Below are 461373 nucleotides of genomic sequence, written 5' to 3'. Positions count from 1 at the left end.
AGTTTTCTTAGACCCGATACAAGGGTATGCTTATTTATATCGAACACAGGAAGTGAATTTCGGTCGACTTCGGTCGCGGCAGAATGTCTATTTCTGCTCTTTTCTTCGTATTTGCCTGGCGCTCAGGTAAGCAACGGACATCACGTCCCACAGTCAATAAGGATATGAGTATGGCTACCCAAACGATGATGCAAAAACTTAACGCGCAGATGAACCTTGAGTTCTACGCCTCGAATCTGCACCTTCACTTAAGCGCGTGGTGTGCCGAGAATAGTCTCACGGGGTCTGCCACATTCTTTCGCTCGCAGGCGCAAAGTAACGTCACCCATATGATGCGTGTCTTTAACTTTCTGAAAGCCGCAGGGGCAAATCCTGTCGTTAAAGCCCTTGATGGGATCAATGAAAACTATTCTTGTCTGGAAGAACTGTTTCAAAAAACGCTTGAAGAGTACGAGCAACGCTGCAGCACGCTCAGCAAACTGGCCGATGAAGCCAAAGCGCAGCAGGACATTACGACGCTCAAATTCTTACGTGATATGGACAAAGAACAGCAGCAGGATGGCATGCTGCTGAAGACGCTGGCGGATGAGATCCATAATGCGCAGCAGGCGGGTTTATGTCCTGAGCAAACCGACCGTCATCTGCTCGACATTGTGGCGGTGCAGCACCACTGAGTTTTTTAATCTGCTCCAACAGGGCTGAGGGTTTCCCAGGAATTTATTAACCTGAAGCGATGAATTTTGTATCAGGCAAGCGAATAACTTACAGCGATGTCCTGGTCCGGCTGTAAATCGCCGAAGCGTTTCCGTAAGGCCGGGGCGAGGCGCATGGATGCGCCGAGAGGGCATGGCCTGCAGGGATGCAGGCTCATGCCCGACCCGATAGCCTGAAGGAATAAGCTGAGGGAAACGCGAAGCGGCGATTTACCGCCGGGAGCCCGGGTCGCCAGGGTGGCGGCGATTGAGCCGCCCTGGCACGTTCACCGGTCATGTCGTTACAGAGTAGCAAGGAACATGAAGTGAACGGAATGACCACCACAGCCGTATGTTCCCCCTCACCCCACCCCTCTCCCTCAAGGGAGAGGGAGTCGTCCGTGCAGGCATTGTTTTGTGGGGATCCCTCCTCCCACCTGAGGCAGGATTCCTTATCCCCTCTCCAACCTTCTGCTTTTCCTGAAATTTAACAAATCAGATCTGGCTCCCAATGATTAACCACACAACGTGTGATGATTTATTTAGTTACATAATCATTGACGAGGGAGCATCATGATCACCATTGAGTTTGTTGTCATTCTCCTCTGCCTGCTGACGGGTACGCGTTTCGGCGGTATGGGACTTGGGTTAATTAGCGGTATTGGTCTTTTTATTTTATGTTTTGTCTTTGGACTGCAACCGGGTAAACCGCCGGTTGACGTTATGCTGACCATCCTTGCGGTAATAGGCTGTGCGGCTACGCTGCAGACTGCGGGCGGCCTCAACGTCATGATGCAGTTTGCTGAACGCCTGCTGCGCAAACACCCGCAGCACATCACCCTGCTCGCCCCTTTCACCACCTGGATGCTGACCTTTCTGTGCGGCACCGGGCATGTGGTCTACACCATGTTCCCCATCATTGCGGATATCGCCCTGAAAAAAGGGATCCGCCCGGAGCGCCCCATGGCCGTGGCCTCGGTCGCGTCGCAGATGGCGATCACGGCATCCCCCGTTTCCGTTGCCGTGGTGTCACTGGTGTCCATCCTGGCGGCCCAGCATGGGATCGGCCACGCGTGGGGGATCCTGGAAATTCTCGCCGTGTCGGTTCCCGCTTCGCTTTTCGGCGTGGCCATTGCGGCCCTGTGGAGTTTACGCCGTGGGAAAGATCTGGCTGACGACATAGAGTTTCAGGAAAAGCTGAAAGATCCTAAGCAGCGCGAGTTTATCTATGGCGGAACGGAGACGTTAATGAATCAGCGTTTCCCTAAACAGGCCTACTGGTCCACGTGGATTTTCTTTGCCGGTATTGCCGTGGTCGTTTTGCTGGGGGCATTCCCTGAACTGCGCCCCGCCTTTGAGGTAAAAGGCAAAATGACGGCGCTGTCGATGAACCTTGTCATTCAGATGATGATGCTAATTGCGGGCGCCGTGATGCTGATGGCCTGTAAGGTCAATGCGTCGGCCATTTCCAACGGCGCGGTGTTCAAGGCCGGTATGGTCGCGATCTTCTCGGTGTTCGGCGTGGCATGGATGAGCGATACCTTTTTCCAGGCGCATCTCGATGAGTTAAAGCTGGCGCTGGAAGGCGTGGTGAAGAGCCACCCGTGGACGTATGCCATTGTGCTGTTTCTGGTGTCAAAACTGGTGAACAGCCAGGCGGCTGCGCTGACGGCCGTTGCGCCAATGGGCCTGATGCTCGGCATCGACCCGAAAATGCTGATCGCCTTTTTCCCGGCGTCGTACGGCTATTTTGTCCTGCCGACCTATCCCAGTGATTTGGCCTGCATCGGCTTTGACCGTTCAGGCACCACCCGCATCGGCAAATTTATCATCAACCACAGCTTTATTCTGCCAGGGCTGATTGGGGTGAGCTGCGCGTGCGCGGCGAGCTACCTGCTGGTCCAGACGTTCTTCTGACCGCATCAAAGGGCGACGCATGCCGTCGCCCCTTTCCCTGCTTTAGTGGGACTCACCCTGCGGCGTGAATCGCAGTTCAATCAGCGCGATGGCTTTCTGGATCGCACGAAGCGTAACCGGGTCAGCGGCAGCAGGATGGCTGGCAAAATCGATGTTCTTCAGCTGCGTAGACATCTTCTCGCGCACTTCAACCGGCGCAATCACGTCCAGAACATCAAGGATTTGTTTGATAACCAGCTGACAGGCGACAACGTCAGAGACCAGTTCCTGATCGGCGCTCAGGTTTTGTGACATGGGTTTTCTCCTTATTTAAAGGCCGCCATAGTAGCAAAACACGCCCCCTGACATCTTCCCTTCATCGTCAGCAGGTACAAAAAAACCCGCCGAAGCAGGTTTTTTTATCAGAACATGGCGCCCGGCGGCACGTCTTTGAACGTGCGGCAGTAATTGGCCCACATGCTTTTCAGGATTTTGCGCAGTTTCACGATGATGCTCCATTAACTTGTTATACAACTTTATTGTCAACGTGCTTATAATATGACCGCCATCACAGAAATCAATCTTTTTGTGATGCTCATCACATTTTTATCAGGGTTTGGCCTGATAGCGCTCCCCTCTGACCCGTTGCGAAGAGTGAGGGCAGATTGTCCAGCTATTCCAGGCATTGCAGCGGGCATCTGCGCGTACGATAAGGTATTTCCATCCACTCAGAGCGAACCATGAAAAGAGTCATTGTAGCCGGCACAATCCTGCTGCTCGCGGGGTGTAGTATCAACCGCCAGGCTGAAGTCAGCAGCCGCGACGCGCCGAACGGCATCGTCCGCCTCGACTACGGCCAGGCAGCGCTGCAAAATGCGTATTCCGATGAGTATGTAAATAACGGCACGGCCGCAAAAGCGTGTCAGAGCATGGGGTATGCCACTGCCTCAGCCTATGGTCAGCCCATTAAAACCTGCACCCTGACGAGCGGCTCTTTGTGCCTGAACGAGAGCGTGACTATCCAGTATAAATGTATGGGTTACGCCGTTAATCCTAAGTCAAATAATCCGTGGTATTAATCAACGCTGCCAGCGTTTGCTGGCAGTTTATTTCATTACGAACAAAAATAATTCTCATTAATAAGTTATAAAAATCGCCAATGCGTTTTATTCCCATTCGTATTTTAAATAAATAAAATAAAAATTTTACGTTTTGCAAATAATTAAATAACAAATTATAGTGTCGCTCATTGTGAACCAGAAATAATAATCCGGAGCGTCACCATGCTGAAAACTGAAATGATCGACAAGCTCAACGCGCAAATGAACCTTGAGCTTTTTTCATCCCTGCTCTACCAGCAGATGAGCGCCTGGTGCAGCTACCACAGCTTCGAAGGTGCGGCCGCGTTTCTGCGTCGTCACGCTCAGGAAGAGATGACACACATGCAGCGTCTGTTTGATTATCTTACGGATACGGGCAGCCTGCCGCGCATTGAAACCGTGGCTTCACCTTTCGCTGAGTATAATTCTCTCGATGAACTGTTCCGCGCCACCTACGAGCACGAGCAGCTGATCACGCAGAAAATTAACGAACTGGTCCATGCCGCGATAACCAGCCAGGATTATCCAACCTTTAATTTCCTGCAGTGGTACGTCGCTGAGCAACACGAAGAAGAGAAGCTGTTTAAATCCGTACTGGATAAATTATCTCTGGTGGGTAAATCCGGCGAAGGTCTTTACTTTATTGATAAAGAACTTTCCACTCTCGATACGCAGAATTAATTTCAGCGCGGTGCCGGTTTCCGGCACCGCGTTAATTTACATACACCCCGCACAGCTGGTGCAGCGCCAGTCATGAGGATTCACCGCCTGGTAAAAATAGCGGTAGCTGGACGTCTCCAGCGGAATACCCACCTCGAAGAACATATCCGTTAGCCAGTCGACATTCTCAACGATCCACTCATCTTCCTGTAAGCCTTGTGCAAAAGTTTCATCTTCAGGATCGATAACCGAATAGATTGCCCAGGTGCCCATATCCTTTTCGCGACGGGACTCGGGAAGTATCAGGGGGTGGTTCTGCCAGCTGATTATCCAGTGGCCATGGCACAACAGGTTACCTCCCCGGCTCCATGCCGCGGTGAAGGGATTCTCCCCAGCCATAAACTCTCACTTAATTTGATAATTTATATTTATTGTTTACGTTACGCCGGAATGTCGCCCAGCAACATTGCCCTTATGAAGTAGGCATCCGCCTAAAAAGGATCAGAGCGACAATAATCCGTAAATTATTCATTACACTACTTGTAACGGTGATTTGACGAATTAAGGCTTTTCCCTTACTCTGCGCCGCAGATTTTGTCGCGGTTAAGCATCGTTGTAGAGGAAAGCGTGAAAAACAGAACCCTGGGAAGTATTTTTATCGTCGCCGGAACGACGATTGGCGCAGGAATGCTGGCAATGCCCCTGGCAGCCGCGGGCGTGGGATTTGGCATGACCCTGCTGCTGCTGGGTACGCTCTGGGCGCTGATGTGCTACACCGCCCTGCTGCTGCTTGAGGTATACCAGCACGTCCCCGCCGACACCGGTCTGGGTTCGCTTGCGGCGCGCTATCTGGGACGCTACGGCCAGTGGATAACCGGCTTTAGCATGATGTTTCTGATGTACGCCCTGACCGCCGCCTATATCAGCGGCGCCGGGGAACTCATCGCCTCCAGCGTCAACGACTGGTTTGGCTCTGACATTACCCCGGCGACGGGGGCTATCTTCTTTGCGCTCATCGGCGGCGGAGTAGTCTGCGTGGGCACATCGCTGGTCGATCTGTTTAACCGCTTTCTGTTCAGCGCCAAAATTCTCTTCCTGATTATCATGCTGGTGCTGCTGGCGCCGCACGTGCACAAGGTCAACCTGCTGACGCTGCCGCTGGAAAAAGGGCTGGCGCTCTCCGCGATCCCGGTCATTTTCACCTCGTTTGGCTTCCACGGCAGCGTGCCAAGTATCGTCAGCTATATGAACGGCGATATCCGCAAGCTGCGCCGCGTCTTTGTAATCGGCAGCGCGATCCCGCTGATCGCCTATATTTTCTGGCAGCTGGTGACGCTGGGCAGCATTGACTCTTCAACCTTTATTGGGCTGATGGCGCAACACGCTGGCCTGAACGGTTTTCTGCTGGCACTGCGCGAGGTCGTCACCTCCCCGCACGTAGAGCTGGCGGTCCACCTGTTTGCCGACCTGGCGCTGGCAACCTCGTTCCTGGGCGTGGCGCTCGGCCTGTTTGATTACCTGGCCGACCTGTTCCAGCGTCGCAATACCGCGGCCGGACGGTTACAGACGGGCGCAATTACCTTCCTGCCGCCGCTGGCGTTCGCGCTGTTTTATCCGCGCGGGTTTGTGATGGCGCTGGGGTACGCAGGGGTAGCGCTGTCGATCCTTGCCCTCCTCCTCCCTTCCCTGCTGGCATGGAAAAGCCGTCAGCAGCATCCTCAGCAGGGATATCGCGTGGCGGGAGGAAAACCGCTGCTGTGCGTTGTGTTTGGCTGTGGGGTGGTGATTATTCTGGTGCAGGCGCTGATTGCAGCCGGGATGCTGCCGGAAGTGGGTTAAATAAAAAAGGGGCTATCATCAGCCCCTTTTTTATCAGTGCAAACAGCAGCTCTTAAACTTCTTCCCGCTGCCGCAAGGACACGGATCGTTACGCCCGACCTTCGTGCCGTTCACCGTCGGCTTCTTCACTTCAGGCTGCTGCGGGTTGTTAACCCAGTATTGATATAAACGCAGTGCCGCAGGCTGGATGCTTTCGATGCTGGCGATATACTCCTCTTCGGACAGTTCATCCAGCTTTTCGCTGTTCTCTTCCGTCCCGTGCAGCGCAATCACGTCAAGATCGGCCTTCAGGGCTTCCGGCAAGGCTGACCAGTCCGTCAGCGCCACGCCGCGCATATAGCCATAGCACCACTCTTCCACCACGGTATAGCTCTCACCGTCAACGTCGTTATAACCGAACATCGGTTCAAACTGATCCGGGTACTCGCTCAGGCGTTCGGCAATATCGTTCATATGCTTAAAGCAGAGATCGATAAAACGGTTCATCTCACGATCGTTTTTCCAGCGCGGAATGTACTTCTCGCCGCCCCACACAGCCACCAGCCAGGCGTCTGGTTCAACGACAACAGGACCGGAAAGCACTGCGGTAAGCATGCCGTCCAGTTCTGACACGTCAATCACGGACGCGTCATCATGACCGTAAGACATTAACGTCTCTTCAAGCCACGCCATTTCGCTTTCATTCAATGGGCCTTCAGTCATCGCTGATACTCCTGCAAAAAAGGAAACGATCCTAACACATATCTCACGCCTCTCCGGGCTGAAGTTTAGGTCTTTATTGCTGCAAAAACGTGCAAATCGTGACCTTTGCACAACTTATGGGCTTTATTGTTAACGATATGTGATCTCCGCTGTAATTTCTTCTCCTCCCGCAAGGCGGCATAACGCGGCGCTCTATACTCAAACATGTCGCATGCTCGTCAATGGGTTAACCATTCTGGCAACGTTTTTGCTTAACGTTCTTCGCGCGTCCCTGCGCAGGGAAATCTCGCCGTAATATGCAGGATGCCGTCTGTATCTTGTTCGTTTAGTGCATTTTGTTCTTGCTCGTGTTTCGGATTGGCTGCGCCGTCGGGCGTTCGGGTTTACGCCGTGGTGCAAAAACCTCTTTGCTAAGGAACATAATAATGTCGCTGAAATTTATCAGAACTCCTCTTTCTCTTGTGTTGGCCGGTTGCCTGGTGACGGCGTTTTCCGCCCGGGCAGATATTGTGATTGGCGTGGCCGGGCCGTTCACGGGTCCGAATGCCACCTATGGCGATCAGTACTGGCATGGCGCAACGCAGGCCGCTGAAGATATTAATGCCGCAGGCGGCATTAACGGCGAGAAGATCAAACTGGTTCAGGGGGATGATGCCTGCGAACCCAAGCAGGCCGTGGCCGTCGCCAACCGTTTAGTTGACCAGGATAAAGTCAACGCCGTGGTCGGCCATTTCTGCTCCTCTTCCACAATGCCCGCCTCCGAGGTGTATAGCGACGCGGGCATTATTGCGATTACCCCCGGCTCAACTAACCCGCTGATCACCGAACGCGGCATGAGCGACATGTTCCGCATGTGCGGACGCGATGACCAGCAGGGTCAGGTTGCCAGCGACTTCATCATCGACAAGCTGAAAGCCAAGCGCGTGGTGATTATTCACGATAAAGATACCTATGGTCAGGGTCTGGCTGACGCCACCAAAGCGGCGCTGGCGAAACGCGGAGTTCAGGATGTGATGTATGAGGGATTATCCCGCGGTGAAAAAGACTTTAACGCGCTGGTGACGAAGATCGGTGCGCAAAAACCGGACGTCGTGTTCTTCGGTGGCTGTCACCCGGAAGCCGGTCCGCTGGTTCGCCAGATGCGCGAACAGGGCGTGCAGGCGAAATTCTTCTCCGGCGACTGCATTGTCAACGAAGAGATGGTGACCGCCGCGGGTGGCCCGCAATACACCAACGGCATTTACATGACCTTCGGTAAAGATCCGCGCCTTATCCCGGACGGTAAAGCGGTTATCGAGAAATTCCGCGCCGGTAAATTCGAGCCGGAAGGTTACACCCTTTACTCCTACGCCTCCGTACAGGCTATTGCCGCAGCCTTCAAGGCCACCGGCGGCAAGGACTCCGCCAAAGCCAGCGAGTGGCTGAAAGCCAATTCCGTCGACACGGTGATGGGCAAAAAAGCCTGGGACAGCAAAGGCGATCTGAAAGTGTCTGACTACGTGGTTTACCAGTGGGACGACAAAGGAAAATATAAGGAAGTGCAGTAACGGGACGGAGTCACGCTCAACGTCGGCGGGCTTTCCCGTCGGCGCGTAATAAACATCAGGCTGCGCGGCTCGCGCAGCCTATAAAACGAGCGCGCTAAGATGAGTACATTCTTCCTGCAACAGTTAATTAATGGCTTAACGCTGGGCTCCGTCTACGGCCTGATCGCCATCGGCTACACCATGGTGTACGGCATTATCGGCATGATCAACTTCGCCCACGGCGAAGTGTATATGACTTCCGCCTATCTCTGCGCCATTGGCCTGGCGCTGCTCTCGTTCTTCGGTCTGCAGTCGTTCCCGCTGCTGATCCTCGGGACGCTGGTGTTCACCATTGTGGTAACCGGGGTGTACGGCTGGACCATCGAGCGTATCGCCTACAAGCCGCTGCGCAACTCCACGCGCCTGGCGCCGCTGATCTCCGCCATCGGCATGTCGCTTATCCTGCAAAACTACGCGCAGCTGAGCCAGGGTCCGCGTCAGCAAGGGGTACCGACCATGCTGGACGGCGTTATTCGCCTGCATCTGGGCGACGGGTTCGTGCAGATAACCTACACCAAAGTGTTTATTCTGGTTGCCTCGTTTGCCGGCATGCTGGTGCTCACCTGGATTATCAACCATACCCGGCTGGGCCGGATGTGCCGCGCGGTACAGCAGGATCGTAAGATGGCCTCCATTCTGGGCATTAACACCGACCGGATTATTTCGCTGGTCTTTGTCATCGGCGCGGCGATGGCCGGCCTGGCGGGGGTGTTGATCACCATGAATTACGGCACCTTTGATTTCTACGTCGGGTTCGTGATCGGCATTAAAGCCTTTACTGCGGCGGTACTCGGCGGCATCGGCTCCCTCCCCGGCGCCATGCTCGGAGGCCTTATCCTCGGCGTGGCGGAAGCCCAGTTCTCGGGCATGGTGAACTCGGACTATAAAGACGTCTTCTCGTTCGGCCTGCTGGTCATGATCCTGATTTTCCGTCCTCAGGGGCTGCTTGGGCGCCCGATTGTGGCCAAAGTGTGAGGGAGAGAATGATGACATCACACGGTTTTTCACTTAAACGCTGCATGCTGGACGCGATTTTTTCCGGGCTGATTGCGCTGATAATCTTCGGCCCCATTGCGGGCGTGGTGCTGGATGGATACAGCTTTAACTTCGCAGGGCAGCGGCTGGCCTGGATGGTTGGCATCGTCATGCTCGGACGTTTTGTGTTGAGCGCCTTTTTAGGTACCGCCGCGGGCGCCCGTTTCCAGGCGCGCTTCGAAGCCGATAGCGCGGGCGTATATGTCCGGCCACCGGAATACAAAAGCCGCATGCGCTGGATTATTCCTCTGGTGATTACCCTTGCGATTTGCTTTCCGTTTGTCGCCACTAAATATGTGCTGACCGTCGCCATTCTCGGGCTGATCTACGTGCTTCTCGGCCTGGGGCTGAATATCGTCGTGGGTCTGGCCGGCCTGCTGGATCTGGGATATGTCGCGTTCTACGCGATTGGGGCGTACGGTCTGGCGCTGGGATACCAGTATCTCGGCTTAGGCTTCTGGAGCATGCTGCCGCTGGCGGCAATCATGGCCGCCGCCGCAGGCGCCCTGCTCGGTTTCCCGGTACTGCGCATGCACGGTGACTATCTCGCCATCGTCACCCTCGGGTTCGGGGAGATTATTCGCCTGATACTGAACAACTGGCTGACCTTCACCGGCGGCCCAAACGGCGTGTCGGCCCCTCCCCCCACCTTTTTCGGTCTGGAATTTGGGCGACGCGCAAAAGAAGGCGGCGTGCCCTTCCACGAATTTTTCCACCTGACCTACAACCCGAACATGAAGTTTATTTTTATCTACGCGGTTCTGTTCCTGGTGGTGATGCTGGTGCTCTACATCAAGCACCGCCTGACGCGGATGCCGATTGGTCGGGCGTGGGAGGCGCTGCGTGAAGACGAAATTGCCTGCCGCTCAATGGGGTTAAATCATGTTCTGGTTAAGCTGTCGGCCTTTACGCTGGGCGCGTCGACCGCGGGCATTGCCGGGGTGTTCTTCGCCACCTATCAGGGGTTCGTGAATCCCACCTCCTTTACCTTCTTTGAATCGGCGCTGATCCTCGCCATCGTGGTGCTGGGCGGGATGGGATCTACGCTTGGGGTGGTGCTGGCAGCCTTTGTGCTCACGGTAACGCCGGAACTGCTGCGCAGTTTTGCCGAGTACCGCGTCCTGCTGTTTGGCATGCTCATGGTGGTGATGATGATCTGGCGTCCACGCGGTTTGATCCGCATTAACCGCAGCGGGTTTGCCGTGCGTAAGGGCGTCGCGCCATGAACGAAACGATATTACGCGTTGAACATCTGATGATGCACTTCGGCGGGATTAAGGCGCTAAACGACGTCAACCTGGACGTACAGCGCGGCTCAATTACCGCCCTGATTGGGCCAAACGGGGCGGGAAAAACCACCGTGTTTAACTGCCTGACGGGCTTCTACAGGGCCTCCGGCGGCAACATTTTATTTAATACCCGCCATAAAACGACCAACGTTATTCAGGTGCTTGGACAAAAATTCCAGCCGGGAGACTGGATTAATCCCGCGCAGTTCGGGCAGCGTCTTTTCTACAAAATGTTCGGCGGAACGCATCTGGTCAACCGCGCAGGGCTGGCCCGCACGTTTCAAAATATCCGTCTTTTCCGCGAGATGTCTGTCGTGGAAAACCTGCTGGTTGCGCAGCATATGCGCGTTAACCGCAATCTGCTCGCCGGGATCTTAAATACGCCGGCATACCGGCGGGCGGAAAGCGACGCCCTTGACAGAGCCTTCTACTGGCTGGAAGTGGTGGATCTGGTGGAGTGCGCCAATCGCCTGGCGGGAGAGATGTCGTACGGCCAGCAGCGGCGTCTGGAAATTGCGCGGGCCATGTGCACCGGGCCGGAAATGATCTGTCTGGATGAACCCGCCGCCGGGCTTAACCCGGTTGAAACGCACAAGCTGAGCAACATTATTCGCTATCTGCGGGATCATCATGACATCACGGTATTACTGATTGAGCATGATATGGGGATGGTGATGGAGATTTCGGACGACATTATCGTGCTCGACCACGGGGATGTTATTGCCAGGGGAAAACCCGAGCAGATCCAGCATGATGAAAAGGTTATTGCCGCCTACCTGGGTACGGACGAAAGCGAGGTCACCCTATGAGCGAACCGCTGCTGGCATTTCGCGATGTGGATGTGTTTTACGGCGTCATTCAGGCGCTGAAGCAGGTCTCCCTCGAGGTCAATAAGGGTGAAACCGTGGCGCTGATTGGCGCAAACGGCGCGGGTAAATCGACATTGCTGATGTCCATCTTTGGCCAGCCCCGCATTCGCAGCGGGCAGATTCTTTTCGGTGGTGAAGATATCAGCCATAAATCTACCCACTACGTCGCGTCCAGCGGCATTGCGCAGGCGCCGGAAGGCAGACGAATCTTCCCGGATATGACCGTTGAAGAGAATCTGCTGATGGGGACCATCCCCATCGGCAGCCAGTTTGCCGCTGAGGATATGCAAACCATGTTCGACCTCTTCCCTCGCCTCAAGGAGCGGCGCAAGCAGCGCGCGATGACCATGTCCGGCGGGGAACAGCAGATGCTGGCGATTGCCCGGGCGCTGATGAGCCGTCCGAAGCTTCTGCTGCTGGATGAACCGAGCCTCGGTCTGGCGCCGATTGTGGTGAAACAGATCTTCCAGACGCTGCGCGAGCTGGCGCGCAACGGCATGACCATCTTTCTGGTGGAGCAGAATGCACATCACGCGTTGAAGCTTTCCGACCGCGGGTATGTGATGGTTAACGGGCAGATCCGGCTGAGCGGCAGCGGCGAGGAGCTGCTTGGAAATCAGGAGGTCAGAAAGGCGTATCTGGGCGGGGTGTGACCGGCGGATTTCAGGTACAAAAAAACCACCTTTCGGTGGTTTCACGACACTGCTTATTGCTTTGATTATTCTTTGTTTCCCATGGTAGCCGGAGTGGGACTTGAACCCACACAGCGCGAACGCCGAGGGATTTTAAATCCCTTGTGTCTACCGATTCCACCATCCGGCCAGGGAAGAAAGTGGAGGCGCGTTCCGGAGTCGAACCGGACTAGACGGATTTGCAATCCGCTACATAACCGCTTTGCTAACGCGCCGTAAAACTTTTCAAACTGACACCCGCTACTGCGCATGTCTTTAATCTGGAGCGGGAAACGAGACTCGAACTCGCGACCCCGACCTTGGCAAGGTCGTGCTCTACCAACTGAGCTATTCCCGCATGTCATCAAGTAAACGTCTAACCACTTGATTTCATTATCGTCCGGCTTGCTGTGCCGCCGTTCGATGCGTTGCATTCTACTGATATGACGTTATGAGTCAACGTTATTTTTTGCATCCCTGGATCGTTTGCTGAAAATTACGGCGAAACGATCACTGATCAAGCAAATCCCCGCGCGCAGCGTTCAAATATTGCAGCATGGACCACAGCGTCAGCACTGCCGCTACCCACAGCAGACCAATTCCCGCCCATTCAACCCAGGCGTTCGGACGCCAGAGCATCCAGACCAGCGCCGCCATCTGCGCCGTCGTTTTGACTTTACCAATCCACGAGACCGCCACGCTGCTGCGTTTACCCAGTTCCGCCATCCACTCGCGCAGCGCAGAGATAATGATCTCACGGCCGATCATGGTTGCTGCGGGCAGCGTTACCCACCAGGTGTGATAGTGCTCGGCCACCAGCACCATGGCGATAGCGACCATCACTTTGTCTGCCACCGGATCGAGGAAGGCACCGAAACGGGTGCTTTGATTCCAGCGACGGGCCAGATAGCCATCAAACCAGTCGGTGACCGCCGCGATCAGAAAGAGCAATGCGCAGGCGAAAGGTGCCCAGACGACCGGCAGGTAAAACGCCAGTACAAAGAACGGGATGAGTACAACACGAAAGAGAGTGAGCAACGTAGGGATATTAAATTGCATAATGACGGTAACTGTTTGTTGTCAGTAAAATTTAGCTCTATGTTGCTACAGAGCCCTCAATGTTTCAACGAGTAGTAGATCTTTTCTGCCAGCCCTTGCGAAATACCCGGCACTTTTGCAATTTCCTCCATGCTGGCGTTGAGTAATCCTTGCAATCCGCCCATATATTTCAGCAGCATCTGCCGACGTTTTGGCCCCACGCCTTCGATCGTTTCCAGGCTACTGGTGTTTTTCACCTTCGCCCGTTTTTTGCGGTGACCGCTGATGGCATGATCGTGTGATTCATCGCGAATATGCTGGATGACGTGCAGCGCCGGGGAGTCCGGCGGCAGGCTGAAGCCCTCGCCTTCCGGCTCGAAGAACAATGTCTCCAGACCGGCTTTACGATCGGCCCCTTTTGCGACGCCCAGCAGCAGCGGATGGTTTTTATCCCAGCTGACATCAAGCGATTCAAATACCGCTTTTGCCTGGCCGAGCTGCCCTTTCCCGCCGTCAATCAGGATCACATCCGGGATTTTGCTCTCTTCTATGGCTTTACCATAGCGACGACGCAGCACCTGATTCATGGCCGCATAGTCATCGCCCGGCGTGATCCCGGTGATGTTATAGCGGCGATACTCGGCGCGCAGTGGGCCATTCGCATCAAATACCACGCACGACGCCACCGTCTGTTCCCCCATCGTGTGACTGATGTCGAAACACTCCATACGTTTCACTTCCGGAAGCTTCAGCAGCGTCGCCAGGGCCGCTAAGCGCTGGTGCACCGTCGACTGCTGCGACAGCTTAGTGGTGAGCGCCGTCGCGGCATTGGTTCGCGCCAGCTTCAGATAACGCGCGCGATCGCCGCGCGGTTTGGTTTGTACATTCACCCGACGGCCCGCCAGTTCAGAGAGCGAATCGGCCAGCAGGGTTTTATCGTCAAGATTAAAATCGAGCAGGATCTCAGAAGGCAGGGTGCGCATCTGGCTTCCCTGCAGATAGAACTGGCCGACAAAGGTTTCAACCACTTCACCCAGTTCAGTACCGCCGGGTACTTTCGGGAAATAGCTGCGGCTGCCGAGCACTTTGCCCTGGCGAATAAACAGCACGTGCACGCAGGCCATCCCGGCGTCAAAGGCTACGCCGATGACGTCGAGATCGTCACCGGTATTCGAGACAAACTGTTTCTCAGTGACTCTGCGCACCGCCTGGATTTGGTCGCGGATCCGCGCGGCCTCTTCGAACTCGAGCGCGGCGCTGGCTTTTTCCATACGTGCGATCAGCTGCGTTAAGACCTGATCGTCTTTTCCGGCTAAGAACAGGCGCACATAATCCACCTGCTGGGCATACTCTTCTTCACTCACCAGCCCTTCCACGCAGGGCCCCAGGCAGCGTCCAATCTGGTACTGCAGGCACGGGCGCGAGCGGTTACGGTAAACGCTGTTTTCACACTGGCGGATCGGGAAGATTTTTTGCAGCAGCGCCAGCGTTTCTCGCACGGCATAGCCGTTAGGGAACGGCCCGAAATATTCGCCCTTGGCGTGTTTTGCACCGCGGTGCATGGCGAGGCGCGGATGAGTGTCGCCGCTCAGAAAAATAAACGGGTAGGATTTATCATCACGCAGCAGGACGTTATAGCGCGGCTGGTAGAGCTTTATATAGTTGTGCTCAAGCAGCAGCGCTTCTGTCTCGGTGTGCGTGACGGTGACATCGATATTCTGAATGAGTGAGACCAGCGCTTCGGTCTTTCGGGAGGCAAGGTTGCTGCGAAAATAGCTGGAGAGGCGTTTTTTAAGATCTTTTGCCTTCCCCACGTAGATAACCGTACCGCCAGCGTCATACATGCGATAGACGCCAGGCTGGCTGGTTACGGTTTTCAGAAATGCTTTTGAATCGAACACATCACTCACTGACTTAACAACGTCTCCGCATTACACAAACCGTGCCGGATGGCCAGGTGCGTCAGTTCAACGTCGCCATGAATGTTCAGTTTACTGAACATCCGGTAACGATAGCTGTTCACCGTTTTCGGGCTGAGATTCAGCTGTTCCGAGATCTCATTCACCTTCTGACCTTTGGTGATCATCAGCATAATCTGCAATTCACGCTCGGACAAACTGGCAAACGGTGATTCGGTTTTCTCAGGCTCGATCTGACTCAGCGCCATCTGTTGAGCAATGTCGGACGCTATGTAGCGCTGTCCGGCAAACACGGAACGGATTGCATTGACGACTTCCTGCGGCGCAGCACCTTTACTCAGGTAGCCCGCTGCGCCCGCCTGCATCACTTTCGCGGGCAGTGGGTTTTCGGTATGCACGGTCAGCATGATGACTTTTGTATCAACAAAGGTACGTGCGATTTTGCGTGTTGCTTCAAGACCACCGATACCGGGCATATTCATATCCATCAGTACCACATCGGCCGAGTTTGTGCGGCACCATTTTACCGCATCTTCGCCGCAGCACGCCTCACCGGCAACTTTAATACCTTTAATATCTTCAAGAATGCGTCGTATCCCTGCGCGCACCAGTTCGTGGTCATCAACAAGAAGGACGTTGATCAAAGGAAATGTCTCCAGAATAGGGATAACGCTACTGAGTGATAATTTGGTTTATATTAACGGTTTTCCTCACAAGATTAAAACGTTAAAAAACCTGCTATTCGATTTTGCTCTCGTTTTTGGAAATTAGGCTGTACAGTCCGTGGAAAGAGAGAGCATGCATTCAGGGCTTTTGCAGCTTTTTTTAAGCATCTGTATTCAAAAAGTTACAAAAAACTTGCAGGCTTTTCCTGCAAAAAAACAGATCTCAAATTTTTGTAACAATAATTAACGACAAGCGAACCGGGCACAAACAATTAATAGCCTTTCACGACGGTTCAGTTTACCGGTACGTTCTGTTTACGCAATTAAACATCCACGTAAAAGTACGAAAAACAACCGCTGCATTTTTTGCTTCAGCTTGTGGTATACTCCGCCGCCTTGACTTTCGTCGTCGCGCTTTAGCGCCGTTTAATAATGAGGAAAATAAATGAGCACACCTGAATTTGCCACTGCGGAGAATAACCAGGAACTGGCACAGGAAGTAAACTGCCTGAAAGCATTGCTAACGCTGATGCTGCAGGCGATGGGCCAGGCGGATGCCGGTCGTGTGATCATTAAAATGGAAAAACAAATCGCGGAGATGGAAGACCAGGCTGAATCTGCGGTATTTGCTAACACCGTCAAGCAAATCAAACAAGCCTACCGCCAGTAACAAAAAACGGCTGGATGCAGTGCATTCAGCCGTTTGTTCGTCTGTCACGCAGAACGTATTATCCTGTCAGATCAGTCCCGTTGCCGCCGCGTAACACGCAATCTGGGTTTTGTTAGGCGCATTGAATTTCTTCTGCATATTTTTCTGATGGAAATTAACGGTATTCTCAGAGATAGAGAGAATGATCGCTATTTCCGCTGACGTCTTCCCTTCCGCAGTCCATTTCAGAATTTCGCGCTCGCGTTTGCTGAATTTCATTTCGGGTGGCATAACCATCCCATCTTCGAAACGCATCAGAGAAGTTAAGGCCATTTGCACCAGCATTTGCAGCCGCAGTTCTATTTCCTCACGGGCAAAAGGCCCTTCCTGTACACTAGTACGAGAAACAGACAGGAAGCCAAGCGCATGATTAGGCAGCATCAGGCACTGCGTTATTCCCGCGCGTAAACCGTGGTCCTGGGCGCTATGCCATAATTCCTGCGCCTCTGCAAATAATGCGTCTGTCCAGGGCAAATGACCCTGGATGAAATTTTCCGCTTTTAAAACCGGATCGATAGCGAAATAGTTCGCGGATTGATATTGCGCCATCCACGGCTTTGGATAAGTGGTCTGCAAAGAGATTTTAGGGCGCGTAAAGGGCACGGGATGCCGCACGCAGAGCGCGTAATAATCGAATTCCAGCATCTGAGTTTGCCGCTCTAGTTCCCGATATACCTCATCGGTACTCGTCAATTCCTGAAACCGGAGTGAGCAATCCCGTCGCCAGGTGAAAAAGTCTGAATCCTTCATACTTACTAAATGAAGCCTCTGAAAAGATAATCATTATTATGGTGAATATAACCTAACACATAAATCTTTTTTCTAACTACAAAATATCGGCATTAGCACAATTAACTTTACTATTGATAAGGTTTATCCGGGCCGGATGGAATAAAAAAGCAAACGACTGCCCCCGAAGGGAGAATAATTTGCTCCAGCCTAAATTTCTGGAGCAAATTAGTGCAAAAATTCTACTGCATAAGGAATTTTTCAAGGAACTGACGGGTTCTCGGCTGTTGAGGGTTAGCGAACAGGCTTTTCGCCGGCCCCTGCTCCACAATCCGCCCCTGATCCATGAAGATGGCTCTGTCAGCAACATCGCGTGCAAAGCTCATTTCATGCGTCACGATCACCATCGTCCGTTTTTCCTGCGCCAGCTGGCGAATGGTGTTCAGCACCTCACCCACCAGTTCCGGATCGAGCGCAGAGGTCGGTTCATCAAAAAGGATCACGTCCGGGCGCATAGCCAGCGCGCGTGCTATCGCCACGCGCTGCTGTTGCCCTCCCGACAGACGGCGCGGATAGCTGGTCTCTTTCCCCGCCAGCCCGACTTTAGCGAGCAGTTCGCGCGCGCGCGCCGTCGCGTCCTCTTTCGATTCACCTTTTACAATGACCGGTCCTTCAATAATGTTCTCCAGCACCGTACGGTGCGGGAAGAGATTAAAGTTCTGGAAAACGAAGCCGACATGCTGGCGCAGGCGGCGAATTAACCCTTTCTGCTGGCTAATGGATTTCCCGGTATCAATCGTTATCTCCCCTACCCGAATGGTGCCGCCTTCCGGCTGTTCAAGCAGGTTAATACTGCGCAGCAGCGTCGTTTTTCCCGAACCGCTTGGTCCGATAATCGCCACCACTTCACCCTGCTCTACTTCAAGATCGATCCCGTGGAGCACCGTTTGACCGTGGAATTTTTTCACCAGGTTTTTGACGTCGATAGCACTCATTTTGGATCACGCTCCTGCCGGTTAAGCTGGTTTTCGAAGTAGTTTTGCAGAGCAGACAGCACCGTCGCCATCACCCAGTAAATCAGCGAGGCGGCCAGATACATGGTAAAGACTTCAAGCGTGCGCGAAGTAATGAGCTGCGCCTGACGGAACAGTTCCGGTACCTGAATCGTTGCCGCCAGGGACGTATCTTTCACCAGGCTAATGAAGCTGTTGCTCAGCGGTGGAAGCGCCACGCGTGCCGCCTGCGGCAGAATGGCCCGACGCAGCGTCTGCCATGGCGTCATCCCGATACTGGCTGCCGCCTCCCACTGCCCTTTGTCAATGGAGGAGATCGCCGCTCGCAGGGTTTCTGACGTGTACGCCGCGGTATTGAGCGACAGACCAATCATCGCTGCGGGGATCGGATCCAGCTCGATACCAAACTGCGGCAAGCCGTAGTAGATCATAAAGAGCTGGGCGATAAGCGGCGTGCCGCGAAATACAGAGATATAAAAGCGCGCCAGCCAGCGTACCGGCAGGATGGGTGACATGCGCATTAATGCCAGCACAAATCCCAGCACCAGCCCGAAGAACATCCCGCCGATACTGAGCTGTAACGTAAATACCGCACCTTTCAGCAGATACGGCAGAGAATCAATAACCAGTTGAATACTTTCTTGCATTATTATTTTTCGACCTGATTTTTAGACATGAGGATGGTAGGCAAACAGCGCAGGCGCCCCGCCGGTATGGACAAATAAAATCGGCCCTTCATCCTTAAAGCGTTTCTGCGCAATGCCATCAATCAGTCCGGCCATCGCTTTGCCGGTATAGACCGGATCGAGCAGTATCCCCTCGAGGCGCGCCAGCAGCTTCACCACTTCCATGCCCTCTTCGTTAGGCGTGCCGTAACCCGGCGCAAAATAGTCATCCCAGAGCAGAATATCGGCCTTTGCCTTAAGCTCCAGCTGCTCGGCTACAGCCTGCTGTAAAGTGACCACTTTCGGCTTCTGCTCGGCGACGCTGCGGGACACCGTCACGCCAATCAGCTCGACGTCCGGCAGCAGTTGTTCCAGCCCCACCGCCAGCCCGGCATGCGTGCCGGCACTGCCGGACGCGACAACCACGGAGGAGAGACTTACCGCGCCTTCGCACTGCTGCGCGATTTCCAGCGCACTCTCCACATACCCCAGCGCGCCCATCGCGTTCGAACCGCCGACGGGGACAACGTAGGGGCGGAACCCCTGCGCTTCCAGACGCGTCGCCAGCTCGTCGAGCTGGGCGGTCGGGTCGGTCAATGCCTCCACCATTTCGACCTGCACGTTAAACAGGTCCAGCAGCAGGCGGTTGCCGTTGGTGAGATAGTTTTCTGCCCGCGTGCCAATCGGGTTTTCCAGCAATGCCACGCAGTGGAGCCCGAGCTTTGCCGCCACTGCCGCCGTCTGACGAACGTGGTTTGACTGGATAGCCCCGGCGGTAATGAGCGTATCCGCGCCTTCGCGCAGTGCATCAGCCGCCAGAAACTCCAGCTTGCGCAGCTTATTGCCCCCCATCGCCATCGGCGTCACGTCGTCACGCTTTATAAAAATATCGCGCCCTAAATAATCAGAAAATCGTGGCAGATACTCCAGCGGCGTCGGCGCGCCGATGAACTCCAGGCGGGGAAAGCGCGTTAAATTCTGTAGTGACATGGGTTCTCCGGTAACTCTGACAAAATGTGATATTTTTCATTATGCACGCAGACGTGAAAGAAATAAAAAAGGCGCTTTTAAAAGCGCCTTTTTTTACGGCAGAAACTTATTTCGTGACGTCTGCACCGAACCACTTCTCGGAGAGCGCTTTCAGGCTACCGTCTTTTTGCATGTCAGCAATCGCGGAATCAATCGCTTTGACCAGGTCTTCGTTACCTTTACGAACGGCAACGCCTGATTCCTGACGAGAGAACGCATCACCCGCTACCGCCAGGGTATTGTTGGTTTTCTTCACCAGATCCAGCGCGGCCAGGCGGTCAACCAGAATGGCGTCGATACGGCCCACGCGCAGATCCTGGTATTTCGTCGGGTCATCATCATAGGTGCGGATATCCACGCCCTGCACGTTCTGGCGCAGCCACTCTTCGTAGTTGGTACCCAGACCGACACCGACTTTCTTCCCTTTCAGGTCCGCGGCAGTTTTAATTCCGCCTTCGTTGCCTTTCTTCACCAGCGCCTGAATACCGGACACGGTGTACGGCGTAGAGAAGTCATATTTCTTCTTACGCTCGTCAGAAATGGTTACCTGATTAATCACCACATCAATACGTTTGGAATCCAGCGACGCCAGCATACCGTCCCATTTGGTCGGTTTCAGCGACGCTTTAACACCGAGGTGCTTCGCCAGCTCTTCAGCAAACTCCACTTCGAAACCGGTCAGCTTACCGTCATCGCCCTGGAAGCTGAACGGAGGATAGGTTCCTTCCAGCCCGACCAGCAGCGTACCGCGCTCTTTTACTTTATTCAGCAGGTTTTCTGCGGCGAACGTTTTCACGCTCATACCCGCAACCAGCGCAACGGCCATAACACCCATCAGCGCCTGACGACCCAGAAGTGCAAATTTCATAAATACCCCGATATAGTGGAATTTTTACGTAGTGTAGAGAAATCGCCTGCAACGTCAAAGGCGACTGCGCTACATCTTATTCTTTTTTAATATATATCAGAAGTTGTTCCGGCGTGGGCTTTCTGCTTTATGGCACCCGGCATTTGTACCTTGTACTGCGCATACTTGCGCAGCGCAATTCGGTAGTTGTTGGTGCTGGTCGCAGGCAGCCACGGCTCGAGATTTTCATCCAGATAACCGGTTTTCAGCAGATCGCGAGAAATATTGTTTACGGTCAGATGTTGCCCAAGGCGGCGCAGGCGAACGACATATTCGCGAACGGTGCCGTGGCTCATCTCCGTTTGTTCAAACAGGAACTGCTTGAAGCCGATAATATCGAAGAAGTCGCTTTGCTCTTTGCAGTGGAGATCCCCACAGAAACGGCAAAGCGCCACCCACTCTTTTTGCTCTTCGAGCCATGCTGCTTCGTCCATCAACGTGTCGAGACGCGAAATCGCAATCTTATTAACGATTTCGCCCCGGCGAACCAGCGTGATACGATCGAGTAACTTGTTACAGTGGGCGCAATGCGTCTGGCTGTGTTTAAAGTCTTTCAGGTAGCGGCTTAAAGGCCGTCTTTTAGATTGCTGCACCGTCATGATAACTCCTGGTTGTCAATACGTTGTGCGGCATTTTTAAGGTGAATCAATCACCTATAACTTACCCAGCTTGGTTCGTAAGCGTTTAATGGCCTGGCTGTGCAGCTGGCTCACCCGCGACTCTCCCACCTCCAGAACAGCGCCAATCTCTTTGAGATTAAGCTCTTCCTGGTAATAAAGGGTCAATACCAGCTGTTCGCGTTCAGGCAGAGCTTCAATAGCCTCCATGACGCGCTGGCGTAAATTCCCTTCCATTAAATGGTGTAACGGGTTTTCCTGCTGGTGCTCGTCCGTCACCAGCTCGATGCTATCGCCATGCTCTTCGCGCCACTCGTCATAAGAGAAGAGTTGGCTATTATTGGTATCGAGCAACATCTGACGATACTCTTCAACAGCAATGCCAAGACGTTCCGCCACTTCGGTTTCCGTTGCGTTACGTCCCAGTTCCTGTTCCAGCTGCCCCATCGCATGCGCCACTTCGCGCGCGTTGCGGCGAACACTGCGCGGCACCCAGTCGCGGCTGCGCAGCTCGTCCAGCATCGCACCACGAATACGCTGAACTGCGTAAGTCGTAAATGCCGTTCCTTGCAGAGCGTCGTATCGGTCAACTGCATTTAATAACCCGATACCGCCCGCCTGTAGCAGATCGTCGAGTTCCACGCTCGCCGGCAAGCGCACCTGGAGGCGCAATGCTTCGTGACGCACCAGCGGGACATAACGCTGCCACAGCGAGTGTTTATCCATTACACCTTCAGCGGTATAGAGTGAATTCACGATAAACAGCCCTGCGTTAGTTGAGTTATCGGCATGATTATCCGATTCTGCAGGGCGTTCAATTGGATGAAAAAGGGGGATAAAGTGAGGTTATTCTGAGGTTGCCCACAACAGGGGCAACTTTTCTGGCTAAATTAACAGTTGTAACAATGAAAGATCGTCGCCCAGTTTGACGCTATCTATATGTTGATGAAAGAGCTTTCCCGCTTCCTGATTATGCTGGCTAAGGGAGTGGAAGCTGTAAATAACATCAATAATATTATCTTGTTCAATTTTCCCCGCCACGATCGCCTGACCGGCAAGTAACGTTTTAAGGAAATAGAACTCCGCAACGATTAAATAAAGGTTATTCAACATGCTGCGGCCATTGTTCTGCGGGAAGCCCTGCTCCCACAGTTTGTATTTAAAAAAGTTCTTGAATAAATGGTCATGGGTCGCCAGGTAACTGCCCGCCACATCGCGCCAGACGGACTCGATGTTCTCCATGACCTTCTCTGCCGGCACGGTGTCACCCGCAGACTCAAACTGTTGATAAAGCTGAGAAAAATAACGGTTCAACACGGCGCCGCCGCGGCTGGCTGTTTTCTTCGTAAAGAAACTCTGGATGAGCGAAATTAATGCGAATTTCAGTCTGTAGTTCTGATTAAATCCGCCTAATTCCGTTTTGATTTTACCGCTCACCAGTTCGTTAACCAGCGAGAAATAGACCGTTTCGAGCGTGCTGATATTCTCTTCGAGATTATCGAGCTTTTCAGCCACCATGAGGAATTTCACCACGGCGTAAACCTGTTCTTCAACGCTGACCGCCTCAACGCTGAAAATATTCTGGCAGAAGAGATTGATGACCTTTACCTTCAAATCAATCATCGGCGCATTATTGACGTCCTGCTGGACGCTGATGGATTCCATTATCGACATAGACTCTCGATCGTTCAACAGAAGTCGGGTCACTTCCGGACACGAGAGGTTCAGCGATTTTTCGATTTCATTTTTATAGACCCGGTTTGTCCGCGGGAACGACGAACAGGTTGGGCTTAATGCCTGGGCGCCCATGGCGCTATGAATAGAACAGAGTTTTTCCGTATCCATAAACGGGCAGTTTTTACTTTCCGTATGGAAAATCACTTCGCCCCAGTTGCCATACTGTTTTTTGGTGACTTTTATCGCCGTTTTCGCCGTATCACGAATGGCGGCATTTTTACTGTTCAGGTAGCGGTTAACGGAAGATTTATCAAACGCGATGGTCCAGCCCTGACAACAATGTTCACGGCATTCCCCACCGACACATGAAAAATCTGCGACCAGCTTTGGTTGAGTGACACTGATTTGTTTCACAGGCGGATTCTCAAATAGCAGAGATAAAAAAACCCCGCCGAAGCGGGGTTTCACGCGTAAAATTAACGCAGCAGAGACAGAACGGTCTGTGGAACCTGGTTTGCCTGAGACAGAACAGAAGTACCAGCCTGCTGCAGGATCTGCGCGCGGGACATGTTGGAAACTTCAGTTGCGTAGTCAGCGTCCTGGATACGGGACTGAGCAGCAGACAGGTTGTTAGAGGTGTTGTTCAGGTTGTTGATTGCAGAAGTGAAACGGTTCTGCACAGCACCCAGACCGGAACGAGCGGTATCAACTTTAGCGATAGCTTTGTCGATGGTGTCCAGGTCGGTAGCGGTCATTGCTTTCAGATCGATTGCGTTCACGCCCAGAGTGGTGGTGTCTGCTTTAGCACCGCTCAGGTCCAGATCGATAGTGTCGCCGTCGTTTACGCCAACCTGAATTTTAACTTTACCAGCAGTACCAGCAGTGCCGTCCAGCAGTTTGATGCCGTTGAAGTCAGTTTTGCCCGCAACACGGTTGATTTCAGCCAGACGAGCGGTAACTTCATCCTGCAGAGAGGCCAGGTCAGAGGTGCTGTTGGTGCCGTTGCTTGCCTGAACAGCCAGTTCACGAACACGCTGCAAGTTGTTGTTGATTTCGTTCAGAGAACCTTCAGCAGTCTGCGCCATGGAGATACCGTCGTTGGCGTTACGTGCTGCCTGAGTCATGCCTTTGATCTGGGAGGTCATGCGGTTTGCAATCGCCTGGCCAGCAGCATCGTCTTTCGCGCTGTTAATACGCAGACCTGAAGACAGACGCTCGATAGCAGTACCCAGAGAAGACTGAGATTTGTTCAGGTTGTTCTGAGTGGTCAGGGACATCAGGTTAGTATTGATAACTGCCATAATTTTGTTTCCTTCAAAAATTGGGTTTTAGGTCCGGTGCCTAACACTCACAGCGTCTCTCACCGTCAACAAGGTTATCGACGGGTCCCCAAAAGACTTTAGAATCAATTTTGAAAAAATTATAACCCACTGATTATTGATGATTTTATTTTTAAAAAATCAATTAAGGTCTGCCAGAGGCTTATTATTTACGCTTTTTTAACGCTCAAAGAGATGACAAAAAAGGCACACACTTTTTCATGTTTTCAATGCGCTGATAATGACACTAAAGTGCAATCCTTTCATTTACCCCGCCAGGACGCGTCTATTCTTTGGATTATTTTTTTCTCATCATCGTAAACTTTTACTTTAAGAGGCCGATAAGAGTCCTGAACTACTTTCGTATTTAAGGAAAATATGCATGGCTACTATCAGTAACCTCGGGATAGGTTCTGCAGGACTCGGGGATTTATATAATCAGTTGGAAGCGGCAGAGAAAACCAAGCTGACGACGATTACTTCCCAGCAATCAACGTATAACGCACAGTTAAGCGCTTACGGCAAACTGCAGAGCGCCATGACATCGCTGCAGACTGCCACCGCTGCACTGGGTAAAGCAACCACCTGGAACTCAACGTCCGTTAGCAGCACCAACACGGCCTTTACCGCCACGACAACGGCTGACGCGTCCGTGGGTTCCTTTGTTGTCAACGTTAACCAGGTTGCAAAGGCGCAGGCACTCACTACCGGCTCTTATGCAAACAACACGGATCTGCTGGGCGATACGACAGGTACAACGCGTAAAATCACCATCACCCAGCCAGGTACCAAAACGCCTTTAGAGGTCACCCTGGCGGATGGCGATACGTCTCTGGCCGGGATCGCGAGCGCCATTAATAAAGCGAACGGCAACGTCACCGCCAGCGTCATTAAAGCGAAAGACGGTGATTACCGCCTGATGCTGTCATCTAAAACCACCGGTACGGATGGTGCGATGACCATCAACGTTACCGGCGACGCCAAGCTGCAAAGCGCCATTGGCTACGATTCAACCACCAAAACGGGCGCGCTGACGGTGAACACCGACGCGCAGAACGCGATTGTGGTGGTGAACAACATCTCCATCGAGCGCCAGTCGAATACCATTACCGATGCGCTGCCTGGGGTGACCTTCTCGGTGAAGGCCGAGAGCAAAGCTGATGAAACCCTTGAGGTTTCACGCGCAACGGATGCGAACCAGAAGGCGATCACCGACTGGGTCACGGCGTACAACTCGCTGCAGTCCACCATTAACAGCCTGACGAAGTATGTTCCGGTTGATGCAGGCGCCGGCAGCCAGTCTACCAGCAACGGTGCGCTGGTCGGTGATGCGAACGTGCGCGGGGTTCAGTCCCAGCTGCGCGGCCTGCTGACCGAAGTGCAGACCGGCTCCATTCAGATCATGGCCCAGCTGGGGATCACCCAGGACCCGGTGAAAGGCGCGGACGGTACCGTCGGTAACCTGAAAGTCGACACCGATAAGCTGAAAAAAGCGCTGACCGACAACCCGAACGCCGTACAGCAGTATTTTGTCGGTGACGGAAAGAAAACCGGTATGGCGACCCAGATGAACAACACGCTGACCACCATGCTCAGCACCAGTACCGGCAGCGCCGGGGTGATCCAGAACGCGAAAGACGGGATCAACAAAACGCTGAAAACGCTGGGTGAACGTTACGATGCCATGGATGCTCAAATTGAAGCCACCATGGCGCGTTACAAAACCCAGTTCACCAGTCTGGACGTATTAGTCACCAAAATGACCAGTACAGCCAACTACCTGACCCAACAGTTCTCACAAAAGTAGTCGTAGCCTTCAGGAGTGGATATGTATAAGACCTCTGGTGTTCAATCCTATCAGCAGATAGGAGTAGAAAGCGCAGTCATGAATGCCAGTCCACACCAGCTGATTGTCATGTTGTTCGACGGGGCGCATAGCGCCCTTGTTCGCGCGCGTTTGTTCATGGAAGCCGGACAAATTCGTGAGAAAGGCGAAGCCTTATCCAAAGCCATCAACATCATCGACAACGGTTTGAAAGCAGGACTGAACATGGAGGTTGAGAGCGAATTGTCCGGTAATCTTGCCTCCTTGTACGAATATATGGTTCGACGTTTGTTGCTGGCGAATGTCAGTAACGACGTAGACGCAATTGTTGAAGTCGAGGGTTTATTAAACAACATTGCGGATGCGTGGAAGCAAATCGGCCCCAATGCGTCCTCTATTTCAGGATAATTTTGATGAATAATCCCAGCGCAGCGCTTAGCCACTGGCAGGCGCTACATGCACAGAGCATTGCTATGCTAAATCTCGCACATTCTGGTCAATGGGATGCGCTTATCGAGCAGGAAATGCATTACGTTCAACTGGTGGAAAAGATTTCTCAAACGCCCATCATGTCATGCCCTCCGGCTCAGGTTGAGCAAGCGCGTGCGCTGCTGGAAATGATCCTTGAAAATGAGAATGCGCTAAAGGCACTGCTGAAAGTCCGCATGGACGAACTGCGCAATCTGATTGATCAAACCGGTAAACAGCAATCCATCACGTCTACCTATGGAAAGCTGTCAGGGAATATTCTTTATCCAGAAAGTTTTACCCGCGACACACAACTATGATTTCTTCATCCATACTCCAGAAGTCTGCCAATGGCTTCTGGAGCAAGGATGATGAAAAACCCCACCCTGTTACAATGTTTTCACTGGTACTACCCTGCTGGCGGTGAATTGTGGCGAGAGGTCACGGCGTTAGCTCCCAATCTTAACGAAATCGGCATCAACATGATCTGGCTGCCGCCAGCCTGTAAAGGGGCATCCGGCGGGTATTCCGTCGGCTATGACACCTATGACCTGTTCGATCTTGGTGAGTTTGACCAGAAAGGCAGTATCGCCACGAAATACGGCGACAAGGCGCAGCTGCTGGAGGCCATAGATGCCCTCAAAAGCAACGACATTGCCGTGCTGCTGGACGTGGTGGTCAACCACAAAATGGGCGCCGATGAAAAAGAGCCCGTGCGCGTTCAGCGCGTGAACGAACAGGACCGCACGCAAATCGATGACGAGGTCATTGAATGCGAAGCCTGGACTCGCTACACCTTCCCCGTCCGGGCCGGGCAGTACTCACAGTTTATCTGGGACTACAAATGCTTCAGCGGCGTCGACCACATTGAAAACCCCGATGAAGACGGCATCTTTAAAATCGTCAACGACTACACCGGCGAAGGCTGGAACGATCAGGTTGATGATGAGATGGGTAACTTCGATTATCTGATGGGCGAAAATATCGATTTTCGCAATCACGCCGTGACCGAAGAGATCAAATACTGGGCCCGCTGGGTCATGGAACAGACGGGCTGCGACGGTTTTCGTCTGGACGCCGTCAAGCATATTCCCGCCTGGTTTTACAAAGAGTGGATTGAGCACGTCCAGGAAGTCGCCGACCAGCCGCTGTTTATCGTGGCGGAATACTGGTCCCATGAGGTGGATAAACTTCAGGCCTATATTGACCAGGTCGAAGGCAAAACCATGCTGTTTGATGCCCCCCTGCAGATGAAATTCCACGAGGCGTCACGTCAGGGCCGGGATTACGACATGAGCCAAATCTTCACCGGCACCCTGGTAGAAGCCGATCCGTTTCATGCGGTCACCCTCGTCGCGAACCATGACACCCAGCCTTTGCAGGCGCTTGAAGCACCGGTCGAAGCCTGGTTTAAACCGCTGGCCTACGCGCTGATCCTGCTGCGGGAAAATGGCGTGCCGAGCGTCTTTTATCCGGATCTCTTCGGCGCCAGCTATGACGACGCGGGAGGAGACGGTGAAACGTACCATATTGATATGCCGGTGATTGAGCAGCTTCACGAGCTGATCCTCGCGCGCCAGCGTTTTGCCCACGGCGTGCAAACGCTGTTTTTCGACCATCCAAACTGCATCGCCTTCAGCCGCAGCGGCACCGATGACGATCCCGGCTGCGTGGTGGTGATGTCGAACGGGGATGATGGTGAAAAAGTGATTTGTCTTGGGGAAAACTACGGCAACAAAACGTGGCGGGATTTTCTCGGCAATCGCGAAGAAACCATCACCACTGCGGCGGATGGCGAAGGGACGTTTACCTGTAATGGAGGGAGCGTCAGCGTTTGGGTAATAGAGGATGCGTTGTAGAACGGGAAACGTGCGGCCTGATGCCCTCACCCCGTCCCTCTCCCACAGGGAGAGGGCGCAAACACCAAAAACGGCAACGAGGTTGCCGTTTTGCGTTTACCCTCAGGGCAGCTTACTCTCCAGCGGATTCTTGCTCAGATAATCGGCACACTCAACCGTTGGGCGTTCGACCTTCTGCAGCTCCAGCCCGTCATACTCAAGCGTCGAGCCATCGCGCTCCAGCGGATAGATATCCAGCTTACGCGTCACGTTGTAATAACTGTCTGAACGCAGCATGATTTTACCCGGCACGGCAATCACGCGCTGCCACTGACGGCAGTCCAGCGTATCGCCCTCTTCCGTCACCACCAGCGTGGCAATCGCCTTCGGGCTGACCATGTTGCTCTGCGGCCCTTTCGACTGCCAGTATCCCGCCAGATGCGCCGGGACAGGATGCTTGATCACGTCGTTATAGTTATCGACCTGAACGCACCCGGTCAGTGCCAGCAGCGCGCCAGCAATTGCTATTTTTTTCATCATCTTTCCTGCATTCGAAGAAAAAAATATTGTGGCATTAAAGCGCTGCGGCTGCCAGCGAAGATCGACAGGTCTTAAACTATAACTATCACGTACTCTCCTGAGGCTCCTGTATACCACGTACAGACAAAAACCCCGGTTATATGGGGTTTCGCAAGGAATCTGAAGGATAACTAATACAGGCTAGAGACGAACGTGTTTATCGGCTCCGGCAACAAATCCTGGGGATGATCGCCACCGAAGGTAGCCCACTTGCTTTTGCCGTTGATAATGGTCGATGCAACCCGATTATTGGATTCAGCATTATAAACAGTGATTTTCACTTCAATCTTGTCAGGAATGCCAGACCACTCAGTTGCGCGATCTTCCCAATGCAGTATCTGCGGAACCACATAATATCCGCGGCTGATTGAATGGTTAGCTTTCAGACATGTAACATCATCACAGTCAGCAAAAACAGTAACATTATCGGAATGCCGTAAAAATGCCGCTTTTACAGCGTCGGCCGTTGCTCTGCCAGAACCTGAATATGTGTGAGTCTCATAAACGCCATCAGTTGGCTGAGAAATCACAACCGAGACATCTTTTACCAGGTGCTCTGTACGCTCCTGAATATTATTTGTGCTGTATTTAGCGGAACAACCTGCCAGTAAAATTGCGGAAGAAACCAGAAACGCTCTTTTCACTTTTCTATCCCTGTAAAATAAAGGAGTTACATTTTATCAGGGCAGTCCCGGTGAAACATAAATCTGCATCATGAAGACGTAACATAACGCGAGATATGAACCAGAGAGTTCGGTTCTGAAAGGCAAATGAACAGATGAGGCACCTGTCCAGAACCAAAACGAAGAGGATTTGCCCCGCTCATGCCCCACATAGTGGGTAGGGGCGGTTATTAATTATAAATATCATTAGGTTAGTTAACCTAAACCTGCATCCCCATGACTTCCTGATACGCCGACACAAGCTTGTTACGCACCTGGATCCCCATCTGCAGGGAAACCGAGGCTTTTTGCAAATCGGTCATCACATCATTCAGCGCCACGCCCGGCTCACCGAGGGTGAACTTTTCTGCCTGAGTGCGCGCGGCGGTCTGGGTATCACTGATACGGTCAAGAGCGGCATGCAGTTGCCCTGCGAAGCTGATGCTCGGCTGCTGATCTGCCACATTCTGATTACGGGCCGTCATCGCCGTTGCCTGCAACTGACTGATTACCCCTTCAATGCCCTGTATAGCCATGACTCTCCCCTGGATGGTTTTTTACGCGGTCAAGACTAACAGCTTGTCAATAAGATAATGGCGGTAAATAGCGTGAAAAAACCAGGTTATTTGACGCATAGAAAATCACGAATCATCAAATAATGGCAGGGCCATCAATATGGAACTTTTGTCGTGTTTGCCGACCCGGGAGTCAGTTTTGTTTCTCTACACGAATAACGTAAACCACCAGGATTTAAGAGGTGCGCAATGAGTGCAACAGCATCGACAGCGCCGCAGAATAAATCACTCGAGTGGATGAACCGCCTTCGCGCGAATCCTAAAATCCCGTTGATCGTGGCAGGCGCTGCCGCAATTGCGATCCTTGTAGCGATGGTCCTGTGGGCGAAAAGCCCTGATTACCGGACGCTCTACAGCAACCTTTCCGATCAGGATGGCGGCGCCATCGTCACCCAGTTGACCCAGATGAACATCCCTTATCGCTTTGCCGATAATGGCGGTGCGCTTGAGGTACCGGCAGATAAGGTGCACGAACTGCGTCTGCGTCTGGCTCAGCAGGGGCTGCCGAAGGGCGGTGCCGTCGGCTTTGAGCTGCTGGATCAGGAAAAATTCGGTATCAGCCAGTTCAGCGAGCAGGTGAACTACCAGCGTGCGCTGGAAGGTGAACTGGCCCGCACCATTGAAACGTTAGGCCCGGTGAAGAGCGCCCGCGTGCACCTGGCGATGCCTAAACCTTCTTTATTCGTCCGTGAACAGAAATCACCTTCAGCTTCCGTTACCGTGAACCTCGAACCTGGCCGCGCGCTGGACGAAGGGCAAATCAGCGCGGTGACGCATCTCGTCTCCAGCGCCGTCGCCGGTCTGCCGCCGGGTAACGTGACGCTGGTCGACCAAAGCGGTCACCTGCTGACGCAATCCAATACCGCCGGTCGCGATCTGAATGACGCGCAGCTGAAGTATGCCGCCGATGTCGAAAACCGCCTCCAGCGCCGTATTGAAGCTATCCTCGGCCCGGTGGTGGGTAACAGCAACGTGCACGCGCAGGTTACCGCGCAGATCGACTTCGCGAATAAAGAACAAACTGAAGAGCAGTACAGCCCGAACGGCGATGCGGCTCAGGCGGTGATGCGTTCACGCCAGATCAATTCGAACGAGCAGGTCGGCGGTGCATACCCGGGCGGCGTGCCGGGCGCGCTGTCTAACCAACCTGCCCCGGCTAACGCGGCGCCTATTTCTACGCCTCCGGCCAATCAGCAGAACGGTCAGCAAAATCAGCAGACCACCTCAACGACCAGTAACGCCGGTCCGCGTACCAGCAGCCGTAACGAAACCACGAACTACGAAGTGGATCGGACGATTCGCCACACTAAACTGAACGTGGGCGATATTCAGCGTCTTTCCGTTGCGGTGGTGGTGAACTACAAAACGCTGGCGGATGGCAAACCGCTGCCGCTGACCGCCGAGCAGATGAAGCAGATTGAAAACCTGACCCGTGAAGCGATGGGTTACTCCGAGAAGCGCGGCGATACCCTCAACGTGGTGAACTCACCGTTCAACTCGGTTGAAGAGACCGGCGGTGAGCTGCCGTTCTGGCAACAGCAGGCGTTTATCGACCAGCTGATGTCCGCAGGACGCTGGCTGCTGGTGCTGATTGTCGCGTGGCTGCTGTGGCGTAAGGGCGTTCGTCCGCAGCTTCAGCGTCGTGCTGAAGCCGAAAAAGCGGCTCGCGAACAAATGAACACGCGTCAGGAAACGGAAGAAGCGGTTGAAGTTCGCCTCAGTAAAGATGAACAGATGCAGCAGCGTCGTGCTAACCAGCGCATGGGCGCTGAGGTCATGAGCCAGCGCATTCGCGAAATGTCAGATAACGATCCGCGCGTCGTGGCGCTGGTCATCCGCCAGTGGATGGGTAACGAACATGAGTAATACGCTTACGGGCACCGATAAAAGCGTCATCCTGCTGATGACCATTGGCGAAGATCGCGCGGCAGAGGTGTTTAAACACCTCTCCCAGCGAGAAGTGCAAATTCTCAGTGCGGCCATGGCCAACGTGCGTCAGATCTCCAACAAGCAGCTGACCGAAGTGCTGGCAGAGTTTGAACAGGAAGCCGAACAGTTTGCCGCGCTGAACATCAACGCCAACGACTACCTGCGCTCCGTGCTGGTCAAGGCGCTGGGCGAAGAGCGTGCATCCAGCCTGCTGGAAGACATACTGGAAACCCGCGATACCGCCAGCGGTATTGAAACGCTCAACTTTATGGAGCCGCAGAGTGCCGCCGACCTTATTCGCGACGAGCACCCGCAGATTATCGCCACCATCCTTGTCCACCTCAAGCGTGGTCAGGCGGCCGATATTCTGGCCCTGTTCGAAGAGCGCCTGCGCCACGATGTGATGCTGCGTATCGCCACCTTCGGCGGCGTCCAGCCGGCCGCGCTGGCGGAGCTGACCGAAGTGCTGAACAACCTGCTCGACGGTCAGAACCTCAAGCGCAGCAAAATGGGCGGCGTGAGAACGGCGGCGGAAATCATCAACCTGATGAAAACGCAGCAGGAGGAGGCCGTCATTACGGCGGTTCGCGAATTCGACGGCGAGCTGGCACAGAAAATCATCGACGAGATGTTCCTGTTCGAAAACCTCGTCGAAGTGGACGACCGCAGCATCCAGCGCCTGCTCCAGGAAGTGGATTCCGAGTCGCTGCTTATCGCCCTCAAAGGCGCCGAGCAGCCGCTGCGCGAGAAGTTCCTGCGCAACATGTCTCAGCGTGCGGCCGATATCTTGCGCGACGACCTTGCCAACCGCGGCCCGGTTCGTCTGTCTCAGGTGGAAAACGAACAGAAAGCCATTCTGCTTATTGTTCGTCGTCTGGCGGAAACCGGCGAGATGGTGATTGGCAGCGGAGACGACACCTATGTCTAATGAGCTGCCCTGGAAGCGCTGGACGCCGGACGATCTGGCGCCTCCCCTCTCCGAGTTCACGCCGGCCGTCATCGCAGCCGAGGAGCTTGACCCGGACGTCGAGCAGCCCGAGCTGACCGAAGAGGAGCAGCAGGCACAGATGCTGGCGCAGCTGCAAATGCAGGCGCACGAGCAGGGCTATAACGCCGGTCTGAACGAAGGCCGCCAGAAAGGCCACGAGCAGGGGTATCAGGAAGGTCTGGCGAAAGGGTTAGAGCACGGTATTGATCAGGCGCGCCAGCAGCAGGCGCCGATCCATGCCCGCATGCAGCAGCTGGTCAGCGAGTTTCAGCACACCCTGGACGCGCTGGACAGCGTGATTGCCTCGCGGCTGATGCAGATGGCGCTGGAAGCCGCCCGTCAGGTTATCGGCCAGACGCCCGTGGTGGATAACACTGCGCTGATCAAACAAATTCAGGGTCTGCTTCAGCAGGAGCCGCTGTTCAGCGGGAAGCCTCAGCTGCGCGTCCACCCGGACGATCTGCAGCGCGTAGAAGAAAGCCTGGGGGCGACGCTAAACCTGCACGGCTGGCGTCTGCGCGGCGACCCGTCGTTACATCACGGCGGCTGCAAAGTCTCTGCCGATGAAGGCGATCTGGATGCCAGCGTCGCCACCCGCTGGCAGGAACTGTGCCGCCTGGCGGCACCGGGAGTCGTCTGATGACCGCGCGCCTCACCCGCTGGCTCACCACGCTCGACAACTTTGAGACGAAGATGGCGCTACTGCCATCTGTTCGTCGTTATGGGCGACTGACGCGCGCCACCGGCCTGGTTCTCGAAGCCACCGGCCTGCAGCTTCCCCTGGGCGCGACCTGCGTCATTGAGCGTCAGGACGGTCTGGAAACGCGTGAAGTTGAAAGCGAAGTGGTCGGGTTTAACGGCCAGCGTCTGTTCCTCATGCCGCTTGAAGAGGTGGAAGGCATTCTGCCCGGCGCGCGCGTGTATGCCAAAAACATTTCTGGCGACGGGCTGCAAAGCGGGAAGCAGCTGCCGCTTGGCCCTGCCCTGCTGGGTCGCGTGCTGGACGGCAGCGGGAAACCGCTCGACGGGCTGCCCTCCCCGGACACCACCGAAACCGGCGCGCTGATCACCCAGCCGTTCAACCCCCTGCAGCGTACCCCTATTGAGCATGTGCTGGACACCGGCGTGCGCCCGATTAACGCCCTGCTGACCGTGGGACGTGGACAGCGTATGGGCCTGTTCGCCGGCTCAGGCGTAGGCAAATCCGTCCTGCTCGGCATGATGGCGCGTTATACCCAGGCCGACGTAATCGTCGTGGGGCTGATCGGCGAACGTGGTCGTGAAGTAAAAGACTTTATTGAAAACATTCTGGGTGCGGAAGGCCGCGCCCGCTCGGTGGTGATCGCCGCACCGGCAGACGTGTCGCCGCTGCTGCGCATGCAGGGTGCCGCGTATGCCACACGTATCGCCGAAGATTTTCGTGACCGCGGCAAGCACGTGCTGCTGATCATGGATTCCCTGACCCGTTACGCGATGGCGCAGCGTGAAATCGCGCTGGCCATCGGTGAGCCACCGGCGACCAAAGGCTACCCGCCTTCGGTCTTCGCCAAACTCCCTGCGCTGGTGGAACGCGCGGGGAACGGCATCAGCGGCGGCGGATCCATCACCGCGTTCTATACGGTACTGACGGAAGGCGATGACCAGCAGGACCCGATTGCCGACTCCGCGCGCGCGATCCTTGACGGTCATATTGTGCTGTCGCGTCGTCTGGCCGAAGCCGGGCACTACCCGGCCATCGATATTGAAGCCTCTATCAGCCGCGCAATGACGGCGCTGATAACCGAGAAGCACTACGCCCGCGTGCGTAACTTCAAACAACTGCTTTCCAGCTTCCAGCGCAACCGCGATCTGGTCAGCGTGGGGGCGTATGCCAAAGGCAGCGACCCGATGCTCGACAAGGCGATTAGCCTGTGGCCGCAGCTGGAGGCATTTTTGCAACAAGGCATATTTGAACGCGCCGACTGGGAAGATTCAATTCAGGCACTGGAGCTGATTTTCCCGCAGGTGTAACACAGGTGGAGGGCGAAGGTCATGGCGCAAAACAGCGCGTTATCAACGCTGAAAGATCTGGCTGAAAAAGAAGTTGATGATGCCGCATTGCAGCTAGGCGCAATGCGACGCGGGTGCCAGCAGGCTGAAGAACAGTTGAAGATGTTGATCGACTATCAGCATGAATATCGCACCAACCTCAATACCGATATGACACAGGGCATTGGAAGCCAGCGCTGGATTAACTATCAGCAGTTTATCCAGACGCTGGAGAAGGCGATAGATCAGCATCGCCAGCAGCTTAACCAGTGGACCCAGAAAGTCGATACCGCGCTGAATTTCTGGCGTGAGAAGAAGCAGCGGCTGCAGGCCTGGCAGACTTTACAGGACCGACAGATCGCGGCAACGACCCTGGCGGAAAACCGTCTGGATCAGAAGAAAATGGATGAGTTTGCCCAGCGCGCATCAATGAGGAAACCGGAATGATCACACTGCAACAACTGCTGATGAGCGACAGCGACCTGTCAGGCGGCACGCAAACGGGGAAAGGCACCGACGGTGCACAGGACTTTCTCTCTCTGCTGGCGGGCGCCCTGTCGGACGCAACGGGCAAGGGCAAAGATGCGCCGCTGACCCTGGCTGACCTGAAAGCCGCCGGCAGTAAACTGTCGAAAGTGGCTCAAGACGCCAAAGGGGATACCACCCTGCAGGCAAAAATTGCCGACCTGCTCTCGCGCCAGCCCGCGCTGAACGGTGATGAAACATCGCCCGTCACGTCGCTTGATACGCTGGTTTCCGGGCTGGTGCCGCTGTCTAAGGGCGACGCGCTGAAGACGCTCAATGTGGCAAACGGCAAAGATGACGGTAAGAGCGAGCTGAGCGAAGAAGAGCTGGCCGGATTAAGCGCGCTAATGGCGATGCTGCCGCACCAGCAGCAAACTACCGCCTCTCGCGTGGCTGGCAGCGAGAGCGTATCCGCCACCTCAACGCTGAATTCCGCGACGCTTTCGCAAAACGGCGCGGGCCAACCGTCCCTGAACGCGCCTCTGGGTAGCCATGATAAAGCGCAGAACTCTACGCCTTATCAGAGCCAGGTGAAAAATAACGAGCCGGCCCTGCAGGGCAACGCGCCTGCTACACCGGCCGTGGCCGCGGCGACAGAGAAGCAGGAGCTCGCCAGTTCGTCCTCTTCATCATCACCAACAGCTACTCTGGCACCGATTATGTCCAGCCATGCGACCAGTCAGACGGCCGCCACCGTCGCCCCCGCGCCGGTGTTAAGCCAGCCTCTGGGGACTCACGAATGGCAGCAGTCCCTGAGCCAGCACATCACTCTGTTCACTAAGCAGGGCCAGCAGACGGCAGAGCTGCGCCTGCATCCGGAAGATCTGGGTCAGGTGCAAATTTCGCTTAAGCTGGATGACAATCAGGCCCAGCTGCAGATGGTCTCTGCGCACAGCCATGTTCGTGCAGCACTGGAAGCCGCGCTGCCGGTACTGCGGACCTCGCTGGCGGAAAACGGCATTCAGCTTGCGCAGAGCAGCGTCAGCAGCGAGAGCTTCGCCGGGCAGCAGCAGTCCTCATCCCAGCAGCAGCACCAGGCTTCGCGTTCCGGCAACACCGGCGGTTTTAATGAAGAGAGCGATGAACTACTACCTGTCCCTGCCGCCCTGCAGTCCGCAGCGCGCGGTAACGGTGCCGTAGACATCTTCGCCTAAACGCCAGAGGTAGCGTGATTATCCCCGTCTTTTCCACGCTTTGACGACAGCAGGACACGGGATAATCACCTTATTAAGCTGTACCGAAACAGGAAGCTCGTATCAGATGACTGACTCCGCTATCACCAAAAAAAGTAAGCGTTCCATCTGGATCCCGCTGCTGGTGTTGATCACGCTCGCCGCCTGCGCTACCGCGGGCTATAGTTACTGGCGTATGCAGCAGGAACCGACCACCGCTGCAGCCAAAGCTGAAGCACCGCCTCCGCCGGCTCCAGTGTTCTTCCCGCTGGATACCTTCACCGTCAATCTGGGTGATGCGGATCGCGTGCTTTACGTTGGCATTACGCTGCGCCTGAAAGATGAAGCCACCCGTTCACGTCTGAACGATTACCTTCCTGAAGTGCGTAGCCGCCTTCTGCTGCTGTTCTCTCGTCAGGACGCTTCGGCGCTGGCTACCGATGTGGGTAAGCAAAAGCTGGTCGACGCCATTAAACAAACGCTGGCGACCCCGCTGGTAAACGGCCAACCTAAGCAGGAAGTCACTGACGTTCTGTATACAGCATTCATTCTGCGGTAACGACATGGGCGACAGTATTCTTTCTCAGGCAGAAATCGATGCGCTGCTCAACGGCGACAGCGATAACAATGATGATCCTAAACCGGGTATCGGCGGCGATAGCGATATACGTCCCTATGACCCGAATACCCAGCGTCGCGTGGTACGTGAACGTCTGCAGGCGCTGGAGATCATTAACGAACGTTTTGCACGTCAGTTCCGTATGGGGCTGTTTAACCTGCTGCGTCGTAGCCCGGATATCACGGTCGGTGCGATCCGCATTCAGCCTTATCATGAGTTTGCCCGCAACCTGCCGGTGCCAACCAACCTTAACCTGATTCATCTGAAGCCGCTGCGCGGCACCGGTCTGGTGGTGTTTTCGCCAAGCCTGGTGTTCATCGCGGTGGATAACCTGTTCGGCGGCGACGGGCGTTTCCCGACCAAAGTAGAAGGTCGTGAATTCACCCACACCGAACAGCGCGTCATTAACCGCATGCTGAAGCTGGCGCTGGAGTCTTATAGCGACGCGTGGAAAGCGATTAACCCGCTGGAAGTGGAGTACGTCCGTTCTGAGATGCAGGTGAAATTTACCAATATCACCACCTCCCCGAACGATATCGTCGTTAACACCCCGTTCCACGTGGAGATCGGTAACCTGACCGGCGAGTTCAACATCTGCCTGCCGTTCAGCATGATCGAACCGCTGCGCGAGCTTCTGGTGAACCCGCCGCTGGAGAACTCCCGCAACGAAGACCAGAACTGGCGTGAAAACCTGGTCCGCCAGGTCCAGCATTCGCAGCTTGAGCTGGTGGCGAGCTTCGCCGATATCCCGCTGCGGTTATCTCAGATCCTGAAATTACAACCCGGTGATGTTTTGCCGATAGAAAAACCCGACCGCATTATTGCCCATGTGGATGGTGTCCCCGTGCTGACAAGCCAGTACGGCACGATTAACGGTCAGTATGCGTTACGCGTTGAGCACTTGATCAACCCGATTTTGAATTCGCTGAATGAGGAACAGCCCAAATGAGTGACATGAACAATCCGTCCGATGAAAACAGCGGAGCACTGGACGATCTGTGGGCTGACGCGTTAAACGAGCAAAAAGCACCCCCGGCCAAAAGTGCAGCGGATGCCGTATTCCAGCAGCTCGGCGGCGGTGACGTCAGCGGCACGCTGCAGGACATCGACCTGATTATGGATATCCCGGTTAAGCTGACCGTTGAGCTGGGACGCACCCGGATGACCATTAAAGAGCTGCTGCGTCTGACGCAGGGTTCCGTGGTGGCCCTTGACGGTCTGGCCGGCGAGCCGCTGGATATTCTGATCAACGGCTATCTGATTGCCCAGGGTGAAGTGGTGGTGGTTGCCGATAAATACGGCGTACGCATCACCGACATCATTACCCCGTCTGAACGTATGCGTCGTCTGAGCCGTTAAGCATGAAAACCCAGGCAACAATATCACAGCCTTCTGCCGTTCCCGGCTCGCCTCTGCTCCAGGTGAGCGGGGCATTGTTCGGTATTATTGCCTTTATTCTTATCGCCGCCTGGCTGGCGAAGCGCTTTGGCCTGGCGGGTAAAACCGCCGGTGCCCGCGGCCTGAAGGTCAGCGCCAGCACCACGCTGGGGCCACGCGAGCGCGTGGTCATCGTCGAGGTGGACGACGCGCGCCTGGTCCTGGGCGTCACGGCCTCAAACATCAGCGTATTACACAAGCTGCCGCCCGCCCCTGTTGTGGTGGACGAGCGCGCAGAGGCCCCTGCGGATTTTCAGTCCGTCATGAAGAGTTTGCTTAAGCGTTCCGGGAGATCCTGATGCGCCGTTTGTTATCCCTGACGCTTGCGGGCGTTGGCCTGTTTGCTCCCGCGGTCTATGCACAGCTGCCCGGTCTGGTCTCCACCCCTCTCGCGGGCGGCGGACAAAGCTGGTCCCTTCCGGTTCAGACGCTGGTGTTCATTACCTCGCTGACGTTTATTCCGGCCATTCTGCTGATGATGACCAGCTTCACCCGCATCATCATCGTCTTTGGTCTGCTGCGAAACGCGCTGGGAACCCCTTCTGCACCGCCAAACCAGGTTCTGCTTGGCCTGGCGCTGTTTTTGACCTTTTTCATTATGTCGCCGGTTATCGACAAGATTTATACCGACGCCTACCAGCCGTTCAGCGAAGATAAAATCTCCATGCAGGAGGCGCTGGATAAAGGCGCTCAGCCGCTGCGAGAGTTTATGCTGCGCCAGACGCGAGAAGCCGACCTGGCCCTCTTTGCCCGCCTGTCCAACACCGGCGAGCTGCAGGGACCGGAATCAGTGCCAATGCGTATTCTTCTGCCTGCCTATGTCACCAGCGAGCTGAAAACCGCGTTCCAGATTGGCTTTACCATCTTTATTCCGTTCCTGATTATCGACCTGGTGATCGCCAGCGTCCTGATGGCGCTCGGGATGATGATGGTGCCGCCCGCGACCATTGCCCTGCCCTTTAAGATCATGCTCTTTGTACTGGTCGACGGCTGGCAGCTGCTGGTCAGTTCGCTGGCGCAGAGTTTCTACAGTTAAGGAACGGTAATGACACCCGAATCGGTCATGATGATGGGCACGGAAGCGATGAAAATCGCGATTGCCGTTGCCGCGCCGCTGCTGCTTGTCGCGCTGGTTACCGGTCTGATTATCAGTATTCTGCAGGCCGCCACGCAGATTAACGAAATGACGCTGTCGTTCATCCCGAAAATCATCGCCGTGTTCGTGGCGATTATCGTGGCCGGGCCGTGGATGCTGAACCTGTTGCTGGACTATATGCGCAACCTGTTTACCAATCTGCCGTACATCATCGGCTGACCTGACGATGCTGCACTTCACCAGCGACCAGTGGGTTCAGTGGCTCAGCGTCTATTTCTGGCCGATGCTGCGCATCATGGCGCTAATATCCACCGCCCCCATTCTCAGTGAGAAATCGATACCCAAGCGGGTCAAGGTGGGGCTGGGCATTATCATCTCCATTATCGTTGCGCCCTCTCTTCCCCCCGTGGATATTCCGATCTTCTCGGCGAATGCGGTGTGGGTGGCCCTGCAGCAGGTGATGATTGGCGTCGCCGTCGGCTTTACCATGCAGCTCGCCTTTGCCGCGGTGCGTACCGCTGGGGAACTGATCGGCCTGCAGATGGGGCTATCGTTCGCCACGTTTGTCGATCCCGGCAGTCATCTCAACATGCCCGTGCTGGCGCGTATTATCGATCTGCTCGCCATGCTGCTGTTCCTGTCGTTCAACGGCCATCTCTGGCTTATCTCCATGCTGGTGGATACCTTCCATACGCTGCCGATTGGTGAAAATCCGGTGAACAGCAACGCTTTCCTCGCGCTTACTCGCGCTGCGGGGCTGATTTTCCTCAACGGGCTGATGCTGGCGCTGCCGATCATCACCCTGCTGCTGACCGTCAACCTGGCGTTAGGTTTACTCAACCGAATGGCGCCGCAGCTTTCAGTGTTTGTCATTGGTTTTCCGCTGACGCTGACGGTTGGGATTTTATTAATGTCATTACTGATGCCACTTATCGCTCCCTTCTGTGAACATTTATTCGGCGAGATATTCAACCTGTTAGCGGATATTGTCAGCGAGCTGCCACGTAAATAATAACCCTCACTGTTGCCATTGTCTTTCTGAGGATATTCCTAAAATAAAACGCGTAAAACATCTTCCAGGATATATCTGACGCGGTTTAATTGTTTCTAACCATCTCACAATACTTAATATTTACTTTACTTTAAGAAGATTCCTGGCAAATTATACGTAACTTTACGGGATAGTGAGTCCGCCTGAAAGTCTTTGTCATGCTCACAGGTTTATTATTTTTTTCCATCCCGTATGGCTGTTTTGAGCTCTCAGGCAGATGGTGAATTATCGTTACGCATTGAGTGAGGGTATGCCATGTCAACGATCATTATGGATTTATGCAGCTACACCCGGCTAGGGTTAACCGGGTACCTGGCAAGCAGAGGGGTAAGAAAGAGAGACATCAACGATGCACACACCGTTGACGAACTCGCAGCCGCTTGTGACGAACTAAAACCAGGCGTGGTGTTTATTAATGAGGACTGTTTCATTCACGATCCAGCCAACAGTCAGCACATTAAGCAAATCATTAATCAGCATCCAAAAACCCTGTTTATTGTTTTTATGGCGATCGCGAATATCCATTTCGATGAGTATTTGTTGGTCCGTAAAAATTTATTGATCAGTTCTAAATCGATTAAACCCGAGTCGCTGGATGACATTCTGGGTGATTATTTGAATAAAGAAGTTAAAAATGTAGGAGCGGTTAACTTACCCACCCTATCATTAAGCAGGACTGAATCAAGTATGCTGCGAATGTGGATGGCGGGACAAGGAACTATTCAGATCTCTGACCAGATGAATATTAAAGCGAAAACCGTTTCGTCACACAAAGGAAATATTAAAAGGAAAATTAAAACGCATAATAAGCAAGTGATCTACCACGTGGTACGCCTGACCGATAATGTGACGAACGGGATTTTCGTCAACATGCGTTAGTCGCTTAAGACCTGTGCACCCTACCTTTGATCTCTGGCCTGGCCAGAGATTTTTGCTTCTGGAAAGGTTGTCGGGCACGCGATGTGCTACCCGACGCCGTGCTACTCCGCCTTCTCGACAAAAATGCCGTCCGGATGCCCCAGTTCGTTAAAAAACCAGATGCCGAGCGGGTAGTCTTCAAGCGATACCAGGTACATTGTGCCTTCGCTAAACTCTTCAATTGCCAGCACCACACCCGGGCGGCGCGGCCCACCGTCCGTTTTAACGGTTACCCGATCGTTGACCTTCATACATTCCTCCTCTGGTTTTGAGCCAGTGTAGAACAAAACGCAAAAACGCACATCGCCGCCCGATGTGATTGGCGTTTTTATGCACAGTCTATACTTACCGTTGGACACGGTTGAATGAGGAACCCAGTAATGAAGACCGATAAAGAGTACAGCGACACCATCAAGCGCGAAGTCGAGGTGGATGTCGATGCCCTGCTGGCCGCCATCAATGAGATCAGTGAGTCAGAAGTCCGCCGGTCGGACGACAATTCGGACCGCGTCATTGTCAACGGAAGGGATTATCACACCTATCGCGAGCTGGCGGAGGCCTTCGAGCTTGATATTCACGACTTTAGCGTGTCTGAAGCCAATCGGTAGGGCGAAAAAAATCCCGGTCATGGGGATGACCGGGATCAAAACTTGCTTATGCAAGAAGCACTTGAAAATTCGTTACACCAGGAAATCTGATGTACATGCCACACTATCCCCAACGAATTTGGCTGACAAGCATATATTCTTACGATGAATATAATATTTTTAACATAATGCTTTTTGTTATGAGCGATAACACACGCCGAATGCGGGTTTGCCAGGGGCATCCCTCTTATCTCCGGTTTTCGCCTCAACCATTTTTTAGGAATTTTCTTAGGGCGAAACGCATCTGTTACCAGGAGTCGCTATGCCTTCACTGCGGGATACATTGCTGATTTTCTCTGATCTGGATGGTTCACTGCTGGATATTCACACCTATGAGTGGCAACCCGCCATGCCCTGGCTGGACAGGCTGATGGATAATCAGGTTCCGGTCATTCTTTGCAGCAGCAAGACCGCGGCAGAGATGCTCGATCTCCAGCTGGATCTTGGGCTTGAAGGCTTGCCTTTTATTGCCGAGAACGGCGCGGTGATTCAGCCTGACGTACGCTGGGATAAAATTCAGCGCCAGATCAGGGGGATGACACACCGGGATATTCGCCCGCGTATCGAGCAAATTCGCCTGCAGACGGGCTATAAATTCACCACCTTTGACGACGTGGATGAGCACGTTATCAGCGAGTGGACCGGACTGACGCGCTACCGCTCGGCGCTTGCCCGCAAGCATGAAGCGTCCGTCACGCTCATCTGGCGCGATACCGACGAGAAAATGGTTCAGTTTGAAGAGGAGCTGGCGAATGCCGGACTGAAATGCCTGCAGGGGGCACGCTTCTGGCATGTTCTGGACGCCCGCTGCGGCAAAGACGTTGCGGTGAACTGGCTGATTGAGCAATACCGCGAGCAGGAAGAGATTGAACCCACCACGCTGGGGCTCGGCGACGGTCCCAATGATGCGCCGCTGCTCGACAGCGTTGACTTCGCGGTGGTGATTAAGGGCATTAACCGCCAGGGCATCACGCTACGGGACGATAACCCCGCCCGGGTTTATCACACCCGGCAGCCCGGCCCGGCGGGCTGGCAGGAGGGGCTGGATTACTTCCTCTCTTAATCCCGCCAGACGACCCGGTTACGCCCGCTCTGTTTGGCCTGATACAGCCGGACGTCCGCCACGGACTGCAGCTGTTCAAACTCGTAGTTACCTGCTTCACCCGCGCTGCTGACCCCCAGCGACGCGCTGATGCGCAGGGTCGTGCTCTTCTTCACCAGGATCTCCTTACTGTTGATCCGGCAGCGAATACGGTCCGCGACGCTTCTCGCCTCCTCCAGGCCGATCCCCGGCAGGACGACGCAAAACTCTTCCCCGCCTACGCGCCCTGCCACATCATTCTTGCGTAGCGCGCTGGCAATCAGTCCTGCCGTGTGGGAGAGCACCTTATCCCCGGCCTGATGGCCAAAGCGGTCGTTGATGTTTTTAAAATGGTCGAGATCGATCTGAATCACCGAGAACGGCAGCGACTGCTGGCGACAGGTTTCCGCCAGCAATTTTGCGCGGTCGAACAGCGCGCCGCGGTTATTCAGGCGGGTAAGCGGGTCATGCCAGGCCTGCCACTGGAGCGAGTGCTGAAGCGTATACATGTTACTCACCATGCGGCGGATCACCAGCCACGAGATCAACAGCATGGCGGTAAAGAGCGCCCACAGCAGCGCCAGCACGATGCTGATGCTGCCGAAGTCGTCCTGTACCCCTTCGTGCAGGGTGTGGATCCGCAGGACGACGCCGTCGAAGTGATCGAGGCGCTCCCAGCTGACAAAACGGCTTCCGAGGCGGATCCCGCCGCCGGTCGCGTGCTCAATCGCCTGCGCAATCTGCGCCGTTTCGCGTTCGTCGAAATGGTTAACCACGTTTCCCGTATGGGCAGAAGTGGCAATCATATTGAGCCGGGTATCGTACAGCTGATACTCCCCTTCCGTTCGGTCTTCCGTCGCATCGGCCAGCAGGCGCTGCATCGTGTTCAACGTAAAATCCATCGCCACGACGCCATACCAGTAATGATCGAAATAGATGGGAACGCTGGCGGTGATCGTACGTTCATCGTTGGTCCAGGATGAAGGGGTAGAGATGAACCAGCGCACCGCGCGCGCGCGATTGTTCCGTTCTGACTGCTGGGTAAACCAGGACTGCGTGACAAGATGGTAATAGCGGGAGGTAATGTCGCCCGCCTGGTCCGGCGTATCGGTGGAAATGAAAAACCCGGCGCGGGAGACGTAGATCACGCGCGCTTCCGTTTGTGCTCTCGACGACGCCAGCCTGAGCAGATACCCCACTTCCAGCGCGGCGGAAATCTCGTGGCTGAGGCGTTCATCGTCACGATTCAGAAGCGTGGTTTTTTGGACGAATGCATCCGAAACACCGTTAATGGGAAGGGTGCGTTTTTTATCTACGGCAAGCTGCCAGGTGGGTAGCATGCGGACAGTATCGAAGCGTGACACTGCGTTCTGGAGTACTTCAAATGCCAGCGGCGTTTGGATCGCATCGCGCATGCCCTGACGAAACAACAGCATCCTGTCCACGCTGTTCTGCAGCTGCCTGTCCAGCGAACTGGCCACCGTATCCAGATGGTTACGCTGGCTGGAGATGTACGCCTCTTCCAGTACCACCACTTCACGCCAGGTCAATAGAGTGGAAAATACCAGAACAACCAGAAAACAGAGATTAACAATCAGCCCCGGATTGCTACGCTTATGCAGCCATTGCAAAAAAGATTGTCTTACAACAAAGGTATCGCGCTGCACACACACTCCCTGATCGCTGCCTTTCACCCGGTACTTGAGATAAAAACGCCCGGCAAAGCCGGGCGTTATGTGATTAAGCCTTGTCCCGCTGGTGCTGCCCGTCCCCCGGCTGAAGCTCATCTTCACGAAATGCTTCCCGCTTGATGCCATAGCCATCGTGCCACCGACATTCCACCATTCCGCTGGAATACCCGGTCACAATCATACGTGGGCCGCCCTTCTTAGGCTTAACTTCATCACTGACCAAAAAGACCATACCTGCCTCCTGTATCAGGGTGAAACTGTTTCAATTTAGACGAGGAATGGTCTTTTTGCATCCCACAACGGGTAACAATTAGTGCGACGTGCCGCGTATTTTTTCAACCAGCTTCACCGCCGCAACCACGATAGCGCCAATGATGAAGCCCAGCACCAGATTCAGCAGCGTGGGCAGAATCGCCGCGATAACGGCCCCCTGCGCCGAGGAAAAATGTTCGATCGTATGGTGCAGCGGCGCGATACCGTGAACCACGATCCCGCCGCCCACGAGGAACATCGCCAGCGTGCCTACCACCGACAAACTCTTCATCAGCCACGGGGCCAGTACCAGCAGGCTTTTGCCGATGCCTCTTGCCACCGCGCTCGATTTCTCCTCCAGCCAGTAGCCGATATCATCCAGCTTGACGATCAGTCCCACCAGGCCGTAGACGCCGACGGTGACCAGAATGGCGATACCGGAGAGGATCAGAACCTGATTCAGGAGCGGCGCGTCAGACACGATGCCCAGCGTAATGGCGACAATCTCCGCGGACAGGATAAAGTCGGTCCGAATGGCGCCTTTGACCTTATCGCGCTCGAAGGTTTTCGGATCCTGAGCGGCCAGCGCTTCAAGACGCTGCTGGCGCATCTCCGGCGTATCGCTCTGCTTGCGCGCGCTAAAGGAGTGCAGGACCTTCTCTACGCCCTCGAAGCAGAGAAACGCCCCGCCAATCATCAGCAGCGGCGTGATGGCCCAGGGAATAAACGCGCTGATCAGCAGCGCCAGCGGCACCAGTATCACCTTATTCAGGAAGGAGCCTTTTGCCACGCCCCACACCACCGGCAGTTCACGGTTAGCCCTTACCCCACTCACCTGTTGGGCGTTAAGCGATAAATCATCTCCCAGCACGCCTGCGGTTTTTTTCGCCGCCAGTTTCCCCATCACTGAAATGTCATCCAGTAAGGTGGCAATATCATCCAGCAATGTTAATAAGCTACTTCCTGCCAAAATCTTAATCCTTCATTTTTTGGTAATTAAGTGAATAGTATGGAGCAAAAGCGCAAACCCGGAAACACCCACCTCGCGTCAACAAAAAATTCACATCCGCTACACAATTAAAGGGCTCGCCAGCACGATAGTTTTCGCGTTTACTATCAGCGACCTTTTTATTTCGTCGTGAGGGATTATGCGTTTCCGGCACTTGCTACCGCTCATTGGGGCACTCTTTTCGCTGTACATCATCTGGGGCTCAACCTACTTTGTCATTCGCATCGGCGTGGAAAGCTGGCCGCCACTGATGATGGCGGGCATCCGCTTTCTCTCGGCTGGCGTGCTGCTGCTGGCCTTCCTGCTGCTGCGCGGACATAAGCTTCCCCCGCTGCGCCCGATGCTGAATGCCGCCCTGATCGGCCTGCTGCTGCTGGCGGTGGGAAATGGGTTTGTCACGATTGCCGAGCACCAGAACGTACCGTCCGGGATCGCCGCCGTGGTCGTTGCCACCGTACCGCTGTTTACCCTCTGCTTTAGCCGCCTTTTCGGTATCCGCACCCGCAAGCTGGAATGGCTGGGGATTGGTATTGGCCTTGCCGGCATCATTCTGCTGAACAGCGGCGGTAACCTGAGCGGGAATCCGTGGGGCGCAATCATCATCCTGATTGGCTCGATGAGCTGGGCGTTTGGTTCCGTCTACGGTTCGCGTATCGAACTGCCGACCGGCATGATGGCGGGGGCGATTGAAATGCTTGCCGCCGGAATTGTGCTGCTGCTCGCCTCCACGCTGACGGGAGAAAAGCTTACGACCCTGCCGCCGCTGTCGGGCTTTCTGGCGGTAGGCTACCTGGCGCTGTTTGGTTCCATCATCGCCATTAACGCCTATATGTTCCTGATCCGCAATGTCTCCCCGGCTGTCGCAACCAGCTATGCCTACGTCAACCCGGTCGTGGCCGTGCTGCTCGGGACGGGATTAGGGGGAGAAACGCTCTCTTCCGTTGAATGGCTGGCTTTAGGAGTGATTGTTTTTGCCGTCGTGCTGGTCACCCTGGGCAAATATTTACTGCCTGCAAAACCGGTGGTCACGCCTTGCGAGGTGGATAAACCTTAAGCAGGTGAATACCCTGCGTGTCGATCTGCGCGGTCTGGCCGCCGCCGCAGATCCACTCTTCCAGCCGTTCGGTCAGATCGGTATCGTTCAGTTTTAATCTGCCTCTCAGCGCGCACTCCCAGACGATCAGCACCCGCCAGCCCTGCGCAATCAGCGCGGTGAGATCCCGGCTGTCGCGCTCGACGTTCTTGCCAATTTTATCCAGCCAGAAATCGGTGCGCGTCGCGGGGACCTTAAACAGGTAGCAGTCGTGGTGATGCCAGAAACAGCCGTGGGTAAAGATGATGCACTGCCAGGCGTCGATGACGAAATCGGGGCGACCCGCAAGCGCGGGATCCTGCACGCGGAAATCAAACCCCGCCTGCGTCAGCAGCCCGGCCAGACGCTTTTCGATGGCGGTGTCACGCGTGCCGATGGCACGCATATTTTTGCTGCGCGTGGCCTTATCGTGAACATCCGTCATTGACGGCCTCACCCTGACGGAGTGCCACCGCCTGTCTGATGCGAGAGGCCAGCAGTTTTGCCACGGCCGCGAACGCGGGAACCACCACCGAGTTACCAAACTGGCGGTACGCCTGAGTATCCGAAACCGGAATGCGGAAGCGGTAGCCCTGCGGGGTTTCAAATCCCATCAACCGGGCGCATTCCCGCGGCGTTAAGCGTCGCGGACGGTGACGCTGGTTGTGCGGATCGTCGAAATCTTTTTCACCCAGCGCCTTGTCCCAGCCTCTGTCGATCAGGATCTCTGCCCCATCCTTATAGTAGCGAGCGGACAACGTGCGGGTCACGCTGAGCGGATCGTTGGGGTTTACCATCCCAAAACCGAAGCCGTTGCCCTTCGCCTGATGTTTCTTGGCATAGCGGTAGAGGTATTTCCACAGCACCGGGGTAAGAATAAATTTTGCGTCAACGACAGGTTCCAGCAGGTCGGCCACGGTTGGACGACGCTCGGGATACAGAGACGGGATATCCCGCAGGGTGAAATCCCCCTTGAGATTGAGATCGCGGCGGAAACCCACCAGCACGATACGTTCGCGATGCTGGGGCAGGAAATGTTTCCCATCAATGATTTTGGGATCGTCCGCGCCCATATCCTGCGAGTCGGCCACGTCATAACCCAGCTCGTCCAGGGTCTGCATGATAATGCGGAAGGTTTTTCCACCGTCGTGGCTCTTTAGATTTTTGACGTTTTCCAGCACAAAGATGGCCGGGCGGCAGGCATCGATAATGCGCGCCACATCAAAAAACAGCGTTCCCTGGGTATCGCAGGCAAAACCGTGGGCGCGTCCGAGGGCATTCTTTTTGGAGACACCGGCCAGCGAGAAGGGCTGACACGGGAAGCCGGCCAGCAGGACGTCATGCGCCGGGATCGTCTGGCGAATGTGCTCGGCGGCGTGTTCATCGCTCACGCCGCTTTTATGGCTCAGGGTAACATCGCGGATATCCGCGTTGAAATGGTGCTCGTGCGGATCGCAGTACCAGTTGGCCTTGTAGGTCCGGACGGCATGTTTGTTCCACTCGCTGGTAAACACGCACTGTCCGCCGATAGCTTCAAAACCGTGTCGGATACCGCCGATACCGGCAAACAGATCGATAAAGCGGAAGGCATAGTTCGGGTGCGCGGCAGGAGGACGCGGAAGCAGGTTTTGCAGATAACGAAACTCGCCTTCACTCAGACGACGCCCTGCGCGTTCGCTGGTGAGCAGACGCTTAAGGATCGCCGGGCTCCAGTGGCTCTCGCCGTGCGCCACCAGCAGATTGGCCAGCGTTTTAGCATCATAGATATCCAACAGCTGGCGCAGCAACGCCTGCACCGTTGCCGTTGATTTCTCAGCCTGCTCGGGCGCGGGCTCTGTCACTGATAGATTTTCCTGCATTCTTTTAACCGGAGAATAAAGACTGGGAACAGATTACCACAGTTCAATTGCGCAAACTGCGACGGAAGCGGCTCAACGCCTGACTATCCAGCCCGATGCAGTCGCCGTGTAATTCGGCACTGAGTTTCGCCATAAACTGGATCAGGAAATCGGCATTGTGGCGTGCCAGCTCGCGGCCCATTTCCGTTTGCATTGTATCAGGCAATCGCAGCAGCTTGGTCTGAAAATGGTCGAGGGCAAACGCACGATCGTCAAGGATACGCGCATCGGCAAAGGGATCGTCAGCATCAAAAAGCGGTACGCCCAGCGCGCCCGAGACGGCAAAGACGCGCGCCAGGCCGATAGCGCCTAACGCTTCCAGCCGGTCTGCGTCCTGCACAATTTTGGCTTCCATGCTCTGTGGCGCAATCCCGGCGCTGAAGCTGTGCGCCTCAATCGCGTGTGCGACGGCGGCAGTATGCTCTGGCGGGAAGTCTGGGAAGTCGCGGCGCAGAATGTCGCACGTCCTGCGCGCTGCCATCTGGGATGACCGGCCGCGTTCGGGATGGTTTTTCGGCAGGCTGACAATATCGTGGAAATAGCATGCGGTCAGGATCACCAGCGGCTCCACCGCCTGGTTAGCCATGATTTTTTGCGCCGTCATCCAGACCCGACGAAAATGCGAAATATCATGTGCGGTATCGTCGGTGCTGTGGTTTTCCTCAAGCCAGCGCTCAAATCGCTGCTGCCACCGGGCAAGTTCCATCGTCATATCCTGTTGTTTAAAAGCGCATGAATTATAACATAGCCGAATTAAATCAATTTAAGAATAGAACCACGAAATACTTAATAATAATTACACCATATAAATTCAATGAATTAATTCACCAGAAAAATAAAGAGATTAATAGAAATATTTAGCAATATTTCATAGGATTTACTTACATTTATTTTTGAAACTAAATAACACTTCCTGGAATAGTATCAAGCCTGTAATTGCGGAGGGTGATTACATATATTCATATAAATTATGTTTGAAGGGAATATATAATGAAAAGAAAAGTTCTGGCAATTGTGGTACCCGCGTTATTAATGGCAGGCGCAGCCAATGCGGCTGAAATGTACAACAAAAACGGCAACAAAGTTGACCTGTACGGCAAAGTCGACGCGCGTCACACCTTCTCTGACAACCCCGGCGACGACGGCGACGAAACCTATGTGCAGGTTGGCTTCAAAGGCGAAACCCGGATCGCTAACGATCTGATCGGTTACGGCCAGTGGGAATACAAAACCTTCGCTAACAATACCGAGGGCGCGGGTGACAAATCGTTTAACCGCCTGGCGTATGCTGGCCTGAAATATGGCGAATACGGTTCATTTGATTATGGTCGTAATTATGGCGTCGTGTACGACGTTGAAGCCTGGACCGATATGCTGCCTGTATTTGGCGGTGATTCTTACACCTGGACCGATAACTTTATGAACGGTCGTGCTAACGGTCTGGCAACCTACCGTAACCAGGATTTCTTCGGTCTGGTTGAGGGTCTGGATTTCGCGCTGCAGTATCAGGGTGCGAATGAAGGCCAGGATGCAACAGAAGATCAGGAAGGCACGAAAAACGGCCATGACGATGTTCGTTTCCAGAACGGCGACGGCTTCGGTATGTCTACCACCTATGATTTTGGCTTCGGTCTGAGCCTGGGCGCGGCATATTCATCTTCCGACCGCACGAACAAACAGGTTGCATACGGTGCAGGTAACTACAACCGCTACAGCCCATATGCAGGTGGCGAACGCGCTGAAGCCTGGACCATTGGCGCAAAATATGATGCGCAGGGTGTTTACCTGGCCATGATGTATGCGGAAACCCGCAACATGACGCCATATGGTAATGTTGGCATCGCCAACCAGACTCAGAACTTTGAAGCCGTAGCGCAGTACCAGTTCGACTTCGGCCTGCGTCCGTCTCTGGCATGGGTTTACTCCAAAGGTAAAGATATTGGCGGCAATGATTACAACCCAGGTAATACTTACAACTATGTTGATCAGGATCTGGTGAACTATATCGATCTTGGTATGACCTACAGCTTCAACAAAAACTTCTCGACTTACGTTGATTACAAAATCAACCTGCTGGACAACGATGAAAGCTTCTACGAAGCCAATGGCATCTCAACTGATGACATCGTTGGCGTAGGCATGACCTACCAGTTCTAATCCCCCAAAATATCAAAGGCCGCAATTGCGGCCTTTTTTATTTCTTCACTATCTCTACTACGGCGCTTCCTGCAGCGCCACGCGAATAAACCCGTTATTCTGCGCCAGCAGCTCATGGGCTTTCCATGCATCCAGCCCTGTCAGCACCATCAATACCGCCGTTTTACAGTTATGGTTACAGCTCGCCAGCGCGGCTTTTGCCTCGGCCCGTGTGCATCCCCCCGCTTCCATCACAATAGCGATTTGCCGTTCAGCCCATTTGGTCGCGCTTGCCTCAAGATCCACGCGCAGGTTGCTGTAAACCCGTCCGGTGCGGACGGCCAGCCCGGTGGCGATCATCGAGAGGATCATTTTTTGCGCGATCCCCGCTTTAGTGTTGATATAGCCTGCGACGACATCGGCCCCCAGCTCCGGAGCGATAACCATGCTTGCCAGCTGCGCGGCTTCGCTTTGCGCATCACCGGTAACAATGGCGACCGGTGAACCCAGCGACCACGCATGGCGCATTGCCCCCCAGATCCACGGCGTTTTTCCGCTGACGGTCACGGCCAGCATCATATCGTGTTCACCAAACTTGATGGCCTGCAGATCGGCAACGCCGCGCTCGTAGCTCCCTTCCCCTGCTTGTGCCGTAACGGCCATCACAGGGGTTTTGCCCGGCGCATATTCATCGGCAATCTGTTGCGCAACGCGCCCTGACGGCCCCGCGCCAACAAAGATCAGGCGACCACCGTGGCTGAGCGTCGCGGCAGCGTTGTCCACCACGCGGGCAATAGTATCTAAACAGGGGGTAATAGCAGCAGAAATGAGTGCATCATCCTGGTGAATGACTTTCAGCATGTCCAGCGTGGACAATCTATCAATATTCATCGTGCTGGCGTGCCGTCTTTCCTTGACCGAACCGGTAAGCATAACGCTCATAAACAGCCTCCTTATTATGATTACCCACACACTATAAAGTGTTTTATATAGACGACCTGCGAGGAGGGTCACGAAAAGGGCACCAAATCCACGCCTTTACATGGCTTTAAGAAAAGCGCGTCATCGGCGATAATTACCCCTTTCTTAATTATCGCGGAGTGTTGATGAGCGATTTGCAGCCTTTCCTTACTACGCGCAAGCGCCCCATGAAGCTGAACACCCTGGTCACGCTGATGGTATGCGCGATTATTGCCTCTGTGCTGCTGGTGGTTTTTGCGCTCTACTCCGTGCAAATCACCCGGGCGACCCGCGATGATGTTAAAGATACGGCTCTGGGTATCGCCAGAACGCTGGCCAACAGCCCGGAGATCCAGCGCGGCCTGATGCAGCCACCCCAGGCGGATATCATTCAGCCCATCGCCAAAGCCGTCACCCAACGCAACGATCTGCTGCTCACCGTGGTGACCGACATGCGGGGGATTCGCTACTCGCACCCGAACGAAGCCCTCATCGGCCTGCACTTTATTGGCAATGACCTGGAGCCTGCGCTGGAAGGTAAAGAGAATGTCTCCGTAAACCGTGGCGCCCTCGCCGAAGCGCTTCGCGTCTTCACCCCCGTTTACGATAGCCAGCACGACCAGATCGGCGTGGTGGTGGTCGGTATCTCCCTCAAAAAAGTGGAAGATCAGATTGCCCGCGGGCGGCTAAACGCCGTCTGGACCATTTTGTTCAGTATTTTTATGAGCTCCATGGCGATTTGGGGTCTGGTGCGGGTACTGAAACGTATCCTGTTCGGGCTCGAACCTTACGAAATTTCCGCCTTGTTCGAACAGCGTCAGGCGATGCTGCAGTCGCTTCGCGAGGGAGTGCTGGCCGTCGATATTCACGGGCGCGTGACGATGATCAACCAGACCGCCAGAGAAATATTGCTTCTCCCCTCCGGCAAGCAGACCGAAAACGCCAGCGCCCCCCTGCTGGCCAGCCTGCGCGAAGTTTCAAAGACGGGCGTCGCGCGCCAGGATCAGGAGATCAGCTGTAACGGGCGTCTGTTGCTGTGCAATATGGTGCCCGTTAAGAGTCAGGATCGGGTGATCGGCGCCATCACTACCTTCCGTGATAAAACGGAAATCAGCCAGCTGATGCAGCGTATTGATGGCATGGTTAACTACGTCGACGCCCTGCGCAGCCATACGCACGAGTTTATGAATAAACTGCATGTGATCCTGGGCCTGCTGCACATGAAGCGCTACGACAAGCTGGAAGAGTACATCATCCAGACGGCGCATAATTACCAGACGGATATCGGTACGATACAGAGCAAGGTAAAATCCCCGGTTATTGCCGGGTTCCTGCTGGGAAAAATCAACCGGGCGAAAGAAGCGGGCGTCACCCTGACGCTGGCGGATGAATGCCAGATACCGGATAACGCGAGCGAAGAGCAGGTCGCGGTGCTGATCACCGTGCTGGGTAACCTCATTGAAAACGCGCTCGACGCGATGGAAGGACAGCAGGAAGGTGAGATCGGCCTGCTGCTGCATTATCAGAACGGCTGGCTCAGCTGCGAAGTGAGCGACGATGGCCCCGGCATTGATCCCGCTCAGCTGGAGGCTATTTTTACAAAGGGCTTCTCAACAAAAGGTGAAAACCGCGGCGTTGGGCTGTTCCTTGCTCGCCAGCAAATCCAGAACCTCGGCGGCGATATCACCGTCGAGTCTGAGCCAGGCGTATTTACCCAATTTTTTGTTCACATCCCCTGGGATAGCGAGAGGAATATCGCGTGATAAATGTATTAATTGTCGATGATGACGCCATGGTAGCCGACCTCAACCGTCTGTATGTCAACCGTGTTGAAGGTTTTAGCTGCTGCGGCGTCGCCTCCACGCTAAACCAGGCCGAGGCCATCATTAATAACCCCGGGCAGCCTGTCGATCTGGTGCTGCTGGATGTCTATATGCAGCAGGATAACGGCCTGGATCTGCTGCCCGTTATTCGCGCATCCGGTCGCCCAATCGATGTGATTATGATCTCGTCGGCTGCCGACGCCGCCACGATCCAGACCTCCATTCACTACGGCGTGGTGGATTATCTGATCAAGCCGTTCCAGTTCCCGCGCTTTGAAGAGGCGCTGAACGGCTGGAAGGCAAAGCACAGCCTGATGGGTTCGCACCAGTACTATGAGCAGGCCGACGTCGACCGGCTGATCCACGGCGGGGCGCCGGAACTGGCGGACAGTAAAAAGCTGCCGAAGGGGTTAACGCCGCAAACGCTGCGCACGATTTGCCAGTGGATTGACGCTCACCCGGAGACGGAGTTTTCTACCGATGACCTGGCCAACGCGGTCAATATCTCCCGCGTGTCCTGCCGTAAATACCTGATTTGGCTCGCGCAAATCAACATTCTGTTCACCAGCATTCACTACGGTGCCACCGGCCGTCCGGTGTATCGCTACCGTCTCCAGCCGGAGCAGACCGGCCTGCTCAAGCAATACTGTCAGTAACGCGGTAGTCGTTATCCAGCAGGGTAAAACGGAAGTGGTGCATTGATGAGATCACCACTTCTTTTGTTTTGGTCACAAAAATCGCTTCGATATCAGGACGAGAGCGCAGCACAGCGCAGCCCTCTTCAACGCCCATACCGTACATCAGCGTGGTCCAGATATCGCCGTCGATGGAGTCTTTCGAAACAATCGTAACGCTGTCCAGCTCGTTGTCCAGCGGATACCCGGTGCGCGGATCGAGGATATGGTGATAGCGCCTGCCGTTTTGTTCGAAGTAGCGCTCGTAGGTTCCCGACGTCACAACGGACAGGTTCTCTACGGTCATCGTGCCAATCAGCGCGTCACCGGCGAACGGTTTTTTCAGCCCCACGCCCCAGCCCCCTTCCGGCGAGCCTAACGTCTGAATGTTTCCGCCGAGGTTGATCAGCCCCAGCTCAGCGCCCTCTTTATGCAGGTAATCACGCACCCTGTCGGCGATATAGCCTTTGGCAATGGCCCCCAGATCGATCTCCATCCCCGCTCTGGTCAAGAACACGCTGCTGCTGGCCTCATCAAGGAGGACATCTTCAGGACGGGTAATCGCCAGCAGCGACGCGATTTCCTCCGCAGGCGGAACGCTGTCCCCCTGAAAGCCAATTTTCCAGCGCTTCACCAGCGGACCTATCGCCAGGTTAAAAGCGCTGTCCCTGAACAGGCTTGCCGCTTTTGCACAGCGGATCAGCTCAAAAACCGGCCGGCTGACGGTAACCGGATGCTGGCCAGCCGCATGGTTGATGTCCATCACCTGCGAGTGCGCGCGGTTGACGGTAAGCAAATCTTCATACTGTTTGATCAGGCGAAACACGCGGGACGCTAGGGCTTCGTCGTGGGAGAAGAGTTTCAGGAGAATGGGCGAGCCCATCAGGACGGCGGAGTAGCTGTAAACGCGATGGCTATCAGGCATAGCATGAGTCCTCAGATGTAGCCCCGGCAGGCACCGCGCCGCCGGGGAAAATGCCGGATAGCGCTGCGCGTATCCGGCCTACAACACAGGGGTCTTACTGCTTTTTCGAACGCATAGCCGCCTGATGTCCTGCAAGCGTACCAAAAATAATGATATCTGCCACTGCGTTACCGCCGATACGGTTACCGCCGTGGATCCCGCCAACCACTTCACCGGCCGCAAACGCGCCTGGCAGCACGTTGTGGTTGCTGTCCAGCACGCAGGTTTCGGTGTTGATGGTCACGCCGCCCATGGTGTGGTGCACGCCCGGCGCAATCTGAATGGCGTAGAACGGCCCTTCGTTGATTGGCGCACGCAGCGCGGTGGTACGACCAAAATCGTCATCGTGCTGTTTCTCAACGAAACCGTTGTAACGTTCCAGGGTCGCGAGGAAAGCGTGGTAATCCATCCCCAGAGCCTCAGCCAGGGCTTTTGGCGAGCTGGCGCTGGTTACGAAACCTTTCGCGATGTACTCATCCGCGGCTTTGTTTTTGGCACGTACGTGCTCGTCAAAGACGATGTATGCGTATTTCTCCGGCAGCGCGATGATTGACGCCGAGACCTTATCGCGGGTCGACATTTCGTTGTAGAAGCGTTCCCCTTTCTGATTGACCAGAATCGCCCCGCCGCCGCGAATGGATTCGGAAATCAGGTACGAGGTGTTCTGCTCAACGGTTGGGTGAATTTGGATTTCGCCCATATCCACGGTACCCGCCCCGATGCGCTCCAGCAGGGCGATGCCGCCGCCGGTTGCCCCTTTGTGGTTGGTGGTGACAAAACCTTCCAGATCCGGACGGTATTTCACTACCATCTGGCTGTTGGCGCTGAAACCGCCGGTGGCAACAATCACGCTTTTGGTTGCCACGGTGACGGTTTCGTTCTCTTCGGTGGTGAGACGTACGCCTGTCACTTCGCCGTTCTCGAAGATGATGTCGCTGACGGAGGTATCCAGCATCACCTCGATGTTGCGTTTGTTGACGTTACGCACCAGGCCGCTGATGAGATAGCCGCCTACCGCTGAACCGTCTTTTGGACGGTGAGTACGGTCGATGCTCATCCCGCCGGTGGTGGTGATGTCGTTCAGCATGATGCCGCGCGCTGCCAGCCACTCAATTGCCTGCGGCGCGTTTTCGACGAAGCGACGCAGCAGTTCCGGGTTGTTCTTGTTGCCGCCGCCTTTCAGGCTTTCCTGATAGAACAGCTCTTTGCTGTCCTGAATGCCCTTCACGCGCTGGAAGCGGGTTTCGGCGGCGTTCATACCGGCTGAGGCTTTAATGGTGTTCCCGCCGATGGTCGGCATTTTCTCGACAATCAGCACGCTCGCGCCTTCGTCGTGAGCCTGAATCGCCGCCGCCAGACCGGCGCCGCCGCTGCCGACAACGACCACGTCCACGCTGCGGGTTTCGTTCGGGTCAACGCCCTCTTCCGCGGCCAGCGCTTTGCTGGATTTCAGCATCGCCTTAGAGACCGCTTTCTTCACCGCTTCACTCTGGCTGGTTGCGCCGGTGATGGCATCCACGTGCGGAGTATTGGCGTCCAGAATGCGTGTACGGATCTCTTCAAAGCTGGTCACAAACTCAACGTCTTCGCTCGGGCCGGAGGCCAGCTCGATGTCCGCAATGCGGTCGGTTTCCAGACTGACGTTGATCACCAGTTCGTTAGCGTCATCCTGCACTTTCTCAGCAAAGGTACCCGGCTTGAATTTGGATTCGCCCATGCTCATGTCGCGGATCATCGCTTCTACCAGCGAGAAGCGCCACAGCGGTTCCGGAATGCTCAACTCTTCGCGTTTGGTGCTGTCCATAAACAGCTCCAGGCTTTCGCCGGCCGCGATGCGGTCGGTCCAGTCCGGGTAAGCGATAGTCGCGCGGCCAACGGCAATCAGGTCGTAACCGTGGTCCAGCGCCTCATTCACGTCTGAAGCATTTACCACGCCGCCCACGCCCATGACCGGAACCTGCGCCAGCGTTTCAGAACGCATCGCGCAGTATTTTTCGATAAGCGGAGTCGGGTCCTGGGTGTCGACAATGGAAGGACGCAGGGTCGCGCCGACGGAGAAGTGCAGGTAGTCCACGCCGCGCGCCGCCAGTTTTTCCAGCAGGTACATGGTGTCGTCAAAGCGGATGCCCGGGACTTCCATCTCTTCAGGGGAGAAGCGGTAGCCAATAATAAACGCGTCGTCCGCGTACTGGCGCACCATTTTGTGGGTAATATCCAGCACGGCCAGCGGGAACTTCGCGCGGTTATCGCGGCTGCCGCCCCACTCGTCATCGCGCTGGTTTGAGTTTGGCGAATAGAACTGCTGAATCAGATAGGTGTTCGCCCCGTGGATTTCCACGCCGTCGAAACCGGCCTGGATGGCGCGGCGCACGGCTTCACCAAACTTGCCGATCATGCCTTCCACTTCTTCAGCGGTCAGCGCAACCGGCGTTGCGGCACCTTCACGCGGCGCGGCTACGGCGCTCGGGCCAACCGGGGTGCGGCCACCAATCAGTTTTGGGTCGACCATGCGGCCGCCGTGATAGATCTGCAGCAGCGCCTTAGATCCTTTGGATTTAATGGCCTCTGCGATTTTCGCCAGCCCGGCAATTTTCTCATCATTATCAATACCGATGGCACCCGGGAAGGCGAGACCGAGATCGTCGACGAAGCAGCACTCCACAATGATGGTGCCAATGCTGCCGGAACGGGCCCGATAGTACTCCACCAGCTCGCTGGTGACGGTGCCGTCAAAATAGCCGGTACAGGTTGTCATAGGGGCCATTAACAAACGGTTTTTCAGTTCAGTACCATTCGGTAATGTGAAGGGGCTAAGAATGCGTTCGTTAGTGCTCATAATAGAAACTCCAAACTTTTAAAAATTAAGAATTCGTTATCGGATTGATTTTTTATTTCGTCGTTATTTGCCGATGTCATGATATTAATATAATGATTTTTTTAGTTTCTAAAGTTATTACGTTAGTTAAAAAACTATTTAATCCCTGCGATAACACAAATAACACATTGGTGTTAGCGATTGTAATTCAGCCATTCACAATAATTTAAAATTCGTTAAATGATTAATGGTAAAACCAATTCTCCAACACAAAAACAAAGACAATAAAAACAATAGATTACAAACACACCAAAATCTAATCTGTTAAAAAAATGATAAAAAATACGCGAAAAACAGGCAATAACCACATACGCCAGAGTGGTTATTAATAAAAGCATAAAAATAACGCTGCAATTCTGTTTTTTTGATCGCGATCAATAGTTATGGCATTCAAAAGCGCAATATAAAAACATCATCATTTTTTAATTTAGCGCACACGAAAACGCGTTAAATCACTATTACTGGAAAAACACGAACGCACCTTTAATAACTAAAAAAAGCAAAGAAACTTAAAAAAGTGATTTTCCAGTGCGACCGAATTTTTGACAACTTAAGACGTGAAACTATGAATACAAAAACTGCTGTAACGCCCCCTGTGGCGAACCAGGCATCAAATGGAAACGCAAAACGATTGCTGATGATGGCGCTACCCGTCATCGTCGCCGTACTGCTGCTGTTTGTTCCCGTTCCTGAAGGCTTGCCGCCTTACGCATGGCACTACTTCGCCATCTTTGTCGGCGTGATCGTCGGTCTGATCTTCGAACCGCTGCCGGGTGCGGTGATCGGCCTGACCGGCGTGGTCGCCATCGCCCTGTGCAGCCAGTGGGTGCTGTTCAGCCCCGATCAGCTGGCTGACCCGAAATTCAAGCTGGCGGGAGCCTCCTTTAAATGGGCGGTGAGCGGGTTTGGTAACTCTACCGTCTGGCTGATTTTCGGTGCCTTTATGTTCGCCGCAGGCTATGACAAAACCCGCTTCGGCCGCCGTCTGGCGCTGATTCTGGTGAAGTACCTCGGCCGTCGCAGCCTGACGCTCGGTTACGCCATTACGTTTGCGGACCTGCTGCTGGCACCGTTCACCCCGTCCAACACCGCGCGCAGCGGCGGGACCATCTACCCGATTATCGCTAACCTGCCGCCGCTTTACGGTTCAAAACCGAATGACCCAAGCGCGCGCAAGATTGGTTCGTACCTGATGTGGGTGGCGATCACCGCGGCCTGTATCACCAGCTCAATGTTCCTCTCCGCCCTCGCGCCAAACCTGCTGGCCCTGGCGCTGGTGAAAAGTACGGTTGGGATTGATATCTCCTGGGGCACCTGGTTCCTCGCCTTCCTGCCGCTGGGTATCCTGCTGATTCTGGCCATGCCGCTGCTGGCCTACTGGTTCTACCCACCTGAAGTCAAAGTGAATAACGAAGTGCCGCTGTGGGCGACCCGCGAGCTGGAAAAACTCGGCAAACTGTCCCGCAATGAAATTCTGCTGCTGGTGTTCGTGTGCTGTGCGCTGCTGATGTGGATCTTCGCCGCCGCGTGGATTGAGCCTGCCATGGCGGCCCTGCTCATCGTCGGTCTGATGCTATGGACCGGCGTGCTGGAGTGGAACGATATCACCGGTAACAAAGCAGCATGGAACACCTTCGTCTGGTTTGCCACCCTGGTGGCACTGGCGGATGGCCTCTCCTCTACCGGCTTTATCAGCTGGTTAGGTAAAGAAGGCGGTCTGTTGATGAGCGGTATCTCTCCGGGCGTGGCGACCGTCGTCCTGCTGCTGGCGTTCTACCTGCTGCACTACCTGTTTGCCAGCACCACCGCACACACCACGGCGCTGCTGCCAGCGATGCTGACTATCGCCTCCACCATCCCTGGCATGAATATGGAAGTGTTCGTTCTGCTGATGGTGACCTCGCTGGGCGTGATGGGGATCATCACCCCGTACGGTACTGGCCCAAGCCCGATTTACTACGGCAGCGGCTACCTGCCAACCAAAGACTACTGGCGCCTCGGTACCATCTTCGGTGCCATCTTCCTGGCGGCCCTGCTGCTGATTGGTTATCCGTGGATGTCCATGATGTTCTGATTCCTGACCGCCGGACTTCTCCTCCGGCGGTTTTATTTTTGTGGAGCAATACTATGTCGAATAAACCGTTTTTTTATCAGAACCCCTTCCCTCTCGCGCACGATGACACCGAATACTACCTCCTGACCAAAGAGCACGTCTCCGTTGCCGAATTCGACGGTCAGGAAGTGCTGAAAGTAGAGCCGGAAGCCCTGACCCTGCTGGCGCAGCAGGCCTTCCACGATGCCTCGTTTATGCTGCGTCCTTCCCATCAGAAGCAGGTTGCCGCGATCCTGAACGACCCGGAAGCCAGCCAGAACGACAAGTACGTTGCCCTGCAGTTCCTGCGTAACTCTGAAATTGCCGCAAAAGGCGTTCTGCCAACCTGCCAGGATACCGGCACCGCTATCATCATGGGCAAAAAAGGCCAGCGCGTCTGGACCGGCGGCGGTGACGAAGCGGCACTGAGCCAGGGCGTGTACAACACCTACATTGAAGATAACCTGCGCTACTCGCAGAATGCGGCGCTGGACATGTATAAAGAGGTGAATACCGGCACCAACCTGCCCGCGCAGATCGATCTCTACAGCGTGGACGGGGACGAATACAAATTCCTGTGCATGGCAAAAGGCGGCGGTTCTGCCAACAAAACCTATCTCTACCAGGAAACCAAAGCGCTGATCACCCCGGCAAAGCTGAAAAACTACCTGGTTGAGAAGATGCGCACTCTGGGCACTGCGGCCTGCCCGCCTTACCATATCGCATTTGTGATTGGCGGTACGTCAGCGGAAGCCACGCTGAAAACCGTGAAGCTCGCTTCCACGCGCTACTACGACGCGCTGCCGACGGAAGGCAATGAACACGGCCAGGCGTTCCGCGACGTACAGCTCGAACAGGAACTGCTCCAGGAAGCGCAGAACCTCGGCCTCGGCGCGCAGTTCGGCGGTAAATACTTCGCCCACGATATCCGCGTGATCCGCCTGCCGCGCCACGGCGCCTCCTGCCCAATCGGCATGGGCGTCTCCTGCTCCGCAGACCGCAACATCAAAGCGAAGATCAACCGCGACGGGATCTGGATTGAGAAGCTGGAACACAACCCGGGCCAGTATATTCCTGAATCACTGCGCCAGCAGGGCGAAGGCGACGTGGTGAGCATCAATCTGGACAAGCCGATGAATGAGATCCTGGCGCAGCTTTCCGCGCACCCGGTCTCTACCCGCCTGTCGCTGAACGGGACCATCATCGTGGCGCGCGATATCGCCCACGCGAAGCTGAAAGAGCTGCTCGACAACGGTGAAGAACTGCCGCAGTACGTCAAAGATCATCCGATTTACTACGCGGGCCCTGCCAAAACGCCGGAAGGCTACGCGTCTGGCTCGCTCGGCCCGACCACGGCGGGCCGTATGGACTCGTATGTGGACTTACTGCAATCCCACGGCGCGAGCATGATCATGCTGGCGAAAGGCAACCGCAGCCAGCAGGTAACCGACGCCTGTCATAAACACGGCGGCTTCTACCTGGGCAGCATTGGCGGCCCGGCAGCGGTGCTGGCGCAAAACAGCATTAAGAGCCTGGAATGCGTCGCGTATCCGGAGCTGGGAATGGAAGCCATCTGGAAAATTGAAGTCGAGAACTTCCCGGCGTTTATCCTGGTGGATGACAAAGGCAACGATTTCTTCCAGCAGATCCAGAACAAACAGTGCGCGGGTTGTTCACAGCGCTAGGTTGAGACAGGCCGGGTGGCGCAACGCTGCCCGGCAGTCGCAGTCAGACATGCGCCTGCGTCATGTCACAAAACCGTGATATCAGCCACTTAGCAAAAAGTGGTGAATAAAAAATCAATTAATTGTTAAGTTATTGTTGTCATTAATTGTATTTATCCCGCGATGGCTATTCATGCAAAACGTGCATCAGCCGATGCGGCATTTGCGCTTATCTATTTCCTCATCCTGATCCAGTTTTCAAAAACAGACGCGTAAAACGTCAACAATAAACTGGAGATAACCATGTTTTCCTCAACCTCACCTGCAACCGTACGCTCGAAAGCGGGCGCCATACTTCGCGTGACGTCCGGCAACTTTCTTGAGCAGTTCGATTTCTTTCTGTTCGGCTTCTATGCCACCTACATCGCCCATACGTTCTTCCCGGCGAGCAGTGAATTTGCGTCGCTGATGATGACCTTCGCCGTCTTCGGCGCGGGCTTTTTGATGCGTCCAATAGGCGCCATTGTGCTAGGCGCGTATATCGACAAGGTAGGTCGCAGAAAGGGGCTGATCGTCACGCTTTCCATCATGGCGGCGGGGACGTTCCTGATTGTGCTTATCCCCTCTTATCAAAGCATCGGTCTGTGGGCGCCGCTGCTGGTGCTGACGGGCCGTCTGCTGCAGGGCTTTTCCGCCGGTGCGGAGCTTGGAGGCGTCTCGGTTTATCTGGCTGAAATCGCCACGCCGGGGCGCAAAGGGTTTTACACCAGCTGGCAGTCCGGCAGCCAGCAGGTCGCTATTATGGTCGCCGCGGCGATGGGCTTTGCCCTGAATGCCCTGATGGAGGAGAGCGCCATTCGCGAATGGGGCTGGCGCATCCCGTTCCTGTTCGGCTGCTTAATCGTGCCGTTTATCTTTTTCCTGCGCCGCAAGCTGGAGGAGACGGAAGAGTTCAGCGCGCGCCGCCAGCATCTGGAAATGCGTCAGGTCTTTAAAACGCTGCTTGGCAACTGGCAGGTGGTGGTCGCGGGCATGCTGATGGTGGCGATGACCACCACCGCGTTCTACCTGATCACCGTCTACGCCCCCACCTTTGGCAAAAAGGTGCTGATGCTCAGCGCCTCGGACAGCCTGCTGGTCACGCTGCTGGTGGCGGTTTCTAACTTCATCTGGCTGCCAGTGGGCGGCGCGCTGTCGGACCGCTTCGGGCGCAAGCCGGTGCTGATTGCCATGGCCCTGCTGGCGCTGGCGACCAGCTACCCTGCCCTGACGCTGCTGGCGAGCGCGCCCAGCTTCTCCATGATGCTGAGCGTGCTGCTGTGGCTCTCCTTCCTCTACGGCCTGTATAACGGCGCGATGATCCCGGCCCTGACGGAGATTATGCCTGCTGAAGTGCGCGTGGCGGGATTCTCTCTGGCTTACAGCCTGGCAACGGCGGTCTTTGGCGGCTTTACTCCGGTAATGTCCACCGCGCTGATCGAATACACCGGTGACAAAGCCTCGCCTGGCTACTGGATGAGTTTCGCTGCCGTGTGTGCCCTGCTGGCCACGCTCTACCTCTACCGCCGCCGCGCGGTATCGCTGCAAAACACCGTCAAGTCACAGGGGGCTGTATGAAACGCACCTATCGCTTTACCACCAGCGCGCTGGTGCTGACGCTCCTGAGCGTTAATGCCTGTGCCCAGGACGTAAAGGTCATGATTTCAGGCGGCTTCAAGGCCGCCCTGGAAAAGCTGGCACCGGACTATGAACGCCGGACCGGGGATAAAATCGTGATCATCCCCGGCCCCTCAATGGGCGCTACGCCGCAGGCTATCCCAAATCGACTGGCGCGCGGCGAGAAAGCCGACGTGGTAATTATGGTGGGCGATGCGCTGGAGAAGCTCGAAAAAGCCGGCCAGACCCAGCCGGGTTCGCGAACGGAACTCGCGGACTCCCCCGTTGGCATGGTGGTGAAAAAAGGTGCGGATGTCCCTGATATCAGCAGCGAGGCGGCTTTGCGTAAAACGCTGCTGCAGGCCAGCTCCATCGCCTACTCTGACAGCGCCAGCGGCAGGTACGTCAGCCAGACGTTGTTCAAAAAAATGGGGATCGAAAAAGAAGTGGCGGGTAAAGCGACAATGGTCGAGCGTATCCCGGTCGCCTCAGAAGTGGCGAAAGGAAAATACGCCGTCGGTTTCCAGCAGGTGAGCGAGCTGCTGCCGGTTCAGGGCGTCACTTTTATCGGGAAAATCCCGGATAATCTGCAGTACATCACGCGGTTCGCGGGTGCGGTCACCCGTCACGCAGAACATCCCGCGGAGGGGAAAGCGCTGTTGACCTATCTCGCCTCACCGCCCTCCAGGGCCGTCATCGAGAAAACGGGAATGCTCCCCGTTACGTCCGGCGATACTGCTCGGTGATCTGTTTTTCCAGTTCAGCCGCAATGTAGGACTGGATACGCCCCCGGCGCCGGATAAGCCCCACGGTGCGTTTCACTTCCGGCGCCACCAGCGGCAGATGCGTCAGCAGCGTGTGCTCTGACGTCGGCATCGACATGGCGGGAACGGCAGCAATGCCGATCCCCGCCTCTACCATACCGAGCATCGTGGTAACGTGGCGCGTTTCGCAGACGCTCGGGCGTTCGGGAACGATATCCCCCAGCATCCGATCGAGCAGGTTACGGTTACCTGACGTTTTATCGAGGGAGATATAATCCTGCTGATAAAAGGCCTGCCACGTCAGATGATTCTTCTGCGCCAGCGGGTGATCCTTTCGGCACGCCGCAACATAGACATCCTCCACCAGCGGGAAAAATTCGATTTCAGACGGCAGGTTTCCTGCGAAGCTGATGCCAAAATCCGCCTGGCTTCGGGCCACGGCGTCAATCACATTCCCCGCGCTGCTGTCGATGAGCTTAATGCGCACGCGCGGATAGCGAGACTGAAAACGACGGATCACATCGGGCATAAAGTAACAGGCCGCGGAAGGGACCGTGGCAACCGTGATCAGCCCCGTCCGCTCTTCGCTGACTTTATCAACATCCGCCAGCATTGACTCAACGTTGTCGAGCAGCTGCGCGGAGCGTTCAGCAAAGTTTTGCCCGTATAACGTTAAGGCCACGCGGCGGGTGGTACGGTCAAACAGCCGGTTTCCCAGCGCGGCTTCCAGCTTTTCAATCCTGCGGCTCAGCGCCGACTGGGATAAGCAGATAGATTCAGCAGCGACACGGAAGTTACCGTATTCCACTAACGCTCTGAAAGCATAAAGATCGTTAAGGTCAAAATTCACGGGCATAGCGTCTGGATGTCCTGTCAGGGAATACGCAGCAAAGTCAAAAATAATAGCGTCTTATTGACCCACCGCAACCGGCGCGGTGTTGAAATACGTCAAAGCTCGTTGAGATTCAGGCGAACATACCCGGCGCGATCGGCAATGGCCTGCCGCTCCTCTTCCTTCATGTCCGCAAGCTGTTTAAAAACGATGCCCAGGCGGGGATTGTTACCCAGACGCGCTTGGTTGCGCGCAAAGAAATCCCAGTAAAGGGCATTGAAGGGGCACGCCAGCTCTCCGGTACGCTGGCTGTGCTGATACCGGCACCCCTGACAGTAGTTACTCATCTTATGAATGTACGACGCGCTCGAGACGTAGGGCTTGCTGGCCAGTAACCCGCCATCGCCAAACTGGCTCATCCCGAGGGTATTGGGCAGCTCCACCCATTCAAAGGCATCAATGTAGACACCCAGATACCATTCATGAACCGCCTGCGGCGACAGACCGCTGAGCAGGCTAAAGTTCCCGATGACCATCAGGCGCTGGATATGGTGGGCGTAAGCCTCGGTGAGCGACTGCCCAATCGCATGCGCCAGGCAGCGCATCTGCGTCCTGCCGGTCCAGAACCAGTCCGGCAGCGGGGCGTGCTGGTCTAAGGCATTCAGCTCCCGATAGCCCGGCATCTGCGACCAGTAGATCCCACGCACGTACTCCCGCCAGCCGAGAATTTGTCGGATAAACCCTTCAACGGCAGGCAGCGGCGCATGGCCCGAACGCCATGCCTGCTGGGCGGCAGCCACCACTTCCCGCGGATTGAGCATTTTGGTGTTCAGCGCGAATGAAATTAACGAGTGGAAAAGAAAAGGCTCCTCAGCGTGCATCGCGTCCTGCCAGGCGCCGAAATGGGGGAGCACGTAAGCGATAAATTCATCCAGCCTGGCTTTGGCTTCCGAACGGTTGAGCGGCCAGCGAAAATTCCCGGCCTGCGGTTCGCCGAAGGTGTTTACGCCGCAGCGCTGGATCTCAACCCATAAGGCTGAATAATCATGGAGCGGACGCGAATCCTCCGGCGCGGGCGGTTCGCCGGACCAGCGCCTGCGGTTTTCGGCATCAAAATTCCATTTTCCCCCTTCCGGCTCGCCTTCTGAGGTTAACAGTATGCCGTGCTGACGACGCATTTCCCGGTAAAAGTACTCCATTCGCCAGCTTTTGCGCGTCGCAAAGAACGCGCTCACCTGTTCACGGGTGGTGAAGAAATGCTCGCTGCTGACGCAGGCCGTTTCGACTGAAGCCGCTTTCGCCCACGCCTGCAGCTGCGTATCCAGGCGCCATTCGTCGGGCTCCTGCCATATCACCCTGTCGGCGCCGTAATGCGCGACAAGCGCGTTGAGATTGTCTTCCAGCGCGCCGCGGTTTGAGCCGTCAGAGAGCCGGACATACCTCACCCGATGCCCCTTCTCCTTTAACGCAGAGGCAAACGCGCGCATGGCCGCAAAAATGGCGATCACTTTCTGAGCGTGGTGAAGCACGTACGCCGTTTCTGCCCGCAGCTCCAGCATCACGTAAATGACATTCGGATTGCAGGCATCAAACCAGCTGTGGTGCGGATTAAGCTGATCGCCGAGGATCAGGCGCAGTTCGGTCAACGGTGGCTCCTGCGACAGCGCTCAGAACAGTATTTAACCTCATCCCAACATTTCGCCCATTTTTTGCGCCACGTCATGGGACGCTGGCAGTGCGCGCACGCTCGACTGGGCAGGTTCTGCTTGTTACCTTTGAAATCGCTCATCTTTTCAATACCGTACTGATTTCTTCACTGAACCTGTGGATTCAGGCTACGACAGACTTCACAAAATGAAGGTGATGCCCGTAAACCGCTACCCACCGCTACGTACGAATGATAGTTTATTCAGGCTGGAATTGTCGCAGCGAGCGATTTTCTGGCATCTTAACCAAACCTGACTTTCCCATTTTTGTTCAAGTGACGAGTTTGCGAGCAAAGCGATGATAAAGTGGCCCTGGAAAACGAATGAGGCTGGCCGGGATATGGCGCTGCCATGGGATGACGCGCTGACGATCCCTGTTCTGGCTAATCTTAAGCCGGATGAACAAGCGAAACTGGTTCAGCTGGCGGATCGTTTTTTACAGCAAAAACGCCTGGTTCCACTACAGGGTTTCGAACTCGATCCCCTGAAAAACGCGCGCATCGCCCTGCTTTTCTGTCTGCCGGTGCTTGAGCTCGGCATTGAGTGGCTGGACGGTTTCCACGAGGTGCTTATCTATCCCGCGCCGTTCGTGGTGGATGACGAATGGCAGGACGATATCGGGCTGGTGCACAACCAGCGCGTGGTACAGTCCGGACAAAGCTGGCAGCAGGGGCCGATTATCCTGAACTGGCTCGACATTCAGGACTCGTTCGATGCGTCCGGTTTTAATCTGGTTATCCATGAAGTGGCGCATAAGCTCGATACCCGCAACGGCGATCGCGCCAGCGGAGTACCGCTGATCCCGCTTCGCGAGGTGGCGGGCTGGGAGCACGATCTGCACGCGGCGATGGATAACATTCAGGATGAAATAGACCTGGTGGGCGAAAGCGCGGCAAGCATTGACGCCTATGCGGCAACCGACCCGGCCGAGTGCTTTGCGGTGCTGTCGGAGTATTTCTTCAGCGCGCCCGAGCTCTTCGCGCCCCGCTTCCCGGCGCTGTGGCAGCGTTTCTGCCAGTTTTATCAGCAGGATCCGCTCCAGCGTCTGCGGCAAAATGAGGAGTCTGGCGGCCATTCCTCCCGCCAGATCCATTAAGGCTTTTCAGAAGGGGTCCGCTCGGTTGACCGTACCCCTATGCTCAACGCTAAAAACAGCACTGCCATTCCCCATGCGGCCAGCGTCAAAGACTGCTCGCCGTAAAAGCGCGTCACCACGGGCACCAGCAGCGCGCTGACGCCGTAGCCTAACGTGTGGCTGGTGGCGATGACGCCCGCCCCTTTCCCGGTGGTCAGCCTGTCGTTCAGCAGCAGCTGGTAGCCCGGCGTGGCCATCGCCGCCCCGAGTGAAGTGATAACAATCCCCACGTAGAACAGCGTTAAACCCGCGACGGTCATCAGCCCAAGCCCGGCCACCATCAGCACCGCCGCGATGCAGAGCAACGTCACCGGGGTGAAATGCTGCGGGCGGACCACCAGAAACTGCGCCGCGAGCGTGGCCAGCGCGGCCAGGCTCAGCAGAAGCGCAACGTGATGGCTGATGTCCCGGGCATTGCCCTCCAGCAGGGGGCTAAGATGCGGTGACAGTCCAAGCTGCATCAGGCTGACCAGCGCCGCCAGCAGCAGCGCCAGCAGCAGGAACGGCAGCATCGAGGCCTGCAGGCGGGTCGCCTGGTGCGCCACAGGTGGCAGCGGCGGGTCTGCGGCTTCGCGAATCACCAGCAGCAGGGCGATTAACGGCGCGATCGCCATCAGCCAGAGCGGCGCCACCGGGCTGACGCTGAGCATTAGCGCCGCCAGCGGCGGGCCGAGCAAACGTCCGCAGCTGAGGCCGGAGCTTATCGTCGCCAGCGCCGCCATTCTCTTCTCCAGCCCCGCACGCTGAATAGCCCACGTCTGGGCCGCAGGCACCAGCCCCGAGACCGTCAGTCCGTAGAGCAGACGTGAAAGAATCAGTCCCGCCAGTCCCCAGAATGTATCCAGCCTTCCGGCCGCCATCGCCCAGACCACCAGCGCCATGACGGCGAAACTGGCCAGATAGCCGCTCAGCGAGGCCAGCATCACGGCCTTACATCCCCGCCGCTCGCTCTGGCGTCCCCACCAGGGCGAGGCCGGTAAAAAGAGCATGGATCCGAACATGAGCAGGCCGGCCCAAACCGAAAGCGACAGCCCGGTCAGGGTTACCAGCTGCGGGAGCATCACCAGCAGGCCGTTTTGCCCGATACCTAATAAACCCGCACATAACGCCAGGGGCCAGTTGGCTTTTGAGGTGACGTTTTCGGTCAATGTTTCTGAGTCAGCGCGCATGAGAATGTGAACATAGTGTCAATAAATGTGTGGAAATCATGAAGTTTATGAAAACAAATATTGCAAAAATGGTTGCGACTGTAAACAGAATGAATATCATAACGAGAATTATTATCAATCATGGAATGAGGTACATCTATGCGTGCTCTGCCCCGCTCTGCCGGTACAGACGTTGCAGCCCAGTGTTTTTTAAACGCCCTGTTGCGCGAAACGAAGGACTGGCGCTATCTCCCCGCTATCGCTGCGGATGCGTTACCGAACATTCATATCCCGCTGTCCCAAACCCAGGCGCTTCGGGTTCCGGTACGCTATTTCTCCCCCACCCAGCATCATCAGTACCGTTTCCCGGCAACGCTTATTCAAAGCAACAGTGATGACGGTGACGCCGTCACATTTGATCAACTGGTTGATTTAATTATTGAAAAACCGTCAGTAAAAGGCTCGCTGGATGCCGATACGCTGGCGCGTTTTAAGCAGCGCGTTCTCGAAAGCCATGCTCACACCTGGCAGGCTATCGATCTGCGCCACGGCTGGGCAAACCTGCGCGATAAGCCGCTGACGTTTGCCGACGCGGAACAGGCGCTGCTGGTCGGCCACGCGTTTCATCCGGCGCCGAAGTCCCACGAGCCGTTCAGCGAAACCGAGGCGCGTCGCTATCTGCCCGATTTCGCCTCCCGCTTCCCGCTGCGCTGGTTTGCCGTTGAGAGCACGCTCGTTGCCGGCGACAGCCTGAACGTCTCCCTGCGCGAGCGTCTGCTGCGCTTCGCGGCCCAGAGCGCGCCTGAGCTGCTCGGCCACTTCACCGACACCCGCTGGCTGCTGCCGATGCATCCGTGGCAGGCCGACTATCTGCTGGAGCAGGACTGGTGCCAGCGTCTGGCGGAAAACGGTTCATTGCAGGATCTGGGCGAAGCGGGCGCGCAGTGGCTACCCACCAGCTCCTCCCGCTCGCTGTACAGCGAAACCAACGGCGACATGATTAAGTTCTCCCTCAGCGTGCGCCTGACCAACTCCGTGCGCACGCTGTCGGTCAAAGAGGTTAAGCGCGGAATGCGCCTGGCGCGCCTGGCGAAAACGGAACGCTGGCAAGATTTACAGGCTCGCTACCCAACCATGCGCGTGATGCAGGAAGACGGCTGGGCGGGGCTGCGTGACGAAAGCGGCGCTATTCAGGAAGAGAGCCTGATGGCCCTGCGCGTCAACCTGCTGTTCGATACCCCCGAAACGCAAACCAATGTACTGGTGAGCCTGACCCAGGCCGCGCCGGACGGCGGCGACAGCCTGCTGGCCTCCGCGGTGCGCCGTCTGAGCCAGCGTCTGGAATTACCGCTCGCCCAGGCCGCCCGCTGCTGGCTGGACGCCTATTGCGACCGCGTATTACTTCCGCTGTTCAGCGCCGAGGCGGACTACGGTCTGGTCCTGCTGGCGCACCAGCAAAATATCCTCGTTGAGATGCAGCAGGATTTCCCCGTCGGGCTGATCTACCGCGACTGCCAGGGCAGCGCCTGGACCGAAGGAGCCGACGGGTGGCTGAAAGAGGCGGGCGAAACGGAGGTGGAAAACCGCTTCGGTGAGAGCCAGCTGCTGCGCTACTTCCCTTATTACCTGCTGCTGAACTCTACCCTTGCCGTCACCGCCGCCCTTGCCGCCGCCGGTTTCGACAGCGAGGAGAGCCTGATGTCCCGCGTGCGCGACGCGCTGACGGAACTGCGCAAGACGGCAAAGCAGACCCGCTGCCTCGACTACGTCCTCGACAGCCCGACCTGGAACTGCAAAGGCAACTTCTTCTGCTACCTGCACGATCGCAATGAAAACACCATCGCCGATCCGGCGGTGATCTATTTCGACTTTAGCAACCCGTTTTACAAGGAGAAGGCGTAATGGCAATCGCGAATATCGTCCATTCCGGCTACGGCTTTCGCTGCACCGCAACGGATCGCGCGCTGCCGCTGACGTTGGGTCTCGACGGCAGCGCGGTGCTGGAGCGTCTGAGTGGGATCCCGGACGGCTGGCTGGTCGAAGCCCTGGATCAGCTGTTTGTTGCCGCACCCGCGCTGACCGGCATTACCCTGCCCTGGGCGACCTGGCAGGATGAACCCCAGGCGCAGGTGCTGTTTAGCCTGGCCCACGGGGACTATCTGGCACGCGAAACCTTCTGGCAGCTGCCGCTGTGGCTGAAAGGCGAACAATCCCAGGCCAGCGGCGGGATGCAGTTTGATGAGAGCCGTCAGCTGTATTTCCCGCTGCGTCCTCACCGCCCGCAGGGCGAAGTGTACCGTCGTTACGATCCGCAAATTAAGCGCACCCTCAGCTTCCGCGTAGCCGACGTGGCGATGGACGGCGAGCGCTTTACCCAATGGATGAACAACCCGCGCGTGAACGCCTTCTGGGAGATGGCGGGCCCGCAGGCCGAGCAGGAAAGCTACCTGCGCCGTCAGCTTGACTCGACCTACTGCTACCCGGTTATCGGCTGCTTCGACGACCAGCCGTTCGGCTATTTTGAACTCTACTGGGCGGCGGAAGACCGCATTGGCCGCCACTACCGCTGGCAGCCGTTTGACCGCGGCCTGCACATGCTGGTGGGCGAAGAGAACTGGCGCGGCGCGCAGTACATCCGCAGCTGGCTGCGCGGCCTGAGCCACTATCTGTATCTCGATGAACCGCGCACCGCGCGCATCGTAGCCGAGCCGCGCTTCGACAACCAGCGCCTGTTCCGCCACCTGGCCTCCGCCGGTTTCGACACGGTGAAAGAGTTCGACTTCCCGCACAAGCGCTCGCGCCTCATCATGAGCCAGCGCCACCGCTTCTTCAGCGAGGTGGAACTGTGAACGCGCTCTGGCAGAAAGTGAACCGCGAGATGGTGGCGAAGATCCTCGCCGAGCTGGAATACGAACGCACCCTGCGCGCTGAGTCGGTTTCGTCGGACGGCTGGCGCATCACCATGGGCAAGGAGTCCTGGCAGTTTCGCGCCGCGCGCGGGATCTGGGGCTGGCTGCATATCGACCCGAACAGCCTGATCGCCGCCAGCGGCGATGCCGTCGAAGCGGAAAGCGCGCTGCTGCAGCTGGCGACGGTGCTGGAGATGAGCGACGCGCAAACGGCAGAGCACATGGAAGATCTCTACGCCACCCTGCGCGGCGACATGCAGCTCCTAAAGGCGCGTGAAGCGCTGGACGCGGACGCGCTGATCCACCTCAACCCGGACGAATTACAGTGTCTGATGAGCGGTCATCCGAAGTTTATTTTCAACAAAGGCCGCCGCGGTTGGGGGCTGGACGCGCTGCGTCAGTACGCGCCCGAGTATCGCGGACGTTTTCGTCTGCACTGGGTTGCCGTTCAGCGGAAACATCTGGTCTGGAGCAGCGACGCCGATTGCGATATCAACGCTCTGCTGGCGAGCGCCATGGACAACGCCGAGCGCGCCCGCTTTGACGCCCGCTGGCAAGCGCTGGGTCTCAACGACGGCTGGCTGCCGGTGCCGCTGCACCCGTGGCAGTGGCAGCAGAAGATCGCCATTCATTTCCTGGCGCAGCTGGCGCGCGGAGAGATGGTTGAGCTGGGCGAATTTGGCGACGAGTATCTGGCGCAGCAGTCCCTGCGCACGCTCACCAACGCCAGCCGTCGCGCGCCGTATGACATCAAGCTTCCGCTGACTATCTACAACACCTCCTGCTATCGCGGCATTCCGGGCAAGTACATTGCCGCCGGGCCGCTGGCCTCGCGCTGGCTTCAGCAGCAGTTTGCCACCGACGCCACGCTTGCCCGCTCTGGCGCGCAGGTGCTTGGCGAACCCGCCGCCGGCTATCTGTCGCATCCGGGTTACGCCGCGTTGCCGAAAGCGCCCTACCGCTATCAGGAGATGCTGGGGGTGATCTGGCGCGAGAACCCGTCCTGTTATTTAGAGGACGGTGAGCAGGCGGTGCTGATGGCGGCGCTGATGGAAACCGATAACGCCGGGTGCCCGCTGATTGACGCGTGGATTAAACGCTCGGGGTTAAGCGCCGACGCGTGGCTGGAAAAGCTGTTTGAGGCAACGGTGATCCCGTTCTATCACCTGCTCTGCCGCTACGGCGTGGCGCTGATCGCCCACGGCCAGAACGTGACGCTGGTGATGAAGGATTACGTCCCGCAGCGCATCCTGCTGAAAGATTTCCAGGGCGATATGCGCCTGGTGAATGAGGATTTCCCGCAGGCCCAGAGCCTGCCGGAGCAGGTGAAGGCCGTCACGGCGCGCCTGAGCGCGGATTACATTATTCACGACCTCCAAACCGGTAACTTTGTGACGGTGCTGCGCTTTATCTCGCGCCTCACGCTGCAAAGCGGCGTCAGCGAAACGCGCTTCTACCAGATTCTGGCCGGAGTATTACGGGGTTATATGGCGGCGCACCCGGATCTGGCAGAACGCTTCGCCAAATTCGATCTTTTCAAGCCGCAGATTATTCGCGTGATCCTCAACCCGGTCAAACTGACCTTCTCCGAACACGACGGCGGCAGCCGCATGCTGCCGAACTACGTTACCGACCTCGACAACCCTCTTTTTCTCGCCTCCCGGGAGTCAGCGCAATGAAAACCTATGATTTCATCGGCATTGGTATTGGCCCGTTTAACCTCAGCATCGCCGCTCTGGCCGAAGGTCTGGACGGCTTTAGCTCGCTGTTCCTTGAGCGCAAGCCGCACTTTTCCTGGCACCCGGGGATGATGGTGCCGGACTGCCACATGCAGACCAGCTTCCTGAAGGATCTGGTCAGCGCCGTGGAGCCCACCAACCGCCACAGCTTCCTGAACTACCTTGTGCAGCGCAAAAAGTTCTATCGCTTCCTGACCACCGAGCAGCGCACCGTCTCCCGCGAAGAGTTTGCGGACTACCTGTGCTGGGCGGCGGAAAACCTCACCAATCTGTCCTTCAGCCAGCAGGTACAGCAGGTGAGCTTTGATGATAAAAGCGGCCTGTTTGAGGTGATGACCCAGCGCGACCGCTTCCTGGCGCGCCACGTCTGCGTGGGGATTGGCAAACAGATCAACCTGCCTGACTGCGTTACCGTGCAGGACGATACCTGCTTCCACGCCAGCGAGATGATGCTCCGCACGCCGGATCTTGCGGGCAAGCGCGTCACCGTGGTCGGCGGCGGCCAGAGCGGGGCCGACCTGTTCCTGAATATCTTCCGCGGCGAATGGGGCCAGCCGCTGAGCCTGAACTGGGTATCGCGCCGCAATAACTACAACGCGCTGGATGAAGCTGCCTTTGCCAACGAGTATTTCACGCCCGAGTACGTGGACAGCTTCTCCACGCTCGGTGAAGAGGCCCGTCGGCAGATGCTGCACGAGCAGAAGATGACCTCCGACGGTATCACCACCGAGTCCCTGCTTGCGATTTACCGCGCCATGTACCACCGCTTTGAAGTGCTGCGTGAAAAACCCTGGGCGCATCTCCTGCCGTCCCGCTCGGTGACGGCTCTGACGCGCCAGGAAAACGGACATCGCCTGAGCATTCAGCATCACCTCGACGGCGGCCGCGAGCAGCTGGAGAGCGACGTGGTGATTTTCGCCACCGGCTACCGTGCCGTGCAGCCCGCGTTCCTGGCGCCGCTGTCTCACCGCCTGCATCTGGACACGGACGAAGCCTTCTGCATTAACAATGATTTCACTCTCGAATGGGACGGTCCGCAGAGCAACCGCCTGTTCGCCGTGAACGCCGGGATGCACCGTCTCGGCATTGCCGAACCCCAGCTCAGCCTGATGGCCTGGCGCGCGGCGCGAATTCTTAATCGCGCGCACGCCGACGAGCCGTTTGAGCTGGCCACCACACCCGGCGTTATCCACTGGCGCACCACCGCCAGCCCGGACAGCAGCCCGGTTTTTAAATCATTAGCAAAAACCACCGAGTACTGACACACACAATCAGGATCAACATAACAATGAAACGTTCTCATCTTTGGGTTTTAAATCCTTGCTTGCTTGCAATGCTTTCTACCTCTGCGTGGGCGGAAGAACAAAAGGAAGAAAATATCGTTGTCTCCGCCAGCCGCGCGCACCGCAGCGTGGCGGAGATGGCGCAGACCACCTGGGTCATTGAGCGGGCTGAAATTGAGCAGCAGGTTCAGGGCGGGAAAGAAATTAAAGAGGTGCTGGCGCAGCTGATCCCGGGCATGGACGTCAGCAGCCAGGGCCGTACCAACTACGGCATGAACCTGCGCGGCCGCTCCATGATGGTGATGGTGGACGGCGTTCGCCTGAACTCGTCCCGCAGCGACAGCCGCCAGCTGGACTCTATCGATCCGTTCAACATTGACCGTATCGAAGTGATCTCCGGCGCCACCTCGCTCTACGGCGGCGGCAGCACCGGCGGCCTGGTGAACATCGTCACCAAAAAGGGCCAGCCGGATACCGAAGTTGAGTTCCAGACCGGGGCAAAGAGCGGGTTTAACAGCCACAACGATCACGATGAGAACGTGTCGGCAGCCGTAAGCGGCGGCAACGACAACGCCTCCGGTCGTCTGTCGGTGTCGTATCAGCGCTACGGCGGCTGGTATGACGGCAAAGGCAACGAGGTGATTATCGATAACACCCAGACCGGCCTCCAGTATTCCGACCGTATTGATGTGATGGGAACAGGCACCATCAACATTGACGATCGTCAGCAGCTGCAGCTGACGACCCAGTACTACAAGAGCGAGTCCGACGGCAAGCATGGGCTGTATCTCGGGAAGAACTTCTCGGCGGTAACGGGCGATGCGACCGCGTACAACAAAGGTAATCTCGATTCTGACCGCGTACCGGGCACCGAGCGCCATCTGATTAACCTGCAGTACTCCAATACCGACTTCTGGGGCCAGGATCTGGTCGCGCAGATTTACTATCGCGACGAGAGCCTGACCTATTATCCGTTCCCGACTCTGACCAAAGGCGTGGTGAGCAGCATCGGCGCGTCCCAGCAGAAAACCGATTTTTACGGCGGCAAGCTGACGCTGAACAGCAAGCCGGTGGACGATTTAACGCTGACCTGGGGTGTGGATGCCGACCACGAAACCTTCGATGCCAACCAGCAGTTCTTTAACCTGAGCAAGGCCGCGGCGAGCGGCGGCATGGAGCTGGATAACGCCTACAACGTCGGCCGTTACCCGGGCTACAGCATCACCAACCTCGCCCCGTTCCTGCAGGCCAGCTACGACATTGACGCCATCACCCTGAGCGGCGGCGTGCGTTATCAGTACACCGAAAACAAGGTGGACGACTTTGTCGGTTACGCCCAGCAGCAGGCCATCGCCACCGGGAAAGCCACCTCCGCCGACGCGGTGCCGGGCGGGAAAACCGATTACAACAACTTCCTGTTTAACGCCGGGATCCTCGGTCGCCTGACCGAACAGCAGCAGCTGTGGTTTAACTTCTCCCAGGGCTTCGAAATTCCGGACCTGGCGAAGTACTACGGCTCCGGCACCTATCAGCTCAGCAATGGTCACTATCGCCTGCTGAAGAGCGTCAACGTGAACGACTCGACGCTGGACGGTATCAAGGTCAACGCTTATGAGCTGGGCTGGCGCTACACCGGCGATAACCTGCGCACGCAGGTCGCGGCGTATTACTCGCTCTCGGATAAAACCATCACCATCAACAAGACGGATATGACCATCAACCTGGAAGACGACAAGCGTCGTATCTACGGGGTGGAAGGTCAGGTGGACTATTTCTTCACCGACAGCGACTGGAGCACCGGTGCGAACTTTAACGCCATCAAGTCTGAAACCCGCGAAAACGGCAAATGGGAGAAGCTGACGGTCGACAGCGCCAGCCCGTCGAAAGCCAGCGCATGGGTCAACTGGGCGCCGGGTGACTGGACCCTGCGCGTGCAGAGCACGCAAACCTTTGACGTGTCAGACTCCGACGGCAAGAAGATCGATGGCTATAACACGGTCGACTTCCTGGGCAGCTACGCCCTGCCGGTGGGTAAGGTCAGCTTCAGCGTGGAAAACCTGCTGGACAAAGACTACACCACCGCCTGGGGCCAGCGCGCGCCGGGGCTGTATAGCCCAACCTACGGCGCACCGGGCCTGTATACCTATAAAGGCCGCGGACGTACCTTTGGTCTGAACTACTCCGTACTGTTCTGATCCTGCGCGCCGCCTGCGGGCGGCGTATTTTGCTGTGTAATTTCAACTCAAATTTGCTATAAAATCAGCGATTTGCTGAAATTGTCGGCAAACGAACGAAAAGTTTAATTTCCCCCTTTGACAAGGTGAACGCAGGTCGATAATATTCGCCCCGTTCACACGATTCCTCTGTAGTTCAGTCGGTAGAACGGCGGACTGTTAATCCGTATGTCACTGGTTCGAGTCCAGTCAGAGGAGCCAAATTTGAAAAGCCTGCTTTTAAAGCAGGCTTTTTGCTTTTCTGCGTATCTGAAGTTAACTCTGAATCGCATCCAGCCTGGCAATCACCTTAATCTCAAACTGGAATCCGTACAGCCACGTCACGCCGATCCCAGTCAACGTAGGGTAAGGCGCTTCCCCCCAATATTCTGGCAGGATTCTCCAGATAGCGTCGAGGTTTGACTCGGGATCGACGACAAAGAGGGTAACGTCAACTACGTCATCGAACGTGCAGCCCGCAGCCGTAAGAACAGCATTAAGGTTATCGAATGCCAGCCGGATCTGCGCGTTGAGATCCTCTTCCGGCGAACCATCCTCCCGGCTACCAACCTGTCCCGAAACAAACAGGAAGCCGTTAGATTTGATGGCGGGTGAATAGCGATTGCGCTCATAGAGCGCCTGCCGACCGAAGGGAAAAACGGCTTCGCGCGTTGTCATGTTTGTACCTCTGTAATGGGGCTAAATCTGCCCGGTGAGCATAAACACACTTTACAGGCGCCGGAGCGGGCGGATAAACAAGCGACTTTGTCCATCATTGTTTGTAATATCCAAACAATCGATGAAAAAAGAGGACAAGGGATGGATCGTTTCGATGCGATGCGCGCCTTTGCTCGCGTGGTGGAGGCAGGCAGTTTCACCAGGGCTGCCCAAACGCTTCATATGAGCAAAACCACGGTGACGCAGCTTATTCAGCAGTTGGAAGCGCGCCTGCGCGTTAAGCTGCTCCATCGCACCACCCGCAGGCTCGGCGTGACTCCTGATGGCGCGGTCTACTACGAGCGCGTCATCCGCCTGCTGGCGGACATGGAAGATGCTGAAAATAGCCTCTCCAGTTCGGCGATGACGCCCAGGGGACGGCTACGGATAGATGTGCCCACTCCTCTCGCCCGCCTGGTGCTGGTGCCCGCGCTACCGGCTTTTCACGCGCGCTACCCTGATATCCAGTTCGACATGGGCGTGAGTGACCGGGTGGTGGATCTGATCGGCGACAACGTGGATTGCGTCCTGCGGGGCGGTGCAATCAACGACCAGTCCCTGATCGCACGCCATGTCGGTGATTTGCAAATCGGTGTTTACGTCGCACCGAGCTATGTGGAACGCCTCGGCGCCCCTGCGCATCCGCGAGAGCTGGAAAACACGGACCATCGCATAGTGGGATTCTTGTCCTCACGCACCGGTAAGATTGATCCTCTGGTACTGCACGGTGAGGGTGAACGTATTGAAATCACGGGAAGCTATGTGCTTGCAGTGGATGATGGCAACGCCTACCTCGAAGCCGGGCTCGCGGGATTAGGCGTGATTGCGCTACCCGTCTATATGGCGGCAGCGCATCAGGCATGTGGTTCCTTGATTCCGCTATTTGAAGACTGGCGTATTAACTCAATGCCCCTGTACCTGGCATTTCCGCCGAACCGCCATGTCAACGCCAAGCTGCGCGTTTTTATTGATTGGATTGTTGAATTGATGCAGCAGCATGTCCCCACTTCCGCCAATAAATAACTGCATCTATTCGTTCATCACCGCCGAGTGACGGTCATGCTGGCAGTTTTGAAGCAGGCTTTTTGCTTTTCTGCCCTACAGCACAAACTCATAGTGCGAGCCATCCGGCAGCTCCACATCAAGCCGCAGCTTTCCGCCCGCCGCCTCAACGTAGCGCTTGAGAGAAGAGAGTTTCAAATCGCGCCCGGGCTTTTCCATTACCGCAACGGTAGGTTGCCTGATACCCAACGCCTGCGCCATTTCTACCTGCGTTTTTTGTACTTTCTCACGTAACTCAGCCAGATGAATGTTGAGCAAAATATCCGTTGCTATCGCCTGAGCGCTGGCGACAACCTCCGGCTTTTCATCCGCTATAAGCTGCTCAAGGGTTCTTCCCATCGCGCTATTCCCTCTCTTTTAATGTATTCAGCCAGTGAGTGAATTCCCGGTCAGCAACGAGAAGCATCTCATCGTAGAATCGCCTTTCATTGCCGACCTTATTGCCTGCACAAAGCACGATACCCGTGCGGTTTGAATCAAAGGCGAAAAACGCCCGCAAGGGATCGCCCTTACTCTGAATACGTAGCTCTTTCATGTTGCTGTGACGAGAGCCTTTAAGCGTATCAGCGTAGGGTCTCGATAAACCCGGCCCCTTCTCTCGCAAAACAAGCAGTGCTGCAAGTACGCTGGCGCGATCGGTATCCTCAAGCGAAGTGAACCAGCGATCAAACCTGTCCGTCGTGTTAATTGCCCACACAAGACCTCCCATCCAGTATAGATCAAAAGCTATATACGTGCAAAGCTATAGCGATGATTATGCAGAGATGGAAAAGCAGAATCTTGTGGGGTTACGGAAATACTGAATGCGTGCCGGAATAATTCTATGTATCCCTTGTCGGATATTCATTTTGTTACGAGCAGCGTCGAAAAAAGTTCAGCAGCCCGTCAACTGCCGCCAGGCCGCCACTTCCTCGTTCAGCCACGCGACAAAAAGAGCCACCTCGGGCTTCGTCTCCGTTGCCTGTGCTGTCACCAGCCAGTAAGGCCAGGGATACGGCGCGGTGATGGAGGTTAGCTGGACCAGCTCGCCCCGGGTGATGGCATCCTGAACCAGAGAGCGGCGCTCCAGCGCGATGCCTTTCCCGAGCCGAACGGCTTCGATAATGATATTGGAGTCGTTAATGCATAAACCGCCAGGCACGATCTCTTTCTCCAGCCCCGCATTCACGCACCACGTTTTCCACGACTCCATGGAAAAAATAATATGACTTTTTGCAATCTCAGCCGGCGTAGCGGGCAGCACACCGCCGTTATAGCCAGGTGCGGCCACCACAATGAGTTCATCGGAAAAAAGGTAATGGCTTTCACTCCCTTCCCAGTTTCCCTTCCCCATCCGTATCGCGATATCTATCCCCTCCTGCTGCAGGCTGGTAACCGTCAGGCTGGCCTGGATCCGAAGAGTGATAAGTGGATATTTCGCGCGAAAGCGTTCCAGACGCGGCAACAGCCAGTGGCATCCAAAAGACGGCACCATCGCCAGCGTCAGCTCCTGCTTTCTCGGCTTCACCTGTACAAGCCGCGTGGCATCTGCGATATGGTTCAACGCCTCGCGTACCTGTAAGGCATAGAGCCGCCCTTCTTCGTTGATCTGCACCCCGCGTCCCTGACGGATAAAGAGCTTAACGCCCACCATCTCCTCCAGCAGTTTGATCTGCTGGCTGATAGCGGAATGGGTAACGTAGAGTTCTTTCGCCGCCAGCGTCACGCTGCCAAGACGGGCGACGGCTTCAAAGCTTCGCAAACTGGCAATGGGTGGAAAATCCGACATGAAAGCACTCCCTTATCAGCGCTGGATCTATAACGACAGCTTGCCCACATGTCAGTAATACTAACCTTTACGGTAAGATACTGAAGATATTCGCCAGGAAGTTTGTATTGTACTGTCTGTTCATCCTCTTCAATGACGCGTTATTTCACAGAGACAGGAAAACGGGAACGATGATTAAGCTTGTTGGCATGATGGATTCACCTTATGTACGGCGCGTGGCGATCTCCCTTGAGCTTTATGGCGTTGATTTTGAAAGCCAGCCGCTGTCGGTCTTTAGCACTTTCGAAGCGTTCTCCCGAATCAACCCCGCGGTAAAAGCGCCCACGCTGATTCTGGATAACGGAATACGTTTGATGGACTCGTCGCTGATACTGGATTATTTCGAGGCTCAGGCCACACCCGAACGGAGGCTCCTGCCCGTCGCGCCGGATGCGCTGGCAAACGATCTTCAGACGCTGGGCTTTATCCTCGCCGCCGCGGAGAAAGCCGTGCAAAATGTGTATGAACACCACCTGCGCCCGGTGGAAAAGCAGCACGCTTTATGGGTCGAACGCATTACAACCCAGCTGCTGGCGGCCTGCAGGGAATGGAATGCCTTGCTGAAGACGCGTCCGGCCTCCGCCGCTCCCGATCAGGTTGCCGTCACGAGCACGGTTGTCTGGACGTTTATTCAGTCGATGATCCCGCACGTCGTTAACGCAGCGGATTTTAGAGAGATTCAGGCGGTTGCCGAATCATTCGAATCACAGGCGGTCTTTAAAAAATATCCGTTCAACTAAGCGATGAGCCCGGTCAGCGCAGCGCTACCGGGCAAACCAGCGCCTAAATCTGATAATCAATCGCCACTTCTTCCGGTTCCATCACCTGGCGTTTAATCTCATCCACCGACAGCCCGGCGTTGCAGAGCTCGATAAAGCGCCACACATAGTTGCGCTGCAGTTGCCCGCGCTTCAGGCCAAGCCATACGGTGTTGGCGTCAAACAGATGACGCGTATCAAGACGCACCAGGTTCCCGTCCTCGCGTTCTCCGCTGGACTGTTCCGCCACCAGACCAATGCCCAGACCCAGCTCGACGTAGGTTTTGATCACGTCAGAATCCTGCGCGCTCAGCACCACGTCCGGCGTTAGCCCTTTGCGGTTGAACGCCTCGTCTATGCGCGAGCGTCCGGTGATCCCCTGGCGGTAGGTAATCAGCGGCCATTTCGCAACGTCTTCCAGCGTCAGAGGGGAAACCTGATTCAGCGGGTGATCGACCGGGAGTAATAAGCTGTGGTACCAGCGGAACCAGGGGAACGCCACCAGCAGCGGGTCGTTGCTCAGGCGTTCGCTGGCAATGCCGATATCCGCCCCACCGTTTTGCAGCAGCACTTCAATTTCCTGCGGCGTGCCCTGGATGAGCTCCAGACGGACGTCGGGGAAAAGTTCGCGGAACGCTTTAATCACCGGCGGCAGGCTGTAGCGCGCCTGGGTGTGGGTGGTGGCGATGGTGAGTACGCCCGAGGCGTCATTGGTAAAGAGATCCGCCAGACGACGCACGTTGCTGGCCTCGTTGAGGATCCGCTCAGCGATGGTGAGCAAAGCCTTACCCGGCTCCGTCATGCCGAGCAGCCGCTTGCCGCGACGGATAAAGATCTCTATGCCCAGCTCCTCTTCCAGCTCGCGGATATGGCGGCTGACGCCGGACTGAGAGGTATAAAGCATATTGGCGACCTCGGTCAGGTTGTAGTCCCGCCTGGCCGCCTCACGGATAATTTTAAGTTGCTGGAAATTCACGATTCACTCCGGCGCATCTGACATAGCTCTATTGTTAGAGTCAGCCGCGCTGCAGAACAAATAATAAAAACCAGCATCTTATGCTTTTATGGAATATCAGCTCACGAGCTGGAGTTCACGGTTCTCAAGCGACGGCTTGCTGACCAGCGACATCAAAATCTCTTTTACCGCCTGCGCCTGCGGCGACAGCGAACCGCGTGCAGACATATTCAGCGACAGCGGCAGGCTCATCGAAGGCGTGGTGATCCGCGCCATCCAGCCGTTTGCCGCGCTGCACAGCGAGCGTGCTGCGGATTCCGGCAGAACCGTCACGCCCATTCCGCTGGCAATGGCCGCGGTAAGCGTGGAGATTGAGTCAATTTCGCCGATGATTTTGGCCGTCAGGCGGCGCAGGGAGAACGCTTCATCCACGCGCACGCGCACGGCGCTGTAGTCGCGCGGCAGATAAAGGTTCATCTCTGCCACGGCGGTAAGGTCTACGCTCTGGCCCGGACAGTCGCGGGTCCCCACGAGGTAGAGATCTTCTTTCAGCAGCGGCTGGCTGGTGATGCCGGCGACCGGGGAGCGATCGTAAAGGACCGCCATATCCAGCTGGCCGTTGAGCAGTTTGTCATTCAGCACGGAACCGCTGTTTTCGTGCAGGTACACCAGCACCTCAGGCAGCTCGGCGCGAACGGCCTGCAGCAGCGGCATGGTAATAGAGGACGCGGCCGTTCCCGGCGCCAGGCCGATAGAAACGTGCCCGCTCAGGGTCTGTCCCACGTTATTCACAGCAAGCTGCGCCTGTTCACACTGGCGGAGGATGGTGCGCGCATGGGTATACAGGATCTTGCCTGCTTCCGTTGGCGTGACGCCGCGTTTAGTGCGGATCAACAGCTGCTGATCCATCTCGCCTTCCAGAGTAGCCACCTGCTGGCTCAGCGCAGGCTGCGCGATATGCAGCACTTCTGCCGCTTGAGTCAGGCTGCCGATATCGACGATTTTTACGAAGTATTTCAGTCGTCTTAAGTTCATTTTGCCCCCTGTTCGAAATGCTGTGCCGGAAACGGCTGTCGTTGTTGAACAGGTTTTGCAATATGAATGCCACTTTTACCAGGCGGTCTAAATTGTTCGCTAAGCGCCTGAAAATAAGGAAACCTAATTACAGAGGGGGTTTTATTACCGAAACAGCAGTTTATGATCTGCCCCATTAGGGGTATACCCGCACCATGACGGTGCATTCCGCTGTCAAAAACATCACTTTGCCGATTTTGTCAGCAAACGATCAAAAGGCGTTGATCCACCCTTTGACAAGGCGAACGCAGGTCGATAATATGCGCCCCGTTCACACGATTCCTCTGTAGTTCAGTCGGTAGAACGGCGGACTGTTAATCCGTATGTCACTGGTTCGAGTCCAGTCAGAGGAGCCAAATTTAAAAAGCCTGCTTTTAAAGCAGGCTTTTTGCTTTTCTGCGCAAGGTAAATGCAAAACGGCAACCGGGTTGCCGTTTTTAGTGTTTGCACCCTCTCCCGCGGGAGAGGGCTGGGGTGAGGGCACCAGCCCGCACTTTCCCTTCACATGCCGATCTTAACCGGCATCCCCGACCGCCGTTCCAGCTCAGCGCCCGCGCCCTCGTTTATCAGCTGCGTTCGCTGCGCGGCTGAAATGGGCAGCGGCACTTTACTGGTCGATTCAAACTCCGTGCGGTTACGTGATAATGGCTCGTGAACTTCCACCCAGCGGCTGCCGTCCGGCTCGGTGGTGACTTTAACCGGCCGGTCGATAAGCTGTACGCGGGTGCCTACGGGAACATTATCGAAAAGATACTTGATGTCGTTATTACGCAGACGGATACAGCCCTGGCTCACCCGCAGCCCGATGCCGAAATTCGAGTTTGTGCCGTGAATGGCATACAGCCTGCCGATATAAATCGCATACAGCCCCATCGGGTTATCCGGCCCGGCGGGCACGAATGCCGGCAGCGTTTTCCCTTCTGCCGCATAGGCGCGACGCGTATTCGGCGTCGGAGACCAGGTTGGCCCCTCCTGCTTACGCTCAACGGCCGTCACCCAGTTACGCGGGGTTTCGCGCCCGGCCTGACCGATGCCGATGGGCAGCACTTCAACGGTGTTACCGCCAGGTGGGTAATAGTAAAGGCGCATTTCTGCCGCGTTAACGATAATGCCCTCGCGGACGGTGTCAGGCAAAATCAGCTGCTGAGGTATCACCAGCCGGGTGCCGGATTTGGGCAAAAAAGGATCCACGCCCGGGTTTGCTTCCAGCATATTGCTTAGACCCTGCCCGTACCGCGCGGCAAAGGCTTCCAGAGGCAGCGTGTTGCCCTCGGGAACGGTGATGATAATCGGGTTTCCCACCAGACGACTGCCTTCCGGCGGAAGCGTATAGGTTACGGCAAACGCACCGGGTACAGCGGCACACAGCGTAAGGACGAACCAGGTAAGTCGAATCATAGTTTCCTGTGCTCAAAAAAGAGAAAGCCTGGTCTCAGGCAGGCTTTCTCAGTTTACGCTATTACGCCTCGGTTTTGCGCCACCTGCGCGTCAGCACTTTCTCCGCCTCGACAATAAGGAACATCACAAAACCAATCAGGAAGGTGATGACCCAGTAGCGGAACGGCAGCGCTTCGGTGCCAAACAGCATCTGCATGAACGGTGCGTAAATGATAAGAAGCTGTAACGCCAGCAGTACGCCGCTCACGATCCAAATCCCTTTGTTCGCCAGCAGGCCTTTGCTCAGCGAGAAGCCGTCATTAACGCGGCAGTTGAGCATGTAGAACCACTGCGCAGTGACCAGGGTTTGCAGCAGCACGGTGCGGATAAATTCCGCCGAATAGCCGCGCGGCTGAAGCCAGGCTTCCAGCACGAAGGCGCTAATCGCAATCATCAGACCGACAAACACCACGCGCCAGATGGCATAGCCGTCCATTACATGAAGATTCGCCTTGCGCGGTGGCCGGTTCATGATGTCCTTCTCACCCGCTTCAAACGCCAGGCCAAACGACAGCGTTGCCGACGTCGCCATGTTCATCCACAGGATCAGGACCGGCGTCAGCGGGATCAGGTTCCCCGCCAGCAGCGCGATGATGATCAGCAGAGCCTGCGCGATGTTGCTGGGGATAACGAACAGAATGGTCTTTTTCAGGTTGTCGTAAACCCGGCGTCCCTCGTGCACCGCGCTGGCAATGGTGGCAAAGTTGTCATCCGTTAGCACCATGTCGGCGGCTTCCTTGGTCACTTCCGTCCCCTTAATCCCCATGGCGATACCCACATCCGCCCGCTTGAGCGCGGGGGCATCATTTACGCCATCCCCGGTCATGCCCACGACTTCCTGCTTACTTTGCAGAGCCTGCACAAGGCGGAATTTATCCTCCGGGCTGGTTCGGGCGAAAATATCGTACTGCTGCGCGGCGTCGCTCAGCTGACGATCGTCCATCGCCTCCAGCTCACGTCCGGTGATAGCGCTTGCGGCGTTACCAATCCCCAACATTTGCCCAATGCTCATTGCCGTTTGCGGGTGGTCGCCGGTGATCATTTTCACGCGGATCCCGGCCTGTAGACAGTCGGCAATGGCGGTAATGGCCTCCGGACGCGGCGGGTCCATCATCCCTGCAATACCCAGCAGGATCACGCCATCATGCAGGTCCGGGTGATCCAGCTCGCGTTGTCCCTCGCGGGCAGGTTTCCAGGCCGCGGCCACCATGCGCAAACCTTCCCGGGCATACTCTTCAATCTTCCCTTCCCAGTAAGGCTGATCGAACGGCTGCAGTCCGTCATTCGTCTGCTGATACTGGCAGAGGCGGAACAGGACGTCCGGCGCGCCGGTGATTAAAATCACCTCTTCATCGCCCAGCCGGTACAGCGTGGACATGTATTTATACTGTGAATCAAACGGGATTTTGCTGCGCATTTCGGTGTCGACCGGTGGGAGCGGGATTTTCGCCGCCAGCACCTTCAGCGCGCCCTCGGTTGGGCCCCCGGTGATTTTCCACAGCCCCTGCTCGTCTTTGATTAGCTGGCTGTCATTGCAGAGGTCAATGGTGCGCAGATAGCGTTCCAGCAGGGAACCCTGCGTCACGCTGACGGGCGTCGGGTCATCTACGGGGTGAATATTCCCCACCGGTTCGTAGCTGTCGCCCTCTACGCGATAGGTCGTGTCAGCGGTAATCACCGCTTTGACCGTCATTTCATTCATCGTCAGGGTGCCGGTTTTATCCGAGCAGATGACCGTCATCGCCCCCAGCGTTTCAACCGTAGGCAGCTTGCGAATAATGGCCTTGCGACGCGCCATGGCCTGTACGCCAAGCGAAAGGATGATGGAAATAATGGCCGGCAGCCCTTCCGGCACGGCGGCAACGGCGAGGCTAATAAGCGACAGCACCAGTTCAGAAACCGGCATATCCCGGAACAGGAGGCTAAAGACAAACAGCGCCACCATCATCACCAGGATAGTGATGAAGATGGTCTTACCGAGCTTATCCATCTGCACCATCAGCGGCGTGCGGTGCTTTTCAATGTCGGACATCATCTGATTGATGTGGCCCAGCTCGGTCTCGCCCCCGGTTGCCACCACCACGCCTTTACCGCCGCCGGAGCTAACGGTAGTGCCTGAGTAGAGCAGATTATACCGGTCACCTAAGGGCAGTTCCCCGCTTAACGCATCGCTGTTTTTCTCAACAACGGTGGATTCGCCGGTCAGGATGGCCTCCTCCACGCGCAGGTTATGCGCTTCAACCACGCGCAGGTCCGCAGGGATACGATCCCCGGCGCGGATCACCACGATATCTCCCGGGACCAGCGCCGTGGTGGGGATCGTTTCGTGATTCCCCTGTCGTACCACCACGGCTTCGCTGGAGAGCATATTGCGAATGCTCTGCAGCGATTTTTCAGCATTGCTCTCCTGGATATGGCCAATCAGCGCGTTAATGATGGCAACCCCAAGGATCACAAACATGTCTACCCAGTGGCCCATAAAGAGCTTAAGCAACGCGGCCACCAGCAGAACGTAAATCAATACGTCGTTAAAATGCGCCAGGAAGCGTAGCCAGGCGGGTTTACCCTTTTTTTGCGGTAACGCATTCTCACCGTGCTGCTGAAGTCGGGCTGATGCCTCTGTGCCGCTAAGGCCTTCCAGGGTGGAGTGGATATTCGACAGGGTTTCGTCAACGGTTTGTTGATAATACGGACGTTCAGGTTTTCCTGTTTTCATCGTTCCTTCCTCAGGTTCTATTCAGAAATCACCTTGCTTCTCTGTAATTAACGAATAACGAAAACAGGAACATGAGCGTAACGAACAATACTTGCCGCCTCCGATCCTAACAAATGGGTTTGAATATTTGGATTTCGCGAGCCGACAATAATCGCGCCGACGGCAAGTTCATCCGCCAGCTTAATAACCTCATCACGAACATTCCCGCTACGGACGTGGAGATGAACACGCTCTTCTGGCAGATTTACTTTTTTGACCAGGTCAGACAGCTTTTCTTTTGAATTATTAATCATATATTCATCCATCTTGCGCGCATCTGAAATAAAACCACGCGTCAGTTCGGCTGAAAATTTGGGCATGACGTGTAGCAAATGAATGTCGCCCGTTGCGCTTTGCGCCAGAAACTGTGCATGCTGCAACGCTTTATCCGCCAGGCTTGTCTCGTAGACATCCACCGGAACGAGAATGTTTTTATACATATCGAGCATCCTTTTTATAACCAACACGAGAGTGAATGAAGAAAAAAACGCATTAAATGCAGGGGGTTGCCCTTAATGCCAGTTACGGTAAAAAAAGATGATTAACATTAAACGTAGCACAGGAATATCAGGTTTAGCGCTTCCCCACTGATAATGGTTATTTAACATTTATCTTTTCGCCGACTATGCTCATAGTCAGCTACCGCTTCCGGCTCATGGAGGAATGTATGTATGGTTTAAGCCTGATCCGTCTGGGTATGTTTATTGCGCTTGCCATTATCGCCAGCACGGCGATTGGTTTATTTACCTATATGGTCGTCACTGTTCTGGCAGAATAGTGTCACCCCTGTCCAGGTTATGGAATAAATAAAACAGTTATTTATTAGGGGAATACAGTGAACCGCTATCTCTCTCTTTTACCGTTCGTTTTGTTAACGCTCACGGCGTGCGACCCAAAACCGAAGCAAGCTTCCCCCCTTCCCAGGATGGTAAAAGTGGCGGAGGTGACGGTTCCTGGTCACGCCCAGCAGCGCGTTTTTCCCGCCCGCATTGAATCGGGCGATGCCACAGACCTTTCCTTCAAGCGCGCCGGTCAAATTGAAGCGCTCGATGTGCGTCAGGGCGCAGCCATCAAGCAGGGGCAACAGCTTGCCAGACTGAACGCCCGTGAAGCCCAGCAGCGGGTTAACGACAGACAAACGGCGGCGACGCTGGCCCAGAGGCAGTTCGACCGCTTCCAGACGCTGGCAGGCCGCCAGGCGATTTCGAAAGCAGAAATGGACGTGCAGCGCGCGAACCGCGATTCGGCGAATGCGGCGCTGCAGATTGCCCGGGAAGAGCTGAATCAGATGACGCTCGTTGCCCCCTTCAGCGGGACGGCGGCCAGCGTGCACGTGCGAAATCATCAGGTAGTGTCCCCCGGCCAGCCCATCGCGACGTTAACCCGCACCGACCTGCTGGACGTGGTGTTCAGCATCCCTGAAAACCTGTTTAAGACCTTTGATATTCGCAACGCGCAGTATCGCCCCGTGGTGAGAATTAACGCCATGCCGGATCGGGAATTTACCGCCGTCTACAAAGAGCACTCGGGCAGCAGCGACAGCAATACCCTGACCTGGCAAGTGATACTCACCATGCCGCGGCCAGATGATTTTCCCGCCGTCGGTGGCGTAAGCGGTACGGTGACCATCAATTTAACCAACCTCCCGGCGGGCGCGGATGCTCAGGCGCTGGTCGTACCGGTTGAGGCAGTCTTTAACCCGGACAACAGCCCTCGCAACGAGCCGCACGTCTGGGTCGTAACGGGCGAAGGCGACGCGCTCCATCTCGAAGACCGCAAGGTCAGCGTGGGGCAAGTGAGCACCGAAGGGGTGGTGATTACCAGCGGGCTTAAGGCGGGCGAACGCGTGGTGGCCGCGGGCGTTGGGGAGCTCCATGCTAACCAGCCGGTGCGTATCTGGACGCGTGAACGGGGACTGTAATGGATATCTCTCGTCAATTTATTAATAACCCTGTTCGCGTCTGGCTAACGATCCTGCTGCTGGGCATCGGGGGGATTTTCGCCCTGTTGAATATCGGCAGGCTGGAAGATCCCGCCTTTACCATCAAAACCGCTGTGGTGGTAACCCACTACCCCGGCGCATCCGCTCAGCAGGTGGAAGAAGAGGTGACGCTTCCGCTGGAGAATGCCCTTCAGCAGCTGCCTTATCTGGACAACGTGAGCTCCATCTCTTCAAACGGTCTGTCGCAAATCACCGTTAACATCGCTTCTCGCTATCACTCGAACGAGCTGCCGCAGATTTGGGATGAACTGCGCCGCCGCGTGGGCGATGCCTCGCGTCTGTTCCCGCCCGGCGTCGTCACGCCCTTTGTGAATGATGATTTCGGCGACGTGTTCGGCTTCTTCTTCGCCATTTCCGGAGATGAATTCAGTAATCCTGAGCTGGTGAGATATGCGGAGCAGCTGCGCCGGGAGTTAATTCTGATCCCCGGCGTCGCGAAGGTCGCCATCGGCGGGGCCATTAGCCAACAGGTCAATATCGATATCTCCCTGACCAAAATGACCGCGCGCGGCATTACGCTGAACCAGCTTTCCGCCCTGCTCAGCAGACTTAACGTCGTTTCCAGCGCCGGAGAAATCACCTCCGGCACGGAATCCATTCGCCTGCACCCGACCGGTGAGTTCGAGAATCTTGATGAACTGGCGGATATCATCATCACGCCTTCCGGCACCGGGGCGGCGACGCGTCTGCGGGATATCGCCACGCTGTCGCGCGGGCTGAACGAATCGCCGGCCAGTATCTACCATGCCAACGGCAAAAAAGCCGTTACCATGGGCGTCTCGTTTATTCCCGGCGTGAACGTTATCGACGTGGGCCACGCGCTGGAGGCGAAGCTAAATCAGATGTCGGCGGAAAAACCGGCGGGCATACAGATAGACCTGTTTTACGATCAGGCAGCCGAAGTGGGCCACTCCGTTAACGGTTTTATTATTAACTTTCTGATGGCGCTGGCGATTGTCATCGGCGTGCTGCTGGTCTTTATGGGCGTACGCAGCGGGATCATCATTGCGTTTTCTCTCGCGCTTAACGTGCTGGGCACGCTGCTGATTATGTATCTGTGGGGCATTGAGCTGCAGCGCATCTCGCTCGGGGCGCTGATTATCGCCCTCAGCATGCTGGTGGATAACGCCATCGTGATTGTCGAAGGGGTGTTGATTGCCCGACAGCAGGGCTCCCCGCTGCTAACCGCCGTGAACTACATCATCCGCCGCTCCGCCCTGCCGCTGCTGGGGGCGACGGTGATTGCCATCCTGGCGTTTGCCCCTATCGGGCTGTCGCAGGATTCCACCGGGGAATACTGTAAATCCCTGTTCCAGGTGCTGCTGATTTCCCTGATGCTGAGCTGGTTCTCGGCGCTCACCCTCACCCCGGTGCTGATTAAGTGGTGGTTGTTTAAAAACGACAGCGCGCCCGATAAAACCGACGAGTCAGATCCTTACGACAAACGCCTCTACCGCGCCTACAAGCGCCTGCTTAACACGCTGCTGCACCATAAGGCACCGGCGCTCATTGTGATGGCTGCGCTGCTGGCCGCGTCTGTCTGGGGCTTCGGCGCCGTACGGCAAAACTTTTTCCCGTCGTCTAATACGCCGATTTTCTTTGTCGACCTGTGGTTACCCTACGGTACGGATATCAAGTGGACTGAGAAAATGACCGGCGATATCGAAAAGACGATCAATGGCCAGCCTGGCGTGGAGACCACCGTCTCAACCATTGGTCAGGGAAGTATGCGCTTTATTCTGACCTACAGCGGACAGCGCCAGTACAGCAACTATGCCCAAATCATGGTAAGAATGGATGACCAGCGTAACATTTCTCCCTTGACCCGCCACGTTGATGAGTACATCGCGCGGAACTATCCGCAGGTCAACGCCAGCACCAAACGCGTCATGTTTGGCCCCTCCGGCGACAGCGCCATTGAGGTGCGCATTAAAGGCCCCGACCCTGACCGGCTGCGTCTGATAGCCAGCCAGGTGGACGATATCCTCACGCGCGACCCGGCCACGGGCAGCGTCAGGAACGACTGGCAAAACCGCAGCAAGGTGATCCGCCCACAGTACGTTGCCGCCCTGGGCCGCGAGCTTGGCGTAGATAAGCAGGACGTTGATAACGCGCTGGAGATGAACTTCTCCGGCAGCCGGGCGGGGCTGTACCGGGAAGGCAGCGACCTGCTCCCGGTCGTGGTGCGCCCGCCTGAGAGCGAACGGCTGGACGCCAATCACCTGAACAACGTGCTGGTGTGGAGCCAGACGCGGCAGCAGTATATCCCGCTGAGTAACGTCGTCAGCCGCTTCTCGCTGGAGTGGGAAGATCCGCTCATCCTTCGACGCGACCGCTCGCGGGTGCTGACGGTTCAGACGGACCCGGACCCGCTGAGCCAACAAACCTCCGGGGACATTCTTGCCCGCGTGAAGCCGCAGATTGATGCCCTTAGCCTGCCACACGGCTACAGCATCGAGTGGGGGGGCGACGCGGAAAACTCCAGCGAAGCGCAGCAAGGGCTATTCACTACGCTACCTCTCGGGTATCTGGTGATGTTTGTTATTACGGTGCTGATGTTCAGCTCGGTGAAAAATGCGGTCGCCATCTGGCTGACAGTACCGCTGGCGCTGATTGGCGTGACGCCGGGATTTTTACTTACCGGCATTCCCTTTGGCTTTATGGCGCTGATTGGTCTGCTGAGCCTGAGCGGCATGCTGATCCGCAACGGCATCGTGCTGGTGGAAGAGATCGAACAGCAGAAAACGCAAAAGGATCAGCACGAGGCGATCGTGTACGCCGCGACCTCGCGCCTGCGCCCCATTCTGCTCACCGCGTTTACGACCGTACTCGGCCTGGCTCCGCTGCTGCTGGACGTTTTCTTCCAGAGCATGGCCGTTGTGATTATGTTTGGACTGGGGTTTGCTACAATCCTGACGCTGCTGGTACTCCCCGTTATCTATGCGTGTTTCCATCGTAAGGACGAAGCCAAACAACAATGAATGCGACAGGGCTGAACATTATCAAAACGCTGGGCTGTATGACGGCGGTGACCTTCTTTACCATCTACAACACCTGGGATCATTATGATTACGACTATCACTGGATCCTGGGGTTTTTAACCTTTATCTCGACGATTGCCACGCCGCTGTTTTTTGTCGTTGCGGGCTATCTCGACGGACAATCACGGCACGGCACCCGCTGGCAGCTGGGTAAAATTAAAAGTCTGGTGATTGTTTTTCTGTTCTGGATAACGATCTACTACCTGTGGGAGCCCTATCAGCGCGGGTATTTAATCCAGCCCTGGTTCGTGTTTGCGTTTGTGGTGATTTACACCTTCCACCCGGCGGTGGAATGGCTCAGCCAGCGGCGATCGCTGTTCTGCGGCGCGATTGCCGCCCTGCTGCTCTTTTCCTACGGATACGATCTGCTATCGGCGCTCTATCCTGAAGCGCACGCCCTTTCTCTTTCACCGCAGTATCGGCTGTGGACGTGGCTGCTGTTTTATCTGACGGGGCAACTTTTCTGCGACCCGAAAGTCGCCGAGTGGATTAGCCGCAAAAATGTGGTAAGGGCGGCGGTTGTCGCCATCCCGTTTATCTACCTCTTCACCTGGTTTTACGAGCGCCACTTCTTCTTCGCGCTGTTCAAGGCGGACAGAAACGCCTTTATTCTCACCGGCTCTCAAATTTACATTTTGATCATCGCGCTGGTGATTGCGGCGAACGGCGTGCGCTTTCGCCGCAACGCTGAATTTAAGGAGTCCATTCTGGCCGCCATCAGCAAAACGATGACCGGCGTGTATATTGTGCACTACTCGGTGTTTCATCTGCTGACGGCGCTGATACCGGTGACCTCTCTCGGCATGAAGCTGGCGCTGATTGTGCTCACTTTCATTACCTCTGTTCTCTTCTCCATGCTGGTATTGTCTAACGCCGTGGCAAAAAAGGTGATCACCCTTTAAAAGCCTAAGCGCAGCCAGGCAAAGAGCACGTTGCCGTTGTTATACGTCCCGGGAATATAGGTGAACTGAACGGTAACGCGCTTATACCCGGCCGAAAAAAGCGGGAAGATGAACGGTAGCGGGACATAGTTTGCAAAATCATCTCGCGCCGTGATGCCCGCCGCGGCGCCGAGCCCAAGGCGGAAATCTTTGGCATTATCCAGATACCAGCCCTTCTCCCAGCCATAGCCCATCGCGGGCTGCCATTCGTTGTGCGAGTCCTTGAACATCATCGCGAACAGCGCGCTCCAGTTGCCCTCTTCGTTATAGCGGGAAACGCCCAGCCCGCCGCCCCACGGCATTTCATTGTAATTGTCCGTTTTTTCTTTGTCGTACATAAAGCGGGCGTGCCAGCTCAGGAACGGCAGGTACAGGTCGTAACGTTGAGGCTCTTCCCAGGTCTGTGAGATATCATCCGTCAGCGCATTCCACCAGCCGCTGATGCGTTGCTCACCGTAGACGTTGGGCGCCGCGTTAAGCGGTGCGACGAATAAAAACAGGACCATCCAGAATGCCGAAAAGGTGCGTTGCATCGTTATTCCCTCAGCTTAGGCCGCGCAGCGGTATCTATAACTGTAATCCATTCAGCACTAACCGGAGCCAAACAGACTGATTTATATCGAGGTAGGGGAAGATGAAATTTATTTATTCAGCGCCTTCCGGAAAGATAAAAACGTTTTCTCAGGCGTTTTGTCGCGGTAGTCTCATAGGTTCCGTTGATACGACGGCTGCTTTGTGAGTGACCTTTTCTTATACCAATAATTAAAAATCAGTATGGACAGGACAACTATGGACTCCACCCTCATCTCCGATCGTCCCAACGAGGAGACACCTTCGCTCAATCGTGCCCGCCGCGCGGCCTTAGGCAGCTTCGCGGGTGCCGTCGTCGACTGGTATGATTTTCTGCTTTACGGCATCACTGCCGCCCTGGTGTTTAACCGCGAGTTTTTTCCTCAGGTCAGCCCTGCAATGGGCACGCTCGCCGCATTTGCCACCTTCGGCGTCGGCTTCCTGTTTCGCCCGCTGGGCGGGGTGATATTCGGCCACTTCGGCGACCGTCTTGGCCGCAAGCGCATGCTGATGCTCACCGTCTGGATGATGGGGATCGCCACCGCGCTTATCGGTATTCTCCCCTCGTTTGCCTCCATCGGCTGGTGGGCGCCGGTACTGCTGGTCACCCTGCGCGCCATCCAGGGCTTCGCCGTGGGCGGCGAATGGGGCGGCGCGGCGCTGCTGTCCGTTGAGAGCGCGCCGAAGCACAGGAAAGCGTTTTACAGCAGCGGCGTACAGGTCGGGTACGGCGTAGGCCTGCTGCTTTCCACCGGGCTGGTATCGCTAATCAGCCAGCTTACTACCGACGAACAGTTCCTGAGCTGGGGCTGGCGCATTCCGTTCATCTTCAGCATCGTGCTGGTCATCGCCGCACTGTGGATCCGTAACGGGATGGAGGAGTCGGCTGAGTTTGAAAAACAACAGCTGGAAAAACCGCTCGCCAAAAAGCGTCTGCCTGTGATGGAAGCGCTGGTTCAGCACCCTGGCGCTTTTCTGAAAATTATCGCCCTGCGCCTGTGCGAGCTGCTGACGATGTATATCGTCACCGCGTTTGCCCTGAACTACTCGACGCAGAACCTCGGTCTGCCGCGCGAGCTGTTCCTGAATATTGGCCTGCTGGTCGGCGGGATCAGTTGCCTGACAATCCCCTGCTTCGCGTGGCTGGCGGACCGGTTTGGCCGCCGTCGCGTTTACATCACCGGGGCGCTGATTGGTAGCCTCAGCGCCTGGCCGTTCTTTATGGCGCTCGAAGCGCAGTCGATTTTCTGGATTGTCTTCTTCGCCATCATGCTCGCCAACATCGCTCACGATATGGTGGTGTGCGTGCAGCAGCCGATGTTCACCGAGCTGTTTGGCGCAAGCTACCGCTACAGCGGCGCGGGCGTGGGCTACCAGGTCGCAAGCGTGGTCGGCGGCGGATTTACGCCGTTTATTGCGGCCGCGCTGGTGACCTTCTCCGGCGGCAACTGGCACAGCGTGGCGATTTATCTGCTGGCCGGCTGCCTGCTGTCGGCAGCGACGGCGCTGCTTATGAAAGAGACGAGCCACGGCTGATCTCCCTTTTGTTTCACGGGCGTGTGACATACTATCGGGTAGAGTCGCACACCTGTGGAACAAGGAGACAGAGATGAATAATAAGGGCTCCAGCCTGACCCCGGCTCAGGCGCTGGAAAAACTCGACGCGCTGTACGAACAGTCCGTCAACTCGCTGCGCGGCGCCATCAGCGAATATATCGAAACAGGGAAACTTCCCGACCAAAAGGCCAGAACCGAGGGCCTTTTTGTTTATCCATCGCTCTCTGTGACCTGGGACGGCAGCGCCAGCAGTAATCCCAAAACCCGCGCCTACGCGCGCTTTACCCACTCCGGCTGCTACAGCACCACCGTCACCCGCCCTGCGCTGTTCCGCCCGTATCTTGAAGAACAACTCACGCTGCTGTACCAGGATTACGGCGCGCACATTGCCGTTGAGCCCTCGCAGCATGAGATCCCGTATCCCTACGTGATTGACGGTTCGGCGTTAACCCTTGACCGCTCCATGAGCGCGGGGCTGACCCGCCACTTCCCGACGACAGAACTTTCACAGATTGGCGATGAGACGGCCGACGGGATTTATCACCCGGCAGAATTTTCTCCCCTGTCGCATTTTGATGCCCGCCGGGTCGATTTCTCCCTGGCGCGCCTGCGCCACTACACCGGTACGCCAGTCGAACATTTCCAGCCGTTCGTGCTCTTTACCAACTACACCCGCTACGTTGATGAGTTTGTCCGCTGGGGCTGCAGTCAGATCCTCGACCCGGAGAGCCCGTACATCGCGCTGTCCTGCGCGGGCGGGATCTGGATCACCGCGGAGACCGAAGCGCCCGAGCAGGCCATTTCCGACCTGGCGTGGAAAAAGCACCAGATGCCCGCCTGGCACCTGATCACCGCCGACGGTCAGGGCATCACCCTGATCAACATCGGCGTGGGCCCGTCAAATGCCAAGACCATCTGCGACCATCTGGCGGTACTGCGCCCGGACGTGTGGCTGATGATTGGCCACTGCGGCGGCCTGCGCGAAAGCCAGCTGATTGGCGACTACGTGCTGGCACACGCCTATCTGCGCGATGACCACGTGCTTGATGCGGTCCTGCCGCCAGACATCCCAATCCCGAGCATCGCCGAAGTACAGCGCGCGCTTTATGACGCTACCAAAGAGGTCAGCGGCATGCCGGGTGAAGAGGTTAAACAGCGCCTGCGCACCGGCACGGTCGTCACAACGGATGACCGCAACTGGGAGCTGCGCTACTCCGCCTCCGCGCTGCGGTTCAACCTGAGCCGCGCGGTGGCGATCGATATGGAGAGCGCCACCATCGCCGCCCAGGGATATCGCTTCCGCGTTCCTTACGGCACGCTGCTGTGCGTCTCCGATAAGCCGCTGCACGGGGAAATTAAGCTGCCGGGCCAGGCCAACCGTTTCTATGAAGGGGCTATCTCAGAGCATCTGCAGATTGGTATTCGTGCGATTGATTTACTTCGCGCGGAGGGCGACAAGCTGCATTCGCGCAAGCTGCGCACCTTCAACGAGCCGCCGTTCCGCTAATAACAAGGATAAACCATGCACACCACATCACCGCTCTCTGCCCTGCGCCACTGGCTTGAGGCCAGTCAACTCGACGGGATGATCGTCCCGCGCGCGGATGCCTGGCAGAGCGAATACTGCGCGCCCTACGACGAAAAGCTGGCCTGGCTGACGGGCTTTGACGGCTCGGCCGGCGTGGCGCTGGTGTTGAAAAACAAAGCGCTGCTGTTCGTCGACGGGCGCTATCAGGTTCAGGCCCGCGTTCAGGTCAATATGGATGAGGTTGAGATCCACCACCTGCACAACGAGCCGCTGGCAGAATGGCTTGCAGAAAACGTTGCGGCAGGAACGCGCATCGGTTTTGACGCGCTGCTGATGACCAACTCGGAGTTTGAGCAACTGTCTGCTACGCAGTGCGAGCTGGTGCCTCTGAAAGCCTCGCCGTTTGATACGCTATGGACCGATCGCCCTGCCGCGCCGGCGGGGCTTATCCGTGAAATGCCGGTTGAACACAGCGGCGAACGCAGCGCGGACAAACGCCAGCGCGTCGCCGCCGTGCTGGCCGCAAACAATGCGGATTATCTCGCCGTTACCCTGCCGGATAACATCGCCTGGCTGCTAAACGTGCGCGGTGCGGATATTCCCTACAGCCCGGTACCGCTCTCCTTTGCCCTTCTCGGTCGTGACGGTCACGTTGAGTGGTTTGTTAACGACAATAAGCTCAGCGCCCTGCCTGGTAATGTGCGCAATGCGTTTACCGTTGCCCCGCAGGATACCTTTATTGAACGCTGCCAGCAGATTGCTGTAGGAAAACGGGTGATGGTTGATGCCGATTCCGCGCCGGTGGCACTGCGCTTCGCCATTGAGCCACGGGGAGAAATTGTCTGGCGGACCGACCCCATCACCCTGATGAAAGCGACTAAAAACCCGGTCGAGCTGGCAGGCTATCGCGAGTGCCATCACCAGGACGGGGCCGCGTGGGTCAACTTCCTCACCTGGCTGAGCCGTGAAGTGCCGCTGCGCGAGGCGGCTGGGCAACCGCTCACCGAGCTTGACGCACAGGCGCAGCAGCTTGCGTTCCGTCAACAGCAGCCCGGGTTCATCGAGCAGAGTTTTGAAACCATTTCCGCCTCTTCGAGCAATGCGGCGATGTGCCACTACCATTCGAGCGAGGCCAGCAATAAGCCTATCGGCCATGACCATTTTTACCTGAACGATTCCGGCGGCCAGTATGCTAACGGCACCACCGACGCCACGCGCACGCTGGCGTGGGGCAAAGTCGATCCGCAGCAGCGCCTGCACTACACTGCCGTGCTGAGAGGCTTCCTGTCGCTCATTACCCTGCAGTTTCCTTCCGGGACTCAGGGGCATCAGCTGGATGCGTTTGCGCGTCGCCCGCTGTGGGAGATGGGGCTGGATTACGATCACGGCACGGGGCACGGCGTGGGGCACCAGCTGCTGATCCATGAGAACCCGCATCGCATCGCCAAAAAGGTCAACCCGTGGCCGCTGGTGGCGGGCAATATCATGACTATCGAGCCGGGCTACTATCTGGGCGATAGCCACGGTATTCGTATTGAAAACCAGGTGGAGATTGTGGAGAGCCGTCCGGGGTTCTGCAGATTTGCCTCGCTGACGCTGATCCCGATCGGCTTAAGTCAGGTTGAGCTGCATCTGCTGAGCGAGCAGGAGAAACAGTGGCTGGATGCGTATCACCGGCAGGTACGTGAGGCGCTGTTACCTCTGGTGAATAGCGATGCGCGTCCGTGGCTGGTTGAGGCGACGGCGCCGATTAGTGTGTAATTTCGTGCGGTCTGGTGCCCTCACCCCAACCCTCTCCCACGGGAGAGGGTGCACACAGTAAAAACGGCAACAAGGTTGCCGTTTTGCATTTACCTTTCGCAGAAAAGCAAAAAGCCTGCTTTAAAAGCAGGCTTTTCAAATTTGGCTCCTCTGACTGGACTCGAACCAGTGACATACGGATTAACAGTCCGCCGTTCTACCGACTGAACTACAGAGGAATCGTGTGAACGGGGCGCATATTATCGATGCTCCCCCGGGATGTCAAAGGCAGAATGCACATTTCCGATCGTTTGCCGAATTATTCTCCACTTCGCGCAATTGTCAGGCATTTTTCCGCGGATATTTCCACAGCCAGCGCCCGCTGACCATCCGCCAGTAGAACAGCGCGCCCCGCACGGCCCAGTCGAGGAACATCCCCAGCCAGACGCCGACCACACCCCATCCGAGCATCACCCCGAGCGTATACCCCGCGACAACGCGACATCCCCACATGCCGAGCATCGATACCCACATCGCAAAGCGGGCATCGCGCGCCCCTTTCAGCCCGGCGGGCAATACCCATGAGGCCGCCCAGATGGGCATGAAGGCCGCGTTGAGCCAGATGAGGATCTTAACGACCTCTTTAACGTCGTCTTCGTGGGTATAGAACGAGGCCATCAGCCCGGCAAACGGCGCGGTTCCCCAGGCGATCAGCGTCAGCCCAATGGTCGACAGCCAGAAGACGTGCCGCAGCTGCCGCTCCGCCTGGCCTATCTGCCCTTTCCCGAGCCGTTTACCCGTAATGATGGTCGATGCCGAACCCAGCGCGTTACCCGGCAGGTTAATCAGCGAGGCAATAGAAAAGGCGATAAAGTTACCGGCGATAACGTCGGTCCCCATCCCGGCGACAAACATCTGCGTGAGCAGCTTCCCGCCGTTGAACAACACCGATTCAATGCTCGCGGGAATGCCGATCCCCATCACTTCCCAGATAATGGCGAAATTAAAGGGACGGAAATAGCTTTTCAGCGTCAGACGCAGCGAGGGGGTGATCCCCGCCATCAGCACCCCAATGATGGCTACCGCACCGATATAGCGTGAAATGGTTAACCCCAGTCCGGCACCAACGAACCCCAGCCCCTCCCACGAGAACACGCCGTAGATCAGCACGCTGCTGATAATGATATTCAGGATATTCATCCCGCCATTGATCAGCAGCGGAATTTTGGTGTTGCCCGCCCCGCGCAGCGCGCCGCTGCCAATCAGCGCAATGGCAGCCGCCGGATAGCTTAAGACGGTCATCTCCAGATAGGTCAGCGCCAGGTCTTTAACCTCGTTCGTGGCCTCCCCGGCGACAAAGTCGATAATCTCTTTACCGAAATAGTGGATCACCGCCGCCAGAACGATCGAAAAAATGGTCATGATCATCAGCGACTGGCGTGCCGCCTCGCGTGCACGTTTGGGATCAAGCTTGCCGAGGCTAAAAGCCACCACCACCGTCGTCCCGAGATCTATGGCGGCAAAGAACGAGATCACCACCATGTTAAAGCTGTCCGCCAGCCCAACCCCTGCCATCGCCTCTTTCCCCAGCCAGCTAACCAGGAAGGTGCTCAAAACCCCCATCAGCAGAACGCAGGTATTTTCCAGGAAGATAGGCACGGCAAGAGGGGTGATTTCACGCCAGAACAGGACACGATAGCTTTTACGTTTTGCATACCACGGCGTGCGCGTTATCGCCTGGCGTAAGGAGGCAGTGACGTTCAAAATGGACCTTAGCGAGAAAAGTTGAAACTCCATTTCAAATGATGGGGGACAAATGCTAATCCTGCAAAGTATTTTCCAGAAAAAGATGTGTTGATTTACAACAAACTGACGACAGAATCAGCAATCAGTCGATTTTCCCTAAGATCAGGTTTGACAAAAGTTTTTTCGCCGCTAAGATAAGCGTCCACAACGATTCCTCTGTAGTTCAGTCGGTAGAACGGCGGACTGTTAATCCGTATGTCACTGGTTCGAGTCCAGTCAGAGGAGCCAAATTTAAAAAGCCTGCTTTTAAAGCAGGCTTTTTGCTTTGCGGATGAGGGAAAATGAACGCTCTGTTTGTCTACGGCACGCTGCGCCCGGGCCACTCTAATGCGCATATTCTTGAAAACATTGGCGGCGAATGGCTGGCCGGTTCCGTATCCGGCACGTTTTACGAACGCGGCTGGGGCGCAGCGGCGGACTTCCCGGGAATTGTGCTCCACCCTGACGGACCCCGCGTCGAAGGCTATCTGTTTATCTCGGATAACCTTGCCGCACACTGGCAAATGCTGGACGAATTTGAAGACGGTTACGATCGGGTTGAGGTCACGGTGACCACCCTTGAAGGCAAGCAGGTTAAGGCCTGGATTTATCAGCTACAGCCGCGTTCTGAATCATAAAAAAAGGCTCTCTGTCACCAGAGAGCCTTTTTCACTATTCGCTGCGATTACTCGCTTTTTGCTTCGCCGTTTTTGATTTCGCCCATCACTTTCAGCTTCTTGGAGATGTCGCGACGCTCTTTGGACAGCTCAGCATTTTTGATGATGTAGTCATCAACGCGGTCTTCATAGTCGCTCTTCATGCTGGCGATGATGCCCTGAATAGCTTCAACGCTCATACCTGGCTTGATGTAGTCGCTCAGGTTGTCGAGCAGCAGAACACGTTTCTGGTTGTCACGGATCTTCTTCTCAACGTCCTGGATTTCACGCTGCAGCTTGTTTTTGCGGCGGAACAGGCGGACGAATTCCAGAACATCCTGGAACGAAGGCTTGGTAGTTTCCATTTTTACACCCCTGATAATGTGAGATTCGGATTCGTTAAGGCAACCGTTGTAACAATAACCTTACTGACAGCGGCTGCGAATGACAATGAGTATATCGTTTAAAGCTATCATAACCCCAATTGCTGCTGAATCGAAGCAGCAGGCGTCACATACGCCTTTTATTTGCGCAGCGCCCGGCAAATAAGGTGCGATAACAGCTCAAGCTGCCGCGCCAGTTCCATGCTCAGCCAGACATAGCCATGAATAGGCGTTTCCGCCACGTTATCGCTTTGGCGCTCATTGATTAGCTGCTTCAGCTCCGCAACGATCTCATTCAGCCGCTCGCTGTTGGCCAGTATCGGCTGCGGGTTCCCTTCATAGAGCGCATGGGCGATGGTCAACAGCGTTTGCTGCGTCATCTGCTGGGTCTCTTTAAGGGTCTGCGCGTTAAGCATCAACAGATGGCTGGGACGCGAGGCCCAGTGCGCGTTGATCTGCAGTTCAAGCATGCAGACCAGATTGCGGCTTACCGTCTGGATGGCTTCGAAAATCGATTTCTGAATATGGGTTTCTTTGCTGGCGGGCGTGATCAGGCCGCGCATTTTGACCACGTCGTTGAGGATCGTTTGCAGATGCTTTTCCAGCCGGGGACGCTCAACCAGATTCGGGGAAAAACCGGCCTGATAGACGCGGTTAAAGGCGGTGACGTAGTTCGCCATCTGAATACGCCAGTGCAGAAAAGCCCGCTGCGGCCAGATACCGGTGAAGAGCATGGCCAGCAGTGACCCCAGGATGACATCCCCGCTTCGCCACAGCGCGGTGGTCATATCCCCGGCGGGCGCACCGACAACCACCGCGAGCGTAATACCAATCAGCAGCGCCTGATACGGCCTCTTACCCAGCGCCAGCCAGCCGCACAGGAACATGGCGGCACCGCACCATGCCAGCATCACGGGAAATGAGATGAGCTCCAGCTTCAGGGCGATAAGCCCAAGGGCCGAGCCTAAAACCGTCCCGCCAATTCGCTCAAAGGCGCGCGGAACAACGTTTCCCCAAAACGAGATGGGCCCCATCACCACCACCAGCGTGATCAGCGGCCACGTCCCTTCCGGAACATCCAGCAAACGGACCAGCACAAACGTCAATACGAAAGCCAGCGCGATGCGACACCCGTGCACCACGCGGTAATGTTTGTACAACCGAATTTCAAAAGGGGTTAATGATTTGTCGGGACGCACACCCGCTCTCCAGCTACACGGCAAATCACAATTGTACTGTGTTTTCAGCCGGGCGGATCGCTCCCGGCTGAAAAACCCTTCATTTAGCAGGCTTAAGCCGTTTTATGCTCTACCGCGATATACATTTCGATATCCCAGTAGCCGTCTGCATTGCCGTCATTGAGATAGCGCTCGAAGCAGGGTTTGAGCGCCATCTGGTACTTATTGTCCTGCAGCAGGGAATTAAAGAACTGATACCACGGCGTGGCGAAGTCGTAGTTTTCAACGCGCGCCGTCGCCACGGCATAATCCCCGGCCGCGATTTCCGTCATCATGACGCCTTCGCTGTTTTCCGGGATAACGAAATCATCCGGTACCGTAACGGCCGTATCGCAGCGCAGTTTTTCTGCCGGGACCTCATCCGGATTATCGTAGTAGACCGCAACCCACTCCAGCGGCTCAATGTGGCGCCCGTCCACCCACATGACCAGCTGTTCAAAGCCCTGTTTTACCGTTTGTTCCCACGGTCCGACCAAATGAAAACCGGCAATCTTACGTTTCTTTTGCTGCTTGATGCTGTAGTCCATGCTGCCTCCATTTATTACTGTATATACATACACTATAAAGCGGATTCTGAGGGTTCAGCAAACGAGAAGTGTTTATTATGTGAGCAGACTCGCAACCCTGCCAGTCTGCTCGTCAACCGCTAGAGCGTGTGATGCAGATAATCGCTCATGCGAGAAAACAGTCCACCTTTATCAACGGCTTCCAGCGTCACCAGCGGCCAGTGCGCCACCACCTTGTCGCGGTCATAGAGCTGGATCTCCCCGACCCGTTGATGCGCAGCAATCGGCGCTTCCAGCTCTTTTTTATCCAGCACGTATTTGGCTTTGATGTTCGGCACTTCCGCTTTCGGCAGGGCCAGCCAGAAGTCCTGGTCGGTGCCCAGTTTCACCTGCTCCTTATCGCCGTACCAGATACGCTCTGTCCCCACTTTTTTACCGTTGTGCAGAATTTGCACCGTATCGAAGTTCTGCTGCCCCCAGTGCAGCAGTTTTCGGGCCTGGTCCTCACGCCCTTTCGGGCTGTCCGCCCCCATCACCACCGCGATTAAACGACGCTGCCCGTCAACGGCGGACGCAATCAGGTTAAAGCCCGCTCCCGAGGTGTGCCCCGTTTTAAGCCCGTCCACGTTCATGGTTTTATCCCACAGCAGGCCGTTACGGTTTTGCTGGGTGATCCCGTTCCAGGTCAGGCTCTTTTCGCTGTACATATGGTAAAACTCAGGCTCGCCGTGAATGATGGCCCGGGAAAGTACGGCCAGGTCATAGGCCGAGCTGTGCTGGCCCGGTGCGTCCAGCCCGTGGACGGTTTCAAAGTGCGTATCGCGCAGGTTCAGCTTCTGCACGTAGTCGTTCATCATCTTCACAAACTGCGGCTGGCCGCCCGCCACGTGATCGGCCAGCGCCACGCAGGCGTCGTTGCCGGAATCGACAATCAGACCGCGGCTTAAGTCACGCACGGAGACGCGATCGCCCTCTTTCAGGAACATCAGCGACGAGCCGTCAAAAACCGGGTTGCCTTTTGCCCACGCGTCACGCCCGACGGTGACAATGTCGTCCGGCGTAATGCGATGGCTATCAATGGCCCGATCGACCACATACCCCGTCATCAGCTTGGTCAGGCTCGCCGGATTACGTTGTTGATGTTCGTTGCCCGCCGTTAAGATCTGACCAGTCGTGTAGTCCATCAGCACCCAGGAGCCAGCCTGAATCGCCGGAGGCTGCGGCGAAAAATCCAGTGGTTCGGCCGCAAAAGCAGATGAGACACTCGAAGCGAGTAAAGAAACAGCAATAAACAGACGGCGTTTCAACGGTATATCCTCAGGTCATTAAAAATCGATGACCTTTTTACGGGAGTTCTGATGTCGTTACCTGGCTTAATTGCAAAAAAATGTGACAGAACGCAGATTTTTCTCTGAAGCTGGCGCGCAAATTTGCGTCACGGCGGTGCTTTTTATTCGGTCTGAACCGCACGATCGTTTACCATAGTGACGTCATTTTTTAACAGGATGGTATTACTGGTGTCTGACTCTGCCGCTCGCCCGACTTTTTTATTTCATGACTACGAAACCTTTGGCACGCATCCGGCGCTGGACCGACCGGCGCAGTTTGCCGCCATCCGTACCGACGACGAATTCAACATTATTGGCGAGCCTGAGGTCTTTTACTGCAAACCGGCTGATGACTACCTGCCGCAGCCCGGGGCGGTCATGGTCACCGGGATCACTCCTCAGGAAGCGCGCGAGAAAGGCGTTAACGAGGCAGAATTTGCCCGACGCATCCACGATCTGTTTACCGTCCCCAATACCTGCGTGGTCGGTTACAACAACATCCGCTTCGATGACGAAGTGACGCGCAACATCTTCTATCGTAACTTCTACGATCCCTATGCCTGGAGCTGGCAGAACCGCAATTCACGCTGGGATTTGCTCGACATCATGCGCGCCTGTTATGCCCTGCGTCCTGAGGGCATTAACTGGCCGGAAAATGAGGAAGGGCTGACGAGCTTCCGGCTGGAACACCTGACGCGCGCCAACGGCATCGAGCACAGCAATGCCCATGACGCGATGGCGGACGTCTATGCCACCATTGCCATGGCGAAGCTGGTGAAAAACGCGCAGCCCCGGCTGTTTGAGTATCTGCTGAGCCACCGCAGCAAACAGAAGCTCATGACCCTTATTGACGTACCGCAGATGAAACCCCTGGTGCATATCTCCGGCATGTTTGGCGCCTGGCGCGGGAATACCAGCTGGGTCGCCCCGCTGGCCTGGCATCCGGACAATCGTAATGCGGTCATCATGGTGGATTTAGCCGGCGATATTTCACCGCTGCTCGAGCTCGACAGCGATAGCCTGCGCGAACGGCTTTACACACCGAAAAATGAACTCGGCGATCTGCCTGCGGTGCCGGTCAAACTGGTGCATATCAATAAATGTCCGGTACTGGCGCAGGCGAATACGCTGCGCCCGGAAGATGCGGACAGACTGGGTATTAACCGGCAGCACTGCCTCGATAACCTGAAAGTGCTGCGCGATAACCCGCAGGTGCGCGAGAAAGTGGTCGCGATCTTTGCCGAGGCGGAGCCGTTCGTTCCGTCAGAAAACGTGGATGCCCAGCTCTACAACGGTTTCTTCAGCGATGCCGATCGCGCGACGATGAATATCGTTCTGCAAACCGAGCCGCGTAACTTACCGGCGCTGGATATTACTTTCGCCGATAAACGCATCGAAAAACTGATGTTTAACTACCGCGCGCGTAACTACCCCGGCACGCTGGACGAGGCAGAGCAGGAACGCTGGCTGCAGCACCGTCGCAATGTCTTTACTCAGGAGTTTCTTAACAGCTATGCCCAGGAGCTGGAAATGCTTTATGGCCAGTATGAAGGGAATGCTGAGAAACAGGCGCTGTTGAAATCCCTGTTCCAGTACGCTCAAGAGATTGTCTGAGCGAGGGGTATAAAAAAAGCCGGAGGCGATGTCTCCGGCTTTTTTTTGCCCGCTGGCACAGGCCTACGGGTGTGTCGTTTTGTAGGCCGGGCAAGCGCTAGCGCCACCCGGCGAGTCATTACGCGACGTCTTCGTACTGAGGAACCGGGTTACGGAAGCTCTTCGTGACGCAGGCCAGGTAAATCAGGCCGATACCCGCCCAAATCAGGCCAAGCACCATAGAGCTCTCTTCCAGGTTAACCCACAGCGCGCCCACGGTCAGGGCACCGCACATCGGCAGGAACAGATACTGGAAGTGGTCTTTCAGCGTCTTGTTACGCTTTTCACGGATCCAGAACTGAGAGATAACCGACAGGTTAACAAAGGTGAACGCCACCAGCGCACCGAAGTTAATCAGCGCCGTTGCCATCACCAGGTCAAAGTTAATCGCCAGCAGCGCAATGGCACCGACCAGGATGATGTTCATCGCCGGGGTACGCCAGGTTGGATGAACGTAGCCGAAGAAGCTTTTCGGGAATACGCCATCGCGGCCCATCACGTACATCAGACGCGCAACGCCTGCATGCGCGGCCATACCGGACGCCAGTACGGTAATGGTGGAGAAGATCAGCGCGCCAACCTGGAACGCTTTACCCGCCACATAGAGCATGATTTCCGGCTGAGACGCATCCGGATCTTTGAAGCGGGAGATATCCGGGAAGTACAGCTGCAGGAAATAGGTCGAGAAAATAAAGATCAGACCACCAATCAGCGCCGTCAGGAAGATTGCACGAGGGATCACGCGCTCTGCATCTTTCGTTTCTTCAGACAGGTTGCTGATGCCGTCAAAACCGGTAAAGGAGAAGCACAGAATGGTTGCCCCGGTAATCATCGGGATCACATGGGCATCACCAGACCAGAACGGCTTGCTGCTCGCCAGAGTGCCGGCACCTTCACCGTGGAACACACCGTAAATCACCATGCCAAGAATAACGGCAATCAGGACAACCTGAAGGACGACGATCACGGAGTTAAAGTTGGCAACGGACTTAATGCTGCGCAGGTTAAAGGCAGTCATAAAGGCCACCAGCGCCACGACGAACATCCAGGATGGAATCGACGGCACCAGCGCTTCAAAATAAATTTTTGCCAGCAGAATGTTGATCATCGGCGCGAACAGATAGTCGAGCAGCGAAGACCAGCCCACCATAAAGCCAACTGTCGGGCTGATGGATTTCTGGGCATAGGTGTAGGCGGAACCAGCAGACGGATAGCGACGTACCAGCTTACCGTAGCTCAGCGCGGTAAAGAGGATCGCAATCAGCGCGAAGCCGTATGCCGTCGGCACATGACCGTCTGTGAGGCCTGATACGATACCGAATGTATCGAACAGCGTCATCGGTTGCATATAGGCAAGGCCCATCATAACAACCGGAATCAACGTAAGCGTTTTACGTAATTCCACGCGAGAGGTGTTTGGAGTTGCGTTATGCGACATAGTTATTCTCCTTTACGGTGATAACCGCCACGTAAGCGAAAAAGTGCCCCATTTCTTTCTTCCTCAGCGACAACAACTGTCGGATTTTAGTAAATATCTATCCGGTACGAAGCCCGGCCTCTTGGTTTTTAGTTTCGTTTCGTACATGCAAAAAAAAATAACCGACGCCTTTTATATCGTCGATTATTCATTTGGTTGCAGCGGCGGCATTTTGCCCCACATCGGATACAAAAGGCAATACTTTGCAACGCCAGGTCCGTTTTTCTTTTTGCTAACTGGCTGATTTCTGGACGCCGGGCTGAGAGTAAACGGCGGCGATAGCACTATTTGCTAAAATCTCGTCTCGCCACCAGGCGCTTGCAAGCCCGGCAGTTTGTTCATTCCAGCCTACCCATACCGATTCATTACTGCTTTGAGCAAGTACCTGTTTTTCAACAAGCGCACCGCTGTCTATAAACCGCTGCGCCAGATAGCGGGGTAAATAGCCGCAGCCAAGGCCGCTTATTTGCAGTTCCAGCTTGGTTTTATAGTCGAAAACGGTAATGGCCTCCTGCTCATCAAGCAGCTGCGAGGAGACCGAACATTCCGGACGAGAGCTGTCCCCGACGACTATGGCGCGGTAGCCCTTAATCACGCGACGGTTAAGCGGCTCGGGTTCCTGAGCCAGCGGGTGATGAGGCGCTATGGCAAACACCTGCTCCAGCACGCCCAGCCGGGCAAAACCAAAATCACTCAGCTGGGGAGGCTCATGGAGTGCACCGACGAAAATGTCCGCCCTGCCCTGCGTTAAGGCATCCCAGGAGCCACCCAGCACGCCGTTGATAAAGATGAGCCGGGTCACGCTGTGGTGTTGATAGAAGGCTTCAATCAGCGGCGTCAGGAGAGAAAACGGAAAGGTATCATCCACGCCAATAACCAGCTCGTTTTCCCATCCCTGATGGAGTTTTACGGCCTGTTTTTCGAGCTCACGAACGGTATGGAGGACTTCACGGCCTTTTTCCAGCAGCATCTGTCCGGTACGGGTAAAACGAGCGCGGTGCCCGGAGCGATCGAGGATCTGAATATTGAGATCGCTCTCCAGTTTTTGAACGGTATAGCTCAGCGCAGATGGGGTTTTGTAGAGCTTTGCTGACGCAGCGGCAAAGCTCCCCTCTTTTTCCAGAGCATCCAGAATAATAAGAACATCCAGCAGCGGTTTCATGCTCGCCCCCCTTCTGGTGCGCGATCGTCTCCGCTGCGGGTCTTATTCCATGGGCATCACCAGCGGATCGGGATACTGATACTCAAACCCCAGCTCATGACAAATGCGATTGCCATCAACAATTTTGCCTTTACTGTCATCCTTTGCCTCACCGAAAACCGGCGCCGCCAGGCCCAGCTGACGTGCCATCAGCGGGTAAAACGTGCTGCGCGCCGGATGGGAAGGTGCACATATATTATAGATGTGTCCACCTTTCGGAGCCTGTAAGAGTAGCTCAATCGCGCTTACAACATCGTCAAGATGGACAAGATTGACGACATGCTGGCCGTCCGGCGCAGATTTTCCGGCAAAAAAGCGTCCCGGATGGCGGCCAGGGCCCACCAGCCCCGCCAGACGTACGATATCGACCTGCGTGCCGGGAAGATTATGCAGCCAGTCTTCCAGCTCTTTCAGAACCTGACCGCTCGCCGTAACGGGACGGCGCTCGGAACTCTCCTTAACAACGCCTTCAACCTCGCCATAGACCGACGTCGAGCTGGTAAAAATGATGCGCGGAACATGGTGCGCCAGTGCGCTGTCGACGATCTCCTGCATCGCCTGCAGATAAAACGACTCGCCCGGCCCGCTGCGCCGCGCGGGGAGCGTGATCACCAGCGCATCGACGTTCATCAGCGTGTCCAGATCGTCAGCATCACACACCAGCTCCGGTTCAAGGCGCAGTTCAACGCCGTCAATACCGCACATGCGCGCTGCCTCCACCCCATCCGCCGTTGTTTTGCTCCCGGTCACCTGCCAGCCTTTCGCGGCTAATGACATCGCCAGCGGCATTCCCAGCCATCCTAAACCGACAATCGCGACCTTTTTCATGCGAATTCTCCTGACTCTTACTCGTCTTTTATAAGGCTACGCCAGCCCGGCAGAACACACAATTCATAGCATCAATATGAAATGAATTAATGATCAAAAAAAGCCCTTGCAATATGTCGTACAACTGGTTTAGGTTAAAAGACATCAAATGAATAAGCATTCATCGAGAATTTATATGACACGCGTTCAATTTAAACACCACCATCATCACCATCATCCTGACTAGTCTTTCAGGCGATGTGTGCTGGAAGACGTTTGGATCTTCCAGTGGTGCATGAACGCATGAAAAAGCCCCCGGAAGATCTTCTTCCGGGGGCTTTTTTTTGGACCGAATTCAGACAGGTTAAAACAGGTTAACGAGGAATAAAGAATGTTAGATAACTCACGCTTACGCATAGCTATTCAAAAATCAGGCCGTTTGAGCGATGACTCACGCGAACTGCTGGCCCGCTGCGGGATTAAAATTAACCTGCACACCCAGCGCCTGATTGCTCTGGCTGAAAACATGCCCATCGACATTCTGCGCGTGCGTGATGACGATATTCCCGGCCTGGTCATGGACGGCGTCGTTGACCTCGGCATCATCGGGGAAAACGTGCTGGAAGAAGAGCTGCTGACCCGCCGCGCGCAGGGCGAAGATCCGCGTTATTTCACCCTGCGTCGTCTGGACTTCGGCGGCTGCCGCCTGTCGCTGGCTACGCCGGTTGACGAAGCGTGGGACGGCCCGGCCGCGCTGAACGGCAAACGTATTGCCACCTCTTACCCTCACCTGTTAAAGCGTTATCTCGACCAGAAAGGCGTGCAGTTTAAATCCTGCCTGCTGAACGGCTCCGTTGAAGTGGCGCCGCGTGCGGGTCTGGCTGACGCCATCTGCGATCTCGTCTCGACCGGCGCGACGCTGGAAGCGAACGGTCTGCGCGAAGTGGAAGTGATCTACCGCTCTAAAGCGTGCCTGATTCAGCGCGACGGCGAGATGGCCGATGCCAAGCAGCAGCTGATCGACAAGCTGCTGACCCGTATTCAGGGCGTGATTCAGGCGCGTGAGTCCAAATACATCATGATGCACGCCCCAACCGAGCGTCTGGATGAAGTGATTGCCCTGCTGCCGGGCGCTGAGCGTCCAACGATCCTGCCGCTGGCGGGCGATCAGCAGCGCGTGGCGATGCACATGGTGAGCAGCGAAACCCTGTTCTGGGAAACCATGGAAAAACTGAAGGCGCTGGGCGCAAGCTCCATCCTGGTGCTGCCTATTGAGAAGATGATGGAGTAATGGCCATGAGCTTTAACACAATCATCGACTGGAATACCTGTAGCGACGCACAGCAGCGCGATCTGCTGATGCGCCCGGCGATTTCCGCCTCAGAAAGCATCTCACGCACCGTGGCCGAGATCCTGGACAACGTCAAAGCACGTGGCGATGACGCGCTGCGTGAATACAGCGAGAAGTTTGATAAGACGGAAGTCGGCGCATTACGGGTTACCGAGCAGGAAATCATTGATGCCAGCAATCGTCTGGGTGACGACATCAAACAGGCGATGGCCGTCGCGGTGAAAAACATTGATACCTTCCACACCGCGCAAAAGCTGCAGACCGTGGATGTTGAAACCCTGCCCGGCGTGCGTTGCCAGCAGGTCACGCGCCCGGTTGCATCCGTCGGCCTCTATATTCCCGGCGGCTCTGCCCCGCTTTTCTCCACCGTATTGATGCTGGCGACTCCCGCACGCATTGCCGGGTGTCAGAAAGTGGTGCTGTGCTCACCGCCACCGATTGCCGACGAGATCCTTTATGCGGCGAAGCTGTGCGGCGTGCAGGCGGTATATAAAGTGGGCGGCGCGCAGGCGATTTCAGCCCTGGCGTTCGGCACGGAATCCATTCCGAAGGTCGACAAGATTTTTGGCCCGGGCAATGCGTACGTGACCGAAGCCAAGCGTCAGGTCAGCCAGCGTCTGGACGGCGCGGCCATCGATATGCCTGCCGGCCCGTCTGAGGTGCTGGTGATTGCCGACAGCGGCGCAACGCCGGACTTCGTGGCGTCCGACCTGCTTTCTCAGGCGGAACACGGCCCGGACTCGCAGGTCATCCTGCTGACGCCGGACGCCGATATGGCGAAACGCGTGGGCGAAGCCGTGGAGCGTCAGCTTGCCGACCTGCCCCGCGCCGACACGGCACGTCAGGCACTAGCGGCCAGCCGCCTGATTGTGGCGCGCGACCTGGCGCAGTGCATTGCCATCTCCAACCAGTACGGTCCGGAGCACCTGATTATTCAGACCCGCAGCGCGCGCGATCTGGTCGACAGCATTACCAGCGCAGGCTCGGTGTTCCTCGGCGACTGGTCACCGGAGTCTGCGGGCGATTACGCCTCCGGCACCAACCACGTGCTGCCCACGTATGGCTACACCTCAACCTGTTCGAGCCTGGGCCTGGCGGATTTCCAGAAACGCATGACCGTTCAGGAGCTCTCCCGCGAAGGGTTTGCGTCACTGGCGTCTACAATTGAAACCCTCGCTGCCGCCGAGCGGCTGACCGCCCACAAAAATGCCGTTACGCTGCGCGTTGCAGCTCTGAAGGAGCAAGCATGAACATTGAAGAATTAGCCCGAGAAAATGTCCGTCGCCTGACGCCTTACCAGTCCGCGCGTCGTCTCGGCGGCAAAGGGGATGTCTGGCTGAACGCCAACGAATTCCCGACGGCGGTGCAGTTTGAGCTGTCGCAGCAAACGCTGAACCGCTATCCGGAATGTCAGCCGAAAGCGGTGATTGAAAACTACGCGCAGTATGCGGGAGTGAAGCCAGAGCAGGTGCTGGTCAGTCGCGGCGCTGATGAGGGCATTGAACTGCTGATCCGCGCCTTCTGCGAGCCGGGCAAAGACGCGGTGATGTACTGCCAGCCTACCTACGGCATGTACAGCGTTAGCGCGGAAACCTTCGGCGTGGCGTGCCGCAACGTGCAGGCGCTGGAGAACTGGCAGCTGGATTTGCAGGGCATTGCCGACAATCTCGATGGCGTAAAAGTGGTGTTTGTCTGTAGCCCGAACAACCCGACCGGACAGATTATCAACCCGCAGGATATCCGCACCCTGCTGGAGATGACGCGCGGTAAAGCCCTGGTGGTGGCCGACGAAGCCTACATCGAGTTCTGCCCGCAGGCGACGCTGGCAGGCTGGCTGGAGGAGTACCCGCACCTGGTGGTACTGCGTACGCTGTCGAAAGCCTTTGCCCTTGCGGGTCTGCGCTGCGGATTCACGCTGGCGAATAAAGAGGTCATCGACCTGCTGCTGAAAGTGATCGCCCCGTACCCGCTCTCGACGCCGGTTGCCGATATTGCCGCACAGGCGCTGACGCCACAGGGGATCAACGCGATGCGCGAGCGCGTGGCGCAAATTCTGGAGGAACGTCAGTATCTGGTGACCGCCCTGAAGGATATCTCATGCGTGGAGCAGGTATTCGACTCAGAAACCAACTACATCCTGGTGCGCTTCATCGCCTCCAGTGCCGTATTTAAATCTTTATGGGATCAGGGCATTATCTTACGAGACCAGAATAAACAACCTTCTCTGAGCGGGTGCCTGCGCATTACCGTAGGCACCCGTGCAGAGAGCCAGCGCGTGATTGACGCCCTGAAAGCGGAGAAAATATGACCCAGAAGATCCTTTTCATCGATCGTGACGGCACCCTTATTTCGGAGCCACCAGCCGATTTTCAGGTCGACCGATTCGACAAGCTGGCTTTTGAACCGGACGTTATCCCGGAGCTACTCAAGCTGCAAAAAGCAGGCTTTAAGCTGGTGATGATCACCAACCAGGATGGTCTGGGTACCGACAGCTTCCCGCAGGCAGACTTTGACGGCCCGCATAATCTGATGATGCAGGTGCTGACCTCTCAGGGCGTGGTATTTGATGAAGTGCTGATTTGCCCGCACATGCCGGCCGACGAGTGCGACTGCCGTAAGCCAAAGGTGAAGCTGGTAGAGCGTTACCTGGCTGAAGATGCGCTGGATAAAACCAACAGCTATGTCATCGGCGATCGCATCACCGATATTACGCTGGCGGAAAACATGGGCATCGCGGGGCTGCGCTACGACCGCAACAACCTTAACTGGGCGAAGATTGGCGAGCAGCTGACAAAACGCGACCGCTATTCCCACGTTGAGCGCAACACTAAAGAGACGCAGATTGACGTGAAGGTCTGGCTGGACCGTGAAGGTGGCAGCAAGATCCACACCGGCGTCGGTTTCTTCGATCACATGCTGGATCAGATTGCCACCCACGGCGGCTTCCGCATGGAGATCGCGGTAAAAGGCGACCTCTATATCGACGATCACCACACCGTGGAAGATACCGGCCTGGCGCTGGGCGAGGCCCTGAAGCTGGCGCTCGGCGATAAGCGCGGCATTAACCGTTTTGGCTTTGTCCTGCCGATGGACGAGTGTCTGGCGCGCTGCGCGATGGACATCTCCGGTCGTCCGCACCTGGAATATAAAGCCGATTTCACCTATCAGCGCGTGGGCGATCTGAGCACCGAAATGGTGGAGCACTTCTTCCGCTCACTGTCCTACACCATGGGCCTGACGCTGCACCTGAAGACCAAGGGCAAGAACGATCACCACCGCGTGGAGAGCCTCTTTAAAGCCTTTGGCCGTACCCTTCGCCAGGCAATTCGCGTGGAAGGTGACGCCCTTCCCTCGTCGAAAGGAGTGTTGTAATGAACGTGGTGATTCTGGATACCGGATGCGCCAACCTGAACTCCGTGAAATCGGCCATTGCGCGCCACGGCTATGAGCCGGCGGTGAGCCGTGACCCGGACGTGGTGCTGCGCGCCGACAAACTCTTTTTACCGGGCGTGGGAACCGCGCAGGCAGCGATGGATCAGATTCGCGAACGTGAGCTGGTCGATCTGATCAAAGCCTGTACCCAGCCGGTGCTGGGCATTTGCCTTGGCATGCAGATCCTGGGCCGTCGCAGCGAAGAGAGCAACGGCGTTGACCTGCTGGGTATTATTGACGAAGACGTGCCGAAAATGACCGACCACGGCCTGCCTCTGCCGCACATGGGCTGGAACCGCGTTTACGCTAAAGCGGGCGACAGGCTGTTTCGCGGCATCGAAGATGGTGCGTATTTTTACTTCGTGCACAGCTACGCCATGCCGGTGAACGTGAACACGATCGCCCAGTGCACCTACGGCGAGGCGTTTACGGCAGCCGTACAGAAAGACAATTTCTTCGGCGTGCAGTTTCACCCGGAGCGCTCTGGCGCCGCGGGCGCGCAGCTGCTGAAAAACTTCCTGGAGATGTGATGATTATTCCCGCTTTAGATTTAATTGACGGTACGGTTGTTCGTCTCCACCAGGGCGATTATGGCCAGCAGCGCGACTACGGAAACGACCCGCTGCCGCGTCTGCAGGATTATGCCGCTCAGGGTGCGCAGGTATTGCACCTCGTGGATTTGACGGGCGCGAAAGACCCGGCGAAACGCCAGATCCCGCTGCTTAAACAACTTGTTGCGGGTGTTGATGTGCCCGTCCAGGTCGGCGGCGGCGTGCGTACGGAAGATGACGTCGCGGCGCTGCTGGACGCTGGCGTGGCCCGCGTGGTGGTGGGTTCAACCGCCGTGAAAGATCCTGAGACCGTGAAAGGCTGGTTCCGCCGCTTTGGCGCCGATGCCCTGGTCCTGGCGCTGGACGTGCGTATTGATGAACAGGGTAATAAGCAGGTGGCCGTTAGCGGCTGGCAGGAAAACTCCGGCGTGACGCTGGAAGAGCTGGTCGATATCTATCTTCCCGTTGGTCTGAAGCACGTGTTGTGCACGGACATATCCCGGGACGGAACGCTGGCGGGCTCCAACGTCTCGCTGTATGAAGAGGTCTGCGCGCGTTATCCGCAGGTAGCGTTCCAGTCTTCTGGCGGTATCGGTGATATAGAGGACGTGGCCGCGCTGCGCGGTACCGGTGTGCAAGGTGTGATTGTGGGCCGGGCCCTGCTGGAAGGAAAATTTACTGTGACGGAGGCGATTCAATGCTGGCAAAACGGATAATCCCCTGCCTGGACGTACGCGATGGTCAGGTCGTGAAAGGCGTGCAGTTCCGCAACCACGAGATCATTGGCGACATCGTCCCGCTGGCAAAACGCTATGCCGATGAAGGCGCCGACGAGCTGGTTTTTTATGATATTACCGCTTCAAGCGATGGCCGCGTGGTCGATAAAAGCTGGGTGGCACGCGTGGCGGAAGTGATCGACATTCCGTTCTGCGTGGCGGGCGGGATTAAGTCCGCTGACGACGCCGCCAAAATTCTCTCGTTTGGCGCCGACAAGATTTCTATCAACTCCCCTGCCCTGGCCGACCCGGAGCTTATTACCCGCCTTGCAGATCGTTTTGGCGTGCAGTGTATTGTGGTTGGGATCGACACCTGGTATGACGCCGCAACGGGCAAGTACCACGTAAACCAGTACACCGGGGATGAAAGCCGCACGCGCGTGACGCAGTGGGAAACGCTCGACTGGGTGCAGGAAGTGCAGAAGCGTGGCGCGGGTGAAATTGTCCTCAACATGATGAACCAGGACGGCGTGCGTAACGGGTATGACCTCGAGCAACTGAAAAAAGTCCGTGCGGTCTGCCACGTTCCGCTGATTGCCTCCGGCGGTGCGGGCACCATGGAACACTTCCTTGAAGCCTTCCGCGATGCCAACGTGGACGGCGCGCTGGCCGCGTCCGTGTTCCACAAACAGATTATTAATATTGGTGAGTTAAAAACGTACCTGGCCGGCCAGGGCGTGGAGATCAGGGTATGTTAACAGAGCAACAACAGGCGCAGCTGGACTGGGAAAAAACTGACGGATTACTGCCGGTGGTTGTCCAGCATGCCGTCTCAGGCGAAGTGCTGATGCTGGGATATATGAACCAGGACGCGCTGACGAAAACAATCGACAGCGGCAAAGTGACCTTTTACTCGCGCACGAAACAGCGCCTGTGGACCAAAGGCGAAACCTCGGGTCATTTCCTGAACGTGGTCAGCATGGCGCCTGACTGCGATAACGATACCCTGCTCGTGCTGGCAAACCCAATCGGCCCAACCTGCCATAAGGGCACCAGCAGCTGCTTCGGCGAGACGAGCCACCAGTGGTTGTTCCTGTATCAACTGGAGCAACTGCTTGCAGAGCGTAAAACGGCTGATCCCGAGAGCTCCTACACCGCGAAGCTGTACGCCAGCGGAACCAAGCGTATTGCACAGAAGGTGGGTGAAGAAGGCGTTGAAACCGCACTGGCCGCGACCGTACATGACCGCGAGGAGCTGACGAATGAAGCGTCTGATTTGATGTACCACCTGCTGGTGCTGCTGCAGGATCAGGAGCTGGATTTGACGGCGGTGATTGAAAATCTTCGCAAACGTCACAAATAAAAAAACCGGGGATATTCCCCGGTTTTTTTTAATCTGCAAATCAGGCTTTGGGTTTGTAGTTGCGTATTCCATTACGCGCGAGTACTACTACAGAACCCATCATTAAGCCCAGCAGCACGGCAAGGATCAGAATAATAGGTTTTTTTGGGCTGTCACGATGGACAGGCAGATCTGGCTTCATAACGTAACGATAAACGTGAATAGTGTCCGGATTTACGTTCAGATTCTGGATATCCAACAGATTTTGTTTGGTCTGATAATACGCGGCTGAGAAGATCAGCGGGCGTGAAGCTTCATTGTCAATCATCGATTTCAGCCCGTCGCTTCCCAGCAGGAACATCGTTTCCTGGGTTACATCCTGGGTCTGCTGAATGCGCGGCGAGGTAATTTTCGCTGCCTCAGCATTCTTCAGTGCCTCAGCAATCTGTTTGATTCGCAGATCTTTCTGCTCCTGAGCGACCTTCTCCTGACTTACCAGAGAATCGTTCAGGGTTTTAATCTGCTCCTTGATATTGTCCTTGAGGTCAAGAGCAAGTTCTTTTGCCGTTTGTCCATCAACCTGCTGGATATACTGCGCAAGCTGCTTTTGAGCAGCTTCAGCTGATGTGCTGGTATAGGTGACGCTTAACGGCAGCGTTTCCCCTTTAACAGCAGGTTCAATGGTAAGTTTTTCAGGTACGTCCTGATTGTCGAGTGCCTGCGATAACGCGGAGAAAGAAGAGTTAAAACGTCCAATCGCGCGCGTTTGAATGTCCAGCATTGAAGGGGCAGCACTGCCATAGAGGATGTTCAATGCATTTGAATAGGTTGCTATCTGGGCCGCATCAGGTTGTGCAATAATCGCCCTTGAGGTCCATTTTTCCTTTGCGAATGCTAGATATCCAATTGCCATGGCAATAAAAACAACAACAAAGATTGCTATCGTCCACTTCCCACGCCACAACTGTAACATTAAATCAAATAAATCAATGTGCTCAGGGTCATTGCTTCGGCTGACCGGGCTATTGTTGTTTTGCGTCATACAATCCCTAACAGATAAAAAAAGGGTAAACATTATTATGTTTGCATAGTGTATATATTGCTGAAGATTTTTCTATAAGAATCCGATGAGTTATATCGGAAAGATGGGTTATGTAACCTGCACCCTTCGCGCTATCATAGACGTCGTCTGATGCGCTATGGCATCTGTAAGAAAAGGTTTATGAGGGAAGCTATGAAATTTTTGGTCACGGGCGCTGCAGGTTTTATCGGTGCGAATGTCAGTAAACGCCTCCTTGAGGCCGGTCATCAGGTTGTTGGTATCGATAACCTCAATGAATACTACGATGTCAACCTGAAGCTGGCACGCCTGGAACTGTTAAAATCTGAGCGTTTCACCTTTCACAAGCTGGAATTAGCTGACCGCGAAGGTATGGCCACGCTTTTCGCCAGTGAGAAATTTGATCGCGTCATTCACCTGGCCGCACAGGCAGGCGTACGCTACTCCCTGGAAAATCCGCACGCCTATGCGGATGCCAACCTTATCGGCCATCTCAACGTGCTGGAAGGCTGCCGCCATAATAACGTTCAGCATCTTCTCTATGCCTCATCCAGCTCCGTATATGGCCTCAACCGCAAGATGCCTTTCTCCACTGACGATTCCGTGGATCACCCGGTATCGCTCTATGCCGCGACCAAAAAAGCCAATGAACTGATGTCGCATACCTATTCGCATCTCTACAATCTGCCGACCACCGGCCTGCGCTTCTTTACCGTGTACGGTCCGTGGGGACGCCCGGACATGGCCCTGTTTAAGTTTACTAAGGCGATGATTGAAGGCAAAAGCATTGATGTCTATAACTACGGTAAGATGAAGCGCGACTTCACGTATATTGATGACATCGCTGAAGCAATTATTCGTCTGCAGGATATTATTCCTCAGGCAGATGCTAACTGGACCGTTGAGACCGGCTCCCCGGCAACCAGCTCAGCGCCTTACCGGGTTTATAACATCGGTAACAGTTCGCCAGTAGAACTGATGGATTACATTACCGCCCTGGAAGACGCGCTGGGTAAAAAAGCCGAGAAAAACTTGCTGCCTCTCCAGCCAGGCGACGTACTGGAAACCAGCGCAGACACTAAAGCACTGTATGACGTGATTGGTTTTAAACCGCAAACCGCAGTCAAAGACGGAGTAAAGAACTTCGTTGACTGGTATCGCGATTTCTACAAGGTCTGAAAATAAAAAACCCGGCAATTCAGCCGGGTTTTTTACAGGATAAAGCAGAGAATCAGTCGCTACCAAACAGATCGCGGGTATAAACCTTATCCGCTACATCAGCCAGCTCTTCCGCCATGCGGTTTGAAATGATGACATCAGCTTCTTTCTTAAAGGCATCCAGATCGCGGATCACACGGGAATTGAAGAACTGATCGTCCGGCATGGCAGGCTCATAGATAACAACCTCAACCCCTTTCGCCTTAATGCGCTTCATGATCCCCTGAATGGAAGAGGCGCGGAAGTTATCGGAGCCACTCTTCATGATCAGACGGTACACACCAACAACCTTCGGTTGACGCGCAAGAATGGAGTCGGAAATGAAATCTTTACGTGTACGGTTAGCATCAACAATCGCCGATATCAGATTGTTCGGTACAGCCTGATAGTTTGCCAGCAGTTGCTTAGTGTCTTTTGGCAGGCAATAGCCGCCGTAGCCAAATGACGGGTTGTTGTAGTGGTTGCCAATACGCGGGTCGAGACACACCCCTTCAATAATCTGGCGGGTATTCAGTCCAAGACTCTCTGCGTAGCTGTCGAGCTCATTGAAATAAGCTACTCGCATTGCCAGGTAGGTATTCGCGAAGAGCTTAATCGCCTCAGCTTCGGTGGAGTCGGTGAACAGCACCTGAATATCTTTCTTCACTGCGCCTTCCTGCAGCAGTGCGGCAAAACGTTCAGCGCGCTCAGAACGTTCGCCAATAACGATACGCGAAGGATGCAGGTTATCGTAAAGCGCTCTACCCTCACGCAGGAATTCCGGCGAGAAGAAGATATTATCAATACCGAATTTTTCTTTAATGGATTTGGTAAAACCAACAGGAATGGTCGATTTAATGACCATTACCGCATCAGGGTTGATCGCGATAACGTCTTTGATCACCGCCTCTACAGTTGAGGTGTTGAAGTAGTTGGTTTTAGGATCGTAGTCAGTAGGCGTCGCAATGATGACGTAATCCGCATCGCGGTATGCATCTTCTTTATCTGTCGTGGCGCGGAAATTCAGCGGTTTATTGCTGAGATAGTCCTGGATTTCTTTATCCACAATCGGCGATTTTTTCTGATTGAGCATATCCACTTTGGCCTGCACGATATCCAGCGCAACCACTTCATGATTCTGGGCAATCAGAATGCCGTTAGAAAGACCGACATACCCTGTTCCGGAGATTGTTATTTTCATTCGCTAATGACTTCTGTGAGTTAACTGTACTGATGGCCGCCAGACCATCGCGATAAACATAACTGTTGGGCTTTGTACCTCCTGGCAAACTGAACTGTCAAGGCAAACCAGGAGTAATCACTACGAGCGGGGCGATATTCAGACTACTTCGAATAACAGGCGACATTTTTTGCATAAAAAAACCCGGAGACTGGCTCCGGGTTTTGATTACAGCGAGTAAGTTAACTTATTCCATCCATTCAGTATGGAACACGCCTTCTTTATCGGTGCGTTTGTAAGTATGCGCACCAAAGTAGTCACGCTGTGCCTGAATCAGGTTGGCAGGCAGAACGGCCGCGCGGTAGCTGTCGTAGTAGGCTACTGCAGCAGAGAAGGTCGGAACCGGGATCCCGTTCTGGACAGCGTAGGCAACCACGTCACGCAGCGCCTGCTGATATTCATCCGCAATCTTCTTGAAGTACGGTGCCAGCAGCAGGTTGGCGATACCGGCGTTTTCAGCATAGGCATCGGTGATTTTCTGCAGGAACTGCGCACGAATGATGCAACCCGCGCGGAAGATCTTCGCGATTTCACCGTAGTTCAGATCCCAGTTGTTCTCGTCTGACGCCGCACGCAGCTGAGAGAAGCCCTGCGCGTAAGAAACGATTTTCCCCAGGTACAGGGCACGACGAACTTTTTCAACAAATTCGGCTTTGTCACCTGCTGGTTTAGCCTGTGGGCCTGACAGCACTTTAGACGCCGCGACACGCTGCTCTTTCAGGGAAGAGATGTAACGCGCAAAGACGGATTCGGTGATCAAAGACAGCGGTTCGCCCAGATCCAGAGAGCTCTGGCTGGTCCATTTACCGGTACCTTTGTTCGCAGCTTCATCCAGAATCACATCAACCAGGTATTTACCCTCTTCATCTTTTTTCGTGAAGATATCTTTGGTGATGTCGATCAGGTAGCTGTTCAGCTCGCCTTTGTTCCACTCGGTAAAGGTTTCAGCCAGCTCTTCATTAGAGAGGTTCAGACCGCCTTTCAGCAGGGAATAAGCTTCAGCAATCAGCTGCATGTCGCCGTATTCGATACCGTTGTGCACCATTTTCACATAGTGGCCTGCACCGTCGGCACCGATGTATGTTACGCAAGGCTCACCATCTTCAGCCACGGCTGCGATTTTGGTCAGGATAGGCGCAACGAGTTCGTACGCATCTTTCTGGCCGCCAGGCATGATAGATGGGCCTTTCAGGGCGCCCTCTTCACCACCGGAAACCCCGGTACCGATGAAGTTGAAGCCTTCAGCAGACAGTTCACGGTTACGACGAATGGTGTCCAGGAAGAAGGTGTTACCGCCATCAATAATGATGTCACCTTTTTCGAGGTAAGGCTTCAGGGAATCGATAGCTGCATCGGTGCCTGCGCCCGCTTTCACCATTAACAGGATACGACGAGGCGTTTCCAGAGACTCAACGAACTCTTTCACCGTATAGAAAGGAACCAGTTTCTTGCCTGGGTTCTCGGCAATAACTTCTTCGGTCTTATCACGGGAGCGGTTGAAAACGGAGACGGTATAACCACGGCTTTCGATGTTGAGCGCCAGGTTGCGCCCCATCACTGCCATACCGACAACGCCGATCTGTTGCTTGGACATTACATACTCCTGTCAGGTGTGGTCCCACCGGGTACTTCCCGGTGGATATAATATCGAATTATCTTAACTCAGAAATCGAGAGCAGAGGTAGGTAATTATGGTCATTAACACACTTAAACCTTAACAAAAACATGGTTTATCGGAGATTATTTTTTCGTCAGTGAGGGGCATTGATTTTTATTTTCTTTAATAAGTTTCTGATAAATATAATAGCTTAACTTCGGCGTACGCTTCAATGTCTTATCATCAAAATCAACACCAATTATGCCAAACCTATTTTTGTAACCCCATAACCATTCGAAGTTATCAAGCAAACTCCAAAATAGATAGCCCTGGATATCCAACCCTTCCTTTTTTGCTTCCATAACTGCAGACACATGTCTATTGAGATAGTCTGCTCGCAACTTATCAGAAATGACACCGTCCTTAAGTTTTTCATCTTCTAAACCAAAACCTGCACCATTCTCAGTAATAATGAAGGTAGGATGCGCATATTTTGCATCAAACTTTTTCATCATCGTAACCATCGCTTCTGAAGAGACAGGTCCGTTTACAGAAGGTTTTTTATCCGGGTTAGGAACATTACCTATTTCAAACGATTCAGATTTATCATGCTTAACCAATGTTGGACCATAATAATTTACGCCGATAAAATCAGGTTTCCCCTGGGTAATGAGTTGCATATCTTGAGATGTAGGCTTGAATTTAGGATATGCAGACTGATACATTTTCAATACTAAATCAGGGTATTTCCCCTTATAAAGAGCATCCAGGATCCAGTTGTTATGGAGATCGTTACATAACTTCTCAGTAGCACTATTTGGATTGTCATTATCAATGCATGGCGATAAGTTTAATGCAATCCCAATACGTCCATCATATTTTGCTTTGTGGTAATTCCGTACTGCCATCGCATTTGCAATCAAAAGATTGTGCAGTGCTATCGCTTGTTTTCCACGAGAAGCAACGGATAAAACGTCACGATATCCGTCTGGCTTTTTATCAATAAGGTTTGCTGCAAGAGGTTCAAGAGTAAAAACGTATCCTTCAGGCTCATTAAAAGTTATAAAATAATGACTTCTGCTACCAAAATTTTCAAAAACTACTTGTGCATATTTCTCAAACCAAACTGGTGATTCAGGATTAGACCAACTTCCTTTCTTATAAAGTGCTAATGGCATGTCCCAGTGGTAAAGTGTAATCACAGGTTCAATATTGGCTTCTTTTAAGTCAGTAATCAATTGGCTGTAATATTCTAATCCCTTTTTATTAACCGTCACTCCGTCGGGCATGATCCTTGACCAGGAAATAGAGAAGCGGTACGAATTGACACCTAATTCTTTCATGAGTTGTATATCTTTTAGATAGACATCTCGCGAAATTTGATTGGCCGCAATATCTCCATTTTCAACAGTGCCAATGGTATACTTTGTGACCTCATTATGGGTAAAATAATCCCAATTTGAAGGCCCCTTTCCATTTATATTCCAACCACCTTCAACCTGGTAGGATGAGGATGCCGTGCCCCAGAGAAAATCACATTGCTGTTTTTCGCCGGAGAATGCAGGAGGTAACAGAAGTACAGAGGTAAAGAAAAAATATTTTGCTTTCATTTTAGAATTATTACCAGATACCCATGAAAGATATGATATTGTTAGATAACAATAACTGCTATTTACTATTCTTTATTAAATTGAGTAAATATTGACCGTAATTGGTCTTGCTCATTTCATTTCCGTAGGTCATGACCTCACTTTCAGTGAGCCAGCCGTTACGGTAAGCAATTTCTTCCAGGCAGGCGATTTTGAACCCCTGTCGTTTCTCAATAGTATGAATAAATTGTGATGCTTCGATTAAACTATCATGGGTACCGGTATCGAGCCATGCAAAACCACGACCCAGCAATTCTACCTGAAGATTCCCCTGCTCGAGATACATTTCATTCAGTGTAGTAATTTCAAGTTCACCGCGTGCTGATGGCTTGACACATTTAGCCATATCAACCACGTTTTCATCGTAAAAGTATAGGCCAGTGACAGCCCAGTTGGATTTAGGCGCAGCTGGCTTTTCTTCTATACTTAATGCCTTGAAGTTTTCATCAAACTCGACAACTCCAAAACGTTCAGGATCCATTACCTGATACCCAAAAACAGTAGCTCCGGCATTGCCGGAAACAACCGATTCAAGTTTCCTGCCAAAACTTTGCCCGAAGAAAATATTATCGCCTAATACAAGGGCACATTTATCACCCGCGATAAACTCTTCACCAATAATGAATGCTTGCGCGAGGCCATCAGGAGATGGCTGAATTTCATAGGATAAATTAATTCCGAAACGACTACCATCGCCCAGTAAACGTTTAAAAGAAGGCATATCTTCAGGTGTTGTGATTAAGAGAATATCTCGAATTCCCGCAAGCATAAGCACCGACATTGGATAATAAACCATAGGTTTATCATAAATGGGTAAGAGTTGTTTAGAGACTCCACGTGTTATCGGGTGCAAACGTGTTCCAGAACCGCCAGCCAGGATAATGCCTTTCATTTTACTACCTCAATACTTTTAAGCTAAATAGATTAGATATCTTTATTTAAACAACATCTTCTCTGATATCAGTCGAACATAATGTTTTTACCCACGAGTCTACACTATAACGCGAAATTGCATCCAGGTGCGCATCGTTATATGGGATTTCAAAAAAACCAGAGTCGATTTGGATATTATCTCGATCGATAAAGTAAAAATTTTCAGCTGAATAGAAATCGTAATTTTTAACTCGTGAATTGGTAGTTATAAATTTCCTCTTGAGAGGCAAGCATTCTATTGTCCTCATCGTCAAACCTGTCTGACGGGGATGCTGGATATCAAGAACCGCATCAGCACTAGAGAAGAATGATGCTATCTGCTTTTTATTTCTAGAGCGAAGGGTAAAACTAAAAAGTCTGAACCTAATGATAGACTTAATATTAGTAAGAAGAAAACCTGCCAAGACAACAATTGAAGGGAAATAAAGAACAAACCTCAAATCATATTCATTTTTATATTTCTCATAAATCTCCCCCAATAGTCTGTATCTGTCACTATGTACGGTACCGAGAAATGCAATGGATGGCTTAAAATTCTTTGAAGCGTCTTTTTTCGCTGTGCTTACAAAATCCGGGGAATAAAACAATGGTAAATGAGTCATAAAATCATATTCTCGCGCATCGTTATCATCAAAGGTAAACACGCGGTCAAATAAATTCAGGTACTCTTGAATATGAGGGTAGTTTTTAATAGAATCCCATGCGTAGTAAATGAATTTGGCTTTCTTATATTTATTTTTGAATTTTAATAAATTTTTTCTATTGAGAGATTCACCTTTGAGTACTATGACGTAGTCATAGTCATCATTTGTTTGAAGCAAAATCTTCTCAAAATACGCATCTGAAATACGTTTAAGAAAATTATTATCTTTCCAAAGTCTGAGTAATATTTTAAAAAATACGTTATTAAATGGTTTTTCATCGAAATAATCAACGGTGGCACCGGCTCGCCTTAATCCATCAGATATTTCATTTTCATAGTTAAAAAAGCGAGGACATAAAAACAACACTTTCATTTCAAATACTCTTCTTCACAACGGCCGGGATACCTACAAGTAGCACATTGTTATCACAGGAATGCATTACAACAGCGTTTGCAGCGACAATAACATTGTCGCCAATTCGAATACCGCCAAGAACCTTAGCCCCAGAGGCAATAACCACATTATCACCTAAAACAGGGCGATTTAGGTGATTAAAGGGAATATCTATATTTTTTGCGCCCAGAGTAACTTGTTGGTATATCGTAGCGTTAACACCAATTTTAGATGCACCAATAACAATGCCCTGCGAATGAGGAATAAAGAAACCACCACCTATTTCGCAATTAGAAGCAATCTCAACACCAAAGACAACAAAATTTATTAGAGAAAAAACTTTCCCTAAAATAGGTATTTTTTTCTTAAAGCAAAAATGGCTCATCCGGTATAAAATAACTGGAGTCATTTTCATTCCAAAAAAAGCCGATATTATACCTAAGATAGATACTTTTGATTTATTTCGCCCAGTCAGTTTGTAATATCTCAGCACATCATCTTTAACAAACTTAAACATGAGGATGACTCCCTGTAAATATTTTTATTCTCACAAAAACAAGAGTAACAATGAAAAGTAAAAAATAGGTTTGAATAAAGAACAAATTATAAAAGCCACTGAATATTGCACATTGCATTGCAATCGCATAAGGAAACAAACTATAACGATATGATTTAAGCAAATTCTTGTAAGCAATACTAAAAAGCAGAAGTAAACATGTAACCACAATAAGGGAGCCCGCTATCCCAAGATCGGGCATTAGCTTTTCAAACATTGTCGAAACGTTGGCATTATCGTCTACTAACGCCATGGTATCATGGAATCCTAAATCACTGTAAATAAGATTTCGGATAACACTGGGGAAAAGGTCCTGGAAGCTTGTAAAATCGTATACCGGAACTATGTGTGCAAAGTTATATGCAAGGTTTGCAAGACCTGCCGTAACATAGACATAAAACCATGTGAAGCCTGAAGGCAAACTCGACAGAAATTGTCCTTCTGGTGACAACAAATATTGATAAGGATTTTCAGCGCCCCTGATATCTCCTACTGCTCCAAAAAGGAGAACTATTGTGATTACAGAAAACACAGTGTAAATAAACATTTTTTTAGTGAATTTTTTATAGATAAAAAATAAAAAAAATATTTCCACGAGGCCAGACATCAGTATACCTCGTCTGAAGACCAGCATTTCCCATATACTCATCAATAGTATAACCAGCAGAATAATTTTTCTTTTTGACAAAAGAAAATGATAATACAGTGACGGAAAAACAAAAAGGAATAGCATATTAACTATCCCATGATATGTCGGTATACCGAACTCGGTATAATTATAGCCGCCCCTAAACTGCATAATCATTGGAATCCCGCCAGCAACAACCACATCAGGAATTATCGCAAAGCACCAAATGATGAGCCATATTTTAGTCGCTCGCCAGGATGGCATAATTTTATCCAGACGAACGCGATTAATACTGCCAGGAGTGATAAATGGAAGTGAAAAAATCAAACCCAAAACAACATTTATTGATAAAAAAACCACCATCTCGTTTGAGAGCGGGCTAATATTAGTAGTCAATCCAAGCGAATATAATATAATTGTGAACAGCCAAATTGAAGCATACACAAACCCTGGGGACATTAAAAAAATACTCATCCTACATCCTCAGCTGTCGAAGTCTTCCACCTTCAATATATGAAAGTGCCAATACGATCTTATATATGAAGTCAGGTACTTTAATCGCTTTTGTATCTAATTTGTCACACAACCAAAGAAGGCTTTTTCGGGTTGTTGTAAGTGGTAGAAGATGGATAACATTTATGAGCAATTTACTGGGAAGTCTCGTATCATCTAACATTACTTCGTAGGATGAAAAGAGGCTGTCCATCACGCACTCCGGGTGTTTTTCTTTCAATACAGGGAAAGATTTTGATGCATACACAACCATTCTTTCTGATGCTCGGCGCAATGTTGGTGTATCGCTGTCTTCTGCTTTTGCATCGGGTAAAAAATAAAAGTCATATTTTGCTTTTGAAACTCGGATGCCAAGTTCCTCATCTTCACAGCCGTAATGATAGAACGTCTCATCAAAACCACCGATTGTATTAATGATATCTCGTGTCAGGATAATGCCGTCACTTGCAAAGAAGCGAGTACTTATAATCCCTTCAGGTATATTACGCGCTCCGAGATAACGGCTATCAAAATAACGGAGGTAATTGCTAGTGGAAAGTCTGGCTGGGTCGATTCGTATATTAATTCTGGCTGCCGTGAAGTGCTTACCATGGAAAAAAGAAACTATTTTTTTTATTGCATTAGGTTCAAGCAGGTTGTCGATATCAATAAACATTATCAACGAGTTTGTCGCTAAAGAAATACCAACATTGCGGGAAATAGCCCTGCCAGAATTTACCTGATTCCTGTGGAATGAAAAATTTATTTTATCTTTAAAGACTTCTCCATAAGAGGCTGCGATTTCTTTCAGTGAAACCGGACTACAATCATCAATAAGAATTAATTCAATAAGGTTATCAGGATAATCAATGTTCAGTATGGCATCCATGAAACGCTTAACTTTCGATGGTTCACAATAGGCAGGGACCACTATTGAAATCTTATCATTGTACTGCACCAATGCACCTCGTAGAATAAATTATATTGAAGGCGTAAACTACTGCTAAACCGAAGACGATGTTACTAACACCCATATAATGATAAATAGCAGGCACAACAGCCACTACCAGGCAGAAAGCTATCAACCACTTAATAGCTAATTTATTTAGCTGATTCATTCTAATTAGAACCATGCTGAGCAATTGATCTATAGCTAAAATTGGGGTTAACCAGACAAACGTTCGCAAATAACTATAGGCATTAACAAGCTTTGCACCATAAAGAATATGAATAATCATGTCTGCAAGAACTGTTGTAAACAATGCGCCTGCGCAGGTTACTGCAAGTGTAGCGAAAACACAGAATGGCAATTTTCTTTTAATGTTTGTTATATCAATGAATTTAAATATAAAAATTGGTGCAATTGCCTGGACAAACAGAATACATATTGCATACCAGTTATCGACCAACTGAAGTGCTGCTGCATAGTTGGAATACATTTCTCCGGAAATTTTACCTTCCAGATATACACGATCAAACTTCATAGTGACCTGTTGCATGATCAAACAAAACCATACGGCAACACCAATCTTAAGATATGAGAAAATTTCAGAATCAACCTTCACAAATCTAAACCCGGTAGCCTTTCTGAAAGAATAAAAGATAAAGCCACAAGGTAAAAGTGATTCAATGACCCATGCTACCCAAAGATAATTTATTGGTAACTGATTCCTTACACCAATATAAATGACAATGAGTTTAATTATTGCAGCTAACATTAGTACCAGGCAAGGTAATTTAAGACGAGCCTGGCTTTGGTACCATGTTAAACCGACGATGAAAGTTTCTCGTAATGCGACAGATATGGCCAAACCAATTATGAACTGTCTGGACAGCCCACTTGCAGCAAAAAATCCCCATGCCACCATACACAACGCAACGAAAGTCCCTGCAGCCAGACGTAATATAATCACGTTGCTCATTGTGGTATTTATTTTAGATGGTGCATCCAGCAATTTAGGAATTACCACCTCGGCCCCACAGATCCATGTGCCTGTCATAAATATGGCTAAAATGACGAGAGAATATTGCCAACTGCTGAAATCACCAAAGTCATAATGATTTATCAATAATCTGTTAATAATAATAATAATAACAAGTTGAGTGATTCTCTCGAGGCTAAGATAAAAGAAGTTAACAAAGACTTTTCTTTTATCTTCATCCGCCATAGTTTTTTTTATGGCTGATAATAAAAAATTAGACATCTGTCATATTCTTTTTAAAGTTATCAATCATTATTTCTATATCGGACAATACATTGTTATAGACATGACCGAACTCATTCCTTGTTCTCGTATTATCCGTCGGTGGAAAATATTCTCCTTTGAAACCTTCATGCCATTTGATCGTGCAACCAGTTTTACTTGAAATTAAGTCTGCAATATCAGCAGCTGTTGTATTAACACCTGATGCAATATTGTAGATGTTATACTCATTTTTACGGCTGATCTGGTAAATAAGCTCAGCAACGTCCGTGACTGAAACATAATCTTTTGCATAGGCAGGGGCAACATACATATCAATATGTTTATTCGAGATTGCATTTCTGATTATGCTAGGCAGGAATAACTTACTCTTTAATGCCAAACCATATACATTGCTGGGTCTGACAATAATCGTATCTCGGTTGCTTTTTAAGCATAACTCTTCACTTACCAGTTTAGTAAGATTGAAAAGCCTTCGGTTATCGCTCGTGCATACCGTAAGATTATCCATTTCCGACGCGCTATCTTGTTCCATGTAAACACGCGTTGATGAAATATAGATTAATTTCGAGAATTGAGCGCGTTCCAAAAGTGTTGCCAGCAACTCGGTGTTAGATTTATATACTTCAAACGGCGTGTTTGCACAATCACCATTGCCAGCAGCATAGATGACAATTCCCAGATCTCTTTCAAAAAGAGTCTTATCATCACGCGGTGGAACCTCAACATTCTCACCCTTAGCCAGAAGGTTTTCAACGATTTCACTGCCAATGAAACCACGTCCACCGATCACTGTATAATGTGCTTTCATAAAGATTTTTTATACTCTGCAAGTGTAATTAATTTAATATCTTTTTCTGAGAGAACTGGTGCTGTTACCGGCCAGTCAATAGCAATATCCGGATCATTCCAGATAATTCCACCTTCATCCTTTGGATCGTAAAAATCAGTACACTTATAGTGAAAATCGGCATATTCGCTTAATACACAAAATCCATGGGCAAATCCGGGAGGAACGTATAACTGGTTATTCTTCTCGCCAGAAAGAAGAACACCAACATACTGACCAAACGTCTCAGAATCGTGGCGCAGATCCACTGCAACATCATAAACTTCCCCGCTGATTACGCTGACTAATTTACCCTGGGGTTTCGTTTTCTGGAAATGCAGTCCACGCAAAACATTTCGACTCGAACGTGAGCGGTTATCCTGTACAAAATTACCTTTGATTCCTGCATTTTCATATTTTTCTTTATGCCAGGCTTCAAGGAAAAAACCGCGAGTATCGCCAAAAACCTTAGGTTCAATGATCACACAATCTTTTAAAGGTGTTTGAATTACATTCATTTAAAATCCCTCAGCCGGAAAGATATTCTCACCAGCTGCTTTGTTAGTTAATTTCGGATACTGGTTGAAACTATAAATACTTAACTTTTGTGTTCTTTCCAAAGTAAGTCACAGATATCATCAGTAGGATTAAATGCGGTAGGTGCATTTAGCAGTATTTCGCGTACCCGCTCATAATCAAAGTTGCGACATGAGCTATCCAATTCTGCGATAATGTCTTTCATTTCATTCCACGGAAGCATGACTTCATTAGCCGTCTTAATTCGTGGATGCTGTGTTATTGAGACGTTATCGCCAATCAACAACTCTTCATACAGCTTCTCACCAGGACGCAAGCCAGTCGTTTTGATAGCAATATCGCCATAAGGATTTTTATCATCACGAACTGAAAGTCCTTGCAAGGCAATCATACGGTGGGCGAGGTCAATAATTTTGACCGGATCACCCATATCCAATACGAAAACATCTCCACCACTGCCCATTGCTCCAGCTTGAATAACAAGCTGCGCGGCCTCAGGAATGGTCATGAAATAACGTGTGATGTCAGGATGCGTTAACGTCACCGGACCACCAGCAGCAATTTGTTTTTCAAATAATGGTACGACGGAGCCGGATGAACCTAGCACATTTCCAAACCGGACCATGCTGAAACAGGTTTTACTTGACTCTGATGCGAGAGCCTGAAGTATTAGCTCTGCCATTCTTTTTGTTGCGCCCATGGTGTTCGTTGGTCGCACAGCTTTATCCGTAGAGATAAGCACAAAACTTTCGACACCACAGTTTTCGGCAGCTTGTGCACAACATAAGGTCCCGAAGATATTATTACGAACACCATCAATAACGTTAAATTCAACCAGGGGAACATGCTTATAAGCAGCCGCATGATAGATGGTCTCAACACTAAATGCCTTGATTAACCTTTCAAGATGCGCCATATCCTGAACGTTGCCCAGAATTGGATAAATCTTAACATTTAAAGATTGTGAAAGTATTAAATTTCGCAATTCAGAATCAATTGAATATAGTGAGAATTCTGATAATTCGAAAAGAATTAGTTGAGTAGGTTTATTTCTGATTATCTGTCGACATAGTTCAGAGCCTATAGAACCACCCGCGCCAGTAACCATGACTGTTTTACCCTGAATATTCTTTGAAATTAATTCAGGGATCGGGGTAACAGGATCGCGACCTAAAAGGTCTGTAATTACTACCTTACGTAAGGCATCGATTCTTGCTTTTCCTTCAACGAGGTCGACCATCCCAGGTATTGAAAGCACCTCGCACGGAAGTCCCTCAAGGGTAGATATAACCTCATTTTTTCTGGCGCGGCTGGCACTTGGCATTGCCAGGAGAATTTTCTTAGCTTCGTACTTCTCTATCAACCAGGCCAATTTTTCAGGTGAAAATACGCTTACACCATGGATGACCTGCCCCTGCAATGAGCGATTGTCATCAACAAAAGCCACAGGATAGTATTCATCCATTTGGCTTAACGCAGGAAGTAACTGGCGTCCAGACGCTCCAGCCCCATATATAATTACGCGTGTTCCCAATTTTAAACCGCGATTGACCAGCATTCTCATAGCAAGGCGTGAGCCTGCAACGAACAATACTCCGAAAGAGAAGTAGATAAACGGGATTGTTCTTGGAAGATAGAGATTCGTGTAAAATGCGGCAATAATCAGCAACAACGACGAAATTAGCATCCCAATAGCAACTACAAGCAGTATTTTCGCAGTTATATACCTTATGACAGCTCTATAAAGGCCAAGTTTTACAAAGATGGCCAAAGTAATCACTATTATCGATGTTAGCAGTAACCAATGAGATACGCTTGATAATGGCGTCATTGAATCAATACGGACCCAAAATGCAAACCAAAATGCGCACATTAACAGTACTACATCAATAGAGAGCGTTATAATCCGTTTTATTGGTCTTGGCAAAGAAATTAAATAAGTTAGCATACTAAAAACTAGTCGCCTCGTTAAAGCTTGCTATTAATTTATAAAATAGTACCTGGAGGGCATATGACATGCTCTTCCACTGTTGCACTATATCCACCCACTGTTCCCGCTTGCAGAAATGCCGATTTACCAATACACGCTCCCCCTGCAAGATGCACCCCAACACCTAAATGGGCAAAATCACCGAGAGTTGAATCATGATCGACTGTAGAATGACAATTAACTATCGTACCTACACCAAGAGTTGAGTTTGCTCCTACAACCGCACCGGCTAAAACTACGCTGCCATGTCCCAAAGTAGCGGACGTGCTCACAAATGCAAAAGGATGAATTAGCGTTATCGGATAAATGCTTAGCAATTCTAGCTGTTGGTGGAATGACTCTCTGAGCTTATTATTACCTATGCCAATTACAATGTGTTTAGCAGTACTAGCATAAAGCTTCAGATCTGAGGTTTTCCCGATAACACGAACCTTTGAATTGTCGGAGCGAGATTCATTATCGTCGAGGAATACAATTTTTTCATATCCCAATAGCGTAGCAGTTTCGTACAATGTACGTCCATGTCCTCCAGCTCCAACAATGATCAGATCATTCATTTATGCCTTCTCTTTATCTTTAACTCCAGCACCACATCTGAATACAAGAATAATCAATGGTAACCAGGCGATGGTAATGCCTACAATTCCATCAATTTTTGCAGAGATGATTAAGTAAGCAATAGGGAGCAGCCACATGAAGTTAATAGCTATAGCCGCCATAGTAACAGGAATATGGCTCTTATATTTACGGGCAAGAATTTGGTAACAATGACTTGCATGTGCTTCATAGACTTTCTTACCCGCCAGTAATCTTCTCAGTAAGGTAGTAGTTGCATCAACAATGAAAACACCCAGCAGACAGAGTTCTGCGATCAGAACACGTGAGTCCAGCTTTGCAAAATAAAGGATCATCAGCCCAATGGTGATACCCAGAAAACCGCTTCCAGCATCGCCCATGAAGATCCTTGCCACAGGGAAGTTCCACACGATGAACCCCGCGACCGATCCAGCGAGTGCTAATGCAAGCATAGTCATTGCATCAGATGAATCAGAGTAGTTATTGATAGTTATTATCAAGATACTACAAAGCGAAAAGGTAATAGCTTGCGCACTTGCAAGACCATTAATACCATCCATAAAGTTATATAAATTCAACATCCATACAAGATAGATACTACCGAGGATCATTCCAAACCATGACAAAGAAACATCGTAGCCAAACATATTAATGCTTGGGAACGATCCTAGATAAAAAAGCCCTATAGCTGCAGCGATGAAGTGCATTAACAAGCGCCAGCGTGCGGCGATATGGCCATGATCGTCGAGGAAACCAATAACCGCAATCAATAAGCCAGGCACGAAGAAACCTAAAAATGTTGCCTGAGTTATATGATTTGTAAGGACCAGCCATACTAATGAAGCTAACAATGTTAATACAATAGCCACCCCTCCCCCACGAGGTGTAGGAACACTGTGAGAACTTCTTTGGTTTGGTTGATCAATTACATTATTCTTGATGGCATATAACCTTAAACCCCAGGTCAACGCGCATGATATAAAGAATGCAAAAACGACAATGCCCAGATACAACATTATTTGTTACCTTCAATAAAATACTTCGCTGTTTTTACCATCGTTTCTTGTAACGAGACGGGTGGCGTCCATTGAAGCTGCTCTCTTGATTTTCTTGAATCAACTTCCAGATCGCCAAACAGTTGATCATATATACTTTTCTTGCCCAGTATAGAAAGGAAAATTTTCAGTATTGTTTTGGGGAAATAGACAAGTCGCGCTTTCATACCCATCCCGGTAGAAAATGCCGTTATCATTTCTTCAGTTGAAGGATGCACTTCGTCAGCCAAAAGATAGAGTTCATTCTTTGACTTCTCATTCGTTACACATTCGCAGATAAAGCTCACAACATTGTCCAGTGAAGCAAGAGCACGCTTATTTTTAACCAATTTAAAAGGCAGTGGCAGATTTCGCGACACTAGTTTTAACAATCGTTGAATGTTACCCGGTGCATTTGGACCACAAATCAATGCCGGACGCACTATGGTTATCCCCATATTGCTACCAGTAAATGCTTTAAGAAGACTTTCCTCGGCTTCCAGCTTTGAAATAGCATAATCTGAAGTGGGTCTGGCAGGTGTCGTTTCACTAAAAGGTATCCCCGAAGTGGAATTACCATTAACACCTATTGAACTGACGAAGATGAAATGTTTCACATTACAACTTATTGCATCATGAGCTAATTTCATCGTGGCATCGTGATTCACACGACGAAATTCTGTCAGCGTATCTTCGGCTTTATCATTAAGGATATGTGCTCTGCCTGCTGTGTGAATGACAGTATCACAACCCTGGAGAAGGGTTGTCCAGTTTGTTTGTGCAGAGATATCGCCAAGGTTGTACATCCCATTGTCGATATTTTCGTCTCGACGGGAAGTGAAAATTACCTGATGACCTGCCGACCTCAGCGTTTTGACTAAAGCAGAACCGAGAAAACCAGTTCCCCCTGTCACTAAAACTTTCATTGTCATCCCCTATCAGTTAATGAACTATAAACAAATATAGAAATAAACTGCTCTTAACGATTTTGATAATTTTGCGCAATCCAGGATTTATAATTACCGCTTTTAACGTTTTCCACCCATTCTGTATTTGTCAAATACCATTCAACGGTTTTACGAATGCCACTTTCAAAGGTCTCCTGTGGCGTCCATCCCAACTCAGCACTAATTTTATTTGCATCAATGGCGTAGCGACGGTCATGGCCCGGACGATCAGCAACATACGTAATCTGATCGCGATAAGACCCCTCTTTTGGCACAATCTCATCAAGCAGATCGCAAATCGTATGGACCACGTCCAGGTTCTGCTTCTCGTTATGACCGCCAATATTGTACGTTTCACCCGGTTTCCCTTGAGTGACAACGGTGTAGAGTGCACGCGCATGATCTTCTACATATAGCCAGTCACGGATCTGATCGCCCTTACCGTAAATAGGAAGAGCTTTTCCGTCCAGCGCATTCAGGATAACCAGTGGGATCAGTTTTTCAGGGAAATGGTACGGGCCGTAGTTGTTTGAACAGTTGGTGACAATGGTGGGGAAACCGTATGTACGCAGCCAGGCACGAACAAGATGATCGCTCGAGGCTTTCGACGCTGAATACGGACTGCTAGGCGCATAAGCAGTGGTCTCAGTGAAGAGTGGCAGCTCAGTTGACGCCGGATGCTCATCAGGATGCGGCAAATCACCATACACTTCGTCGGTTGAGATGTGGTGGAAACGAAACGCTTTCTTCGCCTGCTCATCCAACGTTGACCAGTACGCACGAGCGGCTTCCAGCAGTACATAAGTGCCGACGATATTGGTTTCGATAAACGCAGCCGGGCCAGTAATCGAACGATCGACGTGACTTTCAGCGGCCAGGTGCATCACCGCATCAGGCTTATGCTTTGCGAAAATGCGATCCATAGCGTCTTTGTCGCAAATATCCGCATGTTCAAAAGCATATCGGCCGCTGTCGCTGACTTCACTGAGCGACTCAAGGTTGCCGGCATAGGTCAGCTTATCCACATTGACGACGTCGTCCTGGGTATTTTTAATAATATGTCGTACAACCGCTGAGCCGATAAAGCCGGCCCCACCCGTCACAAGAATTTTCACGTTATCTGTTCCATCTGTTGGAAATGTCTGGATACTTGCGCTCTGAAACCTGAACATTTATTAACTGACGGTTTCAGAAATTGAGCACGCTACCGCCCCTGGCTTAACAGCTACCAGTGCACTGAGCGATGTGTGATTAAATGATTTTTCTTGTCTGGATACAGACAAAAAACTGGCGTTAATTGTCGTCCTAAACGACCTCAGAAACAAGCACAAATCGCTACAAAGCAATCCGTATTTAGACCCTGTAACTCGCTGTAATCATGGGATTAATAACAAAAAGCGGCAGTCATCATTTTGGTTAGATATCAACACACCAAAATAATGACTGCCGCTTGTTCAAATCGTGGCCGGAATATCAGTCGTTTGCGAGCAACTTCTCAATACGGGTTCTGAACTTCGCCCCTTCCTTCAGGTTACGCAGTCCATAATTCACGAACGCCTGCATATAACCCATTTTCTTACCGCAGTCATAGCTGTCGCCGGTCATCAGCATAGCGTCTACGGACTGTTTCTTCGCCAGCTCGGCAATCGCGTCGGTCAGCTGAATACGATCCCAGGCGCCTGGCTCGGTTTTTTCCAGCTCGGCCCAGATATCTGCGTTCAGAACATAGCGACCTACAGCCATCAGGTCTGAGTCCAGCGTCTGTGGCTGATCCGGTTTTTCGATAAACTCAACGATGCGGCTCACCTGCCCTTCCGTCTCCAGCGGTTCTTTAGTCTGGATCACAGAGTACTCGGAGAGATCGCCCTTCATGCGTTTCGCCAGCACCTGGCTACGGCCGGTTTCATTGAAACGTGCCACCATTGCCGCCAGGTTATAACGCAGCGGATCGGCAGAAGCAGTATCAATGATGATATCCGGCAGCACGACGATGAATGGATTATCGCCCACAACCGGACGGGCACACAGAATAGAGTGGCCCAGACCCAGCGGCTGCGCCTGGCGCACGTTCATGATGGTCACGCCTGGCGGACAAATAGACTGCACTTCCGCCAGCAGCTGGCGCTTAACGCGCTGTTCAAGCAGCGCTTCGAGTTCGTAAGAGGTGTCGAAGTGGTTTTCTACCGCATTCTTGGACGAGTGCGTAACCAGGACGATTTCTTTGATCCCTGCAGCAACAATCTCGTCGACAATGTACTGAATCATTGGCTTGTCGACGATCGGCAGCATCTCTTTAGGAATGGCTTTTGTGGCTGGCAGCATATGCATGCCCAAGCCTGCTACCGGAATGACTGCTTTCAAATTAATCATTATTTCTTCCACCTTAAAATGGTTGACGAATTATAGCTCTTAAACCTGTTTTCGCCAGCATGATTTGCCGTAATCCTCAGGTAATGTTACGCCTTAGACCTACAAATTTCTGTAGTTGTAATCTGAATAGATCACGCTTCTTTCCCAGGAATAGTCTCAAAACAGCTATTTGTCGATTATCTGTGCGGAAGCGCAAAGTTAAGCTTTTCCGCATTCACCACCTGCTGGTCGACCCGGTCAATATCCACCGAGCTTTGCCCCTTCTCATTCACCGCTTTAATGTTCGCCAGCGACAGCAAGGTCTCATCTTTCGCCATAAATTTACCCCGCACATCCTTGCGCAGGTCGAAGTTGATCTTGAGGGCGGGACCCACAGCGGCTTCCTGCATCACATTGATGTTGCGTAAAAAAAGATGCTGCGGCTTGTTGTGCAGTTCAAGCGTAGCACGCTGCATTTCCACGTTAGTTATCGCCACAAACGAGGTGGCGTTACCGGATGAAATCTGTATTCCGCGCAATTTATACGCAAGCTGACGATTATCGAGATGAATATTGTTGAGCTTGAAGTTCTGCGGGATGGACAAATAATCGCCTTTTATCACCCCATAGCCGATTAACATTCCGGCGCTGTTCACCATATCGACATTATCAATAATGAAATTATCACAGCCATAAATGGCCACCGTGGCATTGTCTATTCCCGCCTTTTTACTGAAGTCGGGAGTTATATTTTTGGCCTTAATATTGCGAATAACAAAATGTTTACCGTTTTCAACGTGAACCAGCTGGCGACAGTTGCTGCCGGTAATGTTTGCCACCACGAAGTTCTTGACGGTTTGCTTCTCCGGATAGTCGTTATCGTAGGTGCTGCCAGCGAGGCCAATGCCGATGCCCCAGTTGATCTTGCCGTTGGTGCAGTTGATGTTGTCGATGACATGATCGGAGATCAGGATATTGCGATCGTTGATGGCGACGTTCCACTCGATCGCATCGCCCTGGAGATGGCTAAATTTACTGTTGGTGATGCGGGCACCATCCACCTGGTTGTGGAAACCCTGGCGCAGGATGGCGTAGTTGGCCTGGCTTACGCTGATGTTATCAATCAGCAAATTGCGCATCACGCTCGGTTTCTTGCCGCCGATGTAGATCTGCGTCACCGGGCCAAAACCGCTCATGGTCAGCCCTTTGATGACGCAGTCAGAGCCGCGAACGTCGAGCGTGATGTTCTCCGTGCGGCCAGCACCTTCGCCTATTACTTTGCTGCCTTCCTGCAGAACAAAGCGGCCGCGCCCGTTGCCGGTTAACGCCCCGCGGATCAGCAGCGTTTTACCGTCGGGAATGAAAATGCCCGTATTGATGTTTTCGCAGGTGAGCCCGGCGGGGACCACGACGGTGTCACCGTCATTGAACGCCTGCTTAAAGGCGGCGATCCAGTCGTTGTTATTGTACTGATTAACAGAAACCGTTCTGCCGCTTGCCGCGCGCGCGATGCGTGACGACAGCAGCGGCGTGGCCGCCAGAACGGAGAGAGAAGAGACAAAGGTGCGTCGGGTAATCTTTTTCAGCATACATCCTCGGCGTTACAACGTTTGCAGCAGGCTCGCTAACTGACGGTTAATCACCTGCTGGTTAAAATCGGTTTCCACTTTTTGTCGGGCGTTCTGGAGCACGGGCTCCAGCGTCTGCTGGTCGATATCGCTGAAGGCTGCTAATCGGTCCGCAAGGGCCATCGCGTTATTCTCCGGCACCAGCCAGCCGGAATGGTCAGACTTAATCAGCTCCGGGATCCCGCTGTGCAGGGTTGATACCACCGGAATACCTACGGCCATCGCCTCCATCAGCGCCACCGGAATGCCTTCCATATCGCCATCGGCGCCCGTTACGGAAGGCAGCAGAAACACATCCGCCTCGTCGAGCATGGCCTTGACCTCGTGGCTCGGCTTGAAGCCCGGCATCTCTACGACATCTTCCAGCTGATACTGTTCGATAAGCGTGCGCAGACGACGCTCCCACGGCCCAATGCCGAGAATGCGATAGTGGAAATCCACCCCGCGCGCTTTCAGCTGGCGGCAGGCTTCAATGGCCACATGGAGGCCTTTCTTCTCGGTCAGGCGAGCAACGGAGATGATCTGCAGCGGTTTTCCCGGCACCTTGACAGGACGGCGAGTGAAGCGCGTTAAGTCCACGCCCATACGCGAAACGGCAATTTTCTCTCCCGGGCAGCCCATGTTTTTCAGGCGTCCGGCCCACAGGTCGCTGATAGGCAGCATCATGTCGCCGCGCCTGAACAGCTGCTGATACTCCGGCGTGTAGTGGTTAAGCACTTCGCGGCTGGAGATGTCGATACCGTGGAAGATGGTCGCAATTTTGCCGTCAATAACGCCCAGCTCGCGCAGCTTCGCGGCGGTGACGCCCGCCGGGCCAAAGTGGGCGATAAACACGTCGGCACGATACGGCTGCGCGGTTTGCCCGCAGATGGCCGACAGGATCAGATTGCGGGATTCGGACCCATAGCGGGAAACATTCAGCGCCCGCCACGTCGACGCGCGGTGGATCCCGCGCAACGTCTGGCTGGCCCGGTGGCGCAGCTTGCTCAGCCTCCCGGACGGCTCATCCTGCAGCCAGCGGGTTTTCGCCTCCAGCCCATACTGGGTATACGCCGCATGGGTGTTTTTGGTATCGCCCTTTTGCAGGGCGATAATCTCCACGTCATATCCCATATCGATAAACGCGGTGATTTGGTTCAGGACAAACGTTTCAGACGACAGCGGAAATTTCAGTAAGAAGAAACCAACCTTCATTTCCCCTCCCGCACGCGGTCAAGTACCGATTTCACCATCCCAATGCCCTTCTCGCGCTCGGCTTTCACCGCCACCGCCAGGCGTTCATTGATCGCAGGCAGCTGGCCGAGCGTGTCGCCCACCATCGCACCAAGCGAACCATCGAGCAGATGACGGATATCCACGGCCATTTCCGGCATACCGAGCTGCTGCATGATGCCTGCTGATTTGTGTTCGTAGTTGATGGCAATGGCCGGCGTGCCAAAGTTCATGGAGATAATGGCGGAGTGCAGCCGCGTGCCGACGGTCAGGTCGCAGGCGGAGAGCAGCTTGCCCATCTCCAGATCGTTCAGTTCGTCCATCACCACGTGATAGCGGGACGGATCGTTCACCAGATTGCGCAGGTTCAGCGCCACCATGCGGTCGTCTTTGTTGTAGCTGTCGATGCCGGTGCAGGTGGAGAGCGCCAGCACCTGGTAACCGCTGTCCAGCACGCGGTTCACCACGTCGGCGAAGGCTTTCTCGTACGCCGCCTGGGTCGTGCCTAAACGTTTATCAAAAGGCGCCAGCTCGCGCAGGGTGATTGCGACGGTTTTCTGTTTCGCCGCCACGTCGAGCCAGTGCTGCACCGCGTAGCTCGGCTGGAAGCTATCGTCCTGATGATCCACAAGCCACGCGGTGTCCACGCCGTGCTCAACTTTTGAGGTGTCAATTTCGCTGCGCTTCATCATGTCGAGGCTGACCGACTCGCGCAGGATCAGCGCGTCGCAGTGGCCGAAGACGTAGTTTGCGAGCTGGTTAAACTGCGGATCCTGGAATGGTCCGACGCTGTGGCCAATCATAAACAGCGGCTTTTTCGCCATGAACGTACAAAGCGCATGCTCAAACTGCGGCACGCCGTAGAGATCGACGAAGAAAGAACCGCCAACCTGGATAATGGCGTCATAGCCGGACAGCAGACGAACAAAATCGGTAAAGCCCTGCGCGATAGCGATGTTGCGCAGCTTGCCGGTATCGGTCACACGGGAAAGCAGCACCTGGTGCTGGTAGCGACGACGCAGCACTTTCTTCACGCGGCCCATCACGCCCGCGGCGTTGTTATGCTGTTTCATCTGGCTGTAGAGCGGGTCGCCCATTACCGGGCGGTTCAGCAACCAGGATGAGCTGACCGGATAACGGCTCATCACGTCCACTTCGGTCTCAGGCTTAAGGGTGTTAATTGCATCCAGTAAACCGCGCAGGATGGCGCTGTCGCCACGGTTGCCGCAGGTATGGTTGCCAAGAATTAATAATTTCATAATGGCCTCTTAAATAACTAGCCTGCGCGAAGCAGCGTTTTCATTTTTTCGTTACGGCAAAACTGGCGCTTCATCTCTACCACCAGCGCATTGCGCGACAGCACAATCATCACGACGAATGCCAGCGCCCCCGCGGCAACCTGTACCGCCAGCAGCGCGGCCAGCGGCAGGTGGCCGCCGAGGATGATGCCCAGACCGTAGCTCACCGCCAGAGTCGGCAACGAGAGATAGAACGGCAGCCACAGGCTCAGGATGTACTGACGGTAGCTGGAGCCCAGCACCGGCTTGATCATGATGAAGTAGCTCAGAACGGTATTGATTATCTGCACCAGCAGGAAGCCCAGCGTGACGCCGATGGCGCCCGCCATATGCCCGCCGACGATAATCGCTGGAATAAACAGGAAGGTTTTGAACACGTTGAACTTAAAGCTGATATCCACGCGCGCTTTTGCCATCAGCAGGGAACCAATCGGATTCCCCACGGAGCGCAGGAGCCCCACCACGCACAGCAGCTGAAGGATCGGGATGATGCCGTTCCACTTCTCACCAAACACCAGCGGCACGAAGTTACTGGAAACCACCATCAGCCCCAGCAGCACCGGAAAGTTGATAATCCCCACCACGGAAAGCAGCTTGTAGAAGTTAACGCGCAGCTTCTCGGTGTCGTCCTGAATCTTGGCGAACGCCGGGAACAGGACGCGGGTGATGATCGGGTTCAGCTTCATCGGCGGCACCACCGCGACGTTGTAGGCCAGGTTGTAGCCCCCCGCCACGCTCGCGCCAAGAATACGCGCCAGCACCAGCGTCGACAGGTTGGTATTCACATAGTTGATGATGCTGTCCGCCGTCAGCCACGCGCCAAAGCGCAGGTTGGACGAGACGGATGCGAGAGAGAAATGCAGCCCCGGACGGTAGATCTTGCGGCCAAAGTAGCCGAACAGCAGCGTACGCACGGCAGAGTTAACCAGGTATCCGAGGATGGCGGTCATCGCCAGCGGCCAGAAATGGGCGCTCACCACGGTGAAGGTAAAGCCCGCCAGCACGGCGCTGGTTTCAATCATGCCGATCTTGTTGAACTCCAGCTCTTTCTGCATCAGCGCGCGGAACTGCTGCCCGTGCGGGATCACCACGAAAGCAAACGACAGCGTGCGCATCAGCGGAGCGAGATCCGGGTTATGCAGCACGCTGGCGATAGTGTCGCTCAGCAGGAACACCAGCACGAACACGAAAATCCCCAGCCCCACGTTCAGCCAGTAGAGGGTGGTCAACTCAAGATGGCTAATCTCTTTGCGCTGGATAATCGAGTTGGCAATACCAAAATCAGACAGCGTATCGGCCAGCGCGATAATCACCAGCGAGACGGTCAGCAGGCCGAACTGGTGATTATCAATAATGCGCGCCAGCACGGTCATCTGCACCAGACCGAGGCCAATGATGACGATGGTCGCCATCGCTGACCACTTCGCCCCGCTGATGGTTTTTTCACGTAAGCTCATCTTAGTACGCCGCTTTGTTCACGAAACCTTTGAAGATGGTCAGAAAAACAATCTTGATATCAAACCAGATACTCCATTCGCGGATGTACTCCAGATCGAATTCGATACGTTTTTCCATTTTTTCCAGCGTGTCGGTTTCGCCGCGCCAGCCGTTGATCTGCGCCCAGCCGGTGATGCCCGGCTTCACCTTATGGCGCAGCATGTAGCCTTCAATCAGCGAGCGGTACTGCTCGTTGTGCGCCACCGCGTGCGGACGCGGGCCAACAATCGACATGCCGCCGGTGAAGACGTTGATAAACTGCGGGAGTTCATCCAGCGAGGTGCGGCGCAGGAAGTTCCCCACGCGGGTGACGCGCGGATCGTTCTGCGTTGCCTGGGTCACCACCTTGTCGTTTTCCATCACCTTCATGGAGCGGAATTTCCACACCATAATCGGCTTACCGTCCATACCGTAGCGGGTCTGGCGGAAGATAACCGGGCCGGGAGAGCTCAGCTTCACCGCCAGGGCAATGCAGCACAGAACAGGCGAAATCAGCAGCAGGATCAGCGAAGAGAGCACAATATCTTCCGCGCGCTTCAGCACGCGGTTAATGCCGGACAGCGGGGTGTCGTAGAGCGGTACCACCGGCACGCCGTTCACTTCTTCAATGCGTGAATGGAGGATGTTAAAGGTAAAGACGTCCGGGATCAGGATCACCGAACAGGTGGTGTCCGCCAGCTCGCGCATCAGTTGCTTAATGCAGGATTCGTCTCTCATCTGCATGGCGATGTAGACGTTGTGAATTTTACCGGCTTTCGCGTCTTCAATAAGCTGTTCGTAATTGCCCGCCCAGTCAGACGGCACGCCGCCCGGCTTCGCGTCGTGATAAATCCCGACCACTTCAAACCCTAACCACGGCTCTTTGCGGAAGCTGTCGAGCAGGACCTTACCAACCGGCAGATCGCCCGCTACCGCCACGAAGCGACGGTTATAACCGCGGTTACGCAGCCAGCCCGCGCCGAAGCGGATAAGGGAACGGCACACCACCATGCCGACGCTGGTCAGCAGATACCAGCAGAGATAGGTGACGAGGCGATTATCAAAATCATGGCTGAATGCCACCAGGCCTGCGCTAAAGATCAGGCTTAGGGTCCAGTTCTGCAGCAACAGCATCAGCTCGGTGGTCATTTTCACGCCGCGCCAGGAGCGGTAGAAATCGGTCATCCCGCCGATCATCTGAAACACGACCAGCGCAATGAGTGCCATCAGCAGATGCATATATAAGAACGGCAGCCCGCCGATCCGACACACCGCCCATAATCCACCGACCATGATGGTGATATCAGAAAAACGCTGCACCATAGAGATTAACGATGCATTCGTTCTCGCTCGTTCGCGTTTTTTTAGATTCGTCATCGTTGTTCCTTTAGTTCTAAACCTTACCCCTCACCCTGCCCCTCTCCCCAAAGGGGAGAGGGAATTTGAACACCCTCTCCCCTTTGGGGAGAGGGCTGGGGTGAGGGGCAGTTATTACTGATTCAACAGCGCCAGAATGTCCTTCGTTCGGGCTTCCATCAGCGCCGTGTCAGCACGGGACTCCACGTTCAGGCGCACCACCGGCTCGGTGTTGGACGAGCGCAGGTTGAAGCGCCACTGCGGGAACGCCATGCTGATGCCGTCCGTACGGTCAATTTCCAGCGCGTGGATCGCAAAGTGCTGCTCCACGCGGGCAATGGCCTCGGCCGGCTGCGCCAGCTTGCTGTTGATCTCCCCGCTCGCCGGGAACGCCGCCATGCGGTCGCGCACCAGCTCGCCCAGCGTCTGCCCCTTCAGGCACAGCAGCTCGGTCACCAGCAGCCACGGGATCATCCCGCTGTCGCAGTAGGCAAAATCACGGAAGTAGTGGTGGGCGCTCATCTCGCCGCCGTAGATGGCGTCTTCTTCGCGCATGCGCTCTTTGATGAAGGCGTGGCCGGTTTTGGACATCACCGGCGTGCCGCCCGCAGCGGAGACCACGTCGACGGTGTTCCAGGAAAGGCGCGGGTCATGAATGATCTTCGCGCCTGGGTTTTTCTCGAGGAACGCTTCCGCCAGCAGGCCGACAATGTAGTAGCCCTCGATGAACTGCCCTTTCTCGTCGAACAGGAAGCAGCGGTCGAAGTCACCGTCAAAGGCGATCCCCATGTCCGCGCCGTGCTCAATCACCGCGTTGCGGGTGTCGTCGCGGCATTCCGGCAGCAGCGGGTTAGGAATACCGTTCGGGAAGTTGCCGTCCGGGGTGTTGTGTACCTTGACGAAGGTCACCGGCACGTTCAGCGCCTTAAAGCGGGCTTCCAGCGCGTCCACCACCGGGCCGGCCGCGCCGTTACCGGAGTTAATCACCAGCTTCAGCGGCTTGAGGTTCGCCACGTTGATGTAGCCCAGCAGGTGGTCGATGTACTCTTTCTGCAGGTTGATTTTTTTGTAGCTGCCGCGCTTCGCCTCGTTCACCGGCGGGAAATCGTTGGCTTCCGCCAGGCGCTGCACGTCGCGCAGGCCGGTGTCGCCGCTGATCGGGCGGGCGCCCTTGCGCACCAGCTTCATCCCGTTGTAGTCCATCGGGTTGTGGCTGGCCGTCACTTCGATACCGCCGTCCACGCCCAGGTGGAAGGTGGCAAAGTAAATCTCCTCGGTCCCGGAAAGGCCGATATCCAGCACGTCCACGCCCGCGTCCTGCAGCCCTTTCGCCAGGGCCAGCTTGAGGGATTCACTGGTCAGACGCACGTCGCCGCCCAGCACGATGGTCTGCGGTTTTAAATATTCGCCGTACGCGCGGCCAATGCGCCACGCGATGTCTTCATTCAGCTCTTCGCCCAGCTTGCCGCGAATATCGTAGGCTTTAAAACAGGTTAATTTTTCCATGATGACCCCTTTTTCAGGCAACAGTCGGCCCTGACCACTTAATGGCCAAATTGATTTTTTGTCATTCGCAGGCCCGGTAAGCGCAGCGCCACCGGGCATAATGCAGAGTGCTACACCCGCCCGTAGCGGTCCTGGAAGCGCACGATATCGTCCTCTTCCAGATACGAACCGGAGCGCACCTCAATTAAGTCGAGAGGAATTTTCCCCGGGTTCTCCAGACAGTGCGTCGCCCCCAGCGGAATATAAATGGACTCGTTTTCACCCAGCAGTTTGATTTCACCGTCGATAGTGACTTTAGCGGTACCCGCAACCACCACCCAGTGCTCGGCGCGGTGATGGTGCATCTGCACCGACAGCCCCTCGCCCGGCTTCACGGTGATACGTTTCACCTGGTAGCGGTCACCGGAGTCAATGGAGTCATATTTCCCCCACGGACGGTAGACTTCGCGGTGAATATGGTGCTCGTGACGGCCATCGGCCTTGATCTGCTCCACCACTTTTTTAACGTCCTGCACGGCGTTACGGTCGGCAATCAGCACGGCGTCCTTGGTCTGGACAACCACCAGATCCTTCACCCCGACCGTGGTCACCAGGCCGGATTCGGCGTAGACGTAGCTGTTTTCCGTTTTGTGGCTAATAACATCGCCGTGGTGGACGTTACCCTCCGGGGTATGGGCGCTGATCTCCCACAGGGAGGACCAGGAGCCGACATCGCTCCAGCCCGCATCCATCGGTACCACGACGGCATCCGCCGTACGTTCCATCACCGCATAGTCAATGGACTCTTCCGGGCAGGCGAGGAACGCCTCTTCATCCACGCGGATGAAGTCGAGATCCGGGTCCACCACCGCCATCGCTTTCTCGCAGGCGTTCAGAATATCCGGGCGGTATTTGCGCAGCTCTTCCAGGTAGCGTCCGGCACGGAACAGGAACATCCCGCTGTTCCAGTAATACTCCCCGCTGGCGACATACGCCTGCGCGGTTTCCAGATTCGGTTTTTCAACAAACTGCGCCACGTCAAACGCCACGCTGTCGCCTTCACCCGGCGTCACGCTGCCGCGACGGATGTAGCCATAACCGGTTTCCGGCAGATCCGGCACGATGCCGAAGGTCACCAGCTTGCCGCTCTCGGCGTAAGGGATCGCCGCACGCACCGCGTCGCGGAAGGCGTCTTCCTGCTGGATAACGTGGTCTGCCGCCAGGACCAGCATCAGCGGATCACAATCCGGGCTGCTGCGTTTTGCCGCCAGCGCCGCCAGGGCGATCGCAGGCGCGGTATTGCGTCCGGCAGGCTCCAGGATGATGTTTTCGGTGAGCTTATTCAGCTGGCGCAGCTGCTCGGCAACAATAAAGCGGTGCTGTTCGTTACAGATCACCACCGGGCTTTCACACTCCACGCCGTGCAGACGGTTTACCGTCGTCTGCAGCATGGTGAGATCCCCTTTCAGGCAGAGGAACTGTTTTGGATAGAGCACGCGGGACAGCGGCCACAACCGGCTACCAGAGCCACCAGCCATCACAACCGGATACAAAGTGGTTTGACTCATGATTTATCCCCGTATATCTGCAATAAATTGGCTCAGCACGTTCTCTTTTTCGAGCGTGCGTTCGGCATATTCACGTGCCACCGTGTTCACTTTTGGCATGGCAAGTGCCTGTTCAATTCCGGTTACCAGCGCCGGGACCGATTCCGGCTCCACGCACACGGCAATCCCCGGATAGCTGTCACACAGCTGGCCTAATTCTGTTTCGGCTTCCGCCGTGATCACCGCGTTACCGCCCACTGCCAGAATGTTGGTCAGCTTGGACGGCAGCACCGCGTCCGCGGCGCCGCGTTTTTGGACCACCAGATGGCAGTCGCCCATCTTCAGCAGCGCAGGCAATGCCTCGTAAGACTGAAGCGGGAAAAATTTCACGTTGTTCAAGCCGCGTTCCCCGGCCATTTTTTCCAGCCGCGCTTTTCCACCGCCCTGCCCGACAATCACAAACGTCCACGGATGTTCACTCAGCAGCTGGGCCGCTTCAATCACGCTTTCCAGCCCCTGCTTTTCGCCGATGTTGCCTGAGTAAAGAATGATTTTTTGATCTTCAGGCAAACCGAGCTGCGCGCGCAGGGCCTGAGCATCTTGCTCAGTTACATCGCGAAAACGCGCCACTTCTGACCAGTTCGGGAAGAAAATGACTTTCTCCGCCGGGACGCCCTTCTCCTGCGCCTTGTTCATCATCGAGCGCGAGATAGTCGAGACGTAATCCACGTTGTGCAGCCCGCTGCGCTCAAACGCGCTGGCGAGCTTCGCCACCTTGCCGCCCTTGCTTTTGCCTGCCATCCCCAGGCCCAGCATGGCGTCAACTTCATAATCCTGAATATGCAGCAGGGTGCGCGCGCCGGAGAGTTTGCCCAGCAGGCGCATGCCCGGCGTGCAAAACAGCGTCGGCACCACGCCGATAATGCGATCCGGCTTCCAGCGACGCTGCGCCATCAGCGGGAAAAAACTGCTCAGGGCAAAGCTGCCCAGATGAAGTAACCGTTTCAGCGTTGAGGGCTGCTTAGGGACATACAGCGGGCAGCGCCAGACGGTCGCTGCACCCTCTTCGCGACGGTAGCGCCAGCTTGAGTAGCGCTCCCCGACTTCCCACTCCGGGTAGTACGGCGGCGCGGTAATGACCCGCACGTCATGTCCCTGGCTCGCCATCCACTCGACCATCTCGCCGGTGTATTTCCCGATGCCGGTTAATTCCGGCGAGTAGTTGATTCCGTATACGAGGATCTTCATATGCCCGGCACCTCGGCCTGACGTTCAGCCAGGAAATAGGCACGACTGTTGTCATGCACATTGTCGCTGGCAAGCAGCGCCTCTGGCGTTTGCCAGCGGTAGTCGTCATGCTGAGAATCAGGCAGACGCAGGTCTGCCTCACTCACCTTCAGGCGGAACCCCAGCACGATGTAGTGCGTGGTGAACCCGGTACCTGAAAAGTTATCGTCATAGAAGTGCTGCCAGACCCCGTAAAACTGGCCCGCTGCCATCGGCAGCTGCAGGCCCAGTTCCGCCAGAGTGAGTCGCTCAAACGCATCGCTCAGCGTCTCATCCTTCTGCACGCGCCCGCCGGGCACGAACCAGAAGCCCTGTGCAGGACGGTTGGTTCGTTTCCCCAGCAAGAACTCGCCGCGTTCGTTCTCCACGATCAAATCAATTGAGATGAGCGGAGTGGAACGCACTACCGTGGCAAAATCTTCCTGACTTAAAAACATCGTTACCCCCGGAAGCGGTGCTGGTTTTCCAGGAACCACTGGTAGGTACTGGCCAGACCCTGCTCCAGTGACACCTCGTGATACCAGCCCAGCTGATGCAGACGGGTCACGTCCAGCAGCTTGCGCGGCGTGCCGTCCGGTTTCGTCGCGTCAAACACCACGCGGCCTTTGTAGCCCACAACCTGCGCGATGGTTTGCGCCAGCTCGCGAATGGTGCAGTCCACGCCGGTACCAACGTTGATGTGCGACAGCATCGGCTCGGTGTTCTCCTGCCACACCTCGCGATCCAGCTCCATCACGTGAATGCTGGCGGCAGCCATGTCGTCCACGTGCAGGAATTCACGCATCGGCGTACCGCTGCCCCACACCACCACGTCCGGCGCGTTCTCGGCGGTCGCCTCGTGGAAGCGGCGCAGCAGCGCCGGGATCACGTGCGAGTTGCTCGGGTGGAAGTTGTCGTGCGGTCCGTACAGGTTGGTCGGCATCACCGAGCGATAGTCGCGGTTGTACTGACGGTTGTAGGACTCGCACAGCTTGATCCCGGCAATCTTGGCAATCGCATACGGCTCGTTGGTCGCTTCCAGCGTGCCCTGCAGCAGTTCGCTCTCGGCGATCGGCTGCTTCGCCATTTTCGGGTAAATACAGGACGATCCGAGGAACAGCAGCTTATTCACGTTGTGCAGATGCGCCGCGTGAATGATGTTGCTCTCGATCATCATGTTTTCGTAGATGAAATCCGCCGGGTAGGTGTTGTTGGCAACAATGCCGCCCACCTTCGCCGCGGCCAGATACACCTGGTCAATGCGTTCGTTAGCAAAGAAGTCCTGTACCGCACGGCTGTCGAGCAGGTTCAGCTCGTCGCGCGTGCGGACAACCACCTCGACGTCACCGCGCTGTTCGAGCTGGCGAACAATCGCGGAACCCACCATTCCGCGATGACCGGCGACAAAAATACGTTGTTTTGTCATTCTCAGGACTCCAGCGCGATGGCAACCTCGTAGCCATGAGACTTAAGCAGAGAGTGTTTTTTCGCTGCTTCAAGATCTTTGGCTACCATCTCGGAAACCATTTCCTGCAGAGTGATTTCTGGTTTCCAGCCCAGCTTCTCGTGCGCTTTGGTTGGGTCGCCCAGCAGGGTTTCCACTTCAGCAGGACGGAAGTAGCGTGGGTCAACCTGCACAATCACGTCGCCTGGCTTCACGCCCGGAGCGTCGTGGCCGGTCACGGAAACCACGATACCTTTCTCTTCCACGCCGGTACCTTCGAAGCGCAGTTTGATGCCCAGCTGTGCCGCGGCCATTTCAACGAACTGACGAACGGAGTACTGCACGCCGGTCGCAATCACGAAGTCTTCTGGCTGTTCCTGCTGCAGCATCATCCACTGCATTTTCACGTAGTCTTTGGCATGGCCCCAGTCACGCAGGGAATCCATGTTGCCGAGGTGCAGGCAAGACTCCAGACCCTGCGCGATGTTGGCGATGGCGCGGGTAATTTTGCGGGTCACGAAGGTTTCGCCGCGACGCGGAGATTCGTGGTTGAACAGGATGCCGTTACAGGCGTACATGCCGTAGGATTCACGGTAGTTCACGGTGATCCAGTAGGCGTACAGTTTTGCTACCGCATACGGAGAGCGCGGGTAGAACGGCGTCGTCTCTTTCTGTGGGATTTCCTGCACCAGGCCGTACAGCTCGGAGGTGGATGCCTGGTAGAAGCGAGTTTTCTTCTCAAGGCCGAGGAAGCGGATCGCTTCCAGCAGACGCAGCGTACCCATGGCATCAACGTCAGCGGTGTATTCCGGGGATTCGAAGGAGACCGCTACGTGGCTCATCGCGCCCAGGTTGTAGACTTCATCCGGCTGTACTTCCTGCAGGATACGGGTCAGGTTGGAGGTATCGGTCAGGTCGCCGTAGTGCAGGTGGAATTTCGGGTTCGCCGCGTGAGGATCCTGATAAATATGATCCACACGTTCGGTGTTGAAAGAAGACGCACGACGTTTAATACCGTGTACTTCATACCCTTTTTCCAGCAGGAACTCTGCCAGGTAAGAACCATCCTGCCCGGTAACGCCGGTGATGAGAGCGACTTTAGACATGTTTATATTCCTCTACTTATGAATTTAATCAGTTTCAACGCGTTCGCGTATCACCACTGCGGGGTTGCCACGGCAAATTTTATTTGCCGGTAGCGATTTAAAAACGCTGCTGCGGGCACCGACTACCGTGCCATCGCCAACAGAAACACCCGGTGCAACAAAAACATCCGTTGCCAGCCAGCATTTTTCACCTATCGCAATAGGTGAAGCGGTAATATCAAAATGCTGACTCATAAAATCGTGGCTGCCGGTGCACAAATAACACTTCTGTGAAACTACCGAATTTGCGCCAATCGTTATTTCGCCAAGGGTATATAACACCGCGCCATCCCCAACCCATGCGTAATCTCCTAGCGTTAATTTCCACGGATAGGTAATTTTCACAGAAGGTCGGATGACTACGTTTTTTCCGATTTTTGCGCCAAACAGACGCAATAAAAAAGCTCGCCAGCGGTACATTATTTGCGGCGACCAGGCAAATAATGTTGCCTGAACGGCCCACCACAGCTGTACCTTAATACCATTCCCGCCCCGAAAACCTTCCGGCACGGAGAAACCTTTTAAATCCTGCATTGCGTTTCCTTATATTCAGGCTTTGTTATATAAGGTTTTCGTTTTGCCTGTGGTACGCAGGCGTAATAAATAAGATAATTCCGCCCAGAACCCCGGCACGCGTAATATTTTACGCTGTACGTTTTTGGCATCCTGGCACAATTCCAGATTATTAGACGTTGACACGCCGCCCATTGAGAATTCAGACACCAGCCCTTTAATTCGACGGAACGGGTAACCAGATTTATACAGGCTGGCTGCCAGCGCATAATCGGAAGACACTTTATACTGCAAATCGTAAGGCTGTTTTTTCAGACCCTTTACCGGGAAGAAAATGGCCTGATGGCTAGCCGGCAAGCTGTGGTAGATATACCAGCCTGGCTTCGCGCTGCGGCACACTTTATGTCCGTCGCCAAAATCGAGCAGCGCATCGCCAATATACATGGCGTCCTCTTTCTGGCGAGCCAGCTGACGTGCAAACAGCGCCACGTCTTCATGGAAAATATCGCCCGAGTTCAGGAAGATGGCATAACGGCCTTGCGCCATGCTGATGCCTTTATTCATCGCATCATAGATGCCTTTATCTTTCTCGCTGATGTAGCGTAAGTTGAACTCACCGTTGAGTTTTTCCAGAAACTCCGCCGTGCCATCGTTCGAGCCGCCGTCGACCACAATCCACTCAAAGGTGAGGCTTGGATCGCGCGCCAGGTTGCGCAGCGAGCGCCAGGTTTTTACCACCCCTTCGTAATTACGAAAAGCGACAGTAATGACGCTAAGAAACATAAATCACCTCATTTCGTCATACGTTCGTAATATTAAGCGCCTTGCGCAGAATAAACGGACAGACAATCAAGAAAGCATATTCCGGGCTAAATATTGACCCGGTAAAAAACAGCGACACCGGAGTAAACAGATAAAGCTGAACGCGAAAGTTCTGGTTATCACCAAACGCGTTAATCATCATTTTGAAAACTTTAAACAGATACCACAGGGTCAACAGTACGGCGAACCACGAAAAATAAATAATTAACAGATACAGACCATTGTCTATGGTTTTACCGACATCCGCACCGTTAAAGATTCCGAATGATGCAACATATTCGTAAAGTGAGCCGAATCTTACTACCCCATCAATATGGGTTAAGGAATAACCCACCATCACCAGTGGCCCAATGATGCGATAATAGGACGAAGACCCTTCCGTTCCCAAATCACCCAGACGTTCTGAGATGTACGGGAAGGCAAATATCACGCCTACCATAAATACCGTCAGGGAGATAATCGCCAGCGGCAGTTTTTTCTTAATCGCATCTTTGTTCAGGTACTGGAACGCCCACTCCAGCAGGTAAAACAGGATAAATGTCATTACCCCTGAGAACGATCCAGACAGAACAATTCCTGCAAGAATCATAGCATCGGTCTTAGGCGTTTTGATACCAAACTGTTTGATGCTGAGCCAAATTGAGATTAACGCCAGAGCGAAAAACGCCGGTTCAAAATAGAGGGCCGTAGTGCGCTTCCCGCCAAACTTGATGAAGTTCAATACATAGCTGTTACTGTAAATGAGATATTTCGAAATTATCTCCATCAGGCTGCTGCCGCCGGTGAGAATAATTTGCGCCATCTCCAGCGCGGCAAGCATAACAATTAACGCAACGGCAATATAAAAGAACCTAAGGATTTTCCGATAATTGTGCGGAGAAATAGTTTTAAACCGAATACTCCAGACCATTCCGATAATAATAACAATATAAACAAACAGCATGGTCGACGTGACGTATTTACTGGCATCCAGCGACTGGCCAAAGATGTAGTTAAACAGCGTCAGGCCCGTGCCCAGCCCTAAGGCAATCATCAGCTTCTTGAGGTTGATTTTATCGACATACAGCAGAAGCAGAACGGGCAAGAAGGTTACGATGGTTATCGGGAAGCTTTCGCCGAGCTGGGCAATTTTGACGTTGACCAGCAGGTAGATCAGCGGCAGCAGCAGATAACTACAGATTCTGATAGAACGAGACATACTCCTCCAGCATCTGTTGTCCACTGTAGGCCTTGCGGCTGCGGTTGCGGAACGATTCCAGGTCCGTGCCAAAAACGATCTCAGCAATCTGCGCCTTCGGCAGCTGTACCAGAGGCAGGACCTCCTGCTCCGTGAAGGTTTTCCCGCCGGACTTTTCCAGCACTTCACGCGCCGCATCGCTGTGTGTGGCAATCACCGGCACGCCGATAGAGAGCGCTTCGCAGAGGATCAGCGGGTAGTTATCCACGCGGGAGCTGAACACCAGGGCGTCCATTTCATTCAGCGCGCTCATCAGCTTGCGCTTGTCGGTCTCAAACCCGTGGTTCACCACGTTGGCCCCTTCGAACGGTGAAAACTTGCCGAAGGTGTGAAGCTCGATCTTGTCACCCAGCGCCATCATGTCGCGCACCAGCTGCTGGTTGGTCTTACCGTCGTAACGCAGGTCATGCGCAACGATAGCGATTTTCGGTTTGCCCGCGGTTTCGGCCACCGGGGTCAGCTCGGCAAGAATGGCTTCCGTCGCTACGTCGATGCCGTTGTTGATAATCTGACAGCGCCCTGCCCCGTACAGGCTGTTGAAGGCATCGGCTACGTGCTGGCTCGGGGAGATAAACGTACAGCCGAGCGAGAGCATGTCGCGGAACAGCTGACGCTTTCCGGCCACCAGCTGATGCGCGCGATCCACCTTCACCGGTGGGTAGTTGCTTAACGTCGGGCACTTCTGGCAGTTATCTTTCCAGCCTTCGCAGCCGTCGGTAAACGCGCAGCGTCCGGTCACGCTCCAGTGATCGTGCAGCGTCCAGACGAATCGGGTGTCGGGCTTGTGGGTCTGCACCTTCTGGCAAAACGCCACCACCTCTTCCAGATTCAGCCAGTAGCTGTGCAGCACGTGAAAATGCAGTACAACCGGGCCCGTGGTGCGGGTAACCGTGCGGTAAAGATTGTTCAGGTTGCCAAACAGATCGCGGTTAAACAGGCGGAACAGCGCAATGTTGGCAATCGAGGTCAGACGCGGCGTGTGCTTGTGCACCTGCGGGAAATTATCGTGGCTGACGCTTTTCTTGCCGCCTTTGCCGTAGCCGTAAATAAAACGAGACTGAAGTCCTTTTTGCAGCGCGCGCTGGTGCAAATCCAGGGCCACGCCTGCCGCTCCGCCTTCTGCGAGGCGTACGTTAAATTGCAGAATGTTCATTTAATCACCTTCACGCGGGCTTTTTCTCCCACCACCAGCGCGTTATCCGGAATGCTGTCCAGCACCACGCTGCCAGCACCAATCGTGACGTTATTACCAATCGTAATGTCACCGATGATCACCACGTTCGCCCCCAGCTCGACGTTATTGCCAATGACCGGGCAGGCCAGGCTGTCAGGCCCGCGGTTGCCAATGGTGACCGCATGACGAATGGTGAAATCATCCCCGGCGACCACAAACTTGTTGATCACCACCGCATAGCCGTGATGGATGGTAAAGCGGCGGCCAATGGTGGCAGCGGCCTGAATTTCATAGCCAAAAAAGCATTCGGTGATGATGCGGTACAGCACCAGCACGGGTGCCGCCCAGATATTGTTCAGCACGTTTTTCTTACGCCACACCGAGCAAAAGTGCGCGATGCGGTACGCCAGAACCATGCAGCACGGACGCAGGCTCCAGCCGTTAGCGCGGCAATCTTCCAGAAACATTATTTCCCCCGAAGTCCATCAGCCAGGCGCTTGCCGTTACGCACGGACAGCAGCGTCAGCAGCGTGCGCCAGTTCATGCGCTTATTGCGGATCTGATAGAGGGTAAAGAGCTGATATTTACGGCTGGCACGGTCAAACTTGTCCTTGTGCTTGCGGTAAAAATGGAAGTAGCCCGAGAACTTTTTCGGCGAGGAGGTGATTTGCATCTCCCCGTGGTTGATGTGCAGGATCTGCGTGGCCTCTTCCACTTTCCACGGCTCGCCGTATTCCACCACCATGCGCAGGAAGATATCGTAATCCTGCGCGGCCTTGAGTTCGGTATCGAACAGGCACTCTTTGAAACGCCACGCCCAGGTGAAGACCTGGTTACCAATAATGTTGCGCTTGTAGAACAGGCGGCGAGAGTACGGTGATTTCGGATACAGCGGCAGGCTCGCGGGCTGCGAGTAAACCTCGCCCTGGCAGACATAGTCGTTGGCATACAGGAAAGCGTGCGTGACCAGCTGTTCTTTATGCGACAGGAAGATAGACAGGCGGTTCGGCGTCCATTCGTCATCGTCGTCGATCCCGGTCAGATACTGCCCTTTGGCCTGCATAATCGCCTGATTACGCACCGCACATGCGCCGGAGTTAATGGCGTTATGCGTATAGACCACCCGCGGGTCGTTGAGGTCAGTCACAAACTTTTGCAGCTGTTCATACGAGGAAGAGCAGTCATCAACGATGATCAGCTCCCAGTTATCGTAATCCTGTCGCAGGACGGATTTGATTGCGCGAATCGCCAGCTGCTGACGATTCCATGTCGGCATATAGATTGAAACTAAAGGGCGTTGTGTGGTCATGGTCTTCCCCTTATCCCTCACCCCGCCCCTCTCCCGGAGGGAGAGGGAGAAAGCTGCTCTCCCCTCTGGGGAGAGGGTTAGGGTGAGGGGGATTTTTATTTGCTGTCAGATTTATATTCGTACTCGTAATAGCCGTAATCCTGGTACCCGGTCGCGCGGCGGAAGATGGAGTTCAGGATCACCCCTTTCACCTCAATGCCGTTCTGCTCGAAGCGGCTCAGGCTGGTTTCCACCTCTTTCAGGGTGTTCACCGCGTAACGCGCCACCATCAGCGTGGTGCCCGCATGGCGGCCAACAACGGCCGCGTCGGTCACGGCCAGAATTGGCGGCGTATCGATCAGCACCAGGTCGTAGTTTTTGCTCGCCCACTCCACCAGCTCGGTGAAGCGTTCGCTCATCAGCAGCTCGGACGGGTTAGGCGGCACCTGACCGCGTGGGATCAGGTCAAATTTCGGCACCGTTGTAGGTTTCGCGCTCTGGCTGATTTCACCTTTGCCGAGCAGGATTTCCGACAGACCGTTAACGTTGTTGGTACCCAGCAGTTCGTGGGTGTAGCCCTTACGCATATCGCAGTCGATCAGCAGCACGCGCTTGTTGGTCTGGCTGACCACCGCCGCCAGGTTGGCGCAGACGAAGGTTTTACCGATTGACGGGCTAACGCCGGTTAACATCAGGACGTTGTTTTTGGCCTGCATCATGGCGAAGTGCAGACTGGTACGCAGGCTACGGATCGCTTCGATGGCGAGGTCGGTCGGGTTACCCACCGCCAGAAGCTGGCTCTGTTTGTAACGCTTGACGCCCTTGATGGTTTTGACGCTGTCGCGGGATTTTTGCCATTCAGACAGCGGAATGCTGGCATAGACGTTGATACCGCTCTCTTCCAGAACCTGCGGGCTTTCGATGCCGCGGTTGAACAGCGAACGCAGCAGCACGCCCACGATGGAGAGCATCAGGCCGAGAATAATGCTGCCGAGAATAATCAGCGCTTTCTTCGGCTTCAGTACGCCAGGCTGGGTAATGGCCGGGTCAACGATGCGCACGTCACCAACGGTACTGGCTTCGGTGATTTTCAGCTCCTGCTGCTTGTTCAGCAGCTGCATGTAAACCTGCTGTCCTGACTCCACGTCGCGGGTCAGACGCACGATCTCCTGCTGCGTTTTCGGCATCGCGGTCACGCGGTCATTGAGCTTCGCCTTCTCCTCTTCCAGCGTGCGGCGTTTCTCCAGCAGCGTGCGGTAGGCCGGGTGACGTTTGGTATAAAGCTTGGAAATCTCCGCCTCTTTGAAGGTCAGCTCGTTGAGCTGCGCATCAATGTTGACCATCGAATCGAGGACCGATTTCGCTTCAAGCGGCAGGTCAACGGAGTCTTTATCCTGACGATAGGCGTTCAGCTTGTTCTCGGCATCATCCAGATGGGCGCGCACTTCCGGGAGCTGTTTGGCGAGGAAGGCCAGGCTTTTCGCCGCTTCCGCCGACTTACGCTCAACGTTCTGCTCAAGATAGTTGCGGGTAATGCTGTTCAGGATGTCGCGGATTTGATCCTTATCTTCACCGGTAAAGGTCATGCTTAGCACGCCGGTGTCCTTACCGTTTTCGGTGACGGTCAGGTTATTTTGCAGATTGTTGATCATCCCCAGCGTGGAGAATTTGGTGACGGTGAATTCACCGCCCTCCTGGGCGTTAATCGCGCTGACCATCATGCTGACGCCGTCTTTGGTCAGCATCTGCCCCACTTCACCGCGGGCGCTAAAGCCTGCGTCGCTGGTTAGCTGGTACTGTTTCGGGCCAAGCACCGTCAGGGTAAACGTCTGATCGGCCGCCCCTTTCGGCAGCACGAAGTCAGTGACTTTCACCGTGTCGTTGCTTCGTCCCATCAGCCGATCCCAGCCGGCACCAAAGACTGGGAAGGTATTCTTGGTGACGGAGATATCGAGCCCGAGGTCGTGAACCGTTTTACCCAGCACCAGGCGTGACTGGATGAGCTGAATTTCGGCGTCGGATGCCGGCGGCTTGTTCGCCAGCGCGGAACCAATGTCCTGCACCAGCGAGTTGCCGGTATTCTGCTCGATCTGCACCAGCGCGTCGGCGCTGTAGATAGGGGTGGCGAACAGCGTATAGACGACGGCCGCCGCGGCGAACACGGCGGTAATGCCAAGCACCCACCATTTTGCCTCTACAACAGTGCCGACCAGGCGCCCAATATCAATTTCATCACTGCCCGAAGTCGGGGCGGCAGAAGGTCTTGTTTTTTCTGTCATTGTTATCCCTGCTGAACTTTCAGTGCCTGCGCCCACTGTTGGGCAGACTGGTCAAGTAAGGTGTAAACCGCCTCAAAGGCCTCATGGCTTTTGCGATACGGATCGGGGATTTCACGTTCATTGTCCCAGTGACCAAACAGCATCACCTTGCCGCGCATCTCCGGAGCGATATCGCACAGCGCATGAATATGGCGTTTTTCCATCGTCAGGATCAGGTCATACTCCCGGCACATGCGGCCAGTGACCTGGCGGGCCACGTGGCCGTCGAGAGAGAGGTGATGATCCCGCGCCACGCTCGTTGCGCGCTCATCGGCACCTTTACCGACCAGTGCACCCAGCCCGGCCGAATCAACGGTCAGTTCGGGCTGGTAGTGTTTCAACAACCGTTCAGCCGTAGGGGAACGGCAAATGTTCCCCACGCATACCACCAGAATTTTGTTAAACATCGCGGATTACCAGGTATGAATGTCGCGCGCCGTATCCGTCATGTAGCGAACGCCACTGATGGTTGGCAGCAACTGGTTGATCAGACGGTTCCAGCGGGCAACCGGCGCGGTGGTGACGTACACCACATCGTATGGCTGGAGACGGAACTCCGTTGCCATCACCAGAGAGGTCGCATCGGACATATCCAGCTGATAGATGTTGGCAATCTTGCCTTTCGCACTGCCCTCACCTTTCAGCGGACGGATAACGAAGATGCCGGTCGCGTTAGAGGTCGTCAGATCGATACCCTCAGCATTGCCCAGCGCCTCGGTCAGCGTCATACCGCTGAAGTCCATTTTGAGGGTGCTCTGTTTCTTCACTTCACCCATCACAAAGACTTTCAGATCGTCATTGCGCGGCACGTAGAGAATGTCGCCCGGATAGAGCAGGCGGTTCTGGGTCAGATCGCCGTTTTGCATCAGCGCCTGCAGCGAAATGCGCTGCTCCTTCCCGTTGTGAGTGAGCACGACGTTGCGCCAGTCGGCTCCGTCGGTTAACCCGCCCGCGGCATTGATGGCATCCAGTACGGTCAGAGGAACGTTGGTGATGGCCTGCTGGCCGGATTTGTTCACCTGGCCAGAGATATAGGCTTTTTGCGAGCGGAATGCGGCGATATTAACGTCCACCTGCGGATCGGCGATGTACTGCGCTAAGCGGCCGGTAATATCACTACGGATCTCGGCAAGCGTTTTCCCTGCAACATGGACTTTACCAATGTAGGGATAGAACATGGTGCCATCTGACTGCACCCAGTTACCGGTGTCGCTTGAGCTGCGGTACTGGCCCGCTGGCGTGGTCAGTTCAGGGTGGTCCCAGACGGTCACGTTGATCACGTCACCCGGCCCCACGCGGTACTGATAGGACGCAATTTCCTGGTCCAGCGACATATTCGGCTGGGCAACATTCGGACGTGGACGTAATTGTTCGACCAGACGAGGCGTAAGTGGATAAACATTCACCATTTTGTCGAGATCAAAATCGGCATCCTGTTGCTTGATCACATCCTTACCCATTGTTGACATATTGCTGCCGGGAAAGACCGTGCAACCACTCATCAAGGTCACAGACACCAATAATGGCATCAATTTCATTTTGGATTTCATCATTGATTATTTATCACTTTGGCAGAGTAATTATCCTGTGCAATTTAAATAAGCTCGAGTCGTATTGGGTTTCAGCATGCAGTTAATCAAATAGAAATATAACTGGCATCAGTCCTAAAAAAAGCTTATTCATCCATTGGCTATTGACAGAATAATCGAGGCTGATTCACACGCTTTCAGGCACGCTACCGCCCTTGGCTTTTCAGTTACCAATCCACTGACTAAACAATGTGTTATGGATAGACACCCTCTTGAGCAAGGTCTTCTGGATATATATCAGTCGCTTGAGAAACCCGACGGATAATGAATAACCATCCCTGAAGACCGAACATTAATAGCAACACCGAGATTTAACATTTGATGCTGGGAGAATTGTTGCAGCTAACCTAATAGCAGGCAAGGAGACAACTGTCCTAATATCTGTTTTTAAGATTAATATTAAGAGCAAATTTTTAACCTTTTAGGAATTTCTTTATATTGACAAAATGAGAGTAAAAATCATCACCTGCGATATATCCTAAAATGCATTCCTTGTAATTAAATATACGTATTTCGCTTATTTACACCCTATTGAGAATGCTCTCTTTTTTACCCGTCGTATTAAGAGAAATCTCAGCCCGGCATTGCAATTTCCCCCAGCTTTATCCATGATCGAAGTGTGACATTCGTCATATAACAGAAGGTATTGCTATTACTATGGAATGGATTGCCGATCCCTCAATCTGGGCCGGGCTGGTTACGCTGGTCGTCATCGAGCTGGTGCTCGGGATTGATAATCTGGTCTTTATCGCCATCCTCGCTGAAAAACTGCCCCCTTCCCAGCGCGACCGCGCGCGCGTGACGGGTCTGCTGCTGGCGATGGTGATGCGTTTACTGCTGCTGGCCTCTATCTCCTGGCTGGTGACGCTCACTCAGCCTCTGTTCTCCATTCACGGCCTGAGTTTTAGCGCCCGCGATCTGATCATGCTCTTCGGCGGGTTGTTCCTGCTGTTCAAAGCCACGGTGGAGCTCAACGAGCGGCTGGAGGGCAAAGACAGCGAGAACCCGACCCAGCGCCGCGGAGCGAAATTCTGGCCGGTGGTGGCGCAAATCGTGGTGCTGGATGCGCTCTTCTCCCTCGACTCGGTGATCACCGCCGTCGGGATGGTGGACCACCTTGCGGTGATGATGGCCGCGGTGATCATTGCCATCACGCTGATGGTCATGGCCAGCAAGGCGCTGACCCGCTTTGTGAACAGTCACCCGACCATCGTGATCCTCTGCCTGAGCTTCCTGCTGATGATTGGCTTTAGCCTGGTGGCCGACGGTTTTGGCTTCCATATTCCGAAAGGTTACCTGTACGCCGCCATCGGCTTCTCCGTCATGATTGAAGCGCTCAACCAGCTGGCGATATTTAACCGCCGCCGCTTCCTGTCCGCGAATCAGACCCTGCGTCAGCGCACGGCCGACACGGTTATGCGCCTGCTAAGCGGTAAGAAAGAGGATGCGGAGCTGGATGCCGAATCCTCCGCCATGCTGGCCGATCACAGCGATGGGCTGATCTTCGACCCGCAGGAACGACGGATGATCGAGCGGGTGCTCAATCTGAACCAGCGGACGGTCAGCAGCATCATGACCTCGCGGCATGACATTGAGCATATCGACCTGACGGCACCGGAAGAGCACATTCGCGCCCTGCTGGATAAAAACCAGCACACCCGCGTGGTGGTGACCGGCGGTGAAGAGGAAGAGGAGCTGCTGGGCGTGGTGCACGTTATTGACCTGCTCCAGCAGCAGCTGCACGGCGAGGCGCTCAATCTGCGCGTCCTGGTCCGCCAGCCGCTGGTTTTCCCGGAGGGACTACCGCTGCTCTCCGCCCTTGAGCAATTCCGTAACGCGCGCACGCACTTTGCCTTTGTGGTGGATGAGTTTGGTTCGGTGGAGGGACTGGTCACGCTCAGCGACGTCATGGAAACCATTGCCGGTAATCTGCCTAACGAGGTGGATGAGATTGACGCCCGCCATGATATTCAGAAAAACGCAGACGGTTCGTGGACGGCTAACGGCCATATGCCGCTGGAAGACCTGGTGCAATACGTGCCGCTGCCGCTGGATGAAAAACGGGAATATCACACTATTGCCGGTCTGCTGATGGAGTATTTGCAGCGTATCCCGCAGCCGGGGGAAGAAGTTCAGGTTGGCGACTATCTGCTCAAAACGCTGCAGATTGAAAACCATCGCGTGCAGAAGGTTCAGCTCATTCCGCTGCGGGATGAGGAAGAACTGGATTTTGAGGTTTAGGTAAAACAAAACGGCAACCTGGTTGCCGTTTTTAGTGTTTGCTCCCTCTCCCGTGGGAGAGGGCCGGGGTGAGGGCATCAGGCCGCAACGCCACCCGGCGCAACGGACATTAAAGCTTATCCAGCAGCTTCTTCACATCCTTACCGTCCTGTGAATCTTTATTGCGTTCCGCCCAGCCGCTAAGCCGACGTTTCGCTTCATCCTGCAGATGCTTACGCAGGATCTGATCCACCTCCAGACTGTAATTCAGGGCCTGCCATTTGCCGTATACGGTCAGCGGGACCGGCGTCTCTTTCAGGAAGTCGATGAGCTTGCTTTCACCCTGCCAGCCGGAAAGTACCCGCACGTTAAAGCGCGTGTCAGCCGTCTCTTTCACCAGATCCAGCTTACCTTCACCGGTCATTGATAAGAGTGAAGAAGTACCCTGCATACCGTCGAGAGTAAGTTGTCCGTTGTCCAGCGTCAGGTCCGTGGTGAAGCTGTCGAGGCGCGTGGCGCTGTCGTAGTTATCCTGGGCCTTCACATCGCTGCTGCGCTCGACCGCCTGCTGCACCAGCTGCTGGAAGTTAAGCCCTTCCATACGGGAATTTTTCAGATCAAGATGCGCCTGCCCTTGCCACTCGTGGCGGAAAGCATCGGCATCAATTTTCGTGCCTGAGAAGTCACCCGCGAGCGTCAACTGCCCCGTCAGGGATATCGGATAGTTAAACGCGTTCAGGATGGTGCCTATCTCAACGTTGTCGAGACGCGGCTGGAATTCGGCGGTGGCAACGTCTTTACGGACGTCCAGCGTGCCGGGCAGCGAGAGGTTCCCTGCGCCCATCTTTCCGCTAAGCTCGGAGATCACCAGCAAACCGTTATGGTTAAACATCTGGCTGCTCACGTCGGTAAAATCAATGCCGCGCCAGCGCAGGCTATTGGCTTTCAGCAGAATATCCGCCGAGAACCCGCGCAGGGCGTTATAGTCAGGTTGATCGAGATTAGACGAGATTACCGGACGTGATACCGGTGCCTGGCTTTGCCCCGTCTGCGTGGCATCGCTGTCCGTGGCGCTGGCGGGCAGAGGCGGCAGCAGATTTTCCAGGTTGAGCTTGTCAAACTGCAGATTCAGCACCCACTTCGGCTTCTCTTCGAGCGTGACGCTCGCCTGCCCCTTCAGGCTACTGTCATTTGCCTGCAGGTTGAGATTATCCAGCTCCAGCTGCTTTTGCTCTTCGCGCCACACGACCTGCAGCGTTCCCTGCCCTGTGATCCCCTGGGTGGGAAGATCGGCACCCGTCAGCTGCCAGTTCAGCTGCTGGATGTCGGCCGTAAGCTGGTGCGGATAGTCTGAGGCGTTCACATTAGCATTCAGCGACAGGGACAAATCACGCTGATCGCGGTTCACGCGCCCGCTAAATTCCAGCGACGCAAGATGGTGAGCATCCTGTTCCATCTGCAGGTTAATGTTGCGAATGGTCACCTGCTCCTGGTGCTCATGCTGGAAAACCAACACGCTATCGGCAACTTTCAGCTTGCCGATATCAAAGGACCAGCCGGTATCGGACGGATCATCAGGCAGAGTATTTTCGCGCGGCGCAACCGGCGCACTGGCATCACGCACGGCTTCGGTTTGGGGGGTGAGCTGGATCACCGCGCCTTTCAGCATCACCTGCTTAACCTGCAGCTGATGGGAAATGAGCGGGATCAGCGCCACATCAAGGCGCATGTTGTCTGCGGACACCAGCGGCTGGGCCGCCCCCGGCGCCGTGAGCGACATGCGGCCAGAGAGAATGCTGAGCTGCGGCCAGACGTGCCAGCGCAGCGGCCCGTCAAGCTTCAGTTGATAACCACTGCGCGCCTCGACCTGCCGCACCATGTAAGCGCGGAAATCGTTGGGGTTAACCAGCAGAACCAACGCCGAAAGGCCAGCCACCAGCACCACCAGCAAAATCATCAGCGTTGTCAGAACTCTTCTCATGGCATCCTCAATGGGCTAACGATCAGTCTTTATCAATACGGCTGGCAACCGCGCCCTGCTGGTCGCGATATTTTGCGTCCTGCCGACGGTTGTAAGGACGATCTGCCGGGCCTGACAGCGGTTCAAAGCTCAACGCGCCGATCATCATGCCCGGGCGCAGCGCCAGCGGCAATTTACCGGCATTGAAGAATTCCAGCACGATACGCCCCGACCAGCCTGGATCGATACGGTGCGCGGTCACGTGAACCATCAGCCCCAGTCGCGCCAGCGAAGAACGGCCATCAAGCCAGCCGACCAGGTCCGGAGGCAGGGTGACGGATTCAAACGTCACCGCCAGGGCCAGTTCACCCGGATGCAGATAAAAAGCTTCGCCTTCATCGATTACGATTTCGTCACTCATCACGCGATCGAGCGCGGCGCTGACTTCGTCCTTCGGCCCGCTAAGGTCAATGAACGGTGCGGTATGGCCGCTAAAGGTGCGGAATTTATTGCCTAACCGGACATCAACGGTCACGCCATTGATACGCTCAACGGGTGGACGTGGGGTAATAGACAAACGGCCTTCATCCAGCCAGGCTTCTATATCGCGATCACAAAGACGCATGGCACTTTCTCCTTTCATGCATCGTACCCTGAGGCGTTAAGCGCTCAGGGTAAAACCAGGTTATCTCTGAACGGTACACAATTCGCGCGGCTTATTCAAAAAACTGGCTGATTTTCGCTTTTAAGATATCAATAGCAATGCGGTTTTTACCCCCGCGCGGCACGATAATATCGGCGTATTGTTTGGATGGCTCAATAAACTGCAGGAACATCGGGCGGACCGTTTTCTGGTACTGCGCCATGACGGAGTCCATCGAACGGCCGCGTTCATTTACATCACGCTTGATGCGGCGCATCAGGCAGATATCCAGCGGGGTATCAACGAAAATCGAGAAGTTCATGGATTCGCGCAGGCGGGCGTCGGTCAGCAGCAGGATGCCTTCAAGGATAATGACCTTTTTCGGCTCGATGCGGATGGTTTCCTGGGTGCGGGTGTGTTCTACGTAACTGTAAACGGGCAGCTCAATCGCCTGGCCGCTCTTGAGCGCTTCTAAATGCTGGAACAGCAAGCTGTGATCCATTGCATTTGGGTGGTCATAGTTGGTTTTGACGCGCTCTTCCATCGACAGATGGGATTGATCTTTGTAATAGCTGTCTTCGGGAATGACGCCGATATGCTCATCACCTACTTGTTCACGCAGTTCGCGATAAAGCGTACTGGCAATTAGACTTTTACCTGAAGCCGATGCGCCGGCGATGCCTATAATGACGCACTGATGAGACTTATCAGTCATAAATTTAGCGACCTGATTAACCTGGATGTTAAGGAAGGACGACGCCGGAGCGTCAAACGCGGCAATTATAGGGATTTCGCGGGCGTGATACCAGTCGAAAGCACAGGTTCTGCGAGACTGGCCGAAAAGAGGCGCTTTATTCCCTGAGTTAAATTTAAATGAGCGTTTTTTCAGCGTTTAACCGTTTTTTTTCACGGAGCCTCTATTTAATAAGTCTGTGGTGACAAATTCTGAGCGGTCACCATATGAATTGTAAATTGTTTGTACTAGCATAAACCAAATTATCAAATTCACGCGTTCGGACATCTTCCCTGACGGCATGGCGTCTCTGGATAAAGCGGTAATGAATAAACAATACCAGCGGGTTTTGGTTACCACCCCACATCCTTTAATACGACTTGTCTGTCTGGGCCTGGTCACCTTTATCTTTACCTTATTTTCGCTGGAACTCACCCGGTTCGGCACCCTGCTGGCCCCGCTCTGGTTCCCCACCGCGATTATGATGGTGGCGTTTTACCGCCATGCAGGAAAAATGTGGTCGGGAATCGCCCTGGCCTGTTCGTTCGGCAATATTCTGGCCACCTGGATGCTGTTTTCGTGGGGATCGATAAGCCTCACCTACACCTCAATTAACGTTGTTGAAGCTTTTACCGGTGCGTTGTTGTTGCGCAAATTGCTCCCGTGGTACAACCCGCTGCAGAATCTGAATGACTGGATCCGCGTGGCCATCGGCAGCGCAGTGATACCGCCGCTGGTGGGCGGCGTCCTGGTGTCTCTGCTGGCTCCCGGCCCTGAACCCCTGCGTAATTTCTTCGTCTGGGTGTTGTCCGAAGCCATTGGCGCACTGGCGGTGGTACCGTTGGGGCTGTTATTTAAACCGCATTATCTGCTGCGCCACCGTGACCCGAGACTGCTGCTGGAAACCCTGACCACGCTGGCCGTAACGCTGGCCCTCAGCTGGGCAGCCATCACCTGGCTGCCGTGGCCTTTTACCTGCGTTATCGTTTTGCTTATGTGGAGCGCCGTGCGCCTGCCACGGATGGAAGCGTTCATGGTGTTTCTGGTCACGGTGATGGTTGTGTCGCTGATGATTGCCCAAAACCCTGTGGCGCTGACAACCCAGCACGTCGGGCCGATGCTAAACGCCCCCTGGCTGCCGTTCCTGATGCTGCTCCTGCCTGCCAACGTGATGACCATGGTGATGTACGCCTTCCGCGCAGAGCGCAAGCACATCACCGAAAGCGAGGAGCGTTTCCGCAATGCGATGGAGTACTCCGCCATCGGTATGGCGCTGGTCAGCATTGAGGGCAAATGGCTGCAGGCTAACAAGGCGCTGTGCAATTTCCTCGGTTACAGCCAGACGGAGCTCCAGTCGCTGACCTTCCAGCAGCTCACCTGGCCGGAAGATCTGCACACCGACCTGGAACAGCTCGAACAGCTGGTCAACGGCGACATCAATACCTATACCCTCGAGAAGCGCTATTACACCCGCAACGGGGAAGTAGTCTGGGCGCTCCTTGCCGTCTCCGTCGTGCGCCATGCCGACGGCTCGCCGCTCTATTTTATCGCCCAGATTGAAGACATTAACGATCTGAAGCAGACCGAGTGGGTCAACAAACGCCTGATGGAGCGCATTACGCTGGCTAACGAAGCGGGCGGTATCGGCATCTGGGAGTGGGATCTGGAGCCAGACATTATCAGCTGGGACAAGCGGATGTTTGAGCTATATGAAATCCCGCCGCACATCAAGCCTACCTGGCAGCTCTGGCACGACACGATGCTGCCGGAAGATCGTGCCCACGCTGAGCAGGTGCTGCGGGACTCGCTGATTTCCCGCCTGCCGTTTAAGCTGGAATTCCGCATCCGCGTGAAGGAAGGCGTGCGCCATATTCGCTCCCTGGCGAATCGGGTGCTCAATAAGCAGGGTGAAGTCGAACGGCTGCTCGGGATCAATATGGATATGACCGAGGTGAAGCAGCTCAACGAGGCTCTTTTCCAGGAAAAAGAGCGTCTGCACATCACCCTCGACTCCATCGGTGAAGCGGTGCTGTGTACCGATATCAACATGAACGTCACCTTTATGAACCCGGTGGCCGAGAAAATGAGCGGCTGGCTGCAGACCGAGGCTATCGGCCAGCCGATCCTGAAGGTGTTGCACATCACCTTTGGTGAAAAAGGGCCGCTTATGGAGAATATTCACAGCGGCGATATGTCCCGTTCCGATATCGATCAGGACGTGGTGCTGAACTGCCGTACCGGCGGTAATTTTGATATTCACTACAGCATTACGCCGCTCAGCACGCTGGACGGGCAGAATATTGGCTCGGTTATCGTGATTCAGGACGTGACCGAGTCGCGCAAAATGCTGCGTCAGCTGAGCTATAGCGCCTCCCACGATGCCCTGACCCATCTGGCAAACCGGGTCAGCTTCGAAAATCATCTCAAGCGGCTCCTGCAGACCGTTCGCGAAACGCGCCAGCGTCATGCCCTGGTCTTTATCGATCTCGATCGCTTCAAAGCCGTCAACGATACGGCAGGCCATGCGGCGGGCGATGCCCTGCTGCGGGAACTCTCTTCTCTGATGTTGACCATGCTCCGCTCCAGCGACGTGCTGGCGCGTCTGGGCGGAGATGAATTCGGATTACTGCTGCCGGACTGCAATATTGAAAGCGCGCGCTATATCGCCGGGCGCCTGATCCACACGATCAATGACTATCACTTTATGTGGGAAGGCCGCCTGCACCGGATCGGCGCCAGCGCAGGCATCACGCTGATTGATGAAAATAACCATCAGGCGTCGGAGGTGATGTCGCAGGCGGATATAGCCTGTTATGCCTCGAAAAACAGCGGGCGCGGCATGGTGACGGTTTACGAACCCCAGCAGGAGCGGGATCACAACACGCGCAGCATGATGTCGCTTGATGAACAGTGGCACATGATTAAAGACAATCACCTGATGATGATCGCCCGCAGCGTCGCTTCCCCGCGCATTCCGGAAAGCAGTAATTTCTGGCTGCTGTCGTTACGCCTGTGGACCAGCCAGGGCGAAGTCCAGGAAGAGCATGCCTTCCGCTCGGGTCTGGCCGAGCCTGAGCTTTTGCACGCCCTCGACAGGCGCATTTTTAATGAGTTTTTCCGCGCCTCTGCCGCCCAGGTCGCCAGTAAAGGCATGGGAGTGGCGCTGCCGCTTTCTGAGGCCGGTTTAGCCAGCGTAACGCTGGTCGATGAACTTCTCGACCTGCTGGATAAAAGCCCGATGCCGGGCCGTCTCCTGCATCTGGTTATCTCTGCCGACGTGGTGTGCAGCCCGGACAAAAACCTGCAGCGGAGTCTGCAAAAGCTTCGCCAGGCGGGCTGCCGCGTGATCTTCAGCCAGGTGGGTCGCGACATGAACGTCTTCACCCACCTGACCGCCAATATGGCCGACTATCTGATGCTGGACGCAGAAGTGGTAAGCAACGTGTATGGCAATCTGATGGATGAGATGATGGTGACCATTGTTCAGGGCCACGCCCAGCGTCTGGGGATGAAAACCATCGCAGGCCCCTGCAATCAGCCCATCATGATGGATACGCTCTCCGGCATCGGAATTGATTTTATCTTTGGTGACACCATCGCCGAGCCGCAGCCGCTGGATCTACTGCTCAACACCAGCTATTTCGCCATCAACTGACGGCGTCCAGCCGTCGGTATACCAGATATGCAGCAGCGCGTAAGAGCGCCACGGCTGCCAGCGCTCGGCATAACGCCGAATCTGCGCGGGCGTCATCCCGGCAAAGCGTTGCTTAATCAGATAATCATCCGGCAGAAAGACATCTTTCGCCTGCCAGCCGCGCAGGGCCAGGTAGTTTGCCGTCCAGCGCCCTATCCCCGGCCGCTGCTGTAGCGCCTTCATCCCGGCCTCAATATTCGCGGGCGGGAAAAGCGGAAACGTCCCGTCGATGACCGACTGCGCCAGGTGAATTAACGACTCCGCGCGTTTTACGGGCATGCCCAACGCTTTCAGCGCCAGCGGGTCCGCTGCCGCCAGCGCGTCCGGCGTGGGGAAGCAGAGATAGCCCGGACAGTCCGCCACCGGTTCGCCGCACAGCGCCACCACGCGCGACGTCAGTTTCGCCGCCATCGCCACGCTCACCAGCTGCCCGAGGATCGCCCGTACGCCCTGCTCGTACGCGTCCATCGCCCCCGGCAAACGCAAGCCTGGCCGGGCAGCACCGAGATCGCCCAGCGTATCCGCGATATGCTGCGGGTTGCAGGCGAGATCGAACAGGCATTCGATGCGTTCAAGGCACGTCTGCGCAACCGGGATTAACCCCGGACTGAGCGTAACGGTCAGCGTATGGGTGGGGATATCCGGCGTGACGCGAAATATCCCCTGATGCCCTTCACAGGCAAAACTGCGCTCGTAGTAGTCGTGCGTGACGGTTTCAATGCCCGTCACCGCACGCGCGCCGAGAAAGCCAAACATCCACTGCCAGTCGTAAGGGGGTTGCCAGTTCAGGGTGTACATCGTTGCTCCTTTTTTGTTCTTATCAGCATAAACGGAAAGACCTTGTATTGCCTTGCTTTCATATTCCTGTTGTCGCCATGAAGACATTTCGTTAAAGTCTCGCCCCTTCTCACTGGCATGGGGATTTATCGTGTTTATTGGATTCGACTACGGTACGGCAAACTGCTCGGTTGCGATTATGCAAAACGGGCAGCCACAGCTCCTGAAAATGGAAAAAGAGAGCACGCTGCTGCCCTCAATGCTCTGCGCGCCGACGCGTGAAGCGGTAAGCGAATGGCTGTTCCGCCACCATCAGGTTCCGGCCACGGCGGCGGAGACCCAGGCGCTGCTGCGCCGGGCGGTCAGCTTTAACCGCGAGGAAGACATCGACGTTTCGCCGTCCAGCGTGCAGTTCGGCCTCTCTTCGCTCGGGCACTACATTGAAGATCCTGAAGAGGTTTACTTCGTTAAGTCGCCAAAATCCTTCCTCGGCGCCAGCGGGCTGAAGCCGCAGCAGGTGGCGATGTTCGAAGACCTGGTGTGCGCGATGATGCTGCATATTCGCAATCAGGCGCAAACGCAGGTCTCCGATGCGATTACCCAGGCGGTCATTGGCCGCCCTATCAACTTCCAGGGGCTGGGCGGCGACGAGGCTAACCAGCAGGCGCAGGGGATCCTTGAACGCGCGGCGCGTCGGGCAGGCTTCCGCGACGTGGTGTTCCAGTACGAGCCGGTTGCCGCGGGGCTGGACTTTGAAGCCACGCTGGAGGAAGAGAAGCGCGTATTAGTCGTGGATATCGGCGGTGGCACCACAGACTGCTCGCTGCTGCTGATGGGACCGCAGTGGCATAACCGTCGCGATCGTGAAAATAGCCTGCTCGGGCACAGCGGCTGCCGCGTCGGCGGTAACGATCTCGATATCGCGCTGGCATTCAAGAGCCTGATGCCGCTGCTCGGCATGGGCGGTCAGACGGAAAAAGGCATCGCCCTGCCGATCCTGCCGTGGTGGAACGCGATTGCCATCAACGACGTGCCTGCGCAAAGTGATTTTTACAGCACCGCGAACGGCCGCTTCCTTAACGATCTGGTGCGCGACGCGCAGGACGCCGAGAAGGTTGCCCTGCTGTATAAAGTGTGGCGTCAGCGCCTGAGCTACCGCGTGGTGCGCACTGCCGAAGAGAGCAAAATTGCCCTTTCCGACCGCGCTGAGCATGCGGTCTCCTTGCCGTTTATTAGCGACGATCTGGCCACCGCGATTTCGCAGGACGGGCTGGAGACGGCGCTTGCGCAGCCGCTGCAGCGTATTCTGGAGCAGGTGCAGCTGGCGCTGGAGAACGGCAAAGAGAAGCCGGACGTGATTTACCTGACCGGGGGTAGCGCCCGTTCGCCGCTGATCAAGAAAGCGCTGGCGGAACAGCTGCCGGGCATTCCGATTGCCGGTGGGGATGACTTTGGCTCCGTTACCGCTGGTCTGGCGCGCTGGGCGCAGGTGATGTTTAGCTAGCATTGTTGCGGTGCGGTCTGGTGCCCTCACCCCGGCCCTCTCCCGCAGGGAGAGGGAGAAAACACCAAAAACGGCAACGGATGTTGCCGTTTTGCGTTTACCTCCATTCAGACCATTCCTGACAGTCTTCCATATTTCCTCCATTTTTCCGCTGTGTTAGCTGACTAAACTAGTATCATTCCCCGAAGTCTTCAGGATGAGAACGTATAACGATGAAAGGCAGTAACAAATCCCGCTGGGCAATCGCCGCCGGCATCATTGTGGTGGTCCTTGCCGCCGCCTGGTACTGGCACAGTCAATCCGCGAACTCCGCCGCTCCCGCCGGTGTCAGCAGTCAGGCACAGCGCCCGGCAGGCGGAGGGCGTCACGGCATGCGCGGCGGCGCGCTGGCGCCGGTCCAGGCGGCGACGGCGGTGAATAAAGCCGTTCCTCGCTATCTTACCGGTCTCGGAACCATTACCGCCGCCAACACCGTGACGGTGCGCAGCCGCGTCGACGGCCAGCTTCAGGCCATTCACTTCCAGGAAGGTCAGCAGGTTAAAGCTGGCGATCTGCTGGCCGAAATAGACCCGAGCCAGTTTAAGGTCGCCCTCGCCCAGGCGCAGGGGCAGCTCGCGAAAGACAAAGCCACCCTCGCCAACGCCCGCCGCGATCTGGCCCGCTACCAGCAGCTGGTGAAAACCAACCTCGTGTCTCGTCAGGAACTGGATACCCAGCAGTCGCTGGTCAGCGAAACGCAGGGCACCATCAAAGCCGACGAGGCCGCCGTGGCCAGCGCACAGCTGCAGCTGGACTGGAGCCGCATCACCGCGCCGATTGACGGGCGCGTGGGCCTGAAGCAGGTCGATATCGGCAACCAGATCTCCAGCGGCGACACCACGGGCATCGTGGTCATCACCCAGACCCACCCGATTGATTTAGTCTTTACCCTGCCGGAAAGCGACATTGCGACCGTGGTGCAGGCGCAAAAAGCAGGTAAAGGTCTGGTGGTTGAAGCCTGGGACCGCAGCAACAAGCAGAAGCTGAGCGAAGGCTCCCTGCTCAGCCTGGATAACCAGATCGACACCACCACCGGCACCATCAAGCTGAAGGCGCGCTTTAACAACCAGGACGATGCCCTCTTCCCGAACCAGTTCGTCAACGCGCGCATGCTGGTCGCGACCGAAGAGAACGCGGTGGTGATCCCAACGGCTGCCCTGCAGATGGGCAACGAAGGTAACTTCGTCTGGGTACTTAACAGCGACAATAAGGTCAGCAAACACCTGGTGAAAACCGGTATCCAGGACAGCCAGACGGTGGTCATCGCCGCAGGCCTTTCCGCAGGCGACCGCGTGGTCACCGACGGCATTGACCGTCTGACCGAAGGGGCCAAAGTGGAAGTGGTTGAACCTGCGAAACAGGGAGAGAAATCCTGATGCAGGTGATGCCCCCAGGCTCTACAGGCGGGCCGTCACGCCTGTTTATCCTCCGTCCTGTCGCGACCACGCTGCTGATGGTGGCGATCCTGCTCGCCGGAATTATCGGCTACCGCTTCCTGCCCGTGTCGGCGCTGCCGGAGGTGGATTACCCAACGATTCAGGTTGTCACTCTCTATCCAGGCGCCAGCCCGGACGTGGTGACGTCCGCCATTACCGCCCCGCTGGAGCGCCAGTTCGGCCAGATGTCGGGGTTAAAACAGATGTCCTCCCAGAGTTCCGGCGGGGCATCCGTCGTGACGCTGCAGTTCCAGCTGACGCTGTCGCTGGACGTCGCCGAGCAGGAGGTGCAGGCCGCCATCAACGCCGCCACCAACCTGCTGCCGTCCGACCTGCCTAACCCGCCGGTTTACAGCAAGGTGAACCCGGCGGATCCGCCAATCATGACGCTTGCCGTCACCTCCTCCGCGATGCCGATGACCCAGGTCGAAGACATGGTCGAAACGCGCGTGGCGCAGAAAATTTCACAGGTCTCCGGCGTCGGCCTCGTCACGCTGGCAGGCGGCCAGCGCCCCGCCGTGCGCGTGAAGCTTAACGCGCAGGCGATTGCCGCGCTGGGCCTGACCAGCGAAACCATCCGTACCGCCATCAGCAGCGCCAACGTTAACTCGGCAAAAGGCTCGCTGGACGGTCCCACCCGCGCCGTGACGCTCTCTGCGAACGATCAGATGCAGTCCGCCGATGAATACCGTCAGCTGATTATTGCTTACCAGAACGGCGCCCCGGTGCGTCTGGGCGACGTGGCGACCGTGGAGCAAGGCGCGGAAAACAGCTGGCTCGGCGCCTGGGCCAACAGGCAGCAGGCGATCGTCATGAACGTGCAGCGTCAGCCGGGCGCTAACATCATCGAAACCGCCGACAGCATCCGCACCATGCTGCCGCAGCTGATCGAAAGCCTGCCGAAATCGGTCAGCGTGAAGGTGCTTTCCGACCGTACCACCAACATTCGCGCGTCGGTCACCGACACCCAGTTTGAGCTGATGCTGGCGATTGCGCTGGTGGTCATGATCATCTATCTGTTCCTGCGTAACGTCCCGGCCACCATTATTCCCGCCGTCGCCGTGCCGCTCTCGCTGGTCGGGACCTTTGCGGTGATGGTGTTCCTCGATTTTTCGATTAACAACCTGACGCTGATGGCGCTCACCATCGCCACCGGGTTCGTGGTGGATGACGCCATCGTCGTTATCGAGAACATTTCGCGCTATATCGAGAAAGGCGAAAAGCCGCTTGCGGCCGCGCTGAAGGGCGCGGGCGAAATCGGCTTTACCATTATCTCGCTGACCTTCTCGCTGATTGCGGTGCTGATCCCGCTGCTGTTTATGGGCGATATCGTCGGACGTCTGTTCCGCGAGTTTGCCGTGACGCTGGCGGTCGCCATTTTGATCTCCGCCGTGGTGTCGCTGACCCTGACGCCGATGATGTGCGCCCGCATGCTGAGCCACGAGTCCCTGCGCAAGCAAAACCGCTTCTCGCGCGCTTCCGAGCGGATGTTCGAGCGCATTATTGCCGCCTACGGCCGCGTGCTGGCGAAAGTTCTGAACCATCCGTGGGCCACGCTCGGCGTGGCGCTGGGAACCCTGGCGCTTAGCGTGATGCTGTGGATTTTCATTCCGAAAGGTTTCTTCCCCATCCAGGACAACGGCATTATTCAGGGCACGCTTCAGGCCCCGCAGTCGGTCTCCTTCGCGAACATGGCCCAGCGCCAGCAGCAGGTGTCTGAGATCGTCATGAAGGATCCGGCGGTAGAGAGCCTGACCTCCTACGTGGGCGTCGACGGCACCAACCCGTCGCTCAACAGCGCGCGTCTGCAGATCAACCTCAAGCCGCTGGATGAACGCGACGACCGCGTCAACGCCGTCATTGAGCGTCTGCAAAACGCCGTCGCGCGCGTGCCGGGCGTTGAGCTTTACCTGCAGCCGATTCAGGATTTGACCATTGATACCCAGGTCAGCCGCACGCAGTACCAGTTCACGCTGCAGGCCACCTCGCTGGACGCGCTCAGCACCTGGGTGCCGCAGCTGGTAAATAAGCTTAACACCCTGCCGCAGCTCGCCGACGTCAGCAGCGACTGGCAGGACAAAGGGCTGGCGGCGTACGTGAACGTCAACCGCGATACCGCCAGCCGTCTGGGCATCACCATGTCGGACGTGGACAACGCCCTGTACAACGCCTTCGGCCAGCGCCTGATCTCCACCATCTACACCCAGGCCAACCAGTATCGCGTGGTGCTGGAGCACAACACGGAGAACACGCCCGGCCTGGCGGGGCTGGACTCGGTGCGCCTGACCAGCAAAGACGGCGGCATTGTGCCGCTGAGCGCTATCGCCACGGTGGAAGAACGCTATACCCCGCTGTCGATTAACCATCTGGATCAGTTCCCGTCCACCACCATTTCCTTCAACGTGCCGGACAATTATTCTCTCGGCGAAGCGGTGGAGGCCATTCAGGCTGCTGAAAAAGAGCTCAGCTTCCCGTCCGATATTCAGACCCAGTTCCAGGGCAGCACGCTGGCGTTTCAGGCCGCGCTGGGTAACACCATCTGGCTGATCGTCGCGGCGGTCGTGGCAATGTACATCGTGCTCGGGGTGCTGTACGAAAGCTTTATCCACCCGATCACCATCCTCTCTACCCTGCCAACGGCGGGCGTGGGGGCGCTGCTGGCACTGATGCTGGCAGGCAGCGAGCTGGACGTCATTGCCATCATCGGCATTATCCTGCTTATCGGGATCGTGAAGAAAAACGCCATCATGATGATCGACTTCGCCCTGGCCGCCGAGCGCGAGCAGGGCATGTCGCCGCGCGATGCCATCTTCCAGGCCTGTCTGCTGCGTTTTCGTCCGATCCTGATGACCACGCTGGCCGCCCTGCTGGGCGCGCTGCCGCTGATGCTCAGCACCGGCGTCGGCGCGGAGCTGCGCCGTCCGCTGGGTATCGGCATGGTCGGCGGTCTGCTGGTGAGCCAGGTGCTAACGCTCTTCACCACGCCGGTGATCTACCTGCTGTTTGACCGCCTGGCGCTGTGGACCAAAAGCCGCTTCCCGAAACGTGAAGAGGAGGCATAAGTGAAGTTTTTCGCCCTCTTCATTTATCGCCCGGTGGCGACGATTTTAATCTCGCTCGCCATTACCCTCTGCGGCGTGCTGGGCTTCCGGCTGCTGCCGGTAGCGCCGCTGCCGCAGGTGGATTTCCCGGTGATCATGGTCAGCGCCTCGCTGCCGGGTGCGTCACCGGAGACCATGGCCTCGTCGGTTGCCACGCCGCTGGAGCGTTCCCTTGGGCGGATTGCGGGGGTCAACGAGATGACCTCCAGCAGCTCGCTCGGCAGCACGCGCATCATTCTGGAGTTCAGCTTCGACCGGGATATTAACGGTGCGGCGCGCGACGTGCAGGCGGCCATCAACGCCGCACAAAGCCTGCTGCCGAGCGGGATGCCGAGCCGTCCAACCTACCGCAAGGCCAACCCGTCCGATGCGCCGATCATGATCCTGACGCTGACCTCGGATACGTACTCGCAGGGGCAGCTTTACGACTTTGCGTCTACCCAGCTGGCGCAGACAATCTCACAAATTAACGGCGTCGGTGACGTGAGCGTTGGCGGAAGTTCCCTGCCCGCCGTGCGCGTGGGCCTAAACCCGCAGGCGCTGTTCAACCAGGGCGTGTCGCTGGATGACGTGCGCTCCGCCATCAGCACGGCTAACGTCCGCAAGCCGCAGGGGGCGATTGAGGACGGCAGCCACCGCTGGCAGATCCACACCAACGACGAGCTGAAAACCGCCGCGGAATATCAGCCGCTCATTATTCACTACAACAACGGCGCGGCGGTGCGCTTGAGCGACGTTGCCAGCGTCACCGACTCGGTGCAGGACGTTCGTAACGCCGGGATGACCAACGCTAAACCGGCCATTCTGCTGATGATCCGCAAGCTGCCGGAAGCGAACATTATTGAGACGGTGAACAGCATTCGCGCCCGTCTTCCGGACCTGCAGGAGACCATCCCGGCAGCAATCGATCTGCAAATTGCGCAGGATCGCTCCCCGACCATTCGCGCCTCGCTTGAAGAGGTGGAGCAAACGCTGATTATCTCCGTCGCGCTGGTGATCCTGGTGGTCTTCCTGTTCCTGCGATCCGGTCGCGCGACGCTTATTCCGGCGGTGGCCGTGCCGGTCTCGCTGATCGGTACCTTTGCCGCCATGTACCTGTGCGGGTTTAGCCTCAACAACCTGTCGCTGATGGCCCTGACGATTGCCACGGGCTTCGTGGTGGATGACGCCATCGTGGTGCTGGAAAACATTTCCCGCCACCTGGAAGCGGGCGTGAAGCCGCTGCAGGCTGCGCTGCAGGGCACGCGCGAGGTGGGCTTTACTGTGCTCTCCATGAGCCTGTCGCTGGTGGCGGTATTCCTGCCGCTGCTGCTGATGGGCGGGCTGCCGGGCCGGCTGCTGCGCGAGTTTGCCGTCACCCTCTCCGTCGCCATCGGGATTTCGCTGGTTATCTCCCTAACGCTGACGCCGATGATGTGCGGCTGGATGCTCAAGCGCAGCAAACCCCATTCGCAGCCGCGCCGCAAAGGCTTTGGCCGCCTCCTGATGGCGATGCAGGAAGGCTACGGCAAATCGCTGAAGTGGGTGCTGAACCATACCCGGCTGGTTGGCCTGGTGCTGATCGGCACCATCGTGCTCAACGTCTGGATGTACATCACCATCCCGAAAACCTTCTTCCCCGAGCAGGACACCGGCGTGCTGATGGGGGGAATTCAGGCGGACCAGAGCATTTCGTTCCAGGCGATGCGCGGCAAGCTGCAGGACTTTATGAAGATCATTCGTGAAGACAAAGCCGTGGATAACGTCACCGGCTTTACCGGCGGGTCACGCGTTAACAGCGGGATGATGTTTATTACCCTGAAACCGCGTGGCGAGCGCAACGAAACCGCCCAGCAGGTGATTGACCGCCTGCGGGTGAAGCTCGCCAAAGAGCCGGGGGCAAACCTGTTTTTGATGGCCGTTCAGGATATCCGCGTCGGCGGCCGTCAGGCGAACGCCAGCTATCAGTACACGTTGCTCTCGGACGATTTAGCCGCCCTGCGCGAGTGGGAGCCGAAGATCCGCAAGGCGCTGGCTGCCCTGCCGGAGCTGGCGGACGTCAACTCCGATCAGCAGGACAACGGCGCCGAGATGGCCCTGACCTATGACCGCGAAACCATGCCGCGTCTGGGCATTAACGTTGAAGCCGCCAACAGCCTGCTAAACAACGCCTTCGGCCAGCGCGAGATCTCCACCATCTACCAGCCGATGAACCAGTACAAGGTGGTGATGGAAGTTGACCCGCGCTACACCCAGGACATCAGCGCCCTGGACAAAATGTTTGTGATTAACAACGACGGCAAGGCGATTCCGCTCTCCTACTTTGCCAGCTGGCAGCCTGCCAACGCGCCGCTGTCGGTGAACCATCAGGGCCTTTCGGCGGCGTCGACCATCTCCTTTAACCTGCCCGCCGGTTCGTCACTTTCTGAGGCCAGCGATGCAATCAACCGCGCGATGACGCAGCTCGGCGTGCCGTCCACCGTGCGCGGCAGCTTTGCCGGGACGGCGCAGGTGTTCCAGGAGACGATGAACTCGCAGGTGATTTTGATTCTGGCCGCCATCGCCACGGTTTATATTGTGCTGGGCGTGCTGTACGAGAGCTACGTTCACCCGCTGACCATTCTCTCGACGCTGCCGTCGGCGGGCGTGGGGGCGCTGCTGGCGCTGGAGCTGTTCGGCGCGCCGTTCAGCCTGATCGCGCTCATCGGGATCATGCTATTGATCGGCATTGTGAAGAAAAACGCGATCATGATGGTCGATTTCGCCCTGGACGCCCAGCGCAACGGCAATCTGTCGCCGGAAGAGGCGATCTTCCAGGCCTGCCTGCTGCGTTTTCGTCCGATCATGATGACCACCCTGGCGGCGCTGTTTGGCGCGCTGCCTCTGGTTATCTCGGGCGGAGACGGCTCAGAGCTGCGCCAGCCGCTGGGGATCACCATTGTCGGCGGCCTGGTCATGAGCCAGCTGCTGACGCTATACACCACGCCGGTGGTCTATCTGTTCTTCGACCGCCTGCGGCTGCGCTTCTCGCGTAAAAACAGAACCACGGTGACCGAGTAAATGACCGATCTCCCCGCTAACGTTCGCTGGCAGTTATGGATAGTCGCTTTCGGCTTCTTTATGCAGTCGCTGGATACGACCATCGTCAACACCGCTCTCCCCTCCATGGCGAAAAGCCTGGGGGAAAGCCCGCTGCATATGCATATGGTGATTGTCTCCTACGTGCTGACGGTAGCAGTCATGCTGCCTGCCAGCGGCTGGCTGGCGGACAAAGTGGGCGTGCGGAATATCTTTTTTACCGCCATCGTGCTGTTTACCACCGGCTCGCTGTTTTGCGCCCAGGCCAACACCCTCGACCAGCTGGTGATGGCGCGGGTGCTGCAGGGCGTCGGCGGGGCGATGATGGTTCCCGTCGGGCGGCTAACGGTGATGAAGATTGTGCCGCGCGAGCAGTATATGGCGGCGATGACCTTTGTGACCCTGCCCGGCCAGGTAGGGCCGCTGCTGGGCCCGGCGCTCGGCGGTATTCTGGTGGAGTACGCCTCCTGGCACTGGATCTTCTTAATCAACCTCCCGGTTGGCATCATCGGCGCCATCGCCACCCTGACGCTGATGCCGAACTATAAAATGCAGACGCGGCGCTTTGATTTCTTCGGCTTTATCCTGCTGGCGGCGGGCATGGCCACGCTTACCCTGGCGCTCGACGGGCAAAAAGGGCTGGGGATTTCGCCCCTGACGCTCGGGCTCCTGATCGCGCTCGGCGTTACCGCCATACTGTGGTATCTGCGGCATGCCAGAGGTAACGATAAGGCGCTGTTCAGCCTGAACCTGTTTAAAAACCCTACCTACCGCCTTGGCCTGTTCGGCAGCCTCGCCGGGCGCGTCGGCAGCGGCATGCTGCCGTTTATGACGCCCGTTTTCCTGCAAATCGGAATGGGATTTTCTCCGTTCCACGCGGGCCTGATGATGATCCCGATGGTGCTCGGCAGCATGGGAATGAAGCGCATCGTGGTGCAGGTGGTGAACCGGTTTGGCTACCGTCACGTGCTGGTGACCGCCACGCTGGGGTTGGCGCTGGTGAGCCTGCTGTTTATGGCCGTGGCGCTGATGGGCTGGTACTACGTTCTGCCGCTGGTGCTGTTCTGCCAGGGGATCGTCAACTCCATGCGCTTCTCGTCGATGAATACCCTGACGCTGAAGGATCTGCCGGACGATCTGGCGAGCAGCGGCAACAGCCTGCTGTCGATGATCATGCAGCTCTCAATGAGCGTCGGGGTGACCATCGCGGGTTTACTGCTCGGCATGTACGGCCAGCACCATCTCAGCGTCGACACGCCGGTGGCGCATCAGGTCTTTTTGTATACCTATCTCAGCATGGCGGTCATCATCGCCCTGCCCGCTTTCATCTTCGCCAGAGTGCCGGATGATACCAGCAAGAACGTCGTGATTAGGCGCGGCAAAAGGAGTGGTTCATGAAATTCTGGCGTCCGGGCATTACCGGCAAGCTCTTTGTGGCGATCTTTGCCACCTGTATCGTCCTGCTGATCACCATGCACTGGGCGGTGCGGATCAGCTTTGAGCGCGGTTTTATTGATTACATCAAGCATGGCAATGAACAGCGTTTACAGGGCTTAAGCGATGCGCTGAGTGAACAGTACGCCCAGCACGGCAACTGGCGTTTTCTGCGCAATAACGACCGCTTTATTTTCCAGATCCTGCGCTCGCTGGAGCACGATACCGGTGACGATCGCCCGGGGCCGGGCATGCCGCCGCACGGCTGGCGCACCCAGTTCTGGGTGATTGACCAGGACATGCGCACGCTGGTGGGTCCGCGCGCGCCGATACCACCGGACGGCACCCGTCGTGCAATCAAAGTCAATAATGCGACAGTCGGCTGGGTTATCGCCTCTCCGGTGGAGCGCCTGACGCGCAATACCGACATCAACTTTGACCGCCAGCAGCGTCGGACAAGCTGGCTGATTGTCGCCCTCTCCACCCTGCTCGCCGCGCTCGCCACCTTCCCGCTGGCGCGCGGCCTGCTCGCCCCGGTGAAACGGCTGGTGGAAGGCACGCACAAGCTGGCCGCCGGGGATTTCACCACCCGAGTCGATACCCGCAGCCAGGACGAACTGGGCAAGCTGGCGCAGGATTTTAACCAGCTCGCCAGCACTCTGGAGAAGAACCAGCAGATGCGCCGCGACTTTATGGCCGATATTTCCCACGAGCTGCGCACGCCGCTGGCGGTGCTGCGCGGCGAGCTGGAGGCCATTCAGGACGGCGTGCGCCAGTTTACGCCCGAATCGGTGGCCTCTCTGCAGGCGGAGGTGGGTACGCTCACCAAGCTGGTGGACGATCTCCACCAGCTCTCCATGTCCGACGAAGGCGCGCTGGCCTACCAGAAAGCGCCGGTGGACGTGATTAACATTCTGGAAGTGATCAGCGGCGCATTCCGCGAGCGCTTTGCCAGCCGCAACCTGAAAATCGACCTCTCCCTGCCGGACAGCGCAGTGGTGTTCGGCGACAAGGACCGGCTGATGCAGCTGTTCAATAACCTGCTGGAAAACAGCCTGCGCTACACCGACAGCGGCGGCGGGCTGCACATCTCCGGCAGGCAGGAAAACGGGCGCTTTGCCCTCACCTTCGCGGATTCCGCCCCCGGCGTGCAGGACGCGCAGCTGGAAAAACTGTTTGAACGTTTTTACCGTACCGAAGGCTCCCGCAACCGTGCCAGCGGCGGTTCCGGCCTGGGGCTGGCGATTTGCGTTAACATCGTCGAGGCGCATAATGGCACGATCCGCGCCGCCCATTCGCCTTTTGGCGGGGTTAGCATTACAGTAGAGTTACCTCTGGAACGGGATTTATCGAGAGAAGTATGACCGAGTTACCGATTGACGAAAACACGCCGCGCATTTTGATCGTGGAAGACGAACCCAAGCTTGGGCAGCTGCTGATCGACTATTTACGCGCGGCCAGCTACGCCCCGTCGCTGATCAGTCACGGCGATAAAGTGCTGGCATACGTGCGCCAGACCCCACCGGATCTGATCCTGCTTGATTTAATGCTGCCTGGCGTTGACGGACTGACCCTGTGCCGGGAAATTCGTCGCTTCTCCGACGTGCCGATCGTCATGGTCACCGCCAAAATTGAAGAGATCGACCGCCTGCTGGGGCTCGAAATTGGCGCAGACGATTACATCTGCAAACCCTACAGCCCGCGTGAAGTGGTCGCCCGCGTGAAAACCATTCTGCGCCGCTGCAGGCCGCAGCGCGAGCTTCAGGTGCTGGACGCCGAAAGCCCGCTGATTGTGGACGAAAGCCGCTTCCAGGCGAGCTGGCGCAGCAAGCTGCTGGACCTGACGCCTGCGGAGTTCCGCCTGCTGAAAACCCTCTCCCACGAGCCGGGAAAAGTCTTTTCCCGCGAACAGCTTCTGAACCACCTGTATGACGATTACCGCGTCGTGACCGACCGCACCATCGACAGCCATATTAAAAACCTGCGTCGCAAGCTGGAGGCGCTGGACGCCGAGCAGTCGTTTATCCGCGCGGTGTATGGCGTGGGGTATCGCTGGGAAGCGGATGCGTGCAGGATTGCGTAAATAAACACCCCCTCACCCTGCCCTCTCCCCAAAGGGGAGAGGGTGTTTGAGTCCCCTCGCCCCTTTGGGGAGAGGGTTAGGGTGAGGGGCAAAGCTTTACCTCCCTGCCCCGCAGCGCTACAATGCCCGCCCTTAAAGTGGGGGATCTCCCCTTACCGCTGCACCTGGTGCACGCGGATCTGACCTGTCATCAGAACGAGAACAAACATGTTTAAACCGGAACTCCTTTCCCCGGCGGGAACGCTGCAAAATATGCGTTACGCTTTCGCCTATGGTGCCGACGCCGTTTATGCGGGCCAGCCGCGCTACTCGCTGCGCGTGCGTAACAACGAATTCAACCACGAGAACCTGCAGCTCGGCATCAACGAAGCGCATGCCCTGGGCAAAAAATTCTACGTGGTCGTGAACATCGCGCCGCACAACGCCAAGCTGAAAACGTTTATCCGCGACCTGAAGCCGGTGGTGGATATGGGGCCGGACGCGCTGATCATGTCGGACCCGGGTTTAATCATGCTGGTTCGGGAGAACTTCCCGGAGATGGATATTCACCTCTCCGTACAGGCTAACGCCGTCAACTGGGCGACGGTGAAGTTCTGGAAGCAGATGGGGCTGACCCGCGTCATCCTGTCCCGCGAGCTTTCGCTGGAAGAGATCGAAGAGATCCGTACCCAGGTGCCGGATATGGAAATCGAAATCTTCGTTCACGGCGCGCTGTGCATGGCCTACTCCGGCCGCTGCCTGCTCTCCGGCTATATCAACAAGCGCGACCCGAACCAGGGCACCTGCACCAACGCCTGCCGCTGGGAATATAACGTCCAGGAAGGCAAAGAGGATGACGTCGGTAATATCGTGCACAAGCACGAGCCGATCCCGGTGACCAACGTCGAGCCTACGCTGGGCATCGGCGCGCCAACCGACAGCGTGTTTATGATTGAAGAAGCCAAACGTCCGGGTGAGTATATGACCGCCTTTGAGGACGAGCACGGCACCTACATCATGAACTCGAAAGATCTGCGCGCCATCGCCCACGTTGAGCGTCTGACCCAGATGGGCGTGCACTCTCTGAAGATCGAAGGCCGCACCAAATCCTATTACTACTGCGCACGTACCGCGCAGGTGTACCGCAAAGCCATCGACGATGCAGCGGCCGGTAAACCGTTCGATACCAGCCTGCTGGAAACCCTGGAAGGCCTGGCGCACCGCGGCTACACCGAGGGCTTCCTGCGTCGTCATACTCACGATGACTACCAGAACTACGAGCACGGCTACTCCGTTTCCGAGCGCCAGCAGTTTGTCGGCGACTTCACCGGCGAGCGCAAAGGCGCGCTGGCGGCCGTCGCGGTGAAAAACAAATTCACCAAAGGCGACAGCCTGGAGCTGATGACCCCGCAGGGCAACATGAACTTCACGCTGGAGCATCTGGAAAACGGCAAAGGCGAAGCGATTGACGTGGCGCCGGGTGACGGGCACACCGTCTGGCTGCCGGTTCCGGAAGAGGTGGAGCTGAAGTTCGCGCTGCTGATGCGTAACTTCAACGGTGAAAGCACCCGAAACCCACACGGCAAATAGTTAAGCAGGGAAATTTTTTCGCGCTGGGATAATTCTTAGAATCGGATCACATACCGCTTCGTTCAATACGGGTATTATCCCCCCGCTGAAAAACATAACCCATAAATGCTAGCTGTACCAGGAACCACCTCCTTAGCCTGCGTAATCTCCCTTACGCGGGCTTATTTTTTGCCTTCTCTCTCCTCAACCCAGGCAATCAGTTCGTCGATTTGCCCCTCAGAGAAGACGGCTATCCCATGCTCTGCGAGCAACGATGCAGCAACACCCCTCCCCGCTTTATGGATCCCGCGAAAAGATCCGTCATAAATAAACTGACTGCCGCACGTTGGGCTGCCATCGGTTAATAGTGCTGCGCTACACCCCGACTCCTGAGCAGCGCGTAGCGCGAGCCAGGCTGCAAGCTGATACTGCTCAGTCACATCCTGACCTGTATTTTCACTAATTCTGGCTTGCCCGCGCATTACGTCTTTGCCATCAGCGGACATAATCTCTGCCGGAGGACGAGGTACAGGCAGCCCGGCCGCAAGTTCAGGGCAGTGGATAACCAGACGCTGTTCCTGCTGCCAGCGCTTGAGCTGCTCGTTCATTCGCGCTTTTTCACTTCCGTTATAACGAACCTTAAAGCCCATCAGGCAAGCGCTTACCAAAATTTTATTCATCATCACTTTCCTGTGATTACATTAACGTCATCGCTGAAGTGTAACGCGCTTTCGTGCCTATTTTGTTCCTTTCATCCTGTTCTTACCCGCTTTTTTCCTCTCTGCTATACACTCTTACTAACGCTAAAAAAGGGAGCAGCGCGGATGGCAACCTATTCAGACAGTTTATTGATTCTCAATGGCAAAAGCGCAGGCAACGATCTGTTGCGTCAGGCAATTCAGGGTTTGCGTGAAGATGGCGCGCGCATTCACGTCAGGGTGACGTGGGAAAAAGGCGACGCGGCACGCTATATCAATGAAGCCCTCGGGCTTGGCGTCAACACCATCATTTCCGGCGGCGGCGATGGCACCATCAATGAGATTGCGTCAGCGCTTATCGACCTGCCCCCGGCAAACCGGCCGGTGATGGGCATTTTACCGCTCGGCACCGCCAATGATTTTGCCACCAGCGCCGGGATCCCGGAAGAGCTGGAGAAGGCGCTCCAGCTGGCGATCCTTGGCAAGGCCACCGCTGTGGATATTGCGCAGGTGAATGATAAAACCTGTTTTATCAATATGGCGACCGGCGGGTTTGGCACGCGCATCACCAGCGAAACGCCGGAAAAGCTGAAGGCGGCTCTGGGCGGCGTGTCGTACCTGATCCACGGTCTGATGCGCATGGACACCCTCAAGCCTGACCGCTGCGAAATTCGCGGCGAGGATTTTAAGTGGCAGGGAGACGCGCTGGTGATTGGCATCGGCAACGGGCGTCAGGCGGGCGGCGGACAGCAGCTGTGCCCGGAGGCGCTGATTAATGACGGTCAGCTCCAGCTGCGTATTTTCACGGGCGACGGCCTGCTGCCCGCGCTGTTTACCACGCTGACGCAGCCGGAAGAGAGTCCAAATATCATCGCCGGGAAGTCGGCGTGGTTTGAAGTGAATGCTCCGCACGGTATGACCTTTAACCTCGACGGAGAGCCGCTGAGCGGGACGCAGTTCCGCATTGAGGTGTTGCCCGGCGCGCTGCAGTGTCGGCTGCCGCCGGACTGCGTGCTTTTGCGCTGATGTTTCGCACGGTGCGCGATGATGCCCTCTCCCACAGGGAGAGGGAGATGGAGGCGTCAGGCAATCGTGACTTTGCTGTCCAGATAGACGTCCTGAACCGCATTGATCAGCTTCACGCCGTCGGCCATCGATTTCTTAAACGCCTTACGGCCAAGGATCAGCCCCATGCCGCCCGCGCGTTTGTTAATAACCGCCGTACGCACCGCGTCTGACAGGTCGGTATCACCGCCCGCCGCGCCGCCGGAGTTGATCAGACCCGCGCGACCCATGTAGCAGTTCGCCAGCTGGTAGCGCACCAGATCGATCGGGTTATCGCTGGTCAGCTTGCTGTAAACGCGATCGTCGGTGTAGCCAAAGTTCACCGCTTTATAGCCGCCGTTATTCTCGGCCATTTTCTGCTTCACGATATCCGCGCCGATGGTCGCCGCCAGGTGGTTCGCCTGCCCGGTCAGGTCGGCGGATACATGGTAATCCACGCCGTCTTTCTTGAACGCGTTGTTGCGCAGATACGCCCACAGCACGGTGACCATGCCCAGCTCGTGCGCGCGCTCAAACGCCGCGGAGATCTCTTCAATCTGACGGCGAGACTGTTCGGAGCCGAAATAGATCGTCGCCCCTACCGCCACCGCGCCCATGTTGAACGCCTGCTCGACGCTGGCGTAAAGGGTCTGGTCATATTCGGTTGGGTAGCTAAGGGTTTCGTTGTGGTTCAGCTTCACGAGGAATGGAATGCGGTGGGCATAGCGACGCGCAACCGAGGCCAGCACGCCGTAGGTCGACGCCACGCAGTTACAGCCCGCTTCAATCGCCAGCTCAACAATGTTCTTCGGATCGAAGTAGAGCGGGTTCGCCGCAAAAGAGGCGCCCGCAGAGTGCTCAACGCCCTGGTCCACCGGCAGAATAGAGAGATACCCGGTGCCGCCGAGCCGCCCGGTGTTGTAGAGCGTCTGCATATTTCGCAGGACCGCAGGCGGACGGTTGTTATCGATCATCACGCGGTCAACGTAGTCGTGACCAGGCAGATACAGCTGGTCGGCTGGAATGGTCATACAACGATGCTGTAAAAGGCTGTCGGCGTCTTTGCCAAGCAACTGCGCAATATCAGTCATGTGATACTCCCGTAAGTCCGACATCGTGTCGGTGTGTGTTTATCCAGTCCCATCTTTTATGGGCAGACTAAGCCTGGTACCGACTTAACAGATTTTCCACTCTTTGCTTTTTTTTTCAGCACAATCTGCTGGCTCGATTCGTGTACAACAAAACTGTTACATTGATCAAACAATCGCCACAAAGGTATTTAAAAGGTATTATTGAGTGGTATGTTAAAGGCGTACCCTCTCTGACATGCAGGATTAAAAAATGAAAACGAAAGTCCAACTGTCATTCATGATGTTTGTTGAATGGTTTATCTGGGGCGCGTGGTTTGTGCCGCTGTGGCTGTGGCTGAGCAAAAGCGGTTTTACCGCCGGGGAAATCGGCTGGTCTTACGCCTGTACCGCCATTGCCGCGATCCTCTCGCCGATTCTGGTCGGCTCGCTGACGGACCGCTTCTTCGCCGCGCAGAAAGTGCTGTCAGTGCTGATGTTCGCCGGAGCCATTCTGATGTACTTCGCCGCACAGCAAACCCAGTTCAGCACCTTCTTCCCGCTGCTGCTGGTTTACTCCCTGACCTATATGCCAACCATCGCGCTGACCAACAGTATCGCCTTTGCCAACGTGGACGACGTCGAGGCCGATTTCCCGCGCATCCGCGTGATGGGCACCATCGGCTGGATCGCCTCCGGGCTGGCGTGCGGGTTCCTGCCGCAGATGCTGGGCTACAGCGATATTTCCGATACCAATATCCCGCTGCTGATGACGGCAGCCAGCTCCGCCCTGCTCGGCGTCTTTGCCCTGTTCCTGCCGAACACCCCGCCGAAAAGTACCGGCAAGCTGGACTTCAAAGTGATGCTCGGGCTGGACGCGCTGATCCTGCTGCGCGACAGAAACTTCCTGGTGTTCTTCTTCTGCTCGTTCCTGTTCGCCATGCCGCTGGCCTTCTATTACATCTTCGCCAACGGCTATCTCACCGAAGTGGGGATGAAAAACGCCACCGGCTGGATGACGCTCGGCCAGTTCTCCGAAATCTTCTTTATGCTCGCCCTGCCGTTCTTTACCAAACGCTTTGGTATTAAGAAGGTCTTACTGCTGGGTCTGATCACCGCGGCCATCCGCTACGGGTTCTTCGTTTACGGCGGAGCGGAACAGTACTTCACCTACGCCCTGCTGTTCCTCGGCATTCTGCTGCACGGCGTGAGCTACGACTTCTATTACGTCACCGCGTACATTTACGTGGACAAAAAAGCGCCGGTGCACATGCGCACCGCCGCGCAGGGCCTGATTACGCTGTGCTGTCAGGGCTTTGGTAGCCTGCTGGGCTACCGCCTGGGCGGCGTGATGATGGAAAAAATGTTCGCATACAAAGAGCCGGTGAATGGGCTGACCTTCAACTGGGCCGGAATGTGGACGTTTGGTGCAATCATGATTGCCGTGATTGCCGTGCTGTTTATGCTGTTTTTCCGCGAATCGGATAAAGAGATCGCCGCAATTGAGGTGGTTGATAGCGATGCCGCGCTGACACAAGGGGAAGTTAAATGAAACAAGAACGTGTTCTCGGTGCTCTTTACGGGCAGGCGTTAGGGGATGCGATGGGCATGCCGTCGGAGCTGTGGCCGAGAAAGCGCGTCAAGGCGCACTTCGGCTGGATCGACCGCTTTTTACCCGGCCCGGCAGAGAATAATGCGGCCTGCTATTTCAAACAGGCAGAGTTCACCGACGATACCTCAATGGCGCTGTGCCTGGCGGACGCGATTATCGAGTGTGAGGGAGACATTAACGCGGACGTTATCGGCAAGCATATTCTGCGCTGGGCGCTCGATTTCGACGCGTTTAATAAGAACGTGCTCGGCCCGACCTCCAAAATCGCGCTTAACGCGATTCGCGACGGCAAGCCGGTTAGCGAACTGGACAACAACGGCGTGACCAACGGGGCGGCGATGCGCGCCTCCCCGCTGGGCTGCCTGCTTCCGGCCACGCGTCTGGAACACTTTGTTGAGCAGGTGGCGCTGGCCTCCAGCCCGACCCATAAATCCGATCTCGCCATTGCCGGCGCGGTGGTGATTGCCTGGGCGGTTTCGCGCGCCGTCGACGGCGAAAGCTGGCAGAACATCGTCGATGCCCTGCCGGGTATCGCCCGCTATGCGCAGGAGGCGAAAACCACCACCTTCAGCGCGTCGCTGGCGGCACGTATTGAGCTGGCGCTGAAGACCGTGCGGGAAGCCAACGGGGTTGAATCCGCCAGCGAGCAGGTGTACCAGCTCGTGGGGGCCGGAACCAGCACCATCGAGTCCGTTCCGGCGGCCATTGCGATGGTCGAACTGGCGGGAACCGACCCAAACCGCTGCGCCATTTTATGCGCCAACCTGGGCGGCGATACCGACACCATTGGCGCAATGGCGACGGCCATCTGCGGCGCGCTCCACGGCGTGCAGGCGATTGACCCGGCGCTCAAAACCGAACTCGACGCCGTCAACCGGCTCGATTTCGGCCACTATTGCGAGAAACTGCTGCACTACCGGGAGCAAAGGGAGGGCGTATGAATTCATTTGCCCAACGTCTCGACACCCTGCACGCCACGCGACCAGTGACGGTGCTGGGCGCGGCGGTGATTGACGTTATCGCCGACGCCTACGCCCTGCCCTGGCGCGGGTGCGATATCGAGCTCAAACAGCAGGGCGTGAATATTGGCGGCTGCGCGCTAAACATTGCCATCGCCCTGAAACGGCTCGGCATTGCGTCGCAAAACGCCCTGCCCGTCGGTCACGGCGTCTGGGCGGATATTATTCGCAACGCCATGGCGAAGCAGGATCTGCACAGCGCCATTGCGGCCGAAACCGGCGATAACGGCTGGTGCCTGGCGCTGGTGGAGCCAGACGGCGAGCGCACCTTCATGTCCTTTAGCGGCGTGGAGAACCAGTGGCAGCAGCGCTGGCTTGATGTGCTCAACATCCCGTCGAACAGCCTGGTCTATTTATCCGGCTATCAGCTGGCCTCACCGTGCGGCGAGCTGCTGACACGCTGGCTGGAGGGGTTGCAGGACGTGACGGCCTTTATCGATTTCGGCCCCCGCATCGCGGATATTCCCGACGCGCTGATGGCGCGGATTATGGCTCGCAGGCCGATCGTGTCGCTCAATCGTCAGGAAGCGGATATCGCAGCCGAACGGCTGGGTGTAGCGGCTGAAAACCTGGGTGTGGAGTGGCAGCATCGCTTCGGCGCCGCGCTGATTGTGCGCCATGATAAAGACGGCGCCGCGTGGTATGACGGTAATACCTCAGGCGTTGTTCCGGCGTTTCCGGCGACGGTTGTGGATACCATTGGCGCTGGCGACAGCCACGCGGGCGGCACGCTTGCCGGGCTGGCGGCGGGATGGTCACTGGCAGACGCCGTTCTGCTGGGGAATGCCGTGGCGTCCTGGGTAGTCAGCCACCGCGGCGGGGACTGCGCCCCAACTCGCGACGAATTATTCCTCGCACACAAAAACGTATAGATCGCTGCGGCAGTAGCTGATGCTGTACTCAATCGGCCGGTGCTGTTGGTCAAGCGCAACCTGCTTGATCACCAGCACCGGTATTTTTTCGTCCATCTTAATGTGCGCCTGAAACTCGCTGTCCGGCATGCGGGCGCTTACCCGTGAACGGGTGCGCTGCGGGAAAATATTCTGACTGCGGAAGTAATCGTACAGCGAAATGCCAATCGCATCGGGATCGGGAATGAGGCCAACCGGCACCCAGGACTCTTCAATCGACACCGCATCGTCATCCACATAGCGAATGCGCTTGAGCAAAAAGACCTCGCTGTCCGGAGGTATAGACAGGTGGTTTGCGACCTCTTCCGGGCACTTCACCACCCGCTTGTTGACCCACAGCGTATTGGGCTTTTGGCCGCGCAGCACTACCTGCTGGGAAAAACCGCGCGCCTCTTTCAGCGAATATTCAAAGATATTGTTGATTTGCGTGCCATAGCCACGGGAGCGGGTGACAACGCCCTCTTCCTCCAGCGCCTGCATCGCCTTTCGCACGGTGATGCGCGACACCCCGGTTAACTGGCTCAGATCGCGCTCGCCGGGCAAAATATTCCCGTGCTCTAACATGCCGCTTCGCACCGCATTTTTTACCGTTTCGGCAAATTTCAGGTACAGCGGCGTGTTGTCAGGCGCGGCGATCCGTTCATTCAGTTGAGCGATTAACCGGGTATGCGCTTGTTCCATCTCTGTTTTCTCAGGCGTGGTGTTTCCTGCCAGTATACTGGGTTACCACCACGCATGAAAATGATGAACCGGCCCAATACCGTGACCCACTTCCAGAGTATCGGCTTTTGCCAGCGCCGCCGAGAGCCAGATTTTCGCTTCGCGCACCGTATCGGCCCAGCCGTCATGCCGCGGGCGCAGCGCCGCCAGCGCGGCGGAGAGCGTACAACCCGTGCCGTGGGTGTTTTTGGTCTGCACGCGCGGAGCGGTAAAACGTACTTCGCCATCGCGGGTAAAGAGCCAGTCCGGGCTTTCAGCGTCGTCAAGATGACCGCCCTTCATCAGCACCGCCCCGCAGCCCATCGCCAGCAGCGCGTTCCCCTGCGCTTTCATCTCGCGTTCAGTTTGCGCGTGCGATGTGCCCAGCAGCGCGGCGGCTTCCGGAAGATTAGGCGTGATAAGCGCCACCTGCGGCAGTAGCTTTGTACGCAGCGTCTCCACGGCGGAGGCGGAGAGCAGCGGATCGCCGCTTTTAGCCAGCATGACGGTATCCAGCACCACGTTTTGCACCTGATAGCGCTTAAGCCGCTCGGCCACCGCTTCCACAATGTCCGTCTCGGCCAGCATGCCGATCTTGGTGGTATCGATGCGCACATCGCTGAATACCGAATCCAGCTGCGCGGCAACAAAATCCGGTTCGATACGGTAGACCGACTGAACGCCGCGCGTGTTTTGCGCCACCAGCGCGGTAATGACCGAGCAGCCGTACGCGCCAAGGGCCGAGAAGGTTTTGAGGTCAGCCTGGATACCCGCGCCGCCGCTGGGATCGGTGCCGGCAATGGTCAGGGCGTTAATCCGCTTCATGCCTGCTCCTCCAGCGTATAGAGCGTATCCAGAAACGCGCTGGCAAAACTGCCTGGCCCACGCGACTGCGCAACGGCCACCGTTCCGGCTCGCTTCATCCATCCGCAGGCGGCAGCGACGTTATCCATCCGGTCGCCCGGCAGCGAACAGCTCGCCGCCACAACGGCAGAAAGCGCGCACCCTGTGCCCACCACGCGCGTCATCAACGGATCGCCGCCCGTTACCGTGCGGGTGCGTTGCCCGTCAGTGATGTAATCCACCTCACCGGTGACGACCACAACGGCATTCGTCTGGCGAGCCAGCGCCCGTGCAGCAGGCACCGCGCTGGCTGCGGTATCGGTCGTATCAACGCCGCGCCCGCCCGCGCTCATTCCGGCAAGGGCCAGAATTTCGGAGGCATTACCGCGAATGGCGGCCGGTTTCAGGGCGAGAATTTGATGGCAAAAGCGGGTGCGGAACGTCAGGGCGCCCGCAGCAACCGGGTCCAGCGTCCAGGGCTTGTCTGCAGCCACCGCGCTTTCTATTGCCCGACGCATCGCCTGGGCACGCGGCGAGGTCAGCGTGCCAACGTTAATCAGGAGCGCATCGGCGATGGCGGCGAACTGTTCAGCCTCTTCGGCCTCAATCACCATCGCGGGTGATGCGCCAAGCGCCAGCAAAACGTTGGCCGTAAAGGTCTGTACGACATCGTTGGTCATACAGTGGGTCAGCGGAGAACGGGTTCGGAAGTGGTGTAAAACGTGTAAATCGAGCAGGTCAGGCTGCATGGGTTCGCTCCTGCCTTGCGTGAAGAAGCGATGACCGGGAAGGCATCTGACTTCCCTACGCTGGCATTATCCAGATCAGGTAATACGGGTATTTCTCAGCCTTCACAAAGAAGGGCACCCCGAGTCATTGGGTAAGAATTAACTTACATTTTGCAAGATTAGGGTAAGTTGCCTGCTGAAGCAAGCGTGCACTTTTGGGTTTCGATTCTTCGTCCAGGACTACAGGTTCTGCGTTATGATACCTGGAATGAGGAGAACAAGTCTGATAATTGCAAAGACATTACTCTTATCTATTTAATATAACGCCATCCGTTATAACATATTCATTACCTCCTAAAAACACGACCCGATTCATCACTGAGATAATTATCCACACAAACAAAAATTTTTTAGTTTGTGATCCATTGACTTTCACTTTCATTAATTACGATCGCTTGTTTCGCTTGAAACAATAAGCACTTGGTTAAAACATCCATCTTTATTAAACATTGATCCTTCAATCAATAGCTTACCAGCAAAACAAGCATCAACCATGCGCATCATAAGTTAATGTAAACATTGAAATAATCCCCACACAACCACATACAGCGACTTTAATCATTCATGTCGTTTATGATTTAGATCAATATTAATCATTACACAATATTAGATAGTTATTGCGCGTTACAAAATAATCGATTAAACCAAAATCGCAGTAACCAACCATGATTTCATTAACGCATAACAAGAAGTTATGACATCCCGCCAGGATTGCGCCTTTATTTTTTAATTTTTGTGTGATGAGAGCTTTAAAATGAATGTTACTAAAACGACTGTTTTTGCGCTTAGCGTTATTTTCACTGGTTCAACGAATATAGCTAACGCAGCTGATGTAAACGTAAATCTTACAGATAATATCTACAATACAGGTACTTTTATTCAGATTCAGGGTACAAATAATACCGCTTATAATCTGGATAATATGAAAGCTGAAAACGTCACGCAAGACGGGCAGATCTATAACTTGCAAGGTGATCGCGACCGTATGCAAGACGAGATTAACGTAAGTAAAGGCAATATCGACACTAACACCGCTGATATTTCCTCTCTTCAAACTACGGTTTCTAAGGTCGATCAGGACGCTAAGTTAGCTGGTGCCCTTGCTGATACCGCTAATAAAAAAGGTGATGCGGCGTTACAGGGCGTACTGACTAACGGAACTGCAATTACTAATATTGAAACTGTTAACGCTGTGCAAGATAGCCGCCTTGCAACTGTTGAAGCGACTAACGGTATACAAGATGGCCGCCTGTTAGCTCTTGAGAATGCACCAAAACCAACTAATGGCGTAGATGGAAAAGATGGTGCGAAAGGTGATAAAGGCGATACCGGCGCGACAGGTGCACAGGGCGTTGCCGGAATTAACGGACGTGACGGAGCGAATGGTAAAGACGGTCAAGACGGCAAAGATGGAAAAAATGGCATGACGACCACCGTGACACGAACGCAGGTAGACACGGCAACACAGGCTAAAGTCGCTACTAATAGCCAGGCTCTTATGGCCGAGGCTCAGGAGCTGCAGGCAACCAAACAGACATTACAGGCACTGAATAACAACACTAACCAGCAATTTAAATCGCTGCATGAGGAAGTCGATAATAATAAGAAGGAAGCAAACGCAGGTATCAGCGGCGCGATGGCGATGGCCGGTTTACCTCAGGTGCAAACGAATCAGCGCGTAATGTTCTCGGCTGGCGGGGCGACTTACAACGGTGAAAGCGCTTTAGCGGTTGGGGCCTCTGTTAACTTTAACGAACATATGGTTGCTAAAGTGAGCTTCTCTGATGATAGCGCGAATAACATGGGTGCTTCAGTCGGCGTAGGGATTGGTTTTTAATAAAAAAGCAGCATGAGAAAATACATTGTTATCTCCGTAATATTGTACCTAATGCTTATTATCGTTGGCGCATGGTTAGGTAGTATGTATCAGGCTTATTATATTTGCGTCAATTAAATATCCTTCTATCGTACATATTTTGTCTAAGGTATTTTTGAAATGAAAAAGTCACTACTGGCGGTATTAATAGCTGGTGCTGCCATCCTTCTTTCTGCGTGTATTTCATCTGCTCAGCGCATGGCCGATTGCGAGCTTCAGGGTATTAGCAAAGATACCTGCTACCTCGCTGAGCAAAATCGCCAGAATGTTTACAATGAATCTGCACAAAATGCAGCATGGGCGAACGCGCGTGATGCCGCTGCGGGTACGGGAATCTGGGCTAAGAAAGATGCGAAACAACATGCTCAGGCAGCTAAATCAACGCACGCCTTTAAATGGGAAGGAATGAAGATTACGATTAAAGGTGAGATACTGGATGTTGATGGCGTATTAGGCGCGCTGGATGAAAACGAGCCTCAGGCAAAGGTTTATTCACAAGGGTTATACACCTTCATTTACTATCCCGCTAAAGGCAAATTAGCGGTGAGTAAAGAAGGAAGATTTGAAGGCTACGCCACTAAGATTAAGTAATAGTAAAGGCGACACCCGTCGCCTTTACTATTTGCGGACCTTAGTGGATTTTTCTGACGTAACCCATTTACTCTAACTGCCACGCCCCGGCATCAATGAGCGACGCACTACCCGTCCAGGCAAACAACGCCAGCTCGCGAGCCCCCGCTTCAGGATAAATGCGGCTGCTAAGGCACGCGTCACCGTCATTGACAAACACCTCTACGGAAGAACTGTCAAAGAACAGACGCAGGTTTAGCGTGTCGTTCAGGTTAAGCGCGACGCTTCGGGTACCGCACAAGCCATACTGCGGATAGTGACGCTCCAGCACCAGGCGCTGCATCTGCGCATCAACATAGACGCGTAGCCCGTCTCCAAGGCAAATACCGTACTGCTCCGCGCTGCTGTTGACGCAATCCCACTGCAGAATGACTTCCAGCGCGTCGCAGCTTTCCACCTGAACGATTTGCTGGTTATTAAGCGTACTTATCGGCCAGGGGAACCACGCCCCGCGCAGGCTTTCGACTTCTCTGGCTGGCCGCATTTGCAGGCGGTTATCCTCACTAAGCGTCAGCTCGCGCGGTAAGGAGAGCATACCCGCCCAGCCATCCTGCTGTTCCGGCAGGGGCGATTCCCACATGTCCAGCCAGCCGATAACGATGCGGCGGCCATCAGGCGTGAGGAAACTTTGTGGCGCATAGAAATCATGTCCGCGATCCATCTCCACAAATTCCCCTTCACGCACAAAAGGTTGGCCGGGCTGCCACTCGCCCAGCAGGTATCCGCTCTGGAAAAGATTACGATTTTTGAATCCGTCCGCCGCCAGCCCCTGAGGCGAAAACATCAGCACGCGTTTACCATTGAGGGTGAAAAAGTCGGGGCATTCCCACATATAGCCCATCTCTTTTTCAGCCACCGCAAGCACGCCCATATCCAGCCACTCGCGCAGATCTGCAGAACGGTACAGGCGCACCTGGCCCGTCTCGCCGTCGCGCGCGCCGACAACCATGTACCAATCCTCCCCTTCACGCCACACTTTCGGATCGCGGAAGTGATGCAGGCCTGGCGGCGTGTCAACGATCGTTCCCTGCCGGGTAAAATGAACGCCATCACGGCTGGTCGCCAGGCACTGCACCTGGTAAAGATTAGCCTCATCATCAGGATCGCCGTGGAATTTATGTCCGGTGTAAATCAGCGCCAGCGTATCGCCATCCACTACTGCCGATCCGGAAAAACAGCCATCTTTGTCCTCTGGCCCTTCCGGCGCCAGCGCAACCGGGAGATGCTCCCAGCGAACTAAATCCTTGCTCCGCGCATGGCCCCAGTGCATCGGCCCCCACTGGGTCGAATATGGATGATGCTGATAAAACGCGTGATACCAGCCGTCAAACCATACCAGGCCATTCGGGTCGTTCATCCAGCCGGCACGCGCGGCGAGGTGGTAACGCGGATACCATCGCAGGTTAAGACTGCCTTGTCTGGCCTGCAGTTCCTGTTCAGCTTTGGCAATGGAATACGTCATGTGTCTACTCTTTTCAGTCAGATAGCGGAAGGTTGCGGCATTAACGGGTCAGAAGAGGACTTACCCGAGCGCAACAGGAAGATGGAGATGAGCGTGGTGCTGAAAACTAACAGCCCCATAATGAGATAGGACTGGGCAAAGCCGTATTTCTCATAGCTGTAACCGGCCAGCGGCGACAGAACCGAGGCGATCACCGAGCTTGTACAGGCAAAGCCCACCAGATAGAGGGTGGAAGAGAGCCGCTTGTCAAAATGCAGGCTGTTGTATTTAAAGATTGAGACCAGCAAAACGGGCAGTTCAACCGCGTGCAATAGCTTGGTAATGGAGATCAATACCGGCCCCTCAACCAGGCCCGATGCCACCATTCGCATCGCCATCACCATTCCCGCGAAAATCAGACCATTCTTCGCTCCCAGGCGATTCACTAGCCACGGGGCGCAAAACATACCCGCCGCCTCCAGGAAAACCTGGAATGAGTTGAGATAGCCGTACATGGCGTTCCCTTCCTGTAACGTCGGGAACTGGGAGGAGAAATAGACCGGGAACTGCTGGTCATAAACGCCATAAATACAGGTGCCGATAACGAAAAATACCAGCGCCCAGAAGCGCGGCAGCGTCAGCAGGCGCAAGGCATCATCCAGAGTGACCTTACCGCCGGACACCGCTTCCTGCATGGCGTGCGGGGCGGAAGAGACCCTGAGACGCGCCAGCAAAACAAAAAACACCAGCCCTGCGCAGCTCGCGACAGCGAAGTTCAGCTTTGGATTAATGTTAAACAGGAGCCCAGCAAAAAAGGTTGCCGCCGCCCAGCCAAGCGATCCCCACATCCTCGCCTTGCCGAATTCAAACTGGCTCTGGCGGGCCACACGCTCGGTATAGGACTCCAGTACCCCTATCCCGCCGTTAAACGTCAGGCCGATGAAAATCCCGCCGAAAATGCTGCCAAGTAACACGTTAATCTGCAGCAGATAGCCAAACAGCAAAAAAGCCGGACCAGAAAGAACGAGCAGGCTGGTCAGAAACCAGAGCAGGTTTTTACGCAGGCCAAGTTTGTCCTGAATAAATCCATAGCAGATTTGAGCAAAAAGCGCGGAGACGGAAAGCACGGCATAGATAACGCCAGTATCCCCCGCTTTTAAGCCCACTTCCTGATGAAGCCAGATGGAGAGTAACGAGCCGGAAGATGACCAGGTGACAAAAAAGAAAAACAGTAATGCGCTCAGTAAAGGGTAGCTTTGAGAGCGATGCGTTTTCATCATGACATTCTCGTGTTGGAGTAATGACGCAATGGTAACGTTAACATTGTTTCTTTCTCACGCAGTTTGGCTAAGATTTAAGATGTTAATCACGAAAGTTAACGTTAACATTGAGAGAATGAGATCGCGATCAAATATTCATCACGGAGCTCAGCTTGACCTAATCAGGGCATCAGCCTTCCTTTTACATCAGCGACTTAGTTGTATACCCTCTCACACAGAGCACTAACGGAGTAACAAAATGGCTTCCCTGAAGGACGTCGCAAAGCTGGCTAACGTATCGCTGATGACAGTTTCCCGCGCGCTTAACAGCCCGGAGCGTCTTAAACCGGAGACGCTGGCGCGCGTTCAGTTGGCTATCGAGCAGACCAGCTACGTTCCTGACCTGTCCGCCAAGAAAATACGTGGCGCTCACGCCTCGCCGAAAACCATAGGCGTACTTGCGCTCGATACGGTAACGACGCCTTTCTCGGTGGACATCACGCTATCTATTGAAGAAACGGCCAGAATGCACGGCTGGAACAGCTTCGTGATGAATATGTTTACCGATGACAACCCGGACGCTATTGTCGACCTTCTCCTCGCTCATCGCCCTGACGGGATTATCTACACCACCATGGGGTTACGTCAGGTTCCTCTCCCGGCCAAACTCCTCACCCTTCCCTGCGTGCTGGCCAATTGCGAAAGTGACGGTGAAAAGGTCGCCAGCTATATTCCTGATGATGAACAGGGGCAGTATACCGCCGTGCGGGCGTTACTCGCGGAGGGGTATCGACGACCTCTCTGCCTGCATTTACCTGCGGGACTCCTGGCCACAACCCGACGCCGTCAGGGGCTTGAACGCGCATGCCGTGAAGCGGACCTCGACCCGCACAGCCTGGCGCACAGCTATATGGCGTTAGGGGATGAGCACTATCGTGATATCCCGTCAGTGCTGCTGGCGCACATGCAGAATGGCATTCCCGGGTTCGACTCCGTTATCTGCGGCAACGACCGTATCGCGTTTATGGTATACCAGACGCTGCTGGCGCAAGGGCTTCGCATACCGGAAGACGTCGCGGTTATCGGCTATGACAATATGGTGGGGATCGGGGAATTGTTTCTGCCTCCTCTCACTACGGTTCAACTGCCGCACTATGAAATTGGCCGCCTGAGCGCCTTGCATATTATTAACGGCGAAGAGCATCAGAACACCACGCGCGTTGAAAGTCCTTTTTTAATGCGTGATTCCGTTGTGCATTCATCATAAGCACCGCTTTTTGCGCATGACGAAGGAATAGAGACAGCCAGCCTCCTTTTTTACCTTTCGATGGCACGTTTTGTCACACTCTTTTCTGCAACTTTACGCGCCGGACAAACAGCCTGTAACAGGCTGTTTTTATTTAGCATAAAATGCAATTTTCATTTTAAAAAAGGGGATATTTTCTCCCCACAACCCCGTGTCACAAAACAGTAAACAAATTAACCATTGAGCCCCGTGGCAAAAGGCTCTATATTGGCGGCGTTTTTTTCAGGCCCCCATCTGTTTTTTAACTTTTTATTCAATCGTGGCTCATAACGAAGCGGCGGTTGTAGGAGTGATATGATGACGGATAAAGTCCGTATTGACACCGTAGATGCCCACAAAAGCAACGAAACCTATCTGGCCCGTCAGGCCGAGTTTGAATCTAACGTCAGGAGTTATCCGCGCAAACTGCCTTTAGCAATTACTAAAGCAGAAGGCGTGTGGATCACCGATGCAGACAATAAAGAATACCTTGACTGTTTAGCAGGCGCGGGGACCCTTGCGCTTGGCCATAACCATCCTGATGTGCTGAAAAGCATCCAAAATGTCATTACCAGCGGCTTGCCGTTACATACCCTGGATCTGACTACGCCTCTGAAAGACGCGTTTTCTGAATACCTGCTCTCTCTGCTGCCTGGTCAGGGCAAAGAGTACTGCCTGCAGTTCACCGGTCCATCCGGTGCTGACGCCGTTGAAGCGGCGCTGAAGCTGGCGAAAAAAGTGACCGGTCGTAGCGGTATCATCAGCTTCTCTGGTGGTTACCACGGTATGACCCACGGTGCGCTTTCCGTGACCGGCAACCTGTCTCCGAAAGAAGCGGTTGACGGTATGATGCCAGAAGTACAGTTCATGCCTTACCCGCACGAGTACCGTTGTCCGCTGGGTATCGGTGGTGAAGCGGGCGTGAAAGCGCTGACTTACTACTTCGATAACCTGATCAACGACGTTGAAAGCGGCGTGCGTAAACCTGCAGCGGTGATTCTGGAAGCCGTTCAGGGCGAAGGCGGCGTGAACCCGGCTCCGGCTGAGTGGCTGCAGCGCATCCGTAAAGTGACTCAGGAACACGGCATTCTGCTGATCCTCGACGAAGTTCAGGCTGGCTTTGCCCGTACCGGTAAATTCTTCGCCTTCGAACACGCTGGCATTGAGCCAGACATCATCGTGATGTCTAAAGCCGTAGGTGGCGGTCTGCCGCTGGCCGTGCTCGGTATCAAAAAGCAGTTCGACGCATGGGCGCCAGGTCACCACACCGGTACCTTCCGCGGCAACCAGCTGGCGATGGCAACCGGTCTGACGACGCTGAAAATCCTGAAAGACCAGAACATCGCAGGCAAAGTGGCTGCACAGGGCGAATGGCTGAAAGGCCAGCTGAAAGAGATGGCAAAACGCTATCCGGTGATCGGCCACGTGCGCGGTCTGGGCATGATGATCGGTATTGAGATCGTTAAGCCACACGAAGCCGCTGACCACATGGGCTGCTTCCCGGGCGACGGCGAGCTGTCTGCACTGATTCAGAAGAAGTGCTTCGAAGCCGGTCTGATTCTGGAGCGCGGCGGCCGTAACGGTATCGTTCTGCGTCTGCTGCCGTCTCTGCTGATCAGCGACGAAGAGCTGAAAATCTTCCTGGATAAATTTGAGCAGGCACTGCTTGCTGCGGGCGTTCGCCCGGCGTAACCGGAGTTATTGATTACGATGTCTGATTCAAACCCAATTTTGTTCTCCTCTACGCAGAGCATTGAAGCTTACCAGCAGGCGATCGAACAAAGCACTCAGGCTGTGATGCAGTGGCTGAAACAGCCTGAGATGTACCAGGGCAAAACGGTCGCGGAACTGCGCGACCGTATTAAGCTGGATTTCAACCCGAAGGGGCTGGGCAACGAAGCGGCGATTGAACGCGCCGTGGAGTTCTTCCTGAAAGACAGCTTGTCCGTTCATCACCCGCAGTGTGTGGCGCACCTGCACTGCCCAAGCCTGGTGGTAAGCCAGGCGGCAGAAGTGCTGATCAACGCCACTAACCAGAGTATGGACTCCTGGGATCAAAGCCCGTCCGCAACCATTATCGAGATCAAGCTAATCGAGTGGCTGCGTACCCGCGTGGGTTATCAGGCCGGCGACGCAGGTGTCTTCACCAGCGGCGGTACCCAGAGCAACCTGATGGGCCTGATGCTGGCTCGCGATGCGTTCTTCGCGCGTCAGGGTCACTCCGTTCAGCAGGACGGTCTGGTAGGCGATCTGCGCAAAATTCGCGTACTGTGCTCCGAAAACGCGCACTTCTCCGTGCAGAAAAACATGGCGCTGATGGGTCTGGGCTACCAGTCCGTGGTGCAGGTGAAAACGGACGAATTCTCCCGCATGGATCTGACCGATCTGGCGGCGAAAATTGAACAGTGCAACGCGAACGGCGAGCAGATTCTGGCGATCGTCGCGACGGCAGGTACCACCGATGCCGGTGCTATCGACCCGCTGCGTGCAATTGCAGAGCTGGCCGCGAAGCAGAACATCTGGGTACACGTTGATGCGGCCTGGGGCGGCGCGCTGCTGATGTCTGAGCAGTATCGTCACTACCTGGACGGCATCGAGCTGGTGGACTCCGTCACCCTGGACTTCCACAAGCAGTTCTTCCAGACCATCAGCTGCGGCGCGTTCCTGCTGAAAGAAGCGCGTCACTATGAGCTGATGCGCTATCAGGCGGCCTATCTGAACTCTGAGTTCGATGAAGAAGCGGGCGTGCCTAACCTGGTGTCCAAATCTCTGCAGACCACCCGTCGTTTTGACGCGCTGAAGCTGTGGATGAGCCTGGAAGCGCTGGGTCAGGAGCAATACGCGGCGATCATCGATCACGGCGTGACCCTGGCGCAGCAGGTTGCGGCCTACGTGAAAGAGCAGCCTGCTCTGGAACTGGTTATGCAGCCACAGCTGGCAAGCGTTCTGTTCCGCTTCCGCGGACAGGTGCAGATGGATGACGCGGGCATCGCCCTGCTGAACCAGAAAATTGGTGATGCGCTGCTGGAATCCGGCCGTGCGAACGTCGGTGTGACCGAGCATAACGGCGTCACCTGCCTGAAGCTGACGCTGCTGAACCCAACCGTGACGCTGGAAGATATTAAAATCCTGCTGTCTCTGGTTGAGCGCACCGCGCAGGAAGTTCTGGCTAAGTAATACAACACCCCTCTTCCGCCGGGAGAGGGGTTATTTTAAAGCCCTGCCCACCACATCCTGGTTTTTAATCCCCAGTAACTCGTCCAGCCCGTCGTGGTACTGACCACATTGCCCTTCGACACAATCACCAGCGTCGGCGTTACGCTCACCTGCCACTGCTGCGACAACGCACCGTTTTCATCGTTTATCACCGGCATTTTCAGCTGTTTCTTTTCAACCCAGCGCGCAAGCTTTGCGTTATCGCCGGAACGCAAGGCAATACTCACCACGTTCCCGCCCTCTTCTGCCAGCTGATTAACGGAAGGCGTCGTGTAACGGCATATGCTGCACCAGGTGGCCCAGACGTAAATCAGCAGCGGCCGTTCCTGGCTCAGGGCCGAGATATCGTGAACGTTGCCGTCGATGCTCTGCATCGGCGTTGCACTAAAACTGGCGGGGAGTATCGGTTTTCGATACTGATCAACACCCCACACTACGGCCAGCGTCAGCAGAACGAGTATGATCCCTTCCCGCGCCCAGCGGCGCAGTCGACTGATTTTGCGGTTATCCATTATGACCTCATGTTTTAACGAAGGTCATCTTAACGGGCAATACGCCATCACGCTGTAAAGAAATGTCGCGCCAGGTTTACTCCTGGGTATAACCGTAGTCGTAATGGCTATATCCCGAGTTGTAATAAAGCACGGCAGATTTCACGATATCATTGAGGATCGCGCCATTCACCTGCACACCCATTTGCTGCAGACGCTTCAGGCAGTTCTCGATCTCCTTGACGCTGGTTTTACCAAAGCGGGCGACCAGCAGCGTGGTCGCCGCTGCTCGGGCTATCAGCAAGGCATCCGTTACGGCAAGCACAGGCGGGGTATCGACAATCACGATGTCGTACAGTTTGTCTATCTGCGACATCACGGCCTGGAAGCGTTCATTCATGAGCAGCTCAACGGGATGTAAAGGTTGGGGTCCGCAGGTCAATACATCAAAACCGCCTTTCTCAACGCGTTGAACCGCTTCCTGCCACTGCACGGCTCCTCCGAGCACGCAGGATAATCCCCGATGATTGCTCAGTTTGAAAACATTGTGGACATATCCCTTGCGCATATCTGCATCAATAAACAGCACTCGCTGTCCGGCCTGAGCGGCAATCGACGCCAGTGAAGTACTGACCAGCGTCTTTCCGCAGTCCTGCGTGGGTCCAGACACCATGACAATCCGGTTTGTGGCATCCATCATGGTAAAATGCAGACTGGTGCAAAGCCCGCGTACCGCCTCGACAAACATATCTGCCGGGCGGTCAACGGGCAGAAAAGGGACGTTCGACGTCCTGTGCTTCCAGTGGGAAGCAAACAAGGTTCTCCTGCGCAGGTGCGTTTTTTTCCAGAGCCATACCGAGCGCGGAAGCGTCGCCAGAAGCGGTATCCCCTGCACTTCCAGTTGTTCAGACGAGGTAATGCCCCGCTTAAAGGCTGAACGCACTAAAACCATGCCGGCAGAGAGCATCAACCCCATCAGCATACCCAGTACGATAATGAGCGCTTTGTGCGGTTTGATCGGATCTGGCTGCACCACGGCCGGGTCAATAATCCGCACGTTCCCGATAGTGCTGGAACGCGAAATACTCAGCTCTTGCTGACGCGTCAGCAACTGCAGGTATATAGTACGCCCGGATTCAACGTCACGACTCAGCCGTAAGATTTCCTGCTGCGTGGAAGGCATGGTTGAGACGCGATTATTCAGGCGCGCACGCTCGCGTTCAAGCGTTTGTTTTTTCTCCCGCAAGGCACGGTAGGTGGGATGGTCCTTTTTGAAAAGTTGTGAAACCTCTGCTTCGCGGAACGTCAGCTCGTTAAGCTGGTTTTCCACGTTAACAACCTGATCTAGGACTGACTTTGCTTCCAGAGATAAGTCGACAGAATCGCGTTGCTCTCTGTAGGCATTCAGACGCGCTTCAGCTTCATCCAGCTCCCGGCTGATCTTAGGTAATTGCTCCTGTAAGAACGTGAGGCTACGGGAATCTTTCGCTTCCTGGCGCGCAATATTCTGGCTGAGAAAATTTTCAGCAATGGTATTAAGTACCGTGGCGATTCTGGCGGGGTCTTCACCCATTAACGTTAATGCGATCATACCGCTCTGTTTCGCCGACTCAACAACCGTAAACCTGTTCTGAATGGCGTTGATTGCGTCAAGCCTTGTGACGGTTTCGAGGGTAAACTGGGTGCCTGGTTCCGCGCTGAGGGATGTCACCAGAAGCGACATTCCGTCTTTAACCAGCGCTTTCCCCACGGTGCCTTCTGCTTGAAGCGTTTTTCCCTCAAGACGATACCGCCCTTTTTCCTGTACGGTGAGTAAAAGCGTTTGTGGCTTACCTTCCAGAAGGGGAATAGTCAGCGCACCGATCGTTATTTCATCGGATTTACGTCCCCGCACGTGTTCCCACAAAGACCCGATGACAGGAAAAACGCGTCGCCTGGCGTTGTACGTCAGCCCTAATTGATCAACGGTCTCTCCCAGAATCATCCGTGATTTAAGGAGTAAAAGTTCCGGCGCGACATCTGGCGAGAGTTCGGACCCGAACGGAGTCAGGTTCTTGAGCAGTGAGTTACTCTGCTTCGCTTCTACCTGCACCAGGGCATCAGCCTGATAAACCGGCGTGGCGCTGAACGCGTAGATCCCCGCGCATACCGTGAACAGGAGCGTGACACACGCGATCGTCACCCGGTTATCAAACATCTCAGCAAACAACTGAAGAAGATCGATTTCATTATTCTGCGGTGTCGCAGCACTATATTTGTCTGATTTAGAAGACGACATTACGGCTTCATTCCTTGTTGACTCAAACGACGAGCCCATTCCTGACTGGCTTTCCCCAATTGCTCGAAAACATATTCATAGACTTCGCGACTTTTGTGATACGGGTCGGGAATGTCCCTGGTTTCCAGCCATTGACCAAAGAGCAGCGATTTTCCCCGGTTCTCCGGAGTCATTGCGGCAATAAAACGGAGGTGTTCCGGCTCCATTACCAGAATCAAATCGGATTGTTGCAACAGGCTGCGCGTCACCTTTCGGGCAACATGCCCTTCAAGCGAAACGCCATGACGCCAGGCGACAGCCTGCGCAGCCGCATCCGCCGGGCGTCCTTCAAGTCCCAGAATACCTGCTGAGGTAACCTGCTTGCCGGGTAATTGCTGGCGCAACAGCCGCTCACCAATCGGTGAACGGCAAATATTGCCGGTGCAGACCACTAAAATTGACTGAAACATTACTGCGGCCACGATCTGATGTAACGAACGGTTTCGGTCAGGTCATGGACACCGCTGATGGTAGGCACCAGTTGGGTAATCACGCGATTCCAGCGTGATAACGGTGCCGTAGTAACGTAAACGATGTCATACGGCTCCAGCTGGAATTCCGTACCCAGCACCATGGCTGACGCATCTTCAGCATTCAGTTGATAGATATTGGCAATTTTGTCCGTGTCGCCTTTTTTAGATATTTGCCGAATAACAAAAATGCCGGTTGCATCGGCCATATTTTGGTTAAGTCCACCGGCATTTCCCAGGGCTTCGGCCAGCGTCATGCCGCTACGATCCATCTTAAGCGTACTCTGCTTGACCACCTCGCCCATCACGAACACTTTCAGCGCGTCGTTCCGGGGAATAAACAGGATATCGCCCGGATAAAGCAGCTTATTTTGGGTCAAATCGCCATGCTGCATCAGCGCATAGAGCGAAAGGCGGGAGTCTTTACCATCATGCGTGAGCACGACATTACGCCAGTCGGCATCCGCAGAAAGACCGCCAGCGGCGTTAACCGCATCCATCACCGTCAGCGGAATATTGGTTATGGGTTGTTGGCCCGATTTTTCGACCTCTCCGGTGACATAGGCTTTTTGGGAACGGAAGGCGGCAATGCTGACGTCCACCTGCGGGCTCTCAATGACTTTATCCAGTCGCGCTGTAATCTCTTCACGTACCTGTGAAACCGTTTTTCCCGCCACCTGCAGCTTACCGACGTAGGGATAAAAGAGCGTACCATCGGCGTTGACCCAGTTGCCTGCATCGCTTGCACTACGATATTGTCCCGCGGGCGTCGTTAATTCAGGGTGATCCCAGACGGTGACCGTCAGGATGTCGCCTGTGCCAATACGGTATTCCCAGTTTTTGATCTGCTCATCCAGACTAGGATTTGCCTGAGATTTCGATACGGTCGGACGCAGCTTTTCAATCAATCCTGGCGTTAATGGGAAAATTTCCACGCGCTTATCAAGATTATAATTAACGTCTTCCGCCGCAATGACTTTTTTGCCGGACACACTTAAGTTCTGGCCGGGGGAAAATACACACCCCGTTAACTGACTAACGGTGAGAAATAACAGCGAAAATGCAGTTGTACTTTTCATTTGTATAAATATTTCTTTTTAACGTTGCGCTTATCGTCAATCTTGCAAAGAGATGAAACCTAACATCATGAAATTTAATTGATTGTTTTCATGCAATATGAAATTCTGGCATTGTAAAACGTGGTCAACCCGCTCTCTAAAACACGAAAGCAATACTCAACCCTGTAAGAAAAAAGGAAGTAAGACTGCTTCACCTGAAGGTAATATTAAATCGTCTTCAGAGGGAAAGCATTCACACATCAGTCCAATTTTGACGTCGAAAGTTATTTTCACAATTGATTAGTGAAATAATAAATTTTAAAAATATAAAGAGCAGACAATATTCACCACAGTGATAAACATCATCCAATTCGACTACACAAAACCGTCCACTTTTGTTACATTTTTTTTCAAACATACCCTGCGTTGATACTTAAAATGGACTGTCTGCTCCGCTTTGCACGACCTGCAGACGAAAAGTATCTGTAACGATATCACTGGAGAAAAAATGGCTAAGCGTAAATTGCTGCTTATGGGTGTATTACTGTCTCTGGCGGGATCCGCATTCGCTGCCCCGCAAACGGCCGCTGCGCCATCCGGCATCAAGGCCTATGAAGAACAAGAGTTCATCGCTGACTTTACGAAATTCAAGATTGGCGACACGGCGCCGGCGCAGTATCAAACGCCGGAGTACACCATCAAACAGTACCAGTTACGTAACCTGCCGGCTCCGGATGCCGGAACCCACTGGACCTATATGGGTGAGAACTACGTGCTGATCGGCGATACTGATGGCAAGATCTACAAAGCCTACAATGGAGATATTTTCTATCACCGCTAACTCAATTCTGATTCGCCCCTGGCAGGAAAGTGACCGCCCTTTCCTGCGCACGCTCTACCTCCACGCCCGGCGAGAAGCCTGGCCATGGCTGGACAGTGCAGACTGGCAGCTTGAAGACTTTGACGCAGCAACCCGTGACGAAGTGATTTGGGTTGCTGCTCAGAACGGTCATCGCCTGGGTTTTGCCTCCGTCTGGACAAACGATAACTTCCTGCACAACCTGTTTGTCGATCCGCAGTATCAGAGCATGGGCGTCGGGCATGAGTTGCTTGAACACGTACAGAAAACGTTTACCAGTACGGGTTCGCTTAAGTGTCTGGTGAAGAATACGCGGGCTATTGCGTTTTACCAGCGGCACGGCTGGCACATTGAGGCGACGGGTGATTCTCCGGACGGAGAGTACTATCTGATGCACTATCGGTTGGGTTAAAGTCGGGTGGCGGCTTCGCCTTACCCGACTTACGTGATGGTGCAATTTGTAGGCCGGGTAAGCGAAGCGCCACCCGGCAATTCGAGCTGAGGAATTACACCGCGCGGAACGCGATTTCGCCTGGGATGATTTCGCCCTGCCAGTAGAGCTGCGCCGCAACACGTCCCGCCAGCTGGCGATACATTTCCGCGAATTCGCTGTCCGGGCGGCTGACCACCGTCGGCTTTCCGCTGTCCAGATCTTCACGCAGGGTAATGTGCAGCGGCATCTGTCCCAGCAGTTGGGTATGATACTTCGCGGCCAGTTTTTCTGCGCCACCCGTACCGAAGATAGGTTCGTGGTGACCGCAGTTGCTGCAGATGTGCATGCTCATGTTCTCGACGATACCGAGCACCGGCACTTCCACTTTCTCGAACATCACGATGCCTTTTTTGGCGTCGATCAGCGCGATATCCTGCGGCGTAGTCACGACGACCGCCCCCGTGACCGGAATGTTCTGCGCCAGCGTCAGCTGAATGTCACCGGTGCCCGGCGGCATGTCCAGCACCAGATAATCCAGATCCGGCCACATTGTCTCCTGCAGCATCTGCAGCAGCGCTTTGCTGGCCATCGGGCCGCGCCAGACCATGGCGTTATCGTCGGTCACCAGGTAACCGATCGAGTTGGTCGCCAGACCGTGAGCCATAATTGGCGCCATGTGGGTCCCATCCGGTGAGGTTGGGCGCTGGTTTTCCGCGCCCAGCATGTTCGGAATAGACGGACCGTAGATATCCGCATCCAGAATACCGACCTTTGCCCCTTCCGCTGCCAGCGCGAGCGCCAGGTTTACGGCGGTAGAGGATTTCCCCACCCCGCCCTTGCCCGAACTGACGGCGATGATGTTTTTCACGCCGTTCACGCCAGGCTGGTTTTTCACGCGCTTCAGCGTGGCGATGCTGTGGCTCAACTTCCAGTCGATCGCCTTCGCACCGGTAATGCGCAGCAGCTCAGAGCTGGTCTGCTCTTTCAGCGCGTCAAAGGCGCTGGTCCAGACGAACGGCATCTGCAGCTCAATATGCAGCGTATCATCGAGCCAGGCAACGTGGTGTAACGCTTTCAGCGTAGTGAGATTGTGCTTCAGGGTTGGATGCTGAAAGTTAGCCAGCGTCCCGGCGACCATTGCTCGTAAGGCTTCCGGTGATTTGGCCTGGGATTGAGAACTCATCCCGACTCCTTTGTTCTTGTGAATAAGACCTTAGATGAACAAGTTTACCTGAAAGCCCGTGGTTTGTGCTTACTTAATAATGCCCCTTTTGGTAATATCAAAAACCCTTTTCACAGTTAAAAGAAGTAATGCCTACTATGACTCAAGTCGCGAAAAAAATTCTGGTAACGTGCGCCCTGCCGTACGCCAACGGCTCAATCCACCTCGGCCACATGCTGGAGCATATCCAGGCTGATGTCTGGGTCCGTTACCAGCGAATGCGCGGCCACGAGGTTAACTTCATCTGTGCGGACGATGCTCACGGCACGCCGATCATGCTGAAAGCGCAGCAGCTGGGTATCTCCCCGGAGCAGATGATTGCCGAAATGAGTCAGGAGCATCAGACCGATTTTGCTGGCTTTGACATCAGCTATGACAACTATCACTCCACGCACAGCGACGAAAACCGCGAGCTGTCGGAGCTGATCTACACCCGTCTGAAAGAGAACGGTTTTATCAAAAACCGCACCATCTCTCAGCTGTACGATCCTGAAAAAGGCATGTTCCTGCCGGACCGTTTCGTCAAAGGCACCTGTCCGAAATGTAAATCCCCGGACCAGTACGGCGATAACTGCGAAGTGTGCGGCGCGACCTACAGCCCGACCGAGCTTATCGAGCCGAAATCCGTGGTTTCCGGCGCCACGCCTGTGATGCGTGACTCCGAGCACTTCTTCTTCGACCTGCCGTCCTTCAGCGAAATGCTGCAGGCGTGGACCCGCAGCGGCGCGCTGCAGGAGCAGGTGGCGAACAAAATGCAGGAGTGGTTCGAATCCGGCCTGCAGCAGTGGGATATCTCCCGCGATGCGCCGTACTTCGGCTTTGAAATCCCGAACGCGCCGGGCAAATACTTCTACGTCTGGCTGGACGCGCCAATCGGCTACATGGGCTCCTTCAAGAACCTGTGCGACAAGCGTGGCGACACCGTCAGCTTCGACGAATACTGGAAGAAAGATTCCACTGCCGAGCTGTATCACTTCATCGGTAAAGACATCGTTTACTTCCACAGCCTGTTCTGGCCGGCGATGCTGGAAGGCAGCAACTTCCGCAAGCCAACCAACCTGTTCGTACACGGCTACGTGACGGTGAACGGCGCCAAGATGTCCAAGTCCCGTGGGACGTTCATCAAAGCCAGCACCTGGCTGAACCACTTCGACGCGGACAGCCTGCGCTACTACTACACCGCGAAGCTCTCTTCCCGCATTGACGACATCGACCTGAACCTGGAAGATTTCGTGCAGCGCGTGAATGCGGACATCGTCAACAAGGTGGTGAACCTGGCGTCCCGTAACGCGGGCTTTATTGCCAAACGCTTTGATGGCGTGATGGCGGCTGAACTGGCCGATCCTGCCCTGTACAAAACCTTTACCGACGCGGCGACAACCATTGGCGAAGCCTGGGAAGCGCGCGAGTTCGGCAAAGCGGTACGTGAAATCATGGCCCTGGCTGACCTGGCGAACCGCTATGTCGACGAGCAGGCGCCGTGGGTGGTGGCGAAACAGGAAGGCCGCGATGCTGACCTCCAGGCCATCTGCTCCATGGGCATCAACCTGTTCCGCGTGCTGATGACCTACCTGAAGCCGGTTCTGCCGCAGCTGGCTGCCCGTGCTGAAGCGTTCCTGAACACCGAACTGACCTGGGATGCCATGGCGCAGCCGCTGCTCGGCCACAAGGTGAACACCTTTAAAGCGCTGTACAACCGCATCGAGATGAAGCAGGTTGAAGCCCTGGTGGAAGCGTCTAAAGAAGAGGTGAAGGCGGCTGCGGCACCGGTGACCGGCCCGCTGGCAGACGATCCGATTCAGGAGACCATTACCTTTGACGATTTCGCCAAAGTCGACCTGCGCGTGGCGCTGATCGAAAACGCGGAGTTCGTGGAAGGTTCTGACAAGCTGCTGCGCCTGACGCTGGATCTGGGCGGCGAGAAGCGTAACGTCTTCTCCGGCATCCGTTCTGCGTACCCGGACCCGCAGGTGCTGATCGGTCGTCAAACCGTGATGGTGGCGAACCTGGCGCCACGCAAAATGCGCTTCGGCATCTCTGAAGGGATGGTGATGGCCGCAGGCCCTGGCGGGAAAGATATTTTCCTGTTAAGCCCTGACGAAGGCGCGAAGCCTGGCCAGCAGGTGAAATAACAAAAAAGCCGGAGATAATCTCCGGCTTTTTTTATGGCGTTTTGTTTTCTCCCTCTCCCCGAGGGAGAGGGTCGGGTGAGGGCATCAGGCCGCACCCTACCGACTTTACGCCTTCGGGTGATGCACCCGGTGGGTCAGCCCGCGCAGGAAGTTACGCAGAAACTGATCGCCGCACTCGCGGTAGTTTTTATGATCCGGCGCGCGCATCATGGCGGTCACTTCCGGCACGGATACACGGTATTTTTGTTCCGTCATGATCGCCACGATATCGTCCGTTTTCAGCGAGAACGCGATGCGCAGCTTTTTCAATACCGTGTTGTTGTTCACGCGACGCTCCAGCGCCAGCTCTGGCGCAGCCGGATCTTTGCCACGCTTATCGTAAATCAGGCCATTCAGGAAACCCGACAAAATAATGTCCGGGCAGCGAACGAAGCCCTCTTCGTCTTCTTTGGTCATCCAGGTATCGAAACCTGCAGACGTGGATTCCATGTCCGACAGCGCAAGAATGCGCACCATGTCGTTATTGTTTGCTTTCAGAGTGTAGCGCAGGCTACGAAGAATATCGTTACTTAGCATAGAGCCTTCGAATGTCGATGATGCAATGGCGCGCAGTGTACCAGTTTTAAAGGCCAATCGCCTCTTTCAAACTCTTCAGATAGCGACGGCTGACGGGTACCGTTTGCCCGGCACGCAGCACCAGCTCGGCCTGGCCGTTATCTTCCAGGCGGATCTCCTTCAGGTGCGCCATGTTCACCAGATACTGGCGGTGGCAGCGGATCAGCGGCGTGCGGCTCTCCAGCGTCCGCAGGGTCAGCTCGGTGAACCCTTCGTTCCCTTCCGCGCTGGTGACAAACACCCCGCTCAGGCGGCTGCTAACAAACGCCACATCATCCATCTGCAGAAGATAGATTCGGCTGTGCCCGGTGCAGGGGATAAACTTCAGCGGCTGCTGGTTTTCCGGCAGCAGCGTGACGTCCTGTACGGTTCGCTCCTGGCGTAAACGGCTGAGCGTTTTTTCCAGACGCTTCTCTTCAATCGGCTTGAGTAAATAGTCAAACGCGTGCTCCTCAAAGGCCTTAACGGCATATTCGTCGAACGCCGTCAGGAACACGATGTAGGGGCGATGCGCCGGGTCGAGCATGCCGACCATCTCCAGCCCGCTGATGCGGGGCATCTGAATATCCAGGAACAGCACGTCCGGGCGTAGCTTGTGCACCGCTCCGATGGCCTCAATCGCGTTCGCGCACTCCCCCACAATCTCTATATCAGGCTGCTCCTGCAGCAGAACGCGCAGGTTTTCCCGTGCCAGCGGCTCGTCATCCACAATCAGCACTCTTAACATGCGTTTTCCTCCAGTGGCAATCGTACGGTAATACGGGTAAATCGGTCTGGCTCACAGGCGACGGTAATGCCACAGTCATCGCCAAAATGCGCGCGCAGGCGTTTATCCACCAGGCTCATTCCTAAACCGCCGGAGGCGGAAGGCTGGTAAAGCCCGGCATTATCTTCAATATCCAGCACCAGATGGTGGTTAAAACGGCTGGCGGCAATGGTTATCTCGCCTGTCCCCAGAAGCTGTGACGTGCCGTGTTTGATGGCGTTTTCGACAATAGGCTGTAGGGTAAAGGCCGGGAGATGCTGATACGCCAGCTCGTCCGGAACGGAGAGCGTCACCTGCAGGCGCGACTGGAAACGCGCCTGTTCAATCTGCAGATAGGCATTCACGTGCTCAATCTCATCGGCGAGGGTCACGATCTCGGACGGCCGCTTCAGGTTCTTGCGGAAAAAGGTCGACAGGAACTGCACCAGCTGCGCGGCCTGATCGCTGTCGCGGCGGATCACCGCTTTGAGCGTGTTGAGGGCATTAAACAGGAAATGCGGGTTGACCTGGGCATGCAGCAGCTTAATTTCAGACTGCGTCAGCAGCGCTTTCTGCCGTTCATACTGCCCGGCCAGAATTTGCGCGGACAGCAGCTGGGCTATCCCCTCTCCCAGGGTGCGGTTGATGGAGCTGAACAGACGGTTTTTGGCCTCATACAGCTTGATAGTCCCCATCACCCGCTGGTTTTCCCCGCGTAGCGGAATCACCAGCGTGGAGCCGAGCTTGCACTGCGGATGCAGCGAACAGCGGTAAGGCACTTCGTTACCGTCGGCATACACCACCTCACCGGTTTCAATGGCGCGCAGCGTGTAGGCTGAGGAGATCGGTTTACCCGGCAGATGGTGATCGTCCCCGGTGCCGGTAAAGGCCAGCAGCCGCTCGCGGTCGGTTATGGCCACCGCGCCGATATCCAGCTCCTTGTAGAGCACCTGCGCGACCTTCATGCTGTTCTCTTCGTTAAACCCCTGACGCAGGATCCCTTCGGTTGAGGCGGCGACCTTCAGCGCCGTGGCGGAAAACGCCGAGGTGTACTTCTCAAACATGGCGCGCTTGTCGAGCAGAATACGCATAAACAGCGCCGCGCCCACGGTGTTGGTTACCATCATCGGGGCGGCAATACTGCTGACCAGGTGCAGCGCATCTTCAAACGGACGGGCAATGAGCAGAATGATCGCCATCTGCGCCATTTCGGCCACAAAGGTAATGGCACCGGCGGTGAGCGGGCTAAAGACTTTATCCGGGCGGCCGCGTTTGATCATGTAGCTGTGCACCAGCCCGCCGAGCAGCCCTTCCACGATCGTGGAGATCATACAGCTGAGCGCCGTCATCCCGCCCATGGAATAGCGATGCAGCCCTCCGGTTAAACCGACAAGGCCACCGACGACGGGACCGCCCAGCAGCCCGCCCATCACCGCGCCGATCGCGCGCGTATTGGCAATAGAGTCTTCGATATGGAGACCAAAATAGGTCCCCATGATGCAGAAAATAGAGAAGGTGACGTAGCAGAGCAGCTTATGCGGCAGACGTACGGTGACCTGCATCAGCGGGATAAACAGGCGCGTTTTGCTCATCAGCCAGGCAATGACAAGAAACACGCACATCTGCTGAAGCAACAGCAGCACCAGATTAAACTCGTACATACTCAAAACCGCACACGCTAAAAACGCGTAACATACACTGATGCGGGTTTACTTTCTTTGAAGCATCCCAAAAAAGCGCAAAATCGTGTCCGTTATCACACCTTTTTCTGAATATCGCGCATGCTTCGCATTGTTTGTTCAAAAATCAATCAATCCTTCCTGGTTCGCCAAAGTGGGTCTACAGTTAAGCTGGGAACGCGTAAGCCAGGGGGCGAATATGGCGCTTTACACAATAGGTGAAGTGGCACTCCTTTGTGATATCAATCCCGTTACCCTACGGGCGTGGCAGCGACGGTATGGATTGCTTAAACCGCAGAGGACCGACGGTGGGCATCGCCTTTTCAATGAGGCTGATATCGACCGCATCCGCGAAATTAAAAGCTGGATCGACAACGGAGTGCAGGTCGGCAAGGTGAAGTCCCTGCTGAGCCATGACGATCCGGACACACAACACCTCTGGCGCGAACAACAGGAAACCCTGCTGCGACTCCTGCAGGCGGGCAATCTTCAGCGTCTGCGCGCATGGATAAAAGAGCAGGGCCGCGACTATCCGGCACAGACGCTGATCAGCCATCTTTTCATTCCGCTCCGTCGACGCCTTCAGTGCCAGCAGTCCACCCTGCAGGCGCTGCTCAGCATACTCGACGGGGTGCTGATCAACTATATTGCCGTCTGCCTTGCCTCAGCGAAGAACAAAGCCGGAAAAGATGCGCTGGTGGTCGGCTGGAACGTGCACGATACCACCCGCCTGTGGCTGGAAGCGTGGATTGCGACCCAGAAGGGCTGGCGCGTGGATGTCCTGGCGCACTCGCTGGCGCAGCTTAAGCCCGAGTTTTTCGACGGTCAGACCCTGCTGGTCTGGTGTGGCGAAGTGCCATCCGCCACGCAGCAGCAGCTGCTGACGGAATGGCGAGAGAATGGTTACCCGGTTTATTCCCTTGGCCCGGATGAGCCATAACGGCATTTAATGGTTCATTAACAGCTGCGCTTCACCGTATAATTGTTCCGTTAACAACAGGAGCACATGATGAAGGCAACCAAACTGGCCATTATTACCCTTTTTGTCCTGATGGCCGTGAGCGGTATCGGCGGCGTGATGCTGGCAGGATACTCGTTTATTGTTCGCGGCGGTGTCGGCTGAGGTACAGCGCCAGCCGCTCAAAAAGGCGATCGACGACGATTGCCGCCAGCGCGACCAGCACAGCCCCCTGCACAATGTAAGCCGTATTAAACCCGCTCAGGCCGATTATAATCGGCGTTCCCAGCGTATTGGCACCGACCGTAGACGCAATGGTTGCCGTCCCGATGTTAATAATCACCGACGTGCGGATCCCGGCAATAATCACCGGTGCCGCAAGCGGCAGTTCAACCTTGCGCAGCCGCTGGCCGCGACTCATACCCATCCCTTCAGCCACGCTTAGCACCGACGCCGGTACCGCCGCGAGGCCCGCCAGCGTGCCCTGCAGCACCGGCAATACGCCGTATAAAATCAGCGCAATAATGGCGGGCTGCTGGCCAAAGCCCATCACCGGAACCGCTATCGCCAGCACCGCCACCGGGGGAAACGTCTGACCAATCGCCGCTATTGTCTCTACCAGCGGACGAAACTCCTTGCCCGCGGGCCGCGTGACCGCGATGCCTGCCCCTACCCCCAACACAACCGCGATGACGCTTGAGAGCGCCACCAGCCAGAGATGCGCCAGAGCGAGATTAATAAAGCTCTCCTGCTGATAAACCGGCCGCGGCAGCCCGGGAAAAAGGGCGTTAAACAGCGCCGCGCTGTGGGGCATCAAAAACAGTAAGGCGACAAAGAGCGCTACCAGCCAGAGGAGCGGATCACGCAGAGCCTTCACGCGTCACCTCCCCGGCCAGCAGATCGCGAAAATGTAAGGTTCCGCACGGCGTACCGCGCGAGTCCGAGACGGGCAATACCTCGCACTGGCGCGCGACAAACGCCGAGAGGGCATCCCGCAGGCTCATCTGCGCCTGCAGCGGTTCGCCGCTCACCGGTACCTCCTCCCGACGCATATAGTCGCTGACCGTCCGCAGGGAAAGCAGCCTCACGCCCAGCTCGCTGCGACCGAAAAACTCGCGCACAAAGTCGTTCTTCGGCCATGTTAATAGCTCAAGCGGCGAGCCCTGCTGCACCACTTCACCATGATCCATCAGCACCAGATGGTCTGCCAGGCGCAGGGCTTCATCAATATCGTGCGTCACGAGAACGATCGTGCGTCCGAGAATGCGGTGAATGCGGGTCATCTCTGCCTGCAGCGCCCCGCGCGTGACCGGATCCAGCGCGCCGAAGGGCTCATCCATCAGCAGCACCTGCGGGTTAGCCGCCAGCGCGCGCGCCACGCCCACGCGCTGCTGCTGGCCTCCGGAAAGCTGGTGCGGATAGCGGTCGCGCAGCGCGGGTTCCAGGCCCAGGAGCGACATGAGTTCATCCACCCGGTCAGCGATTTTCGCCCGCAACCATTTCTCCAGCTGCAGCACGGTGGCGATGTTCTGCGCCACCGTCCAGTGCGGAAACAGGCCGATAGACTGAATGGCATAGCCCATCCGACGGCGCAGCTCCAGCACCGGCAGGCTGCGGATCTCTTCTCCGGCAAAGCGGATCAGCCCGCTGTCATGCTCCACCAGCCGGTTAATCATCTTCAGGGTGGTGGATTTTCCCGACCCGGAGGTGCCAATCAGCACGGAAAACGCCCCCTCGGCAAAGTTCAGGTTCAGGTGGCTCGCCGCCGGGCGACCGGCAAAGGTTTTACTGACATCATGAAATTCAATCATTGGCTCTTCTCCTGAGCAGCGCGAGCCATAAGGCAAACAGCGCGTCGACGACAACCGCCAGCGCAATCGTGGGCACCACGCCCAATAACACCAGATCGAGAGCACTGCTCAGCAGCCCCTGGAACACCAGCGCGCCAAAGCCGCCCGCACCAATCAGCGCCGCAATAACCGCCATGCCGACGGTTTGTACCGCCACCACCCGCAGGCTGCGCAGCAGCAGGGGCAGCGCCAGCGGGAGCTGAATTTTCCAGAAACACTGCCGCGCGCTCATCCCCATCGCATGGGCGCTTTCCAGCACATCCGGCGCGACCTGGCCCAGGCCCGCGACCACGCCGCGCACCAGCGGCAGCAGCGCATACAGCACCAGCGCGATGAGCGCGGGCGTTAACCCCGTTCCGGCTATGCCGAGCGTTCCCAGCATCGGAAATGACTTCACCAGCCCGGCCAGCGGGGCAATCAGCAGGCCAAACAGCGCGACGGAGGGTATGGTCTGGATCACGTTGAGTACGGCAAAGATCCCGCCCTGGCGTGAAGGATGACGATAGCACCACATGCCGAGCGGTATCCCGATCAGCAGAGCCGGGATCAGCGTGCCAAAAAGGATCGTCAGGTGTTGCGCCAGGGCGTCATCAAACACCTCCTGACGGTTGGCATACTCTTTCAGCAGCGAGAGATTGTTCAGCTCACCGCTGAACAGCAGGAACAAGGGAATGCACCATATCTGCGCGTTGAGCACCCAGCGCCAGACGGCGCTGGAGATGAGTCGACGAATGGCATCGCTGCTGGCCAGCAGACACAGCGCCAGCCACAGCCAGAGGCCGCTGCCCACCGAGGTTCTCGCCAGCGGACTTTCCGCTGACGCCATATGCGTCGCCGCCTGCCCGGCCCCCCAGAACAGGATGATAAACAGCCCTTCAGCGAGGAGCAGCGTCAGCCACTGCGCCGTGCGGCCTTGCCAGAGCGATAGCGCAACCCACGCGCCCAGCGCCGCCACCAGCCACCACGGCGTGAACGCCCACACTTCCCAGAGATAGCGCCCTTCCCCTGACATCAGGCGGTTAGGTGCGACATTCACAAACGGCAGCGCGACCGCCGCGATGGCCACGCAGGCCAGCAGCAGCAGTACGCGGTTATGACATTTTATTGGCACAGCCCTTTCCCGTTACTTCACAAGCCCTTGTTTTTTCAGGAAGTCGGCGGCCACTTTTTTGGCATCCAGCCCCTCGACGGCAATGCTGGCATTCAGCTGTTGCAGCGTTTTTTCATCCAGTTTTTCGAAGACCGGTTTGAGCCAGTCGGCAATCTCCGGATAGGCTTTCAGCACCGCCTCACGCACGACCGGGGTCGGGGCGTAAATCGGCTGTACGCCTTTAGGATCGGTCAGGGTTTGCAGGCCGAGCGCCGCCACCGGGCCGTCGGTGCCGTAGGCCATGGCCGCGTTAACGCCGGAAGTTTGCTGCGCCGCCGCTTTAATGGTTACCGCCGTATCCCCGCCCGCCAGCGAGAGCAGCTGCGCCTGGTCGAGCTTGAAGTCGTAGGCTTTTTCAAACGCCGGGAGCGCGTCAGGGCGCTCGATAAACTCCGCGGACGCTGCCAGCTTAAAGTCGCCCTTCTCTTTCAGATAGCGGCTGAGATCCGCCAGAGACGTCAGCTTACCTTTCTCCGCCACGTCCTTGCGTACGGCGATAGTCCAGGTGTTATTGGCCGGGGCCGGCGTCAACCAGACCAGCTTGTTCTGTTCCGCGTCGAGTTTTTTGACTTTCTCATACCCGGTTTTGGCGTTTTTCCAAGCCGGATCGTTTTCATCTTTGAAGAAGAATGCCCCGTTGCCGGTGTATTCCGGATAGATATCCAGCTCGCCGGAGGTGATCGCCCCGCGCACGACGGGCGTGGTGCCCAGCTGAACTTTATTGACGGTTTTCACGCCGTGGCTTTCCAGCACCTGCAAAATAATATTGCCGAGCAGCGCGCCTTCGGTATCGATCTTTGAGCCCACTTTTACCGGCTCCGCCGCCTGTAACGGCAGGCTTAGCGCCGCCAGCAGCACCGCAGATCCCAACATCCCCTTTGCAATCGTCATTCCGCTATCCTCATTTTTTTATCGCCTTTTTCAGAGGCTTGAGAGAAAAGCGTAGCTTAAAACAGCGGATTTACCCGGCAAAATGCCTTTTTAGCATAACGTAAGACGCTTCCCCCGGAAGTCGGGGGATGCAAAGGAAGGAAGGTTACAGCAGCTCGAACTCGCCTTTATTCACGCGGGCGGAATCCACCCCGATAAAGACGTTAAACTTGCCTGGCTCCGCATCGTATTTCATCTGCTGGTTCCAGAACTTCAGCGCCTCCACGTCAATCGGGAAGCTGATGGTTTGGGTTTCGCCAGGCTTCAGATTGACCTTCTCGAAGCCGCGCAGCTGCTTCACCGGACGGCTCATCGAGGCGGTGACATCCTGCACGTACATCTGAATCACCGTTGCCCCTTCGCGCTTGCCGGTGTTGGTCACCTCAACGCTGGCGGTAACTTTGCCGTCACGCTTCAGGGTCGGTGCCGACATTTTCACGTCAGAAACCTTGAAGGTGGTGTAGCTCAGGCCGTAACCAAACGGATACAGCGGGCCGTTAGCTTCGTCGAAGTAACGGGACGTGTACTTGTTCGGCTTGTCGGCGTTATACGGGCGACCGGTGTTCAGGTGGCTGTAGTAGACCGGGATCTGCCCGACGGAGCGCGGGAAGGACATCGGCAGCTTGCCCGACGGGTTGTAATCACCAAACAGCACGTCGGCGATGGCGTTACCGCCTTCGGTACCGGCGAACCAGGTTTCCAGAATGGCGTCAGCCTGCTGGTCCTCTTTCACCAGCGCCAGCGGACGACCGTTCATCAGCACCAGCACCAGCGGCTTGCCGGTAGCTTTCAGGGCGGCGATCAGATCGCGCTGGCTCTGCGGGATGGTGATGTCGGTACGGCTGGAGGCCTCGTGCGCCATACCCTGCGCTTCGCCCACGACCGCGACAACCACGTCAGACTGCTTCGCGGTATTCACCGCCTCGTCGATCATCTCCTTCGGCGTGCGCGGATCGACCTTCACCGCTTCCTCGTACTGGTTGAGGAAGGTGACGATGTCTTTGTCGTTGGTGACGTTCGCCCCTTTGGCGTACACCACTTTCGCGTTATCACCCACGGCACTCTTAATCCCGGTCAGCACGGTCACGGACTGATCGGCCACGCCTGCCGCAGACCAGCTGCCCATCACGTCGCGCTTGCTGTCGGCCAGCGGGCCCACCACGGCAATGGTGCCGGATTTTTTCAGCGGCAGCGTGTCGAGGCGGTTTTTCAGCAGCACCAGGCTTTCGCGCGCCACTTCACGCGCTTCTTTGCGGTGCAGGCGGCTTTCGGCGTTGGTATCTGCCGGGTCAGAATCCTTCGGCCCCAGATGGCTGTACGGATCGTTAAACAGCCCCATGTCGTATTTCACGTTCAGCACGTGGCGCGCGGCATCGTCCAGCTCCGCCATCGTTACCTTGCCGCTCTTCACCAACCCCGGCAGGTATTTGCTGTAGTACTCGTCGCTCATGCTCATGTTGATGCCGGACTTGAGCGCCACGCGCACGGCGTCTTCCGGGTCGGACGCCGTGCCGTGTTTAATCAGCTCTTTAATCGCGCCGTGGTCGGAAACGGTGATGCCCTTAAAGCCCCACTGGTCGCGCAGGACGTCTTTCAGCAGCCAGGAGTCGGACGTCGCAGGCGTGCCGTTCAGCGAGTTCAGCGCTACCATCACCGCGCCGCTGCCCGCATCCAGCCCTGCCTTGTACGGCGGCATGTAGTCGTTGAACAGGCGCTGCGGGCTCATGTCGACGGTGTTGTACTCTTTTCCGCCTTCGACTGCGCCATAGGCCGCGAAGTGTTTGACGCTGGTCATCACCGAGTAGCGGTCCGCCGGGCTTTTGCCCTGCATCGCTTCCACCATGGTTTTCCCCATCGTGGAAGTTAAATAGGTGTCTTCACCAAAGCCTTCCGAGCCGCGGCCCCAGCGCGGATCGCGCGAGACGTCCACCATTGGCGCCCAGGTCATGTTCAGGCCGTCGTCCGCCGCTTCATAAGCCGACACGCGCCCGACGGTTTTCACCGCATCGAGGTTAAAGGAAGAGGCTAAGCCGAGGCTAATCGGGAAAACGGTACGCTGGCCGTGCACCACGTCATAGGCAAAGAACAGAGGAATTTTCAGGCGGCTGAGATCCATCACCTGATCCTGCATCTTGCGGATATCCTGGCGGGTGACGGTATTGAAGATAGCCCCTACCTGCCCGTCTTTGATCATCTCGCGGATGGCCTCTTTCGGGTTATCCGGGCCGACGCTGATAAGACGCAGCTGGCCGATTTTCTCATCGACCGTCATTTTTTTGAGCAGTTCAGTGACAAACGCGTCCCGTGCTTCAGGCGTGAGCGGGTGATTACCAAACAAATCCTCTGCCAGCGCAGGTTGCAGCGCCAGGCTGACGGCGACACCTACAGAACATAGCCATTTCATGTCGTTTTACTCTCTCATCAATAACCGCCGGACGATCTCGGCCATACCGTGCGAAAAGCGCAGTGTGCCACAAACCCTCGAAACGTTGCAGGGTTATTCTCTGATTTTTCTCGTGAATACTCGACCGCTTAACAGTTAATCGCGCTATGCTTTACAGCGAGAAATTTGCCCCACCACAAGGAGTGGAAGATGTCTTCTGTTCGAACAAACGATAACACGGCTTTTATTAACGAACTGTCGCGCCTGGTTGGCTCCTCTCACCTGCTTACCGACCCGGCCAAAACCGCCCGCTACCGTAAAGGCTTCCGCTCCGGTCAGGGCGAGGCGCTGGCGGTGGTCTTCCCCGGCACGCTGCTGGAGCTGTGGCGCGTCCTGAGCGCCTGCGTCGCCGCCGACAAGATTATTTTAATGCAGGCCGCCAATACCGGCCTGACCGAAGGCTCCACGCCGAACGGCAACGATTACGATCGCGACATCGTGATTATCAGCACCCTGCGCCTCGACAAGCTGCACCTGCTGGATAAAGGCGAGCAGGTGCTCGCGTTCCCCGGAACGACGCTTTACTCCCTGGAAAAAGCGCTTAAGCCGCTGGGCCGCGAGCCGCACTCGGTGATTGGCTCCTCCTGTATTGGCGCCTCGGTGGTCGGTGGGATCTGCAACAACTCCGGCGGCTCGCTGGTGCAGCGCGGCCCGGCCTACACCGAGATGTCGCTGTTTGCCCGTATTGACGAAAACGGCAAGCTGACGCTGGTGAACCACCTGGGCATCGATCTCGGCGTGACGCCAGAACAGATCCTCAGCAAGCTTGACGACGATCGCGTGAAGGACGAAGACGTGCAGCACGATGGCCGCCACGCGCACGATCACGACTACGTGACCCGCGTGCGGGATATCGACGCCGATACGCCAGCGCGCTACAACGCCGACCCGGACCGCCTGTTTGAATCCTCCGGCTGCGCCGGGAAGCTTGCCGTTTTTGCCGTGCGTCTGGATACCTTCCCGGCAGAGAAAAAGCAGCAGGTGTTTTACATCGGTACCAATCAGCCTGAGGTTCTGACGGAGATCCGCCGTCATATTCTGGGCGAATTCAGCCATCTGCCGGTGGCGGGCGAGTACATGCACCGGGACATTTACGACATCGCCGAGCGTTACGGCAAAGATACGTTCCTGATGATCGACAAGCTCGGCACCGACAAAATGCCGTTCTTCTTCACCATGAAGGGACGCACCGACGCGATGCTGGAGAAAGTGTCGCTGTTCAAACCCCACTTCACCGACCGCTTTATGCAGAAGCTGGGCAACGTTTTCCCGGCGCATCTGCCGGAGCGAATGAAAACCTGGCGCGATAGGTACGAGCACCACCTGCTGCTGAAAATGGCCGGAGACGGAATTGCCGAAGCGCAGTCCTGGCTGACCGAATTCTTCAAAACCGCCGAAGGGGATTTCTTTGCCTGTACGCCGGAAGAAGGCAGCAAAGCCTTCCTGCACCGTTTCGCCGCAGCGGGAGCCGCCATCCGCTATCAGGCGGTGCATTCCGAAGAGGTGGAAGATATTCTGGCGCTGGATATCGCCCTGCGCCGTAACGATACCGAGTGGTTTGAGCACCTCCCGCCGGAAATCGACAGCAAGCTGGTGCATAAGCTCTATTACGGCCACTTTATGTGTTACGTCTTCCACCAGGATTACATCCTCAAAAAAGGGGTCGATGCGCACGAACTGAAGGAGCAGATGCTCGCCCTGCTGCGCGAACGCGGCGCACAATATCCTGCGGAACATAACGTCGGGCATCTTTATAAAGCCCCTGACGCACTTAAGCAGTTTTATCGCGAGAATGACCCTACAAACAGCATGAATCCCGGCATTGGTAAAACAACGCGGAAGAAATACTGGAAAGAAGAGGCAGATGCGGTGCAGCGCGTAACGCAAGCGTCTGATTAATTCCTACAGCCAAATTTGAGAGATTGTTTAGCGTGCCTTAATCGTAATAGAGTGACGCTCTGACGCCGGAGGAACGCTTCTCCGGCATTCTATAACGAGGAGCAGGCACATCATGTCGGCTATTGATGTTTTATCCGAGACCGAACTGGAAGTGCGCGATGCCCTTCCCGATGATGTGCATGCCATCGCCGCCATCTATGCCTGGCATGTGCTGCACGGGCGCGCGTCATTTGAAGAAGTCCCCCCTACCATCGACGAAATGCGTCAGCGTATGAAAAGCGTGGCTGAGAGCGGTTTGCCGTGGCTTATCGCGCTGTATCGCGGCATCGTGGTGGGCTACTGCTACGCCACGCCTTACCGCCCGCGACATGCCTACCGCTATACCCTGGAAGAGTCGATTTACGTGGATGCCAGCATCACCGGGCGCGGTTTTGGCTCGGCATTAATGGATGCGCTAATCGCCCGCTGCGAGCAAGGCCCGTGGCGGCAGATGATTGCCGTTGTGGGAGATGGGAACAATAATTCCGGCTCGCTGCGGCTGCATAAAAAGCACGGTTTCGTGATTGTCGGTCAGCTGCGCAGCGTGGGCTATAAGAAAGGCGACTGGCGGGATACCGTGATTATGCAGCGCTCGCTCAACGATGGGGACTGGACGCTGCCGGAATAAAAGCAAAACGGTAACTGGGTTACCGTTTTTTGTGTTTTCTCCCTCTCCCTGTGGGAGAGGGTCGGGGTGAGGGCATCAGCGCGCGCAAACGACTCAGTCGTTCTGCGCCGTCGCCATCTGTTCCGCTTTCTGCTTTTTATACGTCAATGCTGCGGCCGGAACGGGCTGCACTTTCCCGGTTTCAATCCAGGTACGCAGACGGCTCGCGTCCGCGAAGTGGGTATATTTGCCGAAGGCATCCATCACCACCAGCGCCACCGGCTTACCGTTAAACACGGTGCGCATCACCAGGCAGTGTCCTGCCGCGTTGGTAAAGCCGGTTTTCGTTAACTGAATGTTCCAGTTATCGCGGTATACCAGATGGTTAGTGTTGCGGAACGGCAGCGTATAGGCCGGGTTCGCAAAGGTCGCCATCTCTTCACGGGTGGTGCTGAGCTGACCAATCAGCGGATACTGCTTGCTGGCAATCAGCAGTTTCGTCAGATCGCGGGCCGTGGAGACGTTGTTGATCGACAGTCCCGTCGGTTCAACATAATGCGTATTGGTCATTCCCAGCGCTTTGGCTTTCGCGTTCATCGCGCGGATAAAGGCGTCGTAGCCGCCCGGATAGTGGTGCGCCAGGCTCGCCGCCGCACGGTTTTCAGACGACATCAGCGCCAGCAGCAGCATATTTTTACGGCTGATTTCACTGTTCAGACGCACGCGAGAGTAGATTCCCTTCATCTCCGGCGTGTGGCTGATATCCACTTTCAATTTTTCGTCCAGCGGCAGATGTGCATCAAGCACCACCATCGCGGTCATTAATTTGGTAATCGAGGCGATCGGGCGCACCAGGTCCGGATGGCTGGCGTAAATCACCTTATTGGTGTTGAGATCGACAATCATCGCGCTGCCGGACGCAATTTGCGGCTGAGCAGCGGCGGCGGTCACCGCGGGCGTTTTAGCGATGGCCGGCACGGCAGCGGACGCACCCAGCAGCAGGGCCAGGCTAAGTAAAGAGACTCGGAATTTCAGCATGGTGAGACTTCTGATAATTATTCACGCACGTAATGACGTACACCGCCTGTATCAACGGATAAACACAGGCTGGCTTCGGCATCATAGCGGTCACCGGGCGTTGTCGCCAGCGGATAATCGTGAACAGATGCTGCATTGCTGGCATTTACGCCAGCAATGCAGTGAACTCAGAAGAGACGGTATCCGTAACCCCAAAGAATAACCGTCAGCGCCAGTAGCGCCTCCAGCACCAGCACCCCGATAGCGAGTGTTGAACTGGAAAAACTCAGGCCTTCTTCTTTATTGATATTCAGGAAGGTAGGAACCCCCAGATACAGCAGATACCCGGTGTAAAAGAGGGCAATGGTACCGATCAGCGCGCACAGCCAGACCAGTGGATAGAGCGCAACAATACCGCTTAAAAACAGCGGGGTCGCGACATATCCGGCAAAGACCATACAGTGCGCCAGCGATGGACGTTGCGGGTAGTTACGCGCCATCCAGTGAATGACGCGCCCCATTACCGCCACACCCGCCAGCATCAGGCCATAAAAAACGATGGCCAGATAGAGTCCGGTAAACCAGGAAAGCTGAACCACGGTGCCATCACCGAAGTTCCAGCCGATTTGTGTTGTTCCGATAAAGGCGCATATTACCGGCACCGCAGCCATCAGCAGCACATGGTGCGTGTAATGATGCGAGACCGTTTCGTTCTCACTTTTAATGACATGCATTTCACGATCGGGATGGGAGAAAAGTCCCCAGACATGGTTCATAGCGCCCCCTTGTTGTCGGCCCGTCAGCGATACCTTAAGTATAATGCAGGCTTTAGATTATTTTCTGTACAGTGGGAAATTTCCGTTGATTTCCCCGCTGTTGATTCATGGGGTATATGATTAAACGAGGTAAGCAGAGGGAGATAACATTCACGTAATGGATATTAACGCACTTATTGAACAATATGGATATGCCGCGCTGGTCATCGGTAGCGTGGCAGAAGGTGAAACCATCACGCTGTTAGGGGGCGTCGCCGCGCATCAAGGATTGCTGAAATTCCCGCTGGTCGTCGCAGCGGTCGCGCTCGGCGGAATGATTGGCGATCAGCTGCTCTACTTTCTCGGGCTGCGCTTCGGTCCCACGCTGCTTAAGCGTTTCGCAAAGCATCAGAAGAAAATCCGTCGTGCTCAACGGCTCATTCAGCGTCATCCCTATCTGTTCGTCATCGGCACGCGCTTTATGTATGGCTTTCGCATTATCGGGCCGATACTGATTGGCGCCAGCCATCTGCCGCCAAAAATTTTCCTGCCGCTCAATGTTCTTGGTGCGATTGCCTGGGCGCTGATCTTTACGACGCTCGGCTACGTCGGGGGCGAAGTGATTGGCCCGTGGCTGCATAATCTCGACCAGCACCTGAAGCACTGGGCGTGGCTGATTCTGGTGGTGGTGGCGGTGATTGGGGTCAGGCTGTGGCTGAAGCATCGGGATAAGACGCGGGATGAGGAGTAGCCGGATGCGGCCTGATGCCCTCACCCTAACCCTCTCCCACAGGGAGAGGGAACTAAAAACACCCTCCCTCACAGGGAGAGGGGGAACCTACCCCTCCGGCTTAAACTGCGGGTTAGCCAGCATAAAGCCCCCGTCGACAATAAAAGATTGCCCCGTCGTGTAGCTGGCGTCGCTGTCGCACAGCCATGCCACCAGGCTGGCAATCTCTTTGGTGTGGCCCGGTCTTGCCAGCGGGATTTCCGGCATTGAGCCTTCCTTCACTTCGCTGTCGTCCATGTCGTTCATCGGTGTGGCAATGGCTCCCGGCGCGACGGCGTTCACCAGAATGTTGTGCTTAACCAGTTCCATCGCCATGGATTTGGTTAACCCGCCGAGCGCGTGTTTTGCTGCCGTGTAGGCGCTGGCCTCCGGCAGCGGCGTGTGTTCATGCACCGAGGTAATGTTCACAATCCGCCCTCCTTTCCCCTGCTTCACCATCTGCCGGGCGGCAATTTGTGAACAGAGAAACGCGCCGTCCACGTCGACGGTGAAAATGTTCCGCCAGTCGTCAAACGGCATCTCAAGGAACGGCGCTTTGGTCATCGCCCCCGCATTATTGACCAGCACGTCCAGCCGCCCGAAACGCGCAATCAGCGTTTCAATAGCCTTTGCGCCATCCGGCAGCGTGCTTAAATCAAGATGGATAGCCTCTGCGCGCTGCCCCTGCGCTTCAACTTCGCGGCAGGTTTCCAGCGCTCCTTTTTCATCCGAGTGCCAGGTGACGCCAATATCAAACCCGCGCTCTGCGAGCATCAGCGCCGTGGTTTTACCAATCCCGGAATCCGATGCGGTCACTATCGCTACTCTGGTCATACTCACCTCCTGAAAAACTGCAAAGAGGTAAGTATAGATAATGACCTTTTTTAGCCATGATGATAGCCACCGCCCAGCGCCGACGTCAGCTGCAGCGTGGCGTCGACATACTGACCTTTTAGCAACAATCCGGCGAGGTCTTCCCTGAGTGCCGGGATCCTGGCTTCACTGACCCGCGAGCCCGCAACGATCCCCGCGCTGAAACGCGCCTGCGCCAGCGCCACAACCCGCGCCGCATCTTTTTCGACCTGCTGCTGATGGCGGTTCTTCGCCGTCAGCGTTTCGACTTCACTGGCCGTGCGCGCCACCTGATTGACCGCTTCGACCACCGCTTTGTTGTAGTTTGCCACCGAGAGATTATTTTGCGCCTGGGCGATATCCAGACTGGCGTTCAGCCTGCCGCTGTCGAAGATCGGCAGCGTCAGCCCGGCGGTCACGCCCATCTGCTGCGCTGAAGCGCGAAACAGATCGCTCAGATGGAGGGCATCCTGCTGTAGGAACGCCATCAGGTTCACGTCAGGATAGAAAGCCGCTCTGGCGGCCTCCACCTCGCTCATGGAGGCTTCGATATACCAGTGCGCCTCCTGAAGATCCGGACGGCGTGCCAGCAGTTCATAACCGAGCGTCGGCGGTAGCGCGGCGTCGACCGTCGGCAACTCATGCCGCGTAAGCGTCACGGAGGAAGAGTTCGTCAGCGCGACCAGGCGCGCCTCTACGGCTTTCATCTTCCCGTTGACTTCTGCCAGCTGCTCTTCGGTTTTGTTGGCGTTGATATCGGTTTCCACCCCTTCCACGGAGGAGGTGATCCCGTGCTGATACAGCTCGCGGTCGGCGCCGATTATGTTGTCCTGCTCATGTTTGATCTGTGCGAGAACCTCCCCCGCGGCGGCCTGAGTTTGCCACTCCCAGTAGAGCCGCGCCACGCTGCTGGCCAGCAGCTGGCGGGTTTGCTCCAGCTCCGCTTTTTGCGCATTCACTTTGCCAATCCGGGCCTCGACCCGGGCGCGATTTTTCCCCCACAGATCGAGCTCCCAGCCAGCGGTCAGGCCGAAGGTGCCGTTGGTGTACCACGGCCCGGTGGTGCCTGCAGCCGGGTCGGTAAGGGCAAAAGGCCCCATCAGCCCTTCGGCGGACATTTTCTGGCGCTCCGCATCGGCGGAAAAATCAATCTGCGGACCGTCAGCGGCCATTGCGGCTTTGGCCTGGGCTTCGGCAAGCGTAATGCGCTGGCGAGCAATCTGCATATCCGGTGCATCGCTCAACGCTTTCGCAATCAGCCCGTTAAGCTGGGGATCGTTATACGCTTTCCACCACTCATTTTTCGGCCAGTCCTGATGATTCAGAACCGTATTCACCGACGCCGCAGCGGTTTGCGTTTTAATGGGAGACACCGTGGCATGTTCAGGCGCACAGGCTGCCAGAATAAAAACGAAGGGTGCGCTCAGAGATAAAATAAGAGAACGTTTCATTACGCCATACACTCAAAAAATAAAGGCGCACGTTACGCTCGATATCGTTCATTTTTTTAGTAACGCGTGGCAATCCGCAAATTGTCATACATTTTAATACCCGGAAATTTATTCCCAAAGAGAATGATTAAATCCAATGCATTCACGCCAAATATAAATACGCTGCTACACTTATTCAGGACATACATGAGCGGGAGAAAGGAATGAAAATATTACTGTGGGTTATTTTAATTATATTTCTGATAGGGCTCTTAGTGGTCACCGGCGTATTCAAGATGATTTTCTGATCTATTTGCCCGGCTCTGCGCCGGGCAACGTCCCTGATATCAGACTTTCAGCGAAGCCCCTTTCGTCGCAATAACCTCTTTATACCAGTAGAAACTTTTCTTACGGCTGCGCGCCAGCGTGCCTTTTCCGCTGTCATCGCGATCGACGTAAATAAAGCCGTAGCGCTTAGAGAGTTCGGCTTTAGACGCGCTCACCAGGTCGATTGGCCCCCAGCTGGTATACCCCATCACCTCAACGCCGTCGTCAATCGCTTCACGCACCTGCACCAGGTGGTCGTTAAGGTAGCTGATGCGATAGTCATCCTGCACCACGCCGTTCGCATCCGGTTTATCCTTCGCCCCCAGGCCATTTTCCACGATAAACAACGGCTTCTGATAGCGATCCCAGAGCACGTTTAACAGGGTACGCAGGCCGATGGGGTCAATCTGCCAGCCCCATTCGGAACTTGCCAGATGCGGGTTAGGCACCATGCTCAGGATGTTGCCGCGCGCCTGCTGGTTGAGGGCCTCATCCGCGGTGACGCAGCCCGTCATGTAGTAGCTGAACGAGATAAAATCGACGGTCGATTTCAGCGCCTCGCGGTCGGCATCCGTGACCTCAAGCTGAATACCGTTGTCGCGGAAAAAGCGCTGCATATAGCCCGGGTAGGCGCCACGGCACTGCACGTCGCCAAAGAATTGCCACGCGCGGTTTTCCTGCAGCGTCTCCAGTACATCTTCCGGCTTGCAGGTCAGCGGATACATCAGGCCGCCCAGCAGCATGTTACCGATTCTGGCATCCGGGATAATCTCGTGGCAGGCCTTCACGGCCAGCGCGCTGGCCACCAGCTGGTGATGGATCGCCTGATACACCTCCCCTTTACTGCTGGTTTCCGGCAGGCCCACGCCGGTCATCGGCGCGTGCAGGGACATATTGATCTCGTTGAAGGTCAGCCAGAGCTTTACCTTCTCCTTGTAGCGCGCAAACACGGTACGGGCGTAGCGCTCGAAGAACCCAATGGTCTGGCGGCTGCCCCACCCGCCGTACTGCTTCACCAGCCCCCACGGCATTTCGTAATGCGAGAGCGTCACCAGCGGGATAATGTTGTGCGCGGCCAGCTCGTCAAACAGCCGGTCGTAAAACGCCAGCCCCGCTTCGTTAGGCTGTTGCTCGTCGCCGTTCGGAAAAATGCGGGTCCAGGCAATGGAGACGCGCAGGCAGCTAAAGCCCATCTCAGCGAACAGTTTGATGTCTTCCGGGTAGCGGTGATAGAAGTCGATGGCGACGTCCTTGATGCCGCTGTCGCCCGCCACGCGCTCAACCACCGGGCCGAAGACACCCTGCGGCTGAACGTCTGAGGTGGACAGCCCTTTGCCATCCTCCAGATACGCGCCTTCTACCTGATTCGCGGCAACCGCGCCGCCCCATAAAAAATCGTCCGGGAAAGTTTTCATCACGTTCTCCTGTTATTGATGGCTTACGCTGAGTAACGGCGCACCGGCATTGACGGACGTTGCCGCCACGGTCACCACGTCACGATACTCATCGCTGTTACTGATAATGATCGGGGTCGCCAGGTCGTATCCGGCATCGATAATCGCCTGTCGGTCAAACTCCAGCAGCAGATCGCCGGGCTGCACCTTGTCGCCCACCTTCACGTGGGCGGTAAACGGCCTGCCGTCGAGCTTCACGGTATCGATACCCACGTGGATCAACACTTCAATCCCGCTGTCGCTGAGCAGGCCGATGGCGTGTTTGGTCTGGAACAGAGAGGCCACCACGCCCGCAAACGGGGCCACCACTTTGTTATCGGAGGGAATAATGGCGGCACCGCTGCCCAGCAGGCCGCTGGCAAACGTGGTATCCGGCACCTGGTCGAGCGCCAGAACGGTCCCGCTCATCGGGGATAAGACATCGTTTTCACCTGCCGTAACCGCAGCTTCCGGCGCTGCGCGTCCCGGCATGCCCGCCGCCAGCGTCAGGCCGCAGCTCAGCACCAGCGCTACCGCGGTGCCGATCACGCCGCCCCACAGCGTGGCGTTTACTCCACCCGGCGGAATCATCTGGGCGATGGTAAAGATATTGGCGAAGCCGAAGGAGTAAACGTGGGTATCGCTGAAGCCGACAATCGCGCCGCCGATAGCCCCCGCCACGCAGCCAAATATAAATGGGCGGCGCAGCGGCAGGTTTACGCCATAAACGGCCGGTTCGGTAATACCAAATATCCCGGCCGTTACCGATGAACCCGCGAGCATCTTCTGGCGGGCATCGCGGGTACGCAGAAAGATCCCCAGCGCTGCCCCAACCTGACCAAACACCGCGGGCAATAGCATCGGCAGCATGGAGTCATGCCCCAGCACCGCCAGGTTGTTAATCATCAGCGGCACCAGCCCCCAGTGCAGGCCAAAAATAACGCAGACCTGCCACAGCGCGCCCATCGCCGCGCCCGCCAGCCACGGTGCCAGAACGTAAATACTCTGATAGCCGTTCGCCAGCATCTGGCTCAGCCAGGTCGCCAGCGGCCCGATCGCGAGGAAGGTCAGCGGCACGGTTAATCCTAAGCAGATCAGCGGCGCGAAGAAGTTTTTCATCGAGGAAGGCAGCAGCCTGGTGCTCTGTTTTTCCAGCCAGCAGCTCACCCACGAGGCGAGAATAATCGGGATCACCGACGAGCTGTAGTTAAACCAGGTGACAGGAATGCCCAAAAAGGCGTCCGATACCGCGCCCGGCTGCTGGCTGGCGTTAAACGCCGCAATCATCATCGGATGGGTAAGCGCCCCGCCGATCACCATGGTAATAAACGGATTGCCGCCGAATTTTTTCCCGGCGGTATAGCCCAGCACCAGCGGGAAGAAGAAGAACAGCGCGTCGCTGGCGGCGAACCAGATTTTATAGGTGCCGCTTTCGATGGTGAGCCAGCCGCAGACAACCGCCAGCGCCAGCAGCCCTTTCAGAATACCGGACGCGGCCAGAATGCCGATAAACGGGGTGAAGATCCCGGAGACGATGTCAATCAGGCGGCCCAGCAGAGTACCCTTTTCGCCCCTCTCTTCCACGACAGGTGCGTCATCGGTAAGGCCTGCCTCATTGCGCACCGCCTGCCAGACGTCGTGGACGTGGTTGCCAATCACTACCTGAAACTGGCCGCCGCTTTCGACCACCATGATCACGCCCGGGTTTTTCTTCAGCCCTTCCGCATCCGCCCGTTGATTCTCTTTCAGTTTGAAGCGAAGCCGGGTCGCGCAGTGTACAAGACTGACGATGTTCTCTTTTCCGCCAACGTGGCCGAGAATATCCTTCGCTAAAGCCTGGTATTCCATCTCGATTTCCTTACATCCGATGCCTGCAGGCACCTGTTGACTGAGTATAAAAAATAAAAAAACCCGAGAACGACCTTCTGACAAAGGCCGCGCTCAGGTTTTGCCTGCGAGATGCAGTAACAATCCTGTTTTGAGGCTTAACGCCCCTCTTTTCTCACCCGCTCAATATGAATGGCGAGGAACATAATTTCTTCGGTCGTCAGCTCACGCTGATAGCTTTTGTTCAGGTGCTGGGCGATTTTCTCGGCGCATTTCCACGCTTTCGCGTAGTTGTCTTTTACCGCGGTATGCAGCGAGACATCGTCATCTTCCACCACGGTGCGGGTCAGCATCCGCTGGGCAAAAAACTTCAGGTGGGTGACAAAACGCTGATAGCTGAGCGAGTCTTCATCGTACTCAAGCTGCAGCTGATACTTCACCAGCTGCAGGATCTCCTGCATCACCCGCGTCACGTGCATCACTTCCGGCATTTCGCTGTTCAGCTGCGCGGTGACCAGATGCAGCGCGATAAACCCGGCCTCATCCTCCTCCAGCTCGACGTTCAGGCGTCTGGCGATAATGGCCCGCGCCTCCTGCCCTAATTCGAACTCCTTCGGATACAGCCGTTTAATATCCCACAGCAGCACGTTTTTGATGGCCAGCCCGTTCTTCTGCCGCTCAATCGCAAAGTAGCAGTGGTCGGTGAGGGTGATATACAAACTCTCCTGCAGCTTGCCCAGCCGCTGCGCCGCCAGCCCGATGATGCGGTCGCAGGTGGTCATTACCTCCAGCGGAATTTGACTCAGCAGCTCCCCAAGTCGACGCACCAGTTCATCGCTTTGTAACGCAAACACCTTTTCAACCAGCGCGGTATCCAGCGCTTCGCCGACGCGCTTCTGAAAGGCCAGCCCGCGGCCCATCACCACCTGTTCGCGCCCGCGCTCATCCTGAACAACCACCACGTTATTATTGAGTATCTTGGCGATTTTCATCTGAACCCCAGAAACAAAAAAACCTGACCTCCGGCAGATGCCAGAAAATCAGGTTTTGCCTGCCTAAGCAGTAACAATCCAGTTCTGGCACTCTATCAGTTTCATTCATAGCCTCAATGCATCACGCGTCAGAAACGTGACGCGGATCGAACTTGCTACGGTGATATCAGAAGCTCACCACCGTTTTCAGCTCGGTAACCCAGGCATCCTGGGTGCGACTGACGCCGCCGGGATGGTGCCAGTACTGAATGCCCGGCTGCAGTTCAAGCCACGGCACTGGACGAAAACGGTAGTAAAACTCGCCGTTCAGGGAATGGCCCGGCACCGGACGATACGCCGGATCGTTATAGTCCGACACGCCGCTCAGGCTGTTCATATAGCGCTGATTGCGGGCGTAGTGGCTACTCATATCAATCCAGGTTAACCCGAATCCAATCCAGTCCTCCGGTCGCGCATCAAACAGCCCGCGGTAGCGCAGCGAGGCGGCGTAAACCTGGTGCATGTAGTTGGTACTCTGATCCGCAAGGCTCATGCTGAAAGAGGTGCTCAACCCACGATTCGGATCGTCCTGATGCTGCGTAAGCTGCTGGTTTAGTCCGGCGTACATGAACCAGGTCCGGCTGTGGGTATCAAACCCGTCCGGATCCGTCGCGCCCGCCCCGCCGGATTTGCCGCGATAGAGATCGGTTTGCGGCGCGTTGGTAAACACCACGCCCAGGTTGTACGCGCCCGGCAGGCCGTTAACCAGCGGACGCGCTTCGATTTCAATCGGCAGTAAAACCCCTTTGCTGCCCTTCGTCGACCAGCTCCAGGCGTGGCTGCGGCTGGAGGCCTGCGGATTTTGCTCCATCACGCCGCCCTTCAGGGTCAGCGTCGGCGTTAATTTATAGGCAAGCGTGGTGCCCCAGGTGTGAACGTTCCAGTTGTTCCACGTCAGCGAGTTGGCTGACTTCCCGCCGCACTGCGACAGCAGCTGGAAATCACAGGGGATGATTTGATCGAAGGTTTGCACCTTGTTCATCATCCCGATGCGCCAGGTCAGACGCCGGTCGTCAAAGCTGCGGGCAAAGGTCAGCCAGCCCAGACGGGTAATCGACTGCCCGCCCCAGCTCTCCTGGGTCAGGTCGTTAAAGTTGACGCGAGGGTCCTGCACGCGTTTGGTGGTGAGGTCGTCATTGTGGTTACGGTTGACGATGTTCCCTTCGATACGCGCATCCGGGATACCGCTCCAGCGCTCAAGATCCTGGTTGAAGGTCAGCGCAAACTGGTCGATATAGGCCACGTGGGAGTCGTGGTTATATCCGCCACCGCCGTTCCAGCCAATTTCATTCAGGTATCCGAGGTTATAGGTAAAACCGTTATCGTTAAGGATTTTACGTATGCCGAGCATTTCGCCCAGAACAGGCTCCGGCGGAGCCTCAAACCCTAATACCGTTCCGTTCCAGTCCTGCGCCATTGACAGCGGGGATATCGTCAATAAGGCGAACGCATAGAGTTTATTTTTATATGCCATAATAACAACCTGTGATTGAGTATTTTGTGCGTAACCGGCCGCAGGAAATCTTTCTATTTCCTGTCGATATTTCATTTTTTTAAAATCAGTAAAAAGCGCTAAGCCAAATTTCTCTCCTGCGTAAACGAGAGGCAAAAAAAAACCTAAGCGCTCCACAGCGAAAATGCTGTGAAACGCTTAGGTTTTGCCTGTTAGCCAGTAACAATCCTGCGTTAAAAACAGTGGCACCTTAACACCGTCGCGCCACGTTGAAAACCTGAACTGTTTTCTGATTTAAAAAAGTGTGAGCAATTTAACGCTTATTATTTTGACTGAATCACCCGGGCAATATCAGACGAAGTCTGTAATGTCCGAATCTCCTGAAATAATCCCAGCGCTTCATCGTACTCTTTGCGTAAATAGCTCAGCCACTGTTTAATTCGCGCGACGTGATACAAACCGGTATCGCCCTGCTTTTCCAGACGGCTGTATTTTTGCAGCAGCGTAACGACGTCTGCCCACGGCATTCGCGGCTCGTTATATTTTACCACCCGGCTGAGGTTGGGCACATTCAACGCGCCGCGACCGATCATCACCGCATCGCAGCCGGTGGCCTGCAGACAGGCCTGCGCGCTCTCGTAATCCCAGATTTCACCGTTGGCGATGACCGGAATGGTGAGGCGCTTGCGGATCTCGCCGATCGCCTGCCAGTTAATGCGCTCGGCCTTGTAGCCATCGTCTTTGGTGCGGCCATGCACCACCAGCTCGGTGGCCCCGGCCTGCTGCACCGCATCGGCGATTTCAAACTGCCTCGCGTCGCTGTCCCACCCCAGGCGCACCTTAACCGTCACCGGCAAATGCGAAGGCACGGCCTCACGCATGGCTTTCGCGCCGCGGTAAATCAGCTCAGGATCTTTCAGCAACGTCGCCCCGCCGCCGCTGCCGTTCACCAGCTTCGACGGGCAGCCGCAGTTGAGATCCACCCCGTAAGAGCCCAGCTCAACCGCGCGGGCGGCGTTTTCCGCCAGCCATTCAGGATACTGGCCGAGCAGCTGAATACGCACCAGCGTGCCGGAAGAGGTCCGGCTCTGGTTGTGTAGCTCGGGGCACAGGCGGAAGAAGGATTTTACCGGCAACAACATATCGACCACGCGCAGAAATTCCGTCACGCAGAGATCGTAATCATTCACCTCGGTCAGAAGCTCGCGCACGAGGGAGTCGAGCACGCCTTCCATTGGGGCCAGTAAAACACGCATAGCAGTACCTGTGAAAAAAGACGCGCTATAGTAGCCGCTCTCTATATCGCTGGGAAGCGCTTCTGTTCAGGGAGAAAGTCAGCCGGCGTTGCCCCGACAACGGCGCGAAACGCCGCCGCAAATGCCGCCTGCCCGGAAAAACCCAGCATCCAGGCCACCTGTTTAACCGGGTATCCGTTGGCGAGCAGATCCAGCGAGGCACAAATCCTTGCTCGCTGTCGCCAGGCCCGGAAGCTAAAGCCGGTATCTTTGATAAACGCGCGTGAGAATGTGCGTTCAGACATCGCGACCTGTTCCGCCAGCCTTTCCATCGAAACGTCCCAGAGATTGCTGGCAATGATGTCACAGGCGACGCGATGTAACCGCTCATCCACCGGCATTGGTAATTCGGCCGAAATCTGCTGCGCCTCGCTGAGGATTTCGAGCAGCAAAACGGCCATGCTGCGCTGGCTGGCTGGCCGGTATTGCGCACTGAACAGCCCGGCAATCAGCTCTTTGAACAACGCTGTCGCCGTAATCACGTGAACCTCTTCTTTCCGTTTAAAAGGCTCGCATTGCGATATCAGCGCCGGGCTAAACCAGACCGCGCGGAGCTCCGTTGTGGATAACACGCTGTAGGTGTGTTCCTGAAAGGGAGGGATCCACAGCGCGCGCTGTGGCGGTATGACCCAACGCTTATTGCCGGTTTCGACCAGCATCACCCCTTTGATGGCAAACAAAAGTTGCCCCTGTGAATGCCGGTGAGGCGGATCCACTTCGCCGCGCGTATAGCTAATTGCCCCTCTGGACCATCCGATGGCATCGTCGTGAATTGGCGTTTTATCGATAACGGTTGGCATTTCACATTCCTCCCTTCCTCTTATGATGCTGCTTGTACACGTAACCGGAGAGAGACGCAATGCACATTCATTTTATCATTCATGAACATTTCGAAGCGCCAGGCGCCTATGAAATCTGGGGGAAAAATCGCGGCTATAGTATGAGCTACTCCAGAGTTTATCAGGGCGATCGGTTACCCGAGGATCTGCAGAGCACAGACTTGCTTATCATCATGGGAGGCCCGCAGTCGCCTGCTACCACGCTTAAGGAGTGCCCCTGGTTTGATGCGCAGGCGGAAATGCGGCTCATCGGCCGCGCAATAGAGGCAGGTAAAACGGTGATTGGCGTTTGTCTGGGCTCGCAGCTTATCGGTGAAGCACTGGGCGCAGCGTTTTGCCATAGCCCGGAAAAAGAGATCGGCAAATTTCCCGTCAGGCTCACGGATGCAGGCAAGGCCAACCCGCTGTTTAAGGATTTTGGCCACGAGCTGAACGTCGGTCACTGGCATAACGACATGCCGGGGTTGACGCCGCAGGCTAAGGTGCTCGCTTACAGCGAGGGCTGTCCCCGTCAGATCGTGCAATATGGCGAACGGGTTTACGGTTTTCAGTGCCATATGGAACTGACGCCGGAGGTCGTTGAGCTGCTGATTGAACATTCGCAGAACGATCTCCGCCGCGCGGCTGAATTTCGTTTTGTCGAAACGGCGGAAAAACTACGCTCGCATGATTATCGCGAAATGAATCAGGTGCTGTTTTCCTTTCTGGATAAACTCGCCGTCCAACGCGAGGCCTGACTCAGAGGCATTTCACTGGCTCGTCACTTCGCCACCGCACTCCCTTTCCTCTAAACTGTAGCCTGCCCCTGTGCGGTGATACCGGACGTTCCATTCTGGAATGTCTGGTATGCTCAAATTTCATGATGTGATCCGTGGCACATTTTTAGGTTTAATTGTATGATGAATGCGTTTCAGCAAGGACTATCACCATGAGCAAATCATTGAACATTATCTGGCAATATCTTCGCGCATTCGTTCTGATATACGCCTGCCTGTATGCCGGGATATTCATCGCGTCGCTGCTGCCCATCGTCATTCCCGGCAGCATTATCGGTATGCTGATCCTCTTTGTTTTGCTGGCGCTGCAAATCCTGCCCGCAAAATGGGTCAATCCCGGCTGCTTCGTCCTTATTCGCTACATGGCGCTTCTTTTCGTGCCTATCGGCGTCGGGGTCATGCAGTATTTTGATTTGCTCAAGGCCCAGTTCGGCCCGATTGTGGTCTCCTGCGCGGTCAGTACGCTGGTGGTTTTCCTTGTGGTGAGCTGGAGTTCGCATCTGGTGCATGGCGAACGTAACGTGGTCGGGGAGAAAACAAAAAAATGATGGCCAATATCTGGTGGTCGCTGCCGTTAACCCTGGCGGTGTTCTTCGCCGCGCGCAAGCTTGCCGCACGTTTTAAAATGCCGTTGCTGAACCCGCTGCTGGTGGCAATGGTGGTGATTATTCCGTTCCTGCTGCTTACCGGCATTCCCTACGAACGCTACTTTGCCGGCAGCAAAATCTTAAACGACCTGCTGCAGCCTGCCGTTGTGGCGCTCGCCTTTCCTTTATATGAGCAACTCCACCAGATCCGCGCCCGCTGGAAATCCATCATTACCATCTGTTTTGTGGGCAGCCTGGTGGCAATGATCACCGGCACGTCGGTGGCGCTGTTGATGGGGGCCTCCCCGCAGATTGCCGCCTCTATTCTGCCTAAATCGGTGACCACGCCTATCGCGATGGCAGTGGGTGGCAGCCTTGGCGGGATCCCGGCCATCAGCGCGATGTGCGTCATTTTCGTCGGTATTCTCGGGGCGGTGTTTGGTCACACCCTGCTGAACGGGATGCGTATTCACACTAAAGCGGCACGGGGACTGTCAATGGGGACCGCCTCCCACGCCCTGGGCACCGCCCGCTGTGCGGAGCTGGATTATCAGGAAGGGGCGTTTAGCTCCCTGGCGCTGGTGATCTGCGGGATTATCACCTCCCTGCTGGCCCCGTTCATTTTCCCGCTGATTCTGGCGGTGATGGGCTAAAATTTGCGATGCGTCGCGCAAATTTCATTTTGATTTCATAAGTTGCATACATAATGAGAAGTGGATCACATATAAAGCCCTGACGGCTCCGTAAACTACCGATCCATTAACCTTTATGAGGCAAACGCCATGCACCCACGTTTTCAAGCTGCTTTCGCCCAGCTTGCAGAGAATTTGCAGTCAGCCCTGGCTCCCGTTCTGGCAGATGCACACTTCCCCGCCCTGCTGACCGCGGAGCAGGTCACGATGCTGAAACAAGCAACGGGACTGGACGAAGACGCGCTGGCTTTCGCACTGCTTCCTTTGGCTGCCGCCTGCGCGCGGGCCGATCTCTCCCACTTTAACGTCGGGGCCATTGCGCGCGGCGTCAGCGGAACCTGGTACTTCGGCGGCAATATGGAGTTCCTGGGCGCGACCATGCAGCAGACCGTTCACGCCGAGCAGAGCGCCATCAGCCACGCCTGGCTGCGCGGTGAAAAAGCCCTGAGCGCCATTACCGTTAACTACACCCCCTGCGGTCACTGCCGTCAGTTTATGAACGAGCTGAACAGCGGGCTGCAGCTGCGCATCAACCTGCCAGGCCGCGCGCCGCACACGCTGGGGGATTATCTGCCTGACGCGTTTGGCCCGAAAGATCTGGAGATCAAAACGCTGCTGATGGACGATCAGGACCACGGTTACGCCCTGTCCGGAGATGACCTGAGCCAGGCGGCCATTCGCGCGGCCAACAAAAGCCACACGCCGTACAGCAAGTCCCCGAGCGGCGTGGCGCTGCAGTGCCGCGATGGCCGGATCTTTAGCGGCAGCTACGCGGAAAACGCCGCATTTAACCCAACCCTGCCTCCGCTGCAGGGCGCGCTTAACCTGCTGAGCCTGAACGGCTATGACTATCCGGACATTCAGCGCGCTATTCTGGCAGAAATTGCCGATGCGCCGCTGATTCAGTGGGATGCGACCGCCGCGACGCTTAAAGCGCTGGGCTGCACGACGATTGACCGCGTACTGCTTGCGTAATCCTTCCGGCGGGCAGAAATGCCCGCCAGTTTGCTGAAAAACCCCTCAGTTGAGTCGCTGTTTCTTGCGCTAACCAGGCGGGTAAAGTAGCCTGAGTTAAATTTCATCCACGAACGAGCCATCTCCATGTTAAAGCGCGTTTTTTACAGCCTGTCTGTCCTGGTCGGCATACTGCTGTTGATCGTGCTGGGTCTCGACCGCTGGATGAGCTGGAAAACCGCCCCCTACATCTTTGATGACCTGCAGGACCTGCCCTATCGTCAGGTTGGCGTGGTCCTCGGCACCGCCAAGTATTACCGCACCGGCGTGATTAACCAGTATTACCGTTACCGCATTCAGGGCGCGCTGAACGCCTACAACAGCGGCAAGGTGAACTACCTTCTGCTGAGCGGCGATAACGCCCTGCAAAGCTACAATGAACCGGTGACGATGCGTAAGGACCTGATTGCCGCGGGCGTGGATCCTGCCGATATCGTGCTCGACTACGCCGGATTCCGCACCCTGGACTCCATCGTGCGCACGCGTAAAGTCTTCGACACCAACGACTTCATCATCATCACCCAGCGCTTCCACTGCGAGCGCGCGCTGTTTATCGCGCTGCATATGGGCATTCAGGCGCAGTGTTACGCGGTGCCGTCGCCAAAAGATATGCTGAGCGTGCGCGTCCGCGAGTTCGGCGCGCGTTTTGGCGCCCTGGCCGATCTGTATATCTTCAAACGCGAACCGCGCTTTTTAGGCCCGCTGGTGCCGATTCCGGCGATGCACGAAGTGCCGGAAGACGCGCAGGGTTACCCGGCCGTCACGCCCGAACAGCTGCTTGATATGCAGAAAAAAGAGAAATAGCAGGGCCGCCTTTATACTTTCTTTACGCCGGGCCTGACGCTTTTTATCCCCCCTTTACGTCGGCTCTTTTAAGCTGAGTTCACTGCCGCTACGGCTTCATTGAAGAATGACTATGAACTCAATAATGAATGCGTTTTTCCTCAAAAGTCTCCGTCCGTATTTTAACTTTCCCGGTTTATCACTTCCTGGCGCACTCAATTCCGGTCTCTGGCTTGATGAAAAAATTGACGCCCTGCAGCACAACATTTCAGTGGAAGTGGCAGATTATCTGGAACGTTACCCGCAGACGAAACATGTAGACGTTTACCTGAACGATATCAACGGCACGATGCGCGGCAAGCGTCTGTCGGTGGAGAGCATGCTGAGCCTGGAAAAAGGCTGTTATTTTCCCCTTTCGGTCTATTCGATGGATCAGAAAGGAAAAATCGCCGCCCCGCTTCATGATGAGCCGGACCGACTCTGCGTTCCGGTCGCCGGCTCCCTGCGCCCCTCTCCGCAAGATCCGCAGCACAACGCGCAGATCCTGCTGACGATGAAAGACAGCGACGATAATCCCTGCCCGCTTGAGCCGCGCGTGATACTGCAGAACGTGCTGGCCCGCTTCCACCAGCACGGCCTCTTCCCGGTGATTGCCCCGGAAATCGAGTTCTATCTGACGGGGCATGACGATCGGGATCCGCAAAATCAGGGCTGTTTTCACATGGATACCTCGTCGGCGCATGCGGCGCTGTTTGACGAGCTGGAACAGCTGGCGCACCTGCAGCGCATCCCGCTGTCCGGGATCGTGGCGGAAGCCGAGTCCGGTCAGTACGAATTAAACCTGAAGCACGGCCATCGCGTCGTTGAAGTCTGCGATAACGTGCTGGCGCTTCGTCGCCTGACCCGATACGTTGCCGAAAAGCACGGCCTGCAGGCCAACTTCATGGCTAAGCCTTTCAGCCAGCTGTCCGGCAGCGGCCTGCACTTCCATTTCAGCCTGAACAATCGTCACGGCGAAAACGTCTTTGCTTCCCCGGTGAACGCGCTTAACAGCATGATGCGTTTGTGCATCGCGGGGCAGCTGGCGCTGATGCCCGCCTCTGTCGCCATTCTTGCGCCGGGCGTTAACGCGTTTCGTCGTCTGCGTAAAAACCTGACGGAGCCCGTATTTAACTCCTGGGGCTATAACACCCGCTCCGCCGCCCTGCGTATTCCCTGCTCGGATGACCACAACCGTCGTATCGAGTACCGGCTGGCCGGGGCCGATGCCAATCCGTATCTGGTGGCAGCCACTATCCTGACCGGCATGCTGTACGGGCTGGAAAACACCGACGACGAGGATTTGCCCGAACCGCAGCACGATCGTCCCGAGCTGCCGCTGTTTCAGCAGGAGGCGATTGAGACCTTTGCCCGCTGTCAGTACCTCACCGACAGCCTGGGCGACGCTTTTTCCGAACAGTGGGTCGCCTGCAAGCTCTCCGAACTCGACTGGTTTGAGCGCATTGTGACCCGAGAGGAGTCGCATCTGGCGTAGGGCAAAAAAAAAGCCCGCTCGATGAGCGGGCCGGATAACGCGAGGAGCAATTACTTCTTACGCGCGTACTTCAGTGAATCCAGCGCAACCGCGAAGATAATGATGGCGCCTTTGATAATGTACTGCCAGTACGGGTTCACGCCGATGTAGGTCAAGCCGTAGTTGATGACGGTAAAGATGATCACACCGGTCACCACGCCCAGTACGGTACCGACGCCGCCGCTGAAGGAGACGCCGCCCACCACGCAGGCTGCGATTGCATCCAGCTCGTACATGAAGCCAAGGTTGTTGGTTGCAGAGCCGATACGGCCCGCTTCCAGCATCCCGCCGAAGGCGTAGAACACGCCGGACAGCGCATAGATGAAGAGCAGGTTCAGGGCAACGTTTACGCCGGAGACTTTCGCCGCTTCCGGGTTACCGCCGATTGCGAAGATGTTTTTACCAAAGCGCGTTTTGTTCCACAGGATCCAGACGAAGGCCACTGCAATCAGCGCATAGAAGGTGATATACGACAGGCGGAAGCTGCCCAGCGCGATGAACCCTTGCGTAAAGGTCGAGAAGCCGCTGTCAAAACCCGAGATTGGGGAAGCACCGACAAAATCGTAGTACAGGGAGTTGATACCGTAAACGATGATCATCGTACCCAGCGTGGTGATAAACGGCGTCACGTTCAGGTAGGCGATGATAATACCGTTGATCAGACCAATCACCGCACCGATGGCGCAGACAATCAGGATCACCACGAAAATCGGCATGGTGGCCATTTCCGGGAAGACCTTGTTGGCGTTTTCCATCGACTGCAGCAGGGTTGCCGCGATAACCGCCGCCAGCCCTACCTGACGGCCGGCAGAAAGGTCCGTCCCCTGGGTCACGATCAGACCCGCCACGCCCAGCGCAATGATAATACGCACAGAGGACTGGGTCAGAATGTTACTCAGGTTCAGCAGGCTTAAGAACGTAGGGTCCTGGAAAATGATGATAGCCAGCAGTACTAAAAGAACAACGTAAATACCGCCTTCTTTCAGGTAAGTGAGAAAACTTTTTTTATTTAACGCACTCATGAGGAGCCCCTGATCTTAAAGGTGCAAAGACGCAAGACGCAAAATTTCGTTTTGCGTTGTCGTTTTGGTGTCAACAATACCGGCAACGAGACCATTGCTCATAACCAGAATACGATCCGTGATCCCTAACAATTCCGGCATTTCGGAAGAAATAATAATGATCCCTTTATTCTTTTTCGCCAGCTCGGCAATCAGCTGATAAATTTCAAACTTCGCGCCGACGTCAATACCGCGGGTCGGTTCATCCAGCATCAGAATTTCTGGCTGGGTTAATAACCAACGTCCGATAATGACTTTCTGCTGGTTACCGCCTGACAGCGAACCAATTTGGGTGCGGTGTCCTGGCGTTTTCACGCGCATGGAGTCAATAACCCATTGGGTATCGCTCTTCATGCGGGAGTTATCCAGCAGTCCGACTTTGTTTTTGTAATTGCGAATGTTAGAAATTAACGAGTTAAAGTTAATATCCAGATAAGCATAAATACCGGTCGAACGACGCTCTTCCGTCACCAGCGCAAAACCATTATTAATGGCTTCGTTGGCGTTGTGGTTGTTAATTTTCTTTCCGTGCAGCGTAATGGTGCCCTGAGCTTTCTCACGGATGCCAAACAGGGTTTCCACGATGTCGGTGCGTTTTGCGCCAACCAGACCGGCAATCCCCAGGATTTCACCCTTGTGCAGGTCGAAGGAGACATCGCGAATAGACGGCTGGCGTAACGAGGTCAGATTGCGCACTTCCAGGATCACTTCGCCCGGCTTGTTTTCTTTGTCCGGGAAGCGCTGGTTAAGGGAACGGCCGACCATCATGGCGATGATCTTGTCCATGTCCAGCCCCTCCAGCGGCTGCGTGGCAATCCACTGACCGTCGCGCAGGATGGTAATCTCATCGCACAGCTGGAAGATCTCTTCCATTTTGTGGGAGATATACACAATGCCGCAGCCGCGATCTTTTAGCTTACGAATAATGGTAAAAAGGTGATTAACCTCTTTTTCCGTTAATGACGATGTCGGTTCGTCCATAATGACGATTTTCGCATCATAGGAGAACGCTTTGGCGATTTCGATCATCTGCATCTGGGAGACGGATAATGTTCCCACGCGGGCGCGCGGATCGATATCAATATCCAGCTCATCAAAAATCGCTTTGGTGTCGCGATACATTTTGTCCTGATCGACAAAGACACCCTTGGTTGGATAACGTCCCAACCACATGTTATCCATGACTGAACGCTGCAGCACCAGGTTTAATTCCTGGTGAACCATCGAGATACCGTTTTCCAGTGCTTCTTTCGCTGAATGGAAATCGATCTCTTTCCCCTGAAAAAGAATGCTGCCAGAATCTTTTTGATAGATCCCAAAAAGACATTTTAATAATGTTGATTTACCCGCACCGTTCTCCCCCATCAGGGCATGAATAGAGTGAGGACGAACTTTTAAATTAACATTATCGAGTGCCTTAACGCCGGGAAAAGACTTGTTGATACCGCTCATTTCCAACAGGTATTCACCGGATGACTGAGTATTTGTGCTGACCATAATTATACCTTGTTGGCCTCGCATATCGCGTTATAAAAGGGCGCAACGAATTGCGCCCAGTGGAGACAGTACCGCTAACTTATTTACCGATAAACTCAGCCAGGTTGGACTGGTCTACGCCCACGTAAGGTACGCGAACGATTTTGTTTTCAATTTTCCAGCTGGTGCCATCAGCCGCGCCTTTGCCATCGGCCAGGTTTTTCGCCAGATCGAAGGTCGCTTTCGCCTGGTTGTTGGCATCGTTCAGAACGGTACCGGCCATCGCACCGGATTTAACCAGCGCCAGCGCTTCAGGCAGTGCATCTACGCCGAACACAGGAATGGAGGATTTGTTGTGTGCTTTCAGCGCTTCTACCGCACCCATTGCCATCGCATCGTTGTTTGCGATAACCACTTCGATTTTGTTCGCGTTAGGGCCGGACAGCCACGCGTCCATCTTATCTTTCGCCTGAGCGGTATCCCACATCGCGGTATCTAACGCCAGCTGCTGGGTTTTCAGACCCTTGTCGTTCAGCTCTTTGATAACGTAAGTGGTACGGGCTTCAGCATCCGGGTGGCCGGGTTCGCCTTTCAGCAGCACGAACTGAATCTGACCGTCTTTGTTCAGGTCCCAGTTCGGGTTCGCCGCCCAGTGTTTGGCGATCAGATCGCCCTGAATAATACCGGACTCTTTGGAGTCGGTACCGACGTAATACGCTTTGTCGTAGCTATCCAGCGCTTTACGGGAAGGTTCTTTGTTGAAGAAGACGATTGGCACGTTCTGGCCGCGCGCTTTTTCAATAACCGTGCCTGCTGCAGCCGGGTCAACCAGGTTGATGGCCAGGGCTTTCACGCCTTTCGCCAGCAGAACGTCGATCTGGTCGTTCTGTTTGGACTGGTCGTTCTGGGAGTCGTTCATCAGCAGCTGAACGTCTGGCGCTGCTTTCGCATCTTTCTCAATCGCTTTACGCACAACAGACATGAAGTTGTCGTCGTATTTATAGATGGTCACACCAATACGGGTATCCGCAGCGTGCGCTGCTGCACCAAAAAGCATGCTTGCCATTACGGCAGACAGGGTCAACACCTTTTTATTCATGGTATCTCCGGTTTTTTTTATGCAGGGTAGTTCTTGTGAATAACGATCGGCGGGCAGGTGTTAATAAAACGTTACTGACAGCCGAAGTTCACTTATAAAATTTCTATCTTCCGTGTTCGGTAACGCTCCAGAAATGCGTTTTATTCGTTGTTTGCGGCACATTGGCTATAGTGAAAGTGAATAATCACCGTTACATAGCGTTTCAGCCCCTAAAACGCTGACATCATAGTCAGCGCCTTGTTAAGATACTGTGAATTTACTCACAGATTGAAAACGGTTACATCACCTGATGTAATCAGTTAGTGATCGGAACCACAATTTGCCGGGCCGCGACGGAGTGCCGACGCACTAAAGTCGGCATGAAACAGTGTGTTGCGCCCGGATCCAGCAGCCCTGCCGCCCCCTGTAACGCCAGCTCAGTCGCCAGTTTCGCCATAGAAGCAATGGGGTAACGCACCGTTGTCAGCTGCGGGTCGGTGTAACGGGCAATCGGAATATCATCAAAACCAATGAGTGATAAATGCTGTGGCACCGCAATGCCGTTATCCTTCAGCGCCGTCAGGGCTCCTGCCGCCATGCTGTCGTTATAGGCAAACACCGCAGTAAGCTGCAGGTTGCGGCCCAGCAGCTCCACCATTGCCGCCTCGCCGCCCTGCATGTCCGGCGTACCGGTGCCCGTCCAGCTTTCTGACGGTGTAATGCCGTGCTCTTTCAGGGCGTTTTGCCACCCCTCGCGCCGCAGGTCGTCATCTTCAATATGATGGCTGGAAGCCAGATAGCCGATCCGCTGATGCCCGTTGTTGATGAGCATTTTCGTCGCCATCATGGCGCCGCTGACGTTATCCAGCCCGACGCAGCGGTGGGCATAGCCGGGGACGATGCGGTTGATCAGCACCATGCCCGGGATCTGATCCATAAAGCCGGTTAGCTCTTCATCGCTCAAGGCTTTTGAGTGGACAATCAAGGCGTTACAGCGCTGGCGAATCAGCACTTCGATGGCGTGTCGCTCCTTTTCCGCCTCATGATAGCTATTGCCGATCAGGACGTATTTCTGATGCTGCTGGGCGACCACGTCGACCGCTTTGACCAGCGCGCCGAAAAAGGCATCCGACACATCCATCACCACCACGCCAATGGTGTCGCTGACCTGCGTCGCAAGCGCCTGGGCATTGGCATTTGGCCGGTACCCAAGTTGGGTCACGGCTTTCATTACGGTTTCACGGGTTTCAGGGCTGACCAGCGCGCTATTGTTCAGCACGCGTGAGACGGTAGCCACAGAAACGCCCGCCTGACGGGCGACGTCACGAATGGTGATCATATTCACCATCCTTCAAAGGATTGCAGCAACTCACAGACACCCCCTGTGTTTAGCAAGGTGGCTATTTTGGCAGCGAGAGAAAGGGGACTACGTGAAGAAGCTCACACTCATGAAAACGCTTACATCCGTTTTGTTAATGATTGTGATCCAGATCGTTATCTGGATGTGTTCCTCAATGATACCCCTGAAGCATGTGCGGTTAACTGACGCCACACCCACTCCAGCGGTCCCTGGCGGAAATAGCGTAGCCAGAGAACAGAAAACGCCAGGTTAATCACCCAGACCGGGATAACAAACGCCAGCAGCGTGAGGCGGTCGAATTTCATAAACAGGTTAAGATGATAGAAAAGCGTGGTGCAGATAAGCGTTTGCAGGAGGTAATTGCTCAACGCCATGCGGCCTACGCAGGCGATAGCGCTGACGATCCACAGGCGGGAAAGCGTTGGCCAGAAGCCATAGATCAATGCCGCATAGCCGATGGTCTGGAACGGCGCGCTCAGTTCGCGCGGCACCTGGAGCAGGAACGCGCACCAGCGGTAATCCCAGTGGATGTGCCACTGCGTGATTATCGCCGGGAGGTTAATCAGCACGCCGATCAGCACCAGCCCGACACCCGTTCGCCGATAGTGACGCAGGCTGAACTCCCCTTTCAGCCAGCCGGTGCGCATCAGTGACGCGCCCATCAGCATCATGCCCGCCAGCTGCCAGCCGTATTGCGCGCCCAGCGCAAGGAGGTTATCCCCCAGCATATCCGCGCGGTTGCTTATCGCTTCCGTACCGCCCTTCAGCTTCCAGTACTGTTCGTACTGCAGGTTAGCGGCATCCGGGATCCAGGAACGGTTCGTCGCCTCGCCGGAGATCATCCCCAGCAGCAGCAGGACCCCAAGCCCCATGACATAGAGCATCACGCCGGTGTTAAACAGGCTTTTTACGCTGTGCGCATCGCGAATCAGACGCCAGCAGATGAGCCCGACTAATCCATACGCAAGAAGAATATCGCCGTCCCAAAAGAACAGGCCGTGGATAAAGCCGAGGAGAACCAGCAGCGTCAGGCGCGACTGTATCCAGCGCGTACCGCGTTTGAGGAGCAGTTGCAGACCAGCGCCAAACAGCAGGGCAAACAGCGTGAGGAATTTAACCTGCGCGAAGAGATCGAGAACAGCCCAGGTCCAGGCATCACTGCGCGTGATGTCGCCATACCAGGCGGGATTGAGATAAGCCGCCTTCGGCAGGCCGAAGGCGCTGATATTAAGCAGCAGGATACCGAGAATGGCGACGCCGCGAACAAAATCGAGCGTGACGTTTCGCTCCATGGTTCCTGCCCTGTAAGACTTAGTTGTGGTGACGCACGGCGCGCAGGAACTCCTGGCGGGTATTCTGGCTCGATTTGAACAGGCCGCCCAGCGACGTGGTGGTCGTTGCACTGGTCGCATCACGCACGCCGCGCGCCTTCACGCAGTAGTGAACCGCGTCGATAGAGACGGCCACGTTATTCGTGCCCAGCAGCGTTTGCAGCGCGGTCAGGATCTGCTGCGTCAGACGCTCCTGCACCTGCGGACGCTGGGCAAAGAACTGCACAATGCGGTTGATCTTCGACAGGCCAATCACCGTATCTTTTGGGATATACGCCACGGTCGCTTTACCGTCGATGGTCACAAAATGGTGTTCGCAGGTGCTGGTCAGCGTGATATCGCGTACCGTCACCATCTCATCCACTTTCATCTTGTTTTCAATGACGGTGATTTTCGGGAAGTTGGCGTAATCCAGCCCGGAGAAAATTTCGTCGACGTACATTTTCGCGATGCGGTGCGGCGTCTCCATCAGACTGTCGTCACTCAGATCGAGATTCAGCAGCTCCATGATATCGGTCATATGACCGGCAATCAGACGCTTGCGGGTTTCATTGTCCAAATCCTGTACGGGCGGACGCAGTGGCGTTTCAAGACCGCGCGCAACCAGGGCTTCGTGGACCAGGGCAGCTTCTTTACTGAGTGATGACATTTTGTTCTCCTGCAGGTGTGGCGTCTTTTGCCCTCGTTGTGGCAAAAGTATGCGCTCATTGTGCGTGAGGCGGCGCACATAATCCAGTATTCACGACGATAATTATTGCAATTGCTGTTGCCTTTCAGCGTGACGATTCCAGACCAGGACTCCCCCGACGAACAGCGCAACGCCCGCCAGCCCCAGCGCGGGCTCCAGCCGGTGGGTAAGCCAGGTTGATAATGCCGAGGTCATCGGGCCAATCAACTGACCAATCGCATACCCGGTGGTGAGCAGGCCGGCCATATAGCGCGTGTGGTTTGGCGCCAGCTCGCGACCGTATAAAAGAGAGAGCTGCACGGCACACAGGAAACCGCCACCCACCAGCAGCCCGCCCGTCAGCAAACCGCCAATCCCCGGCAGCAGCCAGGCCGCCAGCACGCCAGTTCCCTGTAACCACAGCACGATAGCCAGCCTGCGGTTAGCCGTTGAGGTGTGGCGTAAAAGAATACTGAGCGCAATGCCCACCACGGCGGCGATGCCAAAAATCGGCCAGACAAACTGGGCAAACAGGCTGCCGGGAAAACGCACCGCCGCCATTTGCGACAGGAATGTCGCCGGGAGGATATAGCCAAACCCGGCCAAGCTGTAGCTCCAGACCAGGCGCTTTAAATCCGCCGTCAGCACCAGCGGCTCCGGCGCGGTGCCGGGTCGATGAAGCTGCCCGGATCGCGGCAGGTAGCGCGCCACCAGCACAATTAGCACCAGTGCCAGCACGCCGTAGATTTGCCATGCCGCACCGGCCGAAAGAGATTTCGCCTGGATATAAACGGCGAGCAGCCCGCTCAGGGCAATGCCCGCCCCCGGCCCGGCAAACACGGCGGCGCTCAGGCCCGGTTTACCCAGCTGCCCCAGCCGTTCGTTGGTCCAGGCGGCAATGAGCACCATCGACCAGCCGCTCATGCAGCCAATCACGAAGCGCAGCAGGCCGTGCACGACGGCGTTATCCGCCGCCGCGGAGAGCAGCGTCAGCGCAACCGCACCGGTGATGCCAAGCCAGAGGCGCGTTTCCACAAAGCGGTGCGCGCGCATTGCATCCCATGCGCCCACCAGATAGCCCAGATAATTCATCGCCGCGACCAGACCCGCGCTGGTCAGCGTAAGCTGCCCGGCAGCAATCATGAGCGGCACCTGAGGCGTAAAGGCAAAGCGCCCTATCCCCATTGCCACCACCAGAACGACAAACCCACTGAGCGCAATACGCAGCGCCATGACCGCTCCAATTGTTAAAGAAAAGTAAATTTATGATGCAGCATCTCGCCGTCTGGCGAAAGTGAAAGTTACTCACAGGTCAATGAAAAGGCTGTATTATGGTTTTTATGAATACGCATTCTCATTAAGGAGCCCTGCATGGAACTGCTCGAAGAGCACCGTTGTTTTGAAGGTCGACAGCAGCGCTGGCGGCATGACTCCACCGTCCTGAACTGTGCGATGACGTTCAGCATTTTCCTGCCGCCGACGGAAAATCCGCCGGTTCTGTTCTGGCTTTCAGGCCTGACCTGCAACGACGAAAACTTCACCACCAAAGCGGGCGCGCAGCGTGTTGCCGCCGAGCTGGGTATTGCGCTGGTGATGCCTGATACTAGCCCGCGTGGCGATGATGTGGCCGACGATGCAGGATACGACCTGGGCAAAGGCGCCGGGTTTTATCTGAATGCGACCGAGCAGCCCTGGGCGCGCCACTACCGCATGTATGACTACATTCGCGACGAGCTGCCCGCGCTGATTCAGTCCGGGTTTGCGGTAAGCGACCGCTGCGCCATCAGCGGACACTCCATGGGCGGACACGGGGCGCTAATCATGGCGCTAAAAAATCCGGGAAAATACGTCAGCGTGTCGGCATTTGCGCCAATTGTGAACCCAACGCAGGTGCCGTGGGGGCAGAAAGCCTTCGCGCACTATCTGGGTGAAGATGAAGCGAATTGGCAGGAATGGGACAGCTGTGCGCTGATGCTGGCCAGCAGCTCGGCAAATGCGATCCCGATGCTTATCGATCAGGGCGATGCGGACCAGTTCCTCGCCGGACAGCTGCAGCCTGCGGTGCTGGCAGAAGCGGCACGCCAGAAGGACTGGCCGCTGACGCTGCGCATCCAGCCGGGGTATGACCACAGCTATTACTTCATCGCATCCTTTATTGAGGATCATCTCCGCTTCCATGCGGAGCATTTGTTTGGGTAAGTGCGGCTACGTGCGCTCTGATGCCCTCACCCTGGCCCTCTCCCACAGGGAGAGGGAACAAACACTAAAAACGGCAACTTACGTTGCCGTTTTGCTTTTACCCTGGCCGCATCAGAACTTGTAATCCACGCCGACAAAGTAGCGACGGCCATCTTCCGTATAGCTGTAATCGTCACGGCTCAGATCTTTATCCAGCAGGTTCTGCACGCCCGCGCGCAGCTTAACGGCTTTCGTTACCTGCCATGCCGCACCGGTATTCCAGATGACATAGCCACCCGGCGTTGCTGCACTGCTGGTCAGCGCGCGTTTCTCACCGGTGTAGTTGCCCTGAACGTAGAACGACCAGTCCTGCGTTGCCTTCCAGTCAACGGTACCGTTGGCGGTATGGAACGGCAGATCGGACAGCGGCTTGTTGCCGCCGTTGCTGATATCGCGACCGTCGTTGTAGGTGTAGTTCAGCGTCACCTTCCAGTCTTCGGCAACCGGGAACTTCACCTCGGTTTCCACACCGCGGATGCGCGCCTTGTTAACGTTGTAGTAGCGGAAAATCGGTTCACCGTCCGCATTCAGGCCAACGTAGTTAGGGTAACCCTGCGCCTGTTTTGCATTGGCCGTACGGCTGATGCTGATGCGGTCATCCACGTTATTCTGGAAGGTGGTGACGCTGGCCTGCACGCCCTCTAACCAGCCCTCTTCCCCGCTGTAGTACAGACCAAATTCAAAGCTCTCGCTGGTTTCAGGTTTCAGATCCGGGTTACCGACAATCTCACAGGCACCGCGACACGAGCCGGTAACCCAGTCCGGGCTCAGCTGCAGCAGCGAAGGCGCTTTAAACGCGGTGGCCCAGCCCCCTTTCACCGTTACGGTATCGGTCGCGTTGTAAACCAGATAGGCTCGCGGGCTCCAGTGATCGCCGTAGGTATCATGGTCGTCCATACGGATGCCGGTGGTCAGCGCCAGAGGTTCAAAGAGACGCCACTCGTCCTCAAGGAACAGGGCATACTGGCTTGTCGAGGTACTGCTGCTGGAACCGCCCGTCAGGTTGACCGGATCTTTCAGCTTATCGTGACGCCATTCGCCGCCGAAGGTCAGCAGCTGGTTGATTTCGCCCAGCGGCAGCACGTATTTTCCGTCCACCGCGTTGCTCTCGGAGGTGATAGGATTGCTGTTGCCCGGATTTTTGTTATCCACCTTTTCGCCGTAAACCTTCAGCTCACTGTTGCCGACGCCCCAACGGCCGTTGTGGCTGAGAGAGTAGTTCTGACGCTCAAGGCGGTTTTTGTCGAGGGAATCCGAGTCACGATCCTGACGGTCGAAGCCGTAGCCCGCCGTAAAGTCGTGATTTTCAGACGGTGTCCAGGCGAATTCCACATTCGCATCGCGGCTGGTGAAGCCTTCAATGCGCGGCGTTTCACCGCTCGCCGTGGTAGAGGATTTCTGCTGACCGTCTTTCTCACGCTTCGCGAGGCTACCGTAGGCTTTCAGCCCCAGCAGGCCGTCCACCAGCGGACCGCTGGTATAGAACTGGCCGTTGTACGTGTCTCCACGGTCGCGGTGTTCCTGAATTGTGGAATCGGCGCTCAGGGTGCCCGTCCATTTCTGGCCGATTTTTTTGGTGATAATGTTCACCACCCCGCCCAGCGCATCGGAACCGTACAGAGAAGACATCGGCCCGCGCACCACTTCGATGCGTTCGATGGCGTCAACCGGCACCCAGTTGAGGTCGAAATCATTATGGCGGAACACCGCGTTACGCGAGTTGACGCGCTTGCCGTCGATCAGGATCAGCGTATAGCTGCTGTCCAGTCCACGAATACTTACCCCTTTACGGTTGTCCCCTTCGCTCGTGAGCTGAACGCCCGGCACCTCCCGTAACACATCTTTCAGATTCTGAACGGGTTTGCGCTGCAAATCTTCCTGGGTAATCACGCTGATGCTTGCCGGTGCGTCTTTCAGGTTTTGCTCGGTCGCGGAGGCCGTTACAACCATTGTGTCGCCGGATTCCGCTGCGATAACAGGCAGGGCCAGGGACATTGCGGACGCACAAAGTCCTCCCCTGACGAAGGGATTCAACCTAAACATTCCATATCTCCATGAGGTAAATACAACTAAATCAAATCATCATTGCTCACAGCGTCTTCCTTGCCGCCCACATCTGCGGTGGGTCGGTGACACGCTTATTTTTGATAACGATAAAGCAAACGATAATTATTATCAATTAAATTGTTAAGAAATATATCTTTGTTTCAGGAGGCGGGAATAAAAAAACCCGCTCGAATGAGCGGGTTAAAAGAGAGGAAGTGCGGTTATTGTTTAAATCGTTCCGGGAATTCCATTTCACTGTAGCGAACGAATTTTGTTCCTTTCGTCAGCTTGTAGCCAAACCAGATGACGAGGAACAGCGGAATACCAATGTAGGTCGCCGTGACGGCACCCCAGTCAATGGTGTCCGCCAGGAACGCTTCATAGTTCTGTCCCAGCGTAATGATCAGGCACAGAATGAAGGCGAAAATAGGACCCAGCGGGAAGAAGCCGGAGCGATACGGCAGCGAGTTAATATCGTGACCCTGCTTGACGAAACCGCGGCGGAAACGGTAGTGGCTAATGGCAATCCCCAGCCAGGCAATAAAGCCCGTCATCCCGGACGTGTTAAGCAGCCACAGGTACACCGTCTGGTTGCCAAACATGGAGGTCAGGAAGCACAGACCGGCAATCACCGTCGTAGCGTACAGTGCGTTACGCGGCACGCCGCCACGGGACAGCTTCGCGAAGATACGCGGGGCTTTACCGTCGCATGCCAGCGTGTAGAGCATACGGGTAGAGGCGTACATCCCGGAGTTACCGGCTGAAAGCACAGCGGTCAGGATAACGGCGTTCATCACTGCCGCGGCTGAAAGCAGGCCGGCATGCTGGAAGACCAGCGTGAACGGACTGACGCTAATGTCTTTTACGTCATTACGCAGCAGGCTTGGATCGGTGTACGGGATAATCAGGCTGATAATCAGGATCGCGAACACATAGAACAGCAGGATACGCCAGAATACCTGACGGACCGCACGCGGAATATTTTTCTCCGGGTTCTCTGACTCACCGGCGGCGATACCAATCAGCTCGGTCCCCTGGAAGGAAAAGCCGACAATCATCGCCACGCCAATCATCGCCGACAGTCCACCGGCAAACGGCGCATCGCCTATCGTCCAGTTACTCCAGCCCACAGGTTCAGCGCCTTTGAAAATACCAACGATCATCGCCACACCGACGACGATAAAGATGATGACGGTTGCCACTTTAATCAAAGAGAACCAGTATTCCGCTTCGCCGAAACCGCGTACGGAGATGTAGTTCAGCAGGAAGATGACGGCCAGGAACAGGGCGCTCCAGATCCAGCCCGGCGTATCCGGGAACCACCAGTTCATCACCAGCTGTGCGGCGACAAGGTCAACGGCGATAGTGACCGCCCAGTTGTACCAGTAGTTCCAGCCCAGCGCGAAGCCGAAGCCTTCTTCAACGTATTTTTGACCGTAGGTCGAGAACGAACCGGATACCGGCATGTACGCGGCCAGTTCGCCGAGACTGGTCATCAGGAAGTACACCATCAGGCCAATCAGGATATAAGAGAAGAGTGCCCCACCCGGGCCTGCTGCCGAAATCGTTGCGCCAGAGGCAACGAAAAGACCTGTACCGATTGAGCCGCCAATGGCGATCATCGTCAGGTGACGCGCCTTGAGTTCACGACGTAGCGTGGGCGCTTCTGTGGTTTTAATTTCTGAAACCATATGAAAATGCTGTCCATTTAATAAATGAGGCGCGATTGTAGCAGACGATCCGCGTTCCTTCCGGCAGAAATACTCAGTTATAAGAGAGCTTCATGACTCGGCCAGGATTATAAGTAAAGCATAAAAATGTGGGGTGACAGGCGCGCGTAGCCCCGGTAAGCGAAGTGCCACCGGGGAAGGTTAAATGGCGCAGTAGCGCAGAAAACGCTGCAGAGAGCTGGAAAGGTGTTTCTGACGGTGATGGATGCACCATAGCGTGCGCACCAGCTTCGGCAATGGAACCGGGATTTCAACCAGCGACCCCGTCTCAAGCTGTTCGGCAATGACGCGCCGGGAAAGACAGCTGATCCCCAGGCCATGACGCACCGCGTGCTTGATGGCCTCAGAGTTCCCCAGCTCCATCCCTAACTGGAAATGCGGCAGATGGGAAAGCAGCAAATAATCGACAATTTCACGCGTGCCGGAGCCCTGCTCGCGCAGGATCCACTGCGCCTGCGCCAGGCGCTCCAGCGTCACCTCGCCCTGCAATAACGACGAGGCCGGAGACGCAAACACCACAAGTTCATCTTCCAGCCAGGGCTCGGCAATGATATCGACGTTATGACAAGGTCCTTCGATGAGGCCGATATCCACGCGGAAATCGATCACCGCGTTGATAACGTCCTGGCTATTGCCCACGCTCATCTCCAGCGGCAGGGTCGGGAAATCCCGGCGGTAGCGGGCAATCACTTCCGGCAGAATGTAGTTCCCAATGGTGCTGCTGGCATAGACGCGGATCGCGCCGTTGTCTTCGCGGAACAGCTGTTCGATTTCGATAGCCTGCTCCAGCAGCGCCAGCGCGCGTGGATAAAGAAGACGGCCGTGCTCGTTGACTACCAGACGCTTCCCTACCCGGTCGAAAAGCTGAACGCCCAGCTGTCCTTCAAGATCGGTCAACGCCGCGCTGACCGCAGACTGCGAGAGCGCCAGCATTTGTGACGCCTGGGTCGTCGAGCCGCTTTTCAGCACCTCGGCAAACACTTCCAGCTGACGCAATGTAATGTGCATGGTTGCTTACCACTTATATAGATTGATTATAAGTATATAATCAATTTTATTTTTAAGCCAGAGCGCCGTAACCTTTAGCCAGACAAAGGAGAAGGTTATGTCAGAAATCACCTTACAACATCATCGTACAGTGCGGCACTTCGTGCCGGGCCTCGCGCTTAGCGCAGCAGTGACCGCCGTAGCATTATGGGGCGGCAGCATCCCGGCTATCGCAGGCGCGGGTTTTAGCGCGTTGACGCTGGCCATTTTGCTGGGCATGGTCGTGGGAAATACCGTTTACCCGCATATCTGGAAATCCTGCGACGGCGGCGTGATCTTTGCCAAACAGCACCTGCTGCGTCTCGGGATCATCCTTTACGGCTTCCGTCTCACCTTTTCGCAGATTGCGGACGTGGGTGTCAGCGGAATTGCCATCGACGTCCTGACCCTGACCAGCACCTTTTTGCTGGCCTGCTTTATCGGCCAGAAAGTCTTTGGCCTGGATAAGCAAACCAGCTGGCTGATCGGTGCCGGGAGCAGTATCTGTGGGGCCGCGGCGGTGCTGGCAACAGAGCCCGTCGTTAAAGCCGAAGCCAGCAAGGTGACCGTGGCGGTGGCGACGGTGGTGATCTTCGGTACGCTGGCGATCTTCCTCTACCCGGCTATGTATCCGCTGGTGGCGCACTGGTTTAGCCCGGAAACCTACGGCATCTATATCGGTTCGACCATGCACGAAGTGGCCCAGGTGGTGGCGGCAGGACATGCCATTAACCCGGAAGCTGAAAACGCGGCGGTGATTGCCAAAATGCTGCGCGTAATGATGCTGGCACCGTTCCTGATTTTCCTCGCGGCGCGGGTTAAGCAGCTGGCACCGGCAGGCGGCAGCGAGAAAAGCAAAATCACCATTCCGTGGTTTGCGATCCTGTTCATCGTGGTTGCTATCTTTAACTCCTTCCACCTGCTGCCGAAAGCCGTTGTCGATATGCTGGTGACGCTGGATACCGTGCTGCTGGCGATGGCCATGGCGGCGCTGGGGGTCACCACACACGTCAGCGCGCTGAAAAAAGCCGGTGCCAAACCGCTGCTGATGGCGCTGGTGCTCTTCATCTGGCTGATTGTCGGCGGCGGAGCCATTAACCTCGCGGTGCACAGCCTGATGGCATAAACCATCTCGTCCTTCTCCTGCTAACCCGCTATCATAAGCGTTTCGGGTTAGCAGGAGTTTTTTTATGAAATATGTTGGAGCGCACGTCAGCGCTGCAGGTGGCCTTGCGAATGCCGCCATTCGCGCCGCCGAAATCGAGGCGACCGCTTTCGCCCTGTTCACCAAAAACCAGCGCCAGTGGCGCGCCGCAGCGCTCACCGCTGAGGTGATTGATGATTTCAAGGCCGCCTGTGAGAAGTACCACTACGGGCCAGGCCAAATTCTTCCCCACGACAGCTACCTGATCAACCTCGGTCACCCGGTTGAAGAGGCGCTGGAAAAATCCCGCGAGGCGTTTCTTGATGAAGTACAGCGCTGCGAACAGCTGGGGCTGACGCTGCTGAACTTCCATCCGGGTAGCCATCTGATGCAAATCGATGAAGATGCCTGCCTGGCGCGCATTGCCGAGTCCATCAACATCACGCTGGACAAGACCAAAGGCGTCACCGCGGTGATTGAGAATACCGCCGGTCAGGGCAGCAACCTCGGCTTTAGGTTTGAACATCTGGCGGCGATCATCGACGGCGTGGAGGATAAATCCCGCGTTGGCGTATGCATTGATACCTGCCACGCGTTTGCCGCCGGCTATGACCTGCGCACCACCGAGGCAACGAAAAACACGTTCGATGAGTTCGAGCGCATAGTGGGCTTTAAGTACCTGCGCGGCATGCACCTGAACGATGCGAAAAGTGCGTTCGGCAGCCGCGTTGACCGCCACCACAGCCTGGGCGAAGGCAACATTGGCCACGATGCGTTCCGCTTCATTATGCAGGACGCCCGCTTCGACGGTATTCCGATGGTGCTGGAAACAATTAATCCAGACATCTGGGCAGAAGAGATTGCCTGGCTGAAGGCACAGCAAACCGCTGAACAGGCGGCATAAAAAAAGCCGGGTGCATAATGCAACCCGGCTTTTTTTGTTGTTTATCGCTTACGCTGCTTTCGCCACAACTTCCGCTTCCGGACGTTTCAGCACCGCGTAAGAGAGACCCGCCACCAGCGTACCGGCAACGATGGCCAGCAGGTAGCCCAGGACCGGGGTGATGGCGCCAGGGATCAGCAGCACGAACAGACCGCCGTGTGGTGCCATCAGCTTCGCGCCAATCGCCATGGAGATTGCACCCGTTACCGCGCCACCCGCGATACAGCACGGCAGAACGCGCATTGGGTCACGAGCCGCGAACGGAATCGCGCCTTCGGTAATGAAGCACAAGCCCAGAACCAGCGCCGCTTTGCCGCCTTCCTGCTGTGCTTTATCGAACTTACGACGGGCAATAATCGTCGCCAGGCCGAGCGCCAGAGGAGGCACCATACCTGCCGCCATGATGGCTGCCATTGGTGCGTAGGTCTGGGTACTCAGCAGGCCAACACCAAAGGCGTACGCCGCTTTGTTTACCGGACCACCCATGTCGGTACACATCATGCCGCCGAGGATTGCGCCCAGCAGAACCGCGTTCGCGGTACCCATGGTTTGCAGCCAGTGGGTCAGACCCGCCAGGATGCCCGCAACCGGCTTACCAATCAGGTAAATCATCGCCAGACCGACCACCAGGCTGGAAATCAGCGGGATGATCAGAATCGGTTTCAGCGCTTCCATACTCTGAGGCAGCTTGAGCTTCGAGCTGATGAGCTTCGCGACGTAACCGGCCAGGAAGCCCGCGATAATACCGCCGATAAAGCCAGAACCGGTACTCACGGCCAGCATACCGCCGATAAGGCCCGGCGTCAGGCCAGGACGGTCAGCAATGGAGAAGGCAATAAAACCGGCCAGAACGGGGACCATCAGTGCGAACGCGGATCCGCCGCCAATCTGCATTAACGCAGCGGCCAGCGTGCCTTGCTCTTTAAACGCGGTAATACCAAATGCGAACGAGAGAGCGATACACAGACCGCCCGCAACCACCATCGGCAGCATGTAAGACACACCGGTCAACAGATGGCGATAGGCGCCTGCAGACTCTTTCTTACCTTCCGTCGCGGTTTGACGCGCGCCGGTTGCCTGATACGGCTTCGCTTCCACCAGCGCCTTATCAAACTCCTGCGCGGTCTTTTTCAGCGCCAGGCCGGTAGACGTACGGTACATGGGCTTACCGGCAAATTTCGCCAGGTCCACTTCGATATCCGCCGCCACGATCACCAGATCGGCCTCAGCCACTTCTTCAGGGGTGATAGCGTTGCCGGCACCGACGGAGCCACGCGTTTCAACTTTTACCCACCAGCCGCGTTTTTTCGCTTCGGTTTCAATGGCTTCAGCTGCCATAAAGGTGTGAGCCACGCCCGTCGGGCAGGCCGTCACCGCAACAATGCGTTTCGGACCCGCAGCCGCAGCCGGTGCCGTCGCGACAGGCGCGCTGTAGACAGACGCGTGACCTTTCGCTTCGCTCAGGAACAATTCCGGATGTGCAACCGCGCGATTAATATCGCCCAGCCACACTTTTTTGCCGTTCAGCGCACTGTCAGCCGGGATTTTGTCGCCCAGTACAATGGCCAGTTCTGCATCGCCTGGATTATCGATAATGTCCAGATGTGCTTTTTGTGCCGCCGCGCCCAGCAAGGTCTTCGCCATATAGGCGCGGGCCTGTCCGAGACCGGAGTCAATGATCAGCAGCGTTTTCATTATTCCTCTCCTGCTGTTAGTTAAAAGGTTTTAAGTCAACGCGCGCCATCATCGCGGCTAACTGGGTACGATCGGTAATGCCGACATTGCTCTGGCTTACGGCCAGGGCAGCAACGGCGGTGGCAAGACGTAAAGTATGTTCACTGGATTCACGCATCAGCAGACCATAAATCAGGCCGCCAACCATGGAATCCCCTGCGCCAACGGTGCTGACAACTTCCATTGACGGCGGTTTGGCGATCCATTCGCCAGACGCGTTAACCCACAGCGCGCCTTCTGCACCAAGAGAGATCACCACGTGAGCGATACCCTGCTCGCGCAGCGCATGGGCAGCGTCAATCACATCTTTTAATTCTGGCAGCTTACGACCCGCCCAGATCTCCAGCTCGCGGCGATTCGGCTTCACCAGCCACGGCGAGGCTTTCAGACCGGCAACCAGCGCGTCGCGGCTGCTGTCAAAAATGATGCACGGGCACTGGCTGCGCAGACGCGTCATCCAGTCGGTAAACGCTTCCGGGCTGACGCCGGACGGCAGGCTGCCGCTGACGCAGACCATGTCAAACTGACCAAGCCAGGTCAGAGAGTCGTTAACAAAACGCTCCCAGTCTGACGGCGTCACTTCGAAGCCAGAGAAGTTCAGATCGGTCACTTCACCGTCTTTCTCCGTCAGCTTGACGTTGATGCGGGTACGGCCCTGAACAACCTGAAAACGGTTGGCAATGCCCAGCTCGCTGAACAGCTGCTGGAAACCATCCTGGTTATCTTTACCGAGGAATCCACCCACGGTGACGTCGATACCGAGATCCTTGAGCACTTTCGCGACGTTAATCCCTTTACCCGCAGCATGCAGGCCAGTGGTACGCACGAGGTTGACTTCGCCGCGCTCAATTTCCGGGCAAAATCCTACCAGGTCATAAGCCGGGTTCAGCGTAATAGTCGCAACACGTCTGCTCATTATGCGCCCTCCCCCAGACCCGCCGCGATGGCATCGCCAATCGCTTTCAGCGCCTGTTCAGCATCGGCACCCTGCGCGGTGAAACGCAGACGGTGGCCTTTCTTCACGCCCAGCGCGACAACTTTCATCAGACTACGGCCGTTGGCCGGTTTGCCCGTACCATCAAGATTCGCCACGGTGATCTCACTCTCGAATTGTTTAATGGTATTCACCAGCATGGTGCCCGGACGGGCATGCAGGCCGTGCTCGTTACGTACCACGAACTCAGCGGTCTGCACGTCTTCAGTCGGCGCATCATCACTGGTCAGCAGTGCCAGCACGGTGGAGGCATCAGCGTTCAGCAGTTTTTCAGCTTTGTTGTTCAGCAGCAGATCGCCCAGACGCTTCAGCACGGAAACCGGCTGATCGTCGTTCATCGCCACGGTCACCAGCATGGCCGCGCGCTCGCCTTCTACGTCAAACGGATTGGCCGCGCGGCTCACGGCGATAGCGCTGCGCAGGTTGCCTTCAGCACTGTCGTTCAGCCAGATACCCTGACCCAGATTCAACGGCTTATCGTTAATCACGCGCGTCACAAACGTGGCATCCGCCGCGCCGGCTTCTTTCAGACGACCCGCGTTCAGCGCCTGCAGCGTCACCAAATCGGAGGCAACCACGTCCAGCGTCAGCGTTTCATTATCCAGCTTCAGCGCTTCGCTCTGTTTTTCGCCCATCAGCAAGGCGCGCAGCTCTTCAGCTGTGGTGGCGGATTTAAGCTGTTCAGCCACGTCGTCATCGCTCAGGACATGCGTCAGCTGACGCAGCAGGCCTAAGTGTTCATCGCTGCTGGCCGCGATACCGATAGCCACGTAGGCCACCTGACCGTCGCCCCAGAGCACGCCCTGCGGGAACTGATAAACCTGAACGCCGGTTTTCAACACCTGATCGCGGGTGTCGGTTGTGCCGTGCGGAATGGCAATGCCATTGCCGAGGAAGGTTGAGGTCTGCTGCTCGCGGGCCAGCATGCCGTTGACATAGCCGTCCGCGACGTTACCCGCCTGCACAAGCGCAGCGGCAACCTGGCGAATAGCCTCTTCTTTATCCCCGGCCTGAGCGCCCGGGTGGATATCCTGAACAGATAACTGGAACATGGTTCTCCACTCCTGCTGAACTTGAATCGTTTCAGCTTTAATGAGAAAAAATGCGCTAGCCTGCTCCGTTTGTTAAAACAAGATAGCGCTGAAACGTTTCAAAAAGTCTTGCGCTTTCTGCAATGTCTTGCAAGTAAACTCGTATTTCTGATATCAGAATTTAGAGATACAGCACATTTCTTCTTCGTTCAGCTGAATTTTGCTGAAGTTCAGCAAGACAGTTTCAGCTAAGGTCAGCCGCGTTGGACGTAAGTTGAAATGCCATTTTGATTTTTCGTGGCATCATTGACCGCACCCACTGTTTATTTTTTAGCTGACGGCGTAAACTCCGGCCCTCTCTGCTACTCGCTAATTATAAAACATGCATAACACCCCTGCGGCCGTCTCGCCGAAGCCCTTTGATTTGACCTCCGCGGCGTTCCTGGTTGTTGCCTTCTTCACGGGCATTGCCGGTGCGTTACAGACGCCGACATTGAGCTTATTCCTGACAAATGAGGTTCACGTCCGCCCGGCGATGGTGGGCTTCTTTTTTACCGGAAGCGCTATCATCGGCATCCTGGTCAGCCAGTTTCTGGCGGGACGATCCGACAGAAAAGGCGATCGTAAAAGCCTGATCGTTTTCTGCTGTCTGCTGGGGGTCATGGCCTGCGTTCTGTTCGCCTGGAACCGCAACTATTTCATTCTGCTCTTCGTCGGAGTATTCCTGAGCAGCTTTGGCTCAACGGCGAACCCTCAGCTGTTCGCCCTTGCCCGCGAACACGCGGACCATACCGGACGTGAAGCGGTGATGTTCAGCTCTGTCCTGCGTGCTCAGGTGTCGCTGGCATGGGTGATTGGCCCGCCGCTGGCCTACGCGCTGGCGATGGGTTTTGGCTTTACGGTGATGTACCTGAGCGCGGCCGTCGCGTTTGTAGTGTGCGGAGCGCTGGTGTGGTTCTTCCTGCCGTCCATGCGCAAAGAGCCCAAAGTGGCAACGGGCGTGCTGGAAGCGCCGCGCCGGAACCGCCGCGATGCCCTGCTCCTGTTTGTTATCTGTACGCTGATGTGGGGCACCAACAGCCTGTATATCATCAATATGCCGCTGTTTATTATTGATGAACTGCACCTGTCGGAGAAGCTGGCGGGCATCATGATGGGCACCGCGGCCGGGCTTGAGATCCCGACGATGCTCATTGCGGGCTATTACGCAAAGCGCTTCGGAAAGCGTTTTTTAATGCGCATCGCCGCCGTCGCCGGTCTGTTGTTCTATGTCGGTATGTTGACGGTACATACGCCGGGGCTGTTGCTGGCTTTACAGCTGCTGAACGCCATCTATATTGGCATTCTCGCCGGGATAGGCATGCTCTATTTTCAGGATCTGATGCCGGGTCAGGCAGGCTCTGCCACCACCCTTTATACTAATACCACCCGCGTGGGCTGGATTATCGCGGGCTCAATGGCCGGTGTCGTTGCCGAAATCTGGAACTATCACACGGTATTTTGGATTGCGCTGGTGATGTGTACGCTGACGATCGGCTGTCTGGCGAGAATTAAAGACGTTTAGGGCGCGGTGAGCGCTTCCAGCTCAAGAAGGTACGTCATCGCCTGCCCTCGCGTGCTGCCACACATTTCGGCAGTGGGCTGAAGCCCGGAGCAGACTTTCGGGCGCAGCGGTGAGCCAAAGATCATGCACAGGTTCGTTTCCGAGAGCTGAACGCAGCGGGTATTGGCAGGCTTGCCCTCCGGCATTCCTGGAATGGGGCTTGAAATGGACGGTGCAGTACAGCACGCGCCACAATCGGGACGGCAATCCATAAATGCTCTCTTTCGCTGACGATCGCCCGCGCAGTCGGGCATCGCGCGCACAGTAACACCTTTTGCGTATTGATAGCAAAAGCCACGAATTCCTCTTGCCTGAAAGGCCGCGCGCGAGTAATTTGGCGCGATATTTTTTACCTCCCGTAAACAGGATTACTGCAATGCCAAGAGCGAACGAAATTAAGAAAGGTATGGTGCTGAATTACAACGGCAAACTGCTGATTGTGAAAGATATCGACATTCAGGCACCAAGCGCCCGTGGTGCAGCAACGCTGTACAAAATGCGTTTCGCCGACGTGCGTACCGGCCTGAAGGTGGAAGAGCGCTTTAAAGGTGACGATATCGTCGATACCGTGACCCTGACCCGTCGCTACGTTGATTTCTCCTACATCGACGGCAACGAATACGTGTTCATGGACAAAGAAGATTACACCCCGTACATCTTCACCAAAGATCAGATTGAAGAAGAGCTGCTGTTCATCCCTGAAGGCGGCATGCCTGACATGCAGGTTCTGACCTGGGACGGCGTGCTGCTGGCGCTGGAGCTGCCTCAGACCGTCGATCTGGAAATCGTTGAAACCGCACCAGGTATCAAAGGTGCATCCGCAAGTGCCCGCAACAAACCAGCTACCCTGACCACCGGCCTGGTTGTGCAGGTGCCGGAATACCTCTCCGCTGGCGAGAAAATCCGCATCCATATCGAAGAAAAACGCTATATGGGTCGCGCTGACTGATTGCGGCGTTTGTCGGGTGGCGGCTTCGCCTTACCCGACCGACAAAACACAAAAACCGGCTCTCAGGCCGGTTTTTTTATAGCCCGGTAAGCGTAGTGCCACCGGGCAACAGAGCTTACAGAAGCTCCGGATACTTCGTCATCTTCAGCGCCAGCTCAACGCCGCGCACTTCCGCCATCCCTTTAAGACGGCCAATCGCCGAATAGCCCGGGTTGGTTTTCTTACGCAGATCGTCCAGCATCTGGTGGCCGTGATCCGGACGGAACGGAATAGGACGCACATCGCCCGCCTGCTTGCGACGCGCCTCTTCCGCCAGAATGGCGTCTACCACCGCAACCATATTCACATCGCCGCCCAGGTGCGCCGCCTCGTGGAAGGTTTTTGGGTTTTCTTCACGGCAGGTCGCGCGCAAGTGCGTGAAATGAATGCGATCGCCGAAGGTTTCAATCATCCGCACCAGGTCGTTGTCCGCACGCACGCCGTAGGAGCCGGTACACATGGTAAAGCCGTTATAGATGCTGTTTACCGTCTCTTTCAGCCACTGCATATCTTCAATAGTGGAAACAATGCGCGGCAGGCCGAGGATAGGACGCGGTGGATCGTCCGGGTGCACGGCGAGGCGTACCCCTGCCTCTTCAGCAACCGGCACGATAGCGCGCAGGAAGTACGCCATGTTTTCACGCAGCTGCTGCTTATCAATATCGCCGTATTCCGCCAGGCGCGCGCGGAACTGATCCAGGGTATACCCCTCTTCAGCTCCCGGCAGGCCCGCAATGATATTACGGGTCAGCTTTTCGATGTCAGCGTCACTGGCGGCGTTAAACCACGCGAGCGCCTGCTGCTGCTCTTCCGCGGTGTAATCCGCTTCGGCGCCGGGGCGTTTCAAAATGTGCAGCTCAAACGCCGCGAAGGCGATCTGGTCGAAACGCAGCGCTTTCGAGCCGTCCGGCATCTGGTATTCAAGGTCGGTACGCGTCCAGTCGAGGATGGGCATGAAGTTATAGCAAACCGTATCAATGCCGCAGGCCGCCAGGTTGCGAATGCTCTGCTGATAGTTAGCAATCCAGGTCTGGTACTCCCCTGAATGGGTTTTGATGTCTTCGTGAACCGGGATGCTTTCCACCACAGACCAGGTTAACCCCTTCTCCGCCAGCAGCGCCTGACGCTGTTGAATTTCCTCTACCGGCCATACCTGACCGTTTGGAATATGATGCAGCGCCGTGACGACACCCGTTGCACCAGCCTGGCGCACATCATCAAGAGAAACCGGATCGTTCGGCCCGTACCAACGCCAGGTTTGTTCCATTGCCTCACCCTCTTAAGTTGTTATACCAATATGCGTTACTGCAATGACGACTACCATACATGTTTGCCGCCAAGGGTCAACATACCGCCACACATTGATTGATCAAACTCACAGAACGGGGATATTTACGGCTCACCAATTTTATTTGCTGTCATATAACTTTACACTGGCATTGTTAATTAATGGTTAATCAGGTGTGTATCTCATGAAGACAATTGCCTCCACCGCCCTTCCAGCCCAGGTTCAGCAGCCTCGCTACGATCGTCAGCAACTGCGCTCCCGCATCGTCCATTTTGGCTTTGGCGCGTTTCACCGTGCGCACCAGGCATTGTTAACAAATCGGGTGCTGAATGAAAAAGGCGGCGACTGGGGTATTTGTGAGATTAGCCTTTTCAGCGGCGACGTGCTGATGAGCCAGCTGCGCGCGCAGGATCACCTGTTCACCGTGCTGGAGAAAGGGGCAGAAGGCAATGAGGCGATTATCGTCGGTGCCGTCCATGAATGCCTGAACGCAAAGCTGGACTCTCTGCCCGCCATTATTGAGAAATTTTGCGAGCCTCAGGTCGCTATTGTGTCGCTCACCATCACGGAGAAAGGCTATTGCATCGATCCCGCGACCGGGAAACTCGATCTGCACAACGCCCGGATAATTCACGATCTTGAAAACCCCTCAGAGCCGCATTCCGCACCCGGGATCCTGGTCGAAGCGCTTCACCGCCGCCGCGAGCGCGGCTTGCCTGCGTTTACCGTGCTCTCCTGCGATAATATCCCTGATAACGGGCACGTGGTGAAAAACGCGGTGCTGGGCATGGCGCAAAAGCGTTCCGCGGCGCTGTCTGAATGGATTGATAGCCACGTAAGCTTCCCGGGGACGATGGTCGACAGGATTGTTCCCGCCGCGACGGACGCCTCACTGGCGGAAATCACCGACGCGCTCGGCGTTGAAGATCCGTGCGCCATCAGCTGTGAACCGTTTATTCAGTGGGTGGTGGAAGATAATTTTGTCGCCGGCCGTCCGGAGTGGGAGGTCGCGGGCGTTCAGATGGTGCAGGATGTTCTGCCCTGGGAGCAGATGAAATTGCGCATGCTCAACGGCAGCCACTCTTTCCTGGCGTATCTGGGGTACCTCGCGGGCTATGCCCATATTAATGAATGCATGGAGGACGCTGCGTTCCGCGAAGCCGCCCGTCGGCTGATGCTGGACGAGCAGGCGCCCACATTACGCATTAAGGATGTCGACCTCACCGCCTACGCAGATAGCCTGCTGGAGCGCTTTGCCAACCCGGCACTCCAGCATCGGACCTGGCAAATCGCGATGGACGGTAGCCAGAAGCTTCCGCAAAGAATGCTGGACGGGATCCGCGTTCATCTTGAGCGAAAAACACCGTGGCCGCTGCTGGCCCTGGGCGTGGCCGGCTGGATACGCTACGTCAGCGGTACCGACGACCGCGGCAACGCGATTGATGTTCGCGATCCCCTCAGCGATAAAATTCGCACGATGGTCAATACCAGCAGCGACGCCGAGCGCGTTAACGCCCTGCTGGGGCTGAGCGAGGTCTTTGGTCACGATCTCGCGCAAAACAGCGCGTTTGTGGAGGCTGTTAGCCAGGCATACCAGCGCATCACCCGCCACGGCGCGCGTCAGGCTGTTATCGAAACGTTAAATATTTAACGATTATTGCGCTTGACGAGAACGGATGAGATCTCCGTTCGCCCTTCCCCTTCTCACCGGTCACGTTTTTCGCCAGGATAGAGAGAATAGTGTTATAGCATCACCATTCTTATCTGGAGCGCACGTGACCAAAACCAATCTCATCACCGGTTTTCTCGGCAGCGGTAAAACCACCTCAATTCTTCACCTGCTGGCGAATAAAGATCCTGCCGAGAAATGGGCCGTGCTGGTCAATGAATTTGGCGAGGTAGGCATTGACGGCGCGTTGCTGTCATCCAGCGGCGCAATGATTAAAGAGATCCCCGGCGGGTGCATGTGCTGCGTCAATGGCCTGCCGATGCAGGTCGGGCTCAATACGCTGCTGCGTCAGGGCAAACCCGACCGCCTGCTGATTGAGCCCACCGGGCTGGGCCATCCGAAGCAGATCCTCGATTTACTGACCGCCCCGGTTTACGAGCCGTGGATCGACCTGCGCGCAACGCTGTGCCTGCTCGATCCGCGTCAGCTTCTGGATGACAAAGCGGTGGCCAATGAGAACTTCCGCGATCAGCTCGCTTCAGCTGACGTTATTGTCGCGAATAAAGCAGATCGCGCCACGGCTGAAAGCCAGGCCGCGCTGGACGCGTGGTGGCAACATTTCGGCGGCAACCGCACGCGGGTGCAGACCACCCAGGGGAATATTGATAGCGCCCTGCTTGACCTTCCTCGTCTGAACCTCTCCGAGCTGCCTGCCAGCGCGGATCATTCGCACAGTCATCCGGTTAAGCAGGGTTTAGCTGCTCTCAGCCTGCCGGAACATCAGCGCTGGCGTCGTAACCTGAACAGCGGCCAGGGATATCAGGCCTGCGGATGGATATTTGATGCTGAAACCGTTTTCGACACCATAGGGATCCTGGAGTGGGCCCGACTTGCTCCCGTCGATCGCGTGAAAGGGATCATGCGCACGCCGGACGGGCTGGTGCGGATCAACCGTCAGGGCGAGGATTTCTTTATTGAAACGCAAAATGTGGCGCCGCCTGACAGCCGAATAGAGTTAATTAGTGCGGTTAACGCCGACTGGAATGCCCTCCAGTCCAGCCTGTTGAGGATTCGTTTAAGTTCGGGCGGCTAACGTTGCCCCAGTTTTCACTCTATGCAGAACGTTATGACAACTCGATTTCCCCTGATATTACTGCTTAATGTCGCCGGTCTGGCGCTTTTCTTCTCCTGGTATATCCCGGCGGATCATGGTTTCTGGTTCCCGCTGGATTCTGCCATTTTTCACTTCTTCAACCAGGAGCTGGTGAAGAGCAACGCGTTCCTGTGGCTGGTGGCAATTACCAACAACCGCGCCTTCGACGGCTTCTCGCTGCTGGCCATGGGCTGCCTGATGCTCTCTTTCTGGCTGAAAGAGGATAAAGCCGGACGTCGGCGTATTCTCATTATCGGTCTGGTAATGCTGCTGTTTGCCGTCGTCATTAACCAGCTGGCAACCGCGATTATTCCGGTTAAGCGTTCAAGCCCAACGCTATTCTTCACCGATATTTATCGCGTCAGCGAACTGCTGCATATTCCAACAAAAGATGCGTCGAAGGACAGTTTCCCCGGCGATCACGGTATGATGCTGCTTATTTTTTCCGCAATTATGCTTCGCTATTTCGGCAGAAAAGCCTTTGCCATAGCCCTGATTATTTTTGTGGTTTTTGCCTTCCCGCGCGTAATGATTGGCGCTCACTGGTTCACCGATATTGCCGTCGGTTCGCTCTCCGTTGCGCTGATTGCGCTGCCGTGGTGTTTGATGACCCCATTGAGCGACAGGATAATAGCGCTGTTCGATCGCTATCTTCCCGGCAGATCGCAACAACAATTAAACAAATAACTAACCTAAATTAACGTGAGCTATCAGGGATCGACATGATCCCTGATAGGGCTCTCGCCGCGATCTTTCCCCACTGTCATATTCTCGTCATCATATTCATGATAAAAATGAAGCAATTGCATACTGGCGTAGCGGATCCGTCGCTATTTTGAGCAATTCTATGTTTTTACTTTCTGTATCACATTTTCTTATAAAAAAAAGGCTTTTTTTTCTCGCAATACCCCAGGCAATCGGTTAATCTCGAACTCGTTTTGCCCCATAGAGATAATTATTTCACTGGCGAATAATTTTGTGCGCTGTGCCACAAATGTGACCAGAAAGAATTGTCTCAATGTGAACAGATAATTAGTCTCGTCACGTTTGGCATTTTTATAACGATATTTGTCGTTAAGGACTTCAAGGGATAATAAACAAAATGGTCAAATCTCAACCGTTTCTGAGATATATCTTACGGGGGATCCCGGCGATAGCAGTCGCGGTACTGTTGTCTGCATGTAGTACATCGAACACCGCAAAGAATATGCATCCTGAGACGCGTGTTGTGGGAATGGAAGATTCCTCGTCACTGCAAGCCTCTCAGGATGAATTTGAAAATATGGTACGTAATCTGGACGTGAAGTCTCGCATTATGGACCAGTATGCTGACTGGAAAGGCGTGCGCTATCGTCTTGGCGGCAGCACAAAAACAGGTATTGATTGTTCCGGTTTTGTACAGCGTACGTTCCGTGAGCAATTTGGGTTAGATCTTCCGCGTTCAACCTATGAACAGCAGGAGATGGGCAAGTCGATTTCACGAACCAAACTGCGCACCGGTGATTTAGTCCTGTTCCGTGCCGGTTCTACAGGTCGACATGTTGGCATCTACATTGGTAATGACCAGTTTGTACATGCCTCCACCAGCAGCGGTGTGACCATTTCCAGCATGAATGAACCGTACTGGAAGAAGCGCTACAACGAAGCACGCCGCGTACTGACCCGCAGTTAATATGACTATCGTATCGTTGGTTATCCCTTGGCTGGCGATATGATGAAAAAAAGCACTGCTTCGGCAGTGTTTTTTTTTGCCCGTTACACTGAATACATCCAGCGGCATTTCAGGAATCACGACGTCTATGTTCACCCGCTATTTCTCCAGCAATCGCAAAATACTGATCCTCAGCATCATCACAGGCCTGATCGCCGCCCTGCTCCTGGGTTCGTTGCAATTTTTCTGGAGCTACCACAAGCGGGAAGTCAAATTCGACACCCTGATCCACGATGTGAGCATCTATATGGAGAGCTACTTCGATGAGTTAAAAAATTCTATCGATGTGCTCCAGCCGCTCACGTTAAACAACTGCCACGACGTCAATCAGGAACTTACCTCGCGCGCTGCCTTTAGCGTTAACGTTCGCGCATTCCTGCTGGTCAGAGACAAAATGGCGTTCTGCTCTTCTGCCACGGGGCCGATGAATGTCCCCATGGAGGAGCTGATCCCCGAGCTGCACATCGACAAACAGATTGATATGGAATTGCTTCCAGGCACCCCGATGTTGCCCAACAAGCCCGCGATTGCCATCTGGTACCGTAACCCGCTAGTGAAGGACGGCGGCGTGTTCACCTCGGTGAATCTCAATCTGACGCCTTACCTGCTCTACACCGCGCGCCAGGACGAATTTGCCGGCATTGCCATCATTATTGGCGATCATGCGCTGTCAACGCGCTCCAGCACGCTGGTTCTTGCGCATGATCTACATGAAACACCGGCCCGTACCGCGACGCTGAAAGACGTTCCCCTGACCATAAACCTGTATGCGGACGCCTGGACCAGCGATGAAATTCTCTACGCCCTGTTCTTCGGGCTGGTATGCGGAATTTGTGCCGGATCGCTCAACTACTATATCCTCAGCATTCGCCTCAACCCGGGTAAAGAGATTTTAAGCGCGATTAAGCGCGGTCAGTTTTATGTGGTTTATCAGCCCGTCGTCGATGCTAAATCGCTCCAGATGACCGGGCTTGAAGTGCTGATGCGCTGGAAACACCCGACAATGGGGGAAATTCCGCCGGACGCGTTTATCAACTTTGCCGAAGCGCAGAAGCTGATTGTCCCGCTGACGCTGCATCTCTTTGACCTTATCATTCACGATGCACCCGTGTTACAAACCCTGTTACCTCCGGGAGCAAAGGTGGGCATCAACATTGCGCCGGGGCATCTGCATGCGGAAAGCTTCAAAGACGATATGCGCACCTTCAAAGCGCTACTGCCGCAGGATTACTTCCAGATCGTGCTGGAAATTACCGAGCGCGACATGCTCAATCATCGGGAAGCCAACAGCCTCTTTGAATGGCTACACAACGAAGGGTTTGAGATAGCCATTGATGATTTTGGCACCGGCCACAGCGCGCTGATTTATCTTGAGCATTTCACCATGGACTACCTCAAGATCGACCGCGGCTTTGTTAATGCCATTGGCACTGAGACCGTGACGTCGCCGGTGCTGGATGCCGTCCTGACGCTGGCAAGACGACTGAATATGTCGACCGTCGCCGAAGGGGTGGAAACGCCGGAACAGGCCGCCTGGCTGCGCGAACACGGCGTTAATTTCCTGCAGGGATACTGGATTAGCCGCCCAATGCCGCTGGCGCAGTTCCGCCAATGGCGGCCTGATATTTCGCCCGAGGGCGATTAATTTCACATTGCCCGTGACGTCACTTATTATTCAGCTTAACCGAGTCGGACTGTAAAAGAGGGAGCCGCCGCGAGATGCTTATGCGCTTCATGTTGCTGATGTTGGCACTAACGAGCCTGTCCAGCCAGGCGCAGGCCATCAAAGAAAATATCGCCTTCTCGGTGATTGGCGAGCCGAAATATGCGGTCAATTTTACGCACTTCGATTACGTTAACCCTGCCGCGCCGAAGGGCGGAAAGGTCACGCTTTCCGCCACGGGAACATTCGACAACTTCAACCGCTTCGCCCTGCGCGGCGTGGCGGCCGCGCGAACGGAATCGCTTTACGATACGCTCTTCGTCACGTCCGATGATGAGCCCGGCAGCTATTATCCGCTGATTGCCGAGAACGTGCGTTACGCCGATAACTTCGCCTGGGCGGAAATCTCGCTGAATCCGCGAGCACGTTTTCACGATGGCACACCGGTTAAGGCCAGCGACGTCGCGTTCACCTTCCATAAATTCATGACCGAAGGCGTCCCCCAGTTCCGCATCGTGTACAAAGGGGCTTCCGTCAGAGCCATCGCGCCGCTCACCGTGCGCATCGAGCTGAGCGAACCGAACAAAGAGAATATGCTCAGCCTGTTCTCGCTGCCGGTGATGCCTGAATCGTTCTGGAAAAATCATAAGCTAAGCGACCCGCTTTCCACGCCGCCGCTGGCAGGCGGCCCATACCGCATCACCGACTGGCGCATGGGGCAATATGTCGTTTACTCTCGCGTGAAAGACTACTGGGCGGCAGACCTGCCGGTAAACCGCGGGCGCTGGAATTTCGACACCCTTCGCTATGATTACTACCTCGACGATAACGTGGCGTTTGAAGCGTTCAAAGCCGGCGCCTTCGATTTACGCGTAGAAAGCAGCGCCAAAAACTGGGCGACCCGCTATATCGGTAAAAATTTCGCCAAAGGCTATATCGTCAAAGACGAGCACAAAAATGAGTCTGCCCAGGACACCCGCTGGCTGGCGTTTAATATTCAGCGTCCGGTATTTAATGACCGCCGGGTGCGCGAAGCCATTTCCCTGGCCTTTGATTTTGAGTGGATGAACAAAGCGTTGTTTTACGGGGCTTACAGCCGCGCCAACAGCTATTTCCAGAACACCGAATATGCCGCTCGCGATTACCCGAAAGCCGACGAGCTGGCACTGCTGGCGCCGCTAAAAGCAGAGGTTCCGCCGCAGGTGTTCACCACCGTGTTTCAGCCGCCCGCGTCGAACGGTGACGGTTACGACCGCGTCAACCTGCTGAAAGCCAGCAAGCTGCTGGATGATGCGGGCTGGCACCTGAAAAATCAAAAGCGTGTGGATGCCAAAACGGGCAAGCCTCTCAGCTTTGAGCTGCTGCTCTCGTCCGGGGGCAACGATCAGTGGGTACTGCCGTTTAAGCACAACCTTGAGCGGCTGGGCGTGACCATGAACATTCGCCAGGTCGATAACGCGCAGATCACCAGCCGCATGCGCAGCCGTGATTACGACATGATGCAGCGCCTGTGGCCCGCGCAGCCGTGGCCCAGCTCGGATCTGCAAATTTCCTGGGCCTCCAGCTACATTGACTCTTCATACAATGCGCCAGGGGTAAAAAGCCCGGCGATCGACGCGCTGATTGCGAAAATAGTGGCGGCGCAGGGGGATAAAGAAAAGCTCCTGCCGCTCGGGCGCGCCCTCGACAGGGTCCTGACCTGGAACTACTACATGCTGCCGATGTGGTATATGGGTGAAGATCGCCTGGCGCGCTGGGACAAGTTCTCCGTGCCTGCCGTGCGCCCTGTCTACTCCCTGGGCTTTGATACCTGGTGGTATGACGTTAACAAAGCCGCCAAACTTCCCGCTGAGCGGCGATAAGGAATCATCATGGGTGCCTATCTTATCCGTCGTCTCCTGCTGGTCATCCCCACCCTGTGGGCCATCATCACGATTAACTTTTTTATCGTGCAAATCGCCCCCGGCGGCCCGGTCGATCAGGCTATTGCCGCCATTGAATTTGGCAACAGCGGCGGCATGCCCGGCGGCGGCGGTGAAGGGATGGGCGCGAGCCATGCGCGAACCGGCGTAGGGAATATCAGCGAAAGCCATTATCGCGGCGGACGCGGGCTGGATCCGGAAGTGATCGCCGAGATCACCCACCGCTACGGCTTTGACAAACCGATTCACGAGCGCTATTTCAAAATGCTCTGGGATTATATCCGCTTTGATTTTGGCGACAGCCTGTTTCGCAGTGCGTCAGTGTTAACGCTGATCAAGCAAAGCCTGCCGGTGTCGATAACGCTGGGGCTGTGGGGAACGCTGATCATCTATCTGGTCTCTATACCGCTCGGGATCCGCAAAGCGGTGTATAACGGCAGCCGGTTTGATATCTGGAGCAGCACGTTCATCATCATCGGCTATGCCATTCCGGCGTTTCTATTTGCCGTCCTGCTGATTGTCTTTTTTGCCGGGGGCAGTTATTTCGACCTCTTCCCGCTGCGGGGGCTGGTCTCCGCCGATTTCAGCTCCCTGCCGTGGTATCAGAAAATCACCGACTATCTCTGGCATATCACGCTGCCGGTGCTGGCCACGGTCATCGGCGGGTTCGCGGCCCTGACCATGTTGACCAAAAACGCCTTTCTCGATGAAATTCGTAAACAGTACGTCGTTACCGCCCGTGCCAAGGGCGTGAGCGAGAAGCAGATCATGTGGAAACACGTGTTCCGCAACGCCATGCTGCTGGTGATCGCCGGATTTCCGGCCACGTTTATCGGCATGTTTTTTACCGGCTCGCTGCTGATAGAGGTGATGTTCTCGCTCAACGGCCTGGGGCTGCTGGGCTATGAGGCTACCGTGTCACGCGATTATCCGGTGATGTTTGGCACACTCTATATTTTCACCCTGATTGGCCTGCTGCTGAATATCATCAGCGATATCAGCTATACGCTGGTCGATCCCCGAATCGATTTTGAGGGCCGCTGATGCCGCGTTTAAGCCCCGTCAACCAGGCCCGCTGGGCCCGCTTTCGCCACAACCGCCGCGGCTACTGGTCGCTGTGGATTTTTGCCGTGCTGTTTGCCTTAAGCATGTGTTCGGAGCTGATCGCCAACGACAAGCCGTTGCTGGTGCATTTTAACGACCGCTGGTACGTGCCGGTTATCGCCAACTACAGCGAAAGCGACTTCGGCGGCCCGTTTGCAACACCGGCGGAGTATCAGGATCCGTGGCTTCGCCAGCAGATTGAGCAGCACGGCTGGGCGCTCTGGGCGCCGGTGCGCTTTGGCGCCAACAGCATTAACTTCGCCACCACGACGCCCTTCCCTTCCCCGCCCTCCGCGCAAAACTGGCTGGGAACGGATGCTAACGGCGGCGACGTGCTGGCGCGCATCCTGTATGGCACGCGAATTTCTCTTCTCTTTGGGCTGATGCTGACGATCTTCTCAAGCGTGATGGGCGTCGTGGCGGGCGCCGTTCAGGGCTACTACGGCGGGAAAATTGACCTGTGGGGCCAGCGGGTTATTGAAGTCTGGTCAGGCATGCCTACGCTGTTTCTGATCATCCTGCTTTCCAGCGTGGTGCAGCCTGGCTTCTGGTGGCTGTTAGGTATCACCGTCCTGTTCGGCTGGATGGCGCTGGTGGGCGTGGTGCGGGCGGAGTTTCTGCGCACCCGTAATTTCGACTACATTCGCGCCGCGCAGGCGCTTGGCGTGAGCGACCGCGGGATCATCTTCCGCCATATGCTGCCCAACGCGGTGGTAGCAACGCTCACCTTCCTGCCGTTTATTCTGTGCAGCTCCATCACCACCCTCACCTCGCTGGATTTTCTTGGTTTCGGGCTACCGCTGGGTTCCCCGTCGCTCGGCGAACTGCTGCTGCAGGGCAAAAACAACCTGCAGGCGCCGTGGTTAGGCATCGCCGCCTTTCTTTCCGTGGCCGTGCTGCTGTCGCTGCTGATTTTTATTGGCGAAGCCGTGCGCGATGCCTTCGATCCGAACAAGGCGGTATAAAATGACCCAGCCTCTTCTCAGCATTGATAACCTGTCGATTGCTTTTTCTAAGCAGGGCGAGACGCGCACCGTAGTCACCGACCTGTCGCTGCAGATCCAGCCCGGGGAAACGCTGGCCCTGGTGGGCGAGTCGGGTTCAGGCAAGAGTGTTTCAGCACTCTCCATCCTGCGGCTGCTGCCTTCTCCGCCTGTGAGCTACCCGCAAGGGGATATTCTGTTTCACGGCAGCTCGCTGCTGCATGCCGACGAACATACCCTGCGCGGTATTCGCGGCAACAAAATCGCCATGATCTTCCAGGAGCCGATGGTTTCCCTCAACCCGCTGCACAGCCTGGAGAAACAGCTCTATGAAGTGCTTTCCCTGCACCGGGGGATGCGCAAAGAGGCCGCGCGGGGAGAAATTCTGGACTGTCTGGAGCGAACGGGCATACGCAATGCGGCCAAACGGCTGAATGATTTCCCGCATCAGCTCTCCGGCGGCGAACGCCAGCGCGTGATGATCGCTATGGCCCTGCTCACGCGACCCGAGCTGTTGATTGCCGACGAGCCCACAACGGCGCTGGACGTGACGGTACAGGCGCAAATATTGACGCTGCTGCGGGAACTGCGTGACGAGCTGAACATGAGCCTGCTGTTTATCACGCACAACCTGAGCATTGTGAGAAAGCTGGCCGACAACGTCGCGGTGATGCAAAACGGACGATGCGTTGAACAGAATACCGCGTCCACGCTGCTGAGCGCGCCGCAGCACCCTTATACGCAGCGCCTGCTCGACAGCGAACCCTCCGGCGACCCGGTTCCACTCGCGGCTGACAGCACACCGCTGCTGCGCGTTGAGGATCTGTCCGTTTCGTTCCCGATCCGCAAAGGTATTCTGCGGCGCATCGTCGACCAGAATCCGGTGCTGAAAAACATCCGCTTTTCGCTGCGCCCGGGAGAATCCCTGGGGCTGGTGGGCGAATCCGGTTCGGGCAAAAGCACCACCGGTCTGGCGCTGCTGCGCTTAATTGCCTCCCAGGGCGAGATCTTCTTTGACGATATGCCGCTGCACCGCTGGAACCGCCGCCAGATGCTGCCCGTGCGGCCCCGCATGCAGGTGGTGTTTCAGGATCCCAACTCCTCGCTTAACCCCCGGCTCAGCGTGTTACAGATTATCGAGGAGGGTCTGCGCGTACATCAGCCCGGCCTGAGCGCTCAGCAGCGCGAGCAGGAAGTTATGCGGGTGATGGCCGAAGTGGGCTTAGATGCCGGGACACGCCACCGCTATCCGGCTGAATTCTCCGGCGGGCAGCGCCAGCGTATCGCCATTGCCCGCGCGCTGATCCTGAAGCCGGAGCTGATTATTCTTGATGAACCGACGTCGTCGCTGGACAGAACCGTTCAGGCGCAGATCCTGGCGCTGCTGAAAGGGCTTCAGGAAAAGCACCGGCTGGCCTATATCTTTATCAGCCACGATCTTCAGGTGGTGCGGGCGCTATGCCATCAGGTAATTGTGTTGCGACAGGGAGAAGTGGTCGAGCAGGGTGAGTGCCAGCGCGTATTTAGCGCGCCAACGCAGCGCTACACGCGCCAGCTGTTGTCGGCAGACTAGCGGTCAGAACGGGTACTGGCCGGAGAAAGGCTCCGCGATGGCAACGCCAAAATTCTTCAGACGGCAGGTGGCGGCAAACTCGTCCTGGCTTTTCACAAACAGGCACGGCTCACCTTCACACTCCAGCACGGAGCTGTCCACTTCGATATCCGTCAGGGCCTGACTGAGACGCTCCATCACCCGCCATGCATTTTCGTCGCTCGGGCTCAACAGCTTGAGTGCCACCAGGCAGTTTTCACAGCCCGCGACGCTTTGCGGAATCGGTTCAACTTTCGAACCTGCAAAACCCGCCGACCAGCGATAGCTCTGGGGCAAGCGATGGACAATGGAGAGTTGTAATGTATTCACGTTCGTTCCCCGGAAGCAAAATTTACTTCACAATTTATTTACATTTATAGTAACACATCATCGCCAGCCTGCACTATTCAGCGCTTTTTTATCCGTTTCCTGGCTCGCGTCGGCGCTATATGTACCCGTTTCTGCGATCTAACTCAACCTTTTTGAATACAATGATGTGACTTTTTACACAAATAGATTTTACATAAAATAAACAAACACGGAATAAACGAACGGGAGTTTGGTTGATATGCATCAACAAAAAAGGCCCTGCCGGGCCTTCTCTGTGTTTTAGTGGGCCGCTTTTCGCGGTCGACTGGCGTAAAGATAGAAGAGTATCGAGCTGGTTGCGCAAAAAGCCATCGCCCACAGCATGGGCCATGCCGTCATAAAGGTAGCCATCGAAAGCAACGCGCCAACGATAGCGCCGATGCCGAAGCGGAACGTCCCCGCCAGGGAAGAGGCGGTACCCGCCATATGCGGAAACTCATCCAGGATCACCGCCATCGCATTAGATGACACCATCGACACGCAGCCGACAAAGGCCGCTACGCCGACCACCAGCGCCCAGAAGCCCACGCCCAGAAACGCGCTCACCACCAGCCAGATAGCCATCACAAACTGGATCCACAGCCCGGCGCGGAACATGTTCAGCGCCCCCACCCGCCGGACAAAACGGCTGTTGATGATGGTCATGATGAACAGGAAGACGATGTTGAGCGCAAAGTAATAGCCGAAGTGCTGCGGCGAAACGTGGTTCAGCTCGATGTAGACAAACGGCCCGGCGCTCAGGAAGGAGAACATCCCGGCGAAGCTGAACCCGCTTGCCAGCATATAGCTGAGCACGCGCTTGTGGCGGAACAGCGAGGCAAAGTTGCCGATTGTGGTTCGGATGTGGAATTTCTGACGGCGCTCGACGGGGAGCGTTTCATCAATAAAGAAGAAGATCATCGCCGAAGCCAGCAGCGCGGCCAGGGCCAGGATCCAGAAAATCACGTGCCAGCTAAACCACACCAGCACCGCACCACCGGCCATGGGTGCCACTAGCGGCGCAATCGTCGTCACCAGCATCACGAACGACATCATCCGGGAGAACTCTTCCTTCGGGTAGATATCGCGCATCAGGGCGTTAATCACCACGCTTGCCGCAGCCGCCGCCAGACCGTGAAAGAAGCGCATGATAATCAGATGATCGATGGTCTGCGCCAGCGCACAGGCAACCGCTGCGGCCGCAAAGACCAGCGTCCCGCCCAGAATAACGGGCTTGCGTCCAAGGCTGTCCGCCATCGGGCCATAAAACAGCTGGCCGAGGGCAAAGCCGAGAATATAGGTGCTGAGCGTCATCTGCGCGCTGCCCGCCGGGACGCCAAACTGCGCAGAAATCACCGGCAGCGCGGGCAGGTACATATCAATAGACAGCGGCATCAGCATGGCCAGCAGGCCAAGAATGAAGACAATTTTGAACGACGAGTGTGGCCTGGTGGTCACAGAGCTCTCCTGAAATTAGTGCGAAGGCAGACCGACGCTGGCGATCTCTTCTTCCGTTAACGGGCGATATTCGCCCGGCGCCAGGTCGGGATCGAGTTCGATCGCACCAATCCGCTCACGATGCAGGCCAACAACGCGGTTCCCCACGGCGGCAAACATACGTTTCACCTGATGGTAGCGCCCTTCGCTGATGGTCAGACGGACTTCCGTCGGCGTAATCACCTCAAGCACGGCGGGTTTGGTCAGATCTTTTTCATTATGCAGCTGAACGCCCTTCGTGAATTGCTCTGCCGTGTCATCCGACACCGGCGACTCCAGCGTGACCAGATAGGTTTTCTCGCAGTGATGACGCGGGGAAGTAATGCGATGCGACCACTGCCCGTCGTCGGTCATCAGCACCAGACCCGTGGTGTCGATGTCGAGGCGGCCTGCGGCGTGCAGCTTGTGCGCCACCGGTTCGTCGAGGAAATAGAGTACCGTCGGATGATCCGGATCGTCCGTTGAGCAGACGTAGCCTTCCGGCTTATTGAGCATGAAGTAGCGCGGACCGTGCTGCTGGGTCAGCGGATTGCCGTCATACTCCACCTGATGGTCAGGCTGAAGTTTGAAAGCGGTGTCTTTCACAATGTCGCCATCCACGGTAACGCGGCTGGCGCGAATTTCACGCCCGGCAATAGCGCGGCTTACGCCGAGTTGCTGAGCGATAAACTTATCAAGTCGCATGAAATCTTTTTAGCCTTAATGGTGCTGGAAGTCGGACAACAGGTCCGAAAAAAGAAGCAGTCTGGAACGGTTCAGTATAATGGTCTGGTTGCGCCACTCAAGGGAAAAAGTTTCGTGGCATACTATGTGCGGAATAACGAAACCGAGACCCCATGACTTTTACACTTCGCCCCTATCAGCAGGAAGCCGTTGACGCCACCCTCGCCTGGTTCCGTAAACACCGCGAGCCAGCGGCGATTGTGCTCCCGACCGGCGCAGGCAAAAGCCTTGTCATCGCCGAACTGGCGCGTCTGGCGCGCGGTCGCGTGCTGGTGCTGGCGCACGTCAAAGAGCTCGTCGCGCAAAACCACGCCAAGTATTGTGCGCTTGGGCTGGAAGCCGATATTTTCGCCGCCGGGCTGAAGCGCAAAGAGAGCCACGGTAAAGTGGTCTTTGGCAGCGTGCAGTCGGTGGCGCGCAATCTGGACCTGTTTCGCAGCGAATTTTCGCTGCTGATTGTCGACGAGTGCCACCGCATCAGCGATGACGACGACAGCCAGTATCAGCAGATCCTGGCTCACCTGAAAGCGGTGAACCCTCACCTGCGCCTGCTGGGCCTGACGGCGACCCCGTTTCGCCTGGGGAAAGGCTGGATCTATCGCTACCATTATCACGGCATGGTGCGCGGCGATGACAAGGCCCTGTTCAGCGACTGCATTTACGAACTTCCGCTGCGTTACATGATCAAACATGGCTACCTGACGCCGCCTGAACGGCTGGATATGCCGGTGGTGCAGTACGATTTCAGCCGTCTGCAGGCGCAGAGCAACGGCTTATTCAGCGAAGCGGATCTCAACCAGGAGCTGAAAAAGCAGAAGCGTATTACGCCGCATATCATCAGCCAGATAGAGGAGTTCGCCGCGACGCGCAAAGGGGTGATGATCTTTGCCGCCACCGTTGAGCACGCGCGAGAAATCACCGGGTTATTGCCCGCCGGTGACGCGGCGTTAATCACCGGCGAGACGCCCGGCCCGGAGCGCGACGGCCTGATTGACGCGTTTAAGGCCCAGCGGTTCCGCTATCTGGTAAACGTGTCGGTATTGACCACCGGCTTTGACGCCCCGCACGTCGACCTTATCGCCATTTTGCGCCCGACCGAATCGGTCAGTCTGTATCAGCAGATTGTTGGCCGCGGCCTGCGTCTGGCCCCGGGAAAAACAGACTGCCTGATTCTGGATTATGCCGGTAACCCGCACGATCTCTATACGCCTGAGGTCGGCTCGCCAAAAGGAAAAAGCGACAACGTGCCCGTGCAGGTCTTTTGCCCTGCCTGCGGTTTTGCCAACACCTTCTGGGGAAAAACCACCGCCGACGGTACGCTGATCGAACACTTTGGTCGCCGCTGTCAGGGCTGGTTTGAAGATGATGACGGGCATCGCGAGCAGTGCGATTTCCGCTTCCGGTTCAAAAACTGCCCACAGTGCAACGCCGAAAACGACATTGCCGCCCGCCGCTGCCGGGAATGCGACACGGTGCTGGTTGACCCGGACGACATGCTGAAAGCAGCATTAAAGCTGAAAGATGCCCTGGTGCTGCGCTGTTCCGGCATGGCGCTGCAGCCCGGCGCCGATGAAAAAGGCGAGTGGTTGAAAATCACCTATTACGATGAAGACGGGGCGGACGTCAGCGAGCGCTTCCGGGTTCAGACGCCTGCCCAGCGAATGGCCTTCGAGCAGCTGTTTATCCGCCCGCATACCCGCACGCCTGGCGTGCCCCTGCGCTGGATAACCGTGGCCGATATCGTGCGCCAGCAGGTGCTATTGCGCCATCCGGATTTTGTCGTCGCCCGTAAGAAAGGCCAGTTCTGGCAGGTGCGCGAGAAGCTCTTTGACTACGAAGGTCGCTTCCGTCGCGCCAACGAATTGCGCGGTTAGCGGGACTTTTCATTGATGTGAGGGGCATTTGAGTATAAAATGCCGCCCGCTTCACATCCGTGAGGCAGAACACTCACCTGCTGCTGGGTCGCCTGTAGCAGGGTTTTAAATACAGAGAGAAATCAATGTTCACTATCGAAGCAGAAGTACGTAACGTGCAGGGTAAGGGTGCGAGCCGCCGCCTGCGTAACGCTAACAAGTTCCCGGCTATCGTTTACGGTGGCGAAGCTGCTCCAGTTGCAATCGAACTGGATCACGACAAACTGTGGAACCTGCAGACCAAAGCTGAATTCTACAGCGAAGTTCTGACCATCGTTGTTGGCGGTAAAGAAGAAAAAGTGAAAGTTCAGGCTGTTCAGCGTCACCCGTTCAAGCCAAAACTGTCTCACATCGACTTCGTTCGCGCGTAATCGCAAACACGTCGAAAAAAACCCCGCTTCTGCGGGGTTTTTTTATGGCTGCTATTTCCCGCCCGAGGTGCGGCGCTGAAGCTGATCGCGCAGGTTCGGCGGCGTGCCTTTAATGGTCAGCGTATCGGTGGCCGGATCCCAGAAGATGCGTTCACCCAGCAACATCGCGTCAAAGTTGATGGTTAACCCGCCGCCGCTGCCGGCAAACTTGGTTAACTGACGCAGCGTGCTGCGATCCGCCGGGAAGCTCTCTTCAAGCTCATAGCCTTTCTCCGCGGTGAATTCCTGGAAGCTGACTTCGCTGACGCCGGCCAGCTCTTTTGACAGGGACTCCAGCTCGATCTCCTCCCCTGCCTGCAGCTGTTCGTTGCAGTAGCTGTAAACCTGCTGGCGCACGGTCTGGCGCTCAGATTTATCGAGCTGCGCTTCAGCCGTGAAGTCGTCAACCGCCTGGAGAAGCCCTTTGTTCTGTGCTTTGGCGTTAAGACCTTCACTGGCACCGAGGAAATCCATAAAGAAATCTGCCACTTTGCGGCCCACGCGCCCCTTCAGGAAAGTCAGGTAGCGGGTCGACTCCGGGTTGGTTTCCCATTCGGTCAAATCAATACGCGCCACGATATCCGCATGGTTGATATCCAGATAATGCGTTGAGCTGATATCCAGCTGCTCGTTCACGCGCATGCTGCTTAAGTTATTCAGCACGGTAACCAGCAGATACTCTACCGCCAGGTAGCGATAGTGGCAGAACAGCACGATCCCGCCGTCGGCGAACGGATATTTCGCCAGCTCGTCGCGCAGACGCCCGGTGGCGGCGCGGCTAAACGCCAGGAAATCCTCTTCGCCCTGACGCTGCAGGCGCAGGCTCTCAGCCAGTTCACTCTCTTCGCTGAACAGGCCATAGGCTTTATTTTTGGCGCTGTAGACGCGATGCAGCTCTGCCATCATCTCCGCCACGGTCGCCGTGGGTTCCAGTAACGAATCGCGCAGCACCACTTCAAGGGTTTGCTCATCACGCTTGATAAGCTGGTGCAAGGCAATCTGGTTGATTTCCAGACTCATGATAAACTCTCCTTTTAGACCGGGCGGTATTCAACCACCACCAGGACATGTGTGCAACAACAGATAAAAAAGGGGAAAAAAAGCTGTTGCTACGGTAATATGTTGCCCTTTCATCAACAAACTGATTTTGATTTATGCCACAACATTCCCGCTACAGTGATGAACACGTTGAACAACTGCTCAGTGAGCTGGTCAACGTACTGGAAAAACATAAAACGCCGACCGATCTCTCCCTGATGGTTTTGGGAAATATGGTCACCAACCTGATTAACACCAGCGTTGCTCCGGCTCAGCGTCAGGCGATCGCAAAATCGTTCGCTCAGGCTTTACAGTCGTCCGTCAGCAACGACCCGGCCCATTAAGGGATACGAACAACAGTTTATGGTGACGAATCGTCAGCGCTACCGTGAAAAAGTCTCCCAGATGGTCAGCTGGGGGCACTGGTTTGCCCTGTTCAACATTCTGCTGGCGACGGTCATTGGCTGTCGTTATCTGTTTGTCGCAGACTGGCCAACAACGCTAACCGGGCGTATCTACTCCTGGATGAGCGTTGTCGGTCACTTTAGCTTTTTGGTTTTCGCCACCTATCTGCTGATCCTGTTCCCCTTGACGTTTATCGTCATGTCGCAGCGTCTGATGCGGTTCTTGTCCGCCATTCTTGCGACGGTGGGGATGACGCTGCTGCTTATCGACAGTGAAGTGTTCACCCGCTTCCACCTGCACCTCAACCCCATCGTCTGGGAACTGGTGATTAACCCCGACCAGAACGAAACGGCCCGTGACTGGCAGCTGATGTTTATCAGCGTCCCGGTGATCCTGCTGATTGAGATGCTGTTCGCTACCTGGAGCTGGCAAAAGCTCCGCAGCCTGACCCGGCGACGCCATTATGCGAAGCCCGTCGCCGCGCTCTTTTTCGTCTCCTTTATCAGTTCGCACATCATGTATATCTGGGCGGATGCGAACTTCTATCGCCCTATTACCATGCAGCGCGCGAACCTGCCGCTCTCGTACCCGATGACGGCCCGTCGCTTCCTCGAGAAACACGGCCTGCTTGATGCGCAGGAGTACCAGCGCCGTCTTATCGAGCAGGGTAACCCGGAAGCCGTCAGCGTTCAGTATCCTCTGAGCGACCTGAACTACCGCGATATGGGGCGCGGGCAAAACGTCCTGCTGATCACCGTCGATGGCCTGAACTATTCCCGTTTCGAGAAGCAGATGCCAGCGCTGGCCGCTTTCGCGAGTCAAAACGTCTCGTTTACTCAGCATATGAGCTCCGGTAACACCGCCGATGCGGGCATCTTTGGCCTCTTCTATGGCATTTCAGCTGGCTATATGGACGGCGTACTGTCTACCCGCACGCCTGCGGCGCTGATCACCGGGCTGAATCAGCAAGGCTATCAGTTAGGGTTGTTCTCGTCCGATGGCTTTAACAGCCCGCTCTACCGCCAGGCGCTGCTGTCCGATTTCTCACTGCCGACGGCGCAAAAACAGTCCGATGCGCAGACCGCCAGCCAATGGATAAACTGGCTGCAGCGCTACGCCCAGGAAGATAACCGCTGGTTCTCATGGGTTGCCTTTAACGGCACAACGCTTGCTGACAGCAATAAGAGTGACTTTGCGCGCCGCTACGGTCGCGCGGCTGGCGACGTTGATACGCAGATAGGCCGCGTGCTTGACGCGCTTCGCGAGTCGGGCAAGCTTGACAACACCGTGGTGATCGTGACCGCGGGCCATGGCATCCCGTTAGGTGACGAGACGAAGAGTATGAGCTGGTCTCGCCCGAATCTGCAGGTTCCGCTGGTGATCCACTGGCCAGGCACCCCGGCGCAGCGCATCAATATGCTCACCGAGCATAAAGATGTGATGACTACCCTGATGCAACGCCTGCTGCACGTCAGCACGCCAGCAAACGAATATTCGCAGGGGCAGGATCTCTTCAGCGCCGCGCGCCGCCACAGCTGGGTGACGGCGGCGGGGAATAATACGCTGGTAGTCACCACGCCGAAGCTGACGCTGGTTCTGAACAGCAACGGGAATTATCAGACGTATAATCTGCAGGGTGAACGGTTGAAAGATCAGAAACCGCAGCTGAGCCTGCTGCTTCAGGTCCTGACGGATGAGAAGCGCTTCATCGCTAACTGATTAATAATAAACCAGTTAGCGACAGATTCCCTTGCATTCAAAACGGAATCGAGTAGTATTCTTTTTATGCGTCGGCACGTAGCGCAGCCTGGTAGCGCACCGTCATGGGGTGTCGGGGGTCGGAGGTTCAAATCCTCTCGTGCCGACCAAAAACACACTGAAAACCAGCCTGATGGCTGGTTTTTTATTTCGCCTCGTCCGGCGTTTTGCGCAGATACACTAGCGTAGCCAGACAAATCATCGCTCCGGCATAAAACGTATATTCCGCTCCAAACGATTCCCATATAGCGCCGGCTCCCACGCTGGCGATTAATAATCCCACGCCGCTTACCAGACTAAAAATACCGAAAGCCGTGCCGCGCAGATCGGGCGGTGCGGTTTTTGCGATCATTGCCGCCAGTAATCCCTGGGTCATACCCATATGTATTCCCCAAAGCGCGACGCCTAAAATGACTCCCATCCAGTGGCTGCTCAGCGCCAGAACAACATCTGCACCAATCAGCACCATTAGCCCCCACTGCAGAAGTCGGGTGTGGCTCATGCCATCAGAAAGTTTGCCAAAAGGGTAAGCCGAGAGGGAATAGAGTACGTTCATGACCACCATCACCAGCGGAATAAGGGCCAGAGGAACGCCCGACTGCTGCGCGCGAAGTACAAGAAAAGCCTCGCTAAACCGGGCAAGCGTGAACACTGCACCAAGGCCAATCACCCACCAGCACGCTTTCCCCAGCCGCCTTAAATTCTCTCGTTTAATGGGATTAGTACGTTTATGTTCGAGGGGAGTTTTCGGCTCCTGAAGGCCAAAATAGAGCAAGGCAACTGAAAGCAGACCGGGGATAAGAGCTATCCAGAAAACAGTGCGAAAATCATTGTCCAGCAACAGCATTAAGCTCACGGCCAATAATGGACCAAGAAATGCGCCGGTGGTATCCATTGACTGACGCAGACCATATGCCGCACCGCGCATTTCCGGCGGCGTGACGTCTGCAACTAGCGCATCCCGCGGTGCGCCCCGTATTCCCTTCCCCGTACGGTCCATGAGACGTGCGCCTAAAACCATCCCGGAAGAGGACGCTAATGCGAAAAGAGGTTTGCTTAGCGCCCCCAGTCCATACCCTAACAGGGCCAGCCCCTTACGTTGACCCAGGTAGTCGCTGATCGCCCCCGAAAAGACCTTAATAAAAAGCGCAGTGGCCTCCGCCAGCCCCTCAATCAGGCCGATAAACAGCACGCTCGTACCGAGGGTGGTCATCATAAAAAGTGGCAGCAGGCTGTGAATACTCTCTGACGAGATATCCATCAGCATACTGACGCCCCCCACAACCCAGACGCCTTTGGGGATCTGGCTGAGCACTGGAAATCTGGAACGCATCTACCGCTCCTGCTTTAAAAACAGTTGCCTGAATGCTTACAGGATAGAATATCGCGAATTAAAAAAACCTGAGGAGAGTGGGATGAGACCATAAAAAAAGCCATCCGGCAGGATGGCTTAGCTATTGCGAGTCCGCGCTTAGTGCTTCTCACGTCCGCCCAGGAAGAAAATGCCCAGCGGGATGGCCAGCAGAACGGTGAACACCAGGCTGTAGACGAAGATCATCGCCGACTGCAGGACATACATGCTGGTTGTCCAGGCAGAGAGGGGGATATTGTACTGTTCGATAACGCCAACAATGGTTGCCCGCCCCACGCACGCGGCAGCAATCATAAATACGACCAGCAGCGCCAGGAGGAACTTGCGGCCTTCAGGCGTTTTCAGTTTTGCACGAACCATCTCTCTTCCCTTTTACAGATGAATAACAATATATAGGGTCTAAAATAACACGAACTGACACCCGACTCCACACCAGCATAAACAACCACTAAAAAGGCAAATTAAAAGCGCATAACGCTACCCATAGTGAAAATGTAAGTAAATAACACCGGTCATCCATCGTTGTTATGTTAACCTGCGCAGGATCGTTTTGACATAAAGGAATGACAATGAAAAACGCACCTAAATTTGCCATCGCCCTCATCGCCGCCGCGTGCGTCAGCAGCAGCGCTTTCGCCAGCGAAACCCCAAAACAGCAGCCGCTGGAAAAAGTGGCTCCGTACCCGCAGGCGGACAAAGGGATGAAGCGTCAGGTGATTCAGCTGCCGGTTCAGCAGGATGAAGCGAACTTTAAAGTGGAACTGTTAATTGGCAAGACGCTGGAAGTGGACTGCAACCAGCACCGTCTGGGCGGTCAGCTGGAAAGTAAAACCCTGGAAGGCTGGGGTTACGACTATTACGTCTTTGACAAAGTGACCTCTCCGGTCTCCACCATGATGGCCTGCCCGGACGGCAAGAAAGAGAAGAAATTTGTGACTGCGTATCTGGGCAACAACAGCCTGCTGCGCTACAACAGCAAGCTGCCGATCGTGGTCTATACGCCTGAAAACGTGGAAGTGAAGTATCGCGTGTGGAAGGCGGACGAGAACGTCGGACAAGCGGTAGTACGTTAAAAATAAGTCGGGTGGCGACTTCGCCTTACCCGACCCGGAAAGGGTGCGCTCTGGTGCCCTCACCCCACCCCTCTCCCACCGGGAGAGGGAGAAAACACTAAAAACGGTAACGGATGTTACCGTTTTGCTTTTACCTTACAGCGCGATATCCGCAACCGGTTTGTTTTCCGGCTGAGGCTTCAGCTCCGCTTTTGGCGCAGCATCCGCAGCCTGTGGCTTGATGTATTGCAGCTGCAGTACGCGGCTGGTGTATTCAAGCTCCTGCTCCGTCGCGCTCACGTTGCCGTTCAGCTTCGTGCCGTAGGATGGAATAATAGTTTTCAGCTTCGCCTGCCATTCCGGGCTGGCGACTTTGTCTTTAAACACTTTTTCCATCAGGTGCAGCATGATTGGCGCAGCGGTAGACGCGCCCGGTGATGCACCCAGCAGCGCGGCAATGGTGCCATCCTTATCGCTTACCACTTCGGTACCCAGACGCAGCACTCCGCCCTCTTTCGGATCGCGCTTGATGATCTGTACGCGCTGACCCGCCTGCCACAGACGCCAGTCTTCTTTTTTCGCCTGCGGATAGTACTCTTTCAGCGCCTCGAAGCGGTCGTCGTCAGAGAGCATCACCTGGCTAATCAGGTATTTAACCAGGTCGAAGTTATCCAGACCCACATCCATCATCGGCTTGACGTTAGAGGTGGTCGTGGCGCTGAGCAGATCCCACAGGGAGCCATTTTTCAGGAACTTGGTGGAGAAGGTCGCGAACGGCCCAAACAGCACCACGCGTTTGCCGTCAAGCATACGGGTGTCGATGTGCGGAACAGACATCGGCGGTGCGCCAACGGAAGCCTGGCCGTACACTTTTGCCAGATGACGATTCACCACTTCCGGGTTTTCTGACACCAGGAACTGGCCGCCCACCGGGAAGCCCGCGTAGTCGTCCGCTTCCGGAATACCGGACTCCTGCAGCAGCTTCAGCGCCGCGCCGCCCGCACCGATAAAGACAAACTTCGCCTTGATGACGTGCTCGGCTTCGTTGTTTTTCAGATCGGCGACGGTCACGCTCCAGCTGTTATCCGCGTTGCGCTTGAAACCACGCACTTCGGTGCTGAGCTGCAGGTTGAAGTTCTCTTTTTTCTTCAGAGACGTCACCAGCTGACGGGTAATTTCACCGTAGTTAACGTCGGTACCAATTTCGGTACGGGTCGCCGCCACTTTCTGGTTCGGGTCACGACCTTCCATGACCAGCGGAGCCCACTCTTTAATCTGCGCGTGGTCTTCAGAGTATTTCATCCCGCGGAACAGCGTGCTCTGCTGCAGAGCGGCGTAGCGCGCGCGCAGGAAGTTGACGTTCTGCTCACCCCACACAAAGCTCATGTGCGGCACGGTGTTGATGAAGGAGTGCGGGTCGTGCATCACGCCGCTGTTGACCTGATGAGACCAGAACTGGCGAGAAACCTGGAATGCTTCGTTGATCTCTACCGCCTTCTCGATACTAATGGAACCGTCCTTTTTCTGCGGCGTATAGTTCAGTTCCATGAGTGCCGAATGTCCGGTACCGGCGTTATTCCATCCGTTCGAACTCTCCTGCGCCACGCCATCAAGGCGCTCGACCATGGTCATAGACCAGTCCGGCTGCAGTTCTTGCAGATAGGTTCCCAGCGTGGCGCTCATGATACCGCCACCAATTAAAAGGACGTCCGTTTCCTGCTCTTTTGGTGCGTCAGCTTTCGCCGCCATGGAGACGGTGTTAAGCCCCACGGCCAGAGAAAAGAGCATGGCAGTCATTTTTTTCATAATTTATGCCTTAGTGTAAAAGTGCTTGATGCGTGGAAATTGCAGGTGAAAAAAGCTGCGGGGGCACGGTAACAACTTTTAAATATTGTTTAAAGGTTACGAAATTATTGTAATTGTGAAATTTAATGATGGATTGTTTGTGAGGAATTATCGATGCGTCTGGTAAAGCACGGTTTTACTGGCTAGTATGTTGCGTTTTGCGATCGCGCGCACGGAAGCCTGCCCTAACCAGCGAACTGTTATGTCCTTACCCCATTCTGCCGTATCCCCCGAAGACCGCGTAGCCAACGTGCTGCGTTCCCCTAAGCAGCTGACGCGTGAAACGCTGGCAGGCGTGATTACCGCCCTGGCGCTGATCCCCGAGGTTATCTCATTTTCGGTGGTGGCGGGCGTTGACCCGAAGGTCAGCCTGATCGCCTCCGTGGTGCTGTGTCTTGCCCTGTCGGTACTCGGTGGTCGCCCGGCGATGGTCACGGCAGCGGCCGGCTCCGTGGCGCTGGTTATTGGACCGATGGTGCATCAGCACGGCGTACAGTACATTCTTCCCGCCGTGCTGATGGCGGGCGTGATGCAGATTCTGTTTGGCGTACTTGGCATGGCAAGGCTGATGCGCTTTATTCCCCAGTCGGTCATGACCGGGTTTGTTAACGCCCTGGGTATTTTGATCTTCTTCGCACAGGTGCCGCATTTCTGGAGCAGAAGCCCGCTGATTGTGGGCCTGTTCGTGCTGACGCTGCTGATCGTGCTGTGGGTGCCGCGCTATATCAAAAGCATCCCTTCCCCGCTGATTGCGATTGTTGTGCTTACCGTGTTCACCGTTTCAACCGGTCAAATCCTGCCGACCGTGGGCGATGAAGGCTCCATGAGCGGCGGTTTGCCGGGTCTTACCGAGCTGTTGGTCCCGCTCAATGTGCAGACGCTGAGCATTATCTGGCCGTGCGCGCTGAGCATCGCCTTTGTCGGCCTGCTGGAATCCCTGCTGACGGCAAAGCTGGTGGATGAGCTGACTGCGACACCGTCAGGTAAACGCCGCGAAAGCATTGGATTAGGCGTCGGCAATATTCTGGCCGGATTTTATGGCGGGATTGCAGGCTGCGCGATGATCGGACAAACCATCGTCAACGTGGAGATGGGGAAAGGTCGAAGCCGCATTTCAACGATTGCGGCGGGCATTGTGCTGCTGATCCTGGTGACGGCACTCAGCGACGTGATGGCCAAAATCCCGATGGCGGTGCTGGCGGGTATTATGGCGATTGTCGCCGTCAAAACCTTCAGCTGGCACAGCCTTCAGCCAGCCACGGTGAAAACGGCCCCGATTGCAGAAACGGTCGTCATGCTGGTCACCGTAGCCGCCACGGTATCAACCGGCAATCTGGCGATTGGCGTGCTGGGCGGGATTATCGTCATGGCACTCCTCCCCGCCCGTATTAAGCGTCGGCTTAAAGAAGAAAAACCGTCGCCAGCCCAAGAAAAATAAAGAAACCGCCGGTATCGGTGATGGCGGTGATCATCACGCTCGACCCCACCGCGGGGTCGCGCCCCAGTTTGGTCATCGTCAGCGGAATAATCACGCCCATTATCGACGCTACCAGCAGGTTCAGCACCATCGCCAGCATCATCACGCCGCCCAGGGCAATATCGTCGTACAGCCACCAGGTGATGCCGCCCATAATCCCGCCCCACACCAGGCCGTTAATTAGCGCGACGCCCATCTCTCTAAAAATGAGCCACGAAAAGTTACCTGGCTGAATATTTTCCAGCGCAAGGGCGCGGACGATCATGGTTATAGTCTGGTTTCCGGTGTTACCACCAATCCCTGCGACAATCGGCATCAGCGAGGCCAGCGCCACCAGCTGAGAAATGGTGTGTTCAAACCCGTCAATCACCCGGGAGGCGATAAACGCGGTACACAGGTTAATGGCCAGCCACGCCCAGCGCGTTTTCACCGCCTTGCCGACGGAGGCATGGACGTCATCTTCGGCGCTGATCCCGCCGAGCGCGCGCAGGTCGTTGTCGGTTTCTTCATAGACCACATCAACGATCTCATCGATGGTCAGACGCCCCATCAGTTTGCCGACGGAATCCACGACGGCGGCACTCACCAGATCGTCACGTTCGAAGGTGCGCGCCGCTTTCTCAGCGTCGTCTTCCGGGGAGAAGACCATCGGCTCGTTTTCCATCACCTCGCTCACCTTCCGCTGGGTGCTGTTGAGCAGGATGGTTTTCAGCTCCAGCTCGCCGAGCAGGGTTTTATCCCGGGAGGTGACAAACAGCTTATCGGTGTTATCCGGCATTTTGCCCAGGCGACGCAGATAGCGCTGCACGGTGCCGAGCGTCACGTCCGGTCGCACCGTGATAACGCCGAACTCCATGATCGCGCCGACGCTGTTTTTCTCGTAGTGCATCACCTGACGCACGCGCGCCCGCTCCTCCGCAGGCAGCGACGCCAGCAGGCGACCGGTCAGGTTTCGCGGCAGGTGCTGAACGAGGTAAATCTGCTCGTCGATATCCAGGGTTTGCACCGCGTCGAGAATATCCCGGTCGCTCATCTCGTCGATCAGGTCGTCCCAGACGTTTTCGGAGGCCTCAAGCAGCACCTGCCCGCGCTCGTGATCCTGCACCAGACGCCACAGGGCGTGACGTTCTTCTGAGGGAAGCGCTTCAAGGGTATCAGCCAGATCCGGCGGGGGTAAATGAGCAACCAGCGCACCTACCTCAGCAATATCGTCGGCCAGGGTGCCGACATCATATTGCTCAGCCAGGGTGAGTTTGCCTAATAGCGTAGAAGTGACCGCTTTATCGGTCGTGAGAAGCCAGATGAGTCGCGCGCGCTCCTGGTCACGCTGTCTGGCGCTGTTTTTCTTTAATACCGACATCAATCATAAATCCATTAAATGAGTTGGGGTTAAGCATAGCGCGGGGATATGTAAATAAGAATAAACAACGGGACGGGATGGAGAAAAAAGCGTCATTACGGCCACGATCTATCCCCTCTCCCTGTGGGAGAGGGTTAGGGTGAGGGCATCAGGCCGTACGCGCTACCGCGTCACGCGATGCCGCATCGCGCTCTTCACCGGTCAGCTCGCTCAGCTTGCCGTCGCGCATCTCCAGCAGGCGGTCAGCATGTATGAAGTAGTGATCGTCATGGCTGATGGCGAAAATGGTTTTGCCCATCTCCTGCATCAGCGGCAGCAGCACCTGATAAAACTCGCGGCGGAAATGCGGGTCCTGATCGGCCGCCCACTCGTCCAGCAGGATGATGTCACGCTCTTCCGCCAGCGCCAGCAGCAGCGCCACGCGCTTTTTCTGCCCTTTGGAAAGCTTCAGATTGAGGATCTTCCCATCCTGTAACTCCAGCTTGTGCGACATCTGCAGCTGCGCCAGCCATTTTTCCACCAGCGCAGGATTGGCCTGTTGCCCTTCCGGCCCCAGCAGCCGATCGAACAGCCAGACGTCGGTAAACACCGCCGAGAAAAGCTTGCGGTAATCCTCGGGCTTCTCCGCGCTCAGCGCCTTGCCGTCCAGCAAAATCTCGCCCGACTGCGGCTGATAGAGTCCGGTCAGCAACATCGCCAGCGTAGATTTACCGCTGCCGTTGCCGCCGATGAGGAACAGCAGTTCACCGCGCCGGATCGTCAGGTTGACCGGCCCCACGGAGAAGGCGCTGTCCTGATAGCGGAACGTGACGTTACGCAGCTCCAGCGTCTGCCAGTTCGGGAAGGCCTGCGGGCGCGGGAATTCGGCTTTAAACGGCGCGAGATCGAATTTTTTGAGCTTATTAAATGCCACCTGCGCACTCAGCAGGGTGGGCAACGCACCGACCGCTGAGAGCAGCGGCGTGCGCAAAAACAGCAGCGTCAGCGAGTAGGTTGCCGCGACGTTGGTGTCCGCCCAGCCCAGGCCGTTTGCCATCCAGAATACCAGGCCAATGGCACCCAGCATCATAATGTTTGACCAGTTCACCGCGCTCAGGTGGAAGGTATCGGCGCGAATAATATGATGGCGGTACTCGCGCGCGTCCGGGATATAGAGATGATTAAAGATATGCTCGGCGCGCTCGCGGTTCAGGGTGAGCTCTTTGCGTCCTTCCAGTACCGTCTGGTAATCGTTATAGAGCTTATCTTCGGTTTCGCGCAGCACCGCCATGTGTTTGTAGACGCGCGACACCAGCATAAAGCCGCCCCAGATGGTAATGACAATCCACAGCGCGGTCACCGCCAGCATTTTGCTGGAGAGCCAGGCGAGATAAGCGGCCGAGCCAAAGGTCAGAATGATCCCCTGCACCAGCTCCGGCAGACGAACGAACGCAATGGTAATGGCGCGCACGTCGCTGGTCAGCCCCGCCAGCAGGGAAGCGCTGCCGAGCTGCTCAACGCGCTCTATCTGGGTGTCCAGGATCCGCTTGATAAACTCACTGCGCAGACGAAAAACGAAATGGTGGCCGAGCGCGGTCAGCGCCAGCTGGGAACCGAGCGTAACCGCCATCAACAGAAGCAGCAGGCCGAGAAACTCCGGCAATACGGAGAGCGAGGTGTCGACCATTTCAATCAACCGCACGTTAATAAACGCGATCAGGCCAATACCCAGCGCGGCGCTGGCGAGGCTTAACGCCATTACTGCGATGAAGGGCCAGCGATACTGACGCCAGACAAGGAGAAGTAGTTGCATGCAGGCAATCCGGACAATAAAAATCAGCCAGCAGTGTAAACTGCCCTGCGCGGACATCAAGAATAATTCTTATTTTAGTTTACTGTACCCCGCCTGACGGAAGGTCAGGTTATAACGGTACTCGCCCGTGAGCGGGTGAACCCCGGGCTTCAGCGGCTGAATGCCGTGATAGTAAAGCCGCGACGCCCTGCCCCACACCACCACATCGCCATGTTCCAGCATGATGCGCTTGAGCGGGTCGTTGCGGCGCAATCCCCCAAACTGGAAGACGGCAGGCAGACCTAACGATACCGAGACGATAGGCGCGCGCAGATCGGGTTCATCCTTGTCCTGGTGCAGCGAGAGCTTCGCGCCGACGGCGTAGCGGTTAATCAGGCAGGCATCCGGCCGAAAGTCAGGATACTCAGCTGCTACGGCGGCCTCGTGGCAGAGCGCCTGAAAAACAGCAGGCATCGGGGGCCACGGCTGGCCGGTAGCGGGATCGTTCGGGGCATAAAGATAGCCCCGCTCGTTCGTCGCCCAGCCCCGTTCGCCGCAGTTGGCCATGGCCACCGACATGGTATAGCCGCCCGGCGTCACCATATGGCGAAACGGCGAAACCGCCGTCACCTCGTCGATACCGGCAAGCAGTGCCGCCGCACGGGAGGTTGCAAAGCGGCGTAGGATCACCGCCCCCGGCGCAAGCGGCTCCTGCCAGGGTTCAGCATCCGCAAAAAGATCGAGCATTATCCCTCCTGGCGTTTCGCCTCACGTTTCAGTAATCGCGCTTTTCGCGCCGTCCCCCAACGGTAACCCGACAGCGCGCCGTCGTTACGAACCACGCGATGACAGGGGATCACAATCGCCAGCGTGTTTGCCGCACAGGCTCCGGCAACGGCGCGTACCGCATTGGGTTGACCAATCGCCTGCGCCACCTGCTGGTAACTTGCCGTTTCGCCGCAGGGAATGTTGAGAAGGGCCTGCCAGACGCGCTGCTGGAACGCGGTTCCGCGAATATCCAGCGGCAGCGCAAGCGGTACATCGCGGTTATCAATACTGGCAATCACCTGCTGGACCCGCCGCGCGAAATCCTCTTCCAGCGGCGCATACGCTGCTTTTGGAAAATGCGCGGCAAGCTCTTCGGCTAATTCCGCATCGCTGTCACCCAGCAGGATCGCGCAGATCCCCCGCTCGCTTTCTGCAACCAGACAGCGTCCTAACGAACAGTCGCTAATGGCATAACGCACCGCCACATCCCCTTTGCGGTACTGCCTGGCCGTCATGCCCAGCGCATCGTTGGCTTTGCGATAATAGCTGCTGCTGTCGGGAAACCCCGCCGCCAGCACGGCGTCGGTAACTTTGTCTCCCTGTGCAAGCGCGGTGCGCAGGCGCTGGCCTCGCGCCGCCTGCTGCCAGGCTTTTGGCGTCATGCCGGTCACGGACTTAAACAGACGGTGGAAATGGAAAGGACTCATGGCAACCTGCTGCGCCAGCCCCTCCAGGGTTAGCGTGGGTTCCTGCTCCAGAAGACGGCAGGCGTGTTCCACTTTTGCCAGCTTCTGCGCCTGCGGATCGCGTTTGTCCGGCATGCAGCGCTTGCACGGGCGAAACCCTGCCTGAGCGGCACGGTGGGCATCGGGATAAAAGCGGACGTTTTTACGCAGCGCGTGGCGGGCGCGGCATGACGGGCGGCAGAAAATACCCGTCGTCTGCACGGCGAAGACAAACTGTTCGTCAGCGAGCGGATCGCGGGCCAGCACGGCCTGCCAGCGATCCTCATCGGTAATAAAGGTTGAGTTTCTCATTATCGGCTCCTCTTGTAAGCATACATAGAGCCTGCCTGAGTGCCACTGATAAAAAACCCGCAACCTTGCTTTTTAATTTTTGTCGCGCACCAGGAAGCTGTTGAACTGCGGCGAGCTCCAGGTTTTAAACCCGTCGCCCTCTTTGGTGATCATATAAACCGCCAGCCCTTCCTGACGGACCACCTCTTTGGCTTTTTCCGGGCCGAGAACCATTAAGCCAGTATCCCAGGCATCCGCTTCCAGCGCGGTTGGGGCAATGACCGTCACCGAGACCAGGTTATGCGTGATGGGACGGCCGGTCTGCGGATCGATAACATGTGAAATACGCTTCCCGTCAAGCTCGTAATAGTTACGGTAGCTTCCGGAGGTACTGATCCCATGTCCGTTGATATCTACTATCGCCTGCACGGCATTTTGCCGATCGGTCGGCTTTTGAATCGCTACGCGCCACGGCTTATCGCTGGCGTTCATCCCCCGGCTGACTAACGCGCCGCCCACGGAGACCAGATAGCGGGAAATGCCTTCCTGGGCCATCAGCGCTGCAAGATGATCCGCCGCATAGCCTTCCCCAACCGTCGACAGATCGACAAACAGATCGGGGATATCCTTTTGGAGGTACTGTTGTCCGTACTGATTGATCACCGTCAGATGCTGCAGCCCTGTCCGGGCGCGGGCGTCATCAATGGCCGCCTGTTCGGGCGTGGTCACCGGCTGTTTGTTAGGGCCAAATCCCCAGAGGTTTACCAGCGGTCCGACGGTCACATCCATCGCGCCGTTGGTTTTATAACCCACGCGTATAGATTCGGTCACGATATCGGCCATCGCCTCGCTCACCGGCCACAGGGAGGTGCTGGTGGAGAGGTTAAAGCGCATCAGCGCCGAGTCATTTTTATAGGTCGACAGCAGCTGATCGTCGGCGTCCAGCTGCGACTGGATTTTGCCGCGAAGTTCATCTGTGCGTGTTTTATCGAGGTTCATCACGCTGACGCGCCAGAAGGTCCCCATCGTTTTGCCTTCGAGCACCGTCGCGGCGGGTGCGTCGGCTTTCGCCACGGGGGTGGGATCGTTACACGCGGTCAGGAAAAAAAGCATAGCCAGAAAGCTGGCGCGTAAAAAAGTCATGTCCATTCATTATCATCCTCATGCCAGGGCGGCAAGAGTACACCAAAACGGGTGAGTTGTGAGAATCTGAGAGGCACAAAAAAGGGGCCATCAGGCCCCTTACGTCACACGGTGAAGCGATTAGAACTGGTAAACCAGGCCCAGCGCGACGATATCGTCAGTACCGATACCCGCCTGACGGGTGAATTCATTTTCATCAACCAGGTTGATTTTGTAATCCACGTAGGTGGACATGTTTTTGTTGAAGTAGTAAGTCGCACCAACATCAACATATTTCAGCAGATCCTGATCGCCGTAACCTTCGATGTCTTTCCCTTTAGACTGCAGGTAAGCCACGGATGGACGCAGGCCGAAGTCGAACTGGTACTGAGCAACCACTTCGAAGTTCTGCGCTTTGTTAGCGAAGCCGTAAATGTCACTGCTGCTCTGAGAGTTGCCGAAACGCGTTGCGTTGTAGGTCTGGGAGTATTGCGCCGCAAGGTAGATGTTGTTGGCGTCGTATTTCAGACCACCAGAATAGACTTCAGCACGATCGCCTTCGCCCTTCAGCGCCAGGTTAGCGGTGTTGTTCTGGTCAGCGGTACGTTTGGAAGAAGACATTGCACCACCGATGCTGAAGCCTTCACCCAGGTTATAGGTCACGGATGCACCGTAGCCGTCGCCGTTCTGTTTCAGCAGGCTACGACCGGTGTCGTTTTCACCGCTTACGCTGCCGTTTTTACCCTGATACTGCAGGGCAAAGTTCAGGCCATCCACCAGACCAAAGAAGTCCTGGTTACGGTAGGTCGCCACGCCGTTAGCACGGGACTGCAGGAAGTTGTCTGCGCCGTAGGTATCGCCGCCAAATTCTGGCAGAACGTCGGTCCAGGAGGTTACGTCGTAGATTACGCCATAGTTACGACCGTAATCGAAAGAACCCGCGTCAGCGAATTTCAGACCCGCGAACGCCACACGCGTCCAGGCCTGGTTGTCACTTTCAGAGGTGTTACCCTGGATCTGGTATTCCCACTGGCCGTAACCGGTCAGCTGATCGTTAACCTGAGTTTCGCCTTTGAAGCCAAGACGCATGTAGGTCTGGTCGCCGTCGGCACTCTTGTCGTCAGAGAAATAGTGCAGACCATCGACTTTACCGTACAGATCTAATTTGTTGCCATCTTTGTTATAAATTTCGGCCGCATTTGCTGCGCCTGTTACCAGGAGTGCTGGTACCAGGAGGGACAGTACTTTAACTTTCATTTTATTAACCCTCTGTTATATGCCTTATAATTGCCACTGCTTACTGGTTAACCCTCATTAACCAGTCGGCAATTTCATTCTCCGCAAAATTACAGAATAATCCAATGCGAATATGATACGAAAACTTTGAAGATGTTTCATTTAACCATCAACATGTTTCAAAATGTAAATATCAAGGAACTTTTACAAAGCACAAATAGCTTAGAAAATTAGCACTTATAATCAAACAGGAAATTCACCATATAAATATCAATGAGTTACAATAAAATCCGTTACAGCACTGAATGACAAAACAAGATCTCGCCTAATCTCTAAAATAACTCTCGCTATCATCATTAACTTTATTTATTACCGTCATTCAGTTTTGAATGTCTGTTTATCCCTAATTGAACCGGATGCTCCGCATTCGGTTTTTTTTTACCTTTCTTTACGTAACTTCTCTTTTTTTGTGCTACCGCACCGTAATTGTAACGACTATTAACTAAATTCACGTCGGGTATCTTTCGAAATCCATCCATTGGTACAAAACTTAATTTCTTGTTAATTCGTGCTATTCTTTGACTGCGCGGGCTGATTATTTGTACGCGTATGGCGAGTTTGTACATGTTTACTGCATGCATCACCGCCGATATTGTCCCGTGAAAAAGTCGCCTCATCCCGGACAGTCGCGCTGGAAATTCAGTTATTACCCTTTATACTGCCCTATCGCCACAGAGCACGACCATAACGGGTTAAAGATATCAATGAGTCAGACTGAAACTACCGCCCCGAGCAAATTCTCCCTTCTCCCCGGGAGCATCACCCGTTTCTTTCTTCTTTTGATCGTTGTGCTGTTAGTCACCATGGGGGTGATGGTACAAAGCGCGGTTAACGCCTGGCTGAAGGATAAGAGCTATCAGGTCGTGGATATCACCCACGCCGTGCACAAGCGCATAGATACCTGGCGCTACGCCACCTGGCAGATTTACGACAATATCGCGGCAGCCCCGACCTCCTCGTCCGGAGATGGACTTCAGGAGACGCGGCTTAAGCAGGATGTCTATTATCTCGAAAAACCGCAGCGTAAGACCGAGGCCCTTATCTTTGGCTCTCACGACAGCGCGACGCTTGAGATGACGCAGCGTATTTCGACCTATCTGGATACCCTCTGGGGGGCCGAAACGGTACCGTGGTCGATGTACTATCTGAACGGTCAGGACAACAGCATGATCCTGATCTCAACGCTGCCGTTAAAAGATCTCTCATCCGGGTTTAAAGAGACAACCGTGGGCAGCATCGTCGATTCCCGCCGGGCAGAGATGCTGCAGCAGGCGAACGCCCTTGATGAACGAGAGAGCTTCTCTTCCCTGCGTCGTCTGGCATGGCAAAACGGCCATTACTTTACTCTGCGCACCACGTTCAACCAGCCAGGACATCTGGCGACGGTGGTGGCCTTTGATTTACCGATTAATGATTTAATCCCGCCGGATATGCCGCTCGACAGCTTCCGCCTGGAGCCAGACAGCAGCACCCAAAACATGCGTGCGGCGTCCGACAAAGAGGCCGCAGAGAGCGTATCGATCTCCTTTAACGGCTCGAAAATCGAAATTGCCTCATCGCTGAACTCGACCGGCATGCGTCTGGTGTGGCAGGTGCCGTTTGGCACGCTGTTGCTCGACACGCTGCAAAATATCCTGCTGCCTCTGCTGCTGAATATCGGTCTGCTGGCGCTGGCGCTGTTTGGCTATAGCACCTTCCGTTTCCAGACGGGGCGTCAGAGCGACGCCTCTGCGGTTCCGGCCGGCACCAGCAATGAGCTGCGCGTATTGCGTGCATTGAATGAAGAGATTGTTTCCGTGCTGCCGCTTGGGGTCTTGGTTCACGACCAGGAGGCGAATCGTACGGTGATGAGCAACAAAATTGCCGACCATCTGCTGCCGCATCTTAACCTGCAGAACATCACCACCATGGCGGATCAACACCAGGGGGTGATTCAGGCCACCATCAACAATGAACTGTACGAGATCCGTCAGTTCCGCAGCCAGGTGGCTCCCCGCACGCAAATCTTCATTATTCGCGACCAGGATCGCGAAGTGCTGGTCAATAAAAAACTCAAGCAGGCGCAAAGGCTGTATGAGAAAAACCAGCAGGGGCGCGCCGCATTTATGCAGAACATTGGCGATGCCTTCAAGCAGCCGTTAAAAACGCTGGCGACCCAGGCGGCGGCGTTAAACACCTCTGAAAGCCACCAGCTTGCCTGCCAGGCCGATTCGCTGGTCAGAATGGTTGATGAGATCCAGCTGGCAAACATGCTGGAGAATGATTTCTGGAAGGGAACGCCAGCCCTCTTCTCCATTCAGGACCTGATCGATGAAGTGGTGCCGGAAGTGCTGCCCGTCATTAAGCGCAAAGGGCTGCAGCTGCTGATCAATAACAATCTCCCTGCGAATGACGAACGCCACGGCGATCGCGAAGCGCTGCGCCGCATTCTGCTGATGATTATTCAGTACGCAGTGACCACCACGCAGATCGGCAAGATCACCCTTGAAGTCAGCACCGAGGAGTCAGCAGAAGACCGTCTGACGTTCCGCATCCTGGACACCGGGGAAGGCGTCACAACAAGTGAAATTGATAATCTGCACTTCCCGTTCCTGAATGACACGCAGAGCGATCGCTACGGCAAGGCCAATGCTCTGACCTTCTGGCTGTGCGATCAACTGGCGCGTAAGCTCGGCGGCCACCTGAATATCAAAGCCCGTGAATCCCTCGGCACCCGCTATTCTCTGCATGTGAAAATGGCGGCCAATCCGCAGGAAGAAGATGAAGAACGTCTGCTGGATGACGTCGTGGTGATGGTCGATGTGACCTCGAACGAGATCCGCAATATTGTCGTTCGTCAGTTAGAAAACTGGGGAGCAGCCTGCATCACCCCGGATGAAAGACTTGCAAGTCAAGAATTTGATCTGTTTTTAACTGATAATCCGTCTAATCTTACTGCCTCCGGCTTGCTTTTAAGCGATGATGAGTCAGGCGTGCGGAAAATCGGCCCTGGCCAGCTGCGCGTCAACTTTAATATAAGCAATGCGATGCAGGAAGCTGTACTACAACTAATAGAAGAGCAGCTGGCGCAGGAAGAGATAACGGAGTCACCGTTAGGCGGCAATGAAAATGCCGAGCTTCACGCCAGCGGATACTATTCACTCTTTGTTGATACAGTACCAGATGATGTTAAGCGGTTGTATACTGAGTCCGCTGCGAATGATTTTGCAGCGCTGGCACAGACAGCACACCGGCTTAAAGGGGTGTTTGCCATGCTTAATCTGGTTCCCGGCAAGCAGTTATGTGAAACGCTGGAACATCTAATTCGTGAGAAAGATGCCTCTGGCATTGAAAAATACATCAGCGACATTGACGCCTACGTCAAAAGCTTGCTGTAGCAAGGTAGCCTTATACATGAACAATATGAACGTAATTATTGCCGATGACCATCCGATTGTACTGTTCGGTATTCGCAAATCACTTGAACAGATCGAGTGGGTGAATGTAGTCGGTGAATTTGAAGACTCTACAGCACTGATCAATAACCTCCCAAAGCTTGATGCACACGTGCTCATTACCGATCTCTCCATGCCTGGAGACAAATACGGTGATGGGATCACGCTCATCAAATACATTAAACGTCACTTCCCGGATATCTCGATCATTGTTCTGACCATGAACAACAACCCGGCGATCCTGAGCGCGGTGTTGGATCTGGACATCGAAGGGATAGTGCTGAAACAGGGCGCCCCGACCGATCTGCCAAAAGCGCTCGCTGCGCTGCAGAAAGGCAAGAAGTTCACGCCTGAGAGCGTCTCTCGTCTGCTGGAAAAAATCAGCGCGGGTGGCTACGGTGACAAACGCCTGTCCCCGAAAGAAAGTGAAGTTCTGCGCCTGTTCGCAGAAGGTTTTCTGGTGACCGAGATTGCCAAGAAGCTGAACCGCAGCATTAAAACCATCAGCAGCCAGAAGAAATCAGCGATGATGAAGCTGGGCGTGGACAACGATATTGCCCTGCTGAACTATCTCTCCTCCGTTACGCTGAGCGCAACGGACAAGGATTGATCCCGGACGGGTGTGCGGCCTGATGCCCTCACCCCGTCCCTCTCCCACGGGGAGAGGGTGAAAAAACGAAAAGGCCCTTGCGGGCCTTTTTTATATTCTGGTTTTTCTCACGCGATCCGCGTAAATCGACAACGTCTGCTTCAGCACGTCCAGCGTCACCGGTTTCGACAGACAGCTGTCCATGCCTGACTCCAGACAGCGCTGTTTCTCTTCCGCCAGCGCGTTCGCCGTTACGCCCACTACCGGCAGCGTCAGGCCAAGCTGTCGGATGCGCTGCGTCAGACGGTAGCCGTCCATGTTTGGCATGTTGACGTCGCTAAGCACGATATCAATATGATTTTTACTCAGAACATTCAGCGCATCCACGCCGTCATTAGCGGTTTTGCACTGGTAGCCCAGCGATCCAAGCTGGTCAGCCAGCAGGCGACGGTTAATCGGATGGTCATCCACCACCAGAATCATCATATCGTCATTTACCGACGCCAGAGACTCCGGTGACGGCAATCCGCCCGCGCCGTCGCGCTCTTCCAGCTCCACTTTGTAGATGCGCGCCAGCAGGCTTAACAGCTCGTGCGGCGTTGCAACGCTGTGTACCCATTCCCCAGGCGCACGCTCGACAGGAATACCGATGTGGCGACGGCAGAAGAGCACCGACCCTCTACCCTGCCACGGCTGATCCGGCATCTCGTCGGCGATCAGCACATCGTCCACATCCGGGGTTTGACCTTCATAGCGACACACCCTCACGCCGCTGTGGGCAAGCAGCGCCGTCAGGTAGTCATTCAGCGAGGCGTTATGCACCGCCAGCCAGCAGCGCTTGTCGCTCAGCCCGTCCACCGTCGCTTTAGCCGGATACTGCGCCGAATAGAGCGGAATACGGATGGTGAACTGGCTGCCCATGCCGGGCTCGGTATCAACGGAAATATCACCGTCCATCATGCTGACAAGCTTCTCACAAATCGCCAGCCCCAGTCCGGTGCCCTGGAAGTTACGCTGCACGCCGGTCCCGACCTGGAAGAACGGGTCGAACAGGCGAACCACTTCCTTCGCCGGGATGCCGACGCCAGTGTCGCGCACGCGAATGCTCAGGTAATCCCCCGCCCGGCAGACGTGCAACACGATACAGCCAACGTCGGTGAATTTGATGGCGTTGCTGAGCAGGTTAGAGATGACCTGCTGCAGGCGCATCGGATCGCCGTGCAGCGTCAGCGGCACGTCCGGTTCGATAAAGCAGTAGAGCCCCAGCTGTTTACGCACCACCAGCGGCAGATAGTTGGCGCTGATGTGGTTCATAACCTCGCGCGGCGAGAACTCCCGCGGCTCGATTTTCAGCTGCTCAGACTCAATTTTAGAGAAGTCGAGAATATCGCTGATGATTTTCAGCAGCAGGCTGGAGGAGTTGTTCATTGCCGTCACCAGCCTGTCGACTCCTTTCGGTAATTCTTTCGTCTGCAGCAGATCGAGGTTACCGATGATCCCGTACAGCGGCGTTCGCAGCTCGTGGCTGACGGTGGCAAGGAACATGGATTTCGACTGGCTGGCCTGCTCCGCGGCCTGCGCCATCTCCTGCAACGACTCTTCCATCTTCACGCGCGCGGAAACATCCACCAGCACGCAAATCGCCACGTTTTCATTGCGATAGCGGGAATGCACAAAGCTGATCTGCAGGTTGGTGTGCGTGCTGGTGAGCACGTCGACAAAGTTAACCTGCTGACCGCAGATAATTTGCGTCAGCCTCTGGCGGTCTTCGTGCGTCAGCATGTTCAGGTAGTTATGCGCCAGCTCGTTACTCAGGATGTTGGTTCCGTCCTGGGTACGCAGAATGCAGATCCCCACCGGCGCCGACGCGACAATCTTCCGGTTAAACTGCTCGTGCTCCTCCAGCCGCTGGGCGTCGCTTTCGGCCGGAATAAAGATTTTCCGCTCATACATGCGCGCCAGGGTGAACAGCGCCCCACCCGCGATCAGGTTCAGCAGAATGGCATTCATGATGAGAATGCGTATCCGCTCAAGCACCATATCCACCGGCAGTGAATAGACAATACTCAGCGACGAAGGCGGCAGGCTCTTCTTCAGCACCAGTTCGCGGAAGCCCGAGGTATAGCCAAACCACGACCGCTCCTGCATCCAGTGCGGTTCGACGTTTAACCGGTTATCCGGTCCGGCGAGTGAGATCAGCTGATGACCGTTTTCATCCAGAATGGTCACCCCCATGGGCAGGCTGCCCGGGGTGAAAAAGTTTTCCATGCGAATGGTCTGCTCAATCCCCAGCAGCGCCTGCAGGCGATTGCCCAGATACACCGGCGTCAGGGCGTAGAAATAGCCCACGCCCGGGCGCGGGCCCTGGCTAACCCAGAAGATGTTATTCCCGCGCTCGTCCTGCGGCGCATTGCGGTATTTCACAATACGTTCATGCAGGCTTTTCAGCGCATCGTCACGCTCAACGGGCACATCCCGCAGGCCAAAGTCAGCCATGCAGAGATTTTCACTGCCAATCAGGAATACGCGGTTAAGATCATAGGCGGCGGAGAAATTGTCGCGCCAGTAGCGCATAAACCAGGCAAGGGATTCCAGCGACCCGCGCCAGGTATTGCTCATGGTGGAGCAATCGGAGTCGGGGAACAGCGGCTGGAAGTCCGGGACTTCGGTATTGTCATTCCGGCCGCGAAGCGCAAGGATGCCGTTTTCCGCCGTCAGGCGATTTTCGGCGATATACTTCAGCTCCTTCATCACGTCAGACGTTCGCTGAATGTAGCGCTGGGCCTGGTCGGAGCTTAAGTTAAACTCCTGGCGGATCTCCGCTTCTTTCTGGTGCAGCGCGTTAACGATGTAAAACACCGAGAACAAGGCCACCAGCAGCCAAAGCAGGAGCGCCAGCGCCCGAAACAGATAGCGAGAAACTTTCAGCGTAGTACGAAAGGAGACGAGGTATTTCAAGGGGGCGAGGCTCCGCCGTCGGGGTAAAAAGAATGTGGTTAAGGTAGCGGTAAACGCGCCAGGTCGCAACGTTGACTTATCTGCTTGTGCAAAAGAAAAGGGCCGGAAACCGGCCCTTTTTTGCATCAGGAGACATTACTCGTCAGCGTCATCCGCTACGTCATCGTCGGTGTCGGCTTCCGGCGCGATATCATCATCGCCTTCCGCAACGCTACCGTCGATGGAATCGAGCTCTTCATCATCCACCGGCTCAGCAACGCGCTGCAGACCCACCACGTTTTCATCTTCCGCTGTACGGATGAGGATCACGCCTTGGGTGTTACGCCCCACCACGCTGATCTCAGACACGCGGGTACGCACCAGCGTACCGGCATCGGTGATCATCATGATCTGGTCGGCATCGTCTACCTGCACCGCGCCCACAACGGAACCGTTGCGCTCGGTCACTTTGATAGAGATAACGCCCTGCGTGCCGCGAGATTTGGTTGGGTATTCCCCTTCCGCCGTACGTTTACCGTAACCATTCTGCGTCACGGTCAGGATAGCCCCTTCACCGCGCGGAATAATCAGAGAAACAACGCTGTCTTCGCCAGCCAGTTTGATACCACGAACGCCCGTAGCGGTACGACCCATCGCACGGACAGCGTTCTCTTTAAAGCGCACCACTTTACCGGCCGCAGAGAACAGCATCACTTCATCAGAACCGGAGGTCAGATCCACGCCGATCAGCTCGTCGCCTTCGTTCAGGTTCACCGCGATAATACCGGCGGAACGTGGGCGGCTGAACTCGGTCAGCGCGGTTTTCTTCACGGTACCGCTGGCGGTCGCCATAAAGACGTTCACGCCCTCTTCGTACTCGCGTACCGGCAGGATGGCGGTGATTCGTTCGTTCGCTTCCAGCGGCAGCAGGTTAACGATTGGACGGCCACGCGCGCCGCGGCTCGCTTCCGGCAGCTGATAAACTTTCATCCAGTACAGACGACCGCGGCTGGAGAAGCAGAGGATCGTGTCATGGGTGTTCGCCACCAGCAGGCGGTCAATAAAGTCTTCTTCTTTAATACGAGCTGCAGACTTGCCTTTACCGCCACGACGCTGTGCTTCGTAGTCGGTCAGCGGCTGATACTTCACATAGCCCTGGTGAGACAGGGTGACCACCACGTCTTCGCGGTTGATCAGATCTTCAATGTTGATATCAGAGCTGTTCGCGGTGATTTCGGTGCGGCGCGCATCGCCGAACTGATCGCGGACCAGCTCCAGCTCTTCACGGATCACTTCCATCAGACGCTCTGCGCTGCCCAGGATATGCAGCAGTTCAGCAATCTGTTCCAGCAGCTCTTTGTATTCGTCGAGCAGTTTTTCATGCTCAAGGCCGGTCAGTTTCTGCAGACGCAGATCCAGAATCGCCTGGGCCTGCTGTTCAGTCAGGTAATACTGACCATCACGCACGCCGAATTCAGGTTCCAGCCACTCTGGACGCGCTGCGTCATCGCCCGCACGTTCCAGCATCGCGGCGACGTTACCCAGATCCCACGGACGGGAAATCAGGCCGGCTTTCGCTTCCGCCGGGGTTGGCGCACGACGGATCAGTTCGATGATCGGGTCGATGTTGGCCAGCGCAACCGCCAGCGCTTCAAGGATGTGCGCACGGTCGCGCGCTTTGCGCAGTTCGAAGATGGTACGACGAGTCACCACTTCACGGCGGTGACGCACGAACGCGCTCAGGATCTCTTTCAGGTTCATGATCTTCGGCTGACCATGGTGCAGTGCAACCATGTTGATACCGAAGGAGACCTGAAGCTGAGTCTGGGAGTACAGGTTGTTCAGCACAACCTCACCCACCGCGTCGCGTTTGATCTCAATCACGATGCGCATTCCGTCTTTGTCAGACTCGTCACGCAGCGCGCTGATGCCTTCAACGCGTTTTTCTTTTACCAGCTCGGCGATTTTTTCAATCAGACGCGCTTTGTTCACCTGATACGGGATCTCGTGAACAATGATGGTTTCACGACCGGTTTTAGCGTCCGCTTCCACTTCGGCGCGGGCACGGATGTATATCTTGCCGCGGCCGGTGCGGTACGCTTCTTCAATACCGCGACGACCATTGATGATCGCCGCCGTTGGGAAGTCCGGGCCCGGGATGTGTTCCATCAGCCCTTCAATGCTGATGTCTTCATCGTCGATATAGGCCAGGCAGCCGTTGATCACCTCGGTGATATTGTGCGGCGGAATGTTGGTTGCCATACCGACCGCGATACCGGACGAACCGTTAACCAGCAGGTTCGGGATCTTGGTTGGCATCACATCTGGGATGCGCTCGGTGCCGTCGTAGTTATCGACGAAATCAACGGTCTCTTTTTCCAGGTCGGCCATCAGCTCATGAGCGATTTTCGACATACGGATTTCCGTATAACGCATCGCCGCAGCGGAGTCGCCGTCGACTGAACCAAAGTTACCCTGACCATCTACCAGCATGTAGCGCAAGGAGAATGGCTGCGCCATACGAACGATGGTGTCATAAACGGCGGTATCACCATGCGGGTGATATTTACCGATAACGTCACCGACGACGCGGGCAGATTTTTTATAGGCTTTATTCCAGTCATTGCCCAATACGTTCATGGCGTATAGTACGCGACGGTGTACCGGCTTAAGGCCATCGCGGACGTCCGGCAGCGCACGGCCAACAATGACCGACATCGCATAGTCCAGATAGGAGCTCTTCAGCTCTTCCTCGATGTTAACCGGTGTAATTTCTCTCGCAAGGTCGCTCATCTAACCGCTATCCCTCTACTGTATCCCGGATTCAAAGGTCGCAAATTATAACACAGCCGAGGTGATTGAGGTAAACCTATACGCTTTATTCACGGGGATTGCCTGATATACTCCTTTGTCTTGCTAAATAAGGAGTAAAAGCGCCCATGAATGCCGAAAAATCCCCGGTGGCTCACAACGTTGACCACGAAGAGATTGCCAAATTTGAAGCGGTGGCGTCCCGCTGGTGGGATCTCGAAGGTGAGTTCAAACCGCTGCATCGCATTAACCCGCTGCGTCTGGGCTATATCGCGGAGCGTTCCGGCGGTCTGTTCGGTAAGAAAGTGCTCGACGTCGGCTGCGGCGGCGGCATCCTGGCTGAGAGCATGGCGCGCGAAGGGGCGAATGTTACGGGCCTGGATATGGGCTTTGAACCGCTGCAGGTTGCCCGCCTTCACGCGCTGGAGTCCGGCATACAGGTGGAATATGTGCAGGAAACCGTGGAAGAGCACGCGGCAAAACACGCCCATCAGTACGATGTGGTGACCTGCATGGAGATGCTGGAGCACGTTCCCGATCCGCAGTCGGTGGTGCACGCCTGTGCAAAACTGGTGAAACCGGGCGGCCAGGTCTTCTTCTCAACAATCAACCGTAACGGTAAAGCCTGGCTGATGGCCGTTGTCGGCGCTGAGTATGTGCTGCGCATGGTGCCGAAAGGGACGCACGACGTGAAGAAATTCATTAAGCCTGCGGAGTTGTTAGGCTGGGTTGACCAGACGTGGCTCAAAGAGCAGCACATCACCGGCCTGCACTACAATCCGCTGACCGATAAATTCAAACTCGCACCGGGCGTTGATGTTAACTATATGTTGCACACAACCGCCAAAAACGACTAACGTCATTCGTTATTCTTATAAAGATTGCGCGACATCATGTTGCGCAATTCTGACCTCCCGTTGAAGAAATCAGCACTCGATCAAATTTTGAATTTTTTTTCTTAATTATTGACATGTCTTCCAGGCCTTACGGTACGAGGACTTAGCCTTTTTTACCCTTTCACAACCTCAATTTAACGTCAAAATCAACCCTTGTGCTGAAATGATTCGATACTAGAATACTCACCATATAGCGTTTATCTTATCGCAAACCCCCTATATGTAGTATTTATCCACAGAGTTAGTCACAAGACGGATCTGTGGATAAGCGGGGGATATTTTTTATTTCACGGACAGGTAAAACCCACATGAATCAGAGTCTGCTGGTGACAAAGCGCGACGGTACTACCGAGCGTATCAATCTGGACAAAATCCATCGAGTTCTCGACTGGGCAGCAGAAGGACTGAACAACGTATCTATCTCCCAGGTTGAACTGCGTTCTCACATTCAGTTCTACGACGGTATCAAAACGTCTGATATCCACGAAACAATCATTAAAGCAGCGGCAGACCTCATCTCCCGCGAAGCACCGGATTATCAGTACCTCGCTGCACGTCTGGCGATTTTCCACCTGCGTAAAAAAGCCTACGGCCAGTTTGAGCCGCCGAAGCTTTACGATCACGTAGTGAAAATGGTTGAGCTGGGCAAATACGACACGCATCTGCTGGAAGACTATACGGAAGAAGAGTTCGAGCAGATGAACGGGTTTATCGATCACTGGCGCGACATGAACTTCTCCTACGCGGCGGTGAAGCAGCTCGAAGGCAAATACCTGGTTCAGAACCGTGTAACCGGTGAGATCTACGAAAGCGCCCAGTTCCTCTATATTCTGGTGGCCGCCTGCCTGTTCTCTAACTACCCGCGTGACACCCGTCTGGAATACGTGAAGCGTTTCTACGATGCGGTATCCACGTTCAAGATTTCTCTGCCGACGCCAATCATGTCTGGCGTGCGTACCCCAACCCGTCAGTTCAGCTCCTGCGTACTGATCGAGTGTGGTGACAGCCTGGATTCCATCAACGCCACCTCCAGCGCCATCGTGAAATACGTTTCCCAGCGTGCCGGTATCGGCATCAACGCCGGTCGCATTCGTGCGCTGGGCAGCCCGATTCGCGGCGGTGAAGCGTTCCACACCGGCTGTATCCCGTTCTATAAACACTTCCAGACGGCAGTAAAATCCTGCTCTCAGGGCGGCGTGCGCGGCGGTGCTGCAACCCTGTTCTACCCGATGTGGCACCTGGAAGTGGAAAGCCTGCTGGTCCTGAAAAACAACCGCGGCGTTGAAGGCAACCGCGTGCGTCACATGGACTACGGCGTGCAGATCAACAAGCTGATGTACACCCGTCTGCTGAAAGGCGAAGACATCACGCTGTTCAGCCCGTCCGACGTTCCGGGCCTGTATGACGCGTTCTTCGCCGATCAGGACGAGTTCGAGCGTCTGTACACCAAATACGAAAAAGACGACAGCATCCGTAAGCAGCGCGTGAAGGCGGTAGACCTGTTCTCCCTGATGATGCAGGAACGTGCCTCTACCGGCCGTATCTACATCCAGAACGTGGACCACTGCAACACCCACAGCCCGTTTGATCCAGTAGTTGCGCCAGTGCGCCAGTCTAACCTGTGCCTGGAGATCGCCCTGCCGACCAAACCGCTGGAAGACGTGAACGACGAAAACGGCGAAATCGCGCTGTGTACGCTGTCCGCGTTCAACCTGGGCGCAATTAAGAGCCTGGACGAGCTGGAAGAGCTGGCAGTGCTGGCGGTTCGCGCGCTCGACGCCCTGCTGGACTACCAGGATTATCCAATCCCGGCCGCTAAACGCGGTGCGATGGGCCGCCGTACCCTGGGTATCGGCGTGATCAACTTCGCCTACTGGCTGGCGAAAAACGGCAAGCGCTACTCCGACGGCAGCGCCAACAACCTGACGCACCAGACGTTCGAAGCCATTCAGTACTACCTGATGAAAGCCTCTAACGAGCTGGCGAAAGAGCAAGGCGCGTGCCCGTGGTTCAACGAAACCACCTACGCGAAAGGCATTCTGCCAATCGACACCTACAAGAAAGACCTGGATGCAATCGTCAGCGAGCCGCTGCATCTCGACTGGGAAGGTCTGCGCGAGTCCATCAAGACTCACGGCCTGCGTAACTCCACGCTCTCTGCCCTGATGCCGTCCGAGACCTCGTCGCAGATCTCTAACGCCACCAACGGTATTGAACCGCCGCGCGGCCACGTCAGCATTAAAGCGTCGAAAGACGGCGTGCTGCGTCAGGTCGTACCGGACTACGAAACGCTGGGTAATAACTACGAGCTGCTGTGGGAAATGCCAAACAACGACGGCTACCTGCAGCTGGTAGGTATCATGCAGAAGTTTATCGACCAGTCGATCTCTGCCAATACCAACTATGACCCGACGCGCTTCCCGTCCGGCAAGGTACCGATGCAGCAATTGCTGAAAGACCTGCTCACCGCCTACAAATTTGGCGTGAAAACGCTGTACTATCACAACACCCGTGACGGTGCGGAAGACGCGCAGGACGACATGGTACCGTCAATTCAGGACGATGGCTGCGAAAGCGGCGCATGTAAGATCTAATGAAGGGCGGGGATATCCCCGCCTTTATTTCGTAAGACAGGACACACTCATGGCATATACCACCTTTTCACAGACGAAAAACGACCAGCTCAAAGAGCCGATGTTCTTCGGCCAGCCGGTCAACGTGGCACGCTACGATCAGCAAAAATATGACATCTTCGAAAAGCTGATCGAAAAGCAACTCTCCTTCTTCTGGCGCCCGGAAGAAGTGGACGTTTCCCGCGACCGTATTGATTACCAGTCGCTACCGGATCACGAAAAACATATCTTCATCAGCAACCTGAAGTACCAGACGCTGCTGGACTCCATTCAGGGTCGTAGCCCGAACGTGGCGCTGCTGCCGCTGATCTCCATTCCTGAGCTGGAAACCTGGGTGGAAACCTGGGCGTTCTCCGAGACGATCCACTCCCGCTCTTACACCCACATCATCCGCAACATCGTGAACGATCCGGCGGTGGTGTTTGACGATATCGTCACCAACGAGCAGATCCAGAAGCGCGCGGAAGGCATTGCCCACTACTACGACGAGCTGATCCAGATGACCAGCTACTGGCATCTGCTGGGCGAAGGCACCCACAACGTGAACGGTAAAACCGTTACCGTTAACCTGCGCGCGCTGAAAAAGCAGCTGTACCTGTGCCTGATGAGCGTCAACGCGCTGGAAGCGATCCGCTTCTACGTGAGCTTTGCCTGCTCCTTCGCCTTTGCCGAGCGCAAGCTGATGGAAGGCAACGCCAAAATCATCCGTCTGATTGCCCGCGATGAAGCCCTGCACCTGACAGGTACCCAGCACATGCTGAACCTGCTGCGCAGCGGTACGGACGATCCGGAGATGGCGGAAATCGCCGAAGAGTGCAAGCAGGAGTGCTACGACCTGTTCGTGCTGGCGGCTCAGCAGGAGAAAGAGTGGGCAGACTACCTGTTCCGCGACGGCTCCATGATTGGCCTGAACAAAGACATCCTGTGCCAGTACGTTGAGTACATCACCAACATCCGCATGCAGGCCGTCGGTCTTGACCTGCCGTTCCAGACGCGCTCTAACCCGATTCCGTGGATCAACACCTGGCTGGTGTCCGATAACGTGCAGGTTGCGCCGCAGGAAGTGGAAGTCAGCTCTTATCTGGTCGGTCAGATTGATTCTGAAGTCAACACCGACGACCTGAGCAACTTCCAGCTCTGATGTCACGCGTCACGCTACGTCTTTCCGGCACTGAGGTGCTGTGTCGGGAGGAGCACCCTTCTCTGCTGGTGGCGCTTGAGGCGCATCAGGTAGAAGTAGAGTACCAGTGTCGTTCCGGCTACTGCGGCTCCTGCCGCTGCCGTCTGGTCGCCGGCCAGGTGGACTGGCTGACCGAGCCGCTGGCCTTTATCAACGAAGGGGAAATTTTGCCCTGCTGCTGCCGGGCAAAAGGCGATATTGAGATCGAAATGTGATGTTGTCCGTATCCCCTCTCCCGGTGGGAGAGGGTTAGGGTGAGGGCATCAGGCCGCAGAGCCTGATTGTCGGGTGGAGTCTTCGCCTTACCCGACCTACTAAACCTACTTCCGGTGAATGAATTCGACCGCTTTATCCGGGAAATCCGTAAACAGTCCGTCCACGCCCGCCTGGTTATACAACACCTCATAAAGCTGATTCACATCCGTGGCATACGGCGGCAGCTGGTCTGCACGCACGGTATACGGATGCACCTGCATCTTGCTGGCGTGCGCCTCTTTCACCATCGCCGTCAGCTTCACGTGGCCCGGCGCTGAGCCTTCCGCCACCAGCATGTGGTAATCCGGCCCGATGCCGTCGGCGTACTGCGCAATCTGCTTCATCGCGCCCGGCTTAAACATCCAGTCGTAGCTGTAGTTCACCCACTTGCCGTTCGGCTGCTTCTCCTGGGTTTCATTCCAGTCGGTATAGGCAATCAGCTGTACCAGATTAAGGTTCATCCCCATCTTCGGCTCCAGCTCGGTTTTGATGCGCTTCAGCTCGACGGCGTCAAAACACTGCAGGTAGACTTTGTCCTTCTTGCTGGTGTAGCCGTACTGTTTCAGCACCTCCAGCGTCTTCGCGGCAATGTCCTTCCCCTCCTGATGGTGGAACCACGGCGCTTTGATCTCCGGGTAGATGCCGATATTTTTACCGGTTGAGTGGTTCAGCCCCTGAACAAACTCAATCTCTTCCTGGAAGGTATGGATCCGGAAGTCAGATTTGCCCATTGGGAAACGTCCCGGATAGACCTGCACCTTCTTGCCGTTTTCAATCTCGAAGCCCTCGGTAAACTTCAGGGACCGGATCTCCGCCAGGGTGAAATCAATGGCGTAGTAGCGGCCATCTTTTCGCGCGCGGTCAGGGTATCGCTCCGCCACGTCCGTCACGCGGTCCAGATAGTGGTCATGCAGGACGACCAGCTGGTCGTCCTTCGTCATCACCAGATCTTGCTCCAGATAATCCGCGCCCTGGGCATAGGCCATCGCTTTCGCCGGCAGCGTATGCTCCGGCAGATAGCCGCTGGCGCCGCGGTGGGCGATAACGATTTTATCCGCCGCCAGCGCGGAGCCTGTCATCAGGCCCGCCAGCAGCAGGCCGGTTGTTACGTAAGATAATTTCATCGCAATGCTCCTTATTGACGACGCGCCTGCACTTCCGCGTGGTGGCGTTTCTCACCGATCATCACAACAATCAGCAGCAGTACCGCCAGCACGCTGCCGCCGATCATCACCATAAAGCCGCCGTCCCAGCCGAAGAAATCAACGGTGTAGCCCACTATGGCGCTCGCCGCGACCGAACCGCCCAGATAGCCGAACAGACCGGTAAAGCCTGCCGCCGTGCCTGCCGCTTTTTTCGGTGCCAGCTCCAGCGCGTGCAGACCGATCAGCATTACCGGACCATAAATCAGGAAGCCAATGACGATCATGCAGGCCATGTCTACTGATGGGTTGCCCGGCGGGTTGAGCCAGTACACGACGGTCGCGATAGTGACCAGGGTCATAAAGAACACGCCCGTCGCGCCGCGGTTACCTTTAAACACCTTGTCCGACATCCAGCCGCAAAGCAGCGTGCCCGGGATCCCGGCATATTCATACAGGAAATAGGCCCAGGACGATTTATCCAGCGCGAAGTGCTTCACCTCTTTCAGGTAGGTCGGGGACCAGTCCAGAATGCCGTAGCGCAGCAGATAAACGAACACGTTCGCCACCGCGATGTACCACAGCAGCTTGTTCGGCAGGACGTACTTCATGAAGATCTGTTTTGCGGTCAGCTCTTCTTCGTGCTCTTTGCTGTAATCATCCGGATAGTCGTTTTTGTACTCTTCAATCGGCGGCAGGCCGCAGGACTGAGGCGTGTCGCGCATCAGCGCGAAGGCGATAATCGCCACGACGATGGCGCCGAAGGCTGGCATATACAGCGCAGCGTGCCAGTCGTTGAACCAGGCCATCCCCAGCAGGAACAGCAGCGGCGGAATACCGCCCCCCACGTTATGCGCGCAGTTCCACACCGACACGATGCCGCCGCGCTCCTTCTGCGACCACCAGTGCACCATGGTGCGTCCGCACGGCGGCCACCCCATCCCCTGGAACCAGCCGCAGAGGAACAGCAGCACGAACATAATCGCAATACTGGACGTCGCCCACGGCACAAAGCCCATGAACAGCATGACCGCGGCCGCCAGGATCAGGCCGGCAGGCAGGAACACCCGCGGATTGGAGCGATCCGACACGGAACCCATGATGAATTTGGAAAAACCGTAGGCAATTGAGATCCCCGACAGCGCGAACCCCAGATCGCCGCGGGAGAAGCCCTGCTCCACCAGATACGGCATGGCGAGCGCGAAGTTTTTACGTACAAGGTAGTACGCCGCGTACCCGAAGAAGATCCCCAGGAAAATTTGCCAGCGCAGACGGCGGTATAGCGGATCAATTTCTGCCTCTGGCAGACGCGCCCGATGCGGCGCAGGTTTGAAGATACTGAGCATAACAGCCTCCGTGGCCTTGAATTGAATGAGCAGGTGGCTCGCACCTGAATTCCAGAGGCGGGGATGTTAAGAAATCACGGTGATTGTTACTGTGAATCAACGCACAGATTGTTACAGAAATATGACAGAATGCGCAAAAAAGCGCATGAAATCACGTTTCACTTTCGAATTTCGCGCGTTTATGTTCGAAATCAAACAAACCACACTATTGATATGGCTAAATGATAAAAAAACGAACATAGAGGGTAAACAATGACCATTCACGATCCTCGCTACAGCGATGTGATAATCATTGGCGGTGGCGCAACCGGCGCCGGGATCGCACGCGACTGCGCCCTTCGCGGCTTAAGCGTCACGCTGCTGGAGCGCCACGACATCGCCACGGGCGCAACCGGGCGTAACCACGGCCTGCTGCACAGCGGCGCGCGGTACGCGGTTACCGACGGTGAATCCGCACGCGAATGTATTGCTGAAAACCAGATCCTCAAGCGTATCGCCCGCCACTGCATTGAGCCGACCGACGGCCTCTTTATTACCCTTCCCGAAGATGACCTCGCCTTTCAGGACACCTTTATTACCGCCTGCACTGCGGCGGGCATTCAGGCTGAGGCCATGGACCCGGCGCTGGCGCGGCGGCTGGAACCGTCTGTTAACCCGGCGCTTATCGGCGCGGTGAAAGTGCCTGACGGCACCGTTGACCCCTTCCGCCTGACCGCCGCCAATATGCTGGACGCCCGCGAGCATGGCGCGCGCATCCTGACCGGGCACGAAGTGACCGGGCTTATCCGCGAGGGAAACCGCATCTGCGGCGTGCGGATCCTCGATACGCAATATAATGAACACAGCGAGCTGTATGCCGCCGTTGTGGTCAACGCGGCGGGGATCTGGGGGCAGCGCATCGCGGAATACGCGGATCTGTCGGTGCGCATGTTCCCGGCAAAAGGCTCGCTGCTGATCCTCGACCACCGCATCAATAACCACGTGATCAACCGCTGCCGCAAACCGTCCGATGCCGATATCCTCGTCCCGGGCGACACCATTTCGTTAATCGGTACCACCTCAACCCACGTGGACTACAGCGAGATTGACTACAACCGCGTGACCGCCGAAGAGGTCGACGTCCTGCTGCGTGAAGGGGAAAAGCTGGCCCCGGTGATGGCCCAGACGCGTATTCTGCGCGCCTACGCGGGCGTGCGTCCGCTGGTCGCCAGCGACAACGACCCGAGCGGGCGTAACGTCAGCCGGGGCATTGTGCTGCTCGATCACGCCGAGCGCGACGGCATGGACGGGTTTATCACCATCACCGGCGGCAAGCTGATGACCTACCGCCTGATGGCCGAGTGGGCGACCGATGCCGTCTGCCGCAAGCTGGGGAATACCGAAACATGCGTGACGGCAGACCAGCCGCTGCCCGGCTCGCGGCAGTCCACCGAAAAAACGCTGCAAAAAATTATCTCCCTGCCCGCGCCGCTGCGCGGATCCGCGATTTACCGCCACGGCGACAGAACGCCACAGTGGCTCGGTGAAGGACGCCTGAGCCGCAGCCTGGTGTGCGAGTGCGAAGCCGTCACCGCCGGTGAGGTGCAGTACGCGGTGGAAAGTCTGACGGTCAACAGCCTGCTCGATCTTCGCCGCCGCACCCGCGTGGGAATGGGGACCTGTCAGGGCGAGCTGTGCGCCTGTCGTGCCGCCGGGCTGCTGCAGCGTTTTCATACCACCACCGCCACCCAGTTGCTCGATCAGCTCAGCGCGTTTTTAAACGAGCGCTGGAAAGGCATTCAGCCTGTCGCCTGGGGCGATGCCCTGCGCGAAAGCGAATTTACCCGCTGGGTCTACCAGGGGCTTTGCGGTCTTGAGAAGGAGCAACGCGATGAAATTTGATACCGTAATCGTCGGCGGCGGGCTGGCAGGTCTGCTCTGCGGCATCAAGCTCTCGAAGCAGGGGCTGCGCTGCGCCATTATCACCCGGGGCCAGAGCGCCCTGCACTTCTCGTCGGGCTCGCTGGATCTGGTGGACGAAGCGTACCGCGATAAGCTGCCGCCGGAGCACCCGTATCACCTGATTGGCGCCCAGCATATTGACCGCTTTGCGCTGGAAACCGAAGCGCTGCTGGCGGGCTGCGGCGCGCGTCTGAAGGGAAGCGCCCGGCTAAATCACCAGCGCGTCACGCCGCTCGGCACCCTACGCTCTGCCTGGCTCAGCCCGGAGGAGGTACCCGTTGCACCCTTCAATGCCGCGCGCGTGCGGGTCGTGGGTATTAGCGGTTTTCTGGATTTTCAGCCCCATCTCACGGCGGCGTCGCTCTGTCGCCAGGGCGTTAAGGCCGAAACGGCAGAGATAGAGCTGCCCGAGCTTGATGTCCTGCGCGACAACCCGAGCGAATTTCGCGCGGTGAATATCGCCCGTTTTCTGGATAACGAGGACAAATGGCCGCTGCTGTATGACGCGCTCAGGCCGCTCAGCGACGGCTGCGACGCCCTGCTGATACCCGCCTGCTTTGGTTTACGCGACAACCGGCTCTGGCGCTGGCTCTCGGATCGTCTGCCCTGCTCGCTCGGCCTGCTGCCCACGCTGCCCCCTTCCGTACCCGGCATTCGCCTGCATACCCAGCTCCAGCGCCAGTTTGTCGCGCAGGGCGGCGTGTGGATGGCGGGCGATGAGGTGAAAAAAATCACCCTGACCGACGGCGCGGTGAGCGAAATCTGGACGCGCAACCACGACGATATTCCGCTTCGTGCCCGCTATACGGTGCTGGCAAGCGGCAGCTTCTTCAGCAACGGGCTGCTGAGCAGCCGGGAGGGCATCCGGGAAGCTATCATGGGGCTGGATGTTCGCCAGCGAGCCTCCCGCGCGGACTGGTATCAGAGTGATTTCTTCTCGCCGCAGCCCTGGCAGCAGTTCGGCGTGATTGTCGATAGCCAGCTGCATCCGCAACTTTCCGGTAAGCCCGTCAGTAATCTCTTTGCCATCGGCTCGCTGCTGGGCGGGTACGATCCCATTGCTCAGGGATGCGGTGGCGGGGTCTGCGCCGTCACGGCGCTGTATGTGGCAGAGCAGATTAGCCAGCGCACGGAGGCTGAACAATGAACGACACCCGTTTTGAAAGCTGCATTAAATGCACGGTGTGCACCACCGTCTGTCCGGTCAGCGGCGTGAACCCACGCTATCCTGGCCCGAAACAGGCCGGGCCGGACGGCGAGCGTCTGCGTCTGAAGGACGGTAAGCTGTACGACGAGGCGCTGAAATACTGTATTAACTGCAAACGCTGCGAAGTCGCCTGCCCGTCGGATGTTAAAATCGGCGATATCATCCAGCGCGCCCGGGCGCGCTACAGCACGCAAAAGCCGACGCTGCGGGACGCGATCCTGAGCCATACCGATCTGATGGGCAGCGTCTCGACGCCATTTGCCCCGCTGGTGAATGCCGCGACCTCTCTCAAGCCGGTGCGCCAGCTGCTGGATGCGACGCTGAAGATAGATCATCACCGCAGCCTGCCAAAATATTCTCACGGCACCTTCCGCCGCTGGTACAAATCCGTCGCGGCGGAACAGGCGCAGTACGCCGATCAGGTGGCCTTCTTCCACGGCTGCTATGTGAACTACAACCACCCGCAGCTGGGCAAAGATCTGCTGAAGGTGCTGAACGCCATGGGAACGGGCGTTCAGCTACTGAACAAAGAGAAGTGCTGCGGCGTACCGCTTATCGCCAACGGGTTTACCGATAAAGCGCGCAGGCAGGCTCAAGGCAATGTCGCGTCACTGCGTGAAGCGATTGTCGATAAAGGTATTCCGGTGCTGGCGACCTCGTCCACCTGTACCTTCACCCTGCGCGATGAGTACCCGCATCTGCTGGACGTGGATAACGCCGGCCTGCGCGAGCACATCGAGCTGGCGACGCGCTTCCTGTGGCGCAAGCTGGACGGCGGACAGACGCTGCCGCTGAAGACATTACCGCTGAAAGTGGTGTATCACACGCCGTGTCATATGGAGAAAATGGGCTGGTCGCTCTATACGCTTGAGCTGCTGCGGTTAATTCCAGGCCTGGAGCTGACGGTGCTGGATTCGCGCTGCTGCGGGATTGCGGGGACCTACGGCTTTAAGCGTGAAAACTACGAAACGTCACAGGCGATTGGCGCCCCGCTGTTCCGTCAGATTGAAGAGAGCGGCGCGGATATCGTGGTAACGGACTGCGAAACCTGCAAGTGGCAGATTGAGATGTCCACCAGCAAGCGCTGCGAACATCCAATCACCCTGCTGGCGAAGGCGCTGGGCTAAACAGTGCCGGGGCGAAAGGCCCCGGCACAGGTTTTACTCGATGAACAGCGACTCGACAACGTTAATCCAGCCGTGCTCGCTGGCAACCTCTTTGCCATTCAGCCAGCGGCGCAGCATGTTCAACGCCATCATGGCGCAAACCTCCTGACGCACCGCCAGGCTGTGGCGGGTGATGCTCATTTTTACCCGCAGGGCCCAGGTGCCTTCCGGCGTCGCCAGCGCGAAGTTAAGGTATTCCTCGTCCAGCCCCCCGACGAACAGCGCCAGACCGGCAAAATGCTTCACCCTTCTCTCTGAAGCCCAGCGGGCGGTCTGCGCCAGCGTCTCCTGCTGGAACGGCACCACTTCGCTGGCCAGCAGCGGCGCGTTGACGCGCGACAGCTGCAGCGCCAGCAGGCCACCGGTGAACTGCTCGCTTAAGGTCACGCTCAGCTGACGCGACTGCAGGTGCGTCGCAATCTGCGCGGGCAGCCCTTCCGTCCCTTCAAAGATCAGGCTTTCGCCCGCTACGCGCTGCACCTCGGGCCACAGGGCCAGCATCGCCTCTTTCTGCTCGGCCGGGCCTGTCAGCTTGAGTTCAATGATCGGCATGGAGGAGCGGTAGCCCATTGAGACACCCGGCGGCAGCGGGAGAGGGTCAAGGCTCTGGGCCAGATCGCTTTCCGAGCGGCCAAAGGTGGTCAGACGCAGGCACAGCGGCGGTTCAGGCAGGGTAAAACGATCGCGAAGGCGCGGCAGGATCTGCTGCTCGACCATCACTTTAAATTCTGAGGGCACGCCCGGCGTGAAGAACATCAGGCAGCGGTTCAGCTGCATGGCAAACCCGCACGCGGTACCCACCGGGTTATCGACCAGCTCGGCGCTGGCGGGAATTTCAGCCTGTTTGCGGTTGCTGGGGGCCATGACGCGGCCACGTTCGGAGAAAAAGCGCTCCATCTGCGAAAGCCACGCCTCGTGCAGCACCAGCCCTTCGCCTTTTGCGGTGGCGGCGGCCAGCGCGCTGAGATCGTCGCTAGTGGGGCCGAGCCCGCCGTTCACAATCAGCACGTCGCACTGTTCGCTGCGCTCGCGCAGAATAGCGACCAGCGACTCAAGATTGTCGCCCACGGTATTGCGGCGCGTTAACGGTAATCCTTGCTCAAAGAAAAGATCGGCAAGCCAGGCAGCATTGGTATCAATAATTTGTCCATGCAGCACTTCGTCGCCGGTGGATAACATCTCCACGTTAATCATTATGTTCTCCCGCTTATTTGGTCAAAACACTATAGCGCAAACGCGGGGTGGAGAAGAGAGAAACTGGCGCGACAGAACGCCGCGCCGGAGTGATTAGAAGCCTGCGCTGACGCCCACGTACGGGCCGTCGGCCAGCGCGTTATCGCGGTTCCCGTCTTTACCGGCCAGGTTCAGATAGCGATAGCCCGCTTCGATGGTAATGGGACGCATGATGGTCCAGCGCGCGCCGGCGTTGGCCTCTTCATAGCTTTCGATACCGCTTGAGAGGGAGTCCGGCGAATAGTAGTACTCACCAAACAGGCCGAAGCTGTCGCCAATTTTCCACTGCAGGCCGCCGCCCACTGCCGCCGCGTACCCTTCGTCACCGTCATTTGGGTTGGTATAGATACCTTTACCGCCGACGGTGGCCAGGAACGGGCCAAGAGGAACGTTCAGACCCAGGCCGAGGCTGGCCGCGTCACCGTCGTCATCGTTATGCGTCCAGCCGCCGGTCATCGCCAGACCGGATGTCTCGGTACCCATGCCAAAGCCCAGGTGGGTATAATCCTGACCCGCCGAGCCGTTAATGCTGATGGCGTTAGCCGCCGCAGATACAACCATCAGGCCGAAGCCCAGTAATGCCACTTTTTTCATTGTCGTGATCCCGCACAATTATTATAAAGAAGTCCCAAAACCGCGAGATTTTAACCGGAGTCTCCCGCGGATCAAGCACTCTGCGTGCGGCAGGTCAGTAGATTGTAATTATTTGAAACGGCTATTATCCCTTCAGCGAGGCGTTCACCCACTGCTGCAACGCGCGGCGCGAGACTTTAATGCCGCCATTTTTGAGTTCGGTCGGCAACAGCAGCCAGCGGACGGGTTGCTCAAAACGCGCCACCTTATCCCTGACCCAGTCAGGTAAACAGCTGATATCCGTTCCCGGCTCGCACTCCACCACCGCCACCGGACGCTGTCCAAACTCGGCGTCGTCCAGCGGAACGATAAACACCTGGTTAATCTGCGGATGGCGGGCGATAACGCGCTCAAGGCTCTCCGGCTGGATCCCTTCTCCGCCGCTAAAAAAGAGGTTGTCCATGCGGCCCAGGATCGTCAGGCGACCGTCATGCCATTCACCGCGATCGCGGGTGGCGAACCATCCCTGCGCGTTGGTCAGCGGAACTAGTTCGCCGTCCCGCCAGTAGCCTGAGGCCATACTCTCTGCCCGGATCCAGACTTCACCGTCAACCACCTGCACCTCTCTGCCCGGCAGCGCATAGCCTACGTCCGGCTCGCCGTCCGCCGCTTTCGCGCAGACGGTAGAGGCAAACTCGGTCAGGCCGTAGCCGCAGAAGGTGCGAATCCCCTGCTCGCGCGCCTGCTGCGTCAATTCAACAGGGATGGCGGCCCCGCCCAGCAGCACCGCTTTCAGTGCGACAGGCTGGTGGGTATTAAGCAGGCGCCAGAGCTGGGTCGGCACCAGCGAGGCGTGCGTACAGCCGAGCAGCGCCTGCGCCAGGGGCTGTTTCTCGCGCACGGTTAACCGCGCGCCGGCCTGCAGCCAGCGCCATAAAATCCCCTGCCCGGAAACGTGAAACAGCGGCAGCGAAAGCAGCCAGTCGTCGTCTTCGCCGTAGGGCATCAGCGCCAGCACGCCGCGCGCGCTGGCGAGATGGGCGTCGCAGGTATGCACCGCCGCTTTCGGCAGCCCGGTGGAGCCGGAGGTTAGCGTCATCGACGCCAGCCGCGCCGGCTGCCACGCAACGCAATATTCCCCCGCATGCTCGCGCATGCTCAGACCAGGAAGACCGTCAAAGGTACCGTCCAGCACCAGCGCAAAGCGCAGCGTCATCTGCGGAAGCAACACGTCCAGCAGCGGGCGAGGCAGCTGCGGATTAACGGGAAGAATACGCGCCCCGCACTGGAGCAGCGCCAGCCACGCCAGCAGGGTTAGCGGATGATTATGGGCCAGCAGCAGCACGCCGTTGCCCTCCTCCACGCCCTGCAGGTGAAACTCTGCCGCAAGGCGGTCGACGCGGGCGCACAGCTGTTGCCAGCTGAGCACTTCGTCGTTCAGCCTCAGGGCCGGTTTATCAGCAAACTGCGCGCGCCAGTGCCGCCACGGCCAGTCGGTAAAACTCATAACAACGGCTCCAGCGCCGTGACGTCGAGGCACGGCAGCGCGCTGTCCGGCCACGTGCGGATAAGCTGGGCCTGCATCAGGTTCAGCGTGTCGAGGCCGGGGATCGTATCCGGCGTTAACCAGGCGGCAATGCGCGCCAGCTGGGTCAGCCCAAGGCTGGACTCAATCGACGAGCTGATGACCGCCGTCAGCCCCGAAGCGTGCGCCGCCGAGACCTGCTCGCGCACCTTCGCCAGGCTGCCGGTCAGCGTCGGTTTAATCACCACCGCGCTGACGCCGGGCTCGGCGATAAATTCAAAATCCTCCTCTCGCAGGCTTTCATCCCAGGCGATGGCTATCCCCGTTTCGCGGGCAAACGCGCGCGAATCGTCGCGGGTTTTGCAGGGTTCTTCGAGGAAGGCAATGCGGCTGCGGTACGCCGGGTTGACGTACTTTGCAAACTGCTGCGCCTTGAGCGGCGTCCAGGCGCGGTTAGCGTCCAGACGCAGATGAAGGTCGGGGATGGCTTCCAGCAGCAGGTTAGCGACCATTCCGTCGCGCACCGCTTCGTAGAGACCGACTTTAATTTTCGCCACTTTCTCGCCCGGCATGGCGGAGAGCAGCGCGAACAGCTCGTCAGGATCGCCCGTGCAGAGCGGTGCCGCGCGGTAGTTAGCCTCTTCAGGCAGGCTGCCGTCGAGCTCCGCCAGCGCGCAGCTGATGCCAAAAGCCGCGGAAGACACGTCCGGCAACGCCGGATCCGCGCCCTCGCGCCACGCGTCCGCCCACGCCAGCAATGCTGACTGCGCGTCATCCAGCGACTCCAGGCTAAAGCCCGGCAGAGGTGAAATCTCGCCCCAGCCTTCCCGCTCGTCCTGCTGCAGATGCACGAATAAGCCGTCACGGGTTTTTAACCGCCGTTCACGCAGCACCACGCCCGCGTCCATCGGTATCTGCCAGCGGTAAACCTGCGCGCGACGCATTACGGGTTCCGTTTGTATTTGCTGAAGTCCGGCTGGCGTTTTTCGTTAAACGCGTTGCGCCCTTCCTGACCCTCTTCGGTCATGTAGAACAGCATGGTGGCGTTGCCCGCCAGCTCCTGCAGACCCGCCTGTCCGTCGCAGTCGGCGTTGAGAGCGGCCTTCAGGCAGCGCAGCGCCATCGGGCTGTTTTGCAGCATTTCGCGACACCAGCGAACGGTCTCTTTTTCGAGATCGGCAATCGGCACCACGGTATTCACCAGGCCCATATCCAGCGCTTCCTGGGCATTGTACTGACGGCACAGGAACCAGATTTCGCGGGCTTTTTTCTGCCCGACGATGCGTGCCATATACGAGGCGCCCCAGCCGCCGTCGAAGGAGCCTACTTTCGGACCGGTCTGGCCGAAGATGGCGTTCTCGGCGGCAATGGTCAGATCGCACATCATGTGCAGCACGTGACCGCCGCCGATGGAGTAGCCCGCCACCATCGCCACCACCGGTTTTGGACAGGTGCGGATCTGACGCTGGAAATCGAGGACGTTCAGGTGGTGGGTACCCGCATCGTCCTGGTATCCGCCGTAGTCGCCGCGCACTTTCTGATCGCCACCGGAGCAGAACGCTTTATCGCCTTCGCCGGTCAGGACAATCACGCCGATGTTGTCGTCGTAGCGCGCATCCGCCAGGGCCTGAATCATCTCTTTCACGGTCAGCGGACGGAAGGCGTTACGCACCTGCGGACGGTTGATGGTGATTTTGGCAATGCCGTCGGCGGATTTGTGGTAACGAATGTCGGTGTAGCCTTCGGAGCAGTCCTGCCATTCAACCGGGGCGTAAAGCATGTTTTCATCAGGATAGATCATAGAGTGTCCTTTATTCGATAACGCAGTATCTGAGCCAGACTCGCGATAACCGCATCGGGGTTTTCCCGGTGGGCGTTGTGTCCGGCATTGGGAATGGCATGGCGAACGGCGTTCATTTCCGCGGCAAGGGCCGCGAACTTCTCATCCCGTTCGCCATAGAGATAGTCAAAAGAGAAATCGCGTGCGCTAAGCGCGGCACGCAAATCCGGCTGCACGGCCAGCGAGGTCGCCTCGAGCATCATAGCCAGCGTCTCGCCGTTGTTCTGGCTGCGCAGGGTAATCAGCGCCTCGCGTTGGGCGTCCGTGAGGGAGGCGAACACGGGCTGTTGGTACCAGTCAGCGAACACTTTCTCCAGCGGTTCGGTGCGAAAACGCCCTGCCCAGCGGCGGTCGGACGCCAGCCGCGCATTTCGCGCCTCGGCATCCTGCAGGCCCGGGTGTCCTCCCTCCACCATCACGCCCTGCAGCCCCTTCGGCTGCTGGCAAGCGTGGAACATCGCAATGCGGCCGCCGAGGGAGTACCCGATGAGCCAGAATTTCAGTATGTTGTAACTAATAAGGGTTCGGGTGAGCAACGTGCTCATCTCGTCAAACCCCGTCATGCCCAGATCCTGGGATCCACCGTGACCCGGCAGATCCAGGTACAGCCGGGGGTAATCGCTGAGCCCTTCACCTACCCTCTGCCACTCGCGGCAGTCACCGGAAAAACCGTGTAAAAAGACCAGCCAGGGATAGCCTGGTTTGCCAGCCTGCTGCACGCCAGAGAGGATCACAGCTGGCTCACCTGCGCCAGCAGGCTTTGCAGGGCCTGCGCACCGTCAGCCTCGTTCACCACCAGCTCAATCAGCGTTGCGCCCGGCTGCTTCCAGGCGCTGCTTAACGCCGCGTCCAGCTGTTCCCAGCTTTCCGGGCGATGGTATTTCAGGCTAAACATCGCCGCGGCGTGTTCGAACTGCACGTTCTGAGGCATCAGATAGAAGCGCTCGCGCTCGCTCTGGGGCGTTGGCAACAGGGAGAAAATCTGCCCGCCGTTGTTGTTGACCACAATCAGCACAAACGGGGCTGACGCCTGACGCAGCAGCGCCAGCGCGTTGAGATCGTAGAGCGCGGAGAGATCGCCCACGATCGCCAGCGTCGATTTCGCGCTGGCGCGCTGCACGCCCGCCGCCGTGGAGATCAGCCCGTCGATGCCGCTGGCACCGCGGTTGCTGTACACCGGGTAGCCCGCGGGCAGCTTCGAAAACGCATCAATCAGCCGCACGACCAGGCTGTTGCCGACAAACAGCTGCCCCTGTTCAGGCAGGCACTGGCGAATACGGTGCGCCAGCCCGGCTTCGCTAAACGCTTCACAGTGCGCTTTGGTCAGTTCCCATGCCTGACGCGAAAGGTCCGGGATGGCCACAGCCCAGGGCTTGCGTTTTTCAGCCGGATGAAGCGTCAGCCAGGCATCGATGCTGCTGACCAGACGACGGCCGCGGTGGTGCGCCGGGTCAAGCCGTCCTTCCAGCGAATCCACCAGCCAGTACTCTTCCGGCGTGCAGGTGGCCTGCCACTGCAGTAACCGTTTGCCGGTCAAACTCGATCCAAGCTGGACCACAATCTGCGCCTGCGCAAGCTCGGTGACCGCTTTGGCATTACCCAGCCAGAGGTCGGCGCACGGCAGCGGCTGCCCGGTCTGGGAAAGCACATCGCCTATCAGCGGCCAGCCAAGGGTTTGCGCCCATTCAGCGACCAGCCTGCCTTCGGCGGCGCTCATGCGCCCGGCAATCACTACGCCGCGCTTCTGCCGCCAGAAGAACCAGTCGCGCTGCTTCGCGCTCTCAAGATGCGTCTGCTCGCGCAGCCACGGTTTTTCACTCTGCCACCAGTCGCCGAGAGACTGCTGCCAGTCCAGACCCGTCTCGTCCAGCTCGCCGTACAGCGGCTCGGCAAACGGGCAGTTGATATGCAACGCCCCGCTGCGCAACGTCTCCATAGCGTGATCGACGGTGGAGACCAGCCAGCTTGCCGGAATATCCTGGGTGGGACGCGGTAACGAAATCGTCTGCGAAGGATGCGAAGAAAAGAGCCCCGGCTGGCGAATGGCCTGATTGGCACCGCAGTCGATAAGCTCAGGGGGACGATCGGCCGTCAGTAAGATCACTCTTTCACCCGTTAACCCGGCTTCAATCAGGGCCGGATAGAGGTTCGCCACGGCGGTACCGGAGGTGACGATCACCGCCACAGGTTCTTTGCTGACTTTCGCCAGACCCAGCGCAAGATGCCCGAGGCCGCGTTCATCAAAGTGGGTGTGGTGAATGAACGCCCGGTTTTCTGCGGCCGCCAGCGTCAGCGGCGTTGAGCGAGAACCCGGTGCAATACACACGTGCCTGACGCCATGGCGCGTCAGGGCTTCAAGGATCACCGCCGCCCAGCGTCGGTTAAAAGAACTTACTGACATGAGATTGTCCGGTATCAAGAATGCGACACAGTATAAATAATAGAAAAAATTGGAATTTTGATATGAATCGGGATTGCGCGAATCTGTATTAATCCCTTAGGAGCAGAGAGCGCAATCCGGCTGCTTTATTTTCAATCTCCTGCCACTCCTGCTCCGGGTCAGATCCGCTGACAATACCGGCACCGGCGTAGAGCCGCAGGGAGTCCTCCTGAACGCGCGCGGAGCGCAGCGCCACGCAGAACTCACTCTGTTCGGGGGATAAATACCCGGCCGAACCGGCGTACCACTCGCGGTTAAAGGGTTCAACCTTCTGGATAAACTCGCGCGCGGGCTGTCGGGGTAATCCAGCAACGGCCGCGGTCGGCTGTAACATGAGCAGACACTGCTCGTCATCGGCCTGTTTGAGCTCGGTCCAGATACAGCGGCGCAAATGCTGCACCTTACGCAGGCGTACCACCTGGGGGGGCAGTACCTCAAGCGTCTGCGTAGAGCGCTGAAGACGCTGGCAGATATCTTCCACCACCAGCATATTTTCGCGCTGGTTTTTATCATCATTGAGCAGCCACTCGCCGAGACGCTGCGCCTGGCTATCTTCGGTATGGCTGGCGACGGTGCCAGCGAGCGCTTCCGTGCGCAGCAGCTTGCCGCGCCGTCGCCAGAGACGCTCGGGCGTAGAGCCGAGAAACGCGTTGCTGGCGTCGAATACCATGCAGAAATGGTAGCAGTGTAAATTCAGGGCGCGGCTGGCCGCCATCAGCGCGACGGGGTTAACGCGCTGCGTAAACTGCAGATCGGTTGCCCGGGCGAGAACCACTTTTTCAAAATCACCGCGCGCGATGGTCTCCGTCGCCCTGCGGATAAGCTTCAGCCATTCGGCCTGCTGCGGCTGATGGGTTTCGTGCTCAACCTGCACGGAGAGCGGACGGATAGATCTGGCAGGACGAAGCCGCTGTAAAAAATCCAGCGCGGCGCGGGCATCCTCCACAAGCGAGCGGTCGCTCCAGAGCTGCAGGCGCAGCGTGGCGTTGCCGGCGGTACGTCGCCAGAGCAGTCGCGGTAAAAAGAGGCTGCCCTGCTCCGGATTAAAGGCGTTCAGGCCGCAGATGCGGGTATCACTTGCCGCGTTTTGCTCGCGCAAAAACTGCGAGGCTAATGCCAGAGAGGAAAATTGGGTGACCGCCCCCAGCGCGGCCAGTTCTTCATCGCCGTTACGCTGCTGCCAGTAAAACTGCGGATAACACTGCTGCTCGCCCAGCCAGGCGAGGGGATCGAAGGCGTCGTTTAACGGGAAAGAGACGTCGAAATGACGTATGCCGGGTGCTGCGGGTAACGCTTGCGATAGCTGGGTACGCAGTTGCTCCAGCGCGAGGAAAATCGAATTCACGCGAACCTCTCCCTGTTAAAACCTCGTATTATACGGGGTACTGACCATAAATAGCAGTACCCACGTATAGGGAGTGGTTAAGCGTTTAAAACGCTGTTAACGACGGGCTAACAGCAGCCCCAGTACCAGCCCCACGGCGGCACCCACCCCAATGCCCTGCCACGGTTTTTCATGCACATAATCATCGGCACGATACACCGCTTTTTTGGCACGGTAATAGTAAGTATCAGACGCATGGCTGACCCGGTTTTTCACTTCATGCAGCGCCTGCTCGGCACGGGCTTTTAGCTCAATATATTTCTGATCGGCAGGGTCGCCCGAGGAACGTAACACCTCTTCCAGCGTTTCGCTCAGTAAGGCCAGGTCGTCGTCGATACGGGTATCCCAGGATTGAAATGACATATTTTTCTCCATGTTAGTACACCAGTCCGCTAACTATAGCCAACGAGATGCCATTACGCCTGCTTCGTTTCCCGCGCCATGCCGATGTGGGGAATGCCATCTTCGTCATACACTTCCGTTACCGGCGTGAAGCCAAAGTGGGCATAGAACGACTGCAGGTGCGCCTGCGCGCCGAGGTATAACGCCTTGTCAGGCCACTGTTTATGGCACGCCTCCAGCGTTTTTTCCATCAGCTGATAGCCCAGTTTTTCACCGCGCGCCTTGCCGCTGATGATGACGCGGCCAATGACGACAGGCTCAAAATCGTCTTCGCTTTTCAGAATCCTCGCATACGCCACCAGCTCGTTATCCCGCCAGCCGAGGATATGGCGGTTCTCACCGACAAGGTCATCGCCGTCGATGTCCTGATATGGGCAGGTCTGTTCCACAACAAACACCTCACAGCGCAGCTTCAGCAGGGCGTAAAGTGAATGAACGGTGAGGTCGCTATGATGTAAATCTTGCCACTGGATCATGTCAGTCTCCTTCCTGGGGTTCATCACGTTATACTAAACCCCTCCCCGTTCGGCAAAGGGCTGATTGCGTTATGGAACTGATTTTTCTGGGTACGTCCGCTGGCGTGCCAACCCGCTCACGGAACGTGACGGCGATCCTGCTGGATCTTAAGCATCCCACCCGCGGCGGGCTGTGGCTGTTTGACTGCGGTGAAGGGACGCAGCATCAGCTGTTACACACCGCTTACCACCCCGGCAAGCTGGATAAAATTTTTATCACCCATCTGCATGGCGACCATCTGTTTGGCCTTCCCGGCCTGCTGTGCAGCCGCTCGATGGCCGGTAACGCCAACCCGCTGACGATTTACGGGCCAGCGGGTATTCGTGAATTTGTTGAAACTACGCTACGCCTGAGCGGGTCATGGACAGATTATCCGCTGGAGGTCGTTGAGATTGCCGAAGGCCTGGTTTTTGATGACGGGGATTACCGGGTTACCGCTCAACCGCTCAATCATCCTGTGGAGTGCTATGGCTACCGTATTGATGCGCATGATAAACCCGGCGCGCTGGATGCCGCCGCGCTGATGGCCGACGGCGTAAAACCCGGGCCGCTGTTCCAGCGTCTGAAGCACGGAGAGACCGTCACGCTGGAGGACGGACGCGTTATCAACGGCCAAAATTATCTCTCCACACCGCAGCCCGGCAAAAAACTGGCGATTTTTGGCGATACTGCCCCTTGCCCGGCGGCGCTCACGCTGGCTCAGGGCGTGGACGTGATGGTGCATGAAGCGACGCTTGAAACGGCGATGGAAGAGAAAGCCAACAGCCGGGGCCATAGCTCCACGCGTCAGGCGGCGCAGCTTGCCCGTGACGCGGGCGTAGGGCGGCTCATCGTCACCCATGTCAGCTCGCGCTACGACGCGCGGGGATGCGCAAGCCTGCTGGCAGAGTGCCGCGCGCTGTTCCCGGAATGTGAGCTGGCCGAAGATTTCGCTCAGGTTAGCGTTTAGTCCTTCATTTTTCCCTCAGGATGCCGATAACGATTAAAAGGTCAGCATTTCTCTCGAGGGTAGAATGGATAATTTCCAGAAAGATATTGATGACAGGGCGAATCTGACCCTGTCGAACCGTTTTGAACTGTTGCTGTTCCGTCTTGGCACCTCTCTGAACGAAAATAAATCCGAGCTGTTTGGCATTAACGTCTTTAAGCTGCGTGAAATTGTGCCGATGCCGGAGTTCACGAAACCCGCTGGGATGAAGTCACCGCTGATGGGAATGGTGAATATTCGCGATCAGGTGATCCCGGTGATTGACCTGGCCGCCGTGGCGGGCTGTAAGCCTACCACCGGACTGAACATCCTGCTGATCACCGAATACGCGCGCAGCGTGCAGGCGTTTGCCGTGGAATCGGTTGAGAACATCATGCGTCTGGACTGGAAGCAGGTGCATGCGGCGGAAACCGCCGTCAGCGGTCGCTACATCACCAGCATCGCGTGTCTTGACGAGAAGACCGATACCAACGATCTGGCGATGGTGCTGGACGTTGAGCAGATCCTGTATGACATCACCCCGGCCAATCACGATCTGCACGCCACGAATCTGAAGACCACCAAATTCCATATCAAGCCGGGCGCTGTCGCCATCGTTGCGGAAGATTCCAAGGTGGCGCGCTCGATGCTGGAGAAAGGTCTGCAGGCGATGGAGATCCCCGCGCAGCTGCATATCACCGGCAAAGACGCGTGGGAAAAAATCGGCGTGCTGGCGGCACAGGCCCAGGCTGAAGGGGTTCCCATCACCGATAAGATCGCTCTGGTGCTGACCGACCTCGAAATGCCGGAGATGGACGGTTTTACGCTGACGCGCAAAATCAAAACCGACCCGGTATTGAAGGACATTCCGGTAGTGATCCACTCTTCCCTGTCCGGCAACGCCAACGAAGACCATATTCGCAAGGTGAAGGCGGACGGGTACGTCGCGAAGTTTGAGCTGAACGAGCTGTCGTCTGTGATTGAGGAAGTGCTGGACCGCTCGATGAAGAAGATTGACGGGCCGTTAATTAGCAGGAAGCAGCTGGCTTAAGCATGGTGCGGGCTGGTGCCCTCACCCCAGCCCTCACCCACGGGGAGAGGGAGAAAACCATAAAAAAACCCGCCGAGGCGGGTTTTTTGTTTTTACATCAGCGGCATCGCTCGCTGCACGATATCAATCAGCGGCTGCGGATAGATACCGAAGATCAGCACCAGCAGTGCTGAGATAAGCACGACGATACCACCAGCGCTGTACTGCCAGTTGGTTGGGGCATCACGGTTGAGCTGCTGAGGCGCGCTCAGGTACAGGCTCACGGCCACGCGCAGGTAGTAGTAGAGACCAATCGCGGAGCCGATAACCACGCCCGCAGTCAGCCACCACAGGTGCGCCTGCACACCGACGGCCAGCACGTAGAACTTACCGATGAAGCCAAGCGTCATCGGGATACCTGCCAGAGAGAGCATCATCACGGTCATTACCGCAGACAGGATCGGACGGTGCCAGAACAGACCACGGTAGGAGAACAGTGAATCGGCATCCGGGCCACGGTACGGGCTGGACATCAGGCTCACCACGCCGAAGGCGCCGAGGCTGCTGAACAGGTAACCGGCCAGATACACGCCCACGGCTTCCATCGACATCTCACCGCTCTGCAGCGCAATCAGCGCCACCATCAGGTAGCCCAGATGAGAGATAGACGAGTAGCCCAGCAGACGCTTGATGTTGGTCTGGCTCAGCGCCATCAGGTTACCGAAGATGATGGAGACGAACGCGATAATGCCCAGCACCACGCGAACCGCTTCGCTGTCACCAACAGGCGCGTACAGGAACAGACGCATGACCACACCGAAGATAGCGATTTTGCTCGCCGTCGCCAGGAAGGTCGACACCGGAGCCGGAGCGCCCTGGTATACGTCTGGCGTCCACAGGTGGAACGGCACCAGAGAGAGTTTGAAGCCGAGGCCAACAATCATCATGCCCAGACCAGCCAGCAGCAGCGGCTCATGCAGCATGCCGTCACCGAGGCTCTTGCCGAGTGCCATGAAAGAGAGGTTACCGGACTGTGCGTACAGCAGCGCAATACCAAACAGCAGGAACGAGGACGCAGCAGCAGACAGAATGGTGTACTTGATGCTTGCTTCCAGGGAGCGCTTCTGACGGAAGGCGTAACCAATCAGGCCGAACAGCGGCAGTGAGATTAGCTCAATACCGAGGAACAGCGCGGCCAGGTGGTTCGCATTCGCCAGCAGAATGCCGCCCAGCGCGGCAATCAGAACCAGCAGGTAAAACTCTTCTTTATTGTCGTTGTAGCCTTCGAGCCACGGGTACGCAAAGGTACAGGTTGCCAGGCTCGCCAGCAGCACCAGACCGGTATACAGCATGGCGTAACCGTCAACGCGCATCAGCGGGGTGACGTCCATCGCCCCACCCTGGCCAACAAACCAGAGAGAGACTAACGCGGCGTTCAGGCCGATGACCGACAGCGTGGCATTCAGGAAGTGATTGCGTCGCCACGCAATGGAGAGCATCACAACCACCACCGTCAATCCGACGATCAGCAGCGGTAGCAGCGCGATCAGTTGTTGTGGAGTTATTGTCATGGCGAATTACGGCCTTGTAGTAGAAGCAGAATTAACAAACCACTGCTGGATGTTACCCATCGCGCTATGCGAGGTATCCAGAATCGGCTGCGGGAAGAAGCCCAGCAGCACCAGCAGTACGACCAGCAGCAGGATGATGAACAGCTCACGCAGCGACATCCCCGGCAGTTCTTGTGCAGCAATTTCGCTCTTCGCTTTACCGAAGTAAGCGCGGTGCAGCATCGCCAGCGAGTACACGGAAGCGAACACCAGACCAAAGGTGGAGATCACGGTAATCACCGGTACCACTTTGAAGCTGCCGAACAGAATCATAAATTCGCCGACGAAGTTACCGGTACCCGGCATCCCCAGAGTGGCAACAGCGAAGAACATGGACAGCGCTGGCAGCCACTTAATTTTGCTCCACAGACCGCCCATCATGCGCATGTCGCGGGTATGCAGACGTTCATACAGCTGACCGCACAGGATGAAGAGGCCGGCTGCGGACAGACCGTGCGCAATCATCTGGATCACCGCGCCCTGGTACGCCAGCTGGCTGCCGGTGTAGATAGCAATCAGCACGAAGCCCATGTGGGAAACGGAGGTGTAGGCAATCAGACGCTTGATGTCGTACTGCGTGAAGGCCATCCAGGCACCGTAGAAGATACCGATCACACCCAGCCACATGGCAATCGGTGCGAATTCTGCGGAGGCATTCGGGAACAGCGGCAGTGCGAAACGCAGCAGACCGTAGGCCGCCGTTTTCAGCAAGATGCCCGCCAGGTCAACGGAACCCGCCGTTGGTGCCTGAGAGTGCGCGTCTGGCAGCCAGCCGTGCAGCGGAACGACCGGCATCTTCACCGCGAACGCAATGAAGAAGCCCAGCATCAGCAGGTATTCAACGCCGTGGGACATTGGCGTCTTCAGCAGATCTTCGTAGTTGAAGGTCCAGGTACCGGTCGCGTTGTGGTGAACAAACACCAGCGCCAGAATGGCAATCAACATCACCAGACCACTCGCCTGGGTATAGATGAAGAACTTGGTTGCCGCCGTGATACGCGTTTTACCGTCGGACGCCTTGTGGCCCCACAGCGCGATCAGGAAGTACATCGGCACCAGCATCATCTCCCAGAAGAAGAAGAACAGGAACATGTCGATGGCAAGGAACACGCCGATCACGCCGCCCAGGATCCACATCAGGTTCAGGTGGAAGAAGCCCTGGTATTTTTCGATTTCTCGCCAGGAGCAAAGTACCGCCAGAACGCCGAGCAGACCGGTCAGCACCACCATCAGCAGCGACAGACCGTCAATCGCCAGGTGGATCGTAATGCCGAAACGCGGGATCCACGGCAGGATGAACTCAGACTGCCACTGCGGAATGCCCGCAGACTGGGTCAGTGAGTAACCGCCCTGCAACCACAGTTGCAGGCCAAGCGCGAGCGTCAATCCCATGGTGATCAGCGCGATCCAGCGCGGCATCTTCACGCCAAAGCGTTCAGTCTGCCAGCACAGGAAGCCGCCGATGAAGGGAATTAATATTAGCCAGGGTAGTAACATGGCGATTTACATTCCTTTTTAAGGCCCCCAGCAGGGGCCTGATTTTCAACGAATTCGAATAAAATTCACTTAACGATCAACGCAACACCATCAGCAGCGCCAGCACGACAACCGCACCGATGCTCATGGACGCCACATACCAGCGCAGGTAACCGTTCTCGCTGTACAGCAGGCCTTTACCTGCAAAGCGGGAAAGGATCGCCGGGATATTCATCAGGCTGTTCAGCGGGTCACGCTTCAGCAGCCACGCAATACCCAGGAACGGCTTAACGAAGATCATGTCGTACAGCCAGTCGAAGCCCCACGCGTTGTACCACCAGGTGCCCAGCAGACGGCCCGGCGCGCTGTTGGCAACGGCAGTCACCAGCGTACGTTTGCCCAGCCACAGCCATGCAGCGATCAGGATGCCCGCGATAGCGACCACACCGGAGGTGATTTCAAGCGTCAGAACGCGACCGTGCTCAAGCTCGGTGGTGTCTGGCAGTACGCCCTGCAGCGGCGGCACAATCATCGCGCCAACGAAGGTGGACAGTACCAGCAGCACAATCAGCGGCAGGTGGTGGGTAATCCCCTTCCCTGCGTGAGCGTGAATTTGTTCTTTACCGTGGAATACGATGAAAATCATACGGAAGGTATACAGGGAGGTCATGAACGCACCGACCAGACCCGCAACCATCAGATTGATATGACCATTCGCCATGGCACCCGCAAGGATTTCGTCCTTACTGAAGAAGCCCGCGGTGATCAGCGGCAGTGCCGCCAGCGCCGCGCCGCCCACCAGGAAGCAGACATAAACCAGCGGAATGGACTTACGCAGTCCGCCCATCTTGAAGATGTTCTGCTCGTGGTGGCAGGCCAGAATCACGGAACCGGATGAGAGGAACAGCAGCGCTTTAAAGAACGCGTGCGTCATCAGGTGGAAAATGGCTGCGTCCCACGCCTGAACGCCCAGCGCCAGGAACATGTAACCAATCTGGCTCATGGTGGAATACGCGAGAACGCGTTTGATGTCGGTCTGCACCAGCGCGGCAAAGCCTGCCAGCACCAGCGTGACCGCACCAACGATACCCACCAGATGCAGAATTTCCGGAGTCATCAGGAACAGGCCATGGGTACGAGCAATCAGGTAGACACCGGCGGTTACCATGGTTGCGGCGTGGATCAGCGCGGAGACAGGGGTTGGACCCGCCATCGCGTCGGCCAGCCATGTCTGCAGCGGCAGCTGCGCGGATTTACCCACGGCACCACCCAGCAGCATCAGCGTTGCCCACCACAGCATGTTATTGCCTGCGGCGAAGTGCGCTGGCGCCAGTTCCACCATTTCGCGGAAGTTCAGCGTGCCCAGTTCGTTGTAAAGAATGAACAGCGCGAAAGCGAGGAAGACGTCACCCACGCGGGTCACGACGAACGCTTTCATGGCCGCTGCGCCATTCTTCGGATCGGTGTAGTAGAAGCCGATCAGCAGGTAAGAACACAGACCCACGCCTTCCCAGCCCAGATACATCAGCAGCAGGTTATCGGCCAGGACCAGAACCACCATGCTGGCGATAAACAGGTTGGTGTAGGCGAAGAAGCGGGAGTAACCCTCTTCACCGCGCATATACCAGGAGGCGAACATGTGGATCAGGAAGCCAACGCCGGTAACCACGGAGAGCATGGTCAGCGAGAGGCCGTCCAGCACCAGATTGAAGCCGATGTTGAAATCACCAACCGACATCCACGTCCACAGCGGCACGCTGAAAGGCTGACGTCCGTTGTTAAAGAAGTCGATACCCGCATACGCTGTCACCAGCGCAGCCAGGCCGATGGAGCCAATGCCCACGGTCGCAGACAGATTCTCAGACCAACGGCCGCGAGAAAACGCCAGCAGCACGAAGCCAATCAGCGGAAAAATAATGGTTAAGGCAAGCATGTTCATCCACGCAACTCACTTACTGAATCGATGTTCAGGTTCTGGCGGCGACGATGGAGCTGCAGCAACAGCGCCAGGCCAATACTCGCTTCGGCAGCCGCGAGGCTGATGGCGAGAATGTACATCACCTGACCATCGGTCTGGCCCCAGTAGCTTCCGGCGACTACGAAGGCCAGCGCGGAGGCGTTAATCATGATTTCCAGCCCGATCAGCATAAACAGCAGATTGCGGCGGATAACCAGACCGGTCAGACCCAGGACGAATAAAATCGCAGCGAGGATCAGTCCATGTGTTAAGGGGATCATGCGCGCTCCTCCATTTTTCTTTTCGCGCGGTCGTCAGTGCGGTTGCTCAGCACCTCGCCAACACGCTCTTCGCGGCCAACGTGGAAAGCAACAACCAGACCTGCCAGCAGCAGCATTGAGGCCAGTTCAACCGCCAGAACGTACGGGCCAAAGAGCGTAATACCGACCTCTTTCGCGCCAATCGGCGTGCCGTCGATGCCCTGATCGTTTACGCCCAGAATGGCGTAAACAATCACCACCAGCATGATGGCCGACAAAATTGCCGGGCCAATCCACACCTGCGGTTTTAACCACTGACGTTCCTGCTCAATTTCAGAGCCGCCCAGGTTCAGCATCATCACCACGAACACGAACAGCACCATGATGGCCCCGGCGTAGACGATGATTTCCAGCGCACCGGCGAAGTGCGCGCCCAGTGCGAAGAACACCCCGGAAATGGCCAGCAGCGAGATGATTAAGTACAGCAGCGCATGCACCGGATTGGTGTGCGTAATCACTCGCAGCGTAGCCAGGATGGCGATAAGGCCACAGATATAAAAAGCGAATTCCATTGCCCTCTCCTTACGGTAACAGGCTCTTGACGTCGATAGGCTTAGCTTCGTTCTCTGCTTCGCCCTTATCTTTGCCGTCGATTGCCATACCCGCCATCCGGTAGAAGTTATATTCCGGGTATTTGCCCGGACCGGAAATCAGCAGATCCTCTTTCTCGTACACCAGGTCCTGACGCTTGTACTCACCCAGCTCGAAGTCTGGAGTCAGCTGAATCGCCGTGGTTGGGCACGCTTCTTCACACAGACCGCAGAAGATGCAGCGTGAGAAGTTGATGCGGAAGAACTCAGGGTACCAGCGGCCGTCTACCGTCTCTGCTTTCTGCAGAGAGATACAGCCTACCGGACACGCTACCGCACACAGGTTACAGGCAACGCAGCGCTCGGAACCGTCCGGGTCGCGCGTCAGCACGATACGGCCACGGTAGCGCGGCGGCAGATATACCGGCTCTTCCGGGTACATCCGGGTTTCGCGTTTGGCAAACGCGTGCAGGCCGATCATCCAGATACTGCGTACCTGGGTACCGAAGCCTACCAGTAATTCTTTTAAGGTCATGGTCTATAGCCCCTTATGGCTGCTGCCAGAGAATGACAGCCGCCGTTACCAACAAGTTGACGAGCGTCAGCGGCAGGCACACTTTCCAGCCGAAGGACATTACCTGGTCATAACGCGGACGCGGTAACGCTGCGCGAATCAAAATGAACATCATCATGAAGAACGCGGTTTTCAGCGCGAACCAGATGAACGGCGGTAAGAACGGGCCATGCCAGCCACCGAAGAACAGCGTTACCATCAACGCGGAAATGGTGACGATACCGATGTACTCGCCCACAAAGAACAGACCGAATTTCATACCGGAATATTCGATGTGGTAACCGTCGGCCAGTTCCTGTTCGGCTTCTGGCTGGTCAAACGGGTGACGGTGACACACGGCAACGCCCGCGATAGCAAAGGTAATAAACCCAAAGAACTGCGGGATAACGTTCCAGATGTCGGCCTGGTTGTTGACGATGTCGGTCATGTTGAATGAACCGGCCTGCGCCACCACGCCCATCAGGGAGAGACCCAGGAACACTTCGTAGCTCAGCGTCTGCGCGGAAGCACGCATCGCACCCAGCAGCGAGTATTTGTTGTTACTGGACCAGCCGGCGAACAGCACCGCGTAAACCGCGAGGCCTGCCATCATCAGGAAGAACAGAATGCCGATGTTCAGGTCAGCGACCACCCAGGTCGGGCTGACCGGAACGATAGCAAACGCCAGCAGCAGCGAGGTGAAGGCGATCATCGGTGCCAGAGTAAAGATTACGCGGTCCGAGAAGCGCGGGATCCAGTCCTCTTTAAAGAACATCTTGATCATGTCCGCGACCAGCTGGAGTGACCCCCCCCAGCCCACGCGGTTCGGTCCGTAACGGTTCTGGAACAGACCGAGCAGACGACGTTCACCAAAGCTCATGAACGCGCCGCAGGTGACCACCACCAGCAGAATAACAATCGCTTTCAGAATGCTCAGCAGGATGTCGATAAGATCCGGCGTTAACCAACTCATGCTTTTGCCTCCTGCAGATTATCAAGACGCGCACCCGCCAGAACCGGCGCAATGCCAGGCATACCCATCGGCAGACCCACCTGCCCTGCTGTCAGACCTTCGGAGATAATCAGCGGCAGGCTGATTATCTGGCCGTCATAGCTAAAGGCAATGTTTGCGCCAGCGTTAACGCCAAGCTTCGCGGCATCTGCCGGGTTGAGCTTGATGTAAGGCTGCGGCATGCGGGTCTGGAAGACCGGTGAACGCTGGGACAGCTCGTCGCTACCGAACAGATGGTAGTACGGCGCGATACGCCAGCTGCCATCCTGCGCCTGGAAGCTCGCCGGTACGGTGGTGAAGAAGTCCAGACCGGTTTCGGAGGCTTCAATCAGACGCACGCCCGGATCGCCGTGGCGCAGGGAGCCACCCACTTCAGCCTGGAACTTGTTCCATGCCTGCGGGGAGTTCCAGCCTGGTGCCCATGCGAATGGGATTTGCGAACGCGGCGCAGACGGCTGGTTGTTTCCTTCCATGGAGAAGGCGAACATAGTGTCTTTATCCTGCGGCTGGCGCGGTTCGTGCACGCTAATATTGGCGCGCATCGCGGTACGGCCGCTGTAGCGGTGCGGTTCACGCGCCAGTTTCTGGCCGCGAATGCGGAAGCTTGCTTCAGGTGCGGCATCTTTAATGCCTGCCAGCTGAGGCAGTTTTTCGACAACCGCGTCGATAACGTGGTCGAGCTGCGTCCAGTCCACTTCACGGCTCTGCACGGTGCTGTGCAGGGAGTGCAGCCAGCGCCAGCTTTCCAGCATCACGGTGTTGCTGTCGTAGTACGCCGGGTCGTAAACCTGGAAGAAACGCTGTGCGCGGCCTTCGTTGTTAATAACCGTACCGTCGCTTTCTGCGAAGCTTGCCGCAGAGAGCACCAGGTGTGCTTTGTCCATGATCGCGGTGCGCTGATGGTCAATGACCATCACCAGCGGCGCTTTGGAGAGCGCGGCGTCAACGCGAGCGGCAGAGGCGTGGCGATGCAGGTCGTTTTCCAGCACCACAACGGCGTCAGCGGCACCGGATTCCAGTTCGCTTAACGCTGCTTCCAGCGAGCCGCCGCCGATCATTCCCAGACCAATGCTGTTCACCGCACGGGCAATCATAGTCACGCCGACGTCCGCACCGCGGCCTTTCAGGGCTTTAGCAACGTTGGCTGCCGCCTGAATGATCTCCGCGCTGCCGGCGTTGGTACCAGAAATAATCAGCGGTTTTTTCGCACCTGCCAGGGCCTGAACAATTACGTCGACCTTGTTCTGCAAGTCACGATCCAGCTCAACGGCCGGCGAGCTGTTGTCCAGCGCGTGGGCAATGGCAAAGCCGAGGCGCGCCTGATCTTCAACCGGTGCGCAGTAGGTCCACGCCGCGATATCGTCCAGACGGGTGTTGTCGACGTTGGTCACAAACAGAGGATGCTTCGCGCGCTGGCCGATGTTCAGGATCGCCGCAATCTGCCAGTCAGCCACTTTCTGCGCCGCTGCCATTTCACGTGCTTTACCCTTCACCGCCTGACGAACCGCCAGAGCCGCGCGTGCGCCCGTCTGCGTCAGGTCTTCACCCAGCACCAGGACCGCATCATAAGATTCGATTTCGCGCAGCGCAGGGGTATGAATACCGCCTTCACGCAGCACTTTCAGTACCAGCTGCAGACGTTCCTGCTCGCCCTGAGCGATACCGGTATAGAAGTTTTCCGCGCCAACCAGCTCGCGCAGCGCGAAGTTGCTTTCGATGCTGGCGCGCGGGGAGCCAATACCGATCACTTTCTTCGACTGGCGCAGAATATCTGCCGCGCCCTGCATCGCCTGTTCAGCGTTCAGGGTAATGAAGTCGTCGCCACGGCGCTGAACCGGCTGACGCGGACGATCTTTCAGGTTCACATAGCCATAGCCGAAACGACCGCGGTCGCACAGGAAGTAGTGGTTAACGGTGCCGTTGTAACGGTTTTCGATACGACGCAGCTCGCCGTAACGCTCACCCGGGCTGGTGTTACAGCCGAGGGAACACTGCTGACAGATGCTTGGCGCAAACTGCATGTCCCATTTACGGTTGTAACGCTCGGAGTGGGTTTTATCCGTGAATACGCCGGTCGGGCAGATTTCTACCAGGTTACCGGAGAATTCGCTTTCAAGCGTACCGTCTTCCGGACGACCGAAGTAGACGTTATCGTGCGCGCCATATACGCCCAGATCCTGACCGTCTGCGTAGTCTTTGTAGTAACGCACGCAGCGGTAGCAGGCGATGCAGCGGTTCATTTCGTGAGAGATGAACGGCCCTAGGTCCTGGTTACGGTGGGTACGCTTGGTAAAGCGATAGCGACGGAAGCTGTGGCCGGTCATCACGGTCATATCCTGAAGGTGGCAGTTACCGCCCTCTTCACAGACCGGACAGTCGTGCGGGTGGTTGGTCATCAACCATTCCACAACGCTTTCGCGGAACTGTTTCGCTTCTTCGTCATCAATCGAAATAAAGGTGCCTTCGGTGGCTGGCGTCATACAGGACATCACCAGGCGACCACGCGTGTCTTCCGCGTTTTGATATTGCTTCACCGCACACTGGCGGCAAGCACCGACGCTGCCCAGCGCCGGATGCCAGCAAAAGTACGGAATATCGAGGCCAAGAGACAGACAAGCTTCCAGCAGGTTGTCCGCCCCGTTGACTTCGTATTCTTTGCCGTCTACATGAATCGTAGCCATTAGCATGCTTCCAGTTGGCTCGGTCGAAACCGAGCGTTAATCAAAATTCTTGTCGTTACCAGCGCGCTTTAAGCAGGTTCGGCTGAATCCCATTAATCGCATGGGTATTGCTGAACGGCTGCTTGATGCCTGCTTCGAACTCGTCGCGGAAATATTTGATCGCGCTCTGCAGAGGTTCGACGGCACCCGGTGCGTGGGCACAGAAGGTTTTACCCGGGCCTAAGAATCGACACAGTTGCTCAAGCGTCTCGATATCCCCAGGCTGGCCTTCGCCACGTTCGATTGCACGCAGGATCTTCACGCTCCACGGCAGACCATCACGGCACGGTGTACACCAGCCGCAGGACTCGCGGGCGAAGAACTCTTCGAGGTTACGCACCAGCGAGACCATGCCGATCTCGTGGTCGACGGCCATCGCCAGCGCCGTACCCAAACGGCTGCCTGCTTTACCAATGCTTTCGAATTCCATTGGCAGGTCAAGGTGGGCTTCGGTCAGGAAGTCTGTCCCTGCCCCACCCGGCTGCCAGGCTTTGAATTTCAGGCCATCACGCATGCCGCCAGCGTAGTCTTCAAGAATTTCACGTGCGGTGGTACCGAACGGCAGTTCCCAGACGCCAGGATTTTTAACGCGACCAGAGAAGCCCATCAGCTTGGTACCGGCATCTTTGCTTGAGGAGATGCCCTGATACCACTCCACGCCGTTGGCGAGGATAGCCGGAACGTTACACAGGGTTTCAACGTTGTTTACGCAGGTCGGTTTACCCCATACGCCGGAGCTTGCCGGGAACGGTGGCTTGGAACGCGGGTTCGCGCGGCGGCCTTCAAGGGAGTTAATCAGCGCGGTTTCTTCACCGCAGATATAACGCCCTGCGCCGGTGTGCACGAACAGTTCGAAGTCAAACCCGGTACCCAGGATGTTTTTGCCCAGCAGGCCCGCTTCGGTAGCTTCGGCAATCGCGCGACGCAGGTTTTCCGCCGCTTCGATGTACTCACCGCGCAGGAAGATGTAGCCGCGGTACGCTTTCAGCGCAAACGCGGAGATCAGCATGCCTTCCACCAGCAGGTGCGGCAGCTGTTCCATCAGCAGGCGGTCTTTATAGGTGCCCGGCTCCATTTCATCGGCGTTACACAGCAGGTAACGGATGTTCATGGATTCGTCTTTCGGCATCAGGCTCCACTTCAAACCGGTGGAGAAGCCCGCACCGCCGCGCCCTTTCAGGCCGGAGTCTTTCACCGCGTTAACAATGTCGTCCGGCGCCATGCCGCCAAGGGCTTTACGCGCGCCGGCATAGCCGTTTTTGCTCTGGTATTCGTCGAGCCATACCGGCTGTTTGTCATCGCGCAGACGCCAGGTCAGCGGATGCGTCTCAGCAGTACGAATTACAGTTTTCATTTGTACTGCTCCAGCAGGTCAGGAATCGCTTCCGGCGTCAGATGGCTGTGAGTGTCCTCATCAATCATCATGGTCGGCCCCTTGTCGCAGTTACCCAGGCAGCAGGTTGGCAGCAGGGTAAAGCGTCCATCGAACGTGGTCTGACCCGGCTTGATATTGAGCTTCTTCTCAATCGCAGCCTGAATGCCCTGATAACCGGTGATGTGGCAGACAACGCTGTCACAGTAGCGGATCACATGGCGGCCAACCGGCTGACGGAAGATCTGGCTGTAGAACGTGGCTACGCCTTCTACGTCACTTGCCGGAATACCCAGCACTTTCGCGATCTCATAGATCGCCCCATCCGGCACCCAACCACGCTGTTTCTGTACGATTTTCAGCGCTTCAATGGACGCCGCACGCGGGTCTTCGTAGTGGTGCATCTCGTGCTCAATGGCGGCACGTTCTGCTTCACTCAGCTCAAAAGCCTCGGTTTGTGGTTGTTGATTCTCGTGCATAATTAGCGGTCCACATCTGACATAACAAAATCGATACTACCCAGATACACAATCAGGTCGGAGACCAGACTGCCGCGGATGGCGGACGGGATCTGCTGCAGGTGCGCAAAGCTCGGCGTACGCACGCGGGTACGGTAGCTCATGGTGCTGCCGTCACTGGTCAGGTAGTAACTGTTAATACCCTTGGTCGCTTCAATCATCTGGAAGGATTCTTGCGCCGGCATGACCGGACCCCAGGAAACCTGCAGGAAATGGGTGATCAGGGTTTCGATATGTTGCAGCGTGCGCTCTTTCGGTGGCGGCGTCGTCAGCGGGTGATCCGCCTTGAACGGGCCTTCCGGCATGTTGTTGAGGCACTGCTCAAGGATGCGCAGACTCTGGCGCAGCTCTTCTACTTTCAGCATCACGCGGGTGTAGCAGTCGGAAACACCGCCGCCCACCGGGACTTCAAAGTCGAAGTTCTCGTAGCCAGAGTAAGGACGGGCTTTACGCACGTCGAAATCAATACCGGTCGCACGCAGACCTGCACCTGTCGTACCCCACTCCAGCGCTTCTTTCGCGCCGTAGGCGGCAACGCCCTGGGAACGGCCTTTCAGGATGGTGTTACGCAACGCGGCTTTCTCGTAAGAGGCCAGACGTTTTGGCATCCAGTCGAGGAACTCACGCAGCAGACGGTCCCAGCCGCGCGGCAGATCGTGTGCCACACCGCCGATACGGAACCAGGCCGGGTGCATACGGAAACCGGTAATTGCTTCCACCAGATCGTAGATTTTCTGACGGTCGGTAAAGGCGAAGAAGACCGGGGTCATCGCGCCGACGTCCTGAATGAACGTGGAGATGTACAGCAGGTGGCTGTTGATACGGAACAGTTCTGACAGCATAACGCGAATCACGTTAACGCGATCCGGCGTAACGATACCCGCCAGTTTCTCAACGGCCAGCACGTATGGCATCTCGTTGACGCAGCCGCCGAGGTACTCGATACGGTCGGTATACGGAATGTAGCTGTGCCAGGACTGACGCTCGCCCATCTTCTCAGCGCCACGGTGGTGGTAGCCGATGTCAGGAACGCAGTCGACAATCTCTTCGCCATCAAGCTGAAGAATAATACGGAATGCACCGTGCGCAGACGGGTGGTTTGGACCGAGGTTAAGGAACATGAAGTCCTCGTTGTCGGTACCGCGCTTCATGCCCCAGTCTTCCGGCTTGAAGGTCAGCGCTTCCATTTCCAGATCCTGCTTGGCTTTGGTCAGCTCAAACGGATCGAATTCGGTTGCACGTGCCGGGTAGTCTTTACGCAGCGGGTGGCCGGTCCAGGTCTGCGGCATCATGATGCGCGTCAGATGCGGGTGGCCGTCGAAGGTCATGCCGAACATTTCCCAGGTTTCACGCTCATACCAGTTCGCGTTCGGGAAAAGTTTGGTGATCGTCGGCAGATGCATGTCGTTTTCAGACAATGCCACCTTGAGCATGATATCCGTATTACGGTCTATTGAGATCAGGTGGTAGAAAACGGAAAAATCCGCAGCAGGGAGACCCTGGCGGTGGGTACGCAGACGTTCATCCATGCCGTGTAAGTCAAACAGCATGACGTACGGTTTTGGCAATTTCTTGAGGAAATCGACAACTTCCAGCAATTGCTCACGCTTCACCCAAACAACGGGTACCCCGGTGCGGGTAGCCTGAACAGTAAAGGCATCCGGCCCAAAACGGTTGCGCAGTTCGCCAATGACTGGGTCATCCAGATGATCCCGGGTCTGCCAGGCGGCTTCTTGCGCGGTTAAGTCGGTCATATTGTTCACCATTGCAAATGGTCCGTGGTGACTGTTGAGCCTGGCTTCGCGCTATTTGAGTAGTGATATGCGAAGGTGTTCTCCAGGCCTACAGGCGCAAATTAAATTTCGTCAGGCGTACGCAGGTTGGTGACGGCAATACGTTCACCACGTTTACGCTCGCGCTCAGACTGCATGTTCGCGCGATACACACCCTGATCGCCAACAACCCACGACAGTGGGCGACGTTCTTTACCGATAGATTCCTGCAGCAGCATCAGCGCCTGCATGTAGGCTTCCGGACGTGGCGGACAACCCGGGATGTACACATCCACTGGGATAAATTTATCTACGCCCTGCACGACGGAATAAATGTCGTACATACCGCCAGAGTTTGCACATGCGCCCATGGAGATAACCCATTTTGGCTCCAGCATCTGGTCATAAAGACGCTGAATAACAGGTGCCATCTTGGTAAAGCACGTACCGGCAACCACCATCAGGTCAGCCTGACGCGGGGAAGCACGCAGTACCTCTGCCCCAAAACGCGCAACGTCATGCACCGCAGTGAATGACGTCACCATTTCAACGTAGCAGCAAGAAAGGCCAAAGTTGTACGGCCAGATGGAGTTCTTACGACCCCAGTTGACCATATCGTGCATGGCATGTTCGAGTTTGCCCATGTACACGCTTTTATTGACTTCTTGCTCCAGGGGGTCGGTTACGATCTCCTGTTTTTGCAGGGGGTAACGGTCATTCTCACCGTTAGGATCTATGCGGGTGAGCGTATAATCCATCTTATTGCCTCGCTGTTACTGCTGACGATTAGAGATACTGTTTTCCGGGTTGATGTGTTCACGACGTGAACGCGCAGGCGTCCAGTCAAGCGCGCCAATACGCACCAGATAAACCAGACCGGCCAGTAGCACTAAAATGAAAATTGCGGCCTCGACAAAGCCCACCCAACCACTTTCGCGGATGGACGTTGACCATGCGAAAAGGTAAAGCGCTTCCACGTCAAAGATGACGAAGAACATGGCTACCAGATAGAACTTGGCAGACAGGCGTAAGCGAGCGGAACCTACTGAATCAATACCTGATTCGAAAGGTGTGTTTTTGTGCCTTGCACGGGCGCGACCGCCCAGGAACCAGCCGCCGACTAACATCAGGCAGCACAGGCCAATGGCTACAATAAGAAAGATTGCGAATGCCCAGTGATGAGCGATGACTTCTGTGGATGTTGACATACTCATTGCTTACTCATCAAAAGTGATACCAACGACACTGCTCTTGCTGGCAGATGGGCATCACATCGATTCATGGGGAGGAACAAATAACCTTACACTAACTGTCAGAAATGAGACGTAGACAGCAAAATGATGGGGTTTTTTACTCCTTTCTATAACCTATTGTCAACTTTAACAAAGGTTTCTTCACATTAAATTACATCGAGCGATTCTCATTAACATTTGGTGCCCTTTAACCCTGGTGGGTGCATGACTTTCCGTCAAATGTATGTTGTTGAATCGTGTCCGTTTCGGAAGTAAAAAAAATAACCCTCCTATTTTGACAGGATTTGCCAACGATTCCTCCCCCCAAATAGGAGTATTTTCTTGATCTGCGACACGCTTTTGTTAATTCAACATGGAAAACGGCAACATATTTCCTGTTTTTTTAACATGAGAAGGATATGGATGAAGTTAGAACGGAAAATGGACAAGTTTTAAGCTAAAGCATTCATCTTATTGATAAGTAATATAATATCCTGAAAATCCATGCACCATGAGCGGGTATTATTGCTTAAAAAAAGCCACTGCATGTGAAAATCACATGAGTGGCTTTTTTCTACACTTACATTTTGTTACCAGAATATTGAGCTATCGATCACTCAAAATCCCCTTCGACGATCAGGGAATCATCCCCCCCTTCGGAGGTAACGCGCTCGAACTGCCATGGGTTATGGTAGTTTTCCATCGCCTCGAACACCACTTTTGCCAACTCGTTATGGCTGGACGAATTGTGGCAGAGCAGATACTCCGTATCCGGCAGCGCAGGAAGACCATCGGATTTCCCCAGGACGCGCAGATCGGGACTCATCATCTCTACCGGACGGGCCGTTACACCCAGACCAGCCTTCACGGCGGCACGAACCGCTGGCAGCGTGGAAGCCACATACGCCAGACGCCACGGAATGTTGGCCTCATTCAGCGCCGTGAGCACCATATCGCGGAACGGGCTCGGGTCATCCAGTAATACCAGCGGAACCGGCTCCCCTTTTTGCAGCACGTACTCGGCTGCACAATACCAGTGCGTAGGCGATGTGCGCAGCGTCAGGCAATCAAACTGCCCGGGACGATGCGTCGTCACCACCAGGTCGACTTTATGCTCATTTAACATCTCAACCATAAAGGCATTACGTTTTACGCTAACGTCAAGCGCAAGCTTCGGATAAACCGAACTAATACGATTGAGAAGAAACGGCAATATAGTATCCGCTGACTCATCAGATGCGCCTAACGTTAGCACCCCTTGAAGGTTGCTAAACATTAATGACATACATGCTTCATCATTAAAGCGAAGAATTTTCCTGGCATAACCCAGTAGCTGAATACCGTGTTCCGTTAAGAGCTTATTACGCCCGTGACGTGCAAAAAGCTCTTTACCGACCAACTGCTCCAGCCGCTGCATTTGCTGGCTAACGGCGGACTGAGTTCGGCAAACGGCGGCAGCAGCAGCTGCAAAAGTGTTGAGGTCGGCGACCGCAACAAACGTTCTCAGCAGATCGAGGTCGAGATTCATTATCGGACGATTTGCATTTATCATATCTATTCACTTTCAGGTTGCTCGTGCGGAGCTGCCCGGGTTGAAGCTGTGTGTAACAGTTAAGCAATTCCCTCTGAAGGTTTTCCCTCGCATCCCGGCCCGGCAGACTGCCTGACAGATAGTTATTGTGCTGCTTTATATCAACAGTCAGAAAGCACGTTTCATGACGTTATTTTTATTCTCTTAAACGTTCAGGATATTTAGATGTTCGCAGGTTTATGTAAATTACATTAAAGGTATAACACCTTTTCTGCCATCTTTATCGCAGCGCTGTCAACGTAGCAGGAGATGTTTGACACATTCCAGCCAGAGATAACTCCAACAATAACAATCAATTAATTCGAAAAGTCAGTGCCAGATATACAAAATTCTTGCATCTGTTCTCTGCTTTCCTGAAAGACATCTTAACCCAAATCCACTTTATTTATAAGTCTTATTGCAATATTGAGGATTAAAGAAGAATGTTAAGCTTCTAAACTAATTTTATTAAAATTAACTAAAGTTGCATTTTATAGGTTAATAATAAATAAATTTTAATTTAGATTAAGACCATTCATTAATGGCACTTAACATTAATTTCACATGAGTAACTTTTAGCCGCATTACGCTTTAACAGGAACATGTATCAAGCATTCAGGTTTTACGAAAAGTCACTCAGGGTGATTGCTTCCGCTGTCAGGTTCACCACTTATTTTCACTAGCACAATATACAGAATTTTGACAAATGAATAGCACATTTAACCTGTCATCATGCTATGCGCACAACTTTAAGACAGTGAAAAAGCTTACGAACAGCGAAAAAGATTTATCAGAATTTTATTCCCGACACAAAATCTTCTACTGCAAACCCTTCAAAACGAAGCGAGGGGGGAGTACATTATTCCGTGCTGACTTCCACGGCAGGGAGTGGCAATAATAGCGAAAAGGTTAAAGGTTCATGTCCCCTATCGAAAAATCCAGCAAGCTAGATAACGTCTGTTATGACATCCGCGGCCCGGTTCTGAAAGAGGCAAAACGCCTTGAAGAGGAAGGCAATAAGGTTCTGAAACTCAACATTGGTAACCCTGCGCCATTTGGTTTTGAAGCGCCGGATGAAATTCTGGTTGATGTGATCCGCAACCTTCCTACTGCACAAGGCTATTGCGATTCAAAAGGACTTTACTCCGCACGTAAAGCCATCATGCAGCACTACCAGGCACGCGGTATGCGTGATGTTACCGTTGAAGATATCTATATCGGCAACGGCGTTTCCGAACTGATCGTGCAGGCGATGCAGGCGCTGCTGAACAGCGGGGACGAAATGCTGGTACCCGCGCCGGACTATCCGCTGTGGACGGCTGCCGTATCACTGTCGAGCGGTAAAGCCGTGCACTATCTCTGCGACGAGTCCTCTGACTGGTTCCCGGACCTCGATGATATTCGCGCAAAAATTACGCCCCGCACGCGCGGCATCGTGATCATTAACCCGAACAACCCGACGGGCGCAGTGTACTCAAAAGAGCTGCTGATGGAGATCGTCGAGCTCGCCCGCCAGCACAACCTGATCATCTTTGCCGACGAAATTTACGACAAGATCCTGTACGACGCGGCACAGCACCACTCAATTGCTGCGCTGGCCCCGGATCTGCTGACCGTCACCTTTAACGGCCTGTCTAAAACCTACCGCGTGGCCGGTTTTCGCCAGGGCTGGATGGTACTGAACGGTCCGAAAAAGCACGCCAAAGGCTATATTGAAGGGCTGGAGATGCTGGCCTCCATGCGTTTATGTGCCAACGTTCCGGCGCAGCACGCGATCCAGACGGCTCTCGGCGGTTATCAGAGCATTAGCGAGTTCATCGTTCCCGGTGGTCGCCTGTACGAACAGCGCAACCGCGCGTGGGAGCTGATCAACGATATCCCGGGCGTCTCCTGCGTGAAGCCGAATGGCGCGCTCTATATGTTCCCGAAAATTGACGCGAAGCGCTTTAATATTCACGACGACCAGAAAATGGTGCTCGATTTCCTGCTGCAGGAAAAAGTACTGCTGGTTCAGGGGACGGCGTTTAACTGGCCGTGGCCGGATCACGTGCGCATCGTGACGCTGCCGCGCGAAGATGACCTCGAAATGGCCATCAGCCGCTTCGGGCGCTTCCTGTCCGGATACCATCAGTAATCTTAAAATCAGGCTACTTCGGTAGCCTGATTTGCATCTTCCCTCCCCTCCCCGCACAATGAACGCCTGTCGCAGTGAAGACAAAAGGTAACCTATGAGTCAGAGTCATTTCTTCGCCCACCTCTCCCGCCTGAAACTCATCAACCGCTGGCCGCTGATGCGCAATGTCCGCACGGAAAATGTCTCAGAGCACAGTCTGCAGGTTGCGATGGTCGCTCACGCGCTGGCCGCCATTAAAAACCGCAAATTCAACGGCCAGGTCAATCCAGAGCGCATCGCACTGCTGGCGATGTACCACGATGCGTCGGAAGTGCTGACAGGCGACCTGCCCACGCCGGTGAAATATTTCAACTCGCAAATTGCGCAGGAATACAAGGCCATCGAAAAGATTGCCCAGCAGAAGCTGATTGACATGGTGCCGGACGAGTTGCGCGACATCTTTGAGCCGCTCATCGATGAGCATCAGTACACTGAAGATGAAAAGTCGCTGGTCAAACAGGCCGACGCGCTCTGCGCCTACCTGAAGTGTCTGGAAGAGCTGTCCGCGGGGAATAACGAATTTTTACTGGCGAAAACGCGTCTGGAAAAAACGCTGGAATCCCGCCGCAGCGCAGAGATGGACTATTTTATGCAGGTATTTGTGCCGAGCTTCCATCTGTCGCTGGATGAGATTAGCCAGGATTCACCGTTGTAATCTGTTTGCCCCGCGGCGCTGCGCTTGCAGGGCCTACGGGTTGTTGGCCGGGTAAGGCGCGGCCGCCCCCCGGCAAAATTATCAGAACGGGAACAGGACCGGTATCAATACCACGCACACCACCATCACCAGCACGGTGAACGGCACGCCCAGCTTCACGAAATCACTGAACCTGTAATTCCCGGGCCCCAGCACCAGCGTATTCACCGGTGAAGAAACTGGCGTCATAAACGCCGCGGAGGCCGCCATTGCGACCATCATCGCAAAGGGATACGGCGACACGCCCATGGATTTGGCCATCGCCAGCGCAATCGGCGCCATCAGTACCGCCGTCGCGGTGTTGGAGATAAACAGACCGATGGTGGCGCACATGATAAACAGACAGACCAGCATCATGTACGGCCCATACCCGCCGCCAACGTCCATTAAGCCTTTAACGATCAGATCCACCCCGCCGGTTTTTTGCAGCGCCAGGGCAAAAGGCATCATCCCGACAATGAGGATAATGCTCGGCCAGTGAATGGCTTTATACGCGCTTTCGGCGTCAATGCAGCGGAATTTGCCCATCAACAGGCAGGCGATAATTGCCGCGACCGGATTCGGGATTTCATCGGTCAGCATCAGCGCCACCATCAGCACAAGACAAAAAATCGCGTGGGGCGCCTGGCTGTGCGCCGGGGAAGCATCGCTCTCCTCAACAGGCATGTTGAGCACCACAAAATCACGCCCTTTCTGCCCGAGCTGACTAATCAGCTTCCAGTTACCGACAACGAGGAAGATATCACCCAGCAGGATCGGCTCATCCACCACCGCCCCTTCCATCGCCACGCCATCGCGCTTCAGCCCCACGACATTCAGGCCATAGCGGGTTCGGAATCCCATTTCCCGCACGGTTTTGCCCAGCAGTTCCGATTCCGGGATCAGCGATACTTCGGCCATGCCGACATCCAGCGCCTGATCGGAGAAATACTCCCCGCGCAGCACCATCGGTTCCAGCAGCTGTTCGCTGCAAAACTCGCGCAGATCCACGTCCGCGGTGGACATATCAATCAGCAGGACGTCCCGCGCGCGAAATTCCGACACTCCGTTGACGTTGACGATAACCCGGCGAAAACGACGCCAGCGCTCTACGCCGATCACGTTTGCGCCATAGCGCTCACGCAGCTTCAGGTCGTCCAGGCGCTGTCCCACCATCGGCGAGCCGGGGCGAATAGCCAGACGGCGCGCGCGCCCGGTGAGACGGTACTCTTTAATCAGATCGCGGAAGGTGCGTCGCTTCCACCCTTCTTTATTTTTGTCCTGTTTTTCACCTTTCAGGGCAAAGCGGGTCAGCAGCATGTAGACCACGCCCAGGACCAGAATGACCAGCCCAAGCGGGGTGACGCTGAAAAAACTGAAGCCCTGAAATCCTTCCCGGATAAGCTCGCTGTTGACGACCAGGTTCGGCGGCGTTGCTACCAGCGTCATCATTCCGCTGATCAAACCGGCAAAACTCAGGGGCATCATCAGGCGCGACGGCGAGATCTGCATCCGCATGGAGACGCTCAGCACCACCGGAATAAAGATGGCGACCACGCCCGTTGAGCTCATAAACGCCCCCAGCCCGGCGACGGTCACCATCAGGTAGATCAGCATTTTGGTTTCGCTGCTGCCCGCCACCTTCACCAGCCACGATCCCATGATGGTTGCCACGCCGGTACGCACCAGCCCATCACCGATAATAAACAGGGCGGCAATCAGGATAACGTTGGGATCGCTAAACCCGGAGAAGGCTTCCGGCAGCGTGAGCGTACCGCTCAGCACAAACGCGACGATGACAAACAAGGCGACGGCGTCCATGCGTACCTTGCCCGTTGCAAAAAGAAGGATGGCGATTAAAAGCAGGCTCAGGACCCAAATCAGTTCACCGTTCACAACATGTCCTTGTCAGTGGGAGAGGAGGAATTTTGCCATAAAAAAGCCCCAGCAATGTGGGGCTATATCATGTGATTACATTTTTAGCGAGACGGTTACAGCCCCGTCAGAGGCTTTCGAAACAGCCAGCGCCGTCAGTGAATCCAGCACAAAGTCTGCTTCCTCCAAGCGGGGAGATCCCGCCGGAACATTCACCGCGATAACGTGGCTTCCGGCGTTCAACCCGGCCAGTACGCCAGCGGCCGCATCTTCCACCACCACGCACTCTGCGGGCGCGAGGCCCAACAGTTCAGCGCCCAGTAAAAAAGCGTCGGGTTCCGGTTTACCGCGCTTTACGCGCTCCGCAGTGATAAACACTTCCGGCTTCGGTAAACCTGCCGCCTTATGACGGGCGTGGGCGACGGGAATGGAGCCTGAGGTAACGATAGCCCACGGGATCTGCGCCTCGTTCAGATGCTCAAGCAGCTCGCGCGCGCCCGGTAAGGCTGTGATGCCGTCCGTATCCGTGGCTTCAATGTGTTCCAGGTATTTGAACTCCGCCTGAATTTCGTCCTCAGAGCGTCCGGCCAGGAAGTGCCGTAGCGAGGTAATGGCCTGTTTGCCATGGATAAAATTCAGCACGTCCTGATGGTCGATGCCATGTCGGTCAGCCCAATGGCACCACGAACGCTCCACAACCGGCAGCGAATCCACCAGCGTACCGTCCAGATCAAACAGAAAACCTCTACACTGCACACGCACCTCCGTCAGGCATTAATGATTTGTTGAATTTCGTTGCTGCTTAAATGGTACTGACGCGGGCAGGCGTGCCACGCGCTCAGCATACGCTGATATTTCTCCCACATTGGGGTCTGCGCGTTGAAGCCGTGGGTGCCCGCGTCAAAGTGGGTATAGCGCCCTTCTGTATTCACCATAAAGCGAACATAGCTCAGATAACGCGCTTCCGTTGCGGCATCAAAGCCTAAGAAGGTCACCCGGCGCTCGTCGATGGACTGCTGATCTTTGAGATTCGTCCAGGACACGTGCAGGGCGTGATACATCTCCATAATGTCGATCACGATGCGACAGGTTTCTTCTTTCAGCTCGCCAAACTCGCGGTCCAGTTCGCGCATTTGCAAACCAAAACCGCGTTCTACGATGGTTTGCAGGCGGCTGTAGCGCGCAGCGTTATCGGGATCAAGCATAGTCATCATCTTGTACTGGTTAGACAAAATCAGACGTTGAGCATGGGTCATTTCCATCTTTCGACTCCTGTAGCGCATTGCACTTTAAAAAAAAGACACGGTAACTGATTGTTACTGTGCCTTCTTTTCGTCGTCGTTTCGATGATCAATCACAAGTCATCGAGGAATGTTTTATCCAGTTGCTTAAAAGCGCGCTTTAACGTGTCCGCCAGCGCCTGGTAATCCGGCTTGCCTTCAACCGGGGCGAGCGCCTGCCCGGCCTCCTCCAGTTTTCCGCGCACTTCATAAAACCAGTGTAAAATAGAAGGGGGAAGCGGAGTGATGGACCGTTTACCTAACCACCACAGGCCCTGCATCGGCAGGCTTAATGCGAAGAGCGCCGTCGCGACGGCAGGACCCAGCTGTCCGCCCAACGCAATCTGCCAGCACAGCGTAAAGACAGCGACTGGCGGCATAAAGCGAATCGCATAGCGCGTGGCGCGGATGGTGCGATTCTCAATAAACATCGGCGCAAGGCGCTTTTCCATCGGCCACGTCTTTGCGTAATGCTGTCCCCGACGAAACAGACTAAAGAAATTTACGGACGGGTTCTCTGGTGTCGACATGGCTGTACCTCAACTTCACATATAAAAATTAAAATTTTCGTGCAAAACCACAACAAGCTATGACAACGTTCAAAATATTTTGTCATCTCTACCCCGTATCGGGTATCCTGTGCCAGCCTGATAGGGCCTTAGACGAGAATCATTAACTCGTCAAATTATTGCATATTATGCCATTGGCTGAAAATTGTGCAAAATGGCATAAAATCATAGTTATTTCTTCCATCATGCCACAATGTTCGTTTGGCATGATGTTAATCATAAATGTCTGAGTCATCATGCGTTACGCTGTTAGACTCACTGACGTTTTTTTAGCCACGTATCAATAATAGGTACTTCCATGTCGAGTAAGTTAGTACTGGTTCTGAACTGCGGTAGCTCCTCACTGAAATTCGCCATCATCGATGCGCTCAACGGTGACGAATACCTCTCTGGTTTGGCCGAATGTTTCCATCTGCCTGAAGCACGTATCAAGTGGAAGATGGACGGCAGCAAACAAGAAGCGGCTTTAGGTGCAGGCGCCGCTCACAGTGAAGCGCTGAACTTTATCGTTAACACTATTCTGGCACAAAAACCAGAACTGTCTGCTCAGCTGACTGCGATTGGTCACCGTATCGTCCACGGCGGCGAAAAATACACCAGCTCCGTCGTGATCGACGAATCTGTGATCCAGGGCATCAAGGACTCTGCGTCCTTCGCACCGCTGCACAACCCGGCTCACCTGATCGGTATCGCTGAAGCGCTGAAATCCTTCCCGAATCTGAAAGACAAAAACGTGGCCGTATTCGACACCGCGTTCCATCAGACCATGCCGGAAGAGTCTTACCTCTATGCCCTGCCATACAGCCTGTACAAAGAACACGGCGTACGTCGTTACGGCGCGCACGGCACCAGCCACTTCTATGTGACTCAGGAAGCCGCAAAAGTTCTGAACAAGCCGGTTGAAGAACTGAACATCATCACCTGCCACCTGGGCAACGGTGGTTCTGTTTCCGCTATCCGCAACGGTAAATGTGTTGATACTTCTATGGGTCTGACCCCGCTGGAAGGTCTGGTGATGGGTACCCGTTCCGGTGACATCGACCCGGCGATCATCTTCCACCTGCACGACACCCTGGGCATGAGCGTTGACCAGATCAACAAAATGCTGACCAAAGAGTCTGGCCTGCTGGGTCTGACCGAAGTCACCAGCGACTGCCGTTACGTTGAAGACAACTACGCAGAGAAAGAAGACGCTAAACGTGCGATGGACGTTTACTGCCACCGTCTGGCGAAGTACATCGGCTCTTACACTGCGCTGATGGAAGGCCGTCTGGACGCGGTTATCTTCACCGGTGGTATCGGTGAGAACGCGGCAATGGTTCGTGAACTGTCCCTGGGCAAACTGGGCGTTCTGGGCTTCGACGTTGATCACGAGCGTAACCTGGCTGCCCGCTTCGGCAAGTCTGGCTTCATCAACAAAGAAGGCACCCGCCCTGCTCTCGTTATCCCAACTAACGAAGAACTGGTCATTGCGCAAGACGCGCACCGCCTGACTGCCTGATTCCACACCGCCAGCAATGCTGGCGGTGCTGTTTTGTAACCCGCCCAATCGCGGCGGTAACGAAAGAGGATAAACCGTGTCCCGTACTATTATGCTGATCCCTACCGGAACCAGCGTCGGCCTGACCAGCGTCAGCCTTGGCGTTATCCGTGCTATGGAACGCAAAGGCGTTCGTCTGAGCGTCTTTAAGCCAATCGCCCAGCCACGTGCCGGTGGCGATGCGCCAGACCAGACCACCACCATCGTTCGCAAGAACTCCAATCTGCCAGCGGCTGAACCGCTGAAGATGAGCCACGTTGAATCTCTGCTGTCCAGCAACCAGAAAGACGTGCTGATGGAAGAAATCATCGCCAACTACCATGCTAACGCGCAAGACGCGGAAGTGGTGCTGGTTGAAGGTCTGGTCCCGACGCGCAAACACCAGTTTGCCCAGTCTCTGAACTTTGAAATCGCGAAAACCCTGAACGCAGAGATCGTTTTCGTGATGTCTCAGGGCACCGACACCCCAGAGCAGCTGAACGAGCGTATCGAACTGACGCGTAGCAGCTTCGGCGGCGCGAAAAACACCAGCATCACCGGCGTGATCGTGAACAAACTGAACGCACCGGTGGATGAGCAGGGCCGTACTCGCCCTGACCTGTCCGAGATCTTCGACGACTCTTCCAAAGCAAAAGTTGTCAAAGTTGACCCGGCTAAGCTGCAGGAATCCAGCCCGCTTCCGGTTCTGGGCGCGGTGCCATGGAGCTTCGATCTGATTGCCACCCGTGCAATCGATATGGCGCGTCACCTGAACGCTACCATCGTTAACGAAGGCGACATCAACACCCGCCGCGTGAAGTCCGTGACCTTCTGTGCGCGCAGCATTCCGCACATGCTGGAACACTTCCGCGCAGGTTCCCTGCTGGTGACCTCCGCAGACCGTCCTGACGTGCTGGTTGCAGCCTGCCTGGCTGCGATGAACGGCGTGGAAATCGGTGCGATCCTGCTGACCGGTGCCTACGAGATGGACCCACGCGTCAGCAAGCTGTGCGAACGCGCGTTTGCGACCGGCCTGCCGGTCTTCATGGTGAACACCAACACCTGGCAGACCTCCCTGAGCCTGCAGAGCTTCAACCTGGAAGTGCCGGTTGATGACCACGAGCGTATCGAGAAAGTTCAGGAATACGTTGCGGGCTACATCAACGCAGACTGGATCGAATCCCTGACTGCGACCTCCGAGCGCAGCCGCCGCCTGTCTCCTCCAGCATTCCGTTACCAGCTGACCGAGCTGGCGCGTAAAGCGGGCAAACGCGTTGTTCTGCCAGAAGGCGACGAACCACGTACCGTTAAAGCAGCTGCTATCTGTGCAGAGCGCGGCATCGCGACCTGTGTGCTGCTGGGTAACCCGGATGAGATCACCCGCGTTGCGGCGTCTCAGGGCGTTGAGCTGGGCGCTGGCATCGAAATCGTTGACCCGGAAGTGGTTCGCGAAAGCTACGTTGCCCGTCTGGTTGAGCTGCGTAAGAGCAAGGGCATGACCGAAGCCGTTGCACGCGAACAGCTGGAAGACAACGTGGTGCTGGGTACGCTGATGCTGGAGCAGGACGAAGTTGACGGTCTGGTTTCCGGTGCGGTTCACACCACGGCGAACACCATCCGCCCACCGCTGCAGCTGATCAAAACTGCACCGGGCAGCTCTCTGGTTTCTTCCGTGTTCTTCATGCTGCTGCCTGAACAGGTTTACGTTTACGGCGACTGCGCGATCAACCCGGATCCAACCGCAGAGCAGCTGGCAGAAATCGCTATCCAGTCCGCGGACTCCGCGATTGCCTTCGGTATCGAACCGCGCGTAGCGATGCTCTCCTACTCCACCGGTACCTCTGGTGCAGGTAGCGACGTAGAGAAAGTACGTGAAGCGACCCGTCTGGCGCAGGAAAAACGTCCTGACCTGATGATCGACGGTCCGCTGCAGTATGACGCCGCCGTGATGGCCGACGTTGCGAAATCCAAAGCGCCGAACTCGCCGGTTGCAGGTCGCGCTACCGTGTTCATCTTCCCGGATCTGAACACCGGTAACACCACCTACAAAGCGGTGCAGCGTTCAGCAGACCTGATCTCCATCGGGCCAATGCTGCAGGGCATGCGCAAACCTGTGAACGACCTGTCTCGTGGCGCGCTGGTTGACGATATCGTCTACACCATCGCTCTGACCGCGATTCAGTCTTCGCAGCAGCAGTAATGTCAAAAAGCCCGGTGGCGCTAGCGCTTACCGGGCAACAAAAAGGCGACCACAAAGGGTCGCCTTTTTTATTTACAGCAGCTCTCTCGCCGCCGACACAATGTCATGTGCCGTCAGGCCATACTCCTTCTGCAGGAAATCCTGCGTCCCCACCTGGCCGTAGCGCTCCTTGACGCCCACCCGCCGCATCGGTACCGGGCAGGTTTCCACCAGCACTTCCGCCACTGCCGACCCCAGGCCGTTGTGAATGCTGTGGTTTTCACAGGTGACGATGCGTCCGGTTTTCTCGGCGTAGTTTTTCACCAGCATCCGGTCGATAGGCTTCAGGGTAAACATGTCGATGACCGCCGCGCTTACCCCCTCCTGCTCCAGCTGGCGCGCCGCTTCCAGCGCTTCCGCCACCATGATGCCGTTGGCAATCAGGGTAATATCGGTTCCTTCGCGCAGCACGTTACCTTTGCCGATGGTGAAGGTTGACCCCGGGGCATACACGCTCGGCGCCTGCTTACGAATGGTCCGCACCCAGTAGAAGCCTTCGAGGTCGATAAGCTGGCGCAGCACGTCATCGAACATCACCGCGTCGGTCACCTCCAGCACCACCGAGTGCGCCAGGCCGCGCACAATGCCCATATCCTCAAATGACATATGCGTCCCGCCGTTGTGGCAGGCCGTCACGCCCGCATCCGAGGCAATTACCTTCACGTTGTTGCGCTGATAGTCCAGGGACATAAACAGCTGGTCAAAGCAGCGACGGCTGGCAAACGCGGTGAAGGTATGCACGAACGGCTTACGCCCGGTAAGCGACAGCCCCGCCGCGGTGCCGATGACGTTGGCCTCCATAATGCCGCAGTTAATCACGTGCTGCGGATAATCGCGCGCCACGCCGTCCATCGCCATCGAGCTCATCAGATCCGCTTCCAGGGCGATAATCTCGCTTCCTGCCTCAATCTGCTTTGCCACGAAGCTCGCGTAGACCTTACGCATCTCTACGGCGTCTTTCTGTCCTGCCGGTGCAACCTTAATCATGTGAAGCCTCCAGTTGGCGAATCGTCTCGTTGAGGGCCGCTTTGCTCTCTGCGGTCAATCGTAGGTGGTGCGAGTTGCTGAGCTGCTCCAGGTACGGCACTCCCTGCCCCTTGATGCTGTCGAGGATAACGACTAACGGACGCGCATCGGCAGCCGGGACCCGCGACGTTACTGCCAGCAGACCCGGAATGTCGTCGCCCTTCACCGTCGCCACGTCAAAGCCAAAGGCGCGGAATTTCCCCTCCAGGTCGAACGCGCTGATGATCTCGTCCAGCTCGCCGTCGAGCTGCTGTTTGTTCCAGTCCACGAACACCGCCAGGTTGTTCAGGCGATGGTGGGCAATAAACTGGAAGGCTTCCCAGCACTGCCCCTCGTTCAGCTCGCCGTCACCGACGATGCAGAAGACCCGATTCGGCCGCCCCGCCAGCCTGTGCGAAAGCGCCATACCGCCAGCAATGGAGATCCCCTGCCCCAGCGAACCGGTGGTGGCGTCCACGCCACGCGTTTTCAGGCGGTCCGGGTGGCTTGGCAGGCGCGTGCCGTTCTGGTTCAGGGTGCTCAGCTCTTCCACCGGGAAGTAGCCCTTGATCGCCAGCGTGCTGTAGAGCGCCGGGCCCGCGTGTCCTTTCGACAGGACAAAATAGTCTCGCTCCGGCCAGTCCGGATCCGCCGGGTCGATTTTCATCACCGCGCCGTACAGCACGGCCAGGGTTTCAACCACCGACATACTGCCGCCATAGTGTCCAAAGCCCAGCTGCGTCAGGGATTTCAGCGTCTCAAGACGGATCTGACGCGCGAGTTCGGTTATCTCTTTCTCATTCATGATTTGGCTCCGGTGTTTTCCTGCGCGTTACCGCCTGCAGGTTTGTTTTTCGCGAAGACGTTGTACGCCACCAGCAGAGCGAACAACGCCACGACCAGTCCGGTGATGGCAAGCGGCGACAGGAAGCGCGCCAGGTTGCCGAGGACAATCCCGACCGCGCCGAAGTCGGCGTCCGAGAAGGTGGTGTTGGCAAAGCCAATGGCGCCCAGCACCGGCAGCAGCAGGACCGGCAGGAAGGTGATCAGCAGGCCGTTAGCAAAGGCGCCAATCATTGCCCCGCGGCGTCCGCCGGTGGCGTTACCGAACACGCCCGCCGTTGCGCCGGTGAAGAAGTGCGGCACGACGCCCGGGAGGATCAGCACCCAGCTAAACTGACCGCAGATGAGCAACCCCACAATCCCGCCGAGGAAGCTGAACAGGAAGCCAATCAGTACCGCGTTTGGCGCATACGGATAGACCACCGGGCAGTCCAGCGCAGGACGCGCGTTCGGCACCAGTTTTTCCGAGAAGCCGGTAAAGGCCGGAACGATCTCCGCCAGAATCAGGCGCACGCCCTGCAGGATAATGAACACGCCCGCCGCGAAGGTGATGGCCATGATGATGGCGTAGACCAGATAGTTCTGACCGCCGCTGAAGGTGGCCTCGACGTACTCACGCCCGGCGCTCACCGCCAGGATGAGGTAGATAATCATCATGGTCAGGGAGATGGAGATCGAGCTGTCGCGCAGGAAGCTCAGGTTCTTCGGCAGGTTCATCTCTTCCGTTGAGCGGGAGCCTTTGCCGACCTTGCTGCCAATCCAGCCGGACAGCACGTAGCCCAGCGTGCCGAAGTGGCCGAAGGCAATTTCATCGTTGCCGGTAATGCGCTTCATGTAGCGCTGGGCAATCGCCGGGAAGAAGGCCATGATCAGGCCGAGGATCAGCGAGCCGGTAAACACCAGACCCACGCCCTCAAAGCCCGCTACCGTCAGGATCACGCCAATCATGCACGCCATATAAAACGTGTGGTGCCCGGTGAGGAAGATATACTTCAGGCGGGTAAAGCGCGCGACGATAATATTCGCCACCATGCCGAAAGCCATAATCAGCGCGGTCGCTGCGCCGTATTTTTCCAGCGCGATTGACACAATCGCTTCATTGTTCGGAATAATGCCCTGGATCGTAAAGGCGTGTTCAAACATACCGCCCAAAGGATTTAACGACCCCACCAGCACCGTGGCGCCGCCGCCCAGCACAATAAAGCCAAGAATGGTTTTAATCGTCCCTTTCACCACGTCCGAAAAGGCTTTCTTCTGCGCATCCAGACCAATAAGCGCAATTAAACCGACCAGCACCGAAGGGACTTTTAAAATATCAACAACGAAATTCAGCGTTTCAAGGATAAACATATCCACCTCGCCTTATCAGGGTTATTGTCTGTCGAACCAGGCGCGCAGCTGCGCTTCAAGTTCGTTGATGTCGATGATGTTGTTGATCACCACCAGCTGGCTTTCCGGCACGCTGGCGCTGGCCGCAATGTCTTTTGCCATCACGAAAAGATCGGCCGCGCCCGGCGTGGCCGAGGAGAGGTCGGAATGTTCAACCTCAGCCTCAACCTCCAGTTTTTTAAGCACCTTTTTAATATTCATTTCGACCATAAAACTGCTGCCCAGGCCGGAGCCGCAAATAGCCATGATTTTCATTGTTGTCCCCTTATTTTGAGTAGAGCACGCCCCATCACGCTAGCGCGTAATGTTGTGAATAATCGGATTAAAGAATTAAATCAGAAGCGGTCAATAATCTTTTTAATTTCCTCCAGGGTATTCGCCTGATGCAGTTCAGCCATATCTGCATCGCTGGAAAATAATTCAGCCAGCGATGAGATCATCTCAATATGGCTATTTTTGTCGGGTGCCGCGAGCATAATAATGACATCGACAGGGTCAAACTCACCGGCACCAAACGAGACGCCCTGTTTTAGTTTTAATAAAGACAACCCCAGTCCTTTGGCGCCTTCCTCCGGCCGCGCATGCGGCATCGCCAGCCCCGGTGCCAGCACATAATAAGGTCCTAACGTGTGGTGCTGCTGGATGATGGCCGTGACGTATTCAGGCTCAATCACCTGCAAATCCAGAAGCGGCTTCGCGCACAGCTCCAGCGCCTGCGGCCAGGTTTCCACGCTATCCTGCAGCGTGATGGTTGTATCATATATCCATTTTTTGAGCACTTTTCACTCCCGCTACACGCTTGAAGATGAGCAAACTTTATTCAACACATCGCTGGATGACTGCGATCGGGATCACAAAGATAGCGCTACCAATGCTTAACATGCAGAAATGTGATAGCGCTATCAAATTGCAATCACGGCGCTAAATCACAGCAAAAAAAGGGATTTAAGGCGTATACTGCCTGTCACGTGAAGCGAAGGAAATGAAGAACGCGTCTGGTCAGCAGGAAGGTGTATGTCTCTAACCCGAAAACGGCGCAGTACTGGTAAAGTGACACTCGCCGATGTCGCACAGCTTGCCGGTGTGGGAACGATGACCGTGTCCCGTGCACTCCGCACGCCCGAGCAAGTTTCCGATAAACTACGAGAAAAAATTGAAGCTGCCGTGCAGGAGCTGGGCTATATGCCTAATCTTGCCGCCAGCGCGCTGGCCTCGGCGTCGTCGTGGACGATAGCCATGGTGGTGCCTAATCTCTCCGAAGCCGGCTGCTCGGAGATGTTCGCCGGGCTACAGCAGGTGCTACAGCCTGCCGGGTATCAGATCATGCTGGCAGAATCCCAGCATCGCCTGGAGCAGGAGGAAAAATTGCTGGAGACGCTGCTGGCGTCAAATATTGCCGCCGCTATCCTGCTCAGCGTTGAACATACCGACACCGTTCGCCACTGGCTGAAAAACGCCTCTATTCCGGTGATGGAGATGGGCGCCATGCGCGCCGACCCGATTGATATGAATATCGGGATTGATAACGTAGCGGCCATGTATGAGCTCACGGAAATGGTGATTAAGCGCGGCTACCAAAATATTGGCCTGCTGTGCGCCAACCAGGAGCAGTGGATTTTCCAGCAGCATTTGCAGGGCTGGTACAAAGCCATGCTTCGCCACCATATGTCGCCGAACCGTGTGATTAACGCGGCGATGCCGCCGAGCTTCTCCACGGGTGCCGCGCAGTTGCCTGAGTTTTTGCTGGCATGGCCAGAGCTGGATGCGCTGGTATGCGTCTCTGACGAGCTGGCATGCGGCGCGCTGTACGAGTGCCAGCGCAGGCGAATCAAGGTGCCGGACGACCTGGCGGTGGTAGGTTTTGGCGATAGCGACGTGAGCCGCGTCTGTCAGCCGCCGCTGACGACGATGGCGGTGCCGCATCGTAAGATTGGAATTGAAGCCGGGAAAGCGCTGCTGGAGCGTCTGAATGACGGTGACTGGCGCGATCAAAAGCCCATCGCGTCCAGTCTGTGTCTGAGAGAGAGTTGCTGAATCTTACTCAGCCTCTTCCTCTTTTTCTGATTTGGTCGATTCGTTTTTGGCGTTGCGGGTCATCCACAGCGCCAGCGCTTTTAACGAATCCGGCGTAAACTCGTCGCAGCGCGCGGTGATCTCTTCCGGCGTCATCCAGCTGACTTCGCTCACCTCTTCTTCCTGCAGAGCGAACGGGCCGTGGGAGACGCAGCTAAACAGCCCGCCCCAGACGCGGCAGTTTTCGTCTTCGAAATAGAACTGACCGTGCTCGGCAAACGGCACGCCGGCGATGCCTAACTCTTCTTCCGCTTCACGACGCGCGGAATCCAGCAGCACTTCATCTGCCTGGACAACACCACCTGCGGTGGCATCCAGCATACCCGGGAGAAAATCTTTGGTATCCGTACGGCGCTGGACCAGAATTTTGCCCATACCGTCATGCACAACAATGTACGTTGCGCGGTGGCGCAGACGCTCCGCACGCATTTGTTCGCGGCTGGCCTGCGCGATCACTTCATTCTCTTCGCTGACAATGTCAACCCACTCTGTACTTGCCAAATGACTCTGCTCCACCATCGGGAAACCTTCTCTTCTAAGCGCTCTTTCGGCGCGTTTGCAGTTGAGGTGTAACTTACGGATTAATCGCTACCTGCGCAATAACTTGCTGATCATTAAGTGCGATAACGCGCAGGGTATTTCCATCCAGCATGCCATAGCTCGCTGGATAACCGCCTTTCGGTATGCTGACCGAACCCGGATTGAAGTGATAAATCTCACCGCGCTTTTCAGCAACCGGAATATGAGTATGACCGTAAACCAGGACATCGCCAGCCGCGAGCGCCGGGAGATTATCCGGGCTAAAAAGATGCCCGTGCGTCAGGAACAGGCGGCTTTGTTCCTGCAGCACCTGCTGCCATGGCGCGGTAAGGGGAAAATGCAGCAGCATCTGATCCACTTCGCTGTCGCAGTTGCCGCGAACGGCGATAATGCGCGAGGCAACTGGGTTGAGCTTTTCCGCGACCTGAGCCGGAGCGTAGCCCTCCGGCAGCGCGTTGCGCGGGCCGTGATTGAGCACATCCCCCAGAATAATCAGCCACTGCGCGCCGCTTTGTGCAAACAGGGAAAGGACACGCTCGGTAGCGGGCAGCGATCCATGGATATCCGACGCAAACATCAGTTTCATCAGTCACTCCTCGGGAAAACAAACTGCCCCCATCATACCTGAAGCGTCAGGGCTTATCAGCCCGCGCGCTTGGCCGAGAGTGCCACATAGCGCTGCACGGAGGCGCGCTGCCACTGAAACGCGGCATAATCCACCAGCAGCTGCGGCACCTCATCGCCGTTGAGGATCAGGCGGTTAAGCATCAACGCCAGATCGGCGTCGGCAATGCACCACTCGCCGAACAGGTTCGGGTTGCCGTGGGCGAGGAGCGAGGTGGCGGTTTCAATCAGTTTTTGCGCGCTTTCACGGCCTTCAGCGCTTAGCGATGGCTTTTTGACCCCGGCAAACACGACGTCCGTCGAGCGTTCCACGCGAATCGGCACCAGATCGCTTCGCAGCCACGCCTGGATCTGCCGCGCCCGCGCGCGTTTTTGCAGGTCGTGAGGATAGATGCGCTCCCACTCGGGCGGCGCGAACCGATCTTCGAGATATTCATCAATCGCCGACGATTCGCTCAGGGCAAAACCGTCAATCTCCAGCACCGGCACCCGTCGGGTCAGGTCGTAACCCTGCCACTGCGGTTTGAGATGTTCACCGCCGTCAAGATCGACGGTCTTCAGCGTAAAAGTGAGCCCTTTTTCGGCCAGCGCAACGTATACGCTCATAACATAGGGAGAAAAGAAATTCGCATCGGACCACAACGTGATGACGGGCTGGTTCATAACATCCTCATAGCTGATAGGTTTTTACTCAACATATAATCTCTTTGCCTCGCTGTCACTTGATGAAAACTCACGATTTACAACAACCACCTATACTCATTTGTCATGGCACCACTCTTCGCATGGACAGGAGTTGAGAATGATCGACCTTTATTACGCCCCTACCCCAAACGGCCATAAGATCACCCTTTTTCTTGAAGAAGCCGAGCTGGATTACAGGATCATTCGCGTTGATATAAGCAAAGGCGCTCAGTTCAGCCCTCTCTTTCTGGCTATCTCGCCGAATAATAAAATCCCGGCCATTATCGATAACCAGCCGGCGGACGGAGGCAGACCGCTGAGCCTGTTTGAATCCGGTGAAATTTTGCTCTACCTGGCGGAGAAAACCGGCAAATTGCTGAGCGGCGAACTGCGCGAGCGTCATCATACCCTGCAATGGCTCTTCTGGCAGGCGAGCGGGCTGGGGCCCATGCTGGGTCAAAATCATCACTTTACCGCTTACGCCCCGCAGCCCATTCCTTATGCGATAGAACGCTATCAGGTTGAGACTCAACGGCTGTATGACGTTCTGAACCGTCGGCTGGAGAAAACGCCGTGGCTCGGGGGGGATCATTACAGTATTGCCGATATCGCCTGCTGGCCGTGGGTGAATACGCATGAAAAACACCGCATTGACCTGGCCTCTTACCCGGCGGTGAACAACTGGTTTGAACGCATTCGAACCCGCCCGGCCACCGAGCGGGCGATGCAAAAAATCCAGCAGATTTAACCCTCTATGAGGCTGGGTGCCCGCGAGCCTCTCATGTATGATGAGCGGGAAATACTGACACGGAGAAGACCTGCAATGTCACAGCCAGATGCTGTTATTCGTATAAAAAATTTACGCTTGCGTACCTTCATCGGTATCAAAGAGGAAGAGATCGCCAACCGTCAGGATATTGTCATTAACGTGGTGATTCACTACCCCGCAGACAAAGCGCGGGCCAGCGAAGACATCAACGACGCGCTGAACTACCGCACAATCACCAAAAACATCATCCAGTACGTGGAGAATAACCGCTTCTCTCTGCTGGAAAAATTAACTCAGGATGTGCTCGATATCGCACGCGAACATCACTGGGTCACTTATGCTGAAGTTGAGATCGATAAACTTCACGCCCTGCGCTACGCCGATTCCGTCTCCATGACGTTAAGCTGGCGACGCCAGGCGTAAACCTGGAGGTTGTATGAAGATTTTGCTGACCGGCGGTACAGGCCTGATTGGTCGTCACCTCATTGCGCGTCTGCAAGCCTTGCATCACGACATTACCGTGGTTACGCGCAGCCCTGAGAAGGCGCGCCAGGTGCTGGGGGCGGGTATCGATATCTGGAAAAACCTGGCCGAGCAGCAAAATCTGGACGGCTTCGACGCCGTTATTAACCTCGCGGGTGAACCCATCGCCGATAAGCGCTGGACGGAAGAGCAAAAGCAGCTGTTATGCAGCAGCCGGTGGAACATTACCGAAAAGCTGGTCGAGCTGATCCGCAATAGCCACACGCCGCCTTCGGTGCTGATTTCGGGTTCAGCGGTGGGCTATTACGGCGATCTCGGCGAGGTGGTGGTGACCGAGGAAGAGCCGCCCCATAACGAGTTTACCCATAAGCTCTGCGCCCAGTGGGAGCGTATCGCCTGTGCGGCGCAGAGCGATCGCACCCGCGTCTGCCTGCTGCGGACCGGCGTCGTGCTGGCGCCGAAAGGCGGCATTCTGGCGAAGATGCTACCCCCTTTCCGGCTCGGGCTCGGCGGCCCCATCGGCAATGGTCGTCAGTACCTGGCGTGGATCCATATCGACGATATGGTCAACGGGATTCTCTGGCTGCTGGATAACGATCTGCGCGGGCCGTTTAACATGGTTGCGCCGTATCCGGTGCGTAATGAACAGTTTGCCCACGCGCTAGGGCATGCCCTGCACCGCCCGGCGATATTGCGCGTGCCTGCCACGGTCATTCGCCTGATGATGGGTGAGGCGTCCGTGCTGGTATTAGGCGGGCAGCGGGCGCTGCCAAAACGGCTGGAAGCGGCCGGGTTTGCGTTCCGCTGGTATGAATTAGAAGAGGCGCTGGCGGATGTGGTGCGGTGAATATGTTACAGTGACAGGCCATGTTCCGAAGATATGGCGTAACAATGGCAACGATCGCTACTCCCCGGCTTCACCTCACTCCTTTCGAACCCACTGACTGGGCCTTCTTCCGCTCGCTGCGTGAAAATCGCAGCATCATGCGCTACATGGCCGCCATCGCGCCGGAAAAAGAGACCCGACGCGTGTTTGCCGCACGCCTGATGGCGGAGCATGTCTTCGTGATCCGCTCTCTGGAGGACGGTACGCCGCTGGGCGATATTGGCCTGCAAATCAGCCCTGAGAATCGTGAAGAGGCCGATATCGGCTATACGGTTGTGCCTGCCGCGCAGGGAAAAGGGATTGCCAGCGAGGCGCTGCGCGCGGTGTGCGATTACGCGTTTAACAAGACCAGCGTAAAAGCGATTAACGCGTACGTGCTGGCGGATAACGGCGGTTCGGTGCGGGTGCTGGAGAAAACAGGGTTTGTGCGTACGCAGGTGTTGGAAAAGTCGTATGAAATTGACGGCGTGCGCTATGACGACTGGGCGTATCGGCTGGAGTGCGGTGCGGCTTGATGCCCTCACCCCGGCCCTCTCCCACTGGGAGAGGGAGAACACCCGGCCAGTAGGCCCGGTAAGCGAAGCGCCACCGGGCGATTGGGCTGCACTGCGGTCTGATGCCCTCACCCCGGCCCTCTCCCACAGGGAGAGGGAGAAGGGCAAACTCTACTTCAAAGAACCCTTCAGGAACTGCTGCAAACGCGGGCTTTGCGGGTTCGCCAGCACCTCGTCCGGGTGGCCCTGCTCTTCGATTTTCCCCTGATGCAGGAAAATCACGTGGTTCGAGACGTTACGGGCGAAGCCCATCTCGTGCGTCACCACCACCATCGTTTTGCCCTCTTCGGCCAGCTTCTGCATGATGCGCAGCACTTCGCCAACGAGTTCAGGGTCCAGCGCGGAGGTCGGTTCGTCGAACAGCAACACTTCGGGCTCCATCGCCAGCGCGCGCGCGATGGAGACGCGCTGCTGCTGACCGCCGGAGAGATGCACCGGGTATTTCATCTGCTGGCGCTCGTCGATACCCACTTTCGCCAGGTATTTCACCGCGCGCTCGCGGGCTTCCTGCTTGCTCAGGCCCAGCACCTGAATCGGCGCTTCCATCACGTTCTCCAGCACCGTCATGTGGCTCCAGAGGTTGAAGTGCTGGAACACCATCGTCAGGCGCGTGCGCAGCAGGCGCAGCTGGTGTTTATCCGCGACCTTCAGCTGGCCGTCTTTGTCACGGACCAGGTTAATATTCTGCCCGCTCACCACAATCGAACCTTCGCTCGGCTTTTCGAGGAAGTTAATGCAGCGCAGGAAGGTACTTTTACCCGAGCCGGATGAGCCGATGATACTGATTACGTCGCCCGCATTCGCCTGCAGCGACACCCCTTTCAGCACTTCATGTTCGCCGTAGCGTTTGTGCAAATCAATAACGTTTAATTTGTTCTCAGCCATCATCTTTCTCAGTGCGTCGAAGAAGGTTTTATATGCTGCAACCAGCGTTTTTCAGCCTTACGGAACAGGCTAATCAGAACATAAGAGATAATTAAATAGAGCACCGCCGCAATGCCAAACGCGGTAAACGGCTGATAGGTCGCGGAGTTAATATCGCGCGCGATTTTGAGCAGATCCGGCACCGTCGCGGTAAAGGCGAGCGCGGTGGAGTGCAGCATCAAAATCACTTCATTACTGTACGCCGGTAACGCGATACGCAGCGCCGACGGCAGAATAATGCAGCGATAAAGCTTCACTGAGGAAAAGCCGTACGCACGCGCCGCTTCAATCTCACCGTAAGGGACAGAGCGAATTGCCCCGGCGAAAATCTCGGTGGTGTAGGCGCAGGTGTTGAGCGTCAACGCCAGCACCGTACAGTTCAGACCGCTGCGGAAGAACGCATTCAGCATCTCAGTGCCTTTTACGATCTCAAGCGTATACATCCCCGAATAGAACACCAGAAGCTGCACGTACAGCGGCGTACCGCGAAACACATAGGTAAACAGCCAGATCGGGAACTGGATAAATTTATTGTTCGACACGCGGCCAATGGCAAGAAACACCGCCAGAACGCCGCCCATCACTACGGAGGAGATCAGCAGCCAGAGCGTAATCGCCACGCCGGTAAAGCGGTAGCCATCCGTCCACAGCAGGGATTTCCAGTATTCCTGAATAATCTCAATCACAGGTCAGCCCTCTTCACACCCACGGAGTAGCGACGCTCGAGCAGAAGCAGCACACCATTGGAGACAGTCGTAAAGACCAGATAAATCACGCCGCAGACCACCGCAAAGTAGAACGGCTCCCAGGTGCTCTTGCCCGCCAGCTGAGTCGCTTTCACGACGTCTTCCAGACCGAGCAGCGAGACCAGCGCTGTCGCTTTGAGGATAACCTGCCAGTTATTGCCGATGCCAGGGAGCGCGTAGCGCATCATGGCCGGGAACATAATCCGACGAAACGTTTGTGAAGAGGTAAAACCAAATGCGGTTGCCGCCTCAATGTGGCCTTTCGGCACGGCCATGTAGGCACCGCGGAAGGTTTCGGTGAAGTAGGCACCGTAGATAAAACCGAGGGTAATAATACCGGCCACCATCGGGTCGATATCAATTTGTCCCATGCCCATCGCGTCCGTTACGCTATTCAGCGCAATCTGCAGACCGTAAAAGATAAGCAGCATCAGCACCAGATCGGGAACGCCGCGAATAAGCGTGGTGTAGCCTTCAAATATGAGCGCCAGCGGTTTGTTAGCCGAAAGCTTCGCCCCTGCGCCCGCCAGACCTATCAGCACCGCCAGCACCACGGAGCTGATAGCCAGCTCAAGGGTGACAAGCGCGCCCTGTAAAATAACGCCAGAAAATCCGTACAGCATACCGCGAGCCCTGTCGTATCGTGAGTGGTGGAACCGTGTCTTTTCCCCTCCCGCAGCGGGAGGGGCCGCACGTTATTTGACGGGGCGATTAGCCGCCGTAAACATTAAAATCAAAGTACTTTTTCGCCAGCTTGTCGTAGGTGCCGTCAGCGCGCATTTCAGCAAACGCTTTGTTCAGCGCCTCGCGCAGCTCGTTGTCTTCTTTGCGCAGGCCCATACCGGTGCCCACACCAAACAACTTCACGTCCTTAATAGACGGGCCGCCAAACTTGTAATCTTTACCCACCGGCGTTTTCAGGAAGCCTTCGCTTGCCGCGACTTCATCCTGGAATGCCGCATCAATTCGGCCTGCCGTCAGGTCAGCGTAGATATTTTCCTGGCCCTGATAGGAGACGATTTCAATCCCCTTCGGCGCCCAGTGTTCGTTGCCGTAGGTTTCCTGCGTGGTGCCCTGCAGCACGCCGACGCGTTTGCCTTTCAGGGACTCCAGCGTTGGCTGAATATCAGAAGCTTTAGCCACTACCAGACGAGAATCTGCCGCGTAGAGTTTGTCGGTGAAGGCAATCTCCTGCTGACGTTTTTCGGTGATGGAGAGCGAGGACATAATCACGTCGATTTTTTTCGCTTTCAGGGACGGGATCAGCGCATCCAGCGGGTTCTCAACGTAGGTACACTGTGCTTTGATGCGTTTGCACAGTTCATTGGCCAGATCGATGTCAAAACCGACCAGTTCACCCTTTGAATTCTTCGATTCGAACGGCGCATAGGTTGGATCGGTACCAATCCGAATTTTCTGCGGTATGGCTGCGAATGCCGCGGTGGCGCTGGAAAAGGCCAGTACCAGAGATAGTGACAACACGAGTTTTTTCATATTTGTCCTCAACAAACTGTCTTCATACGGGATTTTTACGACGACGGGGTGGTGCTAATGTGCCATCAATCGCCTCTGTCAGGCAAAGACTAATGCCCTTCAGGCGGGAATTTTTGCATTATAAATGCGTAAGTATGCACAAAGCGATCCAATACGGTGCAACAAATGCACCGTAATGAGTCAACCGCTCCCGTAACGCACCTTTGCGGTGCGTTAGCGCCAGGTATTATTCACCGTATACGTTGAAGTCGAAGTATTTCTTCGCCAGTTTGTCGTAAGTACCGTCTTTACGCAGCTCTGCAAAGGCTTTGTCGAAGGCGGCTTTCAGCTCGGTATCATCTTTGCGCAGGCCAATACCGGTGCCGTCACCAAAGTATTTTTTGTCTTTTACCGACGGGCCCGCAAACGCGTAGTCTTTACCTGCAGGCTGTTTCAGGAAGCCTTCACTCGCGGCGACTTCGTCCTGGAATGCCGCATCCAGACGGCCTGCGGCCAGGTCAGAGTAAATCAGATCCTGGTTCTGGTAAGCCACCACGTCTACACCCTTCTCACGCCAGGTCGCATTGGCATAACCTTCCTGCGTCGACCCCTGAAGCACGCCAACATGCTTGCCTTTCAGCGAGTCGATGGTTGGCTTAATCGGGGAGCCTTTCGGCGCAATCAGGCGAGAATCCGCAGCGTAGAGCTTGTCAGAGAAGGCAATCTCCTGCTGGCGTTTTTCGGTGATGGAGAGAGAAGAGATAATGGCGTCGATTTTCTTGGCTTTCAGCGACGGGATTAACGCGTCAAAGTCGCTGCCCACCCATGTGCATTTCACCGCAATGCGTTTGCACATTTCATTTCCCAGATCGATATCAAACCCTACGAAATCGCCTTTCGCATCCTTGGAAGAGAATGGCGCGTAGGTTGCGTCTGTACCGATACGAACCGTCTGTGGAAGCGCTGCGTAGCTACCTGCTGCCGCACTTAACCCCACGAGCAAAGACAGAGCCAGAACCGTCTTCTTCATACATTTACCCTCAAGTACCGTGATTTTATTATGTATTGTGTTGTGTGTTGTGTTGCAGGCTTCATCTTGCAGGTCTTATGCCACATTGCCGTCTGGTCAAAACTTCGACGTTAAATATGTTAATAAAACGTTGCGATATTGCCTTAATGGTGAAAGATAGCAGGTCTGCCGAACGAACCGGAAAGAGAAAAAGGGAAAAAACGAATTAAATGTCGAGGATATGATCGCCGTTGCATAATTGCCCTGAAACAGGGCAACGTCTCTTTTCATGCACTCTGTTTGTGCACAGAATCAGGCCCCTTGCCAGCGGGTGAAAAGATCTTCAGGCAGGTCGATGTCAAACTGATCCAGCACGCGGTTAACGGTCTGGTTAATCACGTCATCCAGCGAGGTCGGGCGATGATAAAACGCCGGTACCGGCGGCATGATGATGGCGCCAAGCTCAGCGGCCTGGGTCATTAAACGCAGATGGCCGAGGTGCAGCGGCGTTTCCCGCACGCAGAGCACAAGAGGACGACGCTCCTTCAGCACCACATCCGCCGCGCGCGTCACCAGGGTGTCGGTATAGCTGTTCACAATGCCGGAGAGCGTTTTAATTGAACAGGGCAGGATAACCATGCCGGCCGTTTTAAACGAGCCTGAGGAGATGCTGGCGGCGATATCACGGGCATCGTGAACCACGTCCGCCAGTGCCTGAACATCGCGCAGGGAGAGATCGGTTTCCAGAGAGAGGGTCTGCCGCGCCGCCTGGCTCATCACCAGATGGGTCTCGACTTCCGCCACGTTACGCAGAACCTGTAACAGACGTACGCCGTAAATCGCGCCGCTGGCGCCGCTGAGCCCAACAATGAGTCGTTTCATGATTTTCGCCCTTACTGATTTCAGGGCAGACTGTGCAGGATTTTGCGGGGAGTTGCAAGTGAGGGCCTTCGCCCTCACCTGCCGGAGCATCAACCTTCGTTGTGCATCTCTAAGCTTTCAAGATCGTTCTGCATCTGAACGGCTTTCGCATCGTCGTTGCGCAGAGAATCAAGATAGTCGAGGTACTGCTGGTCAACGTCTTTGGTCACGTAAATACCGTTGAACACGGAGCATTCAAACTGCTGAATTTCCGGGTTCTCGGCACGCACCGCGTCGATGAGATCGTTCAGATCCTGGAAAATCAGGCCGTCGGCACCGATGATCTGGCGAATTTCATCCACTTCACGGCCGTGAGCGATCAGCTCGTTGGCGGTTGGCATATCGATGCCGTACACGTTCGGGAAGCGAATCTCCGGCGCTGCAGAGGCCAGGTAGACTTTCTTCGCACCCGCTTCGCGCGCCATCTCGATAATCTGCTCGGAGGTGGTGCCGCGAACGATGGAGTCATCCACCAGCAGAACGTTCTTGTCGCGGAATTCCGCGCGGTTGGCGTTCAGCTTGCGGCGCACGGACTTACGGCGCAGGTGCTGGCCCGGCATGATAAAGGTGCGGCCAACGTAGCGGTTCTTCACGAAGCCCTGACGGTATGGTTTGTCCAGAATGCGGGCAATCTCCAGCGCGATATCGCAGGAGGTTTCCGGGATAGGAATAACCACGTCGATGTCGAGATCGTCCCACTCGCGGGCAATCTTCTCGCCCAGCTTCGTGCCCATGTTGACGCGCGCGCTGTAGACGGAAATCTTGTCGATGAAGGAATCCGGGCGGGCGAAGTAAACGTATTCAAACAGGCACGGGTTGCTGACCGGGTTATCGGCACACTGGCGGGTAAACAGCTGGCCCTTCTCGGTGATATAGACCGCTTCGCCCGGCGCAACGTCACGCAGGAACTCAAAGCCCAGGGTATCCAGCGCCACGCTCTCAGAGGCAACCATATATTCGGTACGGCCATCGCCGAGATCGCGCTTGCCGAGCACCAGGGGACGAATGCCGTTTGGATCGCGGAAGGCTACCATGCCGTGACCGATAATCATCGCTACGCAGGCGTACGCGCCGCGGATCTGGCGGTTCGTCGCGGCAATCGCAGCAAAGATGTTGTCTGCTTCCAGCGGGTAGTGACGGAAGTTATCCAGCTCGCTGGCGAACACATTGAGCAGGATTTCAGAATCAGAGGTGGTGTTAATGTGGCGACGTTTCTCTTCGAACAGCTTTTTACGCAGCTCATGCGCGTTGGTCAGGTTGCCGTTATGGGCAAGGGTGATGCCATACGGTGAGTTGACGTAGAAAGGCTGTGCCTCAGAGGCGCTGGAACTGCCAGCAGTAGGATAACGAACGTGACCGATCCCCATATTACCTTGCAGACGCTGCATATGGCGGGCTTCAAACACATCGTTTACCAGGCCATTCGCCTTGCGTAAACGGAAGCAGTTGTTTGCATCAATGGTGATGATACCCGCAGCATCCTGCCCACGGTGCTGAAGCACCGTTAACGCGTCATAAATCGACTGGTTTACCGGCATGAAACCGGCGATACCGACAATACCGCACATTCGTCTTTTCCTCGTTAAGCCACATCTCAGGGTTTATGCCCTGGGCAAAAAACTCGACGAGCTTTGCAGATAGTCAAAGAACCATCTGATGATGAAGCTGAACTCTGGAATGAGCTGCGATTTCTGCCAGTCTTCGCTTTTGGAGAACCCGGTGAAGGTATCCAGGAAGAACAGGATCGCGGCCACAATCAGCACGCCTCGTAACGCCCCGAAACAGATCCCGAGCACCCTGTCCGTTCCTGACAGACCGGTTTTCTCGACCAGCTGACCTATCACGTAATTCACGATAGCGCCGACAATCAGCGTTGCGATAAACAGCACCGCGATAGCGATTCCATTTCGGACCAGTTCATCTTCAAAGCCCGTGAACCAGACAGACAGGTAAGTGTAGTAATGACTGGCAACAAAGAAAGCACAACCCCAGGTCACCAGCGATAACGCTTCACGAACAAAGCCACGGATCAGGCTAACCAGACAGGAAAAACCAATCACCGCAATGATGGCGTAATCAATCCAGACCATATGTGTCCCACGATTTAACGCCCTGTCATCCAGTTCGGGGCGAATTCTAACAGAAAAAGAAAACGTTTGCGTAGGGATTTCCTTCCCGCGCGTAAATAAAAAAGGCGCTGAAAAAATGTTCAACGCCGTGGCTTATCGCCTCTCTCTTTAAGGAGCAGGTCGTACTTAGTTCGCGCTGTAGCCCATTACCACACCGCTCAGGCCGGAGATCTGCTTCAGCTCACCGAGCGAACCTTTAAGCTTATCTTTGGACGCTTCTGGCCCCACGAGGATACGGGTAATTTTACCCTGCACCGGCGTGGAAGGTGAAGTGTAAACACGATATCCCGCACTGCGCAGTTTGCTCACGACCTCGTTGACCTTATCGGCGTTTTTCAGCGCGCCGAGTTGCACAACGTAAGCTTTACCGGTCGGTGCCGCGTCTTGTTTTGCCGGCGGTGGGGTTTCTGACGCGGCAGCCAGCTGCTCTGCGGCTTTATCCCGCTGCGGTTTCGGCTGCGGCTGCGGCTTCTCAACCGGCTTCGGTTTTTCAACAGGTTTAGGCTGCTCTACCGGCACCGGATCGATATCGCTGTTGCTCGCTGCCGCCAGGCGTGACGGATCGAGCGACGGGGCGGCGGCATCGCCTGCACGCACCTCTTCCGCCGCACCTTCCGGCGGCTGGGCAGGCAGCGCCTGCGTCGCCGCTGGCAGCATATCCGGCTCATCGCGGTCACCCGGTTTCGGCACCAGCGGAATAGCGGCAAACTCGTCCTGATAATGCTTTTTCTGCCCGTCGAGCAGACCCGGGAGAATAATCACCCCGAGCGCGACCAGCACAATGGTTCCTGTTAAACGGTTCTGAAACTTACTCGCCACCGGTTCTCCCCGCGTCCATCACTTCCATGACATGTGCCACCGTGTGGAATGAACCACACACCAGCACGGTATCTTCTGGTTTAGCATCCGCCATCGCGGCATGCCAGGCCTGAGCCACGCTACTATAGATTGCGCCTTTGCCGAGATGTTCCATCAGCTGCTCAGCCGTCGCGCCGCGCGGCCCCTCCAGAGGAGCACAATACCAGCTATCGACCACACTCTCCATGCAGGCCAGCGTCCCGCCGATATCTTTATCATGAAGCATACCGATAACCGCCAGCACGCGCCCGGTTTTTGGTAACGATTTGAGACGTCCCGCGAGATACGCCGCCGCATGCGGGTTATGCGCCACGTCCAGAATCAGGCGCGGTGACTCGCTGACAATCTGGAAACGCCCGGGCAGAATCGCGTTCTGGATGCCGTCGCGGATCGCCTGCTCGCTGACCACGAGGCCGCTGGCGCGCAGTGCCGCGAGCGCGGTTGCCGCGTTCGGCTGCGGCACCTGCGGCAGCGGCAGGTTGTCCAGCGCGCCCTGCGCATCGCTAAAGCGCCAGACGTTTTCCTGAACCTCATACTGCCAGTCAACGCCGCGGCGCAGCAGACGCGCGCCTTTCTCGTTTGCCACGTCAGCAATGGTGTGCGGCATATCCGGCTCGCCGACCACGGCGGGCTTATTTGCGCGGAAAATACCGGCCTTCTCGCGGCCAATGCTTTCACGATCCGGTCCCAGCCAGTCGATATGGTCCAGCGCGATGCTGGTGACCACCGCCACGTCCGCATCCACCATATTGGTCGCATCAAGACGTCCGCCGAGGCCGACCTCAAGGATCACGACATCCAGCTGCGCCTGTTTGAACAGCCACAGCGCCGACAGGGTGCCGTATTCAAAATAGGTTAATGAGATCTCGCCGCGCGCGGCTTCAATTTCCGCGAACGACGCCGTATGCGCCGATTCCGGCAGCTCGCTGTTCTGCACGCGAACGCGCTCGGTGTAGCGGACCAGGTGTGGAGAGCTGTACACGCCAACTTTGTAACCCGCGGCCATCAGGACAGATTCCAGCGTGCGGCAGGTCGTGCCTTTACCGTTGGTACCCGCGACGGTGAACACGAAAGGTGCCGGTTTGAGCACATCAAGACGCGCGGCGACCTGGCTTACGCGCTCAAGCCCCATATCGATGGTTTTACTGTGCAGGTTTTCCAGATAAGAAAGCCACGCGGCCAGGGGCGACGTGGCTTGGGGAATGCTTTTATTTTCCATAATGCCCGGTTGTCATTAACAGATTAGAAAGCAAAAGGGCAGCGCCAACCGGCCCTGCCCTTTTCAGTTATCAGGCCTCGGGTTCCTGATCCGGTACCACCACGCCTTCGCGCGGCTCATCCGGGTTTGGCGCTGGCAGATTCATCAGCTTCGCCAGGATGCTCGCCAGCTTCAGGCGCATTTCCGGACGGCGGACAATCATGTCGATGGCGCCTTTCTCAATGAGGAACTCACTGCGCTGGAAGCCCGGCGGCAGCTTTTCACGAACGGTCTGCTCGATAACGCGAGGACCCGCAAAGCCGATCAGCGCTTTTGGCTCAGCGATGTTCAGATCGCCCAGCATCGCGAAGCTCGCGGAGACGCCGCCCATGGTTGGGTCGGTCAGCACGGAGATGTACGGAAGACCGCGCTCCTGCATTTTCGCCAGCGCAGCAGAGGTTTTCGCCATCTGCATCAGCGACATCAGCGCTTCCTGCATACGCGCGCCGCCGGAGGCAGAGAAGCAGATCAGCGGACAGTTGTCTTCCAGCGCCTGCTCAACGGCACGCACGAAGCGCGCACCGACCACGGAGCCCATTGAGCCGCCCATAAAGGCGAACTCAAACGCAGCGGCAACAACCGGCATCTCATGCAGGGTGCCTTTCATGACGATCAGCGCGTCTTTCTCGCCGGTCTCTTTCTGTGCAGAGGCCAGACGATCTTTGTATTTTTTGGAATCGCGGAACTTCAGCACGTCTTTTGGCTCGAGTTCGCTGCCCAGCTCTACCAGAGAGCCTTCGTCCAGCAGGCTATGCAGGCGGTTGCGCGCCGACATACGCATATGGTGGTCACACTTCGGACACACCTCAAGGTTGCGCTCCAGCTCTGCGCGATACAGAACCTGACCGCAGCTATCACACTTCGTCCATACCCCTTCAGGAATGCTCGCTTTGCGCGTTGGGGTAATGTTGCTTTTAATTCGTTCAATCCAGCTCATTGATAACCTTTCTGCCTGAACCTGGTCGTATGCCAGTTTTGCTATAAGAGGCGAATAATGCCATTTTTGCCTCCAACAGACCATGAATGTTGCACATTAAAACATAACAGCCCGAAACTTTGGATAAAAAAGTGGTCGAACCGCCAGCGTGCATTTACTTCGCTTGTTTTGCCGCCGCACGTTTGTGACGAATGATTTCGATAACGCCCGGCAGTACGGAAAGCACAATAATCGCTACAATCAGTAACTTAAGGTTTTCCTGCACCACCGGAAGATCGCCAAACAGATAGCCTGCGTAGGTAAACAGCAGTACCCACAGCAGTGCGCCAACCACGTTGTATGCCGCAAAATGACGATAGGACATATGCCCCATTCCCGCCACAAACGGTGCAAATGTGCGCACAATAGGCACAAAACGCGCAAGGATAATGGTTTTTCCGCCATGGCGTTCATAAAACGCATGGGTTTTGTCTAAATAGCTGCGACGGAAAATTTTCGAATCAGGATTGCTGAACAGCCGCTCACCGAACACCCGTCCAATCGTATAGTTGACCGCATCACCGACAATGGCGGCAATCACCATCAGCACAACCATAAGATGCACGTTCAGATCGTTAGTGGGCAACGCCGATAGCGCCCCGGCAACGAACAGCAGTGAATCCCCCGGCAGGAATGGGGTAACGACCAGACCGGTTTCACAAAACAGAATGAGGAACAGAATGGCGTAAACCCAGACGCCATACTGCGCGACCAGCTCCGCAAGGTGAACATCAATATGCAGAATGAAATCAATCAGAAAACGAATTACGTCCATATTGTCTAAGCCCTAATTGCACCTTTGTTTAGTCCGCTAAAAATAGCGGGCCCATTGGCGGTTTCGGCAGGTCAAATCGATCCGGATAGTCTACTGAGACCAGATACAATCCTTCCGCTTTCGCCGTGGCTGCCGCAAGCGTTCTGTCCTTCGCTGCCAGCAGGTCTGCAATCCAGCTCTCCGGCTGGTGTCCGGCACCCACTTCCATCAGGCTGCCCACAATATTCCTAACCATATGATGTACAAAGGCATTGGCTTTGATATCCACCACCACATACGCGCCAAAACGGCTGACGTTTATGTGCATGACGTTGCGCCACGGCGTGCGGGACTGACACTGCACCGCACGAAACGACGTAAAGTCATTTTCACCAATCAGACACTGCGCCGCGCGATGCATACGTTCCGCATCAAGCGGTTCATAAAAATGCGTCACGCCCTGGCTTAACACCGCCGGACGCAGGCGCTGGTTGTAGATGACATAACGGTAGCGACGCGCCGTGGCGCTGAAGCGCGCGTGAAAATCATCCGGCACAGCTTTTACCCAGCGCACCGCAATGTCACCAGGCAAATTCGCATTTACACCCAGCGTCCAGGCGGCATCCTTACGCACGGCGGTGGTTTCAAAGTGAACCACCTGCCCCGTGCCGTGAACTCCCGCGTCCGTACGTCCCGCGCACAGGACGTTAATCGGCTCGTTTGCCACCTGAGAGAGCGCTTTTTCCAGCTTCTCCTGGACGCTGCGCACCTCGTTCTGACGCTGCCAGCCATAATATTTACTGCCATCGTACTCAATTCCGAGGGCTATTCTATGGACCGGCTTTTGTTCCACGTCTGACATCAGTACAGGTACTCCTGCACCAGTTTTTCAGCGATTTTGACCGCCATCAGCGCGCCGCCGAAGCGAACGTTATCGGCAACGGACCAGAACTGAACCTGTTCCGGCATGCCGTAATCGTTACGCACACAGCCAACGGAAAGATGCGCGCTGCCCGTGGCATCACCAACCTGCGTCGGGAACTCGCTCTCTTCAGAGAGCACGATGTCTTCACCGCGGCCAAACGCGTCGCGCGCCTCTTCTGCCGCCAGCGGACGGAGGGCTTCAAAGCCGACCATCTGCGCGTGGCCGTAGAAGACCGGGGACTGCACGACGTTCGCGGAGATCATCAGGCCATCGTCCTGCAAAATTTTGCGCACTTCATCGACGATACGACGCTCTTCGCGCACGGAGCCCTCGCGGTCCGGCAGCAGCGGCAGCATGTTGAACGCGAGCTGGCGGCCAAAGAAATCATCTTCGTCAATCGGGATACCGTTCAGCAGCTTCGCGCTCTGCCCGGCCAGCGCGTCAACGGCCTTTTTACCGTTCGCGGACGCCGACAGCAGGCTGGTGACGGTAATGCGCGACAGGCCGCCGTCGTCGATCAGCGGTTTCAGCGCGGTCAGCAGCTGGCTGGTCAGGCTGTTCGGAACCGCAATAACGTTACGGTTGCGGTAGTCAGCCAGCACAAACGGGTTCACGTCCGGCACCACCAGCGGCACATCCGGCTCCATTGAGAACAGACCGCTCAGGTCGATCACCAGGCAGCCAGCGTTAGTCGCCTCTTCAACGTACGCAGCAGTCGCTTCAGCGCCCGCAGCAAAAAACGCCAGCTGCGCCTGCGTCCAGTCGAACGCGGCCGCGTCCTGGACCATGACGGATTTACCGTTAAAACGCAGATGCTCACCTGCGCTGTCGGTACGGGCCAGCGCATAGATATCGCCCACCGGGAACTGACGCTCAGCAAGGGTTTCGAGCAGGGCTTCGCCCACGGCACCCGTGGCACCTAAAATGGCAATGTTCCAGCCTTCAGACATGGTGGTTTACTCCAGAAATAAAAAAGCGTCCCTGTCGGAGTATCCGACAGGGAGCATTAAGAAGACATTAATGCGCCGGGTGATGAACGGCGTTAAATCCCAGCTTATGCAGCAGCGTCGCCGCCGACGCGTCGTCGCACATCACATACAGGGAAGACCACTCGCGGCGCTCAACGTAGTTCTTGCGCAGCTTATCAAACTCACCCGGGATCCCCGCCACTTTACGCAGCAGCGCATCATCGCGGCGCACATCATACACCAAATGCACCAGCCTTTTCAGCGTTGCCTGATCGAGCGGGCCGTTCAGGGTAATGCGGCCAAATTCAGGCGCGGGGAGTAAGGTATCGAGCGCTACCTGCTGCGGATGGCCGATAAAAGCGCTGTAGGCCTCGAAGACCTGCGTCGTACCGCGCGCTTTCCCCTCGAGGGTATAACCGGCGATATGCGCCGTGCCCACGTCCACCTTGCTAAGCAGCTCAACGTTGAGATCCGGCTCCGGCTCCCAGACGTCCAGCACCACGCTGAGGTGTTGTCCTTCATTCAGACATGTCAGCAGCGCGGCGTTATCGACGACCGGACCACGGCAGGCATTTATCAGAATAGTGCCAGCCTTCAGACGACGGATCAGCGCCTCGTCAGCAAGATGCAGTGACTTATACGGCCCCTCTTTAAACAGCGGCGTGTGGAAAGTCAGCACGTCACACTGTTCAACCAGCTCATCCAGCGAGCGGAAATCCCCGTCATCGCCGTTGTCTTTACGCGGCGGATCGCACAGCAGCGTGCGGATCCCTAACGCTTCCAGGCGCTTTTGCAGGCGCCCGCCGACTTTACCCACCCCAATAATCCCCACGGTGCGGTCTTTTAGCGCAAAACCGTCGCGCTCGGCCAGCATCAGCAGGGAGGAGAAAACGTATTCCACAACGGCGATGGCGTTGCAGCCCGGCGCGGCGGAAAAACCGATTCCGGCCTGCTTCAGCCATTTATCATCCACATGATCGGTCCCTGCCGTTGCGGTTCCGACAAACTTAATCGCTTTACCGGCGAGCAACGCCTCATTTACTTTAGTCACCGAGCGCACCATCAGCGCGTCTGCGTCATCCAGTTCGTTGACCGGGATCGGGCGACCAGGGACAGCCTTAACGTTACCCAGGCGGCTAAACAGCTCACGGGCGTAAGGCATATTTTCATCAACGAGGATTTTCACGTCTGAGTACCTGTTTGAGAGGAAGAAAACCTGCCAAGTGTGCCATAATCTGGCCGCCAGGCATATATGTATGCCTGGTTTACGCTGAGTTTTGACTTTAAGGATTTTTGACGATGCAGCCCATTTCAGGTACGCCGCCACGCCCTCCGGGTGAAGGCCCCGTCACGCCAAACGTTGCCGGTGAACAACCGCTATCCACGCAACAGCGCACCGTGCTGGAGCGACTGATCACGCGCCTGATTGCGCTGACTTCACAGCAAAATGCGGAAGTCTGGGCCGGGGTAAAGCATGATTTAGGCGTGAGGAACGACGCACCGCTGCAGTCGCGCCATTTCCCTGCGGCCGAGCAAAACCTGAACCAGCGTATTAATACCGCGCAGCAGAACCACACCACGCGCCAGATTGTCGCTCAGCTGACGGAGCTGCTGGGCCAGGGCAATAACCGGCAGGCGGTGAGCGATTTTATTCGCCAGCAGTATGGTCAGACCGCGCTGGGGCAGCTGACGCCCGACCAGCTCAAAACCGTGCTGACCCTGCTGCAGAACAACGAGCTGTCGATTCCGCAGCCTCAGGTGCGCCCGGCGACCGAGCGTCCGCTGCTGCCCGCCGAGCACAACACGCTCAAGCAGATGGTGACAAAGCTGGCTGCGGCCACCGGCGAACCGACGAAGCTTATCTGGCAATCCATGCTGGAGCTGTCCGGCGTGAAGGCGGGTGAGTTAATCCCGGCCAAACAGTTTACTCATCTGGTAACCTGGCTCCAGGCGCGCCAGACGCTCAGCACCCAGAATGCCCCTACCCTGCATACCGTCCAGGCGGCACTGAAGCAGCCGCTTGAGCCGCACGAGTTTGAAGTCATCCGGGATTACGCCCAGCAAAACTGGCAGGCCACGCCGCAAACGGTACTGACCACCGCGCAGGTGCAGGATCTGCTCAATCAAATCTTCGTTCGCCGCGCCGAGCGCGAAGGCGGCGTGCCGGAGGTGAGAAACATTCAGCCGATCTACAGCCCGCTGTTTGCGCCAGTCGTCGAGACGTTCAGAACGCTCTCTGCGCGTCCGGGATTGATGTTTATTGCGCTACTGATTGCGCTGGCGATTTTCTGGCTGGTTGCTTAACACTGCCGGGTGGCGGCTTCGCCTTACCCGGCCTACGGCTAGTGCGGTTGTAGGCCCGATAAGCGAAGCGCCACCGGGCAAAAACTACGATCTGCGAAATGCCACCAGCGTCACCACGATCCCCACCACCGCAGAAACCGCACCGGCCAGAAAGACGGACGGATAACCAAACGAGGTGGCTAACACCCCGGCCAGCGGCCCGGTTACCCCGTATGAGATATCCTGAAACGCCGCATAGCCGCCCAGCGCCGTACCGCGCACCTGTGGGGCCACGCGCTTCACCACTTCAACGCCCAGCGCCGGGAAGATCAGTGAACAGCCGCACCCGGTCAGCGCCGCGCCGAGCAGCGCAACGGATGCCACGGGTGCATTCCACAGCAGCAGCAGACCCACGGTCTCTATCATCAGCGACGCTACCGCGACCTTCACGCCGCCGAAGCGATCCGGCATCCAGCCGAAAAGCACGCGCATCAGCACAAACGCGCCGCCAAACGCGGTAAGCGTAAAACCGGCCATCGCCCAGCCGCGGCTCATAAAATAGAGCGAGACGAAGGTACCAATCACCGCAAAACCCACGCCCTGCAGCGCCAGGCCAAGACCCGGCTGCCAGATCTGGCCGACCACGCTCCACAGAGAAGGCCGCTCGCCTTTGTGCGCGGGCACCTTACGCACCGAGCCGTTAAACGCCCACGCCAGCAGGGGTAAAACCATCGTGGTTGCGGCCAGCGCCGCAAATCCAAACTGGCTATTAATCAGCAGCCCAAGCGGTGCGCCTGCGGCCAGCGCGCCATAGATGGCCATGCCGTTCCAGGACATCACCTTGCCGGAGCGTGCCGGCCCCACCAGCCCCATTCCCCAGGTCAGGGTACCGGTCAGCAGCTGGCTTTCACCAAAGCCAAGGATTAAACGGCCCAGCACCAGCAGCGCAAATTTATACGCGGCGTCTACGGGCAGGAGAGCAGCCAGCAGCCATGCGCCGCCCGCCAGACCACAGGCAAACATCCCCTGTAACGCCGAACGTTTTGCACCGTGCTGATCCGCCAGCCGTCCGGCGTAACCGCGGGTCAATACCGTGGCTAAAAACTGAATGCCCACGGCAATGCCGACCATGGTGTTGCCATAGCCCAGCTCCTGATGAACGAACAGCGGGATCACCGGCAGCGGCAGGCCAACGGTCATATAGGTCAGAAATACCGCGAAAGCGATACGGAACAGCGAGACGTTCGCTGAAGGGGTTGTTTCTGTTTGAGTTACTGCAGTCATGCTTTACTCCGAAATGAAGAGTAAGGCGGGGAAATGCCACGCCCCCTCTACCTGATAATCAGGATTAAGGTGCGTTGGTTGACGTTAAACGCTTACGCATTATCGTGAGGATAATGTTGAGGGGTGAAGTTTGCCTGTGAGATCAGCCGCTTGTCAATGCATAAAAAAAGGGAGCCTTATGGCTCCCTTCCGGAATCAAACGTAAAACTTATGCTTTCAGCTTACGCATAACCAGCGTGGCGTTGGTGCCGCCAAAGCCGAAGCTGTTTGACATGACGGTGGTCAGCGTCGCGTCCATTGGTTTGGTCACGATGTTCAGGCCAGCAGCCTGCTCGTCCATCTCATCAATGTTGATGCTTGGCGCGATAAAGCCGTTTTCCAGCATCAGCAGAGAGTAGATCGCTTCCTGCACGCCAGCCGCACCCAGAGAATGACCGGTCATGGCTTTGGTCGCGGAGATCGCCGGGCTGTTGTCGCCGAAGACTTCACGGATCGCACCCAGCTCTTTCACGTCGCCTACCGGAGTAGAGGTACCGTGGGAGTTCAGGTAGTCGATTGGGGTGTCAACACCGTGCATCGCCATCTTCATGCAGCGCACCGCGCCTTCGCCGGATGGCGCAACCATGTCGGCGCCGTCAGACGTTGCACCGTAGCCCACGATTTCAGCATAGATGTGCGCGCCACGTGCCAGAGCATGCTCCAGCTCTTCAACCACAACCATACCGCCGCCGCCCGCGATAACGAAACCGTCACGGTGCGCATCATAGGTACGGGAGGCTTTATCCGGGGTTTCATTGTACTTGGTGGACAGTGCGCCCATCGCGTCGAATTCACAGGCCATTTCCCAGCCCAGCTCTTCGCCGCCGCCAGCAAATACGATGTCCTGTTTACCCAGCTGGATCTGCTCAACAGCATTACCGATACAGTGCGCGGAAGTCGCACACGCGGAGCTGATGGAGTAGTTCACACCGTGGATTTTGAATGGGGTCGCGAGGCACGCGGAAACCGCAGAACCCATGGCTTTGGTGACCACGTACGGACCTACTGCTTTCAGACCACGCGGGCTACGCATTGCGTCAGCGCCGAATACCTGCGCTTTTGATGAGCCGCCGGAGCCGGCGATCAGACCCACGCGCGGGTTGTTCTGATAAACCTCTTCACTCAGGCCGGAATCTTTGATCGCTTCCTGCATGGAGAGATAAGCATAAATAGAGGCATCGTTCATGAAACGAACCACTTTGCGGTCAATCAAACCGGTGGTGTCCAGTTTGACGTTACCCCATACGTGGCTACGCATACCTGAATCTTTAAACTCTTCAGAGAAAGTGATCCCGGAGCGTCCTTCACGCAGAGATGCCAGGACTTCCTGCTGGTTATTACCGATGCTGGAAACAATGCCCAGGCCAGTAATCACTGCACGTTTCATTCAATACCTCTGTAAGTCGCACTATAGTAAGTTTCGAGTCGCACAATAGCGTACACTTGTACGCCGAACAAGTCCGATCAGACATTTTCTGCGGAAATTTGCACCGATGGACTCACATCGTTAAGATCGTGCCACTGCCTGTCAGACGAGTAACTTACGTGAAACAAAACGCTATACAACCCGCCAACCTCGAATTCAACGCTGAGGGTACACCTGTTTCCCGAGATTTTGATGACGTCTATTTTTCTAATGATAACGGACTCGAAGAAACTCGCTATGTTTTCCTCGACGGAAACCAGCTCAGCACCCGCTTCCCGGAGCATCCGCGGAGCCTGTTTGTGGTCGCGGAAAGCGGATTCGGCACCGGGCTCAATTTTCTGACCCTCTGGCAGGCGTTTGACCAGTTTCACGCTGCCCACCCTGAGGCTACGCTACAAAGATTACATTTCATCAGTTTTGAAAAATTCCCGCTCACCGCGCACGATCTGCGGCTCGCTCATCAGCGCTGGCCAGAGCTTGCAGCCTGGGCGGAGCAGCTTCAGGCGCAGTGGCCGCCCCACATCGGCGGCTGCCATCGTCTGATTCTGGACGGCGGACGCGTGACGCTGGATTTATGGCTTGGCGACATCAATGACCTGACCGATACGCTCGACGATTCGATGAATCAGACGGTGGACGCGTGGTTCCTTGACGGCTTTGCCCCCGCCAAAAACCCGGACATGTGGAGCCAGCATCTGTTTAGCGCGATGGCGCGGCTGGCGCGCCCGGGCGCAACGCTTGCCACCTTCACCTCGGCAGGCTTCGTCCGCCGCGGACTCCAGGAGGCGGGCTTTACCATGCAGAAAACCAAAGGCTTTGGCCGCAAGCGCAACATGCTGGTCGGCAGAATGGAGCAGACGCTGGACGTCCCCGCACAGGCGCCCTGGTTTGCGCGCCGCGCCAGCGCATCACGTGAGGTGGCGATAGTCGGCGGGGGGATTGCCAGCGCCCTGCTGTCCCTCGCGCTTCTCCACCGCGGCTGGCAGGTCACGCTCTACTGTGCTGACGACGCGCCAGCAAGCGGCGCCTCCGGCAACCGCCAGGGGGCGCTTTATCCGCTTTTAAGCGCGCACGACCCGGCCCTGTTCCGGTTTTTCCCGGCGGCATTTACCTTCGCCCGTCGCCTGTACGACGCCCTGCCGGTGGCGTTCGACCATGACTGGTGCGGCGTGACGCAGCTCGGCTGGGATGAAAAGAGCCAGCAAAAAATCACGCAGATGCTGTCGCTGGGTCTGCCTGACGAGATTGCCCGTGCGGTAAGTGCGCAAGAGGTGGCAGACACCGCTGGCGTTGAAACCGGCTGTGGGGGCATTCAGTATCCGCTCGGCGGCTGGCTGTGTCCGGCTGAACTGACCGCGGCGGTCATTGCCCTGGCGCAGTCGCGCGGGCTGACGGCGCATTATGCTCACAAGGTTGAATCGTTGAGCCGGACAGAACGCTGGAATCTGCGTTTTGCTGATGGCAAAGAAGCGAGCCATGCCAGCGTTGTGCTGGCAAACGGGCATAACATCAGCCAGTTTATCCAGACAGAGACGTTGCCGGTTTATCCGGTCGGCGGCCAGGTAAGCCATATTCCTTCCGCGCCTGAACTGAGCAAACTGCGTCAGGTGCTGTGCTATGACGGCTATCTTACGCCGCAAAATCCGTCTAACGGCCATCACTGCATCGGGGCCAGCTACCATCGTGGCGAAGCGGATATGCGCTACAGCGACGCGGATCAGGCGCAGAACCGCCAGCGCCTGATTGACTGTTTCCCGGATGCGGCGTGGGCGAAAGAGGTTGACGTCAGCGAGGGTAACGCGCGCTGCGGCGTGCGCTGTGCCACCCGCGATCATCTGCCGATGGCGGGAAATGTGCCTGACTACGACGCGACGCTTGAGGCCTATCAGGATCTTGCTGATAACCGGGATAACGCGGTAAGCGCGCCGGTTTATCCTGAGCTGTATATGCTGGGTGGATTAGGGTCTCGCGGGCTGTGTTCCGCACCGCTGCTGGCAGAAGTGTTAGCCGCGCAAATGAGCGACGAGCCGATTCCGCTGGACAGGGTTACGCTTGCAGGGCTGAATCCGAATAGATTGTGGGTACGGAAACTGCTGAAGGGGAAGAAGGTCAAGTAGGGTGCGGTCTGGTGCCCTCACCCTAACCCTCTCCCACAGGGAGAGGGGAGGAAACACTTACTTCGCTTTAGCCTGCTGGAACAAAGTGTCCCACATGCCCAGCACCAGCGACTGGTCGCGCGGAGAGAGCTCCCCGGCCAGAATGGCTTTTTCCAGGCTGCGAGTGACTTCAGCGTGAACGGCGTCGGCAGAGTGATCGTCCCCCGCTTCCAGCTCGGCTACCGCGAGCGTCAGGTGACCACGCAGATAACCGCTGGCGAACAGCTCATCATCACTGGCGTGTTCCACCATGTCATCAATTAACGCCAGAATGCGTGATTCAAATTCTGCGATCATCTTCTTTCCTCTGTTAAAGATCTTCCGGCCAAGGGAAGCATTCCGCCGTGATAACCGGCGTGTGGTAATAATTCTGTAAGGCCTCGATCAGGCGTGCCGGACGTTCCGGGATGCCTTTCTCAAGATATTCCATCACCTGCGCGTGAACGCGGCGCTGGAAGACGATACGGTCCGGCTCGAAGTCGCCTTCGAGGTTGTCACAGCTGACGTTGAACGGGAAACCCGCCGCGACGCAGAATAGCCATTCCAGCGCCTGCGGCTTCACTTCCACATCTTCAAACTGGCCCTGAGTGGCGGCATCACGTCCGTCGGGGCAGTACCAGTAACCGAAGTCCACCAGCTCGCGCCGCGCTTTCCCCGCAATGCACCAGTGCGAAATCTCGTGCAAACCGCTGGCATAAAAGCCGTGGGCAAAGACGATGCGGTTATACGGAACCTCTTCATCAGCAGGAAGATAGATCGGTTCGTCGTCGCCTTTAATCAGACGGGTATTAAAATCGTCAGCAAAACAGCCGTCGAAAATCTCAATCAGCTGTTCGTATTTATGCGTACTGTTCATTAGTGCATCCCCAACCAGGTGAGGATCTCCTGTCCATGGCTGTCATAAAGAAGTTTGGCGCTCATTACGGCCGAGACGATGACGATCATCGGGCGAATAAGTTTTTGTCCTTTGCTTAACACCAGTCGCGAGCCCGCGCGCGCGCCCAGGAACTGCCCTGCCATCATCACAAATCCGGTTGCCCAGATGACCTTACCGCCGATGATAAACAGCAGCAGACCGCCGACGTTTGAGGTCGCGTTGAGCACTTTGGCATGGGCGGTGGATTTGGCGAGGTTAAACCCGGCCAGCGTCACGAACGCCAGCGCATAAAATGAACCCGCCCCCGGCCCGAAGAAACCGTCGTAAAAACCCACGCTGCCACCGGCAATCAGGGCAAACGGCAGGCCGTACAGGCGACGCTGGCGGTCTTCTTCACCGAGCTTTGGCATCAGCAGGAAGTAAAGCCCGATGCAGATGACCAGAATCGGCAGGATCTGGCGCAAAATATCGGACTGCACGTGCTGAACCAGCAGCGCGCCCGACGTGGAGCCGATAAAGGTCATCAGGATATTGAGCTTCTGATCGGCCAGGCTCACCACCTTACGGCGGATAAAATAGAGCGACGCCGAGAGCGAGCCGCCGCAGGCCTGAAGCTTATTGGTGGCAAGCGCCTGCGCCGGGCTCATGCCCGCCGCCAGCAGAGCGGGCACGGTTAACAACCCGCCGCCGCCCGCGAGCGCGTCGATAAAACCGGCCAGCATGGCCACAAAGAACAGCACCACCAGCAGCAGCGGTGACACCATAAACATATCGACGAAATTATCCATTAAAGTACATGCTCATCCAGTAGCGCCTGGCAGGAAGGCGGCAACGGAGGCGGTGTCTTCTTCTCAGGCTTAGAGGTTCCAGGTTTTGCCGGTTCAAACCAGCTTTGCAGTTCCGCACCGCAGCCATCGCCTGGCGGTGGTAGCGGCTGATCTTCACATTCCAGGCTATTCGCCGGACAGCGCAGACGAACGTGCATGTGCGCACGATGCTGGAACCACGGGCGCACTTTGCGCAACCAGTCGCGATCGGTTCCGGCATCCAGGCAGAGCTGCTGCTTGATGGCAGGGTTGACGAAAATCCGCGTGACATCGTTATCTTCAGCCGCCAGCTTGATCATGCTGGAAACATCTCGCGTCCAGAGTGATGGCACAACGCGCTTACCGTCGCTCGCCACCAGATCCAGCGCCTGCGGTTTCAGCAGCTGGGCGGAGGTCCAGCGCGCTTTCGGCAGCTGCAGGAAGATATCAACATCCAGTCCGGTCTGGTGGCTGGCGTGCCCACCGTTAAAACGACCGCCGGCAGGCATTCCCATATCGCCAATCAGCATCGTGCCCAGCCCAAGGTTATGCACCTGGTTTCCCAGACGCTGGATGAACAGCACCAGATCCGGGTGGCCGAAATAACGACGCTGATCGGTGCGCATCACCTGATAGGTATCAGACTGGAGAGGAAGCTCCTGGGCACCGACGATACAGCCGTTGGAAAAGGCGCCAATGGACTGCGCGCTTCCCGCCACCGGGTGGGTGATTTTTTGCCATGGCGTCGCGGCCAGACTGGCTCCACTGGCAAGCAGCGCCAGCAGAGCAATTGCGGTTTTTTTCATGTTTACCAGCGTGGAATGGTGGTCGTCACATCCGCATTCTGCGCGCGCTGGCGCAGGAAGTGATCCATCAGCACGATCGCCAGCATCGCTTCTGCGATCGGCACCGCGCGGATCCCCACGCACGGATCGTGACGTCCTTTGGTGATCATCTCAACTTCTTCGCCATCGCGGTTAATCGTGTGGCCCGGCACGGTGATGCTGGAGGTCGGCTTCAGCGCGATGTTGGCAACAATCTGCTGCCCGCTGCTGATACCGCCCAGGATGCCGCCCGCATGGTTGCTCTGGAAGCCCGCCTTCGTGATTTCGTCACGGTTCTGACTGCCGCGAAGCTGAACCACGTCAAAGCCGTCGCCAATCTCTACGCCCTTCACCGCGTTGATGCTCATCAGCGCGTGGGCAATGTCAGCGTCGAGACGGTCAAATACCGGCTCGCCCCAGCCAGCCGGGACGCCGTCGGCCACCACGGTCACTTTCGCGCCAATGGAGTCGCCCTCTTTTTTCAGGCCACGCATCAGTTCATCCAGCGCCTCAAGCTTGTCGGCATCGGCGCAGAAGAACGGGTTTTGCTCAACCTGATCCCAGTCTTTGATCGCCAGCGGAATGTCGCCCATCTGGGTCAGGCAGCCGCGAATGACGATGCCAAATTTCTGCTGCAGGTATTTCTTAGCAATTGCCCCTGCCGCCACGCGCATCGCGGTTTCACGCGCGGAAGAACGCCCGCCGCCGCGATAGTCGCGGAAGCCGTACTTTTGTTCGTAGGTGTAGTCAGCGTGGCCCGGACGGAAGACGTCTTTGATGGCGCCGTAGTCCTGGGAGCGCTGATCGGTGTTTTCGATCAGCAGACCGATGCTGGTCCCGGTGGTGCGACCTTCAAAGACGCCGGAGAGAATTTTGACCTGGTCCGGCTCGCGACGCTGCGTGGTGTAGCGCGAGGTGCCCGGACGACGGCGGTCGAGGTCGTGCTGTAAATCGGCTTCGGTCAGTTCGATGCCTGGCGGTACGCCATCAACGATACAGCCCAGCGCCAGCCCGTGTGACTCGCCAAAGGTGGTCACGCGGAATAACTGTCCAATACTGTTTCCTGCCATCACGGCTCCGATGTTGTTGTTAGTGTTTGAGCGTTGTGAAACGGGCCGAAGCCCGCTGGATTAATCTTTATAGATGCTGAAGTGTTCGCGCGCGTCGAGCAGCTGCGCTTTGGTCAGCATAAAGACGCCGTCACCGCCGTTGTCGAACTCAAGCCAGGTGAACGGCACATCCGGGTACTGCTCTATCAGATGTACCATGCTGTTACCCACTTCACAAATCAGAACGCCGTCGTCGGTCAGGTAATCCGGCGCGCAGGCCAGAATGCGGCGCGTCAACTTCAGGCCGTCAGAGCCTGACGCCAGACCCAGCTCCGGCTCGTGACGGTATTCGTTCGGCAGATCGGACATGTCTTCCGCATCGACGTACGGCGGGTTGGTGACGATCAGATCGTACTGCAGCGTCGGCAGATCGCGGAACAGGTCGGAGCGAATTGGCGTAACGTGATGGATCAGGCCGTGCTCTTCGATGTTGTGTTCGGTCACGGCCAGCGCGTCGGTGGAGATATCGACGGCGTCCACTTCCGCTTCCGGGAAGGCGTACGCGCAGGCAATCGCGATGCAGCCGCTGCCGGTACACATATCCAGAATGTGCTGCGGCTGATGGCCGATCAGACCTTCAAAGTGGTTGTTGATCAGCTCGCCAATCGGTGAGCGCGGCACCAGCACGCGTTCATCGACATAGAACTCGTGGCCGCAGAACCAGGCTTTGTTGGTCAGGTAGGCGACCGGAATGCGCTCATTCACGCGGCGGATCACGCGCTCAACGATGCGGTGTTTTTCGCTGGAGGTCAGGCGCGCGGTGCGCATGTCTTCCGGGATATCCAGCGGCAGGTAGAGGGACGGCAGCACCAGCTGCACGGCTTCATCCCACGGGTTATCGGTACCGTGACCGTACCAGATATTGGCGGCGCTGAAGCGGCTAACCGACCAGCGCAACATGTCCTGTATGGTATGCAGCTCGTTTACTGCTTCATCGACAAATATTTTATCCACTCTTTCCTCCAGGGCATGCTCGCATAATTTTCGGCGGCTAGTTTGCCATGAAGACGGCGATAAATCAGCAATGACGCGTCGCGCTTGAGGTTAAAAAATGCGTTTAGTCGGGTACACTGTCGGAAATACGAGATGAGAATGACGAATGAAAAAGAAAACATCGCTCAGCGAGGAGGATCAGGCGCTCTTCCGTCAGCTGATGACCGGGACGCGTAAAATCACGCAGGACACCATCGTCCATCGCCCGCTGCGTAAAAAAATCAGCGAAGTACCGGTCAAACGCCTGCTGCAGGAGCAGGCCGATAACAGCCACTATTTTTCAGATGAATTTCAGCCTCTGCTCAATACGCAGGGGGCTGTGAAGTATGTACGCGAAGACGTCAGCCATTTTGAGCTGAAAAAATTACGCCGCGGGGATTATTCACCGGAGCTGTTTCTCGATCTGCACGGTTTAACGCAGATGCAGGCGAAACAGGAGCTGGGGGCGTTGATCGCCGCCTGTCGCCGTGAACATGTTTTTTGCGCCTGCGTGATGCACGGCCACGGTAAACATATCCTTAAACAACAGACGCCGCTGTGGCTGGCTCAGCATCCACACGTCATGGCTTTTCATCAGGCACCGAAAGAGTACGGCGGAGATGCCGCGTTGCTGGTGTTGATTGAAGTGGAAGAGTGGCAGCCGCCAGAGTTGCCCTGACAGAATGGCGGGAAGCACATTGCGCCCCGCCATATCGCACGTCACGTCAGATCGCTTTTGCCATCTTCAGGTTGCACGGACTCATTTGCCAGTTGAAGACACCTTTGCCCGTTTCGTCGAGAGAAACATTGGCAATGGCGGATGTCGTGAACATCGGCGGTGTCTCGCCCGGACACAGCTCAGATACCAGATAGCCAACCAGTGGCAGGTGGGAAATGACCAGCGCGGAAGCGACACCTTCATTGCACAGCGCCTGAAGATAAGCGCTGACAAGGCCTACATCGCCACATGGGGTGAGTTCAGGGAGAACATCCACACTGGATGGCAGGTTCATACACTCCCCTACCACATCCAGCGTCTGTTCTGCACGCAGGAACGGACTCACCAGAACGCGTTCGATGTCCACTTTTTGACCGTTAAGCCAGGTCGCCATCAGACGAGATTCGTCGCAGCCACAGACGGTCAAAGGACGTACTGAGTCACTGGCGGCATCGAGTGCCGCGTCGCCGTGACGCATGATAAAAACTTGCATATTGCACCGCTTTTGTTAACCAGAATCACCGGCGTTAACTACCCGCGATAAATGCTACGAGGTAGAAAACCCGATGGCCGGGCATTGTGCCTGATCCATTCGGTGAATGAAACGCTGTTTTTTACCTCAATGGCGTAAGTATAGTCAATCTCTGTTTACAAAATCGCCAGAACAGGTCCATTCACTTCAGGATTTACCCTTCTTTGACCTCAGCTTACGAGGACAGTTTCCCTTGCAGGCCAAAATGTCTGGCCGCGTTCCGCCATCTGCAATAATTCGTCACACGGTGTAAACCGTGGACCATATTGCGAAGCCAGACGTTGCAGAATAGCAACCACTTCACCCGCGCCGAGCGTATCCATGTAACGGAACGGGCCGCCAAGGAACGGCGGGAAACCAATGCCAAATACCGCGCCGATGTCACCATCGCGTGCACTCTTGATCACCTGCTCATTAAAGCAGCGCGCCGCTTCATTGAGCATCATCATCACGCAGCGCTCAGCGCACTGAACGGCGGACAGTTTTCCCTGACCTGTGGTCGAAATGAGTCCATATACCGAAGGGTCGACCTGTTTCTTGCTTTTACGCCCTTTCGCGCCGTAAAGATAGAAACCGCGTTCATTTTTTCTGCCTTTGCGATCGTCCTTCAAAATCGCAGAAACAATGTTTGCTGGTGGGCTAAAACGATCGCCATATGCGGCTTCCAGCACTGGTATAATTTTAGTGCCAGTGTCTATTCCCACCTCATCCAAAAGTTGGATTGGGCCAACGGGGAAACCAAACTTTACCAGCGCCTCGTCGACGTGCTCAATCTTCTCGCCTTCCGTCAGCAACCGCATTGCTTCATTAATGTAGGGAGCCAGAATGCGGTTGACGTAGAAGCCAGCTTTGTCCGCTACCACAATCGGGGTTTTGCCCTGTTTTTTCGCCAGCTTCACCACGGTGGCAATGGTTTGCGGACTGGTTGTCGCGTGCGGAATAACTTCCACCAGCGGCATTTTTTCGACCGGGCTAAAGAAGTGCAGCCCAATCACCTGCTCCGGACGCGCGGCTTTCGCCGCGATATCGCCAATCGGCAATGACGACGTATTGGAGGCAAAAATGGTATGCGGGGCGCAATGTTGCTCAACGTCTGCCACCATCTGCTGCTTAAGCGCCAGATCTTCAAACACGGCTTCAATCACCAGATCGCGGTGCGCAAAACCGCTGTAATCCGTCGTACCGGAGATCATCGCCAGGGTTTTATCACGCTCGCTTGCCTTGATATGGCGGCGCTTGACCTTTTGATCAAGGTTCTGCCAGCTGTACTGCAGCGCGTGGTTGATCCCCTTAGGATTAATGTCTTTGATTCGTACAGGCAATTTGCCTTTGCTGGCGGTAACAAAAGAGATTCCGCCGCCCATGAGCCCCCCACCCAGTACGCCAATGGCACGCAGCGGCGCAGGTTGCGCCTCGCTGCCCGGATCTTTTTTCACGTCCGTGCTGGCGAAGAAGATGCTGCGCAGCGCCTGTGACTGCGGCGTCATCGCCAGTTCGCCAAAGGCTTTGGCCTCCGCGGCATAGCCGCTGCTGCTGCCCTGCGACAGCCCGGTTTCGATCACTTCCAGGATCCGCTTTGCCGCCGGGTAATTGCCTTTGGTTTTTTGTTCGGTCTTTTTGCCCACCATGTTGAACAGGAGCGTTCTTCCCAGCGGGCCGGCCAGCACGCGCTCACGTACCGGCAGAGGACGTTTTGCCTGACGCCCTTTCAGCGCAAGCTCAACGGCGGCCTCCAGCAAAATGGACTGCGGCACGACGTCATCGACCAGACCGGCTTTCAGCGCCTGACGGGCGCGCAGCTGTTTACCGGTTAAGATCATCTCCAGCGCCGTGCTGACGCCCACCAGACGCGGCAGCCGTTGCGTTCCGCCGGAGCCAGGCAGCAGGCCCAGCTGCACTTCCGGCAGGCCCAGAATCGTTTTCGCATCGTCGGTGCAAATCCGGCTGTGACAGGCCAGCGCCAGTTCAAGCCCACCGCCCAGGCAGGCACCGTGGATCGCGGCAATGACCGGGATCGGCAAACCGTTGATCTCAGCCATGACCTGCTGGCCCTGACGCGCCAGCTCTTCGGCTTCCAGAGCGCTTTGCGTCCGGGCGATCATGTTGATATCCGCGCCGGCGATAAAGTTATCCGGCTTGGCAGAGATAAAGACCAGACCACGAATCGCTTTGTTGTCGCGGATCTGCTTTAGCATCGCGCGCACCTGAACACCAAATTCGGCCTTCAGGGTATTCATCTTTTCATCAGGCACATCAATAGTGATAACGGCCACGTTATCGAGGCGAACCGTCAGATTAAATGCAGATGGCATATCCATTATTCAGCCTCCAGAACCATTGCTGCGCCAAGGCCACCCGCCGCACAGGCGGTAACGAGGCCAAACCCGCCGCCGCGGCGACGTAGTTCATGTAATGTTTGCGTGATCATCCTCGCCCCCGTGGCGGCAAACGGATGACCGTAGGCGATAGAGCCGCCCAGCACGTTGAATTTACTCTGATCCACTTCGCCAGTGGCATGAGCGCGGCCCAGCACATCGCGCGCGAAACGCTCGCTTGCCAGCAGCTGTACGTTTGCCAGAGTTTGCGCGGCAAACGCTTCGTGCATATCAATCAGGGTTAAATCAGCCAGCGTCAGCCCCGCGCGCTCCAGCGCCAGCGGCGTGGACCACGCCGGACCTAACAGCATGTCCTGCCAGACATCAATGGCGGTGAAGGCATAGCTGCGTAGATAGCCCAGAGGAGTGATGCCCAGCTCCTTCGCGCGGGATTCGGTCATCAGGATCACGGCGGCTGCGCCATCCGTCAGCGGCGTGCTGTTCGCCGCCGTCACCGTGCCGTGTTTGCGGTCAAACGCCGGGCGCAGTTTGGCGTAATCCGCCAGCGTTGAGGTGCCGCGAATATTGTTATCTTCCACAAGCGGTTCACGGTAGGGGGGAATATAGGCGGTCATGACCTCGTCGGCCAGCTTGCCTTCCGACCAGGCTTTTGCCGCAAGCTGATGTGAACGATGCGCCAGGGCATCCTGTTGCTCACGCGTAATGCCGTACGTTTTTGCCATCTGCTCGGCGGTATCGCCCATCCGCAGGCCGGTGGAGTATTCCGCTACGGCAGGTGGTACAGGCATGAGGTCGCGCAGGCGTAAACGCGAGAAGAGTTTGAGTTTCTGACCCGTCGTGCGGGCTTTATTGGCATCCACCAGGATGCGCGCCAGTTTTTTACTGACCCCAATCGGCAGCACCGAAGAGGAGTCCGCCCCACCCGCAATCCCGGCGCGAATCGTGCCCGCCATCAGGCTTTCGGCGACGTTAGCCACGGCCTGGAAGCTGGTTGCGCAGGCGCGGCTGACGCTGTAGGCATCGGTATGCACGTTCATCCCGGTACCGAGGACGATTTCACGCGCAATATTGGGGGCTTCAGGCATCTGCACAACCTGACCAAATACCAGCTGTTCAATGACCTCAGGCGGAATTTCGCTGCGAGCCAGCATCTCCCCCACTACCATTTTCCCCAGGTCGACTGCCGGTATGCCATGAAACGCCGTTGCCTGACGCGCAAATGGCGTGCGCAATCCACTGACTATGGCAATGCGATCGCCCTGACGGGTAATAAGCGGTAATGCCTGACTCATAACACTCCCCTGTAAAAAATTTTCGCAAAAATAAAGTGGTCTGACCTGATAATAGTCTTAACCATTTTTTTACATTCAGCCAATCGGGGAAACGAAAAAGTGCGAGCTAAAACACAGAGAAGAAAAAGAAAATGCCCCTGCATAGCAGAGGCATTTGTGCGGTTTGTTGCCGGGTGCGCAAGGTAAAAGCAAAACGGTAACCCGTAGGTTACCGTTTTTAATGTTTGCACCCTCTTCCGTGAGAGAGGGTCGGGGTGACGGCTTCAGGCCGCAGAAATTAACGCAGGCCCAGCTGGAAAATCAGCGTTTCTGCTTCGCAGGCGAAGACAAAGTCGATGTCCAGCTTCACGCCGCCTTCCACTTCGGTAAAGGTAGACTTGATTTCACACGGATCGGATTCAACGTCACGCGCACGCTTGCTCAGCGCGGTCAGGGTCTCTTCCGCTTCGGCACGGTTGGTGAATACACGGCTGTAAGAGGCGGTGCAATCGGTGTTGTCCATGATGGTCCCAACATCCATACAGCAGCAAACCGGGGTTTCATCAGCACTGCATTTACTCATAGCTCAATTTCCTCTGTATTCGCGCAGCGCGCGAGATAAACACGATGCTGCTATTTTACGCCCCGGCGCGGGCGCTCTCCAGCCGTTAATGGCGCAAAAGGGGATAAGTGACCAATATCACACTAAAAAATGATCTAAAACAAAAACCACCCTTTTGGGTGAGTCGTGATGGTCACAATTTTGCCAACCAGATCTCGTTTCACGAAACATGTTTGAAAATATTAATAAACAAACTTGCAACATTCCGGCTGGTCAGACCTATACTCTGGCCACTGGTCTGATTTGTCTGTCATACCTCAGACCCTACACTTCGCGCTCCTGTTACGGTATGTAACAATTATTGAATAAAAATAACTCAATGAGGTTATGGTCATGAGCCAGAAAACCCTGTTCAACAAGACTGCGCTGGCAGTCGCAGTGGCACTCGTCTCCACTTCCGCCTGGTCAGCGGGCTTTCAGTTAAACGAATTTTCTTCCTCTGGCCTTGGCCGTGCGTATTCCGGGGAAGGCGCTATTGCTGATGATGCGGGTAACGCGAGTCGTAACCCCGCGTTGATCATGATGTTCGATCGTCCGACTTTCTCTGCCGGTGCAATTTTTGTCGATCCAGGTGTTGATATCTCGGGCCGTTCTCCGACAGGTGCCGATCTGAAATCGGATAACATTGCCCCAACGGCATGGGTTCCAAACATGCACTTCGTGGCGCCGATTAACGACCAGTTCGGCTGGGGCGCATCCGTGACCTCTAACTACGGTTTAGCAACCGAGTTCAATAACGACTATGCAGCTGGGGCGTTTGGCGGTAAAACCGACCTGGAAACCCTGAACCTGAACCTGAGCGGTGCTTACCGTCTGGATAATCACTGGAGTTTCGGCGTTGGCTTTGACGCTGTGTATGCTAAAGCGAAGATCGAACGTTACGCGGGCGACCTGGGCAAAGTCGTTGCTGGCTCAGGCGCGCTACCACCAGCCCTGGCACAGCGAGTGGCTGGTATCCCGGCAGACACTCAGATTGCTTATCTGAAGGGCGATGAGTGGGGCTTTGGCTGGAACGCAGGCATCCTTTATGAACTCGATAAAAACAACCGTTACGGCTTTACCTACCGTTCAGAAGTAAAAATCGACTTTGATGGCGATTACAAAAGCAGCCTCCCTTCTGCTTATAACCAGATCCTCGGCAACTTCGGTCTTCCGATGGGGACCAATGGCCAAACCACTGGCGGCTCTCTGAGCCTGCACTTACCAGAAATGTGGGAATTGTCTGGTTATAACAAAGTGGCGCCACAGTGGGCAGTTCACTATAGCCTGACCTATACCAGCTGGAGCCAGTTCCAGGAGCTGAAGGCGACCAACAGCAACGGCGACACGCTCTTCTATAAAGATGAGAGCTTCCGTGATGCTTACCGCATCGCGCTGGGGACCACCTACTATATGGATGACAACTGGACATTCCGTACCGGTATTGCCTTCGATGATAGTCCGGTACCAGCAGACAAACGCTCTATCTCGATTCCGGATCAGGACCGCTTCTGGCTGAGCGCTGGTGCGACCTATGCATTCAACAAGGATGCTTCTATTGATGCGGGCATATCTTATATGCACGGTCAAAAAGTTAACTTCAAGGAAGGTCCGTATGAGTTCTCTTCCGAAGGTAAGGCCTGGCTGTACGGCATGAACTTCAACTACGCGTTCTAATCGCGCTGGAATCAAAAAAGGTGAGCATTGCTCACCTTTTTTATTTACTCCGAATCGATATCTTTTAGTTCGTTTTCGATCGCCTTCGCGTTTGGATTCTCTTCCGGCTTCAGCTTGCCGCCGTTGGCAATAAAGTCATGATTCTGGAAGTACGCTTCACGCACCATAATGTACGGGTCAGAAGACTGGCGCAGCAGGCCATCAGAGTCGAGCAGTTGCGCGCGAGTTTCAATCCCTTCCACCGTCCATTTACCTACCGACAGCGGCCAGGTCAGCCATGACAGGACCGGATACAGCGTATCCACCATATCGCCGCCATCATCACGGAGGGTGAAACTACCGTAGAACGGTAAATGCACGTACGGACCATACCCGACGCCGTAGTGTCCCATGGTGCTGCCGAAACGGTGCGGCTGTTCACGCTGCAGTTTCTGGTTAGCCATACCTGCAACATCAATAAAGCCCCCCATCCCCAGAATGGAGTTCAGGAAGAAGCGGGTAAAGTGGACCATCCCCTGATAAGGGTCGCCCTGCAGGAAGTAGTTCACCATTACCGCAGGCTCTTCGAGGTTGCTGGTAAAGTTACTTAACCCGTTACGCGCAGGTTGTGGAACATAATCGCGCCATGCTACTGCCACCGGACGAACCACATACGGGTCCAGTACGTTGTAGTTGAAGCTATACATTGAGCGGTTAAATCCTTCGAGAGGATCGGAGCGTCCCGTTTGCTCACCGGAGCTGGCGCAGCCCACAAGCATCGTCGCGCCAAGCGCAAGCGCCGACAGCCGAAGTTTCATAAATATCTCCCTGTTCAGTATGGCTATCGTTGATTGCCATCCGTAACGGAGCCGTTGACGCTCCGTCTGTAAACGTGCAAGCGATTGTAACAGCACGTTTACCGATGTCTATGAGCACAATTACGGGCAGTAATCACCGTGACTCTGATCTCAGCATAGCCTGGCTTTAGGAATTCGTTTCGCTGGCAATTTTATAATGTCTTTGAAAGAGATGTATCACCTTTGTTGTCATTGCAGCCAAATTAAGAGCATCCCCACAGGCATCCCGATAAAAGCCGCTACGCTTAACAGAAAGATCAACCTCCGGGAGCAGATATGAAAGATGTAGGTGAAGAGAAAATTGGCGAGAGCACTGAGGAACTTGAAATTGAAAGCGAGGAGAAAGCGCGCGGCGAGAAGATAGAAATTGATGAAGATCGCCTCCCCTCCCGCGCAATGGCCATCCACGAGCATATACGCCAGGATGGTGAAAAAGAGATGGAGCGCGACGCGATGGCCCTCTTCTGGTCAGCCATCGCTGCCGGGCTATCAATGGGCGCATCTCTGCTTGCGAAAGGGATATTTCATGTGCAGCTGGAAGGCGTACCCGGTGGATTTTTACTGGAAAACCTCGGCTATACCTTCGGCTTTATTATTGTCATCATGGCCCGCCAGCAGCTGTTTACCGAAAACACGGTGACCGCCGTTCTGCCGGTGATGCAAAACCCCACACTCGGTAATTTCGGCTTATTGATGCGGCTCTGGAGCGTGGTCCTGCTGGGTAATATCATCGGCACGGGCATCGCGGCATGGGCGTTTGAATATATGCCGATCTTTGATGAACCCACCCGGGATGCGTTTGTGAAAATCGGCATGGACGTAATGAAAAACACGCCGGTCGAGATGTTCTCAAACGCCATCATCTCTGGCTGGATTATCGCCACGATGGTCTGGATGTTTCCTTCAGCGGGAAGCGCCAAAATTGTGGTGATCATATTGATGACCTGGCTAATTGCGCTGGCGGACACCACGCATATTGTGGTCGGTACCGTTGAAATCCTCTATCTGGTCTTTAACGGTACGCTTCACTGGAGCGATTTCTTCTGGCCGTTTGCCCTTCCGACGCTGGCGGGAAACATCTGCGGCGGAACATTTATCTTCGCGCTGTTAAGCCATGCCCAAATTCGTAACGACATATCGAACAAACGCAAAGCTGAGCTTAAGGCACGGGAAAATGATGATAAATCGACAAAAAAATCGACCTGAATGGTGACTCTTTGAGCAGTCAGGCGGCGATGCGCTTAACGCAAAGTGTAAATAAGGCTATACTCGTGCCGCCTCGTCCCCTTAGTTAAATGGATATAACGAGCCCCTCCTAAGGGCTAGTTGCAGGTTCGATTCCTGCAGGGGACACTTTACCCTCCCGCTTTTTCCAGTACATTCGTTCGTCCACCGCCAGAATTCACTGAGCAGAAGAATCCTGTTTTATTTGAGCGTAACGCGTTGCCAGCTGTTTAAGACGCAACTCCAGTTGAGTCTTTTCTGCTTCAGGAAGCGCATCTCCTGCTGGATGCTGTGACAGGCGCCTGAGTTGTTCTTCAGCCGGTATCGTCTGGTTAAATGACTGTATAGTCGAAAAAACCACCGATTTAAGCTCGCTTACCGTGATGTATTTTCCTTTTTGCTCGTCCAGACTACTCAGCCGATGACTCAGTTGTTGAAGCGTCATCATTCCCTGATACCAGCTGTTCATTGCGTCGACAGGTAATGCTGCCGCGTTAAATTTTTGCTGCCACTGCATTGTGAGCGGTTTCGCCTCCTCCGGCCATAATGTCTGGAGCTGCTTTAACAGCTGAAGGCTGTAGGAAAGATTCCAGTCAGGAGGCAGTTTATCCAGGCGGGCAAGCTGCTGCTGCGTGTCTGTGATAAACGTGGACGGTAAAGTACCTCGCAGTGTTAACGCGTCTTGCTGCACAGGCGTCAGCACTTCAGGTAACGGAGCCAGAGAGGCAAAAGCCTGAGTCGCCAGGGGGTCGGGTCTGGACAAAGAAACCCATCCCCACGCCACAGCGATACAAACCACCAGCGTGGAACACATCCCGGCAAAAAAGGGCTTCCACTGTCTGACAGGCATGGGAGCTGTCGTGCGATCCTCTCCATTCGGCTGATTTTCCTGATGCACAACATATACCCATTTCACCTCTTCGATCGGTTCGGCTTTATCCAGAGGAGATTGACTATCGGGCTTCATGTTCACATTCAAATCTGATGTGTCATTACTGCTTTCCAGCCGTTCAGCATTTGAACGTATCAACGTTCGTAACGTATCGAGCTGGCTAAGGTGTTTAAGCTCAAGGCGCTGGAGCACCGCGCTCAGGCTGGTAAGTAACGCTTCAGCACGATAAAGCTCACTAAGATGGCTGCTGTTGAATGGAAGCATACGCATGCGCTGCTGCAGGCGCTGGCTAAGGCCGCTAAGGATTTCCATACGAGCGTGTTGTGTCTTCGGCCATAAGGTGTCCCACTGGTGGATAATCAGGGCCTCCAGAATCGCCAGCCCTTCATTCAGGCCAGCTAATCCAGACAGGTGAGTACGGGCAAGGGTGTACCAGGCTGATGTCTGCAACTCCACACCGTTCTGTTCAAACATTGAGAGACAGAGTCTTTGGACATATTGCCAGTTCACATCCGGGCGAGCAGGATGTGTAAGCTTACTGAGTTCATCGCGGAGGGCGGCATAATCTGGCAGCGTACGCGGGTCGCCGCCGGTTTTTAACGTTATATGTGTGGTCATTCTGCAGGGCCTGCATATCCGTGTCGGTTAATTTCGTCAGTTGGTGTGTAAGGCAGTTTTGCGTGTAAAAACGCAATGACTAATAAAGGAATGAATGTTATTGCTAGGGCAGCAGCGCTAAAATCAGACCGAAAAAAACACCTTCATCAAATAGTTGTCCTGACTGAGGTAATGTATCAGGGGGAGTAAAGATCCAGTCATTTACGCTCCCCACCCGCATGAACAGGCGTCCTTGAGAAATCACGCTGTACCCGGAAAAAACAGTCACTTCGACACAGCCTGCAACTCCCTGTCCATACAGAAATATCGGCATAAACTTAACCGCCCGGTTACCATAACGCAGGACGATACCGGAAATATCAAAAGCCCCGCCCTCCACCAGCAGGTCAGGAACGTATACCGTCAGTGGCTCTGCATTCAGTCCGGTATCTGACAGCCACGCGTCCATTTGATCCTGAAGCTGAGCCATTCGCATGCGAAACTCTGCAATGTCGGCCTGACTCTTGCTAACTGCGGGAACGGGTGAAGGTTGTTGCGCCTGCAACTTCTTCAGGAACTGTGATTTTACTGACATGGTGTTAACTGACCTTATATACGAGGTGTTGTGTCGAGATACTGCTGTTGCCTGAGATGCCGCAACAGGACCCGTCCTTCGGGCATAAACTCAGTCCCGTAGCGCACCAGGCCAACCCCTTTAAGTTCAGCGTCAATGGCATAGCGCAGCTCGCCGGGAATGTTCTGCTCCAGCAGAACAACGTCTATCTTTTTCAGGCGCGGTTCATATTTGAGCAGAACGGCAGACAATGTGCCCATGAGCTCATGAGCCGTTCCCGGCATGCCCTGCAGGATTTTTGTCATATCGGGCAGCCCGTAATCAGGCAGATGCGCCAGCGTGCCGGCGCGACAGTTGAGAACGCGCTGCATATTGTCCAGAACCGAAAGGATGACCTGATTATCTTCACTGACCTGTTTAAGGTCGAGACCACCGCTAAAATTTCCGGTTAGCATTTCATACAGCGAAGGCGTGTTATGTCCCTGGGGCATCAGTTGTCCTTAAGCGGTTGCAGCGTCAGATGGTTCTCGCCGGCTTCAAGAATGCGCGGTTTATCGGGATCCAGATCGCTGCGCTTGATAACCTGCTTCCAGGTGTCGTTGGTCATGTCCGGATGGCGAAACAGCCCCACTACCGCGACAAACTGCGCCTCTTCTTCCATCGGCATATCAAGGCTTGCATCACCACCCGGCTTTACCACGATATTACGACTGGCCAGCATGTCGTCTTTCAGAATGCTGACATCATCCTGAAGCAATTGCTGATAAACCGTCTTATCAAAGGCTTTGCGGTCTTTGAGCTGGTAAACCCTGACCACGACAGGCTCAGACAGCGAGTTATTTTCGCGAGAGTCGGTGTTCAGAGCTTCGCGCGAGGTGAAATCCAGATGCAGGATTTTAATTTTTTTATAGAACACAGAATTAAACGCCGATTTGGTACCGTCGGTGACGCTCTGCGTCAACCCGCAACCGGTCAGAATAAGCGCCATGAGAGGCATCATCCAGCGCGCGGTTTTAGTTAAATTTGTACGTGACACGTCGGTTTCCTTGTTGTGGTTTCGCGGGCTCCAGCCCGCTGTAATAGCCCAGTTCTGTCGTAAAGGTTTCAGGAATGTCATCAGGATGGCTATCTTCTTCTGCTCCCAGCACGCCGTTCATTCCCAGCCAGAAAGGGTTCTCACCCAGCGGGGGTACGGCCAGCAGACGAACAGACGTCGTCAGGGTTATTCTGGCCTTAAACCGCCAGCCCAGATACACCCGCAGCATCACCAGGAAATCCATGTACAACTGACCATCCGGCTTCCAGCCCTGTGCCTCCTGTTCGTTGTCCGTCGCGAGAGCTACCAGCAGCTGGCTGCCGGCATCCATCGCTTCGTCACCCAGCGGCGTATTGCCATCAAGCAGAAAATCTTCGTCACCGTAAAAACCCAGCGGCCTGTCGATCTCTACAGGCCGCAGACAATACGGACTCACCTGCACCGTCGTATCGGGGGCCAGCAGGCTCACCAGTGCCTGCATCCCTTCCTGAGTTTTGCTCGGTTGTTGCAGAACTCCCAACAGGGCCAGAAAGCGCGACACTGGCGTGGCAATGTGATTTGCCGTGCCCGGTATTCCCAGCCCCACCAGACCCAATAACGACTGCGAAATGCTGTCGGTCCCGCCGGGCTCAAACGTGGCCGGATAGGAGTATTTACGCCAGACGCGGTAAAACTGCGTCAGGATGCGATGACTGAAAATATCCAGAAAGCCCTGCAGCGCCTCATGCCCTTCGCGACGCTGGGTGATGTCATCGAGATACGCCGTTGGTAACGGGGAATCGACCCCGTACATCCCCATAAAGGTCGTACGGATAACTGGCGGCTTGCTGTCATCGTCTTCATCATATTCGACAGCCTTCAGTTCACTGACCGGAAACCCCATTCCAGGGTGCGGTGCAAAGCGTACCGGGTCATCTGCGGGGTGGCTGGTCGATCCCATCAGCGGCCTGCCAGGATTGTTTTTCTCCAGCAGCTGACATAATCGATAGAAGTTAATGCGGTGAAGGTCGGCTTCCAGCCGCGGTGTCAGCCGGGAATGCGACGGTTGTGCTTCTCTTCCCATTCCAGGCGCTCTCCGGTTGGTTGCAGAATAATAATCAGGCGGTTAAACAGATAGATGTCTGTGTAGAGCGCGAAGAAGCGGCTCAGCATCTCGCCGAACAGGCAGATGTCGCCGCGTCCGGCAAAGCCGTGGCTGTCCAGCGTCACTTCAATCTGCACGCCGCGCACCAGGTAACCCTGCTCAAATCGCTCGGTTTCACTATGCTTCACGTCGATGATGGCTTCCAGGCGACGGCGGTTCATCTCGCTGTCGGTCCACTCGTACAGCGCAAGGGTACCGCGCAGTACATCCGCGTTATCCATCATCGACAGGAACCCGCTGCCGAGGTGACTCAGCACACGCCAGTGGAAACGGTCCTGCGCCGGTGGATAACAGGGCAGCGTCGGCGCACACAGGTTGCGTACGGCGATACTGGCCGACGTGGTTTTCATCACCGTATCGAGCACGGTACTTTGCAGTGCCCGTCGCGGCAGCTGGCCGTTTGTGCCGGTGAGCGTCAGGGACAGGCTTTCATCTTCCGGGACGGTGTGGTTATCAAACGCTTCGCCACCCAGAATAAGCCAGGTATTGTGCAGCCCGGAAGGACCGCGGCGCACGCGGGTGTGGTAGTAATATTCCGGGGCTTCATGGCGCATCATTCCGCCTTTGTGGCGGAAGCTTGAGAACGGCACGTAGGTATGCTGGCTCGATGACATCACCGAATCGACCGCGTAAATCTCGGTATGGCCATCCTGCACGCGCATCGGGCGCAGCATGTACTCGGTTTGCAGCGAGTTGAGCGTCAGCGGATCAGATTCCAGCGGGAACAGGTTAATTACCGGCACGCAGTTCAGGCGCAGATGCTTTTCGGTAAAGCTGAAATCATGCTCCCAGCGTTCTGCCAGTACCACGTCGATTTCAAACCAGGGAAGCTCAGCCGGGAAGTTGACGCTCTCGAGTCCACGCAGGCCAGTGAACATGAATTTTTCGCGAAAGGTGAAGTACTCCAGCAACAGCTGATATCCGCTAAAGCTGCTGTTGCCCTTCGGCCACAGGTCATCGTCATCGCCAAATCCCAGCGCGGCGAAGTACCCGTCGAGCGGTCTTCTGTCCATGTCTCCAGGCATTCGCATCCAGAGGCGCGCCGTGTTCATGGTAAAGGCCTCATGCATGGCGCAGGCTAGCGGTGCGTCAGCGTTGAAGTAGAACGGGATCTGGCGGAGATCGACACGGCTCCAGTCAGCAAGATGGCTGCAGTTAAAACGCAGGCTGATAACCGAACGCCCGTCAGGGTCAGTCGACAGGCGGGCGTGCTCCAGCGACAGCGGCTGAAGGGTGATCTCTTTAGTTGTGGTGTATCGGCAGCGCGTACCCTTTTCACCGATCGGCCGCGAGTTAATCTCGAAACCTTTGACAATACGCGTCTGCTCTTTCATTTCTCGCCAGTCAGGGGTGAACTCCACCACCGACATCGACGGTATGGTGCGCAGGTAATGCGGCCACAATAGACTGACCAGCCCTTCGGTCAGTTCAGGAAGGTCATCATCAAGCTTCTCTCGAAGCCGCCCCATTAGGAAGGCAAAGCCTTCGAACAGGCGCTCGACGTAGGGATCGCGCGCGCCGGCTTTATCGAGATTGAGCATTGCTGCCTGCTCGGGGTGAGCACGGGCAAACTCTTCACCGGCTTCCAGCAAGTAGCGCATTTCAGCGTCATAATAACGCAGGGTTAAATCGTCCATAAGAACCTGAGTGTTGTGTGACCATCCGGCTAAGCGTGCCGGTGAAGAGTGAAGGCTTTAAGCTTCGTAGGTGCGTTCCCGATGGGAGGGTATTAACGTCGCCGCGCACGGGCATCCACTCTTACTGTGTAACGTGCCCGCAAACTTCCGACCATTCACTAAGTTTTGTGGAATAGCGCCAATAATTTTATAAGTGCCGGCATGTTTCCCACACGTCACACTGTCCTGTTCGCGTGTAACTGGGATCCCCTCAATCGTGTTAGTTGGATCGCCCTCGAGGATCTTCCCTCCACAGGTGGTTTTATCCCCCTGCACCAGATAGTAACCTTTCGCCATTTGTCATCCTCCTTGCAAAATTCAGTTCACGCTAACCACACAGCACCGCAGCACTGGCAGGATCAAGTACGATAAGACCTGTCAGAAGCAACTCCATCTCTGGCTGAAGCCGTGCTTTGTCGGTTTCACTGCGGGTGGCTTTTATACGCAACAGTCTGAGGCGACGCGATTTCACTTCAAACAGCAGCGCCGGTGTCCACTGCGTAAGGGTGATTGATTCCGCCGCACCATCAAGTTCACCCAGCAGATGCAGCGCCAGTTCATTCCTGCCCTTCTGCTCGGCCACGCGGGCCATCAGCAGACGCAGCAGCCATTTGTCTTTCGTGGAGTCCGTACCCGGGCGTGTCTGCAGCCAGTGGAGTGTGGCGTCCAGACCGTCAGTGTCCGCTTTCTCCAGCGCTTCCGTTTCGAGTGCCAGGATATCGTTATCCTCCACGCTCACGGTACTGACCGGCTCATCACGCCAACCGGACATATCGTCCAGTACGCTCTGGTTTATCCAGTTCAGCGTGACCTCATCGGCAAACGGCGTACCGTCATTAAAGGCCAGCGTTTCAAGCCCGGTGAGGCGTCGCAGTAGCCCTTTCAGGTCGGCGATGATAATGTCGGCCAGCACATCTTGCTCCAGCTTCACCAGAGCCTGATGGATATACCACTGCAAATCCAGCCAGAGGTGATTAGCACCACGCGAGAATGTGCTGTCCGCATGTTCCAGTATCTCCAGCCAGCTCTGCTGCAGGTACAGGCGTTTGAGCATGGCCCGCTGGTCAGCCCGCGGCGGTTCAATGCGCGTTTTCCCCTCAGCATCCGGCGCAGGGATCGCTCTCATCGTGTCATGACGCAGGCTTTTCATCAGCCGGTGTGCGGGAAGCCATCCATCGGGTTGTTCACGCAAATACCCCGCCAGGGTACGGGCCTGAGTCAACAAATCCTGACCGGACGTGATGCGGCTCAGGGCTGGAGCGTCATGCTCTGTCGTGTGTGCAGAGGCCTGTGACTGAGGGTTGTTACTGGCGTTCTGCGGAACCAAAGCATCCACACCACCGGCCTTCAACAGGCGGGATTCCATCGCGCTGTACAGCGCATTCAGATCCGGACAGGACGCTTCTGACTCAGCGTCCAGACTGCTGCGGATGAGCAGCAGCGCACCGGTAGTGCGCATAGCATCGTCGCGTACCACTTCAGGCCACAGGGACAGGCTATCAAGCAGACGAGAGCCTGCAAGCCACTCCAGCGCCGGCTTACGGCTTCGCTCCCGCTGCGGATGAAGCTGCGCTCCATAGTGCTGCAGCAATCCCGCCAGCAGTTCAAGCCCTTCGGCAAAGCCAGCTTCTCCGTCCTGGTGCAGACGGGCCCAGCAATAATAGGTCGCAATACGGATATCTTTGGCGGTGGTGGTCAGCAGTTTTTCAGCAAGCGTACAAATCAGCCCGGTATCGATGCCGGAGAGTTTATTGACCTCCTCTCTTATACGCTGGAAATCATCGTCATATCCCGGCTCCTCCCCAGCAGGACGGGTATCGCTGATAGGGGAAAGCCATGGATGCCAGCGTTCCGTGCGCGCCTGCGCCTGCTGCCGCAGCTCAGTTTCGTCCGCCTGACAGGCGGCAACCAGATTCTGAATAGTGCTCATTATTCGATTCCATCCATGTCACTGATTTCCGTATTGGCCATCAGAGCCTGAGCCGTGGCCGCGCTGTCAACGCTGAAAATCTGATCCGGCAGCGTGAAGCCACCCAGTTCCAATAATGCCAGCGGCCCTCTACCCAGCTGTGAACGCAGTACCCACTGCAGGGTACGACCATCCGGGGCGGTGTAAGTGATCATCCACTGACTGCGGTCAAGCTGCTGACGCTTGCCCTGATCCAGCCAGCGAATAAAGCCCCAGGTCCCGCGGTAGTCCCCGAAAAGACGCGCGCCTGCATTAACGGAGGTCCATGTCAGCATCGTCCCTGGTTTATAAGTGTCTCCCGGCCAGCGGAAGGATTGCCAGTCAGCCATCTGGTTAAAGTAGTGCAGCTTTTGTCCATCAATGGTTAGTTGAGTTTCTACAATCTGCGATGCCGGGCGTGCCTGCAGCTCGAAGCTGATGCCCTGACTGCCATCGGTAAACAGAATGTCTGAAAGTTCGCTCAGCTGGTTAATGGCCCGCAGGAAAGCCGGGTTAAAGCTCAGCCCCTGGCTGTTGACCTTATCCGGTACCCACTGGCTGCCTTCTTTGTGAAGCACCCCACTGAGTTCTGTGGTCAGGAATCGATCTATGCGACCACTGTCTTTACGGATGAACTCTGCCAGCATCGGCAAGGAGGCGTCACTCTTGCTCGCTGCGAACGGGAAGCGCCCTTCAAATGCGGTGCGCCAGTTAGCCACCACGGAACGGGTCCATTTGTCATTCAGGCTCGCCGCCGACGGCTGGAGCACGGTCTCCCAGGCCTGAGTCAGCGGCTGCACAAACATGGTGCTGCCAAAACCACTCCACTCTTCACCAAGGCTTGCCGAAATCAGACTGCCATATTGCTGGGTGTCGGTCAGGTCAACGCTTTTTCCCTGAAATACGGTCTGCGCCAGGGTTTGCATCATCTCCTGCGGATCTGAGGCGCTGGCCACCTGCTGCAGGCGAAGACGCACGCGAGTGATACGGGTCAGATAGGTCTGCAGACTCAGAGAGTTGTCAGCCGATATGACGTTGCTGCCCGTATTTTTACCCAGGAGCTGAAGCAGCGGACCGAAAGTTTCATCCAGCGGCCCCTGTGGACCTGTCGCCGACTGGTCAATTGCGGGTTTGTCTTTTCCGCCAACCAGATCTTTTGCCGATTTGATAATGGAGTCCGAAAGACCTTCGCTTTGCTGGCCGGTCTGCCCCTGCCAGGCGAGAGTGTTCATCAGGGCAATCAGTGGCGACTGGCGGACATCACTCATCAGCGTCAACTGGTCGGTCACATCGGCAATATTGTTCGCAGGATTCCAGCGCAGACTGTTAAGGAAGTTCAGCCAGCTGCCGGCAAAGTCAGTGAAGTAACGCTCAGTCAGGCGTGCTTTGAGCGCTTCCGGCGACATGTCCGCAGATACGGCTTTACGGGAATCGCTCAGCACCCAGTCGATTTCATCCCGTCGCGAATTTGCGGCCTTTTCGATAGCCTGCTGAATGCCCCCTTCCCAGGCCTGACGAGTGAACATGCCCGACACCACTTCATCGGTGGTGAACAGCCGCCGCGCATCGGTACCGCTGGTCATGTCTTCGAGGGACACATCGGCAAAGTTACGGCGCACCGATTTAAGCATGTTCTCGTACAGCGTGCTTTCTGCATTACGGCGGCCAATCTGCTGCAACAGCACCTGGCGGCTCTGGCTAACCAGCTGTGCATCAGGCGTGATTTTCCACTGTGCCTGCTTTGGCAGTTCGGAGATATAGAAGGCCCATAAATCCGGCGACAGGCTTTGCCATAAGCCGGCGGAGATCCCCATACGCGTTGGCTGCACGGTTTCCATAGCTTGTGCATAAAACGCGCCGTCGACTTTATCCGGACGGGCCATCATCAGCCAGGCTTTAAGCTGGTCATAACCCGGTTTCGCCAGCTGTGCGCGCTGGTCGCTGTTTGGCGCTGAGTTGATCAGGGCTGTAAGCTTTTGCATCAGGACAGCATTTGCCGGGTCGCGTATCAGGCGGTTGTTTGCCACGCCGTACCAGGGCAGCATTGCGTTGAGCAACTGCTGATTATGATCAAGCCCAAAGCGCTGATACCACGGAGCACCGTCACGAACATGATGCTGCAGGCGACTCGCGTCATTGTGCAGGGCATGCAGAGCCGTCAGCTGGTAATCCGATACGGAAGGGTGCTCCACCAGGGCATGAGCCTGCTGCGCAACAGAAACTATCTGTGATCGGTTGACGGCAAACGACAGCAGCGTCCCCGCCCCCCAGACACAGATAATGGTCAACAGCGTCCATGCGAGGGCCTGCTCCCACGCCATACCGACACGACGGCCACGTACGCGTGTACAATCATCAACGATTCCCTGCCAGGTCACCGGCAGGGTCAGAACATGGCGTTGTGATTCCGGGATATACTGCTCAGCGTCGGCTGTTCCCGCTGGCGTACCGGCAGATTTATTCTCCGGCAGGCTGAACATCAGCCCCCGCAACGGAACGCGCTGCTGAGAAACAGAGAGCCATGGCACCAGTTGCTGAGCCCAGCGGGTGACAGTGCCGTCCTTCAGGTGCTGGCTCAGGCGCAGCAGAAAGTCGTGGCTGTTCTTTTCCGCGACCTGGCTCATACCCCGCGCCAGCAGGGGCGACAGCATCCGCTCCAGCTGGCGGATAATATCGTCTTCTTTTGCGCGTGGTGGAAAGCTTGCGCCTACCGCCTGCTCAGGACGCGTATCCTGCGACCAGTTACTGCTGCACAGTTGCCACAGCCAGACCGGAGCGGAATAACGCAGCAGTTCGCTGATTTTTTCCAAGCCGCGTAAATCGCTGTCGCTGATTTGTGGGGTCAGATTAAGCGACTGCGGCAATACACGGACAATCCCGTCCAGCGGACGCCCGCGGCGCAGTTTACGCAGCGCGATGTATTTTTCTCGGTCAGGCTCCGATGCAAGGCTGCCGCCGTAAATCAGCACGGTGCGGTTGCCTTCAAGCCACTGCTGCTGTTGCAGGCCGGGCACCAGTTGTTCGATTGCCGCCTCATCGCCAGTGATTAACAGCAGACGAGTTTTGTGGTGCCAGAAGAAGGTATATCGATGGCGGAGGTGATCGCGAATCTGAAGACTTAAAGCAACAGAAGGGATAACAGAAGATACAGTTACTTTGGCTAGTTCTTTGACATCGTCACCCTGAGAATTCTTACGCTTTTTATTAAAACTCTGCCTTCCTTCTGCTTTTGCGCCGAAATAAAGAAAGAGTGCAAATGCCAGTATCGCTAAGCTTCCCGCCGCAGAGCCGTAAAACCATTTATACCAGATGGGAGTATCCTTAATAAGGTTCAATTTTTCGGGGTACCATTTAGTCAGGCAGAAAATCCCCCCCCCCACCCCCAGAGCGACCAGCATTAAACACCAGAATCCCAATTCTGGTTTCTTAATCTTTGATAGAATATACCTCATTCTTCGCGCTCCTCATCGAGTACTGTAGGGGACACAACCATATTCCAGAACTTTCCATTTTGCTGTTCGCGACAAATTAATAAATGATGCACCCGCTGTTGCTGCAGCGACTGTGTGGCAGCAACAATAGCTAACCAGACTCCGGTCTTTCCCGGATCGCCAAGATAATCGTTAAAATTGTGAGTGCCTGTCTTTTGAGATACGTTTTTGAGGTCAGAATCTGCAATCGCCTTTATAAGAGTGGCGTAATTATCCATTTCATCCTCCACGCCACTTAACCAGAGATGTTGTATTTCACTACTTTTTACTGGCCCCCAGTCCAGCGCCTGCGTAATGGCATAACGCAAGTCCTCATCGGTACCTTCACCAGATTCCGGACGATGAAGAATAGCAAGTGAGGGAAGCGTTTCTTGCGTAAGACGATTGCCAAACAATACTCCACATATCGCTTCTGCAGAATCTCGGGTATTAATGGGCGCATAATGCCAGGACAAAACCAACAAGAGGGCCTCACTTCGAATATTGTGATCCAGCCATTCATCAACGGCCTGAGCACCAAAAGAATTAATACGGTTTAAGGTTTGTTGAATACCTGCATTCTGCCATGCCTGCTGCCATAAATTAATGGCTTTCTCCTCAGGTATTGATGACGTGAAATCAAGTAACACCATGACAGGTCTTTCCTTTGGATAAGCAGAAAACGATATTGCAAGCCTTTCGGCAAGGACTGCGAAAAGCAGGCTAAGATGCTTTTCTTCTTTAATTTTTATTGGCCTTGGCAACTGGCTTAAGCGAACATTTTCTTCACCACGCCAGGAACTCTGGGGGAAGAAAACATTTTCATTATTCACAAGACTATTACTTCCTGATGCAAATGGAGTTTCACCCAGAGAATGCGCGGTACAGCACTCAGCGAATAATATTTGTAACGCCCTCCGTCCCCGGCGGACTTCCTGGATAATGGTTTTCTCTCTTAGTATGTCATGTGAATTCGCCACTAACTGCTGGACCAGATAATTAATAAACCTGACAAAAGTCACGCCACCAATAATCACTGTGGGCACAATAACAGAAAACCATACGTTGTTATTCCCGGTGAATAAGCGAGACAGGGTAATACTCAGACCAATCAGAATAACAAGAACCATTAATGCTCGTACGAACTTTGGCGGTGCAGGTCTGACACTTGGCTCTGGGATATTTTTTAAATCAACAGGCATAGGTTTGATCTTACGGTGGGGGTGATTAATAGCAACCTAAAATGACATGAAAAGTGACACCACTTTTCAACTAGTATTTCGCAGGCCAATATAAAGTTAAGCTATTGATGAGCGAACTAACCCTGGCTACGATTTATCAAAAGTGTGTAGTACCATAGTGCGGCTTCCTTGTCGGGTTAGCGGTCCAGTTGAGTATTGAGTTTCAGTCTATTGCCCCCGGTTGGTTTTATCCGCTACGGCCTGATTGTGTCCTGCGGGGCAGTCGTGGATTCTCGCTCCATATCTTCTGGCCATTTTTCTGCCTTACGCGGTCGCCAGAAATCCGGACGGTCCTTAAATCTCGGCTCCGGCAAATCGGATTCGCCTTTCATATAGATGCACAGATAGCTCCAGATTTGGTTGAGTTGCTCCCGCTCTTCCCACTCTTTTGCAAGCAGAAAACGATCGACTACGTTGTAAGTCCCTGGTTCACAAATCGCTCCGTATAAGTGATATCCTCTGTCACCGCCTACTCCAGAGAACATAATTTCACCATACACATCTGCCCAGTTGTACATTTTGATGGACACTGGCCAGTTTAGCCAAGGCAGTCGCGAACGGTTGTAATTAAACAGGTAGAGTTTTTGGCGCTTGCGGTTCAACCGAAGCGGTTGATCACGTGGAACAACAAAAGACATTTTCAGCACAAATACGACCATTGGTATAAAAGCAGCTAAACCAATAACAACTAATATATAAAAACTCATTAGGAAAAACATTGTGATAAAAACAAGCGCTATTCCCGATAGTAAAATAGCTATTGGCAGCATCATCCACCACGACACCTCCGTACTGTATCGCGGCACTTCCAGGTAAATATCATTCCGCGTTGTCATGCAACGCAACTGAGGCGGTACAAGCTGAGGCTCGTGGCTTTCTGGCATATCCTCCCGCCAGCAGCTGATCGGCGGATTCAGTCTGGGCTGTGATTCAATATTAAGTAGTGGCAATGTGTCGCGTCCTTAACGAATTAACTGTCCAGTTGAGTGATCGGTTACAGGCTATTATTCGGGCGGATTTTATCAGTCCAGGATTGCAGAGTTTCAGTTGGAGCTGTGGTTGACTCGCGTTCCATTTCATCAGGCCACTTATCTGCCTTACGTGGTCGCCAGAAATCCGGACGGCCCTTAAATCTCGGCTCCGGTAAATCGGATTCACCTTTCATATAGATGCACAGATAGCTCCAGATTTGGTTAAGTTGCTCCCGCTCTTCCCATTCTCTTTCCAACAGAAAACGATCTACAACATTATAAGTACCTGGCTCGCAAACCGCACCATACAAACGATATCCCCTGTCTCCCGGCGTAGGGGAAAAACTGATTTCGCCATAAACATCTGCCCAGTTGTACACCCTGATGGAGACTGGCCAGTTCAGCCATGGAAGGCGCGACCGGTTATAGTCAAAGATATATATTTTTTGCCGTTTACGGTTCAGACGAATAGGCTGGTTACGTGAGGCGGAAAAATATACTTTCATGCCCCAACTCGCTATAACCGAAAGAATCAAGGCAGTTAATAGTCCAATAGCGATAAATACAACAATACCTGTTAAAAAACAGGAAATGACAATAAAAATAACTAACGCTGTAAGAAAAATTGACCAGAAAAGCATCCCTCGCCATATGACATCCGTACCGTAGCGTGGCACTTCCAGATAAATATCATTTCGTGTTGATAACCAACGCAGTTGGGGAGGCACTAACTGCGGTTCGTGGTTTTCAGGCATATCTTCCCGCCAGCAGCTGATCGACGGATTCAGTCTTGGCTGTGATTCAATATTAAGTAGTGGCATTGTGTCGCGTCCTTAACGAATTAACTGTCCAGTTGAGTGATCGGTTACAGGCTATTATTCAGACGGGTTTTATCAGTCCAGGATTGCAGAGTTTCAGTTGGAGCTGTGGTTGACTCGCGTTCCATTTCATCAGGCCACTTATCTGCCTTACGCGGTCGCCAGAAATCCGGACGGCCCTTAAATCTCGGCTCCGGCAAATCGGATTCGCCTTTCATATAGATGCACAGATAGCTCCAGATTTGGTTGAGCTGCTCCCGCTCCTCCCACTCTTTTGCCAGAAGAAAACGATCCACTACGTTATACGTGCCAGGTTCACAAATCGCTCCGTATAAGTGATATCCTCTGTCACCACCTACTCCGGAAAACATGATTTCGCCGTAAACATCTGCCCAGTTGTACACTTTGATGGACACTGGCCAGTTCAGCCAAGGCAGTCGCGAACGGTTGTAATTAAACAGGTAAAGTTTTTGTCGTTTACGGTTTAAACGAAGAGGCTGATCGCGGGGAGCAACGAAAGACATCTTTAGAGCCAGAAGGACAAATGGTGATAGAGAAATTAAACCGACCAAAGAAAAAATATAAAATTTCATTAATACACAAACAAAAACAAAAAAAAACGTCACCCCAAACATTAAAAATGCTATTGGTAGCATCATCCACCACGACACCTCCGTACTGTATCGCGGCACCTCCAGGTAAATATCATTCCGCGTTGTCATGCAACGCAACTGAGGCGGTACAAGCTGAGGCTCGTGGCTTTCTGGCATATCTTCCCGCCAGCAACTGTTCGGCGGATTCAGTCTTGGCTGTGATTCAATAGTAAGTAGTGGCATTGTGTCGCGTCCTTAACGAATTAACTGTCCAGTTGAGTGATCGGTTACAGGCTATTATTCAGACGGGTTTTATCAGTCCAGGATTGCAGAGTTTCAGTTGGAGCTGTGGTTGACTCGCGTTCCATTTCATCAGGCCACTTATCTGCCTTACGCGGTCGCCAGAAATCCGGACGGCCCTTAAATCTCGGCTCCGGCAAATCGGATTCGCCTTTCATATAGATGCACAGATAGCTCCAGATTTGGTTGAGTTGCTCCCGCTCTTCCCATTCTCTTGCCAACAGAAAACGATCTACAACATTATAAGTACCTGGCTTGCAAACCGCACCATACAGACGGTATCCCCGGTCTCCTGGCGTAGGGGAAAAAATTATTTCGCCGTAAACATCTTCCCAGTTGTACACCCTGATGGAGACTGGCCAGTTAAGCCATGGAAGGCGTGAATGATTGTAGTTAAATATATAAATTTTTTGCCGTTTTCGGTTAAAGCGGAGAGGTAGGTTACGAGGAACAACAAAATACATTTTAACAAAAAAGGATATCATTGAGGAAAATATAAAGAAGCCGATAGATGCAAAAAGATAAAAACACATCGACAAGCAGAGAATAACAAAGAAAATCATTACTCCGAAAATTAAAACTGCTGTAAAAAGCATTCCCCACCAAATGACTTCTGTACTGTAACGCGGGACTTCCAGGTAAGTATCGTTCTGTGTTGTCAACCAACGCAGTTGGGGAGGCACTAACTGCGGCTCGTGGCTTTCAGGCATATTTTCCCGCCAGCAGCTGATCGGCGGATTCAGTCTGGGCTGTGATTCAATATTAAGTAGTGGCATTGTGTCGAGTCCTTAACGAATTAACTGTCGAGTTGAGTGATCAGTTACAGGCTATTATTCAGGCGGGTTTTATCAGTCCAGAATTGCAGAGTTTCAATTGGAGCTGTGGTTGACTCGCGTTCCATTTCATCAGGCCACTTATCTGCCTTACGCGGTCGCCAGAAATCCGGACGGCCCTTAAATCTCGGCTCCGGTAAATCGGATTCACCTTTCATATAGATGCACAGATAGCTCCAGATTTGGTTGAGCTGCTCCCGCTCTTCCCACTCTTTTGCCAGCAGAAAACGATCCACAGCATTACAAGTACCTGGCTCGCAAACCGCACCATACAAACGATATCCCCTGTCTCCCGGCGTAGGGGAAAAACTGATTTCGCCATAAACATCTGCCCAGTTGTACACCCTGATGGAGACTGGCCAGTTCAGCCATGGAAGGCGCGACCGGTTATAGTCGAAGATATATATTTTTTGCCGTTTACGGTTCAGACGAATAGGCTGGTTACGGGGAGCAATAAAATATATTTTAAACTCTAAAAATGCTAAGAAAGAAAATACAACAAGTGACACTAATCCCATAATTCCAAAAGCATAACTCCCGCTTTTGGCCTGTAAAACAAGGGAAAACACCAACGTACCAATATCTAAAACGCACATTAAAACTGCACTAAATAACACCCCCCGCCAGATAATTTCCGTGCCAAAGCGCGGCACTTCCAGATAAATATCATTTCGTGTTGATAACCAACGCAGTTGGGGAGGCACTAACTGCGGTTCGTGGTTTTCAGGCATATCTTCCCGCCAGCAGCTGATCGGCGGATTCAGTCTGGGCTGTGATTCAATATTAAGTAGTGGCATTGTGTCGCGTCCTTAACGAATTAACTGTCCAGTTGAGTGATCAGTTACAGGCTATTATTCAGGCGGATTTTATCAGTCCAGGATTGCAGAGTTTCAGTTGGAGCTGTGGTTGACTCGCGTTCCATTTCATCAGGCCACTTATCTGCCTTACGCGGTCGCCAGAAATCCGGACGACCTTTAAATCTCGGCTCCGGCAAGTCGGATTCGCCTTTCATATAGATGCACAGATAGCTCCAGATTTGGTTGAGCTGCTCCCGCTCTTCCCACTCTTTTGCCAGCAGAAAACGATCCACTACGTTATACGTGCCAGGTTCACAAATCGCTCCATATAAGTGATATCCTCTGTCACCGCCTACTCCGGAAAATATGATTTCACCATACACATCTGCCCAGTTGTACACCTTGATGGAAACTGGCCAGTTCAGCCACGGAAGACGTGAACGGTTGTAATTAAATATATAAAGCTTTTGTCGTTTACGGTTTAGACGAATGGGTTGATCTCGAGGGGTAATAAAATATATTCTTAAAAAGAATAACAAAAATGAAAACAGTACAGCAGTAGAAACAAAAGAAAACATATAAAAACCAATTGAAACGAAAAGAAATATAAAATAAAACATTACACCGACTACTAATGCTGATAGTGGAAGCATCATCAACCAAGATACCTCCGTACTGTATTGGGGCACCTCCAAGTAAATATCATTTCGCGTTGTCATGCAACGCAACTGAGGTGGTACAAGCTGAGGCTCGTGGCTTTCTGACATATCTTCCCGCCAGCAACTGACCGGCGGATTCAGTCTTGGTTGGGGGTCTTTAAAAGTTAGCTGTGGCATAAATTGACATCCTTATCGAATCAGCTGTCCAGTTGGGTAGTCAACTGTAAACTATTATCCTGCTGAGTTTTATCCGGCCAGTAGGTGACCGTCAGCTCAGCGCCGGTAAAACGAGACAAGTTTAGCGGGAATTCACCATCCAATTGCAGCCCCTGCGGTTTTCCTTCAGCGACCAGCCAGCTGGCGTTCAGAGAGGTTGCAGATATTGCCTTTGTCATCACGGCGGGTACCATAGGCGTCAATTCTCCTCGACCAATCTGCTGGGCCGCTGTTTCATAACTCTGCGGTTCTGGTGTTTTTAGTCCTGCTAGCTTTGCATCTGATCCACTGCGGGCCAGCACCTGATGTGACCCACCACCCGTAGCGGTCAGTTCCACCAGCCAGTCGGATCCCGTAGGGCTACAGTCGGCAAGGATAACCCGAGCCGCCATCATCCGGTTGCCCAGCAATCGAGTATTATTCGTCATATCGGCGAACCAATCACCTACAAGTTGGGCAGACACGCCGCTGGCAATGACATGCAGCGCCTTCATGGCTTCGCGCATATCAGAGAGGCTCTCCTTATGCCACACCACCTCACTCTCATCACACTCGTCGCGGTTACCAAAGCAGGTATGTGACAACCAGCGTTCCAGCGGTGAACGGGTATAAGCGTTGCCAATCGTCATCAACGTTACAGCCACGACACCCAGTGCGATGCACCAGCCAACTGGACCAAGTAAAAGAGTGGTTTCACTAAATAAGGCAAAATTACCAACGATACTAGATGAAAACCCAACACCACCGGCAATAAGCGTAGATATAGCTGCAAACCCATAAAACAATGCAGCCATTGTGTCACCTGATTCAATTAATGCCCAAGTTTTCATCCCTAGAGCTATTCCATCAACAATACCCGTCAATCCTCCAATAATCCCAGCCCCTCTGATCAACAGATCTCCCTTATTAAATAAGTTCAGCACCGCCGAGCCCTGGCCCAGTATTTCAACCCCGCAGGCCAGCGCAATCAGCGAGCCCGAGGTCATGGACATTTGCGCCTGCGTATCACCCGGCATCGCCGTTTTCAGAGCTTCAATATTATTGAAGGTGGTATTAATCAATATTCCGGCCAGGATCAACCCCAGCAGGCCACTCTGGAAATCGGTCGATATTGTGGCCTGGTAGCGGCCTATGCCGCGCATCTCTGCCGGGCCCAGCGCGATTTCACCGCGAGTTAATGAGTTATCAATCACATCCGGTGTCAGCATGGTAATGCCGGATAATTTCCCCTGATTGCTCAGCGGAGCCGTCAGGCGAACCTGGATTCTTTGCTCCAGCACGACCGAGTCGGTCACCTGCAGCCAGTGCCCGACACGCGTTGAGCGCATTGCCCCCCCAGCCTCTTCGGTCTGCATAGTCAGGGGCGATTTCCCATGAACATCAAGCTGGGTGCGCAAAAGATTCTGATAATCCCGGATGGTCATTTCCCCGGTAAAAACGGTTACAACCGGGCTGCCTTCCGCCACATACGCCACCCCCTGCAACGTCCTTAACACACCGCCTTTAGCTGATTCAGACAGCAGGCTCCACAGACCGCTGTACGCCCCGCCAATCGCACTGACCAGGCTTGCGGCTAATTGCTGGTACGCTTTATTGTTAACAAAAGCGCTGGCCTCTTTGCTGTTCAGCACTGCTTTCAGGTTCGAATAGGTCAGCGATCCATTGAACACTTCTGCTGAAAAATCATGCTTATTGCGCAGCAAAGCCATCAGCGGTGGGCTCATTGGATCTGCCAGCCAGCCTGCCCACTGCGGTTTTTTGCCCCCTTGTTGGATCTTTTCAGTATCGCATCCGGCCAGGCTACCCTGAAGACAAGCAGTAATGGTTCGCAGCTGGAAGTGCCAGCTGACTACGCTGGTTTCCGGCGAGTAGTCGTTATTCAGAAGTACCAGCCACAGCGCAGAGGTATACAGGTTGTCGAGATCCTGCCAGATAGCTGCCATCTGTTGCTTATAACCGTCCACGGTTAACTGCCAACTGCTGGCAAAAGCCGCACGCGCAGGCTCGTCGTAGTATTCCTCCATGCGGCCCAGAGCTTTTCGTAACTCAATAGCAACTGCACTTTCACGGCTGACGGAATACGACGTACTGTAACCCGGCGTGGAGAATCCCTGAATCTTCGGATCGTTTTCAGTCTGCTTTGTTGTGGATGCCCGTAGCTGCACAATCGCATCTGAAATGGTTTTCTGGTGAATGTTGCTCTTTTCAGACGTGTACGTGGCAAGTGCCTGAACCACATCCAGGCGACCGTGGTTAATTTCCTCTACCACGCCCACTACATCATCCAGTACGATGGCTTTTACAGGAGCGCCATACTGCTGTTGCAGCTGAGCAATCTGGTTACCCAGGGCGGTTTGCTTGCTCTTTTCCATTCGCGGGTAAAAACCATGGGCCCCGTCAGGGTCGGCATCTTTGCCGACGACGGAAGGGAAAGATTCCGTCGCAAATTCCAGCGCGTTGCTTTTGAGCGCAGACAAAGAGGGATCGAGTGTCAGGCTACGGCTTGCTCCTTCTATCGTCGCTTTTCCATCCGAGACGGTAACCTGCGTAAAACGTGTAGCAGGACGCTTTCCACTTTTATATTCATCCAGGACCGTTTTACACCATGGATCGCTGCTAAATCCGACCATCGCCTGCGAGTAGTTAGGATCAATATTGATGAAGCTTGCCAGCACATCATGGTTTTGCGTCAGGCATGCCGGGCTCAGTGAATCCACTGTTTCGCTTTCCGGCATCTCGTAGGCATTGAACTGACGTAAAAAGCCTTCGGCGGTGACCTGGTAGGCCTGCCAGACTGATTTGTCCAGCAACACATAAACATAGCCCTGACGCAAGGTGCGAAGGGCATATTTAAACTCCCCCCCGGTTAGCTCAATATCCTGGGTAGGAACCGCAGGTTGCCAACCGGTATTTACCAGAGGCTGTGGAATTGCGGCCACGCGCAGAGGATAAATGGCAACGCCCTCACGTTTACAGGCTTTACAACCTGACGGAACCACTGCTGCCTGCTGACTTGCTTCGGCGTTACTGCCTGCCTTATCTCGCGTACCCATCATTAAATTCCTTCCACTTTCGGCTCAGGCGAGCGCTGTTCCTGCCAGACTGCGTCCGGGAGCGTTTTCATAAGTTGCGTGAGATGCAAATCTGGGTTGCTGGCCACTTTTTGCAGGAGCGCCTTCATTTCATCGTGTATGGTCACGCTGGCTGGTAACGTCAGCGAATTAAGTACGAGAAAAATCCGATCGCTCAGATGGTTAAGCCCAACCTTGCCCGATCCAGCCCAGGCTTTTGCTGCCTGTCGGGCAGCGTCTGTCGGTAGAGGTCCTGAGGTAAGACCCCACGCAGAAAGCAGACGCCAGATATCACGATAGTTATCCAGTGCCTGTTCAGTCCCCCACTTTAGTTGCCATTCCTTACTGTTTACTGCACCTGACAAGACCGTCTGTTCTCCTATAGCAGAAAGGAATATCCAGCGACCGATGGGTGCCAGCAACGTGGACAACTGAGCGGGATCTGCCGTGCTCCGTAACAGCTCAATGCGCAGGGGTTCAAACACTGGCACAATTGCGCCCGGTCTGATTTTTTTACACAACTCTGCAAGCCAGGTCGCCATTTCTTGAGGATGTAATGAAGCGCTCATCCAGCCGCAAACATAGCGTTTCTCATACAGGACTTCACTGAGAGCATATTCTTCACTCTCTTCAATTAACCTTTCATCGCAATTTTCGCCAGGCGAAGCCAGCAGCACTAACAATGGACAGTGCTCCGGTGACCATGCCAGGTCTGGACGCAGTACCCGCTGCAAGAAATTAGAACCTATCCCCTCTTTCAGGCAATCAGGATGCAAGGGATTCCACGACATTACTGGCTTCAATGGGTCGATTAACAAATACCGGTATTCATCCTGTCTTGCATTCAGGCATTCCGCTATCGTCGCAATACTCTTCATCAGCGGGCGCTCTCCACACAGGTTGCTTCAGGTGGTAATTCAGGCTGCGCCGGACTGAAGCTTTGAGGGGCCAGTTGGTTGATACTGGCGCATTTGGCATTCACATCACCCGGAGTCAAAATCGTGATCCCCGACGGCTCAATCACCACCGCCGTTTTGCCACAGCTCAGCGTCAGTTTTTTACTGGCCTGGATATAAACCTCATCACTCTTGCTAATAATTTTCATGGCCTTCAGGGAGGTCAGTGCCATTTCATCCCCCTGAGCCTGAATATCCACCTTGCCTTTATTAGCGTAGATTTTGATACCCAGCGTTTTGGCAAACAGACTGATGATCTCGCCTGCGGCAACGGTGAATTTTTTGAAGACGCTAAAGTCACTGTTCTCGCCGGAGGTCTGAATAAAGTTCTGTCCGCTGCTGATTTGAATACTTTGCGGTGATACCTGAGCTATCCCGTCCGGGGCGCTTATCAGCAACGCGGACTGCTGCAGATCTTTGATAGAGGATTCCAGCAATGTTTTTTGTGCCTGGATCTGCGCGAGTTCAGCCTGCGCAGTGGCTACAGCATCGCTCAGTGACTTCGCTAACTGCTGCGCCTGATTGAGTGTCCCCAGCGCCGCATCCATCGCCAGAACCTGTCCCTGACCTTTGATTTGTGCATCGGCGGTGATGAAAATACCCTGCTGTGCACGAATAGCACCCCAGCTGTCCGTCCTGAGCTCAAACCCCTCACCACGCTGCTGTTTTTCGCTGTCGACCAGGTGACCGAGATTCAGCTGGCTCTTGCCGCCGTACTCGGTGCTGACCTTGATATGCTCTTTCCCGCGCTCGTCATCAAGGCGGATTTTGTTGTTCGCCGGGGTACGCAGGACGTTGCGTTTGTAATTCTGGATGGTGACGTGGTCGCCGTGGGCCGAGTCGTGCAGCACGCCAGAGATGTACGGCCTGTCCGGGTTACCATCCTCAAAGCCAATCGCCACTTCGGTGCCCGCCAGCAGAGGCAGGTGCAGGCCGTAGGTGTCGCCGGCATAAGGGCGCGACTGCCGCACCCACAGGCTTTCGAATCCGGTCTCCCAGCTATCACGGTCAAACAGCATGTTGACGCGGTAGCGGCCGTCTTTATCGATATGGCCGTAGGTGTCGTTCTCAGTGGTGCTCGTGATACGTGCCGGCAGCGTCCCGGCCATCACCGGACGCGAGCCAGGCTCAGGACGGAAGCTGAAATCCGTGCTGTCCGGAATGCCGTCAAAATCAACCGCAAAGTCCTTATCCCGGCGGGCATACGTCCGCATCGCCGTAATAACCACACCCTGAGCAAACACGTCAGCCACTTCATACCCGCCGGTGACTTTCAGCAGCATCCCCGGAGAGAGCGCCGGACTGCTGGTAATGGCCCGGGTCTGCGTCTGGCCATTCAGGTAACGCTCATGCCGGATGCGGGCATAAAACGCACCGGACTCGGGCGCAGGATTGAGGTCATACGCGCTGCCCGGCGTCAGATAATTGTCGGCATAGTGGTACGCTTCCCCGTACGTGGTCGCGCCCCCCCGGGTGACGTCAACCAGAGTATTCATATCCTCCGTGGCCTGACGGTAGTTGTAGTCGCGGGTGCTGACCTGCTTCTGCACCACGCTGTGATGACTCTCCATCCCCCACACCGAGTCCACACCTTGTGAATGCTGGCCGGACGGCGGCACTGACAGCAGCGTCAGGCCTTTCTCGTAACCCTGCTGGCTGTCGTAAAACTCCACCACATCAATATTCAGGCGCGTGTCGGTGGTGAAGCGAAACCAGATGCCCACTTCGCCCAGCAGGCGGGTGATGAAGTACAGATCGTCCTCGCCGTACTGCATCACCTGCTCACGGCGCGGATACTCTTTTATGAGCGAGAACAGAAAATCCTGACCGCGCATGCCATGACGCTCGCGCAGGATTTTTTCCACAATTTGCGGGACCGACATGTCCTGGTAAATGGCGTTCTGGTACGAACGGTCAAGCAGTGCCAGACGTGGCCGGAGCGTCAGAGCGTAGTGCGTTTCATCTTTTGAGGTGCCAAGGCGTTCAAAACCGGTCACCACCCCCTGAATCACCCGCAGCGGCTGCTGGATTTTGATGCCATAACCCTGGTCAACCGGGGCCTGCAGCGTCAACGAGCCGGGCTTCATCAGCATCATCTCTTTGCTGATGCCGTGATCGCGGCTGGTGAACTCAACACGGTAGCTGAACGGTCGGCTCAGGGCTTCGTCGCCGTCAAAAGCCAGCACGTCGGGTTCGGCCTCACAGCCCTTCACCACCAGAAGGTGGTGGTTATGGCTGAATCTTAACGGAGGATTGTTGCTCATGCGTTTACTCCCTGTATCCGATCAAACTCCAGGCCGATCCCCTCCTCTTCACTCCAGCTAAGGCTTAACGACGCTGGTTTCTGTCTGGCGGCCATGTGGGTCAGCAACTGCTGGCTCAGCACCGGCAGAATTTGTTGATTCAGCAGGCTATCGACGTTGCGCGCACCGGTGTCCGGCAGCAAGCAGGCTGTGGTCAGCGCGTCATAGAGACTCTCGTCAATTTGCGTGGTCAGCCCGTAGTGGCGGTGCAAGCGCTTGCTGACCTGTGACAGTTTCATTTCCACAATGGTACGCATGGCAGCTTCAGCCAGCGGACGGTAAATCACCGTCTGGAAGCGGGCGAGTAACGCGGGCTGGAAATGATCGCGCAGGATTGGGCGCAGCAGTTCGTGTAGGTCTGCTTCCGTGGCTTCCGGGTTTTCATCCAGCAGCTGCATCAGGTGGTCGCTTCCGAGATTGGAAGTCATCAGGATGACGGTATTGCGAAAGTCGATTTCGCGCCCTTCGCCGTCGCGCATAAATCCGCGGTCGAAGACCTGATAGAAGAGGTTCATCACGTCACGGTGCGCTTTTTCGACTTCATCGAGCAAAACCACACTATACGGGCGCTTGCGTACGGCTTCGGTCAGAATACCGCCCTGGCCGTAACCGACATAACCCGGTGGCGAGCCTTTCAACTGCGACACCGTGTGCGGCTCCTGATACTCGGACAGGTTGATGGTGATGAGGGATTTCTCACCGCCGTACAGCACATCCGCCAGCGCAAACGCGGTTTCGGTTTTCCCCACACCACTCGGCCCTACCAGCAGGAATACGCCCTGCGGACCGTTCTCGGAGGTGAGACCCGTTTTTGCCGCACGCAGACGCCGGGCGATAGCCTGAAGCGCTACATCCTGCCCAACCACACGTTTACCGATTTCATTTTCCAGGGCCAGCAGTTCGGTCTGCTCGTCCTTCATCAGCGAAGACAACGGCACGCCTGTCCAGTCGGCAATCACATTGGCAACGGTGCGGACATCCACATCCAGGGAGAGCAGCGGGTTGCTGTGCTGCATCTCGTTAAGCTCCTGTTGCAGCCTGTGAGTCTCACTCTGGCGTGATATATCCTGACGGCTTTCGCGTAGCTGCTCGGTGAGTTTCATCTCCTGACCGTACTGGGTTTCCAGTTCGTCGAGTGTGACTATCTGACGCACCTCTTCCTGCTCAATCTCGCTCAAACGTTCGGCATGACACTGATTGCCAATGGCGATATCTTCCAGTAACGCCTGCTTCTCCATGTCGAGCGCAGCTATACTCGCGCGAAGGCGGGTTAGCTGTTCCGGTACCGTATCGAGACTCATACGCACGCGAGCGGCAGCGGTGTCCAGCAGATCGACCCCTTTATCAGGAAGCTGACGTCCGGTCAGATAACGACGCGAAAGAGTAACTGCCGCACGAACCGCATCGTCGGTGATATGCACATTGTGGTGTTCGGCATAGCGGGATTTCAGGCCACGGAGCATCAGGCAGGCAGTGTCATCGTCAGGCTCATCCACTTTTACCATCTGGAAACGGCGATCCAGCGCGGCGTCACGCTCGAAGTATTGTTTGTATTCAGACCAGGTGGTGGCCGCAATAGTACGCAGTTCGCCACGCGCCAGCGCCGGTTTCAGCAGGTTGGCCGCATCTGCACCACCTGCCTGATTACCTGCGCCAATGATGGTATGCGCTTCATCAATAAAAAGCAGAACAGGTACAGGCGATTGCTGCACCGCGTCGATGACGTTTTTCAGACGCTGTTCGAACTCACCTTTCACGCCCGCGCCAGCCTGCAGCAGACCCAGGTCAAGGGTGCGCAGGGTAACCGTTTTGAGGGATTCCGGCACATTACCCTCGGCTATACGCAACGCCAGACCTTCAACCAGTGCAGTTTTCCCCACGCCCGGCTCGCCGACCAGGATCGGATTGTTTTTACGGCGGCGGGAAAGGATGTCCACCATCTGGCGGATTTCTGTGTCGCGGCCAAACACAGGATCGATCTTCCCTTCCTTCGCTTTGGCAGTGACATCGAGGGTGAATTTATCCAGCGCGTTCTGCAGCGCAGGGCTCAGTTCCCCCTCTTTCATTTCCACACCAGCCGGACGTCCGACAAATTCCATCTCACCACCGAGGCTCTGCGCCAGTTCAGCTTCGCGCTGCATTTCCAGACGTTCATCCGATTGCGCATCCAGCAGAGGCCGCAGGCGCTCCAGCTGGCTTTGAGCAAGCGTTAACAACGGCCAAAGACCGTCACAACGTGCCAGTTTTGGTTTTTCCACCAGGGCCATCAGCAGATGGACGCTGCGAATGTGCTCTTCGCTGTTAAGGGAGGCAATCATCCAGGCTTCCTGCATCAGCGTCTGAATGGCATCAGACAGCTGGGGGCGATGGCGCACGGAGCGAGGTTGTCTGTCGAGCCAGCCAAGCAAATCCTGCCAGATGCCATCCATATCCCATTCATAGCGACGCGCCAACACCGTCAGGTCACCTTCCCCCTGCTCCAGCAGTTTTAGCAGCCAGTGCTCCGGCAAAATTTCCGCATGGGCGCGGGTCTGGCAGAGCGACGCCGCGCCTTCCATCGCACGGGCACAGTAAGGGTTCAGACGACGTAACAGGATGGCTGGATTTTCCATGAGATTCTCTCTTTGTCGGTTCCTGGACACGCTACCGCCCCTCGCTGTTCACCAAAGCGCATAAGGTCAGGCAGGCAGATTGTTTTTTCTTTGCTGAGTGCCCGCATCTCAGGCACTCAGCAAAAAACTGCGGACAGGAAAACCTGCCCGCATCAGGATTACGCCGTGGCGCGTTCGTTCCAGGAATCGGAATGAATGATGTTGCCGTCTTTGTAGGTCCAGGTGATTTTTTCGTAACGCAGTTCAACGCGTTCAAGGTGGTTGTGCTTCTCTTTCGAAGGATCCTTGATGTCATACATTTCAGGATTCACTTTCACTACCTTCACGTTTTCCAGTTTGGTGTTGAAGTACTCCACTTCCTGGCCCGCGTCGTTGATTTTGTACCACTTGAACTCAGCGGATTTTAGGGTCTGACCGGTGGTCACCGCCTTGTACAGGTACGGGCTGGAGGAATCGATTTCCTTCGTGAACAGGAACGGCGTGTGGATACGGGTTCCGGTCAGCTTGCCGGTGTTGTTGTCGGTCGGGATGTACAGGTTATGCTCCTGTGCAACCACTTCGATGCTGCCTTCACGATCCTGAACGTCCACAGACCCTTTAATGTCCGCGCCGCCGTCGTCCTTCAGCCAAAGATAAACAGGAATTGCCATGTTAATTACTCCGTTTTATTTTCTGAGACGCCATCATCCTCCGATGGCGCCGGGTGTTTGCCGGGTATCTGACAGGCACTTGCCTGCGGTACCAGACTGATTTCGACACGGCGGTTAAGCGCACGCCCTTCCGGGGTGTCGTTGGTTGCGACAGGGCGGCTTTCGCCATAGCCCTGCACCGCAAAACAGCTTTCCGGCACGTCTCCGGTATCACGCATCCAGCTGCGCACCGCTTCGGCACGTTTCAGAGACAACGTCTGGTTTAGTTGCGGATTGCCGGTGTTATCGGTATGGCCGGACACGACAATCAGCCAGCCCGGTTTCGCCTTCACGCCGACCAGAGAATTCACCAGCATTTTGGTGGAGCCGGCTTTAAGCGCAGATTTGCCCGAATCGAAAAGCGACATGCTGTCGAGCCTCACAATTTTCGGCACCGGTTTTGGGGTTGGCTGCGGTTTAGGAGGCGGCGGCACATACGAGCGGATCGCTTCCAGAAGGGGCATACGTAGACGTTCCCCCTGATAAAGCCCCAAACCCAGTCGGGCCGGTACGCCGTTACGTGCATAGTCATCCAGCAGCGCCGCATTCTCACGAAGGGCCGCTACGGCGCTAGCCTTCGGGCCGTAGTCATCCATGGAGAGGCTGTCATAACGGCCTATATCGAAGCTCACGCGATGCAACAGCTGGCGATTGTTCCAGCCACTGCTGAGCAGCGCGGCGATGGCCGCCAGGGTGAAAAGACCAAGGACACAGCGCCAGATGCGGGCACGGGGAGTGAGTCCACTTCCCTCCGGTAGCAGCGGCAGGATGAAATCCGGTAAGGGTGAGATCACCGTACTGTCCGTCCCTACCGGTTGCCAGCCAGCCACCTGCTGCATGGCAGTATGACGCGATAACCACGCCGTCCAGGCTGAAGATGCAAGACTTCCGGCAAGAATCGGCCCCATTCCCCACAGCTGCGCTGCAGGTGCAATGGTCGGAACATCAGGATTATCATCGATGAATACCGCCTGGACATGCTGATGGAACCAGCTCATCAGGCTGTTCATCAGCACCTGCTGCTCCATCACAGGCGCACCGCCAGTTGAGACCCACGCGGCAATTGAACAAGGCGCATTCGACTCACGCCAGACAGTCCACCCTTCACCCGGAATAGCAGCCTGCCAGAGCATGTCATCCGTCATCGCGCTGCCGATCTGACCATTCAAAATCAATGGCACAGAATGTCCCGTTTCTTTACGCAGCTGGCTGATTTGCCAGCGCAGAGCCAGCAGACGACTTGTCAGGGCTTCGCTGTCGACGTGTTTCTGCGGGCAGACACTGACCATCACCGACAGCTGACGCCCCCAGTCCGGGCGCTGCCACAGAATCTGACGGGCTAGCTGCTCCAGATCCTGATGTTCCTCAACGCGGATCCAGCATCCCTGCGTGACGATGAGTACTGATGACTGCTGCGGCCAGGTCAGCGGCAGATCGCCACAAACCAGCACCACGGGTTGACGGTAAGAGGATTCAGGAAGGTCATCCAGACGCAGGGTGACATCATGCTCTCCACGAGGTCTGGTGATATACCAGAACACTAAGATGACCCCAAGCATCGCCAGCAGAACAAGCACTGAAGCCAGCCGGGATACCGGCAGAAAGCCCAGGCAGACCACTGCACTAAGCAGAACGGCCCACAGCGCAAGCCCGCGCTGTTGTGCAGGACTCATTTTATAGCTCCCGGCAGCAGGGTCAGCAGCATCTGATCGAGCCAACGATCCAGTCCCCACCAGAGTGCGGCAAGAACAATCACGCTTAGTCCAATACGTGCAGGCCATGATGCGAGCCATCCGCCCATTCCCCATCCGGCACGGCTTTCTGCCAGAACAGGGTGGGTCTGAGGAAAGCTGAACGGCGCGACATGTTCACTGAGTGCGCTGACCAGCTTCTGGCGTTCAGGATCATTCAGCGAGCGGAAACTTCCCATAAATCCGAGCATCATTACCCGCTGGAAGCAGGTCAGTACGGCATTGTCTGGCGCAGGTTCACGCAGGACATCACGCATCCTGTCACACAGGGTGTCGCCGGCGTCCATCGTGCCGAGGAAGTGTCCCTGCAGGGGAATGTCATACCACTGCACACAGGCGTCATCCTCCACACCGCGCCCTTTGACCGCTTCGTCAAGTAATGCACACTGTGCAGTGAGGATATGCTCACAGCTGGCTTCGTCGAGTTCACTCGCTTTCAGTTCGCGCTGAACGCGCTCCACGTCAGCGACGCAACGCTCCCACAAAACCCGACCTTTACCTTCCTGAAACTGCGGTCCATGACGAAGGCTAATGACCTGCAGCCAGGTATTCTGCAGCAGTGCGTCAATATCAACAGATACGGCGGCGCCGTGTTTACGTTCACTCATGTTCTCAGTACCGCAAAGAGTTCAAGTTCAGGCTCGCCCAGCATGCCCGGGACGTAAAACATACACGTCCCACTCTGGAGCATCTCAGTCGCCAGAGGATGGGAGAGATCGAGACTGAAATATTGATTTTCCAGGCGCAGCGGAATGGCGGCTGGTACATGGCGCAATGGCATCAACGGCACGCCCACGCGGGAAGAGTTGACGATCCCCCGCACATGGTCAGGACTGCCCACCTTACACTGACGCGGGAACTGTTCCTGCAGTTGCGCTACTGGGATCGGCGAGCGCACAGAAAGATAGTAATCAGCCCCTTCGCGCAGACGCGGGTCATGGAGTCGAGCCTGCCAGAAGTGCAGTCGTGGGTCATAGTCGAGTGACAGGGCCACCACGCGGGACGGCAAGCTGGCTTCAAGCAAATCGCCAAGCAAATCAAACAGTGGCGGAAACACCATATTGAGTTGCTCGTGGTGCCAGATCGGTATAGCGCTCACCTGATGTTCCAGAGAGAAGGTCAGCAGGCTCCCTGCCAGGCGAGAAAGTTCCGGATACAGACGCTCCGGCGGGCTTTGCAGGTTACGCTGGAACTGGCCAAGCACGGGCTCAGCGCTGTTCAGCGCGTTGAGCAGCCAGAACAGTGATACATCGGCCACGGCGAAGTCTGCCATTCGCTCATTGCTTTCACGCCGCATCGCCATCAGACGGCACAGACGAGCCCGCAGTTGGGCCATGAGTTGTTCAAGCTGAGTAACCAGCCAACGGCTGCCCTGGAGAGTCAACAGTGGAGGAAGAAACGTCTCGTCTAATTGCCATGTACCCTGCGAGTCTTGCTGAAGTCGGGCGACCGGACAAATCAGGTAATCGCTGTTGTTCTGATGCGCAAAACGCAGGGTCAGTTCGGGCTGCATTACGGCAATCTGACGGGTGTCATCTCCATAGGCATTGCGCACATCCCGCCAACGCTGACGATATCGCACCGGACGCTCGGCCACTTCTTCGGGTTTCAGGCAGTTGCCGCCGTTTGACCGCAGCAGCGGGAGTGCCAGTACCACCGTCACCTCCTGCGATTCGCGTTCAAGCGAAAGGACCGGTGGCAGGGTATCCGCATTATCTGTATCAATCAGCGTACCGTCCTGAAAACGGACATGCAGATGATGGGCCTGCAGGCGTCCAAGCCTGAGAGCTTCCGGTTCGAAGGTGGCCTTGATAACCCCCCATGGACAGGAGAGGCCCAGTCGGGCAATACATTCGGCAGACCAGGCCGCATACGCGACCTGTTGCTGAAAATGCTGGGGAGAGACCATAATGCCCCTGCCCCATAACGGTTGTTCCGTTTTCATCAGCTTCCTGCCTGTTTTTACGATTTGGCTTTCGGCATCTGGGAAACCAGCGACAGATTTACATCCATGCCTTCCACCTGGAAATGCGGGACGGCGTACAGCTTCACGCGGAAGAAGCCCGGATTGTCTTCGATGTCTTCCACTACCACCTTCGCGTCGCGCAGCGGGTGAGAAGCCTGCAACTCGTCGCCTGGATCGGTCATTTCGGTAACCAGACTGCGGACCCACGTGTTCAGCTCCAGTTCAAGCAGTCGGCGGTCCTTAGTGGTACCAATGTTCTCGCGCTGAATCAGCTTCAGGTAATGGGCGATACGCGACAGCAGGAAGATGTACGGAAGACGGGCGTTGATGCGGCTGTTCGCCGTCGCATCAGCGGTGTCATACAGCGCCGGTTTCTGAGTGGAGTTGGCTGAGAAGAAGCACGCATAGTCGCGGTTTTTGTAGTAGGACAAAGGAATGAAGCCCAGATTCGCGAATTCAAATTCGCGGGTTTCGGGAATCATCACTTCGCTCGGGATTTTTACCTGATTGCCGGTACCGAGATCGTAAAGATGAATAGGCAGGTCCTGAACCGCACCACCAGCCTGCGGGCCGCGGATTTGTACACACCAGCCATTATTGATAAAACTACGCACCATGTTTGAAGCGAAGGCAAACGATGCATTCGTCCACAGGTATTTGTCGTGATCCGGACCTTTGACTTCTTCGACATAGTTGAAGCTGCGAACCGGAACGGTGTCCGGGCCATACGGTAAACGTCCCAATACGCGCGGCATGACCAGGCCGATGTAGCGGGCGTCGTCAGTATCGCGGAACGATTTCCACTTGATATACTCTGCGCGGTCAAAATAGTTACCAATATCTTTAATCGCCGCGACATCTTCCATTGACTCCTTGAGGAAGAATTTCGGGCCTGCTGAGCCGATAAACGGCATATGTGCAGCAGCGGATACTTTGGAGATGTTGCGAAGCAGAGCGACATCCTGCGCTGAAGCATCAAACTCGTAAGCGGAAATCAGAGCCGCAATCGGCTCGCCGCCTGGGGTATCATATTCATCAATGTAGGCGTGTTTATACAGACCACTCTGGATGATTTCCGGGCTGTCTTCAAAGTCCTGGCGCAAATCTTCTTTGGACATACTCAGAAGCTCAATTTTCACGTTCTGGCGAAAATCTGTTTTATCAACCAGTGACTTCACTCCACGCCACAGGCTTTCGACCGCCTGAAACTCGTCATGGTGCATAACCGCGTCCAGCTGGCGGCTGATCTGGTAATCGAGCTCAGCGATGTGATGATCGATCAGGCTTTTATCCAGTTTTTCGACCTTCGCGCCTGCTTTGGTCAGACATTCCAGAAAGACCTGCATACCTGCAGTCAGACGCTCATCAGCGGTCGCATCTGACATCGCCTGCGCATCTTGCCAGAGGTCTAATGCGCTCAACTCGGAGACAGGACTCAGATTGATTTTCTCAAACAGGGAGGCGTAAACCCCACCCGCAGCAGGACGTTCCAGCACCACGCTTTCACTCCCGGCAATATTATTTTGTACAGACATGAGCATTCCTTGATAAATCCGTTAAAACAGCGTGATGGTTACGATTTTCTTGATGCCAGCGCGGATAGTTCATTTCGCAACTCAGCACTAAGCGACTGGTCCAGAACGATTTTTTCCAGCTCTTTTCGGAAAGTCTGGTTATCCAACAAGTTAACCTTCAGATCGCGCAGCAAGTTGCGCATCGCCAACATTGCTTTCAGCTGCGGTATCTGAGCAGCCACCTGCTCTGGCGTGAAATCTTTCATGCTCTGAAAAGTCAGCTGAATAGAGTCCTCACCACCATCCTCAGACAGCGTATTTTTAACGGTTAGATTAAGTTTTGGGGAATATTCAGAAAGAACGCTGTCGAAATTATTTTTCGTGATGTTAACCTTCTCACGATCAGATATTTGAGCAGACTCCTGACCATTACTAAAATCACCCGCAACCAGTAATTTCAACGGTAATTCCATTTTCTTGCTTGCCCCGCCCGTATGCAGGTCAAGCTTCAGGTTTATACGTGCCTTAGGCACCTCATTCTGAAAACTGTCAGCCATTTCATCATCCCTCTGTGTTTTTGCTACGCCAACTTCACGGTATCGTTCTTGATGCGCAATATTAGAATAATGATCGACGTAAAATCAAATATACAGATCATTTATCCGCAATGAGAAATTTCTTAAGGATTTTCCACCAAGACATTATTACGAATTATCCATTCGCCTTAGTAAAAGACACTGCTTTCTTCATGCGAAGCGAATATTTGTATCGTAAAAAGGATCGCAAACAGAGAGATGCTAATAAAACCATCTTGTTTTGATTTATATCACGGCATGATATCAAAAAAAGACGAATGAACAGCGACAGGTTATTGCGATAAGATAAAAGGAAGAGGCTAATGAATAAATATAAGCGACGAATTGATTGATGGCATAAATAATATATAAGAATTTTCACAAAGAAAATTCTTATATATTATTCGAAGGGGAAATAAAACGCATATGCAGGTCCGAAAATAAACACTGCTGCTCTTTTGTCGGCCTACTCCTGCTTACGCAAAGGCTTCAGTTCTCCCCTCAGGCATGAAGGCTGCTCTTACTTCTGGAATTTATACAGTGTAAAATCAAACACCTCCCGAATCGCCGCTTTTTTAATCAAAAACGAGTAATAGCACATATCGTATAACGGTGCTACATTACGCCGCCCGCCCAAATCAGCAGTGGCCAGGCAACGCCGTAAAGTTCGGTAAAGTCTGCAACCATCACCTTGAAGAACGGTCTTATCGGCACGTCGTATCGCAAACTCTGCGCTACCTTTACAGGCTTCACATAGGTTCTACTATTTTGTCTCAATCCAAATTTCAACGTGCGTTTTTACACCCGCGTTACTGGTTTACATGGTTTGGTCTTGGCGTACTCTGGCTGCTGGTTCAACTTCCGTACCCTGTCCTGCGCTTGCTGGGGTCGAAACTGGGCAGCGCTTCCCGCGTTTTCCTGAAACGTCGTGAATCCATCGCGCGTAAAAATATTGAGCTTTGTTTCCCGCAGTACAATGCCGAAGAGCGTGAGAAACTCATCGCTGAAAACTTCAAGTCTATCGGCATGGCGCTGCTTGAAACCGGCATGGCCTGGTTCTGGCCGGATGAGCGTGTCCGCAAATGGTTTGATGTTGAAGGGCTGGATAACCTTAAACGCGCGCAGATGCAAAAACGCGGCGTGATGGTTGTCGGCGTTCACTTTATGTCACTGGAGCTGGGCGGCCGCGTGATGGGGCTTTGCCAGCCAATGATGGCAACCTACAGACCGCACAACAGTGCGCTTATGGAATGGGTGCAGACGCGAGGTCGCATGCGCTCCAATAAGGCGATGATCAGCCGTAATAACCTGCGCGGTATGGTCGGTGCTCTCAAGAAAGGAGAGGCCGTCTGGTTTGCCCCCGATCAGGATTATGGACGTAAAGGCAGCAGCTTTGCGCCTTTCTTTGCGGTGAAAGATGTTGCGACGACTAACGGTACTTTTGTCATTTCACGTCTGTCTGGTGCCTCCATGCTGACCGTGACGATGGTGAGAAAAGCAGATAAGTCAGGTTATCGTCTGCACATCTCCCCTGAAATGGCTAACTATCCGGAAAACGAATGCGAAGCCGCAGCGTTTATCAATAAAGTCATCGAAACTGAAATCATGCGCGCGCCAGAGCAGTATCTGTGGATGCACCGTCGTTTCAAAACCCGCCCTCTTGGCGAAACCTCGCTCTATATTTAACCCTTCATGAAGGTTAGTTTCGCTAAGAAACTAACCTTTTCAATCACCTGTCCTTCCGCTGAGTAAGCATCTTTTCAATGCGTCGCCCAAAGTGAATTTATTGCGAAGCGAAATCAAACTGTCGCCGTTCCACGACACCCGTAAGTAACGGAAATTATTTAAAAAAATCCCTCTTGTCACCCCTCATTTTTAAGCGTACATTAGCGCCGTCTGGCAACAGGAAAGCACAGAATTCTGAGCTGGAGTTGACGGCGTAACGGGAAAATTCTCATTTCCGTTTGGACCGGATTTCAGTTCTCTATAATCAGGTGGACTCTGTTTTTAAATGCGTACCACAAGATACGCGGAGCGATGAAACGTGAAATATTTCTTTATGGGCATTTCGGTGATTGTTTTAGTCTGGGCCGGAACCTTTGCCCTGATGATCTAGTGAAGAACATGCTGTCAAAAAAACAGGAGCCATCGGCTCCTGTTTTTTTATGTCATGACGACGCGGGGTGTTCAGCGACGCTCTTTGAGGTGAGAAGACCGTCGGCCCGGAACATGCTCTTGATGCCCCTCACCGCCTGACGAATACGGTCGCTGTTTTCAATCAGGGCAAAACGCACATGCGTGTCGCCGTAATCACCAAAGCCAATGCCCGGTGACACACACACCTTCGCATCCTGCAGCAGTTTTTTGGCAAACTCCAGCGATCCCATCGCCGCATACGGCTCCGGAATTTTCGCCCAGACGTACATGGACGCTTTCGGCATTTCCACCATCCAGCCCGCTTCATGCAGCCCCTTTACCAGCACGTCGCGGCGGCGCTTATACTGGGCGGCTATCTCGTGAACGCATTGCTGATCGCCTTCCAGGGCAGCGATAGCCGCGACCTGCAGCGGCGTGAAGGTACCGTAGTCGTGATAACTCTTAATGCGCGCCAGGGCACTCACCAGCGTTTTGTTACCCACCATAAAGCCAATACGCCAGCCCGCCATGTTGTAGCTTTTTGACAGGGTGAAGAACTCTACCGCCACATCACGCGCGCCCGGGACCTGCATAATAGACGGGGCTTTCCAGCCGTCATAGACGATATCAGCATAGGCTAAATCGTGAACCACCAGCACGTCATAACGCTTGGCCAGGGCTACCACTTTCTCGAAGAAATCGAGTTCCACGCACTGCGCCGTTGGGTTCGAGGGGAAACCGAGGATCATCATCTTGGGTTTCGGATAGCTTTCGCGAATCGCACGTTCCAGTTCGTTAAAGAAATCGACACCTTCCACCAGGGGCACAGAACGGACCTGCGCACCGGCAATCACCGCGCCATAGATATGGATCGGGTAGCTTGGATTAGGCACCAGAACCGTATCGCCATGATCCAGCGTAGCCAGCATCAGGTGTGCCAGCCCCTCTTTCGAGCCGATGGTGACAATCGCTTCACTTTCCGGATCGATATCAACCTGATAGCGATCCTGATACCAGCGCGAGATCGCGCGACGTAACCTGGGAATGCCGCGAGAGGTTGAGTAGCCGTGCGTATCCGGGCGCTGGGCTACCGTGCAGAGCTTCTCAACGATATGCGGTGGCGTTGGGCCGTCAGGGTTACCCATGCTGAAATCGATAATATCTTCGCCGCGCCGACGCGCAGCCATTTTCAGTTCAGCAGTGATATTGAAAACATAAGGGGGGAGACGATCGATACGCGTAAAACGGCGTTCAGGACTGAATTCAGCCATAGATTCCTCAGATTAACGTTAGCGCCCGGACCGTCCGAGCGACGCTGCCACCGATGTGGCATGTTTAGAAAATAACCTGAAAAAAATCATGCTGTCGAGAGGGAAATGAAAAAAAAGCGATCGTCTGAAAACCGGAACCCGGCTGCGCCTAAAAGCGGAAGCCCCTGTTTCGGGATCGGCTTTCTGGTAGCTGTTATTTAACAGAATGATATCAAGCCAGTTACCTGACGATGCGCCGGTAAGAAAAAAAACAGGACGCCTCGGTCATCGCCAGATAATCCCCTTTCTAAATTATGGTTTTTCCTCATTTGATAAACCTGACGGATAGCTGGTCAATACGCGCCAGGTTTTTTATCATGGTTCTTTCCCGTTTTCCCAGGTCTACTCGTGCACGAAATATTCACTATGCTGCTGGCGGTTTTTGACCGCGCGGCATTAATGCTGATTTGCCTGTTCTTCCTCATTCGCATTCGCCTGTTTCGCGAGCTGTTGCACAAATCAGCCCACTCGCCAAAAGAGCTGCTGGCCGTTACCGCCATTTTTTCGCTGTTCGCCCTGTTCAGCACCTGGTCCGGCGTGCCGGTAGAAGGTTCGCTGGTTAACGTGCGCATTATCGCCGTCATGTCCGGCGGGATTCTGTTTGGTCCGTGGGTGGGCGTCATCACCGGCCTGATTGCCGGGACGCACCGCTACCTGATTGATATCGGTGGCGTAACGGCGGTGCCGTGCTTTATCACCAGCATTATCGCCGGGGTGCTTTCCGGCTGGATCAGCCGCAAAATCCCGAAAAAACAGCGCTGGCGCGCCGGGATCGTCGCAGGCATGGTGTGCGAAACGCTGACCATGATCCTGGTCGTCGTCTGGGCCCCCACCACCGCGCTGGGGCTGGATATCGTTTCGAAAATCGGTATTCCGATGATCCTGGGCAGCGTGTGCATCGGCTTTATCGTGCTGCTGGTGCAAAGCGTTGAAGGGGAAAAAGAGGCCAGCGCCGCCCGTCAGGCCAAGCTGGCGCTGGATATCGCCAACAAAACGCTGCCGCTCTTCCGCCACGTTAACGCGGAATCGTTGCGTCAGGTCTGCGAAATTATCCGCCACGACATCCACGCTGACGCCGTCGCCATCACCAATATTGACCACGTGCTGGCCTACGTTGGCGTCGGGGAGCACAACTATCGCGACAACGATGACACCATAAGCCCGACCACCAGACAGGCGATTAACTACGGTAAAATCATTATTAAAAACAATGATGAAGCCCACCGAACGCCGGAAATCCACTCGATGCTGGTGATCCCGCTGTGGGAGAAAGGCGTCGTGACGGGCACGCTGAAAATTTATTACTGCCACGCGCATCAGATCACCTCGACGCTGCAGGAGATGGCCATCGGCCTGTCGCAGATTATCTCCACCCAGCTTGAGGTTTCGCGGGCGGAACAGCTGCGCGAGATGGCAAATAAGGCTGAACTGCGCGCGCTGCAGAGTAAAATTAATCCCCATTTCCTGTTTAACGCTCTGAACGCTATCTCCTCGTCCATTCGCCTTAATCCGGACACCGCGCGCCAGCTGATTTTTAACCTGTCGCGCTATCTGCGCTACAACATTGAGCTGAAAGATGACGAGCAGATCGACATCAAAAAAGAGCTTTATCAGATCAAGGACTACATTGCGATTGAGCAGGCCCGCTTTGGCGACAAGCTCACGGTCATTTACGATATTGATGAAGAGGTCAACTGCGTGATCCCGAGCCTTCTTATCCAGCCGCTGGTCGAAAACGCGATTGTTCACGGTATTCAGCCCTGTAAAGGCAAAGGCGTCGTCACCATCAGCGTCACCGAAAGCGGCAACCGGGTGCGGATTGCCGTTCGCGATACCGGCCACGGCATTGATCCAAAAGTCATTGAGCGCGTGGAGTCTAACGAGATGCCGGGGAATAAAATCGGTCTGCTGAACGTGCACCACCGGGTCAAGCTGCTTTACGGCGACGGGCTGCATATTCAACGTCTTGAGCCGGGTACCGAAATTGCTTTTTACGTCCCGAATGAGCGCTCGCGCGCGCATACGACGACATCACTATTGCCCCAGGTGGAGTAACCCATGAAAGTTATCATCGTAGAAGATGAATTCTTGGCTCAACAGGAGCTCACCTGGCTTATCAAAACCCACAGCCAGATGGAGATTGTGGGTACATTTGATGATGGTCTGGACGTGCTGAAATTTTTGCAGCATAACCGGGTCGATGCGATTTTCCTGGATATCAATATCCCGTCGCTGGATGGCGTATTGCTGGCGCAAAACATCAATCAGTTTGCCCATAAGCCGTTTATTGTGTTCGTTACCGCCTGGAAAGAGCACGCCGTAGAGGCCTTCGAGCTGGAGGCGTTTGACTATATTCTTAAGCCTTATCAGGAGTCGCGGATTGTCAGCATGCTGCAAAAGCTGGAGGCCGCCTGGCAGCAGCAAACCGCTCCCGCTAGCGCCTCCCCAACGGTACGCGAAAACGACACCATAAATCTGGTCAAAGACGAGCGCATCATCGTGACCCCGGTCAACGATATCTACTACGCCGAAGCGCACGAAAAGATGACGTTTGTCTATACCCGACGGGAATCGTACGTGATGGCGATGAACATTACCGAATTCTGCAGCAAGCTCCCGGCTGCCCACTTTTTCCGCTGCCACCGGTCGTTTTGCGTGAATTTAAATAAGATCCGCGAGATCGAACCGTGGTTTAACAACACCTACATTTTGCGTCTGAAGGATCTGGATTTTCAGGTGCCGGTAAGCCGCAGCAAGGTGAAAGAGTTTCGTCAGCTGATGCACCTGTAAAGAAAGCGCCCTCTCCCGCCGGAGAGGGCTCTGCGTCAGAGGATTTGACCGAGAACCTGACGCAGATGGGCCCCGGAACCCAGCAGTCCTGGATTGTCATGCACGATCAGATAAACCGGAATGTCCTGCACGTAGCTTCTGAAACGCCCTTTATCTTCAAACCCGCCGCGGAAGCCCGAGGCTTTAAAAAAGTCGAGGAAGCGCGGTACGATCCCGCCCGCAATATAGACCCCACCGAAGGTGCCCAGCGTCAGCGCCAGGTTGCCGCCGAAACGTCCCATGATCACGCAAAACAGCGACAGGGCACGACGGCAGTCAATGCAGCTGTCCGCCAGCGCGCGTTCGGTGACGTCTTTTGGCTGCAGGTTTTCCGGCAGACGCCCGTCTGATTTCACAATCGCGCGGTACAGATTCACCAGTCCCGGACCTGAAAGAACGCGCTCGGCGGAGACGTGGCCGATCTCAGCGCGTAACTCTTCTAGGATAATGCCCTCTTCTTCGCTGTTAGGCGCAAAGTCTACGTGGCCGCCTTCACCCGGCAGGCTTACCCAGCGCTGAGCAACATGCACCAGATGCGACACGCCCAGGCCGGTACCGGCCCCGTAAACCGCAATCGGCTTGCCTTCGACCGGTTCAGCGCCGCCAAACTGGATCAGATGCTCTGGCTTCAGCATCGGGATCGCCATAGACACCGCGGTGAAGTCATTGATGATTTCAAGGTGCGAAAAACCGAGGTTTTTTTTCATCTCGGCGATGGAGAATGCCCAGGTATGGTTGGTCATTGCGACCCAGTCGCCGGTTATCGGGCAGGCTATCGCGATGCAGCCGTCTTCAACGCTCACCTGATGCTCTTCCAGATAGACGCGGACAACGGCTTCAAGGCTTGGATAATCCAGCCCGGAATAGGTTTTCGCCCGGGAAATCTCACCGCTACTAACATCGCACAATGCGAGGCGCGCGTTCGTGCCGCCCACATCACCTACCAAAGCATACTTTGTCATTCTTCTACTGCTCCGCTAAAGTCAGAATAAATCTTTGGGACACTGTAAATTCAAGGCGTGATAACAACAACGGCCATAAGGTGAATGCCCATGGATTATCGATCTTCGTCACAGAATAACTTTACCGTTTCAGCACCTTTTGCACTATTGCCATAAAGCTTAATGTGCAAAGTAACGTAATACCGTTTTGTACAAGGAAATCATCATGCTCCACCCGCGAGCCAGAACCATGCTGTTGCTGGCAACTCCGGCGCTAATTATTGGCGTGGCCTCAAGTCTGGTGCTCATTGTCGTGATGAAAGTCGCGTCGGTGCTGCAAGCCATGTTATGGACGGCGCTTCCGACAAAACTGGGGGTCAGCGCTGATTCTCCTGCCTGGATCATTGTGATGCTGACGTTGACCGGTATTGCGGTAGGCCTGGTGATCCGTTTCAGTCCCGGCCATGCCGGCCCCGATCCGGCGCAGGAACCGCTGATTGGCGCCCCGGTTCCCCCTTCGGCACTGCCCGGGCTGCTCATTGCGTTGATTATCGGTCTGGCCGGCGGCGTCAGCCTGGGGCCGGAGCATCCGATAATGGCGGTGAATATTGGCCTGGCGGTTTTCCTCGGTTCACGCATTTTGCCCCGCGTCGGCGCGCTGGACTGGACCATCCTCGCCTCCGCAGGCACCATCGGGGCGCTTTTCGGCACGCCCGTCGCTGCCGCACTGATCTTTTCTCAGACGCTCAGCAGCAATAACGACGTCCCGCTGTGGGATAAGCTGTTTGCCCCGCTGATGGCAGCAGCCGCTGGCGCGCTGACGACCAGCCTGTTTTTCCATCCCCACTTCTCACTCTCCCTCCCCCACTACGGCCAAATGCAGATAGCCGATATTTTCAGCGGTGCCATCGTCGTCGCGATCGCCATCGCGCTGGGAATGGTGGCGGTATGGTGTCTTCCTCGCCTGCACCGGCTGATGCATAAACTTAAACACCCGGTGTTAGTTCTGGGGGCTGGTGGTTTGATCCTAGGTATTTTAGGAGCAATCGGCGGGACGGTGACGTTGTTCAAAGGTCTGGACGAGATGCAGCAGCTGGCCTTCAGCCAGGTGTTTAGCGTCTCCGACTATCTGCTGTTTGCCTTGATTAAGCTGGCCGCGCTGGTGGTGGCTGCAGCCTGCGGTTTCCGCGGAGGACGCATTTTCCCGGTGGTCTTTGTCGGCGTAGCGCTGGGGCTGATGCTGCACGAACACGTCGATGCGGTGCCTGCGGCCATTACCGTCTCCTGCTCTATTCTGGGGCTGGTTCTGGTGGTCACACGCGACGCCTGGCTCAGCCTGTTTATGGCGGCGGTAGTGGTACCCGATTCGACGCTTTTCCCCCTGCTCTGTATCGTGATGTTGCCCGCCTGGCTCCTGCTGGCGGGCAAACCGATGATGATGGCCTGGCGAAACGACAAGTAATCAGGCGCTATTGCGCGCTTCCAGCGCTTTAGTAATCGCCCCCAGCAGCGGCGGGATATCGGCCTTCGGCAGCATCACCTCAATCAGCGAGAGCCGCTCGTGGTGCGCCACTTTCTCAAGGACATCCGCCAGCTGCTCCGCTTCACTGACCCGCCAGCACTGGGCCTGAGGATCAAGGCTCAGGGCCTGCGGGATTTGCGTCCAGTTCCATAGCGCAATATCGTTATATCGCTGTTCCGGCCCGTGGATCGCTCTTTCCACCGTGTACCCTTCGTTGTTAAGGACCAGAATGATCGGGTGTTGTTTATCCCGCAGCATCGAGCCAAGCTCCTGTATGGTGAGCTGCGCCGCGCCATCCCCCGTCAGCACAATCACGCGCCGGTTTGGGCAGGCGGTTTGCGCGCCAAACGCTGCGGCCAGGGTGTAGCCGATTGATCCCCACAGCGGCTGGACGATAAAATTCACATCAGCCGGAAGACGAAGGTCGATCGCCCCGAAGGCCGAGGTGCCCTGATCCGCAAGGATGATGTCTCCCGGGCGGATAAACGTCTGCAACGTTTTCCAGAAATTGTCCTGCGTCAGCGAGCCATCAGGCTGCGGATATGCCATCGCGCTTTGAGACGACGGTACCGGCGTATCGTGCACGTGCTGTTTACACAGCTCCACCAGCGTTTCGATCGCCTGAAGCATGGGGATGCCGGTAAACCAGACGTCACCGACGCGTGAGGCATGAGGCTGAACTTCAATTGTTTGTGACGGGGTTAGCTGATGCGTGAAGCCGGCGGTCAGGGTATCGGTAAATCGCGTCCCGATGCACAGTACCGTGTCTGCCCCTTCAATCGCCTCTTTAACGGCACCGGCGCTTGCCGAACCGCTATACGTGCCGTAAAACCCGGCGTGACGCTCGTCAAATATCCCTTTACCCATCAGCATAGTGGCGTGTGCCATCGGCACGTCCTTGACCCATTTCTGTAGGGCATGCTTCAGGCCATGGCGCAGGACAAGGAAATCGGCCAGCAGCGCCGTACGCTTGCTCATGGCCAGCCTGTTCTCAGCGGCGTCCCGGAACGCTTTCAGGCAGGCGCTATCGGCATGCGTGTGCCTGAAAGTGAGAGCGTTTACAGGAGGCGTGGCGGCTTTTTTTGCCACATCCGCAGGCAACATTAGATAGCCGGGACGACGCTCCCGGAGCATGGTAGTTAATACCCGGTCAATCTCGTAACAGGCGTTTTGTTCAGTCAGGATCGCCTGTGCAACGGTGATCGGTTCGCTCATATGGTAAAAATGACGAAACTCACCGTCGCCCAGCGTATGGTGCAGCAACTCTCCTCTTTGCTGTGACGCCGTACCCGGCGCGCCTACAATATGCAGTACCGGAACGTGCTCGGCGTAGCTGCCCGCGATGCCGTTCATGGCGCTTAACTCTCCTACACCAAATGTCGTCAGTAGCGCGGCAAAGCCCTTACATCGGGCGTATCCGTCCGCGGCATAGGAGGCGTTTAATTCGTTGGCACAGCCCACCCAACAGATATCCGGGCTGTCTATCACATGGTCGAGAAACTGCAGGTTATAGTCGCCCGGCACGCCAAACAGATGATCGGCTCCACAATCTGTAAGACGGTCCAGCAGGTAATCGGCGACGCAGTATGGGGTACGCATGAACAGGTATCCTTCTAATGTTGACCTCACCTTGAGTATTAAATAAGCGTGATGACTGTCCAGAATTGGCGATAAGAAGAGCATGGAAAGAATGCTTTACAAAAAAGGCTGCGCTATGCTGCTTTTTTTCACGTTAATGTAAACGCATACACTGATTTTTTTCTTCAGCGCCAGAGGTCATGAGAATGGGTTATCAGCCGGACAAAAATCGTTATCGGACAATGGAGTATCGTCGCTGCGGGCAAAGCGGACTCAGGTTGCCCGCCATCTCGTTTGGGCTGTGGCATAACTTTGGCGACACCACGCTTATCGAAAACAGCCGTCAACTTTTACAGCGCGCGTTCGATCTGGGCATTACGCATTTCGACCTTGCCAACAACTATGGCCCGCCGCCGGGATCGGCCGAACGTAATTTCGGCCGTATTTTGCAGGAGGATTTCCTGCCCTGGCGCGACGAGTTGATCGTCTCTACCAAAGCAGGTTATACCATGTGGGAGGGCCCTTACGGCGACTGGGGGTCACGCAAATATCTGCTGGCAAGCCTCGATCAAAGCCTGAAGCGCATGGGGCTGGAGTATGTGGATATCTTCTATCATCACCGTCCTGACCCACAAACGCCGCTGCTGGAAACCATGAAAGCGCTTGACCATGCGGTGCGCCAGGGAAAAGCTCTGTATGTCGGGTTATCCAACTATCCTGCGGAACTGGCCCGCAAGGCGATTGATATCCTTGACGATCTCGGTACGCCCTGCCTGATCCACCAGCCGAAATACTCCCTTTTTGAACGAGCGCCGGAAGAGGAACTGCTGAACGTGCTGCAGGAAAAAGGGGTCGGCTGCATTCCCTTCTCGCCGCTGGCCGGTGGACAATTGACCAACCGCTATCTCAACGGCATTCCGGCAGACTCACGCGCGGCAAGCGCCAGTCAGTTCCTGAACCCTGACCAGATCACCGAAGAGAAACTGGAGAAGGTAAGAAAGCTAAACGCCATGGCGGAAGAGCGCGGTCAGAAGTTGTCCCAGATGGCGCTGGCCTGGGTATTACGCCATGAGAACGTGACGTCAGTGCTGATTGGGGCAAGTAAAACGGCTCAGATTGATGACGCCGTGGGGATGCTGCAAAACCGCCATTTCTCTGCTGAAGAACTGGTCCGTATTGATACGATCCTGAACAGCTCAAATTAAAATCACTTTTAGCAAAAAGTGCTCTCATTCCGCAATTCGGAGTTGAGGCGATGAAACGAGGCTTTACCAACTCGTAATATTGCGTTAACAGGCCCCACAAGGGCCCCGATCGTGAAGGAGAAAGAGTATGTTCAGGTCACTGATTCTTGCAGCGGTATTACTGGCTTCAGCCCCGCTGATCGCCAATGCGGGCGAAATCACCCTGTTGCCATCAGTAAAATTACAAATTGGCGATCGTGACGACTACGGCAGATACTGGGACGGTGGCTACTGGCGCGACCGTGACTACTGGAACCGTCACTATGAGTGGCGCGGAGACCGCTGGTGGAAACATGATAACGGCAGACACCGCGGCTGGTATAAAGACAACGCGTATGAGCGCGGCTACCGTGAAGGATGGAACGATCGTGACGACCATCGTGGCGGCTGGGATCGCGGCGGAAGAGGACGCGGCGGCCACGGTCATGGCCACGGTCACCATTAATGCAAAAAGGAGCCTCCCGGCTCCTTTTTCTTTTAGAGTCCCAACGCGGTGCCAACCAGCAGCCACAGGTTCAGCGCCACTACCACTACCACGATGGCCCATCCGGCCCGTTTCACCAGCGGTGAGTTGACCAGTTCGCCCATCAGGTTTTTGTTGCTGGTAAAAATCAGCAGCGGCACCAGCGCCAGCGCGATACCAAAACTCAGCAGTACCTGGCTCATGACCAGAATTCGCGTAGGATCGAGCCCCATCAGGATCACGATAAATGAGGGGAGCATGGTGACGGAGCGACGAACCCACAGCGGAATATGGAAGCGGACAAACCCCTGCATCACCACCTGGCCTGCCAGCGTGCCCACCACCGTAGAAGAAAGACCGGCAGCCACCAGGCTGAGACCAAATATCGTGGCGGCAGCATGGCTCAGTAAGGGCTCCAGCGTAAGATAAGCCTGGTCGAGATCGGCAATACCGGTGTGGCCGTTAAAGTGGAAAGCGGCAGCAGCGGTAGCCATCATCGCCAGATTTACAAACCCCGCGATGGTCATGGCAATCGCCACGTCCCATTTGGTGGCGGAGTAACGCTCTTTGCGCGTCCCGCCGTGGAGATGCTGAGTCAGCGAGGAGTGCAGGTAAATCACATGCGGCATGATGGTCGCCCCCAACACCCCGGCGGCCAGGAACACCGCTTCCGAGGTTGGCAGGCTTGGGATTGCCATACCTTTCCCGAGCTGCACCAGATTCGGCTGTGAGAAAATTAGCTCGACGATATAGGCCGCCGCGACAAACAGCAGCAGACCGCCGATAACCTTCTCCAGCGGCTTTTGACCCCGACGCTGCAGCATCAGGATCAGGAAAGTGGCAATCCCGGTCAGTACCGCCCCCTGCAACAGCGATACGCCCAGAATCAATTTAAACCCGATCGCTGCGCCAATAAATTCAGCGAGGTCAGTAGCCATGGCGATGATTTCCGCCTGAACCCAGTAGAGCCAGACGGCCGGACGCGGATAATGGTCGCGAATTTGCTCCGCCAGGTTTTTACCGGTGGCAATCCCCAGCTTTGCGGAGAGCATCTGAATCAGCATCGCCATCAGGTTAGCCCAGACGACCACCCACAGCAGCTTATAGCCGAAGCTGGCCCCGGCCTGAATATTGGTCGCAAAGTTACCTGGATCGATATAGCCAATGGCAGCGATGAACGCAGGTCCCATTAATGCGAACCGCAACTTGCGCGCGGCTCTGCCACTGCTACCCTCTACGCGACTGTTTGTCATTTCTGCCTCTGAAATATAGCCTTTGCTATGTTTAATGCTATCAAAATGAGAATGATTATCAAGATCATTTGTGATGTTTACAGTGATTTCTCTGATAGCTTTGAACGATAGACGGGCGGGTAAGTGGGGCGATCTAACAGAAACTGAAATCGCGCGCGCTTTTGTGAAGACTAGCACACAAACTTAACTTTTCACTCATTTACCTAACATAACAAAAATGTATTGTGGATCACTATTTTTGAGACTCGTCACAGGATGTAACTATAGTGTGTCCTCGATCTCGTTTTCTTTTCGCTTGTTACATAGAATGTGCACGAAAATTAAACCTGCCTCATATTTGGAGCAAATATGGACCGCGTCCTTCATTTTGTCCTGGCACTTGTTGTCGTTACTGCACTTGCATTGCTGGTCAGCACAGACCGCAAAAAAATTCGTATCCGTTATGTTGTCCAGTTGCTGGTCATTGAAGTTTTACTTGCGTGGTTCTTCCTGAACTCCAACGTAGGTCTCGGCTTCGTAAAAGGCTTCTCCGAAATGTTCGAAAAACTGCTCGGATTCGCCAATGAAGGGACCAACTTTGTCTTCGGTAAAATGAACGACGAAGGTCTGGCGTTCTTCTTCCTGAAGGTTCTCTGCCCTATCGTCTTCATCTCCGCGCTGATCGGTATTCTGCAGCACATCCGCGTTCTGCCGTTCGTTATTCGTGGAATTGGTTTCCTGTTATCCAAAGTGAACGGCATGGGCAAGCTGGAATCCTTCAACGCCGTCAGTTCCCTAATCCTCGGTCAGTCTGAGAACTTCATCGCGTATAAAGATATTCTCGGCAAAATGTCCCGCAACCGCATGTACACCATGGCGGCAACCGCAATGTCTACCGTGTCCATGTCTATCGTGGGCGCGTATATGACCATGCTGGAGCCAAAGTATGTTGTTGCGGCGCTGGTTCTGAACATGTTCAGCACCTTTATCGTTCTGTCGCTGATCAACCCGTACCGCGTTGACGCAAGCGAAGAGAACATTCAGATGTCAAACCTGCACGAAGGCCAAAGCTTCTTCGAAATGCTGGGTGAGTACATTCTGGCGGGCTTCAAAGTGGCGATTATCGTTGCCGCCATGCTGATCGGCTTCATTGCGCTGATTTCTGCGCTGAACGCTCTGTTCGCTGCGGTGCTGGGTATCTCCTTCCAGGGTATTCTGGGCTACATCTTCTACCCTGTTGCATGGGTGATGGGTGTTCCTGCTCACGAAGCGCTGCAGGTGGGCAGTATCATGGCAACCAAACTGGTTTCTAACGAATTCGTTGCGATGATGGATCTGCAGAAAATTGCCAGCACGCTCTCTCCGCGCGCGGAAGGCATTCTGTCCGTGTTCCTGGTCTCCTTCGCGAACTTCTCGTCCATCGGGATTATCGCGGGCGCAATTAAAGGTCTGAACGAAGAACAGGGCAACGTGGTTTCTCGCTTTGGCCTGAAGCTGGTTTACGGCTCTACGCTGGTGAGCGTTCTGTCTGCTTCTATTGCAGCACTGGTACTCTGACGTTTAGCGTTAAACAAAAACCGGGAGCCTGGCTCCCGGTTTTTTTATGCCCGCAATTCTTCCAGCGGTTTGGGTTTGCCTATCAGGTAGCCCTGCAGGTAATCCACGCCGAAGCGAAGCAGCATCTCCCGCTGCGCCGGTGTTTCGACGTATTCCGCTACGACGCACAGCGATTTCGTCTTCGCCAGATTACACATCGACTGCACGATCATCGCATCCATATCATCAGTACAAATGTCTTTAATAAAGCAGCCGTCAATTTTAATGATGTCTGCCTGCAGGCGTCTGAGGCGCTCGTAGTTGGCGTAGCCGGTACCAAAATCATCTATGGCAATCCGGAAACCGTAATCCCGCAGCTGCTGAATATTGTGGATACTGCAGCCTGAATTTGAGAAGGCCTGCTCTTCGGTAATCTCAATCACGACGGACTGAGGCGCAACGCCATACCGTTCAAAGAGCGCACAAATCTCGGACGCCACCTCTTTTTGCATCAGCGTGAGCGGCATCAGATTAACGGAGAAACGGGCACCAGCCTGCGTTGAAGGGTGATCGCGCAGCCACAGCAGTAATTTCTCCATGACGCACATATCAAACCGGTGGCTGAGGTTGAACTGGGCAATCAACGGAATAAAGCGGTCAGGAGTGAAGATCTCGCCCTCGCTCTCCATACGCGCCAGAATTTCGTAGTAGCCGCTCCCGTCCGCCTTCTGGATCGGTTGCGCGTATAAATGGAACTGGCCCACCTCCAGCGCATGCTTAATCCGCGCCAGCATCAGGACTCGCTCTGTCGTCTGCCCTGATGCCGCCTCAAGGCTATTCGTGAGCGCAAGCACGTTGTTTGTTGTTCCGCAGGATTGCTCAGCCAGCCAGCTCAGTTGCCCCAGCGTGTGGTGCAACTTTTCGCCGTTTTCCACCATTCCCCAGGACGCGCCAAATTCAATATCCAGCCCGGTGTTGTTCCAGAAAATCTTACGGCTGTTCAGTCGATCAACCATATGCTGGAGGCGCTCAGCGGTTCCCGGGCCCAGTAATACCAGCACAAGCTCGCTTCCGGGAAGCTGGAAGAGCGTCTCATCTTTTTGCAGGAGAGGCTGCAGCGACGTGGCGATCGTACGTTTGCAATGGACCCGCATGAGGATCCCATAATGGCGGCTCAAAAATTCCAGGTTATCCATACGCAGAATGCTAACTTTTGCATCCGGGTGAATCTCAAGATAATCCTCCAGCGCACGAATATTGGGCAATCCGGTCAGCGGATCGGTGAGCGCCCTCCCCTGCCAGCCCCGCTTAAGCCACTCGCTGCGCTGGTAAATGCGCGACATGTAAAGCAGACAGATCGCGAACGAGATAAGCACGGACAGAATAAAAGAGAGCGAATGGCCCGATTCCACCCCGTTAAGGAAGTTGTAGTTGTAGGTCAACAGCAGGAGCGCAGATACAGCCCACAGCAGAGAAATCAACGCATAGGTCAGTCGGCTTATCGCTAAGGTAAAAAGAATAAAAATCAGCGGCATCAAATAGCCCGCAATGACGGGAGATTCAAAAGGACCACATAAAATGACGAGAATGAAACTTAAAAGCATCAGCCAGACAAAAATATATAATGAATTCTTGTGAAAAAACACGGGCTTCACGCTTCGTCGCCAGAAATTTATTGCATAACGAGGATTAATTATCATTCTTAACGGGTAATAGAACATCATGGTAAAAATCAATGCCGCACATATCAGGCTTTGTATATCCACAACGTTATAAATAACCGTCCCTTCGCCGAAAAAGGTCGAAATTGTCACCGGAAAATCAAACAAATAGCCGGCCAAATACATCGACAGCTTAATACCTATCGGCACCATAAAACCGAGCCAGAATATCCGTAATCCGATGTGCTTGTTAGGGATGCAGTAACGCCAACGCTTACCCAGCATGATACGCAGAAGGCCGCACGCCGCGAACAACGCAAAGGTCTGACAGAACAGTAATACTGAATATTGTAGCGGCGCTAAATTTACATAGAATAAATTAGTGACAGTAAAACCTAACAAAATGGGAAGAATAGCCCTGCGCCCAAATAGCAGAATCACCGCCAGCATTACGCTTAAAGGTAACCATGCTAAATAAACGTCGTGACCATTAACAATTGCGCGGGGAGAGAGATAACGGGAGACAGGTACCGAAATCAGGCACAGAGCCAGGGCAATCATAAATATCTTTACATTATTGTAAGTTTTTCTATTCATTAACCAGGGCGTTATTTTCCGAGAGAATTATTGACCGGATGGATAATATGTTTATTAATTGCGCGAATCAAGTTCAAGTCTATTTTTAGACTGGTTTATTGATGCCGATTGAGGTGAGGTACAGAAATACCTTCTTTTTGATAACAAAATACAGTGGCGGGTGTTACAAACACATAAAAAAAACCCTCGTCTTTTGACGAGGGTTTACAATTTTGGTGGAGCTAAGCGGGATCGAACCGCTGACCTCTTGCATGCCATGCAAGCGCTCTCCCAGCTGAGCTATAGCCCCACATGTTACTTTACTGACCGCACTCTGTTGGGTTCAGAGTTTGGTGGAGCTAAGCGGGATCGAACCGCTGACCTCTTGCATGCCATGCAAGCGCTCTCCCAGCTGAGCTATAGCCCCATCGTAAAGCTGTCATGTTGACGGGCGGCATAATATGAATTCCGCTGCGGGGTGTCAACGGCAAAATCAATCCCAGCCATTCAATCGCCGAAAAATCATGCAAATGAATCACTTTGCGAGCCTGCTCGCAGCCAGGAGTTAAGCCTGTCACGTTTTCACGTAAAACGGTGCTATAAAATGAGCCGTTAATTAACCCCACTGATATTCAGGAAATTGCATGATCAAGGAACGAATGACGCCAGAAGAGTTAGCCCTCCTCACTGGCTATAGCCGCCAGACCATCAATAAATGGGTACGCAAAGAGGGTTGGATTACATCACCAAAACCAGGCGTCCAGGGCGGGAAAGCTCGCCTGGTACATGTGAACGAAAAAGTCCGTGACTTTATCCGCAGCGCACGTCGGGCAAGTGAAACGTCCGAACTGCCAGAAGGCGTCAGTCATGATAGTTCGCTTCACACGCTGCTCCTGACGCTGGCCAATGAAATGACGCCGGAAGAGCAGAAGCAGATGACATCGCTGTTAATGCGGGAAGGGATTACCGGCTTGTTGCAACGTTTAGGGATTCGCGATCAGAACTGATATGAACAAACTACGCAGTAAAATGACCACGGAAGAGCTGGCGGAGAGTTTGGGCGTTGCCAGACAAACGGTTAATCGCTGGATACGCCAGCAGGGATGGAAAACCGAAGGCCTCAACGGCGTGAAGGGTGGTCGCGCGCGGCTCATTCATATTGATGCGCGCGTGAAGGAACATATTATGAGCCTCCCGGCGATCCGTAACCGTCAGGCGGTTTACCATCTCGCTGAGGTCACCGCTTCATACAGTGAACCCTCTTCAAACCTGTCTCCGGGCATTATTGAGACGCTGGAGAGTATGACTCAGCCAGAGCAGAGGCGTCTGGACGCCTTATTGAAACGCGAAGGCATACACGGCTTTCTTACGCGGCTCGGTCTCACGGAATAAGAGGCATAAAAAAACGGCAGGTTACCCTGCCGTTTTTTATCTGAGGCCTAATTACTGCTGATTTTCACGTTCAGCGATAAAGTCCAGCGCCTTGTTAATGCGCGCCACGCTGCGTGACTTGCCGATCGCGTGAACCGTCACATCCAGCGCCGGAGACTGACCCGCCCCGGTCACCGCAACGCGCAGTGGCATGCCGACTTTACCCATACCGACTTCCAGCTCGTCTGCCGTCGCCTGAATGGCGTGATGCACATTCTCAGCGGTCCACTCGGAAAGGGCCGCCAGCTTGTCACGCACCACTTCCAGCGGCTGACGCGCAACCGGACGGAGGTGCTTCTTCGCGGCGTCCGCGTCGAACTCATCAAACTCTTCATAGAAGTAGCGGCAGCTTTCGGCAATCTCTTTCAGCGTTTTGCAGCGCTCGCCGAGGAGTTTCACCAGGTCCGCCAACTCAGGGCCAGTGCGGGTATCAATCTTTGCCTGCTCAATGTGCCACTGCAGATATGTCGCTACATATTCAGGCTGCATGGTATTGATGTAGTGATGGTTCAGCCACAGGAGCTTGTCGGTATTAAATGCGCTCGCTGATTTGCTTACAGAGCTCAGAGAGAACAGTTCGATCATCTCTTCGCGGCTAAAGATCTCCTGGTCACCGTGGGCCCAGCCCAGACGCACCAGATAGTTCAGCAGCGCTTCCGGCAGATAGCCGTCGTCGCGATACTGCATAACGCTTACCGCACCGTGACGTTTAGACAGTTTTTTCCCGTCGTCACCGTTGATCATGGAGACGTGCGCATAGACAGGCACAGGGGCGTTCAGCGCTTTCAGGATGTTAATCTGGCGTGGCGTATTGTTGATATGATCTTCACCACGGACAACGTGGGTAATTTCCATATCCCAGTCGTCAACCACAACGCAGAAGTTGTAGGTTGGAGAACCGTCGGTACGACGGATGATCAGATCGTCCAGCTCCTGGTTGCTGAATTCAATTGGGCCACGGATCTGGTCGTCAAAGATCACCGATCCCTCTTGCGGGTTAGCAAAACGCACCACGCAAGGCTCATCAGCAGCATGCTCGCTATGGTCGTGGCGGCAGCGGCCGTCATAACGCGGCTTTTCACCGTTAGCCATCTGCGCTTCACGCAGTTCATCCAGACGCTCTTTAGAGCAGTAGCATTTATACGCCGTGCCCGCGACCAGCATCTCATCAATGACGGCGTTATAGCGGTCAAAGCGTTTGGTCTGGAAGTAAGGACCTTCATCCCATTCCAGATTCAGCCAGTTCATCCCATCCATAATGGCTTCAATTGCTTCTGGCGTGGAGCGCTCAAGATCGGTGTCTTCAATACGCAGCACGAACTCACCTTTGTTGTGGCGTGCGAAAAGCCAGGAATAGAGAGCGGTACGTGCACCACCGACGTGCAGATAGCCTGTCGGGCTCGGCGCGAAGCGAGTTTTGATTTTCATGAAATGGCCTTACGTTATAAAGATGCCGGCAATCGGCAAATTCTGGGGAAAAAACGATGGGCAATATTCTATCACTGTGGGGGGAATCCTCAATGTTGATCCCTTTATCGTGACCGAGTTTGCGATTTTTGTTTAGAAATCATGCGCCACAGCCCGTTTCGCGATCGTTTTGTTTAATTTTACGACGAACGAATAAAAACTTTAGAAAATGCGTTGACTCATTTTCAACTCTCCCTATAATGCGACTCCACACAGCGGGGGTGATTAGCTCAGTTGGTAGAGCATCTCCTTTACACGGAGGGGGTCGGCGGTTCGAGCCCGTCATCACCCACCATCTACTTCGGTAGACTCGCAGTGTAGATAAGAATTGAGATTGGGCGATTAGCTCAGTTGGTAGAGCATCTCCTTTACACGGAGGGGGTCGGCGGTTCGAGCCCGTCATCGCCCACCATTCTCACCTTATCGCAGCAGTTCCGAAATGGGCGATTAGCTCAGTTGGTAGAGCATCTCCTTTACACGGAGGGGGTCGGCGGTTCGAGCCCGTCATCGCCCACCATTTCGGGTCGTTAGCTCAGTTGGTAGAGCAGTTGACTTTTAATCAATTGGTCGCAGGTTCGAATCCTGCACGACCCACCAATGTAGAAAGGCGCCCTAAAGGCGCTTTTTTGCTATCTGCAGTTTGTCTACTTCCGGCTTCCAGTAACTTTACCGCACCATCAATACTGATTGTGTATCGATGCAACTCCCTGCCAGATATGGCAGTTTTGCTCAAGCTAATCCCGTCGGTGCCGATACCTCTGTTTTATAACGCGAGGAAAAAGTATGACGACCATTCAGGCTTCAACCCAACAGATTCAAACCAGCGGCGCGAGTGGAACTTCGAGCAGTAACGATATCTCTGCGCAAATCACCCGCATTCTCGACAAGATCAAAAAGCTGACTCAGCAGTTAAAAGAGCTGGCGAACAGCCCTGTCAGCACCGATGAGAAGAAGAAGCAGCAGGAACTTATTCAGACCCAGATCAAAGTGCTGCAGGCGCAGCTCGCCGCGCTGCAGCGCCAGCAGGCCGAAGAGGCCCAGAAGAAGCAGGATCAAAAGCTGGGCAAAGTGGAAGGGGTAAATAGCCCGTCAGACACTAATCAGATTGATATCTACATCTAATCTTCTGATGCGTTAAACAGTGGGTCGCGTATGCGGGCTTCGGTTAATCGTTGTGCCTGGATACGCACCACTTCCCAGATAGCCTGCGCCGCCCCAGAGAGTGAACGATTTTTTCGCCGCACCAGCATCAGCTTTCGCTCGACAACGGGCGTTAATCGCCTGACGGCCAGCCGGCTTCCCTGCGGCAGGGGAAGCGCCAGGGCGGGCAAGACGCTGATGCCAATGCCGGCTTCTACCATCGGAAACAGCGTCGCCGGGTGGCCAATCTCCTGCACGATAGTTGCCTTTACTCCCTGATTCACCAGCGCGGAATCAATCAGCGGACGGCTGCCCGAGGCATAATCCTGTAAAACCAGGTTCGCGCCCTGCAGGGACTGCCAGCTGACCTCCGGCAACCTGGCCAGCGGGTCGTCGTCACGGCAGAGCAGCAAAAAGGGCTCAGAAAGCACGCTTTCGCACGCCAGATCGCTCGCCTGGCCGGGATCGATAACAATACCAAAATCCACATCGCCCTGGCGGATGCTTTCCAGCACCCACTGCTGCGGCCTGTCATGCAGGACAAAATCAATGTCCGGGTAGCGATGACTGCCCTCGGCAATACACTGCGGGATAAGGTGCGCAGAGATTGTCTGGCTGGCCGCGACGCGCACGGTCCCCGAAAGCTGCTGCCCCAGCCTCCCCACGTCTCTG

The 461373-nt window shown here is 55.4% G+C and carries 405 protein-coding genes, 15 tRNA genes, 3 pseudogenes, 1 riboswitch and 1 other annotated feature (1 of these 425 cut by a window edge); of the genes and pseudogenes, 163 read left to right on the top strand and 260 right to left on the bottom strand.

Annotated features, from left to right (window positions below):
* Nucleotides 1-170 precede the first annotated feature (170 nt).
* The gene (locus BJ885_RS12305; RefSeq protein ID WP_023312270.1) at nt 171-674 is read left to right on the top strand and encodes a non-heme ferritin-like protein; all 504 of its coding nucleotides are present in this window, start codon (nt 171-173) and stop codon (nt 672-674) included.
* 591 nt (nt 675-1265) lie between these two features.
* The gene (locus BJ885_RS12300) at nt 1266-2609 is read left to right on the top strand and encodes an anaerobic C4-dicarboxylate transporter (RefSeq protein WP_023312271.1); all 1344 of its coding nucleotides are present in this window, start codon (nt 1266-1268) and stop codon (nt 2607-2609) included.
* A gap of 42 nt (nt 2610-2651) precedes the next feature.
* Here the strand turns inward: BJ885_RS12300 and BJ885_RS12295 are convergent, their stop codons facing one another.
* Together BJ885_RS12295 and azuC are read right to left on the bottom strand one after the other, a co-directional pair.
* A complete protein-coding gene (locus BJ885_RS12295) occupies nt 2652-2903 on the bottom strand; it encodes a DUF2766 family protein (protein WP_008500405.1) in 252 nt (83 codons plus the stop codon).
* 107 nt (nt 2904-3010) lie between these two features.
* Complete coding sequence (azuC, locus tag BJ885_RS12290) at nt 3011-3094, bottom strand: stress response protein AzuC (protein WP_014884364.1); 84 nt, start codon at nt 3092-3094, stop codon at nt 3011-3013.
* Between the two features lie 234 nt (nt 3095-3328).
* Between azuC and yecR the strand changes: the two genes are divergently transcribed.
* Nucleotides 3329-3667, top strand: coding sequence for a YecR family lipoprotein (yecR, locus tag BJ885_RS12285; protein WP_029741937.1), 339 nt, complete (start codon nt 3329-3331; stop codon nt 3665-3667).
* Between the two features lie 204 nt (nt 3668-3871).
* Entirely contained in the window at nt 3872-4369 is a 498-nt protein-coding gene (ftnA, locus tag BJ885_RS12275) for a non-heme ferritin (RefSeq protein WP_121932035.1), read from the top strand.
* 36 nt (nt 4370-4405) lie between these two features.
* Here ftnA and BJ885_RS12270 read toward each other — a convergent pair whose 3' ends face one another.
* Nucleotides 4406-4747, bottom strand: coding sequence for a hypothetical protein (locus BJ885_RS12270; RefSeq protein WP_029741938.1), 342 nt, complete (start codon nt 4745-4747; stop codon nt 4406-4408).
* A 228-nt stretch (nt 4748-4975) separates the two neighbouring features.
* On the opposite strand from BJ885_RS12270, the gene tyrP reads away from it, so the two are divergent.
* On the top strand, nt 4976-6187 hold the full coding sequence (gene tyrP / locus BJ885_RS12265) for a tyrosine transporter TyrP (RefSeq protein WP_029741939.1): 1212 nt from the start codon (nt 4976-4978) through the stop codon (nt 6185-6187).
* Nucleotides 6188-6220: 33 nt separating this feature from the next.
* Here the strand turns inward: tyrP and BJ885_RS12260 are convergent, their stop codons facing one another.
* Nucleotides 6221-6889: a YecA family protein gene (locus BJ885_RS12260; protein WP_029741940.1), complete on the bottom strand. Its 669-nt coding sequence runs from the start codon at nt 6887-6889 to the stop codon at nt 6221-6223.
* A 425-nt stretch (nt 6890-7314) separates the two neighbouring features.
* On the opposite strand from BJ885_RS12260, the gene BJ885_RS12255 reads away from it, so the two are divergent.
* The 5 genes from BJ885_RS12255 (at nt 7315) to BJ885_RS12235 (ending at nt 12321) form a co-directional block, all read left to right on the top strand.
* Nucleotides 7315-8436 (top strand): branched-chain amino acid ABC transporter substrate-binding protein, encoded by a 1122-nt coding sequence (locus BJ885_RS12255; RefSeq protein WP_023312277.1) that lies wholly within the window; start codon nt 7315-7317, stop codon nt 8434-8436.
* 99 nt (nt 8437-8535) lie between these two features.
* Nucleotides 8536-9450 carry an ABC transporter permease subunit gene (locus BJ885_RS12250; RefSeq protein ID WP_121932034.1) on the top strand — a complete coding sequence of 305 codons (915 nt, stop codon included), beginning with the start codon at nt 8536-8538 and terminating at the stop codon, nt 9448-9450.
* A gap of 11 nt (nt 9451-9461) precedes the next feature.
* Nucleotides 9462-10736, top strand: a complete 1275-nt coding sequence (gene livM / locus BJ885_RS12245; protein ID WP_121932033.1) for a high-affinity branched-chain amino acid ABC transporter permease LivM — start codon at nt 9462-9464, stop codon at nt 10734-10736.
* Nucleotides 10733-11608, top strand: a complete 876-nt coding sequence (locus BJ885_RS12240; protein WP_121932032.1) for an ATP-binding cassette domain-containing protein — start codon at nt 10733-10735, stop codon at nt 11606-11608. The genes livM and BJ885_RS12240 overlap by 4 nt, the downstream gene beginning before the upstream one ends.
* Nucleotides 11605-12321 carry an ABC transporter ATP-binding protein gene (locus BJ885_RS12235; protein WP_121932031.1) on the top strand — a complete coding sequence of 239 codons (717 nt, stop codon included), beginning with the start codon at nt 11605-11607 and terminating at the stop codon, nt 12319-12321. The genes BJ885_RS12240 and BJ885_RS12235 overlap by 4 nt, the downstream gene beginning before the upstream one ends.
* An 82-nt stretch (nt 12322-12403) precedes the next feature.
* Here the strand turns inward: BJ885_RS12235 and BJ885_RS12230 are convergent.
* The 6 genes from BJ885_RS12230 to uvrY all read right to left on the bottom strand — a co-directional run bounded on the left by BJ885_RS12230 (nt 12404) and on the right by uvrY (nt 15940).
* Nucleotides 12404-12490 (bottom strand) — tRNA-Leu (locus tag BJ885_RS12230).
* Between the two features lie 11 nt (nt 12491-12501).
* A tRNA-Cys gene (locus BJ885_RS12225) sits at nt 12502-12575 on the bottom strand.
* Between the two features lie 46 nt (nt 12576-12621).
* Nucleotides 12622-12697, bottom strand: a tRNA-Gly gene (locus BJ885_RS12220).
* Nucleotides 12698-12849: 152 nt separating this feature from the next.
* Nucleotides 12850-13398, bottom strand: a complete 549-nt coding sequence (pgsA, locus tag BJ885_RS12215; protein WP_023312285.1) for a CDP-diacylglycerol--glycerol-3-phosphate 3-phosphatidyltransferase — start codon at nt 13396-13398, stop codon at nt 12850-12852.
* Between the two features lie 56 nt (nt 13399-13454).
* Nucleotides 13455-15287, bottom strand: coding sequence for an excinuclease ABC subunit UvrC (gene uvrC, locus BJ885_RS12210; protein ID WP_029741944.1), 1833 nt, complete (start codon nt 15285-15287; stop codon nt 13455-13457).
* Entirely contained in the window at nt 15284-15940 is a 657-nt protein-coding gene (uvrY, locus tag BJ885_RS12205; protein ID WP_013096026.1) for a UvrY/SirA/GacA family response regulator transcription factor, read from the bottom strand. Before uvrY ends, uvrC begins: the two co-directional genes overlap by 4 nt.
* Before the next feature lie 466 nt (nt 15941-16406).
* On the opposite strand from uvrY, the gene BJ885_RS12200 reads away from it, so the two are divergent.
* Nucleotides 16407-16631 (top strand): DUF2594 family protein, encoded by a 225-nt coding sequence (locus BJ885_RS12200; RefSeq protein WP_008500345.1) that lies wholly within the window; start codon nt 16407-16409, stop codon nt 16629-16631.
* A gap of 66 nt (nt 16632-16697) precedes the next feature.
* On the opposite strand, the gene sdiA is transcribed toward BJ885_RS12200, so the two are convergent.
* From sdiA to BJ885_RS12155, 9 genes are all read right to left on the bottom strand, one after another.
* Nucleotides 16698-17420, bottom strand: coding sequence for a transcriptional regulator SdiA (sdiA, locus tag BJ885_RS12195; RefSeq protein WP_047647425.1), 723 nt, complete (start codon nt 17418-17420; stop codon nt 16698-16700).
* 221 nt (nt 17421-17641) lie between these two features.
* Complete coding sequence (gene tcyN, locus BJ885_RS12190) at nt 17642-18394, bottom strand: L-cystine ABC transporter ATP-binding protein TcyN (protein ID WP_023336161.1); 753 nt, start codon at nt 18392-18394, stop codon at nt 17642-17644.
* The gene (gene tcyL, locus BJ885_RS12185; protein ID WP_014884380.1) at nt 18391-19059 is read right to left on the bottom strand and encodes a cystine ABC transporter permease; all 669 of its coding nucleotides are present in this window, start codon (nt 19057-19059) and stop codon (nt 18391-18393) included. Before tcyL ends, tcyN begins: the two co-directional genes overlap by 4 nt.
* A 21-nt stretch (nt 19060-19080) precedes the next feature.
* Nucleotides 19081-20067 carry a D-cysteine desulfhydrase gene (dcyD, locus tag BJ885_RS12180; protein ID WP_121932030.1) on the bottom strand — a complete coding sequence of 329 codons (987 nt, stop codon included), beginning with the start codon at nt 20065-20067 and terminating at the stop codon, nt 19081-19083.
* Between the two features lie 106 nt (nt 20068-20173).
* Nucleotides 20174-20974 carry a cystine ABC transporter substrate-binding protein gene (gene tcyJ, locus BJ885_RS12175; RefSeq protein WP_023336163.1) on the bottom strand — a complete coding sequence of 267 codons (801 nt, stop codon included), beginning with the start codon at nt 20972-20974 and terminating at the stop codon, nt 20174-20176.
* An 86-nt stretch (nt 20975-21060) separates the two neighbouring features.
* On the bottom strand, nt 21061-21612 hold the full coding sequence (gene fliZ / locus BJ885_RS12170) for a flagella biosynthesis regulatory protein FliZ (protein WP_008500339.1): 552 nt from the start codon (nt 21610-21612) through the stop codon (nt 21061-21063).
* A 54-nt stretch (nt 21613-21666) separates the two neighbouring features.
* Complete coding sequence (locus BJ885_RS12165; RefSeq protein WP_014170714.1) at nt 21667-22386, bottom strand: RNA polymerase sigma factor FliA; 720 nt, start codon at nt 22384-22386, stop codon at nt 21667-21669.
* A 129-nt stretch (nt 22387-22515) separates the two neighbouring features.
* Nucleotides 22516-23721 carry a flagellin lysine-N-methylase gene (gene fliB, locus BJ885_RS12160; protein ID WP_121932029.1) on the bottom strand — a complete coding sequence of 402 codons (1206 nt, stop codon included), beginning with the start codon at nt 23719-23721 and terminating at the stop codon, nt 22516-22518.
* Between the two features lie 62 nt (nt 23722-23783).
* Nucleotides 23784-24608, bottom strand: coding sequence for a flagellin (locus BJ885_RS12155; RefSeq protein ID WP_047061121.1), 825 nt, complete (start codon nt 24606-24608; stop codon nt 23784-23786).
* Between the two features lie 400 nt (nt 24609-25008).
* Between BJ885_RS12155 and fliD the strand changes: the two genes are divergently transcribed.
* The 4 genes from fliD to amyA are packed head-to-tail and all read left to right on the top strand — an operon-like array spanning nt 25009 to nt 28778.
* A complete protein-coding gene (gene fliD / locus BJ885_RS12150; RefSeq protein WP_047647422.1) occupies nt 25009-26433 on the top strand; it encodes a flagellar filament capping protein FliD in 1425 nt (474 codons plus the stop codon).
* A 21-nt stretch (nt 26434-26454) separates the two neighbouring features.
* Nucleotides 26455-26859 (top strand): flagellar export chaperone FliS, encoded by a 405-nt coding sequence (gene fliS, locus BJ885_RS12145; RefSeq protein WP_023312296.1) that lies wholly within the window; start codon nt 26455-26457, stop codon nt 26857-26859.
* Nucleotides 26860-26864: 5 nt separating this feature from the next.
* A complete protein-coding gene (fliT, locus tag BJ885_RS12140) occupies nt 26865-27239 on the top strand; it encodes a flagella biosynthesis regulatory protein FliT (protein ID WP_023312297.1) in 375 nt (124 codons plus the stop codon).
* A gap of 51 nt (nt 27240-27290) precedes the next feature.
* The gene (amyA, locus tag BJ885_RS12135; RefSeq protein WP_121932102.1) at nt 27291-28778 is read left to right on the top strand and encodes an alpha-amylase; all 1488 of its coding nucleotides are present in this window, start codon (nt 27291-27293) and stop codon (nt 28776-28778) included.
* 102 nt (nt 28779-28880) lie between these two features.
* Here the strand turns inward: amyA and yedD are convergent, their stop codons facing one another.
* From yedD to fliE, 3 genes are all read right to left on the bottom strand, one after another.
* Complete coding sequence (yedD, locus tag BJ885_RS12130) at nt 28881-29294, bottom strand: lipoprotein YedD (protein WP_121932028.1); 414 nt, start codon at nt 29292-29294, stop codon at nt 28881-28883.
* A gap of 173 nt (nt 29295-29467) precedes the next feature.
* Nucleotides 29468-29980 carry a DUF4823 domain-containing protein gene (locus tag BJ885_RS12125; protein ID WP_121932027.1) on the bottom strand — a complete coding sequence of 171 codons (513 nt, stop codon included), beginning with the start codon at nt 29978-29980 and terminating at the stop codon, nt 29468-29470.
* 239 nt (nt 29981-30219) lie between these two features.
* Entirely contained in the window at nt 30220-30534 is a 315-nt protein-coding gene (gene fliE, locus BJ885_RS12120) for a flagellar hook-basal body complex protein FliE (protein ID WP_008500329.1), read from the bottom strand.
* 228 nt (nt 30535-30762) lie between these two features.
* Between fliE and fliF the strand changes: the two genes are divergently transcribed.
* From fliF to rcsA, 14 genes and pseudogenes are all read left to right on the top strand, one after another.
* On the top strand, nt 30763-32439 hold the full coding sequence (gene fliF / locus BJ885_RS12115; RefSeq protein ID WP_029741492.1) for a flagellar basal-body MS-ring/collar protein FliF: 1677 nt from the start codon (nt 30763-30765) through the stop codon (nt 32437-32439).
* Nucleotides 32432-33430 (top strand): flagellar motor switch protein FliG, encoded by a 999-nt coding sequence (fliG, locus tag BJ885_RS12110; protein ID WP_023312301.1) that lies wholly within the window; start codon nt 32432-32434, stop codon nt 33428-33430. The genes fliF and fliG overlap by 8 nt, the downstream gene beginning before the upstream one ends.
* Nucleotides 33423-34130: a flagellar assembly protein FliH gene (gene fliH, locus BJ885_RS12105; RefSeq protein WP_029741493.1), complete on the top strand. Its 708-nt coding sequence runs from the start codon at nt 33423-33425 to the stop codon at nt 34128-34130. Before fliG ends, fliH begins: the two co-directional genes overlap by 8 nt.
* Nucleotides 34130-35500: a flagellar protein export ATPase FliI gene (fliI, locus tag BJ885_RS12100; RefSeq protein WP_023312303.1), complete on the top strand. Its 1371-nt coding sequence runs from the start codon at nt 34130-34132 to the stop codon at nt 35498-35500. Before fliH ends, fliI begins: the two co-directional genes overlap by 1 nt.
* 21 nt (nt 35501-35521) lie before the next feature.
* Nucleotides 35522-35965 carry a flagellar export protein FliJ gene (gene fliJ, locus BJ885_RS12095; protein WP_023312304.1) on the top strand — a complete coding sequence of 148 codons (444 nt, stop codon included), beginning with the start codon at nt 35522-35524 and terminating at the stop codon, nt 35963-35965.
* Entirely contained in the window at nt 35962-37197 is a 1236-nt protein-coding gene (gene fliK, locus BJ885_RS12090; protein ID WP_121932026.1) for a flagellar hook length control protein FliK, read from the top strand. The genes fliJ and fliK overlap by 4 nt, the downstream gene beginning before the upstream one ends.
* A 106-nt stretch (nt 37198-37303) precedes the next feature.
* Nucleotides 37304-37774, top strand: coding sequence for a flagellar basal body-associated protein FliL (fliL, locus tag BJ885_RS12085; RefSeq protein WP_023312306.1), 471 nt, complete (start codon nt 37304-37306; stop codon nt 37772-37774).
* Between the two features lie 4 nt (nt 37775-37778).
* Nucleotides 37779-38783, top strand: coding sequence for a flagellar motor switch protein FliM (fliM, locus tag BJ885_RS12080; protein WP_023336184.1), 1005 nt, complete (start codon nt 37779-37781; stop codon nt 38781-38783).
* Nucleotides 38780-39193, top strand: a complete 414-nt coding sequence (gene fliN / locus BJ885_RS12075) for a flagellar motor switch protein FliN (RefSeq protein WP_023312308.1) — start codon at nt 38780-38782, stop codon at nt 39191-39193. The genes fliM and fliN overlap by 4 nt, the downstream gene beginning before the upstream one ends.
* A gap of 2 nt (nt 39194-39195) precedes the next feature.
* Nucleotides 39196-39570 carry a flagellar biosynthetic protein FliO gene (gene fliO, locus BJ885_RS12070; RefSeq protein ID WP_032658659.1) on the top strand — a complete coding sequence of 125 codons (375 nt, stop codon included), beginning with the start codon at nt 39196-39198 and terminating at the stop codon, nt 39568-39570.
* Entirely contained in the window at nt 39570-40307 is a 738-nt protein-coding gene (fliP, locus tag BJ885_RS12065; RefSeq protein ID WP_024909733.1) for a flagellar type III secretion system pore protein FliP, read from the top strand. Before fliO ends, fliP begins: the two co-directional genes overlap by 1 nt.
* Before the next feature lie 9 nt (nt 40308-40316).
* A complete protein-coding gene (gene fliQ / locus BJ885_RS12060; protein WP_008500315.1) occupies nt 40317-40586 on the top strand; it encodes a flagellar biosynthesis protein FliQ in 270 nt (89 codons plus the stop codon).
* Nucleotides 40587-40593: 7 nt separating this feature from the next.
* Nucleotides 40594-41386, top strand: a pseudogene (fliR, locus tag BJ885_RS12055) (flagellar biosynthetic protein FliR); the annotation flags it as partial.
* Between the two features lie 287 nt (nt 41387-41673).
* Nucleotides 41674-42297: a transcriptional regulator RcsA gene (rcsA, locus tag BJ885_RS12050; RefSeq protein ID WP_008500313.1), complete on the top strand. Its 624-nt coding sequence runs from the start codon at nt 41674-41676 to the stop codon at nt 42295-42297.
* Between the two features lie 101 nt (nt 42298-42398).
* On the opposite strand, the gene dsrB is transcribed toward rcsA, so the two are convergent.
* On the bottom strand, nt 42399-42587 hold the full coding sequence (dsrB, locus tag BJ885_RS23305) for a protein DsrB (RefSeq protein WP_013097741.1): 189 nt from the start codon (nt 42585-42587) through the stop codon (nt 42399-42401).
* A gap of 129 nt (nt 42588-42716) precedes the next feature.
* Between dsrB and yodD the strand changes: the two genes are divergently transcribed.
* The gene (gene yodD / locus BJ885_RS12040; protein ID WP_008500310.1) at nt 42717-42944 is read left to right on the top strand and encodes a YodD family peroxide/acid resistance protein; all 228 of its coding nucleotides are present in this window, start codon (nt 42717-42719) and stop codon (nt 42942-42944) included.
* A 301-nt stretch (nt 42945-43245) separates the two neighbouring features.
* Nucleotides 43246-44046, top strand: coding sequence for a mannosyl-3-phosphoglycerate phosphatase-related protein (locus BJ885_RS12035; protein ID WP_121932023.1), 801 nt, complete (start codon nt 43246-43248; stop codon nt 44044-44046).
* On the opposite strand, the gene dgcQ is transcribed toward BJ885_RS12035, so the two are convergent.
* The 3 genes from dgcQ to BJ885_RS12020 all read right to left on the bottom strand — a co-directional run bounded on the left by dgcQ (nt 44043) and on the right by BJ885_RS12020 (nt 46977).
* Nucleotides 44043-45731 carry a cellulose biosynthesis regulator diguanylate cyclase DgcQ gene (dgcQ, locus tag BJ885_RS12030; protein WP_121932022.1) on the bottom strand — a complete coding sequence of 563 codons (1689 nt, stop codon included), beginning with the start codon at nt 45729-45731 and terminating at the stop codon, nt 44043-44045. The genes BJ885_RS12035 and dgcQ overlap by 4 nt on opposite strands.
* Nucleotides 45732-45804: 73 nt before the next feature.
* On the bottom strand, nt 45805-45987 hold the full coding sequence (locus BJ885_RS12025) for a YodC family protein (protein WP_023312315.1): 183 nt from the start codon (nt 45985-45987) through the stop codon (nt 45805-45807).
* Nucleotides 45988-46065: 78 nt separating this feature from the next.
* Nucleotides 46066-46977, bottom strand: coding sequence for a DUF808 domain-containing protein (locus tag BJ885_RS12020; protein WP_121932021.1), 912 nt, complete (start codon nt 46975-46977; stop codon nt 46066-46068).
* A 178-nt stretch (nt 46978-47155) separates the two neighbouring features.
* On the opposite strand from BJ885_RS12020, the gene yedA reads away from it, so the two are divergent.
* Complete coding sequence (gene yedA / locus BJ885_RS12015) at nt 47156-48070, top strand: drug/metabolite exporter YedA (protein ID WP_029742124.1); 915 nt, start codon at nt 47156-47158, stop codon at nt 48068-48070.
* Here yedA and BJ885_RS12010 read toward each other — a convergent pair.
* From BJ885_RS12010 to BJ885_RS12000, 3 genes are all read right to left on the bottom strand, one after another.
* Complete coding sequence (locus BJ885_RS12010; protein WP_029742125.1) at nt 48042-48533, bottom strand: very short patch repair endonuclease; 492 nt, start codon at nt 48531-48533, stop codon at nt 48042-48044. The genes yedA and BJ885_RS12010 overlap by 29 nt on opposite strands.
* Nucleotides 48514-49929: a DNA cytosine methyltransferase gene (locus BJ885_RS12005; protein WP_121932020.1), complete on the bottom strand. Its 1416-nt coding sequence runs from the start codon at nt 49927-49929 to the stop codon at nt 48514-48516. Before BJ885_RS12005 ends, BJ885_RS12010 begins: the two co-directional genes overlap by 20 nt.
* Before the next feature lie 61 nt (nt 49930-49990).
* Nucleotides 49991-50692, bottom strand: coding sequence for a phosphohydrolase (locus BJ885_RS12000; RefSeq protein ID WP_121932019.1), 702 nt, complete (start codon nt 50690-50692; stop codon nt 49991-49993).
* Nucleotides 50693-50976: 284 nt separating this feature from the next.
* On the opposite strand from BJ885_RS12000, the gene ompC reads away from it, so the two are divergent.
* On the top strand, nt 50977-52143 hold the full coding sequence (ompC, locus tag BJ885_RS11995) for a porin OmpC (RefSeq protein ID WP_121932018.1): 1167 nt from the start codon (nt 50977-50979) through the stop codon (nt 52141-52143).
* Between the two features lie 57 nt (nt 52144-52200).
* On the opposite strand, the gene BJ885_RS11990 is transcribed toward ompC, so the two are convergent.
* Nucleotides 52201-53064, bottom strand: coding sequence for an N-acetylmuramic acid 6-phosphate etherase (locus tag BJ885_RS11990; RefSeq protein WP_121932017.1), 864 nt, complete (start codon nt 53062-53064; stop codon nt 52201-52203).
* 164 nt (nt 53065-53228) lie between these two features.
* Between BJ885_RS11990 and BJ885_RS11985 the strand changes: the two genes are divergently transcribed.
* Entirely contained in the window at nt 53229-54845 is a 1617-nt protein-coding gene (locus BJ885_RS11985) for a sensor histidine kinase (protein WP_121932016.1), read from the top strand.
* Nucleotides 54842-55561: a two-component system response regulator DcuR gene (dcuR, locus tag BJ885_RS11980; protein WP_032658686.1), complete on the top strand. Its 720-nt coding sequence runs from the start codon at nt 54842-54844 to the stop codon at nt 55559-55561. The genes BJ885_RS11985 and dcuR overlap by 4 nt, the downstream gene beginning before the upstream one ends.
* On the opposite strand, the gene BJ885_RS11975 is transcribed toward dcuR, so the two are convergent.
* Both BJ885_RS11975 and BJ885_RS11970 read right to left on the bottom strand, forming a co-directional pair.
* Complete coding sequence (locus BJ885_RS11975; RefSeq protein ID WP_121932015.1) at nt 55542-56504, bottom strand: FAD:protein FMN transferase; 963 nt, start codon at nt 56502-56504, stop codon at nt 55542-55544. The two genes, dcuR and BJ885_RS11975, sit on opposite strands and share 20 nt — an antisense overlap.
* Nucleotides 56505-56598: 94 nt before the next feature.
* Entirely contained in the window at nt 56599-59379 is a 2781-nt protein-coding gene (locus BJ885_RS11970; RefSeq protein WP_121932014.1) for a flavocytochrome c, read from the bottom strand.
* Between the two features lie 604 nt (nt 59380-59983).
* Here BJ885_RS11970 and BJ885_RS11965 point away from each other — a divergent pair.
* The 4 genes from BJ885_RS11965 (at nt 59984) to BJ885_RS11950 (ending at nt 65576) form a co-directional block, all read left to right on the top strand.
* Nucleotides 59984-61492 carry an anion permease gene (locus tag BJ885_RS11965; protein ID WP_072210827.1) on the top strand — a complete coding sequence of 503 codons (1509 nt, stop codon included), beginning with the start codon at nt 59984-59986 and terminating at the stop codon, nt 61490-61492.
* 53 nt (nt 61493-61545) lie between these two features.
* A complete protein-coding gene (fumA, locus tag BJ885_RS11960) occupies nt 61546-63195 on the top strand; it encodes a class I fumarate hydratase FumA (protein WP_121932013.1) in 1650 nt (549 codons plus the stop codon).
* Between the two features lie 282 nt (nt 63196-63477).
* Nucleotides 63478-64791: an MFS transporter gene (locus BJ885_RS11955; protein ID WP_121932012.1), complete on the top strand. Its 1314-nt coding sequence runs from the start codon at nt 63478-63480 to the stop codon at nt 64789-64791.
* Nucleotides 64788-65576, top strand: coding sequence for a substrate-binding domain-containing protein (locus tag BJ885_RS11950; protein ID WP_121932011.1), 789 nt, complete (start codon nt 64788-64790; stop codon nt 65574-65576). The genes BJ885_RS11955 and BJ885_RS11950 overlap by 4 nt, the downstream gene beginning before the upstream one ends.
* Here BJ885_RS11950 and BJ885_RS11945 read toward each other — a convergent pair.
* The 3 genes from BJ885_RS11945 to BJ885_RS11935 all read right to left on the bottom strand — a co-directional run bounded on the left by BJ885_RS11945 (nt 65551) and on the right by BJ885_RS11935 (nt 68215).
* A complete protein-coding gene (locus tag BJ885_RS11945; RefSeq protein ID WP_029741698.1) occupies nt 65551-66450 on the bottom strand; it encodes a LysR family transcriptional regulator in 900 nt (299 codons plus the stop codon). The genes BJ885_RS11950 and BJ885_RS11945 overlap by 26 nt on opposite strands.
* A gap of 92 nt (nt 66451-66542) precedes the next feature.
* Nucleotides 66543-68072, bottom strand: coding sequence for a cryptochrome/photolyase family protein (locus tag BJ885_RS11940; protein ID WP_121932010.1), 1530 nt, complete (start codon nt 68070-68072; stop codon nt 66543-66545).
* Complete coding sequence (locus tag BJ885_RS11935) at nt 68069-68215, bottom strand: DUF2256 domain-containing protein (protein WP_071789391.1); 147 nt, start codon at nt 68213-68215, stop codon at nt 68069-68071. The genes BJ885_RS11940 and BJ885_RS11935 overlap by 4 nt, the downstream gene beginning before the upstream one ends.
* Nucleotides 68216-68430: 215 nt before the next feature.
* Between BJ885_RS11935 and mtfA the strand changes: the two genes are divergently transcribed.
* Complete coding sequence (gene mtfA / locus BJ885_RS11930) at nt 68431-69228, top strand: DgsA anti-repressor MtfA (protein ID WP_023312333.1); 798 nt, start codon at nt 68431-68433, stop codon at nt 69226-69228.
* Here mtfA and BJ885_RS11925 read toward each other — a convergent pair.
* Nucleotides 69225-70436: an MFS transporter gene (locus tag BJ885_RS11925; protein WP_121932009.1), complete on the bottom strand. Its 1212-nt coding sequence runs from the start codon at nt 70434-70436 to the stop codon at nt 69225-69227. The two genes, mtfA and BJ885_RS11925, sit on opposite strands and share 4 nt — an antisense overlap.
* Nucleotides 70437-70574: 138 nt before the next feature.
* Here BJ885_RS11925 and BJ885_RS11920 point away from each other — a divergent pair, with 138 nt between their 5' ends.
* The 6 genes from BJ885_RS11920 to BJ885_RS11895 all read left to right on the top strand — a co-directional run bounded on the left by BJ885_RS11920 (nt 70575) and on the right by BJ885_RS11895 (nt 78781).
* Nucleotides 70575-72317: an IucA/IucC family siderophore biosynthesis protein gene (locus BJ885_RS11920; protein ID WP_121932008.1), complete on the top strand. Its 1743-nt coding sequence runs from the start codon at nt 70575-70577 to the stop codon at nt 72315-72317.
* Nucleotides 72317-73264 carry a GNAT family N-acetyltransferase gene (locus tag BJ885_RS11915; RefSeq protein ID WP_121932007.1) on the top strand — a complete coding sequence of 316 codons (948 nt, stop codon included), beginning with the start codon at nt 72317-72319 and terminating at the stop codon, nt 73262-73264. The genes BJ885_RS11920 and BJ885_RS11915 overlap by 1 nt, the downstream gene beginning before the upstream one ends.
* Nucleotides 73261-75003, top strand: a complete 1743-nt coding sequence (gene iucC / locus BJ885_RS11910; RefSeq protein ID WP_121932006.1) for an IucA/IucC family siderophore biosynthesis protein — start codon at nt 73261-73263, stop codon at nt 75001-75003. Before BJ885_RS11915 ends, iucC begins: the two co-directional genes overlap by 4 nt.
* Nucleotides 75000-76325 (top strand): lysine N(6)-hydroxylase/L-ornithine N(5)-oxygenase family protein, encoded by a 1326-nt coding sequence (locus BJ885_RS11905; protein WP_063923169.1) that lies wholly within the window; start codon nt 75000-75002, stop codon nt 76323-76325. The genes iucC and BJ885_RS11905 overlap by 4 nt, the downstream gene beginning before the upstream one ends.
* Nucleotides 76326-76351: 26 nt before the next feature.
* Nucleotides 76352-78541 (top strand): TonB-dependent siderophore receptor, encoded by a 2190-nt coding sequence (locus tag BJ885_RS11900; RefSeq protein ID WP_121932005.1) that lies wholly within the window; start codon nt 76352-76354, stop codon nt 78539-78541.
* 164 nt (nt 78542-78705) lie between these two features.
* Nucleotides 78706-78781, top strand: a tRNA-Asn gene (locus BJ885_RS11895).
* Between the two features lie 54 nt (nt 78782-78835).
* On the opposite strand, the gene BJ885_RS11890 is transcribed toward BJ885_RS11895, so the two are convergent.
* The gene (locus BJ885_RS11890) at nt 78836-79237 is read right to left on the bottom strand and encodes a RidA family protein (RefSeq protein WP_054830247.1); all 402 of its coding nucleotides are present in this window, start codon (nt 79235-79237) and stop codon (nt 78836-78838) included.
* 141 nt (nt 79238-79378) lie between these two features.
* Between BJ885_RS11890 and BJ885_RS11885 the strand changes: the two genes are divergently transcribed.
* Nucleotides 79379-80299 (top strand): LysR family transcriptional regulator, encoded by a 921-nt coding sequence (locus BJ885_RS11885; protein ID WP_121932004.1) that lies wholly within the window; start codon nt 79379-79381, stop codon nt 80297-80299.
* Nucleotides 80300-80374: 75 nt separating this feature from the next.
* Here BJ885_RS11885 and BJ885_RS11880 read toward each other — a convergent pair whose 3' ends face one another.
* The 3 genes from BJ885_RS11880 to BJ885_RS11870 all read right to left on the bottom strand — a co-directional run bounded on the left by BJ885_RS11880 (nt 80375) and on the right by BJ885_RS11870 (nt 82106).
* The gene (locus tag BJ885_RS11880; RefSeq protein WP_029741460.1) at nt 80375-80677 is read right to left on the bottom strand and encodes an XRE family transcriptional regulator; all 303 of its coding nucleotides are present in this window, start codon (nt 80675-80677) and stop codon (nt 80375-80377) included.
* Between the two features lie 4 nt (nt 80678-80681).
* Entirely contained in the window at nt 80682-81035 is a 354-nt protein-coding gene (locus BJ885_RS11875) for a type II toxin-antitoxin system RelE/ParE family toxin (RefSeq protein WP_121932003.1), read from the bottom strand.
* 177 nt (nt 81036-81212) lie between these two features.
* Nucleotides 81213-82106, bottom strand: coding sequence for a LysR substrate-binding domain-containing protein (locus BJ885_RS11870; protein WP_121932002.1), 894 nt, complete (start codon nt 82104-82106; stop codon nt 81213-81215).
* 170 nt (nt 82107-82276) lie between these two features.
* On the opposite strand from BJ885_RS11870, the gene BJ885_RS11865 reads away from it, so the two are divergent.
* Nucleotides 82277-82885: a glutathione S-transferase family protein gene (locus tag BJ885_RS11865; RefSeq protein ID WP_121932001.1), complete on the top strand. Its 609-nt coding sequence runs from the start codon at nt 82277-82279 to the stop codon at nt 82883-82885.
* A 43-nt stretch (nt 82886-82928) separates the two neighbouring features.
* On the opposite strand, the gene cbl is transcribed toward BJ885_RS11865, so the two are convergent.
* The gene (gene cbl / locus BJ885_RS11860; RefSeq protein WP_023336219.1) at nt 82929-83879 is read right to left on the bottom strand and encodes an HTH-type transcriptional regulator Cbl; all 951 of its coding nucleotides are present in this window, start codon (nt 83877-83879) and stop codon (nt 82929-82931) included.
* A gap of 96 nt (nt 83880-83975) precedes the next feature.
* Entirely contained in the window at nt 83976-84893 is a 918-nt protein-coding gene (gene nac, locus BJ885_RS11855; protein WP_008499475.1) for a nitrogen assimilation transcriptional regulator NAC, read from the bottom strand.
* Nucleotides 84894-85212: 319 nt separating this feature from the next.
* Between nac and BJ885_RS11850 the strand changes: the two genes are divergently transcribed.
* Nucleotides 85213-85288 (top strand) — tRNA-Asn (locus BJ885_RS11850).
* 145 nt (nt 85289-85433) lie between these two features.
* Here the strand turns inward: BJ885_RS11850 and ldtA are convergent.
* From ldtA to BJ885_RS11835, 3 genes are all read right to left on the bottom strand, one after another.
* Complete coding sequence (ldtA, locus tag BJ885_RS11845) at nt 85434-86330, bottom strand: L,D-transpeptidase (RefSeq protein ID WP_121932000.1); 897 nt, start codon at nt 86328-86330, stop codon at nt 85434-85436.
* A gap of 61 nt (nt 86331-86391) precedes the next feature.
* Complete coding sequence (locus BJ885_RS11840; RefSeq protein WP_121931999.1) at nt 86392-89085, bottom strand: cation-transporting P-type ATPase; 2694 nt, start codon at nt 89083-89085, stop codon at nt 86392-86394.
* 47 nt (nt 89086-89132) lie between these two features.
* On the bottom strand, nt 89133-89564 hold the full coding sequence (locus BJ885_RS11835) for a universal stress protein (protein ID WP_063441213.1): 432 nt from the start codon (nt 89562-89564) through the stop codon (nt 89133-89135).
* 395 nt (nt 89565-89959) lie between these two features.
* Between BJ885_RS11835 and BJ885_RS11830 the strand changes: the two genes are divergently transcribed.
* Genes BJ885_RS11830 through BJ885_RS11820 form a run of 3 tightly spaced genes read left to right on the top strand, consistent with a single transcriptional unit; the run spans nt 89960 to nt 95069 of the window.
* Nucleotides 89960-91045, top strand: a complete 1086-nt coding sequence (locus BJ885_RS11830; RefSeq protein ID WP_183128627.1) for an efflux RND transporter periplasmic adaptor subunit — start codon at nt 89960-89962, stop codon at nt 91043-91045.
* A complete protein-coding gene (locus BJ885_RS11825; RefSeq protein ID WP_121931997.1) occupies nt 91045-94107 on the top strand; it encodes an efflux RND transporter permease subunit in 3063 nt (1020 codons plus the stop codon). The genes BJ885_RS11830 and BJ885_RS11825 overlap by 1 nt, the downstream gene beginning before the upstream one ends.
* Nucleotides 94104-95069 carry an acyltransferase gene (locus tag BJ885_RS11820; protein ID WP_121931996.1) on the top strand — a complete coding sequence of 322 codons (966 nt, stop codon included), beginning with the start codon at nt 94104-94106 and terminating at the stop codon, nt 95067-95069. The genes BJ885_RS11825 and BJ885_RS11820 overlap by 4 nt, the downstream gene beginning before the upstream one ends.
* Here BJ885_RS11820 and pagP read toward each other — a convergent pair.
* Nucleotides 95066-95641, bottom strand: coding sequence for a lipid IV(A) palmitoyltransferase PagP (gene pagP / locus BJ885_RS11815; protein ID WP_121931995.1), 576 nt, complete (start codon nt 95639-95641; stop codon nt 95066-95068). The two genes, BJ885_RS11820 and pagP, sit on opposite strands and share 4 nt — an antisense overlap.
* Nucleotides 95642-95897: 256 nt before the next feature.
* On the opposite strand from pagP, the gene shiA reads away from it, so the two are divergent.
* The 3 genes from shiA to BJ885_RS11800 all read left to right on the top strand — a co-directional run bounded on the left by shiA (nt 95898) and on the right by BJ885_RS11800 (nt 100524).
* Nucleotides 95898-97214: a shikimate transporter gene (gene shiA / locus BJ885_RS11810; protein WP_121931994.1), complete on the top strand. Its 1317-nt coding sequence runs from the start codon at nt 95898-95900 to the stop codon at nt 97212-97214.
* 73 nt (nt 97215-97287) lie between these two features.
* The gene (locus BJ885_RS11805) at nt 97288-98742 is read left to right on the top strand and encodes an AMP nucleosidase (protein WP_121931993.1); all 1455 of its coding nucleotides are present in this window, start codon (nt 97288-97290) and stop codon (nt 98740-98742) included.
* 15 nt (nt 98743-98757) lie between these two features.
* Nucleotides 98758-100524, top strand: coding sequence for an aminopeptidase P family protein (locus BJ885_RS11800; protein WP_121931992.1), 1767 nt, complete (start codon nt 98758-98760; stop codon nt 100522-100524).
* Nucleotides 100525-100666: 142 nt separating this feature from the next.
* On the opposite strand, the gene BJ885_RS11795 is transcribed toward BJ885_RS11800, so the two are convergent.
* Nucleotides 100667-100742: transfer RNA gene (locus BJ885_RS11795), tRNA-Asn, on the bottom strand.
* Nucleotides 100743-100845: 103 nt separating this feature from the next.
* Entirely contained in the window at nt 100846-102300 is a 1455-nt protein-coding gene (emmdR, locus tag BJ885_RS11790) for a multidrug efflux MATE transporter EmmdR (RefSeq protein WP_121931991.1), read from the bottom strand.
* 161 nt (nt 102301-102461) lie between these two features.
* Here emmdR and BJ885_RS11785 point away from each other — a divergent pair.
* Both BJ885_RS11785 and BJ885_RS11780 read left to right on the top strand, forming a co-directional pair.
* A tRNA-Asn gene (locus tag BJ885_RS11785) sits at nt 102462-102537 on the top strand.
* Between the two features lie 53 nt (nt 102538-102590).
* A complete protein-coding gene (locus BJ885_RS11780) occupies nt 102591-102926 on the top strand; it encodes a gamma-glutamylcyclotransferase family protein (RefSeq protein ID WP_121931990.1) in 336 nt (111 codons plus the stop codon).
* 47 nt (nt 102927-102973) lie between these two features.
* Here the strand turns inward: BJ885_RS11780 and BJ885_RS11775 are convergent, their stop codons facing one another.
* The 4 genes from BJ885_RS11775 to dacD form a co-directional block, all read right to left on the bottom strand.
* Nucleotides 102974-103309 (bottom strand): DUF496 family protein, encoded by a 336-nt coding sequence (locus tag BJ885_RS11775; protein WP_008499467.1) that lies wholly within the window; start codon nt 103307-103309, stop codon nt 102974-102976.
* 158 nt (nt 103310-103467) lie between these two features.
* Complete coding sequence (locus tag BJ885_RS11770; protein WP_023312358.1) at nt 103468-104526, bottom strand: FUSC family protein; 1059 nt, start codon at nt 104524-104526, stop codon at nt 103468-103470.
* Nucleotides 104527-104618: 92 nt separating this feature from the next.
* Nucleotides 104619-105092, bottom strand: coding sequence for a DNA gyrase inhibitor SbmC (sbmC, locus tag BJ885_RS11765; RefSeq protein WP_029739252.1), 474 nt, complete (start codon nt 105090-105092; stop codon nt 104619-104621).
* A gap of 119 nt (nt 105093-105211) precedes the next feature.
* Nucleotides 105212-106378 carry a serine-type D-Ala-D-Ala carboxypeptidase DacD gene (dacD, locus tag BJ885_RS11760; RefSeq protein WP_045887846.1) on the bottom strand — a complete coding sequence of 389 codons (1167 nt, stop codon included), beginning with the start codon at nt 106376-106378 and terminating at the stop codon, nt 105212-105214.
* A gap of 198 nt (nt 106379-106576) precedes the next feature.
* Here dacD and sbcB point away from each other — a divergent pair, with 198 nt between their 5' ends.
* On the top strand, nt 106577-108013 hold the full coding sequence (gene sbcB, locus BJ885_RS11755) for an exodeoxyribonuclease I (protein WP_375714066.1): 1437 nt from the start codon (nt 106577-106579) through the stop codon (nt 108011-108013).
* Nucleotides 108014-108131: 118 nt separating this feature from the next.
* Here the strand turns inward: sbcB and plaP are convergent, their stop codons facing one another.
* From plaP to BJ885_RS11735, 4 genes are all read right to left on the bottom strand, one after another.
* Nucleotides 108132-109490, bottom strand: a complete 1359-nt coding sequence (gene plaP / locus BJ885_RS11750; protein WP_023312362.1) for a putrescine/proton symporter PlaP — start codon at nt 109488-109490, stop codon at nt 108132-108134.
* Nucleotides 109480-109542 carry a membrane protein YoeI gene (yoeI, locus tag BJ885_RS23575; RefSeq protein WP_103791507.1) on the bottom strand — a complete coding sequence of 21 codons (63 nt, stop codon included), beginning with the start codon at nt 109540-109542 and terminating at the stop codon, nt 109480-109482. Before yoeI ends, plaP begins: the two co-directional genes overlap by 11 nt.
* A 219-nt stretch (nt 109543-109761) precedes the next feature.
* Nucleotides 109762-110691, bottom strand: coding sequence for a LysR substrate-binding domain-containing protein (locus BJ885_RS11740; RefSeq protein ID WP_033145949.1), 930 nt, complete (start codon nt 110689-110691; stop codon nt 109762-109764).
* 42 nt (nt 110692-110733) lie between these two features.
* Nucleotides 110734-111558 (bottom strand): SDR family oxidoreductase, encoded by an 825-nt coding sequence (locus BJ885_RS11735; RefSeq protein ID WP_121931988.1) that lies wholly within the window; start codon nt 111556-111558, stop codon nt 110734-110736.
* A gap of 175 nt (nt 111559-111733) precedes the next feature.
* On the opposite strand from BJ885_RS11735, the gene hisL reads away from it, so the two are divergent.
* From hisL to hisIE, 9 genes are all read left to right on the top strand, one after another.
* Entirely contained in the window at nt 111734-111784 is a 51-nt protein-coding gene (gene hisL, locus BJ885_RS11730) for a his operon leader peptide (protein ID WP_001364200.1), read from the top strand.
* Nucleotides 111760-111883, top strand: a sequence feature (His leader region). (Overlaps the previous gene by 25 nt.)
* Before the next feature lie 45 nt (nt 111884-111928).
* Entirely contained in the window at nt 111929-112828 is a 900-nt protein-coding gene (gene hisG / locus BJ885_RS11725) for an ATP phosphoribosyltransferase (RefSeq protein ID WP_000886595.1), read from the top strand.
* Nucleotides 112829-112833: 5 nt separating this feature from the next.
* Complete coding sequence (hisD, locus tag BJ885_RS11720) at nt 112834-114138, top strand: histidinol dehydrogenase (RefSeq protein WP_121932101.1); 1305 nt, start codon at nt 112834-112836, stop codon at nt 114136-114138.
* Nucleotides 114135-115196 carry a histidinol-phosphate transaminase gene (hisC, locus tag BJ885_RS11715; protein ID WP_121931987.1) on the top strand — a complete coding sequence of 354 codons (1062 nt, stop codon included), beginning with the start codon at nt 114135-114137 and terminating at the stop codon, nt 115194-115196. Before hisD ends, hisC begins: the two co-directional genes overlap by 4 nt.
* Nucleotides 115193-116260 (top strand): bifunctional histidinol-phosphatase/imidazoleglycerol-phosphate dehydratase HisB, encoded by a 1068-nt coding sequence (hisB, locus tag BJ885_RS11710; RefSeq protein ID WP_121931986.1) that lies wholly within the window; start codon nt 115193-115195, stop codon nt 116258-116260. Before hisC ends, hisB begins: the two co-directional genes overlap by 4 nt.
* Nucleotides 116260-116850 (top strand): imidazole glycerol phosphate synthase subunit HisH, encoded by a 591-nt coding sequence (gene hisH, locus BJ885_RS11705; protein ID WP_023336242.1) that lies wholly within the window; start codon nt 116260-116262, stop codon nt 116848-116850. The genes hisB and hisH overlap by 1 nt, the downstream gene beginning before the upstream one ends.
* Nucleotides 116850-117587 carry a 1-(5-phosphoribosyl)-5-[(5-phosphoribosylamino)methylideneamino]imidazole-4-carboxamide isomerase gene (hisA, locus tag BJ885_RS11700; RefSeq protein WP_047647359.1) on the top strand — a complete coding sequence of 246 codons (738 nt, stop codon included), beginning with the start codon at nt 116850-116852 and terminating at the stop codon, nt 117585-117587. Before hisH ends, hisA begins: the two co-directional genes overlap by 1 nt.
* Nucleotides 117569-118345, top strand: a complete 777-nt coding sequence (gene hisF / locus BJ885_RS11695; protein WP_023312370.1) for an imidazole glycerol phosphate synthase subunit HisF — start codon at nt 117569-117571, stop codon at nt 118343-118345. The genes hisA and hisF overlap by 19 nt, the downstream gene beginning before the upstream one ends.
* Complete coding sequence (hisIE, locus tag BJ885_RS11690) at nt 118339-118950, top strand: bifunctional phosphoribosyl-AMP cyclohydrolase/phosphoribosyl-ATP diphosphatase HisIE (protein ID WP_029739243.1); 612 nt, start codon at nt 118339-118341, stop codon at nt 118948-118950. Before hisF ends, hisIE begins: the two co-directional genes overlap by 7 nt.
* A gap of 40 nt (nt 118951-118990) precedes the next feature.
* Here the strand turns inward: hisIE and wzzB are convergent, their stop codons facing one another.
* Entirely contained in the window at nt 118991-119971 is a 981-nt protein-coding gene (gene wzzB / locus BJ885_RS11685; protein ID WP_029739242.1) for an LPS O-antigen chain length determinant protein WzzB, read from the bottom strand.
* A gap of 192 nt (nt 119972-120163) precedes the next feature.
* Between wzzB and BJ885_RS11680 the strand changes: the two genes are divergently transcribed.
* Nucleotides 120164-121168 carry an NAD-dependent epimerase gene (locus tag BJ885_RS11680; RefSeq protein ID WP_059347009.1) on the top strand — a complete coding sequence of 335 codons (1005 nt, stop codon included), beginning with the start codon at nt 120164-120166 and terminating at the stop codon, nt 121166-121168.
* Between the two features lie 52 nt (nt 121169-121220).
* On the opposite strand, the gene ugd is transcribed toward BJ885_RS11680, so the two are convergent.
* The 37 genes from ugd to BJ885_RS11495 form a co-directional block, all read right to left on the bottom strand.
* Nucleotides 121221-122387, bottom strand: coding sequence for a UDP-glucose 6-dehydrogenase (gene ugd / locus BJ885_RS11675; RefSeq protein WP_059347010.1), 1167 nt, complete (start codon nt 122385-122387; stop codon nt 121221-121223).
* Between the two features lie 226 nt (nt 122388-122613).
* A complete protein-coding gene (gene gndA, locus BJ885_RS11670) occupies nt 122614-124020 on the bottom strand; it encodes an NADP-dependent phosphogluconate dehydrogenase (protein WP_063923185.1) in 1407 nt (468 codons plus the stop codon).
* A 146-nt stretch (nt 124021-124166) separates the two neighbouring features.
* The gene (locus BJ885_RS11665) at nt 124167-125633 is read right to left on the bottom strand and encodes a glycoside hydrolase family 1 protein (RefSeq protein ID WP_121931985.1); all 1467 of its coding nucleotides are present in this window, start codon (nt 125631-125633) and stop codon (nt 124167-124169) included.
* A gap of 58 nt (nt 125634-125691) precedes the next feature.
* Nucleotides 125692-126564 (bottom strand): glucose-1-phosphate thymidylyltransferase RfbA, encoded by an 873-nt coding sequence (rfbA, locus tag BJ885_RS11660; RefSeq protein WP_029739237.1) that lies wholly within the window; start codon nt 126562-126564, stop codon nt 125692-125694.
* Nucleotides 126565-126610: 46 nt separating this feature from the next.
* Entirely contained in the window at nt 126611-127621 is a 1011-nt protein-coding gene (locus tag BJ885_RS11655; RefSeq protein ID WP_047647356.1) for a hypothetical protein, read from the bottom strand.
* A gap of 1 nt (nt 127622) precedes the next feature.
* The gene (locus BJ885_RS11650; protein WP_029739235.1) at nt 127623-128159 is read right to left on the bottom strand and encodes a serine O-acetyltransferase; all 537 of its coding nucleotides are present in this window, start codon (nt 128157-128159) and stop codon (nt 127623-127625) included.
* Nucleotides 128152-129300 carry an O45 family O-antigen polymerase gene (gene wzy, locus BJ885_RS11645; RefSeq protein ID WP_029739234.1) on the bottom strand — a complete coding sequence of 383 codons (1149 nt, stop codon included), beginning with the start codon at nt 129298-129300 and terminating at the stop codon, nt 128152-128154. Before wzy ends, BJ885_RS11650 begins: the two co-directional genes overlap by 8 nt.
* A 1-nt stretch (nt 129301) precedes the next feature.
* Entirely contained in the window at nt 129302-130276 is a 975-nt protein-coding gene (locus BJ885_RS11640; protein ID WP_183128626.1) for a glycosyltransferase family 2 protein, read from the bottom strand.
* A complete protein-coding gene (wzx, locus tag BJ885_RS11635) occupies nt 130263-131522 on the bottom strand; it encodes an O45 family O-antigen flippase (RefSeq protein WP_029739232.1) in 1260 nt (419 codons plus the stop codon). The genes BJ885_RS11640 and wzx overlap by 14 nt, the downstream gene beginning before the upstream one ends.
* On the bottom strand, nt 131515-132333 hold the full coding sequence (locus tag BJ885_RS11630) for an NAD(P)-dependent oxidoreductase (protein ID WP_047647351.1): 819 nt from the start codon (nt 132331-132333) through the stop codon (nt 131515-131517). Before BJ885_RS11630 ends, wzx begins: the two co-directional genes overlap by 8 nt.
* Nucleotides 132330-132869, bottom strand: coding sequence for a dTDP-4-dehydrorhamnose 3,5-epimerase (gene rfbC / locus BJ885_RS11625; protein ID WP_029739230.1), 540 nt, complete (start codon nt 132867-132869; stop codon nt 132330-132332). Before rfbC ends, BJ885_RS11630 begins: the two co-directional genes overlap by 4 nt.
* An 80-nt stretch (nt 132870-132949) precedes the next feature.
* On the bottom strand, nt 132950-134836 hold the full coding sequence (locus BJ885_RS11620; RefSeq protein WP_038417395.1) for a nucleoside-diphosphate sugar epimerase/dehydratase: 1887 nt from the start codon (nt 134834-134836) through the stop codon (nt 132950-132952).
* Between the two features lie 38 nt (nt 134837-134874).
* Entirely contained in the window at nt 134875-135435 is a 561-nt protein-coding gene (locus BJ885_RS11615) for a sugar O-acyltransferase (protein WP_071789403.1), read from the bottom strand.
* Nucleotides 135436-136470, bottom strand: coding sequence for a glycosyltransferase family 4 protein (locus tag BJ885_RS11610; RefSeq protein ID WP_121931983.1), 1035 nt, complete (start codon nt 136468-136470; stop codon nt 135436-135438).
* Nucleotides 136470-137414: an NAD-dependent epimerase/dehydratase family protein gene (locus tag BJ885_RS11605; protein ID WP_121931982.1), complete on the bottom strand. Its 945-nt coding sequence runs from the start codon at nt 137412-137414 to the stop codon at nt 136470-136472. Before BJ885_RS11605 ends, BJ885_RS11610 begins: the two co-directional genes overlap by 1 nt.
* Nucleotides 137415-137467: 53 nt before the next feature.
* Nucleotides 137468-138550, bottom strand: coding sequence for a dTDP-glucose 4,6-dehydratase (gene rfbB, locus BJ885_RS11600; protein ID WP_121931981.1), 1083 nt, complete (start codon nt 138548-138550; stop codon nt 137468-137470).
* Between the two features lie 358 nt (nt 138551-138908).
* A complete protein-coding gene (gene galF / locus BJ885_RS11595) occupies nt 138909-139805 on the bottom strand; it encodes a GalU regulator GalF (protein WP_029742022.1) in 897 nt (298 codons plus the stop codon).
* Between the two features lie 176 nt (nt 139806-139981).
* Entirely contained in the window at nt 139982-141373 is a 1392-nt protein-coding gene (gene wcaM, locus BJ885_RS11590; RefSeq protein ID WP_121931980.1) for a colanic acid biosynthesis protein WcaM, read from the bottom strand.
* A 12-nt stretch (nt 141374-141385) separates the two neighbouring features.
* Entirely contained in the window at nt 141386-142606 is a 1221-nt protein-coding gene (wcaL, locus tag BJ885_RS11585; RefSeq protein WP_063923198.1) for a colanic acid biosynthesis glycosyltransferase WcaL, read from the bottom strand.
* On the bottom strand, nt 142603-143883 hold the full coding sequence (gene wcaK, locus BJ885_RS11580) for a colanic acid biosynthesis pyruvyl transferase WcaK (RefSeq protein ID WP_032658813.1): 1281 nt from the start codon (nt 143881-143883) through the stop codon (nt 142603-142605). Before wcaK ends, wcaL begins: the two co-directional genes overlap by 4 nt.
* Nucleotides 143884-143900: 17 nt before the next feature.
* A complete protein-coding gene (wzxC, locus tag BJ885_RS11575) occupies nt 143901-145379 on the bottom strand; it encodes a colanic acid undecaprenyl disphosphate flippase WzxC (protein WP_047647345.1) in 1479 nt (492 codons plus the stop codon).
* A gap of 1 nt (nt 145380) precedes the next feature.
* The gene (gene wcaJ, locus BJ885_RS11570) at nt 145381-146775 is read right to left on the bottom strand and encodes an undecaprenyl-phosphate glucose phosphotransferase (RefSeq protein ID WP_121931979.1); all 1395 of its coding nucleotides are present in this window, start codon (nt 146773-146775) and stop codon (nt 145381-145383) included.
* 114 nt (nt 146776-146889) lie between these two features.
* Nucleotides 146890-148260, bottom strand: a complete 1371-nt coding sequence (cpsG, locus tag BJ885_RS11565) for a colanic acid biosynthesis phosphomannomutase CpsG (protein ID WP_029742028.1) — start codon at nt 148258-148260, stop codon at nt 146890-146892.
* A 110-nt stretch (nt 148261-148370) separates the two neighbouring features.
* A complete protein-coding gene (cpsB, locus tag BJ885_RS11560) occupies nt 148371-149807 on the bottom strand; it encodes a mannose-1-phosphate guanyltransferase (RefSeq protein ID WP_029742029.1) in 1437 nt (478 codons plus the stop codon).
* 3 nt (nt 149808-149810) lie between these two features.
* Nucleotides 149811-151034, bottom strand: a complete 1224-nt coding sequence (gene wcaI, locus BJ885_RS11555) for a colanic acid biosynthesis fucosyltransferase WcaI (RefSeq protein WP_121931978.1) — start codon at nt 151032-151034, stop codon at nt 149811-149813.
* Nucleotides 151031-151510: a GDP-mannose mannosyl hydrolase gene (locus tag BJ885_RS11550; protein WP_029742031.1), complete on the bottom strand. Its 480-nt coding sequence runs from the start codon at nt 151508-151510 to the stop codon at nt 151031-151033. The genes wcaI and BJ885_RS11550 overlap by 4 nt, the downstream gene beginning before the upstream one ends.
* A 2-nt stretch (nt 151511-151512) precedes the next feature.
* Nucleotides 151513-152478 (bottom strand): GDP-L-fucose synthase, encoded by a 966-nt coding sequence (locus BJ885_RS11545; RefSeq protein ID WP_013097874.1) that lies wholly within the window; start codon nt 152476-152478, stop codon nt 151513-151515.
* Nucleotides 152479-152480: 2 nt separating this feature from the next.
* Nucleotides 152481-153602 carry a GDP-mannose 4,6-dehydratase gene (gene gmd, locus BJ885_RS11540; protein WP_014884502.1) on the bottom strand — a complete coding sequence of 374 codons (1122 nt, stop codon included), beginning with the start codon at nt 153600-153602 and terminating at the stop codon, nt 152481-152483.
* Between the two features lie 24 nt (nt 153603-153626).
* Nucleotides 153627-154175 carry a colanic acid biosynthesis acetyltransferase WcaF gene (gene wcaF / locus BJ885_RS11535; protein WP_121931977.1) on the bottom strand — a complete coding sequence of 183 codons (549 nt, stop codon included), beginning with the start codon at nt 154173-154175 and terminating at the stop codon, nt 153627-153629.
* A 15-nt stretch (nt 154176-154190) separates the two neighbouring features.
* Nucleotides 154191-154937 carry a colanic acid biosynthesis glycosyltransferase WcaE gene (gene wcaE, locus BJ885_RS11530; protein WP_023312400.1) on the bottom strand — a complete coding sequence of 249 codons (747 nt, stop codon included), beginning with the start codon at nt 154935-154937 and terminating at the stop codon, nt 154191-154193.
* 16 nt (nt 154938-154953) lie between these two features.
* The gene (gene wcaD, locus BJ885_RS11525; protein ID WP_029742034.1) at nt 154954-156174 is read right to left on the bottom strand and encodes a colanic acid polymerase WcaD; all 1221 of its coding nucleotides are present in this window, start codon (nt 156172-156174) and stop codon (nt 154954-154956) included.
* Complete coding sequence (gene wcaC / locus BJ885_RS11520) at nt 156149-157366, bottom strand: colanic acid biosynthesis glycosyltransferase WcaC (protein WP_054829905.1); 1218 nt, start codon at nt 157364-157366, stop codon at nt 156149-156151. The genes wcaD and wcaC overlap by 26 nt, the downstream gene beginning before the upstream one ends.
* Complete coding sequence (gene wcaB / locus BJ885_RS11515) at nt 157363-157854, bottom strand: colanic acid biosynthesis acetyltransferase WcaB (protein ID WP_059347022.1); 492 nt, start codon at nt 157852-157854, stop codon at nt 157363-157365. Before wcaB ends, wcaC begins: the two co-directional genes overlap by 4 nt.
* Nucleotides 157854-158696, bottom strand: a complete 843-nt coding sequence (gene wcaA, locus BJ885_RS11510; protein WP_023312403.1) for a colanic acid biosynthesis glycosyltransferase WcaA — start codon at nt 158694-158696, stop codon at nt 157854-157856. The genes wcaB and wcaA overlap by 1 nt, the downstream gene beginning before the upstream one ends.
* Before the next feature lie 95 nt (nt 158697-158791).
* On the bottom strand, nt 158792-160954 hold the full coding sequence (wzc, locus tag BJ885_RS11505) for a tyrosine-protein kinase Wzc (protein WP_029741889.1): 2163 nt from the start codon (nt 160952-160954) through the stop codon (nt 158792-158794).
* Nucleotides 160955-160956: 2 nt separating this feature from the next.
* Nucleotides 160957-161400 carry a low molecular weight protein-tyrosine-phosphatase Wzb gene (gene wzb / locus BJ885_RS11500; protein WP_023312405.1) on the bottom strand — a complete coding sequence of 148 codons (444 nt, stop codon included), beginning with the start codon at nt 161398-161400 and terminating at the stop codon, nt 160957-160959.
* A gap of 6 nt (nt 161401-161406) precedes the next feature.
* Nucleotides 161407-162546 (bottom strand): polysaccharide export protein, encoded by a 1140-nt coding sequence (locus BJ885_RS11495; RefSeq protein ID WP_014170829.1) that lies wholly within the window; start codon nt 162544-162546, stop codon nt 161407-161409.
* A 693-nt stretch (nt 162547-163239) separates the two neighbouring features.
* On the opposite strand from BJ885_RS11495, the gene BJ885_RS11490 reads away from it, so the two are divergent.
* On the top strand, nt 163240-164823 hold the full coding sequence (locus BJ885_RS11490) for a TerC family protein (RefSeq protein WP_121931976.1): 1584 nt from the start codon (nt 163240-163242) through the stop codon (nt 164821-164823).
* A 109-nt stretch (nt 164824-164932) separates the two neighbouring features.
* Here BJ885_RS11490 and asmA read toward each other — a convergent pair whose 3' ends face one another.
* The 3 genes from asmA to udk all read right to left on the bottom strand — a co-directional run bounded on the left by asmA (nt 164933) and on the right by udk (nt 168120).
* Entirely contained in the window at nt 164933-166783 is a 1851-nt protein-coding gene (gene asmA, locus BJ885_RS11485) for an outer membrane assembly protein AsmA (RefSeq protein ID WP_121931975.1), read from the bottom strand.
* A 22-nt stretch (nt 166784-166805) separates the two neighbouring features.
* Complete coding sequence (gene dcd / locus BJ885_RS11480) at nt 166806-167387, bottom strand: dCTP deaminase (RefSeq protein ID WP_023312408.1); 582 nt, start codon at nt 167385-167387, stop codon at nt 166806-166808.
* A 91-nt stretch (nt 167388-167478) separates the two neighbouring features.
* Nucleotides 167479-168120, bottom strand: a complete 642-nt coding sequence (gene udk / locus BJ885_RS11475; RefSeq protein WP_008500855.1) for a uridine kinase — start codon at nt 168118-168120, stop codon at nt 167479-167481.
* A gap of 343 nt (nt 168121-168463) precedes the next feature.
* Here udk and BJ885_RS11470 point away from each other — a divergent pair, with 343 nt between their 5' ends.
* Complete coding sequence (locus BJ885_RS11470; RefSeq protein WP_121931974.1) at nt 168464-171793, top strand: diguanylate cyclase; 3330 nt, start codon at nt 168464-168466, stop codon at nt 171791-171793.
* Here BJ885_RS11470 and alkA read toward each other — a convergent pair.
* The gene (gene alkA, locus BJ885_RS11465; RefSeq protein ID WP_121931973.1) at nt 171758-172630 is read right to left on the bottom strand and encodes a DNA-3-methyladenine glycosylase 2; all 873 of its coding nucleotides are present in this window, start codon (nt 172628-172630) and stop codon (nt 171758-171760) included. The two genes, BJ885_RS11470 and alkA, sit on opposite strands and share 36 nt — an antisense overlap.
* Before the next feature lie 130 nt (nt 172631-172760).
* Here alkA and yegD point away from each other — a divergent pair, with 130 nt between their 5' ends.
* The 8 genes from yegD (at nt 172761) to yegQ (ending at nt 186832) form a co-directional block, all read left to right on the top strand.
* The gene (gene yegD / locus BJ885_RS11460; protein ID WP_121931972.1) at nt 172761-174113 is read left to right on the top strand and encodes a molecular chaperone; all 1353 of its coding nucleotides are present in this window, start codon (nt 172761-172763) and stop codon (nt 174111-174113) included.
* A gap of 212 nt (nt 174114-174325) precedes the next feature.
* Complete coding sequence (locus tag BJ885_RS11455) at nt 174326-175528, top strand: MdtA/MuxA family multidrug efflux RND transporter periplasmic adaptor subunit (RefSeq protein WP_121931971.1); 1203 nt, start codon at nt 174326-174328, stop codon at nt 175526-175528.
* Nucleotides 175528-178650 (top strand): MdtB/MuxB family multidrug efflux RND transporter permease subunit, encoded by a 3123-nt coding sequence (locus BJ885_RS11450; protein WP_121931970.1) that lies wholly within the window; start codon nt 175528-175530, stop codon nt 178648-178650. Before BJ885_RS11455 ends, BJ885_RS11450 begins: the two co-directional genes overlap by 1 nt.
* Nucleotides 178651-181728, top strand: a complete 3078-nt coding sequence (mdtC, locus tag BJ885_RS11445) for a multidrug efflux RND transporter permease subunit MdtC (protein WP_121931969.1) — start codon at nt 178651-178653, stop codon at nt 181726-181728.
* Nucleotides 181729-183144 carry an MFS transporter gene (locus tag BJ885_RS11440; RefSeq protein WP_121931968.1) on the top strand — a complete coding sequence of 472 codons (1416 nt, stop codon included), beginning with the start codon at nt 181729-181731 and terminating at the stop codon, nt 183142-183144.
* Complete coding sequence (gene baeS, locus BJ885_RS11435; RefSeq protein WP_023312417.1) at nt 183141-184544, top strand: two-component system sensor histidine kinase BaeS; 1404 nt, start codon at nt 183141-183143, stop codon at nt 184542-184544. The genes BJ885_RS11440 and baeS overlap by 4 nt, the downstream gene beginning before the upstream one ends.
* Nucleotides 184541-185263: a two-component system response regulator BaeR gene (gene baeR / locus BJ885_RS11430; protein WP_029741119.1), complete on the top strand. Its 723-nt coding sequence runs from the start codon at nt 184541-184543 to the stop codon at nt 185261-185263. The genes baeS and baeR overlap by 4 nt, the downstream gene beginning before the upstream one ends.
* Nucleotides 185264-185470: 207 nt before the next feature.
* A complete protein-coding gene (gene yegQ / locus BJ885_RS11425; RefSeq protein ID WP_023312421.1) occupies nt 185471-186832 on the top strand; it encodes a tRNA 5-hydroxyuridine modification protein YegQ in 1362 nt (453 codons plus the stop codon).
* Between the two features lie 161 nt (nt 186833-186993).
* Here the strand turns inward: yegQ and BJ885_RS11420 are convergent, their stop codons facing one another.
* Nucleotides 186994-187494, bottom strand: coding sequence for a DUF523 domain-containing protein (locus BJ885_RS11420; protein ID WP_047647317.1), 501 nt, complete (start codon nt 187492-187494; stop codon nt 186994-186996).
* Nucleotides 187495-187635: 141 nt separating this feature from the next.
* Between BJ885_RS11420 and yegS the strand changes: the two genes are divergently transcribed.
* Complete coding sequence (yegS, locus tag BJ885_RS11415) at nt 187636-188535, top strand: lipid kinase YegS (RefSeq protein ID WP_121931967.1); 900 nt, start codon at nt 187636-187638, stop codon at nt 188533-188535.
* A gap of 56 nt (nt 188536-188591) precedes the next feature.
* On the opposite strand, the gene fbaB is transcribed toward yegS, so the two are convergent.
* Nucleotides 188592-189644: a class I fructose-bisphosphate aldolase gene (gene fbaB, locus BJ885_RS11410; protein WP_121931966.1), complete on the bottom strand. Its 1053-nt coding sequence runs from the start codon at nt 189642-189644 to the stop codon at nt 188592-188594.
* Nucleotides 189645-189894: 250 nt separating this feature from the next.
* Between fbaB and BJ885_RS11405 the strand changes: the two genes are divergently transcribed.
* From BJ885_RS11405 to BJ885_RS11395, 3 genes are read left to right on the top strand one after another with little or no spacing between them, the layout of a single operon-like run.
* Nucleotides 189895-191172: a nucleoside permease gene (locus BJ885_RS11405; protein ID WP_047652484.1), complete on the top strand. Its 1278-nt coding sequence runs from the start codon at nt 189895-189897 to the stop codon at nt 191170-191172.
* A complete protein-coding gene (locus tag BJ885_RS11400) occupies nt 191169-192173 on the top strand; it encodes an ADP-ribosylglycohydrolase family protein (RefSeq protein WP_121931965.1) in 1005 nt (334 codons plus the stop codon). The genes BJ885_RS11405 and BJ885_RS11400 overlap by 4 nt, the downstream gene beginning before the upstream one ends.
* Nucleotides 192170-193123 (top strand): PfkB family carbohydrate kinase, encoded by a 954-nt coding sequence (locus tag BJ885_RS11395; protein ID WP_121931964.1) that lies wholly within the window; start codon nt 192170-192172, stop codon nt 193121-193123. The genes BJ885_RS11400 and BJ885_RS11395 overlap by 4 nt, the downstream gene beginning before the upstream one ends.
* Here the strand turns inward: BJ885_RS11395 and BJ885_RS11390 are convergent.
* From BJ885_RS11390 to thiM, 3 genes are read right to left on the bottom strand one after another with little or no spacing between them, the layout of a single operon-like run.
* Nucleotides 193097-193843, bottom strand: a complete 747-nt coding sequence (locus BJ885_RS11390) for a GntR family transcriptional regulator (protein ID WP_121931963.1) — start codon at nt 193841-193843, stop codon at nt 193097-193099. The two genes, BJ885_RS11395 and BJ885_RS11390, sit on opposite strands and share 27 nt — an antisense overlap.
* A 42-nt stretch (nt 193844-193885) precedes the next feature.
* Nucleotides 193886-194686 (bottom strand): bifunctional hydroxymethylpyrimidine kinase/phosphomethylpyrimidine kinase, encoded by an 801-nt coding sequence (gene thiD / locus BJ885_RS11385; RefSeq protein WP_047060503.1) that lies wholly within the window; start codon nt 194684-194686, stop codon nt 193886-193888.
* Nucleotides 194683-195453, bottom strand: a complete 771-nt coding sequence (gene thiM / locus BJ885_RS11380; protein ID WP_121931962.1) for a hydroxyethylthiazole kinase — start codon at nt 195451-195453, stop codon at nt 194683-194685. The genes thiD and thiM overlap by 4 nt, the downstream gene beginning before the upstream one ends.
* A gap of 35 nt (nt 195454-195488) precedes the next feature.
* A riboswitch (TPP riboswitch) is annotated at nt 195489-195585 on the bottom strand.
* A 661-nt stretch (nt 195586-196246) separates the two neighbouring features.
* Here thiM and BJ885_RS23480 point away from each other — a divergent pair.
* Both BJ885_RS23480 and BJ885_RS11370 read left to right on the top strand, forming a co-directional pair.
* Complete coding sequence (locus BJ885_RS23480; RefSeq protein WP_259467217.1) at nt 196247-197329, top strand: YadA C-terminal domain-containing protein; 1083 nt, start codon at nt 196247-196249, stop codon at nt 197327-197329.
* A gap of 159 nt (nt 197330-197488) precedes the next feature.
* A complete protein-coding gene (locus tag BJ885_RS11370) occupies nt 197489-197959 on the top strand; it encodes a hypothetical protein (RefSeq protein WP_121931961.1) in 471 nt (156 codons plus the stop codon).
* 67 nt (nt 197960-198026) lie between these two features.
* Here the strand turns inward: BJ885_RS11370 and BJ885_RS11365 are convergent, their stop codons facing one another.
* Both BJ885_RS11365 and BJ885_RS11360 read right to left on the bottom strand, forming a co-directional pair.
* Nucleotides 198027-199460: a glycoside hydrolase family 32 protein gene (locus tag BJ885_RS11365; RefSeq protein WP_121931960.1), complete on the bottom strand. Its 1434-nt coding sequence runs from the start codon at nt 199458-199460 to the stop codon at nt 198027-198029.
* Between the two features lie 17 nt (nt 199461-199477).
* Nucleotides 199478-200719, bottom strand: coding sequence for an MFS transporter (locus BJ885_RS11360; RefSeq protein ID WP_121931959.1), 1242 nt, complete (start codon nt 200717-200719; stop codon nt 199478-199480).
* 238 nt (nt 200720-200957) lie between these two features.
* Between BJ885_RS11360 and BJ885_RS11355 the strand changes: the two genes are divergently transcribed.
* The 3 genes from BJ885_RS11355 to BJ885_RS11345 all read left to right on the top strand — a co-directional run bounded on the left by BJ885_RS11355 (nt 200958) and on the right by BJ885_RS11345 (nt 205160).
* Nucleotides 200958-201965 carry a LacI family DNA-binding transcriptional regulator gene (locus BJ885_RS11355; protein WP_121931958.1) on the top strand — a complete coding sequence of 336 codons (1008 nt, stop codon included), beginning with the start codon at nt 200958-200960 and terminating at the stop codon, nt 201963-201965.
* A 333-nt stretch (nt 201966-202298) separates the two neighbouring features.
* Nucleotides 202299-203675, top strand: a complete 1377-nt coding sequence (locus tag BJ885_RS11350; protein WP_014884533.1) for a diaminobutyrate--2-oxoglutarate transaminase — start codon at nt 202299-202301, stop codon at nt 203673-203675.
* Between the two features lie 18 nt (nt 203676-203693).
* Complete coding sequence (locus BJ885_RS11345) at nt 203694-205160, top strand: aspartate aminotransferase family protein (RefSeq protein WP_121931957.1); 1467 nt, start codon at nt 203694-203696, stop codon at nt 205158-205160.
* A 35-nt stretch (nt 205161-205195) separates the two neighbouring features.
* On the opposite strand, the gene BJ885_RS11340 is transcribed toward BJ885_RS11345, so the two are convergent.
* The 4 genes from BJ885_RS11340 to BJ885_RS11325 all read right to left on the bottom strand — a co-directional run bounded on the left by BJ885_RS11340 (nt 205196) and on the right by BJ885_RS11325 (nt 209556).
* Complete coding sequence (locus BJ885_RS11340; RefSeq protein WP_121931956.1) at nt 205196-205711, bottom strand: protein disulfide oxidoreductase; 516 nt, start codon at nt 205709-205711, stop codon at nt 205196-205198.
* Between the two features lie 76 nt (nt 205712-205787).
* A complete protein-coding gene (locus BJ885_RS11335) occupies nt 205788-207968 on the bottom strand; it encodes a polysaccharide biosynthesis tyrosine autokinase (RefSeq protein WP_121931955.1) in 2181 nt (726 codons plus the stop codon).
* Nucleotides 207968-208417 carry a protein-tyrosine-phosphatase gene (locus tag BJ885_RS11330; RefSeq protein WP_029740172.1) on the bottom strand — a complete coding sequence of 150 codons (450 nt, stop codon included), beginning with the start codon at nt 208415-208417 and terminating at the stop codon, nt 207968-207970. The genes BJ885_RS11335 and BJ885_RS11330 overlap by 1 nt, the downstream gene beginning before the upstream one ends.
* Nucleotides 208417-209556, bottom strand: coding sequence for a polysaccharide export protein (locus tag BJ885_RS11325; protein WP_121931954.1), 1140 nt, complete (start codon nt 209554-209556; stop codon nt 208417-208419). The genes BJ885_RS11330 and BJ885_RS11325 overlap by 1 nt, the downstream gene beginning before the upstream one ends.
* Nucleotides 209557-210043: 487 nt before the next feature.
* On the opposite strand from BJ885_RS11325, the gene BJ885_RS11320 reads away from it, so the two are divergent.
* Complete coding sequence (locus BJ885_RS11320; protein ID WP_121931953.1) at nt 210044-210376, top strand: RcnB family protein; 333 nt, start codon at nt 210044-210046, stop codon at nt 210374-210376.
* Entirely contained in the window at nt 210351-210806 is a 456-nt protein-coding gene (locus BJ885_RS11315; RefSeq protein WP_259467216.1) for a GNAT family N-acetyltransferase, read from the top strand. The genes BJ885_RS11320 and BJ885_RS11315 overlap by 26 nt, the downstream gene beginning before the upstream one ends.
* Nucleotides 210807-210900: 94 nt before the next feature.
* On the opposite strand, the gene apbC is transcribed toward BJ885_RS11315, so the two are convergent.
* Entirely contained in the window at nt 210901-212010 is a 1110-nt protein-coding gene (apbC, locus tag BJ885_RS11310) for an iron-sulfur cluster carrier protein ApbC (RefSeq protein ID WP_029740176.1), read from the bottom strand.
* 137 nt (nt 212011-212147) lie between these two features.
* Here apbC and metG point away from each other — a divergent pair, with 137 nt between their 5' ends.
* Entirely contained in the window at nt 212148-214181 is a 2034-nt protein-coding gene (gene metG / locus BJ885_RS11305; protein WP_029740177.1) for a methionine--tRNA ligase, read from the top strand.
* A 105-nt stretch (nt 214182-214286) separates the two neighbouring features.
* Here metG and BJ885_RS11300 read toward each other — a convergent pair whose 3' ends face one another.
* The 3 genes from BJ885_RS11300 to BJ885_RS11290 are packed head-to-tail and all read right to left on the bottom strand — an operon-like array spanning nt 214287 to nt 217202.
* Nucleotides 214287-214757 (bottom strand): DUF1456 family protein, encoded by a 471-nt coding sequence (locus tag BJ885_RS11300; protein WP_023312442.1) that lies wholly within the window; start codon nt 214755-214757, stop codon nt 214287-214289.
* Nucleotides 214758-214803: 46 nt separating this feature from the next.
* On the bottom strand, nt 214804-215523 hold the full coding sequence (gene btsR / locus BJ885_RS11295) for a two-component system response regulator BtsR (protein ID WP_121931951.1): 720 nt from the start codon (nt 215521-215523) through the stop codon (nt 214804-214806).
* Nucleotides 215517-217202 (bottom strand): sensor histidine kinase, encoded by a 1686-nt coding sequence (locus BJ885_RS11290; protein ID WP_063143803.1) that lies wholly within the window; start codon nt 217200-217202, stop codon nt 215517-215519. The genes btsR and BJ885_RS11290 overlap by 7 nt, the downstream gene beginning before the upstream one ends.
* Before the next feature lie 217 nt (nt 217203-217419).
* Between BJ885_RS11290 and mlrA the strand changes: the two genes are divergently transcribed.
* Together mlrA and BJ885_RS11280 are read left to right on the top strand one after the other, a co-directional pair.
* Complete coding sequence (mlrA, locus tag BJ885_RS11285) at nt 217420-218160, top strand: HTH-type transcriptional regulator MlrA (protein ID WP_029740179.1); 741 nt, start codon at nt 217420-217422, stop codon at nt 218158-218160.
* A gap of 69 nt (nt 218161-218229) precedes the next feature.
* Nucleotides 218230-218343, top strand: a complete 114-nt coding sequence (locus tag BJ885_RS11280) for a protein YohO (protein ID WP_008500895.1) — start codon at nt 218230-218232, stop codon at nt 218341-218343.
* On the opposite strand, the gene BJ885_RS11275 is transcribed toward BJ885_RS11280, so the two are convergent.
* The 5 genes from BJ885_RS11275 to bglX all read right to left on the bottom strand — a co-directional run bounded on the left by BJ885_RS11275 (nt 218318) and on the right by bglX (nt 224512).
* Nucleotides 218318-219055 (bottom strand): ABC transporter permease, encoded by a 738-nt coding sequence (locus BJ885_RS11275; protein ID WP_064672827.1) that lies wholly within the window; start codon nt 219053-219055, stop codon nt 218318-218320. The two genes, BJ885_RS11280 and BJ885_RS11275, sit on opposite strands and share 26 nt — an antisense overlap.
* Nucleotides 219039-219989 carry an ABC transporter ATP-binding protein gene (locus BJ885_RS11270; RefSeq protein WP_121931950.1) on the bottom strand — a complete coding sequence of 317 codons (951 nt, stop codon included), beginning with the start codon at nt 219987-219989 and terminating at the stop codon, nt 219039-219041. The genes BJ885_RS11275 and BJ885_RS11270 overlap by 17 nt, the downstream gene beginning before the upstream one ends.
* A complete protein-coding gene (locus BJ885_RS11265; protein WP_121931949.1) occupies nt 219982-221139 on the bottom strand; it encodes an ABC transporter permease in 1158 nt (385 codons plus the stop codon). Before BJ885_RS11265 ends, BJ885_RS11270 begins: the two co-directional genes overlap by 8 nt.
* 12 nt (nt 221140-221151) lie before the next feature.
* Complete coding sequence (locus BJ885_RS11260) at nt 221152-222069, bottom strand: ABC transporter substrate-binding protein (protein WP_121931948.1); 918 nt, start codon at nt 222067-222069, stop codon at nt 221152-221154.
* Nucleotides 222070-222214: 145 nt separating this feature from the next.
* Nucleotides 222215-224512, bottom strand: coding sequence for a beta-glucosidase BglX (bglX, locus tag BJ885_RS11255; RefSeq protein WP_121931947.1), 2298 nt, complete (start codon nt 224510-224512; stop codon nt 222215-222217).
* Nucleotides 224513-224701: 189 nt separating this feature from the next.
* On the opposite strand from bglX, the gene dld reads away from it, so the two are divergent.
* Together dld and BJ885_RS11245 are read left to right on the top strand one after the other, a co-directional pair.
* On the top strand, nt 224702-226450 hold the full coding sequence (dld, locus tag BJ885_RS11250; RefSeq protein ID WP_121931946.1) for a D-lactate dehydrogenase: 1749 nt from the start codon (nt 224702-224704) through the stop codon (nt 226448-226450).
* Nucleotides 226451-226562: 112 nt separating this feature from the next.
* Nucleotides 226563-227117, top strand: a complete 555-nt coding sequence (locus tag BJ885_RS11245; protein ID WP_047647278.1) for a GNAT family N-acetyltransferase — start codon at nt 226563-226565, stop codon at nt 227115-227117.
* Between the two features lie 93 nt (nt 227118-227210).
* Here BJ885_RS11245 and pbpG read toward each other — a convergent pair whose 3' ends face one another.
* Nucleotides 227211-228134, bottom strand: a complete 924-nt coding sequence (gene pbpG / locus BJ885_RS11240) for a D-alanyl-D-alanine endopeptidase (RefSeq protein ID WP_121931945.1) — start codon at nt 228132-228134, stop codon at nt 227211-227213.
* 167 nt (nt 228135-228301) lie between these two features.
* Nucleotides 228302-228889, bottom strand: coding sequence for a Yip1 family protein (locus tag BJ885_RS11235; RefSeq protein WP_023312454.1), 588 nt, complete (start codon nt 228887-228889; stop codon nt 228302-228304).
* 157 nt (nt 228890-229046) lie between these two features.
* Here BJ885_RS11235 and BJ885_RS11230 point away from each other — a divergent pair, with 157 nt between their 5' ends.
* Nucleotides 229047-229619 (top strand): DedA family protein, encoded by a 573-nt coding sequence (locus tag BJ885_RS11230; protein WP_047647274.1) that lies wholly within the window; start codon nt 229047-229049, stop codon nt 229617-229619.
* 87 nt (nt 229620-229706) lie between these two features.
* Here BJ885_RS11230 and BJ885_RS11225 read toward each other — a convergent pair whose 3' ends face one another.
* The 8 genes and pseudogenes from BJ885_RS11225 to BJ885_RS11185 all read right to left on the bottom strand — a co-directional run bounded on the left by BJ885_RS11225 (nt 229707) and on the right by BJ885_RS11185 (nt 240085).
* A complete protein-coding gene (locus BJ885_RS11225; protein WP_080750219.1) occupies nt 229707-230471 on the bottom strand; it encodes an SDR family oxidoreductase in 765 nt (254 codons plus the stop codon).
* A gap of 50 nt (nt 230472-230521) precedes the next feature.
* The gene (gene mdtQ / locus BJ885_RS11220; RefSeq protein WP_121931944.1) at nt 230522-231940 is read right to left on the bottom strand and encodes a multidrug resistance outer membrane protein MdtQ; all 1419 of its coding nucleotides are present in this window, start codon (nt 231938-231940) and stop codon (nt 230522-230524) included.
* A 326-nt stretch (nt 231941-232266) separates the two neighbouring features.
* Nucleotides 232267-233661: a glycoside hydrolase family 1 protein gene (locus tag BJ885_RS11210; RefSeq protein ID WP_121931943.1), complete on the bottom strand. Its 1395-nt coding sequence runs from the start codon at nt 233659-233661 to the stop codon at nt 232267-232269.
* 12 nt (nt 233662-233673) lie between these two features.
* Nucleotides 233674-235640: pseudogene (bglF, locus tag BJ885_RS11205) on the bottom strand (PTS beta-glucoside transporter subunit IIABC).
* Nucleotides 235641-235664: 24 nt separating this feature from the next.
* Nucleotides 235665-236498, bottom strand: a complete 834-nt coding sequence (gene licT, locus BJ885_RS11200; protein ID WP_032658940.1) for a BglG family transcription antiterminator LicT — start codon at nt 236496-236498, stop codon at nt 235665-235667.
* A 166-nt stretch (nt 236499-236664) separates the two neighbouring features.
* Nucleotides 236665-237954 carry a carbohydrate porin gene (locus BJ885_RS11195; protein ID WP_375714067.1) on the bottom strand — a complete coding sequence of 430 codons (1290 nt, stop codon included), beginning with the start codon at nt 237952-237954 and terminating at the stop codon, nt 236665-236667.
* Between the two features lie 359 nt (nt 237955-238313).
* Nucleotides 238314-239246 (bottom strand): tRNA dihydrouridine(16) synthase DusC, encoded by a 933-nt coding sequence (gene dusC / locus BJ885_RS11190; protein ID WP_047647265.1) that lies wholly within the window; start codon nt 239244-239246, stop codon nt 238314-238316.
* A 41-nt stretch (nt 239247-239287) separates the two neighbouring features.
* Nucleotides 239288-240085: a helix-turn-helix domain-containing protein gene (locus BJ885_RS11185; RefSeq protein ID WP_029740396.1), complete on the bottom strand. Its 798-nt coding sequence runs from the start codon at nt 240083-240085 to the stop codon at nt 239288-239290.
* Nucleotides 240086-240144: 59 nt separating this feature from the next.
* Here BJ885_RS11185 and BJ885_RS11180 point away from each other — a divergent pair, with 59 nt between their 5' ends.
* The 6 genes from BJ885_RS11180 to BJ885_RS11155 all read left to right on the top strand — a co-directional run bounded on the left by BJ885_RS11180 (nt 240145) and on the right by BJ885_RS11155 (nt 245510).
* A complete protein-coding gene (locus BJ885_RS11180; RefSeq protein WP_121931940.1) occupies nt 240145-240861 on the top strand; it encodes a type 1 glutamine amidotransferase in 717 nt (238 codons plus the stop codon).
* Between the two features lie 191 nt (nt 240862-241052).
* A complete protein-coding gene (locus BJ885_RS11175; RefSeq protein ID WP_023312463.1) occupies nt 241053-241448 on the top strand; it encodes a CidA/LrgA family protein in 396 nt (131 codons plus the stop codon).
* Nucleotides 241445-242140, top strand: a complete 696-nt coding sequence (locus tag BJ885_RS11170; protein ID WP_029740398.1) for a CidB/LrgB family autolysis modulator — start codon at nt 241445-241447, stop codon at nt 242138-242140. Before BJ885_RS11175 ends, BJ885_RS11170 begins: the two co-directional genes overlap by 4 nt.
* A 129-nt stretch (nt 242141-242269) precedes the next feature.
* Entirely contained in the window at nt 242270-243154 is an 885-nt protein-coding gene (gene cdd, locus BJ885_RS11165) for a cytidine deaminase (RefSeq protein ID WP_023312465.1), read from the top strand.
* A gap of 126 nt (nt 243155-243280) precedes the next feature.
* On the top strand, nt 243281-243997 hold the full coding sequence (sanA, locus tag BJ885_RS11160; RefSeq protein ID WP_008500918.1) for an outer membrane permeability protein SanA: 717 nt from the start codon (nt 243281-243283) through the stop codon (nt 243995-243997).
* Nucleotides 243998-244121: 124 nt separating this feature from the next.
* Nucleotides 244122-245510 carry a glutamine synthetase family protein gene (locus BJ885_RS11155; protein WP_121931939.1) on the top strand — a complete coding sequence of 463 codons (1389 nt, stop codon included), beginning with the start codon at nt 244122-244124 and terminating at the stop codon, nt 245508-245510.
* Nucleotides 245511-245560: 50 nt separating this feature from the next.
* Here the strand turns inward: BJ885_RS11155 and mglC are convergent, their stop codons facing one another.
* The 7 genes from mglC to BJ885_RS11120 form a co-directional block, all read right to left on the bottom strand.
* Nucleotides 245561-246571, bottom strand: coding sequence for a galactose/methyl galactoside ABC transporter permease MglC (mglC, locus tag BJ885_RS11150; RefSeq protein WP_029740401.1), 1011 nt, complete (start codon nt 246569-246571; stop codon nt 245561-245563).
* Nucleotides 246572-246586: 15 nt separating this feature from the next.
* Nucleotides 246587-248107 carry a galactose/methyl galactoside ABC transporter ATP-binding protein MglA gene (gene mglA, locus BJ885_RS11145; protein WP_029740402.1) on the bottom strand — a complete coding sequence of 507 codons (1521 nt, stop codon included), beginning with the start codon at nt 248105-248107 and terminating at the stop codon, nt 246587-246589.
* 79 nt (nt 248108-248186) lie between these two features.
* Nucleotides 248187-249185 carry a galactose/glucose ABC transporter substrate-binding protein MglB gene (gene mglB / locus BJ885_RS11140; protein WP_023312468.1) on the bottom strand — a complete coding sequence of 333 codons (999 nt, stop codon included), beginning with the start codon at nt 249183-249185 and terminating at the stop codon, nt 248187-248189.
* A gap of 295 nt (nt 249186-249480) precedes the next feature.
* Nucleotides 249481-250503 carry an HTH-type transcriptional regulator GalS gene (gene galS / locus BJ885_RS11135; protein ID WP_029740403.1) on the bottom strand — a complete coding sequence of 341 codons (1023 nt, stop codon included), beginning with the start codon at nt 250501-250503 and terminating at the stop codon, nt 249481-249483.
* Between the two features lie 155 nt (nt 250504-250658).
* Nucleotides 250659-251816, bottom strand: coding sequence for a DUF418 domain-containing protein YeiB (gene yeiB / locus BJ885_RS11130; protein WP_121931938.1), 1158 nt, complete (start codon nt 251814-251816; stop codon nt 250659-250661).
* Nucleotides 251817-251835: 19 nt separating this feature from the next.
* Nucleotides 251836-252504: a GTP cyclohydrolase I FolE gene (folE, locus tag BJ885_RS11125; protein ID WP_008500927.1), complete on the bottom strand. Its 669-nt coding sequence runs from the start codon at nt 252502-252504 to the stop codon at nt 251836-251838.
* 102 nt (nt 252505-252606) lie between these two features.
* Nucleotides 252607-253755, bottom strand: a complete 1149-nt coding sequence (locus BJ885_RS11120) for a YbfB/YjiJ family MFS transporter (protein WP_121931937.1) — start codon at nt 253753-253755, stop codon at nt 252607-252609.
* 138 nt (nt 253756-253893) lie between these two features.
* On the opposite strand from BJ885_RS11120, the gene fghA reads away from it, so the two are divergent.
* Nucleotides 253894-254721, top strand: coding sequence for an S-formylglutathione hydrolase (gene fghA, locus BJ885_RS11115; protein WP_121931936.1), 828 nt, complete (start codon nt 253894-253896; stop codon nt 254719-254721).
* Between the two features lie 111 nt (nt 254722-254832).
* On the opposite strand, the gene cirA is transcribed toward fghA, so the two are convergent.
* The 3 genes from cirA to yieE form a co-directional block, all read right to left on the bottom strand.
* Nucleotides 254833-256803: a catecholate siderophore receptor CirA gene (gene cirA / locus BJ885_RS11110; protein ID WP_121931935.1), complete on the bottom strand. Its 1971-nt coding sequence runs from the start codon at nt 256801-256803 to the stop codon at nt 254833-254835.
* A gap of 224 nt (nt 256804-257027) precedes the next feature.
* Nucleotides 257028-258497 (bottom strand): amino acid permease, encoded by a 1470-nt coding sequence (locus tag BJ885_RS11105; RefSeq protein ID WP_029740408.1) that lies wholly within the window; start codon nt 258495-258497, stop codon nt 257028-257030.
* Between the two features lie 180 nt (nt 258498-258677).
* A complete protein-coding gene (gene yieE, locus BJ885_RS11100) occupies nt 258678-259544 on the bottom strand; it encodes a DNA-binding transcriptional regulator YeiE (protein ID WP_023312476.1) in 867 nt (288 codons plus the stop codon).
* Nucleotides 259545-259641: 97 nt separating this feature from the next.
* Between yieE and BJ885_RS11095 the strand changes: the two genes are divergently transcribed.
* Complete coding sequence (locus tag BJ885_RS11095) at nt 259642-260688, top strand: YeiH family protein (RefSeq protein ID WP_121931934.1); 1047 nt, start codon at nt 259642-259644, stop codon at nt 260686-260688.
* 64 nt (nt 260689-260752) lie between these two features.
* Nucleotides 260753-261610: a deoxyribonuclease IV gene (nfo, locus tag BJ885_RS11090; RefSeq protein ID WP_024908173.1), complete on the top strand. Its 858-nt coding sequence runs from the start codon at nt 260753-260755 to the stop codon at nt 261608-261610.
* A gap of 48 nt (nt 261611-261658) precedes the next feature.
* On the opposite strand, the gene fruA is transcribed toward nfo, so the two are convergent.
* From fruA to fruB, 3 genes are read right to left on the bottom strand one after another with little or no spacing between them, the layout of a single operon-like run.
* Nucleotides 261659-263344: a PTS fructose transporter subunit IIBC gene (fruA, locus tag BJ885_RS11085; protein WP_029740970.1), complete on the bottom strand. Its 1686-nt coding sequence runs from the start codon at nt 263342-263344 to the stop codon at nt 261659-261661.
* Between the two features lie 16 nt (nt 263345-263360).
* Complete coding sequence (gene fruK / locus BJ885_RS11080) at nt 263361-264299, bottom strand: 1-phosphofructokinase (RefSeq protein ID WP_008500936.1); 939 nt, start codon at nt 264297-264299, stop codon at nt 263361-263363.
* Nucleotides 264299-265429: a fused PTS fructose transporter subunit IIA/HPr protein gene (gene fruB, locus BJ885_RS11075; RefSeq protein ID WP_059347050.1), complete on the bottom strand. Its 1131-nt coding sequence runs from the start codon at nt 265427-265429 to the stop codon at nt 264299-264301. The genes fruK and fruB overlap by 1 nt, the downstream gene beginning before the upstream one ends.
* A 361-nt stretch (nt 265430-265790) precedes the next feature.
* Between fruB and setB the strand changes: the two genes are divergently transcribed.
* Entirely contained in the window at nt 265791-266972 is a 1182-nt protein-coding gene (setB, locus tag BJ885_RS11070; RefSeq protein WP_059347051.1) for a sugar efflux transporter SetB, read from the top strand.
* Here setB and BJ885_RS11065 read toward each other — a convergent pair.
* On the bottom strand, nt 266969-267223 hold the full coding sequence (locus tag BJ885_RS11065) for a YkgJ family cysteine cluster protein (protein ID WP_023312483.1): 255 nt from the start codon (nt 267221-267223) through the stop codon (nt 266969-266971). The two genes, setB and BJ885_RS11065, sit on opposite strands and share 4 nt — an antisense overlap.
* A 164-nt stretch (nt 267224-267387) precedes the next feature.
* On the opposite strand from BJ885_RS11065, the gene yeiP reads away from it, so the two are divergent.
* On the top strand, nt 267388-267960 hold the full coding sequence (gene yeiP / locus BJ885_RS11060; protein ID WP_008500940.1) for an elongation factor P-like protein YeiP: 573 nt from the start codon (nt 267388-267390) through the stop codon (nt 267958-267960).
* A 115-nt stretch (nt 267961-268075) separates the two neighbouring features.
* Here yeiP and uxuA read toward each other — a convergent pair whose 3' ends face one another.
* A complete protein-coding gene (gene uxuA, locus BJ885_RS11055; RefSeq protein WP_045888643.1) occupies nt 268076-269266 on the bottom strand; it encodes a mannonate dehydratase in 1191 nt (396 codons plus the stop codon).
* A gap of 205 nt (nt 269267-269471) precedes the next feature.
* On the opposite strand from uxuA, the gene BJ885_RS11050 reads away from it, so the two are divergent.
* The 9 genes from BJ885_RS11050 to yejF all read left to right on the top strand — a co-directional run bounded on the left by BJ885_RS11050 (nt 269472) and on the right by yejF (nt 281065).
* A complete protein-coding gene (locus BJ885_RS11050) occupies nt 269472-270938 on the top strand; it encodes a mannitol dehydrogenase family protein (RefSeq protein WP_121931933.1) in 1467 nt (488 codons plus the stop codon).
* Nucleotides 270939-271062: 124 nt separating this feature from the next.
* The gene (locus BJ885_RS11045) at nt 271063-272049 is read left to right on the top strand and encodes a GTP-binding protein (RefSeq protein ID WP_121931932.1); all 987 of its coding nucleotides are present in this window, start codon (nt 271063-271065) and stop codon (nt 272047-272049) included.
* A 33-nt stretch (nt 272050-272082) separates the two neighbouring features.
* Complete coding sequence (locus BJ885_RS11040; protein WP_183128624.1) at nt 272083-272796, top strand: phosphatase PAP2 family protein; 714 nt, start codon at nt 272083-272085, stop codon at nt 272794-272796.
* A gap of 415 nt (nt 272797-273211) precedes the next feature.
* The gene (gene mepS / locus BJ885_RS11035; protein ID WP_008500946.1) at nt 273212-273781 is read left to right on the top strand and encodes a bifunctional murein DD-endopeptidase/murein LD-carboxypeptidase; all 570 of its coding nucleotides are present in this window, start codon (nt 273212-273214) and stop codon (nt 273779-273781) included.
* A 127-nt stretch (nt 273782-273908) separates the two neighbouring features.
* The gene (locus tag BJ885_RS11030) at nt 273909-275465 is read left to right on the top strand and encodes a cyclic di-GMP phosphodiesterase (RefSeq protein ID WP_121931930.1); all 1557 of its coding nucleotides are present in this window, start codon (nt 273909-273911) and stop codon (nt 275463-275465) included.
* 74 nt (nt 275466-275539) lie between these two features.
* The gene (locus BJ885_RS11025; RefSeq protein WP_121931929.1) at nt 275540-277345 is read left to right on the top strand and encodes an extracellular solute-binding protein; all 1806 of its coding nucleotides are present in this window, start codon (nt 275540-275542) and stop codon (nt 277343-277345) included.
* Nucleotides 277346-277354: 9 nt separating this feature from the next.
* Nucleotides 277355-278449 carry a microcin C ABC transporter permease YejB gene (locus BJ885_RS11020; RefSeq protein ID WP_029740961.1) on the top strand — a complete coding sequence of 365 codons (1095 nt, stop codon included), beginning with the start codon at nt 277355-277357 and terminating at the stop codon, nt 278447-278449.
* The gene (locus BJ885_RS11015) at nt 278449-279474 is read left to right on the top strand and encodes an ABC transporter permease (RefSeq protein ID WP_023312492.1); all 1026 of its coding nucleotides are present in this window, start codon (nt 278449-278451) and stop codon (nt 279472-279474) included. Before BJ885_RS11020 ends, BJ885_RS11015 begins: the two co-directional genes overlap by 1 nt.
* 1 nt (nt 279475) lies before the next feature.
* On the top strand, nt 279476-281065 hold the full coding sequence (gene yejF, locus BJ885_RS11010; RefSeq protein WP_121931928.1) for a microcin C ABC transporter ATP-binding protein YejF: 1590 nt from the start codon (nt 279476-279478) through the stop codon (nt 281063-281065).
* A gap of 3 nt (nt 281066-281068) precedes the next feature.
* Here yejF and BJ885_RS11005 read toward each other — a convergent pair whose 3' ends face one another.
* The 3 genes from BJ885_RS11005 to rsuA form a co-directional block, all read right to left on the bottom strand.
* A complete protein-coding gene (locus tag BJ885_RS11005) occupies nt 281069-281413 on the bottom strand; it encodes a YejG family protein (RefSeq protein ID WP_028013883.1) in 345 nt (114 codons plus the stop codon).
* Between the two features lie 279 nt (nt 281414-281692).
* Nucleotides 281693-282889: a Bcr/CflA family multidrug efflux MFS transporter gene (locus BJ885_RS11000; RefSeq protein WP_029740958.1), complete on the bottom strand. Its 1197-nt coding sequence runs from the start codon at nt 282887-282889 to the stop codon at nt 281693-281695.
* A gap of 15 nt (nt 282890-282904) precedes the next feature.
* Nucleotides 282905-283612, bottom strand: coding sequence for a 16S rRNA pseudouridine(516) synthase RsuA (gene rsuA, locus BJ885_RS10995; protein ID WP_029740957.1), 708 nt, complete (start codon nt 283610-283612; stop codon nt 282905-282907).
* Nucleotides 283613-283764: 152 nt separating this feature from the next.
* Between rsuA and BJ885_RS10990 the strand changes: the two genes are divergently transcribed.
* Both BJ885_RS10990 and rplY read left to right on the top strand, forming a co-directional pair.
* A complete protein-coding gene (locus BJ885_RS10990) occupies nt 283765-285525 on the top strand; it encodes a DEAD/DEAH box helicase (RefSeq protein ID WP_121931927.1) in 1761 nt (586 codons plus the stop codon).
* Nucleotides 285526-285650: 125 nt separating this feature from the next.
* Nucleotides 285651-285935 (top strand): 50S ribosomal protein L25, encoded by a 285-nt coding sequence (rplY, locus tag BJ885_RS10985; RefSeq protein ID WP_029740955.1) that lies wholly within the window; start codon nt 285651-285653, stop codon nt 285933-285935.
* Between the two features lie 51 nt (nt 285936-285986).
* On the opposite strand, the gene yejK is transcribed toward rplY, so the two are convergent.
* Nucleotides 285987-286994 (bottom strand): nucleoid-associated protein YejK, encoded by a 1008-nt coding sequence (gene yejK / locus BJ885_RS10980; protein ID WP_029740954.1) that lies wholly within the window; start codon nt 286992-286994, stop codon nt 285987-285989.
* 134 nt (nt 286995-287128) lie between these two features.
* On the opposite strand from yejK, the gene BJ885_RS10975 reads away from it, so the two are divergent.
* The 3 genes from BJ885_RS10975 to BJ885_RS10965 all read left to right on the top strand — a co-directional run bounded on the left by BJ885_RS10975 (nt 287129) and on the right by BJ885_RS10965 (nt 289285).
* The gene (locus BJ885_RS10975) at nt 287129-287356 is read left to right on the top strand and encodes a YejL family protein (protein WP_008500958.1); all 228 of its coding nucleotides are present in this window, start codon (nt 287129-287131) and stop codon (nt 287354-287356) included.
* A 19-nt stretch (nt 287357-287375) separates the two neighbouring features.
* Nucleotides 287376-289136, top strand: a complete 1761-nt coding sequence (yejM, locus tag BJ885_RS10970; RefSeq protein WP_029740953.1) for an LPS biosynthesis-modulating metalloenzyme YejM — start codon at nt 287376-287378, stop codon at nt 289134-289136.
* Between the two features lie 72 nt (nt 289137-289208).
* Nucleotides 289209-289285 (top strand) — tRNA-Pro (locus tag BJ885_RS10965).
* Nucleotides 289286-289320: 35 nt separating this feature from the next.
* Here the strand turns inward: BJ885_RS10965 and BJ885_RS10960 are convergent.
* Both BJ885_RS10960 and BJ885_RS10955 read right to left on the bottom strand, forming a co-directional pair.
* Nucleotides 289321-290508 (bottom strand): MFS transporter, encoded by a 1188-nt coding sequence (locus BJ885_RS10960; protein WP_029740952.1) that lies wholly within the window; start codon nt 290506-290508, stop codon nt 289321-289323.
* 138 nt (nt 290509-290646) lie between these two features.
* Nucleotides 290647-290907, bottom strand: coding sequence for a DUF2534 family protein (locus BJ885_RS10955; protein WP_008500962.1), 261 nt, complete (start codon nt 290905-290907; stop codon nt 290647-290649).
* Nucleotides 290908-291116: 209 nt separating this feature from the next.
* Between BJ885_RS10955 and eco the strand changes: the two genes are divergently transcribed.
* A complete protein-coding gene (eco, locus tag BJ885_RS10950; protein ID WP_029740951.1) occupies nt 291117-291620 on the top strand; it encodes a serine protease inhibitor ecotin in 504 nt (167 codons plus the stop codon).
* A 135-nt stretch (nt 291621-291755) separates the two neighbouring features.
* On the opposite strand, the gene mqo is transcribed toward eco, so the two are convergent.
* Nucleotides 291756-293405 (bottom strand): malate dehydrogenase (quinone), encoded by a 1650-nt coding sequence (gene mqo, locus BJ885_RS10945; protein WP_029740950.1) that lies wholly within the window; start codon nt 293403-293405, stop codon nt 291756-291758.
* A 187-nt stretch (nt 293406-293592) separates the two neighbouring features.
* Here mqo and BJ885_RS10940 point away from each other — a divergent pair, with 187 nt between their 5' ends.
* Nucleotides 293593-294882, top strand: a complete 1290-nt coding sequence (locus BJ885_RS10940; RefSeq protein ID WP_121931926.1) for a SulP family inorganic anion transporter — start codon at nt 293593-293595, stop codon at nt 294880-294882.
* Here the strand turns inward: BJ885_RS10940 and mgtE are convergent.
* From mgtE to BJ885_RS10910, 6 genes are all read right to left on the bottom strand, one after another.
* Nucleotides 294845-296281, bottom strand: a complete 1437-nt coding sequence (mgtE, locus tag BJ885_RS10935) for a magnesium transporter (protein WP_029742061.1) — start codon at nt 296279-296281, stop codon at nt 294845-294847. The two genes, BJ885_RS10940 and mgtE, sit on opposite strands and share 38 nt — an antisense overlap.
* Nucleotides 296282-296429: 148 nt before the next feature.
* Entirely contained in the window at nt 296430-298073 is a 1644-nt protein-coding gene (locus BJ885_RS10930) for a multidrug ABC transporter permease/ATP-binding protein (RefSeq protein ID WP_029740912.1), read from the bottom strand.
* Nucleotides 298074-298142: 69 nt separating this feature from the next.
* Complete coding sequence (alkB, locus tag BJ885_RS10925) at nt 298143-298799, bottom strand: DNA oxidative demethylase AlkB (protein ID WP_121931925.1); 657 nt, start codon at nt 298797-298799, stop codon at nt 298143-298145.
* Nucleotides 298799-299857 (bottom strand): bifunctional DNA-binding transcriptional regulator/O6-methylguanine-DNA methyltransferase Ada, encoded by a 1059-nt coding sequence (gene ada, locus BJ885_RS10920; protein ID WP_121931924.1) that lies wholly within the window; start codon nt 299855-299857, stop codon nt 298799-298801. Before ada ends, alkB begins: the two co-directional genes overlap by 1 nt.
* A gap of 72 nt (nt 299858-299929) precedes the next feature.
* Nucleotides 299930-300985, bottom strand: a complete 1056-nt coding sequence (apbE, locus tag BJ885_RS10915; RefSeq protein ID WP_121931923.1) for an FAD:protein FMN transferase ApbE — start codon at nt 300983-300985, stop codon at nt 299930-299932.
* 114 nt (nt 300986-301099) lie between these two features.
* Nucleotides 301100-302215, bottom strand: coding sequence for a porin OmpC (locus tag BJ885_RS10910; protein ID WP_121931922.1), 1116 nt, complete (start codon nt 302213-302215; stop codon nt 301100-301102).
* A 743-nt stretch (nt 302216-302958) separates the two neighbouring features.
* On the opposite strand from BJ885_RS10910, the gene rcsD reads away from it, so the two are divergent.
* Nucleotides 302959-305631, top strand: coding sequence for a phosphotransferase RcsD (gene rcsD, locus BJ885_RS10900; protein ID WP_058841535.1), 2673 nt, complete (start codon nt 302959-302961; stop codon nt 305629-305631).
* Nucleotides 305632-305647: 16 nt separating this feature from the next.
* A complete protein-coding gene (gene rcsB, locus BJ885_RS10895) occupies nt 305648-306298 on the top strand; it encodes a response regulator transcription factor RcsB (protein ID WP_003859405.1) in 651 nt (216 codons plus the stop codon).
* A 90-nt stretch (nt 306299-306388) separates the two neighbouring features.
* Here the strand turns inward: rcsB and rcsC are convergent, their stop codons facing one another.
* Nucleotides 306389-309235 carry a two-component system sensor histidine kinase RcsC gene (gene rcsC / locus BJ885_RS10890; protein ID WP_121931920.1) on the bottom strand — a complete coding sequence of 949 codons (2847 nt, stop codon included), beginning with the start codon at nt 309233-309235 and terminating at the stop codon, nt 306389-306391.
* Nucleotides 309236-309370: 135 nt separating this feature from the next.
* Nucleotides 309371-312007, bottom strand: coding sequence for a DNA topoisomerase (ATP-hydrolyzing) subunit A (gene gyrA / locus BJ885_RS10885; protein ID WP_029740918.1), 2637 nt, complete (start codon nt 312005-312007; stop codon nt 309371-309373).
* 146 nt (nt 312008-312153) lie between these two features.
* On the opposite strand from gyrA, the gene ubiG reads away from it, so the two are divergent.
* The 4 genes from ubiG (at nt 312154) to yfaE (ending at nt 316949) form a co-directional block, all read left to right on the top strand.
* Nucleotides 312154-312882, top strand: a complete 729-nt coding sequence (gene ubiG, locus BJ885_RS10880) for a bifunctional 2-polyprenyl-6-hydroxyphenol methylase/3-demethylubiquinol 3-O-methyltransferase UbiG (protein ID WP_029740919.1) — start codon at nt 312154-312156, stop codon at nt 312880-312882.
* 347 nt (nt 312883-313229) lie between these two features.
* Entirely contained in the window at nt 313230-315515 is a 2286-nt protein-coding gene (nrdA, locus tag BJ885_RS10875) for a class 1a ribonucleoside-diphosphate reductase subunit alpha (protein WP_023312513.1), read from the top strand.
* Between the two features lie 49 nt (nt 315516-315564).
* Nucleotides 315565-316695: a class Ia ribonucleoside-diphosphate reductase subunit beta gene (gene nrdB / locus BJ885_RS10870; protein ID WP_029740920.1), complete on the top strand. Its 1131-nt coding sequence runs from the start codon at nt 315565-315567 to the stop codon at nt 316693-316695.
* A complete protein-coding gene (yfaE, locus tag BJ885_RS10865; RefSeq protein WP_023294104.1) occupies nt 316695-316949 on the top strand; it encodes a class I ribonucleotide reductase maintenance protein YfaE in 255 nt (84 codons plus the stop codon). The genes nrdB and yfaE overlap by 1 nt, the downstream gene beginning before the upstream one ends.
* Nucleotides 316950-317054: 105 nt before the next feature.
* Here the strand turns inward: yfaE and glpQ are convergent, their stop codons facing one another.
* The gene (gene glpQ, locus BJ885_RS10860; protein WP_121931919.1) at nt 317055-318113 is read right to left on the bottom strand and encodes a glycerophosphodiester phosphodiesterase; all 1059 of its coding nucleotides are present in this window, start codon (nt 318111-318113) and stop codon (nt 317055-317057) included.
* Nucleotides 318114-318124: 11 nt separating this feature from the next.
* Entirely contained in the window at nt 318125-319477 is a 1353-nt protein-coding gene (glpT, locus tag BJ885_RS10855; RefSeq protein ID WP_029740922.1) for a glycerol-3-phosphate transporter, read from the bottom strand.
* A 252-nt stretch (nt 319478-319729) separates the two neighbouring features.
* Between glpT and glpA the strand changes: the two genes are divergently transcribed.
* Genes glpA through glpC form a run of 3 tightly spaced genes read left to right on the top strand, consistent with a single transcriptional unit; the run spans nt 319730 to nt 323752 of the window.
* Complete coding sequence (gene glpA / locus BJ885_RS10850; protein WP_121931918.1) at nt 319730-321358, top strand: anaerobic glycerol-3-phosphate dehydrogenase subunit A; 1629 nt, start codon at nt 319730-319732, stop codon at nt 321356-321358.
* Nucleotides 321348-322565, top strand: coding sequence for a glycerol-3-phosphate dehydrogenase subunit GlpB (glpB, locus tag BJ885_RS10845; protein ID WP_121931917.1), 1218 nt, complete (start codon nt 321348-321350; stop codon nt 322563-322565). Before glpA ends, glpB begins: the two co-directional genes overlap by 11 nt.
* Nucleotides 322562-323752, top strand: a complete 1191-nt coding sequence (gene glpC, locus BJ885_RS10840; RefSeq protein WP_121931916.1) for an anaerobic glycerol-3-phosphate dehydrogenase subunit GlpC — start codon at nt 322562-322564, stop codon at nt 323750-323752. Before glpB ends, glpC begins: the two co-directional genes overlap by 4 nt.
* Before the next feature lie 33 nt (nt 323753-323785).
* Here the strand turns inward: glpC and BJ885_RS10835 are convergent, their stop codons facing one another.
* The 10 genes from BJ885_RS10835 to BJ885_RS10790 all read right to left on the bottom strand — a co-directional run bounded on the left by BJ885_RS10835 (nt 323786) and on the right by BJ885_RS10790 (nt 333664).
* Nucleotides 323786-324985 carry a nicotinamide mononucleotide deamidase-related protein YfaY gene (locus BJ885_RS10835; RefSeq protein ID WP_047647214.1) on the bottom strand — a complete coding sequence of 400 codons (1200 nt, stop codon included), beginning with the start codon at nt 324983-324985 and terminating at the stop codon, nt 323786-323788.
* Between the two features lie 93 nt (nt 324986-325078).
* The gene (locus tag BJ885_RS10830) at nt 325079-325618 is read right to left on the bottom strand and encodes a YfaZ family outer membrane protein (RefSeq protein WP_024908211.1); all 540 of its coding nucleotides are present in this window, start codon (nt 325616-325618) and stop codon (nt 325079-325081) included.
* Between the two features lie 124 nt (nt 325619-325742).
* Nucleotides 325743-327104: an o-succinylbenzoate--CoA ligase gene (gene menE, locus BJ885_RS10825; RefSeq protein ID WP_121931915.1), complete on the bottom strand. Its 1362-nt coding sequence runs from the start codon at nt 327102-327104 to the stop codon at nt 325743-325745.
* Nucleotides 327101-328066, bottom strand: a complete 966-nt coding sequence (gene menC, locus BJ885_RS10820; RefSeq protein ID WP_121931914.1) for an o-succinylbenzoate synthase — start codon at nt 328064-328066, stop codon at nt 327101-327103. The genes menE and menC overlap by 4 nt, the downstream gene beginning before the upstream one ends.
* A complete protein-coding gene (gene menB / locus BJ885_RS10815; RefSeq protein WP_029740930.1) occupies nt 328066-328923 on the bottom strand; it encodes a 1,4-dihydroxy-2-naphthoyl-CoA synthase in 858 nt (285 codons plus the stop codon). The genes menC and menB overlap by 1 nt, the downstream gene beginning before the upstream one ends.
* On the bottom strand, nt 328920-329696 hold the full coding sequence (gene menH / locus BJ885_RS10810; protein WP_121931913.1) for a 2-succinyl-6-hydroxy-2,4-cyclohexadiene-1-carboxylate synthase: 777 nt from the start codon (nt 329694-329696) through the stop codon (nt 328920-328922). The genes menB and menH overlap by 4 nt, the downstream gene beginning before the upstream one ends.
* A complete protein-coding gene (gene menD, locus BJ885_RS10805) occupies nt 329693-331363 on the bottom strand; it encodes a 2-succinyl-5-enolpyruvyl-6-hydroxy-3-cyclohexene-1-carboxylic-acid synthase (RefSeq protein ID WP_121931912.1) in 1671 nt (556 codons plus the stop codon). The genes menH and menD overlap by 4 nt, the downstream gene beginning before the upstream one ends.
* An 88-nt stretch (nt 331364-331451) precedes the next feature.
* The gene (gene menF / locus BJ885_RS10800) at nt 331452-332747 is read right to left on the bottom strand and encodes an isochorismate synthase MenF (protein WP_121931911.1); all 1296 of its coding nucleotides are present in this window, start codon (nt 332745-332747) and stop codon (nt 331452-331454) included.
* 96 nt (nt 332748-332843) lie between these two features.
* Nucleotides 332844-333149, bottom strand: a complete 306-nt coding sequence (gene elaB, locus BJ885_RS10795; RefSeq protein WP_008500219.1) for a stress response protein ElaB — start codon at nt 333147-333149, stop codon at nt 332844-332846.
* A 53-nt stretch (nt 333150-333202) separates the two neighbouring features.
* Nucleotides 333203-333664 (bottom strand): GNAT family N-acetyltransferase, encoded by a 462-nt coding sequence (locus tag BJ885_RS10790; protein WP_029740934.1) that lies wholly within the window; start codon nt 333662-333664, stop codon nt 333203-333205.
* 71 nt (nt 333665-333735) lie between these two features.
* Between BJ885_RS10790 and rbn the strand changes: the two genes are divergently transcribed.
* Both rbn and BJ885_RS10780 read left to right on the top strand, forming a co-directional pair.
* Nucleotides 333736-334653: a ribonuclease BN gene (rbn, locus tag BJ885_RS10785; RefSeq protein ID WP_121931910.1), complete on the top strand. Its 918-nt coding sequence runs from the start codon at nt 333736-333738 to the stop codon at nt 334651-334653.
* A gap of 64 nt (nt 334654-334717) precedes the next feature.
* A complete protein-coding gene (locus tag BJ885_RS10780) occupies nt 334718-335722 on the top strand; it encodes a chemotaxis protein (RefSeq protein WP_023312530.1) in 1005 nt (334 codons plus the stop codon).
* Between the two features lie 92 nt (nt 335723-335814).
* On the opposite strand, the gene nuoN is transcribed toward BJ885_RS10780, so the two are convergent.
* The 14 genes from nuoN to lrhA form a co-directional block, all read right to left on the bottom strand.
* The gene (gene nuoN / locus BJ885_RS10775; RefSeq protein ID WP_029740937.1) at nt 335815-337272 is read right to left on the bottom strand and encodes an NADH-quinone oxidoreductase subunit NuoN; all 1458 of its coding nucleotides are present in this window, start codon (nt 337270-337272) and stop codon (nt 335815-335817) included.
* Between the two features lie 6 nt (nt 337273-337278).
* Nucleotides 337279-338808 carry an NADH-quinone oxidoreductase subunit M gene (nuoM, locus tag BJ885_RS10770; RefSeq protein ID WP_023312532.1) on the bottom strand — a complete coding sequence of 510 codons (1530 nt, stop codon included), beginning with the start codon at nt 338806-338808 and terminating at the stop codon, nt 337279-337281.
* 76 nt (nt 338809-338884) lie between these two features.
* Complete coding sequence (nuoL, locus tag BJ885_RS10765) at nt 338885-340726, bottom strand: NADH-quinone oxidoreductase subunit L (protein WP_014884634.1); 1842 nt, start codon at nt 340724-340726, stop codon at nt 338885-338887.
* The gene (gene nuoK / locus BJ885_RS10760; RefSeq protein WP_003861496.1) at nt 340723-341025 is read right to left on the bottom strand and encodes an NADH-quinone oxidoreductase subunit NuoK; all 303 of its coding nucleotides are present in this window, start codon (nt 341023-341025) and stop codon (nt 340723-340725) included. Before nuoK ends, nuoL begins: the two co-directional genes overlap by 4 nt.
* Complete coding sequence (gene nuoJ, locus BJ885_RS10755; protein ID WP_029741935.1) at nt 341022-341576, bottom strand: NADH-quinone oxidoreductase subunit J; 555 nt, start codon at nt 341574-341576, stop codon at nt 341022-341024. Before nuoJ ends, nuoK begins: the two co-directional genes overlap by 4 nt.
* A gap of 10 nt (nt 341577-341586) precedes the next feature.
* The gene (gene nuoI / locus BJ885_RS10750) at nt 341587-342129 is read right to left on the bottom strand and encodes an NADH-quinone oxidoreductase subunit NuoI (protein WP_003861491.1); all 543 of its coding nucleotides are present in this window, start codon (nt 342127-342129) and stop codon (nt 341587-341589) included.
* 13 nt (nt 342130-342142) lie between these two features.
* Nucleotides 342143-343120: an NADH-quinone oxidoreductase subunit NuoH gene (gene nuoH / locus BJ885_RS10745; protein ID WP_008500211.1), complete on the bottom strand. Its 978-nt coding sequence runs from the start codon at nt 343118-343120 to the stop codon at nt 342143-342145.
* A complete protein-coding gene (gene nuoG / locus BJ885_RS10740) occupies nt 343117-345840 on the bottom strand; it encodes an NADH-quinone oxidoreductase subunit NuoG (RefSeq protein WP_147449219.1) in 2724 nt (907 codons plus the stop codon). Before nuoG ends, nuoH begins: the two co-directional genes overlap by 4 nt.
* Nucleotides 345841-345895: 55 nt before the next feature.
* The gene (nuoF, locus tag BJ885_RS10735; RefSeq protein ID WP_023312536.1) at nt 345896-347233 is read right to left on the bottom strand and encodes an NADH-quinone oxidoreductase subunit NuoF; all 1338 of its coding nucleotides are present in this window, start codon (nt 347231-347233) and stop codon (nt 345896-345898) included.
* Nucleotides 347230-347730: an NADH-quinone oxidoreductase subunit NuoE gene (gene nuoE, locus BJ885_RS10730; RefSeq protein ID WP_006176513.1), complete on the bottom strand. Its 501-nt coding sequence runs from the start codon at nt 347728-347730 to the stop codon at nt 347230-347232. The genes nuoF and nuoE overlap by 4 nt, the downstream gene beginning before the upstream one ends.
* A 2-nt stretch (nt 347731-347732) precedes the next feature.
* Nucleotides 347733-349535 (bottom strand): NADH-quinone oxidoreductase subunit C/D, encoded by a 1803-nt coding sequence (gene nuoC / locus BJ885_RS10725; protein ID WP_023312537.1) that lies wholly within the window; start codon nt 349533-349535, stop codon nt 347733-347735.
* Between the two features lie 89 nt (nt 349536-349624).
* Nucleotides 349625-350299, bottom strand: coding sequence for an NADH-quinone oxidoreductase subunit NuoB (gene nuoB / locus BJ885_RS10720; RefSeq protein WP_003861482.1), 675 nt, complete (start codon nt 350297-350299; stop codon nt 349625-349627).
* A gap of 15 nt (nt 350300-350314) precedes the next feature.
* Complete coding sequence (gene nuoA / locus BJ885_RS10715; protein ID WP_014171000.1) at nt 350315-350755, bottom strand: NADH-quinone oxidoreductase subunit NuoA; 441 nt, start codon at nt 350753-350755, stop codon at nt 350315-350317.
* A 631-nt stretch (nt 350756-351386) separates the two neighbouring features.
* Nucleotides 351387-352325: a transcriptional regulator LrhA gene (lrhA, locus tag BJ885_RS10710; RefSeq protein ID WP_029741933.1), complete on the bottom strand. Its 939-nt coding sequence runs from the start codon at nt 352323-352325 to the stop codon at nt 351387-351389.
* A gap of 937 nt (nt 352326-353262) precedes the next feature.
* Here lrhA and alaA point away from each other — a divergent pair.
* Both alaA and yfbR read left to right on the top strand, forming a co-directional pair.
* Nucleotides 353263-354477 (top strand): alanine transaminase AlaA, encoded by a 1215-nt coding sequence (gene alaA / locus BJ885_RS10705; protein WP_008500204.1) that lies wholly within the window; start codon nt 353263-353265, stop codon nt 354475-354477.
* A gap of 94 nt (nt 354478-354571) precedes the next feature.
* Complete coding sequence (gene yfbR / locus BJ885_RS10700; protein ID WP_029741932.1) at nt 354572-355171, top strand: 5'-deoxynucleotidase; 600 nt, start codon at nt 354572-354574, stop codon at nt 355169-355171.
* 81 nt (nt 355172-355252) lie between these two features.
* Here the strand turns inward: yfbR and BJ885_RS10695 are convergent, their stop codons facing one another.
* The 4 genes from BJ885_RS10695 to yfbV form a co-directional block, all read right to left on the bottom strand.
* On the bottom strand, nt 355253-357085 hold the full coding sequence (locus BJ885_RS10695; protein ID WP_023312540.1) for an SLC13 family permease: 1833 nt from the start codon (nt 357083-357085) through the stop codon (nt 355253-355255).
* A 75-nt stretch (nt 357086-357160) separates the two neighbouring features.
* Entirely contained in the window at nt 357161-357820 is a 660-nt protein-coding gene (locus BJ885_RS10690) for a sugar phosphatase (RefSeq protein WP_121931908.1), read from the bottom strand.
* 11 nt (nt 357821-357831) lie between these two features.
* Nucleotides 357832-358326 carry a YfbU family protein gene (locus tag BJ885_RS10685; protein WP_023312542.1) on the bottom strand — a complete coding sequence of 165 codons (495 nt, stop codon included), beginning with the start codon at nt 358324-358326 and terminating at the stop codon, nt 357832-357834.
* Between the two features lie 92 nt (nt 358327-358418).
* Nucleotides 358419-358874, bottom strand: a complete 456-nt coding sequence (gene yfbV, locus BJ885_RS10680) for a terminus macrodomain insulation protein YfbV (RefSeq protein WP_023312543.1) — start codon at nt 358872-358874, stop codon at nt 358419-358421.
* A gap of 337 nt (nt 358875-359211) precedes the next feature.
* On the opposite strand from yfbV, the gene ackA reads away from it, so the two are divergent.
* Both ackA and pta read left to right on the top strand, forming a co-directional pair.
* A complete protein-coding gene (gene ackA, locus BJ885_RS10675; RefSeq protein ID WP_023312544.1) occupies nt 359212-360414 on the top strand; it encodes an acetate kinase in 1203 nt (400 codons plus the stop codon).
* 76 nt (nt 360415-360490) lie between these two features.
* A complete protein-coding gene (gene pta / locus BJ885_RS10670) occupies nt 360491-362632 on the top strand; it encodes a phosphate acetyltransferase (protein ID WP_121931907.1) in 2142 nt (713 codons plus the stop codon).
* A gap of 72 nt (nt 362633-362704) precedes the next feature.
* Here pta and BJ885_RS10665 read toward each other — a convergent pair whose 3' ends face one another.
* The 5 genes from BJ885_RS10665 to BJ885_RS10645 form a co-directional block, all read right to left on the bottom strand.
* Nucleotides 362705-363658 (bottom strand): transketolase family protein, encoded by a 954-nt coding sequence (locus tag BJ885_RS10665; protein ID WP_121931906.1) that lies wholly within the window; start codon nt 363656-363658, stop codon nt 362705-362707.
* Nucleotides 363651-364481 (bottom strand): transketolase, encoded by an 831-nt coding sequence (locus BJ885_RS10660; RefSeq protein ID WP_121931905.1) that lies wholly within the window; start codon nt 364479-364481, stop codon nt 363651-363653. Before BJ885_RS10660 ends, BJ885_RS10665 begins: the two co-directional genes overlap by 8 nt.
* A complete protein-coding gene (locus BJ885_RS10655; protein ID WP_121931904.1) occupies nt 364478-365869 on the bottom strand; it encodes a PTS ascorbate transporter subunit IIC in 1392 nt (463 codons plus the stop codon). Before BJ885_RS10655 ends, BJ885_RS10660 begins: the two co-directional genes overlap by 4 nt.
* A gap of 21 nt (nt 365870-365890) precedes the next feature.
* Complete coding sequence (locus BJ885_RS10650; protein WP_121931903.1) at nt 365891-366163, bottom strand: PTS sugar transporter subunit IIB; 273 nt, start codon at nt 366161-366163, stop codon at nt 365891-365893.
* An 80-nt stretch (nt 366164-366243) separates the two neighbouring features.
* Complete coding sequence (locus BJ885_RS10645) at nt 366244-366687, bottom strand: PTS sugar transporter subunit IIA (RefSeq protein WP_121931902.1); 444 nt, start codon at nt 366685-366687, stop codon at nt 366244-366246.
* Nucleotides 366688-366922: 235 nt separating this feature from the next.
* On the opposite strand from BJ885_RS10645, the gene BJ885_RS10640 reads away from it, so the two are divergent.
* Nucleotides 366923-367942 carry a LacI family DNA-binding transcriptional regulator gene (locus tag BJ885_RS10640; RefSeq protein WP_029741925.1) on the top strand — a complete coding sequence of 340 codons (1020 nt, stop codon included), beginning with the start codon at nt 366923-366925 and terminating at the stop codon, nt 367940-367942.
* A gap of 3 nt (nt 367943-367945) precedes the next feature.
* Here BJ885_RS10640 and yfcD read toward each other — a convergent pair whose 3' ends face one another.
* Genes yfcD through yfcF form a run of 3 tightly spaced genes read right to left on the bottom strand, consistent with a single transcriptional unit; the run spans nt 367946 to nt 369808 of the window.
* Nucleotides 367946-368500, bottom strand: coding sequence for an NUDIX hydrolase YfcD (yfcD, locus tag BJ885_RS10635; RefSeq protein ID WP_023312551.1), 555 nt, complete (start codon nt 368498-368500; stop codon nt 367946-367948).
* A 55-nt stretch (nt 368501-368555) separates the two neighbouring features.
* Nucleotides 368556-369107, bottom strand: a complete 552-nt coding sequence (yfcE, locus tag BJ885_RS10630; RefSeq protein ID WP_147449218.1) for a phosphodiesterase — start codon at nt 369105-369107, stop codon at nt 368556-368558.
* 56 nt (nt 369108-369163) lie between these two features.
* Nucleotides 369164-369808, bottom strand: a complete 645-nt coding sequence (gene yfcF, locus BJ885_RS10625) for a glutathione transferase (RefSeq protein ID WP_121931900.1) — start codon at nt 369806-369808, stop codon at nt 369164-369166.
* 139 nt (nt 369809-369947) lie between these two features.
* Between yfcF and yfcG the strand changes: the two genes are divergently transcribed.
* The 4 genes from yfcG to BJ885_RS10605 all read left to right on the top strand — a co-directional run bounded on the left by yfcG (nt 369948) and on the right by BJ885_RS10605 (nt 372482).
* A complete protein-coding gene (gene yfcG / locus BJ885_RS10620) occupies nt 369948-370577 on the top strand; it encodes a GSH-dependent disulfide bond oxidoreductase (protein ID WP_121931899.1) in 630 nt (209 codons plus the stop codon).
* 75 nt (nt 370578-370652) lie between these two features.
* Nucleotides 370653-371021: a dihydroneopterin triphosphate 2'-epimerase gene (gene folX, locus BJ885_RS10615; RefSeq protein ID WP_023336419.1), complete on the top strand. Its 369-nt coding sequence runs from the start codon at nt 370653-370655 to the stop codon at nt 371019-371021.
* A gap of 13 nt (nt 371022-371034) precedes the next feature.
* A complete protein-coding gene (locus tag BJ885_RS10610) occupies nt 371035-371928 on the top strand; it encodes a TIGR01777 family oxidoreductase (RefSeq protein WP_121931898.1) in 894 nt (297 codons plus the stop codon).
* A 44-nt stretch (nt 371929-371972) separates the two neighbouring features.
* On the top strand, nt 371973-372482 hold the full coding sequence (locus tag BJ885_RS10605; protein ID WP_121931897.1) for a GNAT family N-acetyltransferase: 510 nt from the start codon (nt 371973-371975) through the stop codon (nt 372480-372482).
* 150 nt (nt 372483-372632) lie between these two features.
* On the opposite strand, the gene hisP is transcribed toward BJ885_RS10605, so the two are convergent.
* The 15 genes from hisP to pdxB form a co-directional block, all read right to left on the bottom strand.
* The gene (gene hisP, locus BJ885_RS10600) at nt 372633-373406 is read right to left on the bottom strand and encodes a histidine ABC transporter ATP-binding protein HisP (protein ID WP_023312558.1); all 774 of its coding nucleotides are present in this window, start codon (nt 373404-373406) and stop codon (nt 372633-372635) included.
* An 8-nt stretch (nt 373407-373414) separates the two neighbouring features.
* Nucleotides 373415-374131, bottom strand: a complete 717-nt coding sequence (locus BJ885_RS10595; RefSeq protein WP_014071132.1) for an ABC transporter permease — start codon at nt 374129-374131, stop codon at nt 373415-373417.
* Entirely contained in the window at nt 374128-374814 is a 687-nt protein-coding gene (locus BJ885_RS10590) for a histidine ABC transporter permease HisQ (protein ID WP_014832782.1), read from the bottom strand. The genes BJ885_RS10595 and BJ885_RS10590 overlap by 4 nt, the downstream gene beginning before the upstream one ends.
* Before the next feature lie 88 nt (nt 374815-374902).
* On the bottom strand, nt 374903-375685 hold the full coding sequence (gene hisJ, locus BJ885_RS10585; protein ID WP_023336423.1) for a histidine ABC transporter substrate-binding protein HisJ: 783 nt from the start codon (nt 375683-375685) through the stop codon (nt 374903-374905).
* Between the two features lie 226 nt (nt 375686-375911).
* Nucleotides 375912-376694, bottom strand: a complete 783-nt coding sequence (gene argT, locus BJ885_RS10580) for a lysine/arginine/ornithine ABC transporter substrate-binding protein ArgT (protein ID WP_023312560.1) — start codon at nt 376692-376694, stop codon at nt 375912-375914.
* Between the two features lie 291 nt (nt 376695-376985).
* Nucleotides 376986-377555: a UbiX family flavin prenyltransferase gene (locus BJ885_RS10575; protein ID WP_029740194.1), complete on the bottom strand. Its 570-nt coding sequence runs from the start codon at nt 377553-377555 to the stop codon at nt 376986-376988.
* 89 nt (nt 377556-377644) lie between these two features.
* On the bottom strand, nt 377645-379162 hold the full coding sequence (gene purF / locus BJ885_RS10570; RefSeq protein ID WP_024908947.1) for an amidophosphoribosyltransferase: 1518 nt from the start codon (nt 379160-379162) through the stop codon (nt 377645-377647).
* 33 nt (nt 379163-379195) lie between these two features.
* Complete coding sequence (cvpA, locus tag BJ885_RS10565; protein WP_000262116.1) at nt 379196-379684, bottom strand: colicin V production protein; 489 nt, start codon at nt 379682-379684, stop codon at nt 379196-379198.
* A gap of 165 nt (nt 379685-379849) precedes the next feature.
* Complete coding sequence (dedD, locus tag BJ885_RS10560; RefSeq protein ID WP_029740195.1) at nt 379850-380542, bottom strand: cell division protein DedD; 693 nt, start codon at nt 380540-380542, stop codon at nt 379850-379852.
* The gene (gene folC / locus BJ885_RS10555; protein WP_121931896.1) at nt 380532-381800 is read right to left on the bottom strand and encodes a bifunctional tetrahydrofolate synthase/dihydrofolate synthase; all 1269 of its coding nucleotides are present in this window, start codon (nt 381798-381800) and stop codon (nt 380532-380534) included. The genes dedD and folC overlap by 11 nt, the downstream gene beginning before the upstream one ends.
* Nucleotides 381801-381870: 70 nt before the next feature.
* Nucleotides 381871-382776, bottom strand: coding sequence for an acetyl-CoA carboxylase, carboxyltransferase subunit beta (accD, locus tag BJ885_RS10550; protein WP_023336427.1), 906 nt, complete (start codon nt 382774-382776; stop codon nt 381871-381873).
* Nucleotides 382777-382930: 154 nt separating this feature from the next.
* On the bottom strand, nt 382931-383590 hold the full coding sequence (locus BJ885_RS10545) for a DedA family protein (RefSeq protein WP_039263236.1): 660 nt from the start codon (nt 383588-383590) through the stop codon (nt 382931-382933).
* Between the two features lie 28 nt (nt 383591-383618).
* A complete protein-coding gene (gene truA / locus BJ885_RS10540) occupies nt 383619-384431 on the bottom strand; it encodes a tRNA pseudouridine(38-40) synthase TruA (RefSeq protein WP_023312566.1) in 813 nt (270 codons plus the stop codon).
* Nucleotides 384431-385444 (bottom strand): aspartate-semialdehyde dehydrogenase, encoded by a 1014-nt coding sequence (locus tag BJ885_RS10535; RefSeq protein ID WP_039263237.1) that lies wholly within the window; start codon nt 385442-385444, stop codon nt 384431-384433. Before BJ885_RS10535 ends, truA begins: the two co-directional genes overlap by 1 nt.
* 67 nt (nt 385445-385511) lie before the next feature.
* Entirely contained in the window at nt 385512-386648 is a 1137-nt protein-coding gene (gene pdxB / locus BJ885_RS10530) for a 4-phosphoerythronate dehydrogenase PdxB (RefSeq protein ID WP_121931895.1), read from the bottom strand.
* 113 nt (nt 386649-386761) lie between these two features.
* On the opposite strand from pdxB, the gene flk reads away from it, so the two are divergent.
* Entirely contained in the window at nt 386762-387766 is a 1005-nt protein-coding gene (gene flk / locus BJ885_RS10525; RefSeq protein WP_029740201.1) for a flagella biosynthesis regulator Flk, read from the top strand.
* Between the two features lie 84 nt (nt 387767-387850).
* Here the strand turns inward: flk and BJ885_RS10520 are convergent, their stop codons facing one another.
* Together BJ885_RS10520 and fabB are read right to left on the bottom strand one after the other, a co-directional pair.
* A complete protein-coding gene (locus BJ885_RS10520) occupies nt 387851-389029 on the bottom strand; it encodes an MFS transporter (RefSeq protein ID WP_121931894.1) in 1179 nt (392 codons plus the stop codon).
* Nucleotides 389030-389237: 208 nt separating this feature from the next.
* Nucleotides 389238-390455 carry a beta-ketoacyl-ACP synthase I gene (gene fabB, locus BJ885_RS10515; protein WP_023312571.1) on the bottom strand — a complete coding sequence of 406 codons (1218 nt, stop codon included), beginning with the start codon at nt 390453-390455 and terminating at the stop codon, nt 389238-389240.
* Between the two features lie 158 nt (nt 390456-390613).
* On the opposite strand from fabB, the gene mnmC reads away from it, so the two are divergent.
* Nucleotides 390614-392611, top strand: a complete 1998-nt coding sequence (gene mnmC / locus BJ885_RS10510; protein ID WP_121931893.1) for a bifunctional tRNA (5-methylaminomethyl-2-thiouridine)(34)-methyltransferase MnmD/FAD-dependent 5-carboxymethylaminomethyl-2-thiouridine(34) oxidoreductase MnmC — start codon at nt 390614-390616, stop codon at nt 392609-392611.
* Between the two features lie 57 nt (nt 392612-392668).
* Here the strand turns inward: mnmC and BJ885_RS10505 are convergent, their stop codons facing one another.
* The 6 genes from BJ885_RS10505 to prmB are packed head-to-tail and all read right to left on the bottom strand — an operon-like array spanning nt 392669 to nt 397220.
* Nucleotides 392669-392947, bottom strand: a complete 279-nt coding sequence (locus BJ885_RS10505) for a YfcL family protein (RefSeq protein ID WP_029740204.1) — start codon at nt 392945-392947, stop codon at nt 392669-392671.
* 13 nt (nt 392948-392960) lie between these two features.
* Complete coding sequence (locus tag BJ885_RS10500; protein WP_029740205.1) at nt 392961-393506, bottom strand: elongation factor P hydroxylase; 546 nt, start codon at nt 393504-393506, stop codon at nt 392961-392963.
* Complete coding sequence (locus BJ885_RS10495) at nt 393506-394315, bottom strand: sulfite exporter TauE/SafE family protein (protein WP_121931892.1); 810 nt, start codon at nt 394313-394315, stop codon at nt 393506-393508. The genes BJ885_RS10500 and BJ885_RS10495 overlap by 1 nt, the downstream gene beginning before the upstream one ends.
* The gene (gene mepA, locus BJ885_RS10490) at nt 394315-395139 is read right to left on the bottom strand and encodes a penicillin-insensitive murein endopeptidase (RefSeq protein ID WP_023312576.1); all 825 of its coding nucleotides are present in this window, start codon (nt 395137-395139) and stop codon (nt 394315-394317) included. Before mepA ends, BJ885_RS10495 begins: the two co-directional genes overlap by 1 nt.
* 2 nt (nt 395140-395141) lie before the next feature.
* The gene (gene aroC, locus BJ885_RS10485) at nt 395142-396227 is read right to left on the bottom strand and encodes a chorismate synthase (RefSeq protein ID WP_029742149.1); all 1086 of its coding nucleotides are present in this window, start codon (nt 396225-396227) and stop codon (nt 395142-395144) included.
* A 60-nt stretch (nt 396228-396287) separates the two neighbouring features.
* The gene (gene prmB / locus BJ885_RS10480) at nt 396288-397220 is read right to left on the bottom strand and encodes a 50S ribosomal protein L3 N(5)-glutamine methyltransferase (RefSeq protein ID WP_008502612.1); all 933 of its coding nucleotides are present in this window, start codon (nt 397218-397220) and stop codon (nt 396288-396290) included.
* Between the two features lie 145 nt (nt 397221-397365).
* Here prmB and smrB point away from each other — a divergent pair, with 145 nt between their 5' ends.
* Complete coding sequence (smrB, locus tag BJ885_RS10475; protein WP_033146105.1) at nt 397366-397917, top strand: endonuclease SmrB; 552 nt, start codon at nt 397366-397368, stop codon at nt 397915-397917.
* A 46-nt stretch (nt 397918-397963) separates the two neighbouring features.
* Here the strand turns inward: smrB and sixA are convergent, their stop codons facing one another.
* From sixA to BJ885_RS10455, 4 genes are all read right to left on the bottom strand, one after another.
* Nucleotides 397964-398449 (bottom strand): phosphohistidine phosphatase SixA, encoded by a 486-nt coding sequence (gene sixA, locus BJ885_RS10470; RefSeq protein WP_045330962.1) that lies wholly within the window; start codon nt 398447-398449, stop codon nt 397964-397966.
* A 209-nt stretch (nt 398450-398658) separates the two neighbouring features.
* The gene (fadJ, locus tag BJ885_RS10465; protein WP_121931891.1) at nt 398659-400806 is read right to left on the bottom strand and encodes a fatty acid oxidation complex subunit alpha FadJ; all 2148 of its coding nucleotides are present in this window, start codon (nt 400804-400806) and stop codon (nt 398659-398661) included.
* The gene (gene fadI / locus BJ885_RS10460; RefSeq protein ID WP_085841638.1) at nt 400806-402116 is read right to left on the bottom strand and encodes an acetyl-CoA C-acyltransferase FadI; all 1311 of its coding nucleotides are present in this window, start codon (nt 402114-402116) and stop codon (nt 400806-400808) included. Before fadI ends, fadJ begins: the two co-directional genes overlap by 1 nt.
* Nucleotides 402117-402393: 277 nt before the next feature.
* Nucleotides 402394-402678 (bottom strand): YfcZ/YiiS family protein, encoded by a 285-nt coding sequence (locus tag BJ885_RS10455; RefSeq protein WP_024907659.1) that lies wholly within the window; start codon nt 402676-402678, stop codon nt 402394-402396.
* A 372-nt stretch (nt 402679-403050) separates the two neighbouring features.
* On the opposite strand from BJ885_RS10455, the gene fadL reads away from it, so the two are divergent.
* The gene (gene fadL, locus BJ885_RS10450) at nt 403051-404373 is read left to right on the top strand and encodes a long-chain fatty acid transporter FadL (protein ID WP_032659239.1); all 1323 of its coding nucleotides are present in this window, start codon (nt 403051-403053) and stop codon (nt 404371-404373) included.
* Between the two features lie 44 nt (nt 404374-404417).
* On the opposite strand, the gene mlaA is transcribed toward fadL, so the two are convergent.
* The gene (mlaA, locus tag BJ885_RS10445; RefSeq protein WP_023312585.1) at nt 404418-405170 is read right to left on the bottom strand and encodes a phospholipid-binding lipoprotein MlaA; all 753 of its coding nucleotides are present in this window, start codon (nt 405168-405170) and stop codon (nt 404418-404420) included.
* A gap of 315 nt (nt 405171-405485) precedes the next feature.
* Here mlaA and BJ885_RS10440 point away from each other — a divergent pair, with 315 nt between their 5' ends.
* Entirely contained in the window at nt 405486-406415 is a 930-nt protein-coding gene (locus BJ885_RS10440) for a formate/nitrite transporter family protein (RefSeq protein ID WP_121931890.1), read from the top strand.
* Between the two features lie 75 nt (nt 406416-406490).
* Nucleotides 406491-406562: transfer RNA gene (locus tag BJ885_RS10435), tRNA-Arg, on the top strand.
* Between the two features lie 49 nt (nt 406563-406611).
* On the opposite strand, the gene BJ885_RS10430 is transcribed toward BJ885_RS10435, so the two are convergent.
* From BJ885_RS10430 to BJ885_RS23295, 27 genes and pseudogenes are all read right to left on the bottom strand, one after another.
* Nucleotides 406612-407943: a VasL domain-containing protein gene (locus tag BJ885_RS10430; RefSeq protein WP_121931889.1), complete on the bottom strand. Its 1332-nt coding sequence runs from the start codon at nt 407941-407943 to the stop codon at nt 406612-406614.
* A gap of 103 nt (nt 407944-408046) precedes the next feature.
* The gene (locus tag BJ885_RS10425; RefSeq protein WP_029740158.1) at nt 408047-408517 is read right to left on the bottom strand and encodes a hypothetical protein; all 471 of its coding nucleotides are present in this window, start codon (nt 408515-408517) and stop codon (nt 408047-408049) included.
* 14 nt (nt 408518-408531) lie between these two features.
* Nucleotides 408532-408987: a type VI secretion system baseplate subunit TssE gene (gene tssE / locus BJ885_RS10420; RefSeq protein WP_029740157.1), complete on the bottom strand. Its 456-nt coding sequence runs from the start codon at nt 408985-408987 to the stop codon at nt 408532-408534.
* The gene (tssJ, locus tag BJ885_RS10415) at nt 408987-409532 is read right to left on the bottom strand and encodes a type VI secretion system lipoprotein TssJ (protein WP_121931888.1); all 546 of its coding nucleotides are present in this window, start codon (nt 409530-409532) and stop codon (nt 408987-408989) included. The genes tssE and tssJ overlap by 1 nt, the downstream gene beginning before the upstream one ends.
* Nucleotides 409510-410595, bottom strand: a complete 1086-nt coding sequence (tssG, locus tag BJ885_RS10410) for a type VI secretion system baseplate subunit TssG (RefSeq protein ID WP_121931887.1) — start codon at nt 410593-410595, stop codon at nt 409510-409512. The genes tssJ and tssG overlap by 23 nt, the downstream gene beginning before the upstream one ends.
* The gene (tssF, locus tag BJ885_RS10405) at nt 410559-412313 is read right to left on the bottom strand and encodes a type VI secretion system baseplate subunit TssF (protein WP_121931886.1); all 1755 of its coding nucleotides are present in this window, start codon (nt 412311-412313) and stop codon (nt 410559-410561) included. The genes tssG and tssF overlap by 37 nt, the downstream gene beginning before the upstream one ends.
* A 63-nt stretch (nt 412314-412376) precedes the next feature.
* A pseudogene (locus BJ885_RS10400) lies at nt 412377-412649 on the bottom strand (PAAR domain-containing protein); the annotation flags it as partial.
* A 31-nt stretch (nt 412650-412680) separates the two neighbouring features.
* Complete coding sequence (gene tssA, locus BJ885_RS10395) at nt 412681-414282, bottom strand: type VI secretion system protein TssA (protein WP_121931885.1); 1602 nt, start codon at nt 414280-414282, stop codon at nt 412681-412683.
* Entirely contained in the window at nt 414282-417752 is a 3471-nt protein-coding gene (locus BJ885_RS10390) for an ImcF-related family protein (protein WP_121931884.1), read from the bottom strand. Before BJ885_RS10390 ends, tssA begins: the two co-directional genes overlap by 1 nt.
* Nucleotides 417749-418972, bottom strand: coding sequence for a hypothetical protein (locus BJ885_RS10385; protein ID WP_121931883.1), 1224 nt, complete (start codon nt 418970-418972; stop codon nt 417749-417751). Before BJ885_RS10385 ends, BJ885_RS10390 begins: the two co-directional genes overlap by 4 nt.
* 233 nt (nt 418973-419205) lie before the next feature.
* Nucleotides 419206-419784: a DUF6708 domain-containing protein gene (locus tag BJ885_RS10380; protein ID WP_310886299.1), complete on the bottom strand. Its 579-nt coding sequence runs from the start codon at nt 419782-419784 to the stop codon at nt 419206-419208.
* 221 nt (nt 419785-420005) lie between these two features.
* Entirely contained in the window at nt 420006-420803 is a 798-nt protein-coding gene (locus BJ885_RS10375; protein ID WP_121931881.1) for a DUF6708 domain-containing protein, read from the bottom strand.
* A gap of 44 nt (nt 420804-420847) precedes the next feature.
* Nucleotides 420848-421636, bottom strand: a complete 789-nt coding sequence (locus BJ885_RS10370) for a DUF6708 domain-containing protein (RefSeq protein WP_121931880.1) — start codon at nt 421634-421636, stop codon at nt 420848-420850.
* 44 nt (nt 421637-421680) lie between these two features.
* Complete coding sequence (locus BJ885_RS10365) at nt 421681-422469, bottom strand: DUF6708 domain-containing protein (RefSeq protein WP_121931879.1); 789 nt, start codon at nt 422467-422469, stop codon at nt 421681-421683.
* Nucleotides 422470-422513: 44 nt separating this feature from the next.
* Complete coding sequence (locus BJ885_RS10360; RefSeq protein ID WP_121931878.1) at nt 422514-423323, bottom strand: DUF6708 domain-containing protein; 810 nt, start codon at nt 423321-423323, stop codon at nt 422514-422516.
* A gap of 44 nt (nt 423324-423367) precedes the next feature.
* Complete coding sequence (locus BJ885_RS10355) at nt 423368-424159, bottom strand: DUF6708 domain-containing protein (RefSeq protein WP_121931877.1); 792 nt, start codon at nt 424157-424159, stop codon at nt 423368-423370.
* A gap of 20 nt (nt 424160-424179) precedes the next feature.
* Nucleotides 424180-427254 (bottom strand): T6SS effector BTH_I2691 family protein, encoded by a 3075-nt coding sequence (locus tag BJ885_RS10350; protein ID WP_259467212.1) that lies wholly within the window; start codon nt 427252-427254, stop codon nt 424180-424182.
* Nucleotides 427254-428147: a hypothetical protein gene (locus BJ885_RS10345; protein ID WP_121931875.1), complete on the bottom strand. Its 894-nt coding sequence runs from the start codon at nt 428145-428147 to the stop codon at nt 427254-427256. The genes BJ885_RS10350 and BJ885_RS10345 overlap by 1 nt, the downstream gene beginning before the upstream one ends.
* Nucleotides 428147-430489: a type VI secretion system Vgr family protein gene (locus BJ885_RS10340; protein ID WP_121931874.1), complete on the bottom strand. Its 2343-nt coding sequence runs from the start codon at nt 430487-430489 to the stop codon at nt 428147-428149. Before BJ885_RS10340 ends, BJ885_RS10345 begins: the two co-directional genes overlap by 1 nt.
* Entirely contained in the window at nt 430486-433140 is a 2655-nt protein-coding gene (tssH, locus tag BJ885_RS10335) for a type VI secretion system ATPase TssH (protein WP_121931873.1), read from the bottom strand. The genes BJ885_RS10340 and tssH overlap by 4 nt, the downstream gene beginning before the upstream one ends.
* Before the next feature lie 158 nt (nt 433141-433298).
* Nucleotides 433299-433790 (bottom strand): type VI secretion system effector Hcp, encoded by a 492-nt coding sequence (hcp, locus tag BJ885_RS10330; RefSeq protein ID WP_023325816.1) that lies wholly within the window; start codon nt 433788-433790, stop codon nt 433299-433301.
* 5 nt (nt 433791-433795) lie between these two features.
* A complete protein-coding gene (locus tag BJ885_RS10325; RefSeq protein ID WP_121931872.1) occupies nt 433796-435502 on the bottom strand; it encodes an OmpA family protein in 1707 nt (568 codons plus the stop codon).
* Entirely contained in the window at nt 435499-436188 is a 690-nt protein-coding gene (gene tssL / locus BJ885_RS10320; protein ID WP_121931871.1) for a type VI secretion system protein TssL, short form, read from the bottom strand. Before tssL ends, BJ885_RS10325 begins: the two co-directional genes overlap by 4 nt.
* A complete protein-coding gene (gene tssK / locus BJ885_RS10315; RefSeq protein ID WP_183128630.1) occupies nt 436185-437528 on the bottom strand; it encodes a type VI secretion system baseplate subunit TssK in 1344 nt (447 codons plus the stop codon). The genes tssL and tssK overlap by 4 nt, the downstream gene beginning before the upstream one ends.
* A gap of 14 nt (nt 437529-437542) precedes the next feature.
* Nucleotides 437543-439087 carry a type VI secretion system contractile sheath large subunit gene (tssC, locus tag BJ885_RS10310; RefSeq protein WP_029741365.1) on the bottom strand — a complete coding sequence of 515 codons (1545 nt, stop codon included), beginning with the start codon at nt 439085-439087 and terminating at the stop codon, nt 437543-437545.
* Nucleotides 439088-439119: 32 nt separating this feature from the next.
* On the bottom strand, nt 439120-439617 hold the full coding sequence (tssB, locus tag BJ885_RS10305; RefSeq protein WP_121931869.1) for a type VI secretion system contractile sheath small subunit: 498 nt from the start codon (nt 439615-439617) through the stop codon (nt 439120-439122).
* A 633-nt stretch (nt 439618-440250) separates the two neighbouring features.
* Complete coding sequence (locus BJ885_RS23295; protein WP_162791110.1) at nt 440251-440388, bottom strand: hypothetical protein; 138 nt, start codon at nt 440386-440388, stop codon at nt 440251-440253.
* Between the two features lie 12 nt (nt 440389-440400).
* On the opposite strand from BJ885_RS23295, the gene lpxP reads away from it, so the two are divergent.
* Complete coding sequence (lpxP, locus tag BJ885_RS10300) at nt 440401-441321, top strand: kdo(2)-lipid IV(A) palmitoleoyltransferase (protein ID WP_029741363.1); 921 nt, start codon at nt 440401-440403, stop codon at nt 441319-441321.
* A gap of 358 nt (nt 441322-441679) precedes the next feature.
* Complete coding sequence (gene ypdK, locus BJ885_RS10295; RefSeq protein ID WP_099458937.1) at nt 441680-441751, top strand: membrane protein YpdK; 72 nt, start codon at nt 441680-441682, stop codon at nt 441749-441751.
* A 52-nt stretch (nt 441752-441803) separates the two neighbouring features.
* On the opposite strand, the gene alaC is transcribed toward ypdK, so the two are convergent.
* Nucleotides 441804-443042 carry an alanine transaminase gene (alaC, locus tag BJ885_RS10290; protein ID WP_023308710.1) on the bottom strand — a complete coding sequence of 413 codons (1239 nt, stop codon included), beginning with the start codon at nt 443040-443042 and terminating at the stop codon, nt 441804-441806.
* 387 nt (nt 443043-443429) lie between these two features.
* On the opposite strand from alaC, the gene BJ885_RS10285 reads away from it, so the two are divergent.
* Entirely contained in the window at nt 443430-445136 is a 1707-nt protein-coding gene (locus tag BJ885_RS10285) for a sensor histidine kinase (RefSeq protein ID WP_023308711.1), read from the top strand.
* A 3-nt stretch (nt 445137-445139) separates the two neighbouring features.
* Complete coding sequence (locus BJ885_RS10280; protein ID WP_121931868.1) at nt 445140-445871, top strand: LytTR family DNA-binding domain-containing protein; 732 nt, start codon at nt 445140-445142, stop codon at nt 445869-445871.
* Between the two features lie 35 nt (nt 445872-445906).
* Here the strand turns inward: BJ885_RS10280 and glk are convergent, their stop codons facing one another.
* The gene (gene glk, locus BJ885_RS10275; protein WP_023308713.1) at nt 445907-446872 is read right to left on the bottom strand and encodes a glucokinase; all 966 of its coding nucleotides are present in this window, start codon (nt 446870-446872) and stop codon (nt 445907-445909) included.
* A gap of 205 nt (nt 446873-447077) precedes the next feature.
* Here glk and BJ885_RS10270 point away from each other — a divergent pair, with 205 nt between their 5' ends.
* Nucleotides 447078-448313, top strand: a complete 1236-nt coding sequence (locus BJ885_RS10270) for an ion channel protein (RefSeq protein ID WP_121931867.1) — start codon at nt 447078-447080, stop codon at nt 448311-448313.
* Here BJ885_RS10270 and ipdC read toward each other — a convergent pair whose 3' ends face one another.
* Nucleotides 448314-449972 (bottom strand): indolepyruvate decarboxylase, encoded by a 1659-nt coding sequence (ipdC, locus tag BJ885_RS10265; protein ID WP_047647143.1) that lies wholly within the window; start codon nt 449970-449972, stop codon nt 448314-448316.
* 185 nt (nt 449973-450157) lie between these two features.
* Between ipdC and mgrA the strand changes: the two genes are divergently transcribed.
* Complete coding sequence (mgrA, locus tag BJ885_RS10260) at nt 450158-451156, top strand: L-glyceraldehyde 3-phosphate reductase (protein WP_121931866.1); 999 nt, start codon at nt 450158-450160, stop codon at nt 451154-451156.
* 127 nt (nt 451157-451283) lie between these two features.
* The gene (locus tag BJ885_RS10255) at nt 451284-451640 is read left to right on the top strand and encodes a DUF2502 domain-containing protein (RefSeq protein WP_121931865.1); all 357 of its coding nucleotides are present in this window, start codon (nt 451284-451286) and stop codon (nt 451638-451640) included.
* Between the two features lie 32 nt (nt 451641-451672).
* On the opposite strand, the gene BJ885_RS10250 is transcribed toward BJ885_RS10255, so the two are convergent.
* The gene (locus BJ885_RS10250) at nt 451673-452911 is read right to left on the bottom strand and encodes an Nramp family divalent metal transporter (RefSeq protein WP_121931864.1); all 1239 of its coding nucleotides are present in this window, start codon (nt 452909-452911) and stop codon (nt 451673-451675) included.
* Between the two features lie 348 nt (nt 452912-453259).
* Between BJ885_RS10250 and BJ885_RS10245 the strand changes: the two genes are divergently transcribed.
* Nucleotides 453260-454447 (top strand): NupC/NupG family nucleoside CNT transporter, encoded by a 1188-nt coding sequence (locus BJ885_RS10245; RefSeq protein WP_008501591.1) that lies wholly within the window; start codon nt 453260-453262, stop codon nt 454445-454447.
* Nucleotides 454448-454491: 44 nt separating this feature from the next.
* Here BJ885_RS10245 and BJ885_RS10240 read toward each other — a convergent pair whose 3' ends face one another.
* The 3 genes from BJ885_RS10240 to BJ885_RS10230 all read right to left on the bottom strand — a co-directional run bounded on the left by BJ885_RS10240 (nt 454492) and on the right by BJ885_RS10230 (nt 457090).
* A complete protein-coding gene (locus BJ885_RS10240; protein WP_121931863.1) occupies nt 454492-456684 on the bottom strand; it encodes an EAL domain-containing protein in 2193 nt (730 codons plus the stop codon).
* 213 nt (nt 456685-456897) lie between these two features.
* A tRNA-Ala gene (locus BJ885_RS10235) sits at nt 456898-456973 on the bottom strand.
* A 41-nt stretch (nt 456974-457014) separates the two neighbouring features.
* Nucleotides 457015-457090, bottom strand: a tRNA-Ala gene (locus BJ885_RS10230).
* A gap of 217 nt (nt 457091-457307) precedes the next feature.
* On the opposite strand from BJ885_RS10230, the gene BJ885_RS10225 reads away from it, so the two are divergent.
* The gene (locus tag BJ885_RS10225; RefSeq protein ID WP_029742102.1) at nt 457308-457670 is read left to right on the top strand and encodes a YfeC-like transcriptional regulator; all 363 of its coding nucleotides are present in this window, start codon (nt 457308-457310) and stop codon (nt 457668-457670) included.
* A 1-nt stretch (nt 457671) separates the two neighbouring features.
* The gene (locus BJ885_RS10220; protein WP_121931862.1) at nt 457672-458055 is read left to right on the top strand and encodes a YfeC-like transcriptional regulator; all 384 of its coding nucleotides are present in this window, start codon (nt 457672-457674) and stop codon (nt 458053-458055) included.
* A 51-nt stretch (nt 458056-458106) separates the two neighbouring features.
* Here the strand turns inward: BJ885_RS10220 and gltX are convergent, their stop codons facing one another.
* On the bottom strand, nt 458107-459522 hold the full coding sequence (gene gltX, locus BJ885_RS10215; RefSeq protein WP_047647135.1) for a glutamate--tRNA ligase: 1416 nt from the start codon (nt 459520-459522) through the stop codon (nt 458107-458109).
* A 258-nt stretch (nt 459523-459780) separates the two neighbouring features.
* Between gltX and BJ885_RS10210 the strand changes: the two genes are divergently transcribed.
* From BJ885_RS10210 to BJ885_RS10190, 5 genes are all read left to right on the top strand, one after another.
* Nucleotides 459781-459856, top strand: a tRNA-Val gene (locus BJ885_RS10210).
* A 41-nt stretch (nt 459857-459897) separates the two neighbouring features.
* A tRNA-Val gene (locus BJ885_RS10205) sits at nt 459898-459973 on the top strand.
* A 29-nt stretch (nt 459974-460002) separates the two neighbouring features.
* Nucleotides 460003-460078, top strand: a tRNA-Val gene (locus BJ885_RS10200).
* A 4-nt stretch (nt 460079-460082) separates the two neighbouring features.
* Nucleotides 460083-460158, top strand: a tRNA-Lys gene (locus BJ885_RS10195).
* 186 nt (nt 460159-460344) lie between these two features.
* Nucleotides 460345-460683: a FlxA-like family protein gene (locus BJ885_RS10190; RefSeq protein WP_029740388.1), complete on the top strand. Its 339-nt coding sequence runs from the start codon at nt 460345-460347 to the stop codon at nt 460681-460683.
* On the opposite strand, the gene BJ885_RS10185 is transcribed toward BJ885_RS10190, so the two are convergent.
* A protein-coding gene (locus BJ885_RS10185; RefSeq protein WP_047647133.1) for a LysR family transcriptional regulator crosses the window boundary here: on the bottom strand, nt 460680-461373 show its 3' portion. 242 nt of this gene lie beyond the right edge of the window; only the last 694 of its 936 coding nucleotides appear in the window; the start codon falls outside the window, past its right edge; it ends in the stop codon at nt 460680-460682. The two genes, BJ885_RS10190 and BJ885_RS10185, sit on opposite strands and share 4 nt — an antisense overlap.

The organism is Enterobacter sp. WP_7_1, assembly GCF_003688535.1.
GTDB lineage: Bacteria > Pseudomonadota > Gammaproteobacteria > Enterobacterales > Enterobacteriaceae > Enterobacter > Enterobacter asburiae.
Note: the sequence above shows the minus strand (reverse complement) of the source record. Positions and strands in the feature narration are given on the sequence as shown.

Coding starts and splice junctions, on each gene's coding strand:
- BJ885_RS12305 (WP_023312270.1), top strand. CDS start 171: ATGGCTACCCAAACGATGATGCAAAAACTTAACGCGCAGATGAACCTT.
- BJ885_RS12300 (WP_023312271.1), top strand. CDS start 1,266: ATGATCACCATTGAGTTTGTTGTCATTCTCCTCTGCCTGCTGACGGGT.
- BJ885_RS12295 (WP_008500405.1), bottom strand. CDS start 2,903: ATGTCACAAAACCTGAGCGCCGATCAGGAACTGGTCTCTGACGTTGTC.
- yecR (WP_029741937.1), top strand. CDS start 3,329: ATGAAAAGAGTCATTGTAGCCGGCACAATCCTGCTGCTCGCGGGGTGT.
- ftnA (WP_121932035.1), top strand. CDS start 3,872: ATGCTGAAAACTGAAATGATCGACAAGCTCAACGCGCAAATGAACCTT.
- BJ885_RS12270 (WP_029741938.1), bottom strand. CDS start 4,747: ATGGCTGGGGAGAATCCCTTCACCGCGGCATGGAGCCGGGGAGGTAAC.
- BJ885_RS12260 (WP_029741940.1), bottom strand. CDS start 6,889: ATGACTGAAGGCCCATTGAATGAAAGCGAAATGGCGTGGCTTGAAGAG.
- BJ885_RS12255 (WP_023312277.1), top strand. CDS start 7,315: ATGTCGCTGAAATTTATCAGAACTCCTCTTTCTCTTGTGTTGGCCGGT.
- BJ885_RS12250 (WP_121932034.1), top strand. CDS start 8,536: ATGAGTACATTCTTCCTGCAACAGTTAATTAATGGCTTAACGCTGGGC.
- livM (WP_121932033.1), top strand. CDS start 9,462: ATGACATCACACGGTTTTTCACTTAAACGCTGCATGCTGGACGCGATT.
- BJ885_RS12240 (WP_121932032.1), top strand. CDS start 10,733: ATGAACGAAACGATATTACGCGTTGAACATCTGATGATGCACTTCGGC.
- BJ885_RS12235 (WP_121932031.1), top strand. CDS start 11,605: ATGAGCGAACCGCTGCTGGCATTTCGCGATGTGGATGTGTTTTACGGC.
- pgsA (WP_023312285.1), bottom strand. CDS start 13,398: ATGCAATTTAATATCCCTACGTTGCTCACTCTCTTTCGTGTTGTACTC.
- BJ885_RS12200 (WP_008500345.1), top strand. CDS start 16,407: ATGAGCACACCTGAATTTGCCACTGCGGAGAATAACCAGGAACTGGCA.
- sdiA (WP_047647425.1), bottom strand. CDS start 17,420: ATGAAGGATTCAGACTTTTTCACCTGGCGACGGGATTGCTCACTCCGG.
- tcyN (WP_023336161.1), bottom strand. CDS start 18,394: ATGAGTGCTATCGACGTCAAAAACCTGGTGAAAAAATTCCACGGTCAA.
- tcyL (WP_014884380.1), bottom strand. CDS start 19,059: ATGCAAGAAAGTATTCAACTGGTTATTGATTCTCTGCCGTATCTGCTG.
- dcyD (WP_121932030.1), bottom strand. CDS start 20,067: ATGTCACTACAGAATTTAACGCGCTTTCCCCGCCTGGAGTTCATCGGC.
- tcyJ (WP_023336163.1), bottom strand. CDS start 20,974: ATGAAATTTGCACTTCTGGGTCGTCAGGCGCTGATGGGTGTTATGGCC.
- fliZ (WP_008500339.1), bottom strand. CDS start 21,612: ATGACGGTGCAGCAATCTAAAAGACGGCCTTTAAGCCGCTACCTGAAA.
- BJ885_RS12155 (WP_047061121.1), bottom strand. CDS start 24,608: ATGGCAGTTATCAATACTAACCTGATGTCCCTGACCACTCAGAACAAC.
- fliD (WP_047647422.1), top strand. CDS start 25,009: ATGGCTACTATCAGTAACCTCGGGATAGGTTCTGCAGGACTCGGGGAT.
- fliS (WP_023312296.1), top strand. CDS start 26,455: ATGTATAAGACCTCTGGTGTTCAATCCTATCAGCAGATAGGAGTAGAA.
- fliT (WP_023312297.1), top strand. CDS start 26,865: ATGAATAATCCCAGCGCAGCGCTTAGCCACTGGCAGGCGCTACATGCA.
- amyA (WP_121932102.1), top strand. CDS start 27,291: ATGAAAAACCCCACCCTGTTACAATGTTTTCACTGGTACTACCCTGCT.
- yedD (WP_121932028.1), bottom strand. CDS start 29,294: ATGAAAAAAATAGCAATTGCTGGCGCGCTGCTGGCACTGACCGGGTGC.
- fliE (WP_008500329.1), bottom strand. CDS start 30,534: ATGGCTATACAGGGCATTGAAGGGGTAATCAGTCAGTTGCAGGCAACG.
- fliF (WP_029741492.1), top strand. CDS start 30,763: ATGAGTGCAACAGCATCGACAGCGCCGCAGAATAAATCACTCGAGTGG.
- fliG (WP_023312301.1), top strand. CDS start 32,432: ATGAGTAATACGCTTACGGGCACCGATAAAAGCGTCATCCTGCTGATG.
- fliH (WP_029741493.1), top strand. CDS start 33,423: ATGTCTAATGAGCTGCCCTGGAAGCGCTGGACGCCGGACGATCTGGCG.
- fliI (WP_023312303.1), top strand. CDS start 34,130: ATGACCGCGCGCCTCACCCGCTGGCTCACCACGCTCGACAACTTTGAG.
- fliJ (WP_023312304.1), top strand. CDS start 35,522: ATGGCGCAAAACAGCGCGTTATCAACGCTGAAAGATCTGGCTGAAAAA.
- fliK (WP_121932026.1), top strand. CDS start 35,962: ATGATCACACTGCAACAACTGCTGATGAGCGACAGCGACCTGTCAGGC.
- fliL (WP_023312306.1), top strand. CDS start 37,304: ATGACTGACTCCGCTATCACCAAAAAAAGTAAGCGTTCCATCTGGATC.
- fliM (WP_023336184.1), top strand. CDS start 37,779: ATGGGCGACAGTATTCTTTCTCAGGCAGAAATCGATGCGCTGCTCAAC.
- fliN (WP_023312308.1), top strand. CDS start 38,780: ATGAGTGACATGAACAATCCGTCCGATGAAAACAGCGGAGCACTGGAC.
- fliO (WP_032658659.1), top strand. CDS start 39,196: ATGAAAACCCAGGCAACAATATCACAGCCTTCTGCCGTTCCCGGCTCG.
- fliP (WP_024909733.1), top strand. CDS start 39,570: ATGCGCCGTTTGTTATCCCTGACGCTTGCGGGCGTTGGCCTGTTTGCT.
- fliQ (WP_008500315.1), top strand. CDS start 40,317: ATGACACCCGAATCGGTCATGATGATGGGCACGGAAGCGATGAAAATC.
- rcsA (WP_008500313.1), top strand. CDS start 41,674: ATGTCAACGATCATTATGGATTTATGCAGCTACACCCGGCTAGGGTTA.
- dsrB (WP_013097741.1), bottom strand. CDS start 42,587: ATGAAGGTCAACGATCGGGTAACCGTTAAAACGGACGGTGGGCCGCGC.
- yodD (WP_008500310.1), top strand. CDS start 42,717: ATGAAGACCGATAAAGAGTACAGCGACACCATCAAGCGCGAAGTCGAG.
- BJ885_RS12035 (WP_121932023.1), top strand. CDS start 43,246: ATGCCTTCACTGCGGGATACATTGCTGATTTTCTCTGATCTGGATGGT.
- BJ885_RS12025 (WP_023312315.1), bottom strand. CDS start 45,987: ATGGTCTTTTTGGTCAGTGATGAAGTTAAGCCTAAGAAGGGCGGCCCA.
- yedA (WP_029742124.1), top strand. CDS start 47,156: ATGCGTTTCCGGCACTTGCTACCGCTCATTGGGGCACTCTTTTCGCTG.
- BJ885_RS12010 (WP_029742125.1), bottom strand. CDS start 48,533: ATGACGGATGTTCACGATAAGGCCACGCGCAGCAAAAATATGCGTGCC.
- BJ885_RS12000 (WP_121932019.1), bottom strand. CDS start 50,692: ATGGAACTTGCCCGGTGGCAGCAGCGATTTGAGCGCTGGCTTGAGGAA.
- ompC (WP_121932018.1), top strand. CDS start 50,977: ATGAAAAGAAAAGTTCTGGCAATTGTGGTACCCGCGTTATTAATGGCA.
- BJ885_RS11990 (WP_121932017.1), bottom strand. CDS start 53,064: ATGAGCGTTATGCTTACCGGTTCGGTCAAGGAAAGACGGCACGCCAGC.
- BJ885_RS11985 (WP_121932016.1), top strand. CDS start 53,229: ATGAGCGATTTGCAGCCTTTCCTTACTACGCGCAAGCGCCCCATGAAG.
- BJ885_RS11975 (WP_121932015.1), bottom strand. CDS start 56,504: ATGCCTGATAGCCATCGCGTTTACAGCTACTCCGCCGTCCTGATGGGC.
- BJ885_RS11970 (WP_121932014.1), bottom strand. CDS start 59,379: ATGAGCACTAACGAACGCATTCTTAGCCCCTTCACATTACCGAATGGT.
- BJ885_RS11965 (WP_072210827.1), top strand. CDS start 59,984: ATGAATACAAAAACTGCTGTAACGCCCCCTGTGGCGAACCAGGCATCA.
- fumA (WP_121932013.1), top strand. CDS start 61,546: ATGTCGAATAAACCGTTTTTTTATCAGAACCCCTTCCCTCTCGCGCAC.
- BJ885_RS11955 (WP_121932012.1), top strand. CDS start 63,478: ATGTTTTCCTCAACCTCACCTGCAACCGTACGCTCGAAAGCGGGCGCC.
- BJ885_RS11950 (WP_121932011.1), top strand. CDS start 64,788: ATGAAACGCACCTATCGCTTTACCACCAGCGCGCTGGTGCTGACGCTC.
- BJ885_RS11945 (WP_029741698.1), bottom strand. CDS start 66,450: ATGCCCGTGAATTTTGACCTTAACGATCTTTATGCTTTCAGAGCGTTA.
- BJ885_RS11935 (WP_071789391.1), bottom strand. CDS start 68,215: ATGAGCGATTTCAAAGGTAACAAGCAGAACCTGCCCAGTCGAGCGTGC.
- mtfA (WP_023312333.1), top strand. CDS start 68,431: ATGATAAAGTGGCCCTGGAAAACGAATGAGGCTGGCCGGGATATGGCG.
- BJ885_RS11925 (WP_121932009.1), bottom strand. CDS start 70,436: ATGCGCGCTGACTCAGAAACATTGACCGAAAACGTCACCTCAAAAGCC.
- BJ885_RS11920 (WP_121932008.1), top strand. CDS start 70,575: ATGCGTGCTCTGCCCCGCTCTGCCGGTACAGACGTTGCAGCCCAGTGT.
- BJ885_RS11915 (WP_121932007.1), top strand. CDS start 72,317: ATGGCAATCGCGAATATCGTCCATTCCGGCTACGGCTTTCGCTGCACC.
- BJ885_RS11905 (WP_063923169.1), top strand. CDS start 75,000: ATGAAAACCTATGATTTCATCGGCATTGGTATTGGCCCGTTTAACCTC.
- BJ885_RS11900 (WP_121932005.1), top strand. CDS start 76,352: ATGAAACGTTCTCATCTTTGGGTTTTAAATCCTTGCTTGCTTGCAATG.
- BJ885_RS11890 (WP_054830247.1), bottom strand. CDS start 79,237: ATGACAACGCGCGAAGCCGTTTTTCCCTTCGGTCGGCAGGCGCTCTAT.
- BJ885_RS11885 (WP_121932004.1), top strand. CDS start 79,379: ATGGATCGTTTCGATGCGATGCGCGCCTTTGCTCGCGTGGTGGAGGCA.
- BJ885_RS11880 (WP_029741460.1), bottom strand. CDS start 80,677: ATGGGAAGAACCCTTGAGCAGCTTATAGCGGATGAAAAGCCGGAGGTT.
- BJ885_RS11870 (WP_121932002.1), bottom strand. CDS start 82,106: ATGTCGGATTTTCCACCCATTGCCAGTTTGCGAAGCTTTGAAGCCGTC.
- BJ885_RS11865 (WP_121932001.1), top strand. CDS start 82,277: ATGATTAAGCTTGTTGGCATGATGGATTCACCTTATGTACGGCGCGTG.
- nac (WP_008499475.1), bottom strand. CDS start 84,893: ATGAACTTAAGACGACTGAAATACTTCGTAAAAATCGTCGATATCGGC.
- ldtA (WP_121932000.1), bottom strand. CDS start 86,330: ATGATTCGACTTACCTGGTTCGTCCTTACGCTGTGTGCCGCTGTACCC.
- BJ885_RS11840 (WP_121931999.1), bottom strand. CDS start 89,085: ATGAAAACAGGAAAACCTGAACGTCCGTATTATCAACAAACCGTTGAC.
- BJ885_RS11835 (WP_063441213.1), bottom strand. CDS start 89,564: ATGTATAAAAACATTCTCGTTCCGGTGGATGTCTACGAGACAAGCCTG.
- BJ885_RS11825 (WP_121931997.1), top strand. CDS start 91,045: ATGGATATCTCTCGTCAATTTATTAATAACCCTGTTCGCGTCTGGCTA.
- BJ885_RS11820 (WP_121931996.1), top strand. CDS start 94,104: ATGAATGCGACAGGGCTGAACATTATCAAAACGCTGGGCTGTATGACG.
- pagP (WP_121931995.1), bottom strand. CDS start 95,641: ATGCAACGCACCTTTTCGGCATTCTGGATGGTCCTGTTTTTATTCGTC.
- shiA (WP_121931994.1), top strand. CDS start 95,898: ATGGACTCCACCCTCATCTCCGATCGTCCCAACGAGGAGACACCTTCG.
- BJ885_RS11805 (WP_121931993.1), top strand. CDS start 97,288: ATGAATAATAAGGGCTCCAGCCTGACCCCGGCTCAGGCGCTGGAAAAA.
- BJ885_RS11800 (WP_121931992.1), top strand. CDS start 98,758: ATGCACACCACATCACCGCTCTCTGCCCTGCGCCACTGGCTTGAGGCC.
- emmdR (WP_121931991.1), bottom strand. CDS start 102,300: ATGGAGTTTCAACTTTTCTCGCTAAGGTCCATTTTGAACGTCACTGCC.
- BJ885_RS11780 (WP_121931990.1), top strand. CDS start 102,591: ATGAACGCTCTGTTTGTCTACGGCACGCTGCGCCCGGGCCACTCTAAT.
- BJ885_RS11775 (WP_008499467.1), bottom strand. CDS start 103,309: ATGGAAACTACCAAGCCTTCGTTCCAGGATGTTCTGGAATTCGTCCGC.
- sbmC (WP_029739252.1), bottom strand. CDS start 105,092: ATGGACTACAGCATCAAGCAGCAAAAGAAACGTAAGATTGCCGGTTTT.
- sbcB (WP_375714066.1), top strand. CDS start 106,577: ATGGTATTACTGGTGTCTGACTCTGCCGCTCGCCCGACTTTTTTATTT.
- plaP (WP_023312362.1), bottom strand. CDS start 109,490: ATGTCGCATAACGCAACTCCAAACACCTCTCGCGTGGAATTACGTAAA.
- BJ885_RS11740 (WP_033145949.1), bottom strand. CDS start 110,691: ATGAAACCGCTGCTGGATGTTCTTATTATTCTGGATGCTCTGGAAAAA.
- BJ885_RS11735 (WP_121931988.1), bottom strand. CDS start 111,558: ATGAAAAAGGTCGCGATTGTCGGTTTAGGATGGCTGGGAATGCCGCTG.
- hisG (WP_000886595.1), top strand. CDS start 111,929: ATGTTAGATAACTCACGCTTACGCATAGCTATTCAAAAATCAGGCCGT.
- hisD (WP_121932101.1), top strand. CDS start 112,834: ATGAGCTTTAACACAATCATCGACTGGAATACCTGTAGCGACGCACAG.
- hisC (WP_121931987.1), top strand. CDS start 114,135: ATGAACATTGAAGAATTAGCCCGAGAAAATGTCCGTCGCCTGACGCCT.
- hisB (WP_121931986.1), top strand. CDS start 115,193: ATGACCCAGAAGATCCTTTTCATCGATCGTGACGGCACCCTTATTTCG.
- hisH (WP_023336242.1), top strand. CDS start 116,260: ATGAACGTGGTGATTCTGGATACCGGATGCGCCAACCTGAACTCCGTG.
- hisA (WP_047647359.1), top strand. CDS start 116,850: ATGATTATTCCCGCTTTAGATTTAATTGACGGTACGGTTGTTCGTCTC.
- hisF (WP_023312370.1), top strand. CDS start 117,569: ATGCTGGCAAAACGGATAATCCCCTGCCTGGACGTACGCGATGGTCAG.
- hisIE (WP_029739243.1), top strand. CDS start 118,339: ATGTTAACAGAGCAACAACAGGCGCAGCTGGACTGGGAAAAAACTGAC.
- wzzB (WP_029739242.1), bottom strand. CDS start 119,971: ATGACGCAAAACAACAATAGCCCGGTCAGCCGAAGCAATGACCCTGAG.
- BJ885_RS11680 (WP_059347009.1), top strand. CDS start 120,164: ATGAAATTTTTGGTCACGGGCGCTGCAGGTTTTATCGGTGCGAATGTC.
- ugd (WP_059347010.1), bottom strand. CDS start 122,387: ATGAAAATAACAATCTCCGGAACAGGGTATGTCGGTCTTTCTAACGGC.
- gndA (WP_063923185.1), bottom strand. CDS start 124,020: ATGTCCAAGCAACAGATCGGCGTTGTCGGTATGGCAGTGATGGGGCGC.
- BJ885_RS11665 (WP_121931985.1), bottom strand. CDS start 125,633: ATGAAAGCAAAATATTTTTTCTTTACCTCTGTACTTCTGTTACCTCCT.
- rfbA (WP_029739237.1), bottom strand. CDS start 126,564: ATGAAAGGCATTATCCTGGCTGGCGGTTCTGGAACACGTTTGCACCCG.
- BJ885_RS11655 (WP_047647356.1), bottom strand. CDS start 127,621: ATGAAAGTGTTGTTTTTATGTCCTCGCTTTTTTAACTATGAAAATGAA.
- BJ885_RS11650 (WP_029739235.1), bottom strand. CDS start 128,159: ATGTTTAAGTTTGTTAAAGATGATGTGCTGAGATATTACAAACTGACT.
- wzy (WP_029739234.1), bottom strand. CDS start 129,300: ATGAGTATTTTTTTAATGTCCCCAGGGTTTGTGTATGCTTCAATTTGG.
- wzx (WP_029739232.1), bottom strand. CDS start 131,522: ATGTCTAATTTTTTATTATCAGCCATAAAAAAAACTATGGCGGATGAA.
- BJ885_RS11630 (WP_047647351.1), bottom strand. CDS start 132,333: ATGAAAGCACATTATACAGTGATCGGTGGACGTGGTTTCATTGGCAGT.
- rfbC (WP_029739230.1), bottom strand. CDS start 132,869: ATGAATGTAATTCAAACACCTTTAAAAGATTGTGTGATCATTGAACCT.
- BJ885_RS11620 (WP_038417395.1), bottom strand. CDS start 134,836: ATGCTAACTTATTTAATTTCTTTGCCAAGACCAATAAAACGGATTATA.
- BJ885_RS11615 (WP_071789403.1), bottom strand. CDS start 135,435: ATGAATGATCTGATCATTGTTGGAGCTGGAGGACATGGACGTACATTG.
- BJ885_RS11610 (WP_121931983.1), bottom strand. CDS start 136,470: ATGTTGTATCTGGGCATTGTCGTTTTTGCATTCTTTATATCATGCGCG.
- BJ885_RS11605 (WP_121931982.1), bottom strand. CDS start 137,414: ATGAAAGTTTTAGTGACAGGGGGAACTGGTTTTCTCGGTTCTGCTTTA.
- galF (WP_029742022.1), bottom strand. CDS start 139,805: ATGATTAATTTGAAAGCAGTCATTCCGGTAGCAGGCTTGGGCATGCAT.
- wcaM (WP_121931980.1), bottom strand. CDS start 141,373: ATGCTGAAAAAGATTACCCGACGCACCTTTGTCTCTTCTCTCTCCGTT.
- wcaL (WP_063923198.1), bottom strand. CDS start 142,606: ATGAAGGTTGGTTTCTTCTTACTGAAATTTCCGCTGTCGTCTGAAACG.
- wcaK (WP_032658813.1), bottom strand. CDS start 143,883: ATGAAATTATTAATTCTTGGCAACCATACCTGCGGCAACCGTGGCGAC.
- wzxC (WP_047647345.1), bottom strand. CDS start 145,379: ATGAGCTTACGTGAAAAAACCATCAGCGGGGCGAAGTGGTCAGCGATG.
- wcaJ (WP_121931979.1), bottom strand. CDS start 146,775: ATGACGAATCTAAAAAAACGCGAACGAGCGAGAACGAATGCATCGTTA.
- cpsG (WP_029742028.1), bottom strand. CDS start 148,260: ATGGAAAAATTAACCTGTTTTAAAGCCTACGATATTCGCGGCAAGCTG.
- cpsB (WP_029742029.1), bottom strand. CDS start 149,807: ATGAGTCAAACCACTTTGTATCCGGTTGTGATGGCTGGTGGCTCTGGT.
- wcaI (WP_121931978.1), bottom strand. CDS start 151,034: ATGAAGATCCTCGTATACGGAATCAACTACTCGCCGGAATTAACCGGC.
- BJ885_RS11550 (WP_029742031.1), bottom strand. CDS start 151,510: ATGTTTTTAAGTCAGGAAGATTTTGCCACGGTAGTGCGTTCCACTCCG.
- BJ885_RS11545 (WP_013097874.1), bottom strand. CDS start 152,478: ATGACAAAACAACGTATTTTTGTCGCCGGTCATCGCGGAATGGTGGGT.
- gmd (WP_014884502.1), bottom strand. CDS start 153,602: ATGTCTAAAGTCGCTCTCATCACCGGCGTTACCGGGCAGGATGGTTCT.
- wcaF (WP_121931977.1), bottom strand. CDS start 154,175: ATGCAGGATTTAAAAGGTTTCTCCGTGCCGGAAGGTTTTCGGGGCGGG.
- wcaE (WP_023312400.1), bottom strand. CDS start 154,937: ATGTTTCTTAGCGTCATTACTGTCGCTTTTCGTAATTACGAAGGGGTG.
- wcaD (WP_029742034.1), bottom strand. CDS start 156,174: ATGTCTCGTTCTATCAGAATCTGTAGTTATCTGCTGCTGCCGCTGATC.
- wcaC (WP_054829905.1), bottom strand. CDS start 157,366: ATGAACATTCTGCAATTTAACGTACGCCTCGCAGAAGGCGGAGCGGCA.
- wcaB (WP_059347022.1), bottom strand. CDS start 157,854: ATGTTTCTGGAAGATTGCCGCGCTAACGGCTGGAGCCTGCGTCCGTGC.
- wcaA (WP_023312403.1), bottom strand. CDS start 158,696: ATGACCACACAACGCCCTTTAGTTTCAATCTATATGCCGACATGGAAT.
- wzc (WP_029741889.1), bottom strand. CDS start 160,954: ATGACAGAAAAAACAAGACCTTCTGCCGCCCCGACTTCGGGCAGTGAT.
- wzb (WP_023312405.1), bottom strand. CDS start 161,400: ATGTTTAACAAAATTCTGGTGGTATGCGTGGGGAACATTTGCCGTTCC.
- BJ885_RS11495 (WP_014170829.1), bottom strand. CDS start 162,546: ATGATGAAATCCAAAATGAAATTGATGCCATTATTGGTGTCTGTGACC.
- BJ885_RS11490 (WP_121931976.1), top strand. CDS start 163,240: ATGGAATGGATTGCCGATCCCTCAATCTGGGCCGGGCTGGTTACGCTG.
- asmA (WP_121931975.1), bottom strand. CDS start 166,783: ATGAGAAGAGTTCTGACAACGCTGATGATTTTGCTGGTGGTGCTGGTG.
- dcd (WP_023312408.1), bottom strand. CDS start 167,387: ATGCGTCTTTGTGATCGCGATATAGAAGCCTGGCTGGATGAAGGCCGT.
- udk (WP_008500855.1), bottom strand. CDS start 168,120: ATGACTGATAAGTCTCATCAGTGCGTCATTATAGGCATCGCCGGCGCA.
- BJ885_RS11470 (WP_121931974.1), top strand. CDS start 168,464: ATGAATAAACAATACCAGCGGGTTTTGGTTACCACCCCACATCCTTTA.
- alkA (WP_121931973.1), bottom strand. CDS start 172,630: ATGTACACCCTGAACTGGCAACCCCCTTACGACTGGCAGTGGATGTTT.
- BJ885_RS11455 (WP_121931971.1), top strand. CDS start 174,326: ATGAAAGGCAGTAACAAATCCCGCTGGGCAATCGCCGCCGGCATCATT.
- BJ885_RS11450 (WP_121931970.1), top strand. CDS start 175,528: ATGCAGGTGATGCCCCCAGGCTCTACAGGCGGGCCGTCACGCCTGTTT.
- BJ885_RS11440 (WP_121931968.1), top strand. CDS start 181,729: ATGACCGATCTCCCCGCTAACGTTCGCTGGCAGTTATGGATAGTCGCT.
- baeS (WP_023312417.1), top strand. CDS start 183,141: ATGAAATTCTGGCGTCCGGGCATTACCGGCAAGCTCTTTGTGGCGATC.
- baeR (WP_029741119.1), top strand. CDS start 184,541: ATGACCGAGTTACCGATTGACGAAAACACGCCGCGCATTTTGATCGTG.
- yegQ (WP_023312421.1), top strand. CDS start 185,471: ATGTTTAAACCGGAACTCCTTTCCCCGGCGGGAACGCTGCAAAATATG.
- BJ885_RS11420 (WP_047647317.1), bottom strand. CDS start 187,494: ATGATGAATAAAATTTTGGTAAGCGCTTGCCTGATGGGCTTTAAGGTT.
- yegS (WP_121931967.1), top strand. CDS start 187,636: ATGGCAACCTATTCAGACAGTTTATTGATTCTCAATGGCAAAAGCGCA.
- fbaB (WP_121931966.1), bottom strand. CDS start 189,644: ATGACTGATATTGCGCAGTTGCTTGGCAAAGACGCCGACAGCCTTTTA.
- BJ885_RS11405 (WP_047652484.1), top strand. CDS start 189,895: ATGAAAACGAAAGTCCAACTGTCATTCATGATGTTTGTTGAATGGTTT.
- BJ885_RS11400 (WP_121931965.1), top strand. CDS start 191,169: ATGAAACAAGAACGTGTTCTCGGTGCTCTTTACGGGCAGGCGTTAGGG.
- BJ885_RS11395 (WP_121931964.1), top strand. CDS start 192,170: ATGAATTCATTTGCCCAACGTCTCGACACCCTGCACGCCACGCGACCA.
- BJ885_RS11390 (WP_121931963.1), bottom strand. CDS start 193,843: ATGGAACAAGCGCATACCCGGTTAATCGCTCAACTGAATGAACGGATC.
- thiD (WP_047060503.1), bottom strand. CDS start 194,686: ATGAAGCGGATTAACGCCCTGACCATTGCCGGCACCGATCCCAGCGGC.
- thiM (WP_121931962.1), bottom strand. CDS start 195,453: ATGCAGCCTGACCTGCTCGATTTACACGTTTTACACCACTTCCGAACC.
- BJ885_RS23480 (WP_259467217.1), top strand. CDS start 196,247: ATGAATGTTACTAAAACGACTGTTTTTGCGCTTAGCGTTATTTTCACT.
- BJ885_RS11370 (WP_121931961.1), top strand. CDS start 197,489: ATGAAAAAGTCACTACTGGCGGTATTAATAGCTGGTGCTGCCATCCTT.
- BJ885_RS11365 (WP_121931960.1), bottom strand. CDS start 199,460: ATGACGTATTCCATTGCCAAAGCTGAACAGGAACTGCAGGCCAGACAA.
- BJ885_RS11360 (WP_121931959.1), bottom strand. CDS start 200,719: ATGATGAAAACGCATCGCTCTCAAAGCTACCCTTTACTGAGCGCATTA.
- BJ885_RS11355 (WP_121931958.1), top strand. CDS start 200,958: ATGGCTTCCCTGAAGGACGTCGCAAAGCTGGCTAACGTATCGCTGATG.
- BJ885_RS11350 (WP_014884533.1), top strand. CDS start 202,299: ATGATGACGGATAAAGTCCGTATTGACACCGTAGATGCCCACAAAAGC.
- BJ885_RS11345 (WP_121931957.1), top strand. CDS start 203,694: ATGTCTGATTCAAACCCAATTTTGTTCTCCTCTACGCAGAGCATTGAA.
- BJ885_RS11340 (WP_121931956.1), bottom strand. CDS start 205,711: ATGGATAACCGCAAAATCAGTCGACTGCGCCGCTGGGCGCGGGAAGGG.
- BJ885_RS11335 (WP_121931955.1), bottom strand. CDS start 207,968: ATGTCGTCTTCTAAATCAGACAAATATAGTGCTGCGACACCGCAGAAT.
- BJ885_RS11330 (WP_029740172.1), bottom strand. CDS start 208,417: ATGTTTCAGTCAATTTTAGTGGTCTGCACCGGCAATATTTGCCGTTCA.
- BJ885_RS11325 (WP_121931954.1), bottom strand. CDS start 209,556: ATGAAAAGTACAACTGCATTTTCGCTGTTATTTCTCACCGTTAGTCAG.
- BJ885_RS11320 (WP_121931953.1), top strand. CDS start 210,044: ATGGCTAAGCGTAAATTGCTGCTTATGGGTGTATTACTGTCTCTGGCG.
- BJ885_RS11315 (WP_259467216.1), top strand. CDS start 210,351: ATGGAGATATTTTCTATCACCGCTAACTCAATTCTGATTCGCCCCTGG.
- apbC (WP_029740176.1), bottom strand. CDS start 212,010: ATGAGTTCTCAATCCCAGGCCAAATCACCGGAAGCCTTACGAGCAATG.
- metG (WP_029740177.1), top strand. CDS start 212,148: ATGACTCAAGTCGCGAAAAAAATTCTGGTAACGTGCGCCCTGCCGTAC.
- BJ885_RS11300 (WP_023312442.1), bottom strand. CDS start 214,757: ATGCTAAGTAACGATATTCTTCGTAGCCTGCGCTACACTCTGAAAGCA.
- btsR (WP_121931951.1), bottom strand. CDS start 215,523: ATGTTAAGAGTGCTGATTGTGGATGACGAGCCGCTGGCACGGGAAAAC.
- BJ885_RS11290 (WP_063143803.1), bottom strand. CDS start 217,202: ATGTACGAGTTTAATCTGGTGCTGCTGTTGCTTCAGCAGATGTGCGTG.
- mlrA (WP_029740179.1), top strand. CDS start 217,420: ATGGCGCTTTACACAATAGGTGAAGTGGCACTCCTTTGTGATATCAAT.
- BJ885_RS11280 (WP_008500895.1), top strand. CDS start 218,230: ATGAAGGCAACCAAACTGGCCATTATTACCCTTTTTGTCCTGATGGCC.
- BJ885_RS11270 (WP_121931950.1), bottom strand. CDS start 219,989: ATGATTGAATTTCATGATGTCAGTAAAACCTTTGCCGGTCGCCCGGCG.
- BJ885_RS11260 (WP_121931948.1), bottom strand. CDS start 222,069: ATGACGATTGCAAAGGGGATGTTGGGATCTGCGGTGCTGCTGGCGGCG.
- bglX (WP_121931947.1), bottom strand. CDS start 224,512: ATGAAATGGCTATGTTCTGTAGGTGTCGCCGTCAGCCTGGCGCTGCAA.
- dld (WP_121931946.1), top strand. CDS start 224,702: ATGTCTTCTGTTCGAACAAACGATAACACGGCTTTTATTAACGAACTG.
- BJ885_RS11245 (WP_047647278.1), top strand. CDS start 226,563: ATGTCGGCTATTGATGTTTTATCCGAGACCGAACTGGAAGTGCGCGAT.
- pbpG (WP_121931945.1), bottom strand. CDS start 228,134: ATGCTGAAATTCCGAGTCTCTTTACTTAGCCTGGCCCTGCTGCTGGGT.
- BJ885_RS11235 (WP_023312454.1), bottom strand. CDS start 228,889: ATGAACCATGTCTGGGGACTTTTCTCCCATCCCGATCGTGAAATGCAT.
- BJ885_RS11230 (WP_047647274.1), top strand. CDS start 229,047: ATGGATATTAACGCACTTATTGAACAATATGGATATGCCGCGCTGGTC.
- BJ885_RS11225 (WP_080750219.1), bottom strand. CDS start 230,471: ATGACCAGAGTAGCGATAGTGACCGCATCGGATTCCGGGATTGGTAAA.
- mdtQ (WP_121931944.1), bottom strand. CDS start 231,940: ATGAAACGTTCTCTTATTTTATCTCTGAGCGCACCCTTCGTTTTTATT.
- BJ885_RS11210 (WP_121931943.1), bottom strand. CDS start 233,661: ATGAAAACTTTCCCGGACGATTTTTTATGGGGCGGCGCGGTTGCCGCG.
- licT (WP_032658940.1), bottom strand. CDS start 236,498: ATGAAAATCGCCAAGATACTCAATAATAACGTGGTGGTTGTTCAGGAT.
- BJ885_RS11195 (WP_375714067.1), bottom strand. CDS start 237,954: ATGGCGCAGGACTGGAACGGAACGGTATTAGGGTTTGAGGCTCCGCCG.
- dusC (WP_047647265.1), bottom strand. CDS start 239,246: ATGCGTGTTTTACTGGCCCCAATGGAAGGCGTGCTCGACTCCCTCGTG.
- BJ885_RS11185 (WP_029740396.1), bottom strand. CDS start 240,085: ATGCCAACCGTTATCGATAAAACGCCAATTCACGACGATGCCATCGGA.
- BJ885_RS11180 (WP_121931940.1), top strand. CDS start 240,145: ATGCACATTCATTTTATCATTCATGAACATTTCGAAGCGCCAGGCGCC.
- BJ885_RS11175 (WP_023312463.1), top strand. CDS start 241,053: ATGAGCAAATCATTGAACATTATCTGGCAATATCTTCGCGCATTCGTT.
- BJ885_RS11170 (WP_029740398.1), top strand. CDS start 241,445: ATGATGGCCAATATCTGGTGGTCGCTGCCGTTAACCCTGGCGGTGTTC.
- cdd (WP_023312465.1), top strand. CDS start 242,270: ATGCACCCACGTTTTCAAGCTGCTTTCGCCCAGCTTGCAGAGAATTTG.
- sanA (WP_008500918.1), top strand. CDS start 243,281: ATGTTAAAGCGCGTTTTTTACAGCCTGTCTGTCCTGGTCGGCATACTG.
- BJ885_RS11155 (WP_121931939.1), top strand. CDS start 244,122: ATGAATGCGTTTTTCCTCAAAAGTCTCCGTCCGTATTTTAACTTTCCC.
- mglC (WP_029740401.1), bottom strand. CDS start 246,571: ATGAGTGCGTTAAATAAAAAAAGTTTTCTCACTTACCTGAAAGAAGGC.
- mglA (WP_029740402.1), bottom strand. CDS start 248,107: ATGGTCAGCACAAATACTCAGTCATCCGGTGAATACCTGTTGGAAATG.
- mglB (WP_023312468.1), bottom strand. CDS start 249,185: ATGAATAAAAAGGTGTTGACCCTGTCTGCCGTAATGGCAAGCATGCTT.
- galS (WP_029740403.1), bottom strand. CDS start 250,503: ATGATCACCATTCGTGACGTCGCCCGTCAGGCGGGCGTTTCTGTGGCT.
- yeiB (WP_121931938.1), bottom strand. CDS start 251,816: ATGGAGCGAAACGTCACGCTCGATTTTGTTCGCGGCGTCGCCATTCTC.
- folE (WP_008500927.1), bottom strand. CDS start 252,504: ATGTCATCACTCAGTAAAGAAGCTGCCCTGGTCCACGAAGCCCTGGTT.
- BJ885_RS11120 (WP_121931937.1), bottom strand. CDS start 253,755: ATGGCGCTGCGTATTGCGCTCAGTGGGTTTGTCGTTCTGGTGGTGGCA.
- fghA (WP_121931936.1), top strand. CDS start 253,894: ATGGAACTGCTCGAAGAGCACCGTTGTTTTGAAGGTCGACAGCAGCGC.
- cirA (WP_121931935.1), bottom strand. CDS start 256,803: ATGTTTAGGTTGAATCCCTTCGTCAGGGGAGGACTTTGTGCGTCCGCA.
- BJ885_RS11105 (WP_029740408.1), bottom strand. CDS start 258,497: ATGGTTTCAGAAATTAAAACCACAGAAGCGCCCACGCTACGTCGTGAA.
- yieE (WP_023312476.1), bottom strand. CDS start 259,544: ATGCACATTACATTGCGTCAGCTGGAAGTGTTTGCCGAGGTGCTGAAA.
- BJ885_RS11095 (WP_121931934.1), top strand. CDS start 259,642: ATGTCAGAAATCACCTTACAACATCATCGTACAGTGCGGCACTTCGTG.
- nfo (WP_024908173.1), top strand. CDS start 260,753: ATGAAATATGTTGGAGCGCACGTCAGCGCTGCAGGTGGCCTTGCGAAT.
- fruA (WP_029740970.1), bottom strand. CDS start 263,344: ATGAAAACGCTGCTGATCATTGACTCCGGTCTCGGACAGGCCCGCGCC.
- fruK (WP_008500936.1), bottom strand. CDS start 264,299: ATGAGCAGACGTGTTGCGACTATTACGCTGAACCCGGCTTATGACCTG.
- fruB (WP_059347050.1), bottom strand. CDS start 265,429: ATGTTCCAGTTATCTGTTCAGGATATCCACCCGGGCGCTCAGGCCGGG.
- setB (WP_059347051.1), top strand. CDS start 265,791: ATGCATAACACCCCTGCGGCCGTCTCGCCGAAGCCCTTTGATTTGACC.
- BJ885_RS11065 (WP_023312483.1), bottom strand. CDS start 267,223: ATGGATTGCCGTCCCGATTGTGGCGCGTGCTGTACTGCACCGTCCATT.
- yeiP (WP_008500940.1), top strand. CDS start 267,388: ATGCCAAGAGCGAACGAAATTAAGAAAGGTATGGTGCTGAATTACAAC.
- uxuA (WP_045888643.1), bottom strand. CDS start 269,266: ATGGAACAAACCTGGCGTTGGTACGGGCCGAACGATCCGGTTTCTCTT.
- BJ885_RS11050 (WP_121931933.1), top strand. CDS start 269,472: ATGAAGACAATTGCCTCCACCGCCCTTCCAGCCCAGGTTCAGCAGCCT.
- BJ885_RS11040 (WP_183128624.1), top strand. CDS start 272,083: ATGACAACTCGATTTCCCCTGATATTACTGCTTAATGTCGCCGGTCTG.
- mepS (WP_008500946.1), top strand. CDS start 273,212: ATGGTCAAATCTCAACCGTTTCTGAGATATATCTTACGGGGGATCCCG.
- BJ885_RS11030 (WP_121931930.1), top strand. CDS start 273,909: ATGTTCACCCGCTATTTCTCCAGCAATCGCAAAATACTGATCCTCAGC.
- BJ885_RS11025 (WP_121931929.1), top strand. CDS start 275,540: ATGCTTATGCGCTTCATGTTGCTGATGTTGGCACTAACGAGCCTGTCC.
- BJ885_RS11020 (WP_029740961.1), top strand. CDS start 277,355: ATGGGTGCCTATCTTATCCGTCGTCTCCTGCTGGTCATCCCCACCCTG.
- BJ885_RS11015 (WP_023312492.1), top strand. CDS start 278,449: ATGCCGCGTTTAAGCCCCGTCAACCAGGCCCGCTGGGCCCGCTTTCGC.
- yejF (WP_121931928.1), top strand. CDS start 279,476: ATGACCCAGCCTCTTCTCAGCATTGATAACCTGTCGATTGCTTTTTCT.
- rsuA (WP_029740957.1), bottom strand. CDS start 283,612: ATGCGACTTGATAAGTTTATCGCTCAGCAACTCGGCGTAAGCCGCGCT.
- BJ885_RS10990 (WP_121931927.1), top strand. CDS start 283,765: ATGACTTTTACACTTCGCCCCTATCAGCAGGAAGCCGTTGACGCCACC.
- rplY (WP_029740955.1), top strand. CDS start 285,651: ATGTTCACTATCGAAGCAGAAGTACGTAACGTGCAGGGTAAGGGTGCG.
- yejK (WP_029740954.1), bottom strand. CDS start 286,994: ATGAGTCTGGAAATCAACCAGATTGCCTTGCACCAGCTTATCAAGCGT.
- BJ885_RS10975 (WP_008500958.1), top strand. CDS start 287,129: ATGCCACAACATTCCCGCTACAGTGATGAACACGTTGAACAACTGCTC.
- yejM (WP_029740953.1), top strand. CDS start 287,376: ATGGTGACGAATCGTCAGCGCTACCGTGAAAAAGTCTCCCAGATGGTC.
- BJ885_RS10960 (WP_029740952.1), bottom strand. CDS start 290,508: ATGCGTTCCAGATTTCCAGTGCTCAGCCAGATCCCCAAAGGCGTCTGG.
- BJ885_RS10955 (WP_008500962.1), bottom strand. CDS start 290,907: ATGGTTCGTGCAAAACTGAAAACGCCTGAAGGCCGCAAGTTCCTCCTG.
- eco (WP_029740951.1), top strand. CDS start 291,117: ATGAAAAACGCACCTAAATTTGCCATCGCCCTCATCGCCGCCGCGTGC.
- mqo (WP_029740950.1), bottom strand. CDS start 293,405: ATGAAAAAAATGACTGCCATGCTCTTTTCTCTGGCCGTGGGGCTTAAC.
- BJ885_RS10940 (WP_121931926.1), top strand. CDS start 293,593: ATGTTGCGTTTTGCGATCGCGCGCACGGAAGCCTGCCCTAACCAGCGA.
- mgtE (WP_029742061.1), bottom strand. CDS start 296,281: ATGTCGGTATTAAAGAAAAACAGCGCCAGACAGCGTGACCAGGAGCGC.
- BJ885_RS10930 (WP_029740912.1), bottom strand. CDS start 298,073: ATGCAACTACTTCTCCTTGTCTGGCGTCAGTATCGCTGGCCCTTCATC.
- alkB (WP_121931925.1), bottom strand. CDS start 298,799: ATGCTCGATCTTTTTGCGGATGCTGAACCCTGGCAGGAGCCGCTTGCG.
- ada (WP_121931924.1), bottom strand. CDS start 299,857: ATGAGAAACTCAACCTTTATTACCGATGAGGATCGCTGGCAGGCCGTG.
- apbE (WP_121931923.1), bottom strand. CDS start 300,985: ATGGACATGACTTTTTTACGCGCCAGCTTTCTGGCTATGCTTTTTTTC.
- BJ885_RS10910 (WP_121931922.1), bottom strand. CDS start 302,215: ATGAAAGTTAAAGTACTGTCCCTCCTGGTACCAGCACTCCTGGTAACA.
- rcsD (WP_058841535.1), top strand. CDS start 302,959: ATGAGTCAGACTGAAACTACCGCCCCGAGCAAATTCTCCCTTCTCCCC.
- rcsB (WP_003859405.1), top strand. CDS start 305,648: ATGAACAATATGAACGTAATTATTGCCGATGACCATCCGATTGTACTG.
- gyrA (WP_029740918.1), bottom strand. CDS start 312,007: ATGAGCGACCTTGCGAGAGAAATTACACCGGTTAACATCGAGGAAGAG.
- ubiG (WP_029740919.1), top strand. CDS start 312,154: ATGAATGCCGAAAAATCCCCGGTGGCTCACAACGTTGACCACGAAGAG.
- nrdA (WP_023312513.1), top strand. CDS start 313,230: ATGAATCAGAGTCTGCTGGTGACAAAGCGCGACGGTACTACCGAGCGT.
- nrdB (WP_029740920.1), top strand. CDS start 315,565: ATGGCATATACCACCTTTTCACAGACGAAAAACGACCAGCTCAAAGAG.
- yfaE (WP_023294104.1), top strand. CDS start 316,695: ATGTCACGCGTCACGCTACGTCTTTCCGGCACTGAGGTGCTGTGTCGG.
- glpQ (WP_121931919.1), bottom strand. CDS start 318,113: ATGAAATTATCTTACGTAACAACCGGCCTGCTGCTGGCGGGCCTGATG.
- glpT (WP_029740922.1), bottom strand. CDS start 319,477: ATGCTCAGTATCTTCAAACCTGCGCCGCATCGGGCGCGTCTGCCAGAG.
- glpA (WP_121931918.1), top strand. CDS start 319,730: ATGACCATTCACGATCCTCGCTACAGCGATGTGATAATCATTGGCGGT.
- glpB (WP_121931917.1), top strand. CDS start 321,348: ATGAAATTTGATACCGTAATCGTCGGCGGCGGGCTGGCAGGTCTGCTC.
- glpC (WP_121931916.1), top strand. CDS start 322,562: ATGAACGACACCCGTTTTGAAAGCTGCATTAAATGCACGGTGTGCACC.
- BJ885_RS10835 (WP_047647214.1), bottom strand. CDS start 324,985: ATGATTAACGTGGAGATGTTATCCACCGGCGACGAAGTGCTGCATGGA.
- BJ885_RS10830 (WP_024908211.1), bottom strand. CDS start 325,618: ATGAAAAAAGTGGCATTACTGGGCTTCGGCCTGATGGTTGTATCTGCG.
- menE (WP_121931915.1), bottom strand. CDS start 327,104: ATGAGTTTTACCGACTGGCCGTGGCGGCACTGGCGCGCGCAGTTTGCT.
- menC (WP_121931914.1), bottom strand. CDS start 328,066: ATGCGTCGCGCGCAGGTTTACCGCTGGCAGATACCGATGGACGCGGGC.
- menB (WP_029740930.1), bottom strand. CDS start 328,923: ATGATCTATCCTGATGAAAACATGCTTTACGCCCCGGTTGAATGGCAG.
- menD (WP_121931912.1), bottom strand. CDS start 331,363: ATGTCAGTAAGTTCTTTTAACCGACGCTGGGCGGCGGTGATCCTTGAA.
- elaB (WP_008500219.1), bottom strand. CDS start 333,149: ATGTCATTTCAATCCTGGGATACCCGTATCGACGACGACCTGGCCTTA.
- BJ885_RS10790 (WP_029740934.1), bottom strand. CDS start 333,664: ATGATCCAGTGGCAAGATTTACATCATAGCGACCTCACCGTTCATTCA.
- rbn (WP_121931910.1), top strand. CDS start 333,736: ATGGAACTGATTTTTCTGGGTACGTCCGCTGGCGTGCCAACCCGCTCA.
- BJ885_RS10780 (WP_023312530.1), top strand. CDS start 334,718: ATGGATAATTTCCAGAAAGATATTGATGACAGGGCGAATCTGACCCTG.
- nuoN (WP_029740937.1), bottom strand. CDS start 337,272: ATGACAATAACTCCACAACAACTGATCGCGCTGCTACCGCTGCTGATC.
- nuoM (WP_023312532.1), bottom strand. CDS start 338,808: ATGTTACTACCCTGGCTAATATTAATTCCCTTCATCGGCGGCTTCCTG.
- nuoL (WP_014884634.1), bottom strand. CDS start 340,726: ATGAACATGCTTGCCTTAACCATTATTTTTCCGCTGATTGGCTTCGTG.
- nuoK (WP_003861496.1), bottom strand. CDS start 341,025: ATGATCCCCTTAACACATGGACTGATCCTCGCTGCGATTTTATTCGTC.
- nuoJ (WP_029741935.1), bottom strand. CDS start 341,576: ATGGAATTCGCTTTTTATATCTGTGGCCTTATCGCCATCCTGGCTACG.
- nuoI (WP_003861491.1), bottom strand. CDS start 342,129: ATGACCTTAAAAGAATTACTGGTAGGCTTCGGTACCCAGGTACGCAGT.
- nuoH (WP_008500211.1), bottom strand. CDS start 343,120: ATGAGTTGGTTAACGCCGGATCTTATCGACATCCTGCTGAGCATTCTG.
- nuoG (WP_147449219.1), bottom strand. CDS start 345,840: ATGGCTACGATTCATGTAGACGGCAAAGAATACGAAGTCAACGGGGCG.
- nuoF (WP_023312536.1), bottom strand. CDS start 347,233: ATGAAAACTGTAATTCGTACTGCTGAGACGCATCCGCTGACCTGGCGT.
- nuoE (WP_006176513.1), bottom strand. CDS start 347,730: ATGCACGAGAATCAACAACCACAAACCGAGGCTTTTGAGCTGAGTGAA.
- nuoC (WP_023312537.1), bottom strand. CDS start 349,535: ATGGTGAACAATATGACCGACTTAACCGCGCAAGAAGCCGCCTGGCAG.
- nuoB (WP_003861482.1), bottom strand. CDS start 350,299: ATGGATTATACGCTCACCCGCATAGATCCTAACGGTGAGAATGACCGT.
- nuoA (WP_014171000.1), bottom strand. CDS start 350,755: ATGAGTATGTCAACATCCACAGAAGTCATCGCTCATCACTGGGCATTC.
- lrhA (WP_029741933.1), bottom strand. CDS start 352,325: ATGATAAATGCAAATCGTCCGATAATGAATCTCGACCTCGATCTGCTG.
- alaA (WP_008500204.1), top strand. CDS start 353,263: ATGTCCCCTATCGAAAAATCCAGCAAGCTAGATAACGTCTGTTATGAC.
- yfbR (WP_029741932.1), top strand. CDS start 354,572: ATGAGTCAGAGTCATTTCTTCGCCCACCTCTCCCGCCTGAAACTCATC.
- BJ885_RS10685 (WP_023312542.1), bottom strand. CDS start 358,326: ATGGAAATGACCCATGCTCAACGTCTGATTTTGTCTAACCAGTACAAG.
- yfbV (WP_023312543.1), bottom strand. CDS start 358,874: ATGTCGACACCAGAGAACCCGTCCGTAAATTTCTTTAGTCTGTTTCGT.
- ackA (WP_023312544.1), top strand. CDS start 359,212: ATGTCGAGTAAGTTAGTACTGGTTCTGAACTGCGGTAGCTCCTCACTG.
- BJ885_RS10665 (WP_121931906.1), bottom strand. CDS start 363,658: ATGATTAAGGTTGCACCGGCAGGACAGAAAGACGCCGTAGAGATGCGT.
- BJ885_RS10660 (WP_121931905.1), bottom strand. CDS start 364,481: ATGAATGAGAAAGAGATAACCGAACTCGCGCGTCAGATCCGTCTTGAG.
- BJ885_RS10655 (WP_121931904.1), bottom strand. CDS start 365,869: ATGTTTATCCTTGAAACGCTGAATTTCGTTGTTGATATTTTAAAAGTC.
- BJ885_RS10650 (WP_121931903.1), bottom strand. CDS start 366,163: ATGAAAATCATGGCTATTTGCGGCTCCGGCCTGGGCAGCAGTTTTATG.
- BJ885_RS10640 (WP_029741925.1), top strand. CDS start 366,923: ATGTCTCTAACCCGAAAACGGCGCAGTACTGGTAAAGTGACACTCGCC.
- yfcD (WP_023312551.1), bottom strand. CDS start 368,500: ATGGTGGAGCAGAGTCATTTGGCAAGTACAGAGTGGGTTGACATTGTC.
- yfcE (WP_147449218.1), bottom strand. CDS start 369,107: ATGAAACTGATGTTTGCGTCGGATATCCATGGATCGCTGCCCGCTACC.
- yfcF (WP_121931900.1), bottom strand. CDS start 369,808: ATGAACCAGCCCGTCATCACGTTGTGGTCCGATGCGAATTTCTTTTCT.
- yfcG (WP_121931899.1), top strand. CDS start 369,948: ATGATCGACCTTTATTACGCCCCTACCCCAAACGGCCATAAGATCACC.
- folX (WP_023336419.1), top strand. CDS start 370,653: ATGTCACAGCCAGATGCTGTTATTCGTATAAAAAATTTACGCTTGCGT.
- BJ885_RS10610 (WP_121931898.1), top strand. CDS start 371,035: ATGAAGATTTTGCTGACCGGCGGTACAGGCCTGATTGGTCGTCACCTC.
- BJ885_RS10605 (WP_121931897.1), top strand. CDS start 371,973: ATGGCAACGATCGCTACTCCCCGGCTTCACCTCACTCCTTTCGAACCC.
- hisP (WP_023312558.1), bottom strand. CDS start 373,406: ATGGCTGAGAACAAATTAAACGTTATTGATTTGCACAAACGCTACGGC.
- BJ885_RS10590 (WP_014832782.1), bottom strand. CDS start 374,814: ATGCTGTACGGATTTTCTGGCGTTATTTTACAGGGCGCGCTTGTCACC.
- hisJ (WP_023336423.1), bottom strand. CDS start 375,685: ATGAAAAAACTCGTGTTGTCACTATCTCTGGTACTGGCCTTTTCCAGC.
- argT (WP_023312560.1), bottom strand. CDS start 376,694: ATGAAGAAGACGGTTCTGGCTCTGTCTTTGCTCGTGGGGTTAAGTGCG.
- BJ885_RS10575 (WP_029740194.1), bottom strand. CDS start 377,555: ATGAAACGACTCATTGTTGGGCTCAGCGGCGCCAGCGGCGCGATTTAC.
- purF (WP_024908947.1), bottom strand. CDS start 379,162: ATGTGCGGTATTGTCGGTATCGCCGGTTTCATGCCGGTAAACCAGTCG.
- cvpA (WP_000262116.1), bottom strand. CDS start 379,684: ATGGTCTGGATTGATTACGCCATCATTGCGGTGATTGGTTTTTCCTGT.
- folC (WP_121931896.1), bottom strand. CDS start 381,800: ATGGAAAATAAAAGCATTCCCCAAGCCACGTCGCCCCTGGCCGCGTGG.
- accD (WP_023336427.1), bottom strand. CDS start 382,776: ATGAGCTGGATTGAACGAATTAAAAGCAACATTACCCCAACGCGCAAA.
- BJ885_RS10545 (WP_039263236.1), bottom strand. CDS start 383,590: ATGGACGTAATTCGTTTTCTGATTGATTTCATTCTGCATATTGATGTT.
- truA (WP_023312566.1), bottom strand. CDS start 384,431: ATGTCAGACGTGGAACAAAAGCCGGTCCATAGAATAGCCCTCGGAATT.
- BJ885_RS10535 (WP_039263237.1), bottom strand. CDS start 385,444: ATGTCTGAAGGCTGGAACATTGCCATTTTAGGTGCCACGGGTGCCGTG.
- flk (WP_029740201.1), top strand. CDS start 386,762: ATGCAGCCCATTTCAGGTACGCCGCCACGCCCTCCGGGTGAAGGCCCC.
- BJ885_RS10520 (WP_121931894.1), bottom strand. CDS start 389,029: ATGACTGCAGTAACTCAAACAGAAACAACCCCTTCAGCGAACGTCTCG.
- fabB (WP_023312571.1), bottom strand. CDS start 390,455: ATGAAACGTGCAGTGATTACTGGCCTGGGCATTGTTTCCAGCATCGGT.
- BJ885_RS10505 (WP_029740204.1), bottom strand. CDS start 392,947: ATGATCGCAGAATTTGAATCACGCATTCTGGCGTTAATTGATGACATG.
- BJ885_RS10500 (WP_029740205.1), bottom strand. CDS start 393,506: ATGAACAGTACGCATAAATACGAACAGCTGATTGAGATTTTCGACGGC.
- BJ885_RS10495 (WP_121931892.1), bottom strand. CDS start 394,315: ATGGATAATTTCGTCGATATGTTTATGGTGTCACCGCTGCTGCTGGTG.
- mepA (WP_023312576.1), bottom strand. CDS start 395,139: ATGAAAAAAACCGCAATTGCTCTGCTGGCGCTGCTTGCCAGTGGAGCC.
- aroC (WP_029742149.1), bottom strand. CDS start 396,227: ATGGCAGGAAACAGTATTGGACAGTTATTCCGCGTGACCACCTTTGGC.
- smrB (WP_033146105.1), top strand. CDS start 397,366: ATGAAAAAGAAAACATCGCTCAGCGAGGAGGATCAGGCGCTCTTCCGT.
- sixA (WP_045330962.1), bottom strand. CDS start 398,449: ATGCAAGTTTTTATCATGCGTCACGGCGACGCGGCACTCGATGCCGCC.
- fadJ (WP_121931891.1), bottom strand. CDS start 400,806: ATGGATATGCCATCTGCATTTAATCTGACGGTTCGCCTCGATAACGTG.
- fadI (WP_085841638.1), bottom strand. CDS start 402,116: ATGAGTCAGGCATTACCGCTTATTACCCGTCAGGGCGATCGCATTGCC.
- BJ885_RS10455 (WP_024907659.1), bottom strand. CDS start 402,678: ATGAGTAAATGCAGTGCTGATGAAACCCCGGTTTGCTGCTGTATGGAT.
- fadL (WP_032659239.1), top strand. CDS start 403,051: ATGAGCCAGAAAACCCTGTTCAACAAGACTGCGCTGGCAGTCGCAGTG.
- mlaA (WP_023312585.1), bottom strand. CDS start 405,170: ATGAAACTTCGGCTGTCGGCGCTTGCGCTTGGCGCGACGATGCTTGTG.
- BJ885_RS10440 (WP_121931890.1), top strand. CDS start 405,486: ATGAAAGATGTAGGTGAAGAGAAAATTGGCGAGAGCACTGAGGAACTT.
- BJ885_RS10430 (WP_121931889.1), bottom strand. CDS start 407,943: ATGACCACACATATAACGTTAAAAACCGGCGGCGACCCGCGTACGCTG.
- BJ885_RS10425 (WP_029740158.1), bottom strand. CDS start 408,517: ATGTCAGTAAAATCACAGTTCCTGAAGAAGTTGCAGGCGCAACAACCT.
- tssE (WP_029740157.1), bottom strand. CDS start 408,987: ATGCCCCAGGGACATAACACGCCTTCGCTGTATGAAATGCTAACCGGA.
- tssG (WP_121931887.1), bottom strand. CDS start 410,595: ATGGGAAGAGAAGCACAACCGTCGCATTCCCGGCTGACACCGCGGCTG.
- tssF (WP_121931886.1), bottom strand. CDS start 412,313: ATGGACGATTTAACCCTGCGTTATTATGACGCTGAAATGCGCTACTTG.
- tssA (WP_121931885.1), bottom strand. CDS start 414,282: ATGAGCACTATTCAGAATCTGGTTGCCGCCTGTCAGGCGGACGAAACT.
- BJ885_RS10390 (WP_121931884.1), bottom strand. CDS start 417,752: ATGAGGTATATTCTATCAAAGATTAAGAAACCAGAATTGGGATTCTGG.
- BJ885_RS10385 (WP_121931883.1), bottom strand. CDS start 418,972: ATGCCTGTTGATTTAAAAAATATCCCAGAGCCAAGTGTCAGACCTGCA.
- BJ885_RS10380 (WP_310886299.1), bottom strand. CDS start 419,784: ATGATGCTGCCAATAGCTATTTTACTATCGGGAATAGCGCTTGTTTTT.
- BJ885_RS10375 (WP_121931881.1), bottom strand. CDS start 420,803: ATGCCACTACTTAATATTGAATCACAGCCAAGACTGAATCCGTCGATC.
- BJ885_RS10370 (WP_121931880.1), bottom strand. CDS start 421,636: ATGCCACTACTTACTATTGAATCACAGCCAAGACTGAATCCGCCGAAC.
- BJ885_RS10365 (WP_121931879.1), bottom strand. CDS start 422,469: ATGCCACTACTTAATATTGAATCACAGCCCAGACTGAATCCGCCGATC.
- BJ885_RS10360 (WP_121931878.1), bottom strand. CDS start 423,323: ATGCCACTACTTAATATTGAATCACAGCCCAGACTGAATCCGCCGATC.
- BJ885_RS10355 (WP_121931877.1), bottom strand. CDS start 424,159: ATGCCACAGCTAACTTTTAAAGACCCCCAACCAAGACTGAATCCGCCG.
- BJ885_RS10350 (WP_259467212.1), bottom strand. CDS start 427,254: ATGATGGGTACGCGAGATAAGGCAGGCAGTAACGCCGAAGCAAGTCAG.
- BJ885_RS10345 (WP_121931875.1), bottom strand. CDS start 428,147: ATGAAGAGTATTGCGACGATAGCGGAATGCCTGAATGCAAGACAGGAT.
- BJ885_RS10340 (WP_121931874.1), bottom strand. CDS start 430,489: ATGAGCAACAATCCTCCGTTAAGATTCAGCCATAACCACCACCTTCTG.
- tssH (WP_121931873.1), bottom strand. CDS start 433,140: ATGGAAAATCCAGCCATCCTGTTACGTCGTCTGAACCCTTACTGTGCC.
- hcp (WP_023325816.1), bottom strand. CDS start 433,790: ATGGCAATTCCTGTTTATCTTTGGCTGAAGGACGACGGCGGCGCGGAC.
- BJ885_RS10325 (WP_121931872.1), bottom strand. CDS start 435,502: ATGAGTCCTGCACAACAGCGCGGGCTTGCGCTGTGGGCCGTTCTGCTT.
- tssL (WP_121931871.1), bottom strand. CDS start 436,188: ATGAGTGAACGTAAACACGGCGCCGCCGTATCTGTTGATATTGACGCA.
- tssC (WP_029741365.1), bottom strand. CDS start 439,087: ATGCTCATGTCTGTACAAAATAATATTGCCGGGAGTGAAAGCGTGGTG.
- tssB (WP_121931869.1), bottom strand. CDS start 439,617: ATGGCTGACAGTTTTCAGAATGAGGTGCCTAAGGCACGTATAAACCTG.
- alaC (WP_023308710.1), bottom strand. CDS start 443,042: ATGGCTGAATTCAGTCCTGAACGCCGTTTTACGCGTATCGATCGTCTC.
- BJ885_RS10280 (WP_121931868.1), top strand. CDS start 445,140: ATGAAAGTTATCATCGTAGAAGATGAATTCTTGGCTCAACAGGAGCTC.
- glk (WP_023308713.1), bottom strand. CDS start 446,872: ATGACAAAGTATGCTTTGGTAGGTGATGTGGGCGGCACGAACGCGCGC.
- BJ885_RS10270 (WP_121931867.1), top strand. CDS start 447,078: ATGCTCCACCCGCGAGCCAGAACCATGCTGTTGCTGGCAACTCCGGCG.
- ipdC (WP_047647143.1), bottom strand. CDS start 449,972: ATGCGTACCCCATACTGCGTCGCCGATTACCTGCTGGACCGTCTTACA.
- mgrA (WP_121931866.1), top strand. CDS start 450,158: ATGGGTTATCAGCCGGACAAAAATCGTTATCGGACAATGGAGTATCGT.
- BJ885_RS10255 (WP_121931865.1), top strand. CDS start 451,284: ATGTTCAGGTCACTGATTCTTGCAGCGGTATTACTGGCTTCAGCCCCG.
- BJ885_RS10250 (WP_121931864.1), bottom strand. CDS start 452,911: ATGACAAACAGTCGCGTAGAGGGTAGCAGTGGCAGAGCCGCGCGCAAG.
- BJ885_RS10245 (WP_008501591.1), top strand. CDS start 453,260: ATGGACCGCGTCCTTCATTTTGTCCTGGCACTTGTTGTCGTTACTGCA.
- BJ885_RS10240 (WP_121931863.1), bottom strand. CDS start 456,684: ATGAATAGAAAAACTTACAATAATGTAAAGATATTTATGATTGCCCTG.
- BJ885_RS10225 (WP_029742102.1), top strand. CDS start 457,308: ATGATCAAGGAACGAATGACGCCAGAAGAGTTAGCCCTCCTCACTGGC.
- BJ885_RS10220 (WP_121931862.1), top strand. CDS start 457,672: ATGAACAAACTACGCAGTAAAATGACCACGGAAGAGCTGGCGGAGAGT.
- gltX (WP_047647135.1), bottom strand. CDS start 459,522: ATGAAAATCAAAACTCGCTTCGCGCCGAGCCCGACAGGCTATCTGCAC.
- BJ885_RS10190 (WP_029740388.1), top strand. CDS start 460,345: ATGACGACCATTCAGGCTTCAACCCAACAGATTCAAACCAGCGGCGCG.